The organism is Streptomyces sp. CA-135486 (assembly GCF_050936555.1).
In the GTDB taxonomy this organism is placed as follows: domain Bacteria; phylum Actinomycetota; class Actinomycetes; order Streptomycetales; family Streptomycetaceae; genus Streptomyces.
Window position 1 is genome coordinate 2154745 of sequence record NZ_JBNJMM010000002.1, and the last position, 459476, is coordinate 2614220.

The 459476-nt window shown below is 69.6% G+C and carries 407 protein-coding genes and 12 pseudogenes (2 of these 419 only partly in view); 217 read left to right on the forward strand and 202 right to left on the reverse strand.

Features of this window, described 5'->3' with window-relative positions; translation table 11 throughout:
• On the forward strand, positions 1–666 hold the 3' portion of the coding sequence (locus tag ACQEVG_RS29210; protein WP_432989233.1) for an antibiotic biosynthesis monooxygenase. It extends 300 nt beyond the left edge of the window; only the last 666 of its 966 coding nucleotides appear in the window; its start codon lies off the left edge, out of view; its stop codon occupies positions 664–666.
• Positions 667–808: 142 nt separating this feature from the next.
• Positions 809–2188 (forward strand): FAD-binding oxidoreductase, encoded by a 1380-nt coding sequence (locus ACQEVG_RS29215; protein ID WP_432989235.1) that lies wholly within the window; start codon positions 809–811, stop codon positions 2186–2188.
• Between the two features lie 123 nt (positions 2189–2311).
• Here the strand turns inward: ACQEVG_RS29215 and ACQEVG_RS29220 are convergent, their stop codons facing one another.
• From ACQEVG_RS29220 to ACQEVG_RS29235, 4 genes and pseudogenes are all read right to left on the reverse strand, one after another.
• Positions 2312–3526, reverse strand: a complete 1215-nt coding sequence (locus ACQEVG_RS29220; RefSeq protein WP_432989237.1) for an ROK family transcriptional regulator — start codon at positions 3524–3526, stop codon at positions 2312–2314.
• 129 nt (positions 3527–3655) lie between these two features.
• Entirely contained in the window at positions 3656–3823 is a 168-nt protein-coding gene (locus ACQEVG_RS29225; RefSeq protein WP_432989239.1) for a hypothetical protein, read from the reverse strand.
• A pseudogene (locus ACQEVG_RS29230) lies at positions 3796–3960 on the reverse strand (amino acid permease); the annotation flags it as partial. The pseudogene ACQEVG_RS29230 and the gene ACQEVG_RS29225, both read right to left, overlap by 28 nt.
• A gap of 132 nt (positions 3961–4092) precedes the next feature.
• Positions 4093–4665 (reverse strand): PadR family transcriptional regulator, encoded by a 573-nt coding sequence (locus tag ACQEVG_RS29235; protein ID WP_432989241.1) that lies wholly within the window; start codon positions 4663–4665, stop codon positions 4093–4095.
• Positions 4666–4781: 116 nt separating this feature from the next.
• Here ACQEVG_RS29235 and ACQEVG_RS29240 point away from each other — a divergent pair, with 116 nt between their 5' ends.
• From ACQEVG_RS29240 to ACQEVG_RS29275, 8 genes and pseudogenes are all read left to right on the forward strand, one after another.
• Positions 4782–5213 (forward strand): nuclear transport factor 2 family protein, encoded by a 432-nt coding sequence (locus ACQEVG_RS29240; RefSeq protein ID WP_432989243.1) that lies wholly within the window; start codon positions 4782–4784, stop codon positions 5211–5213.
• Positions 5214–5318: 105 nt separating this feature from the next.
• Entirely contained in the window at positions 5319–5717 is a 399-nt protein-coding gene (locus tag ACQEVG_RS29245; protein WP_432989245.1) for a cell division protein SepF, read from the forward strand.
• A 56-nt stretch (positions 5718–5773) separates the two neighbouring features.
• Positions 5774–6985 (forward strand): AAA family ATPase, encoded by a 1212-nt coding sequence (locus ACQEVG_RS29250; RefSeq protein ID WP_432989248.1) that lies wholly within the window; start codon positions 5774–5776, stop codon positions 6983–6985.
• The gene (locus tag ACQEVG_RS29255) at positions 6982–7314 is read left to right on the forward strand and encodes a nucleotide pyrophosphohydrolase (protein WP_432989250.1); all 333 of its coding nucleotides are present in this window, start codon (positions 6982–6984) and stop codon (positions 7312–7314) included. Before ACQEVG_RS29250 ends, ACQEVG_RS29255 begins: the two co-directional genes overlap by 4 nt.
• 176 nt (positions 7315–7490) lie before the next feature.
• Positions 7491–7994: pseudogene (locus ACQEVG_RS29260) on the forward strand (DUF6099 family protein); the annotation flags it as partial.
• Positions 7995–8306: 312 nt separating this feature from the next.
• Positions 8307–9230, forward strand: a complete 924-nt coding sequence (locus ACQEVG_RS29265) for an LLM class F420-dependent oxidoreductase (RefSeq protein ID WP_432989252.1) — start codon at positions 8307–8309, stop codon at positions 9228–9230.
• Positions 9231–9235: 5 nt separating this feature from the next.
• Positions 9236–10147 carry a homocysteine S-methyltransferase gene (mmuM, locus tag ACQEVG_RS29270; protein WP_432989254.1) on the forward strand — a complete coding sequence of 304 codons (912 nt, stop codon included), beginning with the start codon at positions 9236–9238 and terminating at the stop codon, positions 10145–10147.
• Positions 10148–10665: 518 nt separating this feature from the next.
• Complete coding sequence (locus tag ACQEVG_RS29275) at positions 10666–12300, forward strand: GDSL-type esterase/lipase family protein (protein ID WP_432989256.1); 1635 nt, start codon at positions 10666–10668, stop codon at positions 12298–12300.
• A gap of 66 nt (positions 12301–12366) precedes the next feature.
• On the opposite strand, the gene ACQEVG_RS29280 is transcribed toward ACQEVG_RS29275, so the two are convergent.
• Together ACQEVG_RS29280 and ACQEVG_RS29285 are read right to left on the reverse strand one after the other, a co-directional pair.
• Positions 12367–15261 carry a helix-turn-helix transcriptional regulator gene (locus tag ACQEVG_RS29280; RefSeq protein WP_432989258.1) on the reverse strand — a complete coding sequence of 965 codons (2895 nt, stop codon included), beginning with the start codon at positions 15259–15261 and terminating at the stop codon, positions 12367–12369.
• A gap of 213 nt (positions 15262–15474) precedes the next feature.
• A complete protein-coding gene (locus ACQEVG_RS29285) occupies positions 15475–15726 on the reverse strand; it encodes a hypothetical protein (protein WP_432989260.1) in 252 nt (83 codons plus the stop codon).
• Positions 15727–15988: 262 nt separating this feature from the next.
• Here ACQEVG_RS29285 and ACQEVG_RS29290 point away from each other — a divergent pair, with 262 nt between their 5' ends.
• Both ACQEVG_RS29290 and ACQEVG_RS29295 read left to right on the forward strand, forming a co-directional pair.
• Positions 15989–16495, forward strand: coding sequence for a riboflavin kinase (locus tag ACQEVG_RS29290; protein ID WP_432989262.1), 507 nt, complete (start codon positions 15989–15991; stop codon positions 16493–16495).
• 179 nt (positions 16496–16674) lie between these two features.
• Complete coding sequence (locus tag ACQEVG_RS29295; RefSeq protein WP_432989264.1) at positions 16675–17448, forward strand: GntR family transcriptional regulator; 774 nt, start codon at positions 16675–16677, stop codon at positions 17446–17448.
• Between the two features lie 94 nt (positions 17449–17542).
• Here the strand turns inward: ACQEVG_RS29295 and ACQEVG_RS29300 are convergent, their stop codons facing one another.
• The 10 genes from ACQEVG_RS29300 to ACQEVG_RS29345 all read right to left on the reverse strand — a co-directional run bounded on the left by ACQEVG_RS29300 (position 17543) and on the right by ACQEVG_RS29345 (position 34271).
• A complete protein-coding gene (locus ACQEVG_RS29300; RefSeq protein WP_432989266.1) occupies positions 17543–21352 on the reverse strand; it encodes an ABC transporter ATP-binding protein in 3810 nt (1269 codons plus the stop codon).
• A 63-nt stretch (positions 21353–21415) separates the two neighbouring features.
• Positions 21416–22411 carry an ABC transporter permease gene (locus ACQEVG_RS29305; protein WP_432989268.1) on the reverse strand — a complete coding sequence of 332 codons (996 nt, stop codon included), beginning with the start codon at positions 22409–22411 and terminating at the stop codon, positions 21416–21418.
• A 27-nt stretch (positions 22412–22438) separates the two neighbouring features.
• Positions 22439–23317, reverse strand: a complete 879-nt coding sequence (locus tag ACQEVG_RS29310; RefSeq protein ID WP_432989270.1) for an ABC transporter permease — start codon at positions 23315–23317, stop codon at positions 22439–22441.
• Between the two features lie 115 nt (positions 23318–23432).
• Positions 23433–24629: an MFS transporter gene (locus ACQEVG_RS29315; RefSeq protein WP_432989272.1), complete on the reverse strand. Its 1197-nt coding sequence runs from the start codon at positions 24627–24629 to the stop codon at positions 23433–23435.
• 50 nt (positions 24630–24679) lie between these two features.
• Positions 24680–25996, reverse strand: a complete 1317-nt coding sequence (locus ACQEVG_RS29320) for an NtaA/DmoA family FMN-dependent monooxygenase (protein WP_432989274.1) — start codon at positions 25994–25996, stop codon at positions 24680–24682.
• Between the two features lie 63 nt (positions 25997–26059).
• A complete protein-coding gene (locus ACQEVG_RS29325) occupies positions 26060–27370 on the reverse strand; it encodes an NtaA/DmoA family FMN-dependent monooxygenase (RefSeq protein ID WP_432989276.1) in 1311 nt (436 codons plus the stop codon).
• A 205-nt stretch (positions 27371–27575) separates the two neighbouring features.
• Positions 27576–29558 (reverse strand): dipeptide ABC transporter ATP-binding protein, encoded by a 1983-nt coding sequence (locus ACQEVG_RS29330; RefSeq protein ID WP_432989278.1) that lies wholly within the window; start codon positions 29556–29558, stop codon positions 27576–27578.
• Positions 29559–29661: 103 nt separating this feature from the next.
• Positions 29662–31287, reverse strand: coding sequence for an ABC transporter substrate-binding protein (locus tag ACQEVG_RS29335; RefSeq protein ID WP_432989280.1), 1626 nt, complete (start codon positions 31285–31287; stop codon positions 29662–29664).
• A 290-nt stretch (positions 31288–31577) separates the two neighbouring features.
• Positions 31578–32870, reverse strand: a complete 1293-nt coding sequence (locus ACQEVG_RS29340) for an MFS transporter (RefSeq protein WP_432989282.1) — start codon at positions 32868–32870, stop codon at positions 31578–31580.
• Between the two features lie 75 nt (positions 32871–32945).
• Positions 32946–34271, reverse strand: coding sequence for an NtaA/DmoA family FMN-dependent monooxygenase (locus ACQEVG_RS29345; RefSeq protein ID WP_432989284.1), 1326 nt, complete (start codon positions 34269–34271; stop codon positions 32946–32948).
• A gap of 248 nt (positions 34272–34519) precedes the next feature.
• On the opposite strand from ACQEVG_RS29345, the gene ACQEVG_RS29350 reads away from it, so the two are divergent.
• From ACQEVG_RS29350 to argF, 6 genes are all read left to right on the forward strand, one after another.
• A complete protein-coding gene (locus ACQEVG_RS29350) occupies positions 34520–35005 on the forward strand; it encodes an NADPH-dependent FMN reductase (RefSeq protein WP_432989286.1) in 486 nt (161 codons plus the stop codon).
• Entirely contained in the window at positions 35002–35502 is a 501-nt protein-coding gene (locus ACQEVG_RS29355; protein WP_432989288.1) for a flavin reductase family protein, read from the forward strand. The genes ACQEVG_RS29350 and ACQEVG_RS29355 overlap by 4 nt, the downstream gene beginning before the upstream one ends.
• Before the next feature lie 342 nt (positions 35503–35844).
• Positions 35845–37320, forward strand: a complete 1476-nt coding sequence (locus ACQEVG_RS29360; protein ID WP_432989290.1) for a 3' terminal RNA ribose 2'-O-methyltransferase Hen1 — start codon at positions 35845–35847, stop codon at positions 37318–37320.
• A complete protein-coding gene (locus ACQEVG_RS29365) occupies positions 37317–39872 on the forward strand; it encodes a polynucleotide kinase-phosphatase (RefSeq protein WP_432989292.1) in 2556 nt (851 codons plus the stop codon). The genes ACQEVG_RS29360 and ACQEVG_RS29365 overlap by 4 nt, the downstream gene beginning before the upstream one ends.
• Before the next feature lie 385 nt (positions 39873–40257).
• Complete coding sequence (locus ACQEVG_RS29370) at positions 40258–41490, forward strand: arginine deiminase (RefSeq protein ID WP_432989294.1); 1233 nt, start codon at positions 40258–40260, stop codon at positions 41488–41490.
• 98 nt (positions 41491–41588) lie between these two features.
• A complete protein-coding gene (argF, locus tag ACQEVG_RS29375; protein ID WP_432989296.1) occupies positions 41589–42599 on the forward strand; it encodes an ornithine carbamoyltransferase in 1011 nt (336 codons plus the stop codon).
• Positions 42600–42706: 107 nt separating this feature from the next.
• Here the strand turns inward: argF and ACQEVG_RS29380 are convergent, their stop codons facing one another.
• Positions 42707–43126, reverse strand: coding sequence for an ATP-binding protein (locus ACQEVG_RS29380; RefSeq protein WP_432989298.1), 420 nt, complete (start codon positions 43124–43126; stop codon positions 42707–42709).
• Between the two features lie 242 nt (positions 43127–43368).
• On the opposite strand from ACQEVG_RS29380, the gene ACQEVG_RS29385 reads away from it, so the two are divergent.
• Positions 43369–44196, forward strand: coding sequence for an enoyl-CoA hydratase family protein (locus tag ACQEVG_RS29385; RefSeq protein WP_432989300.1), 828 nt, complete (start codon positions 43369–43371; stop codon positions 44194–44196).
• Positions 44197–44198: 2 nt separating this feature from the next.
• On the forward strand, positions 44199–46634 hold the full coding sequence (locus ACQEVG_RS29390) for a bifunctional salicylyl-CoA 5-hydroxylase/oxidoreductase (RefSeq protein ID WP_432989302.1): 2436 nt from the start codon (positions 44199–44201) through the stop codon (positions 46632–46634).
• Here ACQEVG_RS29390 and ACQEVG_RS29395 read toward each other — a convergent pair.
• From ACQEVG_RS29395 to ACQEVG_RS29405, 3 genes are all read right to left on the reverse strand, one after another.
• Positions 46621–46749: a hypothetical protein gene (locus tag ACQEVG_RS29395; protein WP_432989304.1), complete on the reverse strand. Its 129-nt coding sequence runs from the start codon at positions 46747–46749 to the stop codon at positions 46621–46623. The genes ACQEVG_RS29390 and ACQEVG_RS29395 overlap by 14 nt on opposite strands.
• An 87-nt stretch (positions 46750–46836) precedes the next feature.
• Entirely contained in the window at positions 46837–47643 is an 807-nt protein-coding gene (locus ACQEVG_RS29400) for a PaaX family transcriptional regulator (protein WP_432989306.1), read from the reverse strand.
• Between the two features lie 4 nt (positions 47644–47647).
• Positions 47648–49264: an AMP-binding protein gene (locus ACQEVG_RS29405; protein ID WP_432989308.1), complete on the reverse strand. Its 1617-nt coding sequence runs from the start codon at positions 49262–49264 to the stop codon at positions 47648–47650.
• A 143-nt stretch (positions 49265–49407) separates the two neighbouring features.
• Here ACQEVG_RS29405 and ACQEVG_RS29410 point away from each other — a divergent pair, with 143 nt between their 5' ends.
• The 7 genes from ACQEVG_RS29410 to ACQEVG_RS29440 all read left to right on the forward strand — a co-directional run bounded on the left by ACQEVG_RS29410 (position 49408) and on the right by ACQEVG_RS29440 (position 57205).
• Positions 49408–50577, forward strand: coding sequence for an acyl-CoA dehydrogenase family protein (locus ACQEVG_RS29410; RefSeq protein ID WP_432989310.1), 1170 nt, complete (start codon positions 49408–49410; stop codon positions 50575–50577).
• Positions 50574–50972, forward strand: coding sequence for a RidA family protein (locus tag ACQEVG_RS29415; protein ID WP_432989312.1), 399 nt, complete (start codon positions 50574–50576; stop codon positions 50970–50972). The genes ACQEVG_RS29410 and ACQEVG_RS29415 overlap by 4 nt, the downstream gene beginning before the upstream one ends.
• A 61-nt stretch (positions 50973–51033) precedes the next feature.
• Positions 51034–51879 carry an alpha/beta fold hydrolase gene (locus ACQEVG_RS29420; RefSeq protein WP_432989314.1) on the forward strand — a complete coding sequence of 282 codons (846 nt, stop codon included), beginning with the start codon at positions 51034–51036 and terminating at the stop codon, positions 51877–51879.
• Positions 51880–52222: 343 nt separating this feature from the next.
• On the forward strand, positions 52223–53704 hold the full coding sequence (locus ACQEVG_RS29425) for an MFS transporter (RefSeq protein WP_432992994.1): 1482 nt from the start codon (positions 52223–52225) through the stop codon (positions 53702–53704).
• A 51-nt stretch (positions 53705–53755) separates the two neighbouring features.
• On the forward strand, positions 53756–55138 hold the full coding sequence (locus ACQEVG_RS29430; protein ID WP_432989316.1) for a PP2C family protein-serine/threonine phosphatase: 1383 nt from the start codon (positions 53756–53758) through the stop codon (positions 55136–55138).
• Between the two features lie 239 nt (positions 55139–55377).
• Positions 55378–56319: a hypothetical protein gene (locus tag ACQEVG_RS29435; RefSeq protein WP_432989318.1), complete on the forward strand. Its 942-nt coding sequence runs from the start codon at positions 55378–55380 to the stop codon at positions 56317–56319.
• A 187-nt stretch (positions 56320–56506) separates the two neighbouring features.
• The gene (locus ACQEVG_RS29440; RefSeq protein WP_432989320.1) at positions 56507–57205 is read left to right on the forward strand and encodes a class F sortase; all 699 of its coding nucleotides are present in this window, start codon (positions 56507–56509) and stop codon (positions 57203–57205) included.
• Here the strand turns inward: ACQEVG_RS29440 and ACQEVG_RS29445 are convergent.
• Complete coding sequence (locus ACQEVG_RS29445) at positions 57202–58731, reverse strand: helix-turn-helix domain-containing protein (protein WP_432989322.1); 1530 nt, start codon at positions 58729–58731, stop codon at positions 57202–57204. The genes ACQEVG_RS29440 and ACQEVG_RS29445 overlap by 4 nt on opposite strands.
• Positions 58732–59117: 386 nt before the next feature.
• Here ACQEVG_RS29445 and acnA point away from each other — a divergent pair, with 386 nt between their 5' ends.
• Complete coding sequence (acnA, locus tag ACQEVG_RS29450) at positions 59118–61847, forward strand: aconitate hydratase AcnA (protein WP_432989324.1); 2730 nt, start codon at positions 59118–59120, stop codon at positions 61845–61847.
• Between the two features lie 82 nt (positions 61848–61929).
• Here acnA and ACQEVG_RS29455 read toward each other — a convergent pair whose 3' ends face one another.
• Complete coding sequence (locus ACQEVG_RS29455) at positions 61930–62850, reverse strand: FG-GAP repeat domain-containing protein (protein ID WP_432989326.1); 921 nt, start codon at positions 62848–62850, stop codon at positions 61930–61932.
• Positions 62851–63054: 204 nt separating this feature from the next.
• A complete protein-coding gene (locus ACQEVG_RS29460) occupies positions 63055–66891 on the reverse strand; it encodes a GH92 family glycosyl hydrolase (protein ID WP_432989328.1) in 3837 nt (1278 codons plus the stop codon).
• 517 nt (positions 66892–67408) lie between these two features.
• Here ACQEVG_RS29460 and ngcE point away from each other — a divergent pair.
• The 11 genes from ngcE (at position 67409) to ACQEVG_RS29515 (ending at position 80623) form a co-directional block, all read left to right on the forward strand.
• Complete coding sequence (gene ngcE / locus ACQEVG_RS29465; RefSeq protein ID WP_432989330.1) at positions 67409–68845, forward strand: N-acetylglucosamine/diacetylchitobiose ABC transporter substrate-binding protein; 1437 nt, start codon at positions 67409–67411, stop codon at positions 68843–68845.
• A 45-nt stretch (positions 68846–68890) separates the two neighbouring features.
• Complete coding sequence (locus tag ACQEVG_RS29470) at positions 68891–69820, forward strand: carbohydrate ABC transporter permease (protein WP_432989332.1); 930 nt, start codon at positions 68891–68893, stop codon at positions 69818–69820.
• 14 nt (positions 69821–69834) lie between these two features.
• Complete coding sequence (locus ACQEVG_RS29475; RefSeq protein WP_432989334.1) at positions 69835–70764, forward strand: carbohydrate ABC transporter permease; 930 nt, start codon at positions 69835–69837, stop codon at positions 70762–70764.
• A gap of 97 nt (positions 70765–70861) precedes the next feature.
• Positions 70862–71329, forward strand: a complete 468-nt coding sequence (locus ACQEVG_RS29480) for a MarR family winged helix-turn-helix transcriptional regulator (protein WP_432989336.1) — start codon at positions 70862–70864, stop codon at positions 71327–71329.
• 2 nt (positions 71330–71331) lie between these two features.
• Positions 71332–71775, forward strand: coding sequence for a MarR family winged helix-turn-helix transcriptional regulator (locus tag ACQEVG_RS29485; RefSeq protein WP_432989338.1), 444 nt, complete (start codon positions 71332–71334; stop codon positions 71773–71775).
• Positions 71776–72126: 351 nt separating this feature from the next.
• Positions 72127–73326 (forward strand): ROK family transcriptional regulator, encoded by a 1200-nt coding sequence (locus tag ACQEVG_RS29490; RefSeq protein WP_432989340.1) that lies wholly within the window; start codon positions 72127–72129, stop codon positions 73324–73326.
• Positions 73327–73447: 121 nt separating this feature from the next.
• Positions 73448–74560 carry a sugar ABC transporter substrate-binding protein gene (locus ACQEVG_RS29495; protein WP_432989342.1) on the forward strand — a complete coding sequence of 371 codons (1113 nt, stop codon included), beginning with the start codon at positions 73448–73450 and terminating at the stop codon, positions 74558–74560.
• 208 nt (positions 74561–74768) lie between these two features.
• A complete protein-coding gene (locus ACQEVG_RS29500; protein WP_432989344.1) occupies positions 74769–75557 on the forward strand; it encodes an ATP-binding cassette domain-containing protein in 789 nt (262 codons plus the stop codon).
• On the forward strand, positions 75554–76843 hold the full coding sequence (locus ACQEVG_RS29505; RefSeq protein ID WP_432989346.1) for a sugar ABC transporter permease: 1290 nt from the start codon (positions 75554–75556) through the stop codon (positions 76841–76843). The genes ACQEVG_RS29500 and ACQEVG_RS29505 overlap by 4 nt, the downstream gene beginning before the upstream one ends.
• A 170-nt stretch (positions 76844–77013) precedes the next feature.
• On the forward strand, positions 77014–78927 hold the full coding sequence (gene dxs, locus ACQEVG_RS29510) for a 1-deoxy-D-xylulose-5-phosphate synthase (protein ID WP_432989348.1): 1914 nt from the start codon (positions 77014–77016) through the stop codon (positions 78925–78927).
• A gap of 178 nt (positions 78928–79105) precedes the next feature.
• Positions 79106–80623 (forward strand): amino acid permease, encoded by a 1518-nt coding sequence (locus ACQEVG_RS29515; protein ID WP_432989350.1) that lies wholly within the window; start codon positions 79106–79108, stop codon positions 80621–80623.
• 117 nt (positions 80624–80740) lie between these two features.
• On the opposite strand, the gene ACQEVG_RS29520 is transcribed toward ACQEVG_RS29515, so the two are convergent.
• Positions 80741–81142: an NTP pyrophosphohydrolase gene (locus ACQEVG_RS29520; RefSeq protein WP_432989352.1), complete on the reverse strand. Its 402-nt coding sequence runs from the start codon at positions 81140–81142 to the stop codon at positions 80741–80743.
• Between the two features lie 113 nt (positions 81143–81255).
• Here ACQEVG_RS29520 and ACQEVG_RS29525 point away from each other — a divergent pair, with 113 nt between their 5' ends.
• Complete coding sequence (locus ACQEVG_RS29525; RefSeq protein ID WP_432989354.1) at positions 81256–82407, forward strand: hypothetical protein; 1152 nt, start codon at positions 81256–81258, stop codon at positions 82405–82407.
• A 94-nt stretch (positions 82408–82501) separates the two neighbouring features.
• Here the strand turns inward: ACQEVG_RS29525 and ACQEVG_RS29530 are convergent, their stop codons facing one another.
• From ACQEVG_RS29530 to ACQEVG_RS29550, 5 genes are all read right to left on the reverse strand, one after another.
• Positions 82502–84628: a 3-hydroxyacyl-CoA dehydrogenase NAD-binding domain-containing protein gene (locus ACQEVG_RS29530; RefSeq protein ID WP_432989356.1), complete on the reverse strand. Its 2127-nt coding sequence runs from the start codon at positions 84626–84628 to the stop codon at positions 82502–82504.
• Positions 84629–84701: 73 nt separating this feature from the next.
• Positions 84702–85922 carry a thiolase family protein gene (locus tag ACQEVG_RS29535; protein ID WP_432989358.1) on the reverse strand — a complete coding sequence of 407 codons (1221 nt, stop codon included), beginning with the start codon at positions 85920–85922 and terminating at the stop codon, positions 84702–84704.
• A 201-nt stretch (positions 85923–86123) separates the two neighbouring features.
• Positions 86124–87401: an HRDC domain-containing protein gene (locus tag ACQEVG_RS29540; RefSeq protein WP_432989360.1), complete on the reverse strand. Its 1278-nt coding sequence runs from the start codon at positions 87399–87401 to the stop codon at positions 86124–86126.
• 78 nt (positions 87402–87479) lie between these two features.
• Positions 87480–88142 (reverse strand): helix-turn-helix transcriptional regulator, encoded by a 663-nt coding sequence (locus ACQEVG_RS29545; protein WP_108153209.1) that lies wholly within the window; start codon positions 88140–88142, stop codon positions 87480–87482.
• 353 nt (positions 88143–88495) lie between these two features.
• On the reverse strand, positions 88496–89167 hold the full coding sequence (locus tag ACQEVG_RS29550) for a DUF3000 domain-containing protein (protein WP_432989363.1): 672 nt from the start codon (positions 89165–89167) through the stop codon (positions 88496–88498).
• Positions 89168–89280: 113 nt separating this feature from the next.
• Between ACQEVG_RS29550 and hemE the strand changes: the two genes are divergently transcribed.
• Together hemE and ACQEVG_RS29560 are read left to right on the forward strand one after the other, a co-directional pair.
• The gene (hemE, locus tag ACQEVG_RS29555; RefSeq protein WP_432992997.1) at positions 89281–90363 is read left to right on the forward strand and encodes a uroporphyrinogen decarboxylase; all 1083 of its coding nucleotides are present in this window, start codon (positions 89281–89283) and stop codon (positions 90361–90363) included.
• Positions 90364–90579: 216 nt separating this feature from the next.
• The gene (locus ACQEVG_RS29560) at positions 90580–91731 is read left to right on the forward strand and encodes an acyltransferase family protein (RefSeq protein WP_432989365.1); all 1152 of its coding nucleotides are present in this window, start codon (positions 90580–90582) and stop codon (positions 91729–91731) included.
• A gap of 43 nt (positions 91732–91774) precedes the next feature.
• Here the strand turns inward: ACQEVG_RS29560 and ACQEVG_RS29565 are convergent, their stop codons facing one another.
• Both ACQEVG_RS29565 and ACQEVG_RS29570 read right to left on the reverse strand, forming a co-directional pair.
• Positions 91775–93154 (reverse strand): FAD-dependent oxidoreductase, encoded by a 1380-nt coding sequence (locus ACQEVG_RS29565; protein WP_432989367.1) that lies wholly within the window; start codon positions 93152–93154, stop codon positions 91775–91777.
• A 28-nt stretch (positions 93155–93182) separates the two neighbouring features.
• Complete coding sequence (locus tag ACQEVG_RS29570; RefSeq protein WP_432993000.1) at positions 93183–94097, reverse strand: DUF4349 domain-containing protein; 915 nt, start codon at positions 94095–94097, stop codon at positions 93183–93185.
• 128 nt (positions 94098–94225) lie between these two features.
• Here ACQEVG_RS29570 and hemG point away from each other — a divergent pair, with 128 nt between their 5' ends.
• Both hemG and hemQ read left to right on the forward strand, forming a co-directional pair.
• The gene (gene hemG / locus ACQEVG_RS29575; protein ID WP_432989369.1) at positions 94226–95656 is read left to right on the forward strand and encodes a protoporphyrinogen oxidase; all 1431 of its coding nucleotides are present in this window, start codon (positions 94226–94228) and stop codon (positions 95654–95656) included.
• Positions 95657–95660: 4 nt separating this feature from the next.
• Positions 95661–96374, forward strand: a complete 714-nt coding sequence (gene hemQ, locus ACQEVG_RS29580; protein ID WP_432989371.1) for a hydrogen peroxide-dependent heme synthase — start codon at positions 95661–95663, stop codon at positions 96372–96374.
• A 63-nt stretch (positions 96375–96437) separates the two neighbouring features.
• On the opposite strand, the gene ACQEVG_RS29585 is transcribed toward hemQ, so the two are convergent.
• The 7 genes and pseudogenes from ACQEVG_RS29585 to ACQEVG_RS29615 all read right to left on the reverse strand — a co-directional run bounded on the left by ACQEVG_RS29585 (position 96438) and on the right by ACQEVG_RS29615 (position 103898).
• Positions 96438–98039 carry an alpha/beta hydrolase gene (locus ACQEVG_RS29585; protein ID WP_432989373.1) on the reverse strand — a complete coding sequence of 534 codons (1602 nt, stop codon included), beginning with the start codon at positions 98037–98039 and terminating at the stop codon, positions 96438–96440.
• A 97-nt stretch (positions 98040–98136) separates the two neighbouring features.
• Positions 98137–98891: pseudogene (locus tag ACQEVG_RS29590) on the reverse strand (TIGR04222 domain-containing membrane protein).
• Between the two features lie 63 nt (positions 98892–98954).
• A complete protein-coding gene (locus tag ACQEVG_RS29595; RefSeq protein WP_432989375.1) occupies positions 98955–99710 on the reverse strand; it encodes a DUF4142 domain-containing protein in 756 nt (251 codons plus the stop codon).
• Positions 99711–99825: 115 nt separating this feature from the next.
• Positions 99826–100833: a TIGR04222 domain-containing membrane protein gene (locus tag ACQEVG_RS29600; RefSeq protein WP_432989377.1), complete on the reverse strand. Its 1008-nt coding sequence runs from the start codon at positions 100831–100833 to the stop codon at positions 99826–99828.
• A gap of 6 nt (positions 100834–100839) precedes the next feature.
• On the reverse strand, positions 100840–102141 hold the full coding sequence (locus ACQEVG_RS29605) for a DUF692 domain-containing protein (protein ID WP_432989379.1): 1302 nt from the start codon (positions 102139–102141) through the stop codon (positions 100840–100842).
• Positions 102142–102280: 139 nt separating this feature from the next.
• Positions 102281–103045 carry a DUF4142 domain-containing protein gene (locus ACQEVG_RS29610; RefSeq protein WP_432989381.1) on the reverse strand — a complete coding sequence of 255 codons (765 nt, stop codon included), beginning with the start codon at positions 103043–103045 and terminating at the stop codon, positions 102281–102283.
• 109 nt (positions 103046–103154) lie between these two features.
• Positions 103155–103898: a peptidyl-tRNA hydrolase gene (locus ACQEVG_RS29615; RefSeq protein WP_432993003.1), complete on the reverse strand. Its 744-nt coding sequence runs from the start codon at positions 103896–103898 to the stop codon at positions 103155–103157.
• Between the two features lie 114 nt (positions 103899–104012).
• Between ACQEVG_RS29615 and ACQEVG_RS29620 the strand changes: the two genes are divergently transcribed.
• Positions 104013–104690, forward strand: coding sequence for an AIM24 family protein (locus ACQEVG_RS29620; protein ID WP_432989383.1), 678 nt, complete (start codon positions 104013–104015; stop codon positions 104688–104690).
• Between the two features lie 40 nt (positions 104691–104730).
• The gene (locus ACQEVG_RS29625) at positions 104731–104907 is read left to right on the forward strand and encodes a hypothetical protein (protein WP_432989385.1); all 177 of its coding nucleotides are present in this window, start codon (positions 104731–104733) and stop codon (positions 104905–104907) included.
• A gap of 51 nt (positions 104908–104958) precedes the next feature.
• On the opposite strand, the gene ACQEVG_RS29630 is transcribed toward ACQEVG_RS29625, so the two are convergent.
• Positions 104959–105807 carry a polysaccharide deacetylase family protein gene (locus ACQEVG_RS29630; RefSeq protein WP_432989387.1) on the reverse strand — a complete coding sequence of 283 codons (849 nt, stop codon included), beginning with the start codon at positions 105805–105807 and terminating at the stop codon, positions 104959–104961.
• A 127-nt stretch (positions 105808–105934) separates the two neighbouring features.
• Between ACQEVG_RS29630 and ACQEVG_RS29635 the strand changes: the two genes are divergently transcribed.
• Entirely contained in the window at positions 105935–106420 is a 486-nt protein-coding gene (locus ACQEVG_RS29635) for a cupin domain-containing protein (RefSeq protein WP_432989389.1), read from the forward strand.
• A gap of 142 nt (positions 106421–106562) precedes the next feature.
• Positions 106563–107999, forward strand: a complete 1437-nt coding sequence (locus ACQEVG_RS29640) for a S1 family peptidase (protein WP_432989391.1) — start codon at positions 106563–106565, stop codon at positions 107997–107999.
• 102 nt (positions 108000–108101) lie between these two features.
• On the opposite strand, the gene ACQEVG_RS29645 is transcribed toward ACQEVG_RS29640, so the two are convergent.
• Complete coding sequence (locus ACQEVG_RS29645; RefSeq protein ID WP_432989393.1) at positions 108102–108599, reverse strand: MarR family winged helix-turn-helix transcriptional regulator; 498 nt, start codon at positions 108597–108599, stop codon at positions 108102–108104.
• A gap of 97 nt (positions 108600–108696) precedes the next feature.
• Here ACQEVG_RS29645 and ACQEVG_RS29650 point away from each other — a divergent pair, with 97 nt between their 5' ends.
• Positions 108697–109110 carry an organic hydroperoxide resistance protein gene (locus tag ACQEVG_RS29650; protein WP_404722778.1) on the forward strand — a complete coding sequence of 138 codons (414 nt, stop codon included), beginning with the start codon at positions 108697–108699 and terminating at the stop codon, positions 109108–109110.
• A 65-nt stretch (positions 109111–109175) separates the two neighbouring features.
• Here ACQEVG_RS29650 and ACQEVG_RS29655 read toward each other — a convergent pair whose 3' ends face one another.
• The 4 genes from ACQEVG_RS29655 to zapE all read right to left on the reverse strand — a co-directional run bounded on the left by ACQEVG_RS29655 (position 109176) and on the right by zapE (position 113344).
• The gene (locus ACQEVG_RS29655) at positions 109176–110090 is read right to left on the reverse strand and encodes a PPK2 family polyphosphate kinase (protein WP_432989395.1); all 915 of its coding nucleotides are present in this window, start codon (positions 110088–110090) and stop codon (positions 109176–109178) included.
• Positions 110091–110243: 153 nt separating this feature from the next.
• A complete protein-coding gene (locus ACQEVG_RS29660; RefSeq protein WP_432989397.1) occupies positions 110244–111620 on the reverse strand; it encodes a PhoX family protein in 1377 nt (458 codons plus the stop codon).
• 153 nt (positions 111621–111773) lie between these two features.
• Positions 111774–112199, reverse strand: a complete 426-nt coding sequence (locus ACQEVG_RS29665; RefSeq protein ID WP_142213114.1) for an OsmC family protein — start codon at positions 112197–112199, stop codon at positions 111774–111776.
• Between the two features lie 35 nt (positions 112200–112234).
• Complete coding sequence (gene zapE, locus ACQEVG_RS29670) at positions 112235–113344, reverse strand: cell division protein ZapE (RefSeq protein ID WP_432989400.1); 1110 nt, start codon at positions 113342–113344, stop codon at positions 112235–112237.
• Here zapE and ACQEVG_RS29675 point away from each other — a divergent pair.
• The 8 genes from ACQEVG_RS29675 to ACQEVG_RS29710 all read left to right on the forward strand — a co-directional run bounded on the left by ACQEVG_RS29675 (position 113343) and on the right by ACQEVG_RS29710 (position 120422).
• The gene (locus ACQEVG_RS29675; RefSeq protein WP_432989402.1) at positions 113343–114104 is read left to right on the forward strand and encodes a pyrimidine reductase family protein; all 762 of its coding nucleotides are present in this window, start codon (positions 113343–113345) and stop codon (positions 114102–114104) included. The genes zapE and ACQEVG_RS29675 overlap by 2 nt on opposite strands.
• 107 nt (positions 114105–114211) lie before the next feature.
• The gene (locus ACQEVG_RS29680) at positions 114212–114679 is read left to right on the forward strand and encodes an indole-3-glycerol phosphate synthase (protein WP_360869178.1); all 468 of its coding nucleotides are present in this window, start codon (positions 114212–114214) and stop codon (positions 114677–114679) included.
• A gap of 58 nt (positions 114680–114737) precedes the next feature.
• Positions 114738–116132 carry a UDP-N-acetylmuramate--L-alanine ligase gene (murC, locus tag ACQEVG_RS29685; RefSeq protein ID WP_432989404.1) on the forward strand — a complete coding sequence of 465 codons (1395 nt, stop codon included), beginning with the start codon at positions 114738–114740 and terminating at the stop codon, positions 116130–116132.
• A 23-nt stretch (positions 116133–116155) separates the two neighbouring features.
• A complete protein-coding gene (gene msrB / locus ACQEVG_RS29690; protein WP_432989406.1) occupies positions 116156–116563 on the forward strand; it encodes a peptide-methionine (R)-S-oxide reductase MsrB in 408 nt (135 codons plus the stop codon).
• A 272-nt stretch (positions 116564–116835) separates the two neighbouring features.
• Positions 116836–117783: a branched-chain amino acid ABC transporter permease gene (locus ACQEVG_RS29695; RefSeq protein WP_432993006.1), complete on the forward strand. Its 948-nt coding sequence runs from the start codon at positions 116836–116838 to the stop codon at positions 117781–117783.
• Between the two features lie 10 nt (positions 117784–117793).
• Positions 117794–118786: a branched-chain amino acid ABC transporter permease gene (locus tag ACQEVG_RS29700; protein ID WP_432989408.1), complete on the forward strand. Its 993-nt coding sequence runs from the start codon at positions 117794–117796 to the stop codon at positions 118784–118786.
• Positions 118787–118796: 10 nt separating this feature from the next.
• Positions 118797–119669 carry an ABC transporter ATP-binding protein gene (locus ACQEVG_RS29705; RefSeq protein ID WP_432989410.1) on the forward strand — a complete coding sequence of 291 codons (873 nt, stop codon included), beginning with the start codon at positions 118797–118799 and terminating at the stop codon, positions 119667–119669.
• Between the two features lie 12 nt (positions 119670–119681).
• Entirely contained in the window at positions 119682–120422 is a 741-nt protein-coding gene (locus ACQEVG_RS29710; RefSeq protein ID WP_432989412.1) for an ABC transporter ATP-binding protein, read from the forward strand.
• Positions 120423–120464: 42 nt separating this feature from the next.
• Here the strand turns inward: ACQEVG_RS29710 and ACQEVG_RS29715 are convergent, their stop codons facing one another.
• Positions 120465–121724, reverse strand: a complete 1260-nt coding sequence (locus ACQEVG_RS29715; RefSeq protein WP_432989414.1) for an ABC transporter substrate-binding protein — start codon at positions 121722–121724, stop codon at positions 120465–120467.
• A 218-nt stretch (positions 121725–121942) separates the two neighbouring features.
• Positions 121943–122089 carry a hypothetical protein gene (locus tag ACQEVG_RS29720; RefSeq protein WP_432989416.1) on the reverse strand — a complete coding sequence of 49 codons (147 nt, stop codon included), beginning with the start codon at positions 122087–122089 and terminating at the stop codon, positions 121943–121945.
• Between ACQEVG_RS29720 and ACQEVG_RS29725 the strand changes: the two genes are divergently transcribed.
• Positions 122073–122561, forward strand: coding sequence for a hypothetical protein (locus tag ACQEVG_RS29725; protein WP_432989418.1), 489 nt, complete (start codon positions 122073–122075; stop codon positions 122559–122561). The genes ACQEVG_RS29720 and ACQEVG_RS29725 overlap by 17 nt on opposite strands.
• On the opposite strand, the gene ACQEVG_RS29730 is transcribed toward ACQEVG_RS29725, so the two are convergent.
• Complete coding sequence (locus tag ACQEVG_RS29730) at positions 122525–122914, reverse strand: VOC family protein (RefSeq protein ID WP_432989420.1); 390 nt, start codon at positions 122912–122914, stop codon at positions 122525–122527. The genes ACQEVG_RS29725 and ACQEVG_RS29730 overlap by 37 nt on opposite strands.
• 57 nt (positions 122915–122971) lie before the next feature.
• On the opposite strand from ACQEVG_RS29730, the gene ACQEVG_RS29735 reads away from it, so the two are divergent.
• The 3 genes from ACQEVG_RS29735 (at position 122972) to ACQEVG_RS29745 (ending at position 125993) form a co-directional block, all read left to right on the forward strand.
• Positions 122972–123613 carry a nucleoside/nucleotide kinase family protein gene (locus ACQEVG_RS29735; protein ID WP_432989422.1) on the forward strand — a complete coding sequence of 214 codons (642 nt, stop codon included), beginning with the start codon at positions 122972–122974 and terminating at the stop codon, positions 123611–123613.
• 237 nt (positions 123614–123850) lie between these two features.
• Positions 123851–124804 (forward strand): hypothetical protein, encoded by a 954-nt coding sequence (locus tag ACQEVG_RS29740; protein WP_432993009.1) that lies wholly within the window; start codon positions 123851–123853, stop codon positions 124802–124804.
• 67 nt (positions 124805–124871) lie between these two features.
• Positions 124872–125993, forward strand: coding sequence for an aminopeptidase P family protein (locus ACQEVG_RS29745; protein WP_432989424.1), 1122 nt, complete (start codon positions 124872–124874; stop codon positions 125991–125993).
• 87 nt (positions 125994–126080) lie between these two features.
• Here the strand turns inward: ACQEVG_RS29745 and treZ are convergent, their stop codons facing one another.
• Positions 126081–127826 (reverse strand): malto-oligosyltrehalose trehalohydrolase, encoded by a 1746-nt coding sequence (gene treZ / locus ACQEVG_RS29750; protein WP_432989426.1) that lies wholly within the window; start codon positions 127824–127826, stop codon positions 126081–126083.
• Between the two features lie 90 nt (positions 127827–127916).
• Between treZ and ACQEVG_RS29755 the strand changes: the two genes are divergently transcribed.
• Positions 127917–129278: a GH1 family beta-glucosidase gene (locus ACQEVG_RS29755; RefSeq protein WP_432989428.1), complete on the forward strand. Its 1362-nt coding sequence runs from the start codon at positions 127917–127919 to the stop codon at positions 129276–129278.
• Between the two features lie 20 nt (positions 129279–129298).
• On the opposite strand, the gene ACQEVG_RS29760 is transcribed toward ACQEVG_RS29755, so the two are convergent.
• Together ACQEVG_RS29760 and ACQEVG_RS29765 are read right to left on the reverse strand one after the other, a co-directional pair.
• A complete protein-coding gene (locus ACQEVG_RS29760; protein WP_432989430.1) occupies positions 129299–130525 on the reverse strand; it encodes an MFS transporter in 1227 nt (408 codons plus the stop codon).
• A 56-nt stretch (positions 130526–130581) separates the two neighbouring features.
• Positions 130582–131475, reverse strand: a complete 894-nt coding sequence (locus ACQEVG_RS29765) for a GNAT family N-acetyltransferase (RefSeq protein WP_432989433.1) — start codon at positions 131473–131475, stop codon at positions 130582–130584.
• A gap of 306 nt (positions 131476–131781) precedes the next feature.
• Here ACQEVG_RS29765 and ACQEVG_RS29770 point away from each other — a divergent pair, with 306 nt between their 5' ends.
• Entirely contained in the window at positions 131782–132330 is a 549-nt protein-coding gene (locus ACQEVG_RS29770) for a DUF1707 and FHA domain-containing protein (RefSeq protein ID WP_432989435.1), read from the forward strand.
• A gap of 21 nt (positions 132331–132351) precedes the next feature.
• Here ACQEVG_RS29770 and treY read toward each other — a convergent pair whose 3' ends face one another.
• Both treY and glgX read right to left on the reverse strand, forming a co-directional pair.
• Entirely contained in the window at positions 132352–134682 is a 2331-nt protein-coding gene (gene treY / locus ACQEVG_RS29775) for a malto-oligosyltrehalose synthase (RefSeq protein ID WP_432989437.1), read from the reverse strand.
• 93 nt (positions 134683–134775) lie between these two features.
• Positions 134776–136896: a glycogen debranching protein GlgX gene (gene glgX, locus ACQEVG_RS29780; protein ID WP_432989439.1), complete on the reverse strand. Its 2121-nt coding sequence runs from the start codon at positions 136894–136896 to the stop codon at positions 134776–134778.
• A 311-nt stretch (positions 136897–137207) separates the two neighbouring features.
• Here glgX and ACQEVG_RS29785 point away from each other — a divergent pair, with 311 nt between their 5' ends.
• The gene (locus ACQEVG_RS29785) at positions 137208–138440 is read left to right on the forward strand and encodes an SAV2148 family HEPN domain-containing protein (RefSeq protein ID WP_432989441.1); all 1233 of its coding nucleotides are present in this window, start codon (positions 137208–137210) and stop codon (positions 138438–138440) included.
• Positions 138441–138515: 75 nt separating this feature from the next.
• Entirely contained in the window at positions 138516–139238 is a 723-nt protein-coding gene (locus tag ACQEVG_RS29790; protein WP_432989443.1) for a 3'-5' exonuclease, read from the forward strand.
• Positions 139239–139387: 149 nt separating this feature from the next.
• Here the strand turns inward: ACQEVG_RS29790 and ACQEVG_RS29795 are convergent, their stop codons facing one another.
• Positions 139388–140239 (reverse strand): phosphotransferase enzyme family protein, encoded by an 852-nt coding sequence (locus tag ACQEVG_RS29795; protein ID WP_432989445.1) that lies wholly within the window; start codon positions 140237–140239, stop codon positions 139388–139390.
• Positions 140240–140490: 251 nt separating this feature from the next.
• Between ACQEVG_RS29795 and ACQEVG_RS29800 the strand changes: the two genes are divergently transcribed.
• From ACQEVG_RS29800 to ACQEVG_RS29810, 3 genes are read left to right on the forward strand one after another with little or no spacing between them, the layout of a single operon-like run.
• Positions 140491–141321, forward strand: a complete 831-nt coding sequence (locus tag ACQEVG_RS29800; protein ID WP_432993012.1) for a carbohydrate ABC transporter permease — start codon at positions 140491–140493, stop codon at positions 141319–141321.
• On the forward strand, positions 141318–142160 hold the full coding sequence (locus tag ACQEVG_RS29805; RefSeq protein ID WP_432989447.1) for a carbohydrate ABC transporter permease: 843 nt from the start codon (positions 141318–141320) through the stop codon (positions 142158–142160). Before ACQEVG_RS29800 ends, ACQEVG_RS29805 begins: the two co-directional genes overlap by 4 nt.
• A complete protein-coding gene (locus tag ACQEVG_RS29810) occupies positions 142160–143452 on the forward strand; it encodes an extracellular solute-binding protein (RefSeq protein ID WP_432989449.1) in 1293 nt (430 codons plus the stop codon). The genes ACQEVG_RS29805 and ACQEVG_RS29810 overlap by 1 nt, the downstream gene beginning before the upstream one ends.
• A 154-nt stretch (positions 143453–143606) precedes the next feature.
• Here the strand turns inward: ACQEVG_RS29810 and ACQEVG_RS29815 are convergent, their stop codons facing one another.
• Positions 143607–145874, reverse strand: coding sequence for an MMPL family transporter (locus ACQEVG_RS29815; RefSeq protein WP_432989451.1), 2268 nt, complete (start codon positions 145872–145874; stop codon positions 143607–143609).
• 372 nt (positions 145875–146246) lie between these two features.
• On the opposite strand from ACQEVG_RS29815, the gene ACQEVG_RS29820 reads away from it, so the two are divergent.
• From ACQEVG_RS29820 to ACQEVG_RS29845, 6 genes are all read left to right on the forward strand, one after another.
• Positions 146247–147446 (forward strand): S8 family peptidase, encoded by a 1200-nt coding sequence (locus tag ACQEVG_RS29820; protein ID WP_432989453.1) that lies wholly within the window; start codon positions 146247–146249, stop codon positions 147444–147446.
• A 77-nt stretch (positions 147447–147523) separates the two neighbouring features.
• Positions 147524–148072: a DUF1697 domain-containing protein gene (locus tag ACQEVG_RS29825; RefSeq protein ID WP_432989455.1), complete on the forward strand. Its 549-nt coding sequence runs from the start codon at positions 147524–147526 to the stop codon at positions 148070–148072.
• Entirely contained in the window at positions 148065–148454 is a 390-nt protein-coding gene (locus ACQEVG_RS29830; RefSeq protein WP_432989457.1) for a DUF4440 domain-containing protein, read from the forward strand. Before ACQEVG_RS29825 ends, ACQEVG_RS29830 begins: the two co-directional genes overlap by 8 nt.
• A 279-nt stretch (positions 148455–148733) precedes the next feature.
• A complete protein-coding gene (locus ACQEVG_RS29835; protein WP_432989459.1) occupies positions 148734–149306 on the forward strand; it encodes a TIGR03086 family metal-binding protein in 573 nt (190 codons plus the stop codon).
• Positions 149307–149495: 189 nt separating this feature from the next.
• Entirely contained in the window at positions 149496–149747 is a 252-nt protein-coding gene (locus ACQEVG_RS29840; protein ID WP_432989461.1) for a DUF6400 family protein, read from the forward strand.
• Positions 149734–149970, forward strand: coding sequence for a hypothetical protein (locus ACQEVG_RS29845; protein ID WP_432989463.1), 237 nt, complete (start codon positions 149734–149736; stop codon positions 149968–149970). Before ACQEVG_RS29840 ends, ACQEVG_RS29845 begins: the two co-directional genes overlap by 14 nt.
• Positions 149971–150021: 51 nt before the next feature.
• Here ACQEVG_RS29845 and ACQEVG_RS29850 read toward each other — a convergent pair whose 3' ends face one another.
• From ACQEVG_RS29850 to ACQEVG_RS29915, 14 genes are all read right to left on the reverse strand, one after another.
• Positions 150022–150759, reverse strand: coding sequence for a sirohydrochlorin chelatase (locus ACQEVG_RS29850; protein ID WP_432989465.1), 738 nt, complete (start codon positions 150757–150759; stop codon positions 150022–150024).
• A gap of 8 nt (positions 150760–150767) precedes the next feature.
• Positions 150768–151667: an ABC transporter permease gene (locus ACQEVG_RS29855; protein ID WP_432989467.1), complete on the reverse strand. Its 900-nt coding sequence runs from the start codon at positions 151665–151667 to the stop codon at positions 150768–150770.
• Positions 151654–152445, reverse strand: coding sequence for an ABC transporter ATP-binding protein (locus tag ACQEVG_RS29860; protein WP_432989469.1), 792 nt, complete (start codon positions 152443–152445; stop codon positions 151654–151656). Before ACQEVG_RS29860 ends, ACQEVG_RS29855 begins: the two co-directional genes overlap by 14 nt.
• Positions 152446–152475: 30 nt before the next feature.
• The gene (locus ACQEVG_RS29865) at positions 152476–153594 is read right to left on the reverse strand and encodes an aliphatic sulfonate ABC transporter substrate-binding protein (protein WP_432989471.1); all 1119 of its coding nucleotides are present in this window, start codon (positions 153592–153594) and stop codon (positions 152476–152478) included.
• 216 nt (positions 153595–153810) lie between these two features.
• Positions 153811–155166, reverse strand: a complete 1356-nt coding sequence (locus tag ACQEVG_RS29870) for a sulfate adenylyltransferase subunit 1 (RefSeq protein WP_432989473.1) — start codon at positions 155164–155166, stop codon at positions 153811–153813.
• A 2-nt stretch (positions 155167–155168) separates the two neighbouring features.
• On the reverse strand, positions 155169–156107 hold the full coding sequence (gene cysD / locus ACQEVG_RS29875) for a sulfate adenylyltransferase subunit CysD (RefSeq protein WP_432989475.1): 939 nt from the start codon (positions 156105–156107) through the stop codon (positions 155169–155171).
• 115 nt (positions 156108–156222) lie between these two features.
• Positions 156223–156795, reverse strand: a complete 573-nt coding sequence (gene cysC / locus ACQEVG_RS29880; RefSeq protein ID WP_432989477.1) for an adenylyl-sulfate kinase — start codon at positions 156793–156795, stop codon at positions 156223–156225.
• Complete coding sequence (locus ACQEVG_RS29885; protein ID WP_432989479.1) at positions 156777–157475, reverse strand: phosphoadenylyl-sulfate reductase; 699 nt, start codon at positions 157473–157475, stop codon at positions 156777–156779. The genes cysC (ACQEVG_RS29880) and ACQEVG_RS29885 overlap by 19 nt, the downstream gene beginning before the upstream one ends.
• Positions 157472–157651 carry a hypothetical protein gene (locus ACQEVG_RS29890; protein WP_432989481.1) on the reverse strand — a complete coding sequence of 60 codons (180 nt, stop codon included), beginning with the start codon at positions 157649–157651 and terminating at the stop codon, positions 157472–157474. Before ACQEVG_RS29890 ends, ACQEVG_RS29885 begins: the two co-directional genes overlap by 4 nt.
• Positions 157648–159342, reverse strand: a complete 1695-nt coding sequence (locus ACQEVG_RS29895; protein ID WP_432989483.1) for a nitrite/sulfite reductase — start codon at positions 159340–159342, stop codon at positions 157648–157650. The genes ACQEVG_RS29890 and ACQEVG_RS29895 overlap by 4 nt, the downstream gene beginning before the upstream one ends.
• Before the next feature lie 114 nt (positions 159343–159456).
• Entirely contained in the window at positions 159457–159540 is an 84-nt protein-coding gene (locus ACQEVG_RS29900) for a putative leader peptide (protein WP_313904670.1), read from the reverse strand.
• 107 nt (positions 159541–159647) lie between these two features.
• Entirely contained in the window at positions 159648–160214 is a 567-nt protein-coding gene (locus ACQEVG_RS29905) for a GNAT family N-acetyltransferase (RefSeq protein ID WP_432989485.1), read from the reverse strand.
• A 215-nt stretch (positions 160215–160429) separates the two neighbouring features.
• Positions 160430–161707, reverse strand: a complete 1278-nt coding sequence (locus ACQEVG_RS29910) for a GAF domain-containing protein (RefSeq protein ID WP_432989487.1) — start codon at positions 161705–161707, stop codon at positions 160430–160432.
• Positions 161708–161983: 276 nt separating this feature from the next.
• On the reverse strand, positions 161984–163618 hold the full coding sequence (locus tag ACQEVG_RS29915; RefSeq protein WP_432989489.1) for an acyl-CoA dehydrogenase family protein: 1635 nt from the start codon (positions 163616–163618) through the stop codon (positions 161984–161986).
• Positions 163619–163635: 17 nt separating this feature from the next.
• On the opposite strand from ACQEVG_RS29915, the gene ACQEVG_RS29920 reads away from it, so the two are divergent.
• Together ACQEVG_RS29920 and ACQEVG_RS29925 are read left to right on the forward strand one after the other, a co-directional pair.
• Positions 163636–164778 (forward strand): YihY/virulence factor BrkB family protein, encoded by a 1143-nt coding sequence (locus ACQEVG_RS29920; protein ID WP_432989491.1) that lies wholly within the window; start codon positions 163636–163638, stop codon positions 164776–164778.
• A 64-nt stretch (positions 164779–164842) separates the two neighbouring features.
• Positions 164843–165586 (forward strand): DUF6597 domain-containing transcriptional factor, encoded by a 744-nt coding sequence (locus ACQEVG_RS29925; protein WP_432989493.1) that lies wholly within the window; start codon positions 164843–164845, stop codon positions 165584–165586.
• Here ACQEVG_RS29925 and ACQEVG_RS29930 read toward each other — a convergent pair.
• Positions 165526–165918 (reverse strand): VOC family protein, encoded by a 393-nt coding sequence (locus ACQEVG_RS29930; RefSeq protein WP_432989495.1) that lies wholly within the window; start codon positions 165916–165918, stop codon positions 165526–165528. The two genes, ACQEVG_RS29925 and ACQEVG_RS29930, sit on opposite strands and share 61 nt — an antisense overlap.
• A 144-nt stretch (positions 165919–166062) precedes the next feature.
• Between ACQEVG_RS29930 and ACQEVG_RS29935 the strand changes: the two genes are divergently transcribed.
• Both ACQEVG_RS29935 and ACQEVG_RS29940 read left to right on the forward strand, forming a co-directional pair.
• Positions 166063–166785 (forward strand): response regulator transcription factor, encoded by a 723-nt coding sequence (locus tag ACQEVG_RS29935; protein WP_432989497.1) that lies wholly within the window; start codon positions 166063–166065, stop codon positions 166783–166785.
• 5 nt (positions 166786–166790) lie between these two features.
• On the forward strand, positions 166791–167912 hold the full coding sequence (locus ACQEVG_RS29940) for a sensor histidine kinase (RefSeq protein WP_432989499.1): 1122 nt from the start codon (positions 166791–166793) through the stop codon (positions 167910–167912).
• Positions 167913–167974: 62 nt separating this feature from the next.
• Here ACQEVG_RS29940 and ACQEVG_RS29945 read toward each other — a convergent pair whose 3' ends face one another.
• Both ACQEVG_RS29945 and ACQEVG_RS29950 read right to left on the reverse strand, forming a co-directional pair.
• Positions 167975–168766: a CbtA family protein gene (locus ACQEVG_RS29945; protein ID WP_432989501.1), complete on the reverse strand. Its 792-nt coding sequence runs from the start codon at positions 168764–168766 to the stop codon at positions 167975–167977.
• Positions 168767–168785: 19 nt separating this feature from the next.
• Complete coding sequence (locus ACQEVG_RS29950) at positions 168786–169001, reverse strand: CbtB domain-containing protein (protein ID WP_432989503.1); 216 nt, start codon at positions 168999–169001, stop codon at positions 168786–168788.
• Between the two features lie 272 nt (positions 169002–169273).
• Between ACQEVG_RS29950 and ACQEVG_RS29955 the strand changes: the two genes are divergently transcribed.
• The 3 genes from ACQEVG_RS29955 (at position 169274) to ACQEVG_RS29965 (ending at position 171552) form a co-directional block, all read left to right on the forward strand.
• Entirely contained in the window at positions 169274–169870 is a 597-nt protein-coding gene (locus tag ACQEVG_RS29955; RefSeq protein ID WP_432989505.1) for a histidine phosphatase family protein, read from the forward strand.
• Between the two features lie 284 nt (positions 169871–170154).
• Positions 170155–170808, forward strand: a complete 654-nt coding sequence (locus ACQEVG_RS29960) for a hypothetical protein (protein ID WP_432989507.1) — start codon at positions 170155–170157, stop codon at positions 170806–170808.
• A 30-nt stretch (positions 170809–170838) separates the two neighbouring features.
• On the forward strand, positions 170839–171552 hold the full coding sequence (locus ACQEVG_RS29965) for a DUF1775 domain-containing protein (protein WP_432989509.1): 714 nt from the start codon (positions 170839–170841) through the stop codon (positions 171550–171552).
• Between the two features lie 48 nt (positions 171553–171600).
• Here ACQEVG_RS29965 and ACQEVG_RS29970 read toward each other — a convergent pair whose 3' ends face one another.
• Positions 171601–174285, reverse strand: a complete 2685-nt coding sequence (locus ACQEVG_RS29970; RefSeq protein ID WP_432989511.1) for a SpoIIE family protein phosphatase — start codon at positions 174283–174285, stop codon at positions 171601–171603.
• Positions 174286–174480: 195 nt separating this feature from the next.
• Positions 174481–176136 carry an FAD-dependent oxidoreductase gene (locus ACQEVG_RS29975; protein ID WP_432989513.1) on the reverse strand — a complete coding sequence of 552 codons (1656 nt, stop codon included), beginning with the start codon at positions 176134–176136 and terminating at the stop codon, positions 174481–174483.
• A 216-nt stretch (positions 176137–176352) separates the two neighbouring features.
• Between ACQEVG_RS29975 and ACQEVG_RS29980 the strand changes: the two genes are divergently transcribed.
• The 7 genes from ACQEVG_RS29980 (at position 176353) to ACQEVG_RS30010 (ending at position 181652) form a co-directional block, all read left to right on the forward strand.
• Positions 176353–177474, forward strand: coding sequence for a SchA/CurD-like domain-containing protein (locus ACQEVG_RS29980; protein ID WP_432989515.1), 1122 nt, complete (start codon positions 176353–176355; stop codon positions 177472–177474).
• A gap of 64 nt (positions 177475–177538) precedes the next feature.
• A complete protein-coding gene (locus tag ACQEVG_RS29985) occupies positions 177539–177982 on the forward strand; it encodes a cupin domain-containing protein (protein WP_432989517.1) in 444 nt (147 codons plus the stop codon).
• Positions 177979–179247 (forward strand): beta-ketoacyl-[acyl-carrier-protein] synthase family protein, encoded by a 1269-nt coding sequence (locus ACQEVG_RS29990; RefSeq protein WP_432989519.1) that lies wholly within the window; start codon positions 177979–177981, stop codon positions 179245–179247. The genes ACQEVG_RS29985 and ACQEVG_RS29990 overlap by 4 nt, the downstream gene beginning before the upstream one ends.
• Positions 179244–180494 (forward strand): ketosynthase chain-length factor, encoded by a 1251-nt coding sequence (locus ACQEVG_RS29995; RefSeq protein ID WP_432989521.1) that lies wholly within the window; start codon positions 179244–179246, stop codon positions 180492–180494. Before ACQEVG_RS29990 ends, ACQEVG_RS29995 begins: the two co-directional genes overlap by 4 nt.
• Positions 180495–180508: 14 nt before the next feature.
• A complete protein-coding gene (locus ACQEVG_RS30000; RefSeq protein ID WP_432989523.1) occupies positions 180509–180766 on the forward strand; it encodes an acyl carrier protein in 258 nt (85 codons plus the stop codon).
• Position 180767: 1 nt separating this feature from the next.
• On the forward strand, positions 180768–181247 hold the full coding sequence (locus tag ACQEVG_RS30005; RefSeq protein WP_432989525.1) for an SRPBCC family protein: 480 nt from the start codon (positions 180768–180770) through the stop codon (positions 181245–181247).
• Positions 181248–181328: 81 nt separating this feature from the next.
• Complete coding sequence (locus ACQEVG_RS30010) at positions 181329–181652, forward strand: TcmI family type II polyketide cyclase (protein WP_432989527.1); 324 nt, start codon at positions 181329–181331, stop codon at positions 181650–181652.
• An 83-nt stretch (positions 181653–181735) separates the two neighbouring features.
• On the opposite strand, the gene ACQEVG_RS30015 is transcribed toward ACQEVG_RS30010, so the two are convergent.
• Together ACQEVG_RS30015 and ACQEVG_RS30020 are read right to left on the reverse strand one after the other, a co-directional pair.
• Positions 181736–182806: a methyltransferase gene (locus ACQEVG_RS30015; RefSeq protein WP_432989529.1), complete on the reverse strand. Its 1071-nt coding sequence runs from the start codon at positions 182804–182806 to the stop codon at positions 181736–181738.
• A gap of 35 nt (positions 182807–182841) precedes the next feature.
• Positions 182842–183918: a right-handed parallel beta-helix repeat-containing protein gene (locus ACQEVG_RS30020; protein ID WP_432989531.1), complete on the reverse strand. Its 1077-nt coding sequence runs from the start codon at positions 183916–183918 to the stop codon at positions 182842–182844.
• 118 nt (positions 183919–184036) lie between these two features.
• Between ACQEVG_RS30020 and ACQEVG_RS30025 the strand changes: the two genes are divergently transcribed.
• On the forward strand, positions 184037–184948 hold the full coding sequence (locus ACQEVG_RS30025; RefSeq protein ID WP_432989533.1) for a hypothetical protein: 912 nt from the start codon (positions 184037–184039) through the stop codon (positions 184946–184948).
• A 375-nt stretch (positions 184949–185323) separates the two neighbouring features.
• On the forward strand, positions 185324–186424 hold the full coding sequence (rsgA, locus tag ACQEVG_RS30030) for a ribosome small subunit-dependent GTPase A (protein WP_432989535.1): 1101 nt from the start codon (positions 185324–185326) through the stop codon (positions 186422–186424).
• A 59-nt stretch (positions 186425–186483) separates the two neighbouring features.
• Here rsgA and ACQEVG_RS30035 read toward each other — a convergent pair whose 3' ends face one another.
• From ACQEVG_RS30035 to ACQEVG_RS30050, 4 genes are all read right to left on the reverse strand, one after another.
• Positions 186484–186849 (reverse strand): PPOX class F420-dependent oxidoreductase, encoded by a 366-nt coding sequence (locus ACQEVG_RS30035; RefSeq protein ID WP_432989537.1) that lies wholly within the window; start codon positions 186847–186849, stop codon positions 186484–186486.
• A gap of 62 nt (positions 186850–186911) precedes the next feature.
• Entirely contained in the window at positions 186912–189191 is a 2280-nt protein-coding gene (locus tag ACQEVG_RS30040) for a glycosyl hydrolase family 95 catalytic domain-containing protein (protein ID WP_432989539.1), read from the reverse strand.
• Between the two features lie 181 nt (positions 189192–189372).
• Positions 189373–189855 carry a DUF456 domain-containing protein gene (locus ACQEVG_RS30045; protein WP_432993015.1) on the reverse strand — a complete coding sequence of 161 codons (483 nt, stop codon included), beginning with the start codon at positions 189853–189855 and terminating at the stop codon, positions 189373–189375.
• A gap of 23 nt (positions 189856–189878) precedes the next feature.
• Entirely contained in the window at positions 189879–190871 is a 993-nt protein-coding gene (locus ACQEVG_RS30050; RefSeq protein ID WP_432989541.1) for a helix-turn-helix domain-containing protein, read from the reverse strand.
• Positions 190872–191121: 250 nt separating this feature from the next.
• On the opposite strand from ACQEVG_RS30050, the gene ACQEVG_RS30055 reads away from it, so the two are divergent.
• The 3 genes from ACQEVG_RS30055 (at position 191122) to ACQEVG_RS30065 (ending at position 194975) form a co-directional block, all read left to right on the forward strand.
• Positions 191122–192585 carry a protein phosphatase 2C domain-containing protein gene (locus tag ACQEVG_RS30055; RefSeq protein WP_432989543.1) on the forward strand — a complete coding sequence of 488 codons (1464 nt, stop codon included), beginning with the start codon at positions 191122–191124 and terminating at the stop codon, positions 192583–192585.
• A 60-nt stretch (positions 192586–192645) separates the two neighbouring features.
• Entirely contained in the window at positions 192646–194388 is a 1743-nt protein-coding gene (locus ACQEVG_RS30060) for a pyruvate dehydrogenase (RefSeq protein ID WP_432989545.1), read from the forward strand.
• A 128-nt stretch (positions 194389–194516) separates the two neighbouring features.
• Positions 194517–194975: an ATP-binding protein gene (locus ACQEVG_RS30065; RefSeq protein ID WP_432993018.1), complete on the forward strand. Its 459-nt coding sequence runs from the start codon at positions 194517–194519 to the stop codon at positions 194973–194975.
• 70 nt (positions 194976–195045) lie between these two features.
• On the opposite strand, the gene ACQEVG_RS30070 is transcribed toward ACQEVG_RS30065, so the two are convergent.
• Together ACQEVG_RS30070 and ACQEVG_RS30075 are read right to left on the reverse strand one after the other, a co-directional pair.
• Positions 195046–196152: a DUF2637 domain-containing protein gene (locus tag ACQEVG_RS30070; protein ID WP_432989547.1), complete on the reverse strand. Its 1107-nt coding sequence runs from the start codon at positions 196150–196152 to the stop codon at positions 195046–195048.
• 222 nt (positions 196153–196374) lie between these two features.
• Positions 196375–197220 carry a (2Fe-2S)-binding protein gene (locus ACQEVG_RS30075; RefSeq protein WP_432989549.1) on the reverse strand — a complete coding sequence of 282 codons (846 nt, stop codon included), beginning with the start codon at positions 197218–197220 and terminating at the stop codon, positions 196375–196377.
• A 148-nt stretch (positions 197221–197368) separates the two neighbouring features.
• On the opposite strand from ACQEVG_RS30075, the gene ACQEVG_RS30080 reads away from it, so the two are divergent.
• From ACQEVG_RS30080 to ACQEVG_RS30100, 5 genes are all read left to right on the forward strand, one after another.
• On the forward strand, positions 197369–198145 hold the full coding sequence (locus ACQEVG_RS30080) for a GntR family transcriptional regulator (protein ID WP_432989551.1): 777 nt from the start codon (positions 197369–197371) through the stop codon (positions 198143–198145).
• Between the two features lie 50 nt (positions 198146–198195).
• Positions 198196–199074 carry a nucleic acid/nucleotide deaminase domain-containing protein gene (locus tag ACQEVG_RS30085; RefSeq protein ID WP_432989553.1) on the forward strand — a complete coding sequence of 293 codons (879 nt, stop codon included), beginning with the start codon at positions 198196–198198 and terminating at the stop codon, positions 199072–199074.
• On the forward strand, positions 199071–200717 hold the full coding sequence (locus ACQEVG_RS30090) for a WD40 repeat domain-containing protein (protein ID WP_432989555.1): 1647 nt from the start codon (positions 199071–199073) through the stop codon (positions 200715–200717). The genes ACQEVG_RS30085 and ACQEVG_RS30090 overlap by 4 nt, the downstream gene beginning before the upstream one ends.
• A gap of 95 nt (positions 200718–200812) precedes the next feature.
• Positions 200813–202372 carry a nucleic acid/nucleotide deaminase domain-containing protein gene (locus ACQEVG_RS30095; RefSeq protein WP_432989557.1) on the forward strand — a complete coding sequence of 520 codons (1560 nt, stop codon included), beginning with the start codon at positions 200813–200815 and terminating at the stop codon, positions 202370–202372.
• Between the two features lie 30 nt (positions 202373–202402).
• Positions 202403–202966 carry an SUKH-4 family immunity protein gene (locus ACQEVG_RS30100; RefSeq protein ID WP_432989559.1) on the forward strand — a complete coding sequence of 188 codons (564 nt, stop codon included), beginning with the start codon at positions 202403–202405 and terminating at the stop codon, positions 202964–202966.
• Here the strand turns inward: ACQEVG_RS30100 and ACQEVG_RS30105 are convergent.
• The 5 genes from ACQEVG_RS30105 to ACQEVG_RS30125 form a co-directional block, all read right to left on the reverse strand.
• Positions 202906–203136: a DUF397 domain-containing protein gene (locus ACQEVG_RS30105; RefSeq protein WP_432989561.1), complete on the reverse strand. Its 231-nt coding sequence runs from the start codon at positions 203134–203136 to the stop codon at positions 202906–202908. The genes ACQEVG_RS30100 and ACQEVG_RS30105 overlap by 61 nt on opposite strands.
• 17 nt (positions 203137–203153) lie before the next feature.
• The gene (locus ACQEVG_RS30110) at positions 203154–203804 is read right to left on the reverse strand and encodes a hypothetical protein (RefSeq protein WP_432989563.1); all 651 of its coding nucleotides are present in this window, start codon (positions 203802–203804) and stop codon (positions 203154–203156) included.
• A 6-nt stretch (positions 203805–203810) separates the two neighbouring features.
• Positions 203811–204356 carry a hypothetical protein gene (locus ACQEVG_RS30115; protein WP_432989565.1) on the reverse strand — a complete coding sequence of 182 codons (546 nt, stop codon included), beginning with the start codon at positions 204354–204356 and terminating at the stop codon, positions 203811–203813.
• Between the two features lie 73 nt (positions 204357–204429).
• Entirely contained in the window at positions 204430–204675 is a 246-nt protein-coding gene (locus tag ACQEVG_RS30120) for a DUF397 domain-containing protein (protein WP_432989567.1), read from the reverse strand.
• A complete protein-coding gene (locus ACQEVG_RS30125) occupies positions 204672–205496 on the reverse strand; it encodes a helix-turn-helix domain-containing protein (protein WP_432989569.1) in 825 nt (274 codons plus the stop codon). Before ACQEVG_RS30125 ends, ACQEVG_RS30120 begins: the two co-directional genes overlap by 4 nt.
• 116 nt (positions 205497–205612) lie before the next feature.
• Here ACQEVG_RS30125 and ACQEVG_RS30130 point away from each other — a divergent pair, with 116 nt between their 5' ends.
• The gene (locus tag ACQEVG_RS30130) at positions 205613–206041 is read left to right on the forward strand and encodes an ATP-binding protein (protein ID WP_432989571.1); all 429 of its coding nucleotides are present in this window, start codon (positions 205613–205615) and stop codon (positions 206039–206041) included.
• A 43-nt stretch (positions 206042–206084) separates the two neighbouring features.
• A complete protein-coding gene (locus ACQEVG_RS30135; protein WP_432989573.1) occupies positions 206085–206441 on the forward strand; it encodes a hypothetical protein in 357 nt (118 codons plus the stop codon).
• A gap of 9 nt (positions 206442–206450) precedes the next feature.
• On the opposite strand, the gene ACQEVG_RS30140 is transcribed toward ACQEVG_RS30135, so the two are convergent.
• The 3 genes from ACQEVG_RS30140 to ACQEVG_RS30150 form a co-directional block, all read right to left on the reverse strand.
• Positions 206451–206966, reverse strand: a complete 516-nt coding sequence (locus tag ACQEVG_RS30140) for a protein-tyrosine phosphatase family protein (RefSeq protein WP_432989575.1) — start codon at positions 206964–206966, stop codon at positions 206451–206453.
• A 22-nt stretch (positions 206967–206988) separates the two neighbouring features.
• Positions 206989–207783, reverse strand: a complete 795-nt coding sequence (locus tag ACQEVG_RS30145) for a hypothetical protein (RefSeq protein ID WP_432989577.1) — start codon at positions 207781–207783, stop codon at positions 206989–206991.
• Between the two features lie 174 nt (positions 207784–207957).
• On the reverse strand, positions 207958–208338 hold the full coding sequence (locus tag ACQEVG_RS30150; RefSeq protein ID WP_432989579.1) for a winged helix-turn-helix transcriptional regulator: 381 nt from the start codon (positions 208336–208338) through the stop codon (positions 207958–207960).
• A 141-nt stretch (positions 208339–208479) separates the two neighbouring features.
• Between ACQEVG_RS30150 and ACQEVG_RS30155 the strand changes: the two genes are divergently transcribed.
• Positions 208480–208887: a RidA family protein gene (locus ACQEVG_RS30155; protein ID WP_432989581.1), complete on the forward strand. Its 408-nt coding sequence runs from the start codon at positions 208480–208482 to the stop codon at positions 208885–208887.
• 29 nt (positions 208888–208916) lie between these two features.
• Here ACQEVG_RS30155 and ACQEVG_RS30160 read toward each other — a convergent pair whose 3' ends face one another.
• Positions 208917–210626 carry a PucR family transcriptional regulator gene (locus ACQEVG_RS30160; RefSeq protein ID WP_432989583.1) on the reverse strand — a complete coding sequence of 570 codons (1710 nt, stop codon included), beginning with the start codon at positions 210624–210626 and terminating at the stop codon, positions 208917–208919.
• 278 nt (positions 210627–210904) lie between these two features.
• Here ACQEVG_RS30160 and ACQEVG_RS30165 point away from each other — a divergent pair, with 278 nt between their 5' ends.
• From ACQEVG_RS30165 to ACQEVG_RS30190, 6 genes are all read left to right on the forward strand, one after another.
• Positions 210905–211792, forward strand: coding sequence for an FAD binding domain-containing protein (locus tag ACQEVG_RS30165; protein ID WP_432989585.1), 888 nt, complete (start codon positions 210905–210907; stop codon positions 211790–211792).
• The gene (locus ACQEVG_RS30170; protein ID WP_432989587.1) at positions 211783–212367 is read left to right on the forward strand and encodes a (2Fe-2S)-binding protein; all 585 of its coding nucleotides are present in this window, start codon (positions 211783–211785) and stop codon (positions 212365–212367) included. Before ACQEVG_RS30165 ends, ACQEVG_RS30170 begins: the two co-directional genes overlap by 10 nt.
• A 2-nt stretch (positions 212368–212369) precedes the next feature.
• Positions 212370–214778 (forward strand): xanthine dehydrogenase family protein molybdopterin-binding subunit, encoded by a 2409-nt coding sequence (locus ACQEVG_RS30175; protein ID WP_432989589.1) that lies wholly within the window; start codon positions 212370–212372, stop codon positions 214776–214778.
• A 267-nt stretch (positions 214779–215045) separates the two neighbouring features.
• A complete protein-coding gene (locus ACQEVG_RS30180) occupies positions 215046–216569 on the forward strand; it encodes an NCS2 family permease (protein WP_432989591.1) in 1524 nt (507 codons plus the stop codon).
• A gap of 36 nt (positions 216570–216605) precedes the next feature.
• A complete protein-coding gene (locus ACQEVG_RS30185; protein WP_432989593.1) occupies positions 216606–217742 on the forward strand; it encodes an XdhC family protein in 1137 nt (378 codons plus the stop codon).
• Between the two features lie 321 nt (positions 217743–218063).
• Entirely contained in the window at positions 218064–218438 is a 375-nt protein-coding gene (locus ACQEVG_RS30190; RefSeq protein ID WP_355838433.1) for an RNHCP domain-containing protein, read from the forward strand.
• Between the two features lie 55 nt (positions 218439–218493).
• Here ACQEVG_RS30190 and ACQEVG_RS30195 read toward each other — a convergent pair whose 3' ends face one another.
• The gene (locus ACQEVG_RS30195) at positions 218494–219225 is read right to left on the reverse strand and encodes a class I SAM-dependent methyltransferase (protein WP_432989595.1); all 732 of its coding nucleotides are present in this window, start codon (positions 219223–219225) and stop codon (positions 218494–218496) included.
• 78 nt (positions 219226–219303) lie between these two features.
• Here ACQEVG_RS30195 and ACQEVG_RS30200 point away from each other — a divergent pair, with 78 nt between their 5' ends.
• The 3 genes from ACQEVG_RS30200 (at position 219304) to ACQEVG_RS30210 (ending at position 222688) form a co-directional block, all read left to right on the forward strand.
• Positions 219304–220755, forward strand: a complete 1452-nt coding sequence (locus ACQEVG_RS30200; RefSeq protein ID WP_432989597.1) for a pyridoxal phosphate-dependent aminotransferase — start codon at positions 219304–219306, stop codon at positions 220753–220755.
• 248 nt (positions 220756–221003) lie between these two features.
• Positions 221004–222302, forward strand: a complete 1299-nt coding sequence (locus ACQEVG_RS30205; RefSeq protein WP_432989599.1) for an ATP-binding protein — start codon at positions 221004–221006, stop codon at positions 222300–222302.
• A gap of 161 nt (positions 222303–222463) precedes the next feature.
• Positions 222464–222688, forward strand: a complete 225-nt coding sequence (locus ACQEVG_RS30210) for a DUF6296 family protein (protein WP_432989602.1) — start codon at positions 222464–222466, stop codon at positions 222686–222688.
• Between the two features lie 86 nt (positions 222689–222774).
• On the opposite strand, the gene ACQEVG_RS30215 is transcribed toward ACQEVG_RS30210, so the two are convergent.
• Positions 222775–223923 carry a hypothetical protein gene (locus tag ACQEVG_RS30215; protein ID WP_432989604.1) on the reverse strand — a complete coding sequence of 383 codons (1149 nt, stop codon included), beginning with the start codon at positions 223921–223923 and terminating at the stop codon, positions 222775–222777.
• Positions 223924–224042: 119 nt separating this feature from the next.
• Positions 224043–226202: a SpoIIE family protein phosphatase gene (locus ACQEVG_RS30220; RefSeq protein WP_432989606.1), complete on the reverse strand. Its 2160-nt coding sequence runs from the start codon at positions 226200–226202 to the stop codon at positions 224043–224045.
• Between the two features lie 322 nt (positions 226203–226524).
• On the opposite strand from ACQEVG_RS30220, the gene ACQEVG_RS30225 reads away from it, so the two are divergent.
• The 5 genes from ACQEVG_RS30225 (at position 226525) to ACQEVG_RS30245 (ending at position 232157) form a co-directional block, all read left to right on the forward strand.
• Positions 226525–227967, forward strand: a complete 1443-nt coding sequence (locus ACQEVG_RS30225; protein WP_432989608.1) for a glycosyltransferase 87 family protein — start codon at positions 226525–226527, stop codon at positions 227965–227967.
• 16 nt (positions 227968–227983) lie between these two features.
• Positions 227984–228550, forward strand: coding sequence for a TetR/AcrR family transcriptional regulator (locus ACQEVG_RS30230; protein ID WP_432989610.1), 567 nt, complete (start codon positions 227984–227986; stop codon positions 228548–228550).
• Positions 228551–228646: 96 nt separating this feature from the next.
• Positions 228647–230158: an MFS transporter gene (locus tag ACQEVG_RS30235; RefSeq protein WP_432989612.1), complete on the forward strand. Its 1512-nt coding sequence runs from the start codon at positions 228647–228649 to the stop codon at positions 230156–230158.
• A gap of 75 nt (positions 230159–230233) precedes the next feature.
• Entirely contained in the window at positions 230234–230701 is a 468-nt protein-coding gene (locus tag ACQEVG_RS30240; RefSeq protein ID WP_432989614.1) for an SRPBCC family protein, read from the forward strand.
• A 103-nt stretch (positions 230702–230804) separates the two neighbouring features.
• Positions 230805–232157, forward strand: coding sequence for a carotenoid oxygenase family protein (locus ACQEVG_RS30245; protein ID WP_432989616.1), 1353 nt, complete (start codon positions 230805–230807; stop codon positions 232155–232157).
• 80 nt (positions 232158–232237) lie between these two features.
• On the opposite strand, the gene ACQEVG_RS30250 is transcribed toward ACQEVG_RS30245, so the two are convergent.
• The 6 genes from ACQEVG_RS30250 to ACQEVG_RS30275 all read right to left on the reverse strand — a co-directional run bounded on the left by ACQEVG_RS30250 (position 232238) and on the right by ACQEVG_RS30275 (position 239240).
• Positions 232238–233446: an MFS transporter gene (locus ACQEVG_RS30250; protein WP_432989618.1), complete on the reverse strand. Its 1209-nt coding sequence runs from the start codon at positions 233444–233446 to the stop codon at positions 232238–232240.
• Positions 233447–233560: 114 nt separating this feature from the next.
• Complete coding sequence (locus ACQEVG_RS30255) at positions 233561–234559, reverse strand: ABC transporter ATP-binding protein (RefSeq protein WP_432989620.1); 999 nt, start codon at positions 234557–234559, stop codon at positions 233561–233563.
• Entirely contained in the window at positions 234556–235560 is a 1005-nt protein-coding gene (locus ACQEVG_RS30260) for an ABC transporter ATP-binding protein (protein WP_432989622.1), read from the reverse strand. Before ACQEVG_RS30260 ends, ACQEVG_RS30255 begins: the two co-directional genes overlap by 4 nt.
• Positions 235560–236546 (reverse strand): ABC transporter permease, encoded by a 987-nt coding sequence (locus tag ACQEVG_RS30265; RefSeq protein WP_432989624.1) that lies wholly within the window; start codon positions 236544–236546, stop codon positions 235560–235562. The genes ACQEVG_RS30260 and ACQEVG_RS30265 overlap by 1 nt, the downstream gene beginning before the upstream one ends.
• Positions 236543–237475, reverse strand: coding sequence for an ABC transporter permease (locus ACQEVG_RS30270; RefSeq protein WP_432989627.1), 933 nt, complete (start codon positions 237473–237475; stop codon positions 236543–236545). The genes ACQEVG_RS30265 and ACQEVG_RS30270 overlap by 4 nt, the downstream gene beginning before the upstream one ends.
• A gap of 13 nt (positions 237476–237488) precedes the next feature.
• Entirely contained in the window at positions 237489–239240 is a 1752-nt protein-coding gene (locus ACQEVG_RS30275) for an ABC transporter substrate-binding protein (RefSeq protein WP_432989629.1), read from the reverse strand.
• A gap of 270 nt (positions 239241–239510) precedes the next feature.
• Here ACQEVG_RS30275 and ACQEVG_RS30280 point away from each other — a divergent pair, with 270 nt between their 5' ends.
• The 7 genes from ACQEVG_RS30280 to ACQEVG_RS30310 all read left to right on the forward strand — a co-directional run bounded on the left by ACQEVG_RS30280 (position 239511) and on the right by ACQEVG_RS30310 (position 248009).
• Positions 239511–240419 (forward strand): dihydrodipicolinate synthase family protein, encoded by a 909-nt coding sequence (locus tag ACQEVG_RS30280; RefSeq protein WP_432989631.1) that lies wholly within the window; start codon positions 239511–239513, stop codon positions 240417–240419.
• Positions 240420–240515: 96 nt separating this feature from the next.
• Positions 240516–241886 carry an aldehyde dehydrogenase family protein gene (locus ACQEVG_RS30285; protein ID WP_432989633.1) on the forward strand — a complete coding sequence of 457 codons (1371 nt, stop codon included), beginning with the start codon at positions 240516–240518 and terminating at the stop codon, positions 241884–241886.
• 47 nt (positions 241887–241933) lie between these two features.
• Positions 241934–242626, forward strand: coding sequence for a GntR family transcriptional regulator (locus ACQEVG_RS30290; protein WP_432989635.1), 693 nt, complete (start codon positions 241934–241936; stop codon positions 242624–242626).
• 131 nt (positions 242627–242757) lie between these two features.
• On the forward strand, positions 242758–244023 hold the full coding sequence (locus ACQEVG_RS30295; protein WP_432989637.1) for an alpha/beta fold hydrolase: 1266 nt from the start codon (positions 242758–242760) through the stop codon (positions 244021–244023).
• A 909-nt stretch (positions 244024–244932) separates the two neighbouring features.
• Positions 244933–245406 carry a TauD/TfdA family dioxygenase gene (locus ACQEVG_RS30300; protein WP_432989639.1) on the forward strand — a complete coding sequence of 158 codons (474 nt, stop codon included), beginning with the start codon at positions 244933–244935 and terminating at the stop codon, positions 245404–245406.
• Positions 245391–245687, forward strand: a complete 297-nt coding sequence (locus ACQEVG_RS30305; protein ID WP_432989641.1) for a hypothetical protein — start codon at positions 245391–245393, stop codon at positions 245685–245687. Before ACQEVG_RS30300 ends, ACQEVG_RS30305 begins: the two co-directional genes overlap by 16 nt.
• 231 nt (positions 245688–245918) lie before the next feature.
• The gene (locus tag ACQEVG_RS30310; RefSeq protein ID WP_432989643.1) at positions 245919–248009 is read left to right on the forward strand and encodes a UvrD-helicase domain-containing protein; all 2091 of its coding nucleotides are present in this window, start codon (positions 245919–245921) and stop codon (positions 248007–248009) included.
• Positions 248010–248154: 145 nt separating this feature from the next.
• Here the strand turns inward: ACQEVG_RS30310 and ACQEVG_RS30315 are convergent, their stop codons facing one another.
• The gene (locus ACQEVG_RS30315; protein WP_432989645.1) at positions 248155–248748 is read right to left on the reverse strand and encodes a transposase family protein; all 594 of its coding nucleotides are present in this window, start codon (positions 248746–248748) and stop codon (positions 248155–248157) included.
• A gap of 396 nt (positions 248749–249144) precedes the next feature.
• On the opposite strand from ACQEVG_RS30315, the gene ACQEVG_RS30320 reads away from it, so the two are divergent.
• Entirely contained in the window at positions 249145–249699 is a 555-nt protein-coding gene (locus ACQEVG_RS30320) for an NAD(P)H-dependent oxidoreductase (RefSeq protein ID WP_432989647.1), read from the forward strand.
• A gap of 514 nt (positions 249700–250213) precedes the next feature.
• Here the strand turns inward: ACQEVG_RS30320 and ACQEVG_RS30325 are convergent.
• Positions 250214–251882, reverse strand: a pseudogene (locus ACQEVG_RS30325) (ISAzo13 family transposase); the annotation flags it as partial.
• Between the two features lie 689 nt (positions 251883–252571).
• Between ACQEVG_RS30325 and ACQEVG_RS30330 the strand changes: the two are divergent.
• Entirely contained in the window at positions 252572–253552 is a 981-nt protein-coding gene (locus ACQEVG_RS30330; protein WP_432989649.1) for an Lrp/AsnC family transcriptional regulator, read from the forward strand.
• Between the two features lie 341 nt (positions 253553–253893).
• Here the strand turns inward: ACQEVG_RS30330 and ACQEVG_RS30335 are convergent, their stop codons facing one another.
• The 10 genes from ACQEVG_RS30335 to ACQEVG_RS30380 all read right to left on the reverse strand — a co-directional run bounded on the left by ACQEVG_RS30335 (position 253894) and on the right by ACQEVG_RS30380 (position 264162).
• Positions 253894–255408 (reverse strand): GMC family oxidoreductase, encoded by a 1515-nt coding sequence (locus ACQEVG_RS30335; protein WP_432989651.1) that lies wholly within the window; start codon positions 255406–255408, stop codon positions 253894–253896.
• A 114-nt stretch (positions 255409–255522) separates the two neighbouring features.
• Positions 255523–256887, reverse strand: coding sequence for an aldehyde dehydrogenase family protein (locus ACQEVG_RS30340; RefSeq protein WP_432989653.1), 1365 nt, complete (start codon positions 256885–256887; stop codon positions 255523–255525).
• On the reverse strand, positions 256887–257987 hold the full coding sequence (locus ACQEVG_RS30345) for a phenazine antibiotic biosynthesis protein (RefSeq protein ID WP_432989655.1): 1101 nt from the start codon (positions 257985–257987) through the stop codon (positions 256887–256889). The genes ACQEVG_RS30340 and ACQEVG_RS30345 overlap by 1 nt, the downstream gene beginning before the upstream one ends.
• Before the next feature lie 106 nt (positions 257988–258093).
• Positions 258094–258732, reverse strand: coding sequence for a phenazine biosynthesis FMN-dependent oxidase PhzG (gene phzG / locus ACQEVG_RS30350; RefSeq protein ID WP_432989657.1), 639 nt, complete (start codon positions 258730–258732; stop codon positions 258094–258096).
• A gap of 13 nt (positions 258733–258745) precedes the next feature.
• Positions 258746–259567, reverse strand: a complete 822-nt coding sequence (locus tag ACQEVG_RS30355; RefSeq protein WP_432989659.1) for a PhzF family phenazine biosynthesis protein — start codon at positions 259565–259567, stop codon at positions 258746–258748.
• Positions 259568–259578: 11 nt separating this feature from the next.
• Complete coding sequence (locus ACQEVG_RS30360) at positions 259579–259932, reverse strand: hypothetical protein (RefSeq protein WP_432989661.1); 354 nt, start codon at positions 259930–259932, stop codon at positions 259579–259581.
• A complete protein-coding gene (locus ACQEVG_RS30365) occupies positions 259929–261794 on the reverse strand; it encodes an anthranilate synthase family protein (RefSeq protein WP_432989663.1) in 1866 nt (621 codons plus the stop codon). The genes ACQEVG_RS30360 and ACQEVG_RS30365 overlap by 4 nt, the downstream gene beginning before the upstream one ends.
• Positions 261791–262414, reverse strand: coding sequence for an isochorismatase family protein (locus ACQEVG_RS30370; RefSeq protein WP_432989665.1), 624 nt, complete (start codon positions 262412–262414; stop codon positions 261791–261793). Before ACQEVG_RS30370 ends, ACQEVG_RS30365 begins: the two co-directional genes overlap by 4 nt.
• A 24-nt stretch (positions 262415–262438) precedes the next feature.
• Positions 262439–263605, reverse strand: a complete 1167-nt coding sequence (locus tag ACQEVG_RS30375) for a 3-deoxy-7-phosphoheptulonate synthase (RefSeq protein ID WP_432989667.1) — start codon at positions 263603–263605, stop codon at positions 262439–262441.
• A gap of 47 nt (positions 263606–263652) precedes the next feature.
• On the reverse strand, positions 263653–264162 hold the full coding sequence (locus ACQEVG_RS30380; RefSeq protein WP_432989669.1) for a PhzA/PhzB family protein: 510 nt from the start codon (positions 264160–264162) through the stop codon (positions 263653–263655).
• Between the two features lie 354 nt (positions 264163–264516).
• Between ACQEVG_RS30380 and ACQEVG_RS30385 the strand changes: the two are divergent.
• The 6 genes and pseudogenes from ACQEVG_RS30385 (at position 264517) to ACQEVG_RS30410 (ending at position 270801) form a co-directional block, all read left to right on the forward strand.
• Positions 264517–265302, forward strand: a pseudogene (locus ACQEVG_RS30385) (IS5 family transposase).
• 460 nt (positions 265303–265762) lie between these two features.
• Positions 265763–267121 carry an FAD-dependent oxidoreductase gene (locus ACQEVG_RS30390; protein WP_432989671.1) on the forward strand — a complete coding sequence of 453 codons (1359 nt, stop codon included), beginning with the start codon at positions 265763–265765 and terminating at the stop codon, positions 267119–267121.
• Between the two features lie 13 nt (positions 267122–267134).
• The gene (locus ACQEVG_RS30395) at positions 267135–268244 is read left to right on the forward strand and encodes a hypothetical protein (RefSeq protein WP_432989673.1); all 1110 of its coding nucleotides are present in this window, start codon (positions 267135–267137) and stop codon (positions 268242–268244) included.
• 384 nt (positions 268245–268628) lie between these two features.
• The gene (locus tag ACQEVG_RS30400; protein ID WP_432989675.1) at positions 268629–269492 is read left to right on the forward strand and encodes an oxidoreductase; all 864 of its coding nucleotides are present in this window, start codon (positions 268629–268631) and stop codon (positions 269490–269492) included.
• A gap of 297 nt (positions 269493–269789) precedes the next feature.
• Positions 269790–270119, forward strand: a complete 330-nt coding sequence (locus ACQEVG_RS30405) for an OB-fold protein (protein ID WP_432989677.1) — start codon at positions 269790–269792, stop codon at positions 270117–270119.
• Between the two features lie 556 nt (positions 270120–270675).
• Positions 270676–270801, forward strand: a complete 126-nt coding sequence (locus ACQEVG_RS30410; protein ID WP_432989679.1) for a hypothetical protein — start codon at positions 270676–270678, stop codon at positions 270799–270801.
• A 308-nt stretch (positions 270802–271109) separates the two neighbouring features.
• On the opposite strand, the gene ACQEVG_RS30415 is transcribed toward ACQEVG_RS30410, so the two are convergent.
• The 3 genes and pseudogenes from ACQEVG_RS30415 to ACQEVG_RS30425 all read right to left on the reverse strand — a co-directional run bounded on the left by ACQEVG_RS30415 (position 271110) and on the right by ACQEVG_RS30425 (position 272086).
• On the reverse strand, positions 271110–271382 hold the full coding sequence (locus ACQEVG_RS30415) for a hypothetical protein (RefSeq protein WP_432989681.1): 273 nt from the start codon (positions 271380–271382) through the stop codon (positions 271110–271112).
• Positions 271383–271478: 96 nt separating this feature from the next.
• Positions 271479–271664: pseudogene (locus ACQEVG_RS30420) on the reverse strand (CorA family divalent cation transporter); the annotation flags it as partial.
• A 71-nt stretch (positions 271665–271735) separates the two neighbouring features.
• Positions 271736–272086 carry a restriction endonuclease gene (locus ACQEVG_RS30425; protein ID WP_432989683.1) on the reverse strand — a complete coding sequence of 117 codons (351 nt, stop codon included), beginning with the start codon at positions 272084–272086 and terminating at the stop codon, positions 271736–271738.
• On the opposite strand from ACQEVG_RS30425, the gene ACQEVG_RS30430 reads away from it, so the two are divergent.
• A complete protein-coding gene (locus ACQEVG_RS30430) occupies positions 272033–272167 on the forward strand; it encodes a hypothetical protein (protein WP_326653485.1) in 135 nt (44 codons plus the stop codon). The two genes, ACQEVG_RS30425 and ACQEVG_RS30430, sit on opposite strands and share 54 nt — an antisense overlap.
• 337 nt (positions 272168–272504) lie before the next feature.
• Here the strand turns inward: ACQEVG_RS30430 and ACQEVG_RS30435 are convergent, their stop codons facing one another.
• The 11 genes from ACQEVG_RS30435 to ACQEVG_RS30485 all read right to left on the reverse strand — a co-directional run bounded on the left by ACQEVG_RS30435 (position 272505) and on the right by ACQEVG_RS30485 (position 283708).
• On the reverse strand, positions 272505–273911 hold the full coding sequence (locus ACQEVG_RS30435; RefSeq protein WP_432989685.1) for an FAD/NAD(P)-binding protein: 1407 nt from the start codon (positions 273909–273911) through the stop codon (positions 272505–272507).
• 3 nt (positions 273912–273914) lie between these two features.
• Entirely contained in the window at positions 273915–275171 is a 1257-nt protein-coding gene (locus tag ACQEVG_RS30440; protein ID WP_432989687.1) for a sulfate adenylyltransferase subunit 1, read from the reverse strand.
• Between the two features lie 2 nt (positions 275172–275173).
• Entirely contained in the window at positions 275174–276160 is a 987-nt protein-coding gene (gene cysD, locus ACQEVG_RS30445; RefSeq protein ID WP_432989689.1) for a sulfate adenylyltransferase subunit CysD, read from the reverse strand.
• A complete protein-coding gene (cysC, locus tag ACQEVG_RS30450; RefSeq protein ID WP_326653489.1) occupies positions 276157–276717 on the reverse strand; it encodes an adenylyl-sulfate kinase in 561 nt (186 codons plus the stop codon). Before cysC (ACQEVG_RS30450) ends, cysD (ACQEVG_RS30445) begins: the two co-directional genes overlap by 4 nt.
• A gap of 52 nt (positions 276718–276769) precedes the next feature.
• Entirely contained in the window at positions 276770–278086 is a 1317-nt protein-coding gene (locus tag ACQEVG_RS30455) for an MFS transporter (protein ID WP_432989692.1), read from the reverse strand.
• Between the two features lie 49 nt (positions 278087–278135).
• Positions 278136–278930: a class I SAM-dependent methyltransferase gene (locus tag ACQEVG_RS30460; protein WP_432989694.1), complete on the reverse strand. Its 795-nt coding sequence runs from the start codon at positions 278928–278930 to the stop codon at positions 278136–278138.
• A 100-nt stretch (positions 278931–279030) separates the two neighbouring features.
• Positions 279031–280179 (reverse strand): hypothetical protein, encoded by a 1149-nt coding sequence (locus ACQEVG_RS30465; protein WP_432989696.1) that lies wholly within the window; start codon positions 280177–280179, stop codon positions 279031–279033.
• Positions 280180–280211: 32 nt separating this feature from the next.
• Positions 280212–280943: an SDR family NAD(P)-dependent oxidoreductase gene (locus ACQEVG_RS30470; RefSeq protein ID WP_328667274.1), complete on the reverse strand. Its 732-nt coding sequence runs from the start codon at positions 280941–280943 to the stop codon at positions 280212–280214.
• Positions 280940–281692 (reverse strand): hypothetical protein, encoded by a 753-nt coding sequence (locus ACQEVG_RS30475; RefSeq protein WP_432989699.1) that lies wholly within the window; start codon positions 281690–281692, stop codon positions 280940–280942. The genes ACQEVG_RS30470 and ACQEVG_RS30475 overlap by 4 nt, the downstream gene beginning before the upstream one ends.
• 45 nt (positions 281693–281737) lie before the next feature.
• On the reverse strand, positions 281738–282964 hold the full coding sequence (locus ACQEVG_RS30480; RefSeq protein WP_432989701.1) for a transaldolase family protein: 1227 nt from the start codon (positions 282962–282964) through the stop codon (positions 281738–281740).
• A 48-nt stretch (positions 282965–283012) separates the two neighbouring features.
• Positions 283013–283708, reverse strand: coding sequence for an HAD family hydrolase (locus ACQEVG_RS30485; RefSeq protein WP_432989703.1), 696 nt, complete (start codon positions 283706–283708; stop codon positions 283013–283015).
• A 307-nt stretch (positions 283709–284015) separates the two neighbouring features.
• On the opposite strand from ACQEVG_RS30485, the gene ACQEVG_RS30490 reads away from it, so the two are divergent.
• From ACQEVG_RS30490 to ACQEVG_RS30510, 5 genes and pseudogenes are all read left to right on the forward strand, one after another.
• A complete protein-coding gene (locus ACQEVG_RS30490; protein WP_432989705.1) occupies positions 284016–284840 on the forward strand; it encodes an AfsR/SARP family transcriptional regulator in 825 nt (274 codons plus the stop codon).
• Between the two features lie 163 nt (positions 284841–285003).
• Positions 285004–286227, forward strand: a complete 1224-nt coding sequence (gene metK / locus ACQEVG_RS30495; RefSeq protein ID WP_432989707.1) for a methionine adenosyltransferase — start codon at positions 285004–285006, stop codon at positions 286225–286227.
• 3 nt (positions 286228–286230) lie between these two features.
• Positions 286231–287099: pseudogene (locus ACQEVG_RS30500) on the forward strand (methylenetetrahydrofolate reductase).
• 191 nt (positions 287100–287290) lie between these two features.
• The gene (locus ACQEVG_RS30505; RefSeq protein ID WP_432989709.1) at positions 287291–288274 is read left to right on the forward strand and encodes a carbohydrate kinase family protein; all 984 of its coding nucleotides are present in this window, start codon (positions 287291–287293) and stop codon (positions 288272–288274) included.
• Positions 288275–288490: 216 nt separating this feature from the next.
• Entirely contained in the window at positions 288491–289588 is a 1098-nt protein-coding gene (locus ACQEVG_RS30510; protein ID WP_432989711.1) for a transaldolase family protein, read from the forward strand.
• Positions 289589–289665: 77 nt separating this feature from the next.
• Here ACQEVG_RS30510 and pabB read toward each other — a convergent pair whose 3' ends face one another.
• Positions 289666–291828, reverse strand: a complete 2163-nt coding sequence (pabB, locus tag ACQEVG_RS30515; RefSeq protein ID WP_432989713.1) for an aminodeoxychorismate synthase component I — start codon at positions 291826–291828, stop codon at positions 289666–289668.
• Positions 291829–291879: 51 nt separating this feature from the next.
• A complete protein-coding gene (locus ACQEVG_RS30520) occupies positions 291880–292656 on the reverse strand; it encodes a methyltransferase domain-containing protein (RefSeq protein ID WP_432989715.1) in 777 nt (258 codons plus the stop codon).
• Between the two features lie 325 nt (positions 292657–292981).
• Between ACQEVG_RS30520 and ACQEVG_RS30525 the strand changes: the two genes are divergently transcribed.
• Positions 292982–294940: a helix-turn-helix domain-containing protein gene (locus ACQEVG_RS30525; protein WP_432989717.1), complete on the forward strand. Its 1959-nt coding sequence runs from the start codon at positions 292982–292984 to the stop codon at positions 294938–294940.
• On the opposite strand, the gene ACQEVG_RS30530 is transcribed toward ACQEVG_RS30525, so the two are convergent.
• The 3 genes from ACQEVG_RS30530 to ACQEVG_RS30540 all read right to left on the reverse strand — a co-directional run bounded on the left by ACQEVG_RS30530 (position 294880) and on the right by ACQEVG_RS30540 (position 297945).
• Complete coding sequence (locus tag ACQEVG_RS30530; protein ID WP_432989719.1) at positions 294880–296106, reverse strand: IS701 family transposase; 1227 nt, start codon at positions 296104–296106, stop codon at positions 294880–294882. The genes ACQEVG_RS30525 and ACQEVG_RS30530 overlap by 61 nt on opposite strands.
• A gap of 263 nt (positions 296107–296369) precedes the next feature.
• Positions 296370–297203 carry an alpha/beta fold hydrolase gene (locus tag ACQEVG_RS30535; protein ID WP_432989721.1) on the reverse strand — a complete coding sequence of 278 codons (834 nt, stop codon included), beginning with the start codon at positions 297201–297203 and terminating at the stop codon, positions 296370–296372.
• A 166-nt stretch (positions 297204–297369) separates the two neighbouring features.
• Positions 297370–297945: a CGNR zinc finger domain-containing protein gene (locus tag ACQEVG_RS30540; protein WP_432989723.1), complete on the reverse strand. Its 576-nt coding sequence runs from the start codon at positions 297943–297945 to the stop codon at positions 297370–297372.
• A gap of 151 nt (positions 297946–298096) precedes the next feature.
• Between ACQEVG_RS30540 and ACQEVG_RS30545 the strand changes: the two genes are divergently transcribed.
• Positions 298097–298291, forward strand: a complete 195-nt coding sequence (locus tag ACQEVG_RS30545; RefSeq protein WP_432989725.1) for a hypothetical protein — start codon at positions 298097–298099, stop codon at positions 298289–298291.
• Between the two features lie 112 nt (positions 298292–298403).
• Positions 298404–298892 carry a hypothetical protein gene (locus ACQEVG_RS30550; RefSeq protein WP_432989727.1) on the forward strand — a complete coding sequence of 163 codons (489 nt, stop codon included), beginning with the start codon at positions 298404–298406 and terminating at the stop codon, positions 298890–298892.
• A 500-nt stretch (positions 298893–299392) separates the two neighbouring features.
• On the opposite strand, the gene ACQEVG_RS30555 is transcribed toward ACQEVG_RS30550, so the two are convergent.
• Positions 299393–300532 (reverse strand): magnesium and cobalt transport protein CorA, encoded by a 1140-nt coding sequence (locus tag ACQEVG_RS30555; protein WP_432989729.1) that lies wholly within the window; start codon positions 300530–300532, stop codon positions 299393–299395.
• A 165-nt stretch (positions 300533–300697) separates the two neighbouring features.
• Between ACQEVG_RS30555 and ACQEVG_RS30560 the strand changes: the two genes are divergently transcribed.
• Entirely contained in the window at positions 300698–301819 is a 1122-nt protein-coding gene (locus ACQEVG_RS30560) for a winged helix DNA-binding domain-containing protein (protein ID WP_432989731.1), read from the forward strand.
• A 3-nt stretch (positions 301820–301822) separates the two neighbouring features.
• Here ACQEVG_RS30560 and ACQEVG_RS30565 read toward each other — a convergent pair whose 3' ends face one another.
• Positions 301823–302467, reverse strand: a complete 645-nt coding sequence (locus ACQEVG_RS30565) for a LysE family translocator (RefSeq protein WP_432989733.1) — start codon at positions 302465–302467, stop codon at positions 301823–301825.
• A gap of 201 nt (positions 302468–302668) precedes the next feature.
• The gene (locus tag ACQEVG_RS30570; protein ID WP_432989735.1) at positions 302669–303496 is read right to left on the reverse strand and encodes a response regulator transcription factor; all 828 of its coding nucleotides are present in this window, start codon (positions 303494–303496) and stop codon (positions 302669–302671) included.
• Positions 303497–303595: 99 nt separating this feature from the next.
• Between ACQEVG_RS30570 and ACQEVG_RS30575 the strand changes: the two genes are divergently transcribed.
• Together ACQEVG_RS30575 and ACQEVG_RS30580 are read left to right on the forward strand one after the other, a co-directional pair.
• Entirely contained in the window at positions 303596–305284 is a 1689-nt protein-coding gene (locus tag ACQEVG_RS30575; protein WP_432989737.1) for an AMP-binding protein, read from the forward strand.
• On the forward strand, positions 305281–306891 hold the full coding sequence (locus tag ACQEVG_RS30580; protein WP_432989739.1) for an AMP-binding protein: 1611 nt from the start codon (positions 305281–305283) through the stop codon (positions 306889–306891). Before ACQEVG_RS30575 ends, ACQEVG_RS30580 begins: the two co-directional genes overlap by 4 nt.
• Here ACQEVG_RS30580 and ACQEVG_RS30585 read toward each other — a convergent pair.
• Together ACQEVG_RS30585 and ACQEVG_RS30590 are read right to left on the reverse strand one after the other, a co-directional pair.
• Positions 306848–307459 carry a GNAT family N-acetyltransferase gene (locus ACQEVG_RS30585; RefSeq protein ID WP_432989741.1) on the reverse strand — a complete coding sequence of 204 codons (612 nt, stop codon included), beginning with the start codon at positions 307457–307459 and terminating at the stop codon, positions 306848–306850. The genes ACQEVG_RS30580 and ACQEVG_RS30585 overlap by 44 nt on opposite strands.
• Positions 307460–307472: 13 nt before the next feature.
• Positions 307473–308195: a hypothetical protein gene (locus ACQEVG_RS30590; protein WP_432989743.1), complete on the reverse strand. Its 723-nt coding sequence runs from the start codon at positions 308193–308195 to the stop codon at positions 307473–307475.
• 231 nt (positions 308196–308426) lie between these two features.
• On the opposite strand from ACQEVG_RS30590, the gene gcl reads away from it, so the two are divergent.
• On the forward strand, positions 308427–310205 hold the full coding sequence (gene gcl / locus ACQEVG_RS30595) for a glyoxylate carboligase (RefSeq protein WP_432989745.1): 1779 nt from the start codon (positions 308427–308429) through the stop codon (positions 310203–310205).
• A 553-nt stretch (positions 310206–310758) separates the two neighbouring features.
• Here gcl and ACQEVG_RS30600 read toward each other — a convergent pair.
• The 17 genes and pseudogenes from ACQEVG_RS30600 to ACQEVG_RS30680 form a co-directional block, all read right to left on the reverse strand.
• Positions 310759–311157: pseudogene (locus ACQEVG_RS30600) on the reverse strand (catalase-related domain-containing protein); the annotation flags it as partial.
• Positions 311158–311322: pseudogene (locus tag ACQEVG_RS30605) on the reverse strand (catalase); the annotation flags it as partial.
• 201 nt (positions 311323–311523) lie between these two features.
• A complete protein-coding gene (locus ACQEVG_RS30610; RefSeq protein ID WP_432989747.1) occupies positions 311524–312438 on the reverse strand; it encodes a 2-hydroxy-3-oxopropionate reductase in 915 nt (304 codons plus the stop codon).
• A gap of 44 nt (positions 312439–312482) precedes the next feature.
• Positions 312483–313340 carry a TIM barrel protein gene (locus tag ACQEVG_RS30615; protein ID WP_432989749.1) on the reverse strand — a complete coding sequence of 286 codons (858 nt, stop codon included), beginning with the start codon at positions 313338–313340 and terminating at the stop codon, positions 312483–312485.
• 196 nt (positions 313341–313536) lie between these two features.
• Positions 313537–314316 (reverse strand): hypothetical protein, encoded by a 780-nt coding sequence (locus ACQEVG_RS30620; protein ID WP_432989751.1) that lies wholly within the window; start codon positions 314314–314316, stop codon positions 313537–313539.
• A 49-nt stretch (positions 314317–314365) separates the two neighbouring features.
• A complete protein-coding gene (locus tag ACQEVG_RS30625; protein ID WP_432989753.1) occupies positions 314366–314947 on the reverse strand; it encodes a hypothetical protein in 582 nt (193 codons plus the stop codon).
• Positions 314914–316185, reverse strand: coding sequence for an MCE family protein (locus tag ACQEVG_RS30630; protein ID WP_432989755.1), 1272 nt, complete (start codon positions 316183–316185; stop codon positions 314914–314916). Before ACQEVG_RS30630 ends, ACQEVG_RS30625 begins: the two co-directional genes overlap by 34 nt.
• Positions 316182–317471 carry an MCE family protein gene (locus tag ACQEVG_RS30635; protein ID WP_432989757.1) on the reverse strand — a complete coding sequence of 430 codons (1290 nt, stop codon included), beginning with the start codon at positions 317469–317471 and terminating at the stop codon, positions 316182–316184. Before ACQEVG_RS30635 ends, ACQEVG_RS30630 begins: the two co-directional genes overlap by 4 nt.
• A complete protein-coding gene (locus ACQEVG_RS30640; RefSeq protein ID WP_432989759.1) occupies positions 317468–318622 on the reverse strand; it encodes an MCE family protein in 1155 nt (384 codons plus the stop codon). The genes ACQEVG_RS30635 and ACQEVG_RS30640 overlap by 4 nt, the downstream gene beginning before the upstream one ends.
• Positions 318619–319599 (reverse strand): MCE family protein, encoded by a 981-nt coding sequence (locus tag ACQEVG_RS30645; protein ID WP_432989761.1) that lies wholly within the window; start codon positions 319597–319599, stop codon positions 318619–318621. The genes ACQEVG_RS30640 and ACQEVG_RS30645 overlap by 4 nt, the downstream gene beginning before the upstream one ends.
• Positions 319596–320630, reverse strand: coding sequence for an MCE family protein (locus tag ACQEVG_RS30650; RefSeq protein ID WP_432989763.1), 1035 nt, complete (start codon positions 320628–320630; stop codon positions 319596–319598). Before ACQEVG_RS30650 ends, ACQEVG_RS30645 begins: the two co-directional genes overlap by 4 nt.
• The gene (locus ACQEVG_RS30655; RefSeq protein WP_432989764.1) at positions 320627–321895 is read right to left on the reverse strand and encodes an MCE family protein; all 1269 of its coding nucleotides are present in this window, start codon (positions 321893–321895) and stop codon (positions 320627–320629) included. Before ACQEVG_RS30655 ends, ACQEVG_RS30650 begins: the two co-directional genes overlap by 4 nt.
• Before the next feature lie 5 nt (positions 321896–321900).
• Complete coding sequence (locus tag ACQEVG_RS30660; RefSeq protein WP_432989766.1) at positions 321901–322719, reverse strand: MlaE family ABC transporter permease; 819 nt, start codon at positions 322717–322719, stop codon at positions 321901–321903.
• 3 nt (positions 322720–322722) lie between these two features.
• Positions 322723–323493: an MlaE family ABC transporter permease gene (locus ACQEVG_RS30665; RefSeq protein WP_432989768.1), complete on the reverse strand. Its 771-nt coding sequence runs from the start codon at positions 323491–323493 to the stop codon at positions 322723–322725.
• Positions 323490–324449 carry an ABC transporter ATP-binding protein gene (locus ACQEVG_RS30670; RefSeq protein ID WP_432989770.1) on the reverse strand — a complete coding sequence of 320 codons (960 nt, stop codon included), beginning with the start codon at positions 324447–324449 and terminating at the stop codon, positions 323490–323492. The genes ACQEVG_RS30665 and ACQEVG_RS30670 overlap by 4 nt, the downstream gene beginning before the upstream one ends.
• Positions 324450–324594: 145 nt before the next feature.
• The gene (locus tag ACQEVG_RS30675; protein WP_432989772.1) at positions 324595–325671 is read right to left on the reverse strand and encodes a sigma-70 family RNA polymerase sigma factor; all 1077 of its coding nucleotides are present in this window, start codon (positions 325669–325671) and stop codon (positions 324595–324597) included.
• 56 nt (positions 325672–325727) lie between these two features.
• Positions 325728–326801 (reverse strand): lytic transglycosylase domain-containing protein, encoded by a 1074-nt coding sequence (locus ACQEVG_RS30680; protein ID WP_432989774.1) that lies wholly within the window; start codon positions 326799–326801, stop codon positions 325728–325730.
• A gap of 181 nt (positions 326802–326982) precedes the next feature.
• Here ACQEVG_RS30680 and ACQEVG_RS30685 point away from each other — a divergent pair, with 181 nt between their 5' ends.
• From ACQEVG_RS30685 to ACQEVG_RS30710, 6 genes are all read left to right on the forward strand, one after another.
• On the forward strand, positions 326983–327231 hold the full coding sequence (locus ACQEVG_RS30685; protein ID WP_432993021.1) for a hypothetical protein: 249 nt from the start codon (positions 326983–326985) through the stop codon (positions 327229–327231).
• Positions 327228–327605: a helix-turn-helix domain-containing protein gene (locus tag ACQEVG_RS30690; protein ID WP_432989776.1), complete on the forward strand. Its 378-nt coding sequence runs from the start codon at positions 327228–327230 to the stop codon at positions 327603–327605. Before ACQEVG_RS30685 ends, ACQEVG_RS30690 begins: the two co-directional genes overlap by 4 nt.
• 151 nt (positions 327606–327756) lie before the next feature.
• On the forward strand, positions 327757–328308 hold the full coding sequence (gene uraD, locus ACQEVG_RS30695) for a 2-oxo-4-hydroxy-4-carboxy-5-ureidoimidazoline decarboxylase (protein WP_432989778.1): 552 nt from the start codon (positions 327757–327759) through the stop codon (positions 328306–328308).
• On the forward strand, positions 328305–328721 hold the full coding sequence (uraH, locus tag ACQEVG_RS30700; protein ID WP_432989780.1) for a hydroxyisourate hydrolase: 417 nt from the start codon (positions 328305–328307) through the stop codon (positions 328719–328721). The genes uraD and uraH overlap by 4 nt, the downstream gene beginning before the upstream one ends.
• Before the next feature lie 5 nt (positions 328722–328726).
• Positions 328727–329659 carry a factor-independent urate hydroxylase gene (pucL, locus tag ACQEVG_RS30705; RefSeq protein WP_432989782.1) on the forward strand — a complete coding sequence of 311 codons (933 nt, stop codon included), beginning with the start codon at positions 328727–328729 and terminating at the stop codon, positions 329657–329659.
• A 149-nt stretch (positions 329660–329808) separates the two neighbouring features.
• Positions 329809–331185 carry an 8-oxoguanine deaminase gene (locus ACQEVG_RS30710; RefSeq protein ID WP_432989784.1) on the forward strand — a complete coding sequence of 459 codons (1377 nt, stop codon included), beginning with the start codon at positions 329809–329811 and terminating at the stop codon, positions 331183–331185.
• A gap of 230 nt (positions 331186–331415) precedes the next feature.
• Here the strand turns inward: ACQEVG_RS30710 and ACQEVG_RS30715 are convergent, their stop codons facing one another.
• The 9 genes from ACQEVG_RS30715 to ACQEVG_RS30755 all read right to left on the reverse strand — a co-directional run bounded on the left by ACQEVG_RS30715 (position 331416) and on the right by ACQEVG_RS30755 (position 340500).
• Positions 331416–332276: a chitosanase gene (locus tag ACQEVG_RS30715; RefSeq protein WP_432989786.1), complete on the reverse strand. Its 861-nt coding sequence runs from the start codon at positions 332274–332276 to the stop codon at positions 331416–331418.
• A gap of 109 nt (positions 332277–332385) precedes the next feature.
• Positions 332386–333486 carry a catalase family protein gene (locus ACQEVG_RS30720; protein WP_432989788.1) on the reverse strand — a complete coding sequence of 367 codons (1101 nt, stop codon included), beginning with the start codon at positions 333484–333486 and terminating at the stop codon, positions 332386–332388.
• A gap of 307 nt (positions 333487–333793) precedes the next feature.
• Complete coding sequence (locus ACQEVG_RS30725; protein ID WP_432989790.1) at positions 333794–334231, reverse strand: MarR family winged helix-turn-helix transcriptional regulator; 438 nt, start codon at positions 334229–334231, stop codon at positions 333794–333796.
• Between the two features lie 76 nt (positions 334232–334307).
• Positions 334308–334895 carry an exonuclease gene (locus ACQEVG_RS30730; RefSeq protein ID WP_432989792.1) on the reverse strand — a complete coding sequence of 196 codons (588 nt, stop codon included), beginning with the start codon at positions 334893–334895 and terminating at the stop codon, positions 334308–334310.
• A 69-nt stretch (positions 334896–334964) separates the two neighbouring features.
• The gene (locus ACQEVG_RS30735; protein WP_432989794.1) at positions 334965–335381 is read right to left on the reverse strand and encodes a hypothetical protein; all 417 of its coding nucleotides are present in this window, start codon (positions 335379–335381) and stop codon (positions 334965–334967) included.
• Positions 335382–335547: 166 nt separating this feature from the next.
• Positions 335548–337140, reverse strand: a complete 1593-nt coding sequence (locus ACQEVG_RS30740; protein WP_432989796.1) for an alpha/beta fold hydrolase — start codon at positions 337138–337140, stop codon at positions 335548–335550.
• Positions 337137–338507 (reverse strand): alpha/beta fold hydrolase, encoded by a 1371-nt coding sequence (locus ACQEVG_RS30745; RefSeq protein WP_432989798.1) that lies wholly within the window; start codon positions 338505–338507, stop codon positions 337137–337139. The genes ACQEVG_RS30740 and ACQEVG_RS30745 overlap by 4 nt, the downstream gene beginning before the upstream one ends.
• An 812-nt stretch (positions 338508–339319) precedes the next feature.
• Complete coding sequence (locus ACQEVG_RS30750; protein ID WP_432989800.1) at positions 339320–339922, reverse strand: TIGR03086 family metal-binding protein; 603 nt, start codon at positions 339920–339922, stop codon at positions 339320–339322.
• Positions 339923–340278: 356 nt separating this feature from the next.
• Positions 340279–340500: a hypothetical protein gene (locus ACQEVG_RS30755; protein ID WP_432989802.1), complete on the reverse strand. Its 222-nt coding sequence runs from the start codon at positions 340498–340500 to the stop codon at positions 340279–340281.
• A 70-nt stretch (positions 340501–340570) separates the two neighbouring features.
• Here ACQEVG_RS30755 and ACQEVG_RS30760 point away from each other — a divergent pair, with 70 nt between their 5' ends.
• From ACQEVG_RS30760 to ACQEVG_RS30770, 3 genes are read left to right on the forward strand one after another with little or no spacing between them, the layout of a single operon-like run.
• Complete coding sequence (locus tag ACQEVG_RS30760; protein WP_432989804.1) at positions 340571–340840, forward strand: hypothetical protein; 270 nt, start codon at positions 340571–340573, stop codon at positions 340838–340840.
• 53 nt (positions 340841–340893) lie between these two features.
• Positions 340894–341586, forward strand: a complete 693-nt coding sequence (locus ACQEVG_RS30765) for a response regulator transcription factor (RefSeq protein WP_432989806.1) — start codon at positions 340894–340896, stop codon at positions 341584–341586.
• Complete coding sequence (locus ACQEVG_RS30770) at positions 341583–342887, forward strand: ATP-binding protein (RefSeq protein WP_432989808.1); 1305 nt, start codon at positions 341583–341585, stop codon at positions 342885–342887. The genes ACQEVG_RS30765 and ACQEVG_RS30770 overlap by 4 nt, the downstream gene beginning before the upstream one ends.
• A gap of 6 nt (positions 342888–342893) precedes the next feature.
• Here ACQEVG_RS30770 and ACQEVG_RS30775 read toward each other — a convergent pair whose 3' ends face one another.
• Positions 342894–343736, reverse strand: a complete 843-nt coding sequence (locus ACQEVG_RS30775) for a CAP domain-containing protein (RefSeq protein WP_432989810.1) — start codon at positions 343734–343736, stop codon at positions 342894–342896.
• A gap of 285 nt (positions 343737–344021) precedes the next feature.
• Between ACQEVG_RS30775 and ACQEVG_RS30780 the strand changes: the two genes are divergently transcribed.
• A complete protein-coding gene (locus ACQEVG_RS30780; protein ID WP_432989813.1) occupies positions 344022–344972 on the forward strand; it encodes a fibronectin type III domain-containing protein in 951 nt (316 codons plus the stop codon).
• A 44-nt stretch (positions 344973–345016) separates the two neighbouring features.
• Here the strand turns inward: ACQEVG_RS30780 and ACQEVG_RS30785 are convergent, their stop codons facing one another.
• From ACQEVG_RS30785 to ACQEVG_RS30795, 3 genes are all read right to left on the reverse strand, one after another.
• A complete protein-coding gene (locus ACQEVG_RS30785) occupies positions 345017–345730 on the reverse strand; it encodes a hypothetical protein (protein WP_432989815.1) in 714 nt (237 codons plus the stop codon).
• 325 nt (positions 345731–346055) lie between these two features.
• Complete coding sequence (locus ACQEVG_RS30790; RefSeq protein ID WP_432989817.1) at positions 346056–346673, reverse strand: hypothetical protein; 618 nt, start codon at positions 346671–346673, stop codon at positions 346056–346058.
• Positions 346652–346936 (reverse strand): hypothetical protein, encoded by a 285-nt coding sequence (locus ACQEVG_RS30795; RefSeq protein ID WP_432989819.1) that lies wholly within the window; start codon positions 346934–346936, stop codon positions 346652–346654. The genes ACQEVG_RS30790 and ACQEVG_RS30795 overlap by 22 nt, the downstream gene beginning before the upstream one ends.
• Before the next feature lie 34 nt (positions 346937–346970).
• Here ACQEVG_RS30795 and ACQEVG_RS30800 point away from each other — a divergent pair, with 34 nt between their 5' ends.
• Positions 346971–347429, forward strand: coding sequence for a hypothetical protein (locus tag ACQEVG_RS30800; protein WP_432989821.1), 459 nt, complete (start codon positions 346971–346973; stop codon positions 347427–347429).
• A 108-nt stretch (positions 347430–347537) separates the two neighbouring features.
• Here ACQEVG_RS30800 and ACQEVG_RS30805 read toward each other — a convergent pair whose 3' ends face one another.
• Positions 347538–349421, reverse strand: coding sequence for a DNA/RNA helicase domain-containing protein (locus tag ACQEVG_RS30805; protein ID WP_432989823.1), 1884 nt, complete (start codon positions 349419–349421; stop codon positions 347538–347540).
• 780 nt (positions 349422–350201) lie between these two features.
• On the opposite strand from ACQEVG_RS30805, the gene ACQEVG_RS30810 reads away from it, so the two are divergent.
• Positions 350202–350333, forward strand: a complete 132-nt coding sequence (locus ACQEVG_RS30810) for a hypothetical protein (RefSeq protein ID WP_432989825.1) — start codon at positions 350202–350204, stop codon at positions 350331–350333.
• Between the two features lie 80 nt (positions 350334–350413).
• On the opposite strand, the gene ACQEVG_RS30815 is transcribed toward ACQEVG_RS30810, so the two are convergent.
• Together ACQEVG_RS30815 and ACQEVG_RS30820 are read right to left on the reverse strand one after the other, a co-directional pair.
• On the reverse strand, positions 350414–350620 hold the full coding sequence (locus ACQEVG_RS30815; RefSeq protein ID WP_432989827.1) for a DUF397 domain-containing protein: 207 nt from the start codon (positions 350618–350620) through the stop codon (positions 350414–350416).
• A complete protein-coding gene (locus ACQEVG_RS30820) occupies positions 350617–351450 on the reverse strand; it encodes a helix-turn-helix domain-containing protein (RefSeq protein ID WP_432989829.1) in 834 nt (277 codons plus the stop codon). The genes ACQEVG_RS30815 and ACQEVG_RS30820 overlap by 4 nt, the downstream gene beginning before the upstream one ends.
• Before the next feature lie 104 nt (positions 351451–351554).
• On the opposite strand from ACQEVG_RS30820, the gene ACQEVG_RS30825 reads away from it, so the two are divergent.
• A complete protein-coding gene (locus ACQEVG_RS30825) occupies positions 351555–352016 on the forward strand; it encodes an ATP-binding protein (protein WP_432989831.1) in 462 nt (153 codons plus the stop codon).
• A 97-nt stretch (positions 352017–352113) separates the two neighbouring features.
• Here the strand turns inward: ACQEVG_RS30825 and aceB are convergent, their stop codons facing one another.
• On the reverse strand, positions 352114–353736 hold the full coding sequence (gene aceB / locus ACQEVG_RS30830) for a malate synthase A (RefSeq protein ID WP_432989833.1): 1623 nt from the start codon (positions 353734–353736) through the stop codon (positions 352114–352116).
• Positions 353737–353952: 216 nt separating this feature from the next.
• Positions 353953–354582, reverse strand: coding sequence for a nucleotidyltransferase family protein (locus ACQEVG_RS30835; protein ID WP_432989835.1), 630 nt, complete (start codon positions 354580–354582; stop codon positions 353953–353955).
• Positions 354583–354693: 111 nt separating this feature from the next.
• On the opposite strand from ACQEVG_RS30835, the pseudogene ACQEVG_RS30840 reads away from it, so the two are divergent.
• Both ACQEVG_RS30840 and ACQEVG_RS30845 read left to right on the forward strand, forming a co-directional pair.
• Positions 354694–355011, forward strand: a pseudogene (locus ACQEVG_RS30840) (serine/threonine protein kinase); the annotation flags it as partial.
• 867 nt (positions 355012–355878) lie between these two features.
• Positions 355879–356202 (forward strand): DUF5955 family protein, encoded by a 324-nt coding sequence (locus ACQEVG_RS30845; protein ID WP_432989837.1) that lies wholly within the window; start codon positions 355879–355881, stop codon positions 356200–356202.
• Between the two features lie 97 nt (positions 356203–356299).
• On the opposite strand, the gene ACQEVG_RS30850 is transcribed toward ACQEVG_RS30845, so the two are convergent.
• A complete protein-coding gene (locus ACQEVG_RS30850; RefSeq protein ID WP_432989839.1) occupies positions 356300–357100 on the reverse strand; it encodes an IclR family transcriptional regulator in 801 nt (266 codons plus the stop codon).
• A 366-nt stretch (positions 357101–357466) separates the two neighbouring features.
• Here ACQEVG_RS30850 and allB point away from each other — a divergent pair, with 366 nt between their 5' ends.
• The 4 genes from allB to ACQEVG_RS30870 all read left to right on the forward strand — a co-directional run bounded on the left by allB (position 357467) and on the right by ACQEVG_RS30870 (position 361934).
• Positions 357467–358810 carry an allantoinase AllB gene (allB, locus tag ACQEVG_RS30855; protein ID WP_432989841.1) on the forward strand — a complete coding sequence of 448 codons (1344 nt, stop codon included), beginning with the start codon at positions 357467–357469 and terminating at the stop codon, positions 358808–358810.
• On the forward strand, positions 358810–359925 hold the full coding sequence (gene alc, locus ACQEVG_RS30860; protein ID WP_432993024.1) for an allantoicase: 1116 nt from the start codon (positions 358810–358812) through the stop codon (positions 359923–359925). The genes allB and alc overlap by 1 nt, the downstream gene beginning before the upstream one ends.
• A gap of 371 nt (positions 359926–360296) precedes the next feature.
• Positions 360297–360914, forward strand: a complete 618-nt coding sequence (locus ACQEVG_RS30865) for a dihydrofolate reductase family protein (RefSeq protein WP_432989843.1) — start codon at positions 360297–360299, stop codon at positions 360912–360914.
• A gap of 93 nt (positions 360915–361007) precedes the next feature.
• Positions 361008–361934 carry a DMT family transporter gene (locus tag ACQEVG_RS30870; RefSeq protein WP_432989845.1) on the forward strand — a complete coding sequence of 309 codons (927 nt, stop codon included), beginning with the start codon at positions 361008–361010 and terminating at the stop codon, positions 361932–361934.
• A 44-nt stretch (positions 361935–361978) separates the two neighbouring features.
• Here the strand turns inward: ACQEVG_RS30870 and ACQEVG_RS30875 are convergent, their stop codons facing one another.
• The gene (locus ACQEVG_RS30875; protein WP_432989847.1) at positions 361979–362197 is read right to left on the reverse strand and encodes a hypothetical protein; all 219 of its coding nucleotides are present in this window, start codon (positions 362195–362197) and stop codon (positions 361979–361981) included.
• Positions 362198–362342: 145 nt separating this feature from the next.
• On the opposite strand from ACQEVG_RS30875, the gene ACQEVG_RS30880 reads away from it, so the two are divergent.
• Genes ACQEVG_RS30880 through ACQEVG_RS30895 form a run of 4 tightly spaced genes read left to right on the forward strand, consistent with a single transcriptional unit; the run spans position 362343 to position 365878 of the window.
• Positions 362343–363575 (forward strand): sensor histidine kinase, encoded by a 1233-nt coding sequence (locus tag ACQEVG_RS30880; protein WP_432989849.1) that lies wholly within the window; start codon positions 362343–362345, stop codon positions 363573–363575.
• Positions 363572–364243, forward strand: coding sequence for a response regulator transcription factor (locus ACQEVG_RS30885; RefSeq protein ID WP_432989851.1), 672 nt, complete (start codon positions 363572–363574; stop codon positions 364241–364243). The genes ACQEVG_RS30880 and ACQEVG_RS30885 overlap by 4 nt, the downstream gene beginning before the upstream one ends.
• A gap of 9 nt (positions 364244–364252) precedes the next feature.
• Positions 364253–364669: a PaaI family thioesterase gene (locus ACQEVG_RS30890; protein WP_432989853.1), complete on the forward strand. Its 417-nt coding sequence runs from the start codon at positions 364253–364255 to the stop codon at positions 364667–364669.
• A gap of 15 nt (positions 364670–364684) precedes the next feature.
• Positions 364685–365878 (forward strand): cytochrome P450 family protein, encoded by a 1194-nt coding sequence (locus ACQEVG_RS30895; RefSeq protein ID WP_432989855.1) that lies wholly within the window; start codon positions 364685–364687, stop codon positions 365876–365878.
• Positions 365879–365928: 50 nt separating this feature from the next.
• Here ACQEVG_RS30895 and ACQEVG_RS30900 read toward each other — a convergent pair whose 3' ends face one another.
• The gene (locus ACQEVG_RS30900) at positions 365929–366933 is read right to left on the reverse strand and encodes a Gfo/Idh/MocA family protein (protein ID WP_432989857.1); all 1005 of its coding nucleotides are present in this window, start codon (positions 366931–366933) and stop codon (positions 365929–365931) included.
• Positions 366934–367088: 155 nt separating this feature from the next.
• Here ACQEVG_RS30900 and ACQEVG_RS30905 point away from each other — a divergent pair, with 155 nt between their 5' ends.
• From ACQEVG_RS30905 to ACQEVG_RS30955, 11 genes are all read left to right on the forward strand, one after another.
• Positions 367089–367808, forward strand: a complete 720-nt coding sequence (locus tag ACQEVG_RS30905; protein ID WP_432993027.1) for a GntR family transcriptional regulator — start codon at positions 367089–367091, stop codon at positions 367806–367808.
• Positions 367809–367985: 177 nt separating this feature from the next.
• Positions 367986–368984 (forward strand): sugar ABC transporter substrate-binding protein, encoded by a 999-nt coding sequence (locus ACQEVG_RS30910; RefSeq protein ID WP_432989859.1) that lies wholly within the window; start codon positions 367986–367988, stop codon positions 368982–368984.
• Positions 368985–369109: 125 nt separating this feature from the next.
• Positions 369110–370123: a sugar ABC transporter substrate-binding protein gene (locus tag ACQEVG_RS30915; protein WP_432989861.1), complete on the forward strand. Its 1014-nt coding sequence runs from the start codon at positions 369110–369112 to the stop codon at positions 370121–370123.
• Positions 370120–371172: an ABC transporter permease gene (locus ACQEVG_RS30920; RefSeq protein ID WP_432989863.1), complete on the forward strand. Its 1053-nt coding sequence runs from the start codon at positions 370120–370122 to the stop codon at positions 371170–371172. Before ACQEVG_RS30915 ends, ACQEVG_RS30920 begins: the two co-directional genes overlap by 4 nt.
• A 20-nt stretch (positions 371173–371192) precedes the next feature.
• Positions 371193–372029: an ATP-binding cassette domain-containing protein gene (locus tag ACQEVG_RS30925; protein ID WP_432993030.1), complete on the forward strand. Its 837-nt coding sequence runs from the start codon at positions 371193–371195 to the stop codon at positions 372027–372029.
• A 256-nt stretch (positions 372030–372285) separates the two neighbouring features.
• Positions 372286–373452, forward strand: coding sequence for an ROK family glucokinase (locus ACQEVG_RS30930; protein WP_432989865.1), 1167 nt, complete (start codon positions 372286–372288; stop codon positions 373450–373452).
• A complete protein-coding gene (locus ACQEVG_RS30935) occupies positions 373449–374027 on the forward strand; it encodes a hypothetical protein (RefSeq protein WP_432989867.1) in 579 nt (192 codons plus the stop codon). Before ACQEVG_RS30930 ends, ACQEVG_RS30935 begins: the two co-directional genes overlap by 4 nt.
• 36 nt (positions 374028–374063) lie before the next feature.
• Positions 374064–375350, forward strand: coding sequence for a 4-carboxymuconolactone decarboxylase (gene pcaC, locus ACQEVG_RS30940; protein ID WP_432989869.1), 1287 nt, complete (start codon positions 374064–374066; stop codon positions 375348–375350).
• 35 nt (positions 375351–375385) lie between these two features.
• On the forward strand, positions 375386–376018 hold the full coding sequence (locus tag ACQEVG_RS30945) for an MBL fold metallo-hydrolase (protein WP_432989871.1): 633 nt from the start codon (positions 375386–375388) through the stop codon (positions 376016–376018).
• Between the two features lie 45 nt (positions 376019–376063).
• A complete protein-coding gene (locus ACQEVG_RS30950; protein ID WP_432989873.1) occupies positions 376064–376843 on the forward strand; it encodes an exodeoxyribonuclease III in 780 nt (259 codons plus the stop codon).
• A gap of 58 nt (positions 376844–376901) precedes the next feature.
• Positions 376902–377348 carry a DUF6278 family protein gene (locus ACQEVG_RS30955; protein ID WP_432989875.1) on the forward strand — a complete coding sequence of 149 codons (447 nt, stop codon included), beginning with the start codon at positions 376902–376904 and terminating at the stop codon, positions 377346–377348.
• Positions 377349–377627: 279 nt separating this feature from the next.
• On the opposite strand, the gene ACQEVG_RS30960 is transcribed toward ACQEVG_RS30955, so the two are convergent.
• On the reverse strand, positions 377628–379223 hold the full coding sequence (locus ACQEVG_RS30960; protein WP_432989877.1) for a CocE/NonD family hydrolase: 1596 nt from the start codon (positions 379221–379223) through the stop codon (positions 377628–377630).
• 149 nt (positions 379224–379372) lie between these two features.
• Between ACQEVG_RS30960 and ACQEVG_RS30965 the strand changes: the two genes are divergently transcribed.
• The 4 genes from ACQEVG_RS30965 (at position 379373) to ACQEVG_RS30980 (ending at position 383496) form a co-directional block, all read left to right on the forward strand.
• Entirely contained in the window at positions 379373–379510 is a 138-nt protein-coding gene (locus tag ACQEVG_RS30965; RefSeq protein WP_432989879.1) for a hypothetical protein, read from the forward strand.
• Positions 379507–381117: a murein biosynthesis integral membrane protein MurJ gene (murJ, locus tag ACQEVG_RS30970; protein WP_432989881.1), complete on the forward strand. Its 1611-nt coding sequence runs from the start codon at positions 379507–379509 to the stop codon at positions 381115–381117. Before ACQEVG_RS30965 ends, murJ begins: the two co-directional genes overlap by 4 nt.
• Before the next feature lie 273 nt (positions 381118–381390).
• Complete coding sequence (locus tag ACQEVG_RS30975) at positions 381391–382167, forward strand: alpha/beta fold hydrolase (protein ID WP_432989884.1); 777 nt, start codon at positions 381391–381393, stop codon at positions 382165–382167.
• Between the two features lie 33 nt (positions 382168–382200).
• On the forward strand, positions 382201–383496 hold the full coding sequence (locus ACQEVG_RS30980; protein WP_432989886.1) for a cytochrome P450: 1296 nt from the start codon (positions 382201–382203) through the stop codon (positions 383494–383496).
• A gap of 43 nt (positions 383497–383539) precedes the next feature.
• Here the strand turns inward: ACQEVG_RS30980 and ACQEVG_RS30985 are convergent, their stop codons facing one another.
• Positions 383540–384283 carry a hypothetical protein gene (locus ACQEVG_RS30985; RefSeq protein ID WP_432989888.1) on the reverse strand — a complete coding sequence of 248 codons (744 nt, stop codon included), beginning with the start codon at positions 384281–384283 and terminating at the stop codon, positions 383540–383542.
• Between the two features lie 105 nt (positions 384284–384388).
• On the opposite strand from ACQEVG_RS30985, the gene ggt reads away from it, so the two are divergent.
• The gene (gene ggt, locus ACQEVG_RS30990) at positions 384389–386188 is read left to right on the forward strand and encodes a gamma-glutamyltransferase (protein WP_432989890.1); all 1800 of its coding nucleotides are present in this window, start codon (positions 384389–384391) and stop codon (positions 386186–386188) included.
• An 83-nt stretch (positions 386189–386271) separates the two neighbouring features.
• Positions 386272–387009: pseudogene (locus ACQEVG_RS30995) on the forward strand (glycoside hydrolase family 75 protein); the annotation flags it as partial.
• Positions 387010–387125: 116 nt separating this feature from the next.
• On the opposite strand, the gene map reads toward ACQEVG_RS30995, so the two are convergent.
• Entirely contained in the window at positions 387126–387893 is a 768-nt protein-coding gene (gene map / locus ACQEVG_RS31000; protein ID WP_432989892.1) for a type I methionyl aminopeptidase, read from the reverse strand.
• 52 nt (positions 387894–387945) lie between these two features.
• On the opposite strand from map, the gene ACQEVG_RS31005 reads away from it, so the two are divergent.
• The 8 genes from ACQEVG_RS31005 to ACQEVG_RS31040 all read left to right on the forward strand — a co-directional run bounded on the left by ACQEVG_RS31005 (position 387946) and on the right by ACQEVG_RS31040 (position 397044).
• On the forward strand, positions 387946–388200 hold the full coding sequence (locus ACQEVG_RS31005) for a helix-turn-helix domain-containing protein (protein WP_432989894.1): 255 nt from the start codon (positions 387946–387948) through the stop codon (positions 388198–388200).
• A gap of 162 nt (positions 388201–388362) precedes the next feature.
• Entirely contained in the window at positions 388363–388737 is a 375-nt protein-coding gene (locus ACQEVG_RS31010) for a PPOX class F420-dependent oxidoreductase (RefSeq protein ID WP_432989896.1), read from the forward strand.
• Positions 388738–388823: 86 nt separating this feature from the next.
• Positions 388824–390620: a hypothetical protein gene (locus ACQEVG_RS31015; RefSeq protein WP_432989897.1), complete on the forward strand. Its 1797-nt coding sequence runs from the start codon at positions 388824–388826 to the stop codon at positions 390618–390620.
• Positions 390621–390878: 258 nt separating this feature from the next.
• Complete coding sequence (locus tag ACQEVG_RS31020) at positions 390879–391721, forward strand: nitrilase-related carbon-nitrogen hydrolase (protein WP_432989899.1); 843 nt, start codon at positions 390879–390881, stop codon at positions 391719–391721.
• Complete coding sequence (locus ACQEVG_RS31025; protein WP_432989901.1) at positions 391718–392998, forward strand: aspartate aminotransferase family protein; 1281 nt, start codon at positions 391718–391720, stop codon at positions 392996–392998. Before ACQEVG_RS31020 ends, ACQEVG_RS31025 begins: the two co-directional genes overlap by 4 nt.
• Positions 392999–393034: 36 nt before the next feature.
• Complete coding sequence (hydA, locus tag ACQEVG_RS31030; RefSeq protein ID WP_432989903.1) at positions 393035–394441, forward strand: dihydropyrimidinase; 1407 nt, start codon at positions 393035–393037, stop codon at positions 394439–394441.
• 27 nt (positions 394442–394468) lie between these two features.
• Complete coding sequence (locus ACQEVG_RS31035; RefSeq protein ID WP_432989905.1) at positions 394469–395470, forward strand: TIGR03842 family LLM class F420-dependent oxidoreductase; 1002 nt, start codon at positions 394469–394471, stop codon at positions 395468–395470.
• Positions 395471–395514: 44 nt separating this feature from the next.
• Entirely contained in the window at positions 395515–397044 is a 1530-nt protein-coding gene (locus tag ACQEVG_RS31040) for an NCS1 family nucleobase:cation symporter-1 (RefSeq protein ID WP_432989907.1), read from the forward strand.
• A 42-nt stretch (positions 397045–397086) separates the two neighbouring features.
• Here ACQEVG_RS31040 and ACQEVG_RS31045 read toward each other — a convergent pair whose 3' ends face one another.
• The gene (locus ACQEVG_RS31045) at positions 397087–397878 is read right to left on the reverse strand and encodes an SDR family NAD(P)-dependent oxidoreductase (protein WP_432989909.1); all 792 of its coding nucleotides are present in this window, start codon (positions 397876–397878) and stop codon (positions 397087–397089) included.
• Between the two features lie 55 nt (positions 397879–397933).
• Here ACQEVG_RS31045 and ACQEVG_RS31050 point away from each other — a divergent pair, with 55 nt between their 5' ends.
• Both ACQEVG_RS31050 and ACQEVG_RS31055 read left to right on the forward strand, forming a co-directional pair.
• Positions 397934–399382, forward strand: coding sequence for an amidase (locus tag ACQEVG_RS31050; protein ID WP_432989911.1), 1449 nt, complete (start codon positions 397934–397936; stop codon positions 399380–399382).
• Positions 399383–399387: 5 nt separating this feature from the next.
• On the forward strand, positions 399388–399975 hold the full coding sequence (locus ACQEVG_RS31055; protein ID WP_432989913.1) for a TetR/AcrR family transcriptional regulator: 588 nt from the start codon (positions 399388–399390) through the stop codon (positions 399973–399975).
• Positions 399976–400011: 36 nt separating this feature from the next.
• Here ACQEVG_RS31055 and ACQEVG_RS31060 read toward each other — a convergent pair whose 3' ends face one another.
• Positions 400012–401307 carry an FAD-dependent oxidoreductase gene (locus ACQEVG_RS31060; protein ID WP_432989915.1) on the reverse strand — a complete coding sequence of 432 codons (1296 nt, stop codon included), beginning with the start codon at positions 401305–401307 and terminating at the stop codon, positions 400012–400014.
• A 263-nt stretch (positions 401308–401570) separates the two neighbouring features.
• Here ACQEVG_RS31060 and ACQEVG_RS31065 point away from each other — a divergent pair, with 263 nt between their 5' ends.
• The 5 genes from ACQEVG_RS31065 to ACQEVG_RS31085 all read left to right on the forward strand — a co-directional run bounded on the left by ACQEVG_RS31065 (position 401571) and on the right by ACQEVG_RS31085 (position 406680).
• Positions 401571–402392 carry an inositol monophosphatase family protein gene (locus tag ACQEVG_RS31065; protein WP_432989917.1) on the forward strand — a complete coding sequence of 274 codons (822 nt, stop codon included), beginning with the start codon at positions 401571–401573 and terminating at the stop codon, positions 402390–402392.
• A gap of 134 nt (positions 402393–402526) precedes the next feature.
• The gene (locus ACQEVG_RS31070) at positions 402527–403945 is read left to right on the forward strand and encodes a phytoene desaturase family protein (RefSeq protein WP_432989919.1); all 1419 of its coding nucleotides are present in this window, start codon (positions 402527–402529) and stop codon (positions 403943–403945) included.
• A 71-nt stretch (positions 403946–404016) separates the two neighbouring features.
• The gene (locus ACQEVG_RS31075) at positions 404017–404535 is read left to right on the forward strand and encodes an O-acetyl-ADP-ribose deacetylase (protein ID WP_432989921.1); all 519 of its coding nucleotides are present in this window, start codon (positions 404017–404019) and stop codon (positions 404533–404535) included.
• Between the two features lie 162 nt (positions 404536–404697).
• A complete protein-coding gene (locus ACQEVG_RS31080) occupies positions 404698–406173 on the forward strand; it encodes an AlkA N-terminal domain-containing protein (protein ID WP_432989923.1) in 1476 nt (491 codons plus the stop codon).
• Positions 406174–406185: 12 nt separating this feature from the next.
• Positions 406186–406680 carry a methylated-DNA--[protein]-cysteine S-methyltransferase gene (locus ACQEVG_RS31085; RefSeq protein ID WP_432989925.1) on the forward strand — a complete coding sequence of 165 codons (495 nt, stop codon included), beginning with the start codon at positions 406186–406188 and terminating at the stop codon, positions 406678–406680.
• 53 nt (positions 406681–406733) lie between these two features.
• Here the strand turns inward: ACQEVG_RS31085 and ACQEVG_RS31090 are convergent, their stop codons facing one another.
• From ACQEVG_RS31090 to ACQEVG_RS31120, 7 genes are read right to left on the reverse strand one after another with little or no spacing between them, the layout of a single operon-like run.
• The gene (locus ACQEVG_RS31090; RefSeq protein WP_432989927.1) at positions 406734–407471 is read right to left on the reverse strand and encodes an SIR2 family NAD-dependent protein deacylase; all 738 of its coding nucleotides are present in this window, start codon (positions 407469–407471) and stop codon (positions 406734–406736) included.
• 59 nt (positions 407472–407530) lie between these two features.
• A complete protein-coding gene (locus tag ACQEVG_RS31095) occupies positions 407531–408022 on the reverse strand; it encodes an NUDIX domain-containing protein (protein ID WP_432989929.1) in 492 nt (163 codons plus the stop codon).
• 22 nt (positions 408023–408044) lie between these two features.
• Complete coding sequence (locus ACQEVG_RS31100; RefSeq protein ID WP_432989931.1) at positions 408045–411866, reverse strand: SAV_2336 N-terminal domain-related protein; 3822 nt, start codon at positions 411864–411866, stop codon at positions 408045–408047.
• Between the two features lie 5 nt (positions 411867–411871).
• Positions 411872–412855, reverse strand: coding sequence for an AAA family ATPase (locus ACQEVG_RS31105; protein WP_432989933.1), 984 nt, complete (start codon positions 412853–412855; stop codon positions 411872–411874).
• Positions 412852–415026, reverse strand: a complete 2175-nt coding sequence (locus tag ACQEVG_RS31110) for a trypsin-like peptidase domain-containing protein (RefSeq protein WP_432989935.1) — start codon at positions 415024–415026, stop codon at positions 412852–412854. The genes ACQEVG_RS31105 and ACQEVG_RS31110 overlap by 4 nt, the downstream gene beginning before the upstream one ends.
• Positions 415026–415415 (reverse strand): CU044_2847 family protein, encoded by a 390-nt coding sequence (locus ACQEVG_RS31115; RefSeq protein ID WP_432989937.1) that lies wholly within the window; start codon positions 415413–415415, stop codon positions 415026–415028. The genes ACQEVG_RS31110 and ACQEVG_RS31115 overlap by 1 nt, the downstream gene beginning before the upstream one ends.
• Before the next feature lie 46 nt (positions 415416–415461).
• Positions 415462–416538, reverse strand: a complete 1077-nt coding sequence (locus tag ACQEVG_RS31120) for an ADP-ribosylglycohydrolase family protein (RefSeq protein WP_432989939.1) — start codon at positions 416536–416538, stop codon at positions 415462–415464.
• A 254-nt stretch (positions 416539–416792) separates the two neighbouring features.
• Between ACQEVG_RS31120 and ACQEVG_RS31125 the strand changes: the two genes are divergently transcribed.
• From ACQEVG_RS31125 to ACQEVG_RS31155, 7 genes are all read left to right on the forward strand, one after another.
• Positions 416793–417908, forward strand: coding sequence for a glycerate kinase (locus ACQEVG_RS31125; RefSeq protein WP_432993033.1), 1116 nt, complete (start codon positions 416793–416795; stop codon positions 417906–417908).
• A gap of 308 nt (positions 417909–418216) precedes the next feature.
• Positions 418217–419023, forward strand: a complete 807-nt coding sequence (locus ACQEVG_RS31130; RefSeq protein ID WP_432989942.1) for an ABC transporter ATP-binding protein — start codon at positions 418217–418219, stop codon at positions 419021–419023.
• Between the two features lie 85 nt (positions 419024–419108).
• Entirely contained in the window at positions 419109–419906 is a 798-nt protein-coding gene (locus ACQEVG_RS31135) for an ABC transporter ATP-binding protein (protein WP_432989945.1), read from the forward strand.
• Complete coding sequence (locus ACQEVG_RS31140) at positions 419903–420793, forward strand: branched-chain amino acid ABC transporter permease (protein WP_432989948.1); 891 nt, start codon at positions 419903–419905, stop codon at positions 420791–420793. The genes ACQEVG_RS31135 and ACQEVG_RS31140 overlap by 4 nt, the downstream gene beginning before the upstream one ends.
• 49 nt (positions 420794–420842) lie before the next feature.
• Positions 420843–421913: a branched-chain amino acid ABC transporter permease gene (locus ACQEVG_RS31145; RefSeq protein WP_432993036.1), complete on the forward strand. Its 1071-nt coding sequence runs from the start codon at positions 420843–420845 to the stop codon at positions 421911–421913.
• Between the two features lie 3 nt (positions 421914–421916).
• Positions 421917–423182, forward strand: a complete 1266-nt coding sequence (locus tag ACQEVG_RS31150; RefSeq protein WP_432989950.1) for an ABC transporter substrate-binding protein — start codon at positions 421917–421919, stop codon at positions 423180–423182.
• 336 nt (positions 423183–423518) lie between these two features.
• Entirely contained in the window at positions 423519–425207 is a 1689-nt protein-coding gene (locus tag ACQEVG_RS31155; RefSeq protein WP_432989953.1) for a GNAT family N-acetyltransferase, read from the forward strand.
• Here ACQEVG_RS31155 and ACQEVG_RS31160 read toward each other — a convergent pair whose 3' ends face one another.
• The 10 genes from ACQEVG_RS31160 to ACQEVG_RS31205 form a co-directional block, all read right to left on the reverse strand.
• Entirely contained in the window at positions 425208–427043 is a 1836-nt protein-coding gene (locus ACQEVG_RS31160) for an AMP-binding protein (protein WP_432989955.1), read from the reverse strand.
• 85 nt (positions 427044–427128) lie between these two features.
• On the reverse strand, positions 427129–427986 hold the full coding sequence (gene pssA / locus ACQEVG_RS31165) for a CDP-diacylglycerol--serine O-phosphatidyltransferase (protein WP_360880920.1): 858 nt from the start codon (positions 427984–427986) through the stop codon (positions 427129–427131).
• Positions 427979–428626: a phosphatidylserine decarboxylase gene (locus ACQEVG_RS31170; protein ID WP_432989958.1), complete on the reverse strand. Its 648-nt coding sequence runs from the start codon at positions 428624–428626 to the stop codon at positions 427979–427981. Before ACQEVG_RS31170 ends, pssA begins: the two co-directional genes overlap by 8 nt.
• A 170-nt stretch (positions 428627–428796) precedes the next feature.
• Positions 428797–430002, reverse strand: a complete 1206-nt coding sequence (locus tag ACQEVG_RS31175; protein WP_326653642.1) for an acyl-CoA dehydrogenase family protein — start codon at positions 430000–430002, stop codon at positions 428797–428799.
• Positions 430003–430004: 2 nt separating this feature from the next.
• Entirely contained in the window at positions 430005–430517 is a 513-nt protein-coding gene (locus ACQEVG_RS31180) for a MaoC family dehydratase (protein ID WP_432989961.1), read from the reverse strand.
• A gap of 2 nt (positions 430518–430519) precedes the next feature.
• Positions 430520–431485, reverse strand: a complete 966-nt coding sequence (locus ACQEVG_RS31185; RefSeq protein WP_432989964.1) for an HpcH/HpaI aldolase/citrate lyase family protein — start codon at positions 431483–431485, stop codon at positions 430520–430522.
• Complete coding sequence (locus ACQEVG_RS31190; RefSeq protein ID WP_432989967.1) at positions 431482–433494, reverse strand: protein meaA; 2013 nt, start codon at positions 433492–433494, stop codon at positions 431482–431484. Before ACQEVG_RS31190 ends, ACQEVG_RS31185 begins: the two co-directional genes overlap by 4 nt.
• Positions 433495–433505: 11 nt before the next feature.
• Positions 433506–434843, reverse strand: coding sequence for a crotonyl-CoA carboxylase/reductase (gene ccrA / locus ACQEVG_RS31195; RefSeq protein WP_432989969.1), 1338 nt, complete (start codon positions 434841–434843; stop codon positions 433506–433508).
• A gap of 440 nt (positions 434844–435283) precedes the next feature.
• Positions 435284–436105: a TetR family transcriptional regulator gene (locus tag ACQEVG_RS31200; protein ID WP_432989971.1), complete on the reverse strand. Its 822-nt coding sequence runs from the start codon at positions 436103–436105 to the stop codon at positions 435284–435286.
• Between the two features lie 118 nt (positions 436106–436223).
• Positions 436224–438005 (reverse strand): 3-hydroxyacyl-CoA dehydrogenase family protein, encoded by a 1782-nt coding sequence (locus ACQEVG_RS31205; protein ID WP_432989973.1) that lies wholly within the window; start codon positions 438003–438005, stop codon positions 436224–436226.
• Positions 438006–438354: 349 nt separating this feature from the next.
• On the opposite strand from ACQEVG_RS31205, the gene ACQEVG_RS31210 reads away from it, so the two are divergent.
• Complete coding sequence (locus ACQEVG_RS31210) at positions 438355–438921, forward strand: adenylosuccinate lyase (RefSeq protein WP_432989975.1); 567 nt, start codon at positions 438355–438357, stop codon at positions 438919–438921.
• A 63-nt stretch (positions 438922–438984) separates the two neighbouring features.
• Here ACQEVG_RS31210 and ACQEVG_RS31215 read toward each other — a convergent pair whose 3' ends face one another.
• The 3 genes from ACQEVG_RS31215 to ACQEVG_RS31225 form a co-directional block, all read right to left on the reverse strand.
• The gene (locus ACQEVG_RS31215; RefSeq protein ID WP_432993039.1) at positions 438985–439488 is read right to left on the reverse strand and encodes an N-acetyltransferase family protein; all 504 of its coding nucleotides are present in this window, start codon (positions 439486–439488) and stop codon (positions 438985–438987) included.
• Between the two features lie 23 nt (positions 439489–439511).
• Positions 439512–439919 carry a RidA family protein gene (locus ACQEVG_RS31220; protein ID WP_432989978.1) on the reverse strand — a complete coding sequence of 136 codons (408 nt, stop codon included), beginning with the start codon at positions 439917–439919 and terminating at the stop codon, positions 439512–439514.
• A gap of 95 nt (positions 439920–440014) precedes the next feature.
• Complete coding sequence (locus tag ACQEVG_RS31225; protein ID WP_432989980.1) at positions 440015–441049, reverse strand: Rv2578c family radical SAM protein; 1035 nt, start codon at positions 441047–441049, stop codon at positions 440015–440017.
• A 172-nt stretch (positions 441050–441221) separates the two neighbouring features.
• On the opposite strand from ACQEVG_RS31225, the gene ACQEVG_RS31230 reads away from it, so the two are divergent.
• The 8 genes from ACQEVG_RS31230 to ACQEVG_RS31265 all read left to right on the forward strand — a co-directional run bounded on the left by ACQEVG_RS31230 (position 441222) and on the right by ACQEVG_RS31265 (position 452929).
• Entirely contained in the window at positions 441222–441665 is a 444-nt protein-coding gene (locus tag ACQEVG_RS31230) for an SRPBCC family protein (RefSeq protein ID WP_432989983.1), read from the forward strand.
• Positions 441666–441888: 223 nt separating this feature from the next.
• Positions 441889–444300, forward strand: a complete 2412-nt coding sequence (locus tag ACQEVG_RS31235; protein ID WP_432989985.1) for an MFS transporter — start codon at positions 441889–441891, stop codon at positions 444298–444300.
• A gap of 122 nt (positions 444301–444422) precedes the next feature.
• A complete protein-coding gene (locus tag ACQEVG_RS31240; protein ID WP_432989987.1) occupies positions 444423–446858 on the forward strand; it encodes a SpoIIE family protein phosphatase in 2436 nt (811 codons plus the stop codon).
• Positions 446859–446997: 139 nt separating this feature from the next.
• Positions 446998–447717, forward strand: coding sequence for a class I SAM-dependent methyltransferase (locus tag ACQEVG_RS31245; protein WP_432989990.1), 720 nt, complete (start codon positions 446998–447000; stop codon positions 447715–447717).
• Between the two features lie 97 nt (positions 447718–447814).
• Complete coding sequence (locus tag ACQEVG_RS31250) at positions 447815–448648, forward strand: M55 family metallopeptidase (RefSeq protein ID WP_432989992.1); 834 nt, start codon at positions 447815–447817, stop codon at positions 448646–448648.
• Positions 448641–449975 carry a M20/M25/M40 family metallo-hydrolase gene (locus ACQEVG_RS31255; protein ID WP_432989994.1) on the forward strand — a complete coding sequence of 445 codons (1335 nt, stop codon included), beginning with the start codon at positions 448641–448643 and terminating at the stop codon, positions 449973–449975. Before ACQEVG_RS31250 ends, ACQEVG_RS31255 begins: the two co-directional genes overlap by 8 nt.
• Positions 449976–449987: 12 nt before the next feature.
• On the forward strand, positions 449988–451991 hold the full coding sequence (locus tag ACQEVG_RS31260) for a prolyl oligopeptidase family serine peptidase (protein ID WP_432989996.1): 2004 nt from the start codon (positions 449988–449990) through the stop codon (positions 451989–451991).
• Positions 451988–452929: a S66 peptidase family protein gene (locus tag ACQEVG_RS31265; RefSeq protein WP_432989998.1), complete on the forward strand. Its 942-nt coding sequence runs from the start codon at positions 451988–451990 to the stop codon at positions 452927–452929. The genes ACQEVG_RS31260 and ACQEVG_RS31265 overlap by 4 nt, the downstream gene beginning before the upstream one ends.
• Before the next feature lie 74 nt (positions 452930–453003).
• Here the strand turns inward: ACQEVG_RS31265 and ACQEVG_RS31270 are convergent, their stop codons facing one another.
• Both ACQEVG_RS31270 and ACQEVG_RS31275 read right to left on the reverse strand, forming a co-directional pair.
• Positions 453004–454074: an adenosine deaminase gene (locus ACQEVG_RS31270; RefSeq protein WP_432990000.1), complete on the reverse strand. Its 1071-nt coding sequence runs from the start codon at positions 454072–454074 to the stop codon at positions 453004–453006.
• A 76-nt stretch (positions 454075–454150) separates the two neighbouring features.
• Complete coding sequence (locus ACQEVG_RS31275; RefSeq protein WP_432990002.1) at positions 454151–454897, reverse strand: GntR family transcriptional regulator; 747 nt, start codon at positions 454895–454897, stop codon at positions 454151–454153.
• A 523-nt stretch (positions 454898–455420) separates the two neighbouring features.
• On the opposite strand from ACQEVG_RS31275, the pseudogene ACQEVG_RS31280 reads away from it, so the two are divergent.
• The 3 genes and pseudogenes from ACQEVG_RS31280 (at position 455421) to ACQEVG_RS31290 (ending at position 458488) form a co-directional block, all read left to right on the forward strand.
• Positions 455421–457394 (forward strand): annotated as a pseudogene (locus ACQEVG_RS31280) (DUF5107 domain-containing protein).
• A gap of 107 nt (positions 457395–457501) precedes the next feature.
• Positions 457502–458239, forward strand: coding sequence for a FadR/GntR family transcriptional regulator (locus ACQEVG_RS31285; RefSeq protein ID WP_432990005.1), 738 nt, complete (start codon positions 457502–457504; stop codon positions 458237–458239).
• Positions 458240–458488, forward strand: a complete 249-nt coding sequence (locus ACQEVG_RS31290) for a hypothetical protein (RefSeq protein WP_432990007.1) — start codon at positions 458240–458242, stop codon at positions 458486–458488.
• Positions 458489–458504: 16 nt separating this feature from the next.
• On the opposite strand, the gene ACQEVG_RS31295 is transcribed toward ACQEVG_RS31290, so the two are convergent.
• Positions 458505–458858 carry a VOC family protein gene (locus tag ACQEVG_RS31295; protein WP_432990010.1) on the reverse strand — a complete coding sequence of 118 codons (354 nt, stop codon included), beginning with the start codon at positions 458856–458858 and terminating at the stop codon, positions 458505–458507.
• 49 nt (positions 458859–458907) lie between these two features.
• Positions 458908–459476, reverse strand: partial view of a class I SAM-dependent methyltransferase gene (locus ACQEVG_RS31300; RefSeq protein ID WP_432990013.1) — the 3' portion only. 241 nt of this gene lie beyond the right edge of the window; 569 of the gene's 810 nt are visible here — the last part of the coding sequence; the start codon falls outside the window, past its right edge; its stop codon occupies positions 458908–458910.

A 459476-nucleotide genomic window follows, 5' to 3' on the forward strand; every position in this document is an offset into this window, starting at 1 on the left:
GAGGTGCTCGCCGGAGGGACGCCGGCTGAGGATGTCGTCACGGCGGTCATCTCGCACGATGTGCTGCCGGGGCGGGAGCGGGATTTCATGCGCTGGCAGGACAAGATCCTCAAAGCGCAGGAGAAGGAACCCGGCTTCATGGGCTCGGAGATGTTCAAGCCCGTGGAGGGCGTTCAGGACCGGTGGGTGGTCGCCTTCCGCTTCGACACGCGGGAACACCTCGATGGATGGCTGGGGTCCGAGGTCCGCGAAAAGCTTCTGGAAGAAGGGAACGACTACTTCCGGTCGTACGACGTGCGCAAGATCGGGTCTGCGTTCGGCGGCTGGTTCCGCTTCGGCGAGGGCGCGGATGAAGGTGTTCCGCCCAACTGGAAACAGGCCATGTCCGTGGTGCTGGCCCTGTATCCCACGGTGATGGTCCTGAACCTGACGGTCGGTGACTGGTTCAACAGCTGGGGAATGCCCGGGTATCTGGCTCTGTTCATCAGCAACGTACTGAGTGTCAGCATCCTGACTTGGGTGCTGATGCCGCTGGTCAACCGAACGCTGGCCTTCTGGCTGCTGCCCGGTCGGGCGCGTTCCGTCCGCGTCCATGTGGCGGGCGCCGCGGTGGTGGCGGTGTGCTGCCTGGTGCTCATCACCATCTTCGGCCTCACGACGGGTTAGGCACCGGGGCGGCGTTCACCAGGCCGCGAGATTTCGGGGCGGCGGGTAAACTGGGGATGTCTCCGCTTGCGCGCTGCGGTATTTCACACCGGATCTTCAGCTTCATCCTCAGCCGTAGCTTGTGCAAGTCCGGGAGTCCACGATGCGCGAACACGGGCAGGCCCGAGGTATTGAGGGGGCGCTGGTCCAGCGAGGCGACGCCGACTACGAAGCCGTCCGGGCAAGCATGGTGTGGAACGGGCTCAAGCCCGAGCGATTTCCGGAGGTGATCGTCCGGGCCGCCTCGGAGCGAGATGTTCCCGAGGCCATCGGGCTGGCCCGTTCCCGCGGACTCCGCGTCGCGGTACGGGCGGGCGGGCACAGCTGGTGCGGGTCCTCCCTCCGCACCGACGGCATGCTCATCGACCTCTCCCGTCTCCGGCGGTGCGACATCGATGTCGCTTCCATGACGGCTTCCGTGCGGCCCGCTGTCACCGGCGGTGAACTCGCTGCGGAACTCGTCGCGCGCGGACTCAGCTTTCCCACGGGGCATTGTGGGTCGGTCGCCGTCGGCGGATATCTCCTCAGTGGTGGTCTCGGGTGGAATTCCGGTGCACTGGGGCCGGCTTGTCGGAGCGTTTACGAGCTGGAAGCCGTGACGGCGGACGGTGAAGTGGTCCGGTGCAGCGAGGACGAGAATCCCGACCTGTTCTGGGCGGCGCGTGGCGCGGGTCCGGGTTTCTTCGCCGTCGTCACCGGGTTTCGCCTTCGGCTGCACCGGCTTTCCGGGGCAATCATGTCGTCCACCTGTGCCTTTCCCCTCGCGTACGTCGAAGAGGTGTCGAACTGGGCCACCGAGACCGCGAAGGAACTCGATCCGGCCGTGGAACTGACTCTCGTACTCGCCACCGCGGCCCCGCACATGACGAAAAAGAGGCCGCGGCCAAAGGTGATCATCGTCGCCGCGACCGCTTTCGCGGATTCGCGCGACCAGGCCGTCCAGGCTCTCAGGCCGCTCCAGAACTGCCCCTTCGCCGACCATGCCCTGTTCCGGGAGGCGTACGAGCCGACGTCCCCCGCCGCCCTCTACGAGGCTTCCAGCGACCTGTGGCCCGCGGAGAACCGCTACGCGGCCGACACTCTGTGGTCGGATGCGGACTTCGGGACGCTGTTGTCCAGGCTCAGCGGCGCGGTCGACAGTGCCCCGTCCGACAAGTCCCTTGTCCTGGCACCCGTATCACCCGCGTCGCACGACGAGGAGCTGCTGCGCGACATGGCGTTCTCGGTGCTCGGCGAGAGCTATGTCGTGCCCTACGCCATCTGGGACGACCCTGCGAAGGATGACGTCAACACCCGTTGGCTGCGCGAGGCGATGAGCGCCGTGGAGCCGCTCGGGACGGGGCACTACATCGCCGAGGCCGACCTCACCGCCAGTGCGACCCGCGCCGAGCGCTCTTTTACGACGAGCGACTGGCAGCGGCTGCAGGCCCTGAGGACGCGGTACGACCCGGAGGGTGTCTTCCACTCATACCTGACGCCTTGAGGGGCGGAATCAGTGCCCTGGTACGGCGATCTCATACGAGATGGACGTCGGTCTCCTTGGACAGTTCATGAACTGGCCTTGCAGGGCGCGACGTTCCTGTTCGCCCAACACTTCGGAAAGGAGTCAGACGAAGTGGCGGCCGCCCGCTGCCACGGCCGAGGCGAGCGCCCCCTCCAGCGCGAAGGTGGCCGCGCCGAGACACACCGGGTCAGTGGGAATGGGCGACAGTACGATCTCGACGGCGGAGGCGGGGCGCCCGAGCGCGTGCCGCGCCACCGCCTCGCGCACCCCGGCGAGCAGCGGCTCGCCCAGCCGCCGCGCGACCCAGCTGCTCAGCACGATCACCTCGGGGTTGAGAAGGTTTACGAGGGCGGCGATCGCGACGCCGAGACGGCGCGCGGTCTCCCGTACGACGTCGACCGCGACCGGATCGCCCTCGGCGACGCCCCGCGCCAGTGCGTCGATGGTCGCCGTCTCCTCGTCCGGGTGCAGCAGCGGGCCCTGCGTGCCCCGCTCACGCAGATCGCGCATGATGCCGGGCGCCCCGACATACGTCTCGACGCAGCCGCGGTTGCCGCAGTGGCACGGCCGCCCGTCCAGGACGAGTGTGGTGTGGCCCCACTCGCCCGCGTTGTTGCTCACTCCCCGGTGCAGCGCTCCGCCCAGGGCGAGCCCGGCGCCCACTCCGGTGCCGAGATTGACCACCACGGTGTCACCGCGGCCGCGGGCGGCGCCGAACCAGAGCTCCGCCGTCGTGCACGCGTGCAGCGGATTGTCGAGGTGGAGTGGGTAGGCGATGCAGCCGGCGAGCAGCTCGAGCAGGGGTACGTCGTGCCAGCCCCAGTTCGTCGCGTGCACCAGGACACCGTTTTCGCGGTCCACCTGGCCCGGCATGCTGACGCCGACGCCCAGCACCCGGGCGCCGTTCGCGCCGGCCTGCGCGACCACCGAGCCGACGGCCGCCGCGACCTGTGCGACCACCTGCTTCGGTGTCCGCTCACCGGGGCGCACCGGCTCCTCCGCGCGGGCCAGCACCGTCAGCCCCAGGTCGAAGAGTTCGGCGTGGACGTATGTCTCGGCGATGTCGACGCCGATGAGCGTGCCGCCCGACGCATTGGCGGCGACGAGGCCACGCGGCCGGCCGCCGGCCGACTCCTCGAAACCGGCCTCGGTGAGCATGCCGAGCTCCAGCAGCTCCCCGACGAGCGTGGCGACGGTGGCCGGACTCAGGCCGGTGGCCGCCGCCAACTCCGGCCGGGAGGTGGGGGAGTGGGCGATGATCCGCCGCAGCACCGCATAGCGATTGGCGGTGCGGATGTCACGGGACGTGCGCTTCACCGAACTCCCCCTCTGTCCCCGTGGCCCTGCGGGGCGAAAAGGCTATGACGGCGGGGCGGAGTTCGACAAGGGGTTGGCATATGAGGTGGAGGAAGGGAGAGACGGCGGGCGGGCTCGATGTGCCGGCTTTCAGACGAGCAGCGCGGGGGTGGCCCGGCCGAGGACCGAGGTGACGCGGTTCCAGGTGTCCATGTCCCGCTCCACGGGCGGGAGTTCACGGCCGGAGCCGGTGCCCCACGCGGTGGAGACCGCGACGGCGTCGTCTCCCGTGGCGGCACCTTCTCGTACCGTGCCCACACCACGAAGGCCACGCAGCCGAGCACCAGCCAGGCCAGCGACCATTCGATGAGGTGGCGGCCGGGGGAGTTCTTGTCGGCGTATCCGTAGATGACCAGCCGGCCGACGAGCGCGACGACACTCGGCAGCGGATGGAGTGTCGCGTGCGGCGTCGTAAGGAGGACGCGGTGCTGCTGAGAGCGGTGGCCACGGCGTTGGACACGGCACGGATGTGGTGTTCGAACGGCGAGCGCCCGGGTAGTACCCCGAGGCCGTTCGTCTCGTACGCGTCAGGTCCGGGCGGTGCGGTCCGACTGCCGTTCCCTCAGTACCGCGGCGATCCGCCGGCACCAGTCGCGGTTGTCCTTCTCGAACGCCAGACCGCGCAGACAGGTCAGATACGGCCCGATCCGCCTGCCGCGGCGCAGGAATTCGTCCTCGTCCGCCTCGCCCCGCATCTGCCGCAGCAGCTTGCCGAAGAGCTCGATCTTGCCCTCGGCGACGGATGCGCGCTCCTCGAGCTGCTCGATCACGGGACCGGTGCCGATGCGGTCGGCGGCCTGCACTTTCACGAGCAGGTCGTCCCGGATGAAGGAGGGCTTCGACGCGGCGGTGGCGAACTGCTCCAGCTCGGCGAGCCCTGCATCGGTGACCGTGAACAGGCGCTTGTTGGGCCGTGTTTCCTGCACCACCTGCCGGCCTGCGACAAGACCTTCCTTCTCCAGTCTGGTGAGCTCGGCGTACAGCTGCTGGGGCAGCGCGTGCCAGAAGTTCGCAACGCCGACGTCGAACGCCTTGGCCAGTTGGTATCCGCTGTACTCGCCGTCCAGCAGCGCCGCGAGTACGGCATGTCGCAAGGCCATCGCAGCAACCCCTTCCCTTGGTCTCGGCGCCCATGATACTCAATAAAGTGACTAGTCAGATTCATGAGTATGAGGGTCCCGTCAGAGTGCATCAGGCGACTGCATCAGGAGGAGTCATGGACACTGCCGAACGCTTCCGCGCGGCCGTGGAAAAGCAGGATCTCGGCGAGCTGGACGACCTGTTCACCGAGGATGTGCGCCTCTACAGCCCGGTGAAGTTCACCCCGTTCGAGGGCAGGCCGATGGTGCTCGGCCTCTTCGGCGTACTGCTGCGCACCTTCGAGGACTTCCGCTACGTAGGGCAGTTCCAGGGCACGGCCGAGACCAGCACGGACGGCGAGGAGGCCCCCTCCGAGATCCTGCTCTTCAGGGCCGCCGTCAACGGCAAGCAGATCCACGGCATCGACCTGCTCCAGTTCGACGAGACGGGCCGGATCAAGGAGTTCACCGTGATGGTGCGCCCCCAGTCCGCGGTCCATGCGCTGGGCGAGGCGGTCCTCGCGGGCCTGGTCGCCGACGGCCTCGTCCCCGGCCCCGCCGCGGGCTGATCGTCCCCAGTCCGCCGCGGGCCGCCGGCTCGCGCGCACGATCTGTGGCCGACTCGCCCGTGTCGCTGTTGGGCCGAACGGGTGAGGAGCGCGAGGATGGTGCGCATGAGTAGGTACGAGAGGTACGACGTCACCGACGAGCAGTGGGAGGGCCTGGCCCAGGTCGTCCCGCTGCGCAGTCGAAACGAGTGGCCGTCGCGGGTCGATCACCGCACCGTCCCGGAGGACTGTGCGGCGGTCGAGCAGCGTCGTTTCGTCGTGCTGAAGGTGCAGGTCTTCGCCGACGCGCGCGAGGTCGCCGAGTACCTCATCGCCCAGATCCCGGTGCTCCTCGACCTCACCGGCGCCGACGCCGAAGTCGCCAAGCGCATCCTGGACTTCAGCAGTGGTGTCGTCTTCGGCCTGGGCAGCGGGATGCACCGGGTCGACCGGAATGTCTTCCTGCTCGCGCCGGTCGGTACCGAGGTCGAGGGGATCGCGGCGGCCGCCGTCCCCCATTCGTAGGAAGGTCGTGGAGGCGGAACGGTTCGGCGTATTTCGCGCTGCGTACCGTCCGGCTCATGGACCAAAGCACCCCCCTCCACGGCGTGAGCACCCCCCTCCACGGGGCGAATACCACCCTCCACGGGGCGAACGCCCCCCACCATGGGGCGAACGGCGCCCGCCCCGCAGTCACCGAACTGCGGCTCTCCGCCTTCAGGACGCACCGGGGCGCGGTCTTCCCGCTCGGTCCGCTGACGTTGTTCGCGGGGGCGAGCGGCAGCGGCAAATCGAGTGCACTGCAGGCGTACGAAGCGCTGGCGCGCCTGGGCGCGGGCGATGAGCTGGAGTCGGTCTTCCCGGACCCCGCGGCATGCGTGCCGGAGTGGGCGGAGGCCGACCGGCAGGGGCGGCGGGGATTCCGGATCGGCTGCACCGTCGACGGCCCCGCCGGGCCCGTACAGCTCGACCTCGCCGTACAGGCGGAACCCGAACTTCGCGTCGTCGGGGAGCGGTTGACCAGTGGCGGGCAGACCCTGCTGACCACGGCGCTGCGCGATCCCGGACGTTCGTCGGTGCAGGCGGCCTGGCACACGGCCGGGGCCGTGGCCGTGACACGGGCGCCGCTGCCCGACAACCGGCTGGGCACGGCCCTGCTGCCGCTGCGCGTGGCCGGCAAGACGCAGGGGCAGTTGCATGTGCTGGCGGCCGCCGAGCAGGTGGTCGTGGCGCTGCGATCGGTCTTCGCCTGCGACCCGCAGCCGCACCGCATGCGCGAGCCGGTCGCAGCGGGGGAGGGGCGGCTGAGGCGCGGCTGCGACAACCTCGCCGAGGTGCTGCACCGGACGCGGAGTCAGTGCGCCAAGCGGCATGCGCGGCTGGCCGCGGCGGCGCGGGTGGGCTGCGCGGGCCCGGTCGAGGACCTGGACGTCGAGGAGCTGTCCGACGGAAGGGTCCGGGCGCTGCTCGGCAGGGGCGGTGAGCGGGTGGCGACACCCGTGGGTCGGCTCGGTGAGGGTGAGTTGAGATATCTGGCACTCGCGCTCGTGCTGCTCACCGGGCCGGGTGTGCTGGCCATGGACCGCGCGGCCGAGGTGCCGGAGGCATACCAGGCCCTCACCGTGCTCGCCGACGGGTTCGACCGCTGCCTGGACCCGCGACAGGTGCGCCAACTTCTCTCGCTGGGCGCGGAGATCTGTGCCCGGGGCCATATCCGGCTGGTGGGGGCGGTGGCCGATGCGGCGTACGCGCGCGGAGTGGACGGCGTGACGGTGGTAGACCTGGTGGCGTGACGAGAGAAGACGGACTGGATGTGGCGGCGTTGCAGGCCCGGCTGGCCGAGTTCGCGGCGGCACGTGGCTGGCAGCCGTACCACACGCCGAAGAATCTGGCGGTGGCGCTGAGCGTCGAGGCCTCCGAACTGGTGGAGATCTTCCAGTGGTTGACCCCGGAGCAGTCGGCGCGGGTGATGGACAAGGGGGAGTCCGCGCACCGGGTGCGGGACGAGGTCGCGGACGTGCTGGCGTATCTGCTGCAGTTCTGCGAGGTGCTCGGGATCGACGTCCTGGCGGCGCTCTCCGACAAGATCGACCGGAACGAGATCCGGTTCCCGGCGCAGTGACTTCCGGCGGCCCGGTGATCGCCGCCCATGTGTTCGTCACTCTATGGAGTTGCCGAGTTATCCACACTGAGCTTCCTGTCCACAGATTTCCGAATTCCCCTGGAGTTTAGGCTCAAGCGCCTTCACTCTGGGTAATAACTGGGTGGGCAGTAAGTCGTACGAACGGGGGCGCGTACATGGATGCGGAGCGGCTGATCGGAGTCAGTCGGCATGCCTTGGCGCAGAGCCGGGCGGTGCCGGAGATCGTGGCGGAGGCCTGGCAGGCACAGGCCCTCGCGCAGGCGATCGGAGACAGACTGGCGGCGCACGGGCCGCCGGAGCTCAGAGGCGAGGCGCGAGGGCTGAGCGAGATCGGAGGACGCGGGTGCGGGGTGCTCGACCACCCGATGGTGCGCAGCGGCGGGGTCAGAGCCGCGCAGCTGTCCCAAGTGGCGGATGAGCGGGGGACGTTGCTCGGGCTGAGCGTGCTGCTGGGGGAAGTGGGGATCGCCCTGGTCGGGGTCGCGTGTGCGACGGACGAGGAGGGGCTGTACTGGCAGTGCATCGAGGCCATAGACGCCGCCGACGAGTCGAGTGACCGGGTGCGGGGGATGCTGCGGCGGCTCGCGGCGCGGGACGCGGAGAGGCCGCCTCGTCCGATCCGGGGCTCGGCGGGTCCGGTGGTCGTGACGAGGCCGCCGGACGTGCCGGAGGCGCTGGAGGTGCCCGAGCTGTCCCGGAGAGAGCTGTCCGACTCGGCCGACTCGGCTCCCTCGATGGACGCTGTGGACTTGGCGGCGGGGCCGTCATGACCTCGAAAGAGTTCCAAGCGCCCGCCGGACCGCGGGCCGGGCGCTCCGGCTCCGCCCGATCCGGCGACCGGTGCCGCGAGCCAGTCACCGGCGGGGTCGGGCGCGCCCCACCGGGTCGACGGAGCTTTCACCCGACCGGGCAGGTGCCGGCCGGGCGGCGACGGCGGGATTGACAGCAGTTCGAAGGTGCAGGATGGATGCATGGATCTTCGAATCTTCACCGAGCCCCAGCAAGGGGCGAGCTACGCCACCCTGCTGACCGTTGCCAAGGCCACCGAGGACCTCGGTTTCTCTGCCTTCTTCCGCTCCGACCACTATGTCGCCATGGGGTCGGCGGACGGGCTGCCCGGGCCGACCGACGCCTGGATCACCCTGGCCGGGCTGGCCCGTGAGACCAAGCGGATCCGCCTCGGCACGCTGATGACCGCCGGCACGTTCCGGCTGCCGGGCGTGCTGGCCATCCAGGTCGCACAGGTCGACCAGATGTCGGGCGGCCGGGTCGAGCTGGGGCTTGGCGCGGGCTGGTTCGAGGAGGAGCACAAGGCGTACGGCATCCCGTTCCCGAAGGAGAAGGTCGCCCGGCTGGAGGAGCAGCTGGCGATCGTCACCGGGCTGTGGGCCACCGAGATCGGCACGACCTTCTCGCACGAGGGCGCGTACTACCAGCTGACCGACTCGCCCGCCCTGCCGAAGCCCGTCAACGGCAAGGTGCCGGTGCTGATCGGCGGGCACGGAGCGACCCGCACCCCGCGGCTGGCCGCGCAGTACGCGGACGAGTTCAACATCCCGTTCGCCTCGATCGGGGACAGCGAGCGGCAGTTCGGCCGGGTCCGCGCCGCCGCGGAGGCGGCCGGGCGTGGCGCGGACGACCTGGTGTACTCCAACGCCCTGGTGGTCTGCGTGGGCAAGGACGACGCAGAGGTGGCGCGTCGCGCGGCCGCGATCGGACGGGAGGTGGACGAACTCAAGGCGAACGGGCTGGCCGGCTCGCCCGATGAAGTGGTCGACAAGATCGGCCGGTACGGCGCCATCGGAGCGTCCCGGATCTACCTCCAGGTCCTGGACCTCGACGACCTCGACCACCTGGATCTGATCTCCTCTCAGGTCCAGTCCCAGCTGAGCTGATCGCCATGCGCCCCGCCCGTGCCCTCGCCACCGCCCTCTCCGAAGGGACGGTCGTCCTCGACGGCGGTCTCTCCAACCAGCTGGAGGCGCAGGGCTGCGAGCTGTCCGACGCGCTCTGGTCGGCGCGGCTGCTCGCCGATGATCCACGCCAGATCGAGGCGGCCCACGCGGCGTATGTGCGGGCGGGTGCGCAGGTGCTCATCACCTCCAGCTACCAGGCCACCTTCGAGGGTTTCGCGCGACGCGGAGTCGCGCCCCCAGAGGCCGCGCGACTGCTCGCCCGCAGCGTGGAACTCGCCCGCAGCGCAGGGGAGCTGAGCGAGAAGGAGGTGTGGGTCGCGGCCTCGATCGGGCCGTACGGAGCGATGCTCGCAGACGGCAGCGAGTACCGCGGGCGGTACGGGCTGACCGTGCGGGAACTGGAGCGCTTCCACCGGCCGCGGATCGAGGCCCTTGTCGCGGCCGGTCCCGATGTGCTCGCCCTGGAGACGGTGCCGGACACGGACGAGGCGGAGGCGCTGCTGCGGGCGGTCGAGGGGTGCGGGGTGCCGGTCTGGCTCTCGTACAGCATCACCGGTGAACGCACCCGGGCCGGCCAGAAGCTGACGGATGCTTTTGCCCTGGCCGCCGGCCAGGACCAGGTGATCGCGGTCGGGATGAACTGCTTCGAGCCGAGTGACGCGGACCGCGCGGTCGAGCTCGCGGCGGCGGTGACCGGTAAGCCGGTGGTCGTCTATCCCAACAGCGGGGAGAGATGGGATTCGGAGGAGCGGGCGTGGCGGGGCGGGGCCACGTACGACCTGGCGAGGGCGCGGGACTGGCGGGCGTCCGGAGCACGACTGGTGGGCGGCTGTTGCCGGGTGGGACCGGGGCAGATCGCGCAGCTCGCCGCGGCCCTCGCAGGTGGCGGCGGCTGACGAAATCCCCCGGTCGGGACGGGTGAATCCGGCCGACGGGCGTACGAGGTCGGTGTAGCAGTCCAGGGGGAATGGCCAAGGGCATGGGTCTCCTGGACCAGGAGACTTGGCGGGCGCCGTTCGTGACGCTGTCACGCTTGCGGCCTGACGCTGGTCGATCTCTCCCTTGCCCCGGAGCATCGCCGGGTCACGGACTACGAGGCGCCGGATGGCGTGGGCGGCAGCCGAAGGTGTGGGGTCTTCCCCAATGTTACGGGGTCTGTTGGCAGACGAAACTCTGGTTGAGCCCGGGCCGGAACCTGTGTCCCGCGAGGCTTCCCACTCATGCCAACCCCCCACGAGAGGTCTGTTCTGTGACCAAACGTCATGGGCGCCACGCCCGACCGAAACGCCACAACCCGGTCGTGCGTCGCGCAGCGATCGTCAGCGGCCAGGCGATCGGCGTCTCCGCCCTGCTCGGGTCACTCGCCGGTACAGCCAATGCGGCGGCCGGCGACCCGGGGCACGTACGCATCACGGTGATCGGTGACTCCTACACCAGTGGCGAGGGTGCTTCGGCGGGTACCTACAAGACCGTGCAGGTGACAGGAGCCGAGGGCTCCGTCCTGAACCAGATCGACCCTGCCCACCAGTCCGCGACCGCCCCGACTCTCCGAGCCATCGACAAGATCGCGCAGGAGAATCCCAATGTGACGTTCGATGTGACGTTCGTCCCGGTCTCGGGAGCGACCCGCGGCTCGTTGTACGAGACGGTACGGCCGGGAACAGAGTTCGAGCATTCGCCTCAGATCGACGCGGTCAACGGGGCCAACATCGTGATCGTCGGGGTCGGGGGCAACGACGCGGGGTTCGGCAACCTGGCGCACACCGTCGTCACCTCCAGGGAGGCGACCACGGAGCAGGCATTCCCGGGCATGATGGCGCCGCTGCAGGACGGGACCTACCTCAGCCAGCAGGCGTCTGTGTACCAGGACATCGCCTCCCGGGCCGCTCCGGGCGCCACGATCGTCACCCTCGGATACCCGAAGGTCATGCCCGACGCCATTCAGGGCGGCTCTCCCTCCCCGGTGAGCGAGTTGCTGATCAGTAATCGTGAGGCCCAGCTGGTCAACGAGTTCGGCTCGACCATCAACTCGCTGAACGAGCAGGCGACCCAGCAGGCGGCGCAGCAGACCGGTGCCAACGTCACGTACGCGGATGTGTCTCAGGCGCTGTCCGGGCATGAGCTCTTCTCACCGCAGGAGGGGCTGAACGGCCTCGACTTCCTCAACGTGCAGGGTTCGTACCACCCCAATGACCTAGGCCAAGCGCTCATCGCCAACACTCTGACTCCGACGGTGAACCACGCCGTCATTCACGAGCTGGGCAACCAGGGACTCGTCGGCCCGCCGGCCCCGGAGCCGGATCCGCTGCCCACCGTAGACACAGCACCGGAGAACCCTCCGGCACCGCCGGACCCGGTTGTGCCTGATCCGGTTGTGCCTGATCCGGTTGTGCCGGATCCGGTTGTGCCGGACCCGGTTACGCCGGATCCAGGTACGTCTGATCCGGTAGTGCCTGATCCCGTTGTGCCGGATCCGGCTGTGCCTGATCCCATCACGGACCCGGGCTTCCCTGATCCGGTAGTGCCGGACCCGGTTGTACCTGAGCCCATCACGGACCCGGGCTTCCCTGATCCGGTAGTGCCGGACCCGGTTGTACCTGATCCGGTTGTACCTGGCCCCGTCACGGACCCGGGTTTCCCTGATCCGGTTGTGCCGGATCCGGTTGTGCCGGATCCCATCACCGACCCGGGCTTTCCCGATCCGGTTGTGCCGGACCCGGTTGTGCCGGATCCCATCACCGACCCGGGCTTTCCCGATCCGGTAGTGCCGGACCCGGGTTTCCCCGATCCGGTTGTCCCGGACCCAGTAGCGCCCGATCCGGTTGTACCTGATCCCATCACGGACCCGGGCTTCCCCGATCCGGTAGTGCCTGATCCGGTTGTGGTTGAGCCCATCACCGATCCTGGCTTCTCTGACCCGGGTTTCACCGATCCCGGTTTCACCGATCCCGGCTTCTCTGACCCGGGCTTCTCTGACCCGGGCTTCTCTGACTCGGGCTCCTTCGACTCGGGCTCCTTCGACTCGGGATCCTTTGATTCGGGGTTCTGACCCAGGACGGACATCCCTGCAAGCGGGCGCGGATCGCGTGTGAAACTACGCGCGATCCGCGCCCACTTACGCACGGCCCTTGCCTTCCGTGCCGCCCACCTCACGTTCGCCGAAGGCTTGGGCCAGCGCCCACCGGGAGTCAACTCCGAGTTTGCGGAAGATCCGGGTCATGTGGGCCTCGACGGTCTTCACAGACAGGAACGTCCTTTCCGCGATGTCCCGGTTGGACAGACCCTGAGTCGCCAGCTCAGCAATGGAGTTCTCACGCGGCGAGAGCCGGGACGGGGCCGCGGATCGCACGCGAGGCCTCAGTGCTCCGATCCGGCGCTGCGCATTGACTGCCTGAACATGCAAGTGGCCGGCACCGTACGCGACCGCGGTCTGCTTGACCTGTCCGACGTTTTCCATTGCTGCGCCGAACTGCCCGGCCGCGGCCTGTGCCTGGGCAAGTGCCAGCCGGGTCCTTCCTTCGACGAGTACCTGCTGGGTGGACGCGAAGTCCTCCACCGCCGAGCCGAGTAACCCGACGGCTGCTTTCGCGTCACGGCCCATTAGGCAGGCCTGCGCCACAGCCGCGTGCCCGTGCTGGCCCCGAAGTCCCACCGCCGTGGCAGCTTCCGTGGCTCGCTGCGCCCACGTGCGCGCCGCCTCCAATCGACCGCGGGCCACCTCCGCCTGTGCCGCCGTGCTGAAGAAGGTGGCCTTGATGGTGTGCGTCGGCCCCAGGTGCCGCGGCTGATCGATGATGTCCCGCACCAGCGAGACGCAGTCCTCCAGGCGCCCCTGCTCGAAACGTATGAGGGAAAGCACTCCGGCGGTCAGGCCCCACAGCCGTCCACGGGCGCGGACGGTCCGCAGGGCGCGTTCGGCGAGCGGCGCCGCGGTCACCGGATGTTCACTGATCATGATGGCTCGCGCGCGCAGCGCCAGCGAGTATCCGAGCAGATCGGACTGGCCCAGCAGGTACGCCATCTCTTCGGCCGCCTCCGCCGAGCCGACCGCCTCCGCAAGTTGGCCGACCGCGCGATGTGCCCACGAATGGCTCAGAAGCAGGTAGGGCATGACATGGCTCTGTCCGGTGTCCCGGGCGATCCGGATGCCGCGGGTCACGTGCCGTACGGCGTTGTCGTAGCGTTCGGCGAGCAACTCGGCCCAGCCGAGCTGGCTCAGCGGATCGAGGAAGGCGACCAGCTCCGCGTCCTCCATGTCGTCCACGGCCGCCGCGGCGTCCGAGGCGTGGGCCAGTAACGCTTCGGTCTTCCCGCTGTAGGCAGCGCCCAGCGCACGGCACGCGGCGGCGGCGATTTGGGTGCCCCGGTCGCCGGTGGCGTTCGCATGCTGCAGAGCGGTGTCCAGGTAGGCCGCCGACTCGTCGTACGCCCGCTGAATCATGCGCACGGTCGCAAGCTCCAGCCGCAGCGGGTTGGCCACACCGCTGCTCTGGGGCCACGCGGCCAGTTCCGTCTCCAGGACCGCCCGCGCCTCACTGATGCTGCCCAGAATCCGCTCGACCTTCGCCTGCAAAGCCACCACACCCACCCACCGGCTGCGCTGGTCGGACGGCAGCAGGCCCAACCCCTCCTTGAGAGCCGCTCGAAAGCCCACAAGGTCGCCGGTCAGCCCCAGGGCGCGGGCAAGAGCCAGCAGCACGCCGAGCCTTGGTTCTCCCGATCCGGCATCCGGCTTCAGCAGCCGTAACGCGGCCGTCAGCCAGGACGCCGCGGTCGCCGGCACCGAGTACATGGTGAGCTCGGCCGCCTCGCGCAGCAGGTGAACCGCGTCCAGGTCGCCGGCCTCGGCAGACCGTGCGACATAGGGGGCCCGTTCCACGGGGCCCGCCCCGGCCTCGCGCAGTGCCCGGTCGGCCCTGGCGTGCGCTGCCAGCCACCAGCCGGGCGGCGATTCACCCGAGATCAACTCCCGCAGCAACGGATGGCGGAACTCCAGCATCCGGCCGGCCGGTTCGCCACGGCGGACCAGATCCATTTCGGCCAGGACGTCGAGGGCCTCCAGGGTCGGCCCGAGTGCCAGGTCCGCAACCGTCGAGAGCAGGACCGGATCGAACGGGTCACCGAGCACCGCGGCCGCCCTCAGCACCGACAGCTGCTCCGGATCGAGCAGCGCCACTTCCCTCACCAGCGCCGCCCTCAGGGAACCCGGAAGATCGACGAACTGGCCGGAGCCCGGGCACGAGGACGAGGATTGCGCCGAGGCCGCCAGCGAGTCGGCCGCCAGCCGCGCAAGCACTTCCAGGTAGAGGGGATTTCCTCCGCTGGTGGTGTACAGCCGCTCACGCTGCTCGGCCGCCAGTTCCGTGCCGAGAATGAGGTCTCCGGCACGCCGATCGAGGGGGGCGAGCCGGAGTCGCTCCATCCGGTAGCCGTCGACCGTCTGCGGAATGCACGCCAGCAGCCGCGGCCGGGCCTGCCGCGGCCGGTACGAACAAGCCAGGACAATGGGCACCGCCGGAGGATTGCGGAGCAGGTAGTGCAGCAGCTCGAGCGTGCCGTCATCCGCCCAGTGGAGGTCGTCGAGACACAGCAGGACGCCCCCGCCCCCGCCTGCGCTCTCAAGCAGTCGGCTCACCGCGCCGAACAGCCGGAACCGTTCGACGTCGAGCAGCTGCGGGCTGCGGTGGACCGGCCTTGAGGACCGTGTCATCACCAGATCCAGCAGCGCCCGGGTCTCCTCGTCCGCTGCGGGCTCGGCCCGGCCTGGCGCCTGTTCCAGGCGGGTGCGCAGCGACTCGACGACGGCGCCGAACGGGCGCTCCTGCTCGTACTCCGAGGCCCGGCCCGACAGTACGGTCACCTCCGTGGCGCGGGCGTGCGAGGCGATCTCCGCGAGCAGCCTGGTCTTGCCCAGCCCCGGGTCCCCGGTGATCTCGACGACCGTCGAACTGCCATCGGCGCAGGCATCGAGGGCTGCGCACAGCCGCGTCACCTCCCAGTCACGGTCCACAAGCGGCGTCGCCTGCCTTCGCGGTGGGCGTGAGCAGTCCCGAGGACAGGGCGGCCCACTCATGTCGTCAGGGTTGTTCCGCATTCGCAACAGGAGACACGCAGTTCTCGCTCTGGGGAATAGCTTCAGGCGCCACATCAAGGTTGTTGGAAGGCTGGTCGCCACACATGTCCCGTCCGCACGGGTCGCCGGGCTCCCGGACCGGAGCGCGGCTCACGTGGACAGCGACCTGAGGGCGCGCAGGTCGGCGGCGGTCGGATACCGCCAGACGAGGTAGCCGAGCGGGACTCCCGTTCGGTCGGCCAGCCACTCGTGGTTGAGCTCGGTGGGGCCGGCCTGCCGGGCGGCATCGACCAGCAGCCGGGTGCGGCGAGTGTCTCGGTCCGATGCGATGACGCGATGGTCGCGCGGCGTCTTGCGCCGACCGCCGTTCCAGCGCCGATACCTAGTGCCTCGGAACTTCATGCCGGGGAGTCAAGCGCGCCGCTGTTGCTCTGGGGTCACTCTCTGGTTGCGGGTCCTTTGCGCTGGCCTTGGCGCTTCGGGGGAGGAGAGGAGGAGGCATGCCGGCCCTTCGTCGACGTCCGCAGGCGCGCCGGCAGGGATGCGCATCGCAGCACCGCAACGGCGTAATCCAGACGTCACCGGCGGCTCGTTCGCCCGCAATGGGGATCCGTCGCACTAGTCCTTGGCCACCCGTTCCCGCCGTGCCGCAGGAGCAGACACGATGGACTCGAACCTGACCAGCACCGTCCGCCGCGTGCCGTTTGGTGCGCGACTGAGGCTTCGTCGATATTCGGACAGATCAGCGCCCAAGCAGGTGGGGCTCGTCGAGGGACGGGTCGAGCATGGCGACCGGCGGGGCCGCGAACTCGGCTTCCCCACCGCCAACATCGTGCTGGGCGACGAGAGTGCGAGCGACGGTGTGTGGGCTGGGCTCGTGCAGCTGCCCGACGGCGACACGTACGGCGCAGCCGTGTCGGTCGGCCGGAGGGCCACCTTCTACGGTCGCGATGGGATCCGCCTCCTCGAAGCACACCTGTTGGACTTCTCCGGCGACCTCTATGGTCAGTGGCTGCGGGTCTGTCTCGACCACAGGATTCGACCGCAGCGCCGCTTCTCCGACATCGATGTCCTGGTGAAGCAGATGCACCACGACATCGCCGACGCCCGGCTCTGGCTGCATTCGAACGCCCGCCTGCGAGTCTCCGACGGCATCGCAGACCAGCCCTGAGGGGGCGACCTGCCGTCCCGAGGGCCACCGATGGCGCAATGCGTACGTCGCATCTGAGGACGATTGAGGCAACACTCCCGTGCTTCCATGATCAGGCTGGATGGCCGCCGCTTCGAAGGGGGTTTCCTCGTGCAGATGATCTGTTGCCTCGTCACGCCGCAGAGCCGTGGCGGTCGGCGGTGACCACCCACCCGGTCGGGCCGGTGCGCCCGGAGACGCTGTACCAACGGCACCGCCAGACTCCCGACCGGCTGAACAACTCGATGCGCAGGGCCTACGACCTCCTACGTTCCTCCCTCCAAAGCAGCTGCGAGAGCCAGTACCTGGTCGAGGGGGAGCTGACCGGCGCCTTGTCGGCGAGCCGCAACACGGTGCGCGCGGTCCTGCAGCTCCTGGCCAAGGACGGTCTGGTCACGCGTAGTCCGAAGCGGGGCACGCGCTCTGCCCGCGTGACGACCTTGCGGATCAACCACATCGCCCCCGTCGAGGCGTTCGGCGGCGAGAGGGCCATCCACACCCAGCTCCGTGCCCTGGAGTACCAGACCCTGGGCTGCCCGGGCCTCGTGCGTGAGCGACTGCAGCTCGTGGGGGACTGGACCGTGCTCATGATGGAGTCGCTCCTCCTCCAGCACGAGATGGTGCTGGGCATCTCGGTGAGCTACGTCGCGCTGAGCCCCGAGGAGTCCCGAGGCGTTGTTGTCGACGAACCGGACGCGATCTTGTTCCTGGAGAAGCACTTTGACGTCAGGATCCGCGGAAGCAAGTCGACGACGATCGGTGCGATCGCAGCCGACGAGCAGTCCGCGTGGTTGGTGGGTGTGGAGGTCGGAGCGCCCATGCTCTTCTTGGAGGACGTCCTGGAGGACGAGCTGGGCCAGCCCAGGGCGCTGTCGCAGTTCCGGCTGCGGAGCGACCTGATCGCCTTCCAGACCCACGCCGTCCGATCGACCTGACACACGCCGATCAGCCGCCGGAGGACAGCCCACGACCTCACCCGGGCAGCCCGCCCGTTGCGGCCTGGCCCGACCGGGCGTTGTGTCCAGCCCTTCACTCGTGGCTGTGGGCGGCACTCGTCACCATCGCCGCCCACAGCGCCGCATAGTGGCCTCCCAGCTTGAGGAGCTCGTCGTGGGAGCCGTCCTCGACGATCAGCCCGTTGTCCACGACCAAGATGCGCTGGGAGGCTCGTGCCGTCTGGAGCCGATGCGCGATCAGCAGCGTCGTACGTCCCCTCGCGGCCAGTCCCATCGCTCGCTGGACGCGTGCCTCGGTGGCGAGGTCCAGGTTGGCCGTCGCCTCGTCGAGCAGCAGGATCGCGGGGTCGACGAGGAGTGCCCGCGCCAGGCTCAACAGCTGGCGTTGGCCGGCCGACAGTGACCGGCCCTGCTCGCTCACCGGGGTGTGGTAGCCGAGCGGCAGCTCGGCGATGAAGGCGTGTGCCCCCACTGCGCGCGCGGCCCGCTCCACGAGGAGGTCGGGCGCCTCGGGTTTCCCGTAGGCGATGTTGGAACGGATCGTCCCCGAGAAGAGAAAGGGTTCCTGGGGGACGAACCCGAGTTGGTGGCGGTATGCCGCCAGGTCGAGCTGCTTGATCGGGATGCCGTCGAGGCTCACCGTGCCCGCGGAGGCGTCGTAGAACCGGGCCACCAGCTTGACCAGGGTCGATTTGCCTGCACCGGTGGTGCCGACCAGAGCGACGACCTGCCCGGGCGGGATCTCGAGGCTCACGTCGTCCATCGCGACCAGGCCTGTGCTCTCGTAGGCGAACGTCACGTGGTCCAGGGAGATCCTGCCGGACAGGCGCCCCGGGACGGCGGGGTCCTCGGCGAGCGGGGTGCCCGTCGGCGTCTGCAGGAGCTCTCGCAGCTGGACGACCGCGACCTTCGCCTGTAGCCATTGGTCGAAGACGAGGGACAGCTGCTGGATCGGCGTGAAGAACTGGTCGAGGTAGAGCAGAAACGCAATCAGCAGCCCGTAGGACAGGTCACCCTCGATGACGCGCGGGGCGCCGACCGCGAGCGCGATGGCCTTGGCGACGGTGCTCAGCAGCTGGAGCAGCGGGAAGAACCGGGCGATCAGCTCGGCCGAGCGAATCCGGGCCTCGCAGTAGGAGTCGGCCAGCGTCGCGAACCGCGCTTCGTTCGCCTGCTGTCGGCAGTAGGCCTGGCTGACCGCGACGCCGGCGAGGCTCTCCTGCATGTTGGCGTAGAGCACCGACACCCGGTGGCGCGCGGTCAGGTATGTCTTCCCCGAAGCGGAGCGGAACCACAGTGTCGTGCCCACCAGGATCGGCAGCACCGCCGAGACGGCGAGGGCGAGTTGGACGTCGAAGACGACGAGGGCAACGGCTATACCGGCGCACGCCAGCATACTCACCATCGCGGTCAGCAGTCCCTGTTGCAACAGCTGGGCGAAGGCCTCGACGTCGGAGGTCATCCGGGTCATGATCGTGCCGGCCATGTGCTGCTCGTAGTAGTTGAGCGAGAGTCGTTGCAGGTGCGCGAGCGTACGCACCCGCAGCCCGAACAGCATGCGCTCGGCAGTGCGCTGGGCGGAGTAGATCATCACCCTGCTGTTGACCCAGATGACGCCTTGGAGGGCCAGGAGGACAACACAGACCCAGGCCAGCATCTGGCGGGAGTGCCGGAGGACGCCGTGGTCGATGCCGAACTTGATCAGCACGGGCGTCGCGATCCACGACACGGCGTCGACGACCACCATGACCGAGACCAGCAACAGCGGCTTGGTGAAGGACCGGAAGACGCCCCCGATGGAGAACCGGTCGTGTGGCGCGACTGCCTCTGCGAGGTCGATGTCGGGCTCGCCGCGCAGCTCGGGGAGGCGCTCCACGGCCTGGAGCAGCGTGGGTGACACCGTGGCCAAACCGGCGAGGGTCGAGGTGTCGCCACTCATACCGGGGCCGTGCGAGCCGGACGCCGCCCGCGTGGCGGCCTCGCTGGTGTGGCTGCTGATCTTGGGCGCGCCCAGCCGTGACACGTCCTCCGGCCAGGCGGCGGGGTCCAGCTCGGTGACCGGTTCCTCAGGCCCTGCCTCGAAGTCCGCGTCGGGTCCGGTCAGGAGCTCCCGGAAGAGCTGGGATCTCTCGAGCAGCTCTTCGGTGGTCCCGACGTCGACGATCCGGCCGTGTTCGAGCACGATGACCCGATCCGCCAGAAAGAGGGTCGAGTGCCGGTGGGCGATCAGCACGGTCGTCCGATGGGCGAGGACCTCCCCCAGCGAGCGGTGGATGGCCTGCTCCGTCCGCGCGTCGATGGCCGACGTGGCGTCGTCAAGGATCAGCACCTGGGGGCTGGTCAGCGCCGCTCGGGCGAGTGCGAGTCGTTGCCGTTGCCCGCCGGACAGGGTGAAGCCGCGTTCGCCCACGACAGTGTTGTAGCCGTCGGGGAGCCCGGCGATGAAGCCGTGCGCATGGGCGGCGACCGCCGCGTGCTCCACCTCGTCGGTGGTGGCCGTCGGCCTGCCGAACGCGATGTTGTCGCGGATCGTCGTCGAGAAGAGGAAGCCTTCCTCGAACACCATCCCGACCGCGGCACGCAGCGAGGTCAGGCTGTACTCGCGGATGTCGCGGCCGTCGATGCGCACCACTCCCGACGTGGGGTCGTGGAACCGGGCGATGAGGTGGGCCAGGGTGGACTTCCCCGAACCCGAGGCCCCCACGATGGCGATCCGCTCCCCCGGGTTCACCCGCAGCGAGATGTCGTGCAACACCAAGTCGCCACCGGGGTAACGGAAGTCGACATGGTCGAGTTCGAGCAGGCCCGCGGGGTTCTCCAGCCGGACGGCGTGGGGACGCTCCTGCACGCGTGATTGCGTCGACAGCAGCTCGACGACCCGCTGGGCGCCGGCTCGCGCCTGCTGGCTGGTGGCCATCAGGCCGGACAGGAAGCGCACCGGGGCAACCAGCTGCAGGACGTAGCTGGAGAAGGCGAGGAACACGCCGAGTGAGACCTGGTCCTCCATGACAAGCCAGCCCCCGAAGCCGAGGATGGCCAGCTGGGTGAGACCGGGGATGGCATCCAGGCCGGCGCCGAACACCGCGTTGATCCTCGCGGTGCGGAGCCGGGACTGGAAAAGCTTGCGCGCCTCGTCGTTGAGCGACGCCTGCTCCTGCTCCTCCTGCCCGAAAGCCTTGACGACCCGGACTCCGGTGACCGCCTCCTCCACGACCCCGGCCACGCTGCCCTGGAACCGCTGGTCCATCCAGCTCGCGGGGAACGACCGGCTACGGAACCTCATGGCCACACCGAGGAACACGGGTACAGCCACCAGCATCACTGCTGCCAGGAGGGGGGAGAGGTAGACCATCACGGTCAGCGACACGATGAGCAAGGTGATGTTGCCGTACGCCAGGCCCATCTGCTGGAGGAACATCTGGATCAGGGTGAGATCCGATGTCGCCCGGGACATCACGTCCCCGACACGCAACTCGTCGCGCCGCGAGGCGTCCAGGTACTGCATGTGCCGGTGCAGCTTGATCTGGAGGTCCCGCTGGACGCGCACGGCGGCTCTCCCGCCGATCGTGCGGCGCAGGTAGTTCGCCGCGAAGCCGGCGAGCCCGGCGACGAGCAGGAGCACGATCCAGACGGCTCGGGAACGCCTCTCGGACAGGATCGTGTCGTCGAGAACGACCTGCTGGATCAGCGGGATGAGGCCCATCAGGCCCATCGCGACGACGGCGAACCCGACGCCGAGCCAGATACGCAAGCGCTGCTGCCGGTCGAGCACGGGTGCCAGCAGTCGGAGGGTCCCGCGCGCGTACACCCGAGGGTACTGGGTGGCCACCTCCACGTCGGGCTCGAGGGAGTCTGCGTCGCGGATGTCGAGTGGCGTGGTCATGGGCACATGAGAAGGGGCGCGGATTTCCGCGCCCCTTCTCATGCATTGCCGGCCGATTGCGCCTCAGACGGCGATCCGCGGATCTGCTGCGGCTTGGAGGACGTCGACGACGATGTTGGCCACCACGTAGAGGAGGCCGACGACCAGGGTGATTCCGGCGATGGTGTTGAAGTCTCCCTTGCCGATCGACTGTGAGATGTACAGGCCGATCCCGGGTCTGGCAAAGATCGCCTCGACCAGGATGCAGTTCCCGATCATCCCGGCGAGCTGCAGCCCCATCAACGCGAGCACCGGGCCGAGGGCGTTGCGGAGTGCGTGCTTGACGAGGATCTGATTCCCGCTCAGGCCCTTGGCCCTGGCAGTACGGGTGTACTCCGCTCGGAGGGTGCCCTCCAGGCTGCTTCTCAGGACGCGACCAACGGCCACCGCAGGTGCGATCGCGATGCACAACGCCGGGAGGATGAGATGTTTCAGGCCGTCAAGGAACAGGCCCGGCCGACCCGCCACCAGGCTGTCCACCAGGAGGAAGCCGGTCGGGCCCGTCGGCGCGTCGTACGCCGATGTCCGGCCGGTGACCGGCAGAAGGTCGAGCCAGCGGTAGAAGACCAGCATTGCGATCAGGCAGGCCAGGAACACGGGCACCGACGCGCCAGAGATCATCACCACCCGCAGCACCCCCGATCCGCGCCACCGCTGCGCAGTGGCCAGCCCGAGGAAGAACCCGATCACGGCGATCAGCACGAGTGCCATGAACACGAGCTCCAGCGTGACCGGCAGGAACTTCACGATGTCCGACGCGACGAGCGAGCGCGTCACCGTCGAGGTCCCGAGGTCACCCTGCACTGCATTCCCCAGGTAATGGAAGAACTGCACCGGCACCGGCTTGTCGAGTCCCAGTTGCTGGCGGGCGGCTTCGTACACCTCCGGCGGTGCCTTCTCCCCGACCAGGGCCACGACGGGGTCGACCGGCGCCACCTTCTGCAGGACGAAGACCAGCAGGACCAGTGCGATCAGGACGGGAAGCGCTCCAAGCAACCGACGCCCCAAGGTCATCAGCATGATGTCACCTCACGTTGGCCTGTCCGGTCAGCGGTCACGGATGCGGTCCCTGAGTGCGTCGCCGGCGAAGTTGCTCACGATGGCGATCAGGGCGACGGCTGCAGCGGGGAACACGGGGATCCACCACGCACTGAAGATGTTGGTCATGCCTTGGGCACTCATAGCCCCCAGCTCCGGCGCGGGTTGTGGCGCACCCAGACCGAGGAACGAGAGGCTCGAGAGCATCAACACCAGCGCCGACACGTCCAGGCTCGCAGTGACGATGGTGACCGGGATGGCTCCGGGCAGCAGGTGTCTGGTGAGCCGGCGCACCGGTCCGGCCCCCGAGATCTTGGCCGCCTCCATGTGGGGAGAGGCCCGCAGCTTGCGTACCTCGGCGCGGACGATGCGCGTGTACAACGGCCACCACACGATCGAGATGCCGACGAGGGTGTGGAAGTAGGACGGGCCGAGGGCCGCGACCACCGCGACCGCCAGGATCGGCCCGGGCAGCGCCAGGAACACGTCGGTGATCCGCATCAGGATGTTGTCGACGATACCGCCGACAGCCCCGGCGACGAGACCGACCAACCCACCGAAGACGACACCGGAGGCGACGACCGCGAGGGCGCCCCACCAGCTCGTGGACATGCCGACGAGCACGCGACTGAGCACGTCACGTCCCACCGTGTCGGTCCCGAGAAGATAGCCGGATCCGGGCGCGGACATCGGTGCCCCGGCCGGAACCAGGGGGTCATAGGGCGCGATGGCTTCCGCGAAGATCGCGATGAAGAACATCGCCGCCAGCGCGGCGAAGGCGACCCAGCCGGCCACCGGCGTGCCGTGGAAATACTGTCTGAGGCCTTGACCGAACCTGTTCCCGACCGGGACCAGATCTTTGGCGACGTAGGGCTCAGCTATGGCCATGACTCCTCCTCATCCTGCTCGTCCTCGACCCTGCGGTCACGGGCTCCTGATGGGATCCATCGGAAACAAGTGCACCTCTCGGTGGTGGCGTTGACAGTGCAATCACGTTGCTGGTTCATTGCGCGCGTATCGCGCGCGTTTCACGCAGGGGACTCGACCCGGCCAGCACCGCCGCGCACAGCAGGACGAGCCCTCCGCCGACGACGCACCCCGTCGCCCCCAGCACCCCGAAGAGCATGCTGACGCTGCCCGAGCCGCTGAACGAGCCCACCCCGCAGGCGATCCGGTAGGTGGCCACGGCGATCGACGGGTCCGGGCTGGTGGCGACGACCAGCACCGGTGGTGCTGCCAGAGCGACTCCGTCGACAAGCCCGAACAGCACAGCCGCGGCGAGGAAACCACTGAGCGAATGGGCGGCCAGAAGCGCGCCCAGGGCGATCACACCGAGCCCGAACGCCCACACCAGCGCTCGAGCAGGGGGGACCTTCTCGAACAGTGTGCCCGAGGTGCCGAGGACCACGATCTCCACCATGGAAAGCACGCCCAGGGAGCTTCCGATGCCGGCGGCGGTGAGACCCGCTGCGTCCCCGATCAGCGGGAAGGCGGTGTTTTCGATCCCACTGCGCAGGTAGTTGCCGAAGAGCCCCAGCGCGAGCGCGACGCGGACTGCTCGGCGGACCCCGAGTCGGGGCAGACCGATACGGGGTCGGCCGAGCTCGTCCGAGGCCGGCAGGCGCGGTAGCAGCAGGACCACCAGCGCGCCCGCCGCCAGGCCCGCTCCGCAGCAGACCGCGAAGGCGAGCCGGTAACCATCGATCCCCGCGAGCCGTGTGGCCAAGATGCCGCCGACCGGGGCGCCGACGGAGCCGCCGAGCATCTGCAGGCTCGCGTTCGAGCCGAGAGCGCGGTGCGGGCGAGCGCGCATCCGCACCGTCACCTGCAGCGCCGCGCCGGCGACCACCGCGCTGGCTGTGCCCTGGACGACCCGGGCGGCGATCAGCTCCGGCGCGCGGTCAGCCAGCCCGTAACAGGCCTCGCTGACCGCGAAGAGCACCATCCCGACCACGGCCGTTGAGCGAGCGTCGATCCGGGTGACGACCCGGGTTCCCAGGACGTCGACCAGGATCAGCCCGGCCGCAGAGCTCACGATGAAGACGGTGACGAGGATCGGGCTGAGACCCAGCTTGATCGCGTAGAGCAGCTCGATCGGCGCGGTCATGGCCATGACGAACCCGACCAGGATCATCGTCAGCGAATGCCCGGCCGACTCCCGGAACCGGGCAAGCGCGCTGTCGGCCGCGTACGCCGGCACGATCAACGCCGGCCGTGGGACGTGTGTGGCGCGGTCAACGCCCGCCTCGATCAGAACTCACGGAGGGTCTCGCGCAGGGTGGACTTGGTGTACTCGGTGCGCGTGTACCCGAGGCGCTGCAGCGCGGGCATCAGGCCGTCACAGATGGCGTTGATGTAGTTGCGGGACAGGTCCCAGCCGGGCTTGCTGATCAGGAAACCGTCGCCGCCGACCTCCTCCATCGCCTCGCCCATCTTCTTGGCGACCTGCTCCGGAGTGCCCACCAGCTCCAGACCCCGCTTGGCGCGGTGCAGCACCAACTCGCGCAGGGTCTTGGGGCCGGGGGTCCCGTCGCCCCGCATGAAGTACTCCAGGGATCCGCGTTCGCCGTTGGTGGTCAGGCCCTCGGGGAGCGGCTCGTCCAGGTCGAACTGCTTGAAGTCGATCTCGGTGTTGGACGAGATGCTCACCAGTGACTTCTCGATGTACGACGGGTGGTTGAGAACCCGTTCGACCTCGGCGCGGGCTTCGGCTTCGGTGGTGGCGATGGTGGGGGAGACGACGAAGAGGAGTTTGATCTCGTCGGGGTTGCGGCCGGCTGCTTCGGCGCGGGCGCGGATGTCGTCGCGGTATTCCTTCATGCCTTTGATGCCGGTGCCGACCGCGATGATCGCGTCGGCGGCTCCGGCGGCGAAGGCACGGCCGCGGGGGGAGGCTCCTGCTTGGAGGAATGCGGGGCGGTGTTGGGGTGAGGGCACGGTGTTGAGGGGGCCGCGGGACTTGAAGTACTTGCCGTCGAAGTCGATGGTGCGGACCTTGCGGTGGTCGGCGTAGGTGTGGGTCTTGCGGTCCATGACGACCGCGTCGGGTTCCCAGGAGTCCCAGAGCTGGTTGACGACGTCGAAGTACTCTTCGGCGACGTTGTAGCGCTCGTCGTGCTCGGGAAGTCCTTCGAGTCCGAAGTTCTGGGCGGCGCGGTCCTCGGCGGAGGAGACGATGTTCCAGCCGAACCGGCCCTGGGCGATGGAGTCGACGGTGGAGCAGGCGCGGGCCAGCAGGTACGGCGGGTAGAACGAGGTCGACATCGTCGCCACCACGCCCATTCTGGACGTGTTGGCGGCGACCAGAACGGCCAGCGGGACCGGGTCCTGCTTGGGCGCGAACGCCGAGTGCTTCAACGCCCCTTCCATGGTGCCGCCGTACGCGTCGGCCACCATGACGGTGTCCTCGATCATGATCAGGTCGAAGCAGGCCCGCTCCATCGACCGGGCCATGTCGACGTAGAACCTGCCGTTGGCCCAGTCCTTCACGTCCGGCGAGGCCCACTCGCCGTCCCACTCCGGCGGGATGAAGTTCATGAACCAACCCATGTGGAACTTCTTCGGCATGATGTCTCCTACTCGGTCGTGGCGCGGTGTTCTCTCGGAAGTGCCGCGATGTCTGCAGTGGGTTCAGAACTCGCGGAGCGTGTCGCGCAGGGTGGCCTTGGTGTACTCGGTGCGGGTCAGCCCACGTCGTTGGAGCTCGGGGACGAGGCCGTCGCAGATCTCGGTGATGTACCGGCGCGTCAGTCCCCTGCGGTGGATGAGGAAGCCGTCGCCGCCGACCTGCTCCATCACGGTTTGCATCTGGTCGGCGACCTGTCCCGGAGTCCCAATGAACTCCAGGCCGAACGAGCTCGCTGCGATCGCGAGCTGACGCAGGGTCTTGGGGCCGGGGGTGCCGTCGCCCCGCATGAAGTGCTGGAGGGATCCGCGTTCGCCGTTGGTGGTCAGGCCTTCGGGGAGCGGCTCGTCCAGGTCGAACTGCTTGAAGTCGATCTCGGTGTTGGACGAGATGCCCACGAGTGCCTTCTCCACGAACCGGTCCGACTCGCCGAAGCGTTGATGAGCGGCGATCGCTTCGGCTTCGGTGGTGGCGATGGTGGGGGAGACGACGAAGAGGAGTTTGATCTCGTCGGGGTTGCGGCCGGCTGCTTCGGCGCGGGCGCGGATGTCGTCGCGGTATTCCTTCATGCCTTTGATGCCGGTGCCGACCGCGATGATCGCGTCGGCGGCTCCGGCGGCGAAGGCACGGCCGCGGGGGGAGGCTCCTGCTTGGAGGAATGCGGGGCGGTGTTGGGGTGAGGGCACGGTGTTGAGGGGGCCGCGGGACTTGAAGTACTTGCCGTCGAAGTCGATGGTGCGGACCTTGCGGTGGTCGGCGTAGGTGTGGGTCTTGCGGTCCATGACGACCGCGTCGGGTTCCCAGGAGTCCCAGAGCTGGTTGACGACGTCGAAGTACTCTTCGGCGACGTTGTAGCGCTCGTCGTGCTCGGGAAGTCCTTCGAGTCCGAAGTTCTGGGCGGCGCGGTCCTCGGCGGAGGAGACGATGTTCCAGCCGAACCGGCCCTGGGCGATGGAGTCGACGGTGGAGCAGGCGCGGGCCAGCAGGTACGGCGGGTAGAACGAGGTCGACATCGTCGCCACCACGCCCATTCTGGACGTGTTGGCGGCGACCAGAACGGCCAGCGGGACCGGGTCCTGCTTGGGCGCGAAGACGGCGTTCTTGAGCGATCCCTCCATCGTGCCGCCGTACGCGTCGGCCACCATGACGGTGTCCTCGATCATCATGAAGTCGAAGCAGGCCCGCTCCATCGACCGGGCCATGTCGACGTGGAACCTGCCGTCGGCCCAGTCCTTCACGTCCGGCGAGGCCCCCTCGGACTGCCAGTCCGGCGGCGTGAAGTTCATGAACCAACCCAGGTGGAACATCTTCGTCATGTGTGTCTGCCTGCCTCTCCTGCTGCCTCCGCCGCGGCGAACGCCATCGCCGGGCTGTTCGGCACCGCGCCATTGCGTGCCTCGGTCCGTGGTGACCCCATGACATCCGGCGTCGATGTCACGTCGAAGGCGCCGTGATAGCCCACGCATTGCGCCGCTGCGACCGTGGTTCGCCCGTCGGGTCGACGGGGTGACGCACGCCCAGTCATCCCTCGTTCGCGGGGAGCATGGTGAGATGACACGAGGCGGCCCGACCGCCGCGGCCGTCGATGGAGTAGAGGAATGGCGCCTCGGTGGAGCAGCTGTCGATCCGCTCGCGGCAGCGCGGGTGGAACGAGCAACCCGACGGCACGGAAAGGGGGCTTGCCGGCTCGCCCGGCAGTCGCACGGGCGCGGCCCCAGGGGTGGGGATCGCGGCGAGCAGGGCTTTGGTGTACGGGTGCTTGGGGGAGGTGATGACATCCTCGGTCGGCCCCAGCTCGACGATCTGTCCGAGGTACATCACCGCGGTGCGGTCGGAGATGAAGCGCGCAGCGGCCAAATCATGGGTGACGAACATGACGGCCATCCCGAGCTCGCGCCGCAGGCCTTGAAGCAGGTTGAGCACGGACGCGGCCAGGGAGGCGTCCAGAGCGGAGGTGGGCTCGTCGCACAGCAGCAGCTTCGGAGGGACGATGACGGCCCTGGCGAACGCGACCCGCTGGCGCTGACCTCCCGAGAGCATGCCCGCCTTGATGTCGGCCACGTCCGGGGGAAGCCCCACCTGGCGCAGTGCCCGGTCGACCAGCTCCCGGCGGTCTGCCCTGCTGGTCTGCTTGATCAGCCGCTCGCCCACGATCTCGCCCACCGTCAGCCAGGGTGTGAGCGAGGCACCGGCATCCTGGAACACCATTTGAGGCTGGCCCCCGAGTCTCTCGACGGTCCCGCCGTCGGGCGCCATCAGCCCTGCGACGACACGGAGCAACGTCGACTTCCCCGACCCTGACTCGCCCACGACGGCCATCGACTCGCCGGGAGCGATCTCGAGGATCACGTTGCGCAGCGCGTGGAGCTGGTCCTTCTTGAGCAGCCCGCGCCTGACCGTGAACCGCTTGTCGATGCCGTTGATCCGCAGCGCGGGAGCGTCGTCGTCGACCTCGGCCATGGGTCGGAACGACGACGCGGCGGCGAGTATCGCCTCTTGCCTCGTCGCTCCGGGCACGATGCAGGCTGCGACACCCGAGTGTGTGGACGCACGGGTCAGCACCGGCAGCGTTTCGGCGCACTCATTGGTGGCCGCCGAGCACCGGGGGGCGAAGGCGCAACCACGCGGATGTGCCCGAGGGTCCGGAGGTTCACCCGGGAGCGCCGGGATCGGCCGGCCGGTCGGCAGGCCGAGATCCAGCCGGGCGTTCAGCAGGCCTACGGTGTAGGGGTGTGACGGGGCCCGCAGGACCTCGTCCTTCTTCCCGACCTCGGCCACCCGACCGCCGTACATGACCGCGATCCGGTCCGCCACCTGGGAGGCCACGCCAATGTCATGAGTGACCAGGACGAAGGATGTGCCGAGCTCGTCACAGAGGTCGCGGATGAGCGCGAGGACCTGAGCCTGCACCGTCACGTCGAGTGCCGTGGTGGGCTCGTCTGCGATCACCAGGTCGGGCTTGCCGGCGACCGCCATGGCGATCATCACGCGCTGCCTGAGCCCACCCGACAGCTCGTGGGGGAACGCCTTCATCCGCCGCCCGGGGTCCGGGATTCCGACGAGGTCGAGAAGCCGGAGCGCTTCCTCCTCGGACCCGGTCGCCTCCACCACCTGGCGACCGACGCGCATCGTGGGGTTGAGCGACGTCATGGGGTCCTGGAACACCGCGCCGAGGTGCAGCTTGCGCATGCGGCGCCGTTCCTCGTCCGACGCGGACACCATGTCGACGCCGCACACCTCGGCCTTTCCGGTGATCACGGGCATCGGGTCGCCCGCGAGCAGCCCGAGGAGGGCCAGACTCATCACGCTCTTGCCCGAGCCGGACTCCCCGACGACGGCGAGGATCTCGCCGGGGTGGATGTCGAGGGTAACGCCGCGCAGCGAGTGGACGGGCACCCCTCGACGCCTGAAGGTGACCGTGAGGTCCTCCACCCGAGCGCGTGTTGCGGTGAGTGGTGCGGCGAGTACTGCGGCACTGCCCGAATAAGTGCTGGTGCTGGTCATCGTTCATGCCTTCCTCAACCTGTCGGCGGTGAAGATGGAGGTGAGGTGGGAGTTCTGCTCCAGCACCTCCAGGTACGTGTGCAAGTGAGGCGCCGCTACCGGCTCAAACCCGTTTGATCTTGGCCGAGTTGAAGATGTAGGGGAGGTACGAATCGAGCTCGACGCCGCTGATGCCGGAGTGGGTGACGAAGTTCTGCGGGATACGGCACAACGGGACGAACAAGGCTTCGTCTGCGATGATCTTGGTGATCCTGAGGTAGACGTCGTTGGTCTTGTCCTCGGTGCCCTTGGTGATCGCCTCGTCCATGAGCGCGTCCACCTTGGGGTTGCTGTACTGGTACGCGTTCAGGGGCTTCGCGCCGGTGCGCAGGAAGATCCGCAGCGCGGTGTCCAGGTGCAGCGCGTCACCCCCCATCGTTCCCAGGATCATGTCCGGCCGCTTGGCAGCCGGCTGATTGCACAGGTCGAACCACTCCGCCGAGGGCATCGCCCGGATGGTGATCTTCAGCCCGGTCGGGGCGAGCTGGGACTGGATGAGCTCGGCCATCTGCTGGGCCGGTGCGCCGTTGGACGACACCCAGGCGAAGTCGACCTTCTTGTCCGACAACGAGGCGACCTTCTTGGTCAGCGGACCGAGGTCGACCTCCGGGGCGAAGGGCGCAAGCCCGTCGGGGAACATGTTCTCCGGCCAGAAGTTCTGCTGGACCGTGGTGAGCCCCTGGAAGGACGTCTTGACGGCCGTGGCGCGGTCGATGGCGGTCATCATCGCCTGCCGCAGGGACTTGTCGCTGAACAGTCCCGCGTCAGGGTTCATGTAGAGCGACATCATCGATGCGCCGGTGGTCGTCGTGACCGAGTACTCCTTGCTCTTCTTGTACCTGAGCACGTCGGCGATGGCGAACCCATGGCTGACCAGGTCGAACGCGCCCTGGTCCAATTGGAGCTTCTGGGTCGCGATCTCGGGAGTGACCTCGATCCGGATCGTCTTGAAGTAAGGCTGTTTGCCCCAGTAGCCGTCGAATCTTTCCAGGACGTAGTGGCTCGCCGGCACGAACTGCTTCATGACGTAGGGGCCGGTGCCCGCGTCGTGGGTCTTGAGCCACTTCTGGGCCTGGTCGCCGCTCGCCTCGTGCTTGGCGACCGCCGTGGGGCTGGTCACCAGCATCTTCCACGGGCAGGCGGCGTAGTGGAGGAAGGCGTTGTTGGGCTCCTTGAGCTTGATGACGAGGGTGGTCGCGTCCTTCGCCTCGGCCTTCTCCATCCCCTTCACCATGTAGGCCGGCCCCTGGTTGACCGCGGCCCGACGCTTGAAGCTCTTCACCCAGGCCTCGGCGTCGGCGGGTGTCCCGTCGTGGAATTTCACGCCCGGCTTCAGCAGGAAGGTATAGGTCAGCTGGTCGTCGGACACCGTCCAGGATTCCGCCAGCTGCGGGACTATCTCGGGAGTACCGGGCTTGTAGGTGACGAGGCCGTCGTAGCACGCGAGCATGACCTGGACGCCCTCGCCCTCGTACATGATGTCCGGGTCGGGGACCTGCATGTCCTGCAGGAACGGCATGCGCAGGGTGAGGTTGCCGGCGCCGTCCTCGGTGGCCCCTTCGCCACACGCCTGGATCAGGCTCATCAGGCTGACGCTGCCGAGCGTGATGCCGCCTGCCTTGAGCAAGTTGCGACGGCTCAGCTGGATGCGCGGCTCCGGGCTGCGCTGGTCTTCGGTCTTGGTGGACAAGGGGACCCTCCTACGACGGGGGCTCAGAGAGCGTTTGGACAGTGCGGTGAGGAAGGGGTGGAGGCGTTCGGCCGGTCTCCACGCTGTTTGAGCAGGATCAAAGCGGCGGTGTGTGACACTGCAGCGTCGTCATCGTGGCTTTCCTATTGCGCCTGGTTCGTGACAGATGAGGTCTGTGTAACGAAAGCCGCCGATGCCATGAGGGCGCCCGGAAGAGCCAGGTACGCGCGTCACAACGGGGGGCTCGGGCACGCCGTCTGTCCCGGCGGGCAGCCCCTGACCAGGGGTGCTCAGGCCCCGGAAGAGGGGCGGAGGGCAGTCTCCGGGGCGGCTGACAGCAGGTCACGCAGGCGCAGCAGGACCGTCAGCACCGCGGCCATCCCGACCAGGGAGGACAGCATCAGGGCGTTCCTCGTGCCGAGCAGTTCGGCACCCGCGCCGATCGCCACCATCCCGAGCGGCAGCGCGCCGATCGCCGTGCTGAGCACCCCGAGAGCGGCACCGCGTTCGGTGTCGTGTGCGGACTCGATCGCGAGGAGACTCTGCATGGACCCGAACCCGGCCTGGCCCGTCCCGGCCACGAACAAGGCGAGGAACGCGAGTCCGAACAGAGGCGCGGTGGAGAAGCAGAACAGGCCGAGCAGGGCAACCATCGAGCCGACCGCGAAGACCAGCCCGTGCCGGTGGACGGGCCGGGTGCTCAGGACGATTCCGCAGAGGATCTGGCCGCAGCCCGCAGCGGCGCCCAGGGCGCCGGCGAGCACGGCGTCGGTGGAGAACTCATCGGCCACGAGAGGTACCAGCGGGATGTAGCCGAACATGAACAGGTTCATCGCCACGGTCACACCCAGAGTGGCCAACAGGCGCCTGCTGCGCCGGGCGAGCCCGATGCTGGCGGCGGCCTGCGCGGCGATCGACACGCGCGCATCGGGGTCGCGCGGGGTGGCGTAGCGAGGACTGGGGACCAGCCACAGCAAGGCCGCTGAGACGCAGAGCAGTACGCCCATCCCTGCGAATCCCGCCCCCATGCCGACGTGGTCGATGAGCGCACCACCACCGAGGGTGCCGAACATGGCCGACCCCGCCTGTGCAGTGGACTCGATCGTCATCGCCTGCCCGCCGAAACGCGGACCTACGGTCTCGAAGATGAGGGGACGCTGCGCGGTCATGTTCACCAAGCCGCCGATTCCCAGCGCGAACATGAAAGGGAAGGTCATCCAGATCTCGACCCGTCCGGACTGGACGAGCCCGAACATCGCGAACTCGATGGGGATCAGCACCAGTTGGACGCGACGGACGAGTTTGCGGCGATCCAGCCGGTCGCTGATCACCCCGGCCACGAAGCCACCGGCGAGCATCGGAGCGAAGATGAGCGCGCCGACAACCTGGTTGAGGATGGGCGAACCGGACAGCTGGACCAGCAGGTAGCTCGTGGTGAACAGGCCACCCCACCGCGTGGTGTGCCAGATGAAGGAGCTCACGCAGAGGTAGCGGTAGCCGGGGACCTGGAACAGCGCCCGCAACGAGTTCGGCGGCGCGGGATCGGCCGGGTGCGGGGTGGATCGTGCTTCGTCCGTGGTCATCCGGCGTCCACCGCCCGTTGGATTTCCGCGCGCTCGAGTGGGGATCGGGGCACCGCCCAGGACGTCGAGGTCACGTCAGAACTCGAGCAGGTTGTCGCGGAACATCTCGTGGGAGTACACGGTGCGCGTCAGCCCGCGCCTCTGCAGCTCGGGCACAAGCCCGTCGCAGATCTCGCTGATGGAGCGCCGCGTGAGGACGTCCTGGGTGATCAGGAACCCGTCGCCGCCCACCCTGGCCATCACGTCACCCATCTGGTCGGCGACCTCGGACGGCGTTCCCAACAGCTCGACGCGCTGACCGGCGCTGGTGGACGACTGCACGGCGACCTCGCGGAGAGTGCGTTCCCAGTTGTGTGCGACGAACTGCTGCAGCGAGCTCTGGTGGCCGTTGGTCACCATCAGGGACGCCAGGTCCTTGATCGGGGTGTCCAGGTCGAAGACGGAGAAGTCGATGTCCGTCGCGTAGCCCATCCCGGCGAGGCGCGTCACCGGGTTGGCTGCCGCCTCCTCCTGGGCCTGCCGTCGACGGTCCACGGCCGCCTGATGGGTCTCGCCCAGGATCGGTGACACCAGGAACAGCACCTTCACCGAGTCCGGGTCGCGACCGTGCCCCTCGGCACGGGCTCGGACGTCGTCGCGGTACGCCTTCATCTGCTCGACCGTGGTCGCCGAGGCGATGATCGAGTCGGCGTACTTCGACGCGTAGGCCCGGCCCTTTTCCGATCCGCCCGCCTGGACGATGACAGACCTGCCCTGCGGGGAGCGAGCCGAGTTGATGGGACCCCGCGACTTGTAGAACTCCCCGTGAAAGTCGACCGGGTGCACCTTGGCAGGGTCGGCGAAGATCCCGTCCTGGTCCACCACCATTGAGCCAGGCCCCCAGGACTCCCAGAGCTTGATGACCAGCTCGGTGAACTCCTCGGCCATGTCGTAGCGGATGTCGTGATCAGGCTGGGCGTCGTGGCCGTAGTTCTGTGCCGCACGGTCCGAGCTTGCGGTGACCATGTTCCACCCGGCCCGGCCCCGGGAGACATGGTCCATCGTCGAGACGAGCCGTGCGAGCAGGTACGGGGGGTACTCCGTGATCGCCAGCGTCGCGACGATCCCCAGGCGAGAGGTGTTCTGGGTGAGGATCGAGGCCAGGACCGACGGGTCGAACTTGGGGACCGCGTACGCGTTCTCCACGTAGAAATCGTGCTTGCCCTGCCAGGCGTCGGGCACGAACGACGAGTCCTCGATGATGAAGTAGTCGAAGCACGCGCGCTCCAAGGAGCGCGCCATGTCGACGTAGAAGTCCGGGAGCATTCCCTCGGACTTGTGGGTGCCGATCCACTGGTCCCGCCAGCCGTGCACGCGATAGCCGTTCATGAACCAACCCAGGTGGAACTTCTTGGCTTGCAACCCGGCCTCCCGATCTCTCCACGCGACGACGGCGTCCGGTGCTGCCGTCGACCTTGGTACGGGAAACTAGACAGGCGGCGTGACACCGGCGGATCCCGACCGTTCCGCGGCGATTGCGCCGTCCAGGCAGTTCTGTCGACGGGGTCGCATCGGCGCAATGGAGGGTTTACTGCGCGAACCTGACCGGGAAATCCGCCGCTCCTTGACTGAGGGGGTCAGCATTCGTCTGCTGCTGTGGAGGACTAATCATGACGGTCGTTGTTGTCGGCAACCCCAAGCCGATGTCGCGTACCCGAGCTGCCGCCGAGCTGATCGCTCGCGAGCTCAGCGGGAGCGCGCCGGTTGCAGTTGTCGACGTGGTGGATCTCGGGGCCGGGCTGCTCGGATGGGGTGACCCCAAGGTGGCCGCGGCCAAGGCCACGGTGCTGGGTGCCGACTCGCTCGTGGTGGCGTCACCGACGTTCAAGGCCACGTACACGGGTCTCCTCAAACTGTTTCTCGACCAGTTCGGGCAAGGTGAGCTCGGCGGGATCCCGACGTTCCCCGTCATGCTCGGGGCCGGACTTCAACACGCGCTCGCGCCTGAACTGACCCTGCGTCCGGTGCTGGTTGAGATCGGAGCCAGCTGTCCCGCGCCGAGCCTGTACCTGATCGACTCGGAGTACGCGACCTCGCCGGACCTGGCCGCCTGGCTCGAGTCGGCCAGGAAGTACGTCCCGGCGGTGACGCCGTGATCCGCGCATCCGACGGGCGGTTCGACGACGTCTTGCTTCGGCAGGCGTTCGGCTGCTTCCCCAGTGGCGTGACCGCCTTCTGCGGGATGTTGGACGGCGTCCCCGAGGGGATGGCCGCCAGCTCGTTCACCTCCGTCTCGCTGGATCCGGCACTGGTGTCCGTCTGCGTGGCGAACACGTCCTCGACCTGGCCGCGGCTGGCCGAGGCACGTCGCCTGGGGCTGAGTGTGCTGGCCAGCGAGCACCGTTCGGTGGCGCGTTCGCTCGCATCGAAGAACGGTGACCGCTTCGACACCGTCGACTGGGTCGCCACCGGAAGTGGGGCGGTTTTCGTGCACGGCGCCACGCTGTGGCTGGAGTGCTCCATCTACGACGTCGTCGTGGCAGGCGATCACGCGATTGTGCTGCTGAAGATCGAGGCGCTCGACATCTACCCCGATGTCCCCCCGATTGTCTTCCACCGCAGCAACTTCCACGAGCTCGCATCGAGCGCATGAAAGCGGGGACGCCGATTGGCGCTTGCGCTGGGCTTCCGGGAGCTGGGTTCCCAGCTCGGCATTCGCCTCGGCGACGGCGGCTCGCCGGCTTTGGCCGGTGAGCCGCCATCTGAACTCGACCGAGCTGATTCACTGCGCCGTTGAGTCGGCGGACCGACCTCCGATCGGCACCAAGCCAAGCCTCCAGGATTGCCGTCCTGGAGGCTTTCGTATGCGGACCGGGTCGAATCGGGGTCGAAACCCAGTGGTTGGCTCCGACCGCCTCCTATAGCCTCGGAAGCCCGTCCTAGCAGGTCACAGTCGTTTCAACCCCGTGCAAGCAAAGATCAAGAGGTGCGTCGGATGTTCCTGACGATCAGTACGAGCGGTACTCCAGAACGTCCCGCCACCGACCTCGGCTTTCTGCTGCACAAGCACCCCGACAAGGCGCAGGCGTTCTCCACCTCGCACGGCACGGCGCATGTCTTCTACCCCGAGGCGTCCGCCGAGCGCTGCACGGCCGCGCTGCTGCTGGAGGTGGATCCGGTGGCGCTCGTGCGGCGCGGCAAGGGCAAGGGCCGTGGCGGCGCGCCCGATTCGGCGCTCGCGCAGTACGTCAACGACCGGCCGTACGCCGCGTCCTCGTTGCTGTCCGTCGCCATGAGCACCGTCTTCAAGAGCGCCCTGCGGGGTGTCTGCGCCGCGCGGCCCGAGCGTGCCGAGGCCGCGATACCCCTGCGTATCGAGGTGCCCGCGCTGCCCGCGCGCGGTGGCGCCGAGCTGGTCCGCAAGCTCTTCGGGCCGCTGGGCTGGACGTCGGTGGAGGCGCAGCCGGTGGCGCTGGACCAGCAGTTCCCCGAGTGGGGCGACTCGCGTTACGTACAGCTGGTGCTGGAGGGGGAGCTGCGGCTCGCCGACGCGCTGCGCCAGCTGTACGTCCTGCTGCCGGTGCTCGATGACGCCAAGCACTACTGGGTCGCGCCCGACGAGGTGGACAAGCTGCTGCGGGCCGGCGAGGGCTGGCTGGCCGAGCACCCCGAGCAGAAGCTGATCACGAGTCGCTATCTGTCCCGGCGCTGGGGGCTGACCCGGCAGGCGATGGAGCGGCTCGAGCTGGTGCGGCTCGCGGAGTCCGACGACCTCGAGGTCGAGGATGTGGACAACGCCGTGGACGAGACAACCGACACCGAGGAGAAGCCGGTGCCGCTCGCCGAGCAGCGGCGGGAGGCGATTCTCCAGGCGCTGCACGGTGCCGGGGCGAGCCGCGTGCTCGATCTGGGCTGCGGTCAGGGCCAGTTGGTGCAGGCATTGCTCAAGGACGTGCGCTTCACCGAGATCGTCGGAGTCGATGTGTCGGTACGCGCGCTGACCATCGCCGGGCGCCGGCTGAAACTGGACCGGATGGGCGAGCGGCAGGCCGCGCGGGTCACGCTGCTGCAGGGTTCACTCACCTATACGGACAAGCGGCTGGCCGGATACGACGCCGCCGTGCTCAGCGAGGTCATCGAACACCTCGATCTGCCGCGGCTGCCCGCGTTGGAGTACGCCGTGTTCGGGTCCGCCCGGCCGCGGACCGTGATCGTCACCACGCCCAACGTCGAGTACAACGTCCGCTGGGAGACGCTGCCCGCCGGGCATGTGCGCCACGGCGACCACCGCTTCGAGTGGACGCGCGCCGAGTTCCGCGCCTGGGCGGGGGCCGTCGCCGAACGGGACGGCTACGGCGTCGAGTTCGTCCCCGTGGGGCCCGACGACCCCGAGGTGGGGCCGCCGACCCAGATGGCCGTGTTCACCAGGACCGACAAGACCGAGGCCGCGAAGGAGGCGAAGGCAGCATGACGAGTACCACGACGAACACCGCCTCGACGAGGCGCACGCTCCCGGTGACCGACCTGTCCCTGGTCGTCCTCATCGGCGCCACCGGCTCCGGCAAGTCCACGTTCGCCCGTAAGCACTTCAAGCCCACCGAGGTCATCTCCTCGGACTTCTGCCGCGGCCTCGTCGCCGATGACGAGAACGACCAGAGCGCGAGCAAAGACGCCTTCGACGTACTGCACTACATCGCGGGCAAGCGGCTCGCGGCCGGTCGGCTGACCGTCGTCGACGCCACCAGCGTGCAGCCGGAGAGCCGCAGACAGCTGGTGCAGCTGGCCCGCCAGTACGACGTGCTGCCGATCGCGATCGTCCTCGACCTGCCGGAGGAGGTGTGCGCCGAGCGCAACGCCGCACGCCCCGACCGGGCCGGCATGCCCCGCCATGTCATCCAGCGCCACCGCCGCGAACTGCGCCGTTCGCTGCGCGGCCTTGAGCGCGAGGGCTTCCGCAAGGTGCACATCCTGCGCAGCGTGGAGGAGGTCGAGGCCGCCGAGGTCGTCCTGGAGCGACGCTACAACGACCTGACCCACCTCACGGGTCCGTTCGACATCATCGGCGACATCCATGGCTGCCGCTCCGAGCTGGAGACCCTGCTCGCCACGCTCGGCTATGTGGATGGGGCACACCCCGATGGGCGTACGGCCGTGTTCGTCGGTGACCTCGTCGACCGGGGGCCGGACAGCCCCGGCGTACTGCGCCGGGTGATGAGCATGGTCGCGTCCGGCAACGCGCTGTGCGTGCCCGGGAACCACGAGAACAAGCTCGGACGCTGGCTCAAGGGCAGAAACGTCCAGCACACGCACGGACTCGCCGAGACCATCGAGCAGTTGGAGAAGGAGGACGACGCCTTCCGCGAGCAGGTGCGGGAGTTCATCGACGGCCTCGTCAGCCACTACGTCCTCGACGGGGGCAAGCTGGTCGTCTGCCACGCCGGTCTGCCCGAGAAGTACCACGGGCGCACCTCCGGGCGAGTCCGCTCGCACGCGCTGTATGGCGACACGACCGGCGAGACCGACGAGTTCGGCCTGCCCGTGCGTTACCCGTGGGCGGAGGACTACCGGGGCCGGGCCGCCGTGGTCTACGGCCACACACCCGTGCCCAACACCTCATGGATCAACAACACCATCTGCCTGGACACCGGAGCGGTCTTCGGCGGAAAGATGACCGCTCTGCGCTGGCCGGAGCGCGAGCTCGTCGACGTACCGGCCGAGAAGGTCTGGTACGAGCCGGCCAAACCCCTTGTCACCGAGGCGCCCGGCGGCCGCGAGGGCCGGCCGCTGGACCTCGCCGATGTGCAGGGGCGGCGGGTCGTGGAGACCCGGCACATGGCCCGCATCGGCGTGCGTGAGGAGAACGCCGCGGCGGCGCTCGAAGTCATGAGCCGCTTCGCGGTCGACCCTCGGCTGCTCGCCTATCTGCCGCCGACGATGTCGCCGACCGCGACCTCGAAGGAGGATGGATACCTGGAGCATCCGGTCGAGGCTTTCGCGCAGTACCGGGCGGACGGCGTCGCGAAGGTCGTGTGCGAGGAGAAGCACATGGGCTCGCGGGCGGTGGCGCTCGTCTGCCGTGACGCCGCGGCGGCGCGCGAGCGCTTCGGGGTCGAAGGACCGACCGGCGCGCTGCACACCCGTACCGGGCGGCCGTTCTTCGACGTCCCGGCCGTGACCGAGGAGATCCTCGCCCGGCTGCGTACAGCGGTCACCGAGGCCGGTCTGTGGCGGGAACTCGACACTGACTGGCTGCTCCTGGACGCCGAGCTGATGCCCTGGTCGCTCAAGGCGTCCGGGCTGCTGCGCTCGCAGTACGCGGCGGTCGGCGCCGCGTCCGGCGCGGTCCTGCCGAGCGCCACCGCGGCCCTCGAAGCAGCGGTCACGCGCGGCGTCCCGGTGCACGGACTGCTGGCCAAGCAGCGCGAACGCGCAGGTGACGCGGCCGCGTTCACCGAGGCGTACCGGCGCTACTGCTGGACGACCGAAGGGCTGGACGGCGTGCGGCTCGCTCCGTTCCAGATCCTCGCCGTGCAGGGGCGTTCGCTCGCCTGCGTGCCGCACGACGAGCAACTGGCGTGGCTGGACCGGCTGGTGGAGCACGACCCCACGGGCCTGCTCCAGGTGACCCGCCGCCTGATCGTCGAGACCGGCGACGAGGCCTCGGTCGCGGCCGGTGTCGACTGGTGGCTGGAGATGACCGGCAGGGGCGGCGAAGGCATGGTCGTCAAGCCGCTCCAGGCCCTCGCCCGGGACGAGAAGGGCCGGCTCGTACAGCCCGGCATCAAGGTACGCGGCCGGGAGTACCTGCGGATCATCTACGGTCCCGAGTACACCCGCCCGGAGAACCTGGAGCGCCTGCGCAACCGGTTCCTGAACCACAAGCGCTCGCTCGCGCTGCGCGAGTACGCGCTGGGGCTCGAGGCTCTGGACCGGCTGGCCGAGGGGGAGCCGCTGTGGCGGATCCACGAAGCCGTCTTCGCGGTGCTGGCACTGGAGTCGGAGCCGGTCGACCCCCGGCTGTGAACCCAGCCGCACGGCTTGCGGGGAGGCACTGTCACTGCCTCCCCGCAGGCTGGACGATCCCGGCGCGCGGGCCGACCCGGCGTGCGGGCGGGGTCCGGAGTGCGGGCGGGTCCGGCGTGCGGGCGCCCCAAACGATCCCGGCGCCCGGGCTGACGCGGCTCGCCGCCGGGCGGGACGACCTTGGCCGCCACGGGCCGTCCCGACGCGCCCCGCGGACGGGACGATCCCGGCCCCCGGTGGGGCCGGCGTGTGCCGCCGGGTGGGACCGTTCCGGGGTCCGTGGCTCGGGCCCGCTGTGGGTCGTCCCGTACGCCCGGCGGCGGATTCGGCAGATGAGTGGGCCATTCGCCGGGTGAACCGGGCTCCGCGCGGCGAGTATGGGGTCATGGGATTCCATGTCGACTCCGAGACCGGGCGGCTGCGCCAGGTCATACTGCACCGGCCAGATCTCGAGCTGAAGCGCCTCACTCCGAGCAACAAGGACGCTCTGCTCTTCGACGATGTGCTGTGGGTGCGCCGTGCCCGGCATGAGCACGACGGCTTCGCGGACGTGCTCCGTGACCGCGGGGTCGAGGTGCACCTGTTCGGCGATCTGCTGCGCGAGTCGCTGGAGATCCCGGAGGCCAGAAAGCTCGTCCTGGACCGGGTCTTCGCCGAGAAGGAGTACGGGCCGCTCGCCACCGATCACCTCCGGGCCGCGTTCGACGAGCTGCCGACTCAGGATCTGGTCGAGGCGCTGGTCGGCGGGATGACCAAGCGGGAGTTCCTCGCCGGTCACACCGAGCCGACATCCGTCCGCTTCCACGTGATGGACCTGGACGACTTTCTCCTGCGCCCCCTCCCCAATCACCTGTTCACCCGTGACACCTCCGCCTGGATCTACGACGGCGTGTCCATCAACGCGATGCGCTGGCCGGCCAGGCAGCGCGAGACCGTCCACTTCGAGGCGATCTACAAGCACCACCCCCACTTCACCGGCCCGCGGGCCGGAGATTTCCACCACTGGTCGGAGGGGCAGGACGACTACCCCTCCACCATTGAGGGCGGTGACGTCCTGGTCATCGGCAATGGCGCGGTGCTGATCGGGATGAGCGAGCGCACTACTCCGCAGGCCGTGGAGATGCTGGCGCGCGGGCTGTTCGCCGCCGGTTCGGCCCGGACCATCGTGGCGCTGGACATGCCCAAGCGGCGGGCTCTCATGCATCTCGACACCGTGATGACGATGGTCGACGGCGACACCTTCACCCAGTACGGGGGGCTCGGCATGCTCCGCTCGTACACCATCGAACCGGCCGAAGGCCCCATGGCGCTCAGGGTCTCCGACCATCCGCCCGAGCAGATGCACAGCGCGATCGCCGCCGCGCTGGGCCTGAAGGAGATCAGGGTGCTCACGGCCACCCAGGACGTGCACGCGGCGGAACGCGAGCAGTGGGACGACGGCTGCAACGTCCTCGCCGTGGAGCCCGGGGTCGTCGTCGCATACGAGCGCAATGTCACCACCAACACCCATCTGCGCAAACAGGGCATCGAAGTGATCGAGATCCCGGGCAGCGAACTGGGGCGCGGCCGGGGAGGGCCTCGCTGTATGAGCTGTCCGATCGAGCGCGATGGCGTCTAGCGGTCCCGGGGACCGGCGGCCCCGGGGGCCTGTATAGCAATGCAGAGCATCGTATATACTTCCACGGTCATCGCGTCCGCGACCCAGGAGCAGCCACCATGGCGATACATCTCGAAGGCCGCCACTTCCTCAAGGAGCTGGACTTCACCGCCGAGGAGTTCCGCGGCCTGATCGACCTGGCCGCCGAGCTGAAGGCTGCCAAGCGGGCGGGTGCCGAGGTGCAGCGGCTGCGGGGCAGGAACATCGCGCTGATCTTCGAGAAGACCTCCACCCGTACCCGCTGCGCCTTCGAGGTCGCGGCCGCCGACCAGGGCGCGTCGACCACCTACCTCGATCCGTTCGGCTCGCAGATAGGGCACAAGGAGTCGGTGAAGGACACCGCTCGCGTGCTCGGCCGGATGTACGACGCCATCGAGTACCGCGGGCACGGTCAGGGTGTTGTGGAGGAGCTGGCCACGCACGCCGGAGTCCCCGTCTACAACGGGCTCACCGATGAGTGGCATCCCACCCAGATGCTCGCCGATGTGCTGACGATGACCGAGCACACCGACAAGCCGTTGGACCGGGTCGCGTACGCCTATCTCGGTGACGCCCGCTACAACATGGGCAACTCCTACCTGGTAACGGGCGCGCTGCTGGGCATGGACGTAAGGATCGTCGCACCCCGACTGCTCTGGCCGGACGAGACGATCGTGGCGCTCGCGCGCAGGCTGGCGGACCTGTCGGGCGCCCGCGTCACGCTCACCGAGGACGTCAAGGAGGGTGTGCGCGGGGCGGACTTCGTCGCCACCGACGTGTGGGTCTCGATGGGGGAGCCGAAGGAGGTCTGGGACGAGCGGATAGCGCTGCTCGGCCCGTACGCGGTGACGATGGACGTGCTGCGCGCCACAGGCACCGCGGATGTGAAGTTCCTGCACTGTCTGCCGGCCTTCCACGATCTGGGCACCAAGGTCGGCCGGGAGATCCATGAGCGGCACGGCCTGACCGAGCTCGAAGTCACGGACGAGGTCTTCGAGTCGGACCACTCCGTCGTCTTCGACGAGGCGGAGAACCGTATGCACACGATCAAGGCGATCATGGTCGCCACCCTCGCCGGACCGGATCACTAGGTACCTGCCGACGTGGCCGCCGACGTACCCGCCCAGAGGCGGCATCCGTAGGCCTGACGCCGATGAGTGGGGTTCGGGCTCGCATGCCCGGGCCCCGCTTTCAGTCGTCAGCTCCGCGACGAGAGCGTGAACCAGACCGCCTTGCCGCTGTCGGTGGGGCGGTGCCCGCAGGCCGAGCTCAGCGCGCGGATCAGCAGCAGACCCCGGCCGTGCTCCTGCCAGGGGCCGGGCCGGGAGCCGTGCGCGGGCAGGGGCAGATTCCCCGGCAGGGCAGGGTCGCCGTCATGGACCTCCACCTGGCAGCCCGTCGGCAGCAGCTCCACCACCAGCTTGATGGGGGTCCCGGTGCGGGTGTGCTCGACCGCGTTGGCGACGAGCTCCGCCGTGAGCAGCTCGGCCGTGTCGCTGTCCGGGGACACCTCGATGTCCGCCAGCGCCGTTCGGATCAGGGCGCGGGCGATCGGCACGGCGGCCGTGGTGTGCGGCAGGGCGATGCGCCAGGAGGCGGGGCCGGAGGCTTCGAGCAAGGTACGGGGTTCCGTTCGACGGCGCGGGGCGTGGTCCTGTCTTCAACCTTATGAAGCGTCGGCGGGCAAACGGGGTGCTGAGACCCGACCTGGATGGGACCTGTGCCACAGCTGGGACGCGACCTTTGCCCGGATACAAGTCGGCTACAACCTGCGTATCGCGCACTCGTGACGGAAGTCACGTATGAGTGATAACTTCGAGAGGCAGGCAGCCGACCGCCCGCTGAAGGAGGCCACACTCCATGAGCCCCTTTTCCGGCTCCGCGCAGGGCACCCAGGAATGGCGCCATCTGCGGCTCACCAGGGACGACGGGGTCGCGACCGTCACACTCGCCCGGCCCGAGAAACTCAACGCGCTCACCTTCGGCGCCTACGCCGACCTCCGCGATCTGCTGGCCGAGCTGGCGCGGGAACGTTCCGTGCGGGCGCTGGTGCTGGCCGGGGAAGGGCGCGGATTCTGCTCGGGCGGCGACGTCGACGAGATCATCGGCGCGACGCTCTCCATGGACACGGCCCAGCTTCTCGACTTCAACCGGATGACGGGACAGGTCGTACGGGCGCTGCGCGAGTGCCCGTTCCCGGTGATCGCGGCCGTGCACGGCGTGGCGGCGGGCGCCGGTGCGGTTCTGGCGCTGGCCGCGGACTTCCGTGTCGCGGACCCGTCGGCGCGGTTCGCGTTCCTCTTCACCAAGGTGGGACTGTCGGGCGGCGACATGGGGGCGGCGTATCTGCTCCCGAGAGTCGTCGGGCTCGGCCATGCCACCCGGTTGCTGATGCTCGGCGAACCGGTCCGCGCCCCGGAGGCCGAAAGGATCGGGCTGCTCAGCGAGCTGGCGGAGGAGGGCCGGGCGGACGCACGCGCAGCCGAACTGGCCCGCACTCTGGCGGACGGCCCGGCCCTTGCGTACGCACAGACGAAGGCGCTGCTCACGGCCGAACTCGACATGCCGCTGGCCGCGTCGGTCGAGCTGGACGCGGCGACACAGGCGCTGCTGATGAACGGCGAGGACTACGCGGAGTTCCACGCGGCGTTCACGGAGAAGCGCGCGCCGAAGTGGCGGGGGCGCTGACGATGGGGGAGGGTCCGGGGCGGAGCCCCAGTGACGGGAAGGCGCCGGGTGGGGGAAAGCCCCCCGCGCCGCAGCCGGCCCGGACCTCCGGCTCCCCGGCCGAGCAGGGGGTCCGGGTCCCCGAGCCCGGCCGGTCGACGGCCGCCGTGCCCGAGGCACGCCGACGCGCCCTCCGCGTCGCCGTCATCGGTGGCGGACCCGGCGGGCTCTACGCCGCGGCACTTCTGAAACGGCTCGACCCCCGCCGCGAGATCACCGTCTGGGAGCGCAACGCCCCCGACGACACCTTCGGCTTCGGCGTCGTCCTCTCCGACGAGACCCTCGGCGGGATCGAGCACGCCGACCCCGTCATCCACCGCGCGCTCCAGGAGCAGTTCGTCCGCTGGGACGACATCGACATCGTCCACCGCGGCCGCACCCTCACCTCCGGCGGACACGGCTTCGCCGCGCTCGGGCGGCGCAGGCTTCTCCACGTACTGCACCAGCGTTGCGCCGACCTCGGCGTACGCATCCTCTTCCGCACCCCCGCCCCGCCCGCCGCCGCGCTCGCCGCCTCGTACGACCTGGTCATCGCCGCGGACGGAGTGAACAGCCTCACCCGCGAGGCACACGCCGACGCCTTCGCCCCGCGCATCACCACCCACCGCTGCCGCTATATCTGGCTGGCCGCCGACTTCGCCTTCGACGCCTTCCGCTTCGAGATCGCCGAGACCGAGTACGGCGCGATGCAGCTGCACGGCTACCCCTTCTCCCTCGACGAAAGCACCGTCATCGTCGAGATGCGCGAGGAGGTCTGGCACGCGGCCGGGCTCGACGTCTGCGACGAGCAGGAGTCGGCCGACCGCTGCGCCAAGATCTTCGCCGATGCACTCGGCGGCCGCCCGCTGCGTGGCAACAACTCCACCTGGATCGCCTTCCGTACCGTCGTCAACGACCGCTGGTCCCACGGCAATACGGTCCTGATCGGCGACGCGGCCCACACCGCCCACTTCTCCATCGGCTCCGGCACCAAGCTCGCCGTCGAGGACGCCCTCGCGCTCGCCGCCTGCGTCGAGGAGCAGCCGACGCTGGACAAGGCCCTCGCCGCGTACGAGGCCGAGCGCCGCCCGGTCGTCGAGTCGACGCAGCGCGCGGCCGCCGCCAGCCTGCGCTGGTTCGAGGAGATCGCCACCTGTCTCGACCAGCCGGCCCGGCAGTTCGCCTTCAACCTGCTCACCCGCAGCCGCCGCGTCACCCACGACAATCTGCGGCTGCGCGACCCGGCGTTCACCGACTCCGTCGAGCGCGACTTCGGCTGCCCGACCGGCACACCCCCGATGTTCACGCCTTTCCGGCTGCGTGGACTGACCCTGCGCAACCGGGTCGTCGTCTCGCCCATGGACATGTACTCCGCCGTGGACGGCGTCCCCGGCGACTTCCACCTCGTCCACCTGGGCGCACGGGCTCTCGGCGGCGCCGGCCTGGTGATGACCGAGATGGTCTGTGTGAGCGCCGAGGGCCGCATCACCCCCGGCTGTACCGGCCTCTACACCGCGCAGCAGGGCGCGGCCTGGCGTCGCGTCACCGACTTCGTGCACCAGCAGTCGCCCGGCACGGCGGTTGGCGTCCAGCTCGGCCACTCCGGCCGCAAGGGCTCCACGAAGCTCATGTGGGAGGGCATCGACGAACCACTTCCCGAGGGCAACTGGGCCGTCTCGGCCGCCTCACCTCTCCCGTACCGCCCCGGCGTCAATCAGGTCCCGCAGGAGCTCGACAGCGCGGGACTCGACGAGATCCGCGAACAGTTCGCCTCCGCGACCCGGCGGGCCGTGCACAGCGGCTTCGACCTCCTCGAACTGCACTGCGCCCACGGCTATCTGCTCTCCGGCTTCCTCTCCCCTCTCACCAACCGGCGGACCGACGCCTACGGCGGCCCGCTCGCCCATCGCCTGCGCTTTCCTCTCGAAGTCTTCGACACGATCAGGGACATCTGGCCCGACGACCGGCCCATGACCGTCCGCATCTCCGCCACCGACTGGGCAGCGGGCGGCAACACCGCCGACGAGGCGGTCGAGATCGCCCGCGCCTTCGCCGCCCATGGCGCAGACGCGATCGACGTCTCCACGGGCCAGGTGGTGCCGGACGAACAGCCGGAGTACGGCCGCTCGTACCAGACCCCGTACGCCGACCGGATCCGCAACACCCTCTCCGTCCCCGTCATCGCGGTCGGCGCGATCTCCTCCTGGGACGACGTCAACTCGCTGCTGCTCGCGGGCCGCGCGGACCTCTGCGCGCTGGCAAGGCCGCATCTGTACGACCCGCACTGGACGTTGCACGCGGCGGCCGAGCAGGACTACGCGGGACCGGGAGCGAGCTGGCCGGATCAGTACCGGGCAGGCAGCCGCAGACCCCCGACCGGTCGCACGGACGCGCCCAGGCCCCGGCTCACTCTGAACTGAGGCACTCGTGGCACCGGCATGGATCGGGATGCGGGTCGCCGTGGTACGTACGCCGGCCGTCCGCGGCGATCCGCTCCAGCATCGTGGCGTGCTTCTTGGCCTGCTCCCGCGTCATCGGCGGTCCCCCGCCCGCGCCCGACGGCGCACCGGAGCCGCCCCTGCGGGGTCTCGCTCATGCCCGGATACGACGCGGGCGCACCGTTCACGGGTGCACGAAGGCCGCGCCCGCGTCCCGCAGCCGTGCGTGCAGGCGCGCGAAGACCTCCGCGGACCGGCCGCCCGGCCAGCCCTGCGGCAGCAGTTCGGGCGGCAGTCCCGGATCGATGTACGGCAGCCGCCGCCAGGAGTCCAGCGTCGGCAGATAGTCCCGGTACGCCTCCCGCGCGGGCACCTCGTCGCGCGCCTCCCACGCCCGCAGCACCGGCTCGTGCAGATCCAGGAACTCCTCGTGCTCCTTGGCGATCGCGCCCAGGTCCCACCAGCGCGCCACCGCCTCCGCCGTCGCCGCGAAACCGAGATGCTGGGCGCGGAACAGTTCGACATACGGGTCGAGTTGGAGCCGGCGCAACGTGTGCCGTGTCTCCTCGTACAGCCGCGCGGGCGCGATCCACACCCCCGGTGCCGCCGACCCGAAGCCGAGCCGCCCCAGCCGCGAACGCATCAGATGGCGCTTGTGGCGCTCGGCCTCGGGCACCGAGAAGACCGCGAGCACCCAGCCGTCGGAGAGCAGCGGGGACTGACGGGCGTAGATCCGCCGGTCGCCGTCGTCGAGCAGCTGACGGGCGTCGGCCGACAGGGAGTATCCGGCCGCACCGTCCGCGGTGCGCTCGGGCACCAGCAGGCCCCGGCGTTTGAGCCGGGAGACCGATGAGCGCACGGACGGCGCGTCGACGCCCAGGACCGCAAGCAGACGGATGAGTTCGGCCACGGCGAGGGGACCCGGCCGTTCGCGTCCGTACGCGCCGTAGAGGGTGACGATCAGGGAACGGGGAGTGTGCTGCTCGGCCACGTGATCACTTTAGGGCCCGCAGGCGGAAGCGCTGCAGCTTGCCGGTGGGGGTGCGCGGAAGCGCGTCCAGGAAGACGATCTCGCGCGGGCATTTGTACGGTGTCAGCCGTCGCTTGACCGCTTCGGTGAGCGCGACGACGGTCTCCTCGCCGGCCGGGACCCCTTCGCGCAGGACGACGTACGCCACCGCGATCTGTCCTCGCAACTCGTCAGGGCGGCCGACGACGGCGGCCTCCGCCACGTCCGGATGGTGCAGCAGCGCGTCCTCCACCTCCGGGCCCGCGATGTTGTAGCCGGCCGAGATGATCATGTCGTCGGCGCGGGCGACATAGCGGAAATAGCCATCGGGTTCACGCACATACGTGTCGCCGGTGAGATTCCAGCCGTCGTGCACATACTCCAGCTGCCGGGGGTCGGTCAGATAGCGGCAGCCGACCGGGCCGCGCACGGCCAGCAGCCCCGGCTCCCCGTCCGCGACCGGGTTGCCGGTGCGGTCCACCACGCGCGCCTGCCACCCCGGCACCGGAATCCCGGTGGTTCCCGGTCTGATCGCCTCGTCCGCCGCCGAGATGAAGATGTGCAGCAGCTCGGTGGCGCCGATGCCGTTGATGATGCGCAGCCCGGTCCGCTCCTGCCACTCCTGCCAGGTGGTCGCCGACAGATTCTCACCGGCCGACACACAGCGGCGCAGCGAGCGGATGTTGTGCGTGTGGAGGCTGCCCAGCATCACGCGGTACGCGGTCGGCGCGGTGAACAGAACGGACACCCGGTGCGTGGCGATCGCGGACAACAGCTGGCTGGGGCCCGCCTGTTCGAGCAGCAGGGTCGAGGCCCCGGCCCGCATGGGGAAGACCACCAGACCGCCGAGCCCGAAGGTGAACCCGAGCGGCGGGCTGCCCGCGAAGACATCGTCGGGCTCGGGCCGCAGCACATGGGCGGAGAAGGTGTCGGCGACGGCCAGCACATCGCGGTGGAAGTGCATACACCCCTTGGGGCGGCCGGTCGTGCCCGAGGTGAACGCGATCAGCGCGACGTCGTCGGCCGCTGTCCGCACCGCTTCGTACGGCTGAGGCGCAGCGGCGGCGGCCAGCTGCACCAGATCGTCGGGGGAGTCGCCGCCGTACGCCGTGATCCGCAGCCCCGGCACCTCGGCCTTCGCCAGATCGTCGAGCGAGCGGATGTCGCACAGGGCGTGGCTGACGGCGGCGATCTCGCACACCGTGGCCAGCTCCTTGGCCCGCTGCTGGGCCAGGACGGTGACCGCCACCGCGCCCGCCTTCATCACGGCCAGCCAGCAGGCCGCGAGCCATGGCGTGGTGGGCCCGCGCAGCAGGACCCGGTTTCCGGGGACGACGCCCAGGCCCGAGGTGAGCACCTGCGCTATGCGGTCGACCTGGTCACGCAGCTCTCTGTACGTCCAGACCTCGCCGCCTCCGGTGCGGAAGACGGGCCGGTCCGCGCCGAAGCGCTCGATCGTACGGTCCAGCAGCTCGGCCCCGCAGTTGAGGCGCTGCGGGTAGCGCAGCCCGGGCAGCTCGAAGAGAAGTTCCGGCCACTGCCCGGCGGGCGGGAGATGGTCGCGCGCGTAGGTGTCGAGGTGGGCCGAGGGTGACAGCTCCATGGTTCGCCCCCTAGGGCCTGTCCTTGCCGTGGTGGGGTCGCGAATCGAGCGTATCGTGAAGGTGACGACAGTCAACACTCCGCGATACTGTGCTTTCCCGGGGGGCACCCCCGGACCCCCGGCCGCACGAAGTGGGGGCACGAATGCCCGTATTTTCGCTCGATCCGGCACAGACCGCCTGGTGTGGGCAGCTGCGCACCCTGGCCGACGAGCGGCTGCGACCGCTCGCGGAGAAGGCGGAGCCGGGCCGCGTCAACCGCCCCTTGGTCGCCGCGCTCGGCGAACTGGGCCTGCTGCGGCGCCTGTTCGGGGCCGGTGCGCTCGAGCTGTGTCTGCTGCGCGAATCGCTGGCGTACGGCTGTACGGAGGCCGAGACCGCGCTCGCCCTCCAGGGCCTGGGCAGCTGTCCGCTGGTCCAGGCGGGCACGGCCGCCCAGCGGGAGCGCTGGCTGCCCGAGGTGATCGCCGGGCGCGCCGTCGCAGCCTTCGCGCTCAGCGAGCCGGACGCCGGCTCGGACGCCGCGGCCCTCGCCCTCAAAGCCGTTCCGGATCAAGAGGGTTGGCGGCTGAGCGGCGAGAAGTGCTGGATCTCCAACGCCCCCGAGGCGGACTTCTACAGCGTCTTCGCGCGTACGACCGAGGGCGCGGGCGCGCGCGGTGTGACCGCGTTCCTCGTCCCCGCCGACCGGCCGGGGCTGACCGGGACCGCCCTGGACATGCTCTCGCCGCATCCCATCGGCGCGCTGAGCTTCGACGACGTCCCCGTGACCAGGGACGATATGCTCGGCGAGACCGACGGCGGCTTCCGCGTCGCCATGAACACCCTCAACCTGTTCCGCCCCAGCGTCGGCGCTTTCGCCGTCGGCATGGCCCAGGCGGCGCTGGATGCGGCCATCGCTCACACCGCCCACCGCACGGCCTTCGGCGGCCCGCTCAAGGACCTCCAGTCCGTCGCCCACCAGGTCGCCGAGATGGCCACCCGTACGGAGGCCGCCCGGCTGCTCGTCCACGCGGCGGCCGCCGCGTACGACGAAGGGGCCGCCGATGTGCCGAAGCGGTCCGCGATGGCGAAGCTCCTGGCGACCGAGACCGCCCAGTACGTCGTGGACGCCGCGGTCCAGCTGCACGGCGCCCGTGCGCTCCGGCGCGGCCACTTGCTGGAGCATCTGTACCGGGAGGTGCGCGCCCCGCGGATCTACGAGGGCGCAACGGAGGTCCAACGCACGATCATCGCCAAGGAGCTGTACAAGGAGCTGTGCACGAAGGAGTCGCACGCGTCGTCGCACCCATCCGCCGAGGAGCCCAGCGCATGAGCCTGCACCGCCACAATCCGCCCGAGCTCTCGCCGCCCACCGGCTTCTCGCACGCCGTCACCGCCACCGGATCGCGCCTGGTGTTCCTGGCCGGGCAGACCGCGCTGGACACCGGCGGGAAGGTGGTCGGGGAGACACTGTCCGAGCAGTTCGAGACGGCACTGGCGAATCTGCTGTCCGCGCTCGCGGCCGCCGGCGGAGCGCCGCAGGACCTCGCCCGCGTCACCGTCTATGCGACCGACGTCGCCGACTACCGCGCCAGCGCCCCTGAACTGGGCCGTATCTGGCGGCGGTTGGCGGGCCGCGACTATCCCGCGATGGCGGTGATCGGTGTCGTACGGCTCTGGGACGAAGAGGCCCTGGTGGAACTGGACGGCACCGCCGTGCTCCCTTGACCGCGGTCTGGTGGCCCCATCCCTTGAGGCATAACATTGTTATTTCACGAGGGGAGCCGCTATGCCGGACATCGAGCTCAACGCAGGGACGATCGCGTACGAGGACACGGGCGGCCCGGGCCCGGTCGTCGTCCTGCTGCACGGGCTGGTCCACGACGCCACTGTCTGGCGCAAGGTGGTCGCGGACCTCGGGCGCGATCACCGCTGTATCGCCCCGACCCTGCCCTACGGCGCACACCGCACTCCGATGCGCCCTGACGTCCCGCTCGGTCCGGACGTGGTCAACGAGTTGATCGCCGAGTTTCTGGACCGCCTGGACCTGAGCGAGGTGACCCTCGTCGAGAGCGACTGCGGCCGCGCGCAGACCGTCGCAGGACGGCATCCCGAGCGGCTCGCCCGGCTCGTGCTCATCTCCTGCGAAGCCTTCGACAACTACCCACCGGGCGCCCCCGGCAAGATGATTTCGCTTGTGTGCAAGGTGCCCGGCGGCATCGGGCTGATGGCCCGCATCCTCTCGCTGAAGGGGCTGCGCCGGCTGCCCATCGGCCTCGGCGCGCTCACCAAACGACCCGTACCCGACGAGATCACCGACGGCTGGCTGCGTCCGCTGCTGACCGACAAGGCCATCAGGGCCGACTTCAAGCGCTACCACGCGGGCGTACGCAGGACCGAACTCCTCGAGGCGGTCGAGGGGCTGCGGAAGTTCGACCGGCCCGCGTTGGTCGTGTGGGCGACGGAGGACCGGATGATGCCGCGCGAGCACGGCAGGCGGCTGGCCGAACTGCTGCCGCGAGGGCGGCTGCTGGAGATTGAGGACAGCTGCACGCTCATCGCGGAGGACCAGCCCGAGGCGCTGGCCACGGCGCTGCGCGAGTTTGTCGCGCAGGGGGCGGGCGGCGAGTCCTGAGCGGCCGGCGGCGAGATGGCCGGGCGGCGGGTCCCGAGCGCCCGGGCGGCGGGTCCTCGGCGGCGGTCGCGCAGTCAGCCGGCTGCGTGGCGTGAGGGGCTGCCGGCGAAGTCGATCGGCTGCGTGGCGTGACCGGTTGACCGCGAAGACGACCGGCCGGGGGGCGTGAACGGCCCGGCGCGTGATCGACTGGTGGCGTGTCTGTGCCGGGTTTACCGTCGATGAGTGGACGGAACCGTCTACTGACCCTCGTGTGAGGGCACGATGCGCCATGGGGACCCCGCAGCCGACACCCACACCCAGCACCACCGCCGCCGCGAAGAAGAAGGGCAGCGGCGACGGGATCGCGCTTCTCGTCATCGCCTCGTGCCAGTTGATGGTGGTCCTCGACATCACCATCGTGAACATCGCGCTCCCGCACATCCAGAGCGCGCTGGACTTCTCCACCACGAGCCTGTCCTGGGTGGTCAACGCCTACACGCTCACCTTCGGCGGCCTGTTGCTGCTCGGCGGCCGCGCCGGTGACATCCTGGGACGCCGCAGGGTCTTCATCTTCGGTGTGCTGTTGTTCGCGCTCGCCTCCCTGCTCGGCGGCCTCTCACAGAACGAGGGCCAGCTCCTCGCCTCCCGTGCCCTGCAGGGCGTCGGCGGCGCCATCGCGTCACCGACATCACTGGCGCTGATCACCACCACCTTCACCGAAGGCCCGGCACGCAACCGGGCGTTCGGCGTCTTCGCCGCCGTCTCCGCGGGCGGCGGCGCGATCGGTCTGGTGGCGGGCGGCGTCCTCGTCGAATGGCTTAACTGGCGCTGGGTGTTCTTCGTCAATGTGCCGATCGCCGCGCTCATCGTGCTGGCAACGCCGCGTCACATCAAGGAGTCCGAGCGCCATCCCGGCCACTTCGACCTGACCGGCGCGCTGACCTCGACGCTCGGCATGGTCGCGCTGGTGTACGGCTTCATCCGGGCTGCGCAGGAAGGCTGGCGGGACCCGTGGACACTCGCGTCGTTCGGCGCCGCGATCGTGCTGCTCTCCACGTTCATCCTGGTCGAGCGGCGTTCCACCCAGCCGATCACGCCGCTGCACATGTTCGCCGACCGTAACCGGGCGGGCACATACGGAATCATGCTGAGCCTCGCCGCGGCGATCTTCGGCATGTTCTTCTTCCTGACACTCTTTGTGCAGAACGTCCTCGACTTCAGCCCCCTGCAAGCCGGGCTCGGCTTCCTGCCGGTGAGCGCTGTCATCGCGGTCGGCGCCGGCATCGCTTCCCAACTCCTGCCCAGGTACGGCCCGAAACCCTTCATGGTGACCGGCTCGATCCTGGCCGCGGCGGGCCTGTCCTGGCTGACCCTGACCGACATCAACTCCACCTATCTGGGCAGCATCCTCGGACCGATACTGGTCTTCGGCCTCGGTATGGGCTTCAACTTCGTCTCGCTGACGCTGATGGCCGTCTCCGGAGTGCCCACGCACGAGTCGGGCGCGGCGTCCGCCATGCTCAACACCACGCAGCAGGTGGGCGGTTCGCTGGGCCTGTCCATCCTGGTCACGGTGTTCGGCACGGCCAGCCGCAACGAGGCCCACGGCCAGGTCCCGCAGTTCCTCGCCCAGGCCACCCCGGCGGAACGCCTGCGCTTCGAACGCACCGGCCAGCTCCCACCGCCCTTCAGCGACGAGGTCCTCACCTCCGGAGTCTCGGCCGCGTTCATCGTGGCCGCCATCTTCACGGTGATCGGTGCGGTGGTCGCCCTCCTGGCGATCCAGGTGCGCCCCTCGGACCTGGAACGTCTGAAGGGCGGCGTCACTCCCGGCCAGCCCTGAGACCCGTCCCTGCCGGGTGCGCACCGGTGCGTCATGGCGGGAGGTGATCGTGTGCGTGCCGACTCCCTTTCGGCGGGGCTCGCCGTTCTTGGTACGGACACGAGGTACCTCTTCGCGGACCCGGCCTACTGCCGGATCTCCGGCGAGGCGTGGGCGGGTCTCGAGGGCCGGCCCATCGGCCCGCGGGCCGAGCTGAGCGTGGGACCGGCGGCGCTGCTGGCCGCGGTCCTCGCCGACGGGCACCCGCGTACGCATGTGACGCCCGTCAGCCGTTGCACCTGGTACCGGCTGGTGATGCACGGGGAGGTGGCCGGCCTGGTGGGGCTGCTCTCCGAGACCGTCTCTACCGCGGACTGGATCGGAACGACGCTCGACGAGCAGACCACGTGCCAGGAGGCCGTGCACTACCTGCACGCGTCGGTGGCCGACGCCGTCGCGATCGATCTGCTCCCCGAGCCGACGCACCGCGCCGCCGTGGCCGGCCGCGGCGACCTCCTTCCCTCCCATCCGTTTCGTACCGCCCTGAGCGGCCGGCCCTTCCTGGACGACCGAACGCTCGCGGTTCCTCTCATGGTGCACGGCCGCGTCCTGGGCGCCGTACACCTCGTACGGAGCCACGGCGGCTTCACCGAACGCGACCTGCTCATCACCCGCTCGGCGGTCTATCGGGCCGCCGTCGGCATCGACCACGCCCGCATCCTCGCCGAGGCGCAGCGGACCGGTGCCGAGCTGCAGCGCGCACTGCTGACCGACCCAGGACTCCCGCACCCGAACCTCGAGTTGGCCACCCGCTATCTGCCCTCCGGCTCGGGCACCCTGGTCGGTGGGGACTGGTTCGAGACCGTACGTCTCCACTTCGGGCGGACGCTGCTGGTGATGGGCGATGTGATGGGCCACGGCGTGGAGGCCGCGGTCGACATGAACAGCTACCGCTCGGCCCTTCGCAGCGTCGCGGCCACCGACCTCCCGCCCCACCGGGTGCTCAGCCGGCTCGACCTCACCATCTCCGAGGCCACCGCCCGCCGCCCGGCCACCTGCCTCCTCGTCCGCGTGGACCCCGCCCGCGGCCTCTGCTCCTTCTCCAGCGCGGGCCATCTGCCCCCCGCCGTATTCCGCCGCGAAGGCAGCGCGGAGCTGATCGACGTCCCGGTCGGCCCACCCCTCGGCACGGGCCTCGGCGGCTACGAGATCGCCTCCCGGAGTCTCAGCCCCGGCGACACGCTCCTCCTGTTCACCGACGGCCTGATCGAACGCCGAGGCGAGGACATCGACTCCTCCCTGGCCCGCCTCGCCCGCGTCCGCCCCGACCCCTCCGGAACGGCCGACGACCTGGTGGACGAGGTCCTGGCCGCCCTGGACGCCTCCCATGCGGAGGACGACGTTGCCGTGATGGCGGCTCGCATCCGCAGGCGGCCATCGCCGGACCACGGCTGACGGCTCCCCTGCCTGAAAATGCGTCAGGCAGAGCCAAACCCGGGCTCGGCGTGGCGTGCCGCCCAACGGGTGATCATTGGCCCCCAAGCCACTCGAAGAGCCCACGGTGTCGCCCGATTGCCGCGCTCTCCGCTGGTGCGAAGTCGCAATCGGGCTGACGGTGGATCACGTCGCCACTGCGATCCGATGAGCCGACGATGTGTCAGCCAGCGCAGTAGCGGCGAAAGGAATACGTCCCCATGCGCTCAGCTCGCACCCTGTTCGCCACAGCCGCCGTTACCGCGGTCATCGCCGCTTCCGCCCCCGTTGCGAACGCCATCATCTCCGAGGACTACGGGCACGACAGCTCATCCAGCAGCGACTACGAAAAGTCCAGCAAGGATGACTCCGAGAAGTCGGAAAAGGGTGGCTACGAGAAGGAAGACCACGAGAAGTCAGGCAAGGAAGACCACGAGAAGTCGGACAAGGGGGACCACGAGCACGGTAAGCACGAGAAGCCGTCGGGTGGTGTCCACACCGGTGGTGGCGCCCTGACCATGACCGTGACCAAGGACTACGAGGAGGAGAGCGACGAGTCCGACGGCTACGGGAAGTCCGAGGAGGAAGACTCCGAGAAGTCGGAAAAGGGTGGCTACGAGAAGTCGGAGAAGGAAGACTCCGAGAAGTCGGAAAAGGGTGGCTACGAGAAGTCGGAGAAGGATGACTCCGAGAAGTCGGAAAAGGGTGGCTACGAGAAGTCGGAGAAGGATGACTCCGAGAAGTCGGAAAAGGGTGGCTACGAGAAGTCGGAGAAGGAAGACACCGACAAGGCGGAGAAGGAAGACTCCGACAAGGCGGAAAAGGAAGAGCACGACAAGTCCGCCAAGGAGGACCACGAGAAGTCGGACAAGGGGGACCACGAGCACGGTAAGCACGAGAAGCCGTCGGGTGGTGTCCACACCGGTGGTGGCGCCCTGGCCATGACCGTCGCCGAGGACTGGGGGCAGGGCGAGAAGTCCGACAAGGGTGGTCACGACTCCTGGAAGCACGAGAAGCCGTCGGGCGGTGTCCACGCCGGTGGTGGCGCCATGGCTCTGTCCGGCAGCAGTCTCGCGGCCGGTTCCGCGCTGATGCTCGGTGGTCTGGGCGCTGGGGCGTACATGCTGCGCCGCCGCAACACGACGAGTGGTGCCGCGGCCTGACGGGCGCGACCCACTAGCTGGTCGCGCAGTGTCGCGGCCGCCGTCTCCCAAGGACGGCGGCCGCGGCGCTGCCGTTTTGCGTCACCGTGGCCCGCGCCTCGAAGCCCCGCACGGCAGCCCCGCACCGCAGCCCGTTCAGCCGCCCACCCGCGCCCCATTGGTGCCCCTACGAGAAAGACGCGCTCCCATGGCCGCCCAGCAGCCTTCCAGTCCTCTCGCGCCCCGGACCTCACTCGCCTCCCGCAGCCTCGGCCGCGCCCTGCTGTGGCCCGCCGCAGCGGTCGGGCTGGGCTTCCTCATGATCTACAACACCTTCGACCCTTCGGCGGAGGGCGGGCAGTCGGCGCCTTCTGTGGTGTCGGCGCCCACCACCCCGGGACCTGCCGCCGCGCCTGCCGCCGCTCAGCTGGCGCTGCCGCCGTCGCCTCCGACACGGCTGTCGATCCCGGACATTGCCGTCGACGCGCCCTTCATCGCTCTGGGCATCGGCGCGACCGGACATCTCAACGCACCACCGGTCAACAACAACAACTTGGTCGGCTGGTTCCTGGGTGGAGCGACACCGGGCGAGCGCGGCACCTCGGTCATCGCGGGCCATGTCGACACCATGACCGGCCCGGCCGTGTTCTTGCAGCTCGGCACGCTCAAGCCAGGAAGCAAGGTGAACGTCACGCGCGCGGACGGCAGCGTCGCCACCTTCAAGGTCGACTCGGTCGAAAGCTTCAGCAAGACGAACTTCCCCGATGCGCGGGTCTACGCCGACACCCCCTCCTCCCAGCTTCGTCTGATCACCTGCGGCGGCGACTACGACAAGAAGGCCAAGGACTACAAGGAGAACGTGGTGGCGTTCGCTCACCTGGATTCCGTCAAGCGTGCCGCTTCCTAGATGTCCCGGAAAATCTCGATCTGCGCCCCTACCGAGTTCAGCCGCTCCGCCAGCTCCTCGTAGCCCCGGTTGATCACGTAGACATTGCGCAGCACCGATGTGCCCTCCGCCGCCATCATCGCCAGCAGGACCACCACCGCGGGGCGCAGCGCCGGCGGGCACATCATCTCCGCCGCGCGCCACCGGGTCGGGCCCTCGACCAGGACGCGGTGGGGGTCCAGCAGTTGCAGCCGGCCGCCCAGGCGGTTGAGGTCCGTCAGGTAGATCGCGCGGTTGTCGTAGACCCAGTCGTGGATCAGCGTCTTGCCCTGGGCGACCGCCGCGATGGCCGCGAAGAACGGCACGTTGTCGATGTTCAGACCCGGGAACGGCATGGGGTGGATCTTGTCGATCGGCGCCTCCAGCTTGGAGGGGCGCACGGTCAGGTCCACCAGTCGGGTGCGGCCGTTGTCCGCCGCGTACTCGGGGGAGCGGTCGTGGTCGAGGCCCATTTCCTCCAGGACCGCGAGCTCGATCTCCATGAACTCGATCGGGACGCGGCGGATGGTGAGTTCGGACTCGGTGACCACTGCCGCGGCGAGCAGGCTCATCGCCTCGACCGGGTCCTCGGAGGGGGAGTAGTCGACGTCCACGTCGATCGTGGGGATGCCGTGGACGGTCAGCGTGGTGGTGCCGACGCCCTCGACCTTCACCCCCAGCGCCTCCAGGAAGAAGCACAGGTCCTGGACCATGTAGTTGGACGAGGCGTTGCGGATGACGGTCACTCCGTCGTGCCGGGCGGCGGCCAGCAGCGCGTTCTCGGTCACCGTGTCGCCGCGTTCGGTCAGCACGATCGGGCGGTCGGGCGCGGTCGACTGCTCCACCTTCGCGTGGTAGAGGCCCTCCGTCGCCGTGATGTCCAGGCCGAACCGGCGCAGCGCGATCATGTGCGGCTCGATCGTCCGCGTGCCCAGGTCGCAGCCGCCCGCGTACGGCAGCCGGAAGCTGTCCATCCGGTGCAGCAGCGGACCGAGGAACATGATGATCGAACGGGTGCGGCGCGCGGCCTCCGCGTCGATGGCGTCCATGTCGAGCTGCGCGGGCGGCACGATCTCCAGGTCGAGGCCCTCGTTGATCCAGCGGGTGCGCACCCCGATGGAGTTCAGCACCTCCAGCAGACGGAAGACCTCTTCGATGCGGGCCACCCGGCGCAGCACCGTACGGCCCTTGTTGAGCAGTGAGCCGCAGAGCAGCGCCACGCACGCGTTCTTGCTCGTCTTGACGTCGATGGCGCCGGAGAGCCGGCGCCCGCCAACCACCCTCAGATGCATGGGGCCCGCGTAGCCGAGCGAAACGATTTCGCTGTCGAGCGCCTCACCGATGCGCGCGATCATCTCAAGACTGATGTTCTGATTGCCGCGCTCGATGCGGTTCACTGCGCTCTGACTGGTGCCGAGTGCCTCCGCGAGCTGCGTCTGTGTCCAGCCCCTGTGCTGGCGGGCGTCACGGATGAGCTTGCCGATGCGTACGAGGTAGTCGTCTGCCATGGGTGAACGCTATCTCAGATATGAGATGGCAGTGTTGGCGGGATGGGCCGGATGGGTGAGGCCCTGGAGGGGTGATGTCCGACGGTGCGTCAGTTCTGTCGGAAGGCCGGCCGGGCGATTCGCGGACCCGGGCGGCGCGACCCGACCGGCCACCTCGGTCGCCTCCCGCGGCGACGCGGATGGCATGGCAACCCTTGCGTGACGCCGAACACGGGAGGTCCGGGCATGACCGGACAGCGGTCATGTACTAGAGTTATCTCGACATCGAGATATCTGCCGAAAGGCGTACCGCAGCCGCCATCCGGTAAGGGTTACCTAACTAAGTCTTACCTTAGCGGATCGGCGAGGAGCCGTGGCGGCAGCATTGAGGTAGTACGCGCACATTGATGAAGGAGACTGTCGTGTCGGCGAACAGCTTCGACGCCCGCAGCACGCTGCGCGTGGGCGACGAGTCGTACGAGATCTTCAAGCTGGACAAGGTCGAGGGCTCCGCGCGCCTCCCTTACAGCCTCAAGGTTCTGCTGGAGAACCTTCTCCGCACCGAGGACGGTGCGAACATCACCGCCGACCACATCCGGGCGCTCGGCGGCTGGGACTCCCAGGCGCAGCCCAGCCAGGAGATCCAGTTCACGCCCGCCCGCGTGATCATGCAGGACTTCACCGGTGTTCCCTGTGTCGTGGACCTCGCCACCATGCGTGAGGCCGTGAAGGAGCTCGGTGGCGACGCGGCGAAGATCAACCCGCTCGCCCCGGCCGAGCTGGTCATCGACCACTCCGTCATCGCCGACAAGTTCGGCACCAACGAGGCCTTCGCGCAGAACGTCGAGCTGGAGTACGGCCGCAACAAGGAGCGTTACCAGTTCCTGCGCTGGGGCCAGACCGCGTTCGACGAGTTCAAGGTCGTCCCGCCCGGCACCGGCATCGTCCACCAGGTCAACATCGAGCACCTGGCCCGCACGGTCATGGTCCGCGGTGGCCAGGCCTACCCCGACACCCTCGTCGGCACCGACTCGCACACCACCATGGTCAACGGTCTCGGTGTGCTCGGCTGGGGCGTCGGCGGCATCGAGGCCGAGGCCGCGATGCTCGGCCAGCCGGTCTCGATGCTCATCCCGCGCGTCGTCGGCTTCAAGCTGACCGGTGAGCTCAAGCCCGGCACCACCGCCACCGACCTGGTGCTCACGATCACCGAGATGCTGCGCAAGCACGGCGTCGTCGGCAAGTTCGTCGAGTTCTACGGTGAGGGCGTCGCCGCCACCTCGCTCGCCAACCGCGCCACCATCGGCAATATGTCGCCGGAGTTCGGCTCGACCGCCGCGATCTTCCCGATCGACGACGAAACGATCAAGTACCTGAAGCTGACCGGCCGCAGTGAGCAGCAGCTCGCGCTGGTCGAGGCGTACGCCAAGGAGCAGGGCCTCTGGCTCGACCCGGCCGCGGAGCCCGACTTCTCCGAGAAGCTCGAACTGGACCTGTCGACGGTCGTCCCGTCCATCGCCGGCCCGAAGCGCCCGCAGGACCGCATCGTCCTGGCCAACGCCGCCGAGCAGTTCAAGCAGGACGTACGCAACTACGTCGACGACGCCGACGAGGCGGGCATGGAGTCCTTCCCGGCCTCCGACGCCCCGGCCGCCACCAACGGTGTGCCGACCCGGCCCACCCTGGTCACGGCCCCCGACGGTTCGACGTACGAGATCGACCACGGCGCCGTCACCGTCGCCGCGATCACCTCCTGCACCAACACCTCGAACCCGTACGTCATGGTCGCCGCCGCGCTGGTGGCCAAGAAGGCGGTCGAGAAGGGCCTGACCCGCAAGCCGTGGGTCAAGACCACGCTCGCCCCGGGCTCCAAGGTCGTCACCGACTACTTCGACAAGGCGGGGCTGACCCCCTACCTCGACAAGGTCGGCTTCAACCTCGTCGGCTACGGCTGCACCACCTGCATCGGCAACTCCGGCCCGCTGCCGGAAGAGGTCTCCAAGGCAGTCAACGAGCACGACCTGGCCGTGACGTCGGTCCTCTCGGGCAACCGCAACTTCGAGGGCCGTATCAACCCCGACGTCAAGATGAACTACCTGGCCTCCCCGCCGCTGGTCGTCGCGTACGCCCTCGCGGGCTCCATGAAGGTGGACATCACCAAGGACGCGCTCGGCACCGACCAGGACGGCAAGCCGGTCTTCCTCGAGGACATCTGGCCGACCGAGGCCGAGGTCAACGACGTCGTGGCCAACGCCATCGGCGAGGACATGTTCAACAAGTCCTACCAGGACGTCTTCGCGGGCGACGCGCAGTGGCAGGCGCTGCCGATCCCGACCGGCAACACCTTCGAGTGGGACCCGCAGTCCACCTACGTCCGTAAGCCCCCTTACTTCGAGGGCATGACGATGGAGACCACCCCGGTCTCCGACATCAGCGGCGCCCGCGTGCTGGCCAAGCTGGGCGACTCGGTCACCACCGACCACATCTCCCCGGCCGGTGCGATCAAGGCCGACACCCCGGCCGGCAAGTACCTCACGGAGCACGGCGTCGAGCGTCGCGACTTCAACTCGTACGGCTCGCGCCGAGGCAACCACGAGGTGATGATCCGCGGCACCTTCGCCAACATCCGCCTGCGCAACCAGATCGCGCCGGGCACCGAGGGCGGCTACACCCGCGACTTCACGGTCGAGGGCGGCCCGGTCTCCTTCATCTACGACGCCTCGCAGAACTACCAGGCCGCCGGCATCCCGCTGGTGATCCTCGCGGGCAAGGAGTACGGCTCGGGCTCGTCCCGCGACTGGGCCGCGAAGGGCACGGCGCTGCTCGGCGTCAAGGCCGCCATCGCCGAGTCGTACGAGCGCATCCACCGCTCGAACCTCATCGGCATGGGCGTCCTGCCGCTGCAGTTCCCGGAGGGTGCTTCCGCCGAGTCTCTCGGCCTGACCGGTGAGGAGACCTTCTCCGTCTCCGGCGTGACCGAGCTCAACGACGGCTCCACGCCGCGTACGGTCAAGGTCACCACCGACACGGGTGTGGAGTTCGACGCGGTCGTCCGCATCGACACCCCCGGTGAGGCGGACTACTACCGCAACGGCGGCATCATGCAGTACGTGCTGCGGAACCTGATCCGCAAGTAGGCACGGCAGTACCGCGGAAGGGCCGCACCCCCGGTGACGGGGGTGCGGCCCTTCCGTTTCGGCCGGCCGATCGGTTACCGGATCAGAACAGCTTGTTGTAGATGTTGAAGCCGGAGCCGACCTTGGTACGGGCGCTGAAGGGGGCGGCGGCGTTGCCGGTGCCCTTGTACAGCCACAGGGCGCCCGCGGCGTCGCGCGCGACGACATCCGCGCGGCCGTCCAGGTTCAGGTCACCGTTGGCGATGATCTTGTTGTAGATGTTCCAGCCGGAGCCGACCTTGGTACGGGTCGAGAAGGGCGCGGCAGCGTTGCCGGTGCCCTTGTACAGCCACAGCACGCCGGACGAGTCCTTGGCGAGAACGTCCGCGCGACCGTCGCCGGACAGGTCGCCCTTGCCGGTGATGTGCGTGTAGATGTTCCAGCCGGAACCGGCCTTCACACGCGCGGACAGCGTGCCGTTGCTGTTGCCCTTGTACAGCCAGAGCACACCGGACTTGTCCCGGGCGAGGACGTCGTCCGTCGACGTGCCGCCGAGGTTGCTCGGGGTCAGGACCAGGTTGTAGATGTTCCAGCCGTTGCCCACCAACTTGGTGCCTGCGTCGTCGCCGAAGGCGACGTAGCCGGCGTTGTCCCAGGTCCAGGCGCCGTCGGACTGGCCGTCGGCGTTGAGGTCGATCGCCGCGGCGAGCTTGACCGCGTCCCAGCCCCCGTCGATGAAGCTGCGGGTGGCGAAGCCCCCGCTGCCGTTCGGACCGTAGAGGTAGGCGTTGGTGTTCTTGTCCACACCCCAGAGAAGGAACACCTGGGTGGTGCCGGCCTGCGCCGCGGCGGGCGCGTTCGACGGCTCGGCCACGGAAGCGGCGATGTCGGCGCTCTTCGGCGCCGGCGCCGGGGTGTCGGCCACGGCGGACCCGGCGGACGTGCCGACCAGGGCAGCGGCTATGGCTGCGACGGCGAGACGCGACAGGACGCGCCCCCGCTTACGGCCGGGAAGATTGGCCACGTATTTTCTCCATGTGCGTGATGAGGCGCGATGAACCTCATGAGTTCACCGCTGGATCATCGAGATCTTTGCACAATCTCTTTACCCGTCAATCGGTTTGAAGTGGAGCCGGGGCATCCGCAGCCTTCGCGGAAGGTGTAAACAGCCCCGCACCCGGCGAAACCGGGTGCGGGGCTGCGTCGGTCTGTGACGCAAACGTCGGTGTCAGGAGATCAGCTCCACCTCCGCGAGCGTCGCCGAACTCGTCGCCACCAACCGGTACTTCGCGTACGAGCCGGGCGCGGCAACCGTGAAGACGCGCGTCTGCCGGTCCCAGGCGAAGCTCTGCCCGGACCGCTTGTCCAGGTCCTTCCAGACCGTCCCGTCCTGCGAGCCCTGCAGTACCCAGCCGGCCGGGGCCTTGGCCCGCGCCGACGAGGTGAGCGTGTACTGCACCGCCCGGGTCTTCGACGACACCGGCAGCTCGACCGTCTCGAACGTGGCCTCCGTCGCGGAGGCGTTGTCGAAGAGCGGACCACCGGTCGTGATCACATCGTGGCGTGGCGAGGGAGCCTTGTCGTCCTGGGTGATGGAGACCGGGGCGGCGTTCTTGCCCGTGCCCCACGAGGACGGCTTCGAGCCCATCGCGAACTCCAGCGTGCCGCCCCGGGCGATCAGCTGATGCGGCAGAGCAGTGGAGTTCCAGGCCCTGCCGTTCACCTTCAGCCCTTGGACGTAGATGTTCTTCGCGCTGTTCCCGGGAGCCTTGACCACCAGGTCGCGACCGCTGTCCAGATGGACGGTGGCCTTGGTGAAGAGCGGCGACCCGATCGTGTACTCGCCACTGCCCATCACCAGCGGGTAGAAGCCGAGCGCGGAGAAGAGATACCAGGCCGACTGCTCGCCGTTGTCCTCGTCGCCGTGGTAGCCCTGCCCGATCTCGCTGCCGGTGTAGAGGCGGGAGAGCACCTCGCGCACCTTCTCCTGGGTCTTCCAGGGCTGCGACGCCGCGTTGTACATGTATGTGACGTGGTGGGCGACCTGGTTGGAGTGGCCGTACATGCCCATCCGGACATCGCGGGCCTCCGTCATCTCATGGATGACGCTGCCGTACGAGCCGACGAATTCGGGCGAGGCCGTCTCGGGAGTGGAGAAGTAGGCGTCGAGCTTCTCGCCGAGTGCCGAGCGGCCGCCGTAGAGATTGGCGAGGCCACGGCTGTCCTGGGGTGCGGTGAAGGCGTAACCCCAGCCATTGGTCTCGGTGTAGTCATAGCCCCACACCCGCGGGTCGTACGTGTCGGACGGGACCCGCCAGTCGCCCTTCGGATCGCGGCCCTGGAAGAAGCCGGCCTTGGAGTCGAAGAGCTTGACGTAGTTCCGGGCCCGGTTGAGGAAGTACTCGGACTCCTCCTGGTAGCGGGCCTTCTTGGTCTTCTTGTAGAGGGCCTGGCCCATCTTCGCCAGTCCGTAGTCGTTGAGGTAGCCCTCCAGCGACCAGGACAGGCCCTCATGGGTCTCGGTGGAGGCGTAGCCGAGGAACGGCGAGGTTTCCATACCCTTGCGGCCGACGCCCGAGGTGGGCGGCACCACCGTCGCGTTCTTCAGCGCCGCCTCGTACGCCGCCTCGGCGTCGAAGTCCACGCCCTTGACGTACGCGTCGGCGAAGGCCACGTCCGAGCTCGTGCCGGTCATCAGGTCGGCATAGCCGGGCGAGGACCAGCGCGAGATCCAGCCGCCGTCCTTGTACTGCTGGACGAAGCCGTCCACCAGCTCGCCCGCCTTCTCGGGGGTGAGGAAGGAGTACGCGGGCCAGGTCGTCCGGTAGGTGTCCCAGAAGCCGTTGTTGACGTACACCTTGCCGTCGACGATCTTCGCGCCGGTACGGGTCGGAGTGTCGGGCCCGGTCATCGGCGAGAAGGGGCTCGCGTACTGGTGCTTGGGGTCGGCCCTGGTGCCGGTGTTCTCGAATCCGGAGTTGGGATAGAGGTACAGGCGGTACAGGCTGGAGTAGAGCGTGGTCAGCTGGTCGCGGTTCGCGCCCTCGACCTCCACCCGGCCGAGCAGCTCGTCCCAGGCGTGCTGCGCCCGGTGCTTCACCCGCTCGAAACCGGTGCCCGTCGGGATCTCGTCGGCGAGGTTCTTCTTCGCCTGGTCGACGCTGATGAGCGAGGTGGCCAGGCGGAGAGTGACCGTGCGGTCCTTGCCCGCGTCGAAGCGGAGGTGGCCGCTGACCCCTTCGGAGACCGCCCCGGTGACCGGCGCGTCGAACACGCCGTACACGAAGAGCCGCGTCGCACCCGTGGACAGCCCGCTCTTGACGTCCGAGAAGCCGGTGAAGGAGCTGGTGGCCGGGTCGAGGGTGAGTCCGCCTTCCTTGGTGACGTTGTCGAAGATGACGCTGGTGTCGTCACCGGGATAGGTGAACCGCATCATCGCCGCATGGTCGGCCGGGGTGATCTCGGCCTTGAGGCCGTTCTCGAAGGTGACCCCGTAGTAGTGCGGACGCGCGGTCTCCTTCTCGTGCCGGAAGGGCAGGGCGCGCTTGGTCCGGTCGGTCTCCGGGGTGCCGGCCGCCGCGGACGGCATCAGCTGGAAGGTCTGCCGGTCGCCCATCCACGGGCTCGGCTCATGGCTTGCGCTGAAGGCCTGCAGGGTCGGCAGATTGTCCGTGTTGTTGCCACGCGCGTACTCGTACAGCCAGCTCTTGGACCCGGCACTGGTCACCGGGGTCCAGAAGTTGAAGCCGTGCGGCACGGCGGTCGCCGGGAAGGTGTTGCCGCGGGAGAAGGAGCCGCTGGAGTTGGTGCCGCGGACGGTCGAGGCGTAGTCCGAGAGGTGTGACAGCCGCTTCTCGGGAGCCTTGGGCGCGATCGAGATGTCGTCGATCCAGCCCTGGAACTTGCCCGGACCCTTGGGGGAGTCGTACGCCACCAGGATCCGGTCGACCGTCCGGCCGGCCGCGACCGTGCCGATCCTGGACGCGACCTGGTTCCACTGGTTGGCGTAGAGCCGCTTGGCGGCGCCCTGGCCCTGGGGGGTCAGCAGCCCGCCGTGCGAGTCGAGAGCGGGCAGATCGCTCAGATAGGTGCCATCCGTGAAGGCCAGGTCCACCGACACATTCGTGGCCGGGTAGTTGAGATCCGTCTCCGGCAAAGACGGGAAGATCCGGTAGGAGAGCTCGGTGTCGCGACGCACTGCCGTATTGACGTCGAAGACCTTGTTGTACGAGTAGGCCCGGCCGTCCGGCTTGTGGGTGCCGGCGTACCTCAGGGCACGCTTACCGGTGAATCCGGCGTTGGCCTTGGCGGTGGGGGAGCCATTGGGGCCGCGGTCGACCAGGCTGCGCATGTCGTCGGGCGTGGGCGTGCTGGTGTCGCCGTTGGAGAACTGCACATCGGCGAGCTGGGTGATGTCCGCGCCGTTGTTCTTGGTGATCTCCAGCCGGTAGTGCGCGTACGCCGTGGCGCTGGCCCTGTCGGCGATGTCGTACGTCTTGGTCTGGAAGCGCTTGTCGAAGCTCTCGCCCTCCCGGGTGTCGAGGACCTTCCATTCCTTGCCGTCGGCCGAGCCCTTGAGGGTCCAGTCCTTCGGGTCGCGCGAGGCGTAGTCGTTCGCCGAGGTCAGGGCATAGGTGACGACCTTGACCGGAGTGTCCGTGTCGAACTCGATCCAGGCAGTGGGCTGGAACCCCAGCCATTTGGTGCCCGGTTGCAGATCGACCAGGTTCTCCTTGGTCTCGCCGGCGCCGGTGTTCTCGTCACTGGCGCGCAGGTCGATCACCTTGTCGGTGACATTGCCCGGTATGCCGGTGGCGAAGCCGCCGTCGACGCCGGACGAGCGCTTCGTGCCGTCGGCGCCGACCTCGACGGTATTGCGCCAGTCCGGCTGTGCTTCGTCCGCCTCGAACGACGAGGTGAACTGCGGGTCCGCCGCGGGGGATTGGGCGGACTGCGCGGGCAGGGCAACGGCCGCCGACTGGGCCGTCATCACGAGAAGGGAAGCGGCCGCCACCAGGGCCGCCGCGTGGATTTGTCTCTGCCGAGGTCGGGGTCTGGGCTGCATCCCGGGCCTTTCCTCCAGTTGGAAGCCGCTGGTAAGCGCGATTGGACAACGTTGTCAGGCGCGATGCGCAGGCTCCAGTAGGGAGGTAAGTGCCAGACGGTGTCAAGGGTGTTGACGGGTTGATGCGGCCGGATTCAGCCGTTCAGGGAAACGACTGTGATCGTATGGGCGCGCGCGAGGCTCAGATATCCGCGAGGTCTCAACTCGGGAAAGACTGCCGTCCAACCTTGCTTTCGATCTTGCTCCGCTGGCGGAAAGTGGACTATACCTGTCGGCACCCGCATAGCTGTTCCACAAGGCAGCGGGCCAGGGGGGACAGGGACAACGGGCAGGCGTGTGCATCGACTGCCTGCCGTAGGAGTTCCGTTCCCGCTGCCAACCGTGCACGACCCAAGCTTCACTGTGTTTCCCCCCGGGAAGACACAGCAACTGACCGCGGTGGCGGGGCCCTTCGCTGAGGCGAGAAGACGGGCGACCGGTACACCGCCTGAGTCCTGGAGAAGGCGAGGACTTGAGCATGGGATCCACCTCCGCCCCCGACAATGAGGGCCTCGGCCGTCGTGATCTGATCAAGCGGTCTGCCGCACTCGGTTTGATCACCGTTCCGACGATGAGCTTCCTGTCCGCATGTGCCTCCGGTGGTGGTCGCGACGACGACGGCGCCGCCAAGGGGAAGGTCAGCAAGGACAACCCGTTCGGTGTGGCCAAGGGCAGCAAGGTCGACGTCGTCGTCTTCAAGGGCGGCTACGGAGACGAGCACGCCAAGGCTTGGGAAGCCGCTTTCGACAAGAAGTGGGGGACCAAGTCGTCCCACCTGGGAACCCAGGAGATCACCGGGAAGCTGCAGCCGCGCTTCAACGGAGGCAACCCGCCGGACGTCGTCGACGACTCCGGCGCCCAGCAGATCAAGCTGGACGTGCTCTTCAAGAGCGGCCAACTCTCCGACCTGGCGCCGGTCCTGGACTCGCCCTCCATCGACGACCCGAGCAAGAAGGTCAGGGACACCCTGATCGCGGGCACCGCCGAACAGGGCCTGCAGGGCGGCAAGATCGTCTCGCTCAACTACGTCTACACCGTCTCGGGGCTGTGGTACTCGGGCAAGCTCTTCAAGGAGAAGGGCTGGACGGCGCCCAAGACCTGGGACGAGTTCCTCGCCATCTGCAAGTCGGCCAAGAGCGCGGGCATCGGCGGTCTCGCCCACCAGGGCAAGTTTCCGTACTACATCAACGTTGCCATCATGGACATGATCGCCAAGCTCGGTGGTCTGGACGCGATGAAGGCGATCGACAATCTCGACCCCAAGGCGTTCGTCGGCAGCGATGTCGCCAAGAAGGCCGTGGAAGCGGTCTACGAAGTGGTCGAGAAGGGCTATCTCATGCCCGGTACCAACGGCCTGACGCACACCGACTCTCAGACCCGCTGGAACCAGTACAAGGCCGTGTTCATCACCTCGGGTTCGTGGCTGGAGAACGAGCAGCTCAAGCAGACTCCGGACGACTTCGACATGAAGTTCCTGCCGATGCCGGTGCTGCCCGGTAGCAAGCTGCCCTTCGAGGCGATCCGGGCCGGAGCCGGCGAGCCCTTCATCCTCCCGGAAAAGGCGAAGAACAAGGCCGCGGGCCAGGAGTTCCTGCGCTCCATGCTTTCCAAGGAATGGTCGACGATCTTCGCCCAGAAGGCGAACTCGCTGACCATCCTCAAGGACGGTGTGGACCCGAACGTCCAGCTTCGCCCCGGCACCAAGTCGGCCGTGGACGCTGTGAAGGCGGCGGGCGACAACACCTTCAACTACCTGTACCCCAACTGGTACAGCCAGATGGACACCGACATCCAGAACGCATCCAACGAGCTCATGGCCAAGCGAATCCAGCCGGCGGAATGGCTGAAGCGGGCCCAGGCAGCGGTCGACAAGGCAGCGAAGGACCCGAACAGCAAGAACAACCGCCGCGACTGAGCAGTCTCACCCCCGCTCACCCCGGAACACCAGGGACAGGATGCCATGCGAAAAGGGCAGTACCGGTTCGTCACAGGGTTTCTTCTGGCACCCTTGGCGCTGTATCTGAGCTTCGTGATCTGGCCGTATGTGCAGACGATCGGGTACTCGTTCACCGACTGGAAGGGCCAGTCGCAGACCTTCGGATTCGTCGGCCTCGACAACTACACCGCCCTTTTCGACGACGACGTCTTCCTTGGCGCGATCTGGCACAACATCCTGTTCCTGGTGTTCATTCCGGTGATAACCATCCTGCTCGCCCTCTTCTTCGCCTTCATGGTGAATGCCGGCGGGCGGGGTGGTGCCGGAGGCGTCAAGGGCGTTTGGGGGTCCGGCCTCTACAAAATCGTCTACTTCTTTCCCCAGGTCCTGTCCCTGGCGATTCTCGCGGTGCTCTTCGGCGCCGTGTACCGGAGTGACGAAGGCGGTCTGCTCAACGGTCTCCTGGTCAACGCAGGACTGGTGGACGCCGCGAGTCCGATCGAGTGGCTCAATGAGCCGGACCTCGTGCTCTGGTGCCTGATGGCCGTGGTCGTCTGGCACGGCGTCGGCTTCTATCTCGTCCTCTTCTCGGCGGCCATGCAGTCCATCCCCCGGGACATATACGAAGCGGCGCTGCTGGACGGCGCAGGCCGGGCCCAGACCTTCTTCCGGGTCACCCTCCCGCTGCTGTGGGATTCGGTGCAGACGTCCTGGGTCTATCTCGGCATCACGGTCATGGACCTGTTCGTGCTGGTGTCGTCGATGACCTCGGGGCAGTTCGGAGGCGGTCCCGACCATCACAGCGAGGTCATGGCCACCGTACTGATGCGCAACTTCCTCTACTTCGGCAACAGCGGCTACGCCTGCGCCATGGGTGTCGTCATGCTTGTGCTGACCTTGATCCTGTCCGTCGTCACGCTGCGTGCCACCCGCCGCGAGCGCATCGAGTTCTGAGCAGGGGACGAGCGATGACCACACCCACCAAAGAGCCCACGTCGTCGGGCAAGGTGCCCCGCCAGCGCACCGGAGACCGGTCCGTCCCGCCCGGCGCCCCCTCCACCGAGGGCCTCACCCTCAAAGTCTTCTCCCACGGCTTCCTGGCCCTGTGGGCCGTGATGATCGTGCTGCCGCTGCTCTGGCTCGTGCTGAGCTCGTTCAAGACGGACGCACAGATCGGCGGATCAGCCCTCAGCTGGCCGAGCGAATGGTCCCTGGACGTCTTCGGGCGAGCCTGGGACAAGGGCATCGGCGACTACTTCACCAACACCGTGATCGTGCTGGTCTTCTCGGTGCCCTTGACGATGCTCCTCGGCTCCATGGCCGCGTACGTCCTCGCGCGGTACGAGTTCCCGGGCAACCGGGTCATCTACTACTTCTTCGTCGGCGGGGCCATGTTCCCCGTGTTCCTCGCACTCGTACCGCTCTACTTCATGGTGCAGCGGTTCGGGATGCTGAACACGTATCAGGGCTTGATCCTCGTCTACGTCGCCTACTCGATGCCGTTCACCGTGTTCTTCATGCACTCCTTCTTCCGCACGCTTCCGACGGCCGTGCACGAGGCGGCGGTGATCGACGGAGCCTCGCACACCCGGGTGTTCTTCCAGGTGATGCTGCCGATGGCGAAGCCGGGACTGCTCAGCGTGGGGATTTTCAACACGCTGGGCCAGTGGAATCAGTACATCCTCCCCATGGTGCTCATGCAGCCCAAGGACAACGCTGATCCGGAGCGCTATCTGCTCACGCAGGGCCTGATCCAGCTCCAGCAGCAGCAGGGATATGCGACGGATCTGCCCGTGCTGTTCGCGGGGGTCACGATCGCCATGGTCCCGATGCTGGTGGTCTATCTCTCCTTCCAGCGGCAGGTTCAGGCCGGTCTGACGTCGGCGACGCTCAAGTAGGTCCTTGGAACCCCGGAACCCCCGGCCCGTGACGGGCCGGGGGTTCCGTGCGGATTTATAGTAGCCATGGATATAGTAGCTATGTATTGTATCTCTCATGAGTACAGCATCCGAGGGCCCCACGCCCGGCTTCCTGGTCTGGCGACTGTCGATGAAATGGCGGGTCGCCGTGGACCGGGCCGTCGCGCCGCTGGGTCTGACCCACGCGCAGTACTCACTGGTCGCATCCCTGCTCGGCATGCAGCGCTTCGGGCTCCGGCCCAGTCAGCGTCAACTGGCCGACCACACCGGCCTCGAACCGCTCTACGTCTCGAAGCTGGCGCGCACCCTGGAGACCGCCGGTCTCGTGGAGCGCGTCCCGGACCCCGCCGACACGCGCGCCGTCCAGCTGTCGCTCACCCCCGAGGGGCGTGAGGTCACGCGTCGCGCGATCACCATCGTCCAGCGGCTGCTCGATCAGCTCATGGAGCCCCTGGGGGGGCTGCACGGTTCACGTGCCGAAGTCTTCTCCCGCGAACTGGCGCTCCTGCTCGACGTACCACTCGACTTCCCGACCAAGGAGTGACGATGTCCGCAGCCCCGACCCTCAATGGCCAGGTCATAGGCCAGGCCCACTATGCGACGCGAGCCCTTCTGGAGACCGTCCTGGCTCCCACCGGCACCACGTTCAACCAGTCGGTGGCGCTGAACGCCGTCGCGGACGGCGGTGAGGCCGTCGAGCGCGGCGCCCTCGTCGCCCGGATGACCGGCGCACTGAAGATCGACGAGTCGGCGGTGCAGGCGACCATCCGCGAGCTCGCCGAGTCGAAGCTGCTGGAGAGCCTGCCGGGTGACGCGTCCCGCCTCCGCCTCACCGAAGCGGGCCGGACGCTGAACGGACAGATCAGGGCGGCCGTCGCCGAGATCACCGAGCGGCTCTACGGCGGCCTGCCGGCCGAGGACCTGCAGACCGCGGGCCGGCTGCTGGCCCTGGTCACTGCCCGGGCCAACGCCGCGCTCGCCGACTCTTAGGCGCTGTCCGGGGCGGCGGCCGCCGGATGCCCGGTGCCGTCGCGCCGCCCGGCGGGCACCCCGCGCCGCCCCGCGCCGCGCCGGCGCCGCCCGCCGGTGCCCCCGCCGTGTCTCCCGTCCCGCCCCCGCCGTGCGCCTCCCGCCCGCCCGCGCCATCCTGAATTCACCACCCGGATGGCCCCACGCCCCCATCCCGCTCATCCGTGTGTCACCGCTCAAGGTCTTGACGCGATAAGCCCCGGGCATTGAGCTTAGAGTTCACAAGTTGGAGAAACGTCGGGGTCTCGTCACCGTGGCCCCGGCCGGGGGCGGTCGTCGCGCCGCCCACCGGGGGCAGGAGTGGATGAGTCGATGGAGACTCCGGGATCGCAGACATCTCTGCACCGGGCCAACCTCGAGCGGGTCGTGCGCGCCGTGCGTATGGCCGGCTCGCTCACGCAGGCGGAGATCGCGAGGAGTACCGGCCTCTCCGCGGCCACGGTCTCCAACATTGTTCGCGAATTGAAGGACGGCGGAACCGTCGAGGTGACGCCCACCTCCGCCGGCGGCCGCCGGGCCCGCAGCGTCTCCCTCAGCGGTGACGCCGGCATCGTCATCGGCGTCGACTTCGGCCACACCCACCTGCGCGTCGCGGTCGGCAACCTCGCCCACCAGGTGCTGGCCGAGGAGTCCGAGCCGCTCGATGTGGACGCCTCCTCCGCGCAGGGCTTCGGCCGGGCGGAACAGCTGGTCAACCGCCTGATCGCAGAGACCGGCATCGCCCCGGACAAGGTGATCGGCGTCGGCCTCGGTGTGCCGGGCCCCATCGACGTGGAGTCGGGCACCCTCGGCTCCACATCGATCCTGCCGGGCTGGACCGGCATCAACCCCAGCGAGGAGCTTTCCGGACGGCTCGGCGTGCCTGTGTACGTCGACAACGACGCCAATCTCGGCGCCCTGGGCGAGCTGGTCTGGGGCAGCGGCCGAGGGGTGCGGGACCTCGCGTACATCAAGGTCGCCAGCGGTGTCGGTGCCGGTCTGGTGATAGACGGCCAGATCTACCGCGGCCCCGGCGGCACCGCCGGCGAGATCGGCCACATCACGCTGGACGAGTCGGGCCCGGTCTGCCGCTGCGGCAACCGCGGCTGCCTGGAGACCTTCACGGCGGCCCGCTATGTACTGCCGCTGCTCCAGTCCAGTCACGGCGCCGATCTGACCATGGAGCGCGTGGTCCAGCTGGCCCGGGAGGGTGACCCCGGCTGCCGCCGGGTGATCGCCGACGTCGGGCGGCACATCGGCAGCGGCGTGGCCAATCTGTGCAATCTGCTCAACCCGAGTCGCGTCGTGCTGGGCGGAAATCTCGCCGAAGCGGGAGAATTGGTTCTTGGACCGATCCGAGAGTCGGTATCCCGGTACGCGATTCCCAGCGCGGCGCGCCAGTTGTCCGTCCTTCCCGGGGCGCTCGGAGGGCGTGCCGAGGTGCTGGGCTCACTGGCCCTCGTACTCAGCGAAATGGGCGATTCGACCCTTCTGGACAGCTCGCTCCCGGCCGGGGCGCCTGTCTTCACTTAGATAACGAATGGCACCGTTGTCATCTCGTTAAGGATTTACTCCTTGACGCTGACGGCGGGGCCGAGTTGACTTCCAGCCACCTCGGCCGCAGCGACGCGGCCTCGTCAGGGAGGTTTCGAAGATGAACACGCGTATGCGTCGTGCCGCCGTAGCTGTAGCCGCCACCACGATGGCTGTGTCCCTCGCCGCCTGTGGCAGCGCCAAGGAGTCGGGCGACAAGACCAAGGAGAGCGGCGCGGCCAAGGGCGACAACATCAAGATCGGTCTGCTCCTGCCCGAGAACCAGACCGCGCGCTACGAGAAGTTCGACAAGCCGCTCATCGAGAAGAAGATCAGCGAGCTGACCAACGGCAAGGCAACGGTCGTCTACGCCAACGCCAAGCAGGACGCCACCCTGCAGACGCAGCAGATCGACACGATGATCACCAACAAGGTGGACGCCCTCATCGTCGACTCGGTCGACTCCAAGGCCATCGCCGGCGGCATCAAGAAGGCCAAGGACGAGGGCATACCCGTCGTCGCCTTCGACCGTCTCGCCGAGGGCCCGATCGACGCCTACACCTCGTTCGACAACGAAGAGGTCGGCCACGTCCAGGGCAAGGCGCTCCTGACGGCCCTGGGCGCCAAGGCCAAGGCCGGCCAGATCGTGATGATGAACGGCGCGATCACCGACCCGAACGCCGCCCTGTTCAAGAAGGGCGCGCTTGCCGAGCTCAACGGCAAGGTGAACATCGGCAAGTCGTACGACACCAAGGAGTGGAAGCCGGAGAACGCCAACGCCAACATGGAGGCCGCGATCTCGGCCCTCGGCAAGGACAAGATCATCGGTGTCTACTCCGCCAACGACGGCATGGCGGGCGGCATCATCACCGCCCTGAAGGCCGCCGGTGTCTCCCCGCTCCCGCCGGTCACCGGTCAGGACGCCGAGCTCGCCGGTGTGCAGCGCATCGTCGCGGGTGAGCAGTACATGAGCGTCTACAAGCCGTACGCTCCTGAGGCCGCCGCAGCCGCTGAGATGGCCGTTCTGCTCGCCAAGGGCGAGAAGCTCGACTCCGTCGCCCAGGCGGACGTCGACAGCCCCACCACCAAGAAGATCCCTTCGGTGCTGGTCCCGGTCGTCTCGCTGACCAAGGACAACATCAAGGACACGGTCGTCAAGGACGGCGTCTACACCGTCGCCGAGATCTGCACCCCGAAGTACAAGGCCGCCTGCGACGCGATCGGCCTGAAGTAGGTTCCCCCGACCCGGAGGGACTTACCGCCCTCGGGGTCGCACGGGACTTAAGCACCCTGGAAGCCTGTCCGGCGTCCCGCCCCCTTCCAGCCCCCGCTATCGAGGCGGGACGCCGGACAGAAACGCTTCTCCACAACTGTTCGCTTCTGCTCAGCCTCCGCGCCCGTTCCCCCGGCGCGGGATCCCCGCCGGTCAGGCGGCGAAGGAGATGGTTCACGTGTTCGCTACGCCCGTGCTGGCGTTGCGCGGGGTCTCCAAGCGATTCGGTGCCGTTCAGGCGCTCACCGACGTAGAGCTTGAGGTCCACTCCGGTGAAGTGGTCGCCCTGGTGGGCGACAACGGCGCCGGAAAGTCCACGCTGGTCAAGACGATCGCCGGCGTGCATCCCATCGATGAGGGCGTCATCGAGTGGGACGGAGACGCCGTCCAGATCAACAGGCCGCACGACGCCCAGAACCTGGGTATCGCGACCGTCTACCAGGACCTCGCGCTCTGCGACAACATCGACGTCGTCGGCAACCTCTACCTCGGCCGGGAGATCCGCAAGCGCGGCATCCTCAACGAGGTGGAGATGGAGCGCCGCGCCCGGGAGCTCCTCAACACGCTGTCGATCCGCATCCCCAGCGTCCGCATTCCGATCGCCTCGCTCTCCGGCGGTCAGCGTCAGACCGTGGCCATCGCGCGTTCCATGCTCGGTGAGCCCAAGCTCGTCATCCTCGACGAGCCCACCGCCGCCCTCGGCGTCGAGCAGACCGCCCAGGTCCTCGACCTCGTCGAGCGGCTGCGCGAGCGTGGCCACGCCGTGATTCTGATCAGCCACAACATGGCGGACGTCAAGGCCGTCGCGGACAAGGTCGCCGTGCTGCGCCTCGGCCGCAACAACGGTGTCTTCGACGTCAAGTCCACCTCGCAGGAAGAGATCATCTCCGCCATCACCGGCGCCACGGACAACGCCGTGACCCGTCGTGCGGCGCGCACCACGGAGGTTCAGAAGTGAACACCGAAAAGACCTCCACCCCCACCGACGCGCCCGTCGTGAACCCGGAGGCCGCGCACGACGCGGTCACGGCGGTCGACCCCCGGCTGCTCGTTCGCGAGCAGGGCCTGAAGGGCTACGTCTCGGAGTTCAGGCGCAAGCTGCACGCCGGTGACCTGGGCTCGATCCCCGTGGTCATCGGCCTGGTCATCATCTGCATCATCTTCCAGAGCCTGAACTCCAACTTCCTCTCGGCGCAGAACCTCAGCAACATCGCCGTGACGATGGTCGCCACCGGCATGATGGCCGTCGGCATCATCTTCGTGCTGCTGCTCGGCGAGATCGACCTGTCGGTCGGCTCGGTCAGCGGTGTCTCCGGCGCGATCGTCGCGGTGCTGAGCGTCACCCACGGGATGAACGAGTGGCTCGCGGTGGTCGTCGCGATCGTGAGCGGCGCGGCCATCGGCGCGCTCCACGGCTTCTTCTTCGCCAAGATCGGCGCACCCGCGTTCGCCGTCACCCTGGCCGGTCTGCTCTTCTGGCTGGGCTTCATGCTTCAGCTGCTCGGCGAGAACGGCACCATCAACCTGGACGGCGACGGCGTGGTCGGCAAGCTGACCACGTACTACTTCATGGACGTGGCGGCCGCCTACGGCCTTGCCGCGGTCGCGGTCGCGGTCTTCTTCCTGTCGTCCTATTTCGACAACCGTCGCCGTGCGCAGGCCGGCATCCCGTCCCGGCCGCTGATCGACACCGTCTTCCGCACGGTGGTGCTCGCCGTGATCGCGTTCGCCGCGGCGGCCATGTTCAACCAGTACAAGGGCCTGCCGCTGGCGCTCGTCCTGTTCCTGGCGGTGCTGGTCCTCACGGACTTCGTGCTCCGCCGCACCACGTACGGCCGCATGATCTTCGCGCTCGGTGGCAGCGTCGAGGCCTCCCGGCGTGCGGGTATCAACGTCACGGCCGTCCGTATCTCGGTCTTCGCGATCGCGGGCACCTTCGCCGCCATCGGCGGTCTGTTCTGGGCCTCGAAGATCGCGGCGGCCAACCAGAGCGCCGGCGCCGGCGACCTGCTGATGAACGTCATCGCGGCGGCCGTCATCGGCGGTACCAGCCTCTTCGGCGGACGCGGCCGGACCTGGAACGCGCTGCTCGGTGTCATGGTGATCGTCTCGATCCAGTACGGGCTCGCGCTGGAGGGCATTGCCACGCCGATCCAGTACATGATCACCGGTGGCGTGCTGCTGGCGACCGTGGTGATCGACTCCATCACCCGCAAGACCCAGAAGACCGCGGGCCGCGCCTGACCGCGGCCCCGCAGGAGTGCCCGGCACCGTTCGCGGTGTCGGGCACCTCTGTGTTTCACCCGATGGCGTGATCGTGATGTAGATCGCACCGCCCGCCGACCGGCGTAGCAGGCGGAACATTAGACTCGGCAAACCGGCAAGCTGGACCGCACAACTGCAAGGAGGCACGGGTGGCGTTGCTGACCCGCATCACGGGACCGCGCGATCTGGACCGGCTCGGCCCGGAGCAGCTGGAACGGCTGGCAGCCGAGATCCGGACCTTCCTCGTCGACGCGGTCTCCAAGACCGGCGGCCACCTCGGTCCCAACCTCGGTGTGGTCGAGCTGACCATCGCCCTGCACCGTGTCTTCGACTCGCCGAAGGACAAGGTTCTTTTCGACACCGGGCACCAGAGCTACGTCCACAAGCTGCTCACCGGCCGCCAGGACTTCTCCAGGCTCAAGATGAAGGGCGGCCTCTCCGGCTACCCCGCACGTGCCGAGTCCGAGCACGACATCATCGAGAACTCCCATGCGTCCACCGTCCTCGGCTGGGCCGACGGCCTCGCCAAGGCCAACGAGGTGCTGAAGAAGGACGACCACGTCGTCGCCGTCATCGGCGACGGTGCGCTCACCGGCGGCATGGCCTGGGAGGCGCTGAACAACATCGCGGCCGCCAAGGACCGCCCGCTGGTGATCGTCGTCAATGACAACGAGCGCTCGTACGCCCCGACGATCGGCGGCCTCGCCAACCACCTCGCCACGCTGCGTACCACGGACGGCTACGAGCGTTTCCTGGCCCGCGGCAAGGACATCCTGGAGCGCACCCCCGTCGTCGGGAAGCCGCTGTACGAGACGCTGCACGGCGCCAAGAAGGGTCTGAAGGACTTCATCGCCCCGCAGGGCATGTTCGAGGACCTCGGCCTGAAGTACGTGGGCCCCATCGACGGCCACGACATCGAGGCCCTGGAGTCCGCCCTGGCCCGTGCCAAGCGCTTCGGCGGCCCCGTCATCGTCCACTGCCTCACCGAGAAGGGCCGTGGCTACCAGCCCGCCCTCCAGGACGAGGCGGACCGCTTCCACGCCGTCGGCAAGATCCACCCCGACACCGGCCTGCCGATCGCCAGCTCCGGCCTCGACTGGACCTCGGTCTTCGGGGAGGAGATGGTCGAGCTCGGCAAGGAGCGCAAGGACATCGTCGCGATCACCGCCGCGATGCTGCAGCCGGTCGGTCTCGACAGGTTCGCCAAGGCCTTCCCGGACCGCGTCTACGACGTCGGCATCGCCGAGCAGCACGGCGCGGTCTCCGCCGCCGGCCTCGCCACCGGCGGACTGCACCCCGTCTTCGCCGTGTACGCCACCTTCCTCAACCGCGCCTTCGACCAGGTGCTGATGGATGTGGCCCTGCACCAGTGCGGCGTCACCTTCGTACTGGACCGCGCGGGCGTCACCGGCACCGACGGCGCCTCGCACAACGGCATGTGGGACATGTCGATCCTGCAGGTCGTCCCCGGGCTGCGGATCGCCGCCCCGCGCGATGCCGACCAGGTCCGCTCCCAGCTGCGCGAGGCTGTCGAGGTGGACGACGCACCCACCGTGGTGCGCTTCTCCAAGGGCGCGGTCGGACCGGCCGTGACGGCCCTGGGCAGGGTCGGCGGCATGGATGTCCTGCGCAACGCGGACACCGACCGGCCCGACGTCCTGCTCGTCTCCGTCGGCGCGCTCGCCCCGATGTGCCTGGAGATCGCCGACCTGCTCGATGCCCAGGGCATCTCGACCACCGTCGTCGACCCGCGCTGGGTCAAGCCGGTCGACGAGGCGCTCGCGCCACTCGCCGAGCAGCACCGCGTCGTGGTCACCGTCGAGGACAACAGCCGTGTCGGCGGCGTCGGTTCCGCGATCTCCCAGGCCCTGCGCGACGCCGGCGTCGACGTACCGCTGCGCGATTTCGGCATCCCGCCGCGCTTCCTCGACCACGCCTCCCGCACGGAGGTCATGGCGGAGATCGGCCTCACCGCCCCGGACATCGCCCGGCAGGTCACCGGCCTGGTCTCCAAGCTGGACGGGCGGTACGAGAACGAGGCCGTGGAGCCCGCGCGCGACTGACCCCTGGCGTCCGATGGGCCGGTTCGGGAGTCCCGGGGGTTGTCTCCCCACGGGCAGCACACCACCCTGTATGGGTGGTCCGACCGGCCCATTCGCGTGAAATCCACCCGTACGGCGCCCTGTCGGACCGTCAGTTTCTCAATCATGGCGTTCACGACGAGTGCGTGGAGGTACGCCGGTGAGTACGCAGCAGGACACGGGACCAGCCGGAGACGGCCTTTTCCGGACCAAGACGGTCGAGCAGTCGATCCGCGATACCGAGGAACCGGAGCACGCGCTCAAGAAATCCCTCTCCGCGCTGGACCTGACGGTCTTCGGGGTCGGGGTCATCATCGGCACCGGAATCTTCGTCCTCACGGGCAAGGTGGCCAAGGAGACGGCAGGTCCCGCCACTTCCCTCGCCTTTGTCGCCGCGGGCATCGCCTGCGGCCTCGCGGCGCTCTGCTACGCGGAGTTCGCCTCCACCGTCCCGGTGGCCGGATCGGCGTACACCTTCTCGTACGCCTCGCTCGGCGAACTGGTCGCCTGGATCATCGGCTGGGACCTGGTCCTGGAGTTCGCCCTCGGCACGGCCGTGGTGGCAGTCGGCTGGTCCGGCTATGTCCGCTCGCTGATGGACAACGTCGACTGGCACATGCCCGAAGCCCTCTCCGGGCCCGATGTGGCGACCGGCTTCGGCTTCGACATCCTGGCCTTCGCGCTGGTCATCGTCCTCACGGTCATCCTGGTGCTCGGTATGAAGCTGTCCGCCCGGGTCACGGCGGTCGTGGTCGCGATCAAGCTCACCGTGGTCATGATCGTGATCATCGCGGGTCTCTTCTTCATCAACGCCGACAACTACTCGCCCTTCATCCCCAAGGCCCAGCCACAGCCTTCCGGTTCGGGCTGGGACGCCCCGCTGGTCCAGCTGATGTTCGGCTACGAGCCCACCAACTTCGGCGTCATGGGTATCTTCACCGCCGCCTCCGTCGTGTTCTTCGCCTTCATCGGCTTCGACGTGGTGGCCACCGCCGCCGAGGAGACCAGGCTCCCGCAGCGGGACATGCCGCGCGGCATCCTCGGCTCACTCCTCATCTGCACCGTGCTGTACGTCGCGGTCTCGATCGTCGTCACCGGCATGGAGCACTACAGCAAGCTGTCCGTGAGTGCCCCGCTCGCCGATGCCTTCAAGGCCGTCGGGCACCCCTTCTACGCCGGCATCATCAGCTTCGGCGCCGCCGTCGGACTCACCACGGTCTGCATGATCCTGCTGCTCGGCCAGACGCGGGTGTTCTTCGCGATGAGCCGGGACGGGCTGCTGCCCCGGTTCTTCTCCGTCACGCACCCACGCTTCCGCACGCCGTACCGGCCGACCATCCTGCTCGGCGTGATCATCGCCATCATCGCGGGCTTCACCAGCATCAACGAGCTCGCGACGCTGGTGAACATCGGCACGCTCTTCGCCTTTGTCGTCGTCGCCCTCGGCGTGCTGGTCCTGCGCCGCACCCGGCCCGATCTGCACCGTGCCTTCCGCACCCCGTGGGTGCCGCTTGTGCCGATCCTCTCGGTGGCCGCCTCGGTGTGGCTGATGCTCAATCTGCCGGCCGAGACATGGTTCCGGTTCGCCGTCTGGATGGTGCTGGGCTTCCTGGTGTACTTCCTGTACGGCCGCAAGAACAGCCGTCTCGGCAAAGTGGGCCCCGGGGCCACGTACTGAGGGGGCGTCCGGCTTCTGGACCGTTCCGCCCGGCCCCGTGCGTCTCTCTGCGACGAGGTGTACGGGGCCGGAGACTGCGCCCTGCCGCGCGACCGGCCGACGTGGGGACAGCTCTCTCTAGGTCCGTTCGTCCCGCGGCGCCGCGGAGGACGCCGGCACGCTCCGCGGCCCCACGCACTCGGCGCCGTACGCCTCCGCCCGCCGTCTCAGCTCCCTGTCGGCGGTGACCACCACACACGGCCGGCCCGGCTCGCGGGCTGCCACGAGCTCCACGATCCGCTCGTCGCCGCTGCCCGGCGCGGACTCGACCCGTACGCCCGGCACACTCTCGAGGCCTCGGGCGGCCCCCTCCGTGACAAGGACGATCTCGACGGGAGCGGGGTGCCCGGGGATCCCGGAAGCCTCGATTCCGGCCAGCCGGTCCCGCAGCCGCTCGGCGGCCCCGCGGCGGTCGCGCCACCACCCGTCGGGGACCGAACCGATCACATTCGCCGCATCGACGATCACCAGTGTTCGCATCAGAAATCCCCAAAAATTCCCTGCCCGGCTGGGTGTTATTGTCGCAGGACTTCATGGAGCGTTGTACTCGGCCGCTCAGTGCGGTTCTCATCAGGAAAGGTGGCCGGTGAGCCATGGCGTTGGGGCCTGCGCGAAGATCCAGGCGAGAGGCGGGCCGGACTCGCGAGGTTTCCATCCCACCGCGGAACCATGTCCCCGTCAGCGCCGCGGAGGACGGCAGTCCGACAGCCACCGGCTGGCTGCTGCTCGGCAAGGACGGCCGGCTCACGGCGTACGCACCCACCCGGGGCGGTGTGCTGCGCTGGACCGAGACCGGGCCGGCCGGTGCCCAGTGGTCGGGACCCGAGCTGGTCGCCACGGCTGACGGCCTGCTGCCGTACCTCTCGCTCGCCCAGGGCGCGGACGGCTATGTGCACCTCTTCGGTGTGCTGCAGACCCCGGCCGGCGGTGGCCAGGTCCGTACGGACGTCGTCCACGCGATCCAGTACCAGTCGGGCCGTCCGGTCAAGGAGTGGCATCCGCTGGGCACCCCCTATCCGAATGACCTGGGGCTCGCCGGGCAGATAGGCCGTCCGGCGGCGGTCGTGGACGGCGTGGGCAATGTCCATGTCTTCGTACGCAACGCCGGCGGCGGGGTGTGCGGGCGCAGCCAGACCTCCACCGGCTCGTGGAATCCCTGGGCCGACCTCAAGGGCAGCGGAGCCCACGGCCGACTTGCCGCCGGCGCGGCCGCCGGGGGCCGCGCCGAGATCCTCGCGCCCGCCCGCGACGGCATCATGCGCTGGGTGCAGGACGGCGACAAGCCCCTGTTCACCAGGGACGCCGACATCCCCGCGCAGGTCCAGGACGGCTCGGTGTCCGCCGTACCGACCGGCGAGGGCCGGCTCACTTTCTTCTGGCGCGACGACAAGTCCGCCGAGGTGCACGCCTGGCGCCAGGACAATGTGCCCGAGCCACTGGGCGGTGGCACGGGGTCAGGGCCGGTCGCGCTGCTTCGGGCCTCCGTGGACGGTCACGACTGCACGCTCATGGCCCACCGGGACGCCGACGGGCGGCCCGCCCTGGCCGCCTACCCGACCGAGACCGAGTCCGCGGGCGCGGTCTGGACCGGCACAGGTGAGGCGTGCGTGGGCGCTCCGGCGCTCGCCGTCGATGCCGACGGGCGCGTGGTGCTGGCCGCGTTCGCCCCTGACGGCAGTCTGCGGATCACCCGGCAGAAGACGAACGAGCCGGGTCTGGCCATGGAGGCGTGGACCGAGCACTGAGCCGACCAGGGCACTGAGCCGGACCAGGTACTGAGCACACAGCAGGCGGCCCCGGCACCGATATCGGTGCCGGGGCCGCCCGCTGCTTGACGCGTTACGCCGGGACGCTCGCGACGCCCGGCGCCAGGAACGGCTTGCCGTTCACCCGCTGGGAGACACCCTCACGGTCGAGGTACGGCGTGATGCCGCCCAGGTGGAAGGGCCAGCCGGCACCCGTGATCAGGCAGAGGTCGATGTCCTGGGGCTCGGCCACGACACCCTCCTCCAGCATCAGACCGATCTCCTGCGCCACCGCGTTGAGCACGCGCTCGCGGGTCTCCTCCTCGGTCAGGACGACATCGCCCTGCTTGAGGAGGGCGGCGACCTCCGGGTCCAGCTCCGGCTTGCCGGAGTCGTAGACGTAGAAGCCGCGCTTGCCCGCCTTGACGACCGCGGCCAGGTTCTCGGAGACCGTGAAACGGTCCGGGAAGGCCCGGTTGAGGGTCTCGGAGACGTGCAGTCCGATCGCCGGACCCACCAGCTCCAGCAGAACCAGCGGCGACATCGGCAGACCCAGCGGCTCGACGGCCTTCTCGGCGACCTCGACGGGGGTGCCCTCGTCGATGACGTTCTGGATCTCGCCCATGAAGCGGGTCAGGACGCGGTTGACCACGAAGGCCGGGGCGTCCTTGACCAGTACGGCGGTCTTCTTCAGCTTCTTCGCGACACCGAAGGCGGTGGCGAGCGACGCGTCGTCCGTCTTCTCACCGCGGACGATCTCCAGCAGCGGGAGGACCGCGACCGGGTTGAAGAAGTGGAAGCCGACCACGCGCTCCGGGTGGTTCAGCTTCGACGCCATCTCGGTGATCGACAGCGAGGAGGTGTTGGTGGCGAGGATCGCGTGCGCCGGGGCGACCGCCTCGACCTCCGCGAACACCTGCTGCTTGACGCCGATCTCCTCGAAGACGGCCTCGATGATGAAGTCGGCGTCGGAGAAGCCCTCGGCCTTGTCCAGCACACCGGAGACCAGGGCCTTGAGGCGGTTGGCCTTGTCCTGGTTGATCCGGCCCTTGCCGAGCAGCTTCTCGATCTCGGCGTGGACGTAGCCCACACCCTTGTCGACGCGCTCCTGGTCGATGTCGGTCAGCACGACCGGCACCTCGAGGCGGCGCAGGAAGAGCAGCGCCAGCTGCGAGGCCATCAGACCAGCGCCGACGACGCCGACCTTGGTGACCGGGCGGGCGAGCGACTTGTCCGGCGCACCGGCCGGGCGCTTGCCGCGCTTCTGCACCAGGTTGAAGGCGTAGATGCCGCTGCGCAGCTCGCCGCCCATGATCAGGTCCGCGAGGGCCGCGTCCTCGGCGTCGAAGCCCGCCTGCAGGTCGCCGTTCTTCGCGGCGGCGATGATGTCCAGCGCACGGTAGGCGGCCGGGGCCGCCCCGTGCACCTTGGAGTCGGCGATGAAGCGGCCGCGCGCGACGGCCTGGTCCCAGGCCTCGCCACGGTCGACGGCCGGACGCTCGACCGCGATCTCGCCCTTGAGGAGGGACGCCGTCCAGATCAGCGACTGCTCCAGGAAGTCCGCGCCCTCGAAGATCGCGTCGGCGATGCCGAGCTCGAAGACCTGCGCACCCTTCAGCTGCCTGTTCTGGTTGAGCGAGTTCTCGATGATCACCGAGACCGCGCGGTCCGCGCCGATCAGGTTCGGCAGGATCGCGCAGCCGCCCCAGCCGGGGACGAGGCCGAGGAAGACCTCGGGCAGCGAGAAGGCCGGGATCGCCTTCGAGACGGTGCGGTACGAGCAGTGCAGACCGACCTCGACACCGCCGCCCATCGCCGCGCCGTTGTAGTACGCGAACGTGGGGACCGCGAGGGCGGACAGTCGCTTGAAGACGTCGTGGCCGCCCTTGCCGATGGCGAGTGCGTCCTCGCGCCGCTTGAGCAGCTCGACGCCCTTGAGGTCGGCGCCGACGGCGAAGATGAACGGCTTGCCGGTGATGCCGACGCCGACGATCGTGCCCTCGGACGCTTCCTTCTCGACCTGGTCGATGGCGGCGTTCAGGTTCGCCAGCGACTGGGGGCCGAAGGTGGTCGGCTTGGTGTGGTCCAGGCCGTTGTCCAGTGTGATGAGCGCGAACGTGCCCGCGCCCGCGGGGAGGTCGAGGTGGCGTACGTGCGCCTGCGTGACGACCTCGTCCGGGAACAGCTCGGCCGCGCCCTTCAGGAGTTCAGCGGTGCTCATGCCGCTCCCTCGCTTCGCTCGGTCGAGCATTCGCACGTGCTGCACCTTCCCATTGTTCGCTCGCTGCGCTCGCTCACTTGTTGCCTCCGTCGAAGTGCGGGTTCTCCCAGATGACCGTCGCGCCCATGCCGAAGCCGACGCACATGGTGGTGAGGCCGTAGCGGACCTCCGGCTGCTCCTCGAACTGCCGCGCCAGCTGCGTCATCAGACGTACACCGGAGGAGGCGAGGGGGTGGCCGAACGCGATGGCGCCGCCGTACTGGTTGACGCGCGCGTCGTCGTCCGCGATGCCGTAGTGGTCCAGGAACGCCAGGACCTGGACGGCGAACGCCTCGTTGACCTCGAAGAGGTTGATGTCCTCGATCGACAGGCCCGCCTTGGCGAGGGCCTTCTCGGTCGCGGGGATCGGGCCGTAGCCCATCACCTCGGGCTCGACGCCCGCGAAGGCGTACGAGACCAGGCGCATCTTGACCGGCAGGTTGTTCTCGCGCGCGAAGTCCTCGGAGGCGATGATCGACGCGGTGGCACCGTCGTTGAGACCGGCGGCGTTACCGGCGGTGACGCGGCCGTGCACACGGAACGGCGTCTTCAGACCGGCCAGGCTCTCCAGGGTCGTGCCCGGGCGCATCGGCTCGTCGGCGGTGACCAGGCCCCAGCCGGTCTCGCCGGCCTCGGGGTTGGTCCGGCGTACGGAGATCGGCACCAGGTCCTGCTGGATCTTGCCGTTGGCGTACGCCTTGGCGGCCTTCTCCTGCGAGCGCACGGCATACTCGTCGGCGCGCTGCTTGGTGATGTGCGGGTAGCGGTCGTGCAGGTTCTCCGCGGTCATGCCCATGAAGAGGGCGGACTCGTCGACGAGCTTCTCCGACACGAAGCGGGGGTTCGGGTCGACGCCCTCGCCCATGGGGTGGCGGCCCATGTGCTCGACGCCACCGGCGATGGCGACGTCGTACGCGCCGAAGGCCACGCTGCCCGCCACCGCGGTCACGGCGGTCAGGGCGCCGGCACACATACGGTCGATGGAGTAGCCCGGCACCGACTGCGGCAGACCCGCGAGGATGCCCGCGGTCCGGCCGATGGTCAGACCCTGGTCACCGATCTGCGTGGTCGCGGCGATGGCGACCTCGTCGATCTGCTGGGGGTCGAGGTCCGGGTTGCGCCGCAGCAGCTCCCGGATCGCCTTCACGACGAGATCGTCGGCACGGGTCTCGTGGTAAATGCCCTTCGGGCCCGCCTTGCCGAACGGGGTGCGGACGCCGTCGACGAAGACGACGTCCCTGACGGTACGAGGCACGATGGCTCTCCTCCAGGGTGCGGGGTGGCACTGCTGCGGGCGCGCGGCTAAGCGCGCGCTTCCTCCGTTCATGCTACTTGCGGGTAACCAACCTGCACACCCCTGGGAACGGGAGCGGTGAACGTCACACGTCCTGGGGCTCTGTCCCCTGGCTGCGGCGGGCTCTGTCCAGCCCGCCGCAGGCGTCCGGCCACACCTCCCTTACGCCGGCGTCGCCGTCAGCGCGTCCGTCAGCAACGGTGCCACCAGTTCGATCTGCCACGCGCGTGCGCCATACCCGGCCAGCGCCTCCGACACCGCCTCCATCGTCGGCTCGAACGGCGGCTCCCAGCAGACCCGGCGCACCGTGTCCGGCGTGATCAGGTTCTCCTGCGGCATGCCCAGCTCCTCGGCGAGCGCGGACACCGCCGCGCGCGCCGCCGAGAGGCGGGCCGCGGCCGCCGGGTCCTTGTCGGCCCAGGAACGCGGCGGCGGGGGGCCGTTGAGCGGCTGGCCGGGCTGCGGGAGTTCGGCGTCGGCCAGTGCCCTGGCCCGGTCGACGGCCGCCTGCCACTGCTCCAGCTGACGCCGCCCCATCCGGTGGCCGAATCCCGGCAGCGCGGTCAGCGCGTGCACGTTCTCCGGCACCGCAAGTGCCGCCTCGACGATCGCGGCGTCGCTCAGCACCTTGCCCGGCGACACGTCGCGCCGCTGCGCCACCTTGTCGCGGGCCGTCCACAGCTCGCGTACGACCGCCATCTGACGGCGGCGGCGCACCTTGTGCATCCCGGACGTACGACGCCAGGGGTCCTTGCGCGGGGGAGGCGGCGGGGCCGAGGCGATCGCCTCGAACTCCTGGCGGGCCCACTCCAGCTTGCCCTGCCGGTCCAGTTCCTTCTCCAGCGCGTCGCGCAGATCGATCAGCAGCTCAACGTCGAGCGCGGCATAGCGCAGCCACGGCTCGGGAAGCGGACGGGTCGACCAGTCGACCGCCGAGTGGCCCTTCTCCAGGGCGTACCCGAGGACGGACTCGACCATCGCGCCGAGCCCCACCCGCGGAAAGCCCGCGAGCCGCCCGGCCAGCTCGGTGTCGAAGAGCCGGGTGGGGACCATGCCTATTTCGCGCAGGCACGGCAGGTCCTGGGTGGCCGCGTGCAGGATCCACTCCGTACCGGCGAGGGCCTCGCCGAGCCCGGACAGGTCGGGGCAGCCGACCGGATCGATGAGCGCGCTGCCCGCGCCCTCGCGGCGCAGCTGTACGAGATAGGCGCGCTGCCCGTAGCGATAACCGGAGGCGCGCTCGGCGTCCACGGCGACGGGGCCGCTGCCGGCGGCGAACGCGGCGATCACTTCGGCCAGCGCGTCGTCGTCGGCGACCACCGGCGGAATGCCTTCACGGGGCTCCAACAAAGGGATCGGCGCCGGTTCGACGTCGTCCGGGGGAGCGCCCCCGGTGGTTCGCAGTGCGGTCTCTGCTGCGGTCTCTTGGGCGTCGGTCACGTGTCAAGGGTATCCGTGAACGGACGGCGCCCGTCGACGGAACGTTCCGTCGACGGGCGGCAATGAGCAGGGGAGCGGTCAGTGGATGATGCCGGTGCGCAGGGCGACGGCCACCATCCCGGCGCGGTCGCCCGTGCCGAGCTTGCGTGCGATACGGGCGAGGTGGCTCTTGACGGTCAGCGCGGACAGGCCCATGGAGACGCCGATCGCCTTGTTGGACTGGCCCTCCGCGACCAGACGGAGCACCTCGACCTCACGGCCGGAGAGCTCGCGGTAGCCGCCCGGGTGGCTCGGGGCACCCGGGGGGCGGCGGTGCATCCGGCCGGCCGCGGCGCCGATGGGGGCGGCGCCGGGACGGGTCGGGTGGCCGATGTTCGTACGTGTACCGGTGACGACATAGCCTTTGACGCCGCCCGCGAGTGCGTTGCGTACGGCGCCGATGTCGTCGGCCGCGGAGAGGGCGAGGCCGTTGGGCCACCCCGCGGCTCGGGTCTCGGACAGCAGGGTCAGCCCGGAACCGTCGGGCAGGTGGACGTCGGCAACGCAGATGTCGCGCGGGTTGCCGACGCGGGGACGGGCCTCCGCGATGGACGAAGCCTCGATGACGTCACGTACTCCGAGTGCCCACAGGTGGCGGGTGACGGTGGAGCGGACGCGCGGGTCGGCCACGACGACCATGGCCGTCGGCTTGTTCGGGCGGTAGGCGACCAGGCTTGCGGGCTGCTCGAGAAGAACGGACACCAGGCCTCCTGGGGGGAAGGTGCGGGACGGAGCCGGCTCGGGGAAAGCCGGGGGCGAACCGTGCAGTTAGGGTCACAGACCTCTTCGGCAGCCAACCCGCCCGCCTTTAGAGAATGATCACGATTTGGTTAGTAACAATTGGGGCAATTAGGACGCGTGATCGATCATCCTACGAACGAGCTGTCTGGCGGAGGCGCGCGAGGCGCTCCGACGGGCGTGCGCGCCCGCGTGCGCGCGGCGGCCGAGGTTGCCGCGATCAGGCGACCGCGGTCGACGGCGTCCCCCCGCATCGACGCCCCCGCGTCGACAGCGTCCCCCGGCTCAGTCTCCCCGTTGCCGCACCGGGTCCCCGGTCACGGACGCTGCGGACCCCGCCGCTGCGGAAGCGAGACCACACCCGTCCCCGTGTCCGCGGGACCGGCCGACAACGGCGGCAGCCCCGCGATCTGACAGAGCAGATCGCACCAGGCCGCGAGGTGCGCGGCCGAGTCGGGAACCCCTCCCCTGCCCTCGAGCGGCGTCCATGATGCCCGGATCTCGATCTGCGTCGCCGGGCGGCGCTCGGCGAGTCCACCGAAATAGTGAGACCCCGCGCGGGTGACCGTGCCGCTCGGCTCCCCGTACGAAAGACCGCGCGCCTCCAGCGCGCCCGTCAGCCACGACCAGCAGACCTCGGGCAGCAGCGGGTCGGCCGCCATCTCAGGCTCCAGTTCCGCGCGCACCAGCGTCACCAGCCGGAAGGTGCCGTGCCAGGCCTCATGACCGGCGGGATCGTGCAGCAGGACCAGACGCCCGTCCGCCAGATCCTCATCACCATCGACGACCGCCGCCTCAAGGGCGTACGCATGCGGGGCGAGCCGCTGCGGCGGGCGCGTCGGGTCCACCTCGATCTCCGGGCGCAACCGCGCTGCCCGGAGCGCCTCGATCGCCAGCCGGAACGCGCGCGGGACGGCATTCCCCTCCGCGCTGTCCGTGTCCTCAGCGCCGTTGGAATGATCGGAAAAATGTCCCTGAGCCGCAGCCATGCGGGGAAGAGTAGGCGGAACGGGGGCTTCGCGCAGGGAAGGACACCCGGCCCGGGGCAGCCACTTCAGGTGTACGTGCGAAGATTCTGGACGTGAGTGCCAACGACCTTCCCCTGGATCGAGGCTTCGCCCGATCCGGGGAGGCCCCCTCGACGGGCCAGCCGACCAAGACGTACGACTCCACCTTTCTGAAGGCGTGCAGGCGTGAACCGGTGTCGCACACGCCGGTCTGGTTCATGCGTCAGGCGGGGCGCTCACTGCCCGAGTACCTCAAGGTCCGCGAGGGCATCCCGATGCTCGAGTCCTGCATGCGTCCCGAGCTCGTCACCGAGATCACGCTGCAGCCGGTGCGCCGCCACCGGGTGGACGCCGCGATCTACTTCAGCGACATCGTCGTGCCCCTGAAGGCCATTGGCATCGACCTCGACATCAAGCCGGGCGTCGGCCCGATCGTCGCCGAGCCGATCCGCAGCCGCGCCGACCTGGCGCGCCTGCGCGATCTGACGCCCGAGGACGTCTCGTACGTCACCGAGGCCATCGGGATGCTCACCGGAGAGCTGGGCTCCACGCCGCTCATCGGCTTCGCGGGCGCGCCGTTCACGCTCGCGAGCTACCTCGTCGAGGGCGGCCCCTCGCGCAACCACGAGCACACCAAGGCGCTGATGTACGGCGACCCGCGGCTCTGGGCCGACCTGCTCGACCGGCTCGCCGAGATCACCTCCGCCTTCCTCAAGGTGCAGATCGAGGCGGGCGCGAGCGCCGTTCAGCTCTTCGACTCGTGGGTGGGCGCGCTGGCCCCTGCCGACTACCGGCGTTCGGTGCTGCCCGCCTCCGCAAAGGTCTTCGAAGCGGTGGCCTCGTACGGAGTGCCGCGCATCCACTTCGGCGTGGGTACCGGCGAGCTGCTCGGCCTGATGGGCGAGGCGGGCGCGGACGTCGTCGGCGTCGACTGGCGCGTCCCGCTGGACGAGGCCGCGCGGCGTGTCGGTCCGGGCAAGGCGCTCCAGGGCAACCTCGACCCTGCGGTCCTCTTCTCGTCGACGGAGGCGGTGGAGGCCAAGACCCGCGAGGTGCTGGACGCGGCGGCCGGGCTCGAAGGGCACATCTTCAACCTGGGCCACGGCGTCCTGCCGACGACCGACCCGGACGCGCTGACGCGCCTCGTCGAGTACGTCCACGCGCAGACGGCGCGCTGAGGGGCCAACCGCAGCACCTCCGGCCCCCATCGGGCCGTTCCCCCCACCGTGTCCTTCACAAAATCACGACCCTCCTCATGGAACCCCGCGGGTGGGCCGGGCGGTCCAGTGGGGTGACAGGAATGATCAGCGGAGGGAGCCGCGTATGCGGGGCTTGTTGGGACCGGAAATAGTACGGCGGGCCACGAATGAGGTAACGGGGGAGAACCTTTGGCTGTGCAAGACCCCCCGACGCTGACACTGCCGCGTGCCCGGCCTGCGCCGGCGCCCGTGCCCACCCCGGCGCCCCGGCGCGCCGGCCGGTTGTCCGCACTGGACGGCATGCGGTTGCTGGCCGCGCTGATGGTGGTGGCCTACCACTACATGGCGCTCTACGGAGGCTGGACGACCCGCGGGGAAGCGCTCTTCCCGGGCTCGTTCCCCTTCACCGCCTACGGCTGGCTGGGCGTCGAGCTCTTCTTCCTGATAAGCGGCTTCGTCATATGCATGAGCTGCTGGGGCAGGTCGCTGGGGGACTTCTTCGTCTCCCGGGTCAGCCGGCTGTACCCCGCGTACTGGTTCGCGGTCCTGGCCACCACCGCCGTACTGCTGCTCATACCGAACGGCAACAATCCGCTGCCCGTGGCCGACGTGCTCACCAACCTCACCATGCTCGAGGAGCCGCTCGGCGTCCCCAAGGTCGACGGGGTGTACTGGACGCTCTTCGCCGAGCTGCGTTTCTATCTCCTGTTCGCGCTGATGGCGTGGTGGGGCCTTACCTACCGACGCGTGCTCGCCTTCTGCAGCGTCTGGGCCGCGGCGGGCATGCTCTTCGCCCAGTCCGACGATTCGGTGCTCCAGCTGCTGATCATGCCGAACTACTGCTGGTACTTCATCGCCGGAATGGCCTTCTTCCTGATGTACCGCTTCCGGCCCAGCCTGCTGCTCACCGGCGTTGTGCTGGTCTGCTTCGGAGCGGCCCTGCCCTCCGCGCACGACACCTGGAGCCGAAGCCTCGGCTACTTCAGGCAGAGCATTCCCTTCTGGCCGGTCGTCGCCGTGCTTGCCGTCTGCTTCGGGGCGATGGCCCTGGTCGCGACCGGGAAGCTGGACTGGATGAAGTGGCGTTGGCTGCCGTACGCCGGAGCGCTCACCTACCCGCTCTACCTGCTGCACCAGTACGCCGGTTGGGAACTCATCAGAGCGCTGGGGCACCGGCTGCCGCCGTACACCGTGCTCGCGCTGGTGACCGGCGGCATGCTGGTGACCTCCTGGCTGGTGCACCGGCTGATCGAACGACCGGTGACGCGGCTGCTGCGCCGCCGGCTCTCCGGCGCGCTGGCCGAGGCGACCGCGGGCGAGAGACGGCTGGGGTCGGCGGGGCGTTGACCCCTGGAGCGGTTTTCTCCCCGGACAAAGCCCGCCGCAGGCGTCACGTGGCCGAGCCGTGGACCGTCCTCGTCGCCTTGCGCGCAGCCACCAGTACCGGGTCCCACACCGGCGAGAACGGTGGCGCGTAGCCGAGGTCCAGCGCCGTCATCTGCTCCACCGTCATGCCCGCGGTCAGGGCGACGGCCGCGATGTCCACCCGCTTCGCCGAGCCCTCGCGGCCGACGATCTGGACGCCCAGCAGCCGGCCCGTACGCCGCTCCGCGAGCATCTTCACCGTCATCCGGGCGGCGCCGGGGTAGTAGCCTGCGCTGTTCGTCGACTCGATGGTGGCGGTGACGTATTGCAGGCCCACCTCGCGGGCGTCCTTCTCGCGCAGTCCGGTGCGGGCGATCTCCAGCTCGCAGACCTTGCTGACGGCCGTGCCCACGACGCCCGGGAAGGTGCCGTAGCCGCCGCCCACGTTCGCGCCGATGACCTGGCCGTGCTTATTGGCGTGCGTGCCCAGCGGAACATGGCGCTCGCGGCCGGAGACCAGGTCGAGTACCTCCACACAGTCGCCGCCCGCCCAGATGTTCTCGTGCCCGCGCACCCGCATCGCGAGGTCGGTGAGCAGCCCGCCGTACACCCCGAGCGGCAGACCGGCGGCGTCGGCCAGGGTGGTCTCCGGCTCCACACCGATGCCGAGGACCACGACGTCCGCCGGGTACTCCGCGTCCTCGGTCGCCACCGCGCGGACCTGGCCGTCCTGGCCGGTGAGGATCTTGGTGACCCCGGCGCCGGTGACCGTCGTGATGCCGAGGCCGTCCATCGCCTCGTGCACCAGGCGGCCCATGTCGGGGTCGAGGGTGGCCATCGGCTGTGCGCCGCGGTTGAGGACGGTCACCTCGTAGCCGCGCTTCAGCATCGCCTCCGCCATCTCGACGCCGATGTAGCCCGCGCCCACGACGACCGCGCGCCGGCCCTGTGTGCGCGCCAGGCTGTCAAGCAGTGCCTGGCCGTCGTCGAGCGTCTGCACACCGTGCACGCCCGGCGCGTCCATGCCTGGCAGCGCCGGGCGGACCGGTCGCGCGCCGGTCGCGATCACCAGCTTGTCGTAGCCCGTCCACGTTTCGTCGCCGCTCTCCAGGTCACGGGAGCGCACCCGGCCGCCCGCGGTGTCGAGCTCCGTCACCTCCGTGCGCATCCGGAGGTCGATCGCGCGCTCGCGGTGCTCGGCAGGCGTACGGGCGATCAGTTCGTCGCGCTCGGGCACATCGCCGCCCACCCAGTACGGAATCCCGCAGGCGGAGTACGAGCTGAAGTGGCTGCGCTCGAACGCGACGATCTCCAGCTCGTCCGGGCCCTTGAGCCTGCGTGCCTGCGATGCGGCGGACATGCCCGCCGCATCGCCCCCGATGACCACCAGTCGCTCTGTTGCCATGGGGAACACGCTACGGGGGAGCGGCCGTTCAGTCCTGTCCGGGACCCGGTTCGGGAGCCGACGCCGCAGCTGCGACCCGGCGCTTCGGCAGCCGGGGCCCCAGCACCCAGCGCCACAGCGCGTACAGCGCGGCGACGACCGCGGCGAACGGTGCCACCGCGCCTGTCGCCACCGCGATCCACCGGCCGGTCGCCAGCAGTGCGTCCCAGCCGCCGCCCAGCGCGTCCAGGAAGCCCGGTCCGTCGTCCTCCTTCTTGGGCCCCTTGTCCTCGCTCTCGGAGAGCGACAGGGTGATCGTCGCCAGCGTCGTACGGTCCTTGAGCGCCGCCTGCTGCGCCAGCAGCGACTCCAACTGGGCCTGTCGGCTGCTCAGTTGGCCCTCCAGAGTGACCACGTCGCTGAGCTTCTCCGCCCGGTCCATCAGGGCCCGCACCCGGGCCACGCTCGCCCGCTGCGTCGCGATACGGCTCTCCACATCGACGACCTGGTCGGTGACGTCCTTGGCGTCGGCCTTGCGGGAGATCAGTTTTCCGGCGCCCGCGAGCTCGGCAAGGACCCCGTCGTACTTCTCCTGCGGGACGCGCAGCACGATCCGCGAGGTCACATGGGTGTCGTCGAGCCGCTCGGTGGTCTCGTTGGCGACATGGCCGCCCGCCGTCTCTGCCGTCCTGCGCGCTGCGGCGAGCGCCTTCGCGCCGTCCTTGACCTCCACCTCGAGCTCGGCGGTGCGGATGATGTGAGTCGGCGGCAACGGCTGCTTCGGCGGTGTCTGCCGCGCGCCGGAGCTCTGGTCGGCGGCGTAGCCGGAGCCCGCGCCGCCCTCCGCCGCGGGCTTCGCGGCGCTCTTGTCGTCCGCGGTGGACTGGGCGTCGTCCGCACTGCAGCCCGCGAGGGCGAGTGAGGCGGTGAGAAACAGCGCTGCGACCGTACGACGTGCACGGATACAGGCCCCCCGGGGACAGGTGGTGAGTGTTGCCGGTTCGACGCACGAGGCCACGGCGCGGGTTGCCGACTTTCGATCCCGAAGCGGTCACGGTCAGGACTCGGTACGGCGTTTGAGAGAGTTGGCTCATGAACGCGGACACACGTACGGGTCATGTCGTCGTCATCGGCGGCGGCATCGCCGGCCTCGCGGCCGCCCACCGGCTGGTCTCCGCAGGGGTGCGCGTCACCCTGCTGGAGGCCACCGACCGCCTCGGCGGCAAACTGCAGGCAGGCGAGATCGAGGGGGCCCCCGTCGACCTCGGCGCCGAGTCGATGCTCGCCCGCCGCCCGGAAGGCGTCGAACTGGCCCGCGCCGTCGGCCTCGCCGACCGGCTCCAGCCGCCCGCCACCACCACCGCGTCGGTCTGGACCCGCGACGCCCTGCGCCCGATGCCCAAGGGCCACGTCATGGGCGTGCCTTCCGACCCGGCGGCGCTCGGCGGGCTGCTCTCGCCGGAGGGCGTCGCCCGCATCGAGCAGGAGCGCGACCTCCCGCCGGCCGAGCTCGGCGACGACGTCGCGGTCGGCGCGTATGTCGCGGAGCGCCTCGGCCGCGAGGTCGTCGACCGGCTGGTGGAGCCGCTGCTCGGCGGGGTGTACGCGGGCGACGCCTACCGCATCTCGATGCGCGCCGCCGTCCCCAAGCTCTTCGAGGCGGCGAAGACCCATGACTCGCTGCTTGCGGGCGTACGGGACATCCAGGCGCAGGCCGCCGCCGAGCCGCAGAGCGCCGGGCCCGTCTTCATGGGCATCGACGGCGGCATCGGCGTGCTGCCGGGGGCCGTCGCCGACGCCGTACGCGCACGGGGCGGCGAGATCCTCATGGAGACGCCCGTCCTCGGTCTCACCCGCGGTGCCGACGGCTGGCAGATCCGCACCGACCAGCTCGTCATCGCCGCCGACGGCGTGGTGCTCGCGGCCCCCGCCTGGTCCGCCGCCGCGCTGCTGGCCGCCGAGTGCCCGGCCGCGGCGGCCGAGCTCGGCCAGGTCGAGTACGCCTCGATGGCGCTGGTCACGATGGCCTTCCGGCGCAGCGAGCTGGCCGGGATGCCGGACGCCAGCGGGTTCCTGGTGCCGCCCGTGGACGGCCGCACCATCAAGGCGTCCACGTTCTCGACCCGCAAGTGGGGCTGGGTCGAGGAGGGCTCGTCCGGCCTCTTCGTGCTGCGCACCTCGATCGGGCGCTACGGCGAGGAGGAGTGGCTGCACCGCGAGGACGGCGAGCTCGTCGGCGTATCGCTGAGCGACCTCGGTGCGGCCACCGGGCTTGCGGCCAGGCCGGTGGCCACCGAGGTGACACGGTGGATCGGCGGACTGCCGCAGTACCCCGTCGGGCATCTCGCGCGCGTCGCCCGGATCCGTGACGAGGTCGCCAAACTGCCCGGTCTCAGGGTCTGCGGGGCCGCGTACGACGGCGTCGGCATCCCCGCCTGCATCGCGAGCGCGCAGCGTGCGGCCGACGAGATCATCGCCACGTCCACCCTGGTGCGGGGCACCGGGGACGACGCGGGAGAATAGCCTCATGAGTGCGCCCGAAAAGATTCCGAACGCAGGCAAGAAGGCCAAGGACCTCAACGAGGTCATCCGGTACACCCTGTGGTCCGTCTTCAAGCTGCGCGACGTGCTGCCCGAGGACCGGGCCGGTTACGCCGACGAGGTCCAGGAGCTGTTCGACCAGCTCGCCGCCAAGGACGTCACCGTGCGCGGCACGTACGACGTCTCCGGGCTGCGCGCCGACGCCGACCTCATGATCTGGTGGCACGCCGAGACCGCGGACGAGCTGCAGGAGGCGTACAACCTCTTCCGCCGCACCAAGCTGGGGCGCGCGCTCGAGCCGGTCTGGTCGAACATGGCGCTGCACCGCCCCGCCGAGTTCAACAAGTCGCACATCCCGGCCTTCCTGGCCGACGAGACGCCGCGCAACTATGTCTCGGTCTACCCCTTCGTACGCTCCTACGACTGGTATCTGCTGCCCGACGAGGACCGGCGGCGGATGCTGGCCGACCACGGCAAGATGGCGCGCGGCTACCCGGACGTGCGGGCCAACACCGTGGCGTCGTTCTCGCTCGGCGACTACGAGTGGATCCTGGCCTTCGAGGCGGACGAGCTGTACCGCATCGTCGACCTCATGCGCCATCTGCGCGCCTCCGAGGCGCGTCTGCACGTCCGCGAAGAGGTCCCGTTCTACACCGGGCGGCGACGGTCGGTCGCGGAACTGGTGGCCGGGCTCGCCTGAGCCACGAAAGGCCAAAGGGCCGGGTCCGCTCCGTGCGGACCCGGCCTCCCCCGACCCGGAAGATCAGACGGTGTGCGGCAGCTTCGGCCGAGCCGCGGGCCGGTCCAGCGACACCGGGTCCGGCTCCGGGTGCGGCGCGCACGCAGCGCGCCGCACCGGCGTCTCACCGCGCAACAGATAGTTCTCCAGGTAGGCGTTGACGCACTCGTTACTGCCACCGCCGATGCCGTGCGTGCCGGCGTCCTCCTCCGTGATCAGCACGGAACCCTTCAGCCGCCGGGTCAGCTCGAGCGCCCCCTTGTACGGCGTCGCCGCGTCCCGCTCGGCAGCCAGGATCAACGTCGGCGGCAGCGCACCCTTCTTCGTACGGACGTCCAGCGGCTGCTGCCGGGGCGCGGGCCAGAAGGCGCACGGCAGATTCATCCAGGCGTTGTCCCAGGTCTCGAACGGTGCCCGGCGCGCGAGCTTGGTGTTGTCGTGGTCCCAGGTCTCCCACGCGGTCGGCCAGGGGGCATCGTTGCACTCGACCGCGGTGTAGACGGCGTTGCCGTTCTCGGCTTCCGGCGCCTCCTCCGGCAGCGGCGCGGCCTGCGCGATCAGCGGCTTCTCATTGCCCTTCAGATACTCGGCGAGCGCGGTGGCACGCGACACCCAGTAGTCGTCGTAGTAGCCGGCCCCCAGGAACGCCGCGTGCAGCTGGCCGGGGCCGACCGTGCCGCCGGCCGGCTTCAGCGCGAGCCGGGCGCGTGCCTTCTCGTAGCTGCTCGCCACCGCCTCGGCCGTCGCGCCCAGGTGGAACGTCTTGTCGTGCTTGGCGACCCAGGTGCGGAAGTCCGCCCAGCGGCTCTCGAAGAAGAGCGACTGGTCGAGGTTGTTGCGGTACCAGACCCGGCCCGGCTCGGGGTTCACCGCCGAGTCGAAGACCATGCGGCGGACATGGGAGGGGAAGAGGGTCGCGTACAGCGCGCCGAAGTAGGTTCCGTACGAGGCGCCCATGAAGGTCAGCCGCTGCTGGCCGAGTGCCGCGCGGAGCACATCGAGGTCGCGGGCGTTGTTGAGCGAGGTGTAGTGGCGCAGCGCCGGACCCGCGCTGCGCGCGCAGCCCTGCGCATACGCCTTCGCCTGCGCGATCCGCTCCAGCTTGTCCGAGGACGACGGATGCACCGGAGCCAGGGTCGGCGCCTTGGCGAAGTCGGCCGGGTCCTGGCAGGACAGCGGGGCGGAGCGGCCGACGCCGCGCGGCGCGTAGCCCACGATGTCGTAGGCCCGGGCAATCCGGCTCCACTCGGGAAGCTGCGCGGCCAGCGGGAAGCTCATGCTGGAGGCGCCGGGGCCGCCGGGGTTGTAGACGAACGCTCCCTGGTACTCGGCCGGCTTGCCGCCGGCCCTCACCCGGCTGACGGTCAGGGAGATCTGACGGCCCGACGGATCCGCGTAGTCGAGCGGGACCTTGACGAGGCCGCACTGGATGGGAGAAGGCAGCATCTCCGCCTTGGGGCAGTTGCCGAAGGTGATGCCCGCGGCGGCGGCACGCTCGGCGGCGACGGCAGTGCCGCGCGACTGGGCGGTCGCGGTGGTCGTGCCGCCGGCTGGTGCGGCGGCCAGGGCGGAGATGACCAAGGAGCTGAGGCTCGTCACGGCCCCGTACATCGCAACTGCTCGCATCGCGTTCCCTTCGTGCGCACCGCGGCCGTATGGCCACAGGCAAGGGATCCTTGGCGGATCAGTTGATCATGTAAAGGACAAATGTCCGGTGTCGAAGTCAATGACTCCGATGCGTCACCCGCGCCCTGCGGCCGCTGGTGAGTGCCGCTCGCAGATGCGGATCGTCGAGCGCGGCGACGCCGCGCACCGCGACGGCGGTGAGCGTGCCTCTGGCGGTGGAGAGAGTGCCGAGGAGGCGCTGACCGTCGGGCGAGGCCCAGCGGGTGTACGGATGCACCTCGATCCGGGCGATGGCCAGACAGCCCAGGGTGAGGAGGAGAGGGAGCGCGAACCAGCCCAGAAGCGGTGCGTTCACGCTCTGCTCCTGGGGGAGCAGCAGGGCCGCGGCCGCGAGCGCGACGGTGAGCGCGGCCGCACGGCGGACGCCACCGAGGCCCTGGCAGGGTCCGGAACGGCGAGCCCGGCGCTGACGAGCCGGTCGGCCAGGGCCCGTACCGCGTCGGCGGCGGATGCGGCGGCCCGTACGGCCCCTATCCGGGCCTGACCCCCGGGCCCTATCGCGCCGATGACCGATCGCTCCAGGTCGTCCTCGCCGTCCGGGACGACGACCGTGGCCCAGCCGGTGTGCGCGAGCAGCAGCGTGCGGCGGCGGTGCATCGAGACGAGGGTGAGCTCGGTGACCCGGTGCGGGCCGCCGGCCAGGAAGGCCGCTTCGTACAGGCTCAACCGCCGCTCGGACACCGCCCCTTCGGGTGGGCCGGGGCGAGCGGCTTCGACGGCGGCGAGGCAGAGCCGGGCGCAGCTGATGCCCGCCACGACCCAGGCCACGAGCAGTAGGAGGACCCAGAGCATGGCCGAGTTCTACGCGAGATGTCCGCATCAGTGCCATGGGTTGTTCACCATGCGGACGGTGCGTTATGGGTTCGTGACGCCGGCGCGGGGGCGGGAGGCCGCGGGTGGGAACGAGAAGGAGGAGGTCGGGGTGGGTGTGACGGCTTCGGCGGCCGGCGGTGTTGCTCCCGGTGCTGGCGGCCGCGGTCCGGTGGGGCTCGCGGTCCCGGTGCCGGCCGCCTCGGCGGCGATGGCGTCGAAGTCGACGAGCCCGGTCGCCTCCAGGATCTTGATGTGGTCGAGCACGGTGGTGTTGGCGTCGTCGGCGAGAGCGCGCACGAGCGTGTTGCGGGTGCTGTTGCGGATGTCGGCGACGAGCGAGAAGACCTTGCCGTGGGCGCGGCGCAGGATATTGGCGAACCTGGTCTCGTACTCCTGGCCGCGCGCGGCCGTGAACTCCCTGAGCCAGCGCTGCTGTTGGGTGTTCGGCTGGTTGGGAAGCTCCATGTGGAGCCGGGCCGCGACCTCGCGGACGCGGGCGTCGAGGTAGGTGTGTCCCTCGACGAGATGCTCACCGGCCGCCGTGATCGCGACCGTGGGCGCGCGGTCCACGGCCTGCTGGCCCGCGGGGAGCTCCCACAGGCCGGCGAGTCTGACCCGGACGATGAAGTCCCGGTCGGCGGCGGAGAGCGGGCCCCAGGGGGTGGGGACGGAACCGGCCCGGAGATTGGCCTGGGTGGTTCCGGAACGGTCGTCGTACGACCAGATGGGGAACAGGATCGCGGCGATGGTCGCCGTCAGGGCGACGACGATCAGGCCGGTGCCGGTGAGGGAACGCATGGTGCCTCCTGCGTGCGGTCCGCACGCTAGTCGGCACCGGGGTGATCCTGTGGGCTGTTGGGCGAAGTACGGGGTCAGGGCAGCCCGGCGAGATCCGGAAGACAGGCCCTGGGGCTCAGGAACTGCTGCCGCCACCGCAGCTGGATCCGCTGGAGCTGGAGCAGCTTGAGCCACTCGACCCTCCGCAGCTGGACCCGCTGGACCCGCTGGAGCAGCTCGATCCGGACGAGCCGCCGCAGCTGGAGCCGGAAGATCCACCGCAGCTGGAGCTGCCGCAGCCGGATCCCGGGCTCGAGCCGGCGCACCACACGGCGGCGGAGTCCGTGTACGAGGACGAGGAGCTGTGGCTGGTGCCGGCCGTCGGCATCCGTGCCGCCGTGATCAGCTGCGCCTGGAGCGCGGGGTCCGGCACTCCGCGCAGACCGTGCACGGCGACGAGATGGGCCGGCGAGAAGACCTGGGCGTGTTGCACCCCGTACGAGCGCAGGGCGTCCCGCCCGGCCGGGGTGATCCGGCGCTTGGAGCGGTTCGCCATGACGAAGCCGATCACGACGCCCGCGATCAGGGCCGGGAAGACCATGACAATGAACGGCGGGGCGAAGCCGTCCGTGTCGCCCACGGCGTCGTCGACGAAGGAGATGATGGTGAGGGCGAAGGCGGCGGGGAACGCCACCAGGCTCAGAATGCCCTGGGTCAGGCCCCACACCGTCAGCGCGCGGTTCTGTCCCGGCGGCGTCATCAGCCCGCTGGCGGCGAGAGCGTCGCCGACCTCCTGCACGGCGGGGTGGCGCATCACCGCGCGCCGCAGTGTGTGCAGTGCGCCCGTGGGCGCGGTGGCCAGCTGCTCGAACACGGCGCGTTCCACGGGGTCGTGGGCGAGAGCGTGGCGTACGGAGACGATGCCCGGGCCCCCGATGACCACGCGGCCGTCCGCGTGCAGGGCGGCGAGCGCGGAGTCGGCGACGCGGGCGGGGCCGCCGCTGAGGAAGGCGGCCTCGTAGACGTGCTGGATCTGGGTGGTGGCGGGATGGCGGGGGCGGGAGGAGGACATGGCGGAGCGGATGATCAGGGCGGCGGACGAGACGCCGATGGCGACATAGACGAGCACGGCGAGCAGGACCATCGGGGTTCACCTTCCGACGAGCGCGGCACGGGCCGCGCGTACGATCCGTGCGGAGCGCCGCGGGGGGTGCGGGGCGGCGCGCTCCTCCCACCAACGGGTCAGCGCGCGCCGGGCGCTGTCGTCCTCGGGCCGCCCGGCGACGAGCAGCTGCTCGGCGAAGTCGAGCGCGTCCTGGCGGTAACCGGCGCGCATGGGGCGGGCCTTGGCGTACCCGAGGAAGGCGTTCCGGTATCCCGTGCCGAGGATCTCGGGCAGCTCGGGGGCGACCTTGGCGACGATGTCGGCGCGCTTGGCGGCGAGGGCGCGGCTCTGTACGCGCAGGCGCCCGGGGTTGAAACCTTCGGGGGCGGGGGTGCCGGCGACGAGAGCGGAGAGCAGCGCGGTCTGCGCGAGCGCGACCCGCTCTCGGGCGCCGGGTGAGGTGTCCTCCGTGCCTTCAGCGGCGCGGGTTTCGCCGCGCGGGACAGCCGTCGGTGCGGGGCCGCGTGCTCCCGTCGTCACCGTCTCGCGGATCGTACGCAGTTCCGTCGCCAGTTCAGCCGCGGGCGGGAAGTCGTCGTCCCGCTCCAGCAGGACGCCCGGCGGAGACACCCGCGAGCGCAGTTCCCGCAGGACATCGAGGACCGGCTCCGTCACCGGGTGGGCGTGTGTGTCGTGCCAGACGCCGTCGCGTTCCACGCCGCCCGCCACATGGACGTACGCGATGGCCTCGACCGGGAGTTCGTCCAGCGCCTTCGACGGGTCCTCGCCGTTGTTCACGTGGTTGGTGTGGAGGTTGGCCACGTCGATCAGCAGGCCGACGCCCGTCCGCTCGACCAGCTCCGCAAGGAACTGGCCCTGGGTGAGCTCCTCGTGGGGCCAGGAGATCAGCGCCGCGATGTTCTCCAGCGCCAGCGGCACCGGCAGCGAGTCCTGGGCGATGCGGACGTTCTCGCAGAGGACCTTCAGCGCGTCCCAGGTGCGGGGGACGGGGAGGAGGTGGCCGGCCTCCAGTCGGGGGGACGCGGTGAGCACGCCTCCGGCCCGTACGAATGCAATGTGCTCCGTGACCAGCGGCGCGTCCAGCGCCACCGCCCGCTCCGCCAGGTCCGCGAGCCGCTGCTGCGACGGGCGGTCCGCGCCGCCCAGGCCGAGCGAGACGCCGTGCGGGATGACGCGGGTGCCGCGCGAGCGCAGCCGGGTCAGCGCGGCGGGCAGATGGCCCGGGCAGATGTTCTCCGCGACGACCTCGACCCAGTCGACGCCTGGCAGCTCCTCGACCGCCTCCGCGATTTCGGGCCGCCAGCCGATGCCTATACCGAGTTCCATGAGTCCCCTCCCCCTGCGCCGTGTGCCGGTGCGTGCAGGGCTCATGGCCCCGCCGGACGGCGGTGAATCCAGGGGAGGGGACGTTCAGAGGTTGATTTGAGGTTCCGCGGGCTTCCGGCGAGCCGGAGCGGGCCCGCTGTTACGGACGGTTGGTGTTGATCGCTGTCGGTGCTCCCGGCTGTGTCGAGGGCCGCGAGGTGAACGACTGGTCCTGCCCCGTCGGCGTCGCGGGCGCCGGCGCGGGCGGCAGGTTCCCGTTCGGGGGTGGCGGACCGGTCGGGCTGGCCGTCGCATTGCCCGCGGCCTCGTTGGCTATGCCGTCGAAGTCCACGAAACCGGTCGACTCCAGCATGGTGATGTGGTCGAGCACCGTCTGGTTCGCGTCCGTCGCCAGCTGACGTATGAGCGTGTTCCGCGTGGTGTGCCGGACCTGCGCGACCAGCGAGAAGACCTTGCCGTGCGCATTGCGCAGCAGGTTGGCGAACTTGCGCTCGTATTCCTCGCCACTCGCCGCCGACAGCTCCCGCAGCCAGCCCTGCTGCTGCTCGTTCGGCTGGTTCGGCAGCTCCACGCCGAGCTTCGCCGCCACATCACGCGCCCGCTTGTCGAGGTCGGTGTGGCCGACGACAAGGTGGTCACCAGTGTCCTTGATCGCCTTGGTCGGCGCGCGCTCGATCGCCTGCTGTCCCGCGGGCAGCTCCCAGAGCCCGGCCAGCCGGACCTTCACCAGGAAGTCGCGGTCCGTGGCCGTCAGAGGCCCCCACTGTGTCGACACGCTCGAGGCATTGAGGTTGTCCTGACCGGTGCCGGAACGGTCCGCGTATGACCACACGGGAAACGCGAGCGCCCCTACCGTGGCGACCAGAGCCGCGATGATGAGTGCTGATCCGTTGATGCGCCGCAACAATGTCCCTCCAGAGCCGAGATGCGTTTCACGGCAACCAATCGCCGACCGAAACGGCGTTCAACCTAATCGGCGGTACTGGAGGGTACGTAGCGGGGGGTCGCTTTGTTCAGCCGCGCAGCGAGGGATGATCCGCGACCACGGTGCAGGACCCCGGAGCGATCTCCGTGAAGCCCGCGTCGCGCACCACCGGCAGCCCGCTGACCGTGAGTTTTTGCCACTGCGCGGGCTCGGCGGTGCGTACGGACAGCGGAAAACCGGCCTCCCGCCATGCCTTGCGGTCCGCCTCCGACAGTTCCCACCAGGCCAGTTGCGCACCGTGCCCGGCCTGCGCCATCGCCTTGCCGGCCGACATGTCGACATCGGGGCTCAGCCAGAGGACCGGCCACGCGAGGTCGGGCGCGGCGGGCGGCTCGGGGTCGTCCAGGTCCGTGCCCGAGACCTGCAGCTTGGCCAGCTCCTTGGGCCAGCCGTCCAGCGGGACGGGCGGGAAGACCCGTACCTCGGCAGCTTGACCCGTCACCGTGATGCCTTCCAGCGCCGACGCCTTGCGCCACTCGGCGCCCCGCGCCCGCCGCACCACCTTGCGGATCCGGGCGTCCTGCCAGTCCCGCATCGCCTGCGACCACTCGCCCTCCGCCAGCGACCGCTCGTCGCCGAGGATTTCGAGCACCGCGCGGGCCGCGGTCTCCAGCGCGTCGGTACGCGCCGGGGGTTCGGCCTTCTCGATGCGCACCACGAGCGGAAGCACAAACTGGGGGGCCTCGTCGCGCGCGGTGTTCTCGTGCCGGAAAGGGCTGTCGGACGGGCCGTCGGCGGGACTGCCGCTGAGACCGTCGGACGGACTGGCCAAGGGGCTTCCCGGGCGGGTTTCTTCGCTGCTCACACCAGCCAGTCTGCCAGCCGCCCTGTTCCGCTCTGCCGGGACTGTTGGCGGAACGAATCCCTCCGGGCCACGATGCACCTCATGAAAAGCGATCTCTTCGCCACGGAGAACATGGCGCAGCAGGCGACGGTGCCGGGCATGACCCTGCAGAACGCCAAGTCGATCAAGTACGCCGTCAACGGCGAGATGCACGCGCGACAGGGATCCATGATCGCCTTCCGCGGAAATCTCCAGTTCGAGCGCAAGGGCCAGGGCATAGGCGGCATGCTCAAGCGCGCGGTCACCGGCGAGGGTCTGCCGCTGATGGCGGTCCGCGGCCAGGGCGAGGCGTGGTTCGCGCACGAAGCCGCCAACTGCTTCATCGTCGACATCGACCAGGGCGACGCCCTGACCGTCAACGGCCGCAACGTCCTGTGTTTCGACGCCACCCTTGCGTACGAGATCAAGATGGTGAAAGGCGCCGGCATGACCGGCGGCGGCCTCTTCAACAGCGTCTTCACCGGCTACGGAAAGCTCGCCGTCATCTGCGAGGGCAACCCCATCGTCATACCCGTCACCGCCCAGCAGCCCGTCTACGTCGACACGGATGCGGTCGTCGGCTGGAGCGCCCAGCTGAACACCTCGCTGCACCGCTCGCAGTCCATCGGCTCGATGATCCGCGGTGGCTCGGGCGAGGCCGTCCAGCTGATGCTCCAGGGTGAGGGATTTGTGATCGTACGTCCCAGCGAGCTCACTCCGCAGAGCGCGTCGGCCCACTGACGCTCCAAGGTCGCGGGGGACGCGAGTTAACCTCGTACACATGGACGAGCCGTACTGCGAGACGACGGCCCCCGCGCCCGTAGCGGCCGGTGGCCCGCCGTGGGCCGAGTGCGTGCTGTGCCGGAGGCCGACCGAGTATCCGGAGTCGGTCAAGGGTGCGACGCTCTGCCCCGTCTGTGAGTGGCAGGAGGCCCAGCGGACGGCGTGCTCGGGCTAGCGGGTCGAGCGGGCCGAGTGCTCCGAGTGTTCCGAGAGGAAAGAAAACGTCCTAGCCGCGCATGAGGTCAGAGACCTTCACAAAGCGGTAGCCCCGCTTTCGCAGTTCAGGGACGATCGTCCGCACCGCCCGCTCGGTGACGGGCGCCGCGCTGCGCGTGCAGTGCATGACCACCAGCGACCCCGGCCGGACCCCCGCGAGCACCTGCTCGGCAACCGCGTCGGCGTCCGTCGCGAAGGCGTCGCCACTGACCACGTCCCACTGGACCGCCGTCACCTTCACGGGGGCGAGAGCGCGCAGGGCGGTGTCGTTGTAGCAGCCGCCGGGGAAGCGGAAATACGGCACCACATTGCGCACCCCGGCCTTCTTGAACGCGCTGAAGGCCCGCTCCACGTCGGCGCGCATGCCGTTCTTCTCGACGACCGGCAGGCCGTAGCAGGGGGACTTGAAGGCGTAGTGGCTGTACGAGTGATTGGCGATCTCGAAGAGCGGGTCGTTGCCGATCGCCTTCGCCTGGTCGGGGTACTCCTCGGCCCAGCGGCCGGTCATGAAGACGGTCGAGGGGACGTTCAGTTTCCGCAGCGAGGCGATCAGGGCGGGGTTGTCGAAGCGCTCGCCGCGTGCCGCCCGCGGCCCCTGGCCGGCGGTCATGTCGGCGTCGAAGGTGAGCGCCACGGTCTTCGGCGCCGTATTACCCGTCACCTCGGTGGCGCGCTCGAAGACGGGCGTCAGTCCGCCGGGACCGGGTGCGACCGTGGGAACCTTCTTCTCCATCGGCTTGTCGACAGGCTTCCCGGGCTGCGGCGACACCCGCGCGGCGGGCGTGCCGGGTGCTGCCGTGGATTCGGGGTTGGCTTCGCTGCCGACGTCGCTTCCGCAGCCGACGAGTACGGTACCCATGGCCGCCACGGCGGTAATTCTTCGTAGGAAATAGGTCACAGGCGGAACGTATCCGATCAATCCGACAATCGGAGCGCGGCTCTCCCGCGCCGGGTCTGCGTTCCTCCGGGTGTGTGAAAGGAACGACATGGCTGTGCCCCCTGCGGCCGGTGTGCTCGCCCGTATCGCGGAGCTGCTTCACGATGTGCAGCCTGACCGTGGAGGGGCGCTGTGGCGGCTCTCCGAGGAACGGCGGCAGCTGGACGCGAACATCATCCGCATGCCGGCAGGCGCCCGGGTCGCCGGTCATTCGGACCCGGAACTCGATGTGCTGCTGTGCGTGCTCGGCGGCAGCGGACGGCTGGAAACGGACGGCGGGCCGCAGCCGTTGGAGCCCGGTTGTGTGGCCTGGCTGCCGCGCCACACCCGGCGTTCACTGTTCGCCGACGAAAACGGACTGGTGTACGTGACGGTGCACCGCCGTCGTCCGGGACTTGCCATCCGCAGCGCCGCCGGCTCCGAAGGCGGCGAAGCGGCCTGTCTTCTGAACCGGATCTGCCCCGGCTGTGACCGTCCCGCCGAGGACATCGCTGCACGTTACTGCAGTCGTTGCGGCACCCAACTGCCCTTGTAGAACCTTGACTTACGGGCCGTCAGAAGATTTTTTCAACACTGTTGATGAGTACAACTCACGCCCCATGCGTATCAAGGGTCGGACGCGTCCACCGGTTTCCGTCGGCAACCGGTCTCCGTACCCCCCTACAGGAGGCGACGAGTTGAGTCACAGGCGAATATCGAAGCGGAAGGCAATTCTCGCGGGAGCGGGAGCGGTGGGCGTCGCCGCCGCGGCCATCCTGCTGCCGAACGCGAACGCTTCGCAGTCCGGATCCGGATCGGGATCCGAAGCACGGTCGGCCCCCGAGAAACTGAGCGCCGCATCGGCGGCAGAACTCATCCAGCAGCTGGGTGAGAAGCTCGGCGAGTCATACGGCGGGGCGTACTACGACGCCGACAAGCAGCAGCTCGTCGTCAACGTCGTGGGCGACGACAACGACGTCGTCGTCCAGGTCAAGAAGGCCGGCGCGGTGGCGCGGAGCGTCGAGAACAGCCTCGGCGAGCTGAAGGCCGCCGCCGGCACCCTGGCCCAGCAGGCCACCATCCCCGGAACGGCGTGGGCCGTCGACCCCAAGACCAACCAGGTCCTCGTCACGGCGGACCGCACGGTCTCCGGCGGCAAGTGGGACAGACTCGAGACGACAGTAAAGTCCCTGGGCGACGGTATGGCCCGGATCAAGAAGTCCGCGGGTGAGTTCAAGCCCTTCCTCGAAGGCGGCGACGCCATCTTTGGCGGTGGCGCCCGCTGCTCGCTCGGCTTCAATGTGACGACTCAGGACGGCAGCCCCGGTTTCCTGACCGCGGGCCACTGCGGGGTCGCGGCGAAGCAGTGGTCGGAGGCCGCGAACGGCGAGCCCATCGGTACGGTGGAGGCGGCGACGTTCCCGGGCGACGGCGACTTCGCACTGGTCAAGTACGACGACCCGGCGACCCAGGCCGCGAGCGCGGTCGATCTGGGCAACGGGCAGACGGTGCAGATCAAACAGGCGGCGGACGCAGCGGTCGGACAGCAGGTCTTGCGGATGGGCAGCACCACCGGTCTGAAGGACGGCTCGGTGACCGGGCTCAATGCCACGGTGAACTACCCGGAGGGCACCGTCACCGGGCTCATCCAGACCGACGTCTGCGCGGAGCCGGGTGACAGCGGCGGCGCGCTCTTCACCCAGGACGGCAGTGCGGTCGGCCTCACCTCGGGCGGCAGTGGTGACTGCACCCAGGGCGGCGAGACGTTCTTCCAGCCCGTGACGACGGCCCTGGAGGCGGTCGGCGCCCAGATCGGCGACGGCGCCGGTCAGGATCAGGGCAACGGCGGTGGTCAGGGCGACGCTGCTGGCGGCGCCGATGACAACGCCGCCGGTGGCGCGGCGGACGACAACGGTGGCGGTGCCGCGGACAACAACGCTGCCGGTGGCGCCAACGACAACGGCGGCGGTGCTGCGGACGACAACGGCGGCGGCGCCGAGGACGAAAACGGTGGCGCGGCGGACGACAACGGTGGCGCGGCCGACGACGGCGCCGGTGCCGACCACAACGGCGGCGCGGCCGACGACGGTCTGGGCCAAGTCAGCCCGGGCAACAGCAGCGGCCAGAGCGGCTGACGCCGACAGCAGCGAGAGGCCCCGGACGTCGGCGGATGTCCGGGGCCTTGGGGTGCACTGGCGTAAGCCCGGCGCACTGCCCGTCCCGGTCGGCCGCGACCGTCAGTCGGCCTCGGTCGCGCAGTTGGGAGTTTCCAGGCCCGCCCCGTCCAGAGTGGCGGTCAGCGCTTCAAGGTCGGCGCGCAGCTCACGGATGCGCTCCAGGGGCATGCCGGTGGCCGCGGCGATCCGGCGCGGCACGCCCAGCGCCTTCTCGCGCAGCTCGGTGCCCGCGGCCGTGGGCCGGGCGGTGACCGAGCGCTCGTCATCGGGGCTGCGCCTGCGCTCCACGTAGCCCGCCGCCTCCAGACGCTTGAGCAGGGGCGACAGGGTGCCCGAGTCCAGCCGCAGATGCTCGCCGATCTGCTTCACGGGCAGCTCGCCGTGCTCCCACAGCACCAGCATCACCAGGTACTGCGGATAGGTGAGGCGCAGATCCTTCAGCACGGTCCGGTAGACGCCGTTGAAGGCGCGGGACGCGGCGTGCAGCGTGAAGCAGACCTGGTGGTCGAGGCGGAGGAAGTCCTCGTCCGGCACGGTCGTCAGCGTCGTCTTCTCCATGGGGCCAGCGTACTCCGCGCGCCATTAAGTTGTGCACAACTGAATTGTGTGCTGTAGTGGTGTCAACGGACCCCACGGACGCAGAGGGATGCAACTCATGGACGCGCTCTACACCGCTGTCGCCACTGCCAACGGTCGCGAAGGCCGCGCTGTCAGCTCCGACGGCCACATCGACCTGCCGCTCGCCCACCCCAAGGCGCTGGGCGGCAATGGGCAGGGCACCAACCCCGAGCAGCTCTTCGCCGCCGGGTACGCCGCCTGCTTCGCCAGCGCGATGGGGGCCATCGGCCGCCAGGAGAAGATCGATGTCAAGGACGCTTCGGTGACCGCCGAGGTCAGCATCGGCAAGGACACCGACGGCGGCTTCGGCCTCTCCGTGATCATGCGGGTCGAGCTGCCCGACCACCTGCAGGGCGAGGCGGGCCGCGACCTGCTGGAGAAGACGCACGCGTACTGCCCCTACTCCAAGGCGACCCGCGGCAACCTGCCGGTCGAGCTCGTCATCGAGTAGTCACTCGTCATCGAGTAGGCAGTGGCGGCTGCCCGGGACGCACTCCCGGGCGGCCGCTTCCTGCTTCACGCCTCCTCCAGCAGCCGCCTGCGGCAGTCCTCCACGTCGAAGCCGGCCTCCGGGTACTGCGGATCCAGCGCCTCCAGGGACTCGAGGAGCAGCTTGCTGACCGCCCAGTTCCGGTACCACTTGCGGTCGGACGGTACGAGATACCAGGGCGCGGCCCGGGTTGAGCAGCGTTCCAGGGCGATGCGGTACGCCTCCTGGTAGTCCGGCCACAGCGCGCGCTCCTCGATGTCACCGGGGCTGAACTTCCAGTGCTTCTCCGGGTTGTCGAGGCGCGCCAGCAGGCGGCGGCGCTGCTGCTGGTAGCTGATGTGCAGGAACACCTTCACGACCGTGGTCCCGTCCTCGACGAGTTCCTCCTCGAAGCGGTTGATCAGGTCGTAGCGGCGGCCGAGCTTGCGGCGCGGGACCAGTTCGCGGACGCGGGCGATCAGTACATCCTCGTAGTGCGAGCGGTCGAAGATGCCGATCTCGCCGGGCCCGGGCAGGGCCCTGGTGATGCGCCAGAGAAAGGGGTGATTCCGCTCCTGGGGGGTGGGGGCCTTGAAGGCCCTGATCCGGCAGCCGGCCGGGTTGAAGAAGCGGACGACATGCTTGACCGTGCCGCCCTTGCCGCTGGTGTCCATGCCCTGGAGTACGAGGAGGAGGCGGCGGCGGTCGCCCGCGGTGCTCGCCGCGTACAGGCGCTCCTGGAGGCCGGCAAGACGTTCACCCATCTGGGTGATCGCGGCCAGGGCGGCGGCCTTGTCGGCGGGGCCCGCCGGGGTGGCGTCGGCGGCGTAGGAGGCGAGGTCGATGTGTTTGCCCCGCGGGACGCGCAGCAGCTTGCGCAGCTGTGCCGGCTGGGCTTCCTTCTTCTTGGTGCTCTTCTTGCTGCCCTTTTTCGCTTCCTTCTTCGCGTCCTTCTTGGCCACCGCGCGCCCCTTCCGGGTCCGTTCCCTTCCTCCGATCGTGCGATGGAACGGTGGCTCCCGCACGCCGCGTGCCGACGATCTTTGAGGCCGTGGGGCGGCTGCCTCACGCGCGTGCCGCGCCGCCCCCGCCCCACGGCCGGACGGGTCGGCCCGTCAGCACCACGGCCCGGTGACCGCGAACGTCGTGCCGGGCGTATAGCAGTTGACGTACATGGTGTTTCCGTCCGGGGAGAAGGTGACGCCCGCGAACTCGCCCCACTCCGGCTCCTGAGGCGTACCAATGTTCTGCGCGCCTCGCGCCATCGGGTAGACCTCACCGCGCTTCGTCAGCCCGAACACATGCTGCGCGCCGTTCCCGTCCTCGCACACCATCAGCCCGCCGCTGGGCGCGAGGCAGATGTTGTCGGGCGACTCCCCGGGCAGCTGGATGTCCGTGTCCGGACCGAAGACGATCACCAGCGTGAGCCGGCGCCGGTGCGGCTCGTACTTCCACACCTGCCCGAAGTGGTCGGCCGCCGAGCCCGCCTTGCTCACGGCGAAGCTGGAGACGAAGTACACCGAGCTCCCGCCCCAGTAGCAGCCCTCCAGCTTCTGCGCGTGCGTGATGCCCTTCGGGCCGAAGTCCTGCAGCCTGATGGGCGTCTGTTTCGCCTGGCTGTCCGGTACGGGCACCCACTCGACGCGGTCGAAGCTCGCGCCGGTCTCCTGGATCGCCGACAGATCGGGCACGCCCGGCACCCGCATCGCCTCCAGGGCGCCGCCCGCGCGCAGCGAACCGGTGCCGCCCAGAGGCTTGTTGGGCAGGAAGCGGTAGAAGAGCCCGAACGGTCGGTCGAAGGCGTCCTCCGTCTCGTACACGATCCCGTGCCTCGGGTCGACGGCGATCGCCTCGTGCTGGAAGCGGCCCATCGCGGTGAGCGGCACGGCTCCGGTACGGCGCGGATCGGCGCCGTCGACCTCGAAGATGAAGCCGTGGTCCTTGGTGTAGCCGTTGGTGCCGGCTCTGTCCTCGGTCTCCTCGCAGGTGAGCCAGGTGCCCCACGGGGTCGGTCCGCCCGCGCAGTTGACGGCCGTGCCGGCTATCGCGACCCGCTCGGACAGGACGTTGTTACGGCCGTCCAGCTCAAGCGCCGTACAGCCGCCCTTGCCCATCGGGTCGTAGGTCAGGCCCTCGACCGTCGGGACGCCGATCTTGGCAGTGACGCGGTTCTCGTGGTTGCGGACGAGGTGCACGCGGCCACGGCTGCCCGCGAAGGCACCCATGCCGTCGTGGTTGCTGGGGACTTGCCCCTCGCCGGAGCGCAGCTGATCGCCCTCGCGGGAGAGGACCCGATAGCGGAAACCTTTCGGCAGATCGAGCAGCCCGGCCGGGTCGGGGACGAGCGGGCCGTACCCGCTGTGGCCGCGGGCGGCAGCGGTGCCCGCGAAGAGTTCGGAGAAGGCGCCGGTGAAGGCGATGCCGGCGCTCAACGCACCGGTGCGGGCGAGGACTTGACGTCGTGTTGCGGACGTTTCAGAACGTGAAGACATGAGGCAACTCCCTGTGGGGTACCTCCCATGCCCGAAGGCCATGGGGGAGGACAGGAGATGTGACCCGCACGTGTGTATCACGCAGATCGGTGACACGTAACCATGCGGGCCACTGCACCTCGTGTTGTGGCCGGGCCGAGCGAGGCCCAGGTGTCAGGCGAGTTCGGCGGTGAGGGTGATTGTGGTACCGGCGAGCGCCTGGCTTACGGGGCAGTTCTTCTTGGCGTCCTCGGCCAGCTCGAGAAAGCGGTCCTTGTCCAGGCCCGGGACCTCGCCGCGCACGGTGATGTGGCTGCCGGTAATGCCCTCGCCCGGCACGAAGGTGACATCGGCCTTGGTGTCCAGGCGGGTCGGCGCGTGGCCGGCCTTGGCCAGGATGTTGGAGAACGCCATCGAGTAGCAGCTGGAGTGGGCGGCCGCGATCAGTTCCTCCGGGCTGGTCTTGCCGCCGGGCTGCTCGGTGCGGGCCGGCCACGAGACGGCGAAGGTGCCGTTGCCGGAGGAGTCGAGGGTGACCTCGCCCGAGCCCTTGAGGAGATCGCCCTCCCAGATGGTGTGGGCGGTACGCGTAGCGGCCATGATGCTTCCCTTCGGTCGGGGTGACGGCCCCAAACCTACTGCGCCACCAGACCCTTTGCGTCCCGGGCCAGCGCGGTGAGCCGGGAGATCGCACGGAAGTACTTCTTCCGGTAGCCGCCGTTCAGCATCTCTTCGCTGAAGAGCCGGTCGAAGGGCTGCCCGGAGGCCAGCACGGGCACCTCCCGGTCGTACAGCCGGTCGGCGAGTACGACGAGCCGCAGCGCGGTCGACTGGTCGGGAATGGGCTGCACATCGGTGAGGCAGACGGCGCGCAGACCGTCGGTGAGCGCCCCGTACCGGCTCGGATGCACCTTCGCCAGATGCTCCAGCACCTGCGGGAAGTCGTCCAGGGACGCGCCGTCGGTGGCGTACGCGGCCTTGGTGACCTGTTCGTCGGAGTACGGGGGTGGGGCCTCGGGCAGCCCTCGGTGGCGGTAGTCCTCGCCGTCGATCCGCAGCGGGCGGAAGTGCGCCGAGAGCCCCTGTATCTCGCGCAGGAAGTCGGCGGCGGCGAACCGGCCCTCGCCCAGCTTGCCGGGCAGCGTGTTGGAGGTGGCCGCCAGCGCGACGCCCGCGTCGACGAGCCTTCCGAGGAGCGTCGATACGAGGACGGTGTCGCCCGGGTCGTCCAGTTCGAATTCGTCGATGCAGAGCAGCCGGTGTCCGCTCAGGGTCTGCACGGTCTGCTGGAAGCCGAGCGCGCCGACCAGATTCGTCAGCTCGACGAACGTGCCGAAGGCCTTCAGGGAGGACTCGGCCGGGGTGGCATGCCAGAGGGAGGCGAGCAGATGCGTCTTGCCGACGCCGTAGCCGCCATCCAGATAGACGCCGCGCGGGGCGGCGGGGGCCGCGGGCTTCTTGGCGAACCACCTGCGCCGGCCGGAGCCGCTCGCGTGCGCCCCGCCGAGGCCCGAGGCGAAGGAACTCAGGACCGTGACCGCCCCGCGCTGGCTGGGCTGGTTCGGGTCGGGCACGTAGGTGTCGAAGCGCACCGAGTCGAAGCGCGGCGGCGGCACCATCTCGGCCACCAGCCGGTCGGCGGGGACATGCGGCTCGCGGGCGCAGAGGGAGAGCGGGGCCGCTTCGGTTATGGCACTGGTCGACACAGTTCCCAACTGTAAGGGCCGTGGAAGACTGCATCGCATGCGACGCCTGCTCCCTGTGACCGACCAGACAGCCGCCGAGGACCGCGAGTGGTCCGTGGACGAGCTGGCAGACGCCTATCTGTATCCGGAGGGCACCGGGCACTGGCTGCGGGCGAACATGGTCGCCACGCTGGACGGGGCCGCCCAGCACGAGGGCCGCTCGCAGGCCATCTCCTCCGAGACGGACATGCGGATCTTCGGTGTACTGCGCGGGCTCGCCGATGTGGTCGTGGTCGGCGCCGAAACGGTCCGGCTGGAGGGCTATCGTCCCGCCCGCGCCCGCGAGGTCTTCGCGGAGCGGCGGGCCGCGGCCGGTCAGGGCCCCGCGCCCGCGATCGCCGTGGTCAGCGCCTCGCTCGACCTCGACTTCTCGCTGCCGCTGTTCGCCGAGCCGCTGGTGCCGACGCTGCTGCTGACCGGGGCCGCGGCACCCCCGGACCGTGTCCGCGCCGCGGAGAAGGCGGGCGTGGAGGTGGTGATCGCCGGGGACGGACCGGGCGTGGAGCCTGCCAGGGCGGTCCGGGCGCTGGCGGAGCGCGGCCTGGTGCGGCTGCTCACCGAGGGCGGGCCGCGGCTGCTGGGCCAGTTCGTGGCGGCCGGGGTGTTGGACGAGCTGTGTCTGACCCTGTCGCCGACGATGACGGCGGGGGACGCACAGCGCATCACCGGCGGCCCCGCGCTGGGTGTTCCGGAGAGGTTTTCACCGGCTTCGGTGCTGGAGGAGGCGGGGTTCCTCTTCACCCGCTACCGTCACATCTGACAATCGGCGGAATTGACCGTTCCGGTTAGCTTCGGCCGGGCACACTTAGTCTCGCAGACCCCCGTGCGGGCACGGGGCAGGATGGTTTCCGCAGAAGGGCTCCTGACGTGTTCACAAGCGTATTGATGATCGAGAAGCCCCTGACGTCCGAAGACGTGGAATTCGTCACCACCCTGCACGGCCGTGAGGCCGTCTCCTTCGTCGTGCTGATGCAGCCCCGCGGGGACCAGGATGTGCTGCTGCGCGCCATTGACGACGTGGCACTCGGCGAACTGAAGGAGGCCGTACGCGAGGGCGAGGAACCGGAGGGCGTGGCGGCGAAGGCCCCCGCCGAGCGCGCACTGGACCACTCCGTCGCCGCCCTGCGAGCCGCGGGCTCCGAGGCCGTGGGCCGGATCGTCGAGGACCATCCGCTGGACATGCTCAAGTCCGTGGTGGACGAGGTGGGCGCCGACGAGGTGATCGTGCTGACCGCGCCGCACTACGTGGAGGAGTTCTTCCACCGGGACTGGGCCTCCAGAGCCCGCCACAAGGTCGGCGTACCGGTGCTCAAGCTCTTCGCGCACAGCGAATAGGCTGAAGCCTCGCACGTACTCGCAGCGCACCACTCGTACCTCTTGGGGAGACACACGCATGGCACCCGCCGTCCCTAGCGCCATGGAACGCCCGCACTTCATCGGCATCGGGGGCGCCGGGATGTCGGGCATCGCGAAGATCCTCGCGCAGCGTGGTGCGCAGGTCGCGGGCAGCGACGCGAAGGAGTCGGCGACGGCGGGGGCGCTGCGGGAGCTGGGCGCCACCGTCCACATCGGGCACGCGACCGAGCACCTGGCCTCCGACGCCAGCTGCGTCGTCGTCTCCAGCGCCATCCGCGCCGACAACCCGGAGCTGGCGCGCGCCGCCGAGCTGTCCGTCCCGGTCGTGCACCGCTCCGACGCGCTCGCCTCCCTGATGACCGGCCTGCGCTCGATCGCCGTCGCAGGCACACACGGCAAGACGACCACCACCTCCATGCTGGCCGTGGCCCTGACCGAGCTGGGCCTCGACCCCTCGTACGCGATCGGCGGCGACCTGGCGGGGCCCGGGACGAACGCCCGCCACGGCGAGGGCGAGATCTTTGTCGCCGAGGCCGACGAGAGCGACCGCAGCTTCCAGAAGTACGACCCCGAGGTCGCGATCGTCCTCAATGTCGAGCTCGACCACCACGCCAACTACGCCTCGATGGACGAGATCTACGACTCCTTCGAGACCTTCGTCGGCAAGGTCGTCCCCGGCGGCACGCTGGTCATCTCCGCGGACCAGCCGGGCGCAGTGGAGCTGACGCAGCGCGTCCGTGACCTCTCCACGCTGAAGGTCGTCACCTACGGCGAGTCAGCGACGGCGGACGTCCGCGTCCACAAGATCACCCCGCGGGGCCTGACCAGCGAGGTCACGGTCCTGCTGGACAACCGCTTCCTGACCTTCACCGTCTCGGTCCCCGGCAGCCACTACGCCCACAACGCCGTGGCCGCCCTCGTCGCCGGAGTCGCCCTGGGCATCCCGGCGCACAACCTCGCCTCGGCCATCGGCAAGTACACCGGCGTCAAGCGCCGCCTCCAGCTCAAGGGCGAGGCCGCGGGCGTCCAGGTCATCGACTCGTACGCCCACCACCCCACCGAGATGACCGCCGACCTGGAGGCGATGCGCGGCGCGGCGACGGACTCCCGGCTGCTGGTCGTCTTCCAGCCCCACCTCTTCTCCCGCACCCAGGAACTGGGCACGGAGATGGGCCAGGCCCTCGCGCTGGCCGACGCGTCGGTGGTCCTCGACATCTACCCGGCCCGCGAGGACCCGATCCCGGGCATCACCAGCGCCCTGATCATCGACGCCGCCCGGGCCGCGGGAGCGGACGTGACGCCCGTCCACGACAAGGCGACCGTCCCCGACGTGATCGCGGGAATGGCGAAGCCCGGTGATCTGGTTCTCACCATGGGCGCGGGCGATGTCACGGACCTCGGTCCGGAGATCCTGGCCCGCCTGTCGAACTGAGGCGAACCGAGGGAGCCGTTCTCATGTCGTACGACGTCGAAAAGCCGGACGAGCAGTGGCGCGCGGAGCTGTCGCCCGCGGAGTACGAGGTGCTGCGGCAGGCCGGCACGGAGCCCGCGTTCGTCGGTGAGTACACGGACACCAAGACGGCGGGCGTCTACTCCTGCCGCGCCTGCGGCGCCGAGCTCTTCCGCTCCGACACAAAGTTCGAGTCGCACTGCGGCTGGCCGTCCTTCTACGACCCGAAGGACACGGACGCGGTCGAACTGATCGAGGACCGCACGCACGGGATGGTCCGCACGGAGGTTCGGTGCGCGCGGTGCGGGTCCCACCTGGGGCATGTCTTCGAGGGGGAGGGCTACCCGACGCCGACCGATCAGCGGTACTGCATCAACTCGATCTCGCTGCGGCTGGCGGAGGACGAGGGCTGACGGGCTGACGGGGGCGGGGTCCCTGCCCCCGTATCCGTCCGAAGGCACACTCCCGGCCAGGGCCGAACCACACCTCCGGTCCCAGGCCCTCCGCTCGCAGGCGCGGGTCCCCGGCACCACCAGGCCCGCCGATTCACGCGGTGAGCGGGGGTGCTTCACGAGCCAAAAATCAATGCTGCCCTTACACTGAGTGACAAAGCGTGGTCTGAGAGACCGGACATTCCGTGCGTTATCAGCGGCTTTTGGTAACAGTGCTCACCCTGTTCCTTGTGATGCTGCCCGCGGTCAACGCGTCGGCGCAGGGTGATGAGGTCCCGCGCGGCCCGACGTTCGGTGCGCGCTTCCTGCAGGCTCTGATCGACGGTATCCAGTTCGGCGTCATCATCGCGATCTGCGCGGTCGGGCTCTCCCTGATCTTCGGCACCGTCCATCTGATCAACTTCGCGCACGGCGAGCTCGTCACGATCGGCGCCACTTTCGCCTTCTTCCTCAATGTCTCCGCGGCCGGTCCGAAGTGGCACCTGATCCCCGCCACCCTCGCCGCGGTCGTTTTCGGGGCCCTGCTGGGCGGGGCCATCGAGCGGGGCGTCATGAGGCCGCTGCGGGCCCGGGGCACCGGGCTGATCAACCTGTTCATCGTCACCATCGGACTGTCGCTGCTGCTGCGGCACGTCGTACTCGTCCTCTACGGAGCGCGGCCCGGCTCCTACGCCCAGTACGACGTCCAGCAGGCGTACGACCTCGGTCCCGTCGGCATCACCCCGCGGGATCTCACCGTCACCCTGCTCTCGGTGGCGGTGCTGCTCGCCGTCGCCGCGATGCTGCAGAAGACGCGCATCGGCACCGCCATCCGTGCCGTCTCCGTCAACCGGGACCTCGCAGAGGCCTCGGGCATCGACGTACAGCGCGTGGTGCTCGTGGTCTGGATGCTCGGCGGTGGTCTCGCAGCCCTCGGCGGAGTCTTCTTCGGGCTGGAAGAGACCGTCACCTGGGACATGGGCTTCAAACTGCTGCTGCTCATGTTCGCCGGGATCATCCTCGGTGGGCTGGGCTCGGCGTACGGAGCCATGGTGGGCAGCCTGGTCATCGGCATCGTCGCCCAGATGTCCACCCTGTGGTTCCCGATCGACCTGCAGTACGCCTGGGCGCTGCTGACGCTCATCATCGTGCTGCTCATCCGTCCGCAGGGGATCCTCGGACAGCGGGAACGGGTCGGGTGAGGGGTGCGCCATGGACTTCTCGGTCATCTTCTCCGACGCCATCCGGTCCGGCATCGGGCCCATCGCCGCCATCTACGCGCTCGCGGCGATCGGGCTCAACCTGCACTTCGGCTACACCGGACTGCTGAACTTCGGACAGGTCGGCTTCATGCTCGTCGGCGGGTACGGGCTCGCGATCACCGTGGCGACCTGGGGCGGCCCCATGTGGCTCGGCATCCTGGTCGGGCTGGCCTCCGCCGTCGTGCTGGCCCTGCTGCTCGGCCTGCCCACCCTGAGGCTGCGTGCCGACTATCTCGCCATCACCACGATCGCCGCCGGGGAGACACTGCGGCTGTTCTACCGGTCCAGTTGGGCCGAGCCGACCACCGGCGGTGTGTTCGGCCTGCAGCGGTTCGCCAACGACTTCTACGACTTGAACCCGATCCCGCCTGGCAGCTACGGCTTCTGGCTGGTGAAGTTCAACACCCGGGACCTGTGGGTGCTGATCGTCGTATGGGGCCTGGTGGTGGTTGTCGCGGCGCTGCTCGCCCTGCTGATCCACAGCCCGTGGGGCAGGATCATCCGGTCCATCCGCGAGGACGAGGACGCCGTACGCAGCCTCGGCAAGAATGTCTACGCGTACAAGATGCAGAGCCTGATCATCGGCGGCGTGATCGGTGCGGCGGCCGGCATGATGCAGACGATCCAGGTGCAGTCGGCGAGTGCGGACAGTTTCGATCCCGTCGTCACCTTCTTCCTCTACACCATCCTGGTGCTGGGCGGAGCCGGGCGGATCATGGGCCCGATCGTCGGTTCGGTCCTGTTCTGGTTCGTACTGTCCTTCCTGGACAGCGGGCTGCGGCAGGCCATCGACGCGGGCTACATCTCGGCCGACGTGATCAGCCCGGCGGAGGTCGGCGCGGTGCGCTTCGCCCTGGTCGGGCTCGCCCTGATCCTGCTGGTCGCATTCAGACCGCAGGGCATTCTCGGCAGCAAGAAGGAGATGTTGCTCAGTGCCCGCTGACTCTGCCCCCATGCCCCGGAAGCCGCCGCCGCCCCCCGCGGTTCCCACGGCGGTCGGCGGCCCGCTCGCCGGGCTCCGGCCCGAGCCGGGGGTGCGCAAGCCCGACCCGCTGCTCGTCATGGACGAGGTGACCCGCACCTTCGGCGGCCTCGCCGCGGTACGGGTCGACCATCTCGAGGTGCAGCGGGGCACCATCACCTCGCTCATCGGGCCCAACGGCGCGGGAAAGACGACGCTGTTCAACGTGATCAGCGGGTTCGACCGGGCCAGCGGAGGCCGCTGGTCGTTCGACGGACAGCCGCTCGCCGGCCGCCCGGCACACCAGGTGGCACGCAGGGGTCTGGTCCGTACGTTCCAGCTGACCCGGACGCTCGCCCGGCTCACCGTGCTGGAGAACATGCTGCTCGCCGAGACCGGGCAGCGCGGCGAGCGGTTGGTGCCGGCACTGCTGCGGCCGATGTGGCGAGGGCAGGAGCGCGAGATCGTGGGCAGGGCCGACGAGCTGCTCGAACGGTTCAGGCTCGCGCGTCTGCGCGACGACTACGCAGGCACGCTCTCCGGCGGGCAGCGCAAACTCCTGGAACTGGCGCGTGCGCTGATGGCCCGGCCGGTCATGGTCCTGCTCGACGAGCCGATGGCCGGCGTGAACCCCGCCCTGACCCAGTCGTTGCTCGGACACATCACCCAGCTGCGGGACGAGGGGCTGACCGTGTGCTTCGTCGAGCACGACATGGACGTGGTGATGGGCATCAGTGACTGGGTGGCCGTGATGGCCGACGGCCGCCTGGTCGCCGAGGGACCGCCCTACACGATCGGCAGGAACACCGCCGTCGTGGACGCCTATCTGGGCAAGCGGCACGACGAACCGGGGGCAACCGGGTAGGAGGAGTGGCCGATGACCGCGAACGAGGAAGGCCCGGTGTTGGTGGCCGACGAAATCGTCGCCGGGTACCTGGCCGGAGTCGATGTGCTGCGCGGGTGCAATATCGAGGTGCGGCCCGGCGAGATGGTCGGCGTGATCGGGCCCAACGGCGCCGGCAAGTCGACACTGATCAAGACGGTTTTCGGCCTGCTGCGGGTACGCACCGGGACGGTGCGGCTGCACGGTGAGAACGTCACCAACCGGCCCGCGCACGAGCTGGTCCACCGGGGCGTGGGGTACGTACCACAGCTGCAGAACGTCTTCCCCACGCTGACCGTCGAGGAGAACCTGCAGATGGGCAGCTATCTGCGGCCCAAGGCCTACGCCCGCCGGACCGCGGTGGTGGAGGAACTCTTCCCGCTGCTGGCCGACCGCCGGAAACAGAAGGCCGGCTCGATGTCCGGCGGCGAGCGGCAGATGCTCGCAATGGCGCGCGCACTGATGATGGATCCGGAGCTGCTGCTGCTGGACGAGCCGTCGGCCGGCCTGTCCCCGATCCATCAGGACCATGTGTTCGACCGGGTCAAGGAGATCAACGGCGCGGGCGTCGCCGTGCTGATGGTCGAGCAGAACGCCCGCAGGTGCCTGCAGATCTGCGACCGTGGCTACGTGCTCGACCAGGGCCGCAACGCGTACACCGGCACGGGCATGGGTCTGCTGCACGACGAGAAGGTGATCGAGCTCTACCTCGGCACCCTCGCCCGCGTCCGCTGAGCATCCTCCTTGGAGGTTGGAGGGCTTTGTTGGTGCTCGGGGTCACTGCTCGCCCTTGCTCACCTCGGTGCGCAGAGTCTGCAGCTGGCCCTTGTTGTTGTAGGTGTACACCTCGATCGTCGCCTGACCGGGTTCGCCGGCGTCGGTGAAGTCGAGCGGACCGCTCACGCCGTCGTAGTCGATGTCTTCGCCGGCTGCGATCAGCTTCTTGCACGCGGCGAAACTGTTGCACTTCTCGCCGTCCTTGGTGACGCCGACCATCTCCTTCGCAAACTTGCCGGGGTCGTCGGACTTCGCCTGCTCGGCTGCGAGCGCGATGGTCGTCACGCAGTCGAAGACCTGCGGTGCGAACTGCAGCTCCTTCAGACTCGGTGCAAACTTCTTCAGCTCCGTCACGAACTGCTTGTTGGCCGCCGATGCCGGTGCTGTGCCCTTCATCCCGGCGAGCCTGGCGGGATTCTTCGGGAAGACCAGTGAGGGCAGCTCCTCGCTGCGCAGTCCGTCGGCTCCGTACACGCCGATCTGATCGGGCCCGAGACCTGCCTCGATGAGACCCTGCAGGATCTGCGCGCCCTCCTCGAAGGCGATCACCACGGTGGCATCCGGCTTGGAGTCCTTCACCTTCTGCACGACCTGGTCGTAGTTCGTCGCCTTCGGGTCGTAGGTCTCGGAGACCGTCACGGTCGCGCCGCCGTCCTCGAGTGCCTTCTTGGTGGCGTCGAGCAGTCCCTTGCCGTAGTCGTCGGCACGTGCCATCAGAGCCACCCGCTTATGGCCGTCCCCGAGGACGGTCTTCGCCAGGATCGGCCCCTGCAGCGCGTCGCTCGGCGCGGTACGGAAGTAGAACCCGCCGTCGTCGTAGTCGGTGAACGTGGGTGCGGTGTTCGACCCCGAACACTGGACCACGCCGGCGCCGGTCACCCGGTCGATGAACGCCAGTGACATGCCGGAGGCCGCCGCGCCGATGATCGCGTCCACGCCGGAGGCGAGGACCCGGTCGGCGGATTGTGCGGCAACTGCTTCCTGCCCGGCCTCGTCGCCCGAGACCACGGCCGGTATCGGCTTCCCGAGCACTCCGCCACCGGCGTTGATCGCTGTGATAGCGAACTTCATTGACTGGATCTGCGGTGGGCCGAGGAAGGCCAGCGGTCCCGTCTCCGGCAGGACGTAGCCGAACTTGAGCTGACCGTCCTCGTCCTTCTCGGGGGCAGCCGCCCCGGAACTGCCACTCGTGCCGCAGGCCGTCAGCAGGAGCACGGCCGCGCTGGTGAAGATCGCGGACCGCCGTATCGACGTCTTCATGTCCGCCTCCTCTCGTTAGAGGCTGGCGGTCGACAGGCCGGCCTTCCGCCCGCCTTCTGTTCTGAGGGTAGAACGATCAGAGACATTTGGGGCAGCCGGGGCGGGAGAGGAGGCGGAGAAGGGCCAAGCGCCAACGTCGTGCGGCGCCCCGTCGAGTCCGTCGAGGGCCGGACGAAGTCCAAGGGAGGCGGACGACATCCCGGCCTGAGCCCGCGCCTCTACGAACGCTTCAGCCCGGCGACGGCCCACTTCGCCTCCGTGGACAAGGGGCTGAGCTCCTTGCGGAACCCTTTGCCGATCAGCTTCAGCCGGGCCAGGATGCGGCCCCGGACCGCCCGTTCCCGCGCCGTGTCCGCCAGCGACACCAGAGTCTCCCGGACCGCGTGCAGCAACGGAAACAGGCGGCGCGAGCAGTGGGAGATCGCCTTCCCGGCGGTCGTACTGCGCGGCCCGCAGCACCGTCGCCCGGCGCACCTCGTCGCCGGCCGCCTCCTCCCACGCCGCGCGATCCGACCGCATGCGCGCCGGATCGGCCCGGCCCGGCGCGAGGACGGTCTCCCGCAGCGGCGTCCGCACCCGTGGGTCGAGCAGTTCGTACGCCGGCAACTCATCGGCGTTGAGGAGCACATGGTGGGGTTCGGTACGCAGCAGAGCGCCGTGCAGCCGGGCGATCAGCTCGACGGGGGAGCGCTCAGGAAGGCCGAGTCCGGCCCCCAACTCCGCGCACTCGGCGTCCAGTTCGGCCAGGCGCTGCTGCTGCCTCAGCAGCTCAAAAGCACGTTCGGTCATGCGCCCAGACACTACGTCGGCTGCAGCAGGTCCCAGCGGTTGCCGTAAAGGTCCTCGAAGACGGCGACCGAGCCGTACGGCTCGTGCCGCGGCTCCTCCAGGAAGCGGACGCCCGCCGCCGCCATCCGGGCGTGGTCGGCCGCGAAGTCGTCGGTGTGCAGGAAGAAGCCGACCCGGCCGCCCGTCTGCGCGCCGACGCTCGCGCGCTGGACCTCGTCCTTGGCGCGGGCCAGCAGCAGCGCGGTGCCGTGCCCCGTCCCGCTCGGGCGGATCACCACCCAGCGCGAGCCGTCTCCGCGGTCGGTGTCCTCGACGAGTTCGAAACCGAGGGCGTCGGTGTAGAAGGCGATGGCCTCGTCGTAGTCGCGGACGACGAGGGTGACCAGGGCTATGAACGACATGCCGCCAACGTTATACGTATGACCATGATCGATCAATGCGATGGAACAATGCGGCCCATGCATGCGCCACCGCCCCCGCAGTACCCACCGCACGTCCTGTACCGCGCCCGCGCCCTCGCCGTCCCCGGCCGCCGCGTCATTCTGGGCATCGCGGGAGCCCCGGGTGCCGGGAAGTCGAGCCTCGCCGCCCATATCGTCGACTCCCTCGACGGCCTCGCGGTCCTCGTCCCCATGGACGGCTTCCACCTCGCCCAGGCCGAGCTCGAGCGCCTCGGCCGGGCCGGCCGCAAGGGCGCCCCCGACACCTTCGACGCCGCCGGGTACGCCGCCCTGCTCGACCGGCTGCGGGCCCCCGCCCCGGGCACCACGGTCTACGCCCCCGCCTTCGACCGCGCCCTGGAGGAAGCGGTGGCGGGCAGCATTCCGGTCGCCCCCGACGTCCCGCTCGTCGTCACCGAGGGCAACTACCTTCTCCACGACGAAGGCCCCTGGGCGCAGGTCCGCCCGCTCCTCGACGAGGTCTGGTATCTGGAGATCGACGACGCCGTACGAGTACGCCGGCTGGTCGACCGGCATGTGCGGTTCGGCAAGCAGCGCCCGTACGCCGAGCGCTGGGTCCACGAATCCGACGAGCCCAACGCCCGGCTGGTCGCCCGCGGCCGCAACCGCGCCGACTTCGTGGTGACGCAGTCCCCGTAGCCCGCAGGCTCGCGTGCGCCACCGCCACCGCCACCGCCCCGCCGCTGCCGCGGCAAGCGCCCGCACGACCGATGCGGGCGGGTCCCCGTTCCCGTACGGTTCCGGCCGGAAGAGTGTCGCCCGGGTCGAGTTGCCGAGGAGTTGGCCGGCCGGATGCGTACATGGCCCGACTCCTTGGTACGCGGTCTGTACGCTCGAAGCCTCGAAGTCGTGGCACGCGAGCGGAAGGCGGCTGACGTGGGGTTGTTCCGGCGAGGGCCGAAGCGCGACGGACGCGATGCGCCCCGGGACCCCGAGTTCTCGTTCTTCTCGGTTGCCGAGGGCACCCGCTTCCGCGCCCAGGTGCGGGAGGCATTCGCCGAACAGGGCCTTGAGGTGACCGTCTACGCGGACGTGGTCTCCGACAGCGCGGGCCGCCAGTTCGGACTCGCCAATCTCGCCGCGGTCCTGCACAACGACGAGCGCGGGCCGCGGGGCTGGCCCGAGCTCGTACGCCAGCACGTCGGGATGGTCCTGCGCACCATGGACGCGCCCTCCGCCCTGGACATCCTGCCCACCGAGCAGATCCGTGCTCAGCTCTACCCGCGTGTCGTCGGCCGCGACGGCTTCGACGCCAAGAACTTCGGCTACGCACGCGCCCTTGCCCCCGGTCTGTACGAGATCATCGCGCTCGACCTCCCGGAGAGCGTCATGATGCTCACCGACGAGGCCCTGGAACCCCTGGGGGACCTCCAGTACCTGCGCGACCAGGCGCTGTACAACCTCAGGGGCCTGCCCGTCGAGGGTCACGAGACCGTCAAGGACTCCGGCGGTATGCGCTTCGAGGTGGTCCTCGGCGACTCCTTCTACACCGCGAGCCGGGTACTCGCGCTGGACAGCCTCGTACGTCAGGTCACCGGCGAGCAGCTGACCGCCGACGGAGCGCTGGTGGCGATGCCGTTCCGGCACCAGCTCGCCTTCCACGCCATCCACGACGCCGGCGTGATCCCCGCGCTCAACGCGATGGCCTCCTTCGCGGCCTCCGGATACGCCGACACCCCCGGCGCGATCAGCCCGTACGTCTACTGGTGGCGCGACGGCACGCTCACCCAGCTCAGCGACCGCGACGAGGACGGCGAGGGCCTGCGGATCGTGGTCGGCGAGGAGTTCCAGGAGCTGCTGGAGCGGTTGGTGGCCAAGGGCCAGGACTGAGCCCGCCGCCAGGACCGAGCCCGCGGGGCGGCTCGCGCGCCCCGTTGCCTGCGGGCAGGATGGCCCCATGCCGACCACACCCGCGCCCTTCACCGCCGACGACTACCGGGCCCGGATGGCCCGCGCCGCCGACTCCGCAGCCGATGCGGGGCTCGCGGGAGTGCTCGTCGCGCCCGGCCCCGACCTGGTGTATCTCACCGGCTACCGGCCCGCCGCCACCGAGCGGCTCACCCTCCTCGTCCTCGCCGCCGGCCAGGACCCGGTGCTCGTCGTCCCGACCCTGGAGGCCCCGGACGCGGAGCGCGCGCCCGGCGCGTCCGCCCTCACCCTGCGGGACTGGACCGACGGCAAGGACCCGTACGCCGTCACCGCGCCACTCCTCGACGGGGACGGGCGGTTCGGGATCAGCGACAACGCCTGGGCGATGCATCTGCTCGGTCTGCAGCAGGAGCTGCCGGGAAGCTCGTACGTATCGCTGACCGAGGCGCTGCCGATGCTGCGGGCGGTGAAGGACGCGGCGGAGCTGGAACGCCTCGCCGCGGCCGGCGCCGCCGCCGACGCGACGTACGAGGAGATCCTCAAAGTCCGCTTCTCGGGGCGCAAGGAGACGGACGTCGCGGCCGATCTCGCCGCGCTGCTGGGGCAGTTCGGCCACTCGCAGGTGGACTTCACGATCGTCGGCTCCGGTCCGAACGGCGCCAATCCGCACCACGAGGCCGGTGACCGGACCATCGAGCGGGGCGACATGGTCGTACTCGACTTCGGCGGCCTCAAGGACGGCTACGGCTCGGACACCTCCCGTACGGTCCACGTCGGCGAGCCGACGCCCGCCGAACAGCACATCCATGACGTCGTACAGGAGGCACAGCGGGCCGGAGTCGAGGCGGTGAAGCCGGGCGTGGCCTGCCAGGAGGTCGACAGGGCGGCGCGCGAGATCATCGACGAGGCGGGGTACGGCGATCTGTTCATCCACCGCACCGGCCACGGCATCGGCGTCACGACGCACGAGCCGCCGTACATGATCGAGGGCGAGACGCGGCCGATGGTGCCCGGGATGTGCTTCTCGGTGGAGCCGGGGATCTATCTGCCGGGGCGCTTCGGCGTGCGGATCGAGGACATTGTGACGGTGACGGAGGAGGGTGGGCGGCGCCTGAACACGACCTCGCGCGAGATGTCGATCGTCGCGTAGCGGGGCCGCCTGCGGCGCTTGTTCCCCGCCCCTTCCCTTAACCGGGGGCAAGCCCCCAGTTCGGGAAGGGGCGGGGAGGGGAAAGGCTCAGCCGTCCGACAGCACCACGCATGACTCCGGCGGCAGACGCAGCACCCCGTCCCCACCCGGCCCCCGCGCCTCCCTCCACGCCGCCAGCACCCGCCCACCCCCGCCCAGCGGAATCGCCGCCTCCTCCTTCGCGAAGTTGACCGCGACCCGTAGGTCCCCGCGCCGGTACGCCAGCCAGCGCGCCTGTTCGTCGTACGCCACCTTCACCGCGGCCAGATCCGGATCGGTCAGATCGGGCTGCGTACGGCGCAGCGCGATCAGCTCGCGGTACCAGGACAGCAGCCGGGCATGCGGCTCCCGCTCCCGTTCGGAACGGTCCAGGCAGGAGTGGTCCCGGGTCGCCGGGTCCTGCGGGTCCGGGATCTCCTCGGCCGCCCAGCCGTGCGCCGCGAACTCCCGCCGTCTGCCGTTGCGTACGGCCTTCGCGAGCTCAGGATCCGTGTGGTCGGTGAAGAACTGCCAGGGCGTACGCGCGCCCCACTCCTCGCCCATGAACAGCATCGGGGTGAGCGGACCGGTCAGCACCAGCGCGGCCGCGCACGCCAGCAGCCCGGGGGAGAGCGTGGCCGAGAGCCGGTCGCCCAGCGCGCGGTTGCCGATCTGGTCATGCGTCTGGGCATAGCCGAGGAAGCGGTGTGCCGGAGTGCTCGTCACCTCGACCGGGCGCCCGTGGCTGCGGCCGCGGAAGGTCGAGTACGTACCGTCGTGGAAGAAGACACGGGTGAGGGTCTTGGCGAGGGCGGCGAGGGGAGCGGCCGCGAAGTCGGCGTAGTAGCCCTGGGACTCGCCCGTCAGCACGGTGTGCAGGGCATGGTGGAAGTCGTCGTTCCACTGCGCGTGCAGCCCGAGGCCACCCGCCTCGCGCGGCGTCGTTGTCCGCGGGTCGCCCAGATCCGACTCGGCGATCAGGAACAGCGGCCGCCCCAGCTCGCCGGAGAGCGTGTCGACGGCCGCCGACAGCTCCTCCAGGAACGGCAGTGCCCGGGTGTCGGCCAGGGCGTGCACCGCGTCGAGCCGCAGCCCGTCAAGTCGGTGGTCGCGCAGCCACGCCAGCGCGCTGCCGAGCAGATACGCGCGCACCTCGTCCGAGCCCGGGGCGTCGAGGTTGACCGCCGAGCCCCACGGCGTGTGATGGGTGTCGGTGAAGTACGGGCCGAAGGCGGGCAGATGGTTCCCGGACGGGCCGAGGTGGTTGTGGACCACGTCCAGGACCACGCCGAGGCCAAGGCCGTGCGCCGTGTCGACAAAGCTCTTGAGCGCCTCGGGGCCGCCGTACGGCTCATGAACCGCCCACAGCGACACACCCTCGTAGCCCCAGCCGTGCACCCCGGGGAAGGGGCACAGCGGCATCAGCTCGATATGGGTGATCCCCAACTCGGCCAGCTCGCCCAGCCGTTCGGCCGCCGCGTCCAGCGTGCCCTCGGGCGTGTACGTGCCGATGTGCAGCTCGTACAGCACCGCGCCGCCGAGCCCCCGCCCCGCCCACGCGTGCCGCCACTCGTACGCGCCCTGGTCGACGACCGCGCTGGCGCCGTCCGGGCCGTCCGGCTGGCGCCTCGAGCGCGGATCGGGCAGCACGGCCCCGCCGTCCAGCGCGAAGCCGTACCGCGCCCCGTCGCCCGCATCGGCCTCCGCGCTCCACCAGCCCGGGCGCCCTTCGTCCCGCGCCATCGGGCGCTCCGTCCCCTCCAGCCACAGCGCGACCCGGTCCTCGGCCTGTGGCGCCCACACTTCGAAAAGCACTGGCGGTCCCCTCGTCGTCGATGCCGGCTCCCATCCTGGCAAGATCCGGGTCTAGAGGAGGTGTCGTCAGGGCCATTAAGGTCACGAACCATGTCGACGCCGCTGCCGCCGCTGCCCGCCTTCCCGCCCGGCTTCCTCTGGGGCGCGTCCGCCTCCGCGTTCCAGACCGAGGGAGCGGCCGACACCGACGGCAAGGGCCCATCCGGTTGGGACGCCTTCGCCGCCCAGGGCCGGATCAAGGACGGTGCCGACGCCACGCGCGGCACCGGCTTCCACGCCCGTTACCGCGAGGACGTCGCACTGCTCGCCGGCCTCGGCGCGGACGCCTTCCGCTTCTCGGTCAGCTGGCCGCGGGTGATCCCGGGCGGCAGCGGCCCGGTGAACCCCGCCGGGCTCGACTTCTATGACCGGCTCGTCGACGAGCTGTGCGCCCACGGCATCACGCCCGCGCCCACGCTCTACCACTGGGACACCCCGCTCCCGCTGGAGGAGCAGGGCGGCTGGCTCAACCGGGACACGGCCGCCCGTTTCGCCGAGTACGCCTGTGTCGTCGCCGAACGGCTCGCCGACCGCGTACCGATGTGGATCACCATCAACGAGCCGGCCGAGGTCACCCTGCTGGGCTACGCCCTCGGCGAGCACGCACCCGGCAAGCAGCTCCTCTTCGACGCGCTGCCCGCCGCCCACCACCAGCTGCTCGCCCACGGCCTCGCCGTCCAGGCGCTGCGCGCCGCCGGCGCCGCGAACATCGGCATCGCCGTCTCCCACTCGCCCGTACGCACCGCGGGCACGAGCGAGGAGGACCGCTTCGGCGCCGAGCTGTACGACACCGTCACCAACTGGATGTTCGCCGATCCGATCCTCACCGGCCACTACCCCGACGAGAACTTCGCGGCCCTGATGCCGGGCCCGGTCGCCGAAGACCTCGACGTCATCTCCGGCCCGCTCGACTGGTACGGCGTGAACTACTACCAGCCGATGCTCGTCGGCGCGCCGTCCACGGACGCCCTCGGGGACTTCGCCGGTGTCGGCCTGCCCGCCGAACTCCCCTTCGGCCTGCGGGACATCGAGGCCGACGAGCGCACGGCCTTCGGCTGGCCGGTGGTCCCCGACGGACTGCGCGAACAGCTCGTCCTGCTGAAGGAGCGCTTCGGCGACCGGCTGCCGCCGCTCTACATCACCGAGAACGGCTGCTCGTACGATGGAATCGACGACCGGCGCCGTATCGACTTCCTCGACGCCCATCTGCGCTCGCTGAGCTCGGCGATCGACGCGGGAGTCGACGTACGCGGCTACTTCACCTGGTCGCTCACCGACAACATCGAGTGGGTCGAGGGTGCCTCGCAGCGCTTCGGGCTGGTGCATGTCGACTACGAGACCCTGGAGCGCACGCCGAAGGCCTCGTACGGCTGGTACCGGGACGCCATCGCCGCCCAGAAGTCGCGGCACTGAACGCTCACGACACCGAACCCTCACGGCACTGAGCGGATCTTCCAGACCAGCACCCCACCCAGGACCGTCACGACGGTGGAGGTCAGATACAGCCCCGCGTATCCGCCCGCGTACGCCACGATCGGGGCGGCCAGCGCCGGACCGAGGACCTGGGGGGCCGAGTTGGCGATATTGATGACGCCCAGGTTCCTGGCGCGGTCCTCTGCCCGCGGCAGTACCTGGGTGATCAGCGCCTGGTCGACCGCAATGTACACGCCGAAACCAAGACCCAGCAGCAGCGCGGCGCCCATGGCCACCGGCCAGGTGTGCCAGAGCGCCAGCAGTAGCGACGCCATGGCCATGACCACCGAACTCACCGACACGAACGCCCTGCGCCGCCCCCGCCGGTCCGAGACCATCCCGCCCCCGATCGCCGTCAGCACCACACCGGCCGTGTAGAGCACGGTCAGCATCAGCACGCCCTCGTCCGGATCGGCGTAGTGCACCGCGTCCTTGAGGTAATACAGCAGATAGAGCGTGCCGGTGGCGTTGCCGAGCATCACCAGGAAACGGGTCGCCCACGCCCAGGCGAAGTCCGGGTGGGCCCGCGGGCTCACCCAGAAGTCCGCCGCCCGCATCGACACCCTCGTGGACGGGGGAACTTGAGGGTCGTTGGTGAGCAGTACGAACGGCAGCGCACAGAGCACCGTCAGCGCGGCCAGCAGCAGATAGCCCGCCGCGGTCCCCGTCACCACCATCGTCACCAGCAGCGCTCCGAGCACCAGGCCCAGTGTCTGGGGTATCCCGATGAACCCGGAGACCGCGGCCCGCTGCCCGACCGGTACCTGGTCGGGGACGACCGCGCCGGCGCCGGCGAGCATCGCGTTCAGCCCGAGCTGCGCCAGACACCAGCCGAGTGTCACCCCCACCACCGTGGTCTGCGCCGCCGTCACCGCGAGCCCGGCCGCTCCGGCCGCCGCTCCGCCCAGAATCCAGGGGTGACGGCGGCCGAAGCGGCTGCCCGTACGGTCCGACAGCGCGCCGGCCACCGGATTGGCGACGACGGCGACAAGCGCGCCGACGCCGGTGGTCCAGCCGAGCGCGATCTCCTTGCCCGACGGGTCGATCGCGTCGATCTGCTCGGCGAGGAGCACCTGGATCGGGGTGAGGAAGGCCATGAACAGACCGAGGTTGGCCAGCACCAGAGCGGATATCCAGCCGCCGCCGACGCGGGCCCGTGGCTCGGAGTGCAGCTCTTCCGTCGTCATGGGGGCTCGCCATCAGCTCGAGGGAGTCCGGAGCATACGGACACCCCCGCCAATGATCAATGCGAACCGGCAACGAAGTTGATCCGCTCACGGACGACCGGATGACCGGCCTTCGCGAAGTTCGCGGCCATCGGGAAATTGCCCTGATCGGTGGCACCCGCGATGAACTGTGCGCCCCGCTCGGCCAGGAAGTGCGTGCACTCCACGAGCAGGTCGTACGCATAGCCATGGCCGCGCTGCTCCGGCACAACGCCGATGAAGCCGATGCACGGCCCCGACGGATTGTGCGCCGGGATGTGCAGGCCGACCAGTTCGCCCTCCGGAGTGCAGGCGAGCTGCCACCACTCGCGCGGCGACGGGCACCAGTGGAAGAAGTCCAGCTCCTCCTGCGCCGCCCGCTCCACACCTCCTTCGGCGATGGCATGCAGCGCGTGCGCGTCGAGTGTCGCGGAGTGGACGCGGCGCAGCACGTCGAGAATCACGGCGTCGTCGGGCTCGGTGCGGAACCGCAGCCGCCCCGGCCGCTTCGGAAGTCCGCACTCCGGCGTCCACCGGTACTGGTAGCGCTCCACCAGGATCTTCATCCCGGCCGCGGCCGCTGCCCGCATCCTGGCCTCACCGGCTGCCAGGGTCACCGGGTCGGCACGCCAGCCCGCGGGCAGGTTCAGTTCGTACTCGACCTGGTGGGGGGAGGTGCGCAGCAGCTCGATCCCCGCCTCCTCCTCGCCCTCGGCGAAGTCGAACCAGTTGATGCTGACGGGGGATTCGTCATCGGGTCCGCCCCACCAGGCGCCCCGTGCGACGACTCTGCCGTCGCGCAGGGCAACCCGCTTCCATTCGGGCGGGTGCGTGGCGAGCGCCAGGGCGAGGCCCACATCCAGCGGGTCGGGCAGGGTGTCGAAGAGATGTGCGTCGCTCTCGGAGAGCGCGCGGATGACCAGTTCGGTCATGAGAGAAGTCCTCCGGAATGAGATCTCGGGACGAGACCTGCGGTGTGCGCTCCCGGTCAGACTGTGAACGCGCGGTGGACGGGGCGGGAGCGCGGGGATCGGGTGGTCTGCACTGCTCTCGCCTCCTTCCGACGGGTCCGTGGCGTCGCGATCACGCTAGAGGGCCCGGCGAGGAACAGTCCAGTGCTTTCTTACCGCCCGGGCAGGCGACATTGCGCTTCCGCGCAGGTCACGCAGGCGCTCGGGACGGAGAGGAACGACGGTTGTTCTGGACACCCATGGCCCCTCGGCCCGACAATCGCGTACGTGACGTCCTCCTACGAGTTCAACACGTATCCCGCTCGGCTCTCGGATGCCGAGCGCGACCGTGTGCTCGCCGTGCTCAGAGAGGGCGCGGCCCAGGGGAAGTTGTCGCACGACACCTTCATACGGCGCATGGAACTCGCCCTGGTCGCCCGCCGGTCCGACGAACTGCGGGCGCTCACCGCGGACCTCGGTACCGAGGGCCGCTGGTCACGTCATCTGTACCGGGCGGTGGGCCGGGTGTCCGCCTTCTCCGAGCGGCTGCGCCGGGCCTGGCAGGCCGAGAAGCTGCCGCCGCTGCTGCTGCCGGAACCGGGCCCGTACCCCCTGCGGATCGGCCGTGACCCCGGCAACGGGCTGCGGCTGAGCCATGACACCGTCTCGCGCCTGCACGCCGAGCTGAGCAGGCAGGGCAATCTGTGGATCCTGCGCGATCTGGGCTCGACCAACGGCACCACGGTCAACGGGCGGCGGGTGACCGGATCGGTCGTCGTGCACGACGGGGACATGGTGGGCTTCGGCCGGATGAGCTTCCGCCTCACCGCCCGCTGAATCCCGTCCCCCTCAGTGCGCTCAACCGGTCCTGCGGCTGAGCAGCGCCACCGGACGGTCGGCGAACAGTTCGGCCAGCGGCACGGGCCCGCCCCCGAACTCCCGCTCCGGAGCCAGCAGATCGGCCCACCGGCCGTCCGGCAGTGACAGCTCCGTGTCCGCCCAGCCGCCCGCCTGTGCCAGTCGCCGCGAAAGCCGCGTGACGGCCGTGACCACCTCACCCGTGCGGCAGAACGCCACACAGTGGTCGGCCGCGGGGCCGCTCGCGCTGAGCGGTGCGTACGTCCCGGACTCGCCGAAGACCTCCGGCCGTTCCCCGCGCAGCCGCAGCGCCGCCTCCGTGACCGCGGTCTTCTCGGTCGGCGGACCCTCGCGGAACGGCCGCCGGTTGTCCGGGTCCACCAGGGCCAGATAGTCCCGCTCCGTGTCCTGGTAGAGGTCCGGCACCCCTGGCATCGTCAGGTGCAGCAGCGTCGCGCCGAGCGTATTGGCCCGGGAGTACGGATCCAGCTCACGGGCGAAGAGCGCGGCCGTGTACAGGGGCGGCCCCGCGGGCCCCGCGCCCACGAACTCGGTGACGGCCCGCTCGTACGCCGGGTCCGGCTCCGTCCAGGTGGTGTGCAGTGCCGCTTCGCGCACGGCCTTGAGCAGCGCCGTCTGAAGCCTGTCGCCGTACGGGATACCGAACCCGACCGCCGTCTGCCAGGTCACCCACGCCAGATGCGGATCGGGCGCGCGCCCGCCCTCCACGCGTCCCGACTCCTCCGTGATCCGCGTCAAGAAATCCGCCCACCGCTCCGGGCACTCGGAGAGAACGGCGATTCTGGCCCGCACGTCCGAGCTGCGCTTGGTGTCATGCGTCGTCAGCACCGTCCCGGTGGCCGGCCAGTCGCGCGCGATCCGGGCGCAGTACGCATGGAACCGCTCCGGAGCCACCGCCGGACTGCCCGGGTCCCCGCCCACCTCGTTCGCCGAGATCAGCGGCGCGTAGCGGTAGAAGGCCGTGTCCTCGACGGACTTGGCGCGCAGGGCGGACGAGGTCTGGGCGAAGCGGGCCCGGAAGGCGGCATGGTCGGGACCGTCGCCGAGCCGCCCCAGCGCCAGGTCCCGCACCACCTCGACGGCCGAGGACTCGTCGGCGACCGCGAACACCGCCTTGGCCGCGGCGGCCGCCCGCAGCGGCAGCGCGTCCTCGCCGCCGACGCGGTAGGGCCGGTAGACGGGCACCCGCACCAGCAGCTCGCGTACCGCGGCCTCCAGCGCCCATGGCGCGTGGTCGCGCAGGGTGGGATCCGCCGCGCAGACGTGTTCCGCGAGGCGGGTCAGCGTCGCGGTCTCGGCGGCCAGATCATGCGTGAGAACCTTGTACGCGGCGCGGCGCACCGTAGCTTCCCAGTAGCCGCCCCGGTCGCCTGCCGGCCCGGCGAACTCCCGGTACTGACGGACCAGTTCGGCCGCGCCCGCCGGGTCGACGAACAGGCCGTCAAGGTGCCGCAGCGCGTCGTATCCCGTCGTGCCGGCCACCGGCCAGCCCGCCGGGAGGTGCTCGTCACCCGTGAGGATCTTCTCGACGACCGTCCACGCCCCGCCCGTCGCCTCGTCGAGCCGCCGCAGATACGCCTCGGGGTCGGCGAGCCCGTCCGGGTGGTCCACCCGCAGGCCGTCGACGACCCCGTCCTGGACCAGCTCAATGATCTTGGTGTGGGTGGCGTCGAAAACCTCCGGGTCCTCCACCCGTACCCCGATCAGCTCCGAAATGGTGAAGAAGCGACGGTAGTTGATCTCGGTGCGGGCGAGCCGCCACCAGGCGAGCCGGTACCACTGGGCGTCGAGCAGCTCGGGCAGCGGCAGCTTCTCGGTGGACTCGCGCAGCGGGAAGCTCTGCTCCCCGTAGTGCAGCACACCCCCCTCGACCCGCAGGCCCTCCAGCTCGTCCCCGAACCGGCCCGCGAGCACCGGCAGCAGGACCTTCCCGCCGCCCGCCCCCCAGTCGATGTCGAACCAGCGCGCATACGGGGAGAGCGGACCCTCGCGCAGCACCTCCCACAGGGCCCGGTTGTGTCGCGGCACGGCGGCCATGTGGTTCGGGACGATGTCCAGGACGATCCCAAGACCGTGCTCGCGTGCGGTGCGGGCCAGCTCCCGCAGGCCCGCCTCGCCGCCCAGCTCCTCGCGCACCCGCGTCGGGTCGACGACGTCATAGCCGTGCGTCGACCCCGGCACCGCCTCGAAGACGGGCGACAGATGCAGATGCGAGACCCCGAGCTCGGCGAGGTACGGCACCGCCAGCGCGGCGGCCGGGAAGGGGAAGTCCGGCTGCAGCTGTAGCCGGTAGGTGGAGGTGGGCGTCATGCGAACGTACGTACCCACCTTGAGGGCATCTGTGTCATCGGCCCATGCGTCGGTACCCGCCGTTCGGGCTACGTTCGCCCCACGGTGCGCCTGCTATGCGGGTCGCCGCAGCACCGTCAGACTCCGGCCGATCAGCCGCACCCGCTCCCCGGCCGCCACCTTCTGGCCCTGGCCCGGCGGGACGCCCTCCTTGCGTGCCGTGTCCACGACGACCTGCCACTGCCGGCCGTGATTCACCGGCACCGCGAAGTCCAGGTCCTCGGCGCTCGCGTTGAACATCAGCAGGAACGAGTCGTCGGAGATCCGCTCACCCCGGGGCCCGGGCTCCGAAATCGCATGCCCGTTCAAAAACACCGACAGCGCCTTGGCGTGCGCCGCCTGCCAGTCCCGCTGGACCATCTCTTCACCCTCCGGGGTGAACCACGCGATGTCGGAGAGCTCGTCGTGCGTCCCCTCCACCGGGCGTCCGTGGAAGAACCGCCGCCGCCGGAACACCGGGTGGTCGCGCCGCAGCCACACCATCGCGCGGGTGAAGTCCAGCAGCGTCCCCTCCTCGTCCTCGCCCGGCTCCGGCCAGCGGACCCAGGACACCTCGTTGTCCTGGCAGTAGGCGTTGTTGTTGCCGCCCTGCGTACGCGCGAACTCGTCGCCGTGGCTGAGCATCGGCACACCCTGCGAGAGCATCAGCGTGGCGATGAAGTTGCGCATCTGCCGGTCCCGCAGATCGAGCACCTCGGGGTCGTCCGTGTCGCCCTCGACGCCACAGTTCCAGGACCGGTTGTGGCTCTCGCCGTCGCGGTTGCCCTCGCCGTTCGCCTCGTTGTGCTTGTCGTTGTACGAGACCAGATCGTGCAGCGTAAAACCGTCGTGACAGGTGGTGAAGTTGATGGATGCCAGCGGGCGCCGGCCGTCGTCCTGGTAGAGATCGGACGAGCCGGTCAGCCGCGAGGCGAACTCCGCGAGCGTCCGCGGCTCGCCCCGCCACAGGTCCCGCACCGTGTCGCGGTACTTGCCGTTCCACTCGGTCCACAGCGGCGGGAAGTTCCCCACCTGGTAGCCGCCCTCGCCCACGTCCCACGGCTCGGCGATCAGCTTCACCTGGCTGACCACCGGATCCTGCTGCACCAGGTCGAAGAACGACGACAGCCGGTCCACCTCGTGGAACTGCCGGGCCAGGGTCGCCGCGAGGTCGAAGCGGAAGCCGTCCACATGCATCTCGGTCACCCAGTACCGCAGCGAGTCCATGATCAGCTGCAGCACATGGGGGCTGCGCATCAGCAGCGAGTTCCCGGTGCCCGTGGTGTCCGTGTAATAACGGGGATCCTCGGACAGCCGGTAGTACGAGGCGTTGTCCAGGCCCCGGAAGGAGAGCGTGGGGCCCAGATGGTTGCCCTCGGCGGTGTGGTTGTAGACCACGTCGAGAATGACCTCGATGCCCGCCTGGTGCAGGGCGCGCACCGCCTGCTTGAACTCCAGCACCTGCTCGCCGCGGTCGCCCCAGGAGGCATAGGCGTTGTGCGGGGCGAAGAACCCGATGGTGTTGTAGCCCCAGTAGTTGTTCAGCCTGGAGTCCACCAGACGGTGGTCGTTGACGAACTGGTGGACCGGCATCAACTCGAGCGTCGTGACGCCCAGTTCGCTCAGATGCGAGATCACGGAGGGGTGCGCAAGACCGGCGTAGGTGCCGCGCAGCTCCGCCGGCAGCTCCGGATGCAGCATCGTCAGGCCCTTCACATGGGCCTCGTAGATCACCGTGCGGTGATAGTCGGTACGCGGCGGCCGGTCGTCGCCCCAGTCGAAGTACGGATTGACCACGACCGACGTCATCGTGTGCGGCGCCGAGTCCAGGTCATTGCGCGAGTCCGGCTTGCCGAAGTGGTAGCCGTACACCGACTCGCCCCAGTCGATGGAGCCGCTGACCGCACGTGCGTACGGATCGAGGAGCAGCTTCGCGGAGTTGCACCGCTGCCCGCGCTCGGGTGCGTACGGCCCGTGGACCCGGAATCCGTACCGCTGACCCGGCATCACGCCCGGCAGATAGGCATGCCGCACGAAAGCGTCGGTCTCACGCAGCTCCACCGCGGTCTCCGAGCCGTCGTCGTGCAACAAGCACAGCTCGATGCGCCGCGCGGCTTCGGAGTACACCGCGAAGTTGGTTCCGGCGCCGTCGTACGTGGCACCGAGGGGATACGCCTGTCCCGGCCAGACCTGCATAGATATGACTCTTCCACTTCTGATCCGGGTGCTGGGGGGCACTTGGCCCAGATCCTCACCGAAAGTATTGCCGCTAAGTGGCCTCGGTGACCGCGGACGACGCGGTCAACATCGGGTTCCTTGTTTCGCCCCCGCATCGGCCATGGCGGCAACCACTATGAATCCGCTCACTCCGGCCGATCTCGCCTGGCAGAACGGTAGGAATTGGCAAGGCAGTTGGGAAAGTACACTGCGCATCCGGCTGCACCGCCTCCCACAGGCGGAGTAGTCTTCCTTGATCGTTGGGTGGGGGCTGAGAAGGCGGTGCACGGGTGAGCTCGGGAGGGCTGGAGCTACCCCCCGGTGACGCAGGTCACGAGGGGGACTCCGCCGATGTGCCGCCCGGAGCGGTGTCCCTCGCCAGACCGATGGAGATCGGGGCGGAACTGGACTGGGGCGCGGACGCCTGGAGCGAGGTCCGTACCCGCGCGCAGCGTGCCGGGCGGGCCTACATCTGGCTGAACCTGGTGGAGCAGCGGCTGCGGACGGTGGTGGCCGCGGTGCTGCGCCCGATCTACGAACCGGTGCACGGCGACGACTGGGTGGTGGCCGCGGCGGGCCCGGCCGGGCAGGAGTGGGTGCAGCGGGCGGTCGCGGTGCGGGAGGTTTCGCGCCGCAAGGGCTATCTGCTCGACCCGGCGGACGACAATGTCCTGTCCTTTCTGACCCTTCCTCAGCTGCGTGAGCTGATGGTCCAGCACTGGCCGTGCTTCGAGCCGTACTTCGACGACCGGCGGGACGTGGAGCTGGCGCTGGACGAGCTGGAGGTCGCGCGCAATGTGGTCTCCCGCAATCGTGCGCTGAACGAGACGGTCCTCGCGCAGGCGGAGCGTGCCTCCGCGCGGCTGCTCGAGATACTCGGCAGCGGTGCGGGTGTCGCCGCCGCGAACCGGCTGCCGGTCGACGCGGTGGAGGATCTCGTCGGCGACCGCTACGCGGACGTGGTCTCGGTCCACCCCGACCGGGTCAGGCTGCAGCGGCAGCTCCCGGCCGAGGACCTGTTCGGGGGCGCGCGGCGCCTCGATGCGATCGGCATCGGCCTGAACCTCCTGGTCCAGAACTTCTCCGGCCGCCGGCTGGTCCGGCTCGCCGAGTCCGGCTGCCGGGTCCGCCTCATTTTCCTCAACCCGGCGAGCAGCGCGGTGAAGCGGCGCGAGCGGGAACTGGGCATCAAAAAGGGCGAGTTGAGCCGCACGGTGGAGATGAACATCCTCCATATGCGCCGGGTCCGCTCCAAGCTGCGGGACCCGGGTGCCTTCGAGATCCACGTCTTCGACGAGACCCCCCGCTTCACGGCCTATCTGGTCGACGGCGACGGCCCGGACGGCCTCGCCGTCATCCAGTCCTATCTGCGCCGGGCCCGTGGCATGGAGGCGCCGGTACTCGTGCTGCGGGGTGGCGGACGAGCGGTCGTGCGTGCGGGCCACGACAGCGAGAACGGGCTGTTTCAGACATATCGCGAGGAGTTCGAGTCCGTGTGGGCGGACTCGCGGCCGGTTTCCTGAGTTGTCAGTGGCGCGTGGGAGGGTGAATACCCACGGGGGACGCACCACGGGGAGCACCACAAGGGAGGGGCCACGATGGCTTGGCACGGGGAACCGCTGGTCGGCTTCGATCTGGAGACGACGGGTACGGAGCCGCTGGAGGCGCGGATCGTGACGGCCGCGATCGTCGGGGTGCGGTCGGGGGAGCCGGTGCGGCGGCTCGGATGGCTGGCGGACCCGGGTATCCGTATCCCGGCGCAGGCGTCGGCGATCCACGGCATCAGCAGCGAACGCGCGACGGCGGAGGGCCGTCCGGCGCCGGACGTGGCGGAGGAGATCGCTCAGACGCTGACGGAGTACTGGGCGCAGGGCGTGCCGGTCGTGGCGTACAACGCGGCCTTCGATCTGACCCTGCTGACGGCCGAGTTGCAGCGACACGGCCTGCCGTCGCTGAGCGCCCGTCTGGGCGGCCGCGAGATCGGCCCGGTGATCGACCCCTACACGATCGACCGCGCAGTCGACCGCTACCGCAAGGGCAAGCGGACGCTGGAGGCGGTCTGCACGGAATACGGCGTGGTACTGGAGTCGGCCCACGACGCAAGCTCCGACGCGCTGGCGGCGGTCCGGGTGGCGTGTGCGATAGCGGAACGGCACGAGGCGGTGGCCACGTTGACACCGGCGGAGCTGCATGAGCGCCAGATCTCGTGGTACGCGGAGTGGGCGACGGACTTCCAGCGCTTTCTGCGCCGCAAGGGCAGCGCGGACGCGGTGGTGGACGCGTCGTGGCCGGTGCGGGAGCGGGTGCCGTCGGCGGGCTGAGGCAGGGGGGCGCAGCCCCCTGGACCCCCGGTACGCGCTTCGCGCGTGTCCTCAATCGCGGGACGGGCTTGATATGCCCGGGCAATTCAAGCCTCGCCGACGATTGAGGCGCGGGGTTTGGGGCGCCCCGGTTATGGTCCCTCGCACCGTCAGAACGCGTGCCAGCGCACCCTCTCCGCCCCCTCCCGCAGTGACGCGACCCGCCGAGCGAACTCCTCCCGCGCCGCCGGGTTCGTCGGGGCGTGCTGCGCCACCCACGCGCAGCTCGCCGTTTCGCGCGCGCCCCGCAGAACCATGCAGCCCTCCCACTCGCGCACGTCCCACCCGTACGCCTCCGTGAACGACTCGTACGCGTCCGGCGCAAGGCCGTACCGGTCGCGCGTCAGTGCCATGACCACCAGGTCGTGTTCCCGGAAGTCCGACGAGAACGTCTCGAGGTCGACCAGGACAGGACCGTCCGGGCCCACGTGAACGTTGCGGGGGAGCGCGTCGCCATGGATCGGGCCCGGCGAGAGGTGCGGCTTCAGCGCGGAGGCCGCCGCCGCGAAACCGTCGCGGCGGGCGAGCAGATACGCCGCGTCCGCCGGATCGATCGCTTCCCCCGCCAGCCGCAGCCACCGCTCCACACCCCCCAGCAACTCACGCCGCGGAAGCGGGAAGGCGGGGGACGGCAGCGCATGAACCAGACGCAGCAGCCGCGCCAGGTCCGCCGGCTCCGCCGCCCGCACCGCGTCCGGCAGCCGGTGCCACACCGTCACCGGATGCCCCTCGACCAGGCGTGCGTTCGGCTCCGCAGGCCGGACCGCCGGCACGCCCGCCTGCGCCAGCCACGCCCCGACCGCCAGCTCGCGCTCCGATCGCGCCAGCAGTTCCGCGTCCCGGCCGACCTTGACGACCACCTCGCCCGCCCCGAACACCGCGTTCTCGCCGAGCGCCAGCAGCGTCGCGCCGGCAGGCAGTCCCGCAGCCGCCAGTACGTCGCGGGCCCCTGTCTCATCCATGGCGACAGAGTCTCGCATTCATGCAGGTTGCCTTGACGAAGCGACGGACCGTCAGCACGATGACGGAGGCCGCCGGGGCGGCCGGAACAGGATGAGCCGCCCGAAGGAGTCGAATCCGTGACATTGGCGAGCCTCACACCACGATCCGGAAAGCCGGGGTCCGGAAGGTTACGGTCCACAAGGCCACGGTCCTCGAGGCCACCGGCCGGAAGGCAGCGGACCACGGCACCTGGTTCCTTGTACTCCCCGCCCTGATCCCGATCCTCGTCCTCAGCGTCGGCCCCCTGCTCTACGGCATCTCACTCGCCTTCACCGACTCCCAGGCCGGCCGCACCGAACCCACCGAGTGGATCGGGACGCTCAACTTCCAGGACCTGGCCCACGACACCCTCTTCTGGGACTCGTTCAGGATCGGCCTGCTCTGGGGGCTCGGCGTGACCGTCCCCCAGTTCGCGCTGGCTCTCGGCCTCGCCCTGCTGCTCAACCAGAACCTCCGATTACGCTGGCTTGCCCGCGCCCTGTCGATCGTCCCCTGGGCCATGCCGGAAGTCGTCGTCGGCATCATGTGGCGGCTCGTCTACAACCCGGACGCGGGCATCCTCAACGAGACCATCCGTGACCTCGGCCTCGGCGACGGACGCGACTGGCTCTCCGGACTTGCCACCGCCCTGCCCGCTGTCGTCCTCGTCGGCATCTGGGCCGGAATGCCGCAGACCACCGTCGCCCTCCTCGCCGGGCTCCAGAACACCCCGTACGAACTCCATGAAGCCGCCGCCCTCGACGGTGCCGGCGCCTGGCGCCGCTTCCGCACTGTCACCTGGCCCGCCCTCAGACCCGTCGCCCTCGCCATCACCGCGCTCAACTTCATCTGGAACTTCAACTCCTTCGCCCTGGTCTATGTGCTCACGGGCGGTGGACCCGGCGGCCGCACCCGCCTGCCCATGCTCTTCGCGTACGAAGAGGCGTTCCGCTACGGCCAGTTCGGGTACGCCGCCGCCATGGGCTGCGTCATGGTCGCGGTCATTTCGGTGATGCTCGCCCTCTATCTCGTAGGGCGGCTCAAGGGAGGCGAGGAGAAGTGACGGCCCTCCGCACCAGCAGGTCCGCCCGCGCAGGCCAGTACCTCGCGCTCCTGTGCTATCTCGTCTTTCTCGCCTTCCCCTTCCTCTGGCTGCTGTCCACCGCCTTCAAGCCGCCGCGTGAACTGGGCTCGCTGCACCCCGCCTGGATCCCCGAGGACCCGACCCTCGACAACTTCCGGCAGGCCTTCGACGAACAGCCCCTTCTCCAGGCCGCCGCCAACAGCCTCGTCGCGGCTCTGGCCGCGGCCGTCGTGGCCGTGGTGATCGCGACCCCCATGGCCTATGTCATGGCCCGCAACCGCACCAGGCTCTCCACCGCCGCCACCGGCTGGGTCGTGGTCAGCCAGGCGTTCCCGTTCGTCCTGGTGATCATTCCGCTGTTCCTGGTCCTGAAGAATCTGCAGCTGATCAACACCCTCTCCGGGCTGATCATGGTGTACGTGGTGTGGGCGCTGCCGTTCGCGCTCTGGATGCTGGTCGGGTACGTACGGGCCGTGCCCCGCGAGTTGGAGGAGGCCGCGGCCGTCGACGGCGCGGGCCGGGTCCGCACCCTTGTCTCGGTCACCGCGCCGCTGCTCGCGCCCGGCATCGTCGCGACCGCGCTGTTCGCCTTCATCACCGCATGGAACGAGTTCTTCTTCGCGCTCGTCCTGCTCAAGACCCCGGAGAAGCAGACCCTGCCGGTCGTCCTCACCCACTTCCTCGGCGCGGAGGGCGTCGCCGACCTCGGGCCGCTCGCGGCGGCCGCGTTCCTGGCGACGCTGCCCTCGCTCGTCATCTTCGCCGTCATCCAGCGGCGGATCACGGGCGGGATGCTGGCCGGGGCGGTGAAGAGCTGATGCGCGTACGACTGCTCACGGCCGCGGCCACCGCGCTCGCCCTGCTGCTGACCGGCTGTTCGGACGACGGCAAGGAGAGAGACGGGAAAGTCACGCTCCGCTTCCAGTCGCTGGCGTGGCAGAAGGAGTCCGTCGACGCCAACAGGGAGTTGGTGGCGGAGTGGAACGCGCGTCATCCCGACATCCAGGTGAAGTACGTCCAGGGCAGCTGGGACAGCGTCCATGACCAGCTGCTGACCGCCTTCGAGGGCGGTGAGGCGCCGGACATCATCCACGACGCCTCCGACGACCTCGCCGACTTCGCGTACGGCGGCTGTCTCGCCGATCTCGGCGAGCTGCTGCCCCAGCGCCTCAGGTCCGACATCTCCCGGCAGAGTTGGCAGACGGCGACCTTCGGCAAGGGGGTCTACGGCGTCCCCTTCCTCCAGGAGCCGCGCGTCCTCATCGCCAACAAGAAGATCCTTGCCTCCTCCGGGGTGCGCGTGCCGACCGCTCGGCAGCCGTGGAGCTGGGAGGAGTTCCGGCAGATCACCAAGGCATTGACGCGGAAGATGGGGGAGGGGAAGTACGGCATCGCCTGGCCGCTCAAGGAGCCGGTCTCGGCCACTCTCAACCTCTCCCTCTCCACCGGCGGCCAGGTCTTCCACCGCGGCGCGGACGGCAAGGTCCAAGTCCGCTTCGACGCGGCCGACCAGGTGGTGCCCCGCACCATCAACGCACAGGTCAACAGCGACGAGAGCGCATCGCGCACCACTCTGGGCTCAGGCGGCTCCGACACCCTGCCCGGCTTCTTCGGCGGCAAGTATGCGATGGTGCCGCTCGGCTTCTCGTACCGTCAGCAGATCGTGCAGCAGGCACCCAAGGGGTTCGAGTGGACGGTGCTGCCCGCCCCGGCCGGGGACGGGGGCCTGGCCCAGGGGGTGAGTCCGCAGACGCTCTCGATCGCGGAGGACAGTCCGTACAAGAAGGAGGCGGCGCGGTTCATCGACTTCATGCTGCAGCCGCAGAACATGGTGCGGCTCGCGAAAGGCGACTGGATGCTGCCGACCGGTACGCGGGCGCTGGCGGACCCCGCGCTGCACACCGAGAAGGACGGCTGGGCCACCGGCGCGGCGCTCGCGCGGGATCTGCGCTCCGCGCCGGCGCAGTCGGTGCGGGGCTATCCGGAGTGGAAGGACAAGGTGGCGACGCCCGCGCTCCAGGAGTACTACAGCGGCGCGATCGACGAGAGCGAGCTGCGCAAACGGCTGGTGAAGGACGGGAATCACGTACTCGCGCGGTACCAGCGCTGACGGGAGGCGGGGTGCTTTCCCTCACCCGCCCTCCCTCAGACTTCGTCCGGGGGGATCCCCGGACGGGCTCAATATGAGCCCGTCCGGCGATTGAGGACCGGGGGTGGTGAGGGGGCGGAGCCCCGATACACGGCCCCGCCCCCTCACTCCCGCGTCAGACCCGCACCGGATCCGGTCGGTCGTCGTCGTGGCGCGGCCCCGCCACCGGGACCGGAGCCGCCGCCGACTCGTCGTGTGTCAGATCCGGCAGCCACCGCAGCCACTTCGGGAAGTACCAGTTCTTGTCGCCCAGCAGCGCCATGATCGCCGGCAGCAGCACCCCGCGGATGACCGTCGCGTCGATCAGGACCGCCGCCGCCAGGCCCACGCCCATCTGCTTCATCGACTGCATCGACAGCGTGCCGAAGATCGCGAACACCGCGACCATGATGACCGCCGCGCTCGTCACCACGCCCGCCGTCGTCACCACGCCATGGGTGATCGCCTCCCGCGTACCGCGCCCCTGCACCTTCGCCTCGCGGATCCGGGACACCACGAACACGTGGTAGTCCATCGAGAGTCCGAACAGGATCACGAAGAGGAACAGCGGCAGCCACGTGATGATGGCGCCCACGCCCTCCGCGCCGACCAGCGACGCGCCCCAGCCGTACTGGAAGACCGCGGTGAGGATGCCGTACGCCGCGCCCACCGACAGCAGGTTGAGCACGATCGAGGTGATCGCGATCGTCAGGGACCGGAACGACAGCAGCATCAGGATGAACGCGAACACCACCACAAAGGCGAAGACGGGTGTCACGGCCCCGGTGAGCTGGTCGTTGAAGTCCTTCGAGCCCGCGACCTGGCCGGTGATCGGCGCTTGGAGGCCGTCGATCGTGCCGAGTGTCGCCGGACGAACCTCCTTGCGCAGGATGTCCAGGCTCTTCTCCGCCTTGTCCTGGTCGGAGCCGCCCACCAGCGGTACGTAGACAAATGCGATGCCCTGCGCGTCGTGCCGGACCACTTCGATGGGTCCCCGGGACGCGCCCGAACTCACCGCCTGCTTACGGAAGCCGTCGATCGCCTGCTTCACGGGCGTCGCGTTGATGTCGTCCGCCTTGACGATGACCACCGCCGGGTCCGCACCGCCCGGGAACGCCTCGTTGATCCGTTCGTAGGTCGCCACGATCGGCACCGAGTCGCCGAACTCCTGGTCCAGCGTGAGGTTCTGCGTCTTCATGCCGAGCGCGGGCAGTGCGATGGCGATCAGCGCTCCCGCGGCCACCACCAGCGACACCGCGGGACGCTTCAGTACGCCGCCGAGGACCCGGGTCCACACCCGGCTGCCGCCGTCCGTGCCGTTCGCGCCGCGCTTCATGCGGTTCAGGAAGGGGATGCGCCCCTTCTCCACCCGCTCGCCGAGCAGCGAAAGCAGCGCCGGCAGCACCGTCACCGAGCCGACCATCGCCACGGCCACCACGATCAGCGAGGCCAGGCCCATCGACTCGAACGTGCCGATGCCGGTGAAGAGCATGCCGGCCATCGCCACGCACACCGTCACACCGGAGACGATGACGGCCCGGCCACTGGTCGCCGCGGCGATCTGCATCGCCGTGTGCGCGTCGCGTCCCGCGGCCCGCTCCTCGCGCTCGCGCCGCAGATAGAACAGGCAGTAGTCGACGCCGACCGCCAGCCCCACCAGCAGCATCACGGAGCTCGCACTGTCGCTCATCGGCTGGAAGTGGCTGACGACGCCCATCAGGCCCGTCGTCGCCATGATCGCGGTGATCGCCAGAGCTACCGGCAGCAGCGCGGCCACCAGTGCGCCGAAGGCGATCAGCAGAATGCCGAGCGCGACCGGCACCGCCGAGAGCTCCGCCTGCTGGAAGTCGTCGCCGAACGCGTCGTCGAAGGTCTTTCGCATGCTGGCGCCGCCGATCTCCTCGATCCGCAGCTCCTTGTGCCCGTCCTGGACCCCGGCAACGGCCTTGAGTACCGGCTCGATCCGGTCACCCGCCGTCTCGGGGTCCCCGCGCACATCGAACTGGACGAGCGCGCTGCGCCCGTCCTTCGAGATGCTCTTGGTGTCGTACGGAGACGTCACCGCGGTGACCACGCCCGTGTCGCCGACCGCCTTGACCACCTCGTCGACGGCCTTGCGGAATCCCGGGTCGGTGGCTTTCACCGAGCCGTTGCGCGACTGGACGAGCACCGTCTCGCCGGCCGGCTCCTCGACGCCCGCCTCCGCCGTGATCTTCGCGGCTTGGGTGGTCTCACCCTTCAGCTGTTCGCTGTCCTTGAGCTCGACGGTGCCCACAGCCGAACCGGCCGCCATGGCAAGAAGGACGAACAGCACCCAGATCCCCACGGCGGCCCAGCGGTGCTGCGCGCTCCATCCGCCTGCCCGCGCGGCTATTCCGCGCGGACCCCCTCCTGCTTTCCCCATGACAGCCTTGCTCCCTCAAGCGTGACGTCGGTCAGGCACCGTCGTCTCCAGTAAGAAACTATGGGCACATTCAGGCCGTCTCCTCCTGCTCGCCGGTGACCTCTCGGGTGGGTCTCTACTCCTTTGGGACCGGTCGCATCCCCGAAAAGAAGGATCGAAGCCCCTTACATCTAAAGGGCGGTTGGGGGATGAGTCGGACTTGTGGGGCCCTGGCCGATTTCTTATTACGAAACCTTGTTGAGTAAGTTACAGCTGCATGAAGGTCTTGATCTGCGCGCGTCAATCGGTCAGGGTTTCGAGTCGGCCCCCGGAATTTTTTCGTCCGCGGGCCAATCCCCCCACAAAAACTGAATGACGAGGAGTCCCCTCTTCATGGCAACTCACAAGCGCGCGAGCAGGATCAAGCTCACCGCGGCGATCACTGCCGTGGCTGCCGCAGCCGGAGTGACCGTACTCGGCACGTCCTTCGCGGGAGCCGCGACTCCCGCCGAGGGCACTGTCTACGGCCTGAACGCCGAAGGCGCCGTCGCCGGCAGCTACATCGTGATGCTGGACCAGAAGGCCGACAAGCAGGACCTGGCCAAGGAGTACGGCGGCAAGCTGCAGCGCAACTACAGCTCCGCCATCAACGGCTTCTCCGCCAGCGGTCTTTCGGAGACCGAGGCCAAGCGCCTCGCGGCCGACCCGGCCGTCGCCAAGGTCGTCCAGAACAAGAAGTTCTCGATCAACGCGACCCAGGACAACCCGCCGTCGTGGGGCCTGGACCGGCTCGACCAGGCTGACACCGCAGGCGACAAGAAGTACACCTACCCGGACAGTGCCGGCGACGGCGTGACGGCGTACGTCATCGACACCGGAGTCCGCATCTCCCACAAGGACTTCGCCGGCCGCGCCGCCCACGGCTTCGACGCCGTCGACAACGACGACTCCGCCGACGACGGCAACGGCCACGGCACCCATGTCGCGGGCACCATCGCCGGGTCCACGTACGGTGTCGCCAAGAAGGCGAAGATCGTCGCCGTCCGCGTCCTCGACGACAACGGCTCCGGCACCACGGAGCAGGTCGTCGCGGGCATCGACTGGGTCACCAAGAACCACAAGGGCCCCTCCGTCGCCAATATGAGCCTCGGCGGCGGCGCCGACGAGGCGCTCGACGAGGCCGTCCGCAAGGCGATCGCGTCCGGCGTCACCTTCGCCGTCGCGGCGGGCAACGAGTCCACGGACGCGGGCCAGGGTTCCCCGGCGCGCGTCAAGGAGGCCATCACCGTGGCTTCCTCCACCGAGGACGACAAGCAGTCGGACTTCTCCAACTTCGGTGCGATCGTGGACATCTACGCCCCGGGCTCGGAGATCACCTCGGCCTGGAACGACAGCGACGAGGGCACCAAGACCATCTCCGGCACCTCCATGGCGACGCCGCACGTCGTCGGCGCCGCCGCGGTCTACCTCGGCGCCCACCAGGACGCGACGCCGGAGCAGGTGGCCAAGGCGCTGACCGACGGCGCCACGCCCGACAAGATCAGCAACCCCAGCGCGGGCACGCCCAACAAGCTGCTGAAGGTCGTCGAGTAACCCAGGGAGCGAGTCGCTGAGCCGGCGGTCGCCGTGCCCTCCCCCACGGGGCACGGCGGCCGCCTTAAGGTGTGCCGATGACCACCAGGTATGCGGCACTCCTGCGCGGGATCAATGTGGGCGGCCACAAGAAGGTCCCGATGGCCGAACTCCGCGAACTGCTGAAGGAACTGGGCCACGGTGACGTGGCCACGTATCTGCAGAGCGGCAACGCCGTCTTCTCCAGCGAGTCCGGCGACGAGAAGGCGCTCGGCACGGCTCTGGAGCGGGCCATCGAGAGGCGCTTCGGCTTCGCCGTCGACACTCTGGTGCGCAGCCACGAGTATCTGAGCGCGGTGGCCGACGACTGCCCCTTCCCGGCCGCGTCGCTGGAGGGCAGACAGCTGCATGTCATGTACTTCTCGGAGCAGGTCGGTCCCGAGCGGCTCGCGTCGATCGACGCGGCGGCCTTTGTGCCGGAGGAGTTTCGGCTCGGCGACCGGGCGCTGTATCTGTACGCGCCGAACGGCCTCGGCCGCTCCAAACTTGCGGAGGCGCTCGGAAAGCCGAGCCTGTTCAAGGGCATCGTCGCGACCAGCCGCAACTGGAACACCGTGGTGAAACTGGTGGAGCTGACACGTGACTGACCCCACGGAAGCCGTCAGCGCCGCCATGGAGGCGGAATTGAGCCTCCTCGACCCGGCGGTGCACCTGTCGCCGAAACGGCTGGCAGGCCTGCTCCACCCGGACTACCGGGAGTTCGGCACCTCGGGTCGGATCTGGGACCGCGACGCGATCATCGCGGCCCTCACCGGGCTGGACTCACCCTCGCCGCGGCCGGTCACCACATCAGCCATGAAGGGCGCCCAGCTCGCGCCCGATGTGGTGCATCTGACCTTCGACACCGACTCGGGCACGCACCGGGCCCACCGCAGCTCCCTGTGGCGGCTGACGATGGACGGCTGGCTGCTCTATTTCCACCAGGGCACCCGGTTCACGGGCGAGGCAGGCGTCACCCGAGGGCTCTGACGTCCCCCTCGGTGAGCCTCGACCGCCCGCCGCAGCACGGCCACGGCCTCCGCGCGCTCGCCGCGCGGGCCCCAGTACCCCGGCCCGGTCAGCTGGGCGGTGCCGTAACCGAGCCGGCGCACGGCCAGCTGTCCGCCGAGCCGGAAACTGTCCACGATCATGGCTGGACCGTACCCAGGTCTCGTACGCATGTGCTCCTCAGCGGCGCGGATGGTGTCGCGTTCCTGGTGTCGCGTTCCTTCAAGACCGGCCGGGACGTCCGGACATAGCTTCCCCGGCATGAACAGCACCCACTCGCACCTGACCGTCTGCGCCGCCGAAGCGGCCCGTGTCGCCCGCGGCGTCCGCGCCGAGGCGCTGTCCGAACCCTCCGTCTGCGCGGACTGGAAGGTCCGGGATCTCGTCAACCACCTCGTCCTGTACTCCTCGCACGGCCTGGAGCACCGCGCCCTGCGCAAACAGCTCCCCGAAGAGCTCACGCGGCGCGACTTCACCGCGGACTCCGACTGGGCACAGCGGTACGCGACCCAGCTCGACCGCGCCCTTGCCGCGTGGCAGGAGCCGGCGGTCTGGGAGGGCGAGGTTGACCTCGGCTTCACGACGATGCCGGCCTCCGAGATCGCCTCGCTCATCGTCAAGGAACTCGCCCTGCACGGCTGGGATCTGGCCCGCTCCACGGGCCAGGACTTCAAGGTTCCGGACGGGACGGGCGAGTTCGTCCTCGCTGTCGTCCAGGAACATGCCGAGCTCTATCGCCAGTACGACGGCTTCGCGGACCCGGTGGAGACGGTGGACGGCGCGACCGCCTTCGAACGGGCGCTGGCGACGAGCGGGCGTGACCCGCGGGCCTGAGACGTGTGGAGTCCCTCACACGACGCAGGCCATCTGGTGGCTTTCGCCCTATATGGGAGGGCGATGGCTTCAGTGGGTCGACAGTCCGTTTCATGCGGTGACGGCCCCTTTGAACTGACGCTTCCTCGGTTCGAATGCCCTTGATAGACACGACGGGTTCGGCCACCGACCCGGCGAGAGAAGCAGCGCATGATCCACGACCGGAATCCGGATCACCACGACTTCGAGATCGACCTGACCCGCGACGAGGTCAGGCGGCGCGCCGCGGTGCTCGGGGCCCTCGGGGACGACTGGGACCCGGTGGCCGTGCTGGAGGGGGAGCAGGAGGCGTACCGCCTGCTCTACTCGAACCTGGATGCCCGGCAGCAGCAGACCTATGACCGGCTCGTGGCGGCCGGCGTCCTGCCCGGACGGGAGGGCGAGGGGCATGCTGCCGCTTGATCCGACGGCCGATGCCGGGCGCCGGGCCTGGGTGCCGTGCCCGGGGTGCGCCGACCACCGGGACTGCGCCGTCTGCCTGGCGGGGCGCACCTGCGGCGACCACTGGCGCTATCTGCTGTCCAACGTGGGCAGCCTGCTGCATCTGCAGTGCTCCAACTGCGCCCACCTGTGGGCCCATGAGACCGGTTTCGGCGCGGGATCGCGCGGGGCGCGCCCGGCGTAGGGTCTTCGGCGGCAAGCGGTCGGTGGCCGAGCCCCGGGCCGCTGATCTGCGTCAGGCAGTCGCCGCGAGACGGCGGGCGACCCGCGCCTCGTCGTAGCGCTCCAGCAGTAGCCGCGCCAGCTCCGGGGCGGGACCGAGAACATCGGCCACTACATCCGCGTCCCGGGCGCCCTGGGCGATGCGGTCCGGGAGGCGGCCCGGCGCTATGACATACGGAGCCACAGCCACGCGCTCGCAGCCCTCGGCCCGGAGCTGCCGCACCGCGTCCTCGGTGCGGGGAAGAGATGCGGAGGCGAACGCAGGCCGCACGGCGCACCAACCGGTGTGCCGCAGCTCCCGCGCGATTTCAGCGATCACTGCGATCGCCTCCGGGTCTGTGGAGCCCGCCGAGGCCAGGACCAGCCCCGTCGAGCGCTTCTGGGAGGGGCCGAGCCCCGCCTCGTACAGCCGCCGCTCCAGAGCCGACAGGAGACGCGGGGACGGCCCGAGCACCTCGGCCTGGTGGATACGCAGAACCGGGGGAGCGGCCCGCAGCACGGCGGGTATGTCGGCCTTGGCATGGAAGGCGCGGGTCAGGAGGAGAGGCAGAGCGACCACCTCTCGTACCCCTTCGCAAGCCAGCCGTTCCAGCACGCGTGGCACGGCGGGGGCGTTGAACTCCAGGAAGCCCGTCTCCACGCGCAGCCCCGGCCGCAGCGACCGGGCACGCTCCACCAGGGCGTGCACGGTCGCTGCGTGCCGCGGGTCGCGGCTGCCGTGGGCGATGACGAGGAGGACGGGGCTGTGCATGAGGTGGCTCAGTTCTTGACGAGGAGACCGCGACTGCGCAGGACGCGTCGCTCCAGCGGGGCGAAGAGGAGCAGCTCGATTCCGATGCCGACGATGAGGATCAGCAGGATCGCGCTGAGGACCCAGGACATGTCCTGGAGTTCGCGGCCCTGTTCCAGCAGCTGCCCGAGCCCCACGCCCAGATCGGCGGCGTTGACGATGAGTTCGGCGGCCATCAGCGAGCGCCAGGAGAACGCCCAGCCCTGCTTGAGGCCTGCGATGTACCCGGGGAGAGCGGCGGGGAGCAGCACATGGCGTACGCCCTGCATTCCGGTCGCACCGATCACACGTCCCGCCCGGAGGTACAGCGGCGGGATCTGGTCGACACCGGAAACCAGACCGTTGGCGATCGACGGCACGGCGCCGAGCAGCACGACGGCGTAGATCGTGGCGTCGGTCAGGCCGAACCAGATGATCGCGGCAGGCACCCAGGCGACGGACGGCAAGGACTGCAGGCCGGACAGGATCGGCCCGATCGCGGCCCGTACGACCTTCACCCTGGCCACGATCAGCCCCAGCGGCGTGCCGACCGCGACGGAGATGAGGAAACCGAGCGCGCCGCGCGACAGGCTCGTCCACACATAGCCGAGGAGTGTGCCGTCGAGCCACTTTTCCTGGAGCGTGCGGCCCACGTCGGCCGGGCTGGGGAGCAGATAGTGCTCCTTCACCTCGAAGTGGTAGGCGAGCTGCCAGGCCGCGAGCACGATCGCGATGGCCACGACCGGCGGTACGGCCTTGGACAGCAGTGTCTTGCCCAGCGGCACACGCTGGGTGCTCTGCGTGTCCAGGGCGTCGAGCCCCGCCTCCAGACCGGCGAGCTGGTCGGGTTCGGTGTTGGTCGGATGCTGCTTGATGTCAGTGCTGGCCATGACGGCGGATCTCCCCCCGGAGCTGTTCAGTGATCTCGACGGAGAGATCGGCGACTGCGGAATCCTCGATCCGGCGGGGGTGCGGGATGCCGACCTCCCACTCGCGGGCGATGCGGCCCGGGCGGGACGAGAGCAGTACGACCCGTTCCGCGAGCCGGACTGCCTCACGCACGTTGTGGGTGACGAAGAGGACGGACAGGTTCGTCTCCCGCCAGATGCGGGTCAGTTCGTCGTGCAGGACGTCACGGGTGATGGCGTCGAGTGCGGCGAACGGCTCGTCCATCAGCAGCAGCTGGCTGGCCTGCGCAATAGCGCGGGCCATGGCCACACGCTGGCGCATGCCGCCGGAAAGCTCGTGCACCCGCTTGCCGTACGCGCCCTTGAGGCGTACGAGCTCCAGCAGCCGTTCGGCCTCGGTCTGCCGCTCGGCCTTCGGCAGACCGCGCATCTTCAGCGCGAGTTCGATGTTCTTCCCGGCGGTGAGCCAGGGGAACAGCGCGTGCTCCTGGAACATCAGGGCCGGCCGTCCGCCGGCGACGTCGATCTCCCCGGCGGACGGCCGGTCGAGCCCCGCGACCAGGTTGAGCAGGGTCGACTTTCCGCAACCGGAGGCCCCCAGGAGGGTGACGAACTCGCCGGGTGCGACATCGATGCTGATGTCGTCCAGTACGAGCTGCTGGGCGCCCGGACGGCCGAAGGACTTGGAGACATGGGTGATACGCGCGGCGTACGACACCGCGATCTCGTCGTCGGCGGCCTTGGTGAGCGTGCTGGACATGAGCGTCACCTCCTGAGAGCGTGCGGTTGCTTACTTGGCGCCGAGACCGGCGTCGTCGACCTCGGGCTGTCCGGCGGCCTTCAGCACCTTGTTGAGCAGGCGCAGGTCGTAGATGCCGTCCAGGGTCGGGTCCTTCAGCAGCCCCGCCTTGACCGCGTGCTCGGCCTCGGCGCGCAGGGTGGAGGCCAGCGGGTCGTTGAGGATGTCGACGTTCTTGAACGCGGGGTCGATGACCTCGGGCGGCAGCGCCTTGCCCGTCTCCTTCTCCAGCGCGGCGTTGACCGCCTTCTTGGCGTCCTCGGGATTGGCCTTGATCCAGGCGTTGGTCTTGACCGATCCGCTCAGCACGGCCTCGACGACGTCCGGGTGCTCCTTGAGGAACTTCTGGGAGACGATCACGTTCGTGATGACGAACTTCTTGTCCGGCCAGAGGGTCCTCTCGTCGAGCAGGACCTTGCCGCCCTCGGCGACCAGCTTGGAGGCGGTGGGCTCGGGGACCCAGGCGCCGTCGATGTCGCCCGACTTGAACGCGACCGGGGTCACCTTGTTGTCCGTACGAGCGATGGAGACGTCGCCCTTGCCGGACGTCGCGTCGACCTTGTAGCCCTTCTCGGCCAGGTAGTTGAGAAGCGCGACATCCTGGGTGTTGCCGAGCTGCGGCGTCGCGATCTTCTTGCCCTTGAGATCGTCCAGGGACTTGATCTTCTTCGGGTTCACGACGAGCGAGACACCGCCGGAGGCGGAGCCGCCGATGATGCGCAGGCTCTTGCCCTTGGACTTGCTGTAGCCGTTGATCGAGGGCGAGGGGCCGATCCAGCCGATGTCGATGGCACCGGAGTTGAGCGCCTCGATCTCGGCGGGGCCGGCGTTGAAGACGGAGGACTTGACGGTCGTGCCGCCGAGCTCCTTCTGGATCAGGCCGTCCTTGCCCAGACCGACCAGGGCGGTGGCGTGCGTGACGTTGGCGAAGTAGCCGATCTTCACTTCGGAGGCCGAGAGCTTCTTGGCGTCCGCGTTGGCGGCCGGGGCCGCCTTGTCGTCCTTCTTGGCCTCGGAACCGTAGCCGCAGGCGGTGAGCGCCACGGCGAGCAGCGGAAGGGCGGCGGCAGCGGCGAGACTGCGGCGCAGGGTGGTACGGGTGGCAGGCACGGGAGGCATTTCCTCTCGGAGGCCCGGTTCTTACGTCACGTCGGACGCCCGGGTGTCGGCGGTCTTCGTTTGCGCAGGGTGCGGGGGGTGAGGGCGCGCAGGCAGTGCGCGTACGTCATCGCGCACATCGCGCCACCCCGCCCGTGCCCGCGCCGAGCGCGCCGCTGCCGACGCGGCCGCCCTCCTTCGCGAACGTCGAGTAGAAGTCCGTTGTCATCAGAAGTCCCAGCCCTCGTCGTCGGCCTCGTCCTTGACCGGCTCGGGGCTGGCGAAGGACTCGCCGACCATGCCCGCGGTGAGCGTGGTGCCGTCGGCCGGGTCGATCAGGATGAACGAGCCGGTGCGGCGGGAGTCGGCGTACGAGTCGAGCGGCAGCGGCTCGGCGGTACGGATCTTGACGCGGCCGATGTCGTTGGCGACCAGCTGCCCGGGGTGCGGGTGCAGGGACAGGTCGTCGAGGGTCAGCCGGGACGGGATGTCCTTGACGATCGCCTTGACCGTGCGGGTGCCGTGCTTGAGCAGCACCCGGTGGCCGACGGTGAGCGGCTGGTCGGCGACGTGGCAGACGGTCGCCTCGACGTCCTGGGTGGTCGCGGGCGCGTCCTTGCTCGGCACGATCAGGTCGCCGCGCGAGATGTCGATGTCGTCCTCCAGCAGGAGAGTCACCGACTGCGGGGTCCAGGCGACGTCGACCCGCTTGCCCAGCAGGTCGATCCCGGCGAGCTTCGTCGTGCGGCCGGACGGCAGCACGGTCACGCTCGCGCCGACCCGGAACGTACCGGCCGCGATCTGACCTGCGTATCCCCGGTAGTCGGGGTGCTCGGCGGTCTGCGGGCGGATCACGTACTGCACGGGAAGGCGCGCATGGCAGTGGGCCAGGTCGTGGCTGACCGGCACGGTCTCCAGGTGCTCCAGGACCGTGGGGCCGCCGTACCAGTCCATGTTCGCGGAGGCGTCCACCACGTTGTCACCGGCGAGCGCCGAGATCGGGATGGCGGTGATCTCAGGGACGCCGAGTTCGGACGCGTACGCCGTGAACTCCTCGGCGATCGCGGCGAAGACGGACTCCTTGTAGTCGACGAGGTCCATCTTGTTCACGGCGAGGACGACGTGCGGGACGCGCAGCAGCGCGGCGACGGCGGCGTGGCGGCGGGTCTGCTCGATGACGCCGTTGCGGGCGTCCACGAGGACGACGGCCAGGTCGGCGGTCGAGGCACCGGTGACCATGTTGCGGGTGTACTGCACATGGCCGGGGGTGTCGGCGAGGATGAACCGCCTGCGTGCGGTGGCGAAGTAACGGTAGGCGACATCGATGGTGATGCCCTGCTCACGCTCGGCGCGCAGGCCGTCGGTGAGGAGGGCGAGGTCGGGGGTGTCCTGCCCGCGGCTCTGGGAGACACGCTCGACGGCCTCCAGCTGGTCCGTCAGGACCGACTTGGAGTCGTGCAGCAGACGCCCGACGAGGGTGGACTTGCCGTCGTCGACGGAGCCCGCGGTGGCGAAGCGCAGCAGGGTGGTTGCCGACAATTGCTCGACCGACAGCGGCTCGGTGGGTTCGGTGGTGCTCGTCATGACTAGAAGTACCCCTCGCGCTTGCGGTCTTCCATCGCGGCCTCGGACATCTTGTCGTCGGCGCGGGTCGCGCCTCGCTCGGTGAGACGCGACGCGGCGATCTCGGCGATGACGGCGTCCAGCGTGGTCGCGTCGGAGTCGACGGCGCCCGTGCAGGACATGTCGCCGACGGTGCGGTAGCGGACGAGCCGCTTCTCGACGACCTCGTTCCCGCGCGGTCCGCCCCACTCACCGGCGGTCAGCCACATGTTGGACCGCTTGAAGACCTCACGCTCGTGCGCGAAGTAGATCTCCGGCAGCTCGATGTTCTCGCGGGCGATGTACTGCCAGACGTCCAGCTCGGTCCAGTTGGACAGCGGGAAGACGCGGACATGCTCGCCCGGCGCGTGCCGGCCGTTGTAGAGCTGCCAGAGTTCGGGGCGCTGGCGGCGGGGGTCCCACTGCGAGAACTCGTCGCGCAGTGAGAAGACCCGCTCCTTGGCGCGTGCCTTCTCCTCGTCGCGGCGGCCGCCGCCGAACACCGCGTCGAAGCGGTGGTGCTGGATGGCTTCGGTCAGCGGCACGGTCTGCAGCGGGTTGCGGGTGCCGTCGGGGCGCTCGCGCAGTTTTCCGCTGTCGATGTAGTCCTGTACGGAGGCGACATGGAGCCGGAGCCCATGTGCGGCCACCACACGGTCGCGGTACTCCAGCACCTCGGGGAAGTTGTGGCCGGTGTCGACATGCAGCAGTGTGAAGGGGATCGCGGCGGGCGCGAAGGCCTTCAGCGCGAGGTGCAGCATGACGATGGAGTCCTTGCCGCCGGAGAAGAGGATCACCGGCCGCTCGAACTCGCCCGCCACCTCGCGGAAGATGTGCACCGCCTCGGACTCCAGAGCGTCCAGGTGCGACAGGGCGTACGGGCTGTCGGTGCCTTCGCTCACAACGTTGACGCTGGTCGTCATCCGGCGCACCTTTCGTTCGCTTCTCCGCCCGCGCGGCGCAGAGGCGCGGCTTTCGTCTGAGTCTGCGGCCCGGCGGCCTTCCCGCCGCGGTAGCGGCCGATGTCACGGCCGTCGCTCACAGGAGACCCCTCTCGGTGAGCAGCGCATGCAGCGCCGACGCGGACTCCTGAACGCTCTGCTGGTGCGACTCGATCCGCAGATCCGGGTTCTGCGGCTCCTCGTACGGGTCGTCGACACCGGTGAGACCGCTGATCTCGCCCGCGGCCTGCTTGGCGTACAGACCCTTCACATCGCGTACGGAGCAGACCTCCACCGGGGTCGCGACATGCACCTCGACATACGGGGTGCCCTCTGCGGCATGGCGCTTGCGCACAGCCTCACGGCTGTCCTCGTACGGGGCGATCACCGGGACCAGCGCCTTGACGCCGTTGGACGCCAGCAGCTCGGCGACGAAGCCGATCCGCTGCACATTGGTGTGCCGGTCCTCGCGGCTGAAGCCGAGGCCCGCGGAGAGGAACTCGCGGATCTCGTCGCCGTCGAGCACCTCGGTGCGGTGGCCGTCGGCGCGCAGCCGCTGCGCCAGCTCGTAGGCGATGGTGGTCTTGCCCGCGCTCGGCAGACCGGTGAGCCAGATGGTGGCCCCAGTCACGTGCTTGTCTCCCAGAATCGTCATCCGTGCAGCCCGCATTCGGTCTTGCCGCGCCCGGCCCAGCGGCCGGCCCGGGCGTCCTCGCCCTCCAGCACCCGGCGGGTGCAGGGTGCGCAGCCCACGGAGGCGTAACCGTCCATCAGCAGCGGGTTGGTGAGGACACCGTGCTCGGCGACATAGGCGTCCACGTCGTCCTGCGTCCACCGGGCGATCGGCGAGATCTTGACCTTCTGCCGCTTCTCGTCCCAGCCGACCACCGGGGTGTTCGCCCGGGTCGGGGACTCGTCACGGCGCAGACCCGTCGCCCACGCCTCGTACGCGGTCAGTCCCTCTTCGAGGGGCTTGACCTTGCGCAGGGCGCAGCACAGGTCGGGGTTGCGGTCGTGCAGCCTCGGGCCGTGCTCGGCGTCCTGCTCGGCCACCGACTGGCGGGGCGTGAGCGTGATGACGTTGACGTCCATCACGGCCTCGACCGCGTCGCGGGTCCCGATGGTCTCCGGGAAGTGGTAGCCGGTGTCGAGGAAGACGACGTCCACGCCGGGGAGCACACGGGAGGCGAGATGGGCGACCACCGCGTCCTCCATCGAGGAGGTGACGCAGAAGCGCGGACCGAACGTGTCGGCCGCCCACTTCAGGATCTCCAGTGCGGAGGCGTCCTCGAGGTCCCGCCCTGCCTGCTCGGCGAGCTCCCGCAGATCTGTTGCCTGAGTCGTCGTCATATCTCCTGCCCTCCACCGTCGTTGCGCTGAAGTCCGCGGGCCAGCAGCCCGAGGAACTTCAACTGGAAGGCTCGATTGCAGGCTGCGCATTCCCACGCGCCGTGGCCCTGCTCGTTGGGACGCAGGTCCTCGTCGCCGCAGTACGGGCAGTAGAACGGTGCTGCTCGCTCGCTCACGACAGCGCCTCCTCGGACGCGCGGGCGGCCCAGGTGGCGAAGCGCTCGCCGTCCTCGCGCTCCGCCTGGAAGCGCTTGAGCACCCGCTCGACGTAGTCGGGCAGCTCGGCGGAAGTGACCTTCAGACCACGGACCTTGCGGCCGAAGCCGGCTTCCAGACCGAGCGCGCCGCCCAGGTGGACCTGGAAGCCTTCGACCTGGTTGCCCTCGTCGTCCAGGACCAGCTGGCCCTTGAGACCGATGTCCGCGACCTGGATGCGGGCGCAGGCGTTGGGGCAGCCGTTGATGTTGATGGTGATCGGCTCGTCGAACTCGGGGATGCGGCGCTCGAGTTCGTCGATGAGCGAGGCGCCGCGCGCCTTGGTCTCGACGATCGCCAGCTTGCAGTACTCGATACCGGTGCAGGCCATGGTGCCGCGCCGGAACGGAGAGGCGTTGACCCGCAGGTCCAGCGCCTCGAGGCCGGCGACGAGGGACTCGACCTGCGCCTCCTCGACATCGAGCACGATCATCTTCTGCTCGGTGGTGGTACGCAGCCGACCAGAGCCGTGTGCCGCGGCGACTTCGGCGATCTTCGTCAGGGTCGTGCCGTCCACCCGGCCGACGCGCGGGGCGAAGCCGACAAAGAAGCGCCCGTCCTTCTGCTTGTGCACGCCGAGGTGGTCGCGCCATGTCCCGGCCGGCTGCTCCGGCGCGGGACCGTCGACCAGCTTGCGCTGGAGGTATTCGTCCTCGAGGACCTGGCGGAACTTCTCCGCGCCCCAGTCGGCGACCAGGAACTTCAGCCGGGCGCGGGTGCGCAGCCGGCGGTAGCCGTAGTCGCGGAAGATCCCGATGACGCCGCCGAACACGTCCGGCACCTCGTCGAGCGGCACCCAGGCGCCGAGCCGGACCCCGAGCTTGGGGTTGGTGGAGAGACCGCCGCCGACCCAGAGGTCGAAGCCGGGCCCGTGCTCGGGGTGGTTCACGCCGACGAAGGCGATGTCGTTGATCTCGTGCGCGACATCGAGCTGCGGGGAGCCGGAGATCGCGGTCTTGAACTTGCGCGGCAGGTTGGAGAACTCGGGGTTGCCGATGAAGCGGCGGTGGATCTCGTCGATGGCGGGGGTGCCGTCGATGATCTCGTTCTCGGCGACACCCGCGACGGGGGAGCCGAGGATCACGCGGGGCGTGTCACCGCAGGCCTCGGTGGTGGAGAGGCCGACCTCTTCCAGACGGCGCCAGATCTCGGGTACGTCCTCGATCCGGATCCAGTGGTACTGGACGTTCTGCCGGTCCGTGAGGTCGGCGGTGCCGCGCGCGAACTCCTGCGAGATCTCGCCGATGACCCGCAGCTGCTCGGTGGTCAGCCGGCCACCGTCGATGCGGACGCGCAGCATGAAGTACTTGTCGTCCAGCTCCTCCGGCTCCAGTATCGCCGTCTTGCCGCCGTCGATACCGGGCTTGCGCTGGGTGTAGAGCCCCCACCAGCGCATCCGGCCGCGCAGGTCGGCGCCGTCGATGGAGTCGAAGCCACGGTGCGCGTAGATCGTCTCAATGCGTGTCCGCACATTGAGACCGTCGTCGTCCTTCTTGGTCTGCTCGTTGGCGTTCAGCGGCGTCATATGGCCAACAGCCCACTGCCCCTCGCCGCGGTGGCGTCCGGCCTTGCGGCGGGGCGTGGCGGAGGCGGGCTTTTCGGTGGCGGCCATGGGTGTACGTCCTTCGAGACTGCAGGAGGGCGGCTCTGAACTGCACACTCGCGCTGAGGCGCGGCGGTGCGCAGGGGGATTGCTGGGTGCGGAGTCCTCGGCTGTGCTGGGCTGTCAGCAGGCCGGACAGATGGCGCTGGACATGCGGCCGAGGTCGACGTGCCGCCGACTCACCAAGGCAATTCCAGTTCCAGACATGACGGAAGCGTGTCACGGCGATCCGACGACAGTCCACTGCTATCCATAATGTGGACAACACTGTCCCGCATCGCGAGACAGTGTGCTGTCCGTCACTCAGGTCCGCTTCAGCGGTGGGCGCCGGGCCACGGTCCGGGCGTGGCAGCCTCCGGCTCCTCTTCCACCTTGGTGTCGAAGAGAGTGAAACCGCGCCGCAGGTAGTTGTCCATCGCGTGCGGGCCGTCCTTGGAGCAGGTGTGCAGCCAGACCCGCTTCGTCGGCGGCAGCCCCGGCCAGCGCTCCTCGAGGTCCCAGGCCCTGGCGACCCCGTACGACAGGAGATGACCGCCGATCCGGCGGCCCCGGAAGGAGGGGATCAGCCCGAAGTAGACGATCTCGACGGAGCCCCCGTCCTGCGCCTGAAGCTCCACATAGCCGGCCGGGGTGCCCTTCTCGTAGGCCACCCAGGTCTCGGTGCCCGGCCTGGCGAGCTCCTGCTCCCACTGTGCGTAGGTCATGCCGAGCCGGTCGTTCCACTGGATGTCGCCACCGACGGCCGTATACAGAAACCGGCTGAACTCGGGGGAGGGCAGCTCGGCGCGGACGATGCGCAGATCTCCACCGGGCTCGGCGGAAGGCCGCTGATCCGCGGGCGAGGTCTGTTCCAGGGACCAGGTCGTGACAGTGATGCTCATGAGCCCCAGGGAACCATGACGTCATGATCCGGCCAATGCCGAGCCTCGGTTTCCCGGCGTCGGGCGCAAGCGCGGGCCCGGCGTCCGGGCACGGGCCCGGCCGGGGCGCGATCATCGGCACCCGGTGCGGGCCCGGCGCCGTCGGCGTCATGCGACGTGCCCGCACCATCGGCGTCAGTCCGCTTCAGTCCGCGTCGGCAGCGTCGGCAGCGTCGTCATTCGGCGTCCCCGCGGGCGGTCCGTACCGCCGGGGCCATGGAGTCGGGGAGCAGGTCGGCACGGCGCTCCGGGCGGACCAGTTCCACCTCCACCTCCTCGGTGAAGCGGTACGGGCGGTGCGCGAGTACCTGCGCCAGATGGCGCCGCAGGCGCGACATCTCGGCCCGTACCGTCACCGTTCGCGTCGGGTCACCGAAGACGTCCTGCGCCAGTTGCGCGGCGCTGCGCCCGTCCCGGTGCACCGCCAGCACGTACAGCAGCTCGGCATGGCGCGGGCTGAGCTCCTTCACCCAGCTGCCCGCCTCGCCCGACACCCTGAGCGACGGGGGCCGCGGCCCGCTCAGATCGAGCACGACGCGGGTCGCGGCCGCGGAGTGCTCCGTCACCCGCAGCAGCCAGCCGCCGGGCAGCGGCTCGGCCGTGCACATGCCGAGCGCCGGCAGCCAGAGCCGGCCGGAGCCGAGGGACTTCGGCAGCGCGAGGCGCCCGGGCGGCTGCATGCCGATCACCGCGGCCGGCCAGCCGTTCACATCCACCGCCAGCGCCCGGCCGGTCAGCCGGCCGAGCAGCGGCGACGCCACGCTGCGCAGCCTGTCGAGCGCCGCGAAGTGCCGGTTGCGCAGCTCCGCCTCCGCGAGGCGGGTGACCGACGTGACAAGCGTGAGCGTCGCCGGGTGCATCGCGGACAGCGGCCCGCTGACATCGACCACTCCGATCAGCCGGCCGTCGCGAGGATCCGTGACCGGAGCCCCGGCGCAGGTCCAGGTGTGGTGGCTGGAGACGAAGTGCTCGGCGGAGTGCACCTGCACCGGCCGCCGGGACACCAGAGGAGTGCCCACGCCGTTGGTGCCGACCTGGCCCTCGTTCCAGTCGGCGCCGAGTACGAAGCCGTGCGAGTCGCCCTTGCGCAGCACGCTCGACTTGCCCTCGCGCCACAGCAGCCGTCCCTCGGGGTCCGCCACGACCATGATGTGCTGCGCCGAATCAGCAATCGAGACCAGGCCGTCCCGCAGCACGGGCAGCAGCTCCCGCAGCGGCGAGGCCTGTCTGCGGCGCTCTATCTCCTCCAGCGGCAGCAGCCCTGCCCTGCGGTCCCGGTCCGGATCCATACCGCCGCGCAGCATCCGCTGCCACGACTCCTCGATGTCCGCGCGCGGGCCGACCCGCGAACGGCGGCCGCTGAGCGTCGCATCCCGTACCCCCTTCAGCAGTCGGGTGGCCTCCGCCGTGTCCATGGCGGCGAGCCTGGCCATGTCGAGCGTTGTGTTCTGCACTGGGGTCCTCCTGGCGACGCCAGCGTCCAAAGCGGGGGGCTGGCTCAATCCTGCCCCTCTCCGACTGCCGTGCGTGGTGATACGGCAGACAAGGCTGCAACCCTTTGCAACCCTCGCGAACGCGCGTGCGTATGAACGAAAGTGACGGTGCGCCGGTTCGCCGGTGAGTCATGCACCGCACTGCCCGCACCGCGGGGTGCATGACGGAGCGCGGGGTGGTGCCGTGTCGGCGCAGCACCACCCCGACATTCATCCAGGGGCCCGGGACAGGGTGCGTCAGACCACGGCCCGCGCCCGCTCCACGACCGACGCCAGATCGAGCGTGTGCGGCAGCGTCCCGAAGGCCGTGCCCCAGTCACGCCCCAGCCGTGACGCACAGAACGCGTCCGCGACCTCCGGCGGCGCCCAGCGCACCAGCAGCGAGCCCTGCAGCACCAGCGCCATACGCTCCACCAGCCGGCGCGCCCGCGCCTCGATACCGTTCAGATCGGCCAGCTCGGCCAGCAGGTCCTTGATCGCCCCGTCCAGCCGGTGATCGGCGCCGCGGGCCTTGCCGACCTCCTGGAGGAAGGCGTTCAGCGCCTGCGGCTCCCTCTGGAGCGCGCGCAGAACATCCAGCGCCTGGACATTGCCCGAGCCCTCCCAGATCGAGTTGAGCGGCGACTCGCGCAGCAGTCGCGGCATCCCCGACTCCTCGACGTAGCCATTGCCGCCCAGACACTCCAGGGCCTCCGCCACCGTCGGCGTACACCGTTTGGTCACCCAGTACTTGGCGGCGGGCACCGCGAGACGCAGAAAGGCCCGCTCCTCCTCAGTGTCGGTGTCGTACGCGGCGGCGAGCCGCAGCCCCAGCGTCGTCGCCGCCTCCGACTCCAGCGCCAGATCGGCCAGTACGTTGCGCATCAGCGGCTTGTCGATCAGCAGCCCGCCGAACGCGCTGCGGTACGCACTGTGGTGGATCGCCTGTGCCACCGACTGGCGCATCAGCGCGGCCGACCCGATGACGCAGTCCAGCCGGGTCGCCGCCACCATCTCGATGATGGTGCGCACCCCACGCCCCTCGTCGCCGACCCGGCGTGCCCACGTCCCGTCGAACTCGACCTCGCTCGACGCGTTCGACTTGTTGCCCAGCTTGTCCTTGAGCCGCTGGATCCGGAACACGTTCCTGGTCTCGTCCTCCAGCACCCGCGGCACCAGGAAACAGGTCAATCCTCCGGCCGCCTGGGCGAGTACCAGAAAGCCGTCACTCATCGGAGCGGAACAGAACCACTTGTGACCGGTGAGCAGATACTCCCCGTCCCCGGCGAGCGGCTCGGCCCGCGTCGTGTTCGCCCTGACGTCGCTGCCGCCCTGCTTCTCCGTCATCCCCATCCCGAACAGGGACCCCGCCTTCACCGAGGCGGGCAGCAGCCCCTCCTCGTACACCTGCGAGGTCAGGCGCGGCTCCCACTCGGCCGCCAGCGCCGGGTCCGTACGCAGCGCGGGCACCGAGGCGTGCGTCATCGAGACCGGACAGCCGTGCCCGGCCTCCGCCTGCGTCCAGACGAGAAACCCGGCCGCACGCCGCACATGGCCGGCCGGCCGGCCCCAGGCGTTGGTCAGCCCGGAGGTGACGGCCTTGCCGAGGAGCCGGTGCCAGGCCGGATGGAAGTCCACCTCGTCGATCCGGTTGCCGTAGCGGTCGTGGGTCTTGAGCTGCGGCGGATTCTCATTGGCCTGCGTGCCCCACTCCTGGGCCTGGGCGGAGCCCGCGGTGGTGCCGAGCCCGGCGAGCTCCTCTTGTGCCTCGTCGAGGAGTTCCGGCGCGACATGCCGCTCCACGGCCTCCGTCAGAGCCCGGTCGCTGGAGTAGACGTCGTACCCCACCAGGGGCGGAGCCTGGTTGGTCACTGTGTGGGTGGTAGCTGCCATGCCGATACGGTAAGGAGGTGCAGGCAGCAAATGAAACACCCGAGCGGCCATCGGGCCGACTCCACCGGGCCAGAGTCCTCTACCGCAACGTCTCCAAGCGGAAGATGGCATGGCTGCTGCTGAAGGACACGGTCAACTCGGCCATCGAGTACCGCATCCTGGGCCTCGCGGCCGAGGCGGCGTTCTTCACCCTGCTGTCGCTGCCGCCGCTGCTCCTCGGCATGATCGGCCTCCTCGGATACGTCGACGGCTGGACGAACACCAACACCGTCGCCTCCATCGAGGAGAACATCCTCAACGCCGCCCGCACGGTCCTGTCCGACCGGGGCGTCCACGACATCGCCGAACCGCTCCTGACGGACGTCACCAAGGGCAAGCGGCCCGAGCTGATCTCCATCGGCTTCGCCATCGCGCTCTGGTCGGGATCGCGGGCGGTGAACGTCTTCATCGACACCATCACCGTGATGTACGGGCTCGACGGGCAGCGGGGCATCGTCAAGACCCGGCTGCTCGCCTTCCTCCTCTACATCGTCGCGCTGCTGATCGGCGCGGTGGTGCTGCCGCTGGCGGTGGTCGGTCCCGACCGGGTGGTGGAGCTGCTTCCCTGGGGCACGGAAGTCGTCTCGGTCCTGTACTGGCCGGTGGTGATCCTGCTCTCGATCGCCTTCCTGACCACGCTGTACCACGTGTCGGTCCCGGTGCGGTCGCCGTGGATCGAGGACGTGCCGGGCGCGCTGGTGGCGCTCGCCATATGGGTCCTCGGCAGCTTCCTGCTGCGCATCTACCTCACCAGCACGGTCGAGGGCCCGACGATCTACGGCTCCCTCGCCGCGCCCATCGCCGTCCTGCTGTGGATCGGGATCTCCGCCTTCGCGGTCCTGGTGGGCGCGGCGGTCAACGCCGCGATCGACCGCGTCTGGCCGTCGGTGGCCACGGCGGCGGCACGCGCGGCGAACGAGCGCGCGCGGGCCGCGCATGCGGCGCAGCTCCTGGCACGGGCCGAGGCGGTCAGGGTCTTCGGAGAGGGCGAGTCCGAGGACGAGGAGGGCGGGGACATGCCGTCCGAGTTCCCGGAGCGGTGGTCGCGCTTCCTGCCGCCGGACGATGTGAAGTCCCGGCTGCACACCGGGCGGGACCACGGCAAGGAGCCCAAGGAGTAGCCGCGGCGCAGGCGCCCCGTCCGGATCAATGCCGGGGCGTACGGGAGCGATTAGCCTCACTGTCATGTACGAGGAACGGGCGTCGCTGCTCGAAGGCGCCGTCGTCTGGACCCGGACGGAGGACGCCCCCGCCGCCCGCACAGGTGCGGTACGCCCGGTCCTGCCCGACGGCTGTATGGATCTGCTCTGGGCCGACGGCCGCCTCCTCGTGGCGGGACCGGACACTCATGGGTACGTCCCCGACGTGTGGGGCGTGCGGTACGTGGGGGTGCGCTTCGCGCCCGGCACCGCGCCCGTCTTCCTCGGCGTACCGGCGCACGAGCTGCGCGACCGGCGGGTGGCCCTTTCCGATCTGTGGGGCGCGGCCGAGGCCCGCCGCCTCACCGAGCGCATCGACGAGGCCGCGGACCGGGTGGCGGAGCTGGAGGCCGTGGCGCTGCACAGGGCGGCAGCGGCCGGACCGCCGGACCCACTGCTGGGCGAGGTGGTCCGTCGCCTGGAACGGGGCGGCACGGTCGCAGGCGCGGCCGACGCGGTCGGCCTCGGCGCCCGCCAGCTGCACCGCCGTTCCCTGGACGCCTTCGGGTACGGGCCCAAGACGCTGGCCCGGGTGCTGCGGCTGCAGCGGGCGCTTACGTTCGTACGGGCAGCGGTGCCGTACGCCGAGGCGGCACTCGGCGCGGGCTGTGCCGACCAGGCACATCTGGCCCGTGAAATGCGCGATCTGGCCGGAATCACGCTCGGGACCTATGTGGCGTTCGCGAACAGCGACACGGCGCAGCCATCGGGGTCCAGTACGAGCGCGTAACGCTGTCCCCAGTCGGCGTCCCAGGGCTCGAGGTGCCCCTTGTGTCCGGCGCCGGTCAGCTCGGCGTAGACCGAGTCCACCTCGGCGGGGCTGTCGCAGAGGAAGGCGAGCCCCACGCGTTCGCCACCGGTGGGCCGGGCCCATTCGGGGTCGAAGGAGCGGATGGTCTCCTCGGTGTCCCACAGCACGCGCAGCCCGCTGGGAAGCGTGGCCTCGGCGTGGGGCGCGGTGTCGGCGTCGGCGGGGATGTCCAGGCCGAGGCGGCGGTAGAAGGCGAGAGAGGCGGCCATGTCGGCGACGACGAGGCCGATCGCGTCGAGTCGTGGAGTCATGACCTCACCGTAGGCAGGGCCCGGACCTGCGGTCTTGAACGAATCGGACGTCCGGGGTGTTGCCCGACCCGGTTCTCGGGGGCGTCACAGTTTCGTAAGGCGGTCCGTCCCGTGTACCGCGCTCCGTACGAGGACACTGGCGGTATGCACAACATTCTGGTCGTCGACGACGATCCGACCGTCGCCGAAGTCGTCACCGGCTATCTGGAGCGTGCCGGCTTCACCGTGGACCGGGCCGCCGACGGGCCCCAGGCGCTCCGGCTCGCCGCCGACCGCGTACCGGATCTGGTCGTCCTCGATCTGATGCTGCCGGGCATGGACGGCCTCGAGGTGTGCCGCAGGCTCCGGGCGGGCACGCTCGCCGCCGTACCGGTGATCATGCTGACCGCGCGCGGCGACGAGGACGACCGGATCCTCGGGCTCGAAATCGGGGCGGACGACTATGTGACCAAGCCGTTCAGCCCGCGCGAGCTGGTGCTGCGTGTCGAGTCCGTGCTGCGCAGGGGCGGCGCGGCGGCCGAGCGGCGGACCGGGCCACGGCTGGTCGCGGCGGGCATCGTGCTCGACCCGGCGGCGCGGCGGGCCACCAAGGACGGGCAGGAACTGGGTCTGACCCTGCGGGAGTTCGACCTGCTCGCGCATCTGATGCGGCACCCGGGGCAGGCGATCGGCCGGGAACGGCTGATGCAGGACGTATGGGGCTGGGAGTTCGGCGACCTGTCCACCGTCACCGTCCATGTACGGCGGCTGCGCGGCAAGATCGAGGACGATCCGGCCAGACCGCGGCTGATCCAGACGGTGTGGGGTGTGGGCTACCGCTTCGACGTGCCGCCGGGCCGGAGCGCGCTGCCGCGGGAAGAGGCCTGATCATCGTGAGCGACATGCTTCTCATCGCCCTCTTCGCCTTTCTCGGGGCCGGCGCCGTCGGCCTCGTCGGCGCACTGGTCCTGCGCCTGCTGCGCCACCGGTCCGTTGCCGTCTCACTCACCGTCGTCGCCGCCGTCGCGGTCACCGCCATGCTCGCCGGAACCCTCGCCGTCGCCCAGGCGATGTTCCTGTCCGCGCACGACCTGACCGTCGTCACCACCGTCGTCGCGATGGCGGCGGTCGTATCGCTGGCCACCGCGCTGCTTCTCGGGCGCTGGGTCGTCGCCCGCAGCCGCGAACTCGCGCTGGCGGCACGCTCGTTCGGCGACGGCGGCGCCTTCGCCGCCCCCGACGGCGCGTCCACCGCCGAACTGGCCGCTCTAAGCCGCGAGCTCGCCACCACCAGCGACCGGCTCGCCGCGTCCCGCGAACGCGAACGCGCCCTGGAGACTTCCCGCCGCGAGCTCGTCGCCTGGATCTCGCACGACCTGCGCACCCCGCTGGCGGGGCTGCGCGCGATGTCCGAGGCCCTGGAGGACGGCGTCGTACTGGAGCCGGAGCGCTACTTCCGCCAGATCCGTACCGAGGTCGACCGCCTCAACTCCATGGTCGGCGACCTGTTCGAGCTCTCCCGCATCCACGCGGGCACCCTGGCTCTCACCCCGACCCGGATGTCGGTGTACGACCTGGTGGGGGAGGCGCTGGCGGGCGCGGACCCGCTCGCACGCGAGCACGGCGTACGCCTCGTGGGCGACCGGGTGGAGCAGATCCCGGTCGAGGTGGACGGCAAGGAGATGACCCGCGTCCTGGCGAACCTTCTCGTCAACGCGATCCGCCGGACGCCCGCAGACGGCACGGTCGCCGTCGCCGCGGAGCGCCGCGAGGACCGGGTGGTCCTCTCCGTCACCGACGGCTGCGGCGGCATCCCCGAGGACGACCTCCCGCGCGTCTTCGACACCGGCTGGCGCGGAACCCAGGCCCGTACGCCCCCGGCCGGCGCGGGTCTTGGCCTCGCCATCGTCCGCGGCATCGTGGAGGCGCACGCCGGGCACGCCGACGTACGCAATGTCACGGGCGGCTGCCGCTTCGAGGTGTCGCTGCCCGCCGCTGCCGCCCAGAGCGGCTGAGCGCACATGCGAGAGCCCGCCGGGGATGCCCCGGCGGGCTCTCGCAGTGGTGGCGCCGTGCGTCAGCCCGCGGCGGCGGTCGTACGCGAGGCCGTACCCGTCCCTTCGGACGCGGTGCCCGTTTCTCCGGACGCCGTGGCGGCGCCCGGAGTCAGGAGCCGCTCGGCGAGGTGGCCGAAGGCCAGCCCGAAGAGGGCCCAGAAGACCACCTGGACGGCAAGCGTGGCCAGCCGGAACTCCCAGATCACGGTGGCCGGGAAGTCCTTCGGCACCTCGTTGAACGACGGCAGGAAGGCGAAGGCAAGACCGGCGGCCACCACGAATGCGGCCGTGGCGGCGGCGGTCGCATTCCAGTTGCCGAGCCGGGGAGCCAGCCGCTTGCCGAGGATCACCGCGGCGACCGCCAGCAGGACGCTCAGCAGGATCATCAGGAAGTACAGCGTTGTCCGTTGGCCGATCGTCTCCGGGTCACCGACGGCAGGCGGGTTCGGCGGGTACTTCAGATACGGCACGACGTACACGCTCAGCAGCGCGCCGAGCGCGACCAGGGCGGCCGTGGCGCGCGGCCCGAACCGGCCGATGCGGCCGAGCGCGACGCAGAAAGCGAGGGCGGCGATGCCTCCGATCGCGAGGCCGAAGACCAGCACACCGGTGGCGAGGCCGGCCGTGGACTGCATGGCACGGCTGACGAGTTCCTCGCCGCCGTGCTCATGGCTGTGGGACTCCTCGAAGGCGATGGCGGCGTCCACGGGGGACTCGCCGAGAGTGTACGCGACGGCCAGTGCGAAGACACCCGCGATCAGGCCCGCGATCATGCCGCGGACCAGCAGGGCTCTTACAGATATGGAGTTCATGAATCTTCCCCAGGAGGTATCAGTGGCAGGGGAAGCCGAGCAGGTGGCGTCCGTCGTGGACCCACTCGTGCACGTTCTCACCGGAGATGACGGAGACGGCGCCCTGCTCGGCGCCGACGAAGTAGAGCAGAACCAGCATCAGAATGCCGAAGAAGAGTGCCCACGGGGCGATCGCCTTCAGCGAGATGGGGGTGATGGCCGGTGCGGCGATGGCGGGCGCGGCAGACTGTGCCATGGCAGAACCTCCTGGGGGAACACGCGTCCCGATCGTGGTGCCTGAGACGAGGGTGCTGGGTCTGACTTCCCGCGTTTCCCACAGGGGAACCTTGGTTCACAGTGGCGCGACCGTGCCGGATTCTCACCGGACTTCCATCACACCGTCGTCATGTCCACGAGACCGTACCGCTTGCGGGCCCGCACCGCTACGGCGCACGGGCGCATGCGTGGGCGCCTGAACGGCCGTGATGTGCTTGGAGCATGGCCCGCCTGGGGAGAGGAACGTACGCCATGACGCTACGGGTGATGTTGATCTCACCTGCGACGACCGCGGCGCTGCGGGAGGTCCGCTTCGCGGGCGACGGCCCGCTGGACGGGGCGGGGGTGCGCCGCGCCCGCGCCGTGGCTGGCGCGTTGCCGCGCGCGGACCGGGTCCTGAGCGGCCCGTCCGCGCGCTGCCGGGAGACGGCGACGGAGCTGGGTGCGCAGGCGCGGGTCGCGGAGGAACTGGGCGACTGGGACATGGGCCGTTGGCGCGGGCGCCGCCTCGAGGAAGTGAGCACGAGCGAGCCGGAGGCGGTGTCGGCCTGGCACTCCGACCCGTCGGCCGCGCCGCACGGCGGCGAATCGCTGGTGGCGCTGTGCGCGCGGGTGGGCGGCTGGCTGGACTCCCTGGACGCGGGACGGGTGCTGGCGGTGGTGGAGCCGACGGTGGTCCGGGCGGCGGTGGTGTGGGGGCTGGGGTTGGCGCCCGAGGTGTTCTGGCGCCTGGATGTGGCTCCACTGACGCTGACGGAACTGAGCGGGCGGGCGGGGCGGTGGAACCTGCGGTGCGGCCGCCGGTTGGCACCGGAGGCGGGGTCTTCCCCCACCCCGCCCCTTCCCTGAACCGGGGCTCCACCCAGGACCCCGCCTTTCGGGGCTCCGCCCCCGTACCCGCCCCCCACGCCCTGCGGGCGTGGGGGGACCCCCATCTCCTCAATCGCCGGAGAGGCTTGATTTTGCCCGGCCGAGATTGAGTTCAGGCCGGACAAACAAGCCCGTCCGGCGATTGAGAAGTCGCGGCCGAAGGTCGCGTTCGGGGTCCGGGGCGCAGCCCCGGGGAACAAGCCCGCCGCGGATGTCCAAGACCGCACACCCACCCGCCCCATCTCGTGAATGATGGCCCCGGCATGCCGCGAATCCTCCCTCCCTCCACCCGCAGCGCGCCGCGCGCCCGGTGGAGCGTGCGGAGCGCTCGGGCCGGTGTGTTCGCCGTCGCGAGTGCGGGTCTCGCCGGTGCCGGTCACCATGTCGCGTCGGGCGAGCCCGTCGCCTGGCGGCTGCTGGTCCTCGCGGCAGGTACCGCCTTCCTCGGCGCGCTGCCCTGGGCCGCGCGGCCGCGCTCCCTCGCCGCCGTCGTGAGCGCGACGTGCGTCGCTCAACTGGTCCTCCACGAGGTGCTGGCGCAGGCCGGACCCGACCGGCACGGCACCCCGCACGGCACCGGCCACCTCGTTTCCGGCGAGCACGGCGTACACCCGGGCGCGGCCGTGATGCTCCTCGCGCACACGCTGGCCGCCGTGGCCGTGGCGGTGCTGCTCCAGCAGGCGGACGACCAACTGGACTCGCTCCCACGGCTCCTGGACCAGCTCGCGGCCACCGTCCGGGCCACCGTGGCGCGTTGGCTCGGCCGGCTGCGTACGCATCCCTGCCCGGGCGCCGACGCCACGCGCGCCGCGGCCCGGCCGCGCCGGGCCGCAGGGACGCCCCCGTACGCCGTCCTCGCGCATGTCGTGGTCCGCCGCGGCCCTCCCGGTCATGGGCAGTCGCCGTCCCACCCATGACCGTTCGCTTCGAGGAGTTGACCCACGACCATGAGTACCTTCCCCCTGCGCGCCGCCACCCGGCGGACAGCGTTCGCGGCCACCGCGGCTCTCGCCGCCGTGCTCGCCGTGGCCGGACCGGCCGCGGCCCATGCCGAGGTGAATGCCTCGGACCCCCGCGCCCTGGCGCAGAACGTGACGCTGACGTTCACCTCCGAGGCCGAGTCGGACACCGCCGGCATCGCCAAGCTCCAGATCGTCCTGCCCGAGGGCATCACCCCGGACGCCGTGAGCCTGAAGGAGGCTCCGGCGGGCTGGAAGCTGACGCCGTCCCAGGGCGGCTACACCGTCGGCGGCAAGGCGCTGGCCACCGGCACGGACGCCGTGCACAGCATCACGGTCAAGCAGCTGCCCGATGCCAAGTCGCTCGTCTTCAAGACCATCGAGACCTACGGCGACGGCAAGGTCGACCGCTGGATCGAGCTCCCCAGCGGCGGCGAGGAGCCGGAGAACCCGGCTCCGGTACTGGCCCTGAAGCCCGCGGCCCCCGGTGCGACCGCAAGCTCGGCCGCGCCGACACCCTCACCCACTCCCACTCCGCCGAAGGCGGCCGCCGCGCCGAGCGGGAAGACGGCCGAGACGGCCGAGAAGGACGACGCCGCCGACAACGGGGTCGCGATCGCTGTCGTCGCTGCCGTGGCGGTCATCGCCGCGGGCTTCACCGTGTGGTGGTTCAGGCGCCGCCCGGGAACCGACTCCGCCTGACGGCCAGGAACGGGGCCGGGCGCGGCACACTCCGTGCCCGGCCCGCTGCTACGGCAGCGGCTGTTCCGTCCAGATGACCTTGCCGTCTGACGTGTACCGGGTGCCCCAGCGGTCCGCGAACTGCGCGACCAGAAACAGGCCCCGGCCTCCCTCGTCCGTGGTCGCCGCCTGGCGCAGATGCGGTGATGTGCTGCTGTGGTCCGAGACCTCGCAGATCAGGCTGCGGTCACGGATCAGCCGTACGCGGATCGGGCCCGAGGCGTACCGGATCGCGTTGGTGACCAGCTCGCTGAGGATCAGCTCCGTCGTGAACGCCTCTTCCTCCAGGCCCCACTCGGCCAGCGTGGCGGTCACGGCCGCCCGGACCCGGCCCACCGCGGACGGGTCCGGCGGTACCTCCCATTCGGCCACCCGGCCGGAGTCGAGTATCTGCGTACGGCCCACCAGCAGCGCGATGTCGTCGCGCGGGTTGTCCGGCAGGAGCGCCTTGAGGACCGCCTCGCAGGTTTCCTCCGGGCTCCGGTCGGCGTTGTCCGCCAGAGTGCCGCGGAGCAGGGCCAGGCCGTCGTCTATGTCGCGGTCGCGGTCCTCGACGAGCCCGTCCGTGTACAGGACCAGGCGGCTGTCCTCGGGCAGGTGCAGATCCAGGGTCTCGAAGGGCAGCCCGCCCAGTCCCAGCGGCGGGCCACCGGGCACATCGGCGAAGACCGCGGCGCCGTCCGGCTGGACGATCACCGGCTGGAGGTGGCCGGCCCGCGCGATCGAGCAGTGGCCGCTGACCGGGTCGTAGATCGCGTAGAGGCAGGTCGCCCCGGTCACTCCCGCGTCCGTGGCGTCCGGGCCGTCGTCCGCCTCGTCCTGGTCGATGCGGGTGACCAGCTCGTCGAGGTGCCACAGCAGCTCGTCGGGCGGCAGATCCAGGCTGGAGAAGTTGTGGACCGCCGTGCGCAGCCGGCCCATGGTCGCCGCGGCGTGAAGTCCGTGGCCCACGACATCGCCCACCACCAGCGCCACCCGCGCGCCCGGCAGCGGGATGATGTCGAACCAGTCCCCGCCGACGCCCCCGAGACCGCCGAGACCGGCCTGCGCGGGCCGATAGCGGTAGGCGACGTCGATGGCGCTCTGCTCCGGCAGGACGCGCGGCAGCAGGCTGCGTTGCAGGGTCACCGCCATGGTGTGCTCGCGGGTGTACCGGCGGGCGTTGTCGACGCTCACGGCCGCGCGTGCGACCAGTTCCTCGGCGAGCGACAGGTCCTCCACCTCGAACGGCTCGGGCTTCTGGGCGCGCCAGAACATGGCTACGCCCAGAACCACCCCACGCGCCTTCAGCGGCACGGCGATCATCGAGTGGATTCCGTGCTCGACGAGTTTGCGGGCCCGCTTCGGGTCCTGCTCCTGCCATCCGGAGAAGGCGGCCAGATCCGGTTCCAGGACGGCCTCGCCACTGCCGATGCCGAAGCCCAGCCGGGTGGACGGCGCAAAGCGGATCAGCCTGCCCAGCGGGTAGAGCGCGGTGTCCTCCCGCAGACCCCTGAAGGCCATACGGCGCATCTCCGGGACGGCGCCCGACGTCGGCGTCGGCTCCTCGCCGCGCAGCACCGCCTCCACAAGGTCGACAGTGACGAAGTCGGCGAACCGGGCTGCGGCGAACTCCGCCAGTTCCTCGCAGGTGCGCACCACGTCGAGGGTGGTGCCGATCTCCGTGCCCGCGTCGTAGAGCAGCTTCAGCCGCGCCCGCGCCACATCCGCCCTGCCGCTCACTGCCTGTAGCTCGGTGGTGTCCCGCAGCGTCGCGACGCTGCCCGGCGGCCCGCCGTCCTGGTCGGTCGGACGCTGGTTCACGGCGAGCAGCCGGTCCCCGACCAAGTGCACCTCGTCGGTGACGACCCGCCCGGAAGCCATCAGACGGGCGGTGGCCGGGTCGAGACCGAGATCGGTGACCGCGGTCCCCTCCACGTCGGTCGGCAGGTTCAGCAGCCTGCGCGCCTCGTCGTTGGCGAGCAGCAGCCGCCCGTCGCCGCCGACGATGAGCACGCCCTCCCGTACGGCATGGAGCACCGCGTCGTGGTGCTCGTACATCCGGGTCATCTCGGCGGGGCCGAGACCGTGGGTCTGGCGGCGCAGCCGCCGGCTCACCAGTGCCGTGCCGCCCGTGGTGACCAGCAGCACTGCCCCGGCGGCCCCGAACAGCAGCGGGAACTGGTCCTGGGCGACGCCGCTGACATGCTCGATGGTGATCCCGGCGGACACCAGGCCGACCACATCCCCGTTGCGGCCGATGACCGGCACGACGGCCTGCACGAGCGGCCCGATCGTCCCGTTGATCTTCTCGGTGACGATGCCGCCGCCCAGCGCGGGCTCCACATTGCCGACGAATTTCTTGCCGATGCGGTCGGGCTTGGGGTGGGTATAGCGGATTGCATCGGTGTCGAGGACGACGATGAAGTCGACCTCGGAGCGTTTGCGGGCCTCTTCGGCGAGTGGCTGGAGCACCACGGTCGGGTGGGGACTCTTCAGCGCGGCCTCGATGCCGGGCGAATGGGCGAACGTCTGGGCCACGGCGACCGACCGGTTGCGGGCCTCGCGCTCGCTGTCGGACCGGGACTGCAGCACAAGGGCCACCATGGCGGCGGCGACCAGCAACACCACGATCGCCACCTGCAGGAGAAAGACCTGACCTGCGACGGTTCGCATTCTCAGAACCGAGCGCGGGCGGCCGTAGCGTGCGGCCATGTCCTCTTTCTACACCTCCCGCATACGCAGAGCTATCTGCGCACCGTAGAGCCCGGACGGGGCAAGCGCGACGCGTTCGCGACAACTTTCGTCGCCGGGCCGGGTGTGTTCACCACACGAGTGAGTCCCTTGCACCGCCCGGACGGCGCAAGGGACTCCCGAAACCGGCTCCCGAAACCGGCTCATGAAACGGACTCAGGCCAGGCGCAGCACCGTGCTCATGACGTCGTGGAGCTCCCGCTCCGGATCGGCCACGGCCTCCTGCGACCGCCATGCCACAAACCCGTCCGGACGTACCAGCAGCGCGCCGTCGGCCGTCGTGCCGTGCAGTTCGGCCCAGTCGGCATCGCCTTCGGGGACCAGATCGGCGTCGTGGCCCGTACCGATCGCGTATGCGTCCAGCCGTACGGACAACCGCTCGGCGACCTTCCGCGCCGCCGCCCGCCACGCCGTGCCCTCCGCGCTCAGCAGCACGAACGAGCGTTCGTAGAGGTCGAGCGTGGACATCCGCCCGCCCGCCCTCGTCACCCACATGTGCGGGGACCGGGTGCCCGGGTCGCCCGTCAGCTGCATCCGCTCCGGAACGACCGGCCGGCCGGGGTCGACGCCCAGGACCGCGCCGTGCGGATAGCCGTACCCCATCGCCACCGAGAGGATGCCGCCCGGCCGTCCCCCGCCGCCGGCGGGGGTGTTCGCGGGCGCGTAACCCGGGTGGCTGTGCTCCGCCGAGCGGACCGAGGCACGCGCGCTCGTCGCCCTGGCCACCGGCTGCCGCTCCTCGCCGTAGGTGTCCAGCAGCCCGGGCGCCGCCGAGCCGTCCAGCACCATCGCGAGTTTCCAGGCCAGGTTGTGCGCGTCCTGGATGCCGGTGTTGGAGCCGAACGCCCCGGTCGGGGACATCTCGTGGGCCGAGTCGCCGGCCAGGAAGACCCGGCCGCCGGAGTACCGCTCCGCGACCCGTTCGGCGGCGTGCCACGGAGCCTTGCCGGTGATCTCGACGTCCAGTGCGGGCGCTCCGACCGCCCTGCGGATGTGGTCCGCACAGCGCTCGTCCGTGAAGTCCTCCATGGTCTCGCCCTGGTCCGGGTGCCAGGGCGCGTGGAAGACCCACTGCTCCCGGTTGTCCACCGGCAGCAGGGCCCCGTCCGCGTCCGGCTTGGTCAGATAGCAGACGATGAAGCGCCTGTCGCCCAGCACGTCGATGAGCTGCCGGGAACGGAAGGTGATGCTCACGTTGTGGAACAGGTCGCCGTTGCCGGTCTGCCCGATCTGCAGCTGCTCCCTGATGGGGCTGCGCGGCCCGTCGGCCGCGACCAGATAGTCCGCCCGAATGGTGGTGTGCTCGCCGGTCTCCCGGTTCTTCACGACCGCCGTGACGCCTGTCGCGTCCTGGTCGAACGAGAGCAGTTCGGTGGAGAACCGCAGGTCGGCGCCCTGCTCGCGGGAGCGGGCCATGAGCACGGGCTCGATGTCGTTCTGGCTGCACAGACACCATGTGGTCGGGCTGAAACGCTTCAGCGCGCCGCCCGGGTCGATCTCCTTGAACAGCCACTCCTGGTCGTCGCCGGTCAGCGAGCCCGCCTGCAGGATTCCGTGATTGTCCGCCAGCACCGACGCGGCCTGCCGGATCTCCTCCTCCACACCGGCGCCCCGGAACAGCTCCATCGTCCGTACGTTCATGCCGCGGCCGCGCGGGTGCGTCGAGGTGCCCGAATGCTTCTCCACCAGCACAGGTCTGATGCCGTGGCGGCCCAGAAACACCGAGGTGGACAGGCCCACCAGGGAACCTCCCACGATGAGGACCGGTACGCGATCGGCACTTTCCACGAATTCTCCGACGTGCTCTTCCATCCGTAGCTCCAGCTCCTGCCGCCCTTGTGGGATGAAACTTCCATGCCCTGTGCGGCACCGGTTGCCTCGCCCATTCACCCGCTTGGTTCTCAGCTCTCGCGCCAGTCGAAGTACCGGACCACGATCGTTTTCGTGAGCGCCCCCCGGTCTCGGGAGGCGGACCGTCCGTATCCGCAGGGCCGTTGAGCCGCGCGGTGTCGCAAAGGAGTGTGAGAGATGACAACCCTGTCGGAACGGATATCGCAGTCCGCATTCGATGGCTCCAGGCTTCGAGTCGTTCTGCTGCTGGACCTCCACGACGGTGCGCAGAAGGAGTTCCTCGAGGCGTACGAGCATCTGCGCAACCAGGTCGCCTCGGTCCCCGGCCACATCAGCGACCAGCTGTGCCAGTCGATCGAGAACCCCTCCCAGTGGCTGATCACCAGCGAATGGGAGAGCGCACCGCCCTTCCTCGCCTGGGTGAACAGCGAGGAGCACGTCGAGACGGTCCAGCCGCTGCACAGCTGCGTACGGGACACCCGCTCGCTGCGCTTCAGCGTTCTGCGCGAGACCGGAAAGGCCCACATCTCCTCACCCGAGGAGCTCAAGGGCCGGCTCCAGGCATCGCCCCGCCTCGGGGACGGAGTGGTCAGGCACGCCCTCACCTTCACGGTCAAGCCGGGCAGCGAGAAGAAGGTCGCGAAGATCCTCTCCGGGTACACCTCGCCGGCGGCCCGCGTCGACGAGAACACCCGGCTGCGCCGCACCTCGCTCTTCATGCACGGCAACCGAGTGGTACGGGCCATCGAGGTGCAGGGCGACCTGCTCGCGGCACTGCGCCATGTGGCCAGGCAGCCCGAGGTCAGGGAGGTGGAGGAGGCCATCAACCCGTATCTGGAGCAGGACCGGGACCTGAACGACCCCAACTCCGCCCGGATGTTCTTCACCCGGGCCGCACTGCCCGCCGTACACCATGTGGCGGCCGACGGGCAGTACTCGGCCTCGCTCAAGCGGCACGCGCTGTACTACCCGGCCAAGGAAGGCTGCGGCATGGCGCTGGCCCGGCTGCTCGCCCAGCAGGACGCGGCGGCGGCCGACGGCCCCGACAGCCCCATCGCGAGCAGCACGATCTTCCAGCGCGACGACATCGTCGTCCGGCTCATCGATGTGAACGGGCGGCTCGAAGACCGGCCCGCCCTGGCGCTCGCGGTCTCCGGTCCCCGCAAGGCGGCCACCCTCGCCCGGCTGATCGCAGGCGGAGAGGACGGCGTGCTCGGCAACGAGAAGGAGATGTCGCGATTCCTCGCGGACTCCGACATGCAACTGATCACCGACCGGTCCGCGCCGCCCGAGTCCTGAACGAAACGTCCGGCCCGGCCGCGCGGCGAAGCCGTCGGGAGCACTGCACCAGGAGGAACCAGCCATGACTACGCACCCCCCACGCATCGTGGATCTCAGTGAGACCCAGCCCAACCGCAGACGCGGCGGAGACCTGCGCGCCATGCTCACCCCCACCGCGGTGGGCGCAACCAGCGGATTCATGGGCCTTGCCATCGTGCAGCCCGGTGAGTTCATCGGCGAGCACTACCACCCGTACTCCGAGGAGTTCGTGTACGTCGTGAAGGGGCTCCTCGAGGTGGACCTGGATGGCAAGGCGCACCCGATGCGGCCCGACCAGGGCCTCCTGATCCCCATCAATGTGCGCCACCGGTTCCGCAACGTCGGCGATGTGGAGGCCCGCATGGTCTTCCATCTCGGCCCGCTCGCCCCGCGCCCCGAGCTCGGGCACGTCGACACCGAGGTCACCGAGCCCTCGGAAAGCACCGAGCAGGGCAGGCCGCCGGAACGGACTGGGGCCGTTTCGTGAACCGGCGGGTGGCGGTGACCGGGGTCGGTATCGTCGCCCCCGGAGGAGTAGGCGCCCCGGCGTTCTGGGACCTGCTCGCAGGCGGCCGTACGGCGACGCGCGGAATCACGCTCTTCAACCCGGAGGGCTTCCGCTCGCGCATCGCCGCCGAGGTCGACTTCGACCCCGCGGCCCACGGCCTCGACGAGGACCAGGTGGCGCGCCAGGACCGGTACATCCAGTTCGCGCTGGTGGCCGCCGAAGAGGCGATACGCGACGCCGGCATCGACCGGGAGAAGGAAGACCCCTGGCGGATCGGGGTGTCCCTGGGCACCGCGGTCGGCGGCACCACTCGCCTGGAGCACGACTACGTCAAGGTCAGCGCGTCCGGCGCCCGTTGGGACGTGGACCACCGCCCGGCCGGACCGCATCTGCACCGTGCGTTCTCGCCGAGCTCGCTGGCTTCCGCGGTGGCCGAACAGGTCGGCGCACACGGCCCGGTGCAGACCGTCTCGACGGGCTGCACCTCGGGACTCGACGCGGTCGGCTACGCCTTCCACTCCATCGAGGAGGGCCGGGCCGACGTGTGCATAGCCGGCGCGTCGGACTCGCCCATCTCCCCGATCACGGTGGCGTGCTTCGACGCGATCAAGGCGACCTCGCCGAACAACGACGACCCCGCCCATGCCTCCAGGCCGTTCGACGCCAACCGGGACGGGTTCGTCATGGGCGAGGGCGGCGCCGTCCTGGTGCTGGAGGAGCTGGAACACGCCCGGGCCCGCGGCGCGCGGGTGTACTGCGAACTCGGGGGCTACGCCACCTTCGGCAACGCCTACCACATGACGGGACTGACCCCCGAAGGCCTGGAGATGGCCCGGGCCATCGACACCGCCCTCGACCACGCCCGTATCGACCGTACGGAGATCGACTACGTCAACGCGCACGGCTCGGGCACCAAGCAGAACGACCGGCACGAGACGGCCGCGGTGAAACGCTCACTGGGCGACCACGCCTACAAGACGCCCATGAGCTCGATCAAGTCCATGGTGGGCCACTCGCTGGGCGCCATCGGAGCCATCGAACTCGTCGCCTGCGTCCTGGCGATGGCGCATCAGGTGGTGCCGCCGACGGCGAACTACGAGACCCCCGACCCCGAGTGCGACCTGGACTATGTGCCGCGCACCGCCCGCCCCCGGAAGCTGAACAGCGTGCTCTCCGTCGGCAGCGGATTCGGCGGATTCCAGTCCGCGGTTGTCATGACCCGACCTCAAGGGAGGACATCATGAGCTCCCGAACAGCCCGGCAGACGGTCGTCACAGGCATAGGTGTCATAGCCCCCAACGGGGCAGGCACCGAGGTCTTCTGGAAATCGACACAGGGCGGCATCAGCGTCCTGGACCGGGTCACCCGCGAGGGGTGCGAGCAGCTGCCCCTCAAGGTCGCGGGTGAGGTGCGCGACTTCGATCCCGGTGCGCTCATCGAGGAGCGCTATCTCGTCCAGACCGACCGGTTCACGCACTTCGCCATGGCCGCGGCCGATCTCGCACTCGATGACGCCCGGCTCAGCCGCGCGGACTGCGAGGAATCGCCGTTCGCGGTGGGCGTGGTGACCGCCGCCGGGTCCGGCGGCGGCGAGTTCGGACAGCGCGAACTGCAGCGGCTGTGGGGTCAGGGTTCACGCTTCGTCGGCCCGTACCAGTCCATCGCCTGGTTCTATGCCGCGAGCACCGGCCAGATATCGATCCGGGCCGGCTTCAAGGGACCCTGCGGCGTCGTGGCCAGCGACGAAGCAGGCGGACTCGACGCGTTCGCCCATGCCGCGCGGGCGATACGGCGCGGAGCCGACGCGGTTGTGGTCGGCTCGGCCGAAGCGCCCCTGGCGCCGTACTCGGTCGTCTGCCAGCTCGGTTACGAGGACCTGAGCACCTGCGAGGACCCGGCGCGCGCCTACCGGCCCTTCACCTCCGACGCCTGTGGCTTCGTGCCCGCCGAGGGCGGCGCGATGTTCGTGGTCGAGGAGGAGAAGTCGGCGCGCCGGCGCGGCGCCAAGGTCCGTGCCCTGGTGGCGGGCCACGCCGCGACCTTCACCGGGCCCTCCCGGTGGGCGCAGTCCCGGGAGGGACTCGCCCAGGCGATCCGCGGGGCACTGGCCGAGGCCCGCTGCGCGCCCGAGGAGATCGACGTGGTCTTCGCGGACGCGCTGGGCGTGCCGGCGGCCGACCGCGCCGAGGCGCTGGCGATCGCGGACGCGCTGGGGGCACACGGCAGGAGCGTACCGGTGACGGCGCCCAAGACCGGTACCGGACGGGCGTACTGCGGAGGGCCCGTGCTCGATACGGCAGCCGCGGTGCTGGCCATGGAACACGGCCTCCTGCCGCCCACGCCCAACGTCTTCGACGTCTGCCACGACCTCAACGTCGTGACCGACCGGGCCCGTCCCGCGGAGCTGCGCACGGCACTGGTACTCAGCCGCGGCCTCATGGGCTCCAACGCGGCGCTGGTACTGCGCGGCACCACCGACACCCCCGAGTAGAAGGAGAGTCCCTCATGTCCGACCGACTGACCATCGAAGAGCTGGCAGCCCTGATGAAGAAGGGCGCCGGCCTCACCGTCGACCCCGTCGACCTCGCGAGCCGGCCCACCTCCCGCTTCGACGAGTTCGGCCTCGACTCGCTGGGCCTGCTCGGCATCGTCGGCGAGCTGGAGAACCGGCACGGCCGCCCGCTGCCGCCCGACGCGGATCGCTGCAAGACCCCGCAGGAGTTCCTCGACCTCGTCAACAACACCCTCATGAGCGGAGCCTGACGTGCCCGGACACACCGAGAACGAGATCACCGTCGCCGCCCCCCTGGACCTCGTCTGGGACATCACCAACGACATCGAGAACTGGCCCAGCCTGTTCACCGAGTACGCCTCGGTGGAGATCCTGGAGCGCCGGGGAGAGACCACCACCTTCCGTCTCACCATGCACCCCGACGACAACGGCACGGTCTGGAGCTGGGTCTCGGAGCGTACGACCGACCGCGAGGGCCGGAGCGTACGCGCTCGCCGCGTCGAGACGGGCCCCTTCCAGCACATGGACATCCACTGGGAGTACTCGGAGGTCCCGGGCGGCACGCGCATGCACTGGACGCAGGACTTCGCGATGAAGCCGGACGCCCCGGTCGACGACGACTGGATGACCGACAACATCAACCGCAACTCCAAGATCCAGATGGCGCTCATCCGCGACAAGATCGAGCAGCGCGACCGTGAGAGCCGCGCCGCCGGCGTCACCGCCAACTGAGCGGCGTCAGCGCAGGGCCAGGCAGGCCGGACCAGGAAGAACGGCCGGACCAGGAAGTTCAGGAAGGAAGGTAGCCCCACGATGCACCAAGCTCTGATCGTCGCCCGTATGGCGCCGGAGTCGGCCCCGGACATCGCCAAGCTGTTCGCGTCCTCCGACAACGGCGAACTGCCGCACCTCGTCGGGGTCACCCGGCGCAGCCTCTTCCAGTTCGGCGATGTGTATCTGCATCTGATCGAGTCCGAGCAGCCTCCCGGCCCCGCGATCGCGAAGGTGACGGAGCATCCTGCGTTCAAGGACATCAGCGACCGGCTCCAGGCCTTCGTCAGCCCGTACGACCCGGAGACCTGGCGCAGTCCGAAGGACGCGATGGCCCGTCAGTTCTACACCTGGGAGCGTGGCTGACCTGCCTGAGACCACCGACGAACGCCCCGGGCCCGGCTCTTCAGCCGGGCCCGGGGCGTTTTCGTGCTCCCTGCCACTCTCGCTCAGCCGCGCACGACGGCCTCGAAGGCGTGCAGATACGGGTTCACCGGACGGATCTCGTCGACCAGCAGGCCCGCCTTCGCCATCCGGTCCACCATGCTCGCCCTGGAGTGCTTCGCGCCGCCCACATTGAGCAGCAGAAGCAGGTCCATGGCGGTGGTGAACTTCATCGAGGGGGTGTCGTCGACGAGGTTCTCGATGACCACCACCCTGGCGCCGGGACGGGCCGCCGCGACGACGTTCGCCAGCGTCCTGCGGGTGGACTCGTCGTCCCACTCCAGGATGTTCTTGATGATGTACAGATCGGCCTCGACCGGGATGTCCTCGCGGCAGTCCCCGGGGACGATACGCACCCGCTCGGCCAGCGAGCCGCCGGTACGCAGCCGTGGGTCCGCCTTCGCCACCACGTCGGGCAGATCGAGCAGGGTGCCGCGGACATCCGGGTGCTTCTCCAGCAGGCTTGCCAGCACATGCCCCTGCCCGCCGCCGATGTCCGCGACCACGCGGACCCCGGTGAGGTCGAGCAGCGCGGCGACATCAAGCGCCGACTGCATGCTGGAAGTGGTCATGGCCCGGTTGAAGACATGGGCCGACTCATGGGCGTCCTGGTGCAGATACTCGAAGAAGCCCTTGCCGTACAGCTCCTGGAAGACGCTGCCGCCGGAACGTACCGCCTCGTCGAGACGCGGCCACGCGTCCCAGGTCCACGGCTCCGTGCACCACAGGGCGATGTAGCGCAGGCTGCCCGGATCGTCCTCACGCAGCATGAGGGACATGTCCGTATGGGCGAAGGTCCCGTCCTCGGTCTCGGCGAAGACGCCGTAGCAGGACAGGGTGCGCAGCAGCCGGCGCAGGGGCTGGGTCTCGGTGTTCAGCGCGGCCGCGAGCTCATCGGCCGTGGCGGGCGTCTCGCCGAGCGCGTCGGCGACGCCGAGCCGGGCGGCAGCCCGTACGGCGGCCGCGCCGGCCGCCCCGAAGACGAGCTCCCGCAGGCGCATGGCCGGCTGATGCGTGGCCACCGCCTCGGGGGGCGACCCGACGAGTGTCTCGGGTCTGGAACTTACGGTGGTCATACCGCCTCGATTCTCCTGGTGAAGGGGAACACCGGTCAGCACATCCCTGCGGGTTCGGAGGCCTCGCACATGTTGCCGAGGAACGTGTTGCCCGTGCCACCGCCCTGGTTGACCAGGTCCGCCGCCTTGTTGCCGCGCACGTCGTTGTTCTTGATGACGTTGGCGGTGTTCGTGGCGCCCACGAAGCTCTTGAACAGCACGATTCCGCCGGAGAGCGGGGACGCGCCCATGTTGTTCAGGACCGTGTTGTTGCGCACGACGGTCGCCTCGGAACCGGTGAGAACGATGCCGGAGCCCTGAAGGGCGGGGAGGCGGGGGGTGGCGGGACAGAACTTGTTGTTCTCGTTGATCTCGTTGCCCCGAACGGTCATGTCGCCGGCCGCCGGCTTCGACTCGTCGCCGACCACGAACAGTCCGGCGCAGTTCCCGGTCATCTCGTTGCCGCGGACGGTGAGGTTGCGGACCCGCCTGACGGTGGCTCCGATCCGGTTGTCCGTCAGCACGTTGTTCGCGATCGTGGAGCCCTTGGTGTCGGTGGCTCCGCCCTCCTCCTCGACCGTGTTCGCGATGAAGATGCCTGCGTCGCCGCTCTCCCGGACGGTGTTGTTACGGAACATCGCCCGGGTGGAGTGCTGCTGGCCGATGCCCCAGACGCCGTTCTTCTCGGCGGTCACATGCCGGACGGTCAGCCGGTCGGTGTAGGAGGACCAGATGGCGGTCTTCGTGAAGCCCGAGAGGGTGAGCGAGCGGATGGTGACGCCGTCGACGGTCTGGGCCGCCGTGCCCGTCACACAGATGCCGTTTCCGGCCTGAGCACAGGTGTTCGCGGCAGCCGCACCGGCACCGGCGGCCGGCGCCGGCATGATGACGGTCGCCCCGCCGCCCGACCCGCGCAGAGTGAGATTCGCCTTGGTGACAAGGACACTTTCACGATATGTGCCGGGCGAGATCACAATGGTGTCTCCCGGCTGTGCGGCGTTCACCGCTTCCTGGATCGATTCGCCCGGATGCACCGCGTGCCTGGCCACGCCGGAGGACGGGGCGGCCGCGCCCAGCCCGGAGACCATGACGACTGCGATGCATGTGAGGCATCTGATCTGTCGTTTCGTCATGAGGCGAAGTTATGGGCGATCTTCAGCGCTCGCCACACGGGGTGAGCATATGGATACATCCCGTGCGCGAGTGGCCCAACCCGAGGCCGTCTCAGCGCCTCCTCTAGGGTTGCCTCCCATGTGGCCAGGAGAGCAGGGCCCCGGGGGCGGGCAGCATGTCAACCCGTACCAGCAGCAGGGGCAGGCGCCTTGGGGTCCCCCGACCGCCCCGATCGGTACGCCGCCAACTCCTCCCGGCGGCCGCGGGAGAACACCGCTCGTCGCCGTCGCCGCGGCCACCGTGGTCGTCATCGCCGCAGCTGTCACCGGCTTCCTGGTCCTGGGCGGCGGCAAGGACGACACGGCCGGCCCGGGCCCGGCCAAGTCCACCCCGGCCGCCCCGTCGACCGGCCCGACCGGCGACAAGCCGCGCGGCGTCGACGACCTGAAGCCGCTCGTGCCCGGCTGGAAGGTCGTGGTGAACCCCAGGAGCGGCATCGCCTTCGACGTGCCCCCGGAATGGGGACTCAAGTCGCCCGGCTGGGCCAGCTATGTCTCGGACGAGAAGGACCCGGAGGAGAAGCCCCTGATCGGCTTCTCGGCCCCGGCGATGCTCAAGGAGAAGTGGTGCACCTCCGACGACAACAAGGACGGCAGTCCGGAGGACACGCCGCTGGCCGGCGTCGGCTCCAGGAGTGAGCGGGGCGCCAGGACCCTCGACGAGGCGGCCCGCGACAACGCGTCCCTGTGGGTCTACGGCGCCTACACCCAGCCGGACAAGGCGAAGGTGAGGACGGGCGCGGTGGAGCCGTACACCACTAAGTCCGGCATCACCGGCAGTCTGGCGTCGGCCGAGTCCTCGGGCGTGGCGAAGAAGGGCAAGTGCGACACCGACGGCAAGGCCACGTCTTTCGCCTTGAAGGACCCCAAGGGCGACTTCCTGTCGTGGACCTTCCTCGGCGTGAAGGGCGTTCAGGGCGAGGTGCCGGTCGCGACGGTGCGCCGGATCCTGAGCACGGTACGCCTGGTCGCCGGTTCCTCGACGCCCTGAGCTCCTACGCGCCCTGAGCACGCGCAGGGCAGCACGGACAGCGGAAGAGATGTTGCCTCCCTGCTCGCCCGTGGGAGACGCTGACGAGGATGCCGCCCGGTCTCAGCGTGTGACCGGGGGCGACGGGGCGGGGAGAAAAACGCTTGGCGCCCTCGCGCCGGGCACGGCTAGGGTGGGGGCGTTCCCTGCGGTGGCCGTTCAGGCTGCCGTCAACTGCTGTGTGAGGACCGGGAGGTGTGACTGATGACTGTCGTTGCGATGGGCGCTGCCCTCATCCAGAAGTTCATCAATTCCACTCCCGTGGTCTCCGGCTGACCTCTCCTTCCCCCGCGCCTCCGTGCGCGTGCCGGGGCCACCCTTGTGAAGGGTCACCCCTTGTCTTTCTCTTCTCTTCCGTCTTCCCCGCACCCGCTGTCCGGCTACGGCTGGGACGAGAGCTGGGACGCCGCATTCGCTCCGTACGCCGAGCAGGGGCTGCTGCCCGGCCGGGTGGTACGGGTCGACCGCGGCCAGTGCGATGTCGTCACCGCCGACGGGCTGATCCGCGCCGACACCTCGTATGTCACCCCGCACGATCCGCTGCGGGTCATCTGCACCGGGGACTGGGCAGCCGTCGACCCGGACGGCGATCCCCTTTTCGTACGGACGTATCTGCCGCGCCGTACCGCCTTTGTCCGCTCCACCTCGTCGAACCGTTCCGAGGGGCAGATCCTCGCCGCCAACGTAGACCACGCGATCATCGCGGTCTCGCTCGCCGTCGAGCTGGACCTCGGGCGGATCGAGCGGTTCCTCGCGCTGGCGTGGGAGAGCGGTGCGCAGCCGGTCGTCGTGCTGACCAAGGCGGACCTGGTGCCGGACGCCACCGGGCTCTCGTATCTCGTGCAGGACGTGGAGACGACGGCGCCGGGAGTGCAGGTGCTGCCGGTCAGTTCGGCGACGGGTGCGGGTATCGACGTGCTCGCGGCCGTCGTCTCGGGCGGGACGAGTGTGCTGCTCGGCGTCTCCGGCGCGGGCAAGTCGACGCTCGCGAACGCGCTGCTCGGCGAGGACGTGATGGATGTGCAGGCCATCCGCGACGTCGACGGCAAGGGCCGTCACACCACGACGACCCGCAATCTCCTCGCCCTGCCCGGCGGAGGCGTGCTCATCGACACGCCCGGGCTGCGCGGGGTGGGCCTGTGGGACGCGGAGGCCGGTGTGGGCCAGGTCTTTTCGGAGATCGAGGAGCTCGCGGAGAAGTGCCGCTTCCAGGACTGCGCGCACGAGTCGGAGCCGGGGTGCGCGGTGCTCGGCGCGATCGAGGACGGTTCGCTGCCGGAGCGCCGGCTGGAGAGCTACCGCAAGCTGCTGCGGGAGAACCAGCGGATCGTGGCGAAGACGGACGCGAGGCTGCGTGCGGAGATCCGGCGTGACTGGAAGCGCAAGGGCGCGCAGGGCCGCGCGGCGATGCAGGCGAAGCGCGGCCAGGTGCGGTGACACCCCCGTACTCAATCGCCGGACGGGCTGAGGTTCAGCGCGTCCGGCGATTGAGGCCGCTACTCCAGGCCCCAGCTGTGGATCTTCTTCGGATGGATCCGGATCAGCTCCTCGCTGAAATGCGGGCCGAGTTCATGCGGGCCCGTCAGCAGTTCCGCCTCGCCACGGATGTCCACGCCGCGGACCTTCCACGGGCGCAGGCTCACGATGTCGTCGACCACCAGCGCCACCTTCGGGTTGGCCAGCAGGTTGCGCCATTTCTTCGTCGTGCCCAGGGCGTACCCGCCGATCAGGATCGTCCCGTCGGCCTGTGGGAAGAACCCGACCGGGTTCGCCTGCGGCTGGCCGCTCGGGTCGACTGTCGCCAGCCTGCCCAGACGCTGGGACGAGAGATACGCGCGCTCGGCCTCGCTGAATTCGGTCATGCGCCAAGCCAAACACGCTCGCCCCGCGCCCCGCATCGGATCATCGCCCTAGGCCCGACGACCTACGGCAGCCCCCATGGCCGGTCCGGCTCGCTCTCGACCGGAGCGATCACGAGATCGGGGCACTCGCCCCTGTACACAAGCACCTCGCGCCCCTTGGGCAGCTCGATCGAGAGTGTCCCCTCGCCCACGTCCTCGACGCGCGCCGGCGTGCCGTCGTCGAGCAGGACCGTCGGCCGGACTCCGGCCGGCAGCCCGTGGCGCAGCCTGAGCGGTTCGCCCGCGAGGCTCTTCACGCGCACGAAGCGGGTGACCCCGCCCTCGCGGACCGCGCTGACGAGGAACGCGCCCTGGGTGCGGAAGTCGTGCAGCGTGACGTGCGCCCACGAGGACGGCAGGGCCGGGAAGACACGTACGACACCGCCCCAGCTCTGGCAGAGCATGTCGTGCAGGGACTGGGACGCCGAGAGCGGCGTCTCGATGACCGGACCCGCCTCCGTGTAATGGGTGTTGGCGCGGCACGGGAAGCGGGAGGCCGGGTCGAAGAACTTCCTCAGATACGTCAGCGCCGTGTCGCCGCGGCCCATCATCGCGTACAGCGACGCCGCGCCCGTATAGCTGTAGCCGCGGTGCGCCCCGGTCAGCGCCTGCCAGTGCTCGACGGACTTCTCGATCAGCTCACGGCTCTGAGGCTGCTCCCAGTTGACGAGGTACAGCGGATACACCATCAGCAGGTGCGAGTAGTGCCGATGCGACTGCGCGTACGGAGTCTCTGCGCCGATCATGAAGCCGTTCGCGTCCACGGGGTACGGCACCAGCCGGGCCTGTACCTCCTGCCAGCGCGGCTTCAGAGGGTCGTCGACGCCGAGCAGCTCGGCCGCCTCCAGCAGCGTCATGCAGCCCCAACGGATCAGCGCCAGATCGTAGTTGGTGTCGCGCGGCGGTGTGACCGGGTACTCGGGGGAGAGCGTCTTGGGTAGATGCAGCTTTCCGTCGCTGTCCGGCGTGAGGAAGTGCAGGTAGTAGTTGATCGCGCGACGCAGCAGCGGGAAGACCGTGTCCCGCAGCAGCGTCTCGTCCATGGAGTGCCGGTAACTCAGCCATACATTGTGCAACGCCCAGGTCAGATCGCCCACTTCGGCGCCGCTGCCGGGGCTGCCGACACCTCGGTTGGCGAACATGTCGGAGCTGCGCCCCACTCCCGCGCTGTCCGGACGGTACGCGGCGGGCACGTTGGCCGTCAGCTGCTCCTGACTCTGCCGCAAGGTGCTGGCCAGCGAGTCGAGTTCCAGATGGTTGGAGCCGTGGATCAGCCAGTACTCCAGCTGCACATTGAGGTTCCACCACACGGCCGGCCAGGGCGTCGGCTCCAGCCAGGGGCCGCTGGTCGCCATTACCGGGCCGCCCTCGCGACTGGCCGAGGCGACCTTGTAGAGCTGGATCCAGTGGAAGCTCTGCAGCCGCTGGTCGGGGAAGGAGACGAAGCTCTTGCGGTAGAAGCCGTGCCACCAGCGGGTGTGCCGCTGCCGGAGGGCTGCGTACGACGCGGCGTCCTGGATCTTCTTCAGCGATACGGCTGCGGCCCGGCTGTCGGAAGGGAAGCTGTGCGCGACGCTCAGCAGCAGTACGTCCCCGGTGCGGCGGTAGGCCGTCGCCGTCTGGCCACCGCCGGTGAGCGGCTGGAGAACCTGTTCGACGTTGCCGGTGGTACGGGTCGTCCAGGGCGGGTTGGCGGTGTAACCGGCGGGCGGCTGCTCGCTGATCTTCCGGGGGCTGATGGCCTCCTCGGGACGGAACGCCCAGCGGACCCGCTCGTTCCCGCCCGCCGTCGCCCGCGCGCCCAGGATTCCGTCGTGGATGAAGGCCGAGAGGGTGATCGTGCCCTTGTCGGTGGTGACGGTTCCGGTGAGCTCGGCGTTCCACAGACTCAGCCGCCAGTCGACGCCGGTGATCGTGCCGGCCGGGTCGAGGGTGAGATGGCCGACGGGCAGCCGGCATGTTCCCCATCCGCTGCCGAACTGGGGCCGGTGGTCCTGGACTTCGCCGTGCTGCACGGTGAACCGGATGCTGTTCGCGCCCGGCTCCCGGTAGACCATGCTGCCCAGTCGCCCGTCGCCCAGGAACGGGCCCTCGTGCCACAGAGCGGGAAGCCGGTGCCACACCAGGTCCTGGCGGCGCAGGAACGCGGACCAGGCGCCGTCGCTCTCCATGCGATTGCGGAGTTGCCAGCGGTTGCACGCGGGGCGGAGCGGGGCAGGGGCGGCTGCCTGGGCCAGCTCCGGCAGAGCCCCGAGAGTTGCGCCGGCAACGGCCGAGCCGAGCACCGTTCTCCGTGAGGTCATGCGAGTGCCTCCAGATGGATGAGTGGTTGTCTGAGCCGTGCTGCCAATTCATCCGAGCTATCCATCGACGGAAGGTAGGCACGTGGCAGGACTCCGTCAATATCGCGGAAGAGATCCGATGTGTATCTGTCCATCTGGACGGCGTTCAGCGGGGGCGGCAGCAACCGCTCAGCCCCGGAGGTCAGCCCCAGATCACCGCGCCCACCCACGCCCCCACGACCAGCAGACAGGCGAACAGCTCCACCAGCACACTCGTCCCCACGGCACGCATCACCGCCCGGGTGGAGGCCAGCGCGGGCCCGTGCCCACCGAGCCGCCGCCGTTCGGAGCCGTAGATCCCCCCGATGAATCCCGGTATCGCCCCCACCACAGGCACCAGCAGAAAACCGATCAGCGCCCCCGCCCCCGCGGACACCACCATCCGCCGGGTGACGCCGACGCCGCGCGGCCGACGCGGCGGCAGCTCCCACACCACCACCTGATCGACCAGCAGCAGCACCGTCGAGCCCACCAACAGCGTCCAGGCGAGCCCCGACTGCTCATGCATCGACCACCAAAGGACTGCGGCCCACACCAGCCAGCGTCCCGGTACACCGGGAACGAGTACCCCGAACAGGCCCAGCAGCATCACCAGGCCCACCAGCAGGAGCTGCCACACGCCCATCTGCCAAGGGTGCAGGATCCAGCTCATTCCCGCAGGTCGCGAGCCACCCAACCCTGTGCGTACGCATGCCAGCCGAGTTGCAGCCTGGTCGTCACACCGGTGAGTTCCATCAGCCCCTTCACCCGGCGCTGAACGGTCCGCAGCCCCACGTCCAGCTGCTTGGCCACGCTCGCGTCCGTCATCCCGGCGAGCAACAGCGAAAGGATCTCCAGATCGGTCGCGTCGGGCCCCGGTGCCGCCTCCTGGGACACGCCGCCGCCCGCGCCGAGCCGCAGCGGCAGAGCGTCCCGCCACACCGCCTCGAACAGGCCCGTCAGCGACTCGAGAAGCCCGCTCGCATGGACGACGAGAGCCGCGGGCTCGGCACCGTGCCCGGTCAGCGGCACCATGGCGAGCGCCCGGTCCGCGATGACGAGCTTGGTCGGCACGCGGTCAACGACCCTCACCTGTTCGTCACGGCCCAGCGCCGCGCTCAGCTCGGTGATCCCGGCGGGCAGCGAGAGCACCTCGCGCTCGACCACCACGCGGTACGTCACGCCGCGCGTCGCCGCCTTCACCTCCGCCTCGTTGTCCGTCAACGCGACCACGACCGGTTTGCCGGTGACGAGCGCGCAGACCTCCTCGGTCGCGCCCAGCTGGAGTTGTACGAAACGGTGCGCGACAGCCCTCGCGCCGGTCACCAGCTCGACCAGATCGTGCACGGCCGGCTCGGCGGCCTCCGCCCGGTACTCCTGCGCCAGCACAGCGGCCGCCAGCTCCGCCTGCTCCAGCTCATGCCGCTGCTGCGTCAGCAGCGCGCCCAGTGCCACGCCGGGCGGCGCCGCCACCCAGCGCCCCGCGCATGCCGGGGACTGCGCGGCAAGTCCCTGCCGTTCCAGCCGGCGCAGCGCGCGCTCCGTGTCCGTCTCCGGCAGGGCGAGCCGGTGTGCGAGATCGGTGACCTCGGCCGCCCCGAGCGCGACGAGCGCGCGGTACGCGGACTCCTGCTTCTCGTCGAGGCCAATCGCTCCGAGCATCTGACGCCACCCCTCCCCGGACGTGCGCTTCTCAGGTCGCAGCCCACCGCACTGGCGGAAACCGGCCACGGCGTATTCCCGCCGCGCACATCATCCCTGTACCGCCCGTCACTCTGCCAATGGCCCGCCACCCTCAAGGCCGAACTGGCGGACACCAACGGCAATTCCGTCACCCGGCAGACCTCTTGCCGCACGTATGTCTTTTGGGTTGCCCCGTTTTCTTCCCGCCCGTGCGGTGGACAATAAGGGCATGAGTCAGCAGGGGGAGAGGCCGCCCGCCGAGGACGACTGGTGGAACCGGCTGTATGAGGAATCCGCCCCGGACACGGGTCCCGCGGCCACTGGGGGTGACACGCTGGACGACCGGTTCGACTCCGCCTCGGACGCGGTGAGCTCGGACGACGCGGGGGCGCCACCGAAACCGATCTCGGACGAGAGGCGTCCGCGGGCCTGGTGGGAGGCCTACCCGAAGGCCTCGCAGGGCACCCCGAACACGCCGGACACCCCGAATGCGCCGGGCGTGCAGGGCACTTTGGACGCGGCGGACCGGCAGACCGCCTCCGGCAGCGCGAACGCCTCCGGCCGACCCCCCGGGCCGCCACGGCAGCGTGCCCCCTGGGAGCCACCGGACGCCCCCGATCGGCCACCCGCCTTCCCGCCGGCTCCGCCGCGCCCCGCCGCCCCGCCCGCTCAAAGCTCAGCGCCGGACCTGGAGTCGGCACCGGCCCCCTCGCGTCCCCGTGTCGCGCACGTCGGCGACGGCCCGCCCACCTACGACGCCGAGCCCACCGCCCTGCCCCCGGCCCAGCCCCAGGAGTTGGACGAGTTCGTCGCCGACACCGTGCTCGACGGCGCCCGCTACGGCACGTACACCCTGCGCGCCGCCTCCATCCGTGGCGACTCCGCCCGCTACCGCGGCCAGCCGCGCCGCGACGCACTGCTCACCGCCCGCTTCGGCACCGGCGAGGCCGCCCTCGTCCTGGTCGCCGTCGCCAGCGGCGCCCGTGCCGCCGAAGGCGCCCATCTCGCCGCCGCCGACGCCTGCCGCTGGATCGGCGGAGCCGTCGGCCGCAGCCACGCCCGCCTCTCCGAGGACATCAGGGCCGGCCGCCGCGGCGACCTCAAGTCCGGGCTGAACCGGCTCACCGACCGCAGTCTCGGCAAACTGCGCGCCAGCGCCGCCGAGCTCGGCGTGGAGCCGGAGGAGTACACCGCCGACCTGCGCTGTCTGCTGCTCTCCGCAGACCCCGAGTGCCGCACCCGCGTGTTCTTCGGCGTCGGCCCCGGCGGTCTCTTCCGCCTCCGCGACGGCGCCTGGCAGGACCTGGAGCCCGCGGTCCCCGAGCCTGCGGCCGTCACCGGCGCCCCCGTCGTGGGGTTCGGGTCGCCGCCCGCCGAGACCCCCGAGGGCGACCGGCTCACCATGGACCTGGGGGTCGCGACGCCCCCGTCCCCGTACATCGAGGCGCCGCCCCCGCCACCCGCCGAAGCCTTCCGGTTCCGTGCCTCGGTGGCCCGTCCGGGGGACACCCTGCTGCTGTGCAGCACCGGCCTGGCCGAGCCGCTGCGGGGCGAACCCGCCCTCGCCGAGGAGCTGGCCGGGCGCTGGGCCCCGAGCGAGCCGCCTGGCCTGGCCGCGTTTCTCGCCGACACTCAGCTGCGGGTGAAGGGCTACGCCGACGACCGTACGGCCGTTGCAGTCTGGGAGGCGTAACCGCTCTGGCCATGGGTTGATGGATGTGCAGGCCCCGGAGCCGAGAAAGGTACGCATTCCATGGCAAAGCAGAATGTGGCGGAGCAGTTCGTCGACATCCTTGTCCGCGCCGGCGTCCAGCGGCTGTACGGAGTCGTCGGCGACAGCCTCAACCCCGTCGTCGACGCCATCCGCCGCAACTCCGCCATCGACTGGATTCAGGTCAGGCACGAGGAGGTCGCCGCCTTCGCGGCCGGCGCCGAGGCCCAGCTCACCGGAAAGCTCGCGGCCTGCGCCGGCTCCTGCGGCCCCGGCAACCTCCACCTCATCAACGGGCTGTACGACGCCCACCGCTCCATGGCACCCGTGCTCGCCCTCGCCTCGCACATTCCCTCCAGCGAGATCGGCCTCGGCTACTTCCAGGAGACCCACCCCGACCAGCTGTTCCGCGAGTGCAGCCACTACTGCGAGCTGATCTCCAATCCCCAGCAGATGCCGCGGCTGCTGCAGAGCGCCATCCAGCACGCGATCGGCCAGGGGGGCGTCAGCGTCGTCGCGCTCCCCGGCGACATCGCGTCGCGGTCCGCCCCGGAGAAGTCCATCGAGCACGCCCTTGTGACCTCCCGGCCGACGGTCCGGCCGGGCGACGCCGAGATCGACAAGCTGGTGCGCATGATCGACGAGGCGGACCGGGTCACCCTCTTCTGCGGCAGCGGCACGGCGGGCGCACACGCCGAGGTCATGGAGTTCGCCGAGCGCGTCAAGTCCCCGGTCGGGCATGCGCTGCGCGGCAAGGAATGGATTCAGTACGACAACAAGTTCGACGTGGGCATGAGCGGTCTGCTCGGCTACGGCGCGGCCTACGAGGCCACCCATGAGTGCGATCTGCTGATCCTGCTGGGCACGGACTTCCCGTACAACGCCTTCCTCCCCGACGACGTCAAGATCGCCCAGGTCGACGTCAGACCCGAGCACCTCGGCCGCCGCTCCAAGCTGGATCTCGCCGTCTGGGGCGATGTACGCGAGACGCTGCGCTGTCTGACCCCGCGCGTGCGCGCCAAGACGAACCGCAGGTTCCTCGACAGGATGCTGAAGAAGCACGCCGACGCGCTGGAGGGCGTCATCAAGGCGTACACCCGCAAGGTGGAGAAGCACGTTCCGATCCACCCCGAGTACGTAGCCTCCGTACTGGACGAACTCGCCGACGAGGACGCGGTGTTCACCGTGGACACCGGCATGTGCAATGTGTGGGCGGCCCGCTACATCTCACCGAACGGACGCCGCCGGATCATCGGCTCCTTCAGTCATGGCTCGATGGCGAATGCCTTGCCGCAGGCGATCGGCGCGCAGTTCACCGACCGCAATCGTCAGGTCGTCTCGATGTCGGGCGACGGCGGCTTCACCATGCTGATGGGCGACTTCCTCACCCTCGTCCAGTACGAGCTGCCGGTGAAGATCGTGCTGTTCAACAACTCCTCGCTGAGCATGGTGGAGCTGGAGATGCTGGTCGCGGGCCTTCCGTCGTACGGAACCAGCAACAAGAACCCGGATTTCGCGGCGATCGCGCGGGCGGCGGGGGCGTACGGGGTGCGCGTGGAGAAGCCCAAGCAACTCGCGGGCGCACTCAAGGACGCCTTCCGGCACAAGGGCCCGGCGTTGGTGGATGTGGTCACCGACCCGAACGCGCTCTCCATCCCACCCAGGATCAGCGCCGAGATGGTGACCGGATTCGCTCTCTCCGCCAGCAAGATCGTGCTGGACGGTGGCGTAGGCAGGATGGTCCAGCTGGCTCGCTCGAACCTGCGGAACGTGCCCAGGCCTTGACACCTCCCCCGTTGGTTCACATTTCGACATGAGTGACGCTCCGCGGTCGGGGCATGCATTTCTGTGAACGTGTTCTACATAAGGGGTCTTTCCGGAGAAGGGGCTGTTTCGACGTGCGGGTGGGGATGATGACTGGGCGTCAGGGAGGGGCCGGGCCTGACGCGAGCGAGCAGGGCCGGGAACGCGGGGCGGAGGGAGCACCGTGCCGTCAGCTGCGCCGCAGGCTGGGCTGCGCGGATCTCACGGCCGTTCCTGAAGTACGACGTGCTTTACGGGAGTTATTACGGCACTGGGGGAAACAGGACACGACGGACGTGGCGGAGCTGCTTGCCAGCGAGCTGGTGACCAACGCTCTGGTGCACACCGCTCATGGCGCGGTCGTCACGGCCACCGTCGCCGCCTCCACGCTGAGGGTGGAGGTGCGGGACTTCATGGCCGGGCTGCCGCTGCCGCATGTGCCGTCCGCGCATATGGACACGCATGGCAGGGGGCTGGTCCTGGTCCAGAGCCTCGCCGACGCGTGGGGCGTACGGACGCATGGAGTGGGCAAGGTGGTCTGGTTCGAGCTGCACGAAAGGCCGGCCTGACAGCCGCAGGCCGGCCTTCGCGTGATGTTGCTGACCGCGCGCCTCCGCGTACGTCCTCCTGACCGCGCGATCAGCCGAACTGCCGCTCCAGATCGGTGAGTTTCTGCTCCAGCGAGTCCAGCCGCGGCAGCGCCTGGGTGTCGTCCTCCGCGGTGAGGTCGACCGTGCGCGGCTCAGCGCCATCGGTCATCCTCACGGCCTGGAGGGAGGGCCGGGAGCGAAGCGGCAGCTGTCCCGGCTCTGCTGGGGCAGGCTCCACGGCGGAGCCGGAACTGCCGGAGAGGGCCCCCGCCGAACCAGTCACGGCCTGCGCCGGACCAGCCGCGGAGCCCAGGGCGGGAAGCTCCGAAGACAGCTCGGGCAGCCGGTGGGTGCGTCCGCGCCCCCAGGCCCGGTGCTGTCGGCTGAGCGCCCTGATCTGTGCCCGCTCCAGCTTCTCCCGGTCCCGTCGGCGGAGCCGGTTCTGCTCCTTCTCGCGGCGGTCCTCGCGGACCTCGTCGACCGCCTCGTCCAGGGTGCGTACGCCTTCAAGCAGCATCAGCGACCAGGCGCCGAAGGTCTCCCGGGGAGCGCGCAGCCAGCGCACGACGCGGATCTGCGGCAGCGGCCGGGGCACCAGGCCCTGCTCGCGCAGTGCCGCCCGGCGGGTCTGCTTGAGCGCCCGGTCGAACAGGACCGCGGCCGACAGCGACATCCCGGAGAAGAACTGCGGGGCGCCGTCATGGCCGAACCCCCGTGGTGCGTGTACCCAGTTGAACCACGCGGCCGCGCCCGCGAACAGCCACACCAGCAGCCGCGAGCCGAGCGCCGCGTCACCGTGGCTGGCCTCGCGCACCGCGAGCACCGAGCAGAACATGGCCGCGCCGTCGAGGCCGAAGGGGACCAGATACTCCCAGCCCCCGGTGAGGTTGAGGTTCTGCTTGCCGAAGCCGACGAGGCCGTGGAAGGAGAGCGCGGCGGCGACCGCGGCACAGCAGAACAGGAGCACATAGGAGGCCGTGCCGTAGATCGCCTCCTTGCGCCTTCGGCGCTCCTCGCTGCGCTCCCAGGAGTCCTCGGAGGAGGCCTTGTCAGCGGTGCGCTTGCCGCGCGCGAGCACCGTCACCGCGACCAGGACTCCGAGGAGCATCACGCCGCCAGGAAGCAGCCAGTTCAGCGATATGTCGGTCAGTCTCATGGGCGGTGTCCCTTGCATCGCGGTAGAGCGTTTCGGCCGCCATAGTGGCCGAAGTCGCAGCGCACTCAAGGGGTTTCGGGGCAAGAGAACGCCAATGGGGCCGCACGGCATACGGATAGGTGCGATCTCGTCGAACTACCGTATGAATAAAGGGAGTTGGTTCGATTTCGTCACCGAGTCGGGTGACGTGACTCAGGGGCGTGACTCAGGGGCTGCGGGAGATCAGCCGCTCGGCCGCAGCCGGCTCACCCGGTCGGCGTCGCAGGTGCGCGGACAGGTGAGGCAGGTGTCCTCGGGGCGCACGGTGTAGAAGAGGCAGCAGCCCGCCCGGTCCCGGGTCGGCAGCAGCTCGCCGTCCGGCGTGCTGAGCTCACGGAAGCCGGGCGTTCCGACGTACGGCTTGGTGGCGCCCGGAAGCAGCCGCTCGAGCTCCGCAATGGCCCGCCGCTCCTCGCCGAGGCGGTGTGCGATGTGCCACAGTCCCTCGACGACCTCGTCGGTCGCCATGCCCCACAGCCCGCGCCTGCCGCGCCGCATCCGCGAGCCGAAGCCGCCCAGAATGGGCGCGATGTGCTCGGCGACGGCGCCTCGCACCTCGGCGCGCAGGGCCTCCTCGTCCGGTACGACCCGGGCGCCCGGCAGCTGTGCGGCGGGGTCGTCGGGCAGACAGGTGAATTCCTTCACCCGTACGGCCATCCGCCCCACTGCGCGCTGGATGGAGACGTCGTGGACGGGCAGGCGCGGCACCCGGCGGTGCAGAAACCAGGGGACCGTGAAGAGCAGGCAGGCGGGCCACGCATAGCGGTGCAGCCCCATACTGGCGATCACATCGGGGCGGGCCTGCCGCGCGTGGTCCCGCAGGATCTGAGCGTTGTCCCAGCCGAGAAAGGCATCGAGGGCGGGCCCGCCGTCCGCGAGCTCACCGGCGCTCACCCAGCCGCCGCCGGCCGGGGTCGGCTCGCCATCGCTGAGCTCCTGAATCCGCAGCCCCGGATGGACCTCGGTCAGGCGCACATAGGCGTCCCGGACGGGCGAGGCAAGGGCGGGCAACAGGGCAGGAACGGTCATGCTGGGACCACCGAATCGCGATCGTTAGCAGGTTAGCCTTACCTTACCCGACGCGTTCCTTGTTTGAACTGTGGCCCCGCCCGCCTATGGTGCACAGGGGCCCCGCGCACGCGAGCCGGGCCCGGCACCTGGCCGGAGGAGGACCCGAGTGGAGCAGGCCCGAGCGCGCGATGCCGCGACGCCGCTGCCGTACGCGTCCGCGCACGGCCCCGAGCAAGGGGGTCGCGGGCAGCCCGCCCGTCCCCTCATCCCGGAACAGGCCCGCGGCGAACACACCCACAGCGAGCCGCCCGCGCCCCGCACGGTTCAGCGCCACTCGGTCCGCGGCCAGATCCTCGAAGCCCTGCGCACCGCACTCGTCGACGGCGAGCTGATCCCGGGCGAGGTCTACTCCGCCCCGGTCCTCGGCGAGCGCTTCGGCGTCTCGGCGACTCCGGTACGCGAGGCGATGCAGCAGCTGTCGATCGAGGGCGCGGTCGAGGTGATCCCCAACCGCGGCTTCCGCGTCGCGGTACGCAGCGCCCGCGAGCTGGCCGAGCTCGCCGAGGTCCGCGCCATGATCGAGGTCCCGGTCATGCTCCGCCTGGCCCGCACGGTCCCCGCAGCCCGCTGGGCGGCGCTGCGCCCCCTGGCCGACGCGACGGCAGCGACGGCGGCGACGGGCGATCGAGCGGCGTACGCGAAGACGGACCGCGCCTTCCACCGCGCGGTGCTCACGCTGTCCGGCAACCAACAGCTGGTGATGGTCGCGGACGACCTGCACCGCCGCTCCCAGTGGCCTCTGACGAGCGCCCCGGTGATGCGGAGGGCGGAGCTGGTGGCGGACGCGGCGGAACACATGGCGCTGCTGGAGGCGTTGGCCGCACAGGACCTGGCGGTGGTGCAGTCGCTGGTGCGGGAGCACTTCACGGGCGCGGAGGCCTGACGGCTAGGCTCGGTTGTGCCCGTCAACCGACCGTCTTCGCGAGGTAGTCCATGTCGTCCCCATATCCAGACCAACTGGTCCAGCACTTCGGCCGGGACGGACTGCGGCGGTTCGGGCGGGGCAGTCTGCAGGGCGCGCGGCTGCCGGAGGTGTCACGGACTCTGCTCGAGGAGCCCGGCGTCCCGCGGAGCGTGGCTCCGTACTTCCTTGCACCGGATGCCGATGAGCCGGTCGCGCTGGGTGTCGTCGCCGCTCGTACGGAGCTGCCGCGGCCTCCGGTGGAGCTGGAGGACTGGCCGCGGGTCGGCGGCGACGGCCTGGCGCATCTGTGCGTACGGCCGGACGGGGCGGTGCAGGCGGTCGTGCTCCAGGACGTCTGTGACGACATGTTCGTCAATACGGATGTGTCCACGCTGAATGCCTCGCTGCTCGCGCTGGACCGGGCGCTGCCCGTGATCGCGGCTTCGTCCGGGCTGTCGGAGGCCGCGGGAGTCTTCCGCGAACTGTCCACGGAACTGCGACGGATCGACGCGGCAGCCCTCGCCGACCGGGAGAGCTGGTGGCCCCGGGTCCTCGACGACGTCCGGCACACACTCAACTTCCCCTTCTCCGCGGCCTTCGAGTACCTCGACAAGGCAGGCAACAAGCAGATCGTCACCGAGGCGACAGGGCCGGGCCGGCCGCATCCGGAGGAATTGATCTGGCGGCGGCTGTCCGGCGACGGCGTGACGCCGGGCCAGGTGCGCCGGGTGTACTGCGAGCTGGAGCCATGCCTGATGCCCGGCCACTACTGCGCGGTCTGGCTCCAGGAAACCTTCCCCGACGCCGAGTTCACGCACAGCTTCGACTACGGCGACACCGCCGAGTCCCGTGAGGAGGGACTGAAGGAGCTGATCACATACGCGGCAGAGCAGGCGAGGGGCCATTGACCCGCTGGGAACGCCCTGCGGCCGGCCGTGAACCGGCGGCAGCGGCCCTGCTGGGCTGGTTGGCCGACCCTCACGCGCCGCGCCTGTGCCTGATATCGGGCAGTGCCGGGTGCGGTAAGTCGGCGCTGCTGGCCTGGCTGGTCCACCATGGCCGCAGGCTCGGTACGCCGGTGGAGCGCGCAATCCACGCGGTGGTCCCGCTTGAGGGGCAGAGCGTACGGGGAACGGTGTGGGCGCTCGCTGACCAGCTGGGAGTGGTGGCCCGGGCCCCGGGGGAGCTGGTGGAGGCGCTGGAGGCCGACACGCGCCGAACCGTCATGGTTCTGCCTGACCTGGACTCGAGCCACTCGCCCGAGGCGTTGGCGGAACTGGTCCTCGTGCTGGCTGAGTTGACGCACATCCGGCTGATCACCGAGGCGCGTTCGGGGAGCCGCGCTCATGAACTGCTCGCAGGGAATCGGGTCGCGGAGCTCGACCTGGACCTGGAGCAGTGGACGGACCGGGCGCGCTATGAGACGTGGCGTGCGGAGTGGGCAGCGGACCGGGCGCCGGCGCCTGAACCCCATGAACCTCCGAGGGTGGACCTGGACGACCCGGCGGCGGTCTGCGCGGCCGACGCTCTGCTTGTCACCGCCGCTTACGAAACCGAATCGGACGGCCACGGCGGCCTCTGTGCGGCGTGGTTGAGGGCGGGCCAGTCCCTGATCCGCGACCAGGCCCCGGCGGACCGCGCGCTGGTCCTGCTCACCGCACTGGGCGATGGCGCCGACCCGCGTCTGGGACCGGCTCTTGCCTCGCTCGCCGAAGCCGCGCCATGGCGTGCGGTGTGGTCGCGCGGCCGGGGCGATCTCACTCCGCCCTGGCCGGGCCCCGTAGCCGCGCTGGCAACTGGCTCCGGCCCTCTCGATGGCCAACTGCTGACGGCCGATCACCTCGGCACCGTCCGCCTGCTGAATGCGGCTGACGCATCGGCGAACGACCGCCGGACGCCGCTTTCGGGACAGATCGCGGCGATGGCAGGACTGCCGGACGGCACGGTCCTGGTGCTGGACGGGTCAGGCCGAGTACGCGCGGAATGCGCCTGGGTGGCCCGCCCGGCGGGATCCGGCATCGAGGCGTTGCTGGACGAAGGCCCCACGCAGACGGAGCGTCTCACCGAGGCACTGGAGGAGTACGAGGTCACGGCGTTGACCACGGTCGGGGCAGTGGCGGCCGTGGGCGACGCAACGGGCACGGTGCGGGCCTTCGGCGACGAGAGCGCGGCTGTCCACATGCACAAGGGACGCGTCACGGCTCTCGCTGCGCTTGAAGTGCCGCTCGGCGAGGACGGAACAACGGCACCTCTCATTTACAGCGGGGGAGCGGACGGGACGGTCCGCGTCTGGTCCCCGGGTGTCGAACCCCTTGCGACGCCAGTCACCGAAGCCCCGTGCCCCGTGGTCGCCCTGGCAGCCGCGTCCACACCTGAAGGTCCGGTGCTTGCAGTTGGCCGGCGCGACGGCCGTGTCGAGTACAGGGTCCTCGACACGGACAGGATGGTGACCTTTCACCCGGGTTCACCGATCAGGGCACTGGCAGCAACAGCCGGAGGAGACCTGCTGATCGGAACGGACGAGTCCTTGATCTGCCTGCGGCCCCAATAGGTGGCTCGTCCGACACCCTTGCGGTCATTCAAAGTTGACGATCACTCATTCGATTGCAACAGTGAAGGGAGTTGACTGCGAGGGGGGCGTGTCACGTGGGGAAGCAGCTGCCTGACGAACTCGTCGAGGTCCTCGATCTCATAGGTATCGAGTGGCCCCAGATCGACGAGGACGAGATCAAGGCGTCGGCGAAGGACTACCGGCATCTGGCGGAGGGCATCCGCGACGCGATCAAGGAAGGCAACAACGCCTGCTCGAACATCGTCGCCGGCAAGAGCAAGGGCAAGACGGTCACGGCGATCGACAAGCGCTGGGGCAAACTCACCACGAAGGACCTCACCACCTTCGCCAAGGGCTGCGACGACCTGGCGGGGGCGCTCGACGACTGCGCGGACCTGATCGTCGGCTGCAAGATCGCGGTCATCACCGAACTCAGCACGACCGCCGCTGCCGCCACGGCAGGGGTCATCGGCATGTTCTTCACGGTCGGCCTCAGCGGGCTCCTGAGTGCGGCTGCGATCGCGGCCGCGCGTATCGCGATCCATGAGGCCATCGACTACGCGATCGACGAGATCACGACGATCGTCTCCGAGAAGATCGAGGCCAAGATTCTCTCGGAGATCGAGGAGCTCTTCACGGACCGACTCGGCTCGGACGATGACGCGGACGTGAAGGATGCGGGAAGCGCCCTCATGGCCCAGGACCTGGTCATCGAGTTCGACGAGTTCGACAAGGCGTCCGGCGACTACAAGAAGACCGCGAAGAACTTCGATGGGAAGAAAGGTTCCTTCAAGGAGGGTGGCGGGAAACGCCGTTCATCGCTCAAGAAGGACAGCCGCTTCGCCAAGCTGGGCACCGCCATGGACAAGGCGGAGGACGCGGTCGAGAAGAAGTCCGACGAGATGGTCAAGACGCTGGAGGACCACGGCGGCAAGATCGACAAGAGCAAACGCAGCCATGAGGAGCACGAGAAGCGGCGCAAGCGGGAGTTCGAGAAGTGCGGGGACGGTAAAGAAGTCCCGATGTATCTTCTCGATGCCGACGGCAGTGTATTGGAGCTGCACACTGACGGCTCGACCAATAAGGTCCGCGCAAATGACAATTCGGGCATTCGCGATCTCATGACGGAGCCTGGCCAGCCAGGAGAGGTCGGCCGGGTCTGGACACGCAAAGGAAGGAAGGGGAATCCTTATCCGATCAGTCCAGGCAAAGAGACAAGGAAGGTAACGTCCACACGGGTGGAAGCCGGGAGTACGGACCTCTCCCGAGCCACTCAGATTGCCCGCTATCACAATAAAGATTGGGGCGGTGGAAATTATGCTGCAGGGCGCTATGTTGGGGAGGATAAGGAGCTCATTATCGTCGGCAACAGCGAAGGCCCGCACTCTGAACGAAATATCGGCTACCCTCTGCTAAAGGCGGGTAAGCAGGATAACCTACAGGAGCTCTATACTGAACGGCAGCCGTGTCAGGGGGCGGGCTCCTGGTGTGACAAGTGGACGGCGAAGTATTTCGGTGAAGATCTCGAAGTGACGCATTCGCAGAAGTACCTCAACTCTGAAGACAAGAAGACACGTGACGCCGAACATGAGGCGTACCGGGAACAGCTGGAAAAGGATCACAAAAAGGGCGGCGTTCGGGGCGGTTTCCGGTAGCCTCGGCGCGACGTAGATCAAGGTGCATGCATGGATTCTTTGCTATTTGAACTTACTTACGAGGAGCTGGTCAGCTACTTCGGTGTGAGTCGGGTCCATAGGTCTGACCGGCGCGAGGCTGAAGCTCTGGGCTTCTCTGGCCCCACCCTGGAATTTCTCTGCACTGTCGGGCTTCCTTCCACGCCGAAGTCGGAGCTGGAGGCTCCTGGAGGTGAGTGCATTCTGCGCGCGCTGGACGAGATGCCACGGGAGGACTGGAACACGCCGAAGGAAGCCAAGAACTGGATCGTGTTCGGAGCCATGCCAAGTTCATCTCTCGCGCTTGATTCTGTGACAGGACGGGTCTTCGGGTTTTACGAAGGCTATGGCGAGATCGTTTCTATGCACTCGGATATCTCATCCCTGGCGTATGCGATTTACGCGGTCAAAAAGGTATTGCCGGAGATCGCGCTATGTAAATCATACGAGGAGCGTGCGGCCATTATCGACGCGGTGAGGTTGCACATCGCTGAGCGCGACCCGCTCCCCTTTGCTCAGGAAGACAGCGAGTGGGGTGTGGCATTCGATGAAATCGCCATGGGAATGTGGACCTGAGGAGTTTTGGGCGATGCGCTGATGAACTGCTTCCAGGCCCTGGGGCAGAGCGTGATCCGGGGGCCCGCCGGGGTCTTGAAGTCGCGGACGTGGGCCACGTGGCCCTGCGCGGCGAGCTCGACGCAATCTTCATGCTGGGCACCGCTGTAGCTGCTGTTGACCCAGGTCATGCCGGTTGTGCCTGGGCTCACAGCTCGATCCTGTCGCGGATCCAGCGGGCGAGGTCGTGCTCCTCCTCGGGCAACTCGCCGTCGGGCCAGGGGTGGAGGGCGAGTACTCCCATGGTGAGATAGCCATACGGGCCGTTGTCGGGGGCGTGGCCGACGACGAGGCCGTGGTTGTTCCAGCGCCAGATCGTGTAGGGCGGGTCCGTTGGCAAGCAGTGGCCACTGTCGCGAGCCGTACGCAGGGGCGGGCCCAATTCAGCGGTGACGACGGTCACGGCCTCGGCGAAAACCGCTTCGCATTGCGCCGTCGTCGGGGCGGTCGCAAAGAGCCAGTCGGGTTGCTCACCCCAGTCCTGCATGAGGTCCACCCAGTCGTCACTGCCGTCCGCGTCTTCCGGGTAGGTGTTCGCGAAGGTCAGGACGAAGGTCGATTTCGGGTCGCCAATGGAGGCGAAGTAGTTGCTGGCCCATAGGACATGACCGCTTCTGGTGCGCTCGGCGCAGTCCACGAGGTCCGAGGACTTCCAGCCGAGCTGCTCGGCGACCTCGTCCATGCGGTCCTTGGGGATCGGCTCCATGCAGGGGAGGCTGAGCAACTCCTGTATCGCCGGCGGGGTCAGCGGCAGCCAGGCCATGGATTTGAGGGCGGGGCCGATGTTGCTTTCCATCATTTCGAACTATCCGTGCATTTCCTTGAGCCAGTTGAGAATGTCGCGGTCCCCAGCGGGCAACGGATCGTCCGACCGCCAGGGACGCAAAGCCGCCACGCCCATCGTGAGGTAGCCGAAGGGGCCGTTGTCGGGGCAAGCGCCGACGACGAGGGCGTGGGACCGTGTGCGCCAAACGCGGTACTGCATGGGAGGTCCCAGGCAGTCGTCGTCGGCAGGCACGATCCGTTCCGGTGGCCCTAGTTCGCTTTCGACGACTGACGCGGCCTGGGTCAGTGACGCGCCGAAATCGGCTTGGGAAGGTGCGGTTGTGAACTGCCAACCCGGGAGCTCTCCCCAGTCCTGCATGAGCTCGTCCCAACTGTCGTCGTCGGGGTCTTCCGGGTCTTGCGGACAGCTGTTCGCGAAGGTCAGGACGAAGCATGCATCTGGGGCGCCCAGTGAGTCGACGTACTTGCTGGCCCACAGCACATGGCCGTGCCCGGTACGGAATGCGTCGCAGACGCGCTCGTGCTCGTAGACCCAACCCAGGCGATGGGGTCGGATCGGCTCCATGGAGGGAAGGTTGAGCAACTCTCGTACCGCCGCCGGGGTCAGCGGGAGCCAGGCCATGGACTTCAGGGCGGGCTCAGACACCGGCGGTGTGGGTGATGAAGGCGGTCCAGGCGGTGGGGGAGAGGGCGAGCTGGGGGCCGCGCGTGTGCTTGGAGTCGCGGATGTGGATGGTGGTGGGGCAGGTGGCGACCTCTACGCAGTCGCCGGAGTCGCCGCTGCTGTAGCTCGACTTGTGCCAGGAGAGGGCGACTTCGACGCAGTCGTCGCCGGAGCTGCCGCTGTAGCTGCTCTTGAACCAGGCCAGTTCGACGGTGCTCATAGCGCTCCTCGCAGTCGCTCCAGCAGGCCCACGGAGTCCTCGGGAGTGAGGGCCTGCGAGCGCAGTCTCGCATACCGCATCTGGAGCACGCTGATCACTTTCGGGTCGGAGACGAACTGGCCGCTCTCCTGGCCCTCGCAGTAGCCGAACCACTGGTTGTCCGGGGTCTCCAGCAGTCGCATTGGGCCGTCCAGCCCTGCGTGTACCTCCCGTACGAGCGGCATGAGCTGGATCTCGACGTTTCGCAGCGCGGCGACGCTGAGGACATGGTCGATAAGTTCGCGGGTGGCACCGACGCCGCCAGTGCGGCGCAGGAAGAGATGCTCCTCGAGGATGAAGCTGAACGCCGTGTTCGGCCTGTCCCTGAGCAGGCGCTGACGTTCCTGGCGTGCCACCAGCTGGGCCTCGACCTGTTCATCGGTCAACGGCGGGACACGGTTCCTGAACAGCGTCCGCGTATACGCCTCCGTCTGCAACAGGCCCGGAATCAACCGGCATTCGTACGTGTCCAGGCTGATCGCCAACCCTTCGAGCCCCGCCCACTGGCGGAACCACGACGCCAGTCCCGGATTGCGCGACAGATGACGGGCCATTGCCCGCAGTACCCCGAACGCCTCCAGTTCGGCCTCGGCCCGGTCGATCAGAAGCTTCGGCGGAAAGCGTCTGCCCTGCTCCACCGAGCCGAGGAAGCTCGGCGAGTACCGGACCTTCGGCGCCAGTGACTCCTGCGTATAGCCCGCGTGCTTGCGGAAGGTCTTGAACGCGGCGCCGAACGCCTTCAGGCTGTCGGACGGTTCGGGTTCGGTGTAGTCGGCCGTCATACGGCTTATGGTCACGGTCAGTTACCGGTTCTGTCCACACCGCGTACTCGTACGCTGACTCAGCGTACGAGTTGCGTCGCTGGTCATCCGGGGTACGACCCCTGCACCGTGACCGTATGCCTGCTCAGACGAAGCCTCAAGACTCTGTCACCGTACGTGTGTTCGCGCAACGGTTCAGCTCCACGCGGCTCGGCGCCCGGCTCGCCCGCCATCTCGCCGTGCAGCGGCTAGATGCCTGGGGGATCCCGTACGACACCGACCTGTCGGATGCCGCCGCCGTCATCGTCGCCGAGCTTGCCGCGAACGCCGTGACCCATGGCCGCGTCCCTGGGCGGGACTTCGAGTTGCGGCTCACGCTGACGGTCGACACCCTGCGGATCGAGGTCTCCGACGCCCGCGGTGAGAGACAACCGAAGGAGGTGCAGCCCGAAGGGGAGTTGGGGTGCGGGCTTCTCCTGGTCGCGGCCCTGGCCGACCGGTGGAGCGTGCACGATCGCGTGCCCGTCGGCAAGACCGTGCGCGCGGATGTCAGCCTGCTGGACTAATCTGTACGGCCATTGACGAAGTCCGAACAAATGGGGGCCGTTCATGTCCGCGGAATTGCCGGAGTCGTCCATATCCGATGAGGCGTGGGAGAGGTTCCAGCGGGAGAGCGAAGGGCCCGCGCGGCTCGCGGCGCCCAAGGAGCCTTCCGCGCGGGCGCGGATGGTGGCCGAGCGGCTGCGGCGGGCGGACGAGGAGGCCGCGCGGCAGCAGGGGAGGGCGCGCGGTCGGGGGAAGAAGGCGCGGGTGCGGGCGGAGCCGGACGCCTGGCGGGCCTGGCAGACGCGAGGGACGCGGCACACGCGGCGGAGCAGGGTTCAGGGGATCGCCTGGGTGGTCGTGGCAGTCGTCGTCGTACTTCTCGTCATGAACCCGCAGCGCACGCTCTGGTGGTTGTACTGAGCCCGCTGCTCAGCTCGGCGGCGGCTCCAGGCCCGTCAGCAGCGACGCGACGTCCAGCCCGGTCATGAGGTACTGCTCGAACGCCGGGTTGTGCAACGCCCACGGCGAGCGGCGGAGCCTGACCCGGTCGATCGCCCCTTCGCTGTCGTGGCCCAGCTCGATCAGCGTCTGCGCGGCCACCAGGCCCGAGCGGTTGTAGCCGGAGTAGCAGCGTACGAGCACGCTGCGCCGGGCGCGTACGGCATCGGCGGCCAGCACCGCCAGCCGGCGGACGCTGTCGATCTCATCGGCCGTCAGCCAGCTGTCGGGGATGGGCGCGATGTGGTGCTCAACACCCCCGGGCGGGCCGTGGCCCTCGCGCGTGTACAGGCTGATCACCATGTCGAACTCGCGGCCCACGACGACATCCTGGTGCCGCTGGTCGCCGTCCGACCAGACGTGGCCGCCCATCCACAGACCGGTCGTGATCTCGTCCCAGCGCGAGCGTGGCTCCGGAACGTGACCTTCCCTGCGGCGCGTTCTCATGAGGCCGGGTCCTTCGTTCCGCTCATGCCGCCGGTTCCGGCTGCGTCGAGGACGTCTGGACCGGCGCTGTCTGGGCCAGTTGCGCGCCCAGCCACACCGGTACGCCACCCAGCAGGCGGAACAGCCGGCCCGCCTCGGCCCGCAGGCGGCTCGCCTCGGGTTCTGGTTCGCAGTCGGCCAGCGCGGCGAGCGCGGGGGCCGTACCGATGAGGTAGCCCAGCTCCTCGCGGATCCGCAGCGACTCTGAGAAGCCGTGCCGGGCCTCCGCCAACTCTCCTTCCCGCAGGGCGAGTCCGGCCTGGTGGTGCCAGGTGAAGGAGAGCAGCAGCGCATCGCCCTGGGCGGTCGCCCCCTCGTGCGCGCGGCGATAGGCGGCGCGGGCGGCCTGCGGGGAGTCGGCGATGTGCTCGGCAACGAGGCCGCGGCGGAAGTCGAGCAGCGGGCGGCCGGGCGAGGTGGGGGCGAGCAGCGCCGCGGCGCGGCCGAGCGCGGCGCGGGCCTCGTCGGCGCGGTCGCGTACGCCGAGCCGGGTCGCGGCGTACGCCAGCCGTCCCCGCTCGCAGGCCGCGCCGCCGCGTTCGTCGTCGTCCCTCGCCACCGCCTCGGCGGTGCGCAGCGCGTCCTCGGCCTCCGCCCAGCCCTCGCCGGTGAACAGACAGCGCTCGACGAGCAGTCCGGCGCGTTCCAGCGCGGCGGCGGGATTTGGGGCATGGGGTTCGAGCAGGGCTGCCGCGTCGGTCCAACAGCCGCGGGAGCGCAGCCGCCATACCGCGGTCTGGAGGGGATCGTCACCTGCAGTGGTTCCGGAACCAGACATGGCGGTATGCGCCACTTGCCCTCCCCGAGCACGCCATTGAGCTGTTGAGTCTGTCGCATCTCAGCATGGATGGGCACGCCGGGCCAAGAGGTCAGGTGAATGAGTTCACAATCGAGGCGCGGCGGGACGCTTGTTCGGCCCGGCCGATGACTTCGCGTGCGAGTGCTCCACCCGTCAGGCCTCGAAGCGGTGGCGGGAGGCCTCGATGTGACCGAGGTACTGGTGGGTCCAGTCGCACAGTCCGTCGATCGTGACGCGCAGGGCCTGGCCCGGCTCGGTGAGGGTGTACTCGACCCGCGGCGGCACGACGGGGTGCACTTTCCGCTCGACCAGGCCGTTGCGCTCCAGCATGCGCAGGTTCTGGGTGAGCATCTTGTGGCTGATGCCCTGGATCTCGTTCCGCAGCTCGCCGAAGCGCAGTGTGCGCTCCCCCAGAGCCTCGATGATCAGGAGCGCCCACTTGTTGGCGACGTCCGAGAAGATCTCCCGCGCCAGAGAGTCCGCGCGCCTCAGGTCCGCTTCGTCGGGCGAGCCCGTGAACTGCTTGGTCACCATCAGGTTCCCCAGTCACTGAAAAGTGCGTTCTTCCATGTCAGCGGCCACTCTCCTACGGTTCCTGAGTAACCACAAGAGACCAAGAGCGTCTTGGTTCGGTGGAAGCGAGCCCACGGGCTCGCATACAAGGAGGCAGGCAGCATGGCCATCACCCTGGTAAACCCCAGCGGACTGCCGGAAATCGATGCCTACCGGCAGGTGTCGATCGCGACCGGGTCGAAGCTGGTCTTCATCGCCGGGCAGGTCGCCTGGGACGTCGACGGTGTCACGGTCGGCCAAGGCGACCTCGCCGCTCAGGTCGAGCAGTGCTACCAAAACATCGGCACCGCCCTGGCCGGGGTCGGCGGCTCCTTCGACGACGTGGCGAAACTGACTGTCTACGTCGTCGACTGGACCCCCGACAAGATGCCCCTGCTCATGGAGGGGCTCGGTCGGGCGGCCGCGAAGCTGGGGGTCACGGCGACACCCCCTGCCTCGCTGCTGGGCGTTGCAGCACTGGACGTACCCGACCATCTGGTTGAGGTCGAAGCGACCGCGATCATCGACTGAACAGGACGCGGTCCCGGGGTCCCCCCGTCTCAGCTCATCCGCAGCGCCAGGAAGAAGTCCAGCTTGTCCTCCAGGCGCGACAAATCGCGGCCGGTCAGCTGCTCGATCCGCCCCACCCGATACCGCAGCGTGTTCACATGCAGATGCAGCCGCGTCGCGCACCTCGTCCACGACCCGTCGCAGTCCAGGAACGCCTCCAGCGTCGGAATCAGCTCCGCCCGGTGCCGCCTGTCGTAGTCGCGCAGCGGGTCCAGCAGCCGGGCCGTGAAGGCGCGACGCACATCGTCCGGGACGAACGGCAGCAGCAGCACGTGCGAGGCCAGCTCATGGTGGCCGGCCGCGCAGACCCGGCCGGGTCGGGCCGCCGCCACCCGGCGGGCGTGGCGGGCCTCCTCCAGCGCACCGCGCAGGCCTTCCGCCGAGCTGACGGCCGCGCTGACGCCCAGCGTGAGCCGCCCGTCGTCGGCGAGACCGGCCGAGAGCGGAGCGCGTACGGAGCCGAGCAGCGCGTCCGCGTGCAGTCCGGCCTCGGTGGACTCGACGTCGGGCGCCTGCGGGTCGGCGGGGTCGACGGGGACGGCGGGCAGCGGTACCAGCGCGATCGCCTCGTCGCCCGTGTGGGCCACCGCGATCCGGTCGGCGGAGTCGGCCCCGGGCGCCGCCGGGTCGACCAGGATCTCCTCGAGCAGCGACTGCGCGACCGGTCCGGCCTCGATCTCCGTGGCTCCGGCGGTCCCGTCCTGGCCCCAGTCCACCCGCGCCACTACGACCTGCCAGTGCGGCGCGGTCCCGAGGCCGGGCAGCAGTACCGGGGCCGCGACCCGCAGCCGGGCCGCGATCTCGGCCGGCGCCGCGCCCGTCTGGACCAGTTCCAGGACTTCCTGGGCGAGCCGTCGCCGTACCGTACGGGCGGCCTCGCGCCGGTCCCGCTCGACGGCGATCAGCTGGGTGACGCCCTGCAGCAGATCGAGCCGGGCGGCCGGCCAGTCGCCCGCGTCCGCCTCCACCGCCAGCAGCCAGTCCGACAGGACGCTCTCGCGTACATCCCGGGCGGCGGGGGCGGCTACGCGGCCGGTGTTACGGATCGGGAAGAGGGAGTACGTGGCTGAGCCCACGGTCGTCCGGTGCGGTCCGCGGCGGCCGGTGCGGATGGCGGCCAGGTGCTCGCCCGCGAGCCTGGCGCCCACCCCGGCGGGCAGCGGTTCGCCCGCGCCCGCGATCTGGCGTCCGGTGGGGGAGAGCACCCAGGCCCGAAGGTCCAGGTCGGAGCCGAGGAGGTCGAGCACGACCTCGGGGCCGCCGCCCGTCGGTCCCGAGGTCATCAGCCGTCTGTGCCTGTCCACGACAGCCGCGAGATCCCCGGCCCGCTCGCCGGAGACCTGGCGTACGACATATTCTGTGATCGTCGCGAATGCAACGGATTCATTAACTGCAAAGAGTGGCAGTCGATGGCGTGAACACGCCTCGATCAGATCCCCGGGAATGTCCCCCAACTCGGCCTCTCCGGCCGCCAGACCGGCCACTCCGGCGCCCGCCAGGATCCGGACGAACGGCTCGGAGTCGGCGGCGCTGCGCCGCCAGGCGAGCCCGGTCAGCACCAGTTCGCCGCCCGAGAGATAGCGGCTCGGGTCCCGCAGGTCGGTCGTCATCACGCCACGTACGCCGCGGTCCAGCTCGTCGTCGCCGCCGAGCAGTCGCAGTCCCAGCGCATCGGTTTCCAGAAGTGCGCGCAGCCGCATCTCGTCGCCGCCGATCTGTCTCGTTGTTGCCGGTGGCCCGTGGCCATGGTTTTCATGGGAAAACGGTGAGGTTACTGAGCCTCGCCTTTCGTTCGAATCTACAAGACAGGACAGGCGACCAGCCAACTCCTTCATGGTTTCGGTGACTGCACCGGGCGCGGCACGGCTTGTGTACTGGGCCACAGAGCGTTAACGGCACATGAATAAACAGTCGAGGGCCGACCGTCCGGGCCCGTTGCGACGAACGACCCCCGATTCAGAAGAAGTGAGAGCCACTCATGGACTTCCTTCGCCCCGCCAGCTGGGAGGAGGCGCTCGCCGCCAAGGCTGAGCACCCCACCGCTGTACCCATCGCGGGCGGCACCGATGTGATGGTCGAGATCAACTTCGACCACCGCCGGCCCGAGTACCTCCTGGACCTGAACCGCATCGGCGAGCTGAACGAGTGGCAGGTCGGTGACGACACCGTCCGCCTGGGCGCCTCCGTTCCGTACACGCAGATCATGGAGAACCTTCGGGCCGAGCTGCCCGGTCTGGCACTGGCGTCGCACACCGTGGCCTCCCCGCAGATCCGCAACCGCGGCGGCGTCGGCGGCAACCTCGGCACCGCGTCCCCCGCCGGAGACGCCCACCCCGCGCTGCTCGCCGCAGGCGCCGAGGTCGAGGCCGAGTCCGTACGGGGCAGCCGTCTCATCCCCATCGACGAGTTCTTCACCGGCGTGAAGCGCAACGCGCTCGCGGCGGACGAGCTGATACGCGCCGTCCACATCAAGAAGGCCGACGGACCTCAGCAGTACTCCAAGGTCGGCACCCGTAACGCGATGGTCATCGCGGTCTGCGCCTTCGGTCTGGCCCTGCACCCCGAGACCCGCACGGTGCGCACGGGCATCGGCTCCGCCGCCCCGACCCCGGTCCGCGCGAAGGCGGCCGAGGAGTTCCTGAACGCCGCGCTCGAAGAGGGCGGATTCTGGGACAGCAAGAAGATCATCACCCCGTCGATCGCCAAGCAGTTCGCGGAGCTCGCCTCCGGCGGCTGCAACCCGATCGACGACGTGCGCGGCACCGCGAGCTACCGCCGCCACGCGGTCGGCATCATGGCCCGCCGGACCCTCGGCTGGACCTGGGAGGCCTTCCGCGGCAATGAGAGGAGCGCACAGTGCGCGTGAACTTCACGGTCAACGGTCGTCAGCAGGAAGCCGACGACGTGTGGGAGGGCGAAAGCCTTCTCTACGTACTGCGCGAGCGCATGGGCCTGCCCGGCTCCAAGAACGCGTGCGAGCAGGGCGAGTGCGGTTCCTGCACGGTCCGCCTGGACGGGCTCCCTGTCTGCTCCTGCCTCGTCGCCGCGGGTCAGGTCGAGGGCCGCGAGGTCGTGACGGTCGAGGGCCTGGCGGACTTCGCGAAGCAGCGCGCCGAGCAGGCGGGTTGTGCGACCGGCGCCTGTGGCACCTCGCTCCAGGAGGCCCAGCAGTGGAGCGCGAAGGGCACCGACTCGCACACCGGTGAGGGCACGGAACTCTCCCCGATCCAGCAGGCGTTCATCGACGCGGGCGCCGTCCAGTGCGGCTTCTGCACCCCCGGTCTCCTGGTCGCCGCCGACGAGCTGCTCGAGCGCAACGCCGAGCCGTCCGACGCGGACATCCGCGAGGCGCTCTCCGGCAACCTCTGCCGCTGCACCGGTTACGAGACGATCCTCGACGCGGTCCGCCTCGCGGCCGCCCGTCAGGAAGAGGCGGTCTGACGATGGCGCAGCAGCCACGAGTCGCCACCGTTCCGGCCGGCACTCCCACCAACATCTCCCAGGGCTCCAAGACCAAGGGCGGCGTCGGCGAGTCGACGCTACGCCCCGACGGCACCCTCAAGGTCACCGGTGAGTTCGCGTACTCCTCCGACATGTGGCACGAGGACATGCTCTGGGGCCAGACGCTCCGCTCCACCGTGGCGCACGCCGAGATCAAGTCCATCGACATCACCGAGGCCGTGGCCATGCCCGGCGTGTACGCGGTGCTGACGTACGACGATCTCCCGGCCGCGATGAAGAACTACGGCCTGGAGATCCAGGACACCCCGGTTCTCGCGCACAAGAAGGTCCGCCACCACGGCGAGCCGGTGGCCCTGGTGGCCGCCGACCATCCGGAGACCGCACGCCGCGCCGCCGCCAAGATCAAGATCGAGTACGTCGAGCTGCCGCTCATCACGGACGAGGCCTCGGCCACCGCTCCGGACGCGATCCTGGTTCACGAAGACCGCGACGACCACCACATCGGTCATGTCCCGCACCCGAACATCGTGCACCGCCAGCCGATCGTCCGGGGCAACGCCGACGAGGCCGCCCGGCGCGCCGATGTGATCGTCAAGGGCGAGTACACCTTCGGCATGCAGGACCAGGCCTTCCTCGGCCCGGAGTCCGGCCTTGCCGTGCCCTCCGAGGACGGTGGCGTCGAGCTGTATGTCGCCACCCAGTGGCTGCACTCCGACCTCCGCCAGATCGCCCCGGTCCTCGGCCTGCCCGAGGAGAAGGTGCGGATGACGCTCTCCGGCGTCGGCGGCGCGTTCGGCGGTCGCGAGGACCTGTCGATGCAGATCCACGCCTGCCTCCTGGCACTGCGCACCGGCAAGCCGGTCAAGATCGTCTACAACCGGTTCGAGTCCTTCTTCGGACATGTCCACCGGCACCCGGCGAAGCTCTACTACGAGCACGGCGCCACCAAGGACGGCAAGCTCACGCACATGAAGTGCCGGATCGTCCTGGACGGCGGCGCCTACGCGTCGGCCTCCCCGGCGGTCGTGGGCAACGCCGCGTCCCTGAGCGTCGGCCCCTACGTCCTCGAAGACGTCGACATCGAGGCGATCGCGCTCTACAGCAACAACCCGCCCTGTGGCGCCATGCGCGGCTTCGGCGCGGTCCAGGCGTGCTTCGCCTACGAGGCCCAGATGGACAAGCTCGCGGCGAAGCTGGGCATCGACCCGGTCGAGTTCCGTCAGCTGAACGCCATGGAGCAGGGCACGCTCATGCCGACCGGCCAGCCGGTCGACTCCCCGGCCCCCGTTGCCGAGTTGCTGCGCCGCGTCAAGGCCAGGCCGCTGCCGCCCGAGCAGCAGTGGCTGGCCGCCGGCGAGGAGGCGGACGTACGCGCCCTGCCGGGCGGGCTGTCCAACACCACGCACGGCGAAGGCGTCGTACGAGGCGTCGGCTACGCGGTGGGCATCAAGAACGTCGGCTTCTCCGAGGGCTTCGACGACTACTCCACCGCGCGGGTGCGCATGGAGGTCGTGGGCGGCCAGCCGGTCGCGACCGTGCACACCGCGATGGCGGAGGTCGGCCAGGGCGGTGTCACCGTCCATGCGCAGATTGCCCGCACCGAGCTCGGCGTCACACAGGTGACGATCGCACCGGCCGACACCCAGGTCGGCTCCGCCGGTTCGACGTCGGCATCGCGCCAGACGTACGTCACGGGCGGCGCGGTGAAGCACACCTGCGAGAACGTCCGCGAGAAGGTCCTGGAGATCGGCCGCCGCAAATTCGGTTCGTACCACCCCGCATGGGCCACCGCCGAGCTGCTGCTCGAAGGCGGCAAGGTCGTCACCGACGGCGGTGAGGTGCTCGCCGACCTGGTGGACGTCCTGGAGGGGGAGGCGGTCGACCTGGAACTCGAGTGGCGCCACCGTCCCACCGAGGCCTTCGACCTGGTGACCGGCCAGGGCCACGGCCATGTCCAGTACTCCTTCGCCGCGCACCGCGCGGTGGTGGAGGTGGACACCGAGCTCGGCCTCGTCAAGGTCGTCGAGCTGGCCTGCGCCCAGGACGTCGGCAAGGCGCTCAACCCGCTGTCCGTCGTCGGCCAGATCCAGGGTGGCACCACCCAGGGCCTGGGCGTGGCGGTCATGGAGGAGATCATCGTGGACCCCAAGACCGCGAAGGTGCGCAACCCCTCCTTCACGGACTATCTGATCCCCACCATCCTCGACACGCCGACCATCCCCGTCGATGTGCTCGAACTGGCCGATGACCACGCGCCGTACGGACTGCGCGGCATCGGCGAGGCCCCGACCCTCTCCTCCACCCCGGCCGTCCTCGCGGCGATCCGGAACGCGACGGGGCTGGAGCTCAACAGGACGCCGGTACGCCCCGAGCACCTCACCGGCACCTGATCCACAAGCTCTCCGGGCGGTGCGCCGTGCCGACGAACGTCACTCCCCTGGCCTTCGGCATGGGGAACCCCACCTGCCGTCCGCGCCGCCCGGAGAAACCAAGTACCGCACCGCTCGCGGTCCTTGCCGCAGTACAGCGCAGTACCCCAGCACCACAACCCAGTTCGTCTCGGGCCGTCCCCCGGGTCGTGCAGCCAATGCAAGATCCCAAATCCCGCAGCCTCATTGCTCACGCGGGTGCCCCTGTGAACCTTGGGAGTAGGCACCATGACCCAGCAGTCCCTTGAGACCAAGACGACGGCGGAGGACGCCGGCGCAGGTACGCCCCCCCAGAGCCCTCGGCCTGGGGGTACCCCCACCTCGCTTCGCTCGCCCACCGGCCGGTCCTGGCTCGACCGGTATTTCCACATAAGCCAGCGCGGGTCGACCATCGGTCAGGAGGTGCGTGGCGGCATCACCACCTTCATGGCGATGGCGTACATCATCCTTCTCAACCCGGTGATTCTGTCGGTGCCTGATGCGACCGGCCACAAGCTCGACGGCGATCAGCTGACCACGGCCACCGTCTTCGCCGCAGCCGCCACCACCATCGTGATGGGCTTCATCGGCAATGTGCCGCTGGCACTCGCCGCGGGACTCAGCGTCTCCGCCGTCATGGCATTCCAGGTCGCGCCCGAGATGACCTGGGAAAACGCGATGGGCATGTGCGTCATCTACGGCGCCGTCATCGTTCTGCTCGTCGTCACCGGCCTGCGCGAACTGATCATGAACGCCATCCCCCTGGCGCTGAAGCACGCCATCACCATGGGGATCGGCCTGTTCGTCTGCCTCATCGGTCTGGTCCAGGCCGGCTTCGTCACCTCCATGCCGGGAGCCGGCGGCATCGCCGGCGCCAAGCCGATCCAGCTCGGCACGAGCGACATGCTCACCGGCTGGCCCGTGCTCTGCTTCGCGGTCACCGTCCTGCTGATCTTCCTGCTGCAGGTCCGCAAGGTCCCCGGCGCGATTCTCATCGGGATCGTCGGCGGCACGGTCTTCGCCGCGCTGGTCCACCAGTTCGCCGGTCTCGACAAGCAGGCCTGGGGCGGACTGAACGCCCCGGAGATCTCCGGCTCCATCGTCAGCACCCCTGACTTCGGCCTCTTCGGCAGCGTCTCCTTCGACGGCATCGGCAGCGTCGGCGGGATCACCGTCGGCGTCATCGTCTTCACCCTGGTGCTGGCCGGTTTCTTCGACGCCATGGGCACGATCATCGGCATCGGCCAGCAGGCCAACCTCGCCGACAACAAGGGCAAGATGCCCGGCCTCAACAAGGCCCTTGCCATCGACGGTGCGGGCGGCGCGTTCGGCGGCCTGGCCGGCGCTTCCGGCCAGACGGTGTTCGTCGAGTCCACCGCGGGCGTCGGCGACGGTGCGCGCACCGGCTTCGCGAGCGTGGTCACCGGCCTCGCCTTCACGCTCTGCCTGTTCTTCACCCCGCTGGCCCAGATCATCCCGACGCAGGTGGCCGCCGCCGCGCTCGTCGTCATCGGATCGATGATGCTGACGAACGCCAAGCACATCGACTGGAACGACCAGGCGACCTCGATCCCGGTCTTCCTGACGACCGTGCTGATGCCCTTCACGTACTCGATCACCGCGGGCATCGCGGCGGGTGTCATCGCCCACGTCCTGATCAAGACCGTGCAGGGCAAGGCGCGGGACGTCGGCTGGCTGATGTGGGTGCTGTCCATCGTGTTCCTGGCGTACTTCGCGCTCCACCCGATCGAGGGCTGGCTGGGAGTGAAGTAAGTCCCGCCGCCCACCTACACCCTTGAGGAGACCGACATGCTGGACATCGCCGACGAGCTGAACCGGTGGGTCGAGCAGGGCCGTGAGTTCGCCGTCGCCACCGTGGTGTCCGTCGGCGGCAGCGCGCCCCGGCAGCCGGGCGCCGCACTCGCCGTGGACAGCGAGGGCACGGCGATCGGGTCGGTCTCGGGAGGGTGTGTGGAGGGGGCGGTGTACGAGTTGTGCCGACAGGCGCTCGAGGACGGCGAAACCGTCCTCGAGCGGTTCGGGTACAGCGACGAGGACGCCTTCGCGGTCGGTCTGACCTGCGGCGGCATCATCGACATCCTCGTCACGCCGGTACGCGGCGGGGTCTTCCCCGCCGCGCTGGCTGCCGCCGCGGGTGGGAAGGCGGCGGCCCTCGCCAGAATCACGGACGGTCCGTCCGATCTGGTGGGCCGCGCCCTGCTGGTCCGCCCCGACGGTTCGTACGAGGGATCGCTGGGCGGCCACCCGGAACTCGACCGCACGGCGGCGGCCGAGGCGGGCGCGATGCTCGACGCGGGCCGCACGGGCACGCGGGTCATCGGCGAGGACGGCAGCCGCTGCGGTCAGCCGCTGACGCTCCTGGTGGAGTCCTCGGTGCCCGCCCCCAGGATGATCGTCTTCGGCGCGATCGACTTCGCGTCGGCGCTGGTACGGGTCGGGAAGTTCCTCGGTTACCACGTCACCGTGTGCGACGCCCGTCCCGTCTTCGCGACGAGGACGCGCTTCCCGGAGGCGGACGAGATCGTCGTCGACTGGCCGCACCGGTATCTGGAGTCGACGGAGGTCGACGGCCGTACGGTCCTCTGCGTACTGACCCACGACGCGAAGTTCGATGTGCCGCTGCTCGAACTGGCCCTGAGGCTTCCCGTCGCCTACGTGGGAGCGATGGGCTCGCGCCGCACGCACGAGGACCGCAACAAGCGGCTGCGCGACGTCGGCGTCACCGAGCTGGAACTGGCCCGGCTGCGCAGCCCGATAGGCCTCGACCTGGGCGCGCGTACGCCGGAGGAGACGGCGCTGTCGATCGCGGCGGAGATCGTGGCAAACCGCCGTGGTGGCTCCGGGGTCCCCCTGGCGGGAGCGCACACCCCGATCCACCACGACGGCCAGGACCCGCCGACGGGCCGGATCGCCTCGGTGGCCTGATCGGCGTACGCACCTTGAGCCGTGCACGGACCGGATCCGCGTACGGCCTTCCTGGCGGTGGGCCGCGATGGTTCCGATCGGCCGCCGCCGCACCCGTTGCGCTGCCTCGAAATCAATTCGGTTGCCGCGCGCCCCGTCCAGGGGGTCTCATCAGGTGACCGGACGTCGACACAGAGGTGGTGCGTGTATGCCCAGGGCCCAGCGGAACCGTTCTCGCGACCGAGGAAGGCCGCCCGCTCTCGCGGTATGAACTCCCTTGGTGCGAGACGGCGTTCAGAGCTGACGCCCATCCCACGCATCACATCAGGAGTCGTGTCCACGATGTCCCGCAACACCTCAAGACGCGCCCGCACCGAGGCGCGCGCCCAGTCCTTCCGCTGTCTGCACTGCGGTCTCGATGTGTCGATGACCGCGGCCGGCACCGGTCACCGCAATCACTGCCCGAACTGCCTGTGGAGCCGTCATCTCGACGACACCCCGGGCGACCGGGCCGCCGATTGCGGCGCCCGGATGGAACCGCTCGCCATCTCGGTGCGCGGTGACGGCGAGTGGGTGCTCGTCCACCGCTGCACCGGCTGCGGGGTGCTTCATGCCAACCGGACGGCGGGCGACGACAACGCCTTGCCGCTGACCCGGCTGGCGGTGCGCCCGCTGGCGCAGCCGCCGTTCCCGCTGGAGCGGCTCGCCGCTCTCTGAAGCACCGTGAAGGGTGGGCCGGATCTCGAAGCCTTCGAGATCCGGCCCACGCGGTTCACCCGCAGCGGGTGGCGACCACCAGTCGGCAGCGAGGACTTCCGTCCGGCCGCAGTCCGTACTCCTTCAGCGGCTCCAGCTCCACCGAGAACCCGGCCCGGCCGAGGTCGGCCAGCACATCCGGAAGCCTGAAGGTGCGGTAGTACATGACAAACCGCGGCCGCCACAGCCGATTCCGTACGCGCATCGCCGCGTCGAACCCCCAGAGCGCCCAGTACGGCAATGAGCCGATCCGCGGCGGGGCCGGGACGGGGAAGACAAACCGGCCGCCGGGCCGCAGCGCCCTGTGGACCTGGGCGAAGAGCTCCGGCCGCTCCGTGGGCAGGAAATGGCCGAACGCCCCGAAGCTCACGGCGAGGTCGAAGGCCCGCTCGAAGGGGAGGGCGCGGGCGTCGGCCCGTACCCAGCTCACCGCCACGCCGTCCGATACGTCCGGCAGGGCCCGCGCGGCCTCGGCGAGCATGCCCGCGCTGAAGTCGACGCCGGTGACCTCCTCCTCGCACAGCTGCCGCAGGACACCCACCCCGGCGCCGGTGCCGCAGCAGACGTCGAGACCCGCCCGGAAGGGACCCAGCGGCTTGAGAGCACGTGCCACCGCGTCGAGCAGCCGGTCCGACGTACGGAAGGGAGTCTCGTCGAACTTGGGCGCCAGCAGGTCGTAACCGTGTTCGATGGAAGAGAGCGCCTGAGCGGCCAGTTCGCGGAAGGTGGGGCCCGAGGGAGTGAACATCACTCCATCTTCCTCCGTATACGTGGGGGGTCCGTGCGCATCCGGCACGGCGCCTTGGCAGGCAGGGGAGGCAGCTTCATGGCCGGCAGTAATGTCACCGCACTCTTTCGTGCATCCACCGCTCACAGCCCGTCGTACTTCACGCTGAACCGGGCGGGCGGCGGGGCGGCCGGCGAGATCACCGACTTCTGCATCCCCTGCAACCCGTACTTCCCGACTCCCGCGATGTTCGACCAGCTGGGCCGAGGTCTGCGCGAGATCCTCACCTACTACCCGAGCAGCGCGGACACCATCACCGCCGAGCTCTGCCAGGTCCTCGGACTCAATCCGCAGACCGTCGCCATGGGCAACGGCTCCACCGAACTGATCACCTGGATCGACCACTTGCTGGTCCGCGAGTCCCTGGCCGTGCCTGTGCCGACCTTCGGAAGATGGACCGACCAGCCGATGGAGACCGGCAAGCGCGTCGACATGCTGCTGCTGCCGGAGGCGCACGGCTTCGGGCTGGACCCGGCGGCCTTTGTGCAGTTCGTACGCAGCCGTGGCTCGCGGACCGCGGTCATCTGCAACCCCAACAACCCCGACGGCGGCCTGTTGCCCAAGCAGCAGGTGATCGCGCTGCTCGACTCCCTCCAGGATCTGGACCTGGTCGTCGTCGACGAGTCCTTCCTCGAGTTCGCGGACGCGGAGCAGGAGGCGAGCGTCGCCGCCGAGGCCGTCATGCGGACGAATGTGATCGTGCTGCGCAGCCTCGGCAAGAACTTCGGGCTGCACGGGGTGCGCTTCGGCTATCTCGTCTCCAACCCGACCCTTGCCGGGAAGATCCGGTCCGCACTTCCCAAGTGGAACCTCAACTCCTTCGCCGAGACCGTGGTGTTCATGCTGAAGGAGCACCGGCAGGAGTACGCCGAGAGCCTTCAGCAGGCGCGCCGGGACCGGCAGGAGATGACCATGCGGCTCTCCCAGCTGCCGGGCCTGACCGTCTACCCGTCGCAGGGCAACTTCCTCTATGTGCGCCTGCCGGAGGGGGTGGACGGGACGATCCTGCGGGACCGGCTGCTCGCCGAGCACGGGGTGCTGGTACGTGAGTGCAGCAACAAGGTGGGCAGTTCCAGCCGCTTCATGCGGCTGGTGGTGCGCCCGCAGCAGGACCAGATGCGGTTGATGTCGGCGATGCAGGAGGTGCTGTACGGACAGCGCGCTCCCGAGCCGCGGCCGGAGCCGATGGCGCCGATGCTCGCGCAGGCGCCGGAGCCGCAGCCGCAGCAGCAACTACGGGCACAGGTGCAGCAGCCGGGGCCGATGCCGATGCTCGCGCTGGCCCAGGAGCCGGTCTCGGCGCGGGGGCTCGGCCCGGTCCCGGCAGCCGAGCGGCCCGCCGCGAGCGCGCTGACCGGGGCGCCGGCCGGTGGCATGGCCGGCGGCCTGGCCGGCAGTGCGGGCGGCGGGATGGTCGGGGCGGCCAGGGCGGCGGCGGGGGGCTACACGTCAGGGACGGCGGCGGTGGACCGGCTGATCTCGGGAGCGTAGGGGCTGTAACTGCGGGCAAGCCCCCAGACCCCCGGGACGCCCTTCGGGCATGTCCTCAATCGCCGGAGGGGTTCCATATGAGCCCGTCCGGCGATTGAGCGCCCCTCGCAGCGGACCGGTCCCCGTGGCTAGAGACGGAACGTCGGGTTCGGGGGCCAAACCTTGTGCACAGTGGAGCAGGACCCGGCGCAAGGCCGCCCCTAGCCTCGCCGCTACAGCAGCCTTGGCAGCAACGAGGGGCGGTACCGGTGAACTGGCTCATCCACGACTACCGCGAGAGCGATCTCGCCGCAGTGGTCCACCTGATCGACACCACGGCCGAGCTCGGGCAGGAGTCGGTCTTCTCGCTCGCCGAGTGCATCGGCGCGCTCACCTCCCGGCAGCCCGCCGTCGTAGCCGTCCACCAGGGCGTACCGATCGGCGCGGCGCTCGCCTGCGTGGCCGGTGAACGCGCCTGGGTGATGCGCATCGCCATCTCCTCGGCCTGGCGCGGCCGGGGCCTTGCCAGCGCCCTGCTGGTCGAACTGGAGCGACGGCTCGTCGCCGCCCGGGTCGGCCGTATCGCCTATGTGCTGCCCGAGGAGGAACTGCTCGGCGAGGGACTGCTCAACGCGGGCTACACCCGGCAGCCCGCCGTCGCCTACTTCGAGAAGGTCGAGCCGCTGCACGGACCCGCGGCCAGTCTGCTCGAAGACCTCGGCGGACGGTTCCTGCCGAGCGACCTGTGGGCCAAGGTGGCGGGCATGGAGGCGGAGAAGGACCTGATCGAACGGCGCGTCGTCCTGCCTCTGGCGCAGCCGGAGCGGGCCGCCAGGCACGGGGTCCGGCCGCCGCGGGCCATAGCCCTGTTCGGTCCGCCCGGGACCGGGAAGACGACCTTCGCCCGGGGTATCGCCGCCAAGCTGGGCTGGCCGTTCGTCGAACTGCTGCCGTCCCGACTGGCCGACGAGGGCAATCTCGCGGCCGCCCTGCGCAGCGCCTTCGCCAGGATCGCGGAGCTCGAGCGGGTCCTCGTCTTCATCGACGAGGTGGAGGAGATCGCACCGGTGCGCACCGAGCCCGCGCAGCCCGGCGGGATGCACGGGGTGACCAATGAACTGCTCAAGCTCATACCGGGGTTCCGGGAGCGCGACGAGCGGCTGCTGGTGTGCGCCACCAACTCCGTACGCTCGCTCGACCCGGCGTTCCTGCGGCCCGGCAGATTCGACTATCTGATCCCGATCGGCACCCCGGACACGGCGGCGCGGTCGGCGATCTGGTCCCGGTACACCGGTGGCCGGCCCGATGTGGAGGTGTCGGTGCTGGTGGCGGCCAGTGAGCTGTTCACTCCGGCCGACATCGAGCATGCGGCCCGGATCGCGGCCCAGGCCGCCTTCGAGCGGGACCTGGAGACGCTCGGGGCCTCGTCGTCGGCCACCGGCGAGGCACGGGCGCTCGGCGCGAGCACCGAGGACTATCTGGCGGCCATCGCCCAGTGCCGGCCGACGGTGACGCCCGCGATGATCGAGGAGTTCGGCGCGGACATCAAGGCCCACGCCCGGTTCTGACGACCCTGCTGCCTCGGCAGGGTCCAGGACCGGAACGCCGAGGACGCGGTCCTGGAGGTGCAGGCCATGGCGATCCTCCGCCGGCGCGGGCCGTGGCCGGTCCGCGCGCTCTCCTGAGGCGCACACGGCGGTCGTGAGTGACGATGGACCGGGAGGCCGCCATGAATCAGAGCTACGAACTTGTATTTCAGGCGCCCGCCGGGGAGGACGACGTGGTGATCGTCCGGAGCACCGGACGGTCGGGCGCGGGCGGATATCCGATCTACCAGGACGAGACGGGAATCGTACGCGCGGAGATCAGCGACCGGGGTGAGGTACGGATGCTGGCGAGCGGAGGCCACCAGGTACCCGGGACCCCGGTGAAGGTGCGCTCACTCAGCTCCTGACCCGCGGCGTCGGCATACCCACGGCCGGGAGGAATCTTGCCGTGCCCGAATGCGCAGCGCCGAGGTGACCGACGGCGTCGGCCTCCTCAAAGGCTCCAGCGCAGCACCGCTCCCAGCCCGCCCGCCGGGCCCGGCATGCCCTCGGGGACCAGCAGCACTTCGGCGTCGGCCGCCGCGGCGGACCGCAGCAGCGCGTCGTCCGCGCGTGCCTGCATGGGCTTGGCGACGCCCATCGCCTGCGCCTGGCCGCGCTGTACGGCGACCTCGTCGACGCCGGGGCCGATCCACACGTCGCGGCCCGCGTCGGATGCGTCCTGGGCGAGGAGCAGCGTCGCCACCTGATGACTGCGGGCCGCGTCCACGACGGCGGGAATCCCCTCGGCGGCGTCTCCGCGACCGGTGTCGACAGAGGCCTCGCGGTGCTCGCCCGGCCTGCCGCGTCCGACATGGAAGCGGTCGAGCGCGCTCTGGAGCCGGTCGCGCGCGTAGTTCTCGCAGGCCTCGGCGATCTGCCGGTCGAGCACGTCCTTCGAGGCGCCGGGGGACCTGCTGCCGTTCTCGGCCTCGACGGTCACGTTCCGGATCCGCTCCGGCAGTCGGTTGTGCACGGCCCTGCGCTCGCGGGAGTCGCCCGTCAGCACCAGCAGCTGCGCGCCGCTCTCGGGCCACTGCCTGGCGAGCTCGCCCGCGATGACGTCGGCGGTCTCGTTCCAGCTGTTCTCGACCTTGTTCCGGTAGTGCCACTCGTACCGGTCCGCCGGGATGCTGCGGTGTCCTCGGCCTTGCGACTCCCTGCCGTTCGCCTGGCCCACGCTCTCCCGGCCGTGCGCATCGCGCAGCTCCAGATCGGCGCCGGTGCGGTCGATGTACGCCACCAGACACGGCGGCGCGTCACCCCGCAGTCCGGCCAGCGGCGCGACATGCGGCAGGATCGACCAGGTCGCCTCGATGCTGGTCGGCGACAGGGCGAGCGGTACGTCGAGCACGACCTCGGCACCCGCGGCGAAGACCGCGCGGCCCGGAGGTGCCCCGGAGACCGGCTGGTCGGCGAGCCTGCCCATCACGGCCCTGACGGTGTAGGGATCGGCACCCGCGTCGATGAGCTGCGAGGCGACCGAGCGCTCGCGGAGCTTCTGCAGCCTCGCCGCGTCCTCGGTCGTGCGCGTGGTGTCAATGAACACGGAGGCCCATGGGCCCGGACGATCGAAGAGCGGCTTGAGAAAACCGAGTTCCATGATCTCCCCCAAGCTCGGGGCTGGTGGGTACTACCAGATTACGGCCATGCGTCCGTAGTGCCTTCTTTATCGCCGAGTTGCGGCGTCGAAGTGCGATGTCGAAGCGCGACGCCGGCGGCTCAGGCCCCGTCGGCCGGAGAAGTGTCGAGTTCCGCCCAGATGATCTTGCCTTCGGCGGTGTAGCGGGTGCCCCAGCGTCGGGCCATCTGCGCCACGAGGAACAGCCCGCGGCCACCCTCATCGGTGGTGCGCGCATGGCGCAGCCGCGGGGAGGTGCTGCTGCTGTCGAAGACCTCGCAGATCAGCACGTCCTGCCTGATCAGGCGCAGCCGGATGGGGCCCGGCGCGTAGCGGATGGCATTGGTGACCAGCTCGCTGACGATCAGCTCGAGGGTGAAGGCCAGATCGGGCAGCCCCCACTCGTCGAGGCAGCGCATGGCCAGGGTGCGGGCCTCGGCCACGACCGCGGGATCGGACGGCAGATCCCAGCCGGCCACCTGGTCCGCCCCGAGAGCGTGCGTACGGGCGAGAAGCAGCGCGATGTCATCGTCGGCGGGACCCTTGAGCATCGCGTCCAGGACGGCCGTGCACAGTCCGTCCAGTGGCAGGTCCGGACTGGCCAGCGCCGCGCTCAGCCGCGCAAGACCGACGTCCACGTCCCGGTCGCGGGCCTCGATCAGGCCGTCGGTGTACAGCGCGAGGACGCTTCCCGCCGCCAGCTCGAATTCGGCGGACTCGAACGGCAGACCTCCCAGTCCCAGCGGCGGGCCCGGCGGCAGGTCGGGGAAGATCACCGACCCCTCTGGAGAGACGACCGCGGGAGGAGGGTGGCCGGCCCGGGCCATGGTGCATTTGCGGGTGGCCGGATCGTAGACGGCGTACAGACAGGTGGCACCGAGTACGGCGGAGGCCGGACTGTCCTCCTGCGACGATTCCTCGCCGATGAGGCTGAGCATCTGGTCGTCCAGATGGGCCAGCAGCTCCTCCGGCGGCAGTTCCAGGTCGGCGAGGGTACGGACGGCGGTGCGGAACGGGCCCATGGAGGCGGCGGCGTGGATTCCGTGCCCGACCACATCACCGACGACCAGGGCGACCCGCGCTCCGGACAGCGGGATCACATCGAACCAGTCACCGCCCACGCCGCCGGCGCGGGCGGGGAGGTAGCGCGATGCCACCTCCAGGCTGCTTCGCGTGGACAGCTTTCTGGGAAGCAGGAAGCGTTGGAGGGCGAGCGCCGTGTTGTGCTCCCGGGTGAACCGGCGTGCGTTGTCGATGCCGACGGCCGCTCGTGCGACGACATCCTCGGCGAGGAGCAGGTCATCCTGTTCGAAGGGACCGCGGCTCGGCCCGCGGACGAAGGTGGCGACGCCCAGCGCGTGGCCACGGGCGTCGGCTCTGACCAGCATCAGCGAACAGCCGCCGAGTCCGTGGTTCTTCCCGGCGGCGCGCGGGTCGGCGGCGAGCCATCCGCCGGTGTCGTCGTCCAGGACGGGGCACAGGTACGACGTGCCGTCACCAAGGCAGCGTGCGCCGGGCGAAGACGGCGGAAAGGCCACGGTCTGCCCGGTCTCCGCGATGGGCCCCCGCAGTTCCTCGGTGGCAACGTGCCTGCCCGCCCGGCGCAGCGGTTGCGTGCCGAGAAGAGGTCCGCGGCGCAGGGACTCACCCCACAGCACCGGGTCCAGCAGATCCACGGCGACGAAGTCGGCGAGCCGGGGTACGCAGCTGTCCGCCAGCGCCTGCGCGATGTGGATGACGTCCAGGCTCTTGCCGGTCTGCGTACTGACCTCGTTCACCAGGGCGAGCCGCTGCCGAGCCCGCCACCGGTCGGTGACATCGATGACCATGTAGCAGACACCCCGTACCCGGCCGAGCGTGTCGTCGAGCCGGAAGAACGAGGTCGAGTAGGCGTGCTCACGCTCCGGATCGGCCTGGGTACGCCCCCGGTACTCGATGTCCACCGCTGGCTTGCCCGTGTCCAGGACCTCCTGCATACAGGCTTCGATCGCATCGGCGTCCAGTTTCGGCAGCACATCGCGGAGCCGCTTCCCCAGCCGTTCCTCACGGGCGACTCCGCCGAGGCGTTCCAGCGCGTCGTTGATCCAGACGTAGCGCAGATCCGGACTCATCACGGCCATGCCCACCGGCGAACGGGCGAGGAACTGCCCCACGAGCGAATGGTCCACCTCCCACCACGGCTCTTCGTCGGCGTCGTTGCGCTGGAGTGTGAAGGAGGCGGCCAGGCCGTCCTGCCCGGCGGTGTCGTCGGAGGTGTTCATCACGCCACCTCATCCATGAGAGGCCGACGCCTGCGTAAGCGCATTCGTGCGACCCCTCCAGCATCTCACCGCGTCACGAGTCCCGGACCGCACCGATCCCGGCCGCCGGCCGCATCGCGCGCGCCCGTTCACGTCATGGCATCGCGTGAATCCTGGCGGTCACCTCGTACAGGTCGGACGGCTTGGCCACTGGGCCTTTCCCACCCAGGCGCAGCCCGCAGCCCGCGCATACGGCAGAGGCGACGTCCTCTCGGAACCCGCGGGGGAGAACGGGCGGTTCAGTGCCGAAAAATAGCGATAAACAGCGCTAAATTGCGGGTCCATGACGCAGCAGCAGACCGGCCTCGTCGGCAGCAACTCCGCCCCGGAGCGCGGCCCGGACACAGACGGCCCTCACCGGCAGCACCCCTCGCCCGTCGAGCCCCGTGCAACAGCCCGCGCCCGCGCCCGCGCCTGGGCGGCACGCCATGCCGACGCCTGGACGGCAAAGAAATCGATCGTCGCGCTTTACGCGGTCTGGACCCTCACCCGGCTATGCATGCTGCGTCTGCTCATCGAGGACAGCATCGGCGTCAGCAATGTCTCGGACGAGGCGAACTACCTCTATCCGCACTGGTACCAGCAGCTGACCGACGGTTCCTTCCCCGTCAACGACGTCACCTGGCAGTATCCGCCGGGCGCCGGCCTGGTGTTCCTGTCCCCCGCGCTGCTGCCGTTCCTCGGCTACTTCCAGGCGTTCCTCGTCCTCACGCTCGCCACCGACGCGATCGTCACCCTGGCGCTGGCCCGCCAGGGCCGGGGCCTCGCCGGGGCCTGGCTGTGGACCGGCGGCCTGCCGCTTCTGCTGAATGTGCCGCACGGACGGTTCGACATCCAGGTGACGGCCCTCGCCGTGCTGGCCCTGCTCAGCGCCCGACGCCGCCCGCGCCTGTGCGGGGTGTTCGCCGCGCTCGGCGCCATGGTCAAGGTCTGGCCGGTGCTCACCCTGATCGGCATGGAACGCGGGCGCACCAGCCGGGAGGTCTGGCTGTCCGCTGCCGCCGCCGCGGGGGCGCTGCTCGCCGTACTCGCCCTCGGTTTCCGGCACAGCCTCGGCTTCCTGCAGCAACAGGGCGCCAGGGGCGTGCAGATCGAGTCGCTGGGCGGCACCGTGCTGTCACTGATGCGGGCGTCGGGCATGCGCATCTGGATCGAATCCCGCTACGGCGCCCTGGAGTTCAGCGGCATGCATGTGGACACCGTCGCCCAGCTGTCCATGATGCTCACGGCTGCCGCCTTCGGCTGGCTGATGCTCTGGCGAGGCAGGGCTTCGCGGCGGACCACCGCGACACCGTTCGACGCCGCACTCGCCGCCGTCCTGCTGTTCACGGTCACCAGCAGGGTGATCAGCCCGCAGTATCTGGTCTGGCTGATCGGTCTGGCCGCGGTCTGCCTCACCTCCCGGCACACCACCCAGCGGCCGGTGGCGTTCGTGCTGCTGGCGGCGGCCGCCGTGACCGCGCTGGCCTTTCCGACCTACTACCTGGACGTCATGTACGGCTCGGCGCTGGGCAACACGCTGATGGTCGTACGCAACGGACTGCTGGTCGGCGCCGCGGTGCTGTCCTGCCGCCGTTTGTGGAAGGCGACGACAGGCGCGAGCGTCACGAAGGGCACGACTGGCGCGAGCGGTACGACGGGCACGAGCGGTACGACGGGCACGACCGGTTCCGAGGGCGTGGCTGTAGGTCTTCCTTCCGCCCGTGTTGACACTCGAAAAGAGTGAGTGTTTAAGTACTCACATGAAGACGGAACGGCAGCGCCAACTCTCCACAGCAGAGGAACGTCGCGAAGCGGTGTTGCGCACCGCCATCGGCGCCTTCGCGGCACGGGGCTACTTCGGCACCACCACCACGGAAGTGGCCAAGGCGGCCGGCATCTCCCAGGCGTATGTCTACCGGCTCTTCCCCAACAAGGAGTCGCTGTTCACCGCGGTCGTCGACCACTGCTTCGTCAGGGTCAGGGCTGCGCTGGAGGGCGGCGCCGCCGAAGCCAAGGGCAGCGCACCCGAGGTGGTGCTCGCCGCCATGGGTGATGCGTACGCCCGTCTGATCAGCGACAATGACCTCATGCTGGTGCAGTTGCACGCCCAGGCGGCCGCTGTCTCCGAACCCGCGATCCGTGAAGCCGTACGAGCGGGATATGCCCGCACGGTCGAGTACGTCCGCGGGGCCTCGGGGGGCGGTGAGCAGCAGATCCAGGAGTTCTTCGCCGTCGGCATGCTCTGTCACCTGCTCGTCTCCATCCGTGTGGGTGAAGTGGACGCGCCCTGGACGCGCACACTCGCGGCGGGGATCACGCACTACTGACAGTCGCCCGACGGGGCGGCCACCTTGCCAACCGGTTCGGTGGCCGCCTGTTTTCAGACCACTGGAGTGAGTGGTTAACCACACATAGGAGGTTTCGTGAAGTCGACCATCCCGGGCAGGCCCCGCACGGGGCCCGGCGCCCCGTCGGCAGCGCGCGGCGGAGCCGCCCTCGCCGTCCTGGCCGGTGCGCAGTTCGTGATCACGTTGAGCACGTCCGTCGTCAACGTCGCCCTGCCCCCGATCCGTGACGGGGTCGGTCTGTCCGACAGCGGTATGTCCTGGGTGGTCAACTCCTACGGACTCGCCTTCGGGGCACTTCTGCTGCTGGGTGGGAGGGCCGCCGACCTGGTCGGCCGGCGCCGGGTCCTGCTCGCGGGCCTCGCGCTCTTCACCATGGCCTCGTTCGCCGCCGGCCTGGCCACCACACCGTGGCTGCTGATCAGCGCCCGCACGCTCCAAGGCATCGGAGCTGCTGCTGTGGCGCCTGCCGCCCTCGCCCTGGTCATGCAGCTCTTCCCGCCCGGTCCTGGCCGCGGCAGAGCACTGGGGGTGTGGGGCGCCGTCTCCGGCGCCGGCGGCGCGGCCGGAGTCCTGGCGGGCGGACTGCTCACCGAGAGCCTGGGCTGGCCCTGGATCTTCCACGTGTCCGGCCTCGGCGCGGCCGTGGTGCTCGGCGCGGCCGCTGTGCTGGTGCCCGCCACACGGCTTCCCGTCCAGGCAGCCAGGCGTCTCGACCTCGCCGGAACGCTCGCCGTCACCGTCGGGCTCGTCACCCTCGTCCACGGCCTCACCGCCGCCCGGCGCGCCGGCTGGAGCGATCCCATCGTGCTGGGCTCCCTCACGGCCGCGGTCGTCCTGCTCTCACTCTTCGTCCTGGTCGAACGGCGCCATCCCGCCCCGCTCATGCCGCCGCGTCTGCTCTCCGAAGGACTGGTCGCACCGGCCAATCTCGTCATGACGCTGCTCGGCGCCGTGTGGGTCGGACTGTTCTTCTTCCTCCCCCTCTACCAGCAGCAAGTGCTCGGCGCCGGTCCGCTGGAGGCAGGACTGTCACAACTCCCGCTCGCAGCGGCGAACATGCTCGGCTCGTCCCTCGCGCCGCGCCTCGCCCGCCGGCTGGGACCGCATGTCACCCTCGCCGCCGGCCTGCTGACTCAGGCCGCCGGGCTGCTGTGGCTGGCCCGTATCTCCGTGCAGGGCACCTTCGTCACCGATCTGCTCGGCCCCACGCTCGTGATCGGCCTCGGCCTGGGAATCGCCTTCGTCCAGCTCACCGGCGCCGCTGTCACCGGCGTGCGGCCCGCCGACGCGGGGCTGGCCAGTGGCCTCGTCAACACCACTCGGCAGATCGGCGGCGCCGTGGGTCTGGCGGTGCTGAGCACCCTCGCCGCCTCGACCACAGCCACCGCCCGGCACCACCACCCCTACGCCCAGGCGCTCACCGAGGGCTACCGGACCGCGTTCCTCGTCTCGGCGGCCCTTATCGCCGCCGGGGCCGCACTCACCCCTCTCCTCGCAAGCCGATCGGCCCGACAGGCCGACGCGGACGAGAAGCCGGCGGAGCCCGGTCCCGCTCTGCCGAACCCCGGGCCCCGAGGCCGGCAATGAACCACCGCGAACCCCGAACCACGCACTGAACCACGTGCAAGAACACCTCGAAACACCTCTGAAGGAGAACGCGCCATGACCACGCACACTCCCGGCGACAAGCCCGCCCACACCATCGACGAGCACGCCCCCGTCGTCGTCCGCCTCTCGACGACGATCAACGCCTCGCTCGCGGACGTCTGGGACCTGCACACGGACATCGGCTCCTGGGCCGAGTGGCACCCGGACATCGACCGGGCCGACTTCGAGGGCCCGCTCGTCCCTGGTGCGTCCTTCACATGGCTGACCGCGGGCCTCGAGATCACTTCCACCGTCTACGAGGTCGTGCCCGGCCGGCGCATCGTCTGGGGCGGCCCGGCGCACGGCATCGACGGCGTTCACGTGTGGACCTTCGAGGAGGCCGACGGCGTGGTGAGGGTCCGCACCGAGGAGTCCTGGAGCGGCGCACCGGTCGAAGCCCAGCCCGTCGCAATGGAGCAGGCGCTCAGGCAGTCCCTGGAGAGCTGGCTCGGCCACCTGAAGGCCGAGGCCGAACGCCGGTAGCAGCGCGGCGGCGTCGGTCCGGAGCGGTCCGGAGCGGTTCGGGCCACGGCCGTCCCGCCCACGCACAACACCACACCACCATCACCGAGACGAGGTCTTCACGATGACCAGCAAGCCCTACCTGACCGGCCACTACACCCCCGTCACCGACGAGATCACCGCCACCGACCTCACCGTCGAGGGCAATCTGCCCCCCGAGCTGACCGGCCGGCTGATCCGCAACAGCCACAACCCGAAGCCGGGCGTCACCCCGACCCACTGGTTCAAGGGCAGCGGCATGGTCCACGGGATCCGGCTGCGCGAGGGCCGCGCCGAGTGGTACCGCAACCGCTGGGTGCACACCCCTGCACTGGACGGCGCCCCGTACATGACGGAGAAGGGCCCCGATCTGACCGCGAGCACGGCCGGAACGCACGTCATCGAGCACGGCGGACGACTGCTCGCGCTGTGCGAATCGAACCTTCCCTTCGAGCTGACGGCCGATCTGGAGACCGTCGGCGCCTACGACTTCGGCGGCAAGCTGACCTCCGCCATGACCGCGCACCCCAAGGAGGACCCGGCCACCGGTGAGCTCCACTTCTTCGCCTCCTCCCCGTTCCCGCCCTTCCTCATCCACCACGTAGCCTCGCCGGACGGCCAGGTCCTTCAGAGCCAGGAGGTCCCCGGGGCGAGCGCCGCCCTCAAGCACGACTTCGCCATCACCGAGCACTACGTCGTGTTCCTGGAGGGCTCGGTCACCTTCGACATGTCCGAGCACTCGGGCATCCCGTACAGCTGGAGCGACAGCCAGGAGGCGCGCATCGGCGTCATGCCGCGCGGCGCCGGCGGCGCGGACAAGGTCCGCTGGTTCGACATCCTCCCGGGGTACGGAATGCACTTCGCCAACGCCTACGAGGACGCGAACGGGCGCATCGTCGTCGAGGGCCCGACCGTGGGCCGCGAGGGCTGGCAGCGCTCCTGGAACTGGTGGGTCGGCGCCCCGGACCGCGGCGCCGAGCCCAACTCCGGCTCCCGCACCCGCCGTTGGACGGTCGACCTGGCGGCGGGCCGGGTCAGGGAGGAGCAGATCGACGACCTGACCGTGGAGTTTCCGACCATCAACGACGCGTACACCGGCCGCGAGCACCGCTATCAGTACGCCCTCTCCTTCCCCGACGACCTCGGCATCGGCAACCACACCCTCGTCAAGTACGACCGCCGCACCGGAGGCCGCCAGCTGCTGCCCGTCGGCAACGGACAGCTCCCCAGCGAGGCCGTCTTCGTCCAGGCCGAGGGCGCCACCGACGAGGACGCCGGCTATCTGCTGACGGTGGTCAGCGATCTGAACGCGAACGCGTCGAAGATGCTCGTCCTGGACGCCTCCGACCTGTCCGTCCCGCCGATCGCCACCATCCATCTGCCCCGCCGCGTCCCGGCCATGATCCACGGCTCGTGGATCCCCGACACCGCTGTCTGACCCGCCCGTCACCACGGCAGGCGCCGGACGCTGCGAAGCGTCCGGCGCCTGCTTCCCGTCGGCGGCCAACGGGCGCCCGGCTACGCCTCCGTGGGCGGCCTGAGCGCCGCGTATGTTCCCGCGCCCGCCGCCAGTAGCATCACGCAGCCCGTGAAGATCAGCCCGGCCTCGCGCAGCCCGAGATAGGTGGCCATGGCGCCGACACCGACCACCGGCAGCGAGATCCCGGTGTAGGCGACGACGAAGAACGCCGAAATGGTGCCGCCACGATGCAGTGCCGGGGCCGCGCCGCTGACCAGGGTGAGTGCCGCGCGAAAGGCCAGTCCCTGGCCGGCGCCGCCGCACAGGGCGCCCAGGACGAGCAGAACCAAGGATTCGGCGATCAGTGATGACGCCACCAACATCAGGCCCACCACGAGGACTCCGCACCCCACGGGGAGCGCGAGGCGCGCGCCGATCCGCTGGGTCAGGGACTGCCCGACGGTCGAAGCCAGGAACACCGAGAACACTACCGCGCCCGAAACAGCCAGGTTGTGCACACCCAGGGTCTGCGAGGCAAAGCTCGGCGCGACCGCCGTGAACAGCCCGAGAAGCGCGAAGCCGGCGAAGGCTGCCACCGCCGCGGGTGCGAACACACCCTTCACCTCCGGCGGCACCTTGATTCCCTGCGGCTGCAGAGGTGGCCATCGCTTCGGCTCCGTCACGGTCTCCGGCAGGAACCAGGTGATCCCGGAGGCCACCGCCACCAGCCCCAGGTGGACCCAGAACGGCAGCATCAGCGGCCACGGCGCGTACTGCGCGAGCAGCCCGGAGAGCAGTGGCCCGCAGCCCAGACCGCCCATGTTCGCGGCGGTGGCGGCGAATCCGGCCCGCGCCTTCTGCCCGGGGCCGGCCAGCTCGATGACGGCCGCTGTCGCCGCGCCGCTCAGCAGGCCGGCCGCGAGGCCGGAAAACAGCCGCCCTGCGAAGAGCAGCGGCAGACCGCTCTCCAGGAGGAAGCATCCCGCGCTCGCGGCCGACGAGGCCATGGCGATCAGGAGCACCGGTCGGCGGCCGACCTCGTCCGAATAGTTTCCCGCCACCAGCAGCACGGTGATGACCGCGACGGCGTACACGGCGAAGACAACGGTCACCATCAGCTCGGAGAAGCCGATCTGTTCCTGGTAGAGCCCGTACAGCGGTGTGGGCAGGGTGGTCCCGGCCATCCCGATGGCGAACACCAGGGCCGCTGCCGCATAGCCCGGTCGCCGACCACCGCCTGCGTTCACTGCGCCCTTGCGAACGATCACGCGCCTCACCCTACGAGCGCCCCCTGGCTGCCGTAGCCAGGCGCGAGGCGGCACGCGCCAGGACGGAACAGTGGTGCCCCGGATCCGTGGGGCGGATCCGGGGCACCACCGTGTTCAGGCCGCCTCGGGGAAGTGGCAGGCGACCTCCCGCGGCTCGCCCGGTGCGGCGATCCGCAGCAGTGGTGCCTCGGTGCGGCAGAGGGCCTGGGCCTTGGCACAGCGCGGGTGGAAGGTGCAGCCCGGTGGGGGAGCGGCCGGGCTGGGCGGGTCGCCCAGGAGCGTGATGCGCTCACGGGCCCGCTCGGCTGCGGGGTCGGGCAGGGGCACCGCGGAGAGCAGTGCCCGGGTGTAGGGGTGGGCGGGGGCGGCGTACACCCGTTCCTTGTCGCCGATTTCGACGATCCGGCCGAGATACATGACGGCGACCCGGTCGCAGACCCGCTTGACGACCGAGAGGTCGTGGGCGATGAAGAGGTAGGCCAGGCCGAGCTCCTGCTGGAGGCGTTCCATGAGGTTGACGATCTGGGCCTGTACGGAGACGTCGAGGGCGGAGACGGGCTCGTCGGCGACGACCAGCCGGGGGCTGGTGGCGAGCGAGCGGGCGATGCCGATGCGCTGGGCCTGGCCGCCGGAGAACTCGTGCGGATAGCGGTCGATGTGCTCGGGGATGAGTCCGACCAGGTCCATCAGCTCGGCCGCCCGCTTGCGTGCTGCTGCCTGAGAACTCCCTTGCGCCAGAAGGGGGTCGGAGATGATCCGGGCCACGGTCTGGCGCGGGTTGAGGGAGGAGTGCGGGTCCTGGAAGACCATCTGGAGTTCGCGGCGCAGTGGCTTGAGTTCGCGCTGGGACAGGTGACTGATGTCGTGGCCGTCGTAGGTGATCGAGCCGGTGGTGGGTTCGAGGAGCCGTACGATCATGCGGCCGGTGGTGGACTTGCCGCAGCCGGACTCGCCGACCAGGCCCAGCGTCTCCCCGGCGGCCACATCGAAGCTGATGCCGTCGACGGCTCGCACGGGATCCCTTCCGCGGCGCTTTCCCGGGAAGGCCATCGTTACGTCCCGCACGCTGAGGAGTGGCCGCCCGCTGGGGAGTGGCTGAACTGTACTGCTCATGAGGCGACGCCTTCGTATGCGGGGAGGTGGCAGGCGGCCGGATGCTCGGCCGGTCCGGAGAGCAGGGGCCGTTCGGTCTCGCAGCGCAGCCGCTCGCTCTGCGAGGCGCCTGCCGCCCGGGCACAGCGGGGCGCGAACGCACAGCCGGGGGCGGGCGCCAGCAGGGACGGCGGGCTGCCGGGGATGGCCCGCAGCGGTTCGTCGTCGCTGTCGTCGAGCCGGGGCAGGGAGTCGAGCAGCCCACGGGTGTAGGGGTGGGCGGGGGTTGCGAACAGGGCGTCCACCGGGGCCTGTTCGGCCGCGCGCCCGCCGTACATCACCAGCACCTCGTGGGCGACCCGGGCGACCACCCCGAGATCGTGGGTGATCATGACGACGGCGAGGCCGCGATCCTGCTGCAGCCGGGCGATCAGTTCCAGGATCTGGGCCTGGACGGTGACGTCGAGGGCGGTGGTCGGCTCGTCCGCGATGAGGAGTTCGGGTTCGCAGGCCAGCGCCATGGCGATCATCACGCGTTGGCGCATCCCGCCGGAGAACTGGTGCGGATACTCGCCCGCCCGGCGTGCCGGCTCGGGGATGCCGACCTCGGCGAGCATCTCCACGGCCCGTCTGTGGGCCACCGCACGGCGGGAGTTGAAGTGGACCCGGTGGTGTTCGGCGATCTGCTCGCCGACCGTGTAGTACGGGTGGAGGCTGGAGAGCGGGTCCTGGAAGATCATGGCCATCCGGCGGCCCCGCAGCCGGTTCATCTCCCGCTCCCCGAGCCCCAGCAGCTCCTGTCCGTCGAGGCTGATCGAGCCCGTGACCTCGGCGGCGGTGTGCAGCCCGAGCACCGCCATCGAGGTGACGGACTTGCCCGATCCGGACTCGCCGACGATGCCCAGGGTGCGGCCCCGGTGGACGTCGAAGCTGAGCGAGTCCACGGCCCGTACCGGCCCCCGCTTCGTCGCGAACGTGACACTCAAATCCCGTACGGTCAGCAGAGATTGGTTTGGCGTCATCAAAACCTCACCCTCGGGTCGACGACGGCGTACAGCAGGTCGACGGCCAGGTTGGCGACGACGATGAAGGTGGCGGCGAGCAGTGTGACCCCGAGGATGACCGGCTGGTCCCCGCTGGAGAGCGCACCGTAGAAGAGCCGGCCGATGCCCGGGAGTCCGAAGATGGACTCGGTGATGACGGCGCCCGCGAGGAGCCCGCCCAGGTCCATGCCGAAGATGGTGAGGATCGGCGTCATGCCGGCCCGCAACCCGTGCTTGACGACGACCGTGCGACGCGGCAGGCCCTTGGCGCGGGCAGTGCGGATGAACGGCTCCGCCATCGTCTCGATCATCGAACTGCGGCTCTGGCGTGCGTACATGGCCGCGTAGAGGATGGCGAGCGCCAGCCACGGCAGGAGCAGGTTGGTCGCCCAGTGGACGGGGTCGCTGCCGAAGGACACGTACTGCGGATAGGGGAACAGCCCCGCCACCCGGATCAGCCCGTAGATGAGCATCATCGAGGTGAAGTACACCGGCACCGAGGCGGCGCCGACCGCGCCGATCATCAGGACCCGGTCGAGAAGGGTGTCCTTGCGCAGGGCGGCGGTGACTCCGGCGGTCAGGCCGAGCACCAGCCACAGCACCGCCGCGCCGAACGCGAGCGAGGCGGAGACCGGAAGCCGGTCCATCAGCAGGCCCCAGACGGACTCGCTGTTCTCGTACGAGTAGCCGAGGCACGGGAAGCCGCAGTGCAGCGCGTACTGGCCGCTGCCCAGGCTGCGGCCGGTGAAGACGCCGCTGAGGAAGTCCCAGAACTGCACCCAGATCGGCTGGTCCAGGCCCATGTGGGCGCGGATCGCCGCCAGGCGTTCGACGCTGCACGACTTGCCGCAGGCCGCGGCGGCCGGGTCGGAGGGCAGGACGTAGAAGATCGTGAAGGTGACGGCGGCGATCGCGATCAGCACGCCGATCACACCGAGCAGCCGGCGGCCGAGGTAGCGGGTCATGTGCGGCTTCCTCTCGGGTCGAGGATGTCCCGCAGCGCGTCTCCGAGGAGGGTGAAGGCGAGCACGGCGAGGAAGAGGCAGATGCTCGGTATGACGAAGTACATGGGATCCGTGTCGTAGAAGGCGACGCTCTCGGCGATCATCTGGCCCCAGGAGGGGGTGGGCGGGCGGACGCCGACGCCCAGATAGCTCAGGGCCGCTTCGGTGGCGATCATGCCCGGGATGATCAGGGTCGTGTACGCGATGACCGGCCCGGCGACGCCCGGGAGGATGTCGCGGGTGAGGATCCGCCAGGACCCCGATCCGCCCACCCGGGCGGCGTCCACGTACTCGCGGTGCTTGAGCGACAGCGTCTGGCCGCGGACCACGCGGGCGATGCCGGGCCAGCCGAACAGCCCGATCACGGCGGTCATCAGCACGATCCGGTTGACGTCCTTGGCCACCGACATCATCGCGATCATGAAGATGAGGGAGGGGAAGGACATGGTCAGGTCCATGATCCGGCTGAGGACCGCGTCGGTGCGGCCGCCGAAGTAGCCGGCCGCGATCCCGGCCGCCGTGCCCGCGACCACGACGATCGCGGTCGCGGTGAAGGCGATCAGGAGGGAGACCTGGGCGCCGTGGACGACCCGGGCGAACAGGTCGCGGCCGGTGACGGGTTCGACGCCCAGCCAGTGATCGGCGGAGATCCCGCCGAGCGGTCCGAGCGGCAGCCCGCCCAGGTAGGGGTCGACGGCGGACTTGTCGAACTCGTCGGGCGACCAGCCGCCCAGTGCGCTCAGCAGGGGTGCGGCGGTCGCCATGACGACGAGGAGCACGACGACGACGAGGGAGATCTTGACGGAGGTGCGGCGGCGTAGTTCCGCGCGGGCCAGCTGCCAGGGGCCGCTGCCCGCCGGAACCTCCACCGGTGCGGTTGCGAGGGCCATGATCCGACGAACCTCAGCCCTGGCTCTTGGACGGGTCCTTGAGGCCGACTGTGGCGTAGTCGAGCTGGCCGCCGAAGGAGGTCTGGCCGTACGCGCCCGCGATGTTGCTGCCGAGCACCAGGGGCCAGCGGCGGACCAGGACCGGCACGGCGGGGGCCTTGGCGAGGATCTCGCCGTCCAGCTGCTGCCAGGCGGCGTTGGCCTGCTTGGCGTCGGTCATGGCGGCGATTTCGTCCATCCGCTTCATGGTCGGCTCGTCGCGGAAGAGCGAGTGGTTGCCGGAGTTGCCCTTCTCCTTGATGTAGCGGCCGTCGAAGACGAACGGCAGGAAGGTGGAGCCGGACGGGTAGTCGGGGCACCAGCCCGTGTACGCGATGTCGGTGCGGTTCTTGGTGTCGCCGATCGTCGCGTAGAACGCCGACGGGTCGACGGTCTCGATGGTGACCTTGATCCCGGCCTTGCCCAGCGACTGCTGGATCGCCTCGGCCCGCCCCTTGTCCCCGGTCGAGACGGTCATCTTCGTCTCGAACCCGTCCGGCTTGCCCGCCTCCTTCAGCAGCTGCTTCGCCTTCTCGATGTCACCGGTCGCGGGGATCTTCAGAGTGTCCGGCTCCTTGCCGTCGAAGAGGGTGGCCGGCATGTAGGCGGTGGACAGGTCGTTGAAGGCGGGGCCGCCCGAGGCGGTGAGCACCGAGTCCCTGTCGAGCGCGTACTGCACGGCCTGACGGACCTTCACATCGTTGAACGGGGCCCGCCCGGTGTGCATTTGGACCATGTCCGTGCAGTTGGTCGACTCGGCGATCAGCCGCTTGCGCACCTCCGCGTCGGGCAGCACCTTGGCCGCGCTCTCCGGCCGCAGCGCACCCCAGGAGACGGCGGAGGCGTCCGCGCCCTGGCTGGCGATCAGCCGGTCGTCGATCTGGTTCGCCTTCAGGCCCATCACCATGACCAGCTTGTCCGGGTAGGCCTTGCGCACCTGGTCGGTCGAGGCGTCCCAGCCGGTGTTGCGCACCAGCACCAGCTTCTTGCCGCGCTCGTACGACTCGATCTTGTACGGGCCCGAGGAGAACGGCCGGTTGTCGTACTGAGGCCCCTTGTCCTTGCCCTTGGGCACCGGGGCGAAGGTCGGCATGACGGTGGCGTTGGGGAACTCCGCGAAGGGCTTGCGGAGTTCGAAGACGATCGTGTGGTCGTCGGGCGTCTTGATGGAGGCGAGGTGCTTGCCCTCGGCAGGCCCCTGGTAGCCCTCGGCGCCGGCCAGGTAGCGGGCCGCGTAGTCGGCGCCGCCGGGCAGGTCGGGGGAGAAGGACCGCTCCACGTTGTACTTGATGTCCTGCGCGGTGACGGGCGTGCCGTCCTCGTACTTGATTCCCTGCTTGAGATGGAAGGTCCAGGTCTTGGCGCCGTTGGAGGAGGTGCCGAGGTCGGTCGCGAGGTCGGGGACGAGTTCACCGCCCGCCGTGCCGGGGGCCGCCTTGTAGGTGACCAGGGTGCGGTAGAGCAGCCGGGTCCCGAACTCCATGTCGCTCATTACCCAGTTGCGGGCCGGATCGAGGTGGGTGAAGTCCTGGTTCGACAGGACCGTGAGGGTGCCGCCCTTCTGCGGAGTGCCGCCGACCACGGCGCCTTGGTTGTCGGCCGCCGGGTTCTTGCCGCCGGCGCCTTGGCCCCCGGCCGGATGCTTGGAGCCGGAACAGCCGGCTGCGCCGAGTGTGATGGTCGCCGCCAGGGCGGTTGCGACGGCGGTAAGGGTGCGCTTGTTCATCTGGTCACTCCGAGAGCAGTCGGCCAGCCGAGGACTGGAATGTGACCGGTAAAATAGTAATGTGAAATTGCACTGCACAAGGTGTTGGCGAGTCCGTTACGCACCTGTGTCCGAATCAGGGGGTCGCTGGGGGGTGTGTCACGGGTGGATCGCGTGAAGCCCTTGGCATCGGCAGTGCAATGTGAAATATTACTGCCGCCTCCACGGGGAGCGCTCCGGGGCGGCACCTCTCTCACAGTAAAATGTCACACATTACGGAAGGGCTTCTTCATGACCTCCAGCTCCTGGACCAGCACCCGCCCGTGGCGCGGGATCATGGTCGCCACCGCGCTGCCCCTGCGCGACGATCTGTCCGTCGACTACGACGCGTACGCCGAGCACGTGGCCTGGCTGATCGAGAACGGCTGCGACGGTGTCGTGCCGAACGGTTCGCTCGGTGAGTACCAGACCCTCACCGACGAGGAGCGGGCCCGCGTGGTCCGCACCGCCGTCGAGGCGGCGGGCGACGGAGCCCGGGTGATGCCCGGTGTCGCCGCCTACGGCAGCGCCGGGGCCCGCCGCTGGGCCGAGCAGGCCGCCGAAGCCGGCTGCGGCTCGGTCCTCCTCCTGCCCCCCAACGCCTACCGCGCCGACGAGCAGGCCGTCCGCGCCCACTACGCCGAGACCGCCCAGGCCGGGGTGCCGGTCGTCGCGTACAACAACCCCCTCGACACCAAGGTGGATCTCACCCCCGCACTGCTGGCCACACTGCACGGCGACGGGCACATCGTCGCCGTCAAGGAGTTCACCGGCGATGTCCGCCGGGCCTACGAGATCGCCGAACTCGCCCCGGAACTCGACCTCCTGATCGGCGCCGACGACGTCCTGCTCGAACTCGCCCTGGCCGGCGCGGTCGGCTGGATCGCCGGCTACCCCAACGCCTTCCCCGCCACCTGCGCCGAGCTCTACCACGCCGCCGTCACCGGCGACCTCGACACCGCCCTGCCCCTTTACACCTCCCTGCACTCCCTGCTGCGCTGGGACTCCAAGACCGAGTTCGTCCAGTCCATCAAGCTGTCGATGGACATCACCGGCCGCCGCGGCGGCCCCACCCGCCCGCCGCGCTTTCCCCTCACCGGAGCCGTCGAGGCCGGAGTCCGGGCCGCCACCGAGAAGGCCGTCGCCGACGGTCACCACTGACCACGGGAGCCCACACATGCGCACGAGCCATGTCTTCCACGCCGTCGACTCGCACACCCTCGACCCGGACGGCCCCTTCCCCGGAGGTTTCCTCCTGTGACCAGCCTCGTCTCCCGCAACCCGGCCGACCCCACCGACGTACTCGTCAACATCCCGACTCCGGGCGCGTTCGCGGCGGTTGACGCCGTCGAGCGTGCCCGTGCCGCCCAGCCCGGCTGGCTGATGGGTGGCGCGGCAGCCCGTTCGGCGGCGCTCACCGCGGTCGCCACCGGCATCGAGGCCGCCGCGGACGAGCTTGCCGAACTCGCCGTGCGCGAGGTGGGCAAGCCGCTCGCCGAGGCCCGGGCCGAGGTCGCGCGGACTGCCGCGATCTGGCGCTACTACGCCCAGGCCCCGTACGAACCCACCGGCGCCGTCCACGAACCCGCCGCCGGCTCCGGACTCCTCCTCACCCGCCGGCGCCCGCACGGCGTCGCTGGCCTCATCACACCCTGGAACTTCCCCTTCGCCATCCCGAGCTGGAAGGCCGCCCCGGCACTCGCGGTGGGCAACGCGGTCGTCCTCAAGCCCGCTCCGGAAGCGACGGCGTGTGCCCAGCGCCTGGCCGAGATCGTCCAGCAGAGCCTGCCGGCAGGGGAGTTCACCGTGCTGCCCGGCGGGGCGACCGAGGGCAACGCCCTCGTCTCCGCCGCCGACGTCATCTCCTTCACCGGCTCGACAACCGTCGGCCAGGCCGTCGCACGTGGCGCCACTGCCCGGGGCATCCCGGTCCAGTCGGAGATGGGCGGCTTGAACGCGGCCCTCGTCCTACCGGACGCCGACATCGAGCAGGCCGCGGCCCACATCGCCGCCGCGATCGCCGGATACGCGGGCCAGAAGTGCACCGCCACCAGCCGCGTGATCGCGGTCGGCGCGGCCATCGACCCCCTGCGCGAGGCTCTCTCCGAGGCGCTGCGGACCGTCGCGGTCGGCGATCCGGCCGATCCGTCCACCGTGTGCGGACCACTCATCGACGAGCATGCGCGCGATCAGGTCAGCGGTGCCTGGGGCGGGCCCTCGGTACTCGCGGGCGGCACCGTGCCCGACGGGCCCGGCTGGTACGCGGCCCCGACCCTGGTCGAGAAGGTGTCCCCGGGCCACCGGCTGCTGCGCGAGGAGGTCTTCGGGCCCATCGCGGTCCTGCTGCCCGCCGACGACCTCGCCCATGCGGTACGGATCACCAACTCGGTCCCGTACGGCCTGGTCACCTCGGTCCACACCGCGGACCTGGACACGGCCCTGAACGGACTGGATCAGCTCGACACCGGGATGATCCGGATCAACGCCCCGTCCAACGGCGTTGACTTCCACCTGCCCTTCGGCGGCGCCAAGGCATCCAGCCACGGGCAGCGCGAACAGGGTCACGCGGCCTTGGAGTTCTACACCTCCAGCCGTACGTACACCCTGTCACCTGTGAAAACAACGTGACATTGTACGGTGGTGATCCGCTCCGGGATGAAGGGATCACCACCGTTATGGGGCACCTGAAGCAGCGCGACCTCAACGCCACCCGCGAGCGGCTGCGCGACCAGGTCGCCCACGCCCTGCGGGCCGCCCTGATCTCCGGCGAGTTGCGGCCGGGGGAGGTCTACTCCGCGCCGGGGCTCGCGGAGGACTTCGGGATTTCCGCGACGCCCGTGCGCGAGGCGATGCTCGACCTGGCCCGGGAGGGCCTGGTCGAGCCCGTCCGCAACAAGGGGTTCCGGGTCACCGAGGTCAATGAGCGCGATCTCGACCAGTACACCGAGATCCGTGCCCTGATCGAGATCCCCACCGTCGGCCGGATCACCCGGTCCGCCGCTCCTGAGGAACTTCAGGCGCTGCGGCCGGTCGCAGAGGAGATCGTCCGGGCCGCGCGCGACCACGACCTCATCGGATACCTGGAGGCCGACCGGCAGTTCCACCTCTCGCTCCTCGCCCTCTCCGGCAACGAGAGGCTCGTCGAAACCGTCGGCGACCTGCGCAAGCGATCCCGCCTGTACGGGCTCACCGCCCTCGACGAGCGGGGCGGGCTGATTCCCTCGGCCGAGGAACACCTGGAACTCCTCGACCTGATGCTCGCCGGCGACGCGAAGGGAGCGGAGAAGTGCACGGCCAGGCATCTGGGCCATGTGCGCTCCCTCTGGGCCAGGAGCGAGACCGCGGCGAAGACCGCCCGCCGCGGGTGAGCCGGGGGCACAACCCTCCATAACGCGGAGTTATGCGGACCTGAGGGCTCCCCGCCGGCAGTCGGCCGCCCCATGCTGATCCATGCAATGTCACACTTCATGCCGCAGCTCCTGGGCTGTGAAAGGGAGCCATGAACCCCGCGTACGCGACCGTCGACCACGTCTTCACCGTCCCCCTGGACCACTCCGCCCCCCACGGGCCGGACATCCAGGTCTTCGCCCGTGAGGTCGTCGACCCGGCCCGCGTCGGCGAAGGCCTTCCCTGGCTGCTCTATCTACAGGGCGGCCCGGGCGGCAAATCACCCCGTCCGTCGGCCGGTTCACCGAGCTGGCTGCCCCAGGCGCTCAAGACCCACCGGGTGCTCCTCCTCGACCAGCGGGGCACCGGCCGCTCCACCCCGGTCACCGCCCGGTCCGCCGCCCGTTTCGCTTCCCCCGACCGACTCGCCGCATATCTCTGCCACTTCCGTGCGGACTCCGTGGTTGCCGACGCAGAACTGATCCGCCGTCAACTCTGCGGTGAACAGCGCTGGGAGACACTCGGCCAGAGCTACGGCGGCTTCCTCACCCTCACCTACCTCTCCCAGGCGCCCGAGGGACTGCGGGCCTGCTATGTGACCGGTGGCCTGCCCGGCCTCACCGCCACCGCCGACGACGTATACGCCCGGACCTACCCACGGGTGCGGGACCGCGTTCTCGACTTCTACGCCCGCTACCCCGACGACGCCCCCCGCCTCCGCAAGATCGCCGATCTCCTCGCGACCACCGGGGTCCGCCTGCCCAATGGAGACCGCCTTACCATCCGCCGCCTGCGCACCCTCGGACTCGCCCTCGGCATGGGTGACGGCTTCGAACGGATCCACTGGCTGCTCGACGAATCCCTGGACGCCGACGGCGAGTTGACCGACACCTTCCTCCACCAGGTGATGAACCTGACCGCCTTCACCGACAATCCGCTGTTCGCAGTGATGCAGGAGACGCTCTACGGTCAGGGCGCGGGTTCGAGCCGCTGGGCCGCCTCGCGGGCGCTCGCGGACCTCCCCGAATTCGCCGAGGACGCGGATCCCCTGCTCCTCACCGGAGAAATGATCTACCCATGGATGTTCCGCGACATCATGGGTCTGCGCCCCTTCGCGGACGCCGCCGACCTGCTGGCCGAACGCGCCGACTGGCCGCCGCTGTACGACCCGCACCGCCTCGCGGCCAACCAGGTCCCCCTCGCCGCGATCGTCTACCACGACGACATGTACGTGGACGCCGCGCTCTCCCTGCGCACCGCGCGCGAGGTCGGTGCCACCCGCGTCTGGGTCACCAATGAATGGGAGCACGACGGCGTCACCGCCTCGAGCGGCCGTGTGCTGGCCCGCCTGATGGACCTTGCCGCGGACCGCGCGTAAAGACGTGACCACTGGCTCCGCCTCAGGGCCGGTCGCGACGGCGAACCTCTCCCGTCCGTGCCTCCGGCCAAGTGCCCACTCCCGCGCGGCGCGGTGCCGCTCGTACGCGGTGGCCGGCTTGTCCCGACAGGGTGCGCGCGGAGCGCGCAGTCCCCGCCGCGGTGGGAGAGTGGCCGGGTCGGCACCGCGGCGGGCGCGGAAGGCGTCGGGGGCTCCATTCCGGAGAGACGGAGCAGTTCCGATGTCCGCAATGCGGGATCACTCCGGGATTTCTTGACCGAAGAGGTGGACGTCTGCTGAACTCACGTCTCATGAACCCGCGCGTGGACCTGACTCGGCGGCGCCACATCGACCTGGCGCACGTGTCCAGCACGTCCTGTTGTCGCTGATCCAAAAAGCGGTCCCCGGCAGCGGCCGGTCTGCGTCGAAGGCGTACGTCCGGGAATGGCGGTGCGAAGCCGCCCGCACATCGGTGCCTCCCCGAGGGACTGCCGCACCCACCGCCTGACCGCCTCCTTCTCCGCGTCCTTTCTCCGTCTCTTTTCTCCGTCTGTCCTCCCCGGCTGTGGGGAGAAGAGCCGGGTGGCATCCGGAGATCGCGCGGACGAGAAGGCTGTTCGAGCAGGCTGACGCGGCTGTCGCAAGCACGTCGCGTTGTCGACGGGCTTGAGGCCGAAGAAGCGACGTTCCCTCGGATGCGGCTGCGCAGCACACGCTGACCGGGGCGATCGCACGACCTTGTCCTCGTGGCTTCACGGACTTCGGGCACTCCTCGGGTAGTTCTCGGTCGCTCCCGCACAGCTACCGGACCGACCACTGCCTCTGTGGCCGTTCGTCCCCGCCCCTCACCCCTTCACTCCAACTCTCAGCACGCGGCAGTGCGCCCAATTCCTTGAGAGGGACCGCCTCATGTCTCCGTCCATCCGCAAGCTCACGGGCCGCATCGGCGCGGTCGTCGAGGGCGTCGACTTCACGGCGCCGCCCGACCTCTCGACGATCACGACGCTCCGTCATGCACTCAACGAGCACAAGGCGATCGTGTTCGACAACGTGAGCCTCGACAACGCCGGTCAGGAGCGCGTGGCCGGGTGGTTCGGCGAGCTCACGACCGCCCACCCGAACGTGCCGGCTCGACCTCACTGCCTGGCGCGTCTTCCAGGACTTTGTGCAGTTCCAGTTGGTGGTGGGGCGGGCGGTGGGGGGTGGGTGATCTGGCCGCGCTGGATGATGCGAGGGTGGTGGGTGGTGCTCTCCGTCGGGCCGGAGCCGATTCGTTCGTGGGTGGGCTCGCGGAGGGGATACATACACAGCTGGGGACGGTGTACCAGGGCGCGGACCTGTCGCAAGGCCAGTGGCAGCGGCTTGCTGTGGCGCGCGGTGTGATGCGGTCGGCTCCGCTGCTGCTGGTACTGGACGAGCCGACCGCCGCGCTGGATCCGGTTGCCGAGGATGATCTGTACCGGGCGTTCACTGAGGGGCGCGGCGCTGTTGGCGGGGGGATCACTCTGCTCGTCTCGCACCGATTCTCCACGGTCCGGGGCGCGGACCGGATCGTGGTGCTTTCCGGTGGCCGGGTGACGGAGCAGGGCACGCACGCCGAACTGATGGCTTCCGGCGGCCGCTACGCGGAGCTGTATACCGCCCAGGCGGACGCGTACAGCTGAACGGCACCCAAGTTCCGCCAGTGCGGCGCCCACCGCTTCTTCGCCGGCCAGGTCCGCACAGCCTGCTGCCACGACGACTCGCTGGGCTGGGTCGTCGCGATGCCTGAGCCTGAACGGCTGCCTGAGCGTCGTTGACGGACGGGGAACCATCCTGGCTCGGCGATTGTGCACCCTGCCGCTCCGGTCGCGGACCGTCCTATGATCGCTACTCCGCGTATGAGGGGGCTGGGCATGGCGACAGGCGGGTCGGCGTCGCGACGGGCGCAAGAGGCGCGGCGACAGGAGCGGCAGCTGCGGGAACAGTGGCAGGCCGCCCGCCGACAGGCGCGTCAGTGGGAAGCGGCGAGTGAGGGTGAACGCCGGGTCGCCGCCCAGCTGCTGGTGCTCACGGAACGCGGGTGGCGGCTGCTGGTGGATCGACGGTGGCCGGGGACGCGTACCGCCAATGTGGACATGCTGCTGGTCGGCCCCGGCGGGGTCTTCGTCGTCGACGTCAAGAACTGGCGGTCTGCTCCGGAGACTTCGGGCGGCAAGCTCCGTGCCGGAGGCGAGCCGCGCGACGAGCACGCGGCAAAGCTCCTGGCAGTGACAAAAGCCGCCGAGGGCGCGGTTGCATCCCTCGGCCTGTCACCGGTGGCAGTTCAGCCGCTCATGGTCTTCGCGGGCCAGCGGGTCGACGCCGGGCTCGGCAGGATCCGGCTCCTGGGTGAGCACGAGGTCGGCCCCGCGCTGCTGTCGGAGCGCCGCAGACTGCGTACGGAATCGGTCCGCGCGATCGCCGATCACCTGGAGCGCATCTTCCCCGACTACGAGGGATCGGCGGTCGGCCAGACGGCCCCGCCTCCGCCAGCACAGCCGCAGCAGGTCGAATCCGACGGTCTTTTCGACCTGGCCGGTCTGCGTGACGCGGCCCTGGAGGAGGCGTTGCGGGCCCCGATCGAGCAGTGGATGACCTTCCTCCACCCCGATCAGGTCGCGCTGGTACGCCGCAACTGGTCGGGTCCGGCGCGCATCAGCGGTCCGGCAGGCACGGGCAAGACAGTCGTCGGCCTCCACCGCGCGGCCCACCTCGCCCGGCGCACCAGCGGCCGGATCCTGTACGTCACGTTCGCCAACAACCTGCCCCGGGTGCAGGGCACCTTCCTCAAGACCATGTCCCCGGCCGTCGCGGACCGGGTGGACTTCCGTAGCCTGCACTCCTGGGCGCAGGAGTTCCTGCAGGAGCGCGGCGTCCAGGTCCGGCTACACGGGGACAAGGCCGAGACCGCCTTCAGCCTCGCCTGGAAGCACGTCGGGCGCGACAGCCGCCTGGCGGAGATCGACCCGGCACCGGGCTACTGGCGCGAGGAGATCGCCCATGTCATCAAGGGCCGCGGTATCACCACGTTCGAGGAGTACGCGACGGTGCCCCGGCGCCGCCGCAGGACGATCCTGCGCCAGCCGCACCGCCAGGCCATGTGGGCGCTGTACGAGGCGTACGAGTCCCTGCGCATCGAGCGCGGCGTGCACGACTTCAACGACGTCCTTTCCCTTGCCCTGGCAGAAGCGGCGCGGCGTACGGACCGGCCCCGGTACGCGGCCGTGATCGTCGACGAGGTCCAGGACCTCACCCTCGTCGGAGTACGCCTCCTGCACGCCCTGGTCGGTGACGTCCCCAACGGGCTGCTCCTGGTCGGCGACGGCCAACAGGCCGTCTACCCGGGCGGGTTCCGCCTCGCCGACGCCGGCATCGACATCCGCGGCGACCGCGGACAAGTGCTGCGCACCAACTACCGCAACAGTAAGCAGATCCTCGACACGGCCCTCGCGGTCGTCGCCGACGACGCCTTCGACGACATCGACGGCCTGCGCACACCCGGCCGCCGGGACGTCGACCTCACGTACCACGACGGCCAGGTGGTCCGCGTCACGAAGCCGACCGTGGCCGAACACGACCAAGCGCTCCTGGACGCCCTGCGCGAACTGCCTGACGGCGCACGAGCTGATGCCGCCGTGCTGTGCCCTTCCATGCGGGCCATCGGCCACTACCGGCGGCTGCTCACCCGCGCCGAGATCCCGGTATGCCTGTTGGAGCACTACGACGGCCGCCCCGCCGACGCGGTCAAGCTGGGGACGTATCGCAGGGCCAAGGGCCTGGAGTTCAAGCGCGTATACCTGCCGCAGCACGATGCCGCCCTACCGAACGGGGCGTCAGCCTGCGGCCCCAGCGTCGCGGAGGTGGCTGAAACGGCACGAGAGCGCGAAGAGCTGTTGCGTAGCCAGCTCTTCGTGGCAATGACCCGGGCGCGTGACGTGCTTTGGTTGGGCAGCGTGGCCGGGTAGGGGTAGCGATGCGCTGCGCGGTCTGGACACCGGGTGGGCGCACCGCAGACGGCAGCTGGTATGCCTTCCATGTCAAGCAAGTGGCCCAGTTCAGTGAAGCGAACGCGAGGAAGGCTCTGGATGCGTTCGTCCGTGGGCCGCGTCCTCACGGTGCAACGCGCTTGATCATCATTACCTCCTGCAAGGGACACGGACCCAGGTACGCGACTTGGCCCACCACTACCAGGAGCAGTACCCGGACCTGGTCTTGTCGGGAACCCGCAGTTGGGTGACGGTGCGGCCGTCGCCGGTCATCGCGGCCAGCAGGTGGGCAGAGCGGGCAGCTCGCCGTGCCGGGAGCCTCGGGCGGCCTTGCCGTCGAGTCCACCGAGTCCGATCCGGCAGGATCAGCGCCGGTCAGGTCGGCCAGGCCGCCGGGGCAGACCAGGCCGACAACCCGCCGGATCGTGGCGGCACTCGGTGCGACCCGCACACCCAACGCCCCGACGACCCGGGCACCGAGGCGGGCCAGGGCGTGCTGAGGAGCATTCCCGGACCACTGGCCGATGGCCGCGTACGAGCGCGCGCCGGCAAGCGCCGCCGAGGCGGCGACCAGCAGCACCGCCACGAACGGGTGACGAACCCCCCGACGCCGCCGCGGATCGGGCAGCACCCGCAACCGCTCCACCAGCGGCAACCCCGTCACGCTGCCCAGAGCGGGCGACTTGGTCAGGCAGACGGTGGCAGACTGGCGGCACATCGAAGCTCCGACGATTCAGGGCGACTTGGGAAGGTCACCCCGTTCAACCGGAGCTTCGTTGCATTCGCTACGGCCCGACCCGCACTTCTCGCACCACCGCGACCTGCGGACTCACGTGATCACCGGGACTTCGAAACGCCCCTGGGGCGTTGGGGGTGCGCGTGAATATCCACCACCCGGACGGTCTCCGGTGGAACGAGTCCGTCAATATTGCGTGATAAACGCCGGTCGGATCACCGACCGCCTTTACTTACAGAGACACAGCCGCTCGTTCCGAAACGATCGCCCTTTCAAAGCGCTCGAGACGCATGACCGCGGACACGACCGACCCGCTCGCCAACATTGACAGTGAGGACGCACACGGGTTCGCGTCCTACACGAGAAATGGAACAGTCAGTGACCACCAATCGCACCCTCGTCATTGTCGCCCACCCGAACCTCACGGAATCCCGTGGCAACGCCACCTGGCTCGCCGAGATCAAGGACTTGGACAACGTCACCGTCCACGACCTCTACCAGACTTACCCCGATTTCAAGATCGATGCCGCACGCGAGCAGCAGCTGCTGCGCGAGCACGACACCGTCGTTCTCCAGTTCCCGGTCTACTGGTACAACGTAACCCCGCTGCTCAAGGCCTGGTTCGACGCGGTGCTGGTTCACGGTTTCGCCTTCACCTTCGACGGTTCCGCCTCCGCGCTGCAGGGCAAGAAGGCTTGGCTGGCCGTCACGGTCGGCAGCACCCTGGAGACCTACGCCGCGGAAGGCCTCGCCCGACGGACCCTCGAGGAGTACCTCGCCCCGGTCGCTCAATCGCTGGAGTTCTGCCAGCTTGACTATCAGGGTTTTCACTCCGTCTACGGCATGATCTTCGACCCGTCGGACGAGGACCTCGCCCTGAACGCCAAGGAATACCGCAGGCTCATCGCGACCAGTGAGACGCCGGTCGGCTGACCTCGATTAATCACGATGTTTACTCTGGGGCCCAGCCCCAGGCCGCGCGTTCCTGCGTGTCACCGCCGCTTCCTTCGCTGAACTCGACGGGAGTTCAGCGAAGGAAACTCGGCTCAGGCTCGGTGAAGCAGTCTTGAAACCCTACGAGCGGCCGAACCAACTCCTCCTGTGCTTGCCGGCAATGCCGTCCGTGCAGGTCACCCGCAGGGCACAGGTTGCGATCCTCTGCCGGTTCGGCGATGATCGTCGGCCTGGAAAGACGCGGAGATCCTTCTCTTTCGCCACCAGGTCGCGCTGCTCGAGCGTCGCGTGACCGCGCGCCCGAAGTGACATGGGCGGATCGGGCGGTGTTCGCCGCGTTCCTGGCTCTGATACCTCGAGCCCGGCACGCGGGGCCTGCGACCTCCCGTCAACCCGGCGACGATCCTCAAGTGGCACCGGGACCTGGTGAAACGACGCTGGGCGGAGAAATCGCGGCGCAAGAACCCAGGGCGTCCGCGCCGGCATCCCTCGATCACGAGGCTCGTGCTGCGCATGCCCGCGAGAACGACGGCTGGGGGTATCGCCGCATCACCGGGGAGTTGGCAGGTCTCGGGATCACGGTGGCGCCTTCCACCGCTTGGGAGATCCTCAAGAGGCAGGTATCGACCCGGCCCCACGACGTAACGGACCGAGTTGGGCTACGTTCCTGCGTTCCCAGGCTGAGGCCAGGGAGCTGCCGGAAGATTACTTCGGGATCTTGGTGCTCTCCGGGGACGAGGGTGTGTCCGGCGATGGCGGCGAGTTGCTCGGCGGTGGTCACGGTGATGGCACCAGTGGGTGCGGTGTGCCCGAGAGCCGCGAGGTCGCGGCCGACGTCGCGGACGGCGGCGCCGATCATGGCCTTGGAGACGCTGAGGAGGGACGCCAGCGGCGGCTGGGGCAGGGACCAGCGGGTCTTGAGGACGCAGACCAGGAGGCGGTCGGCGATGGAGAGGTAGTGGCTGCCGGTGCCGGGGCCGGTCTTTTTGCCGGGGATCATGATCGGCGGGTGCTCGTCCAGGTAGTCGCGGTAGCGGCCGAGCAGAGTCTGCCAGGCGGCGGGCTCCATGCCGGTCAGGCTGGGATGGTGCAGCCATGCGGGGCCTAGCCCCCCGCGGTGAAGCGGCCGAACTCCGGTGACGGGCCCGGGGGTTCGCGGCCAAGCGGTTCGGGTCGGATGCTGTAGTTGCAGGTGCCGTGCCACTCGTGCGGCTCCAGGGGGAGCCGGTCCATGACGTGGTCGGGAATGGTGGTGCCAGTCGGGTGGGCGCCGGGGTCGAGTTCGGCGCGGACGGTGAGCCCGGTGCGGGTCGTGGTCGCGCCGATGGTGTTGACGACCACTTCATGGCTGGTGAGCGGCCTGCCGCGCCAGTTGGTCCTGATCCGGGAGACCAGGCGGTGCTCGATCTTGTTCCACTTCGATGTCCCCGGAGGGAAGTGGCAGACCGTGGCCTCCAGGCCGGCCGCGTAGGTGAAGTCGGCAAGCTCCTTCTTCCAGGCCCGCACCCGGTAGCCGTTCGCCCCGCCGGCGTCCGCGGTGATCAGCAGCCGGGTCGCGTCCGGGTAGCGGGCCCGTCCCTCCGCCTCCCACCAGCGGCGCAGGGTGCCACGGCGAACGCCGCAGTGTCCCCGTCGCAGCCCACCGAGACCCACCCGGCGTCCGCGGCCAGGTCGCAGATCCCGTAGGGCACCGCCTTCTGCGCGCCCTTCTCCGGGAAGTCGTGCGCGCGGACCTGCACGGGCTGACCGGTGTGGTGCCACTCGCGACCGGCCACCGCGTAGTCGCCGAGCACCTCCTTCTTCTTGGTGTCCACGCTGATCACCGGCTCGTCTGCCGGCGTGAACTCGCAGACCTTGTCGTTGATGTAGCGGAACTGGGCGTCCCGGTCGGGATGCCGGGCACCCTCGGTGGTCCGCGAGGTCGCCTGCAGGGAGAAGCCCTCCTCCTTCAGCATGGCGGCCACGGTGTCCGCGCCGATGCGGTACCCCTGAGCCGACAGCTCGGCGGCCAGTTTGCGGGTCGACTTGGTCGTCCACTGCAAGGGGGATCCCGGATCTCCGCGCTTCCCGGGCTCGACCAGCGCCAAGAGCGCGGCTACCAGGCCGGGGTCGTGCTCGAGCAGCCGCTTGCTCCCCGCCCCGGGCCGACGCACGCGCACCGCGACCCAACCACCCTACAGAACACCGAAGTTATTAATCGTCAGCTCCCTGCTGGGGCGGACCGCCGTATCCACGAAGAGCGAGAACATGTACACTCGCCCGAAGATTGACCTATGGGATACCGCCGACCGAGCCCTGGCGATGAGTCAGGACCCCGGCGAGTTCCTCTTGACCTATGATGTCCACTTCGTGGTGATGGTCATGGTCCGTAGTAGTTCATGAGCTGGTCGGGGGGCTGGTGTAGTGGCAGCGGCTGCATTGGAATGCCAGGTCGTGCGGGGTGGAGAGGTTCCCAGGCAGGCGTGTAGTGCGGGCCTGGCGACGCTCCTCCTCGAAGGTGTCATCCAGGACGTGACGGGCCGTCAGGTCGCTGGGTCTCGCGTCCGAGGCCGACAGGCTGGTGATACCGAACACGCATTCCTTAAACCACGATTGTGCGACTCCATGCCCGCGCGCCAAGTCCGGCAAAGCATGACCGATCGCGAGAACTGGCTGACCATCACCGTGGAACGGAACTCGCCGGGGCCCTGGTGATGAAAAACGCCGTCTCCGACAGCCAAGTCCATTGACGAGGCCCTCCATTCTCCATGCTACCCGAGGAAAACTCGTGCCGCAAACCTTGTTGAGCGCGCCTGGACCTAGACGGCCAGTGGGCGATTTTTCTGAGCCAACGGTCCCCACAGTCGATGAATTGGACCACTGTATTATTCATGCCCTGCGTATCGACGGTCGGGCGCCGTTCAGCCGGATCGCCGAGGTTCTGGGCGTCTCCACGCAAACAGTCGCCCGTCGCTACGGGCGACTGAGCAGCGAGCTGTCGCTTCGCGTTGTCGGGGTGGTGAACCCGCGGCAACCGTCAGGTGGGAAGTGGATTCTGAGGCTCACGGCCAGCCCGAGCACCGCTCAGAGTGTCGCGCAGAGCCTGGCTCGGCGGGACGACACCACCTGGGTGCGGCTTGTGTCCGGGGGAACCGAAATATGCTTCGTCACGAACTCCGCGGCGCACCATACGCTGCTGTTCCGCGAGATCCCTCGTGTGGCCAACATCGCCGAGGTGTCGGCGCACCGCCTGCTGCACACCTATCTAGGCGGTCCCACCGCATGGCAGGGGCACACTACCGCTCTCACCAACGAGCAGCAGGAACAACTGCGCCGAGCACTCGACTCGTCAGATGACGCTGACGAGCCCAAGCTCCGCTCATCCCTGACCCAGGCGGACTGGCACCTGCTGGCCGCGTTGCAGAATAACGGCCGCATCAGCTACACAGACCTCGCCGCCGAGACCGGCCAGTCTTCCTCGACCATTACGCGCCGACTCGCTGCTTTGCAGGCCAGCGGCATGCTCACCTTCGACGTCGAGATCAGTGCGGAGGTATACGGCATCACCACGCAAGCCCTGCTGTGGATGTCGGTCGCCCCCGCGCACCTGAACCAGGTAGCGAGCACCCTGATCCAACACAGGGAACTAGCCTTCCTGGCCTCTACCACCGGCCCAACCAACCTGGTGGCCCTCGTCTTGTGCAAGAGTCCCAGTGAACTGCATGACTACATGGCCCATAGGCTCAGCGCGCTGGACTCCATCCGCATGCTCGAAACAAGTCCTGTCCAGAGGACCCTGAAAACCTGCAGTCCGTTCCTGCACAGCAGCCCCAGACGTAGCAATTCAGCCTGACGCGGGTTCGGAGCCTCCATCAGTCGATCAGTCCAGGGTTTCAGCATCGTGCGAAATGTCGGGTGGCCCGGGGGAATCTCACCCCCGGCTCCCGCAGATCCGTGGCGTGAGCCTCGTTTCCTCAACCAGAGGTCTGATTACGTGGCTTGGCCTGCGTGAAGTGCGCCGAACCACCGCACCCATCGGATGCGGCGCTCGCCGCGCCCCAAGCCGAGCTCCCCTGGCTGAACTCCCGTCGAGTTCAGTTAGGGAAGCGGCGGTGACGTGCAGGAACGCGGGGCCTGGGGCTCGGCCCCAGAATAATCAAGGTGAGTGGCCGGCCTCTCGGCAGCCTATGGTTATCAGTGGTTGTAGACGAGGTGGGCGATGCGCTCGGCGAGCATGATCGTGGTGAGGTTGGTGACGCTGGAGGGCACGTACGGGATGATCGAGGCGTCCACGACACGCAGGGCGGCGATTCCGTGCACGGCTCCGCGGGAGTCGACGACGGCCTGAGGCGAGTCGGCGGCACCCATGGGGGCGGTGGAGGTGGGGTGACCGTAGATGGAGAGGCTGGATTCGATCACCCGCGTCAGTTCCTCTGCGTCGTCGGGCAGTTCGCGCGGCATCAGAAGCCCGGCGAGCGACGGCGCGAGTGCCGGGTCACGGGCCAGATCACGGGCGATTCGTACGCCTTCGAGCATGCGTCGGCGGTCGCGCTCGGTGCCGAGGTAGTTGTGGTCGATCAAGGGCTGGGCAAGCGGATCGCGGCTGGCGAGGCGCACCGTGCCCTGCGCCTCGGGGAGCACGAGAGCCGTGGACAGGGCGATGACGCCGCCGGCGGGCATGAACGGAGCCCCGTTGGGATGCACGGCGACGACGTTCAGGTCGAGTTCACCGTCCGCGGCCTCGCTGGAGGCGGTCCACAGCAGTGCGCCGAGGGCCGGAGCCATCTCCCCTCGCCCCGGGGCGAGTGCATAGACCGCGGGGCAGAAAGGGTGGTCTTGCAGGTGTTGTCCGACGGGTAGGTCGGCGAGGGGCTCGATGTCGAGCGACGCCAGTTCGCCGGCGGGGCCGATGCCGGAGCGCAGCAGGATCGCCGCGCTTCCGTAGGTCCCGGCAGAGAGGATCACCTCGTCGGCATTGTGCACGGTCCCGTCGGCGGTGACCACTCCGGTCGCACTGCCACCGCGGAACAGGACCCGGTCGACGGTGACGGCACCGTGCACCGTGAGATTCGGGCGAGCGCGCACCTCAGCGGTGAGGTAGACCAGTGCGGTGTTCTGTCGGATCCCCTCGAGGACGTTGACCGCGAAGGCTCCGACGCCGTCCTGCTCGGCACCGTTGAAGTCGGTGATCCGCTTGTGGCCAAGGGCGACTGCGGCGTCGATGAAGCCACGATGCGCAGGGGTCAGCTCGGAGTCGGTCAGTTGGCGCACGGGCATCGGCCCGCTTCGCCCGTGAAACTCGTCCTCGCCGGTGGGGGTGTTTTCCAGGGCGCGGAAGTACGGCAGGACGTCGGCGAAGCTCCAGTCGTCGAGCCCGTTCTCGGCCCAGCGGGCGAAGTCGCGGGCGCGGGCGCGGAGGGCGGCGCCGGCGTTGACGGCGGAACTCCCGCCCATCACCTTGCCGCGCAGGGCGACCATCGAGGGGCTCAGTCGCCCGCCCCGCGAGGTGTATCCCCAGTCGTGATCGAGATCGGCGATGCGGTTGGCGTCGAGCAGCGCGTCGGGGAACTGGGTGGGGCCGTAGTCCGGCCCGGCCTCGAGCAGCACGACGCGCCGGGCGGGGTTCTCGCTCAGGCGCGCGGCGAGCACTGCGCCGGCCGACCCGCCGCCGACGATCAGGACGTCGGCCGGTTCGACGGAGTGGGACAAGGTAGGACCCTTTCGATCTCGTTGGAGTTGGAGGGAGCGTCCCGGTGGCGAGCTGCCGCGGGCGACATCGGAACCGCGCTCACGGTGCGAACGTGAGCGTTGCCAGAACCACTTTCAGTTCCGGATGACACCCTTGTTCCGCATGAGGAAGTCGGCCAGGTAGCCATCGTGCGGTACCGAGGGATCCATCCAGTGGGTGTGCTGGCTTCCCAGGTACAGGTTGCTGATGGTCGGCTCGCCGAGCAGGCGGTCGATGAGCTGGGTGTCGTGGGTCATCGCGTTGAGCACGAGCGTGTTCTTCAGCGGTTCCGTGCCGGCCTCGGGTGTCCACGGCGCGATCCACACGCACGGGAACGGCAGTTCCACACCTGCCTGCGGAGCGGCCGGATCGTCGAGTTGGAAGACGGCGGGCAGCAACGCGGCGCTCCCGTCCCCGAGTTCGCCCACGACGCCGTCGCCGCCGAGCCAGGGCCGGGCGCCGGCCGCCTTCTTGAGCAGGTGCGTTTCGATCGCCTTGGCGACCGCGACCGGCTGTACGGGGAGTACGGCCTTGTCATCCTCGGGCGGCAAGGGGGTCGCGGCGGACAGCCGCGCCGCGACCGCCTCGGCGAGCGGAGTCGGGTCGCCCTCCACGAAGATGGCTGTCGTGTTCACGCATCCGGTCCCGCCGTGGCCGCTCACGGATGAGACGATCACGTCCAGGTGGTCGCGCCAGTCCACGTCGGCCGTGATGAGGATCTTCGACCGACCCGGCCCCTGCGGCAGCACCGTCGCGGCCTCGCCGTACTTGCGGGTCACCTCTTCGCCGCCGTACACCATCCCCAGGTCGGCGCCGTGCAGGATGGCGTCGGCACCGGCGTGGTCGGTGGGCAGGAGCACCATCTGGTCGTCGGCGAATCCCGCGCTCCGCAGTGCCGCCACGAGCCGGTGCGGGGTGAAGGGATCGCGGCTCGACGGGCGGACCGCGACGCGGTAGCCCAGCGCCAGTGCCTCCGGCCAGATGCTGTGGGTGCCGGGGTGGTTGCCCGCGGCGTGCACGGCGAACACGTCTCCGCGCCGTGTCCACACCGAACGCCCGGTCCGCGTCAGCGGATCGCGCCAGTTGTCGACCGACCCCCGCGGGCGTGCGTACTGGACGCTCGCATGAGCCTTCGCCACCCGCTCGGCGACCGTCGTGGTCGCCGTGACGACGGAGGAGATCGGGACGCCACCGACCCTGCTGACAGCGTGTTGGTACTCCTCGACGGTCAGGCCGTCGATCGTCGCGGTCGCGAAGAGCTCGGCCGCACGGATCATCGCGTCGGCCCGTTCGTCGGCCGGCATGATGCTGCTCCGGCGCAGCGCCGCCATGGTGCGGTTGACGTACAACGGCGGCACGAGGCTCAGTTCCGCGAGGGCAGTGCCTGCCACATCGGTGACCGTCTGTATGTTCCTGGAGCGGTAGGCACCCGTTGCACCGAGCGCGGGCAGGTCGATCATCAGTAAACCCCCTCGATGACGTCCTCGTCCTCGAAGACCCCGACCGTGGAGATGTCGGCGACCGAGTCCCCGACCAAGCCGTTCACCTGAGGAATCCGAGTGGCGAGGTCACGTTCCAGGTTGCTGGGCAGCAGGAAGGACTTGCTGACGTGGTTGACCAGCACCCGGCCCCGCTCTCCGTAGGGCACCGGCTCGAGGCTCTTCGGGTCGACGACCGTGAAGGTCACGTAGGGGGAGAACGAGTCGAAGACACACGGATCGTCGACGGAGATCCCGGCGCGCTCGCCCGCGACCCCGATGATCATCGTGCTTCCGTACTCGCCGCACAGCGCGACCTCGGGGAACACCTCGGTCTTGAAAAGGTGCCGGGAGTCGGCGTCCATCTGAGTGCCTCCCCACCTGATGCACTTCACCCGCTCGTTCACCAGGGCGACCAGCTTCTCGTCCCTGGCCAGCCGTTCCAGCAGCGGGGGCGTGATGGTGAGCAGGCCGATGTCCTGCGTCCGCAGGACGTCGGCGGCCTGACCGATGAGGTGCTGGGCGTAGGCGTCGACCTGCCCGAACTGACCGTCGGCGATGAGCCGCTTCACCCAGCGCGGATCGAGGTCGATCGTGAAGCCGTGGCGGCCGTGCGTCACGGCGTGCTGCCGGAACAGGGTGCCCACGACGTGCGGCCCGGTCGGGATGACTCCCAGCCAGTTCCCTCCGCGCGGCACACCGTGGCGGTCCAGGTTCGCGTTGCTCCAGCTCACCATGCGGTCCAGCCAGTCCCGCATCAGAACGACCCGCTTCGGAGCGCCGGTGGTGCCGCCGCTTTCGAAGAACCCGACCACGTCGGGCCGATTTCCGTATCCCCTGGGAATCAGGTCCTCGCCACGGACGTCACGAAGCTCCGCGGCCACGTTCGGGAAGAGCCGGAGGTCCTCGTGCGTCTTGACATCGGCTCGCGGATCGAAGCCGAGAGTGGCGGCTCGGTCCAGCCAGAACTTGCAGCCGGTCTCGGGATTGAAGTGCCACTCCATGGCGGCGCGGATGAACTCGTCCGGATCAGGCTGGACGTCGAACGGAAGATCCAGGATCTGGTCTGCGGTAAGAGGCATTGTCTCTTCCTCATGGAAAGGGTCGGGTGTGTCCGGGCACGACGACGATGCCGCCGAAGCCGTGAAAGGCGGTGAGCGCCAGGAGGGTTTGTCGAAGGAGCGGGGACTACGGTTGCAGCCGGCTCGTGCGCCACTCGAGCGAGTCGCGGTCATAGCGCAGCCTGCGGTGCAGCCGGTCCGAGCTCGCGGACCAGAATTCGACGACGTCGGGCTGCAGCCGGTAGCCGACGAAGAACTCCGGCCGTGGCTGGGGCTCCCCGGTCAGTTCCAGGCTGCGTGCCCTGGCGCGCAGAGCCTCGACGTCCTCCAGCGGCTCGCTCTGCTCGGTGACCGTCGACATGGCGTGCAACGGAATCGGCCGGGCGGACCACAGGGCGTCCGACGCGGCGTCGGGCAGCAGCTCGACCGGACCGGAGACGATGATCTGCTGACCGGTCTCTCGCCAGTACAGCAAACCCGACGCCCACCCCGTAGCAGCGATTTCACGTCCTTTCTGGCTGCAGCTGTGGCTGCTGAACACCAGACCGAGGTCGGTGACATCGGTGATGGCGACTATCCGGTTGGAGGCGCGGCCGCGGGAGTCCGCAGTGGCCAGCGCCAGCGCGCTGGGCTCGCGGACTCCGATTTCCCGTGCCTCGGAAAGCCAGCTGCGCACCAGTTGGAGAGGCTCCGCCGGCGGCTTGTCGTACTCGGGGAAGGGGAGGTCGACCTTCCCGCTGAGGGACTCGTATCCACTGGCGTCCATGAAAGGCCCCCCGCTAGACATTGATTGTTCCCTCGGCAACCATGACGGCGTGCCCGCCGACGTGGACCGAGCTGATTGACTCGCCGACCCCTTCGGCGGTCGCCCTCATGACCGACGGGCGTCCCATTTCCACGCCCTGGGTAATTTTGATCTCCTGCCCGTACTCGGCGAACCCGTGTCTGGCCAGGTGAATCGCGAGAGGCCCGGCAGCGGAACCGGTCGCCGCGTCCTCGACCACGCCGTAGGCGGGGGAGAACATCCGCGTCCGCCAACCCCCGTCCGCCTTGGCGAAGCAGTTGGCGGCCATGTCGGGGAAGCGCGAGAGGGCGCGGTGATCCGGGTGGAGAGCAGAAAGCGCCTCGACGTCGCTCAACCCCACGAAAACGTGACGCGGCCCGTTGTGGTAGATCTCGACCGGGGCCGTCGATGACCCGACCCCGAGTGCGGCCAGGAGCTCCGTGGCGAGATCGTAGGGCTTCGAACTGGGAACCGGCTGCTCCATCTGGACCCACGCGGCGCCGTCGCGGGTGCCCAGCTCGAACGGGATGGCACCCATCGCGGTCTCCAGCAGCAGCCTGTCGCGTCCCCAGGTCCGACCGAGCGCGAAGGCTGTGCCGAGCATCGGGTGCCCGGCGAACGGCAGTTCGTTCACCGGGGTGAAGATCCTGATCCGTGCGTCGCCGTCCTGCTCGGCCGGCAGCACGAAGGTGACCTCGGAGAGGTTCATCTCCTTCGCGATGCGTTGCATCGTCTCACCGGTCAGATCCTCGCTGTCGAAGAAGACGGCGACCGGGTTGCCCAGCAGGGGCTCGCTGGCAAAAGCGTCTACGACCATGTATCGGTGCATTACCGGCGCTCCAGGGCTTGTGCCGGTACCGAGGGCCCGGCGGAGAAGGCGAGGCCGAGCGAGTCGATCCCCTCGGCCACCGCTGCGACGTCGAAGCTGGCGCGGTGGTCGGGTGCGTACCCGATCAGCTCGGCCGCCCGGTTGGGGGGCAGCTGCTGATCTGCCGGAACGTCCGAGTCCCACCACATGACCGCGCCCCAACGCCCGCGTTCACGGTCGGCGATCCACAGCTTCAGGCGCAGTCCCTTGACCTCGTGCCACGGCTCGACGGAGCCGTCACGAAGATCCTTCTCCAGGGATTCGATGGTCCGGTGGGACCTGGCCAGGTCCCACCAGACGACATCCACTCTCATCGGCCGAGCACCCCCTGTATCGCCTCTCTGATGATGCGCGGGCCGTCGACGGTGAGCACCGACTCGGCGTGGAACTGCATCGAGGCGAAGCCCGGCCCGCGTAGCGCGTTCACCTCGCCGGTCTCCTGGTCTCGGCTCACCTCGACCACGCCGATCCCTTCGACGGTCCGCTCGCTCACCGCGCTGTGCCCGGCGAACGTGTTGTAGAAGCCCACTCGTTCGGGCACGCCGAACAGTTCGATCTCACGCTGTACGCCCTGGTTGGGTACCTCGCGGCGGTGCAGCTCGAAGCCGAGCTTCGTGCTGAGCACCTGATGGCTCAGGCACACGGCCAGCATCGGCCGGCGACTCGCCAGCGCGGTGTCGATCGACTGCCGCAGCTTGGCGATCTTGGGGTGGGAGGTCATCCGCGGATCTCCCGGACCGGGACCGAAGACCGTCAGGTCGTGGGCCGCCACGTCGTACGGCTCGTCGAAGCGGCGGACCTCCACGGACAACCCCAGTGACCGCAACTGCTGGTCGAGCATCGCTGTGAAGGTGTCCTCCGCGTCCACGACCAGTGCCGTCATGCCGTCCAGCGAGGCCCCGGCCGACGGGCGGTCATCCTTGTCCCGGAGCCAGAAGCCCGCGATCCCCTCGTTGCGGCGCTCCAGGGCGGCGCGGACCTCCGGGTTGGCCGCGTAGCCGGATGAACGGTCGGACTTGAGCGCGTTGAGCAGGGTCGCCAGCTTGCTGTGGGTCTCGGCGGCCTCAGCCATCGGGTCGGAGTGGCGCACCAGTGTGGCCCCCACGGAAATGTTCATCCGGCCGCCGGGATCGATGTCGGCCGTCCGGATCAAGATCGCCGAGTCAAGTGTCTGCTGTCCTGCCGCGTCCCGTCCGATCAGCGCGGCGACCCCGCTGTAGTAGCCGCGTCCTTTCGGCTCGTAGCGCGAGATGACCTTGGCGGCGCTCTCCAGCGGGCTCCCGGTGACGGTCGGGGCGAACATCGTCTCGTGCAGGACCTCGCGCACATCGCGGTTGGTCCTGCCCTCGATCAGGTATTCGGTGTGCGCCAGCCGCGCCATTTCCTTCAGGTACGGCCCGTGGACGCGCCCGCCGTCATCGCACAGCCGGGCCATCATCTTCAGTTCCTCGTCGAGGACCATGTAGAGCTCGTCGGTCTCCTTGGTGTCGGCGAGGAACTCCATGACCCCCTGCAAGCTGGGGCCGCCGGACGGATACCGGTACGTGCCGCTGATCGGGTTCATGACGGCCGTGCCGCCGACGAGCGAGACGTGGCGCTCCGGTGTCGCACCGACGAGAGTGTTGCGGCCGGTGTGGATGATGAAGGTCCAGTAGGCCTTCTCCTCGCGCTCCAACAGCCGCCGGAAGAACGACAGGGCGCTGGTCAGCGAGTAGTCGCCGATGTCCGCGACGAACGAGCGCTTCATCACGAAGTTGGCGCCCTCGCCGGTGCCGATCTCCTCGGTGACGATCTGACGCACCATCTGCGCATAGGCGTCGTCGTCCGCGTCGAAGTGTCCGTCGGTCAGTTCCGTCGGTACCTGCGGGAAGCCGGCGAGCGCTTCGGCGACCGGCACCGTGTCGCGAGCGGTGAGGCTCATCGCGAGCAGGGGCGTGGCGTCGTCCCGCGCGGCGAAGCCGCGATCGGCGAGCTGCCGGTAGGGGACGAGCACCAGCGTGTCGAGCGCGGGACCCGGCCCGGAGTCGTCGGCCAACGGGATGTCGTCCAGCGACTTGTACTCGGTCACCTGGCCGGTCAGGATGTCCAGCGTGCCGGGGGAGCCGCTTTCGGGACGGTGGATGATCGCGAAGGCGGGGAGTTCCAGCGCGAGAACCTGCTCAAGCAGGGCGCTCATGCGAGCACGTCCTCGGTTCGGACCACCATGGCGCAGCACCGTGCCGCGTATTCGAGGGTCATCTTGTGGCGGTCTTCGGAGAAGTCGCCGAGCGCGTCGGCGACGAGGAAGGGCTGGACGTCGTTGGAGAACGCCTCCAAAGCGGTCGACAGCACACCGATGTGCGCGTAGACGCCGCAAATGATCAACTGGTCACGCTGTAGCGCGCGCATGCGCTGCAGCAGCTCCGACCCGAAGAACGCGCTGTAGCGCCATTTCGTGCTCACCCAGTCGTCCGCGTCGGGTTCGAGTTCGGGAACGACCGCGCGTTCGGACTCATCAGTGCGCATGCCGGGGCCCCAGAAGTCCTTCAGGAGCCCACGCTGCCGGTCCGTCATCCCGCCGGGCTGGGCGGTGTAGGCCACCGGCACCCCCAGCGCTCCGCAGCGCTTCTTGAGGTCGGCGATGTTGCTCACCAATTCGCTGCGCATGCCGTCCTCAAAGGGCTTGAGGAAATAGCTCTGCATGTCGTGGATGAGGAGCACCGCCCGATCCGGGTCGACGGTCCAGCGCACGGTGTTTTCCGGCAGCGCATCCCTCGGCGGCAGTCTGTAAGGCGCGATCGGCGGTATTCCCGTCATCACAAGGCTCCCTCTCTAGGAATCTCAGTACTCGGACCACGCCGAGACCACCTTGATGGCCTGGGGGGTGTTGAGTCGCGGATCACACAGGCTGGTGACGGGGCCCGACCCCAGCTCGGCCGTGTCCAGCACGCACTCGGTCACGTCGTCGGGGGTCGCCTCGAGGTGAAGCCCCCCGGCCGGAACCCCCGCCAGGTCCAGGACCCGCCGGAAGCCGCGGACTTCCCGGGCGACGGTTTCCACGAGCCGGTACTTGGTGCCGTCAGCCGCGCAATCGGTGTTCCCGTGCATCGGGTCGCTGAGCCAGACCACCGGGTGCCCGGCCGACTGCACAGCCTCGACGAGCCGGGGCAGCCTGTCGGCGACGAGGTCGGCGCCCATGCGCACGATGAGTGAAAGCCGGCCCGGCTCCCGTTCCGGGTCCAACCGGTCGCACAGCTCGGCGATCTCGCCTGCGGTCATGGACGGGCCGACCTTGCAGGCGACCGGGTTGGCCACCTGGGCGAGCAGTGCGACGTGCGGGCCGTCGAGCTGCCGGGTCCGCTCGCCGATCCACGGCCAGTGGGTGGAGCCGAGCAGGTGCCGACCGCCGTCGAGCTCTCGGAGCATCGACATCTCATAGTCCAGGAGCAGCGCTTCATGGCTGGTCCAGACGACAGGTCCGTCAAGCCGAGGTGCTGACCCGACCCACCCGAGCCGCGTCGTGATCTCCCGCGCCGCCATGTAGCCCGTGAGCATGCGCAGTGGATCGGGACGCCTGCTCTCGTGGGTGGGCTCCGGCCCGTTGATCATGTGTCCGAAGAAGGACGGCAGTTCGTCATCGCCGAGTTTTTCGACCTGGCTGGAGCGGGGCTTGGAGAACTGCCCTGCGATCCGCCCGACCCGTAGCGTCTGCTTGCCGGTGGCGGTCTCCAGATTCTGGGCGAGCAGGTCGATGAGTCCGGTCTTGCCTTGAATGTGCCCAGCGGTGCACTCGGCTGGGTCCTCCGCACAATCCCCGGCTTGTAGCACCTGCATCTCGCCGGTGGCGACGCGGGCCAGGTGGGAGCGGAGGTTCTCTACCTGCGCCGCGGTCACCAGCGGTGTGACGGATGACAGCATCGCTCGTACGAGCTCGACCTGTGAGGGACTGTCCCATTCGGGCTGATGGCGCGCCTGGGCCCTATCGATGTCGGCAAGGATGTTTCCCATAACGACCTGCTCCATTGATTGATAAGAAGACGCCTGGCGAATGGCGTTCAGGTCGGTATGTCGGCCCGCTTGACCTGAGGGACGGCGATGCCCAGAGCCCTGAACTGCTGGCAGGGGTTCATGAACTCGCGTTGGCGCTTGATCTTCCCGTTCTCGAACAGGAAGGAGTGCAGGAAGTGATTGCGGTAGTGGCCGTCGGGATAGTCGGGGAAGCGGATCGTTCCCTCGCCGTCGCATTCGACCCAAAACTGGTTGGGGTCCTGGGTGTCGAAGATCTCGATGTTCGTCCAGGCCCAGTCGGGGAAGCACTTGAGCGACCATTGGCCGTGGTCACCCAGCCGGTCCCTGCCCGTGATGACGATCGGCTGCCCGGTTTCGGTCGTCCAGAGACCACCGGTGCCGTCTTCAGTGAACAGAAGGTGCCGACGCAGGCGATCCTCCCCGCGGGTATTCATGTACTGCGCCACGATCGCACGGTTGCTCGCTCGCATTTCCGCGTCGCCGCGGGAACTCGACAACGTATCGGTGGTTTCAGCGGTGCCGGTGATGTTGACCATTGGCTCTTCCTGTAGTGCCGAAGTAAAGCGGGATCACCGCGCGCACAAGGGCAGACCCAACAAGTCATGACGACGCCGAAAGAGCACAATCATGCATTGGTTCATGAGATTTCTGTTGAACCCCCCTCCCGCGCTCGGCGGGTAGGCGGAATCTTGTTCACACCCTGGCTGGTTCGGGAAGCCGATCACCGCTGTCTGGCCGAAAAATTCCAGCCGGTATCACCGTCTGAGGGATCTGCTCCATGGCGGGCGCGACTCTGCCCGAGTACTCGTAACACGATCTTGTGGCGGTGGGCTGGTGGGCCGTGTCCGGTGTGACGATTCGTCCGTTGTGGTGGTGTGAGTGCACCGTGGATGGTCGATGACGAGCTGTGGGCGCTGATCGAGCCGGTCCTGCCGCCGTGGCCGGAGCGCTCCCCGGGACCGCGGCCGGTGGACGACCGGCTGTGCCTGCAGGGGATCCTGTTCGTGCTGTTCACGGGCATCACGTGGCAGCAGTTGCCGCCTGAACTGGGCTTCGGCTCGGGGCAGACCAGCTGGCGCCGGCTGTGCCGGTGGACGGAAGCGGGAGTGTTCGACCAGGTCCACGGGACACTGCTCGCGGAGTTGAACGCGGCCCGGCGGATCGACTGGACGCGCGCCTGCGTGGACTCCTCCCACGTGCGGGCGAAATGGGGGGTGCCGGGGTTGATCCGTCGCCGGTCGATCGCGGCAAGTCGGGCAGCGAACACCACCTGATCCGCGACGGCGGCGGCACGCCGCTGAAAGTGACCACGACCGGCGGCAACGTCCCCGACATCACTCAGGCACCCGCCCTGGTCGACGGCGTCCCGTCCGCGGCCGGCCGGGTCGGCCACGCAAGCGGCCCGAGTTCCTTCCGGTGACAAGGGTGACGACAGTCGGCACGTCCGACGCGAGCCGACCCGGCGTCGGGTCCTGCCTGTCATCTCCCGTCGAGGCGAGCCCGACACCCGCGGCCTCGGCAGGCTCCGCTACGTCATCGAGCGGACCATCGCCCCGCTCCACCGGTTCAAGCGCCTCGCCACCCGCTGGGAACGACGTCTCGACCTCCACGACTCACTCGTCTCACTCGCATGCGCCCTCATCTACTGGCGAAGGATCAACAAGCCGACACCATGATCGTGTTACGAGCACTGAGCCCCGATCCACCGATCGGGGTTCCGGGCGACGGCCAGTCGACCGTCCGGGAGTCGGCCCGCCCGCCGGCCTGCACTCCTGTCCCCTGTATGAGGGACGCCCGCGACTACCACTACCGGCAACCCGGAGCTCCGGACCGGCACCGGTGCCCGGACAGGTGCCGCCGGCCTGGCCGTCGGCGCGCGCTGGAGCCTCGCACCCGACGTGAATTTCGGCCAAGCGAGCCGCGCTCGATGGAACGAACAAGCCAATACGGCGCCACGTGCGGTGGCCAAACCTATGGGGCACTTATGTTCGCGGTGCGCTGCGCACCGCACACCTCGATGACTTCCATATCGAAGGATTCGGGAAACTATCGCCCGAGCATCGGCCCGATCACCCATGTATTGCATGGCAATGGCATACCCCACACAAGACACTTGCCCGACCAGAAGGAATTCCAGTGAAGCGTATCGGTGAACATGCGGTGGTGCTGGGAGCGAGTATCTCGGGTCTACTTGCCGCCCGGGTGCTCTCCGAGGCATTCGACCGGGTAACGGTGGTAGAGCGTGACCATCTGCCGGAGGGGCAGCGGACTCAGCGGCGAGGTGTGCCGCAGGGCCGCCACGCTCATGGCCTGCTCTCCAAGGGTGCGAAGATCTTCGAGGAGCTGTTCCCCGGGATACTCGACGACTTCGTTGCCGGTGGCGCGCCCGTCATCGACGGACCTGCCGAGCTGCGGATGAGCTTGGGCGGGCACTTGTTGTGCATGGACGGCGAGTACGCCGATCTGTCCCGCACCTACCAGCCGAGCCGGCCGCATTTGGAGAGTCGGCTCCGCGCCCGGATCGGGGATCTTGCGAAGATCAAGCTCATCGACGAGTGCCAGGTCACCGGCCTCGAGACCACCTCGGACAATGCCGCTGTCACCGGTGTGCGTGTCAGGTACGTGGGCAGCGGCTCCGAGGATGTGATCCCCGCCGATCTGGTGGTGGACGCGACCGGCCGGTCTGGACGGACCACCAAGTGGCTGGTCGAGATGGGATACGAGCCGCCGCTCGAGGAGCGTATCGACGTCGACATCATGTACACCAGCCGGTATCTGCGGCCGGCCCCTGGTTCGATGGGCCGTGAGAAGGTCGTGATCATCGGGCACGCACCGGGGAGCCCCAAGGGCGCGGAATTCCTGGAGGAAGAGGACGGCCGCTGGGTCCTGACGCTGATCGGTTACCGCGACCACCATCCGCCGACCGACCCGGCCGGGTGGGTGGAGTTCGCCAGGCCGTTGGTTCCCGAACACGTCTTCGCGGCGATCCGCGACGCTGAGCCGCTCAGCGAGATTTCCGCGCACCGGTTCCCGGCGAGCGTGCGCCGTCGCTACGAGAAGCTGACCCGATTCCCGCGCAGGCTGCTGGTGGTGGGCGATGCGATATCCAGCTTCAACCCCATCTACGCCCAGGGGATGACGGTGGCCTCGCTCCAGGCGATGGCGCTGCGTGACTCGCTGAGCGGTGACCTGGATCAGGTCGCGCAACGATTCTTCCGTAAGGCCGCCAAGCCCATCGGCGTCGCCTGGAAGATGGCGACCGGCAGTGACCTGGCCCTGCCTCAGATCGAAGGCCCGAGGCCCCTTCCCGTGCGGCTCATCAACTCCTACATGGACAAGGTGCTCGCCGCAGCCGAAACGGACATGGTCGTGGCCGAGAAATTCCTGAAAGTCCAGTACTTGCTTGAACCGCCGACAGCATTGTGCACCCCGGGCATCATGTGGCGCGTTTTGGCGGGAAATCGCCGGCGGCGCTCCCCGGCACACACCAGTTAATGGAGGTAACCAAATGCCCCTCTCCATCGCCGACAAAATCCTTCGGCTCTCCCTGACCACGTTCCCGTTCATAGATGCGTCACAGTTCTTTCCATCGCTCTCCACGTACAAGGTTGACAGGGCCTTCGAGCTCGCCGAGTTCGAGGAGGCCATGAAGCACTTCTTCCGGGGGAATCCGCTCTTCTCCAAGTGCCACTTGGTAGAGCTGACCTTCGACACTCCAGAGGATTTCCCCCTCTCGTCATTCCAAGGGCTCCTTGCGGAAAAGTACGAAAGCTATTACGACAGCTTTCTGCTCGCCTCCGTCACCTATCGCTCCGATCCGCACCTGCAGGGCATCTTTACGTGCATACCGTTTCCGCTGCAGGACGGATACAAGGTTTTCCGATTCCACCAGGCGCTGATGAGGACCCTGAAGACTCGGCAGGACGGCTTCCGGATCGCCGAAGGCCTCGCAGAGCTGGGGATCCGGGCTGATGAGCTGGCAGCCTTCTTGCCGCCCGCTCAGACTTCGCCCTCCGGTGCGAGCAAAGAACTCCCCGTCACCTTCACCGAGGGCTCTGAGTCGCCGGTCAAGATCGGCCGCTTCTTGGAAAAGATGAGGGCAGATTTCCTTGACCGCGACAGCGCGAACATGTTCGTCCTCAAGAACAGCCTTTACTCGCCGAAGCTGCCCCTTGGCAACACACTTCGGTTTCTGACGGTGCCGCGAAGCGTCATCGAGCAGAGCACGGGAATCCAGATCCGTGACTACTATCGCGCCGAGGAGCAGCGCGAGATAGACGCACTGTCTCGCATCGAGCGGCGAGAAGACTTCATTGAAGTCGGCCAGGCCAGAATCGGGAAGATGATTGCCACGCCCGACGTCTTTGCCGTCAACAACTACGGCAATGTATCGGCGCACGACGGCTCGGACACTCATGCGGACCAAGGCACGCTCGTGAAGTACGAGTGGCATATGCCGCTCATCGTGTTGGGACTTACCGTGGGCGAGAGGTCTGGACTCTCGTGGACAATCACCATTCGCGACAAGGCGTTCAACTTTGCGACGGTCCGAACTTCCCCGCAGGATGACACCGTCAAGGCGGCCTTCGGAGACAATCCGGCAGCGTCCGTCGCATGAACCGCCGGTGTGCCGTTAGTATCTGCATGCTGCTTCAGGAGGTTTGGGCGCGGCCGTGAATGCATCGGGTGCGGCGCTCGCCGTACCTCACGGCGAGTTCCCTGGCTGAACTCCCGTCGAGTTCAGCCAAGGAAGCGGCGGTGACGTGCAGGAACGAGGGGTCTGAGGCTCGACCTCAGAGTAAATAAATTGATTATTTGTGAAAAACTCGAAGATTTCACGAACAATCAAGGCCCGCTCGTCTTCTACCGGTCGGGTGGCCAGGGGCTCGCGCCCCTGGCCACCCGACCGCGTCCCTGCCTCCGCCGCAAATATGGAAACTTACCCGATGGGCGCGCCGAGCGATCCGCAACGATGCCGCGAACAGACCCGAGAGGCCTTCCGATGAGTAACCCCGCCCTGCAGACGCTAACCCTCGCCGACGACCTGAGCATCACTCGGATGGGATACGGCGCGATGCAGCTGACCGGTAGCGGTGTCTTCGGACCGCCCAAGAATCGCACTCAGGCGATCGCCGTGCTGCGCGCAGCGGTCGAGCTCGGCATCACCCACATCGACACCAGCGACTTCTACGGGCCGGCTATCGTCAATGAACTGATCAAGGAGGCCCTGCACCCCTACCCGGCCGGTCTGCACATCGTCACCAAGGTGGGCGTCCGCCGCAGCGCCAACGGCGGCTGGATCACCTCCCTGGACCCCGCCGACCTCAAGGCCCAGGTCCACGAGAATCTCCGGCACCTCGGCCTGGAGACCCTGGACGTGGTCAACCTGCGCACGGCCGCATTCGACGGTGACGGGTCCTCCATCGCCGAGCCGTTCGGCACCTTGGCCGGCCTGCGTGAGCAGGGCCTGATCCGTCACCTCGGCCTCAGCGGGATCACCGACGCCCAGCTCACCCAGGCCCAGGCCATCGCCCCCGTGGTCACCGTGCAGAACCGGTACAACCTGGTCGACCGCGCAGACGACGACCTCGTCGCTCGCTGCGCCGAGGAGGGCATCGCCTACGCCGCGTTCTTCCCCCTTGGCGGCGGATTCCACCCACTGCGGTCACGGATCCTGCGCGACGTCGCCCGCCGCCTTGGCGCCTCCGAGCAGCAGGTGGCGCTCGCCTGGCTGCTGCAGCGCTCGCCGTCGACGGTGCTGATCCCCGGAACCTCCTCCGTCGCTCACCTGCGGGAGAACATCGCCGCGGCTGACCTGCAACTGCCCGACGAGGCGATCGCCGAACTCAACACCATCGGGCAGTGACCCTGTGGGCCCTTATTCCGGCGCAGGGCATTGGAGGGAGCTGACGATTAATAACTTCGGTGCTCTGTAGAGTGGTTGGGTCGTAGGATCCCGGTGTGATGGAGGGGATCGAGGCGGCGCTGGTGGAGAAGTTCGCACGGTTGCTGCCGCATCTGGATGAGCGACGTCGGCGTCTGGTACTCGGCGCGGGTGCGCGGACACGGCGGGATCCGCGAAGATCTCAAGCGCGGAGCACTAGTCGACGACAACTCGAATAAGACCAGCAGGATCACGCGACACTAGAGAAGGCGGCAACCAATGAAAATTCGAGACCTCCACAACGAATTCACCGCGGACCGCGCCGCCGCCGAGCGTGCCTACTATGGGAAATTCCTCACCCTTGAGGGAATCTCAATCCGAACGGGCGAAAGCCAATATGGTACGCCGGTGGTGGATGTGTCAGATGTCCCCGGAGGCCCCCAGCTCGCCATCTTCGTGCTGCCGTTTGACCACCGAATCAAGGAATCATTCCGGCTTGTGCGAAGCGTCCCCCTGGGCGTCACCGTCACCGTCAAGGGAGAATGTCGGGTCTTCAGCGAGGACGGAACAGTGCTGGTCATCAAGCAGTGCGAACTCCTCACCCCATGAGTCCCAGGGGCGTTTCGAAGTCCCGGTGATCACGTGAGTCCGCAGGTCGCGGTGGTGCGAGAAGTGCGGGTCGGGCCGTCACGAATGCAACGAAGCTCCGGTTGAACGGGGTGACCTTCCCAAGTCGCCCTGAACCGCCGGAGCTTCGATGTGCCGCCAGTCTGCCACCGTCTGCCTGACCAAGTCGCCCGCTCTGGGCAGCGTGACGGGATTGCCGCTGGTGGAGCGGTTGCGGGTGCTGCCCGATCCGCGGTCGGGGTTCGTCATCCGTTCGTGGCGGTGCTGCTGGTCGCCGCCTCGGCGGCGCTTGCCGGCGCGCGCTCGTACGCGGCCATCGGCCCCCGGCCGTAACCATGGCCGCCCAGAACTCGGGAGGTGAGCCCCGCCCGTCCCGGAACCGGGTCTGCGCGAAGAGCAGGAGGATCTTCGTGAGCTCCCCGGTACGAAACCAGGGGATCATGCCGCCAGGAAAGCCTCCGCGGGCGCAGGCGGCAGTCCACAACAGGTTGCGGATCCGCTCACCGCGACCGTCCAGTACCCGGTCTACGACGAACACATGCCGGCAGGCGAGAAACAGGGCGACGAGGTCTTCCTCTCCCACCTCGAACTCGTCGAAGAGGGGCCGAACCTCGCGGATCCGGACTTCGGCGTCCGGCCGGGGCACTCCCAGGGCCAGACATAGGGCCAACGCGCAGGCGTCCCACTCACCGGTGCGCGCGGCCAGTTCGGCGAAGACCTCCTCCTCGCCCTGTCCGGTGGCCAGCATCTCGCGAGCCTCCAGAACCAGCGCGTCCTCGCCTTCCCCATGATTCATGGCCAGAGGCTACAGCGATGCTCGAACGCGACAGAGGGGCGTGGTGACTTGAATGAGCGGCCCCCATTCCCCTGCCGTGGGGACCGTGCCGAAGCGGTGAGTTCGGCGGTGATCACTCGCGTCCGATCGAGGTTTGTCCAGTGCTTCCGGCCGGTCGTGCAGGTGCGACGCTGGGTTCAGCGGCAGAGCTCCATGATGGTGTCGTCGAAGTCGGGGAACTCCTGGGCCGCTAGCTCGATCACGGCTGCCGCCGACCGGCGCTGGTTCGGTGCGAACCCTTCGGCGATGGATGCCAACTCCGGATTGGGGTGCGCCTTCCAGTCGGGCTCGTACGAGGTGGCGGCTTCCCAGGGGCCGAAGCCGTCGGCCAGTAGCCACAGGAAGTCGCCCAGGTCGCGGGCGACGACACCGGTCTCTCCCTCGGACCCGAGGAAAGCGAGGGAGTACACCCAGCGTGGGCGGGCTGCGGATTCTCCCCAGGGGCCCTGCAGGCCGTTTCTAGACGTTCGTAAGAGCTAAGTTGATCAACGGTGCTGCTCTTCGGTCTACAGCCAGTCGCGCTTCTTGAAGATGACGTAAAGGCTCACGCAGACCACTGCCATCAGCAGGATTGCCAAGGGGTAGCCGCCTGCCCACTTGAGTTCGGGCATGTCTTCGAAGTTCATGCCGTAGATGGTTCCTACGAGTGTGGGTGCAAAGAGGATGGCGGCCCACGAGGAGATCTTCTTGATTCCATCCGCCGAGCGGCTCTGACCTGCGGAAACGCGCATTCTTCGGCCTCTGACCTGCGGTGGAGCGTCTTTCACGGCCTTTCAGTGTCATACCGTGTTACGCAGCCGATTCTCCCCACGCGCTCCCCAGGCGGCTTCATTCTCCCCAGATTCTCCCCAGCGGCGCGGGTCGCGCAGGTGCCGGCGAACTGCGACACGTCTTGGAAGCCGGCAGTCCTCTTGGCGCCGTACCGCTTCGCCTGGATGACGTACTTGTGTGGCCCGACTCCGTCGACGTAGGTCTTCGCTACAACGTCGGCGCCCTTGTCACCCGGGCCTCCCGTGACGCGCAGCTCCGTGACCGGGTGCAAGGAGGTGCGCAGGAACAAATGTCGCAGGGTCCACTCGGAGGCGGCGGGAGGTATCTCACGGTAGATCCGCAACTCACCCAGCCACCGATCGAGCAGGTACTCGGCAGGGTCGTGGCCCGGGGGTATGCGGGCAGCTATCTCGAAGTCGCGTAGTGGTTCCGGGACGCGCAGGCGCCAGTACCCCGCAACGTCATCCGCCTAGTCCTCGGCGCCGTTGGCAACTCCGCCATCAAATCCCCCAGCAGTGTGCAGTGAAAGCAGAGGGTAGGTCGCAGCACTGAACAGTCGCGGAGCGCGAGTTGCGGCCTCGGGCCGCGTGCTGGCCGTTGCCAGTTCCCCCCGGACGCGGAGCTCGTGCATGTGCTGGTGCGCTGCAGCGGCTCCCGGCGTACGGGAACCGTCGCAGCACCTGGTTGGTCCGACATGGGGAGCAGCGCATGACCAAGCTCTCCCCGGCCCCGGCCCCGGCCCCGACCCTTGGCCGCGTCCGTCAGGCGAGCGCTGGCGCAGTCTTGCGGCCCAGGATCCGGGCTGCCAGTTCCGCCGCCTGGACGCGGATCTCCGGAATGGCGGTGGTCTCCCACAGGTTTCCGCGTCGCAACTGGCCGAGCGTCCACACAGGCGCCGCGGTGCGGGCGCCAGCTGCGGTCAGCTTCCCGTCGGTTGCAGTGTCGAAGCCGAGGCCGTGCGGTCCGGGTACGGCGATCCCCAGGTCGAGCAGGCAACGGACGAGTGGATCGGCCAGCTCCTGTATCCGGCTCTCGGTTCCTGTGCAGTTGATGAGGGCACCGACCGTTGCCGACCACCCGTTGGACAGCTGTACGGACACCCCGCAGCCGTCGTCGCTCGTCCGTGCCTTGACCACTTCAGCCGCCTGGACGGTCAGCAGTCCGGCCCGCTGGGCGTCCGCCAGCGCCCGGTCGGTCGCCGGCGGCAGCCGGTGCCGGTGCACCTCCCAGTTCCGCAGCTCACCGGTGAGGAAGCGCTCCCGGTCCGCGAAGGAGAGCTGCTGCCACACCTGGGAGATGTGCGGCCGCAGCTCGTCGACGGCGGGGCGCCAGTCCCCGTAATGCCGCTGGTACAGCGCGGCATGGTGTCGCAACCTGCGCTTCAGCTGCGCGAGGTCGAGCGGTCCGGTCACCGGGCCAAGCTGGAACGTCGTTCTCGACGGCGGGACGGCGGCATGAGGGAGCGGCAGCAGACCACGCCGGGAGACGGCGTGCACCGTGCGGCCGGGAACAACCAGCGTACGGGCGATGTCACACATGGTCAGGCCGGTACCCACGAGCAGCACATCGCGGTCGGTCGGTGCGTTCGAGAGCGCCCCCGGCCGCCAGGGATCGGCGACGAAGTGGGGCGACTCCCGGAGACCGGCCGGGATCCATTCGCCGCTGGGGGCGAGGTTCCCCAGTGCCAGGACCACGGCGTCCGCGTCGAGGGCCCCGCCCCCGCGCAGTTGGAGACGGACGCCGTTGTTGGTGCCCGCCGACGGCTCGCGCTCGATCGCGACGACAAGGTCATGCCGTCGTCGGACGGTCGCGATACTGCCACCGGCCGCCTCGGAACGGTTCAGCGCATCAGCCAGATACGAGCCGTACCTCGCGCGTGGAACGTACTCGCCCGGGTCGACCGGGCGGGCTTCCCGCGCGGAGAGCCAGCGGACGAAATCGCCTCCGTCGTGCGGCAGCGCGCTCATCCGCCCGGCCGTAACGTTCAGCAGGTGCCGAGGGTCAGACGTGGCATAGGCGAGACCCCGCCCTGTCTCCGGCGCGGGATCGACCAGGTCGACCGCCACACCACGCCCGGCACGGACGGCGGAGTCAAGTAGCCGGGCCGAGACGAGCGTGCCCGCCGCGCCCGCCCCGACGACCACGACACGGAGAGTCCCCTCACTCATGGCTCACCCGACGCCGTCGGCCATGCCGGCCGCGAGCGTGGTGCCGTCGATTGGGTCGATGAGCAGGAAGGACCCGGTACGGCGGGACTCGGCGTACGTGTCGAGCGCGAGCGGCTCGGCGGTACGGACCAGTACCCGGCCGATGTCATTGGCCGTCAGCTGCCCCGGGTCCGCGTGCTGGGAGAGGTCTTCCAGGGTGAGCCGCGAGGGTATCTCCTCGACGATCGCCTTGACGGTACGGGTGGTGTGCTTGAGCAGCACCCGTTGGCCGACGGTGAGCGGACGGTCCGCGACATGGCAGACGATGGCACTGACCTCCCGGGTGACCGCGGGCGCCGAGTGGGCGTGGGCGATCAGGTCGCCGCGCGAGATGTCGATGCCGTCGCAGATTCGTACGGTCACCGACTGCGGCGCCCAGGCGGTGTCCACGGCCTTGCCGAGCATGTCGATTGCCTCGACGGTGGTGGTGCGGCCCGAGGGCAGTACGGTCACCGGGTCACCGACGTGCAATGTGCCGGAGGCGATCTGCCCGGCGTAGCCCCGGTAGTCACGGTGCTCAGCGGTCTGGGGCCGGATGACGTACTGCACCGGGATCCGCGCGGGTTCGTCGTCCGGACGGTGGCCGACGGATACGGATTCCAGGTGCTCCAGGACAGTCGGTCCGCCGTACCAGTCCATGTTCCGGGAGGGCTCCACCACGTTGTCGCCGGCGAGCGCGGAGACCGGGATGGAGGTGATCTCCGGGACGCGCAACTCGTTGGCGTACGCGGTGAATTCCTTCGCGATGGCGGCGAAGACGGGTTCCGCGTACTCCACGAGGTCCATCTTGTTGACGGCGAGGACGACGTGCGGGACGCGGAGCAGGGCGGCGACGGCGGCATGGCGGCGGGTCTGCTCGACGACCCCGTTGCGGGCGTCGACCAGCACGACGGCCAGCTCGGCCGTCGACGCCCCGGTCACCATGTTGCGCGTGTACTGCACGTGCCCGGGGGTGTCGGCCAGGATGAACCGGCGCCGGGGAGTGGCGAAGTAGCGGTAGGCGACGTCGATGGTGATGCCCTGCTCGCGCTCGGCCCGCAGGCCGTCGGTCAGCAGCGCCAGGTCGGGGGCTCCCTGGCCGCGGTTGCGGGAGGCGTGCTCGACGGCCTCCAGCTGGTCGGCCAGTACGGACTTGGAGTCGAACAACAGCCGGCCGACGAGCGTGGACTTGCCGTCGTCCACGGAACCGGCGGTGGCGAAGCGCAGTGTGTCGATTGCCATCTCTAGAAGTACCCCTCGCGCTTGCGGTCTTCCATCGCGGCCTCGGACAGTTTGTCGTCGGCACGGGTCGCACCCCGCTCAGTGAGCCGGGAGGCGGCGATCTCGGCGATCACGGCGTCCAGCGTCACAGCGTCCGAGTCGACGGCGCCGGTGCACGACATGTCGCCGACCGTGCGATAGCGGATCAGCCGGGTCTCGATGGTCTCCGACTCCTTCGGCCCGCCCCACTCACCGACCGTCAGCCACATGCCGCCCCGGGCGAACACCTCGCGCTCGTGTGCGAAGTAGATCTCCGGGAGTTCGATCTCCTCGCGGGCGATGTACTGCCACACGTCCAGTTCGGTCCAGTTGGACAGCGGGAAGACGCGGACGTGCTCGCCGGGCGAATGCCGCCCGTTGTAGAGCTGCCACAGCTCGGGTCGCTGGCGGCGGGGGTCCCACTGCGAGAACTCGTCCCGAAGGCTGAACACCCGCTCCTTGGCGCGCGCCTTCTCCTCGTCGCGCCGCCCGCCGCCGAACACCGCGTCGAAGCGCTCGGCTTGGATCTTCTCGGTCAGCGGCACAGTCTGCAGCGGATTGCGGGTCCCGTCGGGCCGCTCACGCAGCACACCCCGGTCGATGTAGTCCTGCACGGAGGCGACGTGCAGCCGCAGACCGTGCCGCTCGACGGTCCGGTCCCGGTACTCCAGGACCTCGGGGAAGTTGTGCCCCGTGTCCACGTGCAGCAAGGAGAAGGGAATGGGGGCGGGAACGAACGCCTTCAGCGCCAGGTGCAGCATGACGATCGAGTCTTTGCCGCCGGAGAACAGGATCACCGGCCGCTCGAACTCACCCGCCACTTCGCGGAAGATGTGCACGGCCTCGGACTCCAGCGAGTCCAGGTGGCTCAGGGCGCGGGGAGAGTCGTCGGTCTGGTTCCGAGCGCCCTTCTGCCGCGGGCCGCCCCCCTGTTCCGGGGCCGAACCGGTGGTGGCAGCTGCCGTCGTCATGCCAGTCCCCTTTCCGTCAGCAACACGTGCAGTACCGCTGCGGATTCCTGCACGCTCTGGGTGTGTGCCTCGATCCGCAGGTCTGGGACCTCCGGCTCCTCGTACGGGTCGTCCACTCCGGTCAGACCGGTGATCTCCCCCGACGCCTGCCGGGCGTACAGCCCCTTCACGTCGCGTTCGGAGCACACCTCGACCGGCGTGGCGACATGTACCTCCAGGTAGGGAGTGCCACTGCTTTCGTGGCGCTTGCGCACCGCTTCCCGGCTGTCGGCGTACGGCGCGATCACCGGCACAAGGGTGGTGACGCCGTTGCGTGCCAATACCTCCGCCACCAGGCCGATGCGCTGGACGTTGGCGTCCCGGTCCGCGCGACCGAAGCCCAGACCCGCGGAGAGGAACGACCGGATCTCGTCGCCGTCCAGTACCTCGACCCGATGTCCGTCGGCACGCAGCCTCTCGGCCAGTTCGTAGGCAAGGGTGGTCTTGCCCGCGCTGGGCAAACCGGTCAGCCACACCGTCGCACCTGGCCAGCAGGTGCATATTCCTTGCTGTTTCATCCGGTCCTTTCCGATTGTGGCCGCGTCGATCGCGGTTGTGCGCCCGTGGGTGTCAGCCGACGGATTGTGCGGCTTCCTTGCCGATTTCGGGTGCCGTGGGTTTCCTTCCGATGGCGCTCTCCGCCGATCCCTCGCGGGGCAGCTGGAGGGTCAGGGCACCGAGAATCACGGCGGTCACTGCGACCACGAGGTAGTACCACATGAAATCGCCGGTGATGTTCTTCAGGAATCCCGCCGTGTAGTTTCCGACGATTCCGCCGATTCCCTGGGTCACATTGGTGACACCGAAGATGACCGTCGCGGCGGCGCCCGACGCCGACTTTGATACGTACGCCGGCACAAGCCCGTAAATCGGGTAGAAGGCGAGCGCGAAGAGAACACCGGAGACCATCGGGAGGAATCCGATGGGGGCAACCACCAGGAGCACGGCGGAGATGAAGAAGAGTGCGTAGCACATCACCAGTGAGGCGCGTACGCCGATCCGGTCGGAGAGCCAGCCGACCGCGAATCCGGCGAACATTCCGATGACGCCGATGGCACCCCAGACCTGGGCCGCGAAGTCGATGTCAAATCCCAGGCCCTCGCGCAGATAAGGGGAGAGGTAGTTCTGGAACGGCATACAGGCGAACCCGTTCAGGAACTTCATCGTCCAGACGATGACCACCCAGCGCACCAGCACCATGCGCCAGCCGGCGCGGGCACTGGTGTTGTGCGGCATGCCTTCGTTGTCCGTGGTGCCGGGGTCCGCGGTGTCGGGTGTGCTCTCGTTCTCGCTGCGGAAGAGCCCGAGTCGGTGGAAGGTGAAGGTGGCCACCGCGGTCACCATCAGCGTTCCGAACCCGACCGCGTACCACAGCCCCCGCCAGTTGTCGTTCTGGACGAAGCTGGGGACCAGGAGGCTGTTGACGAAGACGCCGTAGCTGGTTCCGCTGGACACCAGTCCCAGCACCTTGCCGCGGTGCCGGTAGTCGATGACCCGGCCGACGATTTCGACCAGCGGCACGTACACGGAGGCCGCTGTGCCTCCCATGATCGTCAATAGGATCCCGATGAAGAGGATGCTGTTGCTCACCGGCAGCAGCACGAGGCAGAGTCCGCACAGCGCCACCGAGCCGATGACGACCTGGCCGCCGCCGATCCGCGTCGACAGCCAGGTGCCGAGCAGGGCGAACAGCAGGAAGCCGAGCTGCCCGGCCGCGGTGATCGTCCCGACCACCGTGTAGTCGAAGCCGAGGTCTTTGCGCATATCGGTGACGAGCTGCGCGAAGAGATAGAAGCCGAATCCGTAGGTCGCCGCTACAAAACTGGTCAGCAGTACGGTCGCGACGAATCCGGCGACTACCTTGGGACGGTTGTCGTCGGTGTTCACTTTACTCACCACCGTTGTGGGCCTTTCTGACGGCTTCATGACTCGTGGCTCACGGCTTCCGGGCGACGTGGATGACGAAGTCCACCTCGTCGATGTCGAAACTCTCCTGGAAGTCACCGAAGTTCTGGATGGTGTCGAATCCGGCGTCGATGAGCAGTGACGACAGCTCGTCCGAGAGAATGGGGTAGACCTCCAGGTGGTGTGTGCTGCCGTCCGGGAAGTCGTACTGAAAGCGGCACAGTTGCTCAGCGACATGTGCGACGGTCACTGTTGCCCCGGTCCCGCAGTAGTAGTAGTTGCCGGTGCTCTGGTACCGGTGCCGGCGGATCGCGTCAAAATTCCGGTGGTCGACGATGAGAATGCCGCCGGGATTCAGCGCCTCGTAGAACTCCGAGAGCACGGCACGCCGGTCGGCCTCCTGGAACAGGTGCGGGAACGAACTGCCCAGGCAGACGATCGCGTCGTAACGCCCGTCGATGTGCTCTCGCAGACTGCGCCAATCGGCCTGGAGGACGCGGAAGGACTGTCCGCGCCGCTCGGCGTTCCGCCGAGTCTGTTCGATCATCTCCGCGCTGCCGTCCGTCGCGGTGACCTCGAAGCCCTGCTGTGCCAGAGCGACTGAGTGGTAGCCGGTACCCGCCGCGACGTCGAGCACACGGCGGGCCTCGGCCCCGTTCAGGAGCTCCACGAAGAAGTTCTGCTCACTCGCTTTGCGGCGGTCCCAGTCGATCAGCTCGTCCCAGCGGTCGACGAGAGTACGTACGTACTGGCCCTCGAAGTCGTCCGGAACGGCCGCTTCCGCGACGGGAACTGTGCCTGCGACCCGGGTTGCGGGTGTGGTCATTGTGATCCTCCGGCTCTCTCTGGCGGTGTGAGTCTCCGCAGACATACGGGCGTGGGACGGGTGGCCGTCCGAGGGCCCAGTGCCCCGGTCGGTGTTCGGATCAGCTGAACTTCGCTGCGAACGCCCGGTACTTCAGGGCAAGTTCATCGGCCCATTCAGAGGCATCGCCGAGTTTCATGCTCAGGCACTCGTAGCCGAGCAGTCGCTTCATGACCGCCATCTCCGGCTCGGTGAAGTGCACCGTTCCGTCGTCGTCGATGCGGTCGATGCCGTCGGCGCGCTGGCACTCCTCGTTGATGCGGATCGCCTTGTCCTGTCCGAGGCCGTCGGGCAGGTCGAGCGTGCCGCCGCCTCGGTGGACCCGGACCGGATAGCCGCCGGGCAGGCCGTCCGGTGCGGGGGCGTGGGCGAGCACCCCGCTGTCGGTCGCCAGGCCCTTCAGCACCCGTACGGCGGAGGAGGCGGTCAGCAGCTGACCGTCGATGCCGCCGAGCCGCTTGAGCCGGTTGTCGAGTTGGGCGAAGAGCGCGCCGTGGTGAACCTCCGCAGTCCCGGGCTGGCCCGCCACCGTCACCGCGAGGTGGTACGCACCCTGCCCGGCGTCGCCGAAGCGCGGTACGTAGTGACTGAAGTAGTGCTGGGCGGTGAGCCGGAGCTCCACCATCGAAGGGTGCGTGTTCAGCAGGTGTGCGGCGCCCAGGGTGAGCGCGGGGACGATGTTGGCGACGTTGCCCGCACCGATCGTCGGCGCCAGGCCGACCTTGCCGAGGACCGGGCCGACCGCGTCGGGGAACGCGGCGTTGACGACCTTGGCGTCGATGCCCGCATCCCGTACCGCCTGCATCAACAGATGATTGAGCGTCAGGTGCATCGGCAGCCACGGCCCGAACTGCGCCTCGTCGAGCTCCTCGAAGACCTCCTTGGGCAGGGCGGTGATGATCCGCCAGGACTGGAGCGATCCGCCCATGAAGATGATGTCGGGCCGGACCCTGGCGAGGGTCTCCGCCGTGGCGTCGACATCACGGAGGTCGACATGGACCGTTTTGACGGTGCCGTGTTCGCCGAGATTGGTGGAGGTGAAAAGCGCCAGATTGCCGCGCCTGCGGATGGTCTCGGTGTCACGGCCGGCCAGCACGACCCGGTTGGTCGCCGGGTCGCTCAGGAGCATGTTGAGCACCTTGGCGCTCAGGTCGCCCATGCCCACCAGCATGATGAGCGGCTTGCCGGAACCGTCGGTTGAGGAAGTCAAGGTTTTACCTCCAGGACGTACGGAGAGGAGACTCAGCGCGGGTAGGAGCCGTTGTCGGCGCGCAGCAAGGCGCCGGTCAGCGTCCGGGACTCGTCGCTGAGCAGGTAGGCGCACACATCAGCCACGTACTCGGGGAGGATGTCGCCGTCGAGCTGCTCCTGGCGCTTGTACTCGGCATAGCGGTAGTCCGGGATCCGGTCCGCGATGGCCGTATTCACGATGAGGCCCGGTGAAACCACGTTGACCCTGATGTAGGGGGCGAAGTTCATGGCGTTGGACTTCGTGAGACCGATGACACCGGCCTTGACCGTGCCATACAGCGCGTCCGAACTGCCGACCTCGCCCGCGACCGACGCCAGGTTCACGATGGCGCCGCGCCGCTTGGCCGGCAGCAGATGGTCCGCGAAACGGCGGGACAGCCACACCGGACCCTTGACGTTCACGGCGATGACCCGCTCGATCGTGGCGTCGTCGTACTCCCAGACCGGCTGCCCGAGGTACAGACCGGCATTGTTGACCAGGCCGTCCACTTCCGGGTGCGCGGCAAGGACCCGGTCCATGAAGGCATCGCAGTCCTGGTGCGAAGCGACATCGCTGACATGGGTCTCCAGCGCCCGGCCGCGATGTTCCTCGGCAAGCGACTTCAAGCCCGGTTCGTCGATGTCACAGGTGATGACGGTCTTGCCGGCGTTCAGCAGCCGGCCAACCAGGGCCCGGCCGACACCGCTGGCTCCGCCGGTGACGATGACAGTGGTCACGCTCATGTGGATGCCTCCTCTGCCGGCCGCAGCCGGTACCGGTCCAGGTGCTCGTAGAAGGGGCGGCAGTAGCGCTCGAACTCGCGCAGAGCTGGCCGTGTCTCGTATGTGAAGCGGTATTCGCGCTGCGGCGTGCTGAAGCCGCTGCTGGCCGCCACGTCCGTGTGCCAGCCGCTCCATGTGGTCCATTCGGGCTGCTCGCCCGCGGACCACTTCAGCGCTTCAGGGAGGAAGGGGATCCCGACTGCTTCGCAGTAGGCGGCGATGGTGGCCTCGGGACGGGCCGCGAGATCCGCTGCGTTGACGACCACCGGCGCGGTGCCCGTCAACTCCCGCACGAGGTCGAAGGCCTTGGCCAGCTGTTCGTACCCGAGTACCTCGCGGGTGAGCTCAGGGTGCACGGTGGCGTGGGAGAGGACGGCTTCCTCGGGATCACGGATCAGGAAGGTATTGACCTGGCCGAGCAGGTATGTGGGGTCCTTCAACAGATGGTCGAGACAGTGGTACGGGAAGTCCTTGTGGAACACCGGGCGTTCGAGCCGCGCGGCCTCCATCATCTCCTTGACCTCGAGATAGGTCAGCGGATGATCCGGATCCGGGTTCTTGTGTGGAATGGCGGCACGCTCTTCGTGCATGAAGAAGACGTAGGCGAAGGCTTCATGGAATACCTTGAAGTCGCCCCGCTCGATGAACGAGCGCTCCAGTGCGGTCGACATCGACCTGGGATGGCTCCAGAGCGCAATGGACTGTTGCATTCGGCACCTCCTCGATGATGGGGGGAATGTCAGCCTGTGGACGGCTCAGGTCAGCAGCAGGGGCTGCGCGGAGGTGGTGATGGTCTGGAACTGATGCGCGACGAAGTCGATCAACTTCCGGGTATTCGCCATGACTTCGGCGTACGTCGAGATGAATGAGCCGTAGTGGGCGAATTCCTCGGGATGCATGCCGGCCGGGTCGTACGCGCGATGGAACGACGGAAGCCACATCAGTTTCTCCAGGACGTTCGCCGGAACTTCCTGCTCGATGGCCCGCGTGTCGAAGGACGGCAGTTCATGCTCGCGGCGCATCACGTCGGCGATGAACTGGGGCTTGCAGGTATAGGCGACCGCGCCGCCCGCGCTCTGTTCCAGATGCATGCTCAGCGTGCTGCTGCCCTGGTCCGGGTCGTCGACCTCGAGGCTGGAGAGCAACGGCTTGATGGGGTGGTCGTTCTCCTGGATGAGCGTGTGGATGCGCTTGAGAATGGCGACTTCGGCCCAGCGCAGATCGGTCTGGGAGAGTTCGATCTCGCGGATCGCCGCTTCGTAGCGGAGGTCGTTGTTTGCCCCGAAGCGCCCGATCATGTGCGTGAAGACCGCGCGCCACCGTCCGGTGTCGATTCCCTGGTCGTGCGCCCGCTTCAGCCCGGATTCCACTGCCTCGGCACAGGCCGCGAACTGCGGAACCGTATAGGAGAGCGTGGAGTTGATGGAGATTCCGCGGGCCACCAGCTGCCGTACGACCTCGTACCCCTGCTTGGTGCCGGGCACCTTCACCATGAGATTGGGGGATATTCGGGCGATGCGCAGTGCCTGTTCCAGCATGAGGTCGGCATTGAGCATGTGGCGCGGATCGAGCTGTCCGGAGACCCAGCCGAACTTGCCGTCGCTTGCCTCCCACATCGGCAGCATCTCGCGCGCCGCGCGGCGCAGCGCCTCCTCGTAGACGAGCGAGAAGGTGCTTTCCACATCAGGGGTCAGCTGATAGCGGATGAGCTCCTGGATGTCATTGCGCCAGCTCTCCGGGGACGCCAGGACACTCTGCGCGACCAGGGAGGGATTGGTCGTGATGCCACGTACCAGGGAACGTTCGGGCGTCGCCGGACACAGAAAGCGGTTGAGCTGCTCCTGCCAGCGTTCCCTGGTGTCCTTGTCGGGTGCGGTGGCCAGATGGTGATCGCACCACCGGGGAAAGTCGAGCGGCGAGGAATCCCACCAGATCTCCGCCGACTTACCGGCGTGCTGAAGCTCTTCAAGAACACTCGGCATGCGATTCATCCCTTTCCAACTCGGTGTCTCCGGAGGGCCAGGCAGTCGTCACTGGGTCGCGCGTACGGCCGGATTCCAGGTGTTCCACCCGTCCAGCAAGCGGGGAAGTTCCTTCATCGAGTCGAAGGCGATCGCTCCTTCGGCCATCAGGTCCGCTGCCGTCCCGCTCTCCTGCGGTGCGTAGGCGAACACCGACATGCCGGCCGCGAGGCCCGCCCGGACACCGACGAGGCTGTCCTCGACGACTGCGCAGTGCGCGGCGGGCACTCCGAGATCGGCCGCTGCGTGCAGGAACAGTCCGGGGTCCGGCTTCCATGCGCCGACCTCGTACGCGCTGTAAATGCGGTCCTGGAAATATGGCAACAGACCAGTCAGGCTCAGGGTGTTGAGGATCTTCTCGCGCGGCGCGCTGGACGCCGTACAGAAGGGCAGCCCAAGGTCCTCGACGACCTGCCGCACATGGGGAACGGGTCGCAGTTCGGTGGCGAATAGATCCGCGGACCTGCTGCGGAACTGCGGGATGAAACTGGCCGGCAGTGCCCGGCCCAGCCGCGCCTCAAGCTGTCCGACCCACTCTGCGACCTTTCGGCCCCGTATGAATTCGAGCGCCTGCTCCGAAGAGAAGTCGAGTCCCGCTGCGCCTGCCATTTCTCGCATGACTTGCGAGCTCAGTGTCTCACTGTCGACAAGGACCCCGTCGCAGTCAAATATAACCAGACGTTTCGTCACGGGGAACCCTTTCATTGCTTCGCGAATGCCCCGCAGTAGGCTTCCGACACCCTCTGCGGCGGGACGTCCCCAGCAAAGCAAAGCATTCTATCGATTGGCTCATCGCTCGATACCTTAGCAACCAAGAGAGGGGGCAAAGGTGTTCAATTCGGGCACGGATGACAGAGTCACGGGCATTGCCTTGTCCTGTCATTGGGGTGTAGCTAGCTTCTTCTCGGGGGCGCATGCTGATCACCCAAGTCTCAGGCATTGCCATCCCTGCCTATTTCGATCACCTTTGTTGTCGGATTCTTGATCAGGTGTCCGTGCGAGAGGGAGTTCAATGAAGTTCGGAGTCCTTGGCCCGCTGTCCTTGACGGAGGGAAGTGATTCCCTGCTGCCGTCCGCTCCCAAGACGCGTCAGCTCCTGGCTCTCCTGCTGCTCAGTGCGAACTCCCTGGTGACGCTGGACGCCTGTGTCCAGGAGCTGTGGGGCGAAGCCGCACCACGCAGCGCCGTGCAGAGCGTGCACACCCGGGTGTTCCAGATTCGGCAGGCTCTGGGCGGTGGCTCTTCCGGAAGGACGGCGGACGAGAGCAAGCGCATTCTGGCGACGCATCACCAGGGCTATTCGCTACGCGTCGAGGACGGAGCCCTCGATCTTCATTCCCTCGACCAGTACTTGGCGGACTTCCGGCGAGCGCAATCACGCAAGGACGACCCTCTCGTTTCTGCGGCGCTTCGCTCGGCGCTCGGCCTCTGGCGTGGGCGCACCCTGCTGGACGTGCAGCAGGGCCCATGCATCCAGGCGTATGTCACGGGTATAGAAGATCTTCGGATGACTGCACTGGAGCAGTGCATCGATGCCGAATTGCGACTGGGTATGCACCATCAGCTGCTCTCTGAACTGAGCACCCTCGTATCCCGGCATCCGGTGCACGAGAATCTGCATGCTCAATACATGATCGCGCTCTACCGGTCGGGCCGTACGGCGGAGTCCCTCGAGGCGTACCGCCGGCTCCACAAGAAACTGACCGACGAACTCGGCATCGAACCGTCCCATCGGGTCAGGCGGCTGCAAACGGCCGTACTGACCGAAAGCACGGAACTTGATGTCTCCGCGCCGGACAGAATGAGCCTTTCGCTGGGTCTCATGACTAGCCGATAACGGGGCGCGGTCATGCTGTCGGCTGCGCATTCTCTCCGGCTGGTGTCGGTCGCCTGGGCCAGGGGGACCAGAGGTCTGGAACTGGCGCAGGTCAGCCGCCCGGGCGCCCCTCAATCCCGTAGCACCCGCTGGCACCCCCTGAACAACTGTGATGAGGAGTTCCATGTCCCGCCGCCTGTTCACCTCGGAGTCCGTGACCGAGGGGCACCCCGACAAGATCGCTGACCAGATCAGCGACACGATCCTCGACGCGCTCCTCACGGAGGACCCCTCCTCCCGAGTGGCCGTCGAGACGCTGATCACCACCGGCCTCGTGCACGTCGCCGGCGAAGTGACCACCAAGGCGTGGGCCGACATCCCCACGCTCGTCCGCAGCAAGATCCTGGAAATTGGATACGACTCGTCCAAGAAGGGCTTCGACGGCGCCTCGTGCGGCGTCTCGGTGTCCATTGGCGCGCAGTCCCCGGACATCGCACAGGGCGCCGAAACCTCGTACGAGAAGCGCGTGGCGGGCGGCACCGCCGGTGATGAGGGCGACCTGCTGGACGTGCAGGGAGCCGGTGACCAGGGGCTGATGTTCGGGTACGCCTGTGAAGAGACGCCCGAGCTGATGCCGTTGCCCATCCACCTGGCCCACCGCCTCTCCAGCCGGATGACTCAGGTACGCAAGGACGGCACGCTCCCTTACCTTCGTCCTGACGGCAAGACTCAGGTCACCGTCGAGTACCTGGGCAGCAGGGCGGTCCGGCTCGACACGGTCGTGGTCTCCTCGCAGCACGCGCCGGGCATTGACTTGGAAGGGCTGCTGACTCCGGACCTTCGGCAGTTCGTGGTCGAGGCGGTGCTCAAGGAGCTGGCGGAGGAGGGCGTCGACCTGGAGACGGACGGCTACCGCCTCCTGGTGAACCCGACCGGACGCTTCGAGATCGGCGGCCCGATGGGGGACGCGGGCCTGACCGGCCGCAAGATCATCATCGACACGTACGGTGGCATGGCCCGCCACGGCGGCGGTGCCTTCTCGGGCAAGGACCCGTCGAAAGTCGACCGCTCGGCCGCGTACGCGATGCGCTGGGTCGCCAAGCACGTGGTGGCCGCGGGCCTCGCGGCACGTTGTGAGGTGCAGGTCGCGTACGCGATCGGCAAGGCCGAGCCGGTCGGTCTGTTCATCGAGACCTTCGGCACCGCCACGGTGCCGACCGCCGCCATCGAGAAGGCCGTTGCCGAAGTCTTCGATCTCCGCCCCGCCGCGATCATCCGCGATCTCGACCTGCTCCGCCCGATCTATGGCCAGACCGCCGCATACGGCCACTTCGGCCGCGAACTACCGGACTTCACCTGGGAGCGCACCGACCGCGTCGACGCCCTCCGCACGGCCACGGGGCGGTGAGCCGTGCTGGAGCACCACGGAAGGCGTACCGAGGCCGAGGACACCTTGCCCTTTGCCACCGGCAGTCACACGGGCTCCTTCTCCTTCGAATTCTTTCCGGCGAAGACCGAGTCGGGAGATCGCGCGCTCTGGGAGGTGATCCGCCGGGCCGAGGCACTGTCCCCCTCGTTCATCTCGGTCACCTACGGCGCCGGCGGCTCCTCCCGGGACCGTACGGTCGAGGCCACTCGGCGCATCGCGGCCGAGACGACACTCCGTCCGGTCGCCCACCTCACCGCGGTCGGGCACTCTGTGGCCGAACTGCGCCGGATCATCGGGCAGTACGCCGACGCCGGTATCCGGGACATCCTTGTGCTGCGCGGTGATCCGCCGGGCGACCCCACAGGCGCGTGGGCCCCGCACCCGCAGGGGCTGACCTATGCGTACGAGCTTGTCGAACTCGTATGCTCGCTGGGCGAGTTCAGTGTCGGCGTCGCCGCCTTCCCCGAACGGCACCCGCGCTCGGCCGACTGGGACAGCGAGATCCGGCACTTTGTGGCCAAGTGCCGGGCGGGCGCGGACTATGCGATCACACAAATGTTCTTCGATGTCGAGGACTATCTGAGGTTGCGCGACCGGGTGGCCGCAGCGGGCTGTGACGTCCCGATCATCCCCGAGACCGACTCGAAGCCGTCCGCGGAGACCGGGACGCCTCGTACCGCGTCGGCGTCGACCACGCGACCACCATGGGGCGCCGCCTGTTGGCCGAAGGCGCCCCCGGACTGCACTACATCACGCTCAACCGCTCCTCGGCGGCCTTCGAAATCCATCGCAACATCCTCGACGTGCTCGATGCAAGGAGTCCACGACATGCCCTCGCCGTAGGCCACTGACCTCACGGAGCTCATGGGTCAGGGGTCGCCGGCCTTCCGGCGGGAAGGGGACCGACCGACCTCGCCGGGCATGAGATGTCCGGTATCCGCACTGGTGTCACCGCCGGGTGCGCCTGAAAAGCCGGCCTCTGCCGCTGCAGAACAGCGGAGCGGCCGTCGTCGACCGCCGAGAGTGACTCCTGGGGGAGTTCGTGCGTCTTGCCATCACCGGTTCCATTGCCACCGACCATCTGGCGACCTTCCCCGGAAGGTTCGCCGACCAGCTGATACCCGATCAGCTCTCCCACATTTCCCTCTCCTTCCTCGTCGACGACCTGGAGGTCCGGCGTGGTGGAGTCGCCGCGAACATCGCTTTCGGGCTCGGCCTGCTGGGGCTGACCCCGTATCTGGTCGGTGCGGTCGGACCGGACTTCGACGAGTATCGGATCTGGCTCAAGGAACACGGTGTCGACACCGAGCACGTGCGGGTGTCCAGCCGGTCGCGGACCGCGCGCTTCATGTGCACCACTGATCAGGACCAGAATCAGATCGCCTCTTTCTACGCCGGGGCGATGGCAGAGGCTGCGCAGATCGATCTCTCCGTCATCTCCGGGCGGACGGGTGGGGTGGATCTTGTGCTGGTCGCCCCCAACACTCCTGAAGCCATGATCCGGCATACGCGGCAGTGCGAGGAGTTGGGCGTGCCCTTCGCGGCCGATCCCTCTCAGCAGCTCGCCCGGCTGACCCGCGACGAGGTGCGACTGCTCGTCACCGGCGCGCTGTGGTTGTTCACCAACGACTACGAAGCCGCGCTCCTATCGGAACTCAGCGGCTGGACGCGGGAAGAGATTCTCTCCCGGGTGGGTGCGTGGATCACCACGCGGGGCGCCGACGGAGTCACCCTCGCGACCGCCGACGGTACGGAGGAGTCCTTCCCCGCCATGCCGTCGGCGGCCGTTGCGGACCCCACCGGGGTCGGCGACGCCTTCAGAGCCGGCTTCCTCGCCGGTACGAGCTGGGGGCTCGCGGTCGACGTGGCGATCCCGCTGGGCTGCGCCATGGCCACCAGGGCGTTGGAAACCGTGGGTTCGCAGCAGTACACCGTTTCGCCGACGGACCTGCTGACGCGCATCGCTGACACGTACGGCGGCCAGGTGGGTGCCCGGCTCGCCCCGTATCTGGAGCTGTCACCGTGATCGCGGAGGCCGCCATCCTCCTTTCTGCCGCGGGGTGTGGGACGTACGTCACGTTCGTATGCGGCCGCACCGTCCACTGGGACCAGTCGGCGATGACCACAGGCGCGTGGGCGTTTCCGGACCCCGGGACGGACGAGGGGGAACAGTCCGCTCCTACCCAACCAAAGGAACAGCGAGCGAGCAGTGCGAGAAGAAGAGACGCCTCGTAGGAGCACCATGCTGACGGATCTGGTCAATGAGGGAGTGTCCGTCTGGCTGGACGGTGCGAGCCGCCGGTCTCTCGCGGACGGAACCCTGAGCCGGCGGATGACAGATGCACATGTCACCGGAGCCGTACTGTCCCTGCGCGAGCTGGGGCGCGAAGTGCGCGACGGCACCGCGTACCGGGAGCAGATCGACATGCTCGGCACCCAGGGCGTCACCGCGGACGAAGCCGTGCGGGCACTGCTTTTCTACGATGCCCGCTGGGCCTGCGACGTGCTGCGGCCGAGCTTCACGGCGACACAGGGCGCCGATGGCTGGGTGTGCGCGGAGCTGGATCCCCGGTTCGCCGACGATGCCCGCGCCTCGGTCGCCGAGGCGCGCGCCGTCGCACTCGCCGTAAACCGGCCCAATCTGCTGATTGCCGTGCCCAGCACTCCCGCGGGCATGACGGTGATCAGCGACTGCGTGGCCGAGGGAATCGGTGTGAACGCCCGTCACATCTATTCGGTGCGGTGCTACGGAGAAGTGATCGAGGCGTACTTCGAGGGCCTGGAACGGGCGCTCACCGCCGGACGTGCCGTCACCGCCTTTGCCTCGGTGGCCTCCTTTGAGGCCGCCCGGATGGAAGCAGCGGTGGACCTGTGCCTGAACGGGAGGGAGCCCGCCGTTGCCGCGCCGCTGCGCGGCCGGTCGGCGCTAGCCCTCGCCCGAGCGGCCTACCACCTTTACGAGGAACGGCTCGGCTCCGGCCGCTGGCGGAAGCTGCGGGCCGCCGGGGCCCGCCCGCAGCGCCTGGTCTGGCCCGGAGCCGACGCGCCGGATCCCGCGACGACGGTCCGTCAGGTCGAGGAACTGGTGGCCTGGAGCACCGTCCACGCGATGTCACAGCCCACCCTTGACGCTGTGGCCCGGCTGGGCCGACTGCGGGGTGACACGCTTTCGGGGGAGTCCAGGGCTTCGGACGAGCTGTTGACGGGCCTGCGGCTCCAGGATGTCAGCGTCGACCGGACCGCCGTGGAGCTGGCTCGCTCGGAGCTCCGGGGGAGCGTACGCGATCGCCTGGACCTCGCCGACTCGGTACGGGACACATGGCGCCGCACGCACGGCTGAGGGGCGCTCGCCGGCTGTGTGCTGACCTTCCAGCACACAGCCGGCGAGCGCCCCTTTCCAGCCCTTCGCCCATCCGTTCAGCGCCCGGGCGTGCTCCTGGAGACCGCCGTGGCCGGCCTGCGCCCTGGGAAGGCGCCTCCGGTCAGCGCGAGCAGCGGTTCCGCCTTGACGGCCGTCTCCTCGAACTCGGCCTCCGCGTCCGAGAGCGCGGTGATGGCTCCGCCGATTCCGTACCGTACGCGGCCGGGGGTGATGACGGCCGTACGGATGGCGATGCCCAGGTCGGCGGCTCCGGTGAGGGAGAAGTAGCCGATCGCTCCCGAGTAGACACCCCGGGGGCCTCCTTCGAGCCGGTCGATGATCCGCATGGTCCGCTCCTTGGGCGCTCCGGTCATGGAGCCGCCCGGGAACGCGGAGCGCACGCAGCCGACGGCACCGCTGTCGCGGCGCAGGGTCGCGGTGACGGTGCTGACCAGTTGGTGGACGGTCGTGAACGTCTCGACGCGGAAGATGTCGTCGGCCACGACAGACCCGACCTCCGCGCACCGGCCCAGATCGTTGCGGACCAGATCGACGATCATCAGGTTCTCCGCGCGCTCCTTCTCGTCCGTGCGAAGTTCCTCCACTAGCGCGGCGTCGTGTGCGGGTGTCTCCCCGCGCGGCCTGGTCCCCTTGATCGGCCGGGACTCGGCGGTGCCGTCGGAACCGACCCGCAGGAAGCGCTCCGGCGAACTGCTCAGCACCGACAGCTCGTCGAACCGCAGCAGTGCCGCGAACGGGGCCGGAGCGACACGGCGCAGGTACCGGTAGCTCTGCCACGGATCCAGATCCACCCGCGCCTCCGCCATGTTGGTGAGGCAGATCTCGTACGACTCACCGGTCGTGATCTCGTCCTGGCAGGAGTCGATGAGGTTCAGATACGCCTGACGGTCGTGCCGCAGCTCCACCCGTGCACCGACGGCCGGCGGGGCGGGATCGGGGTTCGCCACCAAGCCCGCCAGGGCGTCGAGCCGGCTCGCTGTCCGGGTCAGCCAGGACCGCGCCGTATCCTCGGCCGCTACCTCGTGCCCGGCAAGGCCCGTGCCTTCGTCCGCAAGGGCGAGGAGATAGGTCATTCCGTCCCGGTGGTCGAAGACCACGGCACGGTCGGCGAAAATCATCGCCGCATCCGGCTCCTCCGAGCGGTGTGTCAGGCCCCCTCCGGGCGCCGGCTTCAACTCGTACCCCAGATAGCCGACCCAGCCGAGCGCGAAGTCGAAGGGCAGTTCCGGTACCTGAGTGGCCGTGCCGCGCAGGTCCGCGTCGAGCCAGTCCAGGAACTCGCCGGTGACGATCTCCGTACCTGTGCGCGACCTGACCTGGACCGTGCTGCTCAACTTGTCCGCAGTGGCGAGGCGGGCGAGGGGACCGGAGGCGTCACCCATGAGGGAGAAGCGGCCGAGGACGCCGTCGGTCCTGCTGCTGTCGAGCCAGAAGGAGTGCGAGCCCGCTCCGTACAGGCGCTCGAAGGCGATCTCATCGCTCCAGCGGGTGCGCAACCGTTCCACGCGGACCTTCAACCGACGCTGCTCCGCAGGTCGTAGTCGCATGGGCGCAGAGCTCTCCCCGGGATGACCGACGGAATGCCGCGGAGAATCGGCCCGGGCGTCGGACGCCCACGTCGGCGTTTCTTGGCGCAACTCCAGGAAATTCCTGAGGAGTTGCATGCCGTATTCCGTGCCGATCGACTCCGGATGGAATTGCACGCCGTGCAGCGGGCGGTTCCGGTGCCGTATTCCCATCACGACGCCGTCGTAGGTCCAAGCTGTCGCTTCCAGTTCATCAGGAAGACGGGTGACGGCCAGGGAGTGGTATCGAACGGCTTCGAAGGGGGACGGGAGGCCCGCGAAAATGCCCGTTCCCGTGTGCAGCACGGGCGAGATACGGCCATGGCACGGTTCGGGCGCCAAGGTCACATGGCCCCCGCTCGCCAGGGCAATTCCCTGATGGCCGAGACACACGCCGAGCAGCGGGACCTTCGTGGAACGGATGATGTCCTGGCAGATTCCAAAGTCCGCCGGGCGTGCGGGATTTCCCGGTCCTGGTGAGATGACCACCCGATCGAAATCCGCAAGATGGCAGGTGCGCCAGTGCGCGTCGTCATTCCGGACGACAGTCGGCTCATGACCGGAAATTTGGGCCAGATAGTCGAACAGGTTGTAGGTGAACGAGTCGTGATTGTCGACCAGCAGCGTACGCATCGGTGAGTTCGGTCCTCCTTCAGGGCCGCAGAGCGTGGGGGTGCATGACCGTCAGGCGTGCACCGGCCGGTTCCTGTCGGGCGCCGCTCCCGCCCTGTCGCGGCGCGCACCGCGCCGGGCGCCCGAGGCGGCGATCCGTTCGCTGGTACGGCTCCCTCGCTCGGCCTTGGCGAGCGGCCCCGGGAGGACTTCGAGCAGGGTGTGCTCGATCAGGTCTTGCCCTTCGAGGACCGTGCGGCGCCGCAGGACCCGCAGTTCGCGGCCGCACTCCTCGGCGATCCTCTCCAGGCCGGCGATGTCTCCGCGTTCGCAGAAATGCAGCAGCACCGACCCGGTGTCGGTCAGGTGGTGTACTGCTTCCTCGAGATATCTGCGGTGCGTGCGGTATCCGGCGTCCACGTACGCGCGTTCATGAACCGACCTGTAGGTGTAGTCCGCGGGAGCCAGTACGTAATTGGAGCTCCAGAAGATCCGGTCGAACCGGGCTCCGTCGTCGAGCGCGTCGAACAAATCGCTGTGCAGCGCTGTGAGGCGGTCGGATACACCGTGCCGCTCGGCGTTCAGCCGGGTGTTTTCCACAGCATTTTCATTGATGTCCGCCGCAACGGTCGTACAACCGGAAAGCGCAGCCTGAATGGCAATCACTCCGGCGCCGCAGCCGATCTCCAGCAGGGATGACGACGGGGTCAGCGAGTTGGTTCCGGTGAGCCCGAGAAATTCGAGCGCAATGCCGGTCGACGGTGAGTAGATCGGTGCGAATACCTCGTCCAGCAGATCCCACTCGCGGTTCACCATGGAGAACGTGCGGGGACGGTCCGGGTTTGTCATGGACCGGTTGCTGCGCTCCAGTGACTTGAGGTGACTTCGCACGTCGGACATTGAACCTCCGGGACTAGGCCGAGCGCTGAATTTCTGACTCCTACTCTTCTCGGCTCGTGGCCGTCCCGGAAGGTGATCCGGTGACAAGCCGGGCCGCGCGAATGGTGGCGCGGACACCTCCCATTGCTTGTGACGTCAATCACATTTGGCAACATCGGTGAATGTTTGGGGGGGTTGCACGAGTGCACGATGGGTGGCCAATGGGTATGAGCGAAGCTCGCGTTCGCCCTACGGGGAAGGCAAGGAATAGATGAATTCGGCCGAATACTCAGGTATGAGTGAAATGCTCGACATCCTCGAACTGCTCGCCGCAGAGGCTCCGCCGACAGAGATCGAAGACCTGCTCCGACGTGCCCGTGCGGGCGGTGCGGGCGCCGGCGTCATACCGCAGTTGGAACGGGCGGAGCGCATGGCTTTACAGGTTCACACCCTGTTCTCCCGCCGCCAGCAACGTGAGGCAGAGCTGTCCGCGCTGGTGGACACTGCCCGCGACCTGACCCTTCCGTACGACCTGGACGCCCTGCTGGAGACCATCACCCGGCGCACCCGGACGCTGCTCGGTCTGGACATGTCCTACATCAGCTTCCGCGACGCCGGGGACAGCTTCGTGCGCACTGCGGATGGCCATGCGTCGGCGCTCACCGTGGGATTCCGCGTCCCGAACTCCTACGGTCTCGGTGACGAGGCCATCAACAAGTCCGTGCCGATATGGACTCCTGACTACCTGTCGGACGAGCGGGTGCGCCACACCGGGGTGCTGGACGAGGTGGTACGCGCGGAGGGGCTGCGAGCGATCATCGCGACCCCGCTGAAGTTCGGCGAGGACGTCTTCGGTGTGCTGTACGCCGCGGACCGGAACGTGCGGCACTTCACCATCGGCGATGTCTCCTTGATGAGCTCGCTGGGGGACATGGCCGCCGTAGCCATCGAGAAGACGCGCACGCTGGAACGCAGCCACGCCGATGTCGCCAGCCTGAAGTCTGGCTCCTCACAGGCGGAGTCACAGCTGATCGGATTCCGTAGGCTGTCGGAACTGCACATCAGGCTGGTGGACCACGCGCTCGCCGGCGGCAGCCTGAACGCCCTCGTCTCCGAGGTGGCCGAGGCGCTTCGGGGCGCGGTGCTGGTACGGGACATGGAGCACCGCCCGCTCTCGGGCAGCGGAACGATACCCGCCGCCGACGATGCCGAGGTGCTGGGCGCATGCCGAACCGCCTCCGCGCGACGCATGCCGATCGCTTTCGGCACGGGCACCTGGGTCGTGCCGGTCACGGCGGGGAACGAGGAGCTCGCCGTCCTGCTGCTCCACCCGCACGAGCCGCTGGACGACGTCGGCGAACCGCTCCTGCGGCTGGCTGCCCAGTCCATCGCGGTGCTGCTCCAGGTGCAGCGCGGCGAAGCGGCCGCGGCGAGCCCGTTTCGCGACGAGTTGTTCGAGGACCTGCTGGTGGCTCCGCACCGTCCCGCCAAGCAGTTCATTCAGCGCGCCCGCCGGCTGAGCATCGATCTCGAACGTCCCCATGTGGTCGTGGTCATCCGCCCGGAAGGCGGAGCGCAGGGCAGGGCGGCAAGCTGGGCGGCCGCGTACGCCCGGCGGATGGACGGGCTCAGGAGCATCCAGAACGGGTGCATAGCACTGCTGTTGCCCGCTGCCGACTCCAGCGCCTCGGCCGGGGCCGTGTCCGCTGAACTCACCCCGTTGCTCGGGCACCCTGTGACAGTCGGCGCGGCCGGTCCGGTCTCCAGCCCCGATCTGATCCAGCAGGCCCATCAAGAGGCCCTGCGATGCCTTGACGCGCTGGTGTCACTCGACAACGTCGGCGCCCATGCCTCCCCCGAGGACCTGGGCTTTCTCGGTGTGCTGTTGTCCGACAACCACGATGCCGCGAGTTTCATCACCGCCACGATCGGGCCGATCCTTGACTACGACGCACAGCGGACGACCGAACTCACCAGGACGCTCGACGAGTACTTCGCCGCTGGCGGCAGCCCGACGTACGCTGCGGAGGCCCTGCACGTCCACCCCAACACCGTGTCCCGTCGGCTGGAGCGGATCACCGAACTGCTCGGCGCCGACTGGCTGAAGCCGGAACGAGCGCTTGAGGTCCAGGTGGCACTTCGGCTGCACCGGACACATGACGTGTTGCGGCAGAAACGTGACGGCGGCCCCGCTCAGGCGGACAGGCCGGAGCCATTTGCCGGGGCGGACGATCGCAGCGCCAACATGGCGTAGGCACAGGACCCCAGCGTCATGTGGCGGTGCCAGCCCTGGAAGGAGCGGCCTTCGTAGTCCCGCAGCCCGATGGTCTCGCCCCGGGTCCGCCAGCCGCTGCTGACCGTATGGATCAGCTGTGTCATACGCAGCAGGGAGACTGCTGATGGTTGGTCAATGTTGGTGAGCCACAACTCGGCCGGGGGACGGCGGAGGTCGTGCCACACCCCCAGGAGGGTGAGGTGGCCAAGCCGACCGCGGGCGGAGCGCTCCGCTTCGCCGCAGGCGGGGAGGCGTACACCTGCCGTCGCCGTGGCCAGCGGGAGTTCCCCTGCCGGTTCATGACGTTCCTTGCGGCGCAGTACGCTGCGCAGCCGACGCGCGGGGTCGAGCACGGTGCGTGCCGGAGCCAGGTGCTCGCCGTGGCCGGCTCCCCGGCCCTGGTCGCCGACTGTGAGCAGCGTCTGCCCGCTGATCCGTACGGCGACAGGGGATTCCCGCTCGAACAGCCCGGCCAGATGCCGCTGTTCGTCGGCTCCTCGGGCATCCATCATGACCAGACGCGTGGAGTTCCCCCACCGGCGGACGTCGTCGAGGAGACCCGTGACGCAGTCCTCAGGGGTGGCGGCGCTGAGTTCGTCGGGGTCCTCCGCCACGGTCCTTCTCCGGTTGTCCCGGAGCCAGGCGTTGTGGAGGTTGAGGCGCCAGCTGACCGGTGCGACCACCCGCTCCGAGGCGTACCACATGCTGTACGCACGCTGGCCGTTCACCAGCTGTCCGCTGTCGGGCGAGAAGTGCCGGGACACACCCACGGTGTGCTCACCGGCCTTGGGAATGGACACCGGCAGGGCCACCCAGGCCGAGGGTAAGTCGTCTTCCTCCAGAAAGGCTGCCAGCGCCTTGCGCACCGGGTTCACAGCCCAGGGGGAACTGCTGACGAAGTGGTGAAGGCGCTGCTCGTCGCCGGGCACGCCGACCGCGGCCGCGATGTTCGCGATCGACTTGCGCCCTTCGGCGCGGAGCAGTCCGTCCATGTACTGCCGCGCCCGGACGCGCTGGTCGTAGCGGCGGAACCCCGCGAACAGAGCGGCGCAGAGTTCGGTGACGATGTCCTCGGACCCAACGAGGGGAGGGGGCGTGATGCGCGTAAGGTGCGCGAGCTTCTTGAGGGATGTGTCGTCGGCCATCGCAGCGCCTCCTGTTGTACGGGATTTCTACGCCCGCACACCAGAGTTGCCTCGGCGGCCGCTTCCGGCGAGGTGTACCGGGCACACCACGCCGGGTTCGTGAGGTGACCGGACCACCGCTCGCGGACCGGAAGCCGGCCCGGAACGAGGGAAAGGCGGCTGTGGGGTGGTGATCCCGTCACCACCCCACGGTGAGCCGTGGCGCCACCAGCCCCCGGACATCACGGAACAGGCGTCACGAGATTCGCGTCATGAAACAGGCTCTACGGAAGAGCACGAAGGAAGGTCAGCAGAGCGGAGGTCAGCGTGGCGGGGGCGTCCACAGGTACGAGATGTCCGGCGTCCGGGATCACGGTGAGCCGCGCTTCGGGAATGGCCGAGGCCAGTTCATGAGCTTTGGCCACGGGAATCCAGGTGTCTTCCGCGCCCCAGCACACCGTGACCGGAAGGTTGATCTGCGGGTACAGCGTCTGGATTTCGTCGGTGTATCGCTGATCAGCTTGCGCGATCTGCCGGTAGAAAGCCGCCTGACCGTCTTCGTCCGACCAGGGTGCAATCAACTGTTCGGCCACATCGGAACGTAGTCCCGGGAAACTCGCCGAGCTGACGTATTCACGTACCAGTGCACGATGCAGAGAGGGCGGAAGCTGTTCGAATACTTCGGTGTTCTGTCCCACCAAGCGGAAGAACGGCGAACCCCACGGGGCCAGGGCGACGGGGTCGACGAGGGCCAGCCCGCGGTAGGCGGTCTTGTGCAACAGGTGAGCCCTCAGGGCGACGGCGCCGCCGAAGTCGTGCGCGATCACGCAAGGGGTCGGCAGCTGCCAGTGCTCCAGCAGTTGGGCGAATACCTCGCCCTGCGCGGCCAGTGAGACGTCCTGCCCCTGGTACTTCTCGGAGGAGCCGTAGCCCGGCATGTCCCAGACGAATACCTGGTACTGCTGCGCGAGTGCCTGGGCTATTTCCCGCCAGACGAACGATGAGAAGGGCGTGCCGTGCAGCAGTACGACGGGCTCCCCGCTCTCCGGCCCCTGCCGGTCCCAACGGACCGTACCGGTCGTGCTGCGGAAGCTCTCGTTCAACTGCCAATTGGTCAATGCCCTAGCCCCTTCAGCGTGCGGGTAGCCCCAGCAAGTACTTTCTCTGAAAATCGTCCGAGTTTTCGCTGTCTGTGAAAGGACAGGAGTCGCAAGGCACCGCCGCTTGGGAGGCGGCTGGTCGGCAGCTCAGCGCTTGGGTGTCCGGCGTCCGGCGATCGATCCCTCACCGCCCCCCCTGCTGACGGGCGCGGTGGTTGGCGACGTTGAGGCGGTTGCCGCACAGGCCGGGCATGCAGTAGCGGCGGCGGCCAGCCTTGCTGGTATCGACGAACATGCCGTCGCACACCGGAGAGGCGCAATGCCGGAAGCGGTCATGGCTGAGGGTGCGCAGGACGCCGAGCAGTGCGGCGCCCACGAGGACGCCGAGTTCGTCCGCGACGGAGGAGCGCGGCGCGGTGGTGATGTGCCACTGCCAGCGGCCGTCGGCGTCCCGGAGCAGGGCCGGGCCGGTGGCCGCCCGCCTGACAAGCGTGTTCGCACCGTCGGCGAGCTCATCCTCGGTGGTGGCCTCCAGCAGGGCGCGGGTCTCCTGGCGGAGGGTGTGCACCTGGACAAGGTCGTCCTCGGTCGGTTGGCCATCCGGGGGTGTGGCGTCGAGGTGGAGGTCGTGCTCGCGGAGGAACTGCGCCAGGGCGGCCGGGTCGGTGAGGACCTCGCCGGTGCTGATGCGTACCGCGGCTGAGGTGTTGACGAGGTCGGTGGCTACGTTCGCCCCCAATGTGTAATCGGAAAGAAGCATCTTCAAGCCTTACGTCATGCTACGGTAATCAGAGAAAGTAAATTATACCCCTTAGCTCTGGGTGGGTGGTGTGAGCGCGAGATGCGACTGCACCGAGTGACGGAAGCACCGCCCACCCCGGCACCCCTCGTCTGGGAAGGAATCGCTGCTCATGCGCGCTCTCCTCCGTTACGCACTCCTGGTCACCAAGGACGTGGCCTACGGCATCAACGCCGGGCACGCGATCAGGCACGGCCTGAAGCTGCCCACGCCCGGCCACTCCCACGCACCGACGAGGTCGCGCTACGAACAGGTCGCACAGCCCGCGACCTTCGCGGCACACGGTCCGCCCCGGCCGTGGATCTGACGACGCTACGGCAGACCGCCGACTCCAGCCGATTTTCATCCGACTTCAGCTCAATGAGCCAACTCCAGGCCGCATGCAGCGACTCCCGCTTGAATCTCACAAGGAGTACACCTTGGACACCACAGCATTCCTCGCCTACCTCGATGGGCGCCAGGTGCGCTGGCGGCTCACCCTCGACGAATGCATCGAGGCGGCTGGCCGAGACCCGCGCGCCCGGCTGCTGGCCGTCTTCGACGCGCTCCGCGCATGGGCGCATTCGCCTTCGGGCGGCTTCCGCAGTAGTGCGTTCATCAACGCTCACTTCGAACTGGCCAAGCCGGAAAATCTTGGCCGCACCGTGATCACCCAGCACAAGCGAGCGCTGCGCGACCGGATGCTCGAACTCGCCGAGGTGACTGGCGCGCCCGAACCCGGCCTCCTCGTGGACCAACTGCTGCTGATCTACGAAGGAGCGGTCGCCAACTACTCCCTGGGTAACGTTGACGAGCCCGCGGATAAGGCGCACCGAACGGCCCGGCAACTCATCGCCGCTGCCACACCGCAGCCCATGGACGCCTTCTGGGTCGGCAACGCCGAGGGCGGCGGGGGACGCGGGCTTTGACCCGGCCGACGGTGCCCCCCCCCGCGCGCTGCGCGAACCCGAAACGGCGGCCGAGCACCGGCTGGACCCGGACAGGGCGGCGCTTGTCGGCCACAGCCTGGGCGGCTTGGCCGCTCGGATGACCGCGGCCGCAGACCCGCAGGGGTGCGCCGTAGCCTCCGTCGCGGGCTTCGACTTGGGTGCGGTGGCTCCAATTTGACCGGCGTGTGACGGGGTAGTTGGAGAAACCAGGTCCGGATCAGTGCCTCAGTGCCGTGAACACGCTCATCGCTCAGAGCAGGGGTGCGCGTGGATTTCACTGTCTGTGATGTGCCATAGGGTCGGAGACATCGCGTGGGTAGCGCCGAACAGGAAGCCAGGCGAGCTCGTTGCGGGAAGCGCGAGGCGTGGGCTGCCGTTCACTTCTCCCCGGATTCTCCCCAGCATTCGTCGGCCTCACCCTGCCTTTGACGGACCCCTGACCAGGCCTTTTGAGTAGTTTCAGGAGCGAGTGCAGGATCCTATAGCCAGCCCCGCCGCTTGAAAATCACGTACAAACTGACGCAAACCACCCCCATCAGGCCGATCGCGAAGGGGTAACCGAACTGCCAACTCAACTCAGGCATGTGCTCAAAATTCATGCCATAGATAGTTCCGACGAGCGTTGGAGCAAAGAGAATCGCCGCCCACGAGGAGATCTTCTTGATCTCTTCGTTCTGCTCGAAGCCCGCCTCCGCCATCGCCCGCATCTCCTCGTTCTGCTGCTGCGTCACCAGCGTCGCGTTCACGGTGAGGATGTCCGCCAGTGCCTGGCGGAAGCCGTCCACGCGCTCGCTCGTGTGCGTCACGTGGTCGGCGACGTCGCGGAGGTAGCTCTGCAGCTCCTCGTCCGTGCCGTACTTGGCGAAGCCGGCCATCAGGGCGTGCAGCATGGCGACCAGGGGGCGGGTCGCGCGCTGGAACTCGACCATTTCGCGGGCCAGTTCGTAGATACGGCGTGAGACCGCCGGGTCGCCGCCGAAGACCTCGGTCTCGATTTCGTCGATGTCGTTCTGTACGCCCGCGACGACCGGGGCATAGCCGTCGACGACGGCGTCCAGGATCGCGTACAGCACCGCCTCCGGGCCGAGGGCCAGCAGCTCCGGGGTTTCCTCCATGCGGCGGCGGACCGCGGAGAGGTCGGGCGCCGCGCCGTGGCGGACCGTGATCAGGAAGTCCCTGCCGACGAACACATGCAGCTCGCCGAACTCGACCTCCTCCTGCGCGTCGAGATAGCGGGCGGCACGCAGCACGACGAAGAGCGTGTCCCCGTACCGCTCCAGCTTGGGGCGCTGATGGGCCTCCAGCGCGTCCTCGACGGCGAGTTCATGCAGGTCGAACTCGGCGGCGAGGGAGAGGAGTTCGGCCTCGGTCGGGCGGTGCAGTCCGATCCAGGCCATGCCGTCCGGGTACTCGCGCAGCTGGCGGAAGGTCTCGGCGAGGGAGTCGGGCGTCGAGACGCGGCGCCCCTCGCGGTACAACGCGGCCTGGACGACGCTGCCCTGGTCCTTGTGTACGGGGGAGGGTGCGGCGGGGTCGCCGGACGCGGGGGTGGGTGGCGGCGAGCCCCCGGGAGGCAGCGGGCGACGGCGCCACTGGTTTCGCTTCGGGGACAGCGACATCGCGCGTCTCACCTCCCGCCTCGAAGTGGATCGGAGTAGTTCGGGTCAGTACGACCCCGAAGCAGGATATCCGCGCCGAATTGGCCCGGCATGACGGGGGCGGCAGAGCAATTTCCCCGATATTGCGGACAGAAGTCGTCCGCAACGCTGAGTAGCGTGTCGCACATGGCCTCGAAGACGACGTATCCCGTACTCGGCAACCGCGCCCTCAACCGCGCCACCCTGGACCGTCAGCTCCTGCTGCGCCGTGTCCCGCGCTCCGCGTTGTCCGTCACAGGCGCCGTTGAACACCTCGTCGGTCTCCAGGCGCAGAACGTGAAGCCGCCGTACTACGCGCTCGCCGCCCGACTGGAAGGCTTCGACCCCGAGGAGCTGTCCGCGCTGATGGCATCGCGCGAGGTCGCGCGCCTGGTCACGATGCGTTCCACCATTCACACGCACTCCGCGGACGACTGCCTGACCCTGCGGCCGCTCGTCCAGGCGGCGCGCGACCGGGAACTGGGGCAGTTCAGGACCGGCCTCGTCGGGGTCGATCTGGAGCGGCTCGGCGCCGTCGCCCGCGAGCTGGTCGAGGAGCGGCCCCGGACCATGAAGGAGCTGCGTGAGGCGCTGCTGAAGGAGTGGCCGGATGCCGATCCCTTCTCACTGTCCGTCGCGGCCCGCTGCGTGCTGCCGCTGGTGCAGGTCACCCCGCGCGGGCTGTGGGGCCGCAGCGGCCAGGTCGCTCTCACCACCGCCGAGCACTGGTTCGGCCGCCCGGCGCAGCCGGTGCCCGCGCCCGACGCCACGGTGCTGCGCTACCTCGCGGCCTTCGGTCCCGCCTCGGTCAAGGACATGCAGAAGTGGTCCGGGCTGACCCGGTTGCGGGAGGCCTTCGAGCGGCTGCGCCCGCAGCTGGCCGTCTTCCAGGACGAGAACGGCGTCGAGCTCTTCGACATCCCGGGCGCGCCCCGGCCCGACGCCGACACCCCGGCGCCGCCGCGCTTCCTGCCCGAGTTCGACAATCTGCTGCTCTCGCACGCCGACCGCACCCGCGTCGTGCCCAAGGAGTACAGACTGCGCACCTGGAAGGGCAACATGGCCTACTGCACCTTCCTCGTCGACGGCTACCTCGCCGGCATCTGGCGGCTGACCGAGTCGGATGCGACCGCGACCATGACCGTGCAGGCCTTCGGCACGCTGACCCGGGCTCAGCGCGAGGCGCTCGTCGAGGAAGGGGACCGGATGCTCACCGTCCTGTCCTCGGCCGGCGCGCACGACATCCGCTTCGGAACGGTGAGCGAGTAGACCTCAGTCCGCGCGGCCCGTCGCCGCCACCGTCACACCGAGGCCGATCATCGCGAAGCCGCCCGCGCCGCCCACCATGGACAGCCGGCGCTCCGAGCGGGCGAACCAGTTGCGGGCCGCCGCGGCGCCCAGGCCCCAGAGCGTGTCCGTGACCAGGCCGATCGAGATCGGGACCAGACCGAGGAGCAGCATCTGCGTGGGCAGATTGCCCGCCGCGTGGTCCACGAACTGCGGCAGCACCGCGGCGAAGAACACAATCCCCTTGGGGTTGGTGACGCCCACCAGGATGCCGTCCACGACCGTCCGGGCATCGCCGCGCGCGGGCCCCGCCGGGGCCGCCATGTCCGAGACCTTCATGTCCCGCCGGTGCCGGAACGCCTGCACCCCCAGGAAGACCAGATACGCCGCGCCCGCCAGCTTCACCGCCATGAACACCGTCGCCGACCGCTCCACCAGCGAGCCGACGCCCAGCGCGACGGCCACCACCAGGACGTACGAGCCGAAGACATTGCCCAGGGCGGTGGCCACGGCAGTGCGGCGGCCGTGGGCGAGGGCGCGGCCGATCACAAACAGCACGCTCGGCCCCGGGATCACGATCACGAGCAGCGACATCGCGGCGAATGCGAGGAAGCGGTCTGTCGACACCATGGGCTCATTCAACCTGACTGTTCGGGGGCACGCCCAGGGCGGGGCGGCGGTTTGTTCCCCTCCCCGCCCCTTCCCGAACTGGGGGAGTCCCCAGACCCCGGACGGGCTACGCGCGTGTCCTCAATCGCCGGACGGGCTTGCTTTTCAAGCCTCGCCGGCGATTGAGGTGCGGGGTCCGGGGCGGAGCCCCGGTTACCAGAGTTACGGCAGCAGCCCCGCCCGTCGCGCCGCCACCACCGCCTCCAGCCGCGTGTGCGCCCCCAACTTCCGCATCGCCGCCCCCAGATACGCCTTCACCGTCTCCGGCTTCAGTCCCAGCCGCTCCGCCGCCACCGCGTTCGTCGAGCCCGCCGCGACACAGGCCAGTACATCCAGCTCGCGCGGCGCCAGCGCGACCGCCTGCTCGCGCGCCGGGCCGCCCGCCGCGGTCGCCAGTCGGCCGCAGACCGCGAGCAGCGTCTCGCGCAGCGAGTCGTCGGCGATGCGCGGGGCCAGCGCCCGCAGCTCGCCGTGCGCCTCGCGGACCTCCTCCCACGCCCCGGCACCCGCCGCCGGCTCCCGCGTCGCCGCCAGCAGCCGCTGCACCTCGTCCCGTACGACAAGCGCCTGCTCCACATCGCGCGCCGCCGCCACCGCCGCGTCGAAGGTCCGGTCGCCGACCGCTGTCGGTGACCGCAGCGCGCCGTACAGCACGCCCCGCACCCTGCGGTGTACGACCACCGGCACCGCGAGCACCGAGCGCAGCCCCTCCGTCGCCACCGCCGCGTCGTACTCGTGGCTGATGTGCCGCGCCGAGGGATAGTCCGTCACCCCGCACGGCCGCGACAGCGCGATGCACTTGCCCCCGAGGCCGTTCCCCGCGCTGATCGACAGGCCGCGCAGCGCCCCCGTCGCCGTACCGCTCAGCTCCGCGATCCGCAGGTGCCGCGCGTCGTGCAGCAGTCCGCCGAAGGCGACCGGCAGCCCGGTCGCACGGCGCAGCCGCAGCAGCGCCGCTCGCATCTGAACCGTGTCGACGGGCTCGTGCACGCGCTCTTCCCTCTCGGGTGTCACCCCCGTACGGGGGTAGTGAGACCTCGGTCACTGATTACACGATGTCAGTAGCCGGTCCCGCAATGAGGAGGACACATGACGTCACGCAGTGCGACGGAGAACTTCCGGGCAGCACGGGACTTTCTGCTGCAGCACCGGGAGGACTACACGACGGCGTACGAAGGCTTCGCCTGGCCGCGGCCGGAGCGCTTCAACTGGGCGCTGGACTGGTTCGACGTCATCGCCGAGGGCAACGGCAGCACCGCGTTGCACATCGTGGAGGAGGACGGCCGCGAGATCACCGTCTCGTTCGGTGAGATGTCCGTCCGGTCCGGCCAGGTCGCCAACTGGCTGCGGGCACAGGGAGTCCGGGCGGGCGACCGCGTCGTCGTGATGCTCGGAAACCAGCAGGAACTGTGGATGATCGCGCTGGCCGCGATGAAGCTGCGGGCGGTCGTCATCCCCGCCACCCCACTGCTCCGCCCGGCGGACCTGCGGGACCGGATCGACCGCGGCCACGCCCGGCATGTGATCGTGCGGGACGCGGACACCGCCAAGTTCGACGCTGTGCCCGGCGACTACACCCGGATCGCGGTCAAGGCGCCCGGCGCGGACCCCGTGCCGGGCTGGCTCGACTTCGACGAGGCGTTCTCCGCCTGTGCCGACTTCGAACCGGACGGGGTCACCCTGGCCCACGACCCGCTGATGCTGTACTTCACCTCCGGTACGACCGCCCGCCCCAAGCTCGTCGAGCACACCCATGTGTCGTATCCCGTCGGCCACCTGGCGACGATGTACTGGATCGGCCTCAAGCCCGGCGATGTGCATCTGAACATCTCCTCGCCCGGCTGGGCCAAGCATGCCTGGTCCAATCTCTTCGCGCCGTGGAACGCCGAGGCGACCGTCTTCATCCACAACTACACACGCTTCGACCCGGCCCGGCTGATGGCGGAGATGGACCGCGCGGGCGTCACCAGCTTCTGCGCCCCGCCCACCGTGTGGCGGATGCTGATCCAGGCGGACCTCGGCCAGCTGCGTACGCCGCCGCGCGAGGTCGTCGCCGCCGGGGAGCCGCTCAATCCGGAGGTCATCGAGACCGTGCGGCGTGAATGGGGCGTCACCATCCGGGACGGCTTCGGGCAGACCGAGACGGCGGTGCAGGTCGCCAACAGCCCGGGCCAGCTGCTCAAGGCCGGGTCGATGGGCCGTCCCAGCCCCGGCTACCGGGTGGTGCTCCTCGACCCGGCCACGGGGGAGCCGGGTGCCACCGAGGGCGAGATCTCATTGGACCTGTCCGCCCACCCGGTCGGTCTGATGACCGGGTACCACGGGGACCCGGACCGTACGGCCGAGGCGATGGCCGGCGGCTACTACCGCACCGGCGACATCGGCGCGCGCGACGCGGACGGATACATCACCTACGTCGGGCGCTCCGACGATGTCTTCAAGGCGTCCGACTACAAGATCTCGCCGTTCGAGCTGGAGAGCGCCCTCCTCGAGCACGACGCGGTGGCGGAGGCCGCGGTGGTGCCGGCGCCGGACCCGGTCCGGCTCGCCGTGCCGAAGGCGTACATCGTCCTCGCCGAGGGCTGGGAGCCCGGGCCCGACACGGCGAAGCTGCTCTTCGAGCACTCGCGCTCGGTCCTCGCTCCGTACAAGCGCATCCGGCGGCTCGAGTTCGGCGAGCTGCCGAAGACCGTCTCGGGGAAGATCCGCCGGATCGAGCTGCGCGAGCGTACGGCCGGGGGCTCGGCCGCCGAATATGTCGAGGGGGATCTGCGATGACGCTCTCGTACGCGCACGGCACGGGCAGCACCGCGTTGCTCGGCGACACCATCGGCCGCAATCTGGACCGGTCGATCGCCGCGTATCCCGACCGTGAGGCGCTGGTCGACGTGCCCGCCGGCACCCGCTGGAGGTATGCCGAATTCGGCGCCGCGGTGGATCAGCTGGCCCGCGGGCTGCTCGGGATCGGCGTCGCCAAGGGCGACCGGGTGGGGATCTGGGCGATCAACTGTGCGGAGTGGGTGCTGGTGCAGTACGCCACCGCCCGGATCGGCGCGATCATGGTGAACATCAACCCCGCCTACCGGGCGCACGAGCTGGAGTATGTGCTGGGGCAGGCCGGGATCTCGGTGCTGTGCGCCTCGCAGCGGCACAAGACGAGCGACTACCGGGCGCTGGTGGAGCAGGTGCGCCCGAACTGCCCCGACCTGCGGTCCGTCCACTACATCGAGGACGGCTCCTGGGACGTGCTGCTGGACGCGGCCCAGGCCGTCACGGACGAGGAACTGGCCGCCCGCGAGGCGCAGTTGTCCTGCGACGACCCGGTCAACATCCAGTACACCTCCGGTACCACCGGCTTCCCCAAGGGTGCCACCCTTTCCCACCACAACATCCTCAACAACGGTTATTTCGTGGGGGAGTCGATCGCCTACAGCGAGCGGGACCGGATCTGTCTGCCGGTGCCCTTCTACCACTGCTTCGGCATGGTCATGGGCAACCTGGCCGCCACCTCGCACGGCGCGTGCATGGTCATCCCGGCGCCGTCCTTCGACCCGGCGGCGACCCTGCGCGCGGTCGAGGACGAACGCTGCACCTCCCTGTACGGCGTTCCGACGATGTTCATCGCCGAGCTGAACCTCCCCGGCTTCGCCTCGTACGACCTGTCCACACTGCGTACCGGCATCATGGCGGGCTCGCCCTGTCCGGTGGAGGTGATGAAGCGGGTCGTCTCCGAGATGCACATGGCGGAGGTGTCGATCTGCTACGGGATGACGGAGACCTCACCGGTCTCCACGCAGACACGGCGGGACGACGATCTGGAGCGGCGTACGGGCACGGTGGGCCGGGTGCTGCCGCATGTCGAGGTGAAGATCACGGACCCGGACTCGAAGGTCACCGTCCCGCGCGGCGAGGCGGGTGAGCTGTGCACCCGCGGATACAGCGTGATGCTCGGGTACTGGGACGAGCCGGCGAAGACCGCGGAGGCGATCGACGCCGGCCGCTGGATGCACACGGGCGATCTGGCGGTGATGCGCGAGGACGGTTACGTCCAGATCGTCGGCCGGATCAAGGACATGATCATCAGGGGTGGCGAGAACGTCTATCCGCGGGAGATCGAGGAGTTTCTCTACACCCACCCCAAGATTGCGGACGTGCAGGTGGTCGGTGTCCCCGATGAGCGGTACGGGGAGGAGATCCTGGCCTGTGTCGTCCCCCGCGACCCGGCCGACCCGCCGACCCTGGAGGACATCGCCGCGTACTGCCGCGAGCAGCTGGCGCACTACAAGATCCCGCGTCGCGTCGAGATCCTCCCGGACTTCCCGATGACGGTGAGCGGCAAGGTCAGAAAGGTGGAGCTGCGGCGGCGCTACGGCTGTGCGAGGTAGCGCCGGCCAGCTCCCGGCGCATGCACACCCGCGGCCAGTGGTCCAGACCGTGCCGAGCCTCCGCTCGTCTGATCTCCCGCAGCCCTTCGGTGAGTTCGGCATGCGTCAGCGAGCGGAAGCCCAGACGTGTGTAGTACGGCGCGTTCCACGGCACCTCGGCGAAGGTCGTCAGGGTGAGAGCCGTCAGCCCGTCGGTGGCCGCACACGCGGCGAGGTGGTCGATCAGGGCGCTGCCGAGCCCACGGCGGGCGGCGGCCGGGTGGACCGAGATCTGCTCGATATGGGCAGCGCCGTCAATCGTGTCGGAGATCAGATACGCGACCGGACGGTCGGCGGCGTCGGCAAACACCCAGGCGTGGCCCAGGCGTCGGTAGCGCTCCAGCAGGTCGAGTGCCGGGGGCTCGTCGTCGGCGATCACCGCCATGCCGAGGCCGCGGAAGGGCTCGCCGGCCGCCCTCTCGATGTCCTGGAGCAGCGGGAGTTCGGCGAGTGCGGCCGGTCGGATACGCATATGGGGAGTATGGCCCAGCCGTTTCAGCCCCCGCCGCCCGCGCTCACGAGGCGTCATGGCGAGAGCCGCGTCAGGCCCCGGTGGAGATGAGCTCGTCGGCCGGTCCGTTGACCGGCTGCGGGCGGCCCGTGAGGTCCATGACGAAGAGCGGGATACCCAGGTCGTCCGCGCGGGACCTGGCGTCGTCCGCGTATCCCGCAAGTGAGAAGAAGACGCTCGCCGCCGAGGTGGTCAGCCCGTTCAGCCACAGGCATTCGACGTCGCGCAGGGTGGCGGGGCGGGTGGACGGGTCGACCTGGGCGATCAGGCCACGGCCGCGCAGATCGATTCCGGACGGGGGCCGGACCTCGGTCGTGACGACGTCCCGGAACCCCAGCCACGTGAGATAGAGCGCCGCCGCGGTCACCGCGTCGCGCTCGGTGCGGATCGTGACCGGGCGGAACGAGGGGCGTGGCACGGTCGCCGTGCGCGGCGGTTGGATGTGCGCCGGGCGAGCGGCCGAGGGCTGAGCCGCGGGCATGGTGGGGGCGCTCACCGGGCGCACGGGGATACGCAGCACCGCGCCGCAGGGGCAGCCGAGCTCCGGCTGCGGCCAGTGGTCCTGGCGGCCGCAGTGAAGACAGCGGACCGTGACCCAGTCGTCCGTCCAGGTGCGATGGGTGATCCGCTCCGGCCGGGCGACGCGCAGCAGCGGCGGGGCCAGCGGGGCGCCGCAGGCGCAGGGATAGACCGGCGACGCGAACAGATGGTCGCGACGGCAGGCCGGACAGCGCACGGGCACGGTATCGGCCATCGCTCCCCCCATTTCCTTCGTACTGCCGTCTTTCTTTTCGTACTGCCGTCCATCGTCCACCAAGCGGGATTGCCTTGGGGCCACTTCTGCCATCCCTTGACGCCGCTCGGCACGCGTCCTACATTGCTTCCGTATAGCAGAACTATACTTCCGCATTACGGAATCGATGCTCTGGAGTGACGCGAAGGAGCCCGACTCCGCCCGGCCGAAGCAGGAGCACCCATGCCTCGTATGACCGCTGCCAGAGCGGCAGTTGAGATCCTCAAGCGCGAAGGCGTCACGAACGCGTTCGGTGTGCCCGGCGCGGCGATCAATCCCTTCTACAAGGCCCTCCAGGCCGCCGGCGGCATCGACCACACCCTCGCCCGGCACGTCGAAGGCGCCTCCCACATGGCGGAGGGCTACACCCGCTCCGCCCCCGGCAACATCGGTGTCTGCATCGGCACCTCGGGCCCGGCGGGCACCGACATGATCACTGGCCTGTACTCGGCCACCGGCGATTCGATTCCGATCCTGTGCATCACCGGCCAGGCGCCGACCGCGGTGATCCACAAGGAGGACTTCCAGGCCGTCGACATCGCCTCGATCGCCAAGCCGGTCACCAAGGCCGCGACGACCGTCCTGGAGGCCGCGCAGGTCCCGGGCGTCTTCCAGCAGGCCTTCCACCTGATGCGCTCGGGCCGCCCGGGCCCGGTCCTGATCGACCTGCCCATCGACGTCCAGCTCACCGAGATCGACTTCGACCCGGAGACGTACGAGCCGCTGCCGCTCTACAAGCCGTCCGCGACCCGCGCCCAGATCGAGAAGGCGATCTCCTTCCTCCTGGAGTCCGAGCGCCCGCTGATCGTCGCCGGCGGCGGCATCATCAACGCCGACGCCTCCGATCTGCTGGTGGAGTTCGCCGAGCTCACCGGCACCCCGGTCGTCCCGACCCTGATGGGCTGGGGCACCATCCCGGACGACCACGAGCTGAACGCGGGCATGGTCGGCCTGCAGACCTCGCACCGCTACGGCAACGCGAACTTCCTGGAGTCCGACTTCGTCCTGGGCATCGGCAACCGCTGGGCCAACCGCCACACCGGCTACAAGCTGGACGTCTACACCAAGGGCCGGAAGTTCGTCCACGTCGACATCGAGCCCACCCAGATCGGCAAGATCTTCGCCCCGGACTACGGCATCGCATCCGACGCCAAGGCCGCGTTGGAGCTCTTCGTCGAGGTGGCGCGCGAGCTCAAGGCGGCGGGCAGGCTGCCGGACCGCGGCGAGTGGGTCGCCGCCACGAACGAGCGCAGGGCGACGCTCCAGCGCCGTACGCACTTCGACAACGTGCCGCTGAAGCCGCAGCGTGTGTACGAGGAGATGAACAAGGCCTTCGGCGCGGAGACGCGTTACGTCACCACCATCGGCCTGTCCCAGATCGCCGGCGCGCAGATGCTGCACGTCTACCGGCCGCGCCACTGGATCAACTGTGGCCAGGCGGGCCCGCTGGGCTGGACGATCCCGGCGGCGCTGGGCGCGGTCACGGCCGACCCCGAGACGCCGGTCGTTGCCCTCTCCGGCGACTACGACTTCCAGTTCATGATCGAGGAACTGGCGGTCGGCGCGCAGCACCGGATCCCGTACGTCCATGTCCTGGTCAACAACTCCTACCTGGGCCTGATCCGCCAGGCCCAGCTCGGCCTGGACATCAACTTCCAGGTCAATCTGGAGTTCGAGAACATCAACGCCCCGGAGCTGGGCGTCTACGGCGTCGACCACGTCAAGGTCGTCGAGGGCCTGGGCTGCAAGGCGATCCGGGTCACCGAGCCGGACCAGCTGCTGCCGGCCTTCGAGGAGGCGAAGAAGCTGGCCGCGGAGTTCCGGGTGCCGGTCGTCGTCGAGGCGATCCTGGAGCGCGTCACGAACATCTCGATGAGCACGACGGCGGACATCAGCAATGTGGTCGAGTTCGAGGAACCGGCGACGGAGCCGGGCCATGCGCCGACGGCCATCACGCCGCTGAAGGTCTGACCTCCGGGACCCCTCGGGACCCCCTCGGTCACCTTCCAGGGCCCGGTCTGCAGCCGCAGACCGGGCCTTTCCCATGCCTCTTGGTGTCGCGTAGGCCGGGCCCCTCGATGCCCCGGACGGGCGGCCGTGCCGAAGGCGAACGCAGACCAGGGCCCGGCCTCTGTGCGAAGGCCGGACCCTGGTCGTCGAGCGCCTGGTTGGGACCGTAAACCCGAACCAGGCGCTTCGGCTGTGCAGTTGGTACCGCCCGACGGCGCGAGGCTGGACGACAGGACATTCGTGTCGCCGGGCGGAGATCGTGGGGCCGGTATACGTCCCGGCAAACGGTGTCCGCGCATGCGGCTGGGACCGCGGCGGCGGCGATTGGTTCCTGGAGCCGCTTCCTTCTGGTCAAGAAGCGGGTCCCGGAGCCTTCACCACCGCACTGGCATCGCACTGCCGCCGCGGTCTCGGCCTGCCCGTGCCGCCTGACCACCCCTCAGCGGGTCCACGGCACGGGCTCGGCACCCGGCTGCTGACCCCACGTCAGATGCCGGGCGCAGCCTCGTTGTTCTCAGTCCTCGCGCAGGTCGCGGACCGCCTCTTCGACGCGCCTGCCGTAGTCGGCGTCGGCGGCGTGGAAGTGGGCGAGGTTCTTCTCGATCACGTCGTCGCGGGTGACCTTGGACAGGCCGCCCGCGATGTTCGCGACGAGGCGGGACTTCTCCTCCTGAGACATCAGCCGGTACAGCTCGCCCGCCTGGAAGAAGTCGTCGTCCTTGGTGTGCGGCGGGGCCTCGTGCGTGTCCGTGTGGCCGTGAACGGCCAGCGGGGCGGAGAGCACGGAGTCCGTCTGCGCGGGACCGGCGTACGAGTTGGGCTCGTAGTTCTTCTCGTGGCGCGAGCCGTTGCGCATGGCCATGAGGCCGTCCCGGCCGTAGTTCTGCGCGGTCGTCGCCTTCGGCGCGTTCACCGCGTGCACGACGCGCCCCGGGATGCGCTCCCGGTTGAAGCGGGCGAGCTTCTCCAGCAGCTGCTGGTCCTGAAGGAGGAGCGGGCCACCGACGCCGGCGGTGGCGGAGTTCTGGTTGTCGGCGACCGGGGCGCCTGACTCGGTCGTAAGCACACGCTGCGTCATGGTGGCGGGAGTGACCTTCCGTGCTGAAGCTGCTGAAAGCTGCTGGCGGTGCGAGGAGCGTAAATTCGCCTCGAACACCGCGTCAACAGTTTGTTGAAAGCGAAGTGCGGTGTTCCGGACGGCGCCGGCGCCTGGGCGCGACAGGACAGGTGTCGGCGCCGGCGCCGCCCGGAGATCTGGGGGCCCTGTGCGGGCCCGGACTCAGAGCTGCCGGCCGGAGAGGCGCTCGACAGCGCGCAGCAGGGCGGAGTGATCCAGGCCGCCGTCGCCCTGCGCACGCAGCGAGGCGACGAGCTGGGCCACGACCGCGCCGACGGGCAGCGCGGCACCGACATTGCGGGCGGCGTCGGTGACGATGCCCATGTCCTTGTGGTGCAGGTCGATCCGGAAGCCGGGCTTGAAGTCCCGGTTCAGGAAGTTGTCCTTCTTGCGGGTCAGCACGGTCGAGCCGGCCAGACCGCCGTTGAGGACGTCCAGTGCCGCCTGGAGGTTCACGCCGGACTTCTCCAGGAAGACCACGGCCTCGGCGCACGCCTGGATGTTGACCGCGACGATCAGCTGGTTGGCGGCCTTCACCGTCTGGCCGGAGCCGTGCGGGCCGCACAGGACGATGGTCCTGCCGAGCGCCTCAAGGATGGGCAGCGCGCCGTCGAAGTCGGCCTGTTCGCCGCCGACCATGATCGACAGTACGGCCTCGATCGCGCCGGCCTCGCCGCCGGAGACCGGGGCGTCCAGCACGCGGATGCCCTTGTCGGCCGCGGCCTTCGCGAGGTCCACGGAGGTCTGCGGGGTGATCGAGGACATGTCGATCAGGAGAGCGCCGGACCCGGCGTTCTCCAGGATGCCCTCGGGGCCGTAGGTGATGGCCTCGACCTGCGGGGAGGCGGGCACCATCGTGATGACCACGTCGGCGTCCTTGACGGCCTCGGCGATCGAGGACGCGACGGTGCCGCCGGCGGCCGCGAGGCGGTCCAGCTTGTCCTGCTCCAGCGTGAAGCCGGTGACCTGGTATCCCGCCTTGATCAGGTTCTCGGACATGGGGGAGCCCATGATGCCGAGGCCGATCCAGGCGATCCTGGGCAGGGCCGGGCGGGAGGAATCTGCGGGGTTGCTCATCGGGGTGCCTCTCTAACTGCTGTGTTACGTCTGTGGGTTGCCGCTCAGCGCGCCGGGCGCGCTCTCGTCGGCAGCCAGTCGAACGACTCGGCGCTCGGGCGGTCGCCGGCCTTGTACTCCAGGCCGACCCAGCCGTCGTAACCGGCCTTCTTCAGCTCGTCGAGGAACTGCTCCAGCGGCAGCGCGCCGGTGCCCGGCGCGCCACGGCCCGGGTTGTCCGCGATCTGGACGTGACCGGTCTTGTCGGCGTACGCCGCGATGACCTGGCTGACGTCCTCGCCGTTCATCGACAGGTGGTAGATGTCGAGCAGGAACTTGGCGTTGCCCAGGCCTGTCGCCGCATTGACCTTGTCCACGACCTCGATCGCGGCCGGGGCGCTCACCAGCGGGTAGCGCGGCGACTCCGGCTTGTTGAGGGTCTCGACGAGCAGGATCGCGCCCACCCGGTCGGCCGCGCGCGCGGCAAGCACCAGGTTCTCCAGGGCGATGCTGTCCTGGATCTGCGGGTCGACGCCGTCGACGCGGTTGCCGTAGAGCGCGTTGAGCGCCCTGCAGCCGACCGAGGCGGCGAACTGAGCGGCCACCTCGATGTTGGCGCGGAAGCGGTCCGACTCCCGGCCCGGCACCGAGAGCGCGCCGCGGTCGGGGCCCGGCAGCCGGCCGGCGTAGAAGTTCAGTCCCACCAACTGTGTGCCGGCGTCGTCGAGCTGCTTCTTCAGGGCGTCGAGCTCGGTCTGCGGCGGGGTGGGGGTCTCGATCCAGGGCCACCACAGCTCGACCGCGGTGAAGCCCGCCGCGGCGGCGGCCGCGGGGCGCTCCAGGAGCGGGAGTTCCGTGAAGAGGATCGAAAGGTTCACATCGAAGCGCTGGTCCGTGACTGCGCCTTCCGGGAAGCGGGCCATGAGGGGCGACGCTCCTTCCGTATTGCGGAAGTTAGTTTCTGCTTAACGGAAGACTGCCTGGAGCAGGGTTGGGCTGTCAAGACCGGCAACAAAAAAGCGCCCCCCGCGCCGGGGGACAGAGGGCCTGCTCAGGCTTCTGTCGCCGCGGCTCGGGAGGCGCTGCGGACTGCGTTGGGGCGCAATCCTGGTGATATGGCTACAGCGCGTCCACCGCGCTCACTTTCCAGCCGGCGTCGGTGCGCGTCAGCGTCATCCGCACCCGGTTCAGGTCGACGCGTGGCCCCGTCACCTGGGTGCTCGTGGTCACCTGATTGACGAAGAGCAGTACGACGGCCTTGTCCGGCGAGGCCGACACCACCGAGGCGGCCGGTGCGCCGCCGCCGGGCGGCTTCACCACCGTCGCCTTGACCACGCCGTGGTACTTCGCCGCGGTCGGCGCCACCACCGTCGTCGTGGTCCTGCGGTACTCGTCACGGAACGTGCCGGTCAGATGGTCGCGCGCCGCCGCGAAGTCCTGGTTCAGCCGCCGGTAGTCGTACGACAGCACGATCGGCGCCGCCTGCGTCGCCGCGGCGAGCGCCTGCGTCCGCGCCCCGTCCGCCCGCCGGCCGTCCCCGTACGTCGATCCGAGCACGGCGACCGCGGCCAGCAGCACCGCCACCAGCACGGCCAGCACGGCGCAGATCCGGCCACGCCGCCGCCCGTGTGCCGCGTCGGCCACCGGGGCCTCGGCGTCCAGGACCGGGCCGGCCTGCTGATCGTCGGGCCGCCGCGCCTGGCTCGCGTCGTCCGGCGCCGCCGGCTTGATCACCTCCGACGCCGCAGTCTCGTCCGGCGACGCACTCTCGTCGGGCGCCGCCGTGTCCGCTTCAGGGCCGACCCGCTCCGTGCGCCTGGCCGCCGCGCGGGCGGCCGCGGCCATCGAGCGGCGGCCGGGGGATGCGACGCCGGGGCCTCGTACAGTCGAGTTCGCCACGGTCCTGCTCCTCACTGCTGGTATTGCGGGTGTGTGCTCTGGCGCGCGCTCAGCCGACGAACTCGACATCGGAGGTCAGCCAGCGGCCGTGCTCGAGTACGAGGTCGAGCTGCAGCCGGTAGGTGCGGGCCTGTCCGCCCGGGGCGGCGGAATTGGTCACCTTGCTGTCGGCGACCACCAGCACGCGGGCGGTGCGCTCGTCGGAACGCGTGATGCCCGCTTCGAGCACCTGCCCCTGCGACACCGACTTGTTCGCCGCGACCAGCTTCGTCAACTCGGCGGTCTGCGCGGAGAACTGGTCCTTGAAATCACCGGTGGCGCCCTTCAGGACGTTTGAGCTGTCCTGCTTGTAGTGCCGGTAGTCGAGCGAGGTGAAGTTCAGCGCGGACTGCCGGGCCGCGGCCAGGATGTCCTGCCGCCGGTGCTCCTCGGTGCGCTGTTCGTACACCTGGACACAGAGCCAGCCGCTCAGCGCCGTCGTCACGAGCGTCAGGACCGCGAGCGTCGCCGGCAGTGCCCTGCCGCGCCGGGCCGCCGCCACTGTTCTGGTGCCGAGCAGGCGCAGCGACCGGGTCAGGCCCGCGAGGATGCCCCCGTTCATGCCATGGGTCCAACGAGCAGCCATTGCCACGAGTCCTTTCCGAGCAGGCTCTGTTCGCCGCCCGTCGAGCCGATCTCGACGAGCGTTCCGTCCGGTCCCGCGGCGAGGCCGGTCTCCGGGTCGTACGGGGTGACATACGCGGCGCGGCCCGCCCCGGCGCCTGCCGAGGAGCCGGGCGCGTTCTGGGCGCCGCGGACCGAGGTGGCGCTGCCGCGCGGGGCCGAGCAGTGCGCGCCCGTGTTCGCGGAGCGCTGGGAGGTGTCCGAGGGATCGCGCCGCTGGGTGCCGTAACCCTGCCGGCACGGCGGCGGATCGTCGGCTCCGGCGACCATGCCGAAGTGGGTGGTGCCGTCGCCCGGGATCACGGTGAAGCTGCCGGCGACGACCAGCGGGAAGGTCACCAGGGCCTGCTCCACGCCGGGCAGCCGGGCCACCGTGATCTGGCCGCCGCTGATCAGATTCCCCAGCAGTACCGGCAGATGGGTCTCGTTCGCCTTCAGCAGCGAGTTGACCTCCTGCGCGGCCGGCGTGGACGAGCCGATCAGCCGGCGCAGGTCCGTGTCACTGGACTTCAGCTGAGCGGTCAGGGAGGCAAGGTCACGCGAGAACGACTTGATCGCCGAACCCTTGTCGACCTGCGTCTTGAGGACCGTGCGCGAGTCCTCGATCAGCGAGACGGTCTGCGGCAGTGACGCGGAAGCCGACTCCACCAGGTTGTTGCCCGAGTCCACCAGACGGCTCAGATGCGGGCCGGTTCCGGCGAAGGCCTTGCCGAGTTCGTCGACGGTGATCCGCAGATCGTCCTTGCCCACGGAGTTGACCAGCCGGTCCAGGCTCAGCACGAGATCCGTGGTGGGCAGCGGCACCCGGGTGGCACCGCGGGCGATCACACTGCCGTCCTTCAGATACGGGCCGTTGCTGCCCCGTGGCTGCAGATCGACGTACTGCTCACCGACTGCCGAACGGTTCGCCACCACCGCCAGCGTGTCCGCCGGGATCTGCGCCCCGTCCTCGATGTCCAGCGCCACCGACACCCCGTCGCCGCCCCCGAGGCGCAGCTCACCGACCCGGCCCACCGGCACCCCGCGATAGGTGACCTCCGCGCCCGGGAAGATGCCTCCGGATTCGGCGAACTCGGCGCGCACGGTGTAGCCGCGGTCGAGAAGAAGATCCGCCAGGCCCGTGTACCGGGCGCCGACGTAGGACACGCCGACGGCGGTGACCGCGGCGAAGGCGAGCAACTGGGCTCTGACCGCACGAGTGATCACGGTTGCATCCCCTTCAGCATGAGCTCGGCGAGGGCGAGAGAGATCCCGGGCGCAAAGCGGTGCCCGTCGCCGCCCCCGCCTCCGTAGGCGGCGTAACTGCCGTTACACACCGGCGGACACAGCGGGTCCCCGGCGTCCGGCGGGGGAGTAGGCGCACTGGGCGCCTTCGGCGCGCCCGAGGGGTGCGGCAGCGAGGTCGGCAGCGGTACGCCGGGTACCTCGGGCAGCTTCGGCAGCCCGGGCTTGTCCGGCACGCCCGGCTTCTTGGGCTTGTCGGCGAGATTGCCGTAGATGCTCGCCAGGTCGAGATCGGCGGTGATCTTGAGGTTGACGTAGTCGCCCTTGATCGCATCCGTCACATTGCGCGGGAACGGATAGGTCGTCAGCAGCTCAAGGGCGTTGGGCAGATCACTGCCCGCCTTGTTCAACTGCGCCAGAATCGGCTGCAGATTGCGCAGATTGGCGACCAGGTCGGCCCGCGAGGCATTGACCACCTTGGTGCCCGCCGTGCCCAGCTTCGAGAGCGAGGTGAGCATCGCGGTGAGGTTGCGGCGCTGGTCGGCCAGCACCTTCAAGGCGTCCGGCATGGTGTCGAGCGCCGTGGCGATGGTCTTCTTCTCGTTGGCGAGCCGCTTGGCCAGCCGGTCGATGCCCTCGAGCGCGCGGACGATCTCCTTGCGCTGCCCGTCCAGACCGCCCATGAACGTGTCCAGCTCGCCGAGCAGCGACTTCACCCGGTTCTCGCGGCCCTCCAGGGCCTTGTTGAGCTCCGTGGTGATCGTCTTCAGCTGGGCGACCCCGCCGCCGTTGAGCAGCGCCGACAGCGCGGAGAGCACTTCCTCGATCTCCGGGTTGCGCCCGCTGCGGGACAGCGGGATCCGGTCGCCGTCGCGGAGACTGCCGGTGGGGGCGGTCTCGAGCGGGGCGGACAGCGCGACGTACTTCTCGCCGAGCATGCTGGTCTGCCGGATTCCGGCGATCGCGTTGCCGGGCAGCTTCACCGAGCGGTCGACGCGCAGCCGCACCCGGGCGTGCCAGCCGACCAGCTCCACCTTCTCGACGGCGCCCACCGTCACGTTGTTGACCTTCACGGCCGACTGCGGCACCAGGTCGAGTACGTCCCTGAACTCGACCGTGACCCGGTAGGCGTTGCCGTCGTTGGCGGCGCCGCCCGGCAGTCCCACGTCGTACAGACCGTTGAACTCGCAGCCGGTGAGCACGACCGAGCCCATCGCCGTCCACACGGCGGCCGCCCTGCCCCTGCGCAGCGCTGAATTGATCCTCATGCACGGGCCTCCAGGATTCCGCCGAGCGTCCGGTCCACCGGGCCCGTGCCCGACACCGGTGCGATGCGCGACAGTTTCGGCAGCGTGTCGAAGAGCTCCTGGAGCTCATTGCAGTCGGGGTTCTTGCCTCCGGCGTCCCCGGTCGTCCGCAGCAGCGAACACAGCAGTGCGGCCGGATCCTGCGGCTGGTCGGCGTTGTTGCGGGTGTCGAGGGTGCCGGACACCGGGTTGTAGGCGTTCTGCAGATTGGAGATTCCGGTCGGCGCGACCTCGAGCAGTTCCGCCAGGGCGGCACGCTGGGTGACCAGAACCCGGGTGACCTTGCTGAGTCCCTTCACATCGGAGGTCAGCGTCTTCTTGTTGTTCCGTACGAACGCCGACACATCACCGAGGGCCACGCCCAGATTCTTCAGAGCCGCCGCCAGGTCCTTGCGTTCGCCGGAGAGCTGGGCGGCGACCTGGGAGAGGCTGTCGTTGAACGACCGCACATTCTTGTCGTCCGCGGCCAGCGCGGCGGTGAACACCTGGAGGTTCCGTATGGTGCCGAACAGGTCCCGCCGGCCGTCGGAGAGGGTGGTGACCGCCAGCGACAGGTCCTCGACCGTCTGGTGCATCTGTGCGCCCTGGCCTTCGAGGTTGTCCGCGCTCACCCCCAGCAGCCGCGACAGGGCGCCGTCCGCGTTGGCTCCGCGTGGTCCGAACGCCTCCGCCGTCGTGTGCAGACTGTCGAAGATCCGGTCCAGCTCGACCGGCACGGCCGTGCGGCTCTCGGGTATGACCGCGCCGTCCCGCATCGCGGGGCCGCCGCGGTAGACCGGCAGCAGCTGTACGTAACGGTCACTGACGACCGAGGAGTTGATGATCGCGGCCTGGGCGGCGGCGGGGATTCGGCGTCCGGAGTCGTACTCCAGCTCCACCCGCACCCGGCGGCCCTCCGGCGTGATCTTTCTGACCTCGCCGACGCGGACCCCCAGTACCCGTACGTCCGAACCGGGGTGGATGCCGACCGTGCGCGGGAAATACGCGGTGACATGCACCGGGGACGACCGGGGCCACAGGACGACCGCCGTCGTGCCCGCCACCAGCGCCAGCGCGAGGACCAGGGCCAGACGCCGGGCAAGGCGTCCCCTCGGTATGAAACGGGCGTTCATCGCGAGTCTCCCGTCCGCGGAACCACCGGAGTGGCGACCATGTTCTGGATGTAGCTGTCGAACCACCGCCCGTTGCCGAGGGTGTTGGTGAAGACCCGGACGTAGGGCGCGAGCAGCTTGATGCTCCGGTCGAGGCTCGCCTGATTGCGTTCGAGCATCGCGACCACGGAGCCCAGGCCCTTCAGCGCCGGACCGATCTCCTTGCGGTTGTCCGCCACCAGACCGGAGAGCTGGACGCCGAGCGCGGCCGAGCTCTTGAGGAGCGAGTGGATCGCCTCCCGCCGTGCGGCGATCTCCTTGAACAGCTTGTCGCCGTCCTTGACCAGTACGGAGAACTCCTTGGAGCGGGTGGAGAGGACACCGGTGACGCCATTGGCGTGATCCAGCAGGTCCCGCAGCGCCTGGTCGCGGGAGGCGACGCTCCGGGAGATCTTCGACAGGCCCTTGATGGACGCCCGCACCTCGGCCGGCGAATCCTCGAAGGTGGTGGAGATGGTGTCCATGGCCTTCGCCAGCTGGGCCGTGTCGACCTTCTCCGAGGTCGTCGTCAGATCGCTGAACGCCGCCACCACGTCGTACGCGGGCGTCGTCCGGTTCAGCGGGATCTCAGCCCCGGACCGCAACTGCCCCGGCCCCTTCGGCTGCAACGCCAGATACTTGGCGCCCAGGATCGTCTTGACCCTGATGGCCGCCCCGGTGCTGGTCCCGAAGTCCGGCTCACCCTTGACCCGGAAGGTCACCTTGACATGGTCACCGTCCAGGTCGACCTCGTCGACCTTGCCGACCTTGACCCCGGCGATCCGTACCTCGTCGCCGGGCTTGAGCCCACCCGCCTCGGAGAAGGCCGCGCTGTAGGTGTCACCGTCGCCGATCAACGGCAGGCTGTCGACGTTGAACGCGGCCACTGCGAACAGCGCGAGCGTGGAGATGCCCACGGCTCCGATGAGCACCGGATTGCGGTCGCGGAAGGGAATCATGCGCACCTCGCTCGTGCGACATGCAGCTCCGGGCTGATGACCTCACGTGTCTTCGGCAGCACGATCCGGCCGTCGAAGTCACAGAGGTAGAAGTTGAACCAGGAGCCGTACGAGGCGGTACCCGTCAGCTTGTTGAGCTTGTTCGGCAGCCGTTTCAGCACGCCCTCCACGGTCTTCTCGTTGTCGTTCAGCGTTCCGGTGAGGTCGGCAAGACCGGCGATGTCGTCGCGCAGCGCGGGCCGGGCGTCCTCGAGCAGACCCGAGGTGGCCTCGGTCAGTCCGTCGATGCCGGCGAGTGACGCGCCGATGGGCTTGCGGTCGGCGGACAGACCGGAGATCAGCCGCTGCAGCTGCTTGAGCAGGCCGGAGAAGCGGGCGTCCCGCTTGTCCAGGGTCCCCAGCACCGTGTTGAGGTTGTCGATCACCGACCCGATCAGCTCGTCACGGTCGGCGAGCGTCGTGGTGAGCGACGCGGTGTGCGCCAGCAGGCTGTTGACCGTCCCGCCCTCGCCCTGCAGGGTCTTGATGATCTCGGTGGCGAGCTGGTTGACGTCGTTCGGACTGAGTGCGGCGAACAGTGGCTTGAACCCGCCGAGCAGTGCGTTGAGATCGAGCGCGGGCTTGGTCCTGGACAGCGGGATCGTCCCGCCGGGCGCAAGGCGCGTGCCGTCACCCGCGCCCTCGGTCAGGGCGACATAGCGCGACCCCACCAGGCTGCGGTAGCGGACGACCGCGCCGGTGCTGGTCAGCAGCGGGCGGTCATGGGAGACGGTGAACGTGACCTGGGCGAGCGTACGGTCCTTGATCGCGATGTCCTTGACCTCGCCGACCCGTACGCCGGCCACCCTGATGTCGTCGCCCTCCTCCAGGCTGGTGACATCGCTGAAGACCGCCCGGTAGGTGTCCTCGGGGGTGAAGGTGATATTGACGATGGTCGCCGCCAGCAGCGTGGTCGCCAGCACGGTCACCACCGCGAACAGGCTGAACTTGACCAGCGGTGCCGCGGTTTCGGTGGCTCGGGTCCACTTCATGCGACACTCACCGCCGTTCCGCGGGCCATCGGGCCGAACAGCAGCGTCGTGACCGCCGGCACCCGGTCGGCCGGCATCCCGAGGACTGGGGCCACGAGCGTGCCGATGGCCCTCTGCTCGGCCGCGGTGGCCGAGACGCCCGCTCCGCCGGGCAGACCGCCGGCAGCGGTACGCGACGTTCCGTCGTTGAGATGGACGTCCGGTGCGGGGACATGGGGGTTGGGCAGCCCTCTGCAGTCGGGCCCTGAGCGCTCTGCATAGCGCGGTTCCTCACCGGGTCGGTACGCGGGTCGGGGATGGATGAATTCGAGGGTGATCCGCATCTCCCCGCCCCTGAAGGCTTTTTCGGATGCCGCTTCCTGCTTCACCAGGCCGTCCAGTACGCACGGGTATTCCGGTGCGTAGCGGGCGAACAACGCCAGCGTGGGCCGGGAGACACGGCCGAGCGTGATCATCCGGTCGCCGTTGTCGTCGAAGAACTTCTCCGCGGTGCCGGCGACCGACGTGGTCGCCTTGAGGGCCTCGGCCAGCTGGTCCTTCTTCTCGACGAGGGTGCGGCTGGTGGTGACGGAGTTGCGCAGCACCCGCAGCAGATCGGGCGCGGCGTCCCCGTACACCTTCGCCACATCGGCGAAGCGCGTGATGTTTTCCTTGATGGACGGCATATGGGGGTTGAGCTCGCGCAGATACTTCTCGACGCGGGTCAGATTGGAGCCGATGCGGTCGCCGCGCCCCTCCAGCGCGGTGGAGAACGCCGACAGTGTGGCGTTGAGATCCGCGGGCCGCACGGTGCGCAGCAGCGGCAGCAGATCGTTCATCAGCTGCTGCACCTCGATGCCGACCTTGGTGCGGTCCTGGGTGATGACGTCACCGGCCCGGATGTGCCGGGCCTGGGCCCCACGCGGCGGCACCAGATCGACGAACTTCTCGCCGAACAGCGTCTTGGGCAGCAGCCGCGCCTGCACATCGGCCGGGATACGGGAGACATGCTGCGGCTTGAGCGCGATGTCGACCGTCGCCTTGCGGCCGTCGGCCCGTACCGCGCGCACCTCGCCGACCAGCAGCCCGCGCAGCTTGACGTCGGCCCGCGGATCCAGCTGGTTGCCGATCGTGTCGGCCTCCAGCGTGATCCGTACGACCGAGGTGAACATCTGCTGGTACACGGCCACGGACAGCGACAGCAGCAGCGCCATGACGACGAGGAAGGCGATGCCGTACAGCCGCAGCCTGGTGCTTCGTGCCAGGGCAGGTCCTGGAATGCGCATCGGCGCTACCCCGCAATCCGTACGGTCGTGTTGGCGCCCCAGATCGCGAGACTGAGGAAGAAGTCGAGGATGTTGATGGCGACGATGGAGGTGCGCACCGCGCGGCCGACCGCGACGCCGACGCCCGCAGGGCCGCCGCTCGCGTAGTAGCCGTAGTAGCAGTGCACGAGAATGATCACGACGGCGAAGACGATCACCTTGCCGAAGGACCAGAACACGTCGACCGGCGGCAGATACTGCTGGAAGTAGTGGTCGTAGGTGCCGGTGGACTGGCCGTAGTAGCCGGTGGTGATGGTGCGCGCGGCGAAGTACGAGGACAGCAGCCCGATCACATAGAGCGGGATCACGGCCACAAAACCGGCGATCATCCGGGTGGTCACCAGGAACGGCAGCGAGGGAACGCCCATGACCTCCAGCGCGTCGGTCTCCTCGCTGATCCGCATCGCGCCCAGCTGTGCGGTGAATCCGGCGCCGACCGTCGCGGACAGGGCGAGGCCCGCCACCAGCGGCGCGATCTCACGGGTGTTGAAGTACGCCGAGAGGAACGCCACGAAGTTCGAGGTGCCCAGCTGGTTCAGGGCCGCGTAGCCCTGCAGGCCCACCTCGGTGCCGGTGAAGAAGGACAGGAAGGCGATGACGCCGACGGTGCCGCCGATGACGGCCAGCGCCCCGCGGCCGAAGCTCACCTCCGCGAGCAGCCGCAGAATCTCCTTCTTGTACCGGCGCAGCGTCCGCCCGGTCCACGCCAGCGAGCGTCCGTAGAAGGTCAGTTGGGTGCCCAGCTCCTCGAGCCGGTCCAGTACCAGACGATTCATCAGTGCCATCCGTCAACCCCTCTGCGGAACGACTTGGAAGTACACCGCCGTCATCACGAAGTTCGTCACGAACAGCAACATGAAAGTGATCACCACCGACTGGTTCACCGCGTCGCCGACGCCCTTCGGCCCGCCCTTGGCGGTCAGCCCCTTGTAGGAGGCGACGATCGCGGCGATCGCGCCGAACACCAGGGCCTTGAACTCGGCCGCCCACAGGTCGGAGAGCTGGGCGAGCGTGGTGAAGGAGGCGAGATAGGCGCCGGGTGTGCCGTTCTGCAGGATCACGTTGAAGAAGTAGCCGCCGGCCACGCCGACCACCGACACAAGACCGTTGAGCAGCACCGCCACCACCATCGTGGCCAGCACCCTCGGCACCACGAGCCGGTGGATCGGGTCGATGCCCAGCACCTGCATCGCGTCGATCTCCTCGCGGATCTTGCGCGCTCCGAGGTCCGCGCAGATCGCCGTGCCGCCCGCCCCCGCGATCAGCAGCGCGGTGACGATCGGCGAGGCCTCCCTGAGGACCGCGAGCACCGAGGCCGCACCCGAGAAGGACTGCGCGCCCAGCTGCCGCGTCAGGCTGCCGATCTGCAGCGCGATGACCGCCCCGAAGGGGATGGAGACCAGTGCGGTGGGCAGGATCGTGACACTGGCGACGAACCAGGCCTGCTGGATGAACTCCCGTGCCTGGAAAGGGCGTTTGGGTATCGTCCGCAGGACGTCGAGTCCCATGGCGAACAGGCTGCCGGTATGCCTCAGCGCTCCGACGGGGGACAGGCTCATTTGCCCCACCCCTCCTCGCCGCGCAGCGCCCGGACCCCACGCAGCGACTCCCGGTCGGCGATGGCCTCCCAGCGCGGTGGCCGGGTGATGCCCGGGGACGGCAGCAGCCGCGGAGTGACCTCCTGTACGGCCTCGGTGCCGGGGCGTTCCCCGTCGCCGAGCTGCGCCAGCTCCTGCTCGACCTGGGCCGCGTCCTTCTCCTCGGCCATCCCGATCGGGCCCTGCATGCGGCCGTTGAGGAACTGCCGTACCACCGGCTCCTCGCTGGTCAGCAGCTTCTGTCGGGGACCGAACATCACCAGTTCGCGGCGGAAGAGCAGCCCGATGTTGTCCGGGACCTGCCGCGCCGACGCGATGTCGTGGGTGACGATCAGGAAGGTGGCGTCGATCTGCGCGTTGAGGTCGACGATCAGCTGGTTGAGATAGGCCACCCGGACCGGGTCGAGCCCGGAGTCCGGCTCGTCGAAGAGAATGATCTCCGGGTCGAGCACCAGGGCCCGCGCGAGACCGGCCCGTTTGCGCATACCTCCGGATATCTCGCCGGGCAGCTTGTCCTCGGCGCCGATCAGCCCGACCATGTCCATCTTCTCGAGCACGATCCGTCTGATCTCGCTCTCCGACTTGCGGGTGTGCTCCCGCAGCGGGAAGGCGATGTTGTCGTAGAGATTCATCGACCCGAACAGCGCGCCGTCCTGGAACAGCACGCCGAACAGCTTCCGTACCTCGTACAGATCGTGTTCGCGCAGGGAGGTGATGTCCGTGCCGTCGATCCGGATCGACCCGCGCTCGGGCTTGAGCAGCCCGACGAGCGTCTTGAGGAACACCGACTTGCCCGTGCCCGAGGGGCCGAGCATCACGGAGACCTCCCCGGCCGGCAACGTCAGGGAGACGTCCTGCCAGATGACCTGGTGGCCGAAGGACTTGGTCAGTCCTTCCACACAGATCTCGACACCCATACGGTTCACCCTTCAGCCGTGGAGCGGTCCGACATCTGCTCTACGGGGAGGGGGGGCTCGTCCGTCGCTGTGAGGGGAAGATTTTTTTACGGGCCTGGAATAGGGCCGGAATCAGAGTGGAACAGGAGATGCACGCTGGTGTCTCCTAGGGCTTCGGGAGCACCTGCGGCTGGCTCGGCACCTGCGGCAGCGACGTTTTCGCCTCGGGTACGTCCGTGGGGAGCGGCGTCTTCGGCACCGGCACGGACGGCAGGCCCGACGCCGCGGGCAGGTCGGGCACGGCAGGTAGCTCCGGTACGGCGGGAAGGTCCGGCGCGGACGTGAGGTGGGGCACGCCGGTCAGGTCCGGGACGGGGACCTTCGGCACGTTGGACACATCCGGAATGTCGGGTGTGGACAGCGGCAGTTCCGGCAGCGCGGGCAGCGAGGGCACGGTGAGCCCCGGGCCGCCGTACCGCTGTGTCCCGGTCGGGCCGGCATCCTGCCCGGCATCCGTACTGCTGGGGTCCGGCGTCCCACCACCCGCCAGCGGCGAGGGCACGTCCGCGGCGCCCGAGACGGCGGGGACCGCCGGCCGCGAGCGGTCCGGCCCGTCCCAGTCGTGGGCGTACGGCAGGATCAGCCCCGCGACCGCCAGCGTCGCCGCCGTCGAGGCCACCGCCACCGCGTGGGTGTTCCCGCCCCGCGGACGGCCACGGCCGATCAGCCACAGCGCAAGACCGAGGGTGGCGGCCAGCGAATTGCGCAGAGTCCGACGGGCCCGTGCCAGCAGCGACTCGACGGTCCGGTAGCTCAGCCCCATCTTCACCGCGACCTGGCCGACGTCCAGGTCCTCGGACTTCAGCCACAGGGCCTCGGCCTGGCGGGCGGGCAGCTCCCCGCTCCGGCGCGCCAGCCACCTCGCCTCGGCCCGGTCGCAGACCGCCTCCTCGACCGGCACCGGGACGGGCGTGAGCAGCCGGGGGCTGCTGCGCACCTCGGTCTCGCGGTTGACCTGCCGGTACCGGTCCACGCACAGCCGCATCGTGACCGTCGTCAGCCAGGCACCCAGCCGCTCGTCGTCCAGCTGCGGGTTCTCGGCAGCGCGCACCATCGCCTCGTGCACCGCGTCCTCGGCGTCCTCCAGGCTCATGGACCTGCGTCGGGCCACCTTGAGCAGCTGCTCGCGGTGGCTCCACGCCCGCTGCCACCGTTCGTAGGCCGCTTCCGCGTCCGTCGTCATGAGGGCCCCTTCGCGCTCACCCGGCCGGGCGGAGTGCAGGCCCGGCGCGGGGGAGATTACCGCCCAGTATCCGGGCTTGTGGAGGGGGAGGCCCGGATCGATTCCTTTCCGTTGCTGGTCAGCGGATCGACCTTGGGCAGTTCGGGAAGGGCGCTGGGGGCCGGAAGCAGCGGCGCCACGGGCTCGGAGCCGCCGCCCGCACTCTTGGAGGGCGAGGGTGAAGGGGTGGGCGTGGGGGAGGACTTGGGCCCGCCGCCGTGGCCGGCCGGGCGGGAAGGAGCCGTGGAGGACGACCGCGGCCGTGGCGTGTCCGAGGTCTTCGGCTTCGTGCGGACGGTCGCTCCGGAGCCCTGGTCCGGCACGACACTGTGACCTTCGAGGTAGTACGAGAACCACGCCCTGACCGTGCGCAGATACGCGGAGGAGTGGTTGTAGCCGAGGATCGCGCGGTCCAGGTCCGCCCCGTCGGAGAGATCCCGCTCGCCCGCGCACAGATAGTGCCCGGCCGCGAGGGCCGCGTCGTAGATGTTGCCGGGATCGCTGCGTCCGTCACCGTTGCCGTCGGCGCCCCACACGGCCCAGGTCGAAGGGATGAACTGCATCGGGCCGACGGCACGGTCGTACAGGGTGTCCCCGTCGTACAGCCCGCCGTCGGTGTCCGAGATGGCGGCGAATCCGTTGCCGTCCAGCCGCGGGCCCAGGATCGGTGAGAGCGTCGTGCCGTCCGCGCTCACCCGCCCGCCGCGCGCCTGCCCGGACTCCACCTGGCCGATCGCGGCCAGCAGCTGCCAGCGCAGCCGGCAGCCCGGCCTGCTGCCGACGAGAGAGTCCTCGGCCGCGCGGTACGCCGCCAGCACGGTGGCCGGCAGCGCGCCGCCGACCGAAGTGCCGGAGCCCTGCCTACCTTCCCTGGCCTCCGTGCCCCCTTTCGCTCCGGCCGCCCGCAGCGGTGGCAGCTCCGTGCGATACGCGGTGTCGCCGGAGACGCTGGGCCCCGCGGGGACCGGCTGACGTTTCGCCTGGGCCGGGGCGTGTGCTGTCGCCCCCGGTGCCTGCGAAGCGGTCAGTGCCGCCATGGCCGCCGTGATGACCGCCGTCGCCTTGACACCTTTGCGCGTGCGCCCTGTCATGATGCAGACCCCTCCCAGTGCCGCTGTTCGCGGTGTTTCTTCACCTGCTCTACGCGGCACCGGCGCAGTTCCGTCGCACGGACTCGCAACTTTCTCGGGTCTGTTCCGGGTCTGTTCCGGGCCGGGAGGGGCCGGGAGAGCCAACGACGGCGCCGGAGGGCGCGGCTAACGTGGGGGCATGGTGCGACTGAGAGTGGAGTTCACGACCGAGCCGTTCGACCTGGACGAGCCGCCGGCGCACGCGCTGGCCGTCCGCGAGGTCGTCCAGAGCGCGGAACTGGACAAGGTGGACGTCGGTCCGTTCGGCAACACGGCCGAGGGAGGCGCCGACGAGGTGCTGAACGCGGTCGACGCACTGCTGCGCAAGGCCCTCGCGACCGGTGCCACCCGGGTCTCCCTGCAGGTCAATGTCCTGGAGGGCGAGGAATGAGCACGCCCGCCGACCACGCACTCGCCCAGGCGGTCAAGCCGCTCGTGGACGCCATGGGCGGCGTCCTGCTCGCACCCGGCGAGGCACGCGAGGACGACGTCATACTCAGCTGGGAGGGCGAGGAGGTCGTCGCCGTACGCCTCCCGCAGCTGGCGGACTCACTGGAGCACATCCTGGCGGCGCTGGAGCGGCAGCACGGCAAGCCGCTCGCCGAGCTGGACCGCAAGACCAAGCAATCGGTCGTCAGAACGCTCGAGGCGCGCGGCGCGTTTTCCGTACGCCATGGCGTGGAGACGGTCGCCGGCGCGCTCGGCGTCAGCCGGTTCACCGTCTACAACTACCTGAACAGGGAGAACGCCGCGAAGAACGGCTGAGAGCCCGCGGTCGTGTGCCGCCGTCCGGATGTCCGGACGGCGGCTTGTGCGTTGCGGAGTTTTCAACAAAGTGTTGACGTTATGTTGCCCGAGGGCGTTAGCTGGTCCGCAGCCCTTCCCTGCACAGCGAAAAACAGCCACGGAGGCTCCCGTGACGTCGAGTCCACAGCGCTTGCCGGGGGAGGCCCCCGGACCCCCGGCGGGTCTCACCCGGTTCAACACCTCACCGGACAGCGCGGCCCTGGCCGCACTGCACGAGGTGTGCGCCAGTTCGGCGTGGGGGAGCAAGCTGCTCGCCCAGCGTCCGTACGCCACCGTGGAGGCCCTGTTCGACGCCAGTGACGCCGCCATGGCCGAGCTGAGCGCCGAGGATCTGGCCGAGGCGATGGCCGGGCACCCGCCGATCGGCCGGCCGAAGCCCGGGGACCCGACCTCGTCGCGCGAACAGAGCGGGATGGCCGGTGCCTCCGAGCGGCTCAAGGCCGAAATGCTCGAACTGAACCTGTCCTACCAGGACAAGTTCGGACATGTCTTTCTGATCTGTGCCACCGGCCGGACCGGTGAGCAGATGCGTGACGCGGTCCGCGAGCGGATCGGGAACTCGCCCGAGCAGGAGCGGGAAATCGTCCGCACCGAACTGGGCAAGATCAACCGCATCCGGCTGACCCGGCTCGCAGAGCTCGTGGAGGAAGAGAGCGCATGAGCACGGAAACCACGGCTTTGCCGCAAAGTTCGGTGTCCACGCACATCCTGGACACCAGCGTCGGGCGCCCCGCCGAGGGCGTGGCCATCTCGCTCGCGGCCCGCAGTGGCTTCGATGCGCAGTGGGTCGCGCTCGGCGGCTCCGCGACCGATGCGGACGGGCGCTGCAAGGACCTGCCGGCGCTGCCGGAAGGAACGACCCATGTACGTCTCGACTTCGAGACCGAGGCGTACTTCTCAGACAAGCACGGTGCCAACAAGCAAGCCGAGGCGCAGCAGGACGCCCCCCGCGTAAGGGACAGCGGTGCGTTCTTCCCGGAGGTGGCGATCACTTTCGCCGTCACACCGGGCGAGCACTACCACGTACCGCTGCTGCTCAACCCGTTCGGCTACTCCGTTTACCGAGGGAGCTAGCAGACATGCCCACGATTCTCGGCCAGAACCAGTACGGCAAAGCAGAGAACCGCGTCGTCAAGATCACGCGGGACGGCGCCACCCACCACATCAAGGACCTGAACGTCTCGGTCGCCCTCTCCGGCGACATGGACGACGTCCACTACTCCGGCTCCAACACCAACGTCCTGCCGACCGACACCACCAAGAACACGGTGTACGCGTTCGCCAAGGAGTACGGCATCGAGTCGGCCGAGCAGTTCGGCATCCACCTCGCCCGTCACTTCGTGACCAGCCAGGAGCCGATCCACCGGGCGCGCATCCGCATCGAGGAGTACGCCTGGGAGCGCATCGAGACCTCGGACAACAACTCCCGGTTCATCGGGGCCGACGAGGTCAAGCACTCCTTCGTACGCAAGGGCCAGGAGACCCGCGTCACCCAGATCACCTTCGACGGTGAGACGTGGCAGGTCATCTCCGGTCTGAAGGACCTGGTGGTGATGAACTCGACGAACTCCGAGTTCTGGGGCTACGTCAAGGACAAGTACACGACGCTCCCGGAGGCGTACGACCGTATCCTCGCGACCCAGGTGTCCGCCAAGTGGCGCTACAGTTGGTCCTCGGACGAGGAGCGGATGCCGAACTGGGAGAAGTCCTACGAGCAGGCCAGGAAGCACATGCTCCAGGCCTTCGCCGAGACGTACTCCCTCTCGCTCCAGCAGACGCTCTACCAAATGGGTTCGCGCATCATCAACAGCCGCAGTGAGATCGACGAGATCCGCTTCTCGCTGCCGAACAAGCACCACTTCCTGGTGGACCTCGAGCCGTTCGGGCTCAAGAACGACACCGCCGACGGAGCTGTCTACTTCGCGGCCGACCGTCCCTACGGTCTGATCGAGGCCACCGTCCTGCGGGACGGCGTCGAGCCGCAGATCCCGGTCGACATGACCAACCTGTAGCAGTTCTGCCGTACCCCCGACGTGCGCGCCGGCGTCAGGTCCCAGGGGGAGAGCGGGGGCATCTGCGCAACAACAGAACCGCGGACCCGGTCGTCACCCCGCTCGACCCCCGGGTCCGTTCCACCAATGGGAAGAACTGAGGACCCGTCATGGCGGCTTCGCGCATCGTCATCGAGAACTGTTCCATCGCGACCGTGGACGCGAACGACACCGAGTACGCCACCGGCCACATCGTCGTCGCGGACAACCGGATCGAGTCGGTCGGAGCGGGCAAGGCCCCGGCCGGCCTGGAGAACGTGGTCCGCCGCATCGACGGCACCGGCCATCTCGCCACCCCAGGCCTGATCAACACACACCACCACTTCTACCAGTGGATCACCAGGGGCCTGGCCACCGACCACAACCTCTTCAACTGGCTGGTCGCGCTCTACCCGACATGGGCGCGCATCGACGAGCCGATGGCGCGCGCGGCGGCCCAGGGCTCGCTCGCCATGATGGCCCGCGGCGGTGTCACCACCGCGATGGACCACCACTACGTCTACCCGCGGGGCTCCGGCGACCTGTCCGGCGCGATCATCGGTGCCGCTTCGGACATGGGTGTGCGGTTCACCCTCGCCCGCGGCTCCATGGACCGCGGAAAGTCGGACGGCGGCCTGCCGCCGGACTTCGCCGTCGAGTCGCTCGAAGGCGCGCTGGCCGCCACCGAGGCGACCATCGACAAGCACCACGACGCCTCCTTCGACGCGATGACCCAGATCGCCGTCGCGCCCTGCTCGCCCTTCTCGGTCTCCACCGAACTGCTGCGCCAGGGCGCCGAGTTGGCGCGCCGCAAGGGCGTACGCCTGCACACCCATGGCTCGGAGACCGTCGAGGAGGAGGAGTTCTGCAAGGAGCTCTTCGGGATGGGGCCGACCGACTACTTCGAGTCGACCGGCTGGCTCGGCTCGGACGTGTGGATGGCGCACTGCGTCCACATGAACGACTCGGACATCGCCGCCTTCGCCCGTACCGGCACGGGAGTCGCGCACTGCCCGTCCTCCAACGCCCGCCTGGCGGCGGGCATCGCCCGCGTCCCCGACATGCTGAAGGCGGGCGTCCCGGTCGGCCTCGGCGTCGACGGCACCGCCTCCAACGAGTCGGGCGAGCTGCACACCGAGCTGCGCAACGCGCTCCTCATCAACCGGCTCGGGGCCCACCGCGAAGCCGCCCTGAACGCGCGGCAGGCGCTGCGCCTCGGCACGTACGGCGGTGCCCAGGTCCTCGGCCGCGCCGAGCAGATCGGCTCCCTGGAGGCCGGCAAGCTCGCCGACCTGGTGCTCTGGAAGCTGGACACGCTCGCCCACTCCTCCATCGCCGACCCGGTGATCGCGCTCGTCTTCGGCGCGGCCGCCCCCGTCACGCTCTCGCTCGTCAACGGCAAGGCCGTCGTCGAGGCGGGCCGCCTGACCACGGTGGACGAGGACGCCATCGCCCGCTCCGCGCGGGACGAGGCACAGCGCCTGGCGCGCATCGCCGCGCAGGCCTGACCCGAAGGAAGTCCGGTCGAGGGGGACGGCCCTCGACCGGCGGCCGTGGACCCGAGCGTGGTCCACGGCAGCCGTGGCCGGGGGGTGCGCTGCCGCCAATCGGTGACGCACCTCCCGGGACGGTGATCTCCGGCCCTCCGGACGGTGATCCGGCATACCGAAAGGGCCGAGCCTTTGTGAGGCTCGGCCCTTTCGCGCGGGGGGTCGCTGAGTGCGGCGGCGGTGCGGACTCAGTCGATGTGGAAGCTCTCCCCGTACACCTTCCAGTCCAGCGGGGTGTTGAGGTTGAAGTTGTTCTTCTTGACGAAGACCCGCTGGGCCGTGTCGACCCGGCTGGTGTCCTCGTGCGCCTCCTCCTGCTTCATCGCCCAGACCCGCGCGTCGAGGAAGGCGTTCAGATACGTCTTCTCGTCACCGCCCTGCGCCGGCGGCTTGGCCTTGGCGAGCGCCTTCTTGCGGATATTGCTGAAGCTGGTGCTGTCGCCGCCGTCGCCGTGCATGACGATCGCGTCGTAGTAGATGAACTGGCCGAGGACCCCGATGCCGTCCTGCTTGCCGCGGCCCACCGCCGGGTTGAAGTAGACCCGGTCCCGCTCGTCGTTCTGGGCCTTCTTGAACGCCGAGTCCTGGGCCGCCTTCTTCCAGTCCTTGGTGAAGTTCGGGTCGAGCCCCTCGTGCGAGTCGCTGCCGTCGACGTCGCGCAGTGCGGGGAGGTATTTGGCGAGTACGTTTCCGGGCTTGCGGTCGGTGTAGAGCTCGACCAGATCCAGCATGTCGCCGGTGCCGGAACAGAAACCGATGATGCCGGCGGTGTAGCCGCGGCCGTCGCCGATGTCCTCGATGTACTTGTACTGGGCCTTCCAGTCCAGCGAGGAGTTCTCCGCGCTGGACACGATCTGCATGGCGATCTCCTTCTTCGCCGGGTCGTCGAGCCCGATGGCAGCGGAAGCCACGGCGGCGCGGGAGTGCTCCGCGGACTCGTCGGACGAGGCCGCCATGGCGGTGGCCGGCACCGCGAGGAGGGCCACGCCGAGCGCGATGCGGGGGAGGAACGTGAGCGGACGTGCAGGGCGTGCGTGGGGGGCTGGCACGGTGCCTCCAGGGGGGAGTTCGTCGGTCCGTGTTCTGTTAGGAAGCTTTCCTATCAGAGTGCGGAAGTGGCGTACACCCCTTCGCCATGGGCAAGTTCGGCCCAGGAATTCAGCCCAGGAGCTCGGCGCTGCTCGCCGGTTCCACACGCGTCTGCCCGTTGATGCGGTGCCGCTCGATCGAGGAGCGGCGGTACACCTCCTCGCGCACCCGCTGGATCTCGCCGATCGGCCGGTGGTCCTCACGGGTGCGCCACGGCGTGATCGACGTGGTGTCCGCGGCGGTCAGGTTCTCCAAGCCGGCGATGTCCTGTCGCGGGACGGCGATCGTCGCGACCGTGACCCACGGCGAGAGCTGCTCGGGCCATTCGATCGAGGTGTTGTCCACCGGCATCCGGGCCAGATCGGTGTTGAGCTGCACCTGGAGCTCGAAGAGGTGGTCCCGCTCGGCCGCCTCCGCCACCAGGGTGTTGCGGAACGCCTCGCCGTCCGCCTGCACATCGACCGCAAGATGCGTGACGGGTGTGACGGGCACCGTCCGCACCTTGGCGATGTGGTCGCCGTGACGGAAGGCGCCCATGCTGTTGTACGTGTACGAGAGCAGGTTCTGCCGCGGGACCTGGGTGAACGAGAGCATCGCGAACAGCTCGTCCCACAGCCACTCGTCCGCGGTCTCCAAAGTCCCGCGCCTGGTGAGGAATTCGCCCATCCACGACTTCCGCCGCGCCGGGTTCACCAGTGCGTCGGGCAGCTCGGCGAACAGCTCCTCGATGACCATGTAGTCGTACGCCGTATTGGCGAAGAACACCCGGTTGTTGATCAGGTTGAGGTCGAAGGTCGTCGCTTCTGCCTCATCGGCGAGCAGCGAGTCGCCGGGCACTCCGAATATCTTGATGCCCATGCCGCAGGCCGCGCCGAGCAGCGAGTCGGCGCGCAGGTGTCCGAGGCCGTTGGAGTAGCGGACGACGGCGTCATAGGTGCCGGGGGTGGCGAAGATCCCCTGGGCGTACGACGCCGGGGCCTCACCCACCGTGACCGTGGCCTTCACCAGTCCGTACGTCTTGCCGTGTGCCGTCCTGACCGCGCGGCCCACGCCCTGCCGTTCCACGGACTCCCGGGTGCGGCGAGCGACGTTGCGGACGACCTCGTCCAGCTCCTGCTGGTAGGTGGGTCGCTCGACGGGGGCGTATGTTTCGTACCTGACGAACTCCATGGCGGGCCTCTCCTCTGCCGTGCTCTGTGGCTTGTCCTACGAGAAAGATAGCCTGCAATTAAATTGTGCACGATGTAACTGGGTGTGATGATCCCCACTCGGAAACACCCGCGTACTCCGGCTCTGTGCTCCGGCCCCTTTGCTTGATCCGGCGCGCTGCACTGCCCTGCGGCCCTGCCGCTCCGGTCCGCTGTACTCAGGTCCGCGCCGCTGGCCCTGCACTGCGGCGCTCCGGCCCTGCGGCCCTGCGGCCCTGCACTGCGCCACGGCCCTGCGGCGCTGCGGCGGGGCGGCTCCGGCTCGGCACTCAGCTCAGCCGGTCGACCAGCTCACGCAGCTGGTCCCGGAGCCGGCCCGCCTCGTCCGCGGTCAACCCGTACCGCCGGCCCATCGCCGTAGGCACCTGCTCGGCCCGCTCCCGCAGTGCCTCGCCCCGCTCCGTCGTCGCCACCATGACCTGCCGCTCGTCCTCCGGCTGCCGCACGCGGCGCAGCAGCCCGGCCGACTCCAGCCGCTTCACCAGCGGCGACAGCGTGCCGTAGTCCAGGCCCAGAACCGTCCCGAGATCCTTCATCGGGACCTCCCCGCGCTCCCAGAGCGCGAGCATCACCAGATACTGCGGATAGGTCAGTTCCAGTTCCGCAAGGACCGGCCGGTACGCCGCCGTCACGGCCCGGGAGGCGGAGTACAGCGCGAAACACAGCTGGTCGTCGAGCGTGGTCAGGCCCGTGCGGTTGTCACTCATGGCCCTATTCTGCGTCGATGCGGGGGCTGTCGCCGTACGCCGGTCGCGGACCCCGGCGGGCGGCCCCCTCCCGCGGTCAGCGCCCCGGCCACGCCATGAGGCTGCTGAACAGCTCCGCCTGCTCGATCGCGTCGTCGAGCGCGTGGTGAGTGTGCCGCCGCCGTGACAGCAACTCGCGCGGCATCGTGCCCTTGGCGACGGCTCGCAGCGGGAGCCCAGCCTTGGTCGCGTAGAGCGTCTTCATGTCCAGACAGCCGGAGTGCCCGAAGGGGCTCGCTCCGGTGAAGCGCAGCAGATACCAGTACAGGAAGGTCCAGTCGTACGAGGCCGGATAGCCGCACATCACGGGCTGCGCGCCTACGCTCACCTCGCGCACCCAGGCGCTGAACTCGGCCATCGCGGCGGCCGGTTCACTGCCCTCAGTGATCAGCCCGTCCCGGTCGAGTCCGCTGACTGCCAGCGCCTCGGGCACGAAGTCCTCGCTGATGGGCCGCAGTTCACGATAGAAAGTGTGCGACTCTGGATCGGCCGGCGCGTAACTGTCCGCATCCTGGCGGCCGGCCACCGCCGCGCCGAAGCTGATCATTGAGTACGGGCCGGGGATCGGGCCGTCGGCCTCGATGTCGACGGAGATGTAGAGACTGGGTTTCATACGACGTGCCATGCCGGGAGCATCGCATCGGCGCTGCTCCCGGCACATCCGGATTTCCGGGACGCTTGGGAAGCCGGCCGGTCACTCCGGGCCGGGCTGGGGCTTCTCGGTGCTCCGCTTCGGGCCGATCACCAACTCGTGGTCCTGCTCCCCGTGGCCAAGGTCGCGGAACCCCTTGTCGTCCACAGCGAAGTGCGCCTGAATACCGGGAACGATGCGCTGAATGTCCTTCGGCCGGCCGTGGACGACCGCCCGGACGGCTTCGCCGAGCCGGACCGGCTCGCTGAGCGGGCGCTGCCTTCGTACGTCGAAGAACCTGGCGGCCACCTCCTGGCCGCCGTCCGGGACGATCCGATGGGCCTCGGGCAGGGCCGGAGTGAAGATCGCGCTCAGCGCCTCGTAAACGAGGCTCCCTGCCTGCGTGGGGTCCATGTGCACCCCGACGGTTCCAGGATCGCGGTGGCGTCCGGACTTCCCGTCCTTGAGTCGATGCCGCATGTCCCCAGCATCCGGCCGATGGCGTTCATCCGCCCGCCGAGCAGCGCAGGGCCGACCCCTGGGCCCGCCCTCAAGCGGCCTGAAGCGGCCATCCGACTCTGGCTCCGGCCACGATCCGCCGCATAGAACCCAGCGCGTGCCTCTTGGATCGGTTGGTCAGTCGGCCCTACGGCCCGATCTCGAACTGGGGCGGCTGGAGACCTGCGAGGCATCCCGTGTTCGGTGCGTTCGGAGTGTCGAAGAACGAGATGCTGATCGCTTGCGCACACGGCGACTCGGCGAAGGCAACATGGGCGACGTAGGGGACCGTGAGGGCGGTGGACCGGCTCAGCGTGCGGGCGGCGTATGCCCCGTTGCTTGCCCCGGTCTGGGCGTCGAACCCGGCTGACATGACGAGGGTCGGAATGTCGCTGCGCGTTACTCTCCGGACCGAGCGCGGTGCCGCGGGGACGTCCCAGGCGCGGCAGTCCGCATGGAGGAAGGGAAGCTGCGGAGCGTTGGCCAGCACCGAGCGGGGGAACGACGGGAACGCGCGCCGGCCTGCCCGGATCACGTCGGCCTCGCTCTCGGAAGGTGTCCACTCTCTGCAGAAGACCCCGTAGGCGAGCCCGTGGGCGAGCCTCCCGACGGCCTGCGGGCTGAGCTTGCCGCCCGCCCACTGCTGGGCGATCCGTTGCGGGTTGCCGTGGGCCAGCTCGTCGATGGAGCGGGGCACTCCGGCCGCCAGGTGGGTGGCGGAGGTCAGCCAGTTGACCAGGACCCCGCCGTCCAGCACGACCTTCACCGGCGTCGGTTGGTCCGGGACCGTGACGGTGGTGGTGACCGGTCGGGCTTCGAGCTCGCGGACGAGGCGCTCGAAGGTGTCCGACAGGTTCGGATAGCGGTCGTTGCAGGCGGGCTGCTCGGCGCAGGCCTTGAACAGGCCGTCGAAGCCCTGCCGTGCGGCGCTCCAGGTCAGGCTCGCCCCTGCCAGGGACGGCGGCAGGACGCCGTCGATGCCGACCGACCGGATGCCCTTCGGGTGGTCGCGCATGTACATGAGAGCCAGGTCGGTGCCGTAGGAGATGCCGAATACGTTCCACTGCTTGATGCCCAGCGCGACGCGCAGGTCGGCGTAGTCTGCGGCGCTCTCGGTGCTGTTGTAGGCACTGAGGTCGGCCCCGCGGCCCGCCGACCGGTCGCGGCAGATGCGCGTCGCTTTGACGTGCAGGCGTCCGGTGGACGGCGCGCCGTAGACGAGCCCGAGGGCGCGTGCGTTGAACTCGTCAATGTTCGGGCAGGTGAGCTCCGGTTCGGCCGAGTAGGTCCCCCGCTGGGACATGAAGATCACGTCCCGGTCGCGGTTCAGGCCGCCGTCGATCGCCAGCTGGGCCTCGGAGACCGCGTCGTCGCCGGGCCCGCCGGCGAACCACACGATGGGGTCGGGTGCCGGTCTGCTCGTGACCGCCGGCACGATCGCGACGCCGAGGGTGATCTTTCGTCCCCTGCGGTGGGAACGGTTCTCGGGAACGGTGAGCGTTCCGCAGCGGGCTCCCGCGAGAGCGGGGATCGGGTCCGCCGTCCTCGGGCAGGGGCCCGGCACGAAGCGGGCGCCGCCCCCCGTTCGGGCGACCGTGCCGAGCGGCGCTCCGGCACCGGGCTCGGCGCGAGCGGGCGTCACGGCGAGGCCGGTGAGGAGGAGACCGGCCGTGGCCCCGGCCAACGTGGCCGGGAGTCGTCGCACGGTGCGCCGGTGGTGGGGCGGGCGGATGGACATCATTGGGTCTCCGGGGCAGGGGTGATGGTGAACGCAGGGGTGATGGTGAACGGTTTCGGTGCGAGTCCTGACACGCAACCGGTGTCGGGCGCGGTCGGATGCGCGAGGAAGGAGGCCAGGACGCTTTGCGCGCAGGGCGACTGGGGGACCACCCAGTGGCCGATTCCGGGAATCCGCACAGTGGTCGAGCGGGACAGGGTCCGGGCCGCGTATGCCCCCCAGCGCGCCCCGGTCTTCGCATCGAAGGTTCCGGAGACGACGAGTGCCGGCACCTTGCTGACGGTGGCCACCCGCTGGATGGAGGCGCGGTCCGGGACGTTCCAGACGCGGCAGACGTCGTGCGCGAAGGGAAGCTGCGGTGCCTGGGCCAGGACCGTGTCCGGCCACCCTGGGAAGGCCCGACGCCCCGCCTTCAGCAGGTCCCACTCCGAATAGCCCGGCACCCACTCGCTGCAGGCCACCGACTGCGTCAGACCGTGGGCGAACTCGCCGATGACGGGCGTCGCGCCGGCGGCGCGGGCCTGCGCGAAGCGCTCCGGACGTCCGTGGGCGAGTGCGTCGAGCGCCGCGGGGACGTCGACGGCCGGGACGGCGTTGGCGACCAGCAGGTTCACCAGCGCGCCACCGTCGAGGACGACCTTCACCGGGCTTCCTCCCCCCGGCGGCTGCGCCGTCAGCGTCAGGGGGTGCGCCTCCAGCCGCCGGACCTGCTCCGTCAGCGTGAGCGGGAGGTCCGGGTAGCGGCTCTTGCAGCTGGGCTGGGCCGCGCACGCCGCGAAGATCGCGCCGATCCCCTCCCGGGCGCTGTCCCAGGTCCACGGCAGGCTCACGATCTGCGGAGGCACGACGGAGTCGATCGCCACCGAGCGAATCCCCTGGGGGTGCCGGCGCAGGAAGGTGAGGGCCAGGTCGGTGCCGTAGGAGTACCCGTAGACGTTCCAGCGGTGGATGCCCAGCGCCTTGCGCAGGTCGGCGAAGTCGGCGGCGTTCTCGGTGGTGTTGTAGGCACTCAGCCGGACTCCGTCGGCCGTCAGACGATCCCGGCATTTCTTCGTCGCGCGCACCAGGAGCCGTCCGGTCGACGGCGCGTCGTAGCGCAGCCCCACGGAGTCCGCGTAGAACCGGTCGATCTCCGGGCAGGCGAGGTTCGGCTGTGAATAGAGCGTTCCGCGCTGGGCCATGACGATCAGATCGCGGTCCCGGTTCACGCCGGCGTCGACCAGGAAGGGAATGTCCCCGATCGCGTCGCCTCCGGGCCCCCCGGTCATGAACACCACCGGGTCCTCGGCCGGCGTCCCGGACGCGGCCGGAATGATCGCGACGGCCAGCCGGATGGTCCGCCCGCCCCGGTGGGCGCGGTTCTCGGGCACCTCCAGGACCCCGCATCGCCCGGGGACCGGCTCGGGCGTCTTCGGGCAGGGACCGGGCACGAACCGCGCCGAAGCTCCTGAGAGAGGCTCGCGGACGGGTGGTGACACGGGACTGCTCGGTGTCAGGCCGGCCGCACCCAGGAAGGCCAGACCGGCGGCGACGAGCGCCAGCCCGGTGCGCGCGCGCCGGGAGCGTCGCCGTGCGTACCGGTGCTGCGCCCGCCCTCGTACGGACCTGCCGCTCCCGCGAACGGACGGCAGGCAACCCGGACTGATGTCCGATTCCGCCATGTGACCCCGTCTCTCTGTGGTCCCCGGCCGCCCCGACCGGGGCGACGCCGCGTGGCTCCGCCCGGCGCCGCATGGTTCGGACGGGCACTGCGTAGGCCAGCCTGAGCCCGCGGGGAGACATCCACCACTCGTGGGCTCCAATCGGGGCAGGTCGGCATCGCCCGGGGGTCCGTCCCTGCGGCTGTGCCGCTCAGTCAGCCGGCGGCAGGCACACACCCGTTTGCCCGAGGCCGCGAACTGGCCACCGCCACGGCGAATCCTGGGCCGCCGGGTGCCCGTCCGATTGCCATGTCGCGCCCATCGGCCGGTGGATGACCGGGTGCGATGACGTCCAGTGCGCGTCCAAGACGTTCCGCCAAGCCACTGGCCCATCCCGCATCCAACTCGGTCACTGCAATGCCACAGCGCAAGGGGGCAGTTGAGTGCCGCGAGTCGGCATCTGCTCTGGAAGGGAGAGGTGGATGAGCTGCTGGGGCGGCGCCGGGGTGTGCCGGCGGAGACGAAGGAGGAGGTGGCGCCGGTCAGTCCGCGGGCCTCCAGTCCGGCCGACGGCCGTTGACAGCGACAACCCGGTCAAGCAGCGGCGCGCTCTCGGTCACCTCGACGACCGGGCCGAACAACCCGCTCCGGCTCGTGTCGTCGCCCGTCGGCTTCATCAGCTCATACGCCGCCTGAAGGCTCGCGTCATCGGGGGAGTACTCCTGCCCGGTGGCGCGAGCCAGGTCCCAGCCGTGGACCACGAGCTCGTTCACTGCGACGCGCCCGGCGATCGCAGCCGGGAGACTGACGCCCCCCGCCTGGGTAAAGCCGTCCCACGCTCCGGGACTGTCCCAGGACTCCACCAGCTCGTCCAGCCGCTGGGGAAGCACGGCGCGCCAGTCGTCGTGCAGGACCGGCAGTACGGAACTGGGGTCGGTGTTCGTCGACGGTCCGAGATCCTTCCGTGCGGCGTCCCGGAAGGCGGTGGCCAGCCCGACGATATGGCCCAGCAGCTCGCGTACGGCGTACTTGGGGCAGGGCGTCGGGCCGGCAAGCTGCGCGTCGTCCACCGCGGCGGTCAGCTGCGCCACGGCGCGGGCGGCGGGGCGGAGGTCGAGGGACGGGATGTGCGATGTGTTGTCCATGCAAGGCCAGACCGGACCGGTCGCCGAAACTCATCGCTCGAGGTCGGGGTGACTGGTAGCAGAGGGCCGGGCCAGCCGCCGCGCGATCTGCTCGATGGCCCGGCGCCACCCTTCCGCATCCGCTCGGACAGCGACGCGGCCGCGGTGGCGGGGTGATCCGCAAAGGAGTCCGGACGGACCAGCTCGACCGGCCCGCCGACGCGAGGTTCTGGTCATCGCCAATGATGGCCCGCGGAGGGTCAACGTGCCTGGTAGGACGGGTCGTTGGAGCCGCGATCCGGGGCAAGATCACGAGATCGGCCCGGTGGCGGTCCAGCCCGGAAGTGGCCCCAGCGATCCGACATGAGGACTCGACCTCAGAAAGACGTCTCCCGCACACTCGCCCGGTCCGAGGGCACGGTCGTCGCCGTGATCTCCGAACGGTGCCGGTCGCCCTCGAACGTCACCGTCAGGGTGTCGGGCGCGCTCTGTGCGGTGCTCGCCGTGAAGCCCTGGTTCGGCACCGCCGAGATCAGGCACACCCCGCCGCTTCCGTAGCGCACGGTTGCCTTCCCGCCCTGGGACGAGATGGTGTGCACACCCGAACCGCCCTGCTCGCATCCCTCGCCGCCCGAGTTCGCCCCGGACGGCTCCTCGGGAGGCCGAGGAGTGGCGCGGGCCGCGGGGGTTGGCGACGCCGTACGGGGTCTCTCGGTCTTCCGGGGCGGCGTCGGCCTGGGCGCGGACGGGCTCGGGGAGGGCTTGGGGCTCGGGGACGCGCTGGGGCGAGCTGTCACCGAGGCCTGCGGCGAGGCGAAGTCCGTCGGCGCCGACTTCGCGACCGGCGCCGTCGGTCTGGTCGAGCCCACCACGAAATGGACCGTGATCATGACGGCCGTCACGCTGGCTGTCGTGCAGGACAGCCAGATGAGCACGTAACGCAGGTACCGGGGCACGACACCATCTTGGCGGACCCGCTAACGTGCCTGCTCATGGCCTCCGTACTTGTCGTCGAGGACGACCCAGTCATCCGGGCCGCGCTGATCGAGGTCCTCACCGGACACGGATACGCGGTGAAGACCGCGCACCAGGGTTTCGAGGCGCTGCGGCAGATCACCCAGGGCCCGCCCGACATCGTCGTGCTCGACCTCGGACTGCCCGACCTGGACGGTCTCGACGTGTTGCGGATGATCCGGGGCATCTCGCGCGTACCCGTACTGGTCGCCACGGCCCGCGACGACGACACGGAGATCATCAGGCTCCTCAACGCCGGAGCCGACGACTACATGGTGAAACCCTTCTCGGGCGGCCAGCTCGCCGCCCGGCTCGCCGCCGTACTGCGGCGGTCCGGGCCGGCCGTGGACGACGGCGACCGTCAGCCGGTCCTCCAGGTCGCAGGACTCAGGATCGATCCGCTCGCCCGGACCGCGCACCTCGACGGCGACGAGCTCTCGCTCACCCGGCGGGAGTTCGACCTGCTCGCCTACCTCGCGCAAAATGCCGACCAGGTCATATCCCGCCAGCGCATACTCGCCGAGGTATGGCAGCAGCCGTATCTCGAGGACCAGACGGTCGACGTCCACCTCTCGGCGCTGCGCAGGAAGCTGGGTGAAAAGGCCGCGGATCCGCGCTATCTCCACACAGTGCGCGGTATCGGGATCAAGCTGGTCGCCGCACCGTCATGAGACGCGCCCTCGCCGGAATCTCCCTCGCCGCGACGCTGATGGTCGCGCTGTCCTTCCTCATCCCGCTCGCCCTGCTCGTACGCGAACAGGCCCGGGACCGGGTGACCACAGCCGCCGAACAGCGTGCGGCAGCCCTCTCGCCGGTGCTCGCCCTGACCACCAGGCCCGCCGATGTGCAGCAGACGGTCTCGGGCCTGGGCTCGGACGACCAGCTCGCCGTACGGCTCCCGGACGGCGGGCTCGTCGGCACGCTGCACGCACCGCAGGAGGCCCTGGAGCGCGCGGTGGGCAAACGGGAGACGCTGGTGCTCGACACCGCCGACGGATGGGTCTATCTCCAGCCCGTCGTCCTCGCCCAGAACCGGGTGGCGGTCGTAGAGGCGTACGTACCGGCCGGTGACCTGACCCGGGGCGTCTGGGAATCGTGGGGCGTCATGTCGCTGCTCGCGCTCGGCCTGGTGGGCGGCTCGGTGCTGGTCGCCGACCGGCTGGGCGCACGGGTCGTCCGCTCCTCCCGGAGCCTGAAGCGCGCCTCGCTGGCCCTGGGGTCGGGGGATCTCGAGATACGGGTGGAACCGGACGGTCCGCCGGAGTTGCAGGAGGCCGGCGCCGCGTTCAACACCATGGCCGACCGGGTCGTGGAACTGCTCGCCATCGAGCGCGAGATGGTCGCGGACCTCTCGCACCGGCTCAGGACCCCGCTGACCGCCCTGTACCTGGAGGCGGATCTGCTGGGCGGTTCACCGGGCGCCCGGCGGATCACGGAGGCCGTCGCGCAGTTGGAGAGCGAACTCGACTCCATCATCACCGCCGCCCGCACCCCGCTGGCCGCCGGCCCGGCGAACGGGACGATTCCGGCACGCCCGAGCGAGGTGACCGAGGTGGTGGCGATGCGGCTCGACTTCTGGTCGGTGCTCGCCACCCAGCAGGACCGGCTGTACGAACGCTCCTTCACGCCGCGCCCCACGCCCGTACGGTTCCCGGAGGACGACCTCGCCGCGGTCGTGGACGCACTGATCGGGAACGTCTTCCGGCACACCCCGCAGGGCACTGCCTTCGCCGTACGGGTGGAGCGCACCGACCGGCACGTGCTGCTGACGGTGGAGGACGCCGGTCCCGGCGTTGCCGACCCGGACGCGGCGCTCACCCGGGGCGTCAGCGTTGGCGGCTCCACGGGCCTCGGCCTGGACATCGTGGCGCGTGCGGCCCGCGCGGCGGGCGGGGAGCTGGAGATCACCGGCGCGCCGATGGGCGGGGCTCGGGTGCGGGTGTCCTTCGGGCTGGCGGGCGACGAGCTGTAGCGGGTGCTAGCGGCCGGCTCCGAAGTCCTGCGTCCACCAGGGGCCGCCGTCCCCGAAGTGCACGCCGATGCCTATCTCCTTGAAAGAGCAGTTGAGTATGTTGGCGCGGTGCCCGGGACTCTTCATCCACGCGTCCATGACGGCGGCCGCATCGGACTGCCCGCGGGCTATGTTCTCGCCCAGCGTGGACCATTGGTACCCGGCAGCCTCGACGCGGCTGGTCATCGTGGAACCGTCGGGCCCGGTGTGGGACATCACGCCACTGCGGGCCATGACATCGCTGTAGTCGTCCGCGGCCTCGGTCAGCTTCGCGTTCGACGTGACCGGCGAGCAACCGGCGGACGCGCGCTCCTTGTTGACGAGCGAGAGGACCTGGCCCTCGGCGCCGTTCGAGGACCCCGAGCCGGACCCCGACCCCGATCCGGACCCGCCGGAGGACGAGGATGATCCGCCGCCACCTCCGGACCCGCTCGAACCGCTCTTCGTCTGGACCCTGGGCTTCGGCGCGGGCTTCGGACTCACCGTCCGCTTCGGCTTGGCGGAGGCCGAGGGGGAGGCGGACGGGATCGGCGATGCGCTCGCCTTCGCGCTCCCCGAGGGCGAGGCAAGCGGCGACGCACTGCCCGCCGCGGCCTCGTCATCGCCCGGCCCGGCCACATCACCGGCGGCGTTCGTCTCCACCCGGCCTGCCGGTCCGCCGTCGTCCCCGCCGCCCAGGGCGACGGTGACTCCGATCCCCGCGGTGACGGTGATCACGCCCAGCGCCAGCACGGCGCTGCGTGCCCGCAGCCCGCCCTTGGGTCGGGCGTGAGAACGGGAGTTCGAGCCGGCGATTCCTCGGGAACCCATACGTGCAACACCTCGGATGGAAGACGGCTGAGCAAGCGGGATCCCGGCAGACGCAGCCGCGCCCACCGGGATCACGGTGGGGGGTTGACGAGAGCGTAAGCCGGTTCGTGTGCCAAAAGGCCCCGGGGAAGGGCTTCTTCAAGAAGCCATAAGAAAGCCATCAGGTTCCGACAAGGTAGGCCGGGGCAGGCCGCGGGGCGGATTTACGGGTGCACCTCTTGTGGGCAGGCCGCAGCCTGTGGCATATAGGTCTGGACCATTGCCGTCCTCTGCGGAGGTCCGACCGTGCAACGTCCCCCCACAGTCCCCGCGTTGGCCTTCGCCGCCGCTCTCCTGCTCACCGCCTGCGGAGACGAGGACAAAGACACCGAGAGCCCTTCGCGCCCCGTCGGCGTGACGGCCCAGGCAGGCAGTGCGACCTCCGTGCATGTCATGTGGGAGCAGGCCACCGACAACAAGGCCGTCACCGGATACGAGGTGTTCCAGCAGGGCACCAGGGTCAAGACCCTGCCCGCCACCAGGGACATGGTGGACATCGACAGGCTGAGCCCCCGGACCGCCTACAGCTTCACCGTCCGTGCCCGGGACGCCGCCGGGAACCTCTCCGATCCGAGCACCGCCGTGCCCGTCACCACGCCCCCGCCCACCCCTGAGGACCACAAGGCGCCCTCACGGCCCGCGAAGCTGCGCGGCCGGGCCGAGGGGAGCCGCGAGGTCACCCTCTCCTGGGCGCGTGCCGCGGACGACGTCGGAGTCACCTCGTACGACATCTACCAAGAGGATTCCCGCATCCACAGCGTGAGCGGCACCGAGACCACGACTCGAGTCACCGGGCTGCGGCCCGGCACCGTCTACACGTTCACGGTGCGAGCACGTGACGCCGCCGAGAAATCCTCACCGGACAGCAACGCCGTGGACCTCACCACCACGTCGGCCCCCGGGAAGGGGCCCAGCACGGCGCCCACCGATCTCAAAGCGACTGCCCGGAAAGGGAACATCGATCTGAGCTGGACGCCGCCGAAGACGGGCGGCCCGGTCAAGGAGCACCAGCTGTTCCTGAACGGGAAGTTGGCCACGACCATCGTGTGGGGTGCCGCACCGCCCGTCGGCACGGCGACGTACACGATGATGGTCACGGACAAGCCCGGCACCCGTTACAGCGTCAAGCTCCGGGCGAAGCTGCCCGACGGGAAGTGGGGTGACTTCTCGGCGCAGCGCACGGTGGCGGTCCGCTGAGCAGCTGCTGCGGTCAGCATGTTGGTGCCGCCTGGGCGCCGACGCTACGGCCGGTCCTGCTCCGTACGGCTCCGACTGAAGACCGTCAGATGTCCGTAAGCGGTGCGTGCCATGGTGTCGAACCCGGAAGGCTGTGCGAAGCGGGTCGCGTCGACCGCGACGCTGTCGGGGAGCGGGGCGGTCGGCGACGCGCCCTCGCAGATCACCGAATCCCAGGCGACGTGCGCGCTGAGCCCAGCGCGGTCGAGCACGAAACCACGGCACGAGTCACGGAGTTGGTCGAGCGTTCGCACCAATGCCGCCACCACCTGCTCACGCTCCGGCTCCTGCAGGTCACTGAGCTCGTGGACGACAACCGTCGTCTCGTCATCCAGTCGTCGCACCCGGAGAATCGTGAAGGTGTCCGAAGCGAACCAGAGGTGTAGTACGACCTCGCCGTGACCGGGATCGGCGAGAACGTCGGCCGGGTCCCCCGCGTCCCTCACAAGCCGGGCGTTTCCACCGTCCTTCCCGGTACGGAACAGGGCGATGTCACCCGTAAGGGGATGACGAGCCTTCAGCCCTGCCGCCTCCAGACTCTCCAACAGCCGACCGCTGCTCTGCGAGGTCAGATCGGACAGATACCAGGAGAAGAAACCGTCCGTGCCCTCCTTGTCTCCCGCCCCACCGGCGAAGGGAAGTCCGCCGAAAACCTCCCGGACGATCTCCTCGACCCGGTCGCGTAACACTGCCGGAGCGGTGTAGCGCGTGGAGCGCATTGTCGCGAGGAAATCTTCCGGCAATTCTGCGTGGTATCGCTTCACGTAATGGTGTAGTTCTTCCGGCCACATCCAAGTGCCGTCGGTGACGAGTGATCCGGCTCCCGGAATCCACTCGTCGCCCGCAATGACATCCCGTTCCGCCCCCATGGCGCTGAAGATCTCGGTCCCCGATGAAAGATACGCCAGGATTCTGGACTCGTCATCCATCCCATGCGGTCGAACAGCATCATGAATCGACGGAGCGGAGAGGTCCGCGTCCTGAGGCTCGAACTCGTGAAAGAACCCCACTCGCTTGATCATTGTGTCTCCGTTGATCGTTCCGCTATTCAGTCCTCGGCAAGAATATTCGCCAATAGCGGTTGTTGCCAATCTGTGGCGTCTGTCCCGGGCCTAAGTCGGGCGATGTTCCCACCTTGTTGGTCGGTGCGTACACCGGCACCCCAAGGTCGTTGGCCACCCTCTGGGCGAGAGGGAGTTCCACGGAGTTCGGCACCGCGTAGCCGGAGTGGCACGAGATGAGACGTACCGGGCCGCCGTCGTAGTTCGGGTTGCTACGGATGGCGTCCGAGATATGGGTCGGATGCCCCTCGAAATCCATGAGGGTCTTGCCCTGGCTGTTCACCCGGCCGGGCAGGAAAACACCCTGGTTCGTGCCATGGATGATGACGTCGTGCTTCCCGGGTTCGCGTGCGACACGTTGCGAGTTGCCCAGCGTGCGCTCGTCGTATCCGATGGTTGTGGTCCGCTTACCGAAATAAACCGGGTCGCCGGATATGAGTGCATGGTCGCCCGGCACCCTGGGAGGCACGGGTATTTTCGAGTCCTCGCTCCGCAGGAGATTCCAGGTACGCCGTTTCCCCATGTCGTCGAGCGTCGACGGCAGCCCCCCGACACCGGCGAGATTCGGGTTCACTACGCCTATGGGAATGTCCTGCCCCATGAAGAGATTACGGAACCCGCCGACTTCTCCCGCAGCACGGGACACTCCTGCCGCACCTCCGAAGCCACCGCGAAGATGCCGCCGTAGACGCCGGCCTGTTCCACAGAGTCGAGACTGAAGCCGTCCTGCAGTCCGGTCGCCACCTTGAGTGGCTGGGCGACGGCCAGGTCGATGGTGATGCCCTCGATCGCGCCGAAAGCGATGCCGGTCAGAGTGGTCGCGGCGATGGTGGCGACAGTGGTGGACAGGGCGGTGTATGGCACCGCACACTACGTGCCGTAGAAGTACGGAGACACGATGACGGACCAAGGCGCGCTGAGGACAACGTTCTGCTTCGCACCGCCGGTCGACGACGCTGCGGCCTGGCATCTGCAGCTCGACGACCTCGCAGCCAAGATCACTGAAGCCTTCCCCGGAGCGTCCACTTCCTTGGGCGGAGACCTGGGACCACGGTCGGCCGACGCCTTGTCCTTCGATGTACCGCTGGGCGACGAAGTGTGGCTGGAAGGGCTGGCCACCACCCCTTGTCCGGAAATCGGCTCGGTCATGGTGATGCAAGCATCGGCAGCCGAGGCCGCACCATTCGCTGCTTGGTTGCGCGACGCGTTTGTTCCCTCTCCCGATCTGGTCCATTTCACCAGCGAATTGTCGCTGAACAACGGCGACGACGCCTACTGGGTTCTCCCCCCGAACGGAGGCGTCGATGAGATCGCTCAGATGCTCCAGGAGCACATCGACGCGACCGATCGTTCGTGATGACGCCTTGACTGAGACGTCCTTCTTAGTGGCCTGGGCCGGGAGAGACGCAGGAGAGGTGGGCCCGGGGCAGTGGCCTACGGTGGCGCAGCGGGCGGTGGTGGTGCGTTAGACGACAGCGGTCAGAGCCTGTCGTACTCTGACCAGCTCACGCAGCTTGTCCTGCGTCTCGGGATCCGTTGAGTAGATCACCGTCCCCACCATCCCGCGGGTCAGCAGCACCTTGTACGTGTTGCGGATCAGCCGGTCGACATCGGCGTCCGCCGTGGACTTCTTGAACACCGGGTCCTTTGACGCCGAGCGGACCGTCAACCAACGGTCCGTGCGCCACACGAGATCCGGGCCGATGATGACGCCGCTCCAATCGTACTCGAAACCCTGTGCCGTATATACGCAGCCCACCTGTCCGAACCCGGCATCGTCAGTGGCCCACAGAGCGGCAGGCGGCGCCCCGTTCACGGAACGGTCACCGTAGACGTTCCAAGGGCGAGCCCAGTCTCCGATGACCACGTCTGTCGGCAGGTCCTGTCCTGGCGGCACCTTGGTGGTCCACTTCCAGCAGTATCCCGCCGACATTCGCGCGCCAGCCCCCTGCGTTCGGCGCTCTTCGAGGAATGCCTCGAGCGCATGCGGGCTGTCGACCACCGCGAGCTGCATCTTGTCGTCAGGCCGCCACGCCATCGGGCCGCCCTTCTCCAGACCCAACAACCGGACAACCCACTTCAGATACGCGTCACTGCCCCCGCACCGGAACTGGCTGTCGAGTGCCACCACACGGCACTGGAGGCCTTTGGCGGCCGCTGCCGCTTCGATCTCCGGCACTGTTCCCATCTCGCCGGGGCGGACCACCTGATGCTCGTCCAGCAGGAAGACCGGCACCCGCGCGACGTCCATCAGTTCTTCGACCTGCGGCCTGCCCGTGCGATGCTCTGCCCGCGTATAGCGATTGGCAGATGTCTCACGGATGCGGTGAGCCTCGTCGCAGATCAGGACTTCAAGACTGTTCCTGCGAGCCGTCATGAAGCTGTTGAAGTACTTGAAGAGGTCCCGCACTTCCGGCTTGCGGGTACCGGCCACCTTGCGCATCGTCTTGGTGAACGAGGCCGAGCCGGTCGCGTGCAGTGCCGTCACACCCTGGCGGTACAGCTCGCCGAGCAGTGACAATGCGATCACGCTCTTGCCGGTGCCCGGCCCGCCGGTGATGATCACGACCTGTTTGTGATCGGAATCCTGGGCACGACGTACTGCATTGAGCACGGTCCTGTATGCCACCTTCTGTTCGTCGAGCAGCACGAACTGTTCCCGCTCCCGCACTTCCTCGGCAGCAACGGCCATGAGCTGCTTCGAAGGTGCCGTCTTGCCGTTCATCAGCTCGTCCGCCGCCCGCGCCCCCGAAGTAGGCGCCAATCGTGCCGTCAGGTAGTCGAGAAACTGACCCCGACCCTCGGACGTGAACAACTGCCCATACTCGTTCGTCTCTATCTGGCGCAGGCCCGTGATGCCGAACTCGGTCGCGTTGTGCAGATAGGCCGCGCCGTGCAAGCGCGCGGGATGTGCCGCGACGGCGAGGTTGAAGTTGGCGATGTACTGGCAGTATCCCCGCACCTGCTCGATGGGATTCAGTACGGCGCGGGAGTAGGCATCGACATAACAGAGGGTGGGGTCTTCCTCGTCCGGCGTTGCCTGGCTCCACTGCTTGAGCTCGACCACGACGTACGACGGTTCCCCGGTCCTGGGATGGACTCCGGCCAAAACCGCATCAGCCCGCTTGCTGTTCAGTGGCAGCCCGTACTCGAGGATCATCTCGACCTGCCCGAGTCCGGCGTCGTTCAGAGCAGCTGCCAGGGCGGGGATGCTCCGCTCCCAGGAGCGAGCCTCAGAGGCACCGGGGTTGTGGCCGTGCATGCGGGCGAACTTGTCAGTCATAGTCAGGAACAGGGACCCGTCATGAGCCATGACGGCGACGGTCGCGGCAGAGGCGCGAAACAGCAAGACCTTCCCCCAGGCAGCACGAAAGAACTCGTGCGGGTGGGGGCATGTCCTTCGTGACTCCGCGTGAACGGAGCGGAAGCCCGGCGGGCCGCATCATCAACGACGCCAGCGACCTTACCTTTTGCCGCTGTCAGGGGCGCCCCGATCGCTAGTTTCGTGACTTCTGCTGAGGTACGGCACTTGGCAGGCAGCGGTCCTGGTGACCGGGCACACCTCTTACGACGCGCAGGGTAGGGTCGGTGACCTGGAGACTTGCGCCGAAAGGCGTGCTTTGACACCGCGGAGGTCGAACCGTGTCGACAGCTGGTACGCCCTCGGCGCCCAAGCCGGGCCGCCACGCAAGGAGCGCTGGTTCCGGGCCCCTCGTTCGGTTTTCACGTGGGAGCAGGAAGGCCTCGACCACGTCAGGCAGCTCATGCCGAAGGCCGAGCCGTACCGTGCCTGGGCCCGTTCTCTTTAAGGGACATCCCGGCCGGGTGGTCAACCACGGCGACACCTGGCAGTTCCACGCCGCCCGGTTCCGTACGCTGAAGAACCACCTGCACCTCACTGATCTGAAGTGCAAAGACCTGAAGGGGTAGTTGGAGAGCGCCGCCCATTCCATGGGCGTCCACCCAAGGCGTCTGCCCTTCATCAAACCGGCGGTATTCCTCCCCTGGGCACTGATCAACGACCAGACTGAGCCGACGGGTTGGGACGCTCCCCGTCTCATGCCGCTCATTGCCGGCATCCAAGAGCTGATGCCGTGGGTCCACGAGTGGCACGGCGAGCACGACGAGGTTGGGGCGGCCGGCCGAGGAGTATCAGCCGTACCTGGACGAGCAGCGCGGCAAGCACGGGCTCTCGGCGGACGATCTCACTGCCTGGCGACCGGAGAAGAAGACTCGCGGCCGGGCGAAGAAGGCCGGCTGAGCCTCACGTACAGGCACGTACAAGAAGGCGCCCCGTCACTGGATCACTTCCCGTGATGGGGCGCCGTCGTACGCCCGGCCTCAGCCCTGCGCGACGAACTCCACGAAGGCTGCCCAGCCCTCGGAAGCCACGCGCAGGGTCGGCCCCGCCTTGTCCTTCGAGTCGCGGACGTGGATGGCACCGGGGAAGGCCGCGATCTCGACACATTCGCCGCCTTCGCCACTGCTGTAGCTGCTCCTGAACCAGGCCGACTCTGGAACAGCCTGTGCGGGCGCTTCGACGTTCATCTCTCTCCAAGCAACTTCTCGATGAGGGCCAGCGATTCGCGCGGAGTGAGTGCCTGTGCCCGGAGAATCCCGTACTGCTCCTCGATCTCCCGGACCGGCTGTCGCTCCGTGTAGAGACGGCTGTCCTTGTGCGCCTCAACGTACGCGATCCTCCGCCCTTCCCTCGTCTCGATCAAGGTGAACGGACCGGCCAAGCAGGCGTGTTCATCGCGGTCGGTCATCATCACTTGCAGCTCGACATTGCGACGCTGTCCGCAGAGCATCAGCTGTTCCAGCTGGCCGCGCATGACGTCCCGTCCACCCAGGGGACGGTGCAGTACAGATTCCTCGATGACGAAGCTGATTGTGGGTAGCGGCGTCCGCGAATAGATCTCCTGCCTGGCGAGGCGGGCGGCTACCCGCTGGGCGACGGTCTCCTCTTCCAGAAGTGGGCGCCGCATGGCGAACACCGCGCGTGCGTACTCCTCGCTCTGCAACAGTCCGGGCACCGCATGCGTGGCGTACACGTGCAGCTCAACCGCCTGCGCCTCCAACCGCGCCGCGTCCCGGAAGAACGCCGGATACTGCGCCCTCGCCACCTCTTCCTTGCTCGCCCGCAGTAACCCGCCCGCGTCCAGCACCTCGTCCGCCTTGTCGATGAACATCGGTGGCGGAATCCGACGTCCCTGCTCGAACGAGGCGATCGTCGACGCCGAGTACCCCGTCATCGATCCGAACTCCGGCCGTTCCAGCCCCGCCCGTACCCGGCACAGCTTCAACTGCTGCCCGAAGACGTGCAGGATGCCCGACCCCGCCTCGTACTCGTGCTCCGGCTGCTGTTGATCGCCCATGCCCCCGCACCTCCCGTACATCCCCGCCCGGGACGCGTACAGCCCGTGCCCGTCAGCGCGTCCCTCCTGTTCAACGCTACGCACGCGCCGCCAGCGTTTCCCTCATGAACCGAGCAATTACCCCTCACGTGGCACCCCAGCAACAGCAGGCCCCCGCCCACGAGTTCTCGATGCAGTTCACCTCCACCCCGCGCGGCGCCCGCCTCGCCCGCAGGCTCGTCTCGCACCGGCTTCACGACTGGGGTTACCCGTACGACTACACCCCCAACGAGACGATGACCTTCATCGCCGCCGAGCTCACCGCGAACGCCGTACGCCACGGGCACGTCCCCGGCCGGGACTTCCACCTGCGCCTCACCGCGACCGCCATCGCCCTCCGTATCGAGGTCGCCGACACCCGCACCGAGCGATGCCCCGCACCCGGAGACCTCACCACGCCACCCACCGACACTGAATCGGGGCGGGGCCTCTACCTCGTCTCCCAGCTCGCCCACCGTTGGGGCGTCGCACCCCGCGTGGGCGCCCCCGGAAAGCAGGTGTGGGCGGAGCTGCGCCTGCCGCAATGACCGTCCGCGCGAGGGGCGCGGCGTGCGCAGTTCGCGACAGCACAACGCCCCCGGTGCTGTGCGGTACCGGGGGCGTTGTCCATGCGCAGGCGCGAGGTCAGCCGACCAGCTGCTCGTACGCCGACAGCGTGAGGAAGTCCTCGTAATTCTCGTCCAGCGCCACCTTCAGCAGCAGATCGTGCGCCTGCTGCCAGTTGCCCGCCGTGAAGGCATCCTCGCCGATCTCCTCGCGGATCGCGGCCAGTTCCTCCGCCGCGACCTTGCGGGCCAGGTCCGCGGTGGCGAGCTCGCCGTTCTCGAAGACGACGCCGGCGTTGATCCACTGCCAGATCTGGGAGCGGGAGATCTCCGCGGTCGCCGCGTCCTCCATCAGGTTGAAGATCGCGACCGCGCCCAGGCCGCGCAGCCATGCCTCGATGTAGCGGATGCCCACCTGGACGGCGTTGCGCAGGCCCTCGTACGTCGGCTTCGCGTCCAGTGAGTCGACGGCGATCAGATCGCCGGCCGCCACCGAGACGTCCTCGCGGAGGCGGTCCTTCTGGTTGGGCCTGGAACCCAGCACCGCGTCGAACGAAGCCATGGCGATCGGGACCAGGTCCGGGTGCGCGACCCAGGAGCCGTCGAAGCCGTCGCCCGCCTCGCGGTCCTTGTCGGCCTTGACCTTCTCGAACGCGACCTTGTTGACCGCGGCGTCGCGCCGGGACGGGATGAAGGCCGCCATACCGCCGATGGCGTGTGCGCCGCGCTTGTGGCACGTGCGGACCAGGAGTTCGGTGTAGGCGCGCATGAAGGGCGCGGTCATCGTCACCGCGTTGCGGTCCGGGAGCACGAACTTCTCGCCGCCGTCACGGAAGTTCTTGACGATCGAGAAGAGATAGTCCCAGCGGCCCGCGTTCAGCCCGGCCGCGTGGTCGCGCAGCTCGTACAGGATCTCCTCCATCTCGTACGCCGCCGTGATCGTCTCGATCAGGACGGTCGCGCGGACGGTGCCCTGCGGGATGCCGATGCAGTCCTGGGCGAAGACGAAGATGTCGTTCCAGAGGCGGGCCTCCAGGTGCGACTCCGTCTTAGGGAGGTAGAAGTACGGGCCCTTGCCGAGGTCGATGAGCCGCTTGGCGTTGTGGAAGAAGTACAGGCCGAAGTCGACCAGCGCACCCGGCACCGGGCGGCCGCCGAACTGCAGGTGGCGCTCCTCCAGGTGCCAGCCGCGCGGGCGCATCACGACGGTGGCGAGTTCGTCGGCGGACTTCAGGGTGTACGACTTCCCGGACTTCGGGTCGGTGAAGTCGATCCGGCGCTCATAGGCGTCGATCAGATTGAGCTGGCCGAGGACGACGTTCTCCCAGGTGGGAGCGGATGCGTCCTCGAAGTCGGCGAGCCAGACCTTCGCGCCCGAGTTCAGGGCGTTGATGGTCATCTTGCGGTCGGTGGGTCCGGTGATCTCCACCCGGCGGTCGTTGAGGGACGCGGGGGCCGGAGCGACTTTCCAGGAGTCGTCGGCGCGGATCGCGGCGGTCTCCGGGAGGAAGTCCAGCGTGGAGGTGCGGGCGATCTCGGCGCGGCGTTCGGAGCGACGGGCGAGAAGCTCGTCCCGCCGGGGCGTGAACCTCTGGTGCAGCTCGGCCACAAAGGCGAGGGCCGCGTCGGTCAGGACCTCTTCCTGCCGGGGCAGGGGCTCGGCTTCGACGATGGCCAGCGGGGACGGCGCTGGTGCGGACATGAGCTGTCACTTCCTTCAGCGGGCGGTGCCTGGCGGCCGCCGGCATCACAGATACGGCACTCGGTGCCGCGGGAGCCGAGACGCGGTCGCGGGCGCCGTCTGGGGATCGGGCGCTTCTGATCAGTGGATAGTAGTTTCCTCATGGTGGAAGTTCAATGGTTTGTTGATGTCGAGATTCTCCGGGTCGACAGACCATGGCTCTGGGTGCCACGCCGTTCACTCAAGGTGCGCCAGATCCTCGGCGGTGTCGATGTCGTACGCCTCGGCGATGTCGCCGCACTCGATCAGAGTCAGCGAGGACTCATGCTCCTTCAGATACGCGCGCGCCCCGCGGTCGCCGACCGCGCTCGCCACGATCGCCTTCCAGTGGTCCGCGCCGAAGAGGACGGGATGCCCGCGTTCACCTCCGTACGCGGCGGCCAGCAGCGAATCCCGGGAACGGTACGCGGCCCGGATGCGGGAGACCGCCCGTGCGCCGATCCCCGGCTGGTCGACGAGAAAGACCAGTGCGGCGTCCGCGTCCGTGGCGGCCAGCGACTCAAGACCCGCGCGCAGCGATGAGCCCATGCCCTCCTGCCAGCCGGGGTTGTCGACCAGTACGCAGCCGGAGAGTTCGGCCTCCGCGCGTACGCGGTCGGCCGTGGCGCCCAGCACCACATGCACGGGAGCGCAGCCGGCCTCGCGCAGCACGCGCACGGCGTGCTCGACCAGTGGCCGGCCACGGTGCGTCAGCAGCGCCTTCGGGCGGCCGCCGAGGCGGCGGCCCCCGCCCGCCGCCAGCAGCAGTCCGGCGACGACCGGTTCCTTCGGCGGGTGCTGGGGTGGGTGCTGCGGTGTGTGTGCCATAAGAACTCCCTACCTCATATCCCCGGGAAGTGCCGAGCCGATCGCAGCCGTCGTTGACCTTGGATTAGGTGCATCTCCGATACTCAAGTTGGCCATGGGGGACGAGAGTCGATGAGCGGGCGCGCACACCAGGGAACGGTCTTCAAGCCACTTGGCGAAGAGGATCCGCAGAACGTCGCCGGATACCGACTGGCAGCGCGCCTCGGTGCCGGCGGTATGGGCAAGGTCTATCTGTCGTACACGCCCGGCGGACGGCCCGTCGCCATCAAGGTGATCCGGCCCGACTTCGGCCAGGACCCCGAATTCCGCCGCCGGTTCGCCCAGGAGGTGCAGGCCGCGCAGCGCGTGCAGGGCCTGTTCACGGCGCCGGTCATCGACGCCGACCCGGAGGCCGAGCAGCCCTGGCTCGCCACGGCGTATGTCCCAGGCCGCCGACGCGGAAACGGTGCTGCGGCGGCCCGAGGAGTGGCTGCCGGGTGCGGTGGCCGCGGAGATCACCACGCGCAAGGCGGCTCCGGCGCCGCCGATGGCGCCGATGGCGCCGCCCGCCGGGCAGGTGCCTGCCGCGCAGGCCCCGGCCCCGGTGTCGCCCGCGCAGGCCCCGACTCCCGTGCCGACGGCGCAGACCGCGCCGCCCGCGCACGCTCCGGCCGCGATGCAGTCTCCGGCCACCGGTCCGGCGCCGGTGGCGCCCGCCCCGTATCCCACGCCCACCGAAGCCGTCGCCCCACCGAAGCCGTCGCCCCGGCGCCGCCGCCGCCCGGCTTCGGCCCGCCGCCGCAGAACCCGGCGTACGGCTACCCGCCCCAGCAGACCCAGCCCAGCCAGCCCCACGCGATGCCGCCGTACGGAACCGTCGCCACGCCCACCCCGCCGAAGAAGAAGGGGCGAAATCTGGCCATCGCCGTGGTCGCCACTCTCATGCTCGGTGCACTGGCGGGCGGCGGCGTGTTGCGGGGGACCTGAACACCTGCCGCACCGAGACCCGGTACGCCGACCGGCTTTCGCTCGACGTGCTGTCCAGGGGCTCCAGGTTCTGCGTACTGACGAACTCCGGCCACGTGGGCGTGGTGACGTACCAGGGTAAGTCGCCCGATTCGGATCCGAGCAAGTTCGTCACCCGCGATGTGACGGTTTGGCGCAATGCCATGAACGTCGTGCAACCGTCGTCCTGAATTCGGTCCGCGGAGTGGCGCCCAGCGCATCGTATGCCGTTAACTTGCCCGCGACCCGGGGCTGGTGGTCATCGCCCTCGGGTCGTCGAGCCGGCACAACGGTGTGCGAGGGGAAGAGGCTTTGTTGCGGAGCGTGGGGCAGACGCGGGTGACAGAGAGCGGCGAGGACCCTAGGGCGACGGAGCTGCGTACGGCCGTCTCCCGGCTCCGCCGCGAACTGGCTGGCCACCCGGCGGAGTTCCCCGACCGGGGCATCGCCGAGGACGAACTGGCCGTGCTGGCCGCGATGGTGGCGGGCGGTGACCCCGAGATCCCGCGGATGCGGCGCTCGTTGCTGCTGATTGCCGGGGCGATCGGCTCGGTGAGCGCGCTGGCGCCTGCGCTGATGGGCGTACGGAACGCGGTCGACCTCTTCGGCGAGATCCCGCCGCAGCGGCAGCCCTGACGGACGCCCCGGACTCTCCGGACGCCGGACCCCCGGACGGGTTGCTGTGTACGGCCCGTCCGGCCCAGACCCGGGCCCCCGTCGGGGGCGGAGACCGTCAGCCCTGCGCAGCCGTGCTCGCCAGTGCCGCCGAGAGGTCCTTGGCGACTTCCTGCAGGACCGGCACGATCTTCTCGGTGGCCGCCTCGGTGACCCGGCCCGCCGGGCCCGAGATCGAAACTGCCGCCGCCGTGGGGGAGTTGGGCACGGAGACCGCGAGGCAGCGGACCCCTATCTCCTGCTCGTTGTCGTCCACCGCGTACCCGGCGCGCCGCACCTGCTCCAGCGCCTCCAGGAAGCCTTCGGGCGTCGTGATCGTCTTCTCGGTGGCTGCGGGCATGCCGGTCCTGGCCAGCAGCGCCCGGACCTCGTCCGGCGGGGTGTGCGCGAGCAGTGCCTTGCCCACGCCGGTGGAGTGCGGCAGTACCCGCCGGCCGACCTCGGTGAACATGCGCATGGAGTGCTTGGAGGGCACCTGTGCCACATACACGATCTCGTCACCGTCGAGCAGTGCCATGTTCGCCGTCTCGCCGGTCTCCTCGACCAGGCGGGCCAGATAGGGGCGGGCCCAGGTGCCCAGCAGCCGGGATGCGGACTCGCCGAGGCGGATCAGCCGGGGGCCGAGCGCATAGCGGCGATTGGGCTGCTGGCGTACATAACCGCAGGCCACGAGCGTGCGCATCAGGCGGTGGATGGTGGGCAGCGGCAGACCGCTGCTGGCGGAGAGTTCGCTGAGCCCGACCTCGCCGCCGGCGTCGGCCATTCTCTCGAGCAGGTCGAAGGCGCGCTCCAGGGACTGCACGCCACCGCTGGATGCGGTCTTGGCGGCGTCTGTGGCGCTGGCGCTGGACGTCGGCACGTCAACGGTCCTTTCGGGGCAGGCAGGCAAGTGAGCAGCCTACCGGGCGACTGTGCCCGGCACACCGCACTCGGCACGGCGTCTTTGCCGGTCAGGGGGCGTTTGTCCCTGTGTCGGCGGTCATCTCCGGCGATCTCTCGGTGCTGGCCTTGGCGATGCAACGTTCTGCTTTACGGAAGTCTACTTTCGCTACACGGAAATATCTAAGCCCGGGTCCGACCGTGCCGTGCCTGTCGGGGCGGGTCTTGACGGACCCGACTCCGGAGTGAAGACTCCTTCAACAGTTCGTTGAATTTCGCTGTGCGGATTCGCCGTACGGATTAGCTGTACGGATTTTCCCGTACGGCACGGAAGTGAGGGGTACGGGTGTCCAATGTGGACGTGAACCTGGTACTGCGCTCGACGCGCGTGGTCACCCTGGAAGGGACGCGCGCCGCATCGGTCGCCGTCGCCGCCGGGAAGATCGCGGCGGTGCTGCCGTACGACGCCGAGCTGCCGGCCGGAGCCCGGCTGGAGGACGTCGGCGACGATGTCGTGCTCCCCGGTCTCGTCGACACCCATGTCCATGTGAACGACCCCGGCCGCACCGAGTGGGAAGGCTTCTGGACCGCCACCCGCGCGGCCGCCGCCGGTGGCATCACCACCCTGCTGGACATGCCCCTCAACTCCCTCCCGCCGACCACCACCGTCGGCAACCTCGCCACCAAGCGGGACGTGGCCCGCAGCAAGGCGCACATCGACGTCGGTTTCTGGGGCGGAGCCGTCCCGTCCAATGTGAAGGACCTGCGGCCGCTGTACGACGCCGGAGTCTTCGGCTTCAAGTGCTTCCTCTCGCCGTCCGGCGTCGAGGAGTTCCCCGAGCTCGACCAGGACCAGCTCGCCCGGTCGATGGCCGAGATCGCCGGCTTCGGCGGACTGCTGATCGTGCACGCCGAGGACCCGCACCAGCTGGCGGCCGCGCCTCAGCGGCCCGGCCCCCAGTACGCGAACTTCCTCGCCTCCCGGCCGCGCGACGCCGAGAACACCGCGATCGAGAGCCTGATCGCGCACGCCCGCCGCCTCGATGCCCGGGTGCACGTACTGCATCTTTCCTCCTCCGACGCGCTGCCGCTGATCGCGGCCGCCAAGCGGGAGGGCGTCAGGATCTCCGTCGAGTCCTGTCCGCACTTCCTCACCCTCACGGCCGAGGAAGTCCCGGACGGGGCAACGGAGTTCAAGTGCTGCCCGCCGATCCGTGAGGCGGCGAACCAGGACGCCCTGTGGGAGGGACTGGCCGACGGGACGATCGACTGCATCGTCTCCGACCACTCGCCCTGCACCACCGACCTCAAGACCCCGGACTTCGCCTCCGCCTGGGGTGGCATCTCCTCCCTCCAGCTGGGCCTCCCGGCGATCTGGACCGAGGCCCGCAGGCGCGGCCGCACCCTCGAGGACGTCGTCCGCTGGATGTCCGAGGCCCCTGCCAAGCTCGCGGGACTGAGCCAGAAGGGCGCGATCGAGGCGGGCCGCGACGCCGACTTCGCCGTCCTCGCGCCCGACGAGGCCTTCACCGTCGACCCGGCCGAGCTCCACCACCGCAACCAGGTGACGGCATACGCGGGCAAGACCCTGCACGGAGTCGTCAGGTCGACCTGGCTGCGCGGCGAACGCATCGTGGAGAACGGCACCCTGGCCGAGCCGACCGGCCGGCTGCTCGAAAGGAACAAGTGATCGTGTCCATCCCTTCCTTCACCGGTGACGCCAACCCGTTCGGCGGCGGCGACCCGTACGCCGACTACCGCACGGCCGAGTTTCCGTTCGAGCACTACGCCGACCTGGCCGACCGGCGCCTCGGCGCGGGCGTGATCGCCGCCAACGACGAGTTCTTCGCCGAGCGCGAGAACCTGCTGAAGCCAAAGGCGGCGGAGTTCGACCCGGAGCACTTCGGCCACAAGGGCAAGATCATGGACGGCTGGGAGACCCGCCGTCGCCGTGGCGTGAGCGCCGCGCAGCCGCACCCGAGAGACGACGACCACGACTGGGCTCTCGTACGGCTGGGCGCGCCCGGCGTCGTACGCGGCATCGTCGTCGACACCGCCCACTTCCGCGGCAACTACCCGCAGGCGGTCTCCATCGAGGCCACCGCCGTCGCCGGCTCCCCCTCGCCCGAGGATCTGCTCGCCGACGACGTGAAGTGGGTGACGCTCGTCCCGCGTACGGCCATCGGCGGCCACGCGGCGAACGGCTTCGCGGTCGACGTCGAGCAGCGCTTCACCCATCTGCGTGTCAACCAGCATCCCGACGGTGGCATCGCCCGGCTGCGGGTCTACGGCGAGGTCGCGCCCGACCCGGCGTGGCTCGGCGCCCTCGGCACCTTCGACCTCGTGGCGCTGGAGAACGGCGGCCGGGTCGAGGACGCGTCCGACCGCTTCTACTCGCCGGCCACCAACACCATCCAGCCGGGCCGCTCCCGCAAGATGGACGACGGCTGGGAGACCCGCCGGCGCCGGGACAAGGGCAACGACTGGATCCGCTATCAGCTGGTGGCGCAGTCCGAGATCCGCGCGGTGGAGATCGACACGGCGTATCTGAAGGGCAACAGCGCGGGCTGGGCATCGGTTTCGCTCCGCGACGGTGAGCGGGGGGAGTGGGCGGAGATCCTTCCGCGGACCCGGCTGCAGCCGGACACGAATCACCGTTTCGTGCTGGGTGCCGCTGTGGTCGGCACGCATGTGCGGGTGGATATCTACCCGGACGGGGGGATCTCGCGGCTGCGGCTGTTCGGCTCGCTGACGGAGGAGGGCGCGGCGGGTCTGCGGGCGCGGCACCAGGAGCTGGGGGGCTGAAGGGGACTTTCCCCCACCCCGCCCGTTCCCGTAACTGGGGCTCCGCCCCAGGCCCCGCGCCTCAATCGCCGGCGGGGCTGGATATGCCCGGGCACATCAAGCCCGTCGGGCGATTGAGGACAACGCCCGAAGGGCATACCCGGGGCCTGGGGGCTGCCCCCAGTCACGCCGCCCCGCCGCCGTCCAATGCCGCGTCCGCCCCGCTCACGGGCCAGCGCCCTACGAGCTCAAGGAAAGCGGCCCCGCCTCCTCGGCGTCGGCGGCAAACGGACGTTGAATGTCGATGAATTCCCGGCGTGAGGGGGGTCTCAGCTGATGACCGGAACACCGCAATCCACGAAATCCCCGGAATCCCCGAAAGAGGCGTCGCCATGGCACAGCTCTCGATCACCACTTTTGTCACCCTCGACGGCGTGATGCAGGCCCCCGGCGGACCGAACGAGGACCCCAGCGGGGGCTTCGCACTGGGCGGCTGGTCCGTTCCCTACGGGGACGACGACTTCGGCCGTTTCATGACCGAGGTCTTCGAACGCGCCGGTGCCTTTCTGCTCGGCCGCCGTACGTACGAGATCTTCGCCGGCTACTGGCCCAAGGTGACCGACCCCGACGACCCGATCGCGTCGAAGCTCAACTCCCTTCCGAAGTACGTCGCGTCGAACAAGCTCAAGACGGCCGATTGGGAGGGCAGCACCGTCATCGACGGCGACCTCGCCCAGGAGGTCACCGCGCTGAAGGAACGCACCAACGGCGAGCTCCAGGTCCACGGCAGCGGCGCCCTTGCCCACTTCCTCATGGCACACGACCTGATCGACACCTACAACCTGCTGATCTTTCCGGTTGTCCTGGGCACGGGCCGCCGCCTCTTCGCGGGCGGCGCGGTGCCGACCGCGTTCCGGCACACCGGGGCCCGCACCACGGCCGCGGGCGTGGCCATCCACACGTACGAGCTGGCGGGCCGTCCCGAGTACGGCACCTACGAGGCCGAATAAAGCGTGTAGCACTCACGCGTCCGCGCGGGTACCGTGATCGCTCCCTGTGCGAGCCGCCGAAGTCTCCACCAGAGCGAACCGTTGGAGACCCAGGTGTCGTCGATCGCCGTGCCCGCGCCCGCCCTCGCCCCGCGCCGGGCCTGGCTGACCGATCTGCCGGTGCTTGTGGTGGCTCTCGTATGGGGCGCGAGCTACCTCGCGGCGAAGGGCATCACCACCACGCACACGGTGATCGCTGTGCTGGTGCTGCGCTTCGCCGTCGTACTGCCCGTGCTCGCCGCGGCCGGTCACCGCAGGCTCCGGGCGCTGACCCGCGCGCAGTGGCGCGGCGCCGGGCTCCTCGGGCTCGTACTGAGCGGCATCTTCCTCCTTGAGACATACGGCGTCGTGCACACCTCGGCCACCAACGCCGGGCTCATCATCAGCCTCACCATGATCTTCACGCCGCTCGCCGAGGCGGTGGTCACCAGGTCGCGGCCGACGGGCTCGTTCGTGGCGGCGGCCGGGCTCTCCGTCGTCGGTGTGGTGCTGCTGACCCAGGGCGGCGGATTCACCGCACCGTCCCTGGGCGATCTGCTGATGCTGCTGGCCGCGCTCGCCCGTACCGTCCATGTGCTGGCGATGGCCAGGATCAAGGCGGTGCAGAGCGCGGACTCGCTCTCCCTGACGACGGTCCAGCTGGGCAGCGCGGTGGCGGTGTTCGCGGTGCTGGCGACGGCGCCCGGCACCGGCGCATCGCCCTGGTCGGTCGCGACCGGCTTCGGGCCGCGCGAATGGGCCGGGCTGCTCTTCCTCTCCGTCTTCTGCACGCTGTTCGCGTTCTTCGTACAGATGTGGGCAGTACGCCGCACCTCACCGTCCCGCGTCAGCCTGCTCCTTGGCACCGAACCGCTGTGGGCCGCCGGGACGGGCATCGCGCTCGGGGGCGAACGCCCGGGCGCACTCGGCCTGGTGGGCGCGGCACTGGTCCTGGCGGGCACGACATGGGGCCGCAGCGCCGCCGACCGGACGTCTTGCTAGTTGCGTGAGCACGACTGGCCGGAACCGCTCGGGGCTCTCGGTCCTCAGGCCTTCCGGAACTGGTCCGCGATCATCAGCACCGCGAAGCCGGCCACCGCGATCACGATGTTCGCGAAGAGCTCCCGGCCGTGCAGAAAGCCGAAATAATCCGTGAACCAGCGCGTGAAGCCCATAAAGCGGAACCAGCCGGTCAGCTCGCGGAGCACGCCGCAGCCGCCCACCACCAGCAGCACCATGCCGACGCCCTCGAGAATCTTCTTCATGCGCCGATCGTCGCCGGGTCCGCCGCGGCACCGCGTCGGACCTCGGGATGCTCCGCTGCGCCGAAAGTCTCGGGCCGCGCGACTTTGGTAGCTTCCCGCCGCCCAAGGGCGGTCCCACGCCGCTCACCTGCGTAGCTTTGTCGATATGACGCGTACGGAATACCCCTGGCTGCTGCCGTCGGCCATGGCCGAGGCCCTGGACCCGGACCTCCCGGGCGACCGGGCCAAGGCCGGGCGGCCGCGGCGGACCGTGCGCGACTGGGTCGTCGACACCCTCGCCTTCCTCATCGCCGCGGTCATCGGCCTGCTCGCCTCGGAGGCCGGCGCGCAGGCGGGCAACTCCGAACTCGTCGTCTTCGCCGACCAGCTGGTGGGCGCGGCCGCCTGCTGCGCGCTGTGGGCGCGGCGGCGCGCACCCCTCGGGCTCGCGATCGGACTGATCGTCGTGAGCGTGGTGGTCCCGGTCGCCGCGGGTGCGCTTCTGGTGAGCCTGTTCAGCCTCGCCGTGCACCGCCCCTTCAAGCCCGTGGCGCTCGTCGGTGCCCTTGCCATCGGGGGCTCGGCCGCACAGGCCGCCGTCCGTCCCGACCCGGGCATGTCCTTCCTGGCCTCCGTTCTCACCGGGCTCATCCTGATCCTGCTGGTCATCGGCTGGGGCCTGCTCGTACGAGCCCGCCGCCAGCTCTTCGTCGCGCTCCGCGAGCGCGCCCTGCGGGCCGAGACCGAGGCGGAGCTCCGCGCCGAACAGGCCCAGCGGCTGGCCCGCGAGGCCATCGCCCGCGAGATGCACGATGTGCTCGCCCATCGGCTGACCCTGCTCAGCGTGCATGCGGGCGCCCTCGAATTCCGGCCGGACGCGCCCCCGGCGCAGGTCGCAAGAGCCGCCGGAGTGATCCGCGACAGTGCGCACGATGCGCTCCAGGATCTGCGCGAGATCATCGGCGTGCTGCGTGCACCGGGCGAGTCCGAGGGGCCCGACCGGCCGCAGCCCACCCTCGCGAGCCTCGGCGCACTGGTCGACGAGTCCCGGGAGGCAGGCATGAAGGTCACCCTCGACAACCGCATCACCGACCCGGCCGCCGTCCCCGCCGCCACCGGTCGTACCGTCTACCGCATCGCGCAGGAAGGCCTGACCAACGCCCGTAAGCACGCGCCCGGTACGGAAGTCACGGTCGTAGTCAGCGGCGGCCCCGGCAGCGGCCTCACCGTCGAGGTCGACAACCCCGCCCAGCTCGGCGAGGTCGAGAAGGTCCCCGGCTCCGGCCAGGGGCTGATCGGCCTCACCGAACGCGCCACGCTCGCGGGCGGGCGGCTGGACCACGGAGCGACGGACGACGGCGGATTCCACGTCCGGGCCTGGCTACCGTGGGCCGCATGACTATCCGGTTGCTCGTCGTCGATGACGACCCCCTCGTACGGGCTGGGCTCTCCTTCATGCTCGGCGGGGCCGACGACCTCGAGATCGTGGGGGAGGGGGCCGACGGCTCCGAGGTCGCCGCGCTCGTCGACGGACTCGCGCCCGATGTGGTGCTGATGGACATCCGGATGCCGACGATGGACGGTCTCACCGCCACCGAGCTGCTGCGCGCCCGCCAGGACGCCCCCGAAGTCCTCGTCCTCACCACCTTCCACGCCGACGAGCAGGTGCTGCGGGCGCTGCGCGCGGGCGCCGCCGGATTCGTACTGAAGGACACCCCGCCCGCCGAGATCGTCGCCGCGGTACGACGTGTCGCGGCGGGCGACCCGGTCCTCTCCCCGGCCGTCACCCGCCAGCTGATGACCCATGTCGCCGACCGCACCCCCGGCACCCGCCGCAGCGCGGCGGCGGAGCGGCTCACCTCGCTCGCCGAGCGCGAGAGAGAGGTGGCGGTCGCCGTCGGCCGTGGTCAGTCCAACGCCGAGATCGCAGCCACCCTCTATATGAGCGTGCCGACCGTCAAGACGCATGTCTCCAGGATTCTGGCGAAACTGGACCTCAACAACCGTGTCCAGATCGCACTGTTGGCACATGACGCGGGTCTGCTCGACGAGGAGGAACAGCCGTAGTCTGGCGCGATGCGACTTGATCTCGAAGTGGCCGGGAAGGTGCTCGACAGCCAGCCCTTCAGCAGACTGCTCAGAGCGCGGATCACCGCCTTCGGCGACGGCGAGGCCGCGCTCGAGGTCGACATCCGGGAGGAGCTGCACCAGCAGAACGGCTATCTGCACGGGGGAGTCCTCGCCTACGCGGCCGACAACTCGATCACCTTCGCCGCCGGTACGACGCTCGGGGCCGCGGTGCTGACCAGCGGCTTCTCCGTGCAGTACCTCCGTCCCGCCACCGGCGTGAGACTCGTCGCCCGCGCCGCCGTCGTGCACACCGGCCGCCGGCAGGCCGTTGTCCGCTGCGACCTGTTCGCGGTGAACGCGGACGGCGAAGAGACGCTCTGTGCCGTCGCGCAGGGCACCGTACTGTCCGCGCAACAGTCCTGAGAAGGAGACCGTGCCGTGACCACCGAAGCAGCGATCGTGGATCTCGCCGCGCTCGGCGAGGACTTCACCCGCAATCCCTATCCCGTCTACGCCGAGTTACGCGCCAGGGGACCCGTCCACCGCATACGCATGCCCGAAGGCCCCGAGGCCTGGCTGATCGTCGGACACGAGGCGGGCCGGGCCACGCTCGCCGATCCGCGGCTGTCCAAGGACTGGCGCAATGTCTCGCCGGAGCTCGGCATCGGCCGGCTCGCCGCCGGCGTCACCATGCTCAGCTCCGACGCGCCCCTGCACACCCGGCTGCGCAAGCTGGTGGCCCGGGAGTTCACGACGCGGCGCGTGGAACAACTCGCCGCGCGCGTACAGCAGATCACCGACCGGCTGCTGGACGAGATGCTGCCGTCCGGGCACGCGGACCTCGTCGACGCGCTCTCCTTCCCGCTGCCCATCGCCGTCATCTGCGAACTGCTCGGAGTGCCCTTCCTCGACCAGGACTCCTTCCGCCGCTGGTCGAACACGGCGCTCGGCGCGGGCGACCGCGAGCAGCGGAGGGATGCGGCGGTCAAGATGAACGAGTACCTGGGCCGACTGCTCGCCGACAAGCGCGAGCAGCCCGGCGAGGACCTGATGAGCGCGCTGATCAACACGGCGGACGAGGACGGCGACCGGCTCAGCGGCGAGGAACTGCTCGGCATGGCCTGGCTGCTGCTGGTCGCCGGGCACGAGACCACGGTCAATCTGATCTCCAACGGCGTACTCGCCCTGCTCACCCACCCCGGCGAACTCGCCGCCCTGCGCGCCGACTTCTCGCTCATGGAGGGCGCGGTCGAGGAGACGCTACGTTACGAAGGCCCGCTGGAGACGCCGACGTACCGCTTCACCGTCGAGCCCCTGGAGATCGGCGGCACGGTGATTCCGGGGGGCGGTGAACTGGTGCTGATCGCGCTGGCCGATGCCGACCGGGACCCAACGCGTTTCCCCGATCCAGAGCGCTTCGACATCCGACGGGACACGCGCGGGCATCTGGCCTTCGGGCACGGCATCCACTACTGCCTGGGTGCGCCACTGGCCCGGCTGGAGGCCCGGATCGCGATCCGATCGCTGCTGGAACGCTGTCCGGAGCTGGCGCTGGACGGACATCCGGCGGCGCTGACCTGGCGCACCGGCATGCTCATCCGGGGTCCGGAGCGGCTGCCGGTGCGGTGGTGAATTCAGCCCCTCCGCCGGCGCCCCGGCAGCTCGGACCCGGACCGCCGCCCTCAGTCCGCCGGGATCTCCTCCAGCCGCACCGGCCGGTGCTCCCGCCGCGACAGCTCGCACGCCTCCGCGATCCGCAGTGCCGTCAGCGCCTCCCGTCCGTCGCACGGGTTCTCGGCCTCGCCCTGCACCATCCGGACGAAGGTGTCCAGCTCCGCCTCATACGCCGGGGCGAACCGCTCCAGGAACCCGGGCCACGGTTTGGTGGCCGGTGGCGGGCCCTGCGGCTCGGTGGAGGTGATCGGCGTGCGGTCGTCCAGCCCGACCGTGACCTGGTCGAGTTCGCCGGCCAGTTCCATGCGTACGTCATAGCCCGCGCCGTTGCAGCGGGTGGCCGTCGCCGTCGCCAGCGTCCCGTCGTCCAGGGTGAGCAGCGCGGCGGCCGTGTCCACGTCGCCCGCCTCTCGGAACATCGCGGGACCCGCGTCCGAGCCGGTCGCGTACACCTCGACGACCTCGCGGCCGGTCACCCAGCGCAGGATGTCGAAGTCATGGACCAGACAGTCCCGGTAGAGGCCGCCGGAAAGCGGCAGATAGGCGGCGGGCGGCGGGGCCGGGTCGGAGGTGATGGCCCGTACGGTGTGCAGCCGGCCGAGCGCTCCGGAGCGCACCAGTTCCCGGGCGGCGGTGTATCCCGCGTCGAAGCGGCGCATAAAGCCCAGCTGGAGCAGCGTGCCCGCCGCCTCGACCTCCCGCAGGGCGCCGAGCGTGCCCGGCAGATCCAGCGCGATCGGTTTCTCGCAGAAGGCGGGGAGGCCGGCGCGGGCGGCCCTGCCGATGAGTTCGGCATGGGCGGCGGTGGCCGATGCGATCACCACGGCGTCCACGCCCCACTTGAAGATCTCGTCCGCGCCGGGCGCGGCGGTGGAGCCGGTGTGCTCCGCGACCGCGGCCGCCCGCGCCGGGTCGGCGTCCGCCACGACCAGAGATCCCACTTCCCGGTGGCGGCTGAGTACGCCCGCGTGGAAGGTGCCGATTCGTCCCGTTCCGATGAGTCCGATGCGCATGGCCCAAAGGTGGCGGCGGGCCAGGCACGATGTCAAGACTTTGTCCTGACAACCGAACTTCACGACTTCCCGTCAACATTCTGTGCGACTACGCTCACCCCGTGCCCAAGCAGCCCAGACACGTGACGGACTCGTCTCTGTCTCTCCAGCTGAGCGTGGACCGCACCAGTCCGGTCCCGCTCTACTTCCAGCTGTCGCAGCAGCTGGAAGCGGCCATCGAGAGAGGGACCCTCACCCCCGGCAGCCTGCTCGGCAACGAGATCGAGCTGGCGGGCAGGCTCGGCCTGTCCCGCCCGACCGTCCGCCAGGCCATCCAGTCGCTCGTCGACAAGGGCCTGCTGGTGCGCCGGCGGGGGGTGGGCACCCAGGTCGTGCACAGCCAGGTCAAGCGACCGCTGGAGCTCAGCAGCCTGTACGACGACCTGGAGGCGGCCGGCCAGCGGCCCGCCACCGTCGTGCTGCGCAATGCCGTGGAGCAGGCAAGTGCCGAGGTCGCGGCCGCCCTTGGGGTGGCCGAGGGCAGCAATGTCCAGCTGATCGAGCGGCTGCGGTACGCGCACGGCGAGCCCATGGCGCTGCTGCGCAACCATCTGCCCGGCGGGCTCTTCGACTGCGACACCGAACGCCTTGAGGCCACCGGTCTGTACCGGATGATGCGGGCCGCCGGGATCACGCTGCACAGCGCCCGCCAGTCGGTCGGGGCGCGGGCCGCCACGGTCGCGGAGTCCGAGCTGCTCACCGAGGTGACCGGGGCTCCGGTGCTGACCATGGAGCGCACGACGTTCGACGACACCGGCCGGGCGGTCGAGTTCGGCTCGCACATCTATCGCGCCTCGCGCTACGCCTTCGAGTTCCAGCTTCTCGTCCGGCCCTGAGTCCGGCCCGAGTCCTCCGTGAAGTCGTCCTGAAGCCGTCCCGAAGGACCGAGGGCAGGTCACGTAAGAATGTCATTCGCGTAAGAATGTTCGGACAAAGTCTTGACGGGGTTGCGTGGCCGCCGTAGAAACGCTCCCAGCCGCAACCGGGCGGCCGGGAGAGAAGGCGGACCCAGCATGCGTACCACCCGCACGGCAGCAGCCCTGCTCGCCGCAAGTGCCCTGGTCGTCGTCGCCGGATGCAGCAGTTCCGGCGGCAAGGAGGCGAAGGACAGCCCCTCCGAGGGCGGCGGAGGCGGAGTGGCCGCCACCACCCAGCGCCTGAAGATCGCGATGGTCACCCACTCCGGCGAGGGCGACACCTTCTGGGACATCGTCCAGAGCGGTGCCAAGGTCGCGGCCAAGAAGGACAACGTCGAGTTCCTGTACGCCGCCAACAAGGAGGGCAAGGAACAGGCCCAGCTCGTCCAGACCTACATCGACCAGAAGGTCGACGGCATCGTGGTGACCCTCGCCAAGCCGGAGGCCGTCAAGGAGGTCGTCAAGAAGGCCGTCGCCGCCGGCATACCCGTCGTGACGATCAACTCCGGCGCCGAGTTCTCCACGGAGGTCGGCGCGCTCAGCCACATAGGCCAGGACGAGTCCGTGGCGGGCGAGGCCGTCGGCGAGGAGCTCAACAAGCGCGGCAAGAAGAAGGCCATCTGCGTCATCCACGAACAGGGCAACGTCTCGCTCGAAGCGCGCTGCGCGGGTGTGAAGAAGACGTTCAAGGGGACCGTCGAGAACCTCAACGTCGACGGCACCAACACGCCCGCCTCCACCTCCTCCATCGAGGCAAAGCTCCAGAGCGGCAAGGACATTGACGCCGTCGTCACGCTGGGCGCACCCCTGGCCGCCGCCTCGGTCAAGGCCAAGGCGGGTGCCGGTTCCAAGGCCGAGGTCGACACCTTCGACCTCAACGCCGAGGTGGTCAAGCAGCTCAAGGCCAAGCAGATCGGCTTCGCCGTCGACCAGCAGCCCTACCTCCAGGGCTACTTGGCCATCGACGAGCTCTGGCTCAACAAGGTCAACGGCAATGTGATCGGCGGCGGAAAGCCGGTCCTCACCGGCCCGGCCCTCGTCACCGAGAAGGACGTGCCCGCCCTCGAGAAGCTGACCGCCGACGGCACCCGATGACGTACGCGGTGCACCCGATGCCCACCCTGCGACCAGCAGTGACACATACTTGGGCGGCCGGGGCAAGATCAGCCCCCCGGCCGCACCGAGAAGCACAGCGGGTCCGGCAAGAAGGGCACGGCGTCGTGGCAAGGGCAAGGACAGGGGTACGCGCGCTCGGCGCGGTGCTGGCGGCGGTACTCGGAGCCACCCTGGCGGGGTGCAGCAGCACGGGCGGCAAGCGCGCGGAGGACGCGCGCAAGGCGCAGGCGGCGGCCGGCAGGGCCGCGGTCACCACCCCCCGCTGGACCTTCGCGATGGTCACCCACTCCGGTGACGGCGACACTTTCTGGGACATCGTTCAGCAGGGCGCCGAGCAGGCCGCGGCCAAGGACAACATCAACTTCCTGTACTCCCACAACGACGAGGGCCAGCAGCAGGCCCAGCTCGTCCAGACGGCCATCGACAAGAAGGTCGACGGACTGATCGTCTCGCTGGCCAAGCCCGACGCGATGAAGGGCGTCGTCGCCAGGGCCGAGAAGGCCGGCATCCCGGTGATCACCGTCAACTCGGGTTCCGAGCAGTCCAAGGCGTACGGGGCACTCACCCACATCGGCCAGGACGAGACGATCGCCGGCCAGGCTGTCGGCGACGAACTCGACAGGCGCGGCCGCAAGAAGGCCCTGTGCGTGCTGCACGAGCAGGGCAACGTCGGCCATGAGCAGCGCTGCGCCGGAGCGAAGAAGGCCTTCGGCGGCGAGCTGCAGAACCTCTATGTCGACGGCACCAATATGCCCGACGTCCAGGCGTCCATCGAGGCGAAGCTGCAGTCCGACCGCTCCATCGACGCCGTCGTCACGCTCGGCGCGCCCTTCGCGGACGCCGCCGTGCAGGCGAGGAAGACCGCGGAGAGCAGGGCCGAGATCGACACCTTCGACCTCAATGCCAAGGTCGCCACCGCGCTCAGGGCCGGGACGCTCGGCTTCGCCGTCGACCAGCAGCCCTACCTCCAGGGCTACCAGGCCGTGGATCTGCTGTGGCTCTACAAGTACAACGCCGATGTGCTCGGCGGCGGGCGGCCCGTCCTCACCGGGCCGCAGATCATCACCAGGACGGACGCCGCCGAGCTGCAGGACTACACAGAGCGGGGGACCCGATGAGTGCGACCGCACCACCTGCTGCATCGCAGAAGAGTGACGAACGGCTGCTGCGCACCTCACCCCTGCGCAAGCTGATGGGGCGGCCCGAGCTGGGATCGGTCGTCGGCGCCGCGGCGGTCTTCATCTTCTTCTCGATCGTCGCGGACTCCTTCCTGCGGGCGTCCAGCTTCTCCACCGTGCTGTACGCGGCATCGACGCTCGGCATCATGGCGGTGCCGGTGGCGCTGCTGATGATCGGCGGCGAGTTCGACCTCTCGGCCGGTGTCCTGGTGACCAGCTCCGCGCTGATCTCCGCGATGTTCAGTTACCAGATGACGGCGAACGTCTGGGCCGGCGTCCTCGTCTCGCTGGTGGTCACGCTCGCCGTCGGTCTCTTCAACGGCTTCATGCTGACCCGTACGAAACTGCCCAGCTTCATCATCACGCTCGGCACGTTCCTGATGCTGACGGGCCTGAACCTCGGCTTCACCAAGCTGATCAGCGGCACGGTCTCCACCAAGTCCATCGCCGACATGGACGGGTTCGCATCGGCCAAGAAGCTGTTCGCCTCCGAGCTCACCCTCGGTGACGTCACCCTCAAGGTGACCATCCTGTGGTGGTTCGGCCTGGTCGCCCTGGCCACCTGGATCCTGCTGCGCACCCGCTTCGGCAACTGGATCTACGCGGTCGGCGGCGGTGCGGACGCGGCCCGCGCGGTCGGCGTCCCGGTCAACAAGACCAAGATCGTCCTGTACATGGGCGTCGCCTTCGCCGCCTGGATCTCCGGACAGCATCTGCTCTTCTCGTTCGACGTGGTGCAGTCCGGCGAGGGCGTCGGCAACGAGCTGACGTACATCATCGCGGCCGTCATCGGCGGCTGTCTGATCACCGGCGGCTACGGCTCCGCGATCGGCTCGGCGGTCGGCGCGTTCATCTTCGGCATGACCAGCAAGGGCATCGTGTACGCGGAGTGGAACCCGGACTGGTTCAAGTTCTTCCTCGGAGCGATGCTCCTTCTGGCGACCCTGCTGAACGCCTGGGTCCGCAAGCGTGCGGAGGCGACACGGTGACATCTGTGAAGACCGGGACGGTGGAGACCGGGACGGCCCTCGTCGAGCTCGACAACGTCAGTAAGTACTACGGCAACATTCGCGCCCTGGAAGGTGTCTCCCTCGAGGTGCACGCGGGCGAGATCACCTGCGTGCTCGGCGACAACGGCGCGGGCAAGTCCACCCTGATCAAGATCATCGCGGGGCTGCACCGGCATGACGCGGGCACCTTCCTGATCGAGGGCGAGCAGACGAGCCTCGCCAGCCCGCGCGAGTCCCTGGACCGCGGTATCGCCACGGTCTACCAGGACCTCGCCGTCGTACCGCTGATGCCGGTCTGGCGGAACTTCTTCCTCGGCTCCGAGCCGACGAAGGGGGTCGGCCCCTTCAAGCGCCTCGACGTCGAGCTGATGCGCGAGACCACCCGGTCCGAGCTGCTGCGCATGGGCATCGACCTGCGCGATGTCGACCAGCCGATCGGGACGCTGTCGGGCGGCGAGCGCCAGTGCGTGGCGATCGCGCGGGCCGTCTACTTCGGGGCGAAGGTGCTGGTCCTGGACGAGCCGACCGCGGCGCTCGGGGTGAAGCAGTCCGGCGTGGTGCTGAAGTACGTGGCGGCGGCGCGCGATGCGGGACTGGGTGTCGTACTGATCACACACAACCCGCACCATGCCTTTCTGGTCGGCGACCGCTTTGTACTGCTCAAGCGCGGCACGATGTCGGCGAGCCATACGAAGAAGTCGGTCACGCTCGATGAGCTCACGCGGCAGATGGCGGGGGGCAGTGAGCTGGAGGACTTGCGGCATGAGCTGGAGAGGGCGCCGGTGCCGACGCATTTGGGCGGGCATCCGGTGAAGGACGAGCCGCCGACCGCGTAGCGCCTTCCGGGCCTGTTCCGGGGCTCCGCCCCGGACCCCCGCGCCTCACACGCCGGCGGGGCTGAAGTTGAGCCCGTCCGGCGATTGAGGACACTCCCCCCACGGAGGGACCCCCAGCGGGCGCACCGGGGGTCCGGGGCGGAGCCCCGGTTCGGGTGGACCCGCGCCGCGACCCGCCGGGTGGCAGAATCGGGGCCGGTGGGTGCCGCCCACCCCGGGCCGTGACATCACCCGGCCCCCGACACCCCGCAGGGACATGAGCACGTACCGCGACTTCGCCCACCGCGGCTCCGCCCGCGCCACCGTGCTGAAGACCGTCGGCACCCGCGAGCGGCGCTCGCACCTCACCGCGCCCCGCGTCCCCACCGTCGGTATCGACATCGGCGGTACGAAGGTGATGGCCGGGGTCGTCGACGCCGACGGGATCATCCTGGAGAAGGTCCGCACCGAGACACCGCACAAGTCCAAGAGCCCGAAGGTCGTCGAGGACACGATCTGCGAGCTGGTCCTCGATCTCTCCGACCGGCACGATGTGCACGCCGTGGGCATCGGCGCGGCCGGCTGGGTCGACGCCGACCGTTCCAAGGTCCTTTTCGCGCCCCATCTCGCCTGGCGCAACGAGCCCCTGCGCGATGCTCTCTCGGCCCGGCTCGCCGTCCCCGTCCTGGTGGACAACGACGCCAACACCGCCGCCTGGGCGGAGTGGCGCTTCGGCGCGGGCCGTGGCGAGGACCACCTTGTGATGATCACCCTCGGTACCGGCATCGGCGGCGCGATCCTGGAGGACGGCCAGGTCAAGCGCGGCAAGTACGGCGTCGCGGGTGAGTTCGGTCATATGCAGGTCGTGCCCGGCGGCCACCGCTGCCCCTGCGGCAACCGCGGCTGCTGGGAGCAGTACAGCTCCGGCAACGCACTCGTCCGCGAGGCCCGCGAGCTCGCCGCCGCCGACTCCCCGGTCGCGCACAGCCTCATCGACCGCGTCGGCGGCAATATCGGCGACATCACCGGGCCCATCATCACCGAACTCGCCCGCGAGGGCGACGCCATGTGCGTCGAACTGTTCCAGGACATCGGCCAGTGGCTCGGCGTCGGCATCGCCAATCTCGCCGCCGCCCTCGACCCCTCCTGCTTTGTCATCGGCGGTGGCGTCAGCGCAGCCGACGACCTGCTGATCGGCCCCGCCCGGGACGCATTCCGGCGGCATCTCACCGGCCGCGGCTACCGCCCCGAGGCCCGGATCGCCAAGGCGCAGCTCGGCCCCGAAGCCGGTATGGTCGGCGCGGCCGACCTCGCGCGGCTGGTGGCCCGCCGCTTCCGCCGGGCCAACCGCCGCCGTGTGGAGCGGCACGAGCGGTACGAGCGCTATGCCCAGGCCATCCGCAACTCCGGCACTGCCCGCACCACCCAGGAACCGCAGCCATGACCGTGCCCCGCCAGTCCACGCCGTTGGACGAGAGCGTGCGTCCCCCCGAGGACCACCGCCATATGATCCGCCGCCGCTGGCTGACGGCGATCATCATTGTGCTGCTCGTCGGCATCCCGGCCGGCTATCTGGTGATCTCCGCCGAGCAGAGCCGCAACAGCGGCCGGGACAAGGAGGCGGAGTCCTCGGCGACCGGTCTGCGGGACTCCTGGCCGTCCCAGATGAAGCGGCGGGTCTTCGAGGTGCCGATCCCCTCGAAGGCCACGGACGTCGCCTACTACGAGACGAGCAACTGGAAGACCAGCCGGCTCTATGTGCAGTTCCGCACCACGTCCGAGGGGCTCGACCGGTTCCTGGAAGGCGTCGGGACGAGCCGAGCCCGGCTCGAGGCCGGCGAGGTGACCATCAGCGGGCGGGATGCCGAGACGGTGGGCTGGGACTTCGGGGCGGGGCAGGGTGCCTGGTCGGGCACCAGCCACCCACAGAAGGACCCGCGGCCCAGCCAGGACATCACTGTCGACCTGACCTACAGATCCCGCCCCGTGGTGTATGTCGTCTCGACGGCGACCCCCTGACCGGAGGCGTTACTTCCACTCATTACCGTGGAGCGGGTGAGTGAGACGCAGACGCCCCCGAAGACCCTGCAGTACCGGATCGACGGTCCGGACGACGCCCCCGTGCTCATCCTCGGTCCCTCCCTGGGCACCACCTGGCACATGTGGGACCGCCAGATCGCCGAACTGTCCCGCCAGTGGCGGGTGTTCCGCTTCGATCTGCCAGGCCACGGCGGTGCCCCGGCCCACCCCGCGACCGCCGTCGCCGAACTCGCCGACCGGCTGCTGGGGGCCCTCGACGAGCTGGGCATCCAGCGCTTCGGCTACGTGGGCTGTTCCATCGGCGGCGCGATCGGCATCGAGCTGGCGCTGCGCCATCCGCACCGGATGGCCTCCCTCGCGCTGGTCGCCGCGTCGCCGCGGTTCGGGACCGCCGACGAGTTCCGTCAGCGCGGCGTGATCGTCCGCACCAACGGCCTGGACCCGATGGCCCGCAGCGCGCCCGAGCGCTGGTTCACCCACGGATTCGCCGCCGCTCAGCCCGCGATCGTCGAGTGGGCCGTCCAGATGGTGCGCACCACCGACCCGGGCTGCTACATCGCCGCCTGCGAGGCACTCGCGGCCTTCGACGTACGCGCCGAACTGGGCAGGATCGGTGTGCCCACCCTCGTCCTGGTCGGCTCCGAGGACCAGGTCACCGGCCCCGCCGAGGCCCGCACCCTGGTGGCCGGCATACCCGATGCCCGGCTGGCGCTGGTGCCGGGCGCCTCCCACCTCGCACCCGTGGAGCAGCCGGCCGCGGTCACCGACCTTCTCGTTCGCCACTTCTCCACCTCGTGGCAGGACACGCTGAACGCGATCCCCACCCCGCCGGTCGCGCCCGCCATCTCCGCCCCGGTGGGGCCGCTCGCCGAGATCGCGCCGGCCTCGCCCGTACAGCCCGAAGCGGTGCAGCAGGGACGCCCCGATCCGTATGCGGCGGGGATGAAGGTGCGGCGCGAGGTCCTCGGCGACGCGCATGTGGACCGGGCGACGGCCGCGGCCGACGACTTCACCGGCGACTTCCAGGAGCTGATCACCCGCTATGCCTGGGGCGAGGTCTGGACCCGCGAGGGGCTCGACAGACGTACCCGCAGCGTGGTGACGCTGACCGCGCTGGTGGCGGGCGGGCACCTGGACGAGCTGGCCTTCCACACCCGCGCGGCCCTGCGCAACGGACTGACCCCCGCCGAGATCAAGGAAATCCTGATCCACGCGGCCGTCTACTGCGGGGTCCCCGCGGCGAACTCCGCCTTCAGGGTCGCCCACGCCGTCATCCAGGAGGAGACCAACCCCGGGGCCTGACCCCCCGGAGAGGCCCCCCGTTGCAGGATGGGTGCATGAGGCTCACGAAGAAGAAGCACGCCTGCATCCGTCTGGAGAAGGACGGGCAGACGCTCGCCATCGATCCCGGCACCTTCAGTGAGGAGGACGCCGCCGTCGGTGCGGACGTCATCCTGGTGACGCACGAGCATCTCGACCACTTCAACGAGGACCGGCTGCGGGCGGCGCTGGAAGCCAACCCGGCCGCCGGGATCTGGACCCTGCGGAGCGTCGCCGAGAAGATCTCGGCGGCGTTCCCGGGCCGCGTCCACACCGTCGGCCACGGCGACACGTTCACCGCGGCCGGCTTCGACGTCCAGGTCCATGGCGAGCTGCACGCGGTGATCCACCCGGACATCCCCCGGATCACCAACGTCGGCTATCTGGTGGACGGTTCTGTCTTCCACCCCGGCGACGCCCTCACCGTCCCCGACCACCCGGTCGAGACGCTGATGCTCCCCGTGCACGCACCCTGGAACAAGATCTCCGAGATCATCGACTACGTACGAGAGGTGAAGCCGCGGCGCGCCATCGACATCCACGACGCCCTGCTCACCGAACTCGCCCGGCCGATCTACGACAGGCAGATCGGCGCGCTCGGCGGCGCCGAGCACGGCCGGCTGACCCCGGGCGAGGGCACTGACGTATGACGGCCGCATCCGTGACTGTCAGACCCCGCGGATAGTCTTCTCCCCATGCGCATCGCCACCTGGAACGTCAATTCGATCACCGCTCGGCTGCCCCGGTTGCTGGCCTGGCTGGAGAGCACCGGCACGGACGTGCTGTGCCTCCAGGAGACCAAGTGCACCGAGGAGCAGTTCCCGGCCGACGAGCTGCGCGAGCTCGGCTACGAATCCGCGATCCACGCCTCCGGCAGGTGGAACGGCGTGGCTCTGATCTCCAAGGCCGGCCTCGACGACGTCGTCAAGGGCCTGCCGGGCGGCCCGGAGTACGAGGGCGCGCTGGAGCCGCGGGCGATCTCCGCGACCTGCGGCCCCGTCCGCGTCTGGTCGGTCTATGTGCCCAACGGCCGCGAGATCGCCCACGCGCACTACGCCTACAAGCTGAGCTGGCTGGAAGCGCTTCAGCTCTCGGTCGCCGAGGACGCGGCGGCCGACCGTCCGTTCGCGGTCCTGGGCGACTTCAACATCGCGCCCACCGACGACGATGTGTGGGACCCGTCGTTCTTCGAGGGGCTGACCCATGTAACCCCGACCGAGCGGGCGGCGCTGGAGGCGCTGCGCGGGGCCGGTCTGTCCGACGTGGTGCCGCGCCCCCTCAAGTACGACCACCCCTTCACCTACTGGGACTACCGTCAGCTGTCCTTCCCGAAGAACAGGGGCATGCGCATCGACCTGGTCTACGGCAACGAACCCTTCGCCAAGGCGGTCAAGGACAGCTATGTCGACCGCGAGGAGCGCAAGGGCAAGGGCGCCTCGGATCATGCTCCGGTTGTTGTGGATCTGGACATCTGATGTTGGTTGACGCGCGCCCTGTGGTGCGTTCTGCTGCCGGGATGCGAGGCTGAGCAGTATGAACATCCCTTTCTTGGACAACTGGCTCAAGCGGCACGGCGCCGAGCAGCAGGAGGACGATACGGCCGCCGAGTACGACCCGGAGCGTGCCGCGGCCGTCGCCGAGCTGCTCTCCGAGTGTGAGCTGCTGCGTGTCCGGGCGGGGCAGGCCGGGCTCGAACTGGACGACTCCCCGGGCTCGTTGTCGGCCCTCGACCAGCTGCCGCCACGCTGGCGCGACGACCCCGAGGAGCTGCCGTGGCTGGGCAATGACGCGGGTCTCTACCTCGGCACCGTGATCGTCCGGACGGTGCCCGGCGCGGTCTGGCACATCTGGCCGGGTGGCCATCCGGTGGTGCGGCTCGCCTCCGGCCGCGAGATCAGCGTGGTGGAGGCCGGCCTGGAGTGGGCGGTCAACGGAGCGCCTCAACTCTCCCAGGTCTACGCAGAGGCCGCCGAGGCCTGACCAGGTCGGCTGTACTTAATACGGCTTATGCCCCTTTTTGCGTGTCGGGTGTGAAGCCCCTTATCGGACTGGATAGTTTGCGCTGACCTCGACCAGCGAAGAGGGGGTAGGGCACTGTATGGTCGTCGATCCGTTGATCGATCGGGGGGTGCAGAACCTATGAGGCGTACAAGATGCACCGGATGCGCGAGACCTGCGCTCGCCCCGGCCGATCCAGGGACGCTGCTGCCGGGTGTGCAGTAGCTCGTAGAGCCATTCCCGCCCGGCAGCAGCCGGTGATCACTCCTTGCGCAGCGGGACCGACAGAGATGACGGGTCGGCTGCGGACGAGGAGAAGGTCAGCTGCGCGCCGGTCGGGTTGTGCTCGATGTAGAGCGGGTCGACAGTGTCGACGACCAGGGCGAGACGGTGGCCGGCCGGGACGTCGTAGGCGGTGGAGAACAGCTCCAGGTCGACGGCGAACGGCTTTCCGGGTGTCTGGCCGTGGAAGGTGTACGGCGCATTGCTGACCAGCTTGCCGAGGCCGAGCGGGCCCACGTCGTAGAGGTACGCGACGAGGGTGCCGCTCTCCTTGGTGCTGGTGAGCGTGGTGTGCAGCCTGGCAGTGCCGCGGACATGCTGCTCGGAGCCGTACCGCTCGGACTGCCAGACGGCGGCGAAGAGGCGCGGCAGCAGCGGGATCGACGCCATTGGCGGCAGCTTGGCGAACTGGTCCAGGATGCTGGAGAGGAAGATGACCCCGCCGTTGGCGCCCGAGTCGATATTGGCGTAGATCTTCTTGGTGCCGTCCAGATTGATCTTGCGCTCCGTCGCGGCCACCGACTTCCAGTCGGGATAGCTCTCGTAGGAACCCGTGGAGCGGGACTTGATGCGGACCGGCTGTTCGCGGTCGACGCCGTTGTCGACGCCCTTGAGATAGTGGTCGAGCCAGCGACGGGTGCTGGTCCAGGTGTCGTTGGGCAGGCCGAGCAGGCCACTGCCCTCGGCCGTCGCATGGTCGCCGGGGCGGAACTCCAGCCGCTTGGGGCCGGTGAGCTTCTCGTAGAAGTCCGCGTACTGGTTGGGCGGGAAGATCGTGTCGCCCCAGGCGTTGCCGAGCATGATGGCGGCGCCGTTGGCGTTGATCCGGTCCAGATAGGTGAGGGGGGAGCGCTTCTTCCCCCAGGCGATCAGTCCCGGCTCCTTGCTGACGTCGGAAGAGAAGAAGTCCGCCGTGATCCGCTGGAACTCCTCGCTCGGCCGGCCGGTGACGTACCCCACTCCGGCGAGCATCGCCGTTGCCTGCAGATGCTGGGTGCGGCGGCTGTAGATGGATTCGACGAGGTCGGCCCAGCCGCTGAGCGCTGCCACCGCCTTGATCCGTTTGTCGTGGCCGGCGGCCAGCAGACAGATGCCGGCGCCGTACGACATCCCGGCCATGCCGACCTTGGCGGGGTCGGCGGGGGTGTTCGCCAGCGCCCAGTCGATCACCTTGGACGCGTCCGCGATGTCCGGCGGACCGGCCACCTCGATAGTGCCGCCGGACTGCCAGAAGCCGCGGACGTTGTAACTCACCACGACATAGCCTGAGTCGGCGAGCTGCTTGGCCTGGGTGAGGTATTCGATCTGGGGCAGGCCCCAGCTCGTAGGCAGCACGATCACGGGGTACTTCCGTGTGCCGTCCGCGTCGGCGGGCGTAACGACATTGGCCTTGAGTACGGTGCCGCCGTCGCCCTCGATGTCGACGAACTGTACGTCCGGGGCGGCGGATTGAGTCTGTGTCCGGGCAGCCGCCGCCGGGGCGGCGGGTGCCACTCCGACGGCCGGTCCGGCGAGAAGCGCTGCGGAAACGGTGCCGATCGCGGTCGTGCGCAGAATCTTGCGCGTCTGTCCCACGGGTCCCCCTCACTCGTGTCAACAAAGTGACCCGACGGTAACCGGATGAACTTACTTGAGGTAACTCCTCGGTAAGTTACGCGAGGGTAACGATTATTGGACATCGCGTCAGTTGGTGCGCGCGCGAACTCGGCGCCGGGCAGTCCGACATGCGCGGGGTACGCTCGTTTCTTGATCCGGGCGAACGACTGTTCGGGCTGCCGCCGGGGGAGTGGGAGACGTCCATGGGTGGGACCACCGACAACGCGCTGTACCGCGCCTTCCCGGCGTATCGGGCCCGCCGGTGACCGCCACGCTCGAAGCCCCCGCGAAGCAGTCCGTACTGCGCAGCGGCGCCGCGATGGCCGCCGGGTCGATGGTCTCGCGCGCCACCGGATTCGTACGGTCCGCGGTCGTCGTCGCGGCGCTCGGCACCGGACTCGTCGCCGACGGCTACCACGTCGCCAACACCGTCCCGAACATCCTCTACATCCTGCTCATGGGCGGCGCGCTCAACGCGGTCTTCGTTCCCGAACTGGTCCGGGCCGCCAAGGAACACAAGGACGGCGGCGCCGCGTACACGGACCGGCTGCTCACCGTCTGCACGCTCGGCCTGCTCGCGATCACCGTCGCCGCCGTGCTCGCGGCGCCCTGGATCATCGGCATCTACACCGACTACGCCGGCGCCCAGGCCGAGTTGACGGTCGCGCTGGCCCGCTACTGCCTGCCGCAGATCTTCTTCTACGGGCTCTTCACGCTGCTCGGCCAAGTGCTCAACGCACGGGGGCGGTTCGGGGCGATGATGTGGACCCCGGTGCTCAACAACCTCGTCGTCATCGCGGTCTTCGGGCTCTACCTCGCCCTTGCGCTCGGAAAAGGCGACATGGCCCTGCTCGGCTGGGGCACCACCGCCGGCATCGTCGTCCAGGCGCTCGCGCTGATCCCCTCCCTGCGCGCGGCCGGAGTTCGCTGGCGACCGCGCTTCGACTGGCGCGGCGGCGGGCTCACCCGGCCGCTGCGTTCGGCGGGCTGGCTGATGCTGCTCGTGCTGACCAACCAGCTCGCGTACTGGGTGGTGACCCGCCTCTCGACGTCCACCGGGCAGCGCGCGGTGGACGCGGGACTCGCGGGTGGGGCCGGGTACACGGCATACAGCAACGCCTATCTGCTGTGGGCCGTTCCGCAGGGCATCGTCACGGTCTCCCTCGTCACTGCGCTGATGCCGCGGATGAGCCGGTCCGCGGCCGACGGTGATCTCGCGGCCGTCCGGCGCGACATCTCGTACGCACTGCGGTCCAGCGCGGCGATCGTGGTCCCTGCGGCCTGTGCGCTGTTCGCGCTGGCGCCGTGGGTGATGGGGAGCGTCTTCGAGTACGGGAAGACCGGGCCCGCCGACGTCGCGGTGATGGCCGGAATGCTGATGGCCTTCGCGCCCGGACTGATCGCCTTTTCCGGACAGTACGTGCTCTCACGCGGCTTCTACGCGCTCTCCGACACCCGCACTCCGTTCTTCCTCAACCTGGTGATCGCCGGACTCAATGCCGGGCTCTGTGTGACCGCGTATCTGCTGCTGCCCGCGCGCTGGGCGGTGACGGGGATGGCCGGGGCGTACTCCGTCGCGCTCATCGCGGGCTTCGCCGTCACCGCGTACACCCTGAACCGCAGGCTCGGCAGTGGCCGCGGTCTGCTGCGCTCGCCCGGGCTGCGGACGCACGCACGGCTGCTGCTCGGCAGCGCGCCTGCCGCTCTCATCGGGTACGGGGCGGCCCGCGCGGCCGATGGGCTCGGGAACATCGCGGCGGCCGGCGCCGGGGCGGCGGGACTCCTCGTCGCGCTGGCACTGCTCGCCCGTCCGCTCGGGCTCACGGACCTCAGCGCCGTGATCACCAGAATCCGTGGCGGCCGGGGCCGCTGAGACTGCCCGGGGGCGCCGGCCCGGGACCGAAGCCCGCAGACCTGCCATGAAACTGCAGCGTCCGGGCGGCGCCCGGGCTCTGTTTCCAGACACGGCTCTTTGATCAGGATCCGGCCGAACTGCTGGCGTCATCAGCCAGTACGCGCCGGTAGGGCTCACGTTCGCAGTCGAAACGCGCCAGTAAGCAACCGCATGCCCCCTCTGCGCACTTGCCCGGTGGGGCAGTTGACACCAACGTGGTGGCGTAGGCCTGTGCCGGCGAACGGAGATGCCGTGGCCCCCTTCCTCCTGCCCCATTCGCTGCACGGATCGGGCCCCCACCGGATCATCGCCGTGCACGGCTGGCTCGCCGACCGCGCCGCCTACGCCGCGACGCTGCCCGACCTCGACCGGGAGAGCTTCAGCTACCTCTTCGTCGATCTACGGGGCTATGGCGAGGCGATGGCCGCGCCCGGCGCCTACACCACGAGCGAGGGCGCCGCCGACATCCTCGCGCTTGCCGACCGGCTCGGCTGGGACTCCTTCTCCCTCGTCGGGCACTCGATGGGCGGGGCGGTCGTGCAGCGCGTCCTGGCCGCCGCGCCGCACCGGGTGCGGCGGCTGGTCGGGATCTCGCCGGTGCCCGCGAGTGGTCTGAAGATGCCGCCGGAGCAGTGGGAGCTGTTCGCCTCCGCCGCCGAGAAGCCGGAGAACCGCCGCGTCATCATCGACACCACCACCGGGTCGGTACGGCCGGCCGCCTGGCTGGACCGGATGGTCGACCGGTCCCTGGCCCGCAGCGAGCCCGTGGCCCTGCGCGCCTGGCTGGACTCCTGGGCCGGCGAGGACTTCACCGTCGAGGTCGCGGGCTCCGAAACCCCCGCGCTGGCGGTGACGGGGGCGCTCGACCCGGCGATCAGCGCGGAGCTCATGCGGCAGACCTGGTTGCGCTGCTACCGGCGCGGCGAGGTGGTCGAGCTGGCATGCGCAGGACACCACGCGATGGACGAGTCCCCGCTCCAGCTGATCCGTACCGTCGAGGACTTCCTCCGGGCGGGCGCCCGCGTATGACACGGCGATGACCATGCGTAAGACAATGCCTGCATGACGAGGCCCGAACAGAGCGTGCCGGATCAATGGCCGGAGCGGACTGCGCCCGAACAGAGCGCGGCGGATCAGCCTGTGCCCAATGTCTTCGATCCGCGGATCTACGCCGCCGGCCTGCCTCACGACGCCTTCCGCGAACTGCGCGACCACCACCCGGTGGCCTGGCAGCAGGAGTACGAAGTCCTGGGCTGGCCCGCCGGACCCGGCTTCTGGGCGGTCACCCGGCACGCCGACGTCGTCCGCGTCCTCAAGGACTCGCAGGCGTTCTCGTCCCACCTCGGAGCCACCCAGATCCGCGATCCCGACCCGGCCGACCTCCCCTTCATCCGGCGCATGATGCTCAACCAGGACCCGCCAGGACACGGGCGGCTGCGCCGGCTGGTCAGCCGCGCCTTCACCCCGGGGCGCATCGACCGTTTCGCCGCGGCCGCGCGCGCCCGGGCCCGTCAACTCCTGGCCGCCACCCGGGACATGGGCCCCGTCGTCGATCTCGTCAGCGCCGTCACCGACGACTACGCCCTGCTCAACCTCGCCGATCTGCTCGGTGTCCCCACGAGCGACCGGAGCCTGCTGCTGAAGTGGACCGAGCGCGTCATCGCCTACCAGGACCCGGACGAGCCCCCGGTGCTCGGACCCGACGGCCGGCCCGTCAACCCCCGCTCGCCGGCCATGCTGCAGGAGATGTTCACATACGCCCAGGAGCTCGCCGCGTACAAGCGACGCAGTCCCGCCGACGACGTGATGACCTCGCTCGCGCAGTCGGAACTCTCCGGCGCCGAGCTGGAGATGTTCTTCTTCCTGCTGACGGTCGCGGGCAACGACACCGTGCGAAGCGCCGCCCCCGGCGGCTTTCTGACGCTCGCTCGGCACCCGGACGAACAGCGCAGGCTGCGGGCGGGCGAGGCGGACCTGGACCGGGCCGTCGACGAGCTGCTGCGCCGTCATCCGCCCGTCCTCAGCTTCCGCCGGACGGCCACCCGTGACACCCGGCTGGCCGGGCAGCAGATCCGTGCGGGAGACAAGGTCGTCGTCTTCCACGCCTCCGCCAACTACGACGAGCGGGTCTTCGAGGCTCCGTACGGACTCGACCTGGACCGTTCGCCGAATCCGCATGTGTCCTTCGGCGACGGCCCGCATGTTTGCCTCGGCGCCCACTTCGCCCGGCTCCAGCTGCGTGTCCTGTACGAGGAGGCGAGGCAACTGCTGCCGCCGCTGGTGACCGCGGGCCCGCCGAGGCGGCTGGTCTCCAACTTCATCAACGGCGTGAAGTCGCTGCCGGTGACTGTGGCGTAGCAGTGTCCGGAATGCGGCCCCGACACGTGCGGACCCGCGCCGTTCAGCTCGACGCGCGGTGTGTGGGGCGCGCCGCAGGCAGCGGCGTCTGCGCCATGCGGGTCACATCGGCGACAAGCTCCACCACATCGGGGCCGTACGCCTGCGAGTTGACCACCTTCAGCAGCACACAGAAGGAACTCCCGCCGTGCTTGCGGGCGAGCTTCTCGTGGTGGCGGGCCAGATAGCGGGTCGCCGCCTGGTTGGTGATGGCGCGCTGGCCGCAGAAGAGAAAGACGGGCCGGGCGTCCTGGCCCGCGGTGAGTCGCGCCAGCAGGACATACTCCGCGATTCCCGGCTCCATGCGGTAGCGCTCCGAGCCGATCTGGAACGCGCCCTGGTCCGGGCCCGGCTCCGGGTCCGTGTTGACCTTCACACCGGGCAGCAGCGAATGCAGATGCGCTGCCATCCGTCTGTTCGACACCGGCCCGCCCACACAGAACTCGGTGCGCTCGCCGAAACCCTGCTGGGCTATGTCGTGCCAGACGATCTGGGCGTTGGCCCCGCAGTCCTTGATCAGCGCGGAGAGTTCGAGCAGCGCGAAGACGTCGAAGCGGTGCACGGACCCGTCCCGGCCGGCCTCGCGATTGACGACGAGCAGCGATTCGGAGTTTCCGGGGAGTCCGAAGAATGCCTGCTTGCGCCGGAGCCGGCGCCGCCACAGATAGGTGCGGGCGAGCCAGCCGAGCGAGGCGCTGATGCCGGCGGCCAGCACGCCGAGCACGATGTTGCGTACGTCGTCAGTCATGGGCGCGCATGGTAGCGGTGTTTGCGGACCGTTGTTCGAGGCGGTCCTGACGGGAGCGCGACGGTGAAGTTACAGTGCGCGGACGCACGTTGACTGGAGGTACGGATGCGTCGTACAGCCGCACGGAATGTGTCGGTTCTGGCCGTTGCCGCGGCCGTGATCTCGATCGGCGCGGCGGCGCCGCCCACCCACTCCCCGCCGGTCGCCACACCCGCGAAGAGCCCGGTGGCGGCCGGATACGGCGGTGCGGTCGCGAGCGTCGACGTGGACGCCTCGGCCGCCGGGATCGAGGTGCTGCGGCATGGCGGCAACGCTGTGGACGCGGCGGTGGCGACGGCGGCGGCCCTCGGGGTCACCGAGCCGTACTCCGCGGGCATCGGCGGTGGCGGCTACCTCGTCTACTACGACGCCACGTCCCGTACGGTCCACACCATCGACGGCCGCGAGACCGCGCCCCGTTCCGCCGACGCCTCCCTCTTCCTGGAGAACGGCAAGCCGATCCCCTTCGAGGAGGGCATGACGAGCGGTCTCGGCGTCGGCACTCCCGGCACCCCGGCGACCTGGGACACGGCGCTCGACGCGTGGGGCTCCAGGCCGCTGCGGCAGCTGCTGAAGCCGGCCGAGCGCCTTGCGGACGACGGCTTCACCGTCGACGCCACCTTCCGCTCCCAGACCGAGGCCAACCAGGCGCGCTTCGCGGACTTCCCGGACACCGCGAGGCTCTTCCTGCCGGGCGGACAGCTGCCGGTGGTCGGCTCGGTCTTCAGGAACCCGGACCTGGCGCGTACGTACAAGGAACTGGGCCGCAAGGGCGTCGGCGCGCTCTACCGCGGCGACATCGCCAAGGACATCGTCAGCACCGTCCGCACCCCACCCGTGGCCGCGGGCGCGACGCGCAAGGTGCGGGCCGGCGATCTGACGGCGAAGGACCTGAGGTCGTACGAGACGATCCGGCGCGCGCCCACCAAGGTGGCCTACCGCGGTCTCGACGTGTACGGCATGGCGCCGTCGTCGTCCGGCGGCACGAGCGTCGGTGAGGCGCTCAACATCCTGGAGCGGACCGACCTCACGAAGGCCACCCAGGCGCAGTATCTGCACCGGTACATCGAGGCCAGCCGGATCGCCTTCGCGGACCGCGGTCGCTGGGTCGGCGACCCGGCCTTCGAGGACGTGCCGACGAAGGGGCTGCTGTCACAGCGGTTCGCGGACTCACGCGGCTGCCTGATCAAGGACGACGCGGTGCTCACCAGCCCGCTCGCACCGGGCGACCCGAGCAGCCCGGCGGAATGCGGAGGATCGGGTACCGCCGCCCCCACCACGTACGAGGGCGAGAACACCACTCATCTGACGGTCGCCGACAAGTGGGGCAACGTCGTCGCGTACACCCTGACGATCGAGTCCACCGGCGGCAGCGGCATCACCGTGCCGGGGCGTGGCTTCCTGCTCAACAACGAGCTGACCGACTTCTCCTTCGCCCCGGCGAACCCGGCGGTCCACGACCCGAATCTGCCGGGCCCGGGCAAGCGCCCGCGCTCGTCCATGTCGCCGACGATCGTGCTCGAGCACGGCCGTCCCGTCCTGGCGGTCGGCTCACCGGGTGGCGCGACGATCATCACGACGGTGCTCCAGACGCTGACGGGCCGTCTGGACCGGGGTCTGCCGCTGGTCGAGGCGATCGCCGCGCCGCGCGCGAGCCAGCGCAACCAGACGACCACGGAGCTTGAGCCCGCCCTGTGGAACGGTGCGCTGCGCGCCGAGCTGGAGGCCATCGGCCACGCGTTCCGGCAGAACCCGGAGATCGGCGCCGCGACGGGCGTTGAGCGACTGCCCGACGGGCGTTGGCTGGCGGCGGCCGAGAAGGTACGCAGGGGCGGGGGGTCGGCGATGGTCGTCAGGCCCGGGTAACCCGTCCGGCGGCTGATCGGACGCGCCGGGCCCGCGAACGGGTAGGGAGCCTTTCGTACGATTTCGAACGGAAAGGCTCCCCCGTGCACATACGACACGCCGCTTTCGCCGCGGCCGCCGGTTCCGCCCTGCTCGCGGCGGCCGTACAGCCGACCGCCGCCGTCACCCGTCCGCACCAGCGCGGCGCCGCTCCCGAGGACTTCGTGGCGAGGGAGGGCACGGTCGGAGCGGCCGCCCTGCTCGCCAAGGTCAGGGGCTGCTCCCAGATATCGAACGGCAAGTACCGCGCGGACGACAGCCGCCGCCGCCACCGCGCCGCCGGCGCGTCCGCCGCCGTTCCCGTCTGCAAGAAGAACGGGGCGGTGTTCTGGAAGGCCGACATGGACATCGACTGCGACGGCCAGCGCACCACCAAGTGCAATGCCACGACCGACCCGTACTTCCAGAGCGAGACCGCGTTCCAGCAGTCCGACGGGCGGCAGCTGAACTCCGAGAAGCTGCCCTTCATCGTGGTGCCGAGCTCCAGTTCGATCTGGAACTACCGCACGTCGGGCATCGTGGGCGGTACGGTCGCGGCCGTCATCTACAACAACCGCGTCGTGTACGCGGTCGTGGGGGACACGGGCCCGAGCGGGATCATCGGCGAGGCCTCGTACGCCACTGCCAAGGCGCTCGGCATCAATCCCGACCCGGCGAACGGCGGCGTCGAGTCCGGAGTCACCTACATCCTGTTCACCAACTCCCGTGTGTCGCCGATCGAGAGCCACAGTGACGCGGTGGCCCTCGGTGATGCGCTGGCCAGGGAATTCGTGCAGAACAACGAGGATGCGCAACGGCAGAACCAGAGCGCCGACGTGGACACCTCTGAGGACGTGGGCACCTCTGAGCGCGAGGACGCCCCCGAGCAGCGGGGCACCCCCGAGCACGAGGACATTCCCTAGAGAGCCGTCAGGATGCGGGGGCCGTCGTCCGTGATCGCCACCGTGTGCTCGGCGTGCGAGGCCCGGCTGCCGTCCGCGGTACGGATCGTCCAGCCGTCGCGCGCCGTGTAGTGGCCGTCCCTGCCGCCCTCGATCACCATCGGCTCGATCGCCAGCACCATGCCGTGGCGCAACGGCAGGCCACGCCCCGGGCGGCCCTCGTTCGGCACGCCCGGGTCCTCGTGCATGTGGCGGCCCACGCCGTGGCCGCCGAAGCCGTCCGGGATGCCGTAGCCCGCCGCGCGGCACACCCGGCCGATGGCGTGTGCGATGTCGCCGATGCGGTTGCCGACGGTGGCGGCCGCGATGCCCGCATCCAGCGCCTCTTCGGCCGTTGCGATCAGCCGTACGTCCTCGGGGCGGGCGCGGCCCACGGTGAAGCTGACGGCCGCGTCGCCGACCCAGCCGCCGTGGATCGCACCGCAGTCGATGCTCACCAGGTCGCCGTCGCGCAGCCGGTGGTCGTCGGGGATGCCGTGCACGATCGCGTCATTGACGGAGGTGCAGATGACGGCGGGGAAGGGGGTCGGCGCCCAGTTCGGGCGGTAGCCGAGGAAGGGCGACCCTGCGTCGGCATCGGCGAGGACCGCGCGGGCGGTCCGGTCCAGGTCACGGAGGCTGACGCCGACGGCCGCGGCTTCGCGGACCGCCGTGAGTGCCTGGGCCACGATCCGGCCCGCCGCGCGCATCGCCTCGATCGATGTATCTGTCTTGATCTCCACCATGCCAATTACTATACCGGTACCGGTATTGGAATACCGGCATTAGAATAACGGCATGGTGCGCACCCCTCTCACCCCCGAAGAGCGCGAACGCGGCGAGCGGCTCGGTCAGTTGCTGCGCCGGGCGCGCGGCGAACGCAGCATGGTCGACGTGGCCGCGGCCGCCGGAATCTCCGCCGAGACACTGCGCAAGATCGAGACGGGCCGTGCCCCGACCCCCGCCTTCTTCACCGTGGCCGCGCTCGCCGCGGCGCTCGGTCTGTCGATGGACGACCTGGTGGTGCGCTGCGCCCTGGCACCGGCGGCCTGACCCCGGCTGCAGCCGTTCCGTTTCGGCGAGCGTCGAGTACGGGCTCACGGCGCTCGGCCGGTCGGCGCTCGGGCCGATGGACGCGGCGTGCGCATGGGCGAGGACGCATCTCATGGAGCTCGCGGAGGCCAGAAGGCGTACGAGCGCGAGTAGTCTCGCGGCGTGACTCCCGAAGACTTCGCCGGTGCGAGCTATGTCAGCCTGACCACGTTCCGCAAGGACGGGACGGGCGTCGCCACGCCCGTCTGGTTCGCCGTGGACGGCGGTGAGCTGTTCATATGGACGCTGTCCGACTCCTGGAAGGTCAAGCGCCTGCGCAACAACAGCCGAGTCGTCGTGACCGTGTGCGACGCGCGGGGCAGAATCGCGGACGGAGCGGTGAGCGCGGAGGGTACGGCCCGGCTGCTCGACGAAACCGGCGCGATCCGCACACTGCTGTCCCGCAAGTACACCTGGCGGTTTTGGCTGGTCGACTGGCCGGCCACCATCGTCCGGCTGGGGAAGCGGCCGCACACAGGCATCGCGGTGTCTATCTGAAAACACTGCGTAGCACTGCCGTAACACGTCTGAGGTCGAATGCCTGCGGACTGGCAAGTTCCAGTGGGCAGCGGGCAGGGGCGGCGATGACGGTGCAGCAACTTCCGGTAGAGGCCGGGGCATTCGCGCAGTACCTGAAGGGGCTGACTGGGCTCCTCGACCGGGAAAGCGGCTGGTACGGCATCTTCTGGCAGCGTGACCCCGACGGGATGCGGGCCTGCCTCGACGGGGTCGAGATCCCGCCCTGGGACGTGGTGGAGTCGCTGCTCCAGGACTTCGCGCTGGGGCGCGGGGCGCTCTTCGCCCAGCCGGAGTCCATGCGCGCGCGCCAGCTCCACGCGGCCGCGGCGGCGGCCCACGACCGCCGGCCGGGGGGCCGCGAGGCGCTGCAGGAACGCCTGGAGCTGATGCTCCGGGAGGAGACATACGCGACGGGGCGGTCGGAGGAGCTGCTGCGCCGACTGGCGGGGGAGCCGGAAGGGTCCGCGGCGGCCGAGCAGCTGGCCCACGAGCTGGACTGGACGCGGGACGACTATGCGCGGGCGACGGCGCGCGTCGTGGAACTGACCGCAAGGCTGCACGCGCTGGGAGACGCGTCCGGGGGCGACCGGGCTGCCGCCCGGCGGGGGCCGGAGGCCTCGCCCGGCGCGGAGCACGAGCGCGAGCCGGACGGAGGGTCGTGGGGCGGCCCGGTGACTGCGGTCCCGGACGAACTGGACGACTGGTTCCGGCCCGGCAGCGGCACCGGGATGGGGAGCGTGGCCGCGGCCACTGCCGGCCCGCGCGGTGCGGACGCGGGAGGCTGGGAGCACGCCCCCGACGCCTACTCGTCGTCGGGCGGCCGGTACGGGGCGGAGGCCGGGCATGACGTCCGCGGCGTGTATTCATCATCGGGCGGGCCCGCGCCGACCGACCGTGGGGCGGGCGCGCTGAGACCCGACCTGTCGGAGCAGTTCCGCGGCGCGTACTCCCCGTCGGGCGGGCCCGCGGTGAGCGACGTTCCGGCCGCGCCCGGCTCCGGGCGGCCCGTGGCGGGCGGCGGGTCCGCACACGTGCGGGACCCGCACGATCTGCCCGGCGTCCCCGACGACTGGTTCCGTCCGGAACCCGCGAGCCCCGAGCCCGTACGCACCGAAGCCGTACGCACCGAAGCCGTACGCACCGAACCCGCCCCCGAGGTCGTCAAGAAGAAGCGGCGGCCCCGCGGGGCCCGGTTCGCCGGGGTCGAGGACGGCGGGGACGAGGCCGTCGCCGTGCCCGTACTGCCCCCCGTCGGCGGGGACGCGCCCCGTGGCGCCCGCTTCGGCGGCGTGGTGACCGACCAACCCGCGCCCGCGCCCGAAGTCCCCGCCGGTGCGCAGCGGGCCGCACGCGAGACCGTCGCCGCGCTCGGGCGGCTGCGGGCCGAGGGCCGCAGCGGCGAGGCGCACGCCCTGCTCTGCGAGGCCGCCGCCCGCCCCGCCCCCTGGCTGTCCGTACTCGCCGCCGAGCTGCACCGCGCCGGACTCGACGCCGACTGGGCCACCCTCCTGTGGGAGGTCGCCTCGCAGCCCGCCCTCAGGCTCTCGGCCGCCGCCGGCGCGCTCGCCGCGGCCGGCCGGGTCCAGGACAGCGGGCAGCTGCTGCGGCAGGGCGTGACCCGCCCGGCGGACGACATCGCCGCCGCAGTCCTTGCCCTGGAGGACGAGGGCCGGGATTCTGAAGCACGGGCTTTACTGACCGCATTCGTACAGGTACACGCCGCCGAGGACACCGCCCATCTCGCCGACAGAGATCCGCATCGCCTCGTGCCGCAACTGGTCGCCGCCGCCCGCACGATCTCCGCATCCCACGAGCGCGATCTCGTCCACGCGCTGCGCGTCGCAGGCCATCTCGGCGCCTGATCCACCGGCCGGTCCGGGGCCTGTCCACGGCCGGTCCGGGGCGGGTCCGCGCCTGATCCGGGGCGGGTCCGCGACCTCTCCGCGGCCGCTTCGCAGCGCTAGCCTTTCGGTGTGGACCGCTCGGGTGCGAAACATGATCGACTCTGCCGGTTAACGGCGATGGTCTTGCCCCAGTGTGTGACGGGGCTTACGTTCTCCTCCTACGCACCGAATCTACGTGCGTAGAGGCTCTCTGACCCCGCGTCCAAGGAGCAGCTCATGGCCAACGTCGTACGCGCCGCACTTGTCCAGGCGACCTGGACCGGCGACACCGAATCCATGATTGCCAAGCATGAGGAACACGCCCGGGAGGCGGCCCGGCAGGGCGCCAAGGTCATCGGTTTCCAAGAGGTATTCAACGCCCCCTACTTCTGTCAGGTCCAGGAGCCGGAGCACTACCGCTGGGCCGAGCCCGTCCCGGACGGCCCCACCGTCCGCCGGATGCAGGAGCTCGCCCGCGAGACCGGCATGGTGATCGTGGTGCCGGTCTTCGAGATCGAGGACTCGGGCTTCTACTACAACACCGCCGCCGTGATCGACGCCGACGGCTCCTACCTGGGTAAATACCGAAAGCACCACATCCCCCAGGTCAAGGGCTTCTGGGAGAAGTACTACTTCAAGCCGGGCAATGCCGGCTGGCCAGTATTCGACACCGCCGTCGGCAGGGTCGGCGTCTATATCTGCTACGACCGCCACTTCCCGGAGGGCTGGCGCCAACTCGGCCTGCACGGCGCCCAGTTGGTCTACAACCCGTCCGCCACCTCGCGCGGTCTGTCCTCCTACCTGTGGCAGCTCGAGCAGCCCGCGGCCGCCGTCGCCAACGAGTACTACATTGCCGCGATCAACCGCGTCGGCCAGGAGGAGTACGGCGACAACGACTTCTACGGCACCAGCTACTTCGTCGACCCCCGCGGCCAGTTCGTCGGCGACGTCGCCAGCGACAGCAAGGAGGAACTGCTCGTCCGGGACCTCGACTTCGACCTGATCGACGTCGTACGGCAGCAGTGGGCGTTCTACCGCGACCGCCGCCCCGACGCCTACGAGGGGCTGGTGCAGCCGTGACCGATCTCCACGACCGCCACAAGGCCGTCATCCCCGACTGGGTCGCTCTCTACTACCAGCGGCCCATCGAGATCACCCACGGCGAGGGCCGCCATGTCTGGGACGCGGACGGCAACCGCTACCTGGACTTCTTCGGCGGCATCCTCACCACCATGACCGCCCATGCCCTCCCCGAGGTCACCAAGGCGGTGAGCGAGCAGGCCGGGCGGATCATCCACTCCTCCACGCTCTATCTCAACCGCCCGATGGTCGAGCTGGCCGAGCGGATCGCGACCCTCTCCGGCATCCCCGACGCCCGGGTCTTCTTCACCACGTCCGGCACCGAGGCCAACGACACCGCGCTGCTCCTGGCGACCGAATACCGCCGGTCCAACCAGATCCTGGCGATGCGCAACAGCTACCACGGCCGGTCCTTCTCGGCGGTCGCCATCACCGGCAACCGCAGCTGGTCGCCGACCACCCTCTCCCCGCTGCAGACGCTGTACGTGCACGGAGGCATCCGCACCCGCGGCCCCTACGCCCAGCTGTCCGACGCGCAGTTCATCGAGGCATGCGTCGCGGACCTGGAGGACCTGCTGGGACACACCCGCGACCCCGCCGCGCTGATCGCCGAACCCATCCAGGGCGTGGGCGGCTTCACCTCCCCGCCCGACGGCCTGTACGCCGCGTTCCGCGAAGTCCTCGACCGGCACGGCATCCTGTGGATCGCCGACGAGGTGCAGACCGGCTGGGGACGTACGGGGGAGCACTTCTGGGGCTGGCAGGCACACGCCGAGAACGGCCCGCCGGACCTCCTCACCTTTGCCAAGGGCATCGGCAACGGCATGTCCATCGGCGGTGTCGTCGGCCGCGCCGAGATCATGAACTGTCTGGACGCCAACTCCATTTCGACCTTCGGCGGCTCTCCGGTCACCATGGCGGCGGGCCTCGCCAACCTCTCGTATCTGCTGGAGCACGACCTCCAGGGCAACGCCCGCCGGGTGGGCGGACTGCTGATCGAGCGGCTGCGGGCCATCGGCGCGGGCGTCCCGGCCGTACGCGAAGTGCGCGGCCGCGGCCTGATGATCGGCATCGAGCTGGTCAGACCCGGCACGGACGAGGCCAACCCGCAGGCGGCATCGGCCGTCCTGGAAGCCGCCCGCGAGGGCGGACTGCTGATCGGCAAGGGCGGCGGCCACAACACCAGCGCCCTGCGCATCGCCCCGCCGCTCTCACTGACCGTCGCCGAGGCGGAAGAGGGCGCATCGATCCTCGAACGGGCCCTGCGCAGCGTGTAGTTACGTACGAGAGAGTACGAGAGGGAGCGCACCAGCATGAGCAGCACCCGCACCCTGATCCGCGGCGGCCTGGTCATCACCGCGGCGGACGAGATCCACGCGGACGTACTGATCGAGGACGGCCGGATCGCCGCCCTCGCGGCGCACGGCTCCGCCGTCGCCGAGGCATGGACCGCCGACCGCACCATCGACGCCGCGAACAAATACGTCATCCCGGGCGGCGTCGACGCGCACACCCATATGGAGCTGCCGTTCGGCGGGACCTTCGCGTCGGACTCCTTCGAGACCGGCACCCGGGCCGCCGCCTGGGGCGGCACCACCACCATCGTCGACTTCGCCGTGCAGTCCGTCGGCCACGCCCTGCGCGAAGGGCTCGACGCCTGGTACGCCAAGGCCGACGGCAAATGTGCCATCGACTACGGCTTCCACATGATCCTCTCCGACGTGAACGGGTCGTCGCTGAAGGAGATGGACAAGCTGGTGGAGGAGGGCATCACCTCCTTCAAGCTTTTCATGGCCTACCCCGGCGTCTTCTACAGCGACGACGGCCAGATCCTGCGCGCCATGCAGCGCTCCGCCACCAACAGCGGGCTGATCATGATGCACGCCGAGAACGGGATCGCCATCGACGTTCTGGTGGAGCAGGCGCTCGCCGAGGGCCGCACCGATCCGCGCTACCACGGCGAGGTGCGCAAGGCCCTGCTCGAGGCGGAGGCCACGCACCGCGCCATCCAGCTCGCCCGGGTCGCCGGAGCCCCCCTCTACGTCGTCCATGTCTCGGCCGAGGAAGCCGTCGCCGAGCTGACGGCCGCACGCGACAAGGGACTCAACGTCTTCGGCGAGACCTGTCCGCAGTATCTCTTCCTGTCCACCGACAACCTCGCCGAGCCGGACTTCGAGGGTGCGAAGTACGTCTGCTCCACGCCGCTGAGGCCGCGCGAGCACCAGGCCGCGCTCTGGCGCGGGCTGCGGACCAACGACCTGCAGGTCGTCTCCACCGACCACTGCCCGTTCTGCTTCGTCGGCCAGAAGGAGCTCGGCCGCGGCGACTTCTCCAAGATCCCCAACGGACTGCCGGGCGTGGAGAACCGGATGGACCTGCTCCATCAGGCGGTCGTCGACGGACACATCACCCGCCGCCGCTGGATCGAGATCGCCTGCGCCACACCGGCCCGGATGTTCGGCCTCTACCCGAAGAAGGGCACCATCGCCCCCGGCGCCGACGCCGACGTCGTCATCTACGACCCGCACGCCGAGCAGACCCTCTCGGTCGAGACCCACCACATGAACGTCGACTACTCCGCGTACGAGGGCAAGCGGATCACCGGCCAGGTGGAGACCGTGCTCTCGCGCGGCGATGTGGTCATCGACCAGCGCGAGTTCACCGGCCGGGCAGGGCATGGCCAGTACACCCCCCGAGGCACCTGTCAGTACCTCAACTAGTCGGCACCTGAACGAGGAGCACTACGCATGGACTTCGGACTCGTCCTGCAGACCGACCCGCCGGCCTCGGCCGTCGTCTCACTGATGCGGCGCGCGGAACGCAACGGCTTCCGCTACGGATGGACCTTCGACTCGGCGGTGCTCTGGCAGGAGCCCTTCGTCATCTACAGCCAGATCCTCGAACACACCCAGAAGCTCACCGTCGGCCCCATGGTGACCAACCCGGGCACCAGAACCTGGGAGGTCACCGCCTCCACCTTCGCGACGCTCAACGACATGTTCGGCAACCGCACGGTGTGCGGCATCGGGCGCGGGGACTCCGCGATGCGAGTCGCGGGCCGCAAGCCCAACACGCTGGCCAGGCTCGGCGAGGCGATCGGCGTCATCCGCGATCTCGCCGAGGGCCGGGAGGCCGAGGTCGACGGGCAGCCGCTGCGGATTCCCTGGGTGCGCGGCGGAAAGCTGCCGGTCTGGATGGCGGCGTACGGACCCAAGGCACTGGCGCTCGCGGGCCAGAAGGCCGACGGGTTCATCCTCCAGCTCGCCGACCCGTATCTGACCGCGTCGATGGTGAGCGCCGTACGGACGGCCGCATCCGACGCCGGTCGTGACCCCGACTCCGTCACCATCTGTGTGGCCGCGCCCGCGTACGTCGGTGACGACCTCGCGCACGCCCGCGAACAGTGCCGCTGGTTCGGCGGGATGGTCGGCAACCACGTCGCCGACCTGGTGAGCCGTTACGGCGAGCACTCCGACCTCGTACCCGACGCCCTCACCTCATACATCAAGTCGCGCGAAGGCTACGACTACAGCCACCACGGCCGTGCCGGGAACCCGTCCACGGACTTCGTCCCGGACGAGATCGTGGACCGGTTCTGTCTGCTCGGCCCGGCCGAGGCGCATATCGAGAAGCTGAAGGAACTGCGCGAGCTGGGCGTCGACCAGTTCGCCGTCTACAACATGCACGACGCGAAGGAAGCGACCATCGACGCGTACGGCTCCGAGATCATCCCGGCACTCAACCGCTGAAAGCCGCCGAAGGCTGCTGAAGACTGCTGAAGGGGCCCCACGCCATGACCGCGACCGTCCCGCCCGTGCCCTCAGAAGGACCGCTCTCCGACACGGCGGGCCGCGTCGAGCTCGCGCCCGGCGCGGCCCCCTCCGACAACCGCTTCGTCAACGACGACCTGCTGCCCGTCCCGGTCGCGCAACGGCGCTGGACCACCTACAACTTCGCGGCCCTATGGGTCGGCATGGCCCACAACATCCCGTCCTGGCTGCTCGCTTCGGGCCTCGTCACCCTCGGCATGGACTGGAAGCAGGCGGTCTTCACCATCGCCCTGGCCAATCTGATAGTGCTGGGCCCCATGCTGCTGACCGGGCATGCGGGACCCAAGTACGGCATTCCCTTCCCCGTCCTGGCGCGGGCCTCCTTCGGTCTGCGTGGCGCGAATCTGCCGGCGCTGATCCGGGCCGGGGTGGCCTGCGCCTGGTTCGGCATCCAGACCTGGATCGGCGGACAGGGCATCTTCATCCTTCTCGGCAAGATCTTCGGAGGCTGGGCGAAGGCATCCGAGGTCGGCGGACAGCCGTGGACGCTGTGGGTCTGCTTCGTGCTCTTCTGGGCACTCGAACTCGCCATCATCTACCGGGGGATGGAGACCCTGCGGCGGTTCGAGAACTGGGCGGCGCCCTTTGTCATCGTCGGCGCGCTGGTGCTGCTGGTGTGGATGTCGGCCAAGGCGGGCGGCCTCGGTCCGCTGCTCGACCAGCCCTCGAAGCTGGGCTGGGGCGCGGACTTCTGGCCGGTCTTCTTCCCCTCCCTGATGGGGATGATCGCCTTCTGGTCGACGCTGTCGCTGAACATCCCCGACTTCACCCGCTTCGGGGCGGGGCAGCGCGCCCAGATCTGGGGGCAGACGCTCGGTCTGCCGACCACGATGACGCTGTTCGCCCTGCTCTCGGTCTTCGTCACCTCCGGCTCCCAGGCGGTGTACGGGGCGGCGGTCTGGGACCCGGTCGCGCTGGCCGCCAAGACGGACAATGTCTTCGGACTGCTCTATGCGCTGGTGACGGTGCTGGTCGCGACGATCTCGGTGAACATCGCGGCGAACGTCGTGTCGCCCGCGTACGACCTGGCGAACCTGGCGCCGAAGCTGATCAACTTCCGCAGGGGAGCGCTGATCACGGGCGTCGTCGGCGTGCTGATCATGCCGTGGAAGCTGACCGAGACGCCCGAGCTCTACATCTTCACCTGGCTCGGTCTGGTCGGTGGACTGCTCGGCACGGTCGCGGGCATTCTCATCGCGGACTACTGGCTGATCCGCCGCACCGTCCTTGATCTGGCGGATCTCTACACCCCCGGCGGCCGCTACTGGTACGCCTCCGGCTGGAATCCGGTCGCGGTCCTGGCGTTCGGCGTCGGCGGCCTGCTGGCGGTGGGCGGCTCGCACTCGGCGAAGGGCAAGGGGCCGTTCCCCGAGGACGGGCTGATCCCCTTCCTGAAGCCGCTGGCCGACTACGGCTGGGCGGTGGGACTGGCGGCCTCGCTCGTGCTGTACGTGGTGCTGATGAGGGTCACTGGGCGTCGAACAGCGGTATGAGCGCCCGGTCCAGCCGTTCAACCCGGCGGCTGGACCGGCCGTTCAGCGACGGGAGCGCTGGGCCGCGACGATCTCGCGGACCGTCTGCTCGCCCGCTCCCCGCCGCTGCACCCGTTCGGCGAAGGCCGGGAACTGGCCCGCGATCGCGCTCAGCAGTCTCAACTCCAGCGGGGCGACGTTGATTTCGGCGACATTCCGCTCGACGGCACGCAGCACCCCGTCCACGACCTGCCGCGGCGAGACCGTACGCATCCCGGCGGGCGGAGTTGCCCCGGTGGCGGCGAACATTCCCAGGTCCCGTACGAAACCGGGCTGGACGATCGAGACGCCGACGCCCGTGCCGTGCAGATCCTGGCGGAAGCCCAGCGCGAAGCCGCGCAGCCCGAACTTCGTCGCGCTGTACAGGGATGTGGACTTGGTCGCCGCCTTGCCGGAGAGCGAGCCGACGAGTGCGATATGGCCCCGGCCCGCTTCGACCATGGCGGGGGCGAGCAGCCGGGCCAGCATGACGGGCGCGCGGAGGTTGACCGCGAGGGCGCGGTCCACCTGCTCCGGCGTGTAGTCGAGCAGATCGCCGCTGGAGGGCAGCGCGGCGTTGGCGATCAGGATGGACGCGTCGGCCGCCTCGTCGGCGAGGTGCTCCACGTCCGAGGGGTCCGCGAGGTCGGCGAGAACCGTGCGCGCGCCATAGCGTTCGGCGAGCGGCTCCAGCGCCTCGCGGCGGCGGCCGGTCAGCACCAACTTCGCGCCCCTGGCGGACAGTTCGGCGGCGAGCGCGCCGCCGATACCGCCGGTGACCCCGGTGAGCAGAACGGTTGCTCCGGTGATGCGCATCTGGTTACCCTCCAGTTCTGTTCGTTCGAACGAACAATAGGGAGGCGGGACGGTCGTGTCCACAGAAGAAGTCGGCGGACTGACAGAACACATACGGCTGTTGAGTCATGGCGGGGCATCCTCCGAGGAACTGGTCACCCGTGCCATCGAGCGCATCGAGGCCAGCCAGTCCACCATCAACGCCTTCCGCTGGGTACGCGGCGAACGCGCCCTCGACGACGCCCGCGACGCGGACGGGCGACTGGCCGCGGGGGAGCGGCTGCCCCTCCTCGGCGTGCCGCTCGCCGTGAAGGACGACACCGATGTGGCCGGGCTGCCCACCCTCTTCGGCTGCTGCGGCGAACTCCCCCCGGCCGAAAGGGACGGTGAGGCGGTACGCCGCCTCCGCGCCGCGGGAGCCGTGATCGTCGGCAAGACCAACTCCTGCGAACTCGGCCAGTGGCCGTTCACCGAAGGACCGGCGTTCGGCGCCACCCGTAACCCCTGGTCCACCGACCACACCCCGGGCGGCTCCTCCGGCGGCTCCGCTGCCGCCGTCGCCGCAGGCCTCATACCCGCGGCGCTCGGCTCCGACGGCGCCGGATCGGTCCGCATCCCGGCCGCCTGGACCCATCTCGTCGGCATCAAACCCCAGCGCGGACGGGTCTCCCTGCACCCCTACGCCGACGCCTTCCAGGGCCTCGCCGTCAACGGCCCGCTCGCCCGCACCGTCGCCGACGCCGCCCTTCTGCTCGACGTGGTCCAGGGCCCGCACCCCGAGGACCTGCACCGCCCCGACGCGATCGCGGCGTCGGCCGCCGCCCGTCGCGACCCCGGCAAGCTGCGCATCGCCCTCGCCTGGCGGCCCCCGCTCACCCTGACCCGCACCATGCCCCACCGCGAGGTGCGTCGTGCCGTCACCGCACTCGCCGAAGCGCTCGCCCGGCTCGGTCACCACGTGGAGGAGGCCCGGCCGCGCTACGGGCTGATCGGCCTCGCCTTCGTGCCGCGTGCCACCGCTGGGATCGCGGAGGTCGCGGCCCTGCACCCCGACCCGGTACTCCTCGACCCACGCACCCGCATCGCCATGCGCCACGGCCGAACCCTCGGCGGCCGCGTCGTCCGGGCTGCCCGTGCCCGCGAGGCACGCCAGCACGTCAGGATCGGCGCCATCTTCGACTCGTACGACGTGGTCCTCACCCCGACCACCGCCGCGCCGCCCCCGCGCATCGGCTCCTTCGACGGGCTCAGCGCCTGGCGCACCGACGCGACCATGGCGGCCGCCTGCCCGTACGCCTGGCCCTGGAACGTACTCGGCTGGCCCGGCGTCAACGTCCCCGCCGGACTCACCACCGACGGACTGCCCGTCGGCGCCCAGCTGCTCGGCCCCGCGGGCAGCGAGGAACGGCTGATCTCGCTCGCCGCCCAACTGGAGGCGGACCAGCGGTGGTACGAGAAGCGGCCGCCCGCCCCCACGACGCGGCCCGCCCCCGTGATCCCCGGGAGCGTGCCGGTGGAACAATGACCGTCATGTCCAATCCCGCCCGCTCGGCCGCGACCCGGCAGCGCATCATCACCGCCGTCCTGCACATCATCGGCAAGGACGGGGTCGCGGCGGTCACCAACCGGCGGATCGCCAAGGAGGCCGGGGTCTCGCTCGGCTCGGTCACGTACCACTTCGAGACCCAGCACGAGCTGCTGCGCGAGAGCCTGCTGCACTTTGTGCGCGCGGAGACCCGCCGCTTCACCGAGCTCGCCGACCAGTGCCAGAGCGACGGCGTCGACATCGAGGGCGCGGCCGCCCTGGCGGGCCAGGTGGCGGGCGGCACCGCCTTCGACAGTGAGCACATCGCGCCCTTCGAGCTGTATGTCGAGGCGGGGCGCGACGAGCGCCTGCGGGAGGCCGCCGCCGAGGCCTTCGCGGCGTACGACCGGCTCGCGGCGCAGATCCTCACCGGCCTCGGCGTCCCGGACGCCGAACGCCTCGCCGCGACCACCGTCGCGCTGGTGATGGGCCTCCAGCTGCGCCGGCTGGCCACCGGCGGCCCCGCCGAGGACCTCGTCGACGCGCTGCTGCTGCTCGCGCGGGGAGCCGTGGTCCAGGACGCCGGGCGCTGACCGCCGGCGGCCTCGCGCCCTCCTCGGTGGTGGCCCCTACTTGGCGATGGCGGCGGTCATCTTGCGCCGGATCGGACCGACGGTGCCGGCCAGGCGCAGGAAGGTGCGGAAGCCGGCAAGGGCGAACCGGTTGTCCGCCACGCCCTGTTCGAGATTGCGGTTCGCTGCGGCGACCTTGGTGAAGGCGTGGTCGCGCATCGCCTTCTCGTACGCGCCGATCGCGTCGGTGAGCCGCCCGCCGTCGCCGACGGCCTGCAGCCGGCGGCACAGCAGATCGGCGTCGACGATGGCGGCGTTCGCACCGGCTCCGGCGGTGGGTGGCATGGCGTGGATCGCGTCGCCGAGAACGGTGACATTGCTGGGCCGCCACGGCCCGGGCCTGCGCGACGTGTACAGCGGGTGCACCGAGACGGTGCCGGTGTCGGACTCCTCGACCAGCCGCAGCAGACTCGGATGCCAGCCGCCGACGGCACGCAGCACCAGCGCCCGTATCTCTTCTGCGGACATCGCCGAAATCGCCTTGCGGTCGCCGAACTTCTCCCACTTGGCGAGCACGTTCCACATGACGTAGTCGGTGGTGTTGTCGAAGAGCAGCTGGGGGTCGATGCCGTAGTCGGGGGAGATGCTGAGGGCCTGGCCACGCTCGTCGCGGCGGAACTCGTGCACGGCGAGGAAACCGAAGTAGCCGTGCGGCGCCAGCACCATGGCTCCGCCGGTGCTGAACGGGCGGGGTAAGAGCCGCGCCACCTCACTTCCCAGCGGTACCTTGCCGGAGATGGCGACCGCGCCGGTGTCGCGGTGCGCGGCCTGCGGCAGATACTGGGCCCGGACCGCGGAGTTGGTCCCGTCCGCGCCGACAAGGACGTCGCCGGTCGCCTGCGTACCGTCGCTGAAGTGCGCCGTGACGCGGCCGTCGGACTCCTGCGTGTAGTGGGTGAAGGCCTTGTCGAACCGCACGACGTCGCCGAGGCCCGCGAGGAGGACCTCGCGGAAGGTGATGCGGCTTACCGACCTGAAGGTGTCGGTCGGATGGCCGGTGTCCATACCGATCTCGGTGGTGTTGAGGGTGATCAGCTCGTCGAGCTTCTCGGTGAAGAAGGCGAGCGTGCTGTTCGCCTGGCCACTGGTGGACACGAACAGGTCGTAGACATCGGCGGGCAGACAGGCATGCAGGGCGCGGCAGCCGTATGGGGCGATATGGATCCGGTATCCCTGCAGCCGTTCGGTACGGGTGCGGTCGCGCTCGTAGACGGAGACGCCGAGGCCGGCCCGCTTGAGGCCCTGCGCGAGGGCGAGACCGCCGATGCCGGCGCCGATGATCACTATGTGCATCGTTGCGCTCCTTGATCTTCCGTCACGGCCCGTCATGGCGCAGCCCGGGTGGCGACAATCACCCGGCGGCGAACGGCGCGTCAAGCCGCCCGCCGACGGCTTGGCCCGGTTCCGGCCGGGGTGACCGGAACCCGATCAGGCGTCATGACGTCACTCTCGGTGACCCATGGTCCAAGGGCGGCGAACCGCAGGGGCATGCAGTGTTACGCGGTGGGGCGCCGAGGGGACAGCGCGATGTCAGCAGGGCGTGCTTAGCTGGACATATGATCGATGACTTCCTCAATGGTGATCTGTCCGACGTCGAGGAGGCGGTCCGCAAGGCGGCCGCCACCGAGATCATGCCGCGGTACCGGCAGCTCGCCGCGCACGAGATCATCGAAAAGACCGGACCGCACGACCTTGTGACCACGGCCGACCGCAACGCCGAGGAGCACCTGACCGCATCACTGACAGCCCTGCTGCCCGGCTCCGTCGTGGTGGGCGAGGAGGCGGTCCACGCGGACCCGTCGGTGTACGAGGCACTGCACGGCAAGGCGCCGGTCTGGATAGTGGACCCGGTGGACGGGACACGGCAGTTCGTCCACGGCGAGCCGGGGTTCTGCACACTGGTGGCTCTCGCGCAGCGGGGTGAGGTGCTGGCGTCGTGGACGTACGCGCCGGTGCTCGACGAGATGGCGACAGCCGTACGGGGCGGCGGCGCCCACCTCAACGGCACACCTCTGCGGGCCGGTTCCCCCGCGCCCGGGGCGGTGCTCGAGGTGGCGATGTCGCACCCGGACTACACGACCCCGGACCAGAAGCGGGCCCTGCTGGGCCTGAACGTGGACGGTGTGCACGCGCGGCCGTGCGGCTCGGCGGGTCTGGAGTATCTGGACGTGGCACGAGGCCAGTTGGACGCGGTGGCCTTCTCCTGGGAGAACGCGTGGGACCACGCTGCGGGCGTGCTTCTGGTGACGGAGGCGGGAGGGGCGCAGGTGACGGTGGCGGGTGTGCCGTTCCGCATCAAGGGCCGGAATGCGCTGCCGTTCACGGCGGCGAGGGACGCGACGACGGCGGCCAGGATCCGGTCCTTGCTGGCGGGGTGAGCCCCGCGCCGTGCCCCGCCCGGCCATCCGTCCGAGCCCGGAAAACATCGCGCCGGAACCACCCTCCGCCCCGGCCACCCGCCCGCGGCAATATCCTGGGTGCCTTGGCCATCGGCTGACAAAGGAGTCCGAAGGTGCCGTCGATGCTCGATGCCGTCGTCGTGGGGGCGGGACCCAACGGGCTGACCGCCGCCGTCGAACTGGCCCGCCGTGGCTTCTCGGTGGCGGTGTACGAGGCCTTGGACACCATCGGCGGGGGAGCGAGGACCGAGGAGCTCACCCTCCCCGGCTTCCGCCACGACCCCTGCTCAGCGGTCCATCCGCTCGGCATCGGCTCGCCCGCGTTCGCCGCCATGCCTCTCGCCCGCCACGGCCTTGAGTGGCTGCACCCGGAACTCCCCCTCGCGCACCCCTTTCCGGACGGCACCGCGGCCGTGCTGAGCCGCTCGGTCGGCGAGACCGCCATGTCGCTGGGGGCCGGTGACGCCGGGGCGTACCGCCGGCTCGTCGCCCCTTACCTCGGCCACTGGAACACCTTCGCGGCCGACTTCCTGCGCACGCCCTGGGACGGCCTGCCCCGTGACCCGTACCGCTACGTCCGCTTCGGACTGACCGCGCTCCAGCCCGCCACCTGGATCTCGCGCCGTTTCGAGGGCGAGCGGGCCCGTGGTCTGCTCGCCGGGCTCGCAGCCCATGCCATCGCCCCGACCAGCGGCCTCGCCACCGGCGGCATCGCGTTGATGTTCGCCCTGGCCGCCCATGACAAGGGCTGGCCGGTGCCCCGCGGCGGCTCGCAGGCGATCTCCGAGGCGCTGGCCTCGTATCTGCGGGAACAGGGCGGCACGATTCACACGGGCGCGGAGGTGAAGCGGCTCGACGAGCTCCCTCCGGCCCGCGCGTACATCTTCGACACCTCGCCGACCGCGCTGGCCCGGATCGCCGGACTCGGCCGGGCGTATCAGCACTACCGGTACGGCGCCGCGGCGTTCAAGATCGACTACGCCCTGTCGGGCCCGATGCCCTGGACCGCGAAGGAGGCTCGCACGGCCGGGACCGTGCACATCGGCCCCACGGCCGGTGAGATCGATGCCGCCCTGCGCGCCGCCGTCGCCGGCAGTGACCCCCGTGTGCCCTTCCTGATCACCTCCCAGCCCACCGTGATCGACCCCTCCCGGGCGCCGGCGGGCAAGCATGTCCTGTGGGCGTACGGCCATGTGCCGGCCGGCTGGGAAGGGGACGCCACCGAGGTCATCGAGCGGCAGCTGGAGCGCTTCGCGCCCGGTTTCCGCGACCTCGTGCTGGCCCGCGCGGTCGCGGGCCCGCCCCAACTCGCCCGGCACAACGCCAATTACGTCGGCGGGGACATCGCCTGCGGAGCGTTCGCCGGACTGCAGACGCTGATCCGTCCCAAGCTCGCCAAGGTGCCGTACGCGACCTCGCACCCCGCCGTCTTCATCTGCTCGGCCGCGACCCCGCCGGGCCCCGGCGTGCACGGTATGTCCGGCCATCACGCGGCGAAGGCGGTCTGGCGCCGTTTGCGCGCCACCCGCTGAGAGCCCACCCGCCGCCGAGGGAGACCGGCGCCACCCACCCGCCGGGAGCCACCGCGCGCGATGATGGCCTTATGACCGATCAGCCCGCCATCGTCCTCGTCCGCGGAGACATCACCCAGCAGCATGTCGACGCCATCGTCAACGCCGCCAACTCCTCGCTCCTCGGCGGCGGTGGCGTCGACGGGGCGATCCACCGGCGCGGCGGACCGGACATCCTGGCCGAGTGCCGCGCCCTGCGCGCCTCGCGGTACGGCAGGGGGCTGCGCACCGGCCAGGCCGTCGCCACCACCGCCGGCAACCTCGACGCCGGCCATGTGATTCACACGGTCGGACCCGTCTGGTCGGCCACCGAGGACCGTTCCGCTCTCCTGGCCTCGTGCTACCGCGAGTCGCTGCGAATCGCCGACGAACTGGGGGCCCGCACCGTCGCGTTCCCCGCCATTTCCACCGGCATCTACGACTGGCCGATCGACGACGGCGCCCGCATCGCTGTCGAGACGGTGCGGGATGCGGACACGGCCGTGGAAGAGGGGCGCTTCGTCCTCTTCGACGAGCCCGCGTATGCGGCCTTCGCCGCGCAGGAGCACTGACAGGTCTTACTTCCGGTGCGGCCTCGCCCTGTGCGACCTCGACGCTCGTGTGCAGATCGTGCGCCGCGTCGACCGCCCGGGCCCTCGAGCGGCCCTGGCAGCTGAAGGATGATGTCGTTTTCTCGCTAGCCCAGGCTCCCACGCTGCCGGATGCTTGTAGCCATGCACACCGACACCGAGCGCTGCGTACGCGCCGTCCAGTCGAAGGACGCCCGTTTCGACGGCTGGTTCTTCACGGCCGTACTGACCACGCGGATCTACTGCCGCCCCAGCTGCCCGGTGGTGCCGCCGAAAGTCGAGAACATGACCTTCTACCCGAGCGCCGCCGCCTGCCAGCAGGCCGGATTCCGGGCCTGCAAGCGCTGCCGACCCGACACCAGCCCCGGCTCGCCCGAGTGGAACGCCCGCGCCGACGCCGTCGCCCGCGCCATGCGCCTCATCCGCGACGGCGTCGTCGACCGCGAGGGCGTGCCGGGCCTCGCCGCCCGGCTCGGCTACTCGACGCGCCAGATCGAGCGCCAGCTCCTCGCCGAACTGGGCGCGGGCCCGCTCGCCCTGGCCCGCGCCCAGCGCGCCCAGACCGCCCGCCTCCTCATCGAAACGACCGGCCTCCCCCTGGCCGAGGTCGCCTTCGCCGCCGGTTTCTCCTCCATCCGCACCTTCAACGACACCGTCCGCGAGGTCTTCGCGCTCGCCCCGGGCGAACTGCGCACCCGCGCCGCCCGCAGCCGCTCCACACCGCCGGCGACCCCCGGCGTGATCGCACTGCGACTGCCCTACCGCGCGCCGCTCAACCCGAGCAACCTCTTCGGGCACCTGGCGGCCACCGGCGTCCCGGGCGTCGAGGAGTGGCGGGACGGGGCGTACCGCCGCACCCTGAGCCTCCCGTACGGACACGGCATCGTCGCCCTCACCCCGCGGCCCGACCACATCGCCTGCCGGCTCTCGCTCACCGATCCACGCGACCTCACCATCGCGATCAGCCGCTGCCGCTGGATGCTCGACCTGGACGCCGATCCGGTCGCGGTCGACGACCAGTTGCGCAGGGACGAACTGCTCGCCACGCTGGTCGACAAGGCCCCGGGTCGAAGGGTGCCGCGCACCGTCGACGCGGCGGAGTTCGCGGTACGTGCGGTGCTCGGCCAGCAGGTCTCGACGGCCGCCGCCCGCACCCACGCGGGTCGCCTGGTGACCGCCCACGGCCGGGCGGTCGAGGATCCCGAGGGTGGACTCACCCATCTGTTCCCGGCCCCCGCCGAGCTCGCGGCGCTGGATCCCGAAACGCTGGCCCTCCCTCGCAGCCGCCGCACCACCCTCACGACCCTCGTCGGCGCGCTGGCCGACGGCTCGGTGCAGCTCGGCCTCGACAGCGACTGGGACAAGGCCCGCGCCCAGCTGACCGCACTGCCCGGCTTCGGCCCCTGGACGGTCGAGGTGATCGCCATGCGCGCACTCGGCGACCCCGACGCCTTCCTGCCGGGCGACCTCGGCATGCGGCGCGCGGCGGCGGAGCTCGGTCTGCCGTCTACCCCCGCCGCACTCACCGAACGCGCCGCGGGCTGGCGGCCCTGGCGTGCGTACGCCGTCCAGTACCTCTGGGCCACCGACGGCCATCCGATCAACCACCTCCCCGCGTAAGGAAGTTCAGCCATGACCAGAAAGCACACGGTTGTCGACAGTCCGTACGGACCGCTGACCCTCGTCGCCACGGACGGGGTGCTGAGCGGCCTCTACATGCCCCGGCAGCGCCACCGCCCGGACGAGGAGACTTTCGGCGCGGAGGACTCCGCGCCCCTCCGCGAGACGATCCGCCAGCTCGATGCGTACTTCGCCCGCCAGCTGACGGAGTTCGACCTGCCGATGCGGCTCGAGGGCACGCTCTTCCAGCGGGGCGTCTGGGATCAGCTGCGGCAGATCCCGTACGGCCAGACGCGCACGTACGGAGAACTGGCCGAGGCGCTCGGCAACCGGGGCGCGTCGCGCGCGGTGGGGCTGGCGAACGGGAAGAACCCGATCGGGATCATCGTGCCGTGCCATCGGGTCATCGGTTCGTCGGGGAGTCTCGTCGGGTACGGGGGCGGGCTGGACCGCAAGCAGCGGCTGCTGGCGTTCGAGTCCGGCACGCCTGACGACGCGCTCTTCTAGGTCCGGGGCCTTTTCCCCGGACCCCGCTGGGGCTTTTGCCCCAGCCCCAGTCCTCAATCGCCGGACGGGCTGGAATTCAGCCGCTTCAGCAGTGTCGGCAGCGCCGTTCCGATGGGGTCGCGGATGATCTCGTCCGCCAGCTCGTCGTACGGAGTCGGCTCGGCGTTCACCACGATCAGTCGCGCCCCGTGCTCCGCCGCGATGCCGGCGAGCGACGCCGCCGGCTGCACCTGCAGACTCGTGCCGACCGCGATGAAGACCTCGCTCGCCTTGGCGATCCCCATCGCCTCGGCCAGCACCTGCGGATCGAGCCGCTGCCCGAACATCACCGTCGCCGACTTCAGGATCCCGCCGCACGCCAGGCACGGCGGGTCCTCCTCGCCCGCCTCCACCCGCGCCAGCGCCTCCTCCATGGAGGAGCGGGCATGGCAGCCGGTGCAGACCACGGTCCGCGCCGTGCCGTGCAGTTCGAGCACCTTGCGCCCGGGCATGCCGCCGAGCTGATGCAGCCCGTCGACGTTCTGGGTGATCACCCGGACCGCGAACCCGGACTGCCGGTCCAGCTCGGCGACGGCGCGGTGCGCCGCGTTCGGCTCGGCGCGCCAGGTCGTGCTCTCGCGCCGCATCAGCCAGGCACGGCGGCGGATGTCCGGATCGGCCATGTAGTAGTCGTACGTGACGAGCTTCTCGGCCTGCGGATCGCGCCGCCACAGGCCTTGGGGCCCGCGATAGTCGGGAATGCCGGAGTCCGTGGAGATGCCGGCGCCGCTGAGGATCGCGACGAGAGTCATACGGTGAGCCTACGCAGCGCGTCTCCGCGGCTGCGAGCCGATTTATACAGCCGACCTGCTCAGGCGGGCGGCTGCCCGTTCTCCAGTTCCACCGATCCGGTGCCCGCCTCCAGCGCATCGAGCGCGGCCAGCACCCGGTGGCCCAGCGATCCCAGCAGATGCGCGGGGATTTCCTCCCGGGACACCAGCCGCCAGGAGACCAGTTCCTCCTCCTGCAGCTGGATCGCCTTGAACCGGTCCTCGGTCAGCACCCCGCCGTCGTACACATACGCGGCGATCGGCGGCCGCGCGACACCCGGCACCCAGTCGACCGCCAGCAGCGCGCCCAGCTCCAGATCCAGACCGATCTCTTCGAGGGTCTCCCTGCGGGCCGCCTGCCGCGGGGTCTCGCCCTGGTCCGACTCGACGGTGCCGCCGGGCAGCACCCAGCCCTCGCGGTAGTTGGGCTCGACGAGCAGCACGCGGCCCTGGTCGTCGCGGATGAGCGCGGCGGCGCCGGCAAGGATGCGGGGGAGCGACGCGATGTACGCGGCGTAGTCAGAGGTGGTCACTTAGGGAAGCGTAACGGGGACGTCAGCCCTTGCTGCCCGGAGGGCGTTTGCCGGTCGGGGGATTGCCGAGCTGGGCCCGGGCCTGGGCGGCATCGCGCTGTGCCGCTTGGGTGTCGGGGTGGGCGCTTCCCAGGATGCGCGTACGGGCCCAGGCCACGAAGTCGTACGCCTCCAGGGCTCGGGCCCACTGACCCGTGCGGGCCAGGAAGTGGCCCATCTCGTGGCGGGTCAGCAAGGTGTCGGGGTGCTCGGCGCCGAGTACCCCGATCCTGGCTGTGAGGACTTCGGCGGCCAGGTGGAATGCCTCCTGGTGCCGGCCGAGGGCGCTGAGGGTGAATGCCGTGTTGTGTTGACAGCGCAGGGTGTCGGGGTGCCGTCCACCCTGCATCTGCAATCGCTTGTTCAGCACCTCGTTGTACAGGGAGAGAGCTTCCCGGTGACGGCTCAGCAGTCCGAGGGTGAAGGCGGTCTGCTGGCGCGCGTCCAGGGTGTCGGGGTGGTACGGGCCCAAGGCCGCGGATCTGCGGTCGTCGACCGTCTGGAACTCGACCAGTGCCTCTCGGTGCTGGCCGAGTCCGAGCAGCGCGAAACCCCGCTCGTACCGGGACGTGAGCGTGGCCGGATGCTCCCGTCCCAGCAGCGCCAGCCGCGCGGAGGCGACGCCGCTGAGGACGGAGTGGGCCTCGGCCCACTCGCCCTGCCTCAGATGCCGGACGCCGCGGCCGTGCTCGATCTCGAGCTCGGCCGCCTGCTCCTCGGCGGACAGCGGTGCGGGGCGGAACGGGACGGGCAGGGACGCGCCGTCGTGGAGAAGGCCCCGATGGGCGCTGGTGAGCTCGATCCGGCAGGTCAGGGAGCCGATGCCCGGGTGAGGGGCGTGGCGGCCGGAAGGGTCCCCGGCGAGGACGTGAATGCCCTGGTAGCGAACGGTCGTGAGCGCCTCGACGATGTCCAACTCCGGTCCGTTCCTCAGGATCTGACCATAGTCGTCCAGGACAAGCACGAGCCGGGGAAGGGGCCGTGACCCGCCTCGCTCGTACATCGCCGCACTCAGCAGGCCACGCAGTTCCCGGAGGGCGTCCGGCCGTGCGGTGAGATCCTGCGCCCACTTCACCGTCGGCAGCGCGGCGAGCGCGGAGAGGTGGTCGGAGTAGCCGTGCCAGGCGCAGACGAAGGTGACGGCCTCCGTGGGATTCGCCTCCGCCAGACCGCGCACGAGGGTGGCAAGCATCCGGTGCCGGTGTCGGGCTTCCCCGGTCAGCAACGCGTGCGGGCCATCGCCGCCGTACTCCCGTTCGTTGAGGTCCAGGAGCACCGGTCGGCCGTTCTCGCCCACGCCGAGCCGCGCGGGCCTGAGCGGAGCGTCGGGCTGTGGATGGGCTCTGGAGGTGAGGGCCCGCAGCAGCTCGTCGGCGGTGGGCCGGTCGGCGGGATCGGGCAGGACGCAGCGTCGCAGGAGTTCGAGGACGACGCCGGGGCGGCGGTCGGGAGCCGGCCAGGGGAGGGTGCGCAGCTCCTCGGCAGGGTCGTAGTCCCAACGGCCGGCTGCCGCCGCCAGCAGGATCCTTCCCAGGGCATACATGTCGGTCGCTTCGCTGGGCGAACCTTCGTCGCCGCGGAGTTCAGGCGCCCGGTACTCATCCTTCTGGCGCAGGATCGACCGGTAGGGGCTGCGCACACCGTCCAGGGACGCGGTCATCCACCCGGTGATCTCGACCTCCTGGCCCACCAGGAGGGCGCAATTGGGGATCAGCGAGCCGTGGATGACGCCCTTGCGGTGGGCCCGTGCGAGACCGTTCGCCAACTGCCTCCCGACGGACACGAACTCCGTACCGGTCAGGGCACCCCGTTGTTCGACCACGGAACGCAGATTGGGCGCCGGACCGGAGCCGTGCTTGTCCTGGGCGTACGAGGTGGCGATCCAGGCGGGTACGGCGGTGGCGTCATGGTCGAGCAGCCGTGGCGCGTAGACGCCGTCCATCCGCGACAGTGCTTCCGCCTCCGTCGTGACCAGCGCGGCGCTCCACGACTGTGGCATCTCCGGGATACGGATCACCGCGATCCCCGGCTGCTGCTCGGAGGTCCCCAGGTACAGCCCCATCTGCGGCCAGCCGTACCGGTTCCGGGCGAAGAGCCGGAAAGGGCCCGCCGTCCGGGGGTGCCCCGAGGCCGGCGACTGCCATCCGGAGTCCGGCGCGTCGACGAACGACAGCAGCGGAACCGGGGTGGTCGGCGGCCGTGCCACGGCCGACTGCATGCCCAGCCGCCGCAGCAGCCGCTCGTCCATCCAGCCGAAGGGGCGTCCGTCCGCGGGCAGCCGGTCCGTCCCGGAGGGATGGGGCAGCCAGGCGGGGAAGTCGGCGGCGCGGTCGGTGAGTTCGGCGAGCCGTGCGGTGACCGCGCGGGTGGTCCGTACGAGATCGCCTGCCGGAAGCGTGTCGAGCAGGATGCGCCGGGTGTCCTCCGCGAAGTCGAACCCACGGTGCTGCGGCAGCAGATCGTCCCCGCCCGTACGGCGCATGAGCCCGCCCAGGAACACCTCGGCCAGATGACCCGTGTCGACCTCGGGGCCCAGCGCGGCCTGAACCAGCCGCATGGCCGGCACCGAGACCGGGGCGACCGCCGCGAGATGGGCCGCGAGACGGTATGCCTGCGGGGAGGCCGCCCTGCGGAACCGCAGCAGGCCGTCCCCGCCGGGTGTGCGTGTCGCGGCGTACGGACGGGCGGGTGTCCGCGCGGCGAGCAGCGGCAGGACCGCCGATGTGCCGGGCGATCCCACCAACCGTGCCCAAGTGCCCAGGGATTCGGGGGTGGGCGCGAGCACCGGCACCGGAACCCCGTCGTACGGGGCGAGTTCGGGCGGCAGAGCCGGGTCCGCGACCTGCCATGTGTGATGGGGTGCGCCGCGCCTGCGGGTGGTGACCTCCCACTCCTCGGCGCGGATGCCGGAGCCCTCCCACAGCCGCTCGGGCAGCGTGTGCAGAACAGCCGTCGGACCGACCCGCGCCGCGCGCTCCAGCGCCGCGTGCATCCGGCCGTCCCGCCAGGCCGCGCCCACGCCGTCGCTGATGGCGAGCAGGAGTGTGTGGCCCGCCGGGTCCGTGACGGCGGAAGCGGGCAGCGGGGCGCTGTCCTGCTCGTACGGGTGGCGGCCCAGCAGCGGCGCGGAGGGACCCCGGCTGTCCAGCCCGTATACCCGCACGTCGCGGAAGGCGCCGCTGCGCTCCATCAGCAGCCGCGTCTCGGCTGCGAGCCGCTGCCACAGGAGCATCGACACCCCGTCGTCAACGAGCAGCACCAGATCCAGCCAGCGGGCGCGGCCCGGGCGCATGACCGCGTCGGGCAGCCCCGTCTCGGCCATCGCCGCCACGGTGGCGGGCTCGTCGAGCTCCCACTGCCTGCGGTCGGGGCGCAGCTGCTTGAGCGGGCGCAGCGCGCGGCCGAGGCGCAGTTCGACGGAGCCCAGCACCTTTTCCTCGGGGGCGCGCACGGGGACGGCGGGCCGGTCATGCCGCGGGCGCCGCCGTCCGGCAGGCGCGCCGTGCACATCGCAGCCGTGGCCCTCGGCGGGCCGCGCCGCCACGGGGTGCGGGGCGTCCGCCGACGCCGTGGGCATGGCGGTCTGCGGTGCCTCCGGCCGGGGCGGGCCGGAGCCGGCGCGCGGGTCGCCGCGCGGAAGAGCGCCCTGCTCCGGAGCGGGTGGTCCGGCGACGGCGCCCGCTGCGGTCAGCGCCGAGGACGCCCCTGCCGGAAGGCGCCCGGCCAGCCACAGCGCATCCAGCAGCTCCTCGTGGGACAGCTCCGCCCCGCCGTCCGCCAGGATCCGCCGCAGCTCGCTCCACACCGGCGCTACACCGTCCCGCCGAGCCGGTGCAGTACGGCGTCGAGCAGTCCGTCGGCGTCCAGGTCGACCCCGCCCTTGCGCAGGAACACGGCGTTCAGCAGCTGGTCGGTGGCGAGTTCCCCGCGGGCCCGCCGCGCGAGGAAGGCCCGCAGCAGCTTGTCGTTGCCGTCCAGATCCGCCGGGCCCAGATGGGCGCGGACGATGGCGAGCAGCCTGTCCTCGTCCGGCTCCGGGAGAGCGAGCCGTACGCAGCGGCGCAGAAACGGGGGCGGGAAGTCGCGTTCGCCGTTGCTGGTGATGACCACAACGGGGAATTCCGAGCAGCGCACCCGGCCCCTGATCACCTCGGTCCAGGAGTCGGGGTCGGCCGTCATCACCCGGATTGAGGCCTGGTCCTCGGGCAGCCGGGCCAGCTCGGGAATCTCGAACTCGCCCTCCTCGAAGACGTTCAGCAGATCGTTGGGGAGATCGATGTCCCCCTTGTCGAGCTCGTCGACGAGCAGGACGCGCGGGCGTGTACCGGGCACCAGCGCCGTACCGAGCGGCCCGAGTCGTACGTACGAGCCGATGCCGAGATCGTCGGAGTCCTCGCCGGCCTCGCGCCGGAGGTTCGACTCACGGAGCCGGCCGATCGCGTCGTAGCGGTACAGCGCGTCCTGCAGGGTGGCCCGGCTGTTGACCGGCCAGTGCAGCACCGGTCCGAGCCGCAGTTCGTGCGCGATCGCGTGCCCCAGGGACGACTTGCCGGTGCCGGGCTGCCCCGTCACCAGCAGAGGGCGGCGCAGATGCAGCGCGGCGTTGACGACATCGGCCTCGGCGCGCCCGATCAGATACGGCAGCGGGGGCGGCGCGCTCGCCGCCGTAGAGGACCGGTTGTCGAAGCGGCGCCACGGCGGAGCCTCGGGGAAGCCGACCGTACGAGCCTGTCCGTCGCCGCGGAACAGTCTCCAGTCGCCGTTGCCCTCGCTGTCGTCGTGTGCGGGGTTCATCGGATGTCCGCTCCTTCCGCGGGGTCAAGCAGTTCGAGCCCACCCGGCAGTGGCAGCTCCGTGTTCTCCCACACCAGCGAGGGCCGGGCGGGCGAGGGCACGCTCGCTCCGTACTGTCCGGCCCTGAAGTGCTGGATGCGTTCGGGAAGTTGGTGCAGCGGTCCGGTGGGTGCGATGTCGTCGAGCCGGTGGGCGTGCTCATGGCCCTCCGCCTCCCGGTCCCACAGAACCACCGGGACGCCAAGGGCCAGACAGAGTTGGAGCAGCGCCTCACGCGGCGCCCTCGGGCCGTGCAGGACGACCTGCGCGGTGTCCCGGTGGCTGGTCTCGAGCAGCGCGTACACCTTCTCCGGCGACGCACAGCTCTCACCGACGACGAGCGGGCCGGTGTGGGCGTTCTCCCAGCGGCGGCGCAGCTCCGCCTCGCGGCGCGGTGCGCGAGCGCTGACCTCCGGGCAGCGCAGCGCGATACGGAATCTCACCCCGAGCGGGACCCTCGGCAGAAACTCCACCGAACTGGCCGCCTCCCACTCGTCGAAGGGCAGCTGCAGGCCGTCCCGGTCGACGACGATGTCCACATGGGTGACGCCTTGACCGCCGTCGTCCCGGGGGTTCTCGGCCGCCTCACGGATCATCCGGGCGATCTCGGCCGCGCTGCGCGGCCGGTCCGCGGTGGCCAACGAGGCCGTCGCGCCGTCTTGGCGCACTTCCCACAGCGCGCACTGATAACGGTCGGGGGGACCGGAGATCTCGGCGACCAGACGGACGACGGGCGAGGGGCGGTACGCCGCCCAGGCCGCGGCGTCCGCGCGGCGCAGCTGCAGCGCGGCCGGATGGCTGCCGAGGCGCGCCGCGACCCGGTCCGACCAGGAGCGCAGGGCCTCGCGCACCGGCGGTGCGGTGGCCGCGGCCACGTATTCGACCAGGGTGAGCAGGGCGGGCACCGGCGAGGTGCCGTCCGCGGGCTGCCCGCCGTCGCGGTACGCCTCCAGCTCCGTCACCGCCGCATCGAGGTCCCGAGGATCCAGCCGGATGCCGCTCAGGGAGCGCGGCGGGATGATGTACCGCAGTGCCTCACGGGCCGCCCGCGGCAGCAGTGCGGCGTCCGCGACGACGGCCGGTGTCAACTCCCGTAAGAGAATCCGGTGTTCATCGAGTGACAGCAGCCGGGCCGTACCGGTCAGCCTTCCCAGGGCGAGCAGTCTGTCGAGCCCGGCGCGGGCGGGGCCGCCCTGGACGGTGGGGGCGAGTGACTCGGTCAGCGTCGCGAGCGCGCGTTCCTCCGAGGCGAGCAGCAGCGCCAACTCCTCCACCGACGGGGCGGATTCATCGGCAGGGGGGTCGTACCCGAGCCGGGCCGCCAGGGTGCGGGCGTGCTGTGCCCGGCGCGCCGGATCACCGAGCAGCGACCACAGCTCGGCGGTGAAGCCGGCGGCCGGGGAGCCGTGTCCGCACACCCCTGTGCCGTAAGCCCCGTACCTCTCGCGCACTGTGCACTCGGCGACTGTGTCGGCCGCCCCCGCCCGCTCCAGCTCCTCCCGGATCGCCTGCCACGGCACTGCCCAGCTGCGCCGCACGGTGGTCTGCGGGCTCAACGGCCCGTCGCCCGGCATCACATGGGCCACGACCAGGCCCACGACCGTGGCGTCGTCCGTCGCCCACAACGGGCCGCCGCTGAAGCCGGGGCCGATCGCGGCGCCGGACATCTGACCGTCCAGATAGCCGAACCGGCCTTCATGGAGCTTCACTTCGGTGTCGGCGAAGGCGATGGCCTCGCCGCCGCCGTGCCACGCCCGTAACCTCTGCCCTTCGGCCATGTCACGCCAGACGACGGGACTCAGCCACTGCGGGGCGGGCTCGTCCAGTTCCAGTACGGCGAGATCGCCCTGCCAGACCATCGAGGATGCGCCCCACAGCGGCGGCACCCACACGGCGAGCCTGGCCGTGCGGTGCTGGGCCGCGCCCGGACCGTGGAAGGCGAGGCGCAGCGTATCGGCGGCGGGCGGCGCGGCGGTGTACAGATCGCGGCCCAGCGCGTCATTGACGACATGCGCGCAGGTCATCACCCGCCGGGCGGAGAGCAGTGCGGCCCCGCCTGCCGCGGTCGACGCGCGGTCGTGCAGCACGGAAACGCGGGGCGCCGCGGCCGCCGGCCTTCTGAACCAGCCCATCAGCGCCGCGGTGTCCCACTCTGCCAGGTGGCCGAAATGCTCATGGTGGCCTTGCCGTTGGCCCCTACGATGCCCAGTCTCAGATCCTGGCCGATCTCGACGCCGAACGCGACAGTGATTTCCTGCGGTGGGTTCTCGGATGCCGACACCGCGCCATGGACCTCGTCCAGCAGCGGACCGAGCGGGCGCAGTGCCGTACGCAGCGCGTCCACCGCGAGTGCCGCCGCCCGGCCGGAGCCGCTCGCCACGGGCCTGGCCGCACCGAAGCCTTCTGGAAGATCGGCCGTGCGGGTGCTCTGAGACGGTACGGCGAGCGGCTCTCCGGCCCCCGATAGCTCCAGGCGCACCTGTGAACCGTCCGACAGCGCAAGCTCCATGTACTCAGGCATCTGGCCATTGTGCCGATCACGGACTGCCGGTGGCAGCGGTTTCGCGTCAAGCCGCGGAGATCGCGGCCAACCGCAGCGTTCGCTTGGCCAGTTCGCTGATCCGTACGCCGTCGAAACCGAACACCGCGCTGCGCACCCGGTCCTCCAGCGGGTCCGTCCACTGCGCGGGGATCGCGGAGGCCCCGCACAGCACACCGGCGACCGAGCCCGCCGTCGCGCCGTTGGAGTCGGTGTCCAGACCGCCGCGGACCGTGAGGGCGATGGTGGGGGTGAAGTCACCGGCGCCGTACAGCAGTCCGGCGGTGATGACGGCGGCGTTGGGCACGGTGTGGATCCAGCCGAGGTGGCCCGTCTCCGCCGCCAGCTCGGTCAGGGTGTCGGACCAGGACAGTCCGGAGTCGTACAGGGCGGCCGTACGGCGGACCGTGCGGGCGAGGCGGCTGCCCGCCGGGATGCGTTCCAGCGCGCCGTCGATCGCCTCGCGCGGGCTGTGCGCGGTGAACGCGGCGGCGATCAGGGCGGCCGCCCACATCGCGCCGTACACGCCGTTGCCGGAGTGCGAGAGCACCGCGTCCCGGCGGGCGAGCGCGGCGGCGCGGCGCGGGGCGCCCGGGGATGTCCAGCCGAAGATGTCGGCGCGGATGAGGGCGCCGATCCACTCCTGGTAGGGGTTGTCGTGGGTGGCGGTGAGCGGTGGTTTCAGGCCGTTGGCGAGATTGCGGTAGGTGGCCCGCTCGGCGGTGAACGTCTGCAGGAACGGCAGATGCAGCAGCCAGACCTCGCCCACCTGCTCGGTGGTGAAGTCGAAGCCGTGGGTCTCCAGGAGGTGCAGGCCGAGGATCGCGTAGTCCACGTCGTCGTCCCGGCAGCTGCCGTGGATCCGGCCGCGTACACACTGACGCCACTCGGGACGCAGCTCGAAGCCTGCCCGGGCGGCGCCGGGCGGCGGCTCGGGAAGGTAGTCGGTCAGCGGCAGTGCGTCGGCTTGGCGCAGATAGCGGTCGATGCGCTCGCGCGTCCAGTAGTCGCCGCGCTCGACTGGTTTGCCGAGCATGTTGCCGGCGACCCGGCCCAGCCAGCCGCCGAGGATCCGGTCGGCGAGGTCCGCGCGCTGTAGGCCCATACGTCCGGTTTACCGAATCGGTGGCCGAATCGCGCGGTGGTTGGCGCGGCTCGTTGCCCGGCATGACAGGTTGTGACGGTCCAGGCGCCTTCACACGCCGTACGGGAGCTGTCGTGGCCGCGCGGTGCACCGGGCATGACGCCTCGCGCGCCGCGTCGGACGGGTGGCACGTCCTCCGACAGGGCGGATAGGGTCGTGGCGGCGCGACTGCCTGTTCGATAGCAAGGGATAGCAAGGTGACGAACGGAGCAGTTATTCAGCCCGCGCGCGTTCTCGTTGCGGCTGACAAGTTCAAAGGCTCGCTCACGGCCGTGCAGGTCGCGGAGCGGGTAACGGCTGGTCTCCAGCGGGTCGTACCCGGTCTGGCTGTCGAGACCCTGCCCGTGGCGGACGGCGGCGACGGCACGGTCGCGGCGGCGGTGGCGGCCGGATTCGACCGCCGCGAGGTCCGGGTGACCGGGCCGCTCGGTGAGCCCCTGACGGCGGCGTACGCCCTGCGGGACGGCACCGCGGTGGTGGAGATGGCGGAGGCGTCCGGCCTCCAGCACCTGCCCGACGGGGTCTTCGCGCCGCTCACCTCGACGACGTACGGCTCGGGCGAGCTGCTGCGCGCCGCGCTCGACGCGGGGGCGCGGACGATCGTCTTCGGTGTCGGCGGCAGCGCGACGACGGACGGCGGCGCGGGCATGCTGGCGGCGCTCGGGGCGCGCTTCCTGGACGCGGACGGGGAACCGGTCGGGCCCGGCGGCGGCGGCCTGCGCGACCTCGCCACGGCCGACCTGTCCGGGCTCGACCCGCGCCTCAAGGATGTGGAGCTGGTCCTCGCGAGCGACGTGGACAACCCGCTGACGGGGCCCAAGGGCGCTCCCGCGGTGTACGGTCCGCAGAAGGGCGCGACGCCCGAGGACGTGGCGACGCTGGACGCGGCGCTTGCGCACTACGCGTCCGTCCTCGGCCCCGGGCAGGCGGACCTGCCCGGCGCGGGGGCGGCGGGTGGTATCGGCTACGGCGCGCTCGTCGCGCTCGGGGCGAGCTTCCGTCCCGGGATCGAGGTCATGCTCGATGTGCTCGGCTTCGCCACGGCGCTGGAGCGGGCGACGCTGGTGATCACCGGCGAGGGCTCGCTCGACGAGCAGACGCTCCACGGCAAGGCGCCGGCGGGCGTCGCGGCGGCGGCCCGCGCGCAGGGCATCGAGGTCGTGGCGGTCTGCGGCCGCCTGGCCCTGCCCCCGGAGGCCCTGGGCCGCGCGGGCATCCGCCGTGCGTATGCCTTGACGGCGCTGGAACCGGACCCGGCGAAGTGCATGGCGGAGGCGGGGCCGCTGCTGGAGCGGGCGGCGGAGAGCATTGCGCGGGATTTTCTGACCTGAGCTGACGGGGATTTCCTGAGCTGACGCGGCCGGGGTGGGGGGTGTCCCTCTCGCCCCGGCCGAAGCGCATCCAGTGCCGGCATCAGTGTTCCGGTGGCAGAACAGCCGTCACAGCCCGGCCGACCCGTGTCGCGCTCTGCGGCCGACCCATGACCGGAGGATGCCGGCGCTTGTGCCCGTGCACAACGTGGGCGCTGCATCCCTGGTCATCCGCAGCGAATCGGGCATACCGGCTGGACGGTACGTGTGACCGCTGCTGGTCTGTGCCCCCACAGGCAATTTCGAACAAGCTCGGAAAGGGGGTCTGCATGGCAGCCGCCTCACTCGAAGTGCGTGCGCTGTCCGTCGGCTACGGGCCGGTGCGGGCACTGCGCGACGTCACCATCGACGTACCCGAGGGCGCGATCGTCGCCGTCCTCGGCGGCAACGGTGCCGGCAAATCGACCCTGCTGCGCGCCATCTCCCGCACCCTCGGTTTTCAGGGCGGCCACGTCACGTCCGGCAGCGTTCGCTTCGACGACCGCCCGCTCGACGGGCTGAGCGCCACCCGGGTCGTTGCCGCGGGCGTCGTCCAGGTCCCGGAGGGACGGCAGGTCTTCGCGCGGATGACGGTCGCCGACAATCTCCGGGCGGGCGCTCTGGGCGCGACCGGCGGACGCCGGTCGAGCGCCGAGGCCCTCGCCCGGGTGCATGAGCTCTTCCCCCTCCTCGCCGACCGCGCCCATCAGCGGGCCGGACTGCTGTCGGGCGGGGAGCAGCAAATGCTCGCGATGGGACGGGCGTTGATGGCCGGGCCACGGCTCCTGCTGCTCGACGAGCCGTCGCTCGGCCTCGCCCCGCTGATGGCGGCGCGGATCGCCGAGACCGTGCAGGAGATCAACGCCGCCGGCACATCGGTCCTGCTGGTCGAGCAGAACGCGGCGATCGCGCTGCGGCTGGCTTCGACGGCGTACGTACTCGACGTCGGCGAGGTCGCCCTCTCGGGCACTGCGGACGAGCTCGCCTCCTCGGACGAGGTGCGCCGGCGGTATCTGGGAGTGGTGGACGAGGACGCGGCCGCGGATGCGTCCCGCGCGCAGGCGGCGGCGCCGACGCTGACGAGGTGGTCGGCATGAGCATGGTGCAAACTGGCCGACACCTGAGGATCTGGGGCACAGCTCCGGTCAGCGGGCGGCAGCCTGCCTCCGGCAGGGGGCGGCGATGACCGACACCGCATCCGGCGGCGCCGTGCCCGCGCTGGAGGTCACCGACCTCACCGTCCGCTTCGCCGGGCTCACCGCCCTCGACTCCGTCTCCTTCACCGTCCAGCCCGGCAGCGTCCACGCCCTCATCGGCCCCAACGGCGCCGGCAAGTCCACCTCCTTCAACGTCCTGTCCGGCGTCTACCGGGCCACCTCGGGCAGCGTCCGCTTCGGCGAGGCGGAGCTCACCAAGCTCCCTCCCGACCGCATCGCCGCCCTCGGCATCGCCCGTACCTTCCAGAACCTCGCGCTCCCGCCGCACGCCACCGTCGCCGACAGCCTGCTGCTCGGCCGGCACCGGCTCACCCGCGCCGGGTTCCTCGCCGCCGGGCTGCGGCTGCCGTCCGCCGCCCGCGAGGCGCGTCAGCACCTGGAGCGGGTACGGGAGATCGCGGAGTTCACCGGACTCGGCGGCGATCTGGACCGGCCCGCGGGAGCACTCCCGTACGGAAAGCAGAAGCTCGTCGAGCTCGGCCGCGCCCTGTGCATGGAGCCGCGGCTGCTCCTTCTCGACGAGCCCGTCGCCGGGATGACCGCGGACGAGCGGCGGCAGATCGCCGCCGTCATCGCGGGCGTACGCGACAGCCTCGGCATATCCATCGTGCTCGTCGAACACGACATGGGGATGGTGATGCGGCTCGCGGACGCCGTGACCGTCCTCGACTTCGGGCGCCGGATCGCCGACGGCACCCCCGCACAGGTACAGAGCGACCCGGCCGTCGTACAGGCCTATCTAGGAACGGAGGCCCAGGTATGACGACCTTCACCGAACTACTCCTCGGCGGACTCTCCATCGGATCCGTCTACGCGCTGATCGCGCTCGGCTTCGTCGTCATCTTCAAAGCCACCGAAGTCGTCAACTTCGCCCACGCGTCCCTGCTTCTCGCGGGCGGCTATGTCACGGCCCTACTCCACGACGACATCGGCTTCTGGGGTGCGCTCGCCGTCGGCATCGCGGGCGCGGCCCTCGTCGGCGCGGCCGTGGAATTCCTCGTCATGCGCCGCTACCGGGGCTCGGACCACAGCGTCCTGGCCATCGTCACCATCGGCGTCGACATTCTTCTGACCACCGAACTCACCCGCCGTATCGGCACGGACGTCCTCGCGCTCGGTGACCCGTGGGGCGACCGCGTCGTCACCATCGGGGACATCACCATCGCGCAGACCCGTATCGCCGCGTTCGTTGCGGCGGCCCTGCTCATCACCGCGTTCCTGCTCGCGTTCCGGTACACCTCGTGGGGCGTGTCGATGCGCGCCGCGGCCGAGAATCCCGAGACCGCCGCGTTGATGGGGGTACGCCTGGGCCGGGTCTCGCTCGCCGCCTGGGCGGTCGCCGGCGCGCTCGCCGCGGTCGCCGCGCTCTTCCTCACCGTGTTCCCGACCCCGGGGCTCGAACGCGCCACCTCGCTCGCCGCACTCAAGGCCTTCCCGGCGGCGATCCTCGGCGGGCTCGACTCCACCACCGGCGCGCTCGTGGGCGGACTGATCGTCGGAGTCACCGAGGCCTTCGCCACCGGCTACCAGGGCGAACTGTCCTTCCTGGGCCGGGGGATCGGCGATCTCGCGCCGTATCTGGTGATGGTGCTCGTCCTGCTGCTCAGGCCGGCCGGACTCTTCGGCACAAAGGAGCCCGCCCGTGTCTGAGACGCTGAAAAACCCCGAGGCGGACGTGGCGGAGAGCCCCAAGGCGACCGTGAAGAGTCCCAGGGCGTTCGTGAAGAGTCCCAAGGCATACGTCTGGTTCGCCGGCACCGTCCTGCTTCTCGCCCTGCCCTTCTACCTCGACCGCTTCTGGCTGCAGGCCGGACTCTTCGCGATGGCCGCCGCGATCGGCGCGATCGGCATCAACCTCCTGACCGGCGCGACCGGGCAGCTGTCCATGGGGCACGCCTTCTTCCTCGCGGTGGGCGCGTACAGCTACTGCGCCCTGGCGGGCGACAACGGCGAGGAGAACGGTCACAGCCTCATCGGACTCGGACTCCCGACCTGGCTCGCCGCCGTACTGGCGGTGCTCGTAGCGGGCGCGGCGGGCGGCCTGTTCAGCCCCATCGCGGGCCGGCTGCGCGGCGCGTATCTCGGCATCGCCACCCTCGCGCTGATCTTCATCGGCCAGCACGTCCTGTTCAACGCCCATGATCTGACAGGAGGTTTCAACGGCCGGACGGTTCCCACCCTCTCGCTCTTCGGCATCGACTTCGACGACAGCGAGACGGTCATCGCGGCCGTCCCCTTCCAGTCCACCGAGAAGCTCTGGTACGTGGCACTGCTCGCCCTCGTCGGCTGCGGTCTCTTCGCCCGCGGAGTGCTACGAGGCCGCCCCGGCCGTGCCATGAACGCCATCCGCGACCACCGCATCGCCGCGGGGGTCATGGGCGTCCCGGTCGCCCGCTACCGGGCCGCCGTCTTCGTCCTGTCCTCGATGTACGCGGGACTCGCCGGTGTACTGATCGCCCTGGTCTTCCAGCGCACCGTCCCCGAGTACTTCGGTGTGATCCTGTCCCTCGAATTCCTCGCCATGATCGTGATCGGGGGCCTCGGCACGGTCGCGGGCGCCGTCGTCGGCGCGGCCTTCGTCTCCCTGCTGCCCCAGATCCTCACCCACTACAGCGACACCCTCCCGCTGGTCTCCGCCCCTGGCACGGGCGGCGTCTCACCCGGCGAGGCATCGCGCTATCTGTACGGCGCCGCGGTCGTCGCGGTCGTCCTCTTCCTGCCCGGCGGACTCACCCGTCTCATCACCTCACGCAAGACCCCACAGGAGTAGACAATGAAGTCACGTCTGTACGCGGCGGCGCTGGCCGCCGCCCTGACCCTGACCAGCGCCGGCCTCGCCGGATGCAGCTCGAAGGCCACCGACGGCGGCGGTGGCGAGAAGGACGCCGGGGGAGTGAAGACCGGCGAAGGCGTCACGTCCAAGACCATCACCCTGGGCGTGCTGACCGACATGACCGGCGTCTACGCCACGCTCGGCAAGAGCGTCACCCAGGCGCAGCAGCTGTGGGCGAAGCAGACCAACGCGGCCGGCGGCATCTGCGGCCGCACTGTCGAACTCACTGTCCGAGACCACGGCTACGACCCGCAGAAGGCCGTCGCCGCTTACACCGAACTCGAACCGAAGGTGCTCGGCTTCTCCGAGTTCGTCGGCTCGCCCTTCGTCGCCGCGGTCAAGGGCCGTATCGACGGCCAGGACAAGGCACTCGTGGTGCCGCAGGCCTGGTCGGCATCGCTGCTGGGCAGCCCGTACATCCGGGTCGTGGGCTCGACGTACGACATCGAGACGATCAACGCGGTCGATTATCTTCTCGCCGAGAAGCGGATCGCCAAGGGCGACAAGATCGGCCACGTGTACTTCGAGGGCGACTATGGCGAGAACGCCCTCAAGGGCTCCAAGTACGCGGCGAAGCAGGCCGGTCTGACCGTCGTCGAGCAGAAGATCAAGCCGACCGACAACGACATGTCGGCGCAGGTGGCCGCGCTCAAGAAGGCAGGCGTCAAGGCGGTCATCATCAGCGCCGGACCACGTCAGGCGGCCTCGCTGGTCGGCGTCGCGGCGGCGGGCGGCTTCAAGGTCCCCATGATCGGCAACACTGCCGCCTTCGCGCCCCAGCTGCTGGGCACCCCGGCGGCTCCCGCGCTGACGAAGAACTACTACGTCGCCTCCTCCACCCTCCCCATCGGCGACCCGGGCACGGGCCCGGCCAAGCTCGCAAAGGAGTACAAGGCCGCCTACCCCAAGGACGGACTCGACAACGGCGTGGTGGCGGGCTACACCGCCGCGAGCCTCTACGGCGAGGTGCTGAAGAAGGCCTGCGCGTCCAAGGACCTGACGCGAGAAGGCATCGACAAGGCGCTGCTCACCATTGCCTCGTACGACAACGGCTTCGGCATCACGCACAACTTCTCCGACCCGGCGGCACCGTCGACCCGGCAGAGTGTGATCATGAAGCCGGACCTCAAGGTGCCGGGCGGCCTGAAGGTGGTGCGACCGGCGGCGGTGTCCAAGTCGGCGGAGTCGTACAAGACGGGCAGCTGAGTTCGGGTCCGGGCGGGGTTTTCCCCGCCCCGCCCCTTCCTTGAACCGGGGGCTGCGCCCCGGCCCCATCCGCGCGGGCTCCGCGGCGCGGAGTGCCGGGGGCTCCGCCCCCGGACCCCCGAACGCGACCTTCGGCCGCGTGTCCTCAATCGCCGGGCGGGCTGAGATTTCAGCCCGTCCGGCGGAAATCAAGCCCCTCCGGCGATTCAGGAGCGGGGCTTGGGGCGGAGCCCCACATCAGCCTCGCCGGCGTGTGAGGCGTGCGGGTCCCCCCACGCCCACCAGGCGTAGGGGAGGGTCTGGGGCGGAGCCCCAGGGAACGCCTAGGGTCGTCCCGTGTGGATACGTGACGCCCGGCACGACGAGGCCGACGCCCTGACCGCCCTGGTCCTGCGCTCCAAGGCGCACTGGGGGTACGACGACGCATTCCTGGCTGCATGTCGCGAGGAACTCACCGTCAGGTCCGGGGAGTTGCAGGCACGCCGAATCGTCGTCGCCGAGGACGGCACCGTGGTCCTCGGCGTCGCCTCGCTGGAGGGCGAACCGCCCCACGGCGCACTCGGCCTGCTCTTCGTCGAGCCGTCAGCGTTCGGCCGCGGCATCGGTCGAACGATGTACGCGCATGTCCTCGACACCGCCCGGGACTTGGGCTTCAAGCGGCTGACCATCGACTCCGATCCGCACGCCGAGCCCTTCTACCGGGCGCTGGGCGCACGCCCGGTCCCGGCCCCGGAACAGGAGCTGCCGCGCCTGGAGGTGTCGCTGACCCCCCGCCCCGCCTGGGCGCAGGCATGGACGGACGGGCGCCGAGCGGTGCACATCGGCAATGTCGCCGAGTTCCAGGGCCAGTTCGGCGAGCCGGCGGAGGAGGCGCGGAGGGAGGCCGGGCACTACGCCTGCCTCGCCGCCTTCGCGAGCCCTCACCCCGCCGCGCTCGTCCTGCCCCGATCCGTGCCCGGCGAGTGGATCGCCATGGTCGCTCGGCAGCTCGGCTGGGGCAGGGTCGAGGTGTACGAGGGTCTCACCGGCCCCGACGTACTGGCCCGGCCCGCCCTGGTCGGCAGACTGCGCGGCCTCCAGCTGCCGTTTGTGCCGTGGGGCCACACCGAGGCGTCCGGCGAGCTCTCGGGGCGCGAACTGCCGCCGGACACACTGCGAGACGCACTGCGATACGAGTCAAAACGGGCGTCGCATGCCCTCTTCCGGCAGCTTGCCCCCGGGCATCCGGGCATCGTCGTGCCCGACAGATGGACGCCCGCCACCCGCCGCGAGGCGGCCCGGCTGATCGCCGCCCGGGCGCGCGCCGGCGCGGCCACCGTCGTCAAGACCGAGCACGGCGCGGGAGGTTCGGGCACCCGGGTGGTCACGGGTCGCGTCCGGGCGGGCTCACTGCCCAGCGGCCCGCTGCTGCTCGAGGAGTATGTGGCGGGTGACGGGACGCCGAGCGATCCGACGTACGACGGGCTGATCGATGCCCGGGGCCAGGTGCACGATGTGGGCGTCGCGGCGATGGACGTCGAGGACACGGTCTACCGCGGGGCGACCGTGGGCCCCGGAGCCGTACCGGACGAGCTTGCCGGGCACGCCCTGCGGTTCGGCCACGCGGTCGGCCGGGAGCTTGCCGCGAGCGGTTACCGCGGCTGGTACGACGTCGACTTCGTGACCGGCCCCGAGGGGCGGCTCGCCCCGACCGAGACCAACCTCCGGCTCACCGGCCCCTCGGCGGCGTTCATGGTGAAGCTGCGCCTCGACGGGCTGCGCGGCGGCGACCATCTCGTACGGTCACTGGACCGCGTACCGCTCGGCGCGCGCCTTCCCGATCCCGAACTGATCGCATTTCTACGGGAGTTGATGGAGCGGTGCGCGGGGATCGACGCGATTCTCGTCCCGTCGATCCCCACGGCCGGCTATGAGCCCGATCCGTACGTGGGCGTGCTCATCGCCGCCCGTACGGCAGACCGGCTGGATGCCGCCGACGCCCTCGTGCGCGCCGCGAGCCACGACCTGGGCCGGATCTTCGGCTGATCACTTCCCACCCTGTGGCCCGGACTTCAGTCCGCCCCATGCAGCCCACGCCGCCACCACACCCGCCGCGATCATCAGCGGGACATTGAAGGTGTAGACGAGCGCCGCCTGCCGCGGCCAGTCCCACTTGTCCGCCAGCCGGTACAGATTGTCCTGCGGCCACCAGGAGACGAGCAGCCAGACGATCGCCAGATGGGCCGCAGCCGTCAGCCCCTTGGGCCTGCGCCGGCTCGCCATCAGCCGCCGCCCGCCGAACAGGAACCCCACACCGACCGCGAACGCCAGGCTCTCGGCGAGATACAGACCACGGAAGAGCCACGCCCAGGGGCCCGGCACCCCGGAGAGATCGGTGGAGCCGGGCCAGAACACGTTCGTCAGGAAGAGCGAGGCGATCAGCACGGGGGCCGCCACGGCGAGCAGGCCGACGACGGGCCGCCCGTCCGACGGCACGGAGCGGCCGCCCTTGCTGCCGTTCCTGCTCGCTGCGGACCTGACCGGTGGCCGCACCAGCGCCGTGCGGTCCACCTTCCCCGCGCTGTTGCGCGGCAGGGACGCGATCGGCACCACGGTGTGCGGGATGTCAGCGGGCGGCACGGCGCCCGTGAGATGAGTCCGCAAGGTCCACGCACCCGGCGCGCTTTCCGAGGAAGGCAGCACATAGGCGATCAGCCGCCCGGCGCCCTCGCCCACGACTGCTTCACCCACCCCCGGATGCCCGGCGAGCGCCGTCTCCACCCGGTAGGTGTCGACGGTCCTGCCGTCCACCGTGACCCGGTGGGCCATCCGGCCGCGGAACTCCAGCGGCCCCGAGCCGTCCTGTTGCCCGAGATCCCCGGTGGGCACCGCGTCACCGCCGCCGGGCGGCGTCAGCCAGATCTGCCCCTTGCGGATCCGCGCTTCGCAGCCGGGGAACGGCCGCCCGAGATAGGCGTGCCGCTCGGGATCCGCGACCGGCCCCGGCAGCTGGCCGGTCTCGAACCACGTGCCGCACCCGGCGACCTCGGTGGGACCGTACACGCTGATCAGCCGCGCGCCCGGGGCGAGCCCCCGCCCCAGCCGCACCTGCTCGTCGAGCCGGAGCCGTTCTCCGCCGATCGCGACCAGCCGCAGTCCCGGCGGCTCCGTGCCGCCGTCCAGCAGCGAGGCCGCGCCGAGTGGATCGGTGTCGGCCACGGTGAACGCCTCGCGCCGGGTGAGCACCAGCGTGGCGCCCGCACCCAGGGTCCGTATCCAGCCGCCGTTGAACTCGGTGGTGTCCGGCGCGGCCGTCACCAGGACCTGGTCGTCGCCGGTGAGCCGGTAGACCTCGGCCCAGGCGTCGTACGCGGCCCTCAGCAGCTCGTGCGAGACGGGCACGCCCCGGCGCGCGCCCGTGGTCCCGGCGGTGAACAGCACCGCGGCCTGCGCGCCAATGGCCGCGGGCTCGTCGAACGGATCGCCGGAGTGGGCCCCGATGGCCGCCGCGTCCGTGTCCAGGCAGATGACGGGCCGCCCGCTGCCGTCGTCGACGTGGGCCAGATGGGCCTCGTGAGTGACGAGGGCCCGGGCATCGAGGCCGGGCGGCTCGGTGTGCTCGGGCCCGACGACGGCGTACGCCCCGCCCGCCTTGAGCACGCCCAGGACGGCGACCAGCACATCCGGGGTGCGTACGGTGCGTATGGCGACAAGGCCACCAGCCGGCAGCCGAATGATCTCGGTCAGATGCCGGGCCAGCCGGTTGGCCCTCGCGTCCAGTTGCCGATAGCTCAGCCGGGCACGGTCGGTGATCACGGCGGTGCGGTCCGGCTCGGTCCGCACCCTGTCCTCGAACAGCTGATGAAGCGCTCCCCCTGGCATGACCGGATCATTCCAGACGGCGCCGGACAAGACGAGGGCCCGGGTGCGGATCGCACCCGGGCCCTCACCTTGCTTGTGCACTGCCCTAGGGGAGTTGAGCAGCCCTTGCCTCGCGGCTCTCGCGGCGGTTGTCGCGGAACGTGTTCACGCGCCGTGCCGTCGCGAAGAGAGGGATCGTCGCCGCCATCACGATCTGCAGCGCGCAGCCCGTCTGGAGCAGCACCTGACCGCCCGGGGCGTCGAACGCCCACGCCGCCAGCATGCCCATCGCGGAAACGATCCAGCCGAGCATCGCCACCGCGAGGACACCCCGCGGCTTGGGGTACTCGACCCGGCTCACCATCAGCCAGGCCGTGCCGATGATCGCCAGCAGCGTCGGAACGAACGGCAGCTCGAGCAGCACGATCGAGACGACGGTGAGCGCGCCGAAGGGGCTCGGCATGCCCTGGAACATGCCGTCCTTCATGGTCACGCACGAGAATCTGGCAAGCCGTAGCACCACCGCGAGCAGCACCACGATCGCGGCCACCGCCGAGACCTTCTGCTGGGCGTCGTCCGCGACCATTCCGTACACGAGCACGAAGTAGGCCGGGGCGAGCCCGAAGCTGATCAGGTCGGAGAGGTTGTCCAGCTCCGCGCCCATCGGCGAACTGCGCAGCTTGCGTGCCACGAGCCCGTCGCAGAGGTCGAAGATCGCCGCCAGCAGCATCAGGATCACGGCGGTCGCCGCGCTGTTGCGCGCCATGCCGCTCTCGTTGCTGCCGGTGAGGTGCGGGATCAGGATCCCGGTGGTGGTGAAGTACACCGCCATGAAGCCACACGTGGCGTTACCGAGCGTGAGGGTGTCCGCTATCGACAGCCGCAGAGAGAGGGGCATCTCCTCCGCGTCGTCCTCGGCCTCCGCCTCGGCGACCCAGCCCGCCTGTGTGTCCGGATCAATCACGGTCAATTCGAGTCACCCCCGCGGTCGTGGTCTGACCGACCTCGACGGCGACGTCGACACCTTCCGGAAGGTAGATGTCAACGCGCGATCCGAAGCGGATCAGACCAATGCGCTCGCCCTGCTCGACCTTGGTGCCCGCCGAGATGTACGGCACGATGCGCCGCGCCACGGCACCCGCGATCTGCACCATCTCGATGTCGCCGAGCTCGGTGTCGAAGTGCCAGACAACGCGCTCGTTGTTCTCGCTCTCCTTGTTGAACGCCGGCACGAAACCACCGGGGATGTGCTCTACGGACGTCACGGTGCCCGCGAGGGGAGCGCGGTTGACGTGGACGTTCAGCGGGCTCATGAAGATCGCGACGCGAGTGCGCCCGTCCTTCCACGGCATGATGCTCTGCACCACACCGTCGGCGGGCGAGATGACCCGGCCCTGGGCGATCTCGCGCTCGGGGTCGCGGAAGAACCACAGCATGCCCGCCGCGAGCGCGGTGGCGGGTACGGCGATGGCCGCCGCGCGCCCGGAGCGGCGCGAGCGGGCCAGGCTGAGTGCGGCGGTGGCGACGGTCGGCAGAAGCCACGGCGATGCTCCGCGCGCGAGGCGTACGCGGCCGCGTGGTGCAGAGGTTTGGCTGTGGGGCATGGATGACCTTCGTAGCGGATGATGCCGCGCTGGCAACGGGGGGACGGCGGCTTTCGGGCGATGCTATCGGTTGCGGGCCGCAACTGGGAAAGCCAGAAGCCGAGTCGGCGGCCGGAAGAGGATGACAGGGTGTGATCTTCTTCGCGGCCGAACCGACCCAAACGCGGCAATCAACCCTGGAATCGGTACTCCTCCAGCAGCCTACGACCAATGATCATTTTCTGGATCTCGGCGGTACCTTCACCGATCAGCAGCATCGGAGCCTCACGGTAGAGGCGCTCGATCTCGTACTCCTTGGAGAAGCCGTAACCGCCGTGGATACGGAAGGCGTCCTCGACGACTTCCTTGCAGTACTCGGAGGCGAGGTACTTCGCCATCCCTGCCTCCAGGTCGTTTCGCTCCCCGGAGTCCTTTTTGCGCGCTGCGTTCACCATCATCGCATGCGCCGCCTCGACCTTGGTAGCCATCTCGGCCAGCTTGAACTGGATCGCCTGGTGCTGAGCGATCGCCTTGCCGAAAGTGTGGCGCTGCTGGGCGTACGAGACACCCAGCTCGAAGGCACGCTGTGCGACTCCGCAGCCACGCGCCGCCACATTGACGCGGCCGACTTCGACGCCGTCCATCATTTGGTAAAACCCTCGGCCGGTGGTGCCGCCAAGTACCCGATTGGCCGGAATGCGCAGTCCGTCCATGATGAGCTCGGTCGTGTCGACGCCCTTGTAACCCATCTTGTCGATCTTCCCGGGGATGGTGAGGCCGGGCCGGACCTCTCCGAAGCCGGGCTCCTTCTCCACGAGGAAGGTCGTCATCGACTTGTGGGGGGCGGTGCCCTCCGGGTGTCCTTCGTCACTCCGGCACAGAACGGCGACGAGATTGGACGTTCCGCCGTTCGTCAGCCACATCTTCTGGCCGGTCAGGACGTACTCGTCGCCGTCCTTGACGCCCTTGGACGTGATGGCCGACACATCGGAGCCGAGAGCCGGCTCGGACATCGAGAACGCGCCACGCGTCTCGCCCAGCGCCATCCGCGGCAGGAAGGTGTCCTTCTGCTCCTGTGTGCCGTGCTGCTTGAGCATGTACGCCACGATGAAGTGCGTGTTGATGATGCCCGAGACGGACATCCAGCCACGCGCTATCTCCTCGACGCACAGCGCGTAGGTGAGCAGCGACTCGCCCAGGCCGCCGTACTCCTCCGGAATCATCAGCCCGAACAGACCGAGTTCCTTGAGGCCTTCGACGATCTGGGTCGGATACTCGTCGCGGTGCTCCAGCTCGGTCGCGACCGGGATGATCTCCTTGTCGACGAAGTCCCGGACCGTGGCCAGGATTTCCTGCTGGACGTCGGTCAGACCGTGGGTCTGGGCGAGTCGGCTCATGGCTACTTCTCCTGTGCCTTCAGCTCCGGGCGGCCGGGCTGCTCGCCGCCGCGCTCCTTGATGTACGTCTCGGTCGGGACCATCACCTTGCGCCGGAAGACGCAGACGAGGGTGCCGTCCTGCTTGTAGCCCTTGGTCTCGACATAGACGATCCCGCGGTCGCTCTTGGACCTCGAGGGGGTCTTGTCGAGAACGGTCGTCTCGCCATAGATCGTGTCGCCGTGGAAGGTCGGCGCGACGTGCTTGAGCGACTCGATCTCCAGATTGGCGATGGCCTTTCCGGAGACGTCCGGGACGGACATGCCGAGGAGCAGGGAGTAGATGTAGTTGCCCACGACGACGTTCTTGCCGAAGTCCGTCGTCTTCTCCGCATAGTTGGTGTCCATGTGGAGGGGGTGGTGGTTCATGGTGAGCAGACAGAAGAGGTGGTCGTCGTACTCGGTGACCGTCTTCCCGGGCCAGTGCTTGTAGACGTCCCCGACGGTGAACTCTTCGTAGGTGCGGCCGAACTGCATCGTTACGCCTCCGGGGCCTCGAACTTGGACGTGCGCTGCATGCCGGCAGCCCGGCCCTTGCCGGAGATGACCAGCGCCATCTTGCGGCTCGCCTCGTCGATCATCTCGTCGCCGAGCATCGCCGAGCCCTTCTTGCCGCCCGCCTCGGACGTGTAGTACTCGTACGCGTCCAGAATCAGCTCGGCGTGGTCGAAGTCCTCCTGGGAGGGCGAGAAGATCTCGTTGGCCGCGGCGACCTGGTCCGGGTGCAGCACCCACTTGCCGTCGAAGCCGAGGGCGGCGGCCCGCTGGGCGACGGCGCGGTAGCCCTCCGGGTTGCGGATCTGCAGGTAGGGGCCGTCGATCGCCTGGAGGTTGTGCGTACGGGCGGCCATCAGGATGCGCATCAGGATGTAGTGGTACGCGTCCGCCGGGTAGCCGGGCGGCTGCTCGCCCACGACCAGCGACTTCATGTTGATCGACGCCATGAAGTCGGCCGGGCCGAAGATGATGGTCTCGACGCGCGGCGAGGCGGCCGCGATGTCGTCGACGTTCACCAGACCCTTCGCGTTCTCGATCTGCGCCTCGATGCCGATCTTGCCGACCTCGAAGCCCATCGTCTTCTCGATCTGCGTCAGCAGCAGGTCGAGCGCGACGACCTGCTGGGCGTCCTGGACCTTCGGCAGCATGATGCAGTCGAGATTCGGGCCCGCACCCTCGACGACCGTGACGACGTCGCGGTAGGTCCACTCGGTCGTCCAGTCGTTGACCCGTACGACCCTGGTCTTGCCCGTCCAGTCGCCCTCGTTGAGGAACTTGACGATGGTGTGCCGGGCCTCCGGCTTGGCCAGCGGCGCGCAGGCGTCCTCCAGGTCGAGAAAGACCTGGTCGGCCGGCAGGCCCTGGGCCTTCTCCAGGAACCGCGGGTTGCTGCCCGGTACAGCGAGGCAGGAACGCCGCGGACGGAGACGGTTCACGGGCGTGGTCATGCGGGGACCTCCAGAGGGTCGAGCTTGTTCGCTTTCCGGATCTCGTCGACGATACGGCCGATGATCTCCGTGATGCCGAAGTCCTTCGGGGTGAAGACGGCGGCCACACCCGCCGCCTTCAGATCTGCGGCGTCGGCGTTCGGGATGATCCCGCCGACGATCACCGGAATGTCGGCCGCGCCGGCTTCGCGCAGCCGCTCCAGCACATCAGGAACCAGCGCCGCGTGCGAGCCGGACAGGATGGACAGACCCACGCAGTGCACGTCCTCCGCGAGGGCGGCACTGACGATCTGCTCGGGCGTGAGCCGTATGCCCTGGTAGACCACCTCGAAGCCCGCGTCGCGGGCGCGCACGGCGATCTGCTCGGCGCCGTTGGAGTGCCCGTCCAGACCCGGCTTGCCGACCAGGAGGCGCAACCTGCCTGCGCCCAGCTCCTCGGCCGTACGGGACACCTTCTCGCGTACGAGGGCGAGCGGCGTGCCCGCCTCGGCGGTCACCGCGACGGGAGCGCTGGAGACGCCCGTCGGCGCGCGGAACTCGCCGAAGACGTCGCGCAGCGCCCAGGACCACTCGCCGGTCGTGACACCCGCACGGGCGCACTCCACGGTGGCGGCCATCAGATTCTCGGACCCGGCGGCGGCCTTCTTCAGGGCGGCCAGCGCCTCGGTCGCCCGGGCCTCGTCGCGGTTGTCGCGCCAGTCGTGCAGCTTCGCGACCACACGGGCCTCGTTGGCCGGGTCGACCGTCATGATCGCCTCGTCCAGGTCCGCGGTGAGCGGGTTGGGCTCGGTGGTCTCGAAGATGTTCACGCCGACGATCTTCTCGTCGCCCGATTCGATCCGGGCGCGCCGCTCGGCGTGCGAGGAGACCAGCTGCGACTTGAGATAGCCGGACTCGACGGCCGCCATGGCGCCGCCCATCTCCTGGATCCGGGTGATCTCGGCGAGGCACTCGTCGACCAGGGCGGCCACCTTCGCCTCGATGACGTGCGATCCGGCGAAGATGTCCTCGTACTCCAGCAGGTCGCTCTCGTGAGCCAGCACCTGCTGGATACGCAGCGACCACTGCTGGTCCCAGGGGCGGGGCAGACCCAGCGCCTCGTTCCAGGCCGGAAGCTGCACGGCACGCGCGCGTGCGTCCTTCGACAGGGTGACGGCCAGCATCTCCAGGACGATGCGCTGGACGTTGTTCTCCGGCTGGGCCTCGGTCAGACCGAGGGAGTTGACCTGGACGCCGTAGCGGAAGCGCCGCTGCTTGGCGTTCTCGATGCCGTACCGCTCGCGGGTGACCTGGTCCCAGATGCGGCCGAAGGCGCGCATCTTGCACATCTCCTCGACGAAGCGGACGCCCGCGTTCACGAAGAACGAGATACGGGCGACCACATCGCCGAACTTCTCGGCGGGCACCTGGCCGGAGTCGCGGACCGCGTCCAGCACGGCGATCGCGGTGGACATCGCGTACGCGATCTCCTGGACCGGCGTGGCGCCCGCCTCCTGCAGGTGGTAACTGCAGATGTTGATCGGGTTCCACTTGGGGATGTGGGCCACCGTGTACGTGATCATGTCGGTGGTCAGCCGCAGACTCGGCACCGGCGGGAAGACATGCGTCCCGCGCGACAGATACTCCTTGACGATGTCGTTCTGCGTCGTCCCCTGGAGCTTGGTGATGTCCGCGCCCTGCTCCTCGGCGACCACCTGATAGAGCGCCAGCAGCCACATCGCGGTGGCGTTGATCGTCATCGAGGTGTTCATCTGCTCCAGCGGGATGTCCTGGAACAGCCGCCGCATGTCACCGAGATGCGAGACGGGGACCCCGACCCGGCCGACCTCGCCGCGGGCGAGGATGTGGTCCGGGTCGTAGCCCGTCTGCGTCGGCAGGTCGAACGCGACCGACAGGCCGGTCTGGCCCTTGGCGAGGTTGCGCCGGTAGAGCTCGTTGGACGCCTCGGCGGTCGAGTGACCGGCGTACGTCCGCATGAGCCACGGCCGGTCCTTCTGACGCTCTGTCATGTGTGCGTCTCTCAGACGTTGCGGAAGCGGTTGATGGCGTCGATGTGCTTGGCGCGCAGCTCCTCGTCGCGGACGCCCAGACCCTCGCGCGGGGCGAGGGCGAGCACGCCGACCTTGCCCTGGTGGAGGTTGCGGTGCACGTCGTACGCGGCCTGGCCGGTGTCGTCGAGGGAGTAGACCTTCGACAGCGTCGGGTGGATCTTGCCCTTGGCGATCAGGCGGTTGGCCTCCCACGCCTCGCGGTAGTTGGCGAAGTGCGAGCCCACGATCCTCTTCAGCGACATCCACAAGTAGCGGTTGTCGTACTCGTGGTTGTAGCCGGACGTCGACGCGCAGGTGACGATGGTGCCGCCCTTGCGGGTCACGTACACGCTCGCGCCGAAGGTCTCGCGGCCCGGGTGCTCGAAGACGATGTCCACGTCCTCGCCGCCGGTCAGCTCACGGATGCGCTTGCCGAAGCGCTTCCACTCGCGCGGGTCCTGGTTGTGCTCGTCCTTCCAGAACTTGTAGCCCTCGGCGCTGCGGTCGATGATCGCCTCGGCGCCCATCGCGCGACAGATGTCTGCCTTCTGCTCGCTGGAGACGACACAGATCGGGTTGGCGCCGCCGGCGAGCGCGAACTGGGTGGCGTACGAGCCGAGGCCACCGCTCGCGCCCCAGATCAGGACGTTGTCGCCCTGCTTCATGCCCGCGCCGTTGCGCGAGACGAGCTGGCGGTACGCGGTGGAGTTGACCAGACCCGGAGCCGCCGCCTCCTCCCAGCTGAGGTGCTGGGGCTTGGGCATCAGCTGGTTGGACTTGACGAGTGCGATCTCGGCGAGACCACCGAAGTTCGTCTCGAAGCCCCAGATGCGCTGCTCGGGGTCGAGCATCGTGTCGTTGTGGCCGTCGGAGGACTCCAGCTCGACCGAGAGGCAGTGCGCGACGACCTCGTCGCCCGGCTGCCAGGCGTTCACGCCGGGGCCGGTGCGCAGCACGACGCCCGCCAGGTCGGAGCCGATGATGTGGTACGGCAGGTCGTGCCGCTTGGTGAGCTCGGAGAGCTTTCCGTACCGCTCGAGGAAGCCGAACGTGGACATCGGCTCGAAGATCGAGGTCCAAACGGAGTTGTAGTTCACCGAGCTGGCCATGACAGCGACGAGAGCCTCGCCGGGGCCGAGCTCGGGCACCGGCACGTCCTCGACATGGATGGACTTGCGGGGGTCCTTCTCCCGGGTCTCGAGGCCGGCGAACATCTCGACCTCGTCCTTGTGCACGGTCACCGCGCGGTAGGACTCGGGGATGGGCATTGCGGCGAAGTCGGCGGACGTGCTGTCCGTCGACTGAATCGCGTCCAGGATTTCCTTCACGGGGTGCCTCCGGCGAAGCGCGTTTGAGGGAACGCTTAGGGGAACGTCGGGGTGCTGCTGCTGTGGAGGTGTGCCGTCGGTTCGGCGGGTGGTGCTCTGGCAGCGCTGGTGGGCGCGTGAGGTTGCCTGTGACGCAGGCGCCCGGGCGCGCAAACCGATGGTTTGCGGGGACAGCCGGCGTACGAAAGGTCTCTGCACGCCGGCCGCCCGGACACCTTCAACGTATGGCACGCCGTGCCAGGTCGCAAGACACTGCGTGCCAAGAATTTCTCTCAGTCGTCATCTCGCGGGCATGTATGAGCAACAACGGCCGCCCTTGGAGGGGGCGGCCGTTACATTCCGTCTGATGTGGTGTGCGCTCGACTACGGTGAGTGTCCGGACAAAACGAGCCCGTCGGCGATTGAGGCGTGGGGGGCCCGGGGCGGAGCCCCCCGGGAGGTCAGGCCCGGTGGTCGCCCAGCGCCCGCTCGATCGTGCGCATGACCTCGTCCAGCGGCGCGTCCGTACGGGCCACCGTCACCAGCACGTCGTCACTGGTCCGCGTCGACACCGCAGCGGGACCCTGGCGCTCGGCCTGGGGCGTGCGCCCCGCCCCGATCCCCGACCCGAACGTGTCGCGGACGATCGCGAACGCGTGGTCCAACTGGGCCTCCACGTCGCCCTGGCCGCCCGCCCGCAGCCAGCGGCGCAGCACATGGTTGTGCGCGGTGACGACCGCGGACGCGGCCACCTCCGCCAGCAACGGGTCGTCGTTGCCGGCATGGTGGTCGCGCTCGTCGAAGTGGCCCAGCAGATAGCGGGTGAAAAGACGTTCGTAGCGGGCCACCGAGGCGATCTCCCGCTCCCGCAGCGTGGGTACCTCGCGGGTCAGCCGGTAGCGCTCCACGGAGACCGCGGGGGAGGCCGCATACATCCGCATGACCTCCTTGATGCCCCGGCAGACCGTGTCCAGGGGGTGCTCATGGGGCGGGGCCGCGTTCAGCACCGCCTCGGCGCGTACGAGCGTGTCGTCGTGGTCCGGGAAGATCGCCTCTTCCTTGGAGCGGAAGTGGCGGAAGAAGGTCCGGCGGGCGACCCCGGCCGCCGCGGCGATCTCGTCGACCGTCGTCGCCTCGTACCCCTTGGTGGCGAAGAGTTCCATGGCCGCGGTCGCCAGCTCCCGCCGCATCTTGAGGCGCTGGGCGGCTGCGCGACTGCCTGCGGCACTTTCCGGAGCGTCGGGCGTGGCCTTGGTGCGGGCGGGCTTGGCGGGCTGCGGCATGAGCTGAACGTACTGCATTCGTACAGCCGGGCGCGCCTGCGGGTGAGCCGTCTCCGCCTCGGCGGGAGGGGGCGGGCCGTCCGAAGGATCGAGCAGCCCGCCCCAGCCCGCCCCGTGATCAGCGGCGGGCATATTCGCGGAAGCCGCGTCCCGTCTTGCGGCCGAGGCAGCCCGCGGCCACCAGGTGCTCCAGCAGCGGCGCCGGAGCCAGGCCCGGGTCGCGGAACTCGCGGTGCAGCACCTTCTCGATGGCGAGCGAGACATCGAGCCCGACCACGTCGAGCAGCTCGAACGGGCCCATCGGATAGCCGCCGCCCAGCTTCATCGCCGCGTCGATGTCGTCCAGCGTCGCGTAGTGCTCCTGGACCATCTTGATCGCGTTGTTGAGGTACGGGAAGAGCAGGGCGTTGACGATGAAGCCGGCCCGGTCGCCGCAGTCCACCGGGTGCTTCTTGATCTTCGTGGTGACCTCGTGGACCGTGGCGTGGACCTCGTCGGAGGTCAGGACCGTACGGACCACCTCGACCAGCTTCATCGCCGGGGCCGGGTTGAAGAAGTGCATGCCGATGACGTCCTGCGGGCGCGAGGTGGCGCGGGCGCAGGCGACGACGGGCAGCGAGGAGGTCGTGGTGGCGAGCACCGCGCCCGGCTTGCAGATCTTGTCGAGGGTGGCGAAGAGCTGCTGCTTGATCTGCAGGTCCTCGGCCACCGCCTCGACCGCGAGGTCCACCTCCGCGAAGGCGTCGATCGAGCCGGCCGGGGAGACGCGCTCCAGCGTCGCCTCGCGCGCCTCGGCCGTCATCCGGCCCTTGTCGACGGAGCGAGAAAGCGACTTGGCGATACGGGACTTGGCCGTCTCGGCCTTCTCCAGCGAGCGGGCGGCGAGCACCACGTCGTAGCCGGCCTTGGCGAAGACCTCGGCGATACCGCTCGCCATCGTGCCGGAACCGGCCACGCCGACCGAGCGGATCTCACGGCCGCCCGCCGCCTCGGACGCCGGCTGCGGGGTCTGGGCGTCCGGCACCAGGACTCCGGTGCCCGGGGCGGCGTAGGTGTAGAAGCCGCGGCCCGACTTGCGGCCGGTCAGACCCGCCTCGCTGAGCTGCTTGAGGATGGGGGCGGGCGCGTGCAGCCGGTCGCGGGACTCGGCGTACATCGCCTCCAGGACGGTACGGGCGGTGTCGATGCCGATCAGGTCGAGCAGCGCGAGCGGGCCCATCGGAAGCCCGCAGCCGAGCTTCATCGCGGCGTCGATGTCCTCGCGGGACGCGTACTTCGCCTCGTACATCGCGGCGGCCTGGTTGAGGTAGCCGAAGAGCAGACCGTCCGCGACGAAGCCGGGCCGGTCGCCGACCGCGACGGGCTCCTTGCCGAGCTCGCGGGCGAGCTCGGTGACGGCCTCGACGGCGCTCGGCGCGGTCAGCACCGAGGAGACGACCTCGACCAGCTTCATCGCCGGCGCCGGGTTGAAGAAGTGCAGGCCGAGCACGCGCTCGGGGTGCTCGGAGTCGGCGGCGAGCCGGGTCACCGAAAGGGCGTTGGTGCCGGTGGCGAGGATGGTGCCTGGGCGGACGATGGAGTCCAGCGCGCGGAAGACCTGCTGCTTGGCCTCGTACGACTCGGACACGACCTCGATGACGAGATCGGCGTCGGCGGCGGCCTGCAGATCGGAGAAGGTGCGGAAGCGGGCGAGGGTGTTCCGGCGCTCCTCCTCGGTGATCCGCTCGCGCTCCACGGCGCGGGCGGTGGAGGCATCGAGGGCGGTGACGGCCCGGCGGGCGGCGGCGTCGCTGATGTCGATGCCGATGACCTCACGGCCGGCGCGGGCGAGGACCTCGGCGATGCCGGTGCCCATGGTGCCGAGGCCGACGACGGCAATGGTGTGCAGAGGGGTGTCCATCGTGGGACTCCAGGGATGAGTGACGACTGGTGAGGGGCGCGCGGCGAGGAGCCAGAAGGCGCAGGGACGCCAAAGGGCGCAGGGCGCACGGAAATCGGCGCACCGTTCATGCGTGTCGTGGTGCTGGGCCGACGGACTCTGTCCCGAGGTCGCGTCGTACGTCGTGCAGAACTGCCGAACCGACAAGCACTCGCGGTGGCTGCGTCACCAGGCCACCGTGAGCCGCGGGGGGTTACCCGCTCACTTGAGATTAACCCGCGAGTAACGAGCGCGCCAGGGGTGAACCGGTGTGATCTGGATCGCCGGTGCATCGCCGCTACGCTGACCGCCATGGATGAGGGGTGCCGCCATGGATGAGGAGTTACGGTCGCTTGCTCAGCGGCTGCGGGGTGAGTCGGCCGGCTCGGTGGCATACGAACGGCTGTTGGTCACCGAGGACCGGGAGGAGCTCGCCGGGGTCCTCACCGAACATGAGCGACCGCTGTGGGCCCGGGAGATCGCGGCCTTCAGGCTCGGCTGCGCGGGGGACCGGCGGGCCTTCGAGGCGCTGGTGCTGCTGCTCAACCACCGCGACCCGGGGCGCTGCGTCTCGGCCGCGCACGCCCTGTCCCGGCTGGCGGACCCCCGAACCCCCCGCGCGGCGGCCGCACTGGCCACCAATGAGCTGCGGGTCGCCTACGCACTGGTCCCGGTGCGGCTGCTCACCCGCCTGCGGGCCCCGGAGTCCGTACCGGCGCTGATCACGGTGCTGCGCCGGAGGCTGGCCCCTGGCGACCCCCACTGGAGGCTGGCGCTGGCGTGCGTGGAGGGCCTGGGCGCGCTGGGCGACAAACGAGCGCACGCCATCCTGGCGTCGGCCCGCTCTCACCCCAGACTCACGGCGGCGGCTGAGGCGGCGCTGGCCCGCCTCAGCTGAGGCCGCGTCCGGCGGCTGGACACATAGGCCGACGGACGGGCCCGGCCCCGGCACACCCCTCGCCTACGGCGTCAGCCCGCGCGCGTACCGCACTTCCGGGACCGTGACCCCGTCCACCTCGAACGGCTCCTCCGCGCCGTCGGGCGCGAAGCCGGCCTTGCCGTAGAAGCGGCGCGCGCGCTCGTTCTCCTTCAGCACCCACAACTGCATCCGTTCGAAACCGTCCGCCGTGGCCCGCTCCATCAGCTCGTCCATCAACGCTCGGCCCACCCCCGTGGCGACCCGCTCCGGCAGCACATAAATCGCATACAGCTCGCACACGCCGGGTGCGGTGCCCTCGTCCCGGCTCGGACCGAAGCAGCCCCACCCGACCACCTCGCCGCCGCGCTCGGCGACCACATGCGTGACCTTGCCGCGGTCGTCCCCAAAGAAGTGGGCGCGACGCCTCGCCGCGTCCTCCTCGATGCTCATCGCGTCCAGATACGACGGGGGCATCAGCCCCGCGTAGGCGGACCGCCAGCCCCGCACCCGGACGGCGGCGACGGCATCGCAGTCGCCGACCGTCATGTCCCGTATCCGGACGTCCACCGCTAGCCCTCCTCGCCGACCAGCGCGAACGCCTCGATCTCGACGAGCAGTTCGGGCCGGAACAAGGCCGTCACCTGGACCGCCGAGCTGGCCGGCAGCCGACCGGCGTCGATCACCTCGTCGCGCGCCGCCCGGACCGCCGGCAGGTGCGCCACGTCGGTGACGAAATACGTCAGCTTGATCACGTCGTCGAACGACGCGCCCGCCACCGCCAGGCAGCGACGCAGGTTCTCGAAGACCTGGCGGGCCTGCGCGGCCGGGTCCCCCTCGCCCACGACCTTGCCGTCCGCGTCCAGGGCGCACTGCCCGGATATCGCCACGAACCGGCCGGTGCCCCAGACGACATGGCTGTAGTTGGCGCTGGGTGCGACGCCCTCGGGGGCTGGTACGCGGGTGAGTTGCGGAGTCATGCGCCCATCCTTGCGCACGCCACTGACAACGGGCCCGGAAGCACTGGCAGTCGGCCCGGAGCGCGGACAGTCGGCCCGGAGCACCGGGAATCGGCTCAGAGCAGCGTCAGCTGCGTCGGCTCCGGCTCCACCGGCTCCGCCTCCTGCCGCATCGGGATCCGCCTCGGCATCCCGCGGTCCGCCGGGCCTATCCCGAACTCCGCGGCCAGTTCGTGCACATGGCGCGTGATCCGCCGCTGGTACCACTTGGGCGCGTACGCCCCCTCCGCATACAGCCGCTCGTAGCGCCGCACCAGATACGGATGGTGCTCCCCGAGCCATGCCATGAACCACTCCCGCGCGCCGGGCCGCAGATGCAGCACGAGCGGGGTCACCGACGTCGCCCCGGACGCGGCGATCGCCCGCACGGTCGCCCGCAGCTGGTCCGGGTGATCGCCGAGGAAGGGAATCACCGGCGCCATCAGCACGCCGCAGCCGATGCCGTTGTCCGTCAGGGTCCGTACGACGTCGAGACGACGCTCGGGCGACGGCGTGCCCGGCTCGACGGTGCGCCACAGCTCACGGTCGGTGAAGCCGACGGAGACGGAGATCCCGACCTCGGTCACCTCCGACGCCTGCCGCAACAGCTCCAGGTCGCGCAGAATCAGCGTGCCCTTGGTGAGTATCGAGAACGGATTCGCATGATCCCGCAGGGCCGCGATGATGCCCGGCATCAGGCGGTACCGCCCCTCGGCCCGCTGATAGCAGTCGACGTTCGTCCCCATCGCGACATGCGCGCCCTGCCACCGCCGCGACGCCAGCTGGCGGCGCAGCAGCTCCGGAGCGTTGATCTTCACCACGATCTGGGAGTCGAACCCGAGCCCGGTGTCGAGGTCCAGATAGCTGTGGGTCTTGCGGGCGAAGCAGTAGACGCACGCGTGCGTGCAGCCCCGATACGGATTGACCGTCCACTCGAACGGCATCCGCGAAGCACCCGGCACCCGGTTGAGGATCGACCGGGCACGGATCTCATGGAAGGTGATGCCGCGGAACTCGGGGGTGTCGAAGGTCCTGGTGGTCACCGCCGATGTACCGAAAAGAGCGGTGTCCCCGGCCGTCGTGGGGTTCTCGACCAGATTGTCCCAGCGCATGGACGCCTCCTCGGTAGCTCTGGCCACAGAATAGAACACATGTTCCCTTGATCGCTTGCGACCTGGATTTGGGCGGCCGCGGCCGGGGTGGTTGGCTAGGTCCTGTCCGGCAAGATCGGCCGGACAGGGCTTAGCGGCGCCCCCGAAGAAGCGAGTGCTTGGAGGAACAGGAATGGCGCAGGTCGAGGCCACAACGGAACGGATCATCTCGGCGGACGCGGAGAAGGTGTTCGAGGCGCTGGCCGACTACGAGAACACCCGCGCGAAGCTCCTGCCCGAGCACTTCAGCGAGTACAAGGTCCTGGAGGGCGGCGACGGTGAGGGCACTGTCGTCCACTGGAAGCTCCAGGCGACCAGCAAGCGCATCCGGGACTGCGTCCTCGAGGTGACCGAGCCGACGGAGGGCCGGCTGATCGAGAAGGACCGCAACTCCTCGATGGTCACCACCTGGACCGTCACCCCGGCCGGCGAGGGCAAGTCCAAGGTCGCCGTCAGCACGGTCTGGAACGGCGCCGGCGGCATCGGTGGATTCTTCGAGAAGACCTTCGCCCCCAAGGGGCTTGGGCGTACCTATGACGCGCTGCTCGCCAAGCTCGCGGCCGAGGTCGAGAAGTAACCCCGAAGCAACCCCGCGGAGTTGCCGTGACGCTCAACGGCCGTGCCGTGACGCTCACCGTTTCGAGTGGTCTTCCGCACAGGGGCTGTCCTTCGCCGTAGGGGCTCCGACCGGCGCTTAAGCCGCTCACCCGCGCCTTCCACCCCAACTCGTCGCGCTTGCCGCAGTTGTCGCGTAATGCGAGAAATGGGCCCGCGCAGGCGCGACGAAGGGGAGCAGTGACGTGGGCGGGATCACGCTGGTGAAGGACGAGGAGACGGCTCCGGCCGCGGCCGGACCACCTCCCCGTGGGGTGCCTGCCGCGGCCGCACCGCCTCGCCGTGGCGGGCCCCCCGCGGCCACCGCGCTCAGCCCGCGCCGCGTACGCCTCGTCTTCGCCGGTCTGATGCTCGCGCTGCTCCTCGCCGCGCTGGAGCAGATGATCGTCGCCACCGCCCTCCCGAAGATCGTCGGCGAACTCCAGGGCCTGGACCGGATGCCCTGGGCGATCACCGCCTATCTCCTCACCGCCACCGCCGGCCTGCCGATCTACGGCAAACTCGGCGACCTCTTCGGCCGCAAGGGCGTCTTCCAGTTCGCGATCGTCGTCTTCGTCATCGGCTCCGCGCTGGCCGGCTGGTCGCGCACGATGGACGAGCTCATCGCCTTCCGTGCCATCCAGGGCATCGGCGCGGGCGGCCTCATGATCGGCGTGCAGGCGATCATCGCCGACATCGTCCCGGCCCGGCAGCGCGGCCGCTTCATGGGCCTCACCGGCGCGGCTTTCGGACTCGCCAGCGTGGCAGGCCCGCTGCTCGGCGGCTTCTTCACCGACCACGCGTCCTGGCGCTGGTGCTTCTACTCCAACGTTCCCTTCGGCCTGGTGACCCTGCTGGTGGTGACCATCGGGCTGAAGCTTCCGAAGCCCGCCGCCCGGGGCCGACTCGACGTACTGGGCGCGCTGTTCCTCGCCGCCGCCTCCACCTTCCTTGTACTGCTGACCAGTTGGGGCGGTACGCAGTACGCATGGGGCTCGCGCGTCATCCTGGGACTCGCGGCCGGCGCGGCCGGAACCACCTTGCTCTTCATCGTCGTCGAGTACTACGCACCCGAACCGATCATCCCGCTGCGGCTGTTCCGCGACTCGATCTTCAACGTCACCGGTCTCGTCGGCGCGGTCGTCGGTGTCGCGCTCTTCGTTGGGGCCGGCTATCTGCCGACCTTTCTCCAGATGGTCGAGGGGGCGAGTGCCACCGAGTCGGGGCTGCTGATGCTCCCGATGATGGGCGGCATCGTCGGCGCCTCGATCGTCTCCGGCCGGCTCATCAGCCGCACCGGCCGCTACAAGATCTATCCGGTCGTCGGCTGCGCGATCTCGGCCGTCGGGATGTGGCTGCTGTCCCGTCTCGATGCCGGCACCCCGCGGCTGGACCACAGCATCTGGCAGGGCGTGCTCGGCATCGGCATCGGGCTGGTCCTGCCGGTGCTGATCCTCGCCGTACAGAACGCGGTGCCGCCCACCGACCTCGGCATCGCCACCAGCGCCAACAACTACTTCCGGCAGATCGGCGGCAGCATCGGTGCCGCCGTCTTCGGCACGCTCCTCGCCGACCGGCTCACCGACGCGCTCGTCGGCCGGCTACCGGCCGGCGCGGGCCTGCCCGACCCCGACTCCATCACGCCGCAACTCCTCCACGCCATGGAACCCGCGCTGCGCGACGGCTACATCCAGGCGTACGCGGAAACGATGCCGCGGATCTTCCTCTACCTCGTGCCGGTGCTTGCGCTCGGCCTCTTCGTCGCCTTCTTCCTCAAGGAGAAACCGCTGGTGACCCACAACGCCTTCACCGCCGAAACCGCTTCCGTGCCCACGGCCCGCAGAGCGCCCGCGTACACCTCGGGCGTCCCGGTCTGCGGCACCGTGCAGCACCACGACGGCAGCATCGTCCCGCGCGCCGCCCTCACCCTCATCGACGTACAGGGGCAGCAGGTGGGACGCGGCGCGAGCGGCGAGGACGGGCGGTATGCGCTGAGCGTGCCCGGCTCCGGCTCGTACGTGATGATCGCGGCGGCGGGCGGGCATCAGCCGCAGGCGGTCACGGTCACGGTCGGCGAACGTCCCGTCGAGCTCGATGTGGTCCTCGGCGGGGCCGGCCGGCTGGCCGGTGCCGTCGTCACGGCAGAGGGCGCACCTGTACGGGACGCCGCGGTCACCCTCACCGACGTCCGGGGAGAGGTCGTCGCGACCACCCGCAGCGGCCGTGAAGGCGCCTATGTGATGTCGGATTTGGTGGCGGGGGAGTACACGCTCGCCGCGAGCGCCCCCGCCTTCCGTCCCGCCGCGCTCCCGGTGAGCGTGCAGGCGTCGCGCGAGACCCGGCAGGACATCGAGCTGGCGGGTGGGGCGGTGCTGCGCGGCATCGTACGGTCTTCGGGCGGACGGCCGGTCGAGGATGCGCGCGTCACGCTGCTCGACGCGGCAGCCAATGTGGTGGACTCTCTCACCACCGGACCCGACGGCACGTTCCGGTTCGTCGACCTGTCGTCGGGGGAGTACACCGTCATCGCCGCAGGTTACCCGCCGGTTGCCACAGTTCTGCAGGTCGCCGGCGGCGGACGAACCGAGCGCGACCTCCAACTGGGTCACGAGGACTGACCACTTGTCGATGTACGCGGGCGCACGACCCATTTCACCGTTGCCCGGCGCACGGCGTGCACAGCGCCGTACCGTGGTGGCAAGGCCGCTGCCTCGGGCGGCGGGGAAGGAGCCTCCCACCCATGGACAGTGGTGTTCCGCCGACACCGCCGCAGCGGTACGCCGCGGTCGGCCGGATTCCGCTTGCCGTGGTCGTCGTGGCCGGCGACGGCCTGGTGTCGCACTGGTCCACCGGTGCGCGGCGGCTGTTCGGCCCCACCAGGGAACAGGCGGTGGGACAGCCCGTCGTCGAATTGCTCCCCATCTCCGGCGCGCTCGCGAGGGACGGCGAGTACGAGGAGTACGACGCCTACGGCGGTCTGGGCCCCGGACTCGACGCCTCGCTGAACCGCCTCACCTCCTACCCGGCGGCCGGCCGGGCGCGCCTCTCCGAGGAGGGGCGTGACCGGGTCGATGTGCTGTGGTGGGCGTACCCCATGATCGGACCGGGCCACGAGCGGCTGCTCGTACTGGCCGCGGACGCCGCGCAGTTCAGGAGCGCGGACGAGAGCGTCGAGCGCATCGCGCCCGGATTCGCCCTGCACACTGAGTTCACCGAGTTTCCCGGCTTCGACGAACTGGCGCGCCGGCTCCCCGAGATCCTGCCGAGCATGAGCGTCCATGAGTCGACGCGGATCGTCTCCCAGGTGCTCGACCTCGGCTATCCGGTGCTTGAGTTCAGCCATCACGACCGGGTTCCGGTCACCCCCGACTGGGGCGTGCCCAGGCGCGCCGAGCGCACTGCGCGGCAGCAGGCCGCCGAGGCGGCCGCGGCGGCCGGGCAGGTGGTGAAGGCGGCCGACCTCGAGCAGGATCTCGAGTATGCCGCGGTGCGCGAGCGGCTCGAATTCCTCAACGAAGTCAGCGGACGCATCGGTACGTCGCTCGATCTGACCCGGACCATCCGCGAGGTCACCAGCGCCGCCGTGCCCCGCTTCGCGGACTTCGCCGGGACGCATCTGCGCGCCGCCGTGCTCGCGGGCGAGGGGTTCCCGGACGGTCCGCCAGGTGTGACGACCATCTGGCACCGCGTCTGGGTCGAGCACAACGACGAACCCAACCGCTGGGACGACACCGTTCCGGTCGGCGAGGCCATCGCCTTTCCCGAGCGCACGCCGTTCTTCCAGTGCATGGTCACCGGAGAGCCGGTCCTGATCCCGTTCATCAGCGAGGAGATGGGCGACCGCATCTCGGGGCAGTTCGAGAAGCGGGATCTGCGGCCCCTCATCAACCACCGCTCGATGCTGATCGTGCCCCTCAAGGCGCGCAATGTCGTCCTCGGCTTCATGGTGCTGATGCGGCGGCCGGGCCGGGAGGCGTTCAACGACATGGACCGCACGACCGGCGCCGAACTCGCCGCCCGTGCCGGTCTCGTCCTCGACAACGCCCGCATGTACACGTACCAGGAGAATGTCGCTGACACGCTGCAGGACAGCATGCTGCCGCAGGTCGCTCCGCGCATGGCGGGCTGCGACACGGCCACCCGCTATCTGCCGGGCACCCGGCTCGGCCGGGTCGGCGGCGACTGGTTCGACACCATCAAACTGCCCGGCTCGCGCACCGCCCTCGTCGTCGGTGACGTCATGGGGCACGGCCTCAACTCGGCCGCGATGATGGGGCAGTTACGCACCGCCGTACAGACCATGGCCGCCATGGAGCTGCCGCCCGCGCAACTGCTGCGCCACCTCGACGACCTGGCACGGCGGCTCGGCGAGCAGTATCTGGCGACCTGCCTGTACGCCGTCTACGACCCGATCCGTTCCGAGCTTCAGATCTCCAACGCGGGCCATATTCCGCCCGTGCTGGTCCGGGCCGAGGACGGCCGCAGCGAGTTGCTCGAGCTGCCCACCGGCGCGCCCATCGGCGTCGGCGGGGTGCCCTTCGAGACGACCCGGGTGCCTGTGGCGCCCGGCGACCGCCTGGTGATGTGCACGGACGGACTGGTCGAGGTGCGCGGCGAAGACATCGGCGTCGGCCTCGCCACGCTGTGCGAGTCCGCCGCTCACCCCGCAGCAGCCATGGACGACGCCTGCGACACGATCATCCGGGCACTGAACACCCGGGGCGGGCGCAAGGACGATGTGGCCCTGCTGATGTCGCGGCTCAACGGCATCGCGGCCGAGGACGTCGCCGAGTGGCGGCTGCCGCCCGAGCCGCACGAGGTGGGGCGGGCCCGGCGGCTGGTCCGCGAACAGCTCGCGGTCTGGGGCCTGGCGGAACTGTCCTCGAACGTCGAGCTCTTGGTGAGCGAGCTGGTGACGAACGCGGTGCGGCATGCGCACGGGAGCCATGTGGACCTGCGGCTGGTGCGTTCCGACACGCTGCTGTGCGAGGTCTGCGACGACGATCACGAGTTGCCGACACTGCTCAGCGCGAGCCCCGAGGACGAGTTCGGGCGCGGGCTGCGGGTGGTGAGCCGCCTGGCGACGGAGTGGGGAAGCAGCCGCAGCGCGGTCGGCAAGGCCGTCTGGTTCGAGCAGGCGCTCCCGCGTGGGCGGCGCGGCGGACGCCGAGGGTGAAATCGAACGCATGAGGTCCCTTGCACGCTCAACTTCCGTGCGATAGACCGATCTTGACGTGATGCACCGGCGCACGCCGGTACGCCGGCGTCGCATCCGTACGTCATCGTCATCCGGGCCGGACCTGGGGAGCGCGCGCATGAATGTGTCAGAGGACTACCGGAACGCATGGGAAGGCTACTGGCGTGAGACGACCGACGCGCCGGGCGAGGCGATCTGGGACTCCGACCCTTCGCTGACCGCCGAGCCGCACACCGAACTGCTGCTGCCCTACGCGGAATCCGCGCTGCCCATAGTGGATCTGGGCTGCGGCAACGGGACACAGACCCGCTATCTGGCCGGCCGGTTCCCGAAGGCGGTCGGCGTGGACCTCTCGCATGCGGCGATAGAGCACGCACGCCGCGCCGACGCCACCGGGGTCGCCGAGTTCGAACAGCTCAGCCTGGTGGACGGGGCAGCGGTCAGGGAACTGCACCGGCGCCTCGGGGACTGCCACGCCTATATGCGTGCGGTGATTCACCAGAGCAGGCCGGAGGACCGGGCGGCGGTCGCCGGCGCGGTCGCCGAACTCGTGGGCACGCGCGGGCGCGCCTTCGTCGTCGAGCTGGTCTCGGCGTCCAGGGACGTACTGCGACGGGCGGCCGAGGAGCCGGACGGGCCGCCCCCCAAACTGCGCAGGGTCTTCGCACACGGGCTGAAACCCGCGGACGCCTCGGACGAGGAGGTGCCCGCCCTGCTGGCGGAAGCCGGCCTGGACATCTTCGCGAGCGGCGAGACGGCACTCGCGCAGACGGAGTATCTGGCGGACGGCAGCCGGATCGAGCTGCCCGCCCGGTGGTTCGTGGTCGGGCGGCGCTGAAGCGCTGTTCCGGCCGCCCGCCAAGGCGCGGCGGGGCGCTTCCGCAAGTTATCCACAGGGCTGGTGGGGGCGGGAGGCCCCGCGTAACGTTCCGGGCATGAAGATCCTCATCAGCGCCGACATGGAAGGCGCCACCGGTGTGACCTGGCCTGCCGACGTGCTGCCCGGCACCCCCCAGTGGGAGCGCTGCCGGTCCATGTTCACCTCCGATGTGAACGCGGCGGTGCTCGGCTTCTTCGACGGCGGCGCCGATGAGGTGCTCATCAATGAAGCGCACTCGAGCATGCGCAATCTGCTGCTGGAGCGGCTGGACGAACGGGCCGAAATGCTGACCGGCAGACACAAGTCGCTGTCGATGGTGGAGGGTGCGCAGCACGGCGATGTCGACGCCATCGCCTTCGTCGGCTACCACACGGGAGCGGGCACGGAAGGCGTGCTCGCCCACACCTACCTCGCCAACTCGATCACAGGGGTGTGGCTGAACGGCGCGCGGGCGAGCGAGGGCCTGCTCAACGCCCATGTGGTCGCGGAGTACGGCGTGCCGGTGGTGCTGGTCACCGGTGACGATCTGACCTGCGTGGACGCCGAGGGCTATGCTCCGCAGGCCCGCAAGGTCGCGGTGAAGGACCATGTCTCGCGGTATGCGGCGGTGTGCCGCACCCCGGCTCGTACCGCCTCCGACATCCGCGCCGCCGCCAAGGAGGCAATGGCCCTCGCCGGGCGTCAGGAGCCGGTGCGGGGCGGCCCGTTCACCGTGGAGCTGGAGTTCGACGCGGCGCATCTGGCGGCGGCGGCCACCGTTGTGCCGGGAGTGGCGGGCAGCGGCGAGCGACGCGTCGCGTACAGCAGCGGGACGATGTATGAGGGCATCCGCACCTTCAAAGCGGTCACGACGATCGTCTCGGCGGCAGTGGAGGAGCAGTATGGCTGACGTGACAACGCCCATCGACGGCAAGGCGCTCGACGAGGTGGTTACCTTCACCTCCGAGCTGATCCGGATCGACACCACCAACCGCGGCAGCGGCGACTGCCGGGAGCGGCCCGCCGCGGAGTATGCCGCCGAGCGGCTGGCCGACGCCGGCCTCGAACCCACTCTGCTGGAGCGCACCCGGGGGCGCACCAATGTGGTCGCACGGATCGAGGGCACCGATCCGTCCGCCGACGCCCTGCTCGTGCACGGTCATCTGGACGTGGTGCCCGCCGAGCCCGCCGACTGGTCCATGCCCCCCTTCTCCGGTGAGGTCCGCGAAGGCGTGGTGTGGGGGCGCGGCGCGATCGACATGAAGAACATGGACGCGATGATGCTCGCCGTCGTCCGGGCCTGGGCCCGGGCCGGGATCAGGCCCCGGCGCGACATCGTGATCGCGTACACCGCGGACGAGGAAGCCAGCGCGGCCGACGGCTCGGGCTTCCTCGCCGACCAGCACGCCGGCCTCTTCGACGGGTGCACCGAAGGCATCAGCGAGTCCGGGGCCTTCACCTTCCACGCCGGACCCGGGATGGCGCTCTATCCGATCGCCGCCGGAGAGCGCGGTACGGCCTGGCTCAAGCTCACCGCCCATGGCAGGGCGGGCCACGGCTCCAAGGTCAACCGGTCGAACGCGGTGAGCCGGCTCGCGGGGGCGATCGCCCGGATCGGCGAGCACCAGTGGCCGGTGCGGCTCACCCCGACCGTGCGGGCGGCGCTGGCCGAGCTCGCGGTGCTGCACGGCATCGAGACCGATGTGAACGCCGCCGACTTCGACGTGGAATCGCTGATGGCGAAGCTCGGCCCGGCGGCCGCCCTGGTCGAACCGACCGTGCGCAACAGCGCCAACCCGACCATGCTGGAAGCCGGTTACAAGATCAATGTGATCCCGGGGCACGCCACCGCGTATGTCGACGGCCGGATGGTGCCCGGCGGCGAGGACGAGTTCCGCGACACCCTCGACCGGTTGACGGGGCCGGACGTCGAGTGGGAGTTCCACCACCGCGAGGTGCCACTCGAGGCACCCGTCGACTCCTCGACGTACGCCAAGATGCGGGAGGCCGTCGAGCACTTCGCCCCGGACGGACACGCCGTGCCGTACTGCATGCCGGGCGGCACCGACGCCAAGCAGTTCTCCCGGCTCGGCATCACGGGCTACGGCTTCTCGCCGCTGAAGCTGCCCGTCGGCTTCGACTACGCGGCGCTGTTCCACGGGGTCGACGAGCGCGTCCCGGTCGAGGCGCTGCACTTCGGCGTCAAGGTTCTCGACCGCTATCTGCGGTCCGCATAGGGGGAGTCGGCAATGGTACCCACGGGAGCGTACGGAACCTGGCCGTCCCCGATCGACGCGAGGCTCGCCGCCTCGCACGACGGGCGCCCGGAGTTCCTCGGCATGGTCGGCGACGAGGTGTGGTGGACCGCGCCACGCCCCACCGAGGGCGGCAGACGGGCGCTGATGCGGCGGCGGGCCGACGGCGTGGAGGAGTCCCTGCTCCCCGCCCCGTGGAATGTGCGCAGCAGAGTCATCGAGTACGGCGGACACCCCTGGGCCGGAGCCCGGCGTGCCGACGGCAGTCCGCTCGTCGTCTTTGTGCACTTCGCCGACCAGCGGCTGTATGCCTACGAGCCGGACGCGCCCGAATCCGCCCCGCGACCGCTCACCCCGCTCTCGGCTGTCGGCGGCGGGCTGCGCTGGGTCGACCCGCAGCTCCAGCTCGAGCGGGGCGAAGTCTGGTGCGTGCTCGAGGAGTTCACCGGTGAGTCGCCCACCGATGTACGCCGGGTGATCGCGGCCGTGCCGCTGGACGGTTCGGCGGCCGGGGACCGGGCTGCGGTGCGGGAGCTCTCGGACGACCGGCACCGCTTTGTCACCGGGCCGCGGCTCTCGCCCGACGGGCGGCACGCCGCCTGGATCGCCTGGGACCACCCGCAGATGCCCTGGGACGGCACGGTGGCGATGCTCGGCGAGGTGGGGGAGGACGGCCCGTTCGGCGCAGTGCGGCCGGTCGTCGGCGGCACGGACGAATCGGTCGCCCAGGTCGACTGGGCCCCGGACGGTTCGCTGCTCTTCGTCTCCGACGTGGGCAACTGGTGGGAGCTGCAGCGGATCCGGCTGGAGGGGCCCGGGCCGGGTCCGGGGCCGCGCACCGCTCTCTGTCCCGGCCGGATGGAGGAGTTCGGCGGGCCGCTGTGGAAGATCGGCCTCAAGTGGTTCCACCCTCTGGCGAACGGGCTGATCGCCGTCATCCACGGCAAGGGCGCCACCGCGCTGGGGATACTCGACCCCGAGACCGGTGAGCTCGTCGACGCTGCCGGCCCGTGGACCGAGTGGGCGTCCACCCTCGCCGGGCACGGAAACAGGGTGATCGGGGTCGCGGCAAGCCCCCGCAGTGCGTACGAGGTCGTGGAGCTCGACACCGCCACCGGCAGGACCCGGGTCATCGGCTCTGCGCACGACGACCCGGTGGATCCGGTCTACTACCCGGAGCCGCAGATCCGCACCTTCACCGGCCCCGACAACCGCGAGATCCACGCCCATATCTACCCGCCGCACAGCCCCGACCGGATCGCACCCGACGACGAACTGCCGCCGTTCGTGGTGTGGGCGCACGGCGGCCCCACGGGTCACGCCGCGCTCGTCCTCGACCTGGAGATCGCCTACTTCACCTCGCGCGGCATCGGCGTCGCCGAGGTCAACTACGGCGGTTCCACCGGCTACGGCAGGGAGTACCGCGGCAGACTGCGCGAACAGTGGGGCGTCGTCGACGTCGAGGACTGCGCGGCCGTCGCCGAGACCCTGGCCGACGAGGGCACGGCCGATCCCGCGCGGCTTGCCATCCGCGGCGGCAGCGCGGGCGGCTGGACCGCCGCGTCATCGCTGACCACCACCGATGTCTACGCCTGCGGCACCATCATCTATCCCGTACTGGATCTGCAGAGCTGGGCCACGGACGAGACGCATGACTTCGAGTCGCAGTATCTGGAGTCGCTGATCGGCCCGCTCGCGGAGGTCCCCGGACGCTACCGCGAGCGTTCGCCACTGCAGCACAGCGACCGGATCACCACGCCGTTCCTGCTGCTCCAGGGCCTCGACGATGTGATCTGTCCGCCCGTGCAGTGCGAGCGGTTCCTGGCACAGATGGCGGGGCGCGGCATTCCGCACGCGTACATCGCCTTCGAGGGCGAGGGCCACGGCTTCCGCCGGGCCGAGACCATGATCCGCGCGCTCGAGTCCGAACTCTCCCTCTACGCCCAGACCTTCGGTATCACCCGCCCCGACATCCCCCTGCTGGAGCTCAAGAAGTGACCCGCCCGCTCCTGGCGCCTTTGACCCGCCCGGCGCGACTGCGCGCCGGGGCCAAGGTCGCCGTCGTGGCCCCAAGCGGTCCGGTCCCGGAGGACCGGCTCGAAGCGGGCCTGGAGATTCTGCGCGGCTGGAACCTCGACCCGGTCGTGATGCCGCATGTCCGGGACCGGCACCCCGAGTTCTGGTATCTCGCGGGGGCCGACCAGGACCGCGCCCGGGATCTCACCGAGGCATGGTGCGACCCGACGGTGTCCGCCGTGCTCTGCGCCCGCGGCGGCTACGGCGCACAGCGCATGGTCGATCTGCTCGACTGGACCGCGATACGCGCGGCCGGTCCCAAGGTCTTCGTCGGGTACAGCGATGTCACGGCACTGCATGAGGCCTTCGCCGTCCGGACGGGGCTGGCCACGCTGCACGGTCCGATGGTCGGCGCGCTCACGTTCCTCAAGGACGACCGCACCCAGGAGTCGCTGCGCGCCACGCTCTTCGAGCCCGAGTCGGTGCGCACCCTCGGTCTGGAGACGGCCCGCACCATGGTCTCCGGCGGGGCCAGGGGCATCACACTCGGCGGCTGCGTGAGCCTGCTCGCCGCGGACCTGGGCACCCCGCGGTCCCGCCCGTCCGCCCGCGGCGGTCTGCTGCTGATCGAAGACGTGGGCGAGGAGGACTACCGGCTCGACCGGGTCCTCACCCAACTGCTGCGCTCCGGCTGGCTGGAGGGAGTGGCGGGCATCGCGCTCGGATCGTGGGTGGAGTGCGGCCCCTACGAGCAGGTGCGCGCCGTGCTGCAGGACCGGCTGGGCGGGCTTGGCGTGCCGGTGGTGGAGGAGTTCGGCTTCGGACACGGGCCGACCGCGCTGACCATGCCGCTCGGGGTGCCGGCGGTGCTGGACGCCGACGCCTGCTCGCTGACGCTCGACCAGCCCGCACTCACCTGATGCCCGCTCGGGTGTGCCCCCTTCACGGCCGGGCGGCTGAACCTCATGGTTCAGCCGCCGCGTCCGCGCCCTGACTAGAGTGCCGACAGCGCCGCGTAACCCGGGCGGATCACCTCATCGATCAGCCGACGCCGTTCCGGGAGCGGCAGGAACGCCGACTCGACCGCTGCGACCGTGAACTGCTCGAAGACCTCGGGCCCGTAGCCGAAGGCGTCCACCATGTGCTGGAACTCCTGGCTCATGGTGGTGCCGGAGACCAGCCGGTTGTCCGTGTTGAGCGTGACGTGGAAGCCGAGGCGGCGCAGCAGGTCGATGGGGTGTGTGGCGTAGTCCTTCGCCGCGCCCGTCTGGAGGTTGGAGGTCGGGCAGACCTCCAGGGCGATGCGGTTGTCGCGTACGTACGCGGCCAGGTGGCCCAGGTCGGCCGTGCCGTCGTCGTGGACGGTGATGTCGTCGGTGATGCGAGCGCCGTGGCCGATGCGCTCGGCGCCGCAGATCTGCACCGCCTCGTGGATGGACTCGGCGCCAACGGCCTCGCCCGCGTGGATCGTGAAGTGGCAGTTGTGCCGCTTCAGATGCTGGAAGGCGGGCAGATGGCGGGCCGGCGGGTTGCCGATCTCGCCGCCCGCGATGTCGAAGCCGGCCACCCCGCGCTCGCGGTGGGCGACGGTCAGCTCGGCTATCTCCAGCGAGCGCTCGGTGTGGCGCATACCGGTCAGCAGCGCGCGGACCGTGATCCGGCCGCCGCTGCGGCGCTCGCCCTCGCGGAGGCCCGCGTTGACCGCGTCGACGACCTCGTCGAGGGTCAGGCCGCGCTCCAGGTGCTGCTCGGGGGCGTACCGCACCTCGGCGTACACGACGCCGTCCGCCGCCAGGTCCTCGGCGCACTCCGCGGCGATGCGCTCCAGCGCCTCGCGGGTCTGCATCACCGCGCAGGTGTGGGCGAAGGTCTCCAGATAGCGCTCCAGCGAGCCGGAGTCCGCGGCGTCGCGGAACCAGGTCGCGAGCTCGGCCGGGTCCTCGGTGGGCAGCTCGGTGTAGCCGCACTCCCGGGCCAGCTCGATGATCGTGGCGGGGCGCAGACCGCCGTCCAGGTGGTCGTGCAGGACCGCCTTGGGTGCGCGGAGGATGTCAGACAAGTGCATCCCGGGAGTGTACGGCACGTCCGGCGGGCGCCGCCGTGACGGCGGTCTCCCCGCCCTGTGGGGCGCCGCCCCGGCGTCAGTTCGACTGGAGTACCGGCAGCGCCGGCGCTCCCGTCGGCAGCATGTGCTTGGCCGCCATGATCGGCGTTTCCCCGACCCGTACCACCTGGGTGACCAGCACCGCAGGGGTGTCGGCCGCGCGGCCGAGCTGTTCGCCGCGACGCTGGCCGAGCAGCGTCGCACTCACCCCGCTGTGCCCGGTCAGCGCCACCCCGCGAGAAGCCGCGGCCAGCACCGCGAGCATCGAGGTGGCCGGTGCGGGGGCGGCCCGCAGTGCCTCGGCGAAGGCCGGGTGCGTCCGCTCCAGGACCTCCTCGGCCGCCGCCCACTCCTGGCTGAGCGCCGCCGCCGTACCCTCCCCGGTCAGCACGGACTCCCAGAACCGAAGCTCCGCCCTGGCGGGCGCGAGCAGATGCTGCGTAGTGAAGTCGGTGGGCTCCTCGACGGCGCGCAGCAGGGGCCGCACCCGCAGCGGCGCGCCGGTCGACAGCAGCTCCTCCAGCGGCTGGACGTGCTCGTAACCACGCCGCGGCGGGCGGTCGTTGACGGTCCGGCCGACCCCACGGCGCACCGAGAGCAGCCCGTCCTCCTGAAGCAGCAGCAGCGCCTCGCGCAGGGCCGGCCTGCTGACCCCGAGCTCCGTCGCGAGCCGGGGCTCCGAAGGCAGCGTGGAGCCGGGCGGATAGATGCCTTCGTGGATGGCGTCGGCGATCCGCTCGTACAGGACGACGACCGGTCTGCGCTGCTGTCGGCTGACTGCCACGACCCCTCCTCGGCTCACTTGTCAGCAAGCTATGCGAACCCGCGCAGTGTGGCAACGTTCACCGGATCCGAGATGAGCTGCGATTTTGGCTTCTCTGCAATTCACGGTAGCGAGCACTTGACGTTCTAAGCGCGTAGATCACGGGCCGTCCGGTCGCGACTTGTCTGACAATGCCACCTCCGCAGTGATCACCCCGGGCGGCGACGCGCAGGGGGCCGACCGAGGCCGGGTACCAGCACGCGATGTACGCGGCCCTCGTGCTGCTCGCGATCGGTGTCGTCTCCTCGCTGCTGATCCAGCGCCCCTCACCGCAGAGGCGTACGCCGCCTACGCCCGCAAGCTCATCGAGGACAGATGACGCCTGCCCCCTGCACCCGGCACCTTCGACCTGATCGGGACCGGCTTTTGCCGAAGACTGACCCACGGAGCCCCTGGTCGGAGCGGCGCCCACCGTGTTCCATGGTCGTCAGGGGCGTCGGCCGAAGGAGCTGTCGGCGGCCGTTCGCGAGGATGCGAGGTTGCCTTGGCCACAACCGTGCGGCGTACCGTACTGACCCTGCCCGCAGCCCCGTTGGGACCACCGAATCCGCTGCCCGCGCTGCGGCCGCTGGACGAGATGCACTCGATCGACGAGCGTGCCAAGCGGGAGCTGCCGCGCGAGATGGCACGGCAGATCGGGTACGAGCCGCTGCGGACGCTGTTACCGGTGCGAGTGCTCGACGGGTACGGACGCGAACGCACCGAGACCGGCCTGGACGCGATCGTGATCGAGAATGACCGGCTGCGGGCCACCGTGCTGCCCGGTCTCGGCGGCCGTATTCACTCGCTGCACCACAAGCCGACCGGGCGTGAACTGCTCTACCGCAACCCGGTGTTCCAGCCCGCCGACTTCGCGCTCAACGGCGCCTGGTACTCCGGCGGCATCGAGTGGAACATCGGCGCGACCGGCCACACCACCCTGTCCTGCGCACCGCTGCACGCCGCGCTCGTGCCCGCGCCCGACGGCGGCGAAATGGTCAGGCTCTGGGAGTGGGAGCGGCTGCGCGACCTGCCGTTCCAGGTGGATCTGTGGCTGCCCGCGGACTCCGACTTCCTCCACGTCGGCGTACGGATACGCAATCCGCACGAGCGGCCCGCGCCGGTCTACTGGTGGTCCAACATCGCCGTCGAGGAACACGGGACGACACGCGTCCTCGCACCGGCCGAAGAAGCCTGGCACTTCGGCTACGAGCGCAGCCTGCGGCGGGTGCCCGTGCCCGACTTCCAGGGCGCGGACCGTACATATCCGCTGCGCGGCGAGTACCCCGCCGACTACTTCTACGAGGTGCCTGACGAGGCCCGCAAGTGGATCGCCTCGCTGGACGCGCACGGTCAGGGACTCGTCCAGACATCGACCGATGTGCTGCGTGGCCGCAAGCTGTTCCTGTGGGGTTCGGGGCGCGGTGGCCGGCGCTGGCAGGAGTGGCTGACCGAGCCGGGCACGAGCGGCTACGCGGAGATCCAGGCAGGTCTCGCCCGCACCCAGCTGGAGCACGTACGCCTCGACGGCGGCGGGGAGTTCAGCTGGCTGGAGTCGTACGGACCGCTCGCGGCGGACCCCGCGGCGGTGCACGGCGACGACTGGGCCGCGGCCCGCGCCGAGGTGGCGGGGCGGCTGTCCGACGCCCTGCCGCGGACGGCGGTGGACGCGGCGTACGAGGCCTGGCGGCCCTGCGCCGACACCGAACCCGGCGAACGGCTCGCCACCGGTTCCGGCTGGGGCGCGCTGGAGGTGCTGCACGGGGAACACAAACTGCCCGGCACGCCCTTCGACAAGTCGACGCTCGGTGAAGAACAGGCACCCTGACGCGAGTTGTTGACGACCGGTGTCTTCCCCGCGCCCCGCAGGGTCGTCCCGCCCGGCCCCTCGCTCGTAGCTCCACACTGGCGCGACATGCTGGAGACCGCCCCCGCCGAACCCCTGACGGAATACCACCTGGGCGTTGCCCAGTGGCATGCCGGCGACCTCGCCCAGGCCGTACGCAGCTGGGAGCGCGGCCTCCGACTCGCCCCGTCCCGCTGGCCGTTGCTGCGCTGTCTCGCCGTCGCCGACCAGGAGGGAGGCAACGCGGCACGCGCCGCCGAACGTTATCTGGAGGCCTTCGACGACCTCCGCCGGGAGCGCCGGGACGACGGCGAGAGCTGGACATCGGCGACGGCCGCCCTCGGCCGCGAGGCAGTCGAGGCCCTGCTCGCGGTCCACCGCACCGCTGACGCCCGCACGGTCTTCTCGCGTCTGAGCCCGGCGGTCCGTCAGCGCGGCCGTTTCCGCCTGCTCGACGCCCAACTCCTCATCGCCGAGGGCCGCACGGACGAAGCCCGCGCAGTCTTCGACGCGGGCTTCGAGGTGGCGGACCTGCGCGAGGGCGCGGAAGTCCTCGGCGAGGTGTGGTCGCAGCTCACCCACGAGCCGCTGCCCGACGCGTACGACTACCGGATGCGGCCTCGGACGCCGTAGGTCCTGTCCGGAGGGGGCGGGGCGGGGCGACGCCTCGCCCCGCCCCTCCCTCGCGACTTCGTCCCCAGCCCTTGACAGTTTTCCCTTGTACGGACGACTATCCCCGGGTGAACCTGTCAGACAGCCAGACAGCTGGCGATGCTCCCCGGCGGATCAGCGCGATGGAAGCGGTGCTGAGCCATCTCCGCGGCGCCATCGAGCGGGGCGATTACGCGGTGGGGGAGAAGCTGCCCTCCGAGGCGGAGCTCTGCCGCCGCCTGGAAGTGAGCAGACCCGTGCTCCGTGAGGCTCTGCGCGCCCTGCAGACGATGGGTCTCACGGTTTCCCGTACCGGCAAGGGCACCTTCGTCCTCTCCAACGGCCCGGTGGAGGACCCGACCTTCGGTGACTACTCGGCGAGCGACCTCCTTGAGGTCCGCCGCCACGTGGAGATCCCGGTGGCCGGGTACGCCGCCGCGCGTTGTACCCCCGAAGACCTCGATCACCTGACTCACCTGCTCGAAAGGATGGAGCAGGAGACCGACACCACCGCGTGGGTGGCGATGGACACCCTCTTCCACCTCGCCGTCGCCCAGGCGGCCCAGAACCCGGTCTTCCGCCGAGTCATCGAGGAGATCCGCGACGCGCTGGCCCGCCAGTCCGCGTTCCTCAACGAGCTCGGCGGACGGCGCGAGCAGTCGAACCGGGAGCACCGGGCGATCGTCGAGGCGCTTGTCGACCACTCCGAGCAGGACGCCGTGGAAGCCATGACGCACCATCTGGCCCGCGTCGAGTCCACTCTGACCAGCATCGTGCGGCCGCCACACCGCACCGAGCCCATCACGGAAGGCGAAGACCAAGCGTGAGTGAGCAATTCCTCGGAAAGACAGAACGGCAACGGCAGCAGGAGTTACGGCAGGAAGAGCGGGACGAACAGCAGCGACGCAACGGTCCGCACGTCGATGTTCCGCCCCGGTGCCCTCGTCCGCCGCCCAACACTCCGCCGCATAGCGCTCCACCGCATCACACGCCACCGCCGCGACCGGGATCGTCCACACGTGTTCTCCGGCAACGGCAACGGCAACGGCAACGAGTCGGCGGCCTCTCAGAGCTGAGCGGCCGCCGGCGTGGTCATTCGGCCGCCTTCCGGTCGACGTACTCGAAGACCGAGCCGTCCGGGTGGACGGCGATCAGATTGCGGCCCACCGGGGTCGGCACGGGGCCCGCGAGGATCCTCGCGCCGGACTCGGAGAGCGTGGTGTACGCCTCGTCCACGTCCTTCACCGCAATCGTCGCCGTCACCTTGCGCAGCACCTCAAGCTCCGACTCGGGGCCGCTCATCAGCAGAAAGCAGCTGACGGCGGCCACCGAGACCCCGCCGCGCTCGAAGCGCAAGGGGGTGGCTCCGGTGAGGCGTTCGTAGAAGGCTGCCGCGGCCTCAAGGTCGTCGACGCAGATGCGCAGCGTGGTTCCGAGGATCTCCATACGGGCGAGGGTAGTTCGCGTCGGCCGACGGCGAGAGTCCCTTCCACGTTCACACGCGGCAGAGCACTTCGCCGTGCGGAACCATGAACCAGGCGTCGTCCTCGGCGCCCCATTCCCGCCAGCCGTCGGCGATCGCCGCCAGCTGTCCGGCGGTGGCATGGTCACCGTCGACCGCGAGCTTCGCGTACGCCGACGCGGTGGTACGGTCCGCCCACAGGCCGCTCCACCATGCGCGCTCGTCCGGCGCGGTGAAACACCAGGCCGCGGCGGTGGCGGTGATGTCGGTGAAGCCCGCGGCGCGCGCCCAGGACAGCAGCCGGCGACCGGCGTCCGGCTCACCGCCGTTCGCCCGGGCAACCCGGTGGTACAGCTCCTGCCACTCGTGCAGCGCCTCGACCTCGGGGAACCAGGCGAAGGCGCCGTAGTCGCTGTCCCGTGCCGCGACGATGCCGCCGGGCCGACAGACCCGCCGCATCTCGCGCAGCGCCTGCACGGGGTCGCCGACGTGCTGCAGCACCTGGTGGGCGTGGACGACGTCGAAGGAGTCGTCGGGGAAGTCCAGTCCGTGGACGTCGGCGACCGCGAAGCGGACAGTGTCCAGGCCGCGTTCCGCGGCGG

Coding starts and splice junctions, on each gene's coding strand:
- ACQEVG_RS29215 (WP_432989235.1), top strand. CDS start 809: ATGCGCGAACACGGGCAGGCCCGAGGTATTGAGGGGGCGCTGGTCCAG.
- ACQEVG_RS29235 (WP_432989241.1), bottom strand. CDS start 4,665: ATGGCCTTGCGACATGCCGTACTCGCGGCGCTGCTGGACGGCGAGTAC.
- ACQEVG_RS29240 (WP_432989243.1), top strand. CDS start 4,782: ATGGACACTGCCGAACGCTTCCGCGCGGCCGTGGAAAAGCAGGATCTC.
- ACQEVG_RS29245 (WP_432989245.1), top strand. CDS start 5,319: ATGAGTAGGTACGAGAGGTACGACGTCACCGACGAGCAGTGGGAGGGC.
- ACQEVG_RS29250 (WP_432989248.1), top strand. CDS start 5,774: ATGGACCAAAGCACCCCCCTCCACGGCGTGAGCACCCCCCTCCACGGG.
- ACQEVG_RS29265 (WP_432989252.1), top strand. CDS start 8,307: ATGGATCTTCGAATCTTCACCGAGCCCCAGCAAGGGGCGAGCTACGCC.
- mmuM (WP_432989254.1), top strand. CDS start 9,236: ATGCGCCCCGCCCGTGCCCTCGCCACCGCCCTCTCCGAAGGGACGGTC.
- ACQEVG_RS29285 (WP_432989260.1), bottom strand. CDS start 15,726: ATGAAGTTCCGAGGCACTAGGTATCGGCGCTGGAACGGCGGTCGGCGC.
- ACQEVG_RS29290 (WP_432989262.1), top strand. CDS start 15,989: ATGGACTCGAACCTGACCAGCACCGTCCGCCGCGTGCCGTTTGGTGCG.
- ACQEVG_RS29300 (WP_432989266.1), bottom strand. CDS start 21,352: ATGACCACGCCACTCGACATCCGCGACGCAGACTCCCTCGAGCCCGAC.
- ACQEVG_RS29305 (WP_432989268.1), bottom strand. CDS start 22,411: ATGCTGATGACCTTGGGGCGTCGGTTGCTTGGAGCGCTTCCCGTCCTG.
- ACQEVG_RS29310 (WP_432989270.1), bottom strand. CDS start 23,317: ATGGCCATAGCTGAGCCCTACGTCGCCAAAGATCTGGTCCCGGTCGGG.
- ACQEVG_RS29320 (WP_432989274.1), bottom strand. CDS start 25,996: ATGCCGAAGAAGTTCCACATGGGTTGGTTCATGAACTTCATCCCGCCG.
- ACQEVG_RS29325 (WP_432989276.1), bottom strand. CDS start 27,370: ATGACGAAGATGTTCCACCTGGGTTGGTTCATGAACTTCACGCCGCCG.
- ACQEVG_RS29330 (WP_432989278.1), bottom strand. CDS start 29,558: ATGACCAGCACCAGCACTTATTCGGGCAGTGCCGCAGTACTCGCCGCA.
- ACQEVG_RS29340 (WP_432989282.1), bottom strand. CDS start 32,870: ATGACCACGGACGAAGCACGATCCACCCCGCACCCGGCCGATCCCGCG.
- ACQEVG_RS29350 (WP_432989286.1), top strand. CDS start 34,520: ATGACGGTCGTTGTTGTCGGCAACCCCAAGCCGATGTCGCGTACCCGA.
- ACQEVG_RS29360 (WP_432989290.1), top strand. CDS start 35,845: ATGTTCCTGACGATCAGTACGAGCGGTACTCCAGAACGTCCCGCCACC.
- ACQEVG_RS29365 (WP_432989292.1), top strand. CDS start 37,317: ATGACGAGTACCACGACGAACACCGCCTCGACGAGGCGCACGCTCCCG.
- ACQEVG_RS29370 (WP_432989294.1), top strand. CDS start 40,258: ATGGGATTCCATGTCGACTCCGAGACCGGGCGGCTGCGCCAGGTCATA.
- argF (WP_432989296.1), top strand. CDS start 41,589: ATGGCGATACATCTCGAAGGCCGCCACTTCCTCAAGGAGCTGGACTTC.
- ACQEVG_RS29385 (WP_432989300.1), top strand. CDS start 43,369: ATGAGCCCCTTTTCCGGCTCCGCGCAGGGCACCCAGGAATGGCGCCAT.
- ACQEVG_RS29390 (WP_432989302.1), top strand. CDS start 44,199: ATGGGGGAGGGTCCGGGGCGGAGCCCCAGTGACGGGAAGGCGCCGGGT.
- ACQEVG_RS29395 (WP_432989304.1), bottom strand. CDS start 46,749: ATGACGCGGGAGCAGGCCAAGAAGCACGCCACGATGCTGGAGCGGATC.
- ACQEVG_RS29405 (WP_432989308.1), bottom strand. CDS start 49,264: ATGGAGCTGTCACCCTCGGCCCACCTCGACACCTACGCGCGCGACCAT.
- ACQEVG_RS29410 (WP_432989310.1), top strand. CDS start 49,408: ATGCCCGTATTTTCGCTCGATCCGGCACAGACCGCCTGGTGTGGGCAG.
- ACQEVG_RS29415 (WP_432989312.1), top strand. CDS start 50,574: ATGAGCCTGCACCGCCACAATCCGCCCGAGCTCTCGCCGCCCACCGGC.
- ACQEVG_RS29420 (WP_432989314.1), top strand. CDS start 51,034: ATGCCGGACATCGAGCTCAACGCAGGGACGATCGCGTACGAGGACACG.
- ACQEVG_RS29435 (WP_432989318.1), top strand. CDS start 55,378: ATGCGCTCAGCTCGCACCCTGTTCGCCACAGCCGCCGTTACCGCGGTC.
- ACQEVG_RS29440 (WP_432989320.1), top strand. CDS start 56,507: ATGGCCGCCCAGCAGCCTTCCAGTCCTCTCGCGCCCCGGACCTCACTC.
- ACQEVG_RS29445 (WP_432989322.1), bottom strand. CDS start 58,731: ATGGCAGACGACTACCTCGTACGCATCGGCAAGCTCATCCGTGACGCC.
- acnA (WP_432989324.1), top strand. CDS start 59,118: ATGAAGGAGACTGTCGTGTCGGCGAACAGCTTCGACGCCCGCAGCACG.
- ACQEVG_RS29460 (WP_432989328.1), bottom strand. CDS start 66,891: ATGCAGCCCAGACCCCGACCTCGGCAGAGACAAATCCACGCGGCGGCC.
- ngcE (WP_432989330.1), top strand. CDS start 67,409: ATGGGATCCACCTCCGCCCCCGACAATGAGGGCCTCGGCCGTCGTGAT.
- ACQEVG_RS29470 (WP_432989332.1), top strand. CDS start 68,891: ATGCGAAAAGGGCAGTACCGGTTCGTCACAGGGTTTCTTCTGGCACCC.
- ACQEVG_RS29475 (WP_432989334.1), top strand. CDS start 69,835: ATGACCACACCCACCAAAGAGCCCACGTCGTCGGGCAAGGTGCCCCGC.
- ACQEVG_RS29480 (WP_432989336.1), top strand. CDS start 70,862: ATGAGTACAGCATCCGAGGGCCCCACGCCCGGCTTCCTGGTCTGGCGA.
- ACQEVG_RS29485 (WP_432989338.1), top strand. CDS start 71,332: ATGTCCGCAGCCCCGACCCTCAATGGCCAGGTCATAGGCCAGGCCCAC.
- ACQEVG_RS29490 (WP_432989340.1), top strand. CDS start 72,127: ATGGAGACTCCGGGATCGCAGACATCTCTGCACCGGGCCAACCTCGAG.
- ACQEVG_RS29495 (WP_432989342.1), top strand. CDS start 73,448: ATGAACACGCGTATGCGTCGTGCCGCCGTAGCTGTAGCCGCCACCACG.
- ACQEVG_RS29500 (WP_432989344.1), top strand. CDS start 74,769: ATGGTTCACGTGTTCGCTACGCCCGTGCTGGCGTTGCGCGGGGTCTCC.
- ACQEVG_RS29520 (WP_432989352.1), bottom strand. CDS start 81,142: ATGCGAACACTGGTGATCGTCGATGCGGCGAATGTGATCGGTTCGGTC.
- ACQEVG_RS29525 (WP_432989354.1), top strand. CDS start 81,256: ATGGCGTTGGGGCCTGCGCGAAGATCCAGGCGAGAGGCGGGCCGGACT.
- ACQEVG_RS29530 (WP_432989356.1), bottom strand. CDS start 84,628: ATGAGCACCGCTGAACTCCTGAAGGGCGCGGCCGAGCTGTTCCCGGAC.
- ACQEVG_RS29550 (WP_432989363.1), bottom strand. CDS start 89,167: ATGGCTGCGGCTCAGGGACATTTTTCCGATCATTCCAACGGCGCTGAG.
- ACQEVG_RS29565 (WP_432989367.1), bottom strand. CDS start 93,154: ATGGCAACAGAGCGACTGGTGGTCATCGGGGGCGATGCGGCGGGCATG.
- hemG (WP_432989369.1), top strand. CDS start 94,226: ATGAACGCGGACACACGTACGGGTCATGTCGTCGTCATCGGCGGCGGC.
- hemQ (WP_432989371.1), top strand. CDS start 95,661: ATGAGTGCGCCCGAAAAGATTCCGAACGCAGGCAAGAAGGCCAAGGAC.
- ACQEVG_RS29585 (WP_432989373.1), bottom strand. CDS start 98,039: ATGCGAGCAGTTGCGATGTACGGGGCCGTGACGAGCCTCAGCTCCTTG.
- ACQEVG_RS29595 (WP_432989375.1), bottom strand. CDS start 99,710: ATGCGTTCCCTCACCGGCACCGGCCTGATCGTCGTCGCCCTGACGGCG.
- ACQEVG_RS29600 (WP_432989377.1), bottom strand. CDS start 100,833: ATGGTCCTGCTCGCCGTGCTCGTCTATGTCGCCATCGGCGTCTCGTCC.
- ACQEVG_RS29605 (WP_432989379.1), bottom strand. CDS start 102,141: ATGGAACTCGGTATAGGCATCGGCTGGCGGCCCGAAATCGCGGAGGCG.
- ACQEVG_RS29620 (WP_432989383.1), top strand. CDS start 104,013: ATGAAAAGCGATCTCTTCGCCACGGAGAACATGGCGCAGCAGGCGACG.
- ACQEVG_RS29625 (WP_432989385.1), top strand. CDS start 104,731: ATGGACGAGCCGTACTGCGAGACGACGGCCCCCGCGCCCGTAGCGGCC.
- ACQEVG_RS29630 (WP_432989387.1), bottom strand. CDS start 105,807: ATGGGTACCGTACTCGTCGGCTGCGGAAGCGACGTCGGCAGCGAAGCC.
- ACQEVG_RS29635 (WP_432989389.1), top strand. CDS start 105,935: ATGGCTGTGCCCCCTGCGGCCGGTGTGCTCGCCCGTATCGCGGAGCTG.
- ACQEVG_RS29645 (WP_432989393.1), bottom strand. CDS start 108,599: ATGGAGAAGACGACGCTGACGACCGTGCCGGACGAGGACTTCCTCCGC.
- ACQEVG_RS29650 (WP_404722778.1), top strand. CDS start 108,697: ATGGACGCGCTCTACACCGCTGTCGCCACTGCCAACGGTCGCGAAGGC.
- ACQEVG_RS29660 (WP_432989397.1), bottom strand. CDS start 111,620: ATGTCTTCACGTTCTGAAACGTCCGCAACACGACGTCAAGTCCTCGCC.
- ACQEVG_RS29665 (WP_142213114.1), bottom strand. CDS start 112,199: ATGGCCGCTACGCGTACCGCCCACACCATCTGGGAGGGCGATCTCCTC.
- ACQEVG_RS29675 (WP_432989402.1), top strand. CDS start 113,343: ATGCGACGCCTGCTCCCTGTGACCGACCAGACAGCCGCCGAGGACCGC.
- zapE (WP_432989400.1), bottom strand. CDS start 113,344: ATGCGATGCAGTCTTCCACGGCCCTTACAGTTGGGAACTGTGTCGACC.
- murC (WP_432989404.1), top strand. CDS start 114,738: ATGGCACCCGCCGTCCCTAGCGCCATGGAACGCCCGCACTTCATCGGC.
- msrB (WP_432989406.1), top strand. CDS start 116,156: ATGTCGTACGACGTCGAAAAGCCGGACGAGCAGTGGCGCGCGGAGCTG.
- ACQEVG_RS29695 (WP_432993006.1), top strand. CDS start 116,836: ATGCTGCCCGCGGTCAACGCGTCGGCGCAGGGTGATGAGGTCCCGCGC.
- ACQEVG_RS29700 (WP_432989408.1), top strand. CDS start 117,794: ATGGACTTCTCGGTCATCTTCTCCGACGCCATCCGGTCCGGCATCGGG.
- ACQEVG_RS29705 (WP_432989410.1), top strand. CDS start 118,797: ATGCCCCGGAAGCCGCCGCCGCCCCCCGCGGTTCCCACGGCGGTCGGC.
- ACQEVG_RS29710 (WP_432989412.1), top strand. CDS start 119,682: ATGACCGCGAACGAGGAAGGCCCGGTGTTGGTGGCCGACGAAATCGTC.
- ACQEVG_RS29715 (WP_432989414.1), bottom strand. CDS start 121,724: ATGAAGACGTCGATACGGCGGTCCGCGATCTTCACCAGCGCGGCCGTG.
- ACQEVG_RS29730 (WP_432989420.1), bottom strand. CDS start 122,914: ATGTCGTTCATAGCCCTGGTCACCCTCGTCGTCCGCGACTACGACGAG.
- ACQEVG_RS29735 (WP_432989422.1), top strand. CDS start 122,972: ATGCATGCGCCACCGCCCCCGCAGTACCCACCGCACGTCCTGTACCGC.
- ACQEVG_RS29745 (WP_432989424.1), top strand. CDS start 124,872: ATGCCGACCACACCCGCGCCCTTCACCGCCGACGACTACCGGGCCCGG.
- ACQEVG_RS29755 (WP_432989428.1), top strand. CDS start 127,917: ATGTCGACGCCGCTGCCGCCGCTGCCCGCCTTCCCGCCCGGCTTCCTC.
- ACQEVG_RS29760 (WP_432989430.1), bottom strand. CDS start 130,525: ATGACGACGGAAGAGCTGCACTCCGAGCCACGGGCCCGCGTCGGCGGC.
- ACQEVG_RS29765 (WP_432989433.1), bottom strand. CDS start 131,475: ATGACCGAACTGGTCATCCGCGCGCTCTCCGAGAGCGACGCACATCTC.
- treY (WP_432989437.1), bottom strand. CDS start 134,682: ATGACGCCCACCTCCACCTACCGGCTACAGCTGCAGCCGGACTTCCCC.
- glgX (WP_432989439.1), bottom strand. CDS start 136,896: ATGCAGGTCTGGCCGGGACAGGCGTATCCCCTCGGTGCCACGTACGAC.
- ACQEVG_RS29790 (WP_432989443.1), top strand. CDS start 138,516: ATGGCTTGGCACGGGGAACCGCTGGTCGGCTTCGATCTGGAGACGACG.
- ACQEVG_RS29795 (WP_432989445.1), bottom strand. CDS start 140,239: ATGGATGAGACAGGGGCCCGCGACGTACTGGCGGCTGCGGGACTGCCT.
- ACQEVG_RS29810 (WP_432989449.1), top strand. CDS start 142,160: ATGCGCGTACGACTGCTCACGGCCGCGGCCACCGCGCTCGCCCTGCTG.
- ACQEVG_RS29815 (WP_432989451.1), bottom strand. CDS start 145,874: ATGGGGAAAGCAGGAGGGGGTCCGCGCGGAATAGCCGCGCGGGCAGGC.
- ACQEVG_RS29820 (WP_432989453.1), top strand. CDS start 146,247: ATGGCAACTCACAAGCGCGCGAGCAGGATCAAGCTCACCGCGGCGATC.
- ACQEVG_RS29825 (WP_432989455.1), top strand. CDS start 147,524: ATGACCACCAGGTATGCGGCACTCCTGCGCGGGATCAATGTGGGCGGC.
- ACQEVG_RS29835 (WP_432989459.1), top strand. CDS start 148,734: ATGAACAGCACCCACTCGCACCTGACCGTCTGCGCCGCCGAAGCGGCC.
- ACQEVG_RS29840 (WP_432989461.1), top strand. CDS start 149,496: ATGATCCACGACCGGAATCCGGATCACCACGACTTCGAGATCGACCTG.
- ACQEVG_RS29845 (WP_432989463.1), top strand. CDS start 149,734: ATGCTGCCGCTTGATCCGACGGCCGATGCCGGGCGCCGGGCCTGGGTG.
- ACQEVG_RS29850 (WP_432989465.1), bottom strand. CDS start 150,759: ATGCACAGCCCCGTCCTCCTCGTCATCGCCCACGGCAGCCGCGACCCG.
- ACQEVG_RS29855 (WP_432989467.1), bottom strand. CDS start 151,667: ATGGCCAGCACTGACATCAAGCAGCATCCGACCAACACCGAACCCGAC.
- ACQEVG_RS29860 (WP_432989469.1), bottom strand. CDS start 152,445: ATGTCCAGCACGCTCACCAAGGCCGCCGACGACGAGATCGCGGTGTCG.
- ACQEVG_RS29870 (WP_432989473.1), bottom strand. CDS start 155,166: ATGACGAGCACCACCGAACCCACCGAGCCGCTGTCGGTCGAGCAATTG.
- cysD (WP_432989475.1), bottom strand. CDS start 156,107: ATGACGACCAGCGTCAACGTTGTGAGCGAAGGCACCGACAGCCCGTAC.
- cysC (WP_432989477.1), bottom strand. CDS start 156,795: ATGCGGGCTGCACGGATGACGATTCTGGGAGACAAGCACGTGACTGGG.
- ACQEVG_RS29885 (WP_432989479.1), bottom strand. CDS start 157,475: ATGACGACGACTCAGGCAACAGATCTGCGGGAGCTCGCCGAGCAGGCA.
- ACQEVG_RS29895 (WP_432989483.1), bottom strand. CDS start 159,342: ATGGCCGCCACCGAAAAGCCCGCCTCCGCCACGCCCCGCCGCAAGGCC.
- ACQEVG_RS29900 (WP_313904670.1), bottom strand. CDS start 159,540: ATGTCTGGAACTGGAATTGCCTTGGTGAGTCGGCGGCACGTCGACCTC.
- ACQEVG_RS29905 (WP_432989485.1), bottom strand. CDS start 160,214: ATGAGCATCACTGTCACGACCTGGTCCCTGGAACAGACCTCGCCCGCG.
- ACQEVG_RS29915 (WP_432989489.1), bottom strand. CDS start 163,618: ATGGCAGCTACCACCCACACAGTGACCAACCAGGCTCCGCCCCTGGTG.
- ACQEVG_RS29925 (WP_432989493.1), top strand. CDS start 164,843: ATGTACGAGGAACGGGCGTCGCTGCTCGAAGGCGCCGTCGTCTGGACC.
- ACQEVG_RS29930 (WP_432989495.1), bottom strand. CDS start 165,918: ATGACTCCACGACTCGACGCGATCGGCCTCGTCGTCGCCGACATGGCC.
- ACQEVG_RS29935 (WP_432989497.1), top strand. CDS start 166,063: ATGCACAACATTCTGGTCGTCGACGACGATCCGACCGTCGCCGAAGTC.
- ACQEVG_RS29945 (WP_432989501.1), bottom strand. CDS start 168,766: ATGAACTCCATATCTGTAAGAGCCCTGCTGGTCCGCGGCATGATCGCG.
- ACQEVG_RS29950 (WP_432989503.1), bottom strand. CDS start 169,001: ATGGCACAGTCTGCCGCGCCCGCCATCGCCGCACCGGCCATCACCCCC.
- ACQEVG_RS29955 (WP_432989505.1), top strand. CDS start 169,274: ATGACGCTACGGGTGATGTTGATCTCACCTGCGACGACCGCGGCGCTG.
- ACQEVG_RS29960 (WP_432989507.1), top strand. CDS start 170,155: ATGCCGCGAATCCTCCCTCCCTCCACCCGCAGCGCGCCGCGCGCCCGG.
- ACQEVG_RS29965 (WP_432989509.1), top strand. CDS start 170,839: ATGAGTACCTTCCCCCTGCGCGCCGCCACCCGGCGGACAGCGTTCGCG.
- ACQEVG_RS29970 (WP_432989511.1), bottom strand. CDS start 174,285: ATGGCCGCACGCTACGGCCGCCCGCGCTCGGTTCTGAGAATGCGAACC.
- ACQEVG_RS29975 (WP_432989513.1), bottom strand. CDS start 176,136: ATGGAAGAGCACGTCGGAGAATTCGTGGAAAGTGCCGATCGCGTACCG.
- ACQEVG_RS29980 (WP_432989515.1), top strand. CDS start 176,353: ATGACAACCCTGTCGGAACGGATATCGCAGTCCGCATTCGATGGCTCC.
- ACQEVG_RS29985 (WP_432989517.1), top strand. CDS start 177,539: ATGACTACGCACCCCCCACGCATCGTGGATCTCAGTGAGACCCAGCCC.
- ACQEVG_RS29995 (WP_432989521.1), top strand. CDS start 179,244: ATGAGCTCCCGAACAGCCCGGCAGACGGTCGTCACAGGCATAGGTGTC.
- ACQEVG_RS30000 (WP_432989523.1), top strand. CDS start 180,509: ATGTCCGACCGACTGACCATCGAAGAGCTGGCAGCCCTGATGAAGAAG.
- ACQEVG_RS30010 (WP_432989527.1), top strand. CDS start 181,329: ATGCACCAAGCTCTGATCGTCGCCCGTATGGCGCCGGAGTCGGCCCCG.
- ACQEVG_RS30015 (WP_432989529.1), bottom strand. CDS start 182,806: ATGACCACCGTAAGTTCCAGACCCGAGACACTCGTCGGGTCGCCCCCC.
- ACQEVG_RS30020 (WP_432989531.1), bottom strand. CDS start 183,918: ATGACGAAACGACAGATCAGATGCCTCACATGCATCGCAGTCGTCATG.
- ACQEVG_RS30025 (WP_432989533.1), top strand. CDS start 184,037: ATGTGGCCAGGAGAGCAGGGCCCCGGGGGCGGGCAGCATGTCAACCCG.
- ACQEVG_RS30035 (WP_432989537.1), bottom strand. CDS start 186,849: ATGACCGAATTCAGCGAGGCCGAGCGCGCGTATCTCTCGTCCCAGCGT.
- ACQEVG_RS30040 (WP_432989539.1), bottom strand. CDS start 189,191: ATGACCTCACGGAGAACGGTGCTCGGCTCGGCCGTTGCCGGCGCAACT.
- ACQEVG_RS30045 (WP_432993015.1), bottom strand. CDS start 189,855: ATGGGCGTGTGGCAGCTCCTGCTGGTGGGCCTGGTGATGCTGCTGGGC.
- ACQEVG_RS30050 (WP_432989541.1), bottom strand. CDS start 190,871: ATGCTCGGAGCGATTGGCCTCGACGAGAAGCAGGAGTCCGCGTACCGC.
- ACQEVG_RS30055 (WP_432989543.1), top strand. CDS start 191,122: ATGAGTCAGCAGGGGGAGAGGCCGCCCGCCGAGGACGACTGGTGGAAC.
- ACQEVG_RS30060 (WP_432989545.1), top strand. CDS start 192,646: ATGGCAAAGCAGAATGTGGCGGAGCAGTTCGTCGACATCCTTGTCCGC.
- ACQEVG_RS30065 (WP_432993018.1), top strand. CDS start 194,517: ATGACTGGGCGTCAGGGAGGGGCCGGGCCTGACGCGAGCGAGCAGGGC.
- ACQEVG_RS30070 (WP_432989547.1), bottom strand. CDS start 196,152: ATGAGACTGACCGACATATCGCTGAACTGGCTGCTTCCTGGCGGCGTG.
- ACQEVG_RS30075 (WP_432989549.1), bottom strand. CDS start 197,220: ATGACCGTTCCTGCCCTGTTGCCCGCCCTTGCCTCGCCCGTCCGGGAC.
- ACQEVG_RS30085 (WP_432989553.1), top strand. CDS start 198,196: ATGTCGTCCCCATATCCAGACCAACTGGTCCAGCACTTCGGCCGGGAC.
- ACQEVG_RS30100 (WP_432989559.1), top strand. CDS start 202,403: ATGGATTCTTTGCTATTTGAACTTACTTACGAGGAGCTGGTCAGCTAC.
- ACQEVG_RS30105 (WP_432989561.1), bottom strand. CDS start 203,136: ATGACCTGGGTCAACAGCAGCTACAGCGGTGCCCAGCATGAAGATTGC.
- ACQEVG_RS30110 (WP_432989563.1), bottom strand. CDS start 203,804: ATGATGGAAAGCAACATCGGCCCCGCCCTCAAATCCATGGCCTGGCTG.
- ACQEVG_RS30115 (WP_432989565.1), bottom strand. CDS start 204,356: ATGGAGCCGATCCGACCCCATCGCCTGGGTTGGGTCTACGAGCACGAG.
- ACQEVG_RS30120 (WP_432989567.1), bottom strand. CDS start 204,675: ATGAGCACCGTCGAACTGGCCTGGTTCAAGAGCAGCTACAGCGGCAGC.
- ACQEVG_RS30125 (WP_432989569.1), bottom strand. CDS start 205,496: ATGACGGCCGACTACACCGAACCCGAACCGTCCGACAGCCTGAAGGCG.
- ACQEVG_RS30130 (WP_432989571.1), top strand. CDS start 205,613: ATGCCTGCTCAGACGAAGCCTCAAGACTCTGTCACCGTACGTGTGTTC.
- ACQEVG_RS30135 (WP_432989573.1), top strand. CDS start 206,085: ATGTCCGCGGAATTGCCGGAGTCGTCCATATCCGATGAGGCGTGGGAG.
- ACQEVG_RS30140 (WP_432989575.1), bottom strand. CDS start 206,966: ATGAGAACGCGCCGCAGGGAAGGTCACGTTCCGGAGCCACGCTCGCGC.
- ACQEVG_RS30145 (WP_432989577.1), bottom strand. CDS start 207,783: ATGTCTGGTTCCGGAACCACTGCAGGTGACGATCCCCTCCAGACCGCG.
- ACQEVG_RS30150 (WP_432989579.1), bottom strand. CDS start 208,338: ATGGTGACCAAGCAGTTCACGGGCTCGCCCGACGAAGCGGACCTGAGG.
- ACQEVG_RS30155 (WP_432989581.1), top strand. CDS start 208,480: ATGGCCATCACCCTGGTAAACCCCAGCGGACTGCCGGAAATCGATGCC.
- ACQEVG_RS30160 (WP_432989583.1), bottom strand. CDS start 210,626: ATGCGGCTGCGCGCACTTCTGGAAACCGATGCGCTGGGACTGCGACTG.
- ACQEVG_RS30165 (WP_432989585.1), top strand. CDS start 210,905: ATGGACTTCCTTCGCCCCGCCAGCTGGGAGGAGGCGCTCGCCGCCAAG.
- ACQEVG_RS30175 (WP_432989589.1), top strand. CDS start 212,370: ATGGCGCAGCAGCCACGAGTCGCCACCGTTCCGGCCGGCACTCCCACC.
- ACQEVG_RS30180 (WP_432989591.1), top strand. CDS start 215,046: ATGACCCAGCAGTCCCTTGAGACCAAGACGACGGCGGAGGACGCCGGC.
- ACQEVG_RS30185 (WP_432989593.1), top strand. CDS start 216,606: ATGCTGGACATCGCCGACGAGCTGAACCGGTGGGTCGAGCAGGGCCGT.
- ACQEVG_RS30190 (WP_355838433.1), top strand. CDS start 218,064: ATGTCCCGCAACACCTCAAGACGCGCCCGCACCGAGGCGCGCGCCCAG.
- ACQEVG_RS30195 (WP_432989595.1), bottom strand. CDS start 219,225: ATGTTCACTCCCTCGGGCCCCACCTTCCGCGAACTGGCCGCTCAGGCG.
- ACQEVG_RS30200 (WP_432989597.1), top strand. CDS start 219,304: ATGGCCGGCAGTAATGTCACCGCACTCTTTCGTGCATCCACCGCTCAC.
- ACQEVG_RS30210 (WP_432989602.1), top strand. CDS start 222,464: ATGAATCAGAGCTACGAACTTGTATTTCAGGCGCCCGCCGGGGAGGAC.
- ACQEVG_RS30215 (WP_432989604.1), bottom strand. CDS start 223,923: ATGGAACTCGGTTTTCTCAAGCCGCTCTTCGATCGTCCGGGCCCATGG.
- ACQEVG_RS30220 (WP_432989606.1), bottom strand. CDS start 226,202: ATGAACACCTCCGACGACACCGCCGGGCAGGACGGCCTGGCCGCCTCC.
- ACQEVG_RS30225 (WP_432989608.1), top strand. CDS start 226,525: ATGACGCAGCAGCAGACCGGCCTCGTCGGCAGCAACTCCGCCCCGGAG.
- ACQEVG_RS30230 (WP_432989610.1), top strand. CDS start 227,984: ATGAAGACGGAACGGCAGCGCCAACTCTCCACAGCAGAGGAACGTCGC.
- ACQEVG_RS30240 (WP_432989614.1), top strand. CDS start 230,234: ATGACCACGCACACTCCCGGCGACAAGCCCGCCCACACCATCGACGAG.
- ACQEVG_RS30245 (WP_432989616.1), top strand. CDS start 230,805: ATGACCAGCAAGCCCTACCTGACCGGCCACTACACCCCCGTCACCGAC.
- ACQEVG_RS30255 (WP_432989620.1), bottom strand. CDS start 234,559: ATGAGCAGTACAGTTCAGCCACTCCCCAGCGGGCGGCCACTCCTCAGC.
- ACQEVG_RS30260 (WP_432989622.1), bottom strand. CDS start 235,560: ATGACGCCAAACCAATCTCTGCTGACCGTACGGGATTTGAGTGTCACG.
- ACQEVG_RS30265 (WP_432989624.1), bottom strand. CDS start 236,546: ATGACCCGCTACCTCGGCCGCCGGCTGCTCGGTGTGATCGGCGTGCTG.
- ACQEVG_RS30270 (WP_432989627.1), bottom strand. CDS start 237,475: ATGGCCCTCGCAACCGCACCGGTGGAGGTTCCGGCGGGCAGCGGCCCC.
- ACQEVG_RS30275 (WP_432989629.1), bottom strand. CDS start 239,240: ATGAACAAGCGCACCCTTACCGCCGTCGCAACCGCCCTGGCGGCGACC.
- ACQEVG_RS30280 (WP_432989631.1), top strand. CDS start 239,511: ATGACCTCCAGCTCCTGGACCAGCACCCGCCCGTGGCGCGGGATCATG.
- ACQEVG_RS30290 (WP_432989635.1), top strand. CDS start 241,934: ATGGGGCACCTGAAGCAGCGCGACCTCAACGCCACCCGCGAGCGGCTG.
- ACQEVG_RS30295 (WP_432989637.1), top strand. CDS start 242,758: ATGAACCCCGCGTACGCGACCGTCGACCACGTCTTCACCGTCCCCCTG.
- ACQEVG_RS30300 (WP_432989639.1), top strand. CDS start 244,933: ATGTCTCCGTCCATCCGCAAGCTCACGGGCCGCATCGGCGCGGTCGTC.
- ACQEVG_RS30310 (WP_432989643.1), top strand. CDS start 245,919: ATGGCGACAGGCGGGTCGGCGTCGCGACGGGCGCAAGAGGCGCGGCGA.
- ACQEVG_RS30315 (WP_432989645.1), bottom strand. CDS start 248,748: ATGTGCCGCCAGTCTGCCACCGTCTGCCTGACCAAGTCGCCCGCTCTG.
- ACQEVG_RS30340 (WP_432989653.1), bottom strand. CDS start 256,887: ATGATCGACCTGCCCGCGCTCGGTGCAACGGGTGCCTACCGCTCCAGG.
- ACQEVG_RS30345 (WP_432989655.1), bottom strand. CDS start 257,987: ATGCCTCTTACCGCAGACCAGATCCTGGATCTTCCGTTCGACGTCCAG.
- phzG (WP_432989657.1), bottom strand. CDS start 258,732: ATGGACGCCAGTGGATACGAGTCCCTCAGCGGGAAGGTCGACCTCCCC.
- ACQEVG_RS30355 (WP_432989659.1), bottom strand. CDS start 259,567: ATGGTCGTAGACGCTTTTGCCAGCGAGCCCCTGCTGGGCAACCCGGTC.
- ACQEVG_RS30360 (WP_432989661.1), bottom strand. CDS start 259,932: ATGAGAGTGGATGTCGTCTGGTGGGACCTGGCCAGGTCCCACCGGACC.
- ACQEVG_RS30365 (WP_432989663.1), bottom strand. CDS start 261,794: ATGAGCGCCCTGCTTGAGCAGGTTCTCGCGCTGGAACTCCCCGCCTTC.
- ACQEVG_RS30370 (WP_432989665.1), bottom strand. CDS start 262,414: ATGACGGGAATACCGCCGATCGCGCCTTACAGACTGCCGCCGAGGGAT.
- ACQEVG_RS30375 (WP_432989667.1), bottom strand. CDS start 263,605: ATGGGAAACATCCTTGCCGACATCGATAGGGCCCAGGCGCGCCATCAG.
- ACQEVG_RS30380 (WP_432989669.1), bottom strand. CDS start 264,162: ATGGTCAACATCACCGGCACCGCTGAAACCACCGATACGTTGTCGAGT.
- ACQEVG_RS30395 (WP_432989673.1), top strand. CDS start 267,135: ATGCCCCTCTCCATCGCCGACAAAATCCTTCGGCTCTCCCTGACCACG.
- ACQEVG_RS30400 (WP_432989675.1), top strand. CDS start 268,629: ATGAGTAACCCCGCCCTGCAGACGCTAACCCTCGCCGACGACCTGAGC.
- ACQEVG_RS30405 (WP_432989677.1), top strand. CDS start 269,790: ATGAAAATTCGAGACCTCCACAACGAATTCACCGCGGACCGCGCCGCC.
- ACQEVG_RS30410 (WP_432989679.1), top strand. CDS start 270,676: ATGCCGGCAGGCGAGAAACAGGGCGACGAGGTCTTCCTCTCCCACCTC.
- ACQEVG_RS30430 (WP_326653485.1), top strand. CDS start 272,033: ATGTCGCAGGGTCCACTCGGAGGCGGCGGGAGGTATCTCACGGTAGAT.
- ACQEVG_RS30435 (WP_432989685.1), bottom strand. CDS start 273,911: ATGAGTGAGGGGACTCTCCGTGTCGTGGTCGTCGGGGCGGGCGCGGCG.
- ACQEVG_RS30440 (WP_432989687.1), bottom strand. CDS start 275,171: ATGGCAATCGACACACTGCGCTTCGCCACCGCCGGTTCCGTGGACGAC.
- cysD (WP_432989689.1), bottom strand. CDS start 276,160: ATGACGACGGCAGCTGCCACCACCGGTTCGGCCCCGGAACAGGGGGGC.
- cysC (WP_326653489.1), bottom strand. CDS start 276,717: ATGAAACAGCAAGGAATATGCACCTGCTGGCCAGGTGCGACGGTGTGG.
- ACQEVG_RS30460 (WP_432989694.1), bottom strand. CDS start 278,930: ATGACCACACCCGCAACCCGGGTCGCAGGCACAGTTCCCGTCGCGGAA.
- ACQEVG_RS30470 (WP_328667274.1), bottom strand. CDS start 280,943: ATGAGCGTGACCACTGTCATCGTCACCGGCGGAGCCAGCGGTGTCGGC.
- ACQEVG_RS30475 (WP_432989699.1), bottom strand. CDS start 281,692: ATGCAACAGTCCATTGCGCTCTGGAGCCATCCCAGGTCGATGTCGACC.
- ACQEVG_RS30480 (WP_432989701.1), bottom strand. CDS start 282,964: ATGCCGAGTGTTCTTGAAGAGCTTCAGCACGCCGGTAAGTCGGCGGAG.
- ACQEVG_RS30485 (WP_432989703.1), bottom strand. CDS start 283,708: ATGAAAGGGTTCCCCGTGACGAAACGTCTGGTTATATTTGACTGCGAC.
- ACQEVG_RS30490 (WP_432989705.1), top strand. CDS start 284,016: ATGAAGTTCGGAGTCCTTGGCCCGCTGTCCTTGACGGAGGGAAGTGAT.
- metK (WP_432989707.1), top strand. CDS start 285,004: ATGTCCCGCCGCCTGTTCACCTCGGAGTCCGTGACCGAGGGGCACCCC.
- ACQEVG_RS30510 (WP_432989711.1), top strand. CDS start 288,491: ATGCTGACGGATCTGGTCAATGAGGGAGTGTCCGTCTGGCTGGACGGT.
- pabB (WP_432989713.1), bottom strand. CDS start 291,828: ATGCGTACGCTGCTGGTCGACAATCACGACTCGTTCACCTACAACCTG.
- ACQEVG_RS30520 (WP_432989715.1), bottom strand. CDS start 292,656: ATGACAAACCCGGACCGTCCCCGCACGTTCTCCATGGTGAACCGCGAG.
- ACQEVG_RS30525 (WP_432989717.1), top strand. CDS start 292,982: ATGAGTGAAATGCTCGACATCCTCGAACTGCTCGCCGCAGAGGCTCCG.
- ACQEVG_RS30530 (WP_432989719.1), bottom strand. CDS start 296,106: ATGGCCGACGACACATCCCTCAAGAAGCTCGCGCACCTTACGCGCATC.
- ACQEVG_RS30540 (WP_432989723.1), bottom strand. CDS start 297,945: ATGCTTCTTTCCGATTACACATTGGGGGCGAACGTAGCCACCGACCTC.
- ACQEVG_RS30545 (WP_432989725.1), top strand. CDS start 298,097: ATGCGCGCTCTCCTCCGTTACGCACTCCTGGTCACCAAGGACGTGGCC.
- ACQEVG_RS30555 (WP_432989729.1), bottom strand. CDS start 300,532: ATGTCGCTGTCCCCGAAGCGAAACCAGTGGCGCCGTCGCCCGCTGCCT.
- ACQEVG_RS30560 (WP_432989731.1), top strand. CDS start 300,698: ATGGCCTCGAAGACGACGTATCCCGTACTCGGCAACCGCGCCCTCAAC.
- ACQEVG_RS30565 (WP_432989733.1), bottom strand. CDS start 302,467: ATGGTGTCGACAGACCGCTTCCTCGCATTCGCCGCGATGTCGCTGCTC.
- ACQEVG_RS30575 (WP_432989737.1), top strand. CDS start 303,596: ATGACGTCACGCAGTGCGACGGAGAACTTCCGGGCAGCACGGGACTTT.
- ACQEVG_RS30580 (WP_432989739.1), top strand. CDS start 305,281: ATGACGCTCTCGTACGCGCACGGCACGGGCAGCACCGCGTTGCTCGGC.
- ACQEVG_RS30585 (WP_432989741.1), bottom strand. CDS start 307,459: ATGACGCCTCGTGAGCGCGGGCGGCGGGGGCTGAAACGGCTGGGCCAT.
- ACQEVG_RS30590 (WP_432989743.1), bottom strand. CDS start 308,195: ATGGCCGATACCGTGCCCGTGCGCTGTCCGGCCTGCCGTCGCGACCAT.
- gcl (WP_432989745.1), top strand. CDS start 308,427: ATGACCGCTGCCAGAGCGGCAGTTGAGATCCTCAAGCGCGAAGGCGTC.
- ACQEVG_RS30610 (WP_432989747.1), bottom strand. CDS start 312,438: ATGAGCAACCCCGCAGATTCCTCCCGCCCGGCCCTGCCCAGGATCGCC.
- ACQEVG_RS30615 (WP_432989749.1), bottom strand. CDS start 313,340: ATGGCCCGCTTCCCGGAAGGCGCAGTCACGGACCAGCGCTTCGATGTG.
- ACQEVG_RS30635 (WP_432989757.1), bottom strand. CDS start 317,471: ATGAGGATCAATTCAGCGCTGCGCAGGGGCAGGGCGGCCGCCGTGTGG.
- ACQEVG_RS30640 (WP_432989759.1), bottom strand. CDS start 318,622: ATGAACGCCCGTTTCATACCGAGGGGACGCCTTGCCCGGCGTCTGGCC.
- ACQEVG_RS30645 (WP_432989761.1), bottom strand. CDS start 319,599: ATGATTCCCTTCCGCGACCGCAATCCGGTGCTCATCGGAGCCGTGGGC.
- ACQEVG_RS30650 (WP_432989763.1), bottom strand. CDS start 320,630: ATGAAGTGGACCCGAGCCACCGAAACCGCGGCACCGCTGGTCAAGTTC.
- ACQEVG_RS30655 (WP_432989764.1), bottom strand. CDS start 321,895: ATGCGCATTCCAGGACCTGCCCTGGCACGAAGCACCAGGCTGCGGCTG.
- ACQEVG_RS30660 (WP_432989766.1), bottom strand. CDS start 322,719: ATGGCACTGATGAATCGTCTGGTACTGGACCGGCTCGAGGAGCTGGGC.
- ACQEVG_RS30665 (WP_432989768.1), bottom strand. CDS start 323,493: ATGAGCCTGTCCCCCGTCGGAGCGCTGAGGCATACCGGCAGCCTGTTC.
- ACQEVG_RS30670 (WP_432989770.1), bottom strand. CDS start 324,449: ATGGGTGTCGAGATCTGTGTGGAAGGACTGACCAAGTCCTTCGGCCAC.
- ACQEVG_RS30675 (WP_432989772.1), bottom strand. CDS start 325,671: ATGACGACGGACGCGGAAGCGGCCTACGAACGGTGGCAGCGGGCGTGG.
- ACQEVG_RS30680 (WP_432989774.1), bottom strand. CDS start 326,801: ATGACAGGGCGCACGCGCAAAGGTGTCAAGGCGACGGCGGTCATCACG.
- ACQEVG_RS30690 (WP_432989776.1), top strand. CDS start 327,228: ATGAGCACGCCCGCCGACCACGCACTCGCCCAGGCGGTCAAGCCGCTC.
- uraH (WP_432989780.1), top strand. CDS start 328,305: ATGAGCACGGAAACCACGGCTTTGCCGCAAAGTTCGGTGTCCACGCAC.
- pucL (WP_432989782.1), top strand. CDS start 328,727: ATGCCCACGATTCTCGGCCAGAACCAGTACGGCAAAGCAGAGAACCGC.
- ACQEVG_RS30710 (WP_432989784.1), top strand. CDS start 329,809: ATGGCGGCTTCGCGCATCGTCATCGAGAACTGTTCCATCGCGACCGTG.
- ACQEVG_RS30720 (WP_432989788.1), bottom strand. CDS start 333,486: ATGGAGTTCGTCAGGTACGAAACATACGCCCCCGTCGAGCGACCCACC.
- ACQEVG_RS30725 (WP_432989790.1), bottom strand. CDS start 334,231: ATGAGTGACAACCGCACGGGCCTGACCACGCTCGACGACCAGCTGTGT.
- ACQEVG_RS30730 (WP_432989792.1), bottom strand. CDS start 334,895: ATGGCACGTCGTATGAAACCCAGTCTCTACATCTCCGTCGACATCGAG.
- ACQEVG_RS30735 (WP_432989794.1), bottom strand. CDS start 335,381: ATGCGGCATCGACTCAAGGACGGGAAGTCCGGACGCCACCGCGATCCT.
- ACQEVG_RS30740 (WP_432989796.1), bottom strand. CDS start 337,140: ATGATGTCCATCCGCCCGCCCCACCACCGGCGCACCGTGCGACGACTC.
- ACQEVG_RS30750 (WP_432989800.1), bottom strand. CDS start 339,922: ATGGACAACACATCGCACATCCCGTCCCTCGACCTCCGCCCCGCCGCC.
- ACQEVG_RS30765 (WP_432989806.1), top strand. CDS start 340,894: ATGGCCTCCGTACTTGTCGTCGAGGACGACCCAGTCATCCGGGCCGCG.
- ACQEVG_RS30770 (WP_432989808.1), top strand. CDS start 341,583: ATGAGACGCGCCCTCGCCGGAATCTCCCTCGCCGCGACGCTGATGGTC.
- ACQEVG_RS30775 (WP_432989810.1), bottom strand. CDS start 343,736: ATGGGTTCCCGAGGAATCGCCGGCTCGAACTCCCGTTCTCACGCCCGA.
- ACQEVG_RS30785 (WP_432989815.1), bottom strand. CDS start 345,730: ATGCGCTCCACGCGCTACACCGCTCCGGCAGTGTTACGCGACCGGGTC.
- ACQEVG_RS30790 (WP_432989817.1), bottom strand. CDS start 346,673: ATGGGGCAGGACATTCCCATAGGCGTAGTGAACCCGAATCTCGCCGGT.
- ACQEVG_RS30800 (WP_432989821.1), top strand. CDS start 346,971: ATGACGGACCAAGGCGCGCTGAGGACAACGTTCTGCTTCGCACCGCCG.
- ACQEVG_RS30815 (WP_432989827.1), bottom strand. CDS start 350,620: ATGAACGTCGAAGCGCCCGCACAGGCTGTTCCAGAGTCGGCCTGGTTC.
- ACQEVG_RS30820 (WP_432989829.1), bottom strand. CDS start 351,450: ATGGGCGATCAACAGCAGCCGGAGCACGAGTACGAGGCGGGGTCGGGC.
- ACQEVG_RS30825 (WP_432989831.1), top strand. CDS start 351,555: ATGAACCGAGCAATTACCCCTCACGTGGCACCCCAGCAACAGCAGGCC.
- aceB (WP_432989833.1), bottom strand. CDS start 353,736: ATGTCCGCACCAGCGCCGTCCCCGCTGGCCATCGTCGAAGCCGAGCCC.
- ACQEVG_RS30835 (WP_432989835.1), bottom strand. CDS start 354,582: ATGGCACACACACCGCAGCACCCACCCCAGCACCCGCCGAAGGAACCG.
- ACQEVG_RS30865 (WP_432989843.1), top strand. CDS start 360,297: ATGGCACAGCTCTCGATCACCACTTTTGTCACCCTCGACGGCGTGATG.
- ACQEVG_RS30875 (WP_432989847.1), bottom strand. CDS start 362,197: ATGAAGAAGATTCTCGAGGGCGTCGGCATGGTGCTGCTGGTGGTGGGC.
- ACQEVG_RS30880 (WP_432989849.1), top strand. CDS start 362,343: ATGACGCGTACGGAATACCCCTGGCTGCTGCCGTCGGCCATGGCCGAG.
- ACQEVG_RS30885 (WP_432989851.1), top strand. CDS start 363,572: ATGACTATCCGGTTGCTCGTCGTCGATGACGACCCCCTCGTACGGGCT.
- ACQEVG_RS30890 (WP_432989853.1), top strand. CDS start 364,253: ATGCGACTTGATCTCGAAGTGGCCGGGAAGGTGCTCGACAGCCAGCCC.
- ACQEVG_RS30900 (WP_432989857.1), bottom strand. CDS start 366,933: ATGCGCATCGGACTCATCGGAACGGGACGAATCGGCACCTTCCACGCG.
- ACQEVG_RS30910 (WP_432989859.1), top strand. CDS start 367,986: ATGCGTACCACCCGCACGGCAGCAGCCCTGCTCGCCGCAAGTGCCCTG.
- ACQEVG_RS30920 (WP_432989863.1), top strand. CDS start 370,120: ATGAGTGCGACCGCACCACCTGCTGCATCGCAGAAGAGTGACGAACGG.
- ACQEVG_RS30930 (WP_432989865.1), top strand. CDS start 372,286: ATGAGCACGTACCGCGACTTCGCCCACCGCGGCTCCGCCCGCGCCACC.
- ACQEVG_RS30935 (WP_432989867.1), top strand. CDS start 373,449: ATGACCGTGCCCCGCCAGTCCACGCCGTTGGACGAGAGCGTGCGTCCC.
- ACQEVG_RS30945 (WP_432989871.1), top strand. CDS start 375,386: ATGAGGCTCACGAAGAAGAAGCACGCCTGCATCCGTCTGGAGAAGGAC.
- ACQEVG_RS30950 (WP_432989873.1), top strand. CDS start 376,064: ATGCGCATCGCCACCTGGAACGTCAATTCGATCACCGCTCGGCTGCCC.
- ACQEVG_RS30955 (WP_432989875.1), top strand. CDS start 376,902: ATGAACATCCCTTTCTTGGACAACTGGCTCAAGCGGCACGGCGCCGAG.
- ACQEVG_RS30965 (WP_432989879.1), top strand. CDS start 379,373: ATGCGCGGGGTACGCTCGTTTCTTGATCCGGGCGAACGACTGTTCGGG.
- ACQEVG_RS30980 (WP_432989886.1), top strand. CDS start 382,201: ATGACGAGGCCCGAACAGAGCGTGCCGGATCAATGGCCGGAGCGGACT.
- ACQEVG_RS30985 (WP_432989888.1), bottom strand. CDS start 384,283: ATGACTGACGACGTACGCAACATCGTGCTCGGCGTGCTGGCCGCCGGC.
- ggt (WP_432989890.1), top strand. CDS start 384,389: ATGCGTCGTACAGCCGCACGGAATGTGTCGGTTCTGGCCGTTGCCGCG.
- map (WP_432989892.1), bottom strand. CDS start 387,893: ATGGTGGAGATCAAGACAGATACATCGATCGAGGCGATGCGCGCGGCG.
- ACQEVG_RS31005 (WP_432989894.1), top strand. CDS start 387,946: ATGGTGCGCACCCCTCTCACCCCCGAAGAGCGCGAACGCGGCGAGCGG.
- ACQEVG_RS31015 (WP_432989897.1), top strand. CDS start 388,824: ATGACGGTGCAGCAACTTCCGGTAGAGGCCGGGGCATTCGCGCAGTAC.
- ACQEVG_RS31020 (WP_432989899.1), top strand. CDS start 390,879: ATGGCCAACGTCGTACGCGCCGCACTTGTCCAGGCGACCTGGACCGGC.
- hydA (WP_432989903.1), top strand. CDS start 393,035: ATGAGCAGCACCCGCACCCTGATCCGCGGCGGCCTGGTCATCACCGCG.
- ACQEVG_RS31035 (WP_432989905.1), top strand. CDS start 394,469: ATGGACTTCGGACTCGTCCTGCAGACCGACCCGCCGGCCTCGGCCGTC.
- ACQEVG_RS31040 (WP_432989907.1), top strand. CDS start 395,515: ATGACCGCGACCGTCCCGCCCGTGCCCTCAGAAGGACCGCTCTCCGAC.
- ACQEVG_RS31045 (WP_432989909.1), bottom strand. CDS start 397,878: ATGCGCATCACCGGAGCAACCGTTCTGCTCACCGGGGTCACCGGCGGT.
- ACQEVG_RS31055 (WP_432989913.1), top strand. CDS start 399,388: ATGTCCAATCCCGCCCGCTCGGCCGCGACCCGGCAGCGCATCATCACC.
- ACQEVG_RS31060 (WP_432989915.1), bottom strand. CDS start 401,307: ATGCACATAGTGATCATCGGCGCCGGCATCGGCGGTCTCGCCCTCGCG.
- ACQEVG_RS31065 (WP_432989917.1), top strand. CDS start 401,571: ATGATCGATGACTTCCTCAATGGTGATCTGTCCGACGTCGAGGAGGCG.
- ACQEVG_RS31075 (WP_432989921.1), top strand. CDS start 404,017: ATGACCGATCAGCCCGCCATCGTCCTCGTCCGCGGAGACATCACCCAG.
- ACQEVG_RS31080 (WP_432989923.1), top strand. CDS start 404,698: ATGCACACCGACACCGAGCGCTGCGTACGCGCCGTCCAGTCGAAGGAC.
- ACQEVG_RS31085 (WP_432989925.1), top strand. CDS start 406,186: ATGACCAGAAAGCACACGGTTGTCGACAGTCCGTACGGACCGCTGACC.
- ACQEVG_RS31090 (WP_432989927.1), bottom strand. CDS start 407,471: ATGACTCTCGTCGCGATCCTCAGCGGCGCCGGCATCTCCACGGACTCC.
- ACQEVG_RS31105 (WP_432989933.1), bottom strand. CDS start 412,855: ATGAACCCCGCACACGACGACAGCGAGGGCAACGGCGACTGGAGACTG.
- ACQEVG_RS31110 (WP_432989935.1), bottom strand. CDS start 415,026: ATGGGCTGGTTCAGAAGGCCGGCGGCCGCGGCGCCCCGCGTTTCCGTG.
- ACQEVG_RS31115 (WP_432989937.1), bottom strand. CDS start 415,415: ATGCCTGAGTACATGGAGCTTGCGCTGTCGGACGGTTCACAGGTGCGC.
- ACQEVG_RS31120 (WP_432989939.1), bottom strand. CDS start 416,538: ATGGGCCTACAGCGCGCGGACCTCGCCGACCGGATCCTCGGCGGCTGG.
- ACQEVG_RS31130 (WP_432989942.1), top strand. CDS start 418,217: ATGGCAGCCGCCTCACTCGAAGTGCGTGCGCTGTCCGTCGGCTACGGG.
- ACQEVG_RS31135 (WP_432989945.1), top strand. CDS start 419,109: ATGACCGACACCGCATCCGGCGGCGCCGTGCCCGCGCTGGAGGTCACC.
- ACQEVG_RS31140 (WP_432989948.1), top strand. CDS start 419,903: ATGACGACCTTCACCGAACTACTCCTCGGCGGACTCTCCATCGGATCC.
- ACQEVG_RS31150 (WP_432989950.1), top strand. CDS start 421,917: ATGAAGTCACGTCTGTACGCGGCGGCGCTGGCCGCCGCCCTGACCCTG.
- ACQEVG_RS31160 (WP_432989955.1), bottom strand. CDS start 427,043: ATGCCAGGGGGAGCGCTTCATCAGCTGTTCGAGGACAGGGTGCGGACC.
- ACQEVG_RS31170 (WP_432989958.1), bottom strand. CDS start 428,626: ATGCCCCACAGCCAAACCTCTGCACCACGCGGCCGCGTACGCCTCGCG.
- ACQEVG_RS31175 (WP_326653642.1), bottom strand. CDS start 430,002: ATGAGCCGACTCGCCCAGACCCACGGTCTGACCGACGTCCAGCAGGAA.
- ACQEVG_RS31180 (WP_432989961.1), bottom strand. CDS start 430,517: ATGCAGTTCGGCCGCACCTACGAAGAGTTCACCGTCGGGGACGTCTAC.
- ACQEVG_RS31185 (WP_432989964.1), bottom strand. CDS start 431,485: ATGACCACGCCCGTGAACCGTCTCCGTCCGCGGCGTTCCTGCCTCGCT.
- ACQEVG_RS31190 (WP_432989967.1), bottom strand. CDS start 433,494: ATGACAGAGCGTCAGAAGGACCGGCCGTGGCTCATGCGGACGTACGCC.
- ACQEVG_RS31200 (WP_432989971.1), bottom strand. CDS start 436,105: ATGCCGCAGCCCGCCAAGCCCGCCCGCACCAAGGCCACGCCCGACGCT.
- ACQEVG_RS31205 (WP_432989973.1), bottom strand. CDS start 438,005: ATGGACACCCCTCTGCACACCATTGCCGTCGTCGGCCTCGGCACCATG.
- ACQEVG_RS31210 (WP_432989975.1), top strand. CDS start 438,355: ATGGATGAGGAGTTACGGTCGCTTGCTCAGCGGCTGCGGGGTGAGTCG.
- ACQEVG_RS31215 (WP_432993039.1), bottom strand. CDS start 439,488: ATGACGGTCGGCGACTGCGATGCCGTCGCCGCCGTCCGGGTGCGGGGC.
- ACQEVG_RS31220 (WP_432989978.1), bottom strand. CDS start 439,919: ATGACTCCGCAACTCACCCGCGTACCAGCCCCCGAGGGCGTCGCACCC.
- ACQEVG_RS31225 (WP_432989980.1), bottom strand. CDS start 441,049: ATGCGCTGGGACAATCTGGTCGAGAACCCCACGACGGCCGGGGACACC.
- ACQEVG_RS31230 (WP_432989983.1), top strand. CDS start 441,222: ATGGCGCAGGTCGAGGCCACAACGGAACGGATCATCTCGGCGGACGCG.
- ACQEVG_RS31240 (WP_432989987.1), top strand. CDS start 444,423: ATGGACAGTGGTGTTCCGCCGACACCGCCGCAGCGGTACGCCGCGGTC.
- ACQEVG_RS31245 (WP_432989990.1), top strand. CDS start 446,998: ATGAATGTGTCAGAGGACTACCGGAACGCATGGGAAGGCTACTGGCGT.
- ACQEVG_RS31250 (WP_432989992.1), top strand. CDS start 447,815: ATGAAGATCCTCATCAGCGCCGACATGGAAGGCGCCACCGGTGTGACC.
- ACQEVG_RS31255 (WP_432989994.1), top strand. CDS start 448,641: ATGGCTGACGTGACAACGCCCATCGACGGCAAGGCGCTCGACGAGGTG.
- ACQEVG_RS31260 (WP_432989996.1), top strand. CDS start 449,988: ATGGTACCCACGGGAGCGTACGGAACCTGGCCGTCCCCGATCGACGCG.
- ACQEVG_RS31270 (WP_432990000.1), bottom strand. CDS start 454,074: ATGCACTTGTCTGACATCCTCCGCGCACCCAAGGCGGTCCTGCACGAC.
- ACQEVG_RS31295 (WP_432990010.1), bottom strand. CDS start 458,858: ATGGAGATCCTCGGAACCACGCTGCGCATCTGCGTCGACGACCTTGAG.